395 protein-coding genes, 33 tRNA genes, 9 rRNA genes, 2 pseudogenes and 4 riboswitches (1 of these 443 cut by a window edge) are annotated in these 461,373 nt (G+C 48.8%); of the genes and pseudogenes, 112 read left to right on the top strand and 327 right to left on the bottom strand.

Features of this window, described 5'->3' with window-relative positions; all coding sequences use genetic code 11:
• A protein-coding gene (locus tag F4V51_RS03120) for a hypothetical protein (RefSeq protein WP_153976812.1) crosses the window boundary here: on the bottom strand, positions 1 to 731 show its 5' portion. Its footprint begins 658 nt before the window's first position; 731 of the gene's 1,389 nt are visible here — the first part of the coding sequence; the start codon lies at positions 729 to 731; its stop codon lies off the left edge, out of view.
• A 192-nt stretch (positions 732 to 923) separates the two neighbouring features.
• On the bottom strand, positions 924 to 2,243 hold the full coding sequence (locus tag F4V51_RS03115) for an MFS transporter (protein ID WP_153976811.1): 1,320 nt from the start codon (positions 2,241 to 2,243) through the stop codon (positions 924 to 926).
• A gap of 490 nt (positions 2,244 to 2,733) precedes the next feature.
• Here F4V51_RS03115 and F4V51_RS03110 point away from each other — a divergent pair, with 490 nt between their 5' ends.
• Positions 2,734 to 3,195: a MarR family winged helix-turn-helix transcriptional regulator gene (locus tag F4V51_RS03110; protein WP_153976810.1), complete on the top strand. Its 462-nt coding sequence runs from the start codon at positions 2,734 to 2,736 to the stop codon at positions 3,193 to 3,195.
• 85 nt (positions 3,196 to 3,280) lie between these two features.
• Here F4V51_RS03110 and F4V51_RS03105 read toward each other — a convergent pair whose 3' ends face one another.
• The 4 genes from F4V51_RS03105 to F4V51_RS03090 all read right to left on the bottom strand — a co-directional run bounded on the left by F4V51_RS03105 (position 3,281) and on the right by F4V51_RS03090 (position 6,654).
• A complete protein-coding gene (locus tag F4V51_RS03105) occupies positions 3,281 to 3,460 on the bottom strand; it encodes a hypothetical protein (RefSeq protein WP_153976809.1) in 180 nt (59 codons plus the stop codon).
• A gap of 561 nt (positions 3,461 to 4,021) precedes the next feature.
• The gene (locus F4V51_RS03100) at positions 4,022 to 5,542 is read right to left on the bottom strand and encodes an MDR family MFS transporter (protein WP_236146779.1); all 1,521 of its coding nucleotides are present in this window, start codon (positions 5,540 to 5,542) and stop codon (positions 4,022 to 4,024) included.
• 45 nt (positions 5,543 to 5,587) lie between these two features.
• On the bottom strand, positions 5,588 to 6,160 hold the full coding sequence (locus tag F4V51_RS03095) for a GNAT family N-acetyltransferase (RefSeq protein WP_153976807.1): 573 nt from the start codon (positions 6,158 to 6,160) through the stop codon (positions 5,588 to 5,590).
• A gap of 197 nt (positions 6,161 to 6,357) precedes the next feature.
• On the bottom strand, positions 6,358 to 6,654 hold the full coding sequence (locus F4V51_RS03090; RefSeq protein ID WP_095293227.1) for a hypothetical protein: 297 nt from the start codon (positions 6,652 to 6,654) through the stop codon (positions 6,358 to 6,360).
• 198 nt (positions 6,655 to 6,852) lie between these two features.
• On the opposite strand from F4V51_RS03090, the gene F4V51_RS03085 reads away from it, so the two are divergent.
• Positions 6,853 to 7,332, top strand: a complete 480-nt coding sequence (locus tag F4V51_RS03085; RefSeq protein ID WP_095293228.1) for a GAF domain-containing protein — start codon at positions 6,853 to 6,855, stop codon at positions 7,330 to 7,332.
• A gap of 156 nt (positions 7,333 to 7,488) precedes the next feature.
• Here F4V51_RS03085 and F4V51_RS03080 read toward each other — a convergent pair whose 3' ends face one another.
• The 7 genes from F4V51_RS03080 to F4V51_RS03050 form a co-directional block, all read right to left on the bottom strand.
• Positions 7,489 to 8,280, bottom strand: coding sequence for a MerR family transcriptional regulator (locus F4V51_RS03080; protein WP_162009886.1), 792 nt, complete (start codon positions 8,278 to 8,280; stop codon positions 7,489 to 7,491).
• Between the two features lie 294 nt (positions 8,281 to 8,574).
• Complete coding sequence (locus F4V51_RS03075; RefSeq protein ID WP_153976805.1) at positions 8,575 to 9,999, bottom strand: aldehyde dehydrogenase family protein; 1,425 nt, start codon at positions 9,997 to 9,999, stop codon at positions 8,575 to 8,577.
• Between the two features lie 154 nt (positions 10,000 to 10,153).
• The gene (locus tag F4V51_RS03070) at positions 10,154 to 10,576 is read right to left on the bottom strand and encodes a universal stress protein (protein WP_153976804.1); all 423 of its coding nucleotides are present in this window, start codon (positions 10,574 to 10,576) and stop codon (positions 10,154 to 10,156) included.
• 17 nt (positions 10,577 to 10,593) lie between these two features.
• A complete protein-coding gene (locus F4V51_RS03065; RefSeq protein ID WP_153976803.1) occupies positions 10,594 to 11,811 on the bottom strand; it encodes an MFS transporter in 1,218 nt (405 codons plus the stop codon).
• Positions 11,812 to 11,968: 157 nt separating this feature from the next.
• Positions 11,969 to 12,424, bottom strand: a complete 456-nt coding sequence (locus F4V51_RS03060; RefSeq protein WP_153976802.1) for a MerR family transcriptional regulator — start codon at positions 12,422 to 12,424, stop codon at positions 11,969 to 11,971.
• Between the two features lie 173 nt (positions 12,425 to 12,597).
• Positions 12,598 to 12,960 (bottom strand): SdpI family protein, encoded by a 363-nt coding sequence (locus F4V51_RS03055; RefSeq protein WP_153976801.1) that lies wholly within the window; start codon positions 12,958 to 12,960, stop codon positions 12,598 to 12,600.
• Positions 12,961 to 13,067: 107 nt separating this feature from the next.
• A complete protein-coding gene (locus tag F4V51_RS03050) occupies positions 13,068 to 15,431 on the bottom strand; it encodes a heavy metal translocating P-type ATPase (RefSeq protein WP_153976800.1) in 2,364 nt (787 codons plus the stop codon).
• Positions 15,432 to 15,658: 227 nt separating this feature from the next.
• Here F4V51_RS03050 and F4V51_RS03045 point away from each other — a divergent pair, with 227 nt between their 5' ends.
• A complete protein-coding gene (locus F4V51_RS03045; RefSeq protein WP_095362085.1) occupies positions 15,659 to 16,030 on the top strand; it encodes an ArsR/SmtB family transcription factor in 372 nt (123 codons plus the stop codon).
• Positions 16,031 to 16,132: 102 nt separating this feature from the next.
• Here the strand turns inward: F4V51_RS03045 and F4V51_RS03040 are convergent, their stop codons facing one another.
• The 10 genes from F4V51_RS03040 to F4V51_RS02995 all read right to left on the bottom strand — a co-directional run bounded on the left by F4V51_RS03040 (position 16,133) and on the right by F4V51_RS02995 (position 24,623).
• On the bottom strand, positions 16,133 to 17,293 hold the full coding sequence (locus F4V51_RS03040) for an AI-2E family transporter (RefSeq protein ID WP_153976799.1): 1,161 nt from the start codon (positions 17,291 to 17,293) through the stop codon (positions 16,133 to 16,135).
• 302 nt (positions 17,294 to 17,595) lie between these two features.
• Complete coding sequence (locus tag F4V51_RS03035; protein ID WP_153976798.1) at positions 17,596 to 18,630, bottom strand: LLM class flavin-dependent oxidoreductase; 1,035 nt, start codon at positions 18,628 to 18,630, stop codon at positions 17,596 to 17,598.
• Between the two features lie 160 nt (positions 18,631 to 18,790).
• Positions 18,791 to 19,102, bottom strand: coding sequence for an ArsR/SmtB family transcription factor (locus tag F4V51_RS03030; protein ID WP_153976797.1), 312 nt, complete (start codon positions 19,100 to 19,102; stop codon positions 18,791 to 18,793).
• 91 nt (positions 19,103 to 19,193) lie between these two features.
• On the bottom strand, positions 19,194 to 19,775 hold the full coding sequence (locus F4V51_RS03025) for an NAD(P)H-dependent oxidoreductase (protein ID WP_153976796.1): 582 nt from the start codon (positions 19,773 to 19,775) through the stop codon (positions 19,194 to 19,196).
• Between the two features lie 116 nt (positions 19,776 to 19,891).
• Positions 19,892 to 20,314, bottom strand: a complete 423-nt coding sequence (locus tag F4V51_RS03020) for a MarR family winged helix-turn-helix transcriptional regulator (RefSeq protein WP_153976795.1) — start codon at positions 20,312 to 20,314, stop codon at positions 19,892 to 19,894.
• A gap of 134 nt (positions 20,315 to 20,448) precedes the next feature.
• Entirely contained in the window at positions 20,449 to 21,126 is a 678-nt protein-coding gene (locus F4V51_RS03015; protein WP_153976794.1) for an NAD(P)H-dependent oxidoreductase, read from the bottom strand.
• A gap of 230 nt (positions 21,127 to 21,356) precedes the next feature.
• Positions 21,357 to 21,815, bottom strand: a complete 459-nt coding sequence (locus tag F4V51_RS03010) for a 2-thiouracil desulfurase family protein (protein WP_153976793.1) — start codon at positions 21,813 to 21,815, stop codon at positions 21,357 to 21,359.
• A gap of 57 nt (positions 21,816 to 21,872) precedes the next feature.
• Positions 21,873 to 23,123 carry a hypothetical protein gene (locus F4V51_RS03005; RefSeq protein WP_153976792.1) on the bottom strand — a complete coding sequence of 417 codons (1,251 nt, stop codon included), beginning with the start codon at positions 23,121 to 23,123 and terminating at the stop codon, positions 21,873 to 21,875.
• On the bottom strand, positions 23,120 to 23,698 hold the full coding sequence (locus F4V51_RS03000) for an RNA polymerase sigma factor (protein ID WP_153976791.1): 579 nt from the start codon (positions 23,696 to 23,698) through the stop codon (positions 23,120 to 23,122). Before F4V51_RS03000 ends, F4V51_RS03005 begins: the two co-directional genes overlap by 4 nt.
• Before the next feature lie 190 nt (positions 23,699 to 23,888).
• Positions 23,889 to 24,623 carry a class I SAM-dependent methyltransferase gene (locus tag F4V51_RS02995; protein WP_153976790.1) on the bottom strand — a complete coding sequence of 245 codons (735 nt, stop codon included), beginning with the start codon at positions 24,621 to 24,623 and terminating at the stop codon, positions 23,889 to 23,891.
• A 166-nt stretch (positions 24,624 to 24,789) separates the two neighbouring features.
• Between F4V51_RS02995 and F4V51_RS02990 the strand changes: the two genes are divergently transcribed.
• The gene (locus F4V51_RS02990; RefSeq protein ID WP_153976789.1) at positions 24,790 to 26,145 is read left to right on the top strand and encodes an MATE family efflux transporter; all 1,356 of its coding nucleotides are present in this window, start codon (positions 24,790 to 24,792) and stop codon (positions 26,143 to 26,145) included.
• Positions 26,146 to 26,395: 250 nt separating this feature from the next.
• Positions 26,396 to 26,575: a hypothetical protein gene (locus tag F4V51_RS02985; RefSeq protein WP_153976788.1), complete on the top strand. Its 180-nt coding sequence runs from the start codon at positions 26,396 to 26,398 to the stop codon at positions 26,573 to 26,575.
• Between the two features lie 247 nt (positions 26,576 to 26,822).
• Here the strand turns inward: F4V51_RS02985 and rrf (F4V51_RS02980) are convergent.
• The 18 genes from rrf (F4V51_RS02980) to F4V51_RS02895 form a co-directional block, all read right to left on the bottom strand.
• Positions 26,823 to 26,939: ribosomal RNA gene (gene rrf, locus F4V51_RS02980) — 5S ribosomal RNA — on the bottom strand.
• A 74-nt stretch (positions 26,940 to 27,013) separates the two neighbouring features.
• Positions 27,014 to 29,938 (bottom strand): 23S ribosomal RNA (locus tag F4V51_RS02975).
• A gap of 307 nt (positions 29,939 to 30,245) precedes the next feature.
• Positions 30,246 to 31,797, bottom strand: a 16S ribosomal RNA gene (locus F4V51_RS02970).
• Together the 16S, 23S and 5S rRNA genes form the textbook arrangement of a ribosomal RNA operon.
• 527 nt (positions 31,798 to 32,324) lie before the next feature.
• The gene (locus tag F4V51_RS02965) at positions 32,325 to 33,542 is read right to left on the bottom strand and encodes a TraB/GumN family protein (protein ID WP_153976787.1); all 1,218 of its coding nucleotides are present in this window, start codon (positions 33,540 to 33,542) and stop codon (positions 32,325 to 32,327) included.
• Between the two features lie 241 nt (positions 33,543 to 33,783).
• Positions 33,784 to 35,082 (bottom strand): ABC transporter permease, encoded by a 1,299-nt coding sequence (locus F4V51_RS02960; protein ID WP_153976786.1) that lies wholly within the window; start codon positions 35,080 to 35,082, stop codon positions 33,784 to 33,786.
• Entirely contained in the window at positions 35,075 to 35,977 is a 903-nt protein-coding gene (locus F4V51_RS02955; protein ID WP_153980538.1) for an ABC transporter ATP-binding protein, read from the bottom strand. The genes F4V51_RS02960 and F4V51_RS02955 overlap by 8 nt, the downstream gene beginning before the upstream one ends.
• 20 nt (positions 35,978 to 35,997) lie before the next feature.
• A complete protein-coding gene (locus F4V51_RS02950; protein WP_153976785.1) occupies positions 35,998 to 36,891 on the bottom strand; it encodes an ATP-binding cassette domain-containing protein in 894 nt (297 codons plus the stop codon).
• A gap of 6 nt (positions 36,892 to 36,897) precedes the next feature.
• Positions 36,898 to 37,296, bottom strand: a complete 399-nt coding sequence (locus tag F4V51_RS02945; protein WP_153980537.1) for a GntR family transcriptional regulator — start codon at positions 37,294 to 37,296, stop codon at positions 36,898 to 36,900.
• A gap of 87 nt (positions 37,297 to 37,383) precedes the next feature.
• Complete coding sequence (locus F4V51_RS02940; RefSeq protein WP_153976784.1) at positions 37,384 to 38,097, bottom strand: hypothetical protein; 714 nt, start codon at positions 38,095 to 38,097, stop codon at positions 37,384 to 37,386.
• A 349-nt stretch (positions 38,098 to 38,446) separates the two neighbouring features.
• Positions 38,447 to 38,818 carry a hypothetical protein gene (locus tag F4V51_RS02935; RefSeq protein WP_153976783.1) on the bottom strand — a complete coding sequence of 124 codons (372 nt, stop codon included), beginning with the start codon at positions 38,816 to 38,818 and terminating at the stop codon, positions 38,447 to 38,449.
• Positions 38,819 to 38,930: 112 nt separating this feature from the next.
• Positions 38,931 to 39,395 (bottom strand): DUF420 domain-containing protein, encoded by a 465-nt coding sequence (locus F4V51_RS02930; RefSeq protein WP_153976782.1) that lies wholly within the window; start codon positions 39,393 to 39,395, stop codon positions 38,931 to 38,933.
• Positions 39,396 to 39,431: 36 nt separating this feature from the next.
• On the bottom strand, positions 39,432 to 40,352 hold the full coding sequence (ctaG, locus tag F4V51_RS02925; protein WP_153976781.1) for a cytochrome c oxidase assembly factor CtaG: 921 nt from the start codon (positions 40,350 to 40,352) through the stop codon (positions 39,432 to 39,434).
• A 107-nt stretch (positions 40,353 to 40,459) separates the two neighbouring features.
• The gene (locus F4V51_RS02920; RefSeq protein WP_095291893.1) at positions 40,460 to 40,780 is read right to left on the bottom strand and encodes a cytochrome C oxidase subunit IV family protein; all 321 of its coding nucleotides are present in this window, start codon (positions 40,778 to 40,780) and stop codon (positions 40,460 to 40,462) included.
• Between the two features lie 3 nt (positions 40,781 to 40,783).
• Positions 40,784 to 41,410 carry a cytochrome (ubi)quinol oxidase subunit III gene (locus F4V51_RS02915; protein ID WP_095291892.1) on the bottom strand — a complete coding sequence of 209 codons (627 nt, stop codon included), beginning with the start codon at positions 41,408 to 41,410 and terminating at the stop codon, positions 40,784 to 40,786.
• Complete coding sequence (ctaD, locus tag F4V51_RS02910; protein ID WP_416226529.1) at positions 41,407 to 43,257, bottom strand: cytochrome c oxidase subunit I; 1,851 nt, start codon at positions 43,255 to 43,257, stop codon at positions 41,407 to 41,409. The genes F4V51_RS02915 and ctaD overlap by 4 nt, the downstream gene beginning before the upstream one ends.
• A gap of 71 nt (positions 43,258 to 43,328) precedes the next feature.
• Positions 43,329 to 44,381 (bottom strand): cytochrome c oxidase subunit II, encoded by a 1,053-nt coding sequence (gene coxB / locus F4V51_RS02905; RefSeq protein ID WP_153976779.1) that lies wholly within the window; start codon positions 44,379 to 44,381, stop codon positions 43,329 to 43,331.
• A 585-nt stretch (positions 44,382 to 44,966) separates the two neighbouring features.
• Positions 44,967 to 45,728, bottom strand: coding sequence for a type I methionyl aminopeptidase (gene map / locus F4V51_RS02900; protein WP_153976778.1), 762 nt, complete (start codon positions 45,726 to 45,728; stop codon positions 44,967 to 44,969).
• 192 nt (positions 45,729 to 45,920) lie between these two features.
• Entirely contained in the window at positions 45,921 to 46,109 is a 189-nt protein-coding gene (locus F4V51_RS02895) for a hypothetical protein (protein ID WP_017690840.1), read from the bottom strand.
• Positions 46,110 to 46,507: 398 nt separating this feature from the next.
• On the opposite strand from F4V51_RS02895, the gene F4V51_RS02890 reads away from it, so the two are divergent.
• Positions 46,508 to 46,789, top strand: coding sequence for a transposase (locus F4V51_RS02890; protein ID WP_153976777.1), 282 nt, complete (start codon positions 46,508 to 46,510; stop codon positions 46,787 to 46,789).
• Between the two features lie 243 nt (positions 46,790 to 47,032).
• On the top strand, positions 47,033 to 47,371 hold the full coding sequence (locus F4V51_RS02885; protein WP_153976776.1) for a DUF4870 domain-containing protein: 339 nt from the start codon (positions 47,033 to 47,035) through the stop codon (positions 47,369 to 47,371).
• Between the two features lie 190 nt (positions 47,372 to 47,561).
• Here F4V51_RS02885 and F4V51_RS02880 read toward each other — a convergent pair whose 3' ends face one another.
• Together F4V51_RS02880 and F4V51_RS02875 are read right to left on the bottom strand one after the other, a co-directional pair.
• On the bottom strand, positions 47,562 to 48,923 hold the full coding sequence (locus tag F4V51_RS02880; RefSeq protein WP_153976775.1) for a nucleobase:cation symporter-2 family protein: 1,362 nt from the start codon (positions 48,921 to 48,923) through the stop codon (positions 47,562 to 47,564).
• Between the two features lies 1 nt (position 48,924).
• Positions 48,925 to 49,512 carry a xanthine phosphoribosyltransferase gene (locus F4V51_RS02875; RefSeq protein ID WP_153976774.1) on the bottom strand — a complete coding sequence of 196 codons (588 nt, stop codon included), beginning with the start codon at positions 49,510 to 49,512 and terminating at the stop codon, positions 48,925 to 48,927.
• 251 nt (positions 49,513 to 49,763) lie between these two features.
• Positions 49,764 to 49,863: riboswitch (purine riboswitch) on the bottom strand.
• Positions 49,864 to 50,107: 244 nt separating this feature from the next.
• On the opposite strand from F4V51_RS02875, the gene mscL reads away from it, so the two are divergent.
• Positions 50,108 to 50,602: a large conductance mechanosensitive channel protein MscL gene (gene mscL / locus F4V51_RS02870; protein WP_095291881.1), complete on the top strand. Its 495-nt coding sequence runs from the start codon at positions 50,108 to 50,110 to the stop codon at positions 50,600 to 50,602.
• Between the two features lie 152 nt (positions 50,603 to 50,754).
• Here mscL and F4V51_RS02865 read toward each other — a convergent pair whose 3' ends face one another.
• Positions 50,755 to 51,057, bottom strand: a complete 303-nt coding sequence (locus F4V51_RS02865; protein ID WP_095291879.1) for a hypothetical protein — start codon at positions 51,055 to 51,057, stop codon at positions 50,755 to 50,757.
• Positions 51,058 to 51,137: 80 nt separating this feature from the next.
• Here F4V51_RS02865 and F4V51_RS02860 point away from each other — a divergent pair, with 80 nt between their 5' ends.
• On the top strand, positions 51,138 to 51,797 hold the full coding sequence (locus tag F4V51_RS02860) for an NUDIX hydrolase (protein WP_153976773.1): 660 nt from the start codon (positions 51,138 to 51,140) through the stop codon (positions 51,795 to 51,797).
• Positions 51,798 to 52,037: 240 nt separating this feature from the next.
• On the opposite strand, the gene F4V51_RS02855 is transcribed toward F4V51_RS02860, so the two are convergent.
• Both F4V51_RS02855 and F4V51_RS02850 read right to left on the bottom strand, forming a co-directional pair.
• A complete protein-coding gene (locus F4V51_RS02855) occupies positions 52,038 to 52,841 on the bottom strand; it encodes a TrmB family transcriptional regulator (RefSeq protein WP_153976772.1) in 804 nt (267 codons plus the stop codon).
• A 67-nt stretch (positions 52,842 to 52,908) separates the two neighbouring features.
• Positions 52,909 to 53,703: a zinc ribbon domain-containing protein gene (locus F4V51_RS02850; protein WP_153976771.1), complete on the bottom strand. Its 795-nt coding sequence runs from the start codon at positions 53,701 to 53,703 to the stop codon at positions 52,909 to 52,911.
• Between the two features lie 338 nt (positions 53,704 to 54,041).
• On the opposite strand from F4V51_RS02850, the gene F4V51_RS02845 reads away from it, so the two are divergent.
• Together F4V51_RS02845 and F4V51_RS02840 are read left to right on the top strand one after the other, a co-directional pair.
• The gene (locus F4V51_RS02845; protein WP_153976770.1) at positions 54,042 to 56,618 is read left to right on the top strand and encodes a UvrD-helicase domain-containing protein; all 2,577 of its coding nucleotides are present in this window, start codon (positions 54,042 to 54,044) and stop codon (positions 56,616 to 56,618) included.
• A 203-nt stretch (positions 56,619 to 56,821) separates the two neighbouring features.
• On the top strand, positions 56,822 to 57,190 hold the full coding sequence (locus F4V51_RS02840) for a hypothetical protein (protein ID WP_153976769.1): 369 nt from the start codon (positions 56,822 to 56,824) through the stop codon (positions 57,188 to 57,190).
• 86 nt (positions 57,191 to 57,276) lie between these two features.
• Here the strand turns inward: F4V51_RS02840 and F4V51_RS02835 are convergent, their stop codons facing one another.
• A complete protein-coding gene (locus tag F4V51_RS02835; RefSeq protein WP_153976768.1) occupies positions 57,277 to 58,347 on the bottom strand; it encodes a Gfo/Idh/MocA family protein in 1,071 nt (356 codons plus the stop codon).
• Between the two features lie 41 nt (positions 58,348 to 58,388).
• Positions 58,389 to 58,865 (bottom strand): GNAT family N-acetyltransferase, encoded by a 477-nt coding sequence (locus F4V51_RS02830; protein ID WP_153976767.1) that lies wholly within the window; start codon positions 58,863 to 58,865, stop codon positions 58,389 to 58,391.
• Positions 58,866 to 59,144: 279 nt separating this feature from the next.
• On the opposite strand from F4V51_RS02830, the gene F4V51_RS02825 reads away from it, so the two are divergent.
• On the top strand, positions 59,145 to 60,221 hold the full coding sequence (locus F4V51_RS02825) for a copper amine oxidase N-terminal domain-containing protein (RefSeq protein ID WP_153976766.1): 1,077 nt from the start codon (positions 59,145 to 59,147) through the stop codon (positions 60,219 to 60,221).
• A gap of 134 nt (positions 60,222 to 60,355) precedes the next feature.
• On the opposite strand, the gene F4V51_RS02820 is transcribed toward F4V51_RS02825, so the two are convergent.
• The 6 genes from F4V51_RS02820 to F4V51_RS02795 form a co-directional block, all read right to left on the bottom strand.
• Positions 60,356 to 60,757: a RidA family protein gene (locus F4V51_RS02820; RefSeq protein ID WP_153976765.1), complete on the bottom strand. Its 402-nt coding sequence runs from the start codon at positions 60,755 to 60,757 to the stop codon at positions 60,356 to 60,358.
• 219 nt (positions 60,758 to 60,976) lie between these two features.
• Positions 60,977 to 61,942, bottom strand: a complete 966-nt coding sequence (locus tag F4V51_RS02815; RefSeq protein WP_153976764.1) for a M15 family metallopeptidase — start codon at positions 61,940 to 61,942, stop codon at positions 60,977 to 60,979.
• A gap of 157 nt (positions 61,943 to 62,099) precedes the next feature.
• Positions 62,100 to 62,240 (bottom strand): hypothetical protein, encoded by a 141-nt coding sequence (locus tag F4V51_RS02810; RefSeq protein WP_153976763.1) that lies wholly within the window; start codon positions 62,238 to 62,240, stop codon positions 62,100 to 62,102.
• Between the two features lie 22 nt (positions 62,241 to 62,262).
• Positions 62,263 to 63,030: a hypothetical protein gene (locus F4V51_RS02805; protein WP_153976762.1), complete on the bottom strand. Its 768-nt coding sequence runs from the start codon at positions 63,028 to 63,030 to the stop codon at positions 62,263 to 62,265.
• A gap of 47 nt (positions 63,031 to 63,077) precedes the next feature.
• Positions 63,078 to 66,278 (bottom strand): DEAD/DEAH box helicase, encoded by a 3,201-nt coding sequence (locus F4V51_RS02800; protein ID WP_153976761.1) that lies wholly within the window; start codon positions 66,276 to 66,278, stop codon positions 63,078 to 63,080.
• A 230-nt stretch (positions 66,279 to 66,508) separates the two neighbouring features.
• Entirely contained in the window at positions 66,509 to 66,952 is a 444-nt protein-coding gene (locus F4V51_RS02795; RefSeq protein ID WP_162009885.1) for a chemotaxis protein CheW, read from the bottom strand.
• Positions 66,953 to 67,249: 297 nt separating this feature from the next.
• Between F4V51_RS02795 and F4V51_RS02790 the strand changes: the two genes are divergently transcribed.
• Positions 67,250 to 69,229: a methyl-accepting chemotaxis protein gene (locus F4V51_RS02790; protein WP_153976759.1), complete on the top strand. Its 1,980-nt coding sequence runs from the start codon at positions 67,250 to 67,252 to the stop codon at positions 69,227 to 69,229.
• Positions 69,230 to 69,576: 347 nt separating this feature from the next.
• Here F4V51_RS02790 and F4V51_RS02785 read toward each other — a convergent pair whose 3' ends face one another.
• The 6 genes from F4V51_RS02785 to F4V51_RS02760 all read right to left on the bottom strand — a co-directional run bounded on the left by F4V51_RS02785 (position 69,577) and on the right by F4V51_RS02760 (position 76,954).
• Positions 69,577 to 70,524, bottom strand: coding sequence for an aminopeptidase (locus F4V51_RS02785; RefSeq protein WP_153976758.1), 948 nt, complete (start codon positions 70,522 to 70,524; stop codon positions 69,577 to 69,579).
• A gap of 41 nt (positions 70,525 to 70,565) precedes the next feature.
• The gene (locus F4V51_RS02780) at positions 70,566 to 72,533 is read right to left on the bottom strand and encodes an alpha/beta fold hydrolase (protein WP_153976757.1); all 1,968 of its coding nucleotides are present in this window, start codon (positions 72,531 to 72,533) and stop codon (positions 70,566 to 70,568) included.
• 60 nt (positions 72,534 to 72,593) lie between these two features.
• A complete protein-coding gene (locus tag F4V51_RS02775; RefSeq protein ID WP_153976756.1) occupies positions 72,594 to 73,214 on the bottom strand; it encodes a TetR/AcrR family transcriptional regulator in 621 nt (206 codons plus the stop codon).
• A 406-nt stretch (positions 73,215 to 73,620) separates the two neighbouring features.
• On the bottom strand, positions 73,621 to 74,922 hold the full coding sequence (locus tag F4V51_RS02770; protein WP_153976755.1) for an ABC transporter substrate-binding protein: 1,302 nt from the start codon (positions 74,920 to 74,922) through the stop codon (positions 73,621 to 73,623).
• A gap of 313 nt (positions 74,923 to 75,235) precedes the next feature.
• On the bottom strand, positions 75,236 to 76,072 hold the full coding sequence (locus tag F4V51_RS02765; protein WP_153976754.1) for a carbohydrate ABC transporter permease: 837 nt from the start codon (positions 76,070 to 76,072) through the stop codon (positions 75,236 to 75,238).
• Positions 76,073 to 76,954, bottom strand: a complete 882-nt coding sequence (locus F4V51_RS02760; protein WP_095291842.1) for a carbohydrate ABC transporter permease — start codon at positions 76,952 to 76,954, stop codon at positions 76,073 to 76,075.
• Between the two features lie 143 nt (positions 76,955 to 77,097).
• Here F4V51_RS02760 and F4V51_RS02755 point away from each other — a divergent pair, with 143 nt between their 5' ends.
• The 3 genes from F4V51_RS02755 to F4V51_RS02745 are packed head-to-tail and all read left to right on the top strand — an operon-like array spanning position 77,098 to position 81,057.
• Entirely contained in the window at positions 77,098 to 78,927 is a 1,830-nt protein-coding gene (locus F4V51_RS02755; RefSeq protein WP_153976753.1) for a cache domain-containing sensor histidine kinase, read from the top strand.
• Between the two features lie 5 nt (positions 78,928 to 78,932).
• Positions 78,933 to 80,567, top strand: a complete 1,635-nt coding sequence (locus F4V51_RS02750; RefSeq protein WP_153976752.1) for a response regulator — start codon at positions 78,933 to 78,935, stop codon at positions 80,565 to 80,567.
• 4 nt (positions 80,568 to 80,571) lie between these two features.
• On the top strand, positions 80,572 to 81,057 hold the full coding sequence (locus F4V51_RS02745; protein WP_201281180.1) for an AAA family ATPase: 486 nt from the start codon (positions 80,572 to 80,574) through the stop codon (positions 81,055 to 81,057).
• Positions 81,058 to 81,059: 2 nt separating this feature from the next.
• Here the strand turns inward: F4V51_RS02745 and F4V51_RS02740 are convergent, their stop codons facing one another.
• Positions 81,060 to 82,007 (bottom strand): arsenic resistance protein, encoded by a 948-nt coding sequence (locus tag F4V51_RS02740; RefSeq protein WP_201281203.1) that lies wholly within the window; start codon positions 82,005 to 82,007, stop codon positions 81,060 to 81,062.
• Between the two features lie 226 nt (positions 82,008 to 82,233).
• On the opposite strand from F4V51_RS02740, the gene F4V51_RS02735 reads away from it, so the two are divergent.
• Complete coding sequence (locus F4V51_RS02735) at positions 82,234 to 82,992, top strand: tryptophan-rich sensory protein (RefSeq protein ID WP_153976750.1); 759 nt, start codon at positions 82,234 to 82,236, stop codon at positions 82,990 to 82,992.
• A gap of 109 nt (positions 82,993 to 83,101) precedes the next feature.
• Here F4V51_RS02735 and F4V51_RS02730 read toward each other — a convergent pair whose 3' ends face one another.
• The 4 genes from F4V51_RS02730 to F4V51_RS02715 form a co-directional block, all read right to left on the bottom strand.
• Positions 83,102 to 83,476 (bottom strand): RidA family protein, encoded by a 375-nt coding sequence (locus F4V51_RS02730; protein WP_095291831.1) that lies wholly within the window; start codon positions 83,474 to 83,476, stop codon positions 83,102 to 83,104.
• A 72-nt stretch (positions 83,477 to 83,548) separates the two neighbouring features.
• Positions 83,549 to 84,229 (bottom strand): oxidoreductase, encoded by a 681-nt coding sequence (locus F4V51_RS02725; RefSeq protein ID WP_153976749.1) that lies wholly within the window; start codon positions 84,227 to 84,229, stop codon positions 83,549 to 83,551.
• 25 nt (positions 84,230 to 84,254) lie between these two features.
• Positions 84,255 to 85,415: an MFS transporter gene (locus tag F4V51_RS02720; RefSeq protein WP_236146777.1), complete on the bottom strand. Its 1,161-nt coding sequence runs from the start codon at positions 85,413 to 85,415 to the stop codon at positions 84,255 to 84,257.
• Positions 85,416 to 85,620: 205 nt separating this feature from the next.
• Complete coding sequence (locus tag F4V51_RS02715; RefSeq protein ID WP_153976747.1) at positions 85,621 to 87,036, bottom strand: sensor histidine kinase; 1,416 nt, start codon at positions 87,034 to 87,036, stop codon at positions 85,621 to 85,623.
• 232 nt (positions 87,037 to 87,268) lie between these two features.
• Between F4V51_RS02715 and F4V51_RS02710 the strand changes: the two genes are divergently transcribed.
• The gene (locus tag F4V51_RS02710) at positions 87,269 to 87,922 is read left to right on the top strand and encodes a phosphatase PAP2 family protein (protein ID WP_153976746.1); all 654 of its coding nucleotides are present in this window, start codon (positions 87,269 to 87,271) and stop codon (positions 87,920 to 87,922) included.
• Here F4V51_RS02710 and F4V51_RS02705 read toward each other — a convergent pair.
• From F4V51_RS02705 to F4V51_RS02685, 7 genes are all read right to left on the bottom strand, one after another.
• Complete coding sequence (locus F4V51_RS02705; protein ID WP_153976745.1) at positions 87,915 to 89,438, bottom strand: HD domain-containing phosphohydrolase; 1,524 nt, start codon at positions 89,436 to 89,438, stop codon at positions 87,915 to 87,917. The two genes, F4V51_RS02710 and F4V51_RS02705, sit on opposite strands and share 8 nt — an antisense overlap.
• Positions 89,439 to 89,670: 232 nt before the next feature.
• Entirely contained in the window at positions 89,671 to 90,654 is a 984-nt protein-coding gene (locus F4V51_RS02700) for an anti-sigma factor (RefSeq protein WP_153980535.1), read from the bottom strand.
• Positions 90,651 to 91,247, bottom strand: coding sequence for an RNA polymerase sigma factor (locus F4V51_RS02695; protein ID WP_153976744.1), 597 nt, complete (start codon positions 91,245 to 91,247; stop codon positions 90,651 to 90,653). The genes F4V51_RS02700 and F4V51_RS02695 overlap by 4 nt, the downstream gene beginning before the upstream one ends.
• Positions 91,248 to 91,770: 523 nt before the next feature.
• Positions 91,771 to 92,094, bottom strand: a complete 324-nt coding sequence (locus tag F4V51_RS28990) for a hypothetical protein (RefSeq protein WP_236146682.1) — start codon at positions 92,092 to 92,094, stop codon at positions 91,771 to 91,773.
• A gap of 232 nt (positions 92,095 to 92,326) precedes the next feature.
• A complete protein-coding gene (locus F4V51_RS28985) occupies positions 92,327 to 92,431 on the bottom strand; it encodes a YjcZ family sporulation protein (protein WP_212677023.1) in 105 nt (34 codons plus the stop codon).
• A gap of 50 nt (positions 92,432 to 92,481) precedes the next feature.
• Entirely contained in the window at positions 92,482 to 92,586 is a 105-nt protein-coding gene (locus F4V51_RS28935) for a sporulation protein YjcZ (protein WP_192262833.1), read from the bottom strand.
• A gap of 238 nt (positions 92,587 to 92,824) precedes the next feature.
• The gene (locus F4V51_RS02685) at positions 92,825 to 93,151 is read right to left on the bottom strand and encodes an MTH1187 family thiamine-binding protein (protein ID WP_153976743.1); all 327 of its coding nucleotides are present in this window, start codon (positions 93,149 to 93,151) and stop codon (positions 92,825 to 92,827) included.
• Between the two features lie 751 nt (positions 93,152 to 93,902).
• Between F4V51_RS02685 and F4V51_RS02680 the strand changes: the two genes are divergently transcribed.
• The 4 genes from F4V51_RS02680 to F4V51_RS02665 all read left to right on the top strand — a co-directional run bounded on the left by F4V51_RS02680 (position 93,903) and on the right by F4V51_RS02665 (position 99,605).
• Positions 93,903 to 96,236, top strand: a complete 2,334-nt coding sequence (locus F4V51_RS02680; RefSeq protein ID WP_153976742.1) for a ribonucleoside-diphosphate reductase subunit alpha — start codon at positions 93,903 to 93,905, stop codon at positions 96,234 to 96,236.
• Between the two features lie 160 nt (positions 96,237 to 96,396).
• On the top strand, positions 96,397 to 97,428 hold the full coding sequence (locus F4V51_RS02675; protein WP_153976741.1) for a ribonucleotide-diphosphate reductase subunit beta: 1,032 nt from the start codon (positions 96,397 to 96,399) through the stop codon (positions 97,426 to 97,428).
• A gap of 153 nt (positions 97,429 to 97,581) precedes the next feature.
• Entirely contained in the window at positions 97,582 to 98,553 is a 972-nt protein-coding gene (locus F4V51_RS02670; protein WP_153976740.1) for an SMI1/KNR4 family protein, read from the top strand.
• 17 nt (positions 98,554 to 98,570) lie between these two features.
• Complete coding sequence (locus F4V51_RS02665) at positions 98,571 to 99,605, top strand: aminoglycoside phosphotransferase family protein (protein WP_153976739.1); 1,035 nt, start codon at positions 98,571 to 98,573, stop codon at positions 99,603 to 99,605.
• Between the two features lie 119 nt (positions 99,606 to 99,724).
• On the opposite strand, the gene F4V51_RS02660 is transcribed toward F4V51_RS02665, so the two are convergent.
• From F4V51_RS02660 to F4V51_RS28785, 17 genes are all read right to left on the bottom strand, one after another.
• Positions 99,725 to 101,542 carry a S9 family peptidase gene (locus tag F4V51_RS02660; protein WP_153976738.1) on the bottom strand — a complete coding sequence of 606 codons (1,818 nt, stop codon included), beginning with the start codon at positions 101,540 to 101,542 and terminating at the stop codon, positions 99,725 to 99,727.
• A 122-nt stretch (positions 101,543 to 101,664) separates the two neighbouring features.
• Positions 101,665 to 102,315: a 4'-phosphopantetheinyl transferase family protein gene (locus tag F4V51_RS02655; RefSeq protein WP_162009884.1), complete on the bottom strand. Its 651-nt coding sequence runs from the start codon at positions 102,313 to 102,315 to the stop codon at positions 101,665 to 101,667.
• Positions 102,316 to 102,485: 170 nt separating this feature from the next.
• A complete protein-coding gene (locus tag F4V51_RS02650; RefSeq protein WP_153976736.1) occupies positions 102,486 to 103,709 on the bottom strand; it encodes a M16 family metallopeptidase in 1,224 nt (407 codons plus the stop codon).
• Between the two features lie 18 nt (positions 103,710 to 103,727).
• On the bottom strand, positions 103,728 to 105,083 hold the full coding sequence (locus F4V51_RS02645) for a M16 family metallopeptidase (RefSeq protein ID WP_162009883.1): 1,356 nt from the start codon (positions 105,081 to 105,083) through the stop codon (positions 103,728 to 103,730).
• A 23-nt stretch (positions 105,084 to 105,106) separates the two neighbouring features.
• Positions 105,107 to 106,084, bottom strand: a complete 978-nt coding sequence (locus F4V51_RS02640) for a lysophospholipid acyltransferase family protein (RefSeq protein ID WP_153976734.1) — start codon at positions 106,082 to 106,084, stop codon at positions 105,107 to 105,109.
• Positions 106,081 to 107,256, bottom strand: coding sequence for an arginase family protein (locus tag F4V51_RS02635; protein WP_153976733.1), 1,176 nt, complete (start codon positions 107,254 to 107,256; stop codon positions 106,081 to 106,083). The genes F4V51_RS02640 and F4V51_RS02635 overlap by 4 nt, the downstream gene beginning before the upstream one ends.
• 31 nt (positions 107,257 to 107,287) lie before the next feature.
• The gene (locus tag F4V51_RS02630; RefSeq protein ID WP_162009882.1) at positions 107,288 to 108,673 is read right to left on the bottom strand and encodes an MATE family efflux transporter; all 1,386 of its coding nucleotides are present in this window, start codon (positions 108,671 to 108,673) and stop codon (positions 107,288 to 107,290) included.
• A gap of 19 nt (positions 108,674 to 108,692) precedes the next feature.
• Positions 108,693 to 109,667, bottom strand: coding sequence for a hypothetical protein (locus F4V51_RS28750; protein ID WP_162009881.1), 975 nt, complete (start codon positions 109,665 to 109,667; stop codon positions 108,693 to 108,695).
• Positions 109,660 to 110,817, bottom strand: coding sequence for an acyl-CoA dehydrogenase family protein (locus F4V51_RS02625; RefSeq protein WP_153976731.1), 1,158 nt, complete (start codon positions 110,815 to 110,817; stop codon positions 109,660 to 109,662). The genes F4V51_RS28750 and F4V51_RS02625 overlap by 8 nt, the downstream gene beginning before the upstream one ends.
• Positions 110,814 to 111,545 (bottom strand): hypothetical protein, encoded by a 732-nt coding sequence (locus F4V51_RS02620; protein WP_153976730.1) that lies wholly within the window; start codon positions 111,543 to 111,545, stop codon positions 110,814 to 110,816. The genes F4V51_RS02625 and F4V51_RS02620 overlap by 4 nt, the downstream gene beginning before the upstream one ends.
• Before the next feature lie 22 nt (positions 111,546 to 111,567).
• A complete protein-coding gene (locus tag F4V51_RS02615; RefSeq protein WP_162009880.1) occupies positions 111,568 to 112,518 on the bottom strand; it encodes a ketoacyl-ACP synthase III family protein in 951 nt (316 codons plus the stop codon).
• 31 nt (positions 112,519 to 112,549) lie between these two features.
• Positions 112,550 to 113,416 carry a hypothetical protein gene (locus tag F4V51_RS02610; protein WP_153976728.1) on the bottom strand — a complete coding sequence of 289 codons (867 nt, stop codon included), beginning with the start codon at positions 113,414 to 113,416 and terminating at the stop codon, positions 112,550 to 112,552.
• Complete coding sequence (locus F4V51_RS02605; RefSeq protein ID WP_153976727.1) at positions 113,416 to 113,676, bottom strand: acyl carrier protein; 261 nt, start codon at positions 113,674 to 113,676, stop codon at positions 113,416 to 113,418. Before F4V51_RS02605 ends, F4V51_RS02610 begins: the two co-directional genes overlap by 1 nt.
• A gap of 15 nt (positions 113,677 to 113,691) precedes the next feature.
• The gene (gene lysA, locus F4V51_RS02600; RefSeq protein ID WP_153976726.1) at positions 113,692 to 114,981 is read right to left on the bottom strand and encodes a diaminopimelate decarboxylase; all 1,290 of its coding nucleotides are present in this window, start codon (positions 114,979 to 114,981) and stop codon (positions 113,692 to 113,694) included.
• The gene (locus F4V51_RS02595; RefSeq protein WP_153976725.1) at positions 114,982 to 116,370 is read right to left on the bottom strand and encodes a preATP grasp domain-containing protein; all 1,389 of its coding nucleotides are present in this window, start codon (positions 116,368 to 116,370) and stop codon (positions 114,982 to 114,984) included.
• A complete protein-coding gene (locus F4V51_RS02590) occupies positions 116,351 to 117,319 on the bottom strand; it encodes a 3-oxoacyl-[acyl-carrier-protein] synthase III C-terminal domain-containing protein (RefSeq protein ID WP_162009879.1) in 969 nt (322 codons plus the stop codon). The genes F4V51_RS02595 and F4V51_RS02590 overlap by 20 nt, the downstream gene beginning before the upstream one ends.
• 117 nt (positions 117,320 to 117,436) lie before the next feature.
• Positions 117,437 to 117,628: a hypothetical protein gene (locus F4V51_RS28785; RefSeq protein WP_153976723.1), complete on the bottom strand. Its 192-nt coding sequence runs from the start codon at positions 117,626 to 117,628 to the stop codon at positions 117,437 to 117,439.
• Positions 117,629 to 117,813: 185 nt separating this feature from the next.
• Here F4V51_RS28785 and F4V51_RS02580 point away from each other — a divergent pair, with 185 nt between their 5' ends.
• Complete coding sequence (locus F4V51_RS02580; RefSeq protein WP_162009878.1) at positions 117,814 to 119,064, top strand: helix-turn-helix domain-containing protein; 1,251 nt, start codon at positions 117,814 to 117,816, stop codon at positions 119,062 to 119,064.
• Positions 119,065 to 119,160: 96 nt separating this feature from the next.
• Here the strand turns inward: F4V51_RS02580 and F4V51_RS02575 are convergent, their stop codons facing one another.
• Together F4V51_RS02575 and fosB are read right to left on the bottom strand one after the other, a co-directional pair.
• On the bottom strand, positions 119,161 to 119,481 hold the full coding sequence (locus F4V51_RS02575; protein WP_162009877.1) for a hypothetical protein: 321 nt from the start codon (positions 119,479 to 119,481) through the stop codon (positions 119,161 to 119,163).
• 23 nt (positions 119,482 to 119,504) lie between these two features.
• The gene (fosB, locus tag F4V51_RS02570) at positions 119,505 to 119,924 is read right to left on the bottom strand and encodes a metallothiol transferase FosB (protein WP_153976720.1); all 420 of its coding nucleotides are present in this window, start codon (positions 119,922 to 119,924) and stop codon (positions 119,505 to 119,507) included.
• 156 nt (positions 119,925 to 120,080) lie between these two features.
• Between fosB and F4V51_RS02565 the strand changes: the two genes are divergently transcribed.
• From F4V51_RS02565 to F4V51_RS02550, 4 genes are all read left to right on the top strand, one after another.
• Positions 120,081 to 120,980, top strand: a complete 900-nt coding sequence (locus F4V51_RS02565; RefSeq protein ID WP_153976719.1) for an SDR family oxidoreductase — start codon at positions 120,081 to 120,083, stop codon at positions 120,978 to 120,980.
• A 193-nt stretch (positions 120,981 to 121,173) separates the two neighbouring features.
• The gene (locus F4V51_RS02560; RefSeq protein ID WP_153976718.1) at positions 121,174 to 122,784 is read left to right on the top strand and encodes a gamma-glutamyltransferase family protein; all 1,611 of its coding nucleotides are present in this window, start codon (positions 121,174 to 121,176) and stop codon (positions 122,782 to 122,784) included.
• 411 nt (positions 122,785 to 123,195) lie between these two features.
• Positions 123,196 to 124,203 (top strand): BMP family lipoprotein, encoded by a 1,008-nt coding sequence (locus F4V51_RS02555; RefSeq protein WP_153976717.1) that lies wholly within the window; start codon positions 123,196 to 123,198, stop codon positions 124,201 to 124,203.
• A gap of 26 nt (positions 124,204 to 124,229) precedes the next feature.
• Positions 124,230 to 125,882, top strand: coding sequence for a methyl-accepting chemotaxis protein (locus F4V51_RS02550; RefSeq protein WP_153976716.1), 1,653 nt, complete (start codon positions 124,230 to 124,232; stop codon positions 125,880 to 125,882).
• A gap of 141 nt (positions 125,883 to 126,023) precedes the next feature.
• Here F4V51_RS02550 and F4V51_RS02545 read toward each other — a convergent pair whose 3' ends face one another.
• The 3 genes from F4V51_RS02545 to F4V51_RS02535 all read right to left on the bottom strand — a co-directional run bounded on the left by F4V51_RS02545 (position 126,024) and on the right by F4V51_RS02535 (position 129,087).
• A complete protein-coding gene (locus F4V51_RS02545) occupies positions 126,024 to 127,697 on the bottom strand; it encodes an NAD(P)H-hydrate dehydratase (protein ID WP_153976715.1) in 1,674 nt (557 codons plus the stop codon).
• Positions 127,698 to 127,777: 80 nt separating this feature from the next.
• Positions 127,778 to 128,410, bottom strand: coding sequence for an NAD(P)-dependent oxidoreductase (locus F4V51_RS02540; RefSeq protein WP_153976714.1), 633 nt, complete (start codon positions 128,408 to 128,410; stop codon positions 127,778 to 127,780).
• Between the two features lie 251 nt (positions 128,411 to 128,661).
• Positions 128,662 to 129,087, bottom strand: a complete 426-nt coding sequence (locus F4V51_RS02535; protein ID WP_153976713.1) for a GNAT family N-acetyltransferase — start codon at positions 129,085 to 129,087, stop codon at positions 128,662 to 128,664.
• A 111-nt stretch (positions 129,088 to 129,198) separates the two neighbouring features.
• Between F4V51_RS02535 and F4V51_RS02530 the strand changes: the two genes are divergently transcribed.
• Positions 129,199 to 130,089, top strand: coding sequence for a hypothetical protein (locus tag F4V51_RS02530; RefSeq protein WP_153976712.1), 891 nt, complete (start codon positions 129,199 to 129,201; stop codon positions 130,087 to 130,089).
• A 164-nt stretch (positions 130,090 to 130,253) separates the two neighbouring features.
• On the opposite strand, the gene F4V51_RS29340 is transcribed toward F4V51_RS02530, so the two are convergent.
• Positions 130,254 to 132,965 (bottom strand): S-layer homology domain-containing protein, encoded by a 2,712-nt coding sequence (locus F4V51_RS29340; RefSeq protein WP_153980533.1) that lies wholly within the window; start codon positions 132,963 to 132,965, stop codon positions 130,254 to 130,256.
• A gap of 358 nt (positions 132,966 to 133,323) precedes the next feature.
• On the opposite strand from F4V51_RS29340, the gene F4V51_RS02520 reads away from it, so the two are divergent.
• Both F4V51_RS02520 and F4V51_RS02515 read left to right on the top strand, forming a co-directional pair.
• Positions 133,324 to 135,633 (top strand): AraC family transcriptional regulator, encoded by a 2,310-nt coding sequence (locus F4V51_RS02520; RefSeq protein ID WP_153976711.1) that lies wholly within the window; start codon positions 133,324 to 133,326, stop codon positions 135,631 to 135,633.
• A 147-nt stretch (positions 135,634 to 135,780) separates the two neighbouring features.
• The gene (locus F4V51_RS02515) at positions 135,781 to 137,340 is read left to right on the top strand and encodes an extracellular solute-binding protein (RefSeq protein WP_323131800.1); all 1,560 of its coding nucleotides are present in this window, start codon (positions 135,781 to 135,783) and stop codon (positions 137,338 to 137,340) included.
• 134 nt (positions 137,341 to 137,474) lie between these two features.
• On the opposite strand, the gene F4V51_RS02510 is transcribed toward F4V51_RS02515, so the two are convergent.
• From F4V51_RS02510 to F4V51_RS02485, 6 genes are all read right to left on the bottom strand, one after another.
• The gene (locus F4V51_RS02510) at positions 137,475 to 137,714 is read right to left on the bottom strand and encodes a YezD family protein (RefSeq protein ID WP_095291770.1); all 240 of its coding nucleotides are present in this window, start codon (positions 137,712 to 137,714) and stop codon (positions 137,475 to 137,477) included.
• Positions 137,715 to 137,936: 222 nt separating this feature from the next.
• On the bottom strand, positions 137,937 to 138,812 hold the full coding sequence (gene cysW / locus F4V51_RS02505; RefSeq protein WP_153980532.1) for a sulfate ABC transporter permease subunit CysW: 876 nt from the start codon (positions 138,810 to 138,812) through the stop codon (positions 137,937 to 137,939).
• A gap of 228 nt (positions 138,813 to 139,040) precedes the next feature.
• Positions 139,041 to 139,877, bottom strand: a complete 837-nt coding sequence (gene cysT / locus F4V51_RS02500) for a sulfate ABC transporter permease subunit CysT (RefSeq protein WP_153976709.1) — start codon at positions 139,875 to 139,877, stop codon at positions 139,041 to 139,043.
• A 79-nt stretch (positions 139,878 to 139,956) separates the two neighbouring features.
• Positions 139,957 to 141,036 (bottom strand): sulfate ABC transporter substrate-binding protein, encoded by a 1,080-nt coding sequence (locus F4V51_RS02495; protein ID WP_153976708.1) that lies wholly within the window; start codon positions 141,034 to 141,036, stop codon positions 139,957 to 139,959.
• 476 nt (positions 141,037 to 141,512) lie between these two features.
• Complete coding sequence (locus tag F4V51_RS02490; protein WP_221804822.1) at positions 141,513 to 143,321, bottom strand: rhamnogalacturonan lyase; 1,809 nt, start codon at positions 143,319 to 143,321, stop codon at positions 141,513 to 141,515.
• Positions 143,322 to 143,650: 329 nt separating this feature from the next.
• Complete coding sequence (locus tag F4V51_RS02485) at positions 143,651 to 144,706, bottom strand: lactonase family protein (RefSeq protein ID WP_153976706.1); 1,056 nt, start codon at positions 144,704 to 144,706, stop codon at positions 143,651 to 143,653.
• 267 nt (positions 144,707 to 144,973) lie between these two features.
• Here F4V51_RS02485 and F4V51_RS02480 point away from each other — a divergent pair, with 267 nt between their 5' ends.
• The gene (locus F4V51_RS02480) at positions 144,974 to 145,825 is read left to right on the top strand and encodes an AraC family transcriptional regulator (RefSeq protein ID WP_162009876.1); all 852 of its coding nucleotides are present in this window, start codon (positions 144,974 to 144,976) and stop codon (positions 145,823 to 145,825) included.
• 139 nt (positions 145,826 to 145,964) lie between these two features.
• Complete coding sequence (locus tag F4V51_RS02475; RefSeq protein ID WP_153976704.1) at positions 145,965 to 146,648, top strand: S-layer homology domain-containing protein; 684 nt, start codon at positions 145,965 to 145,967, stop codon at positions 146,646 to 146,648.
• A gap of 121 nt (positions 146,649 to 146,769) precedes the next feature.
• On the opposite strand, the gene F4V51_RS02470 is transcribed toward F4V51_RS02475, so the two are convergent.
• Complete coding sequence (locus tag F4V51_RS02470) at positions 146,770 to 147,396, bottom strand: nitroreductase family protein (RefSeq protein WP_127539177.1); 627 nt, start codon at positions 147,394 to 147,396, stop codon at positions 146,770 to 146,772.
• A 212-nt stretch (positions 147,397 to 147,608) separates the two neighbouring features.
• Positions 147,609 to 148,067 (bottom strand): Rrf2 family transcriptional regulator, encoded by a 459-nt coding sequence (locus F4V51_RS02465; protein WP_095361548.1) that lies wholly within the window; start codon positions 148,065 to 148,067, stop codon positions 147,609 to 147,611.
• Positions 148,068 to 148,485: 418 nt separating this feature from the next.
• Between F4V51_RS02465 and F4V51_RS02460 the strand changes: the two genes are divergently transcribed.
• From F4V51_RS02460 to F4V51_RS02455, 3 genes and pseudogenes are all read left to right on the top strand, one after another.
• Positions 148,486 to 149,211 (top strand): MBL fold metallo-hydrolase, encoded by a 726-nt coding sequence (locus F4V51_RS02460; protein WP_153976703.1) that lies wholly within the window; start codon positions 148,486 to 148,488, stop codon positions 149,209 to 149,211.
• A pseudogene (locus F4V51_RS28970) lies at positions 149,208 to 149,336 on the top strand (TetR family transcriptional regulator); the annotation flags it as partial. The gene F4V51_RS02460 and the pseudogene F4V51_RS28970, both read left to right, overlap by 4 nt.
• 51 nt (positions 149,337 to 149,387) lie before the next feature.
• Positions 149,388 to 149,780 (top strand): TetR-like C-terminal domain-containing protein, encoded by a 393-nt coding sequence (locus tag F4V51_RS02455; RefSeq protein ID WP_236146776.1) that lies wholly within the window; start codon positions 149,388 to 149,390, stop codon positions 149,778 to 149,780.
• Between the two features lie 106 nt (positions 149,781 to 149,886).
• Here the strand turns inward: F4V51_RS02455 and F4V51_RS02450 are convergent, their stop codons facing one another.
• Positions 149,887 to 151,020, bottom strand: coding sequence for a hypothetical protein (locus F4V51_RS02450; protein ID WP_153976701.1), 1,134 nt, complete (start codon positions 151,018 to 151,020; stop codon positions 149,887 to 149,889).
• Between the two features lie 302 nt (positions 151,021 to 151,322).
• Between F4V51_RS02450 and F4V51_RS02445 the strand changes: the two genes are divergently transcribed.
• Positions 151,323 to 151,808 carry a CcdC family protein gene (locus F4V51_RS02445; protein WP_176476192.1) on the top strand — a complete coding sequence of 162 codons (486 nt, stop codon included), beginning with the start codon at positions 151,323 to 151,325 and terminating at the stop codon, positions 151,806 to 151,808.
• Between the two features lie 115 nt (positions 151,809 to 151,923).
• Here the strand turns inward: F4V51_RS02445 and F4V51_RS02440 are convergent, their stop codons facing one another.
• From F4V51_RS02440 to F4V51_RS02425, 4 genes are all read right to left on the bottom strand, one after another.
• Positions 151,924 to 152,943, bottom strand: coding sequence for an NADP-dependent oxidoreductase (locus tag F4V51_RS02440; RefSeq protein ID WP_153976700.1), 1,020 nt, complete (start codon positions 152,941 to 152,943; stop codon positions 151,924 to 151,926).
• Between the two features lie 258 nt (positions 152,944 to 153,201).
• Positions 153,202 to 153,951, bottom strand: a complete 750-nt coding sequence (gene map, locus F4V51_RS02435; RefSeq protein ID WP_095291747.1) for a type I methionyl aminopeptidase — start codon at positions 153,949 to 153,951, stop codon at positions 153,202 to 153,204.
• A gap of 519 nt (positions 153,952 to 154,470) precedes the next feature.
• Positions 154,471 to 155,289, bottom strand: a complete 819-nt coding sequence (locus F4V51_RS02430; protein WP_236146681.1) for a serine/threonine protein kinase — start codon at positions 155,287 to 155,289, stop codon at positions 154,471 to 154,473.
• A 144-nt stretch (positions 155,290 to 155,433) separates the two neighbouring features.
• Positions 155,434 to 156,090, bottom strand: coding sequence for a MerR family transcriptional regulator (locus tag F4V51_RS02425; RefSeq protein WP_153976699.1), 657 nt, complete (start codon positions 156,088 to 156,090; stop codon positions 155,434 to 155,436).
• A 492-nt stretch (positions 156,091 to 156,582) separates the two neighbouring features.
• On the opposite strand from F4V51_RS02425, the gene F4V51_RS02420 reads away from it, so the two are divergent.
• The gene (locus F4V51_RS02420; RefSeq protein ID WP_153976698.1) at positions 156,583 to 157,536 is read left to right on the top strand and encodes an L-lactate dehydrogenase; all 954 of its coding nucleotides are present in this window, start codon (positions 156,583 to 156,585) and stop codon (positions 157,534 to 157,536) included.
• A 131-nt stretch (positions 157,537 to 157,667) separates the two neighbouring features.
• On the opposite strand, the gene F4V51_RS02415 is transcribed toward F4V51_RS02420, so the two are convergent.
• Entirely contained in the window at positions 157,668 to 160,376 is a 2,709-nt protein-coding gene (locus F4V51_RS02415; RefSeq protein WP_153976697.1) for a PAS domain S-box protein, read from the bottom strand.
• Between the two features lie 542 nt (positions 160,377 to 160,918).
• Here F4V51_RS02415 and F4V51_RS02410 point away from each other — a divergent pair.
• Positions 160,919 to 161,341 carry a DapH/DapD/GlmU-related protein gene (locus F4V51_RS02410; RefSeq protein ID WP_236146680.1) on the top strand — a complete coding sequence of 141 codons (423 nt, stop codon included), beginning with the start codon at positions 160,919 to 160,921 and terminating at the stop codon, positions 161,339 to 161,341.
• Positions 161,342 to 161,436: 95 nt separating this feature from the next.
• On the opposite strand, the gene F4V51_RS02405 is transcribed toward F4V51_RS02410, so the two are convergent.
• The 5 genes from F4V51_RS02405 to F4V51_RS02385 form a co-directional block, all read right to left on the bottom strand.
• Positions 161,437 to 162,171 carry an ABC transporter permease gene (locus F4V51_RS02405; protein ID WP_153976696.1) on the bottom strand — a complete coding sequence of 245 codons (735 nt, stop codon included), beginning with the start codon at positions 162,169 to 162,171 and terminating at the stop codon, positions 161,437 to 161,439.
• A gap of 1 nt (position 162,172) precedes the next feature.
• Positions 162,173 to 162,889, bottom strand: coding sequence for an ABC transporter permease (locus F4V51_RS02400; RefSeq protein WP_153976695.1), 717 nt, complete (start codon positions 162,887 to 162,889; stop codon positions 162,173 to 162,175).
• A complete protein-coding gene (locus tag F4V51_RS02395; RefSeq protein ID WP_153976694.1) occupies positions 162,886 to 163,800 on the bottom strand; it encodes an ABC transporter ATP-binding protein in 915 nt (304 codons plus the stop codon). The genes F4V51_RS02400 and F4V51_RS02395 overlap by 4 nt, the downstream gene beginning before the upstream one ends.
• A gap of 99 nt (positions 163,801 to 163,899) precedes the next feature.
• Positions 163,900 to 165,411, bottom strand: a complete 1,512-nt coding sequence (locus tag F4V51_RS02390; RefSeq protein ID WP_153976693.1) for a sensor histidine kinase — start codon at positions 165,409 to 165,411, stop codon at positions 163,900 to 163,902.
• Complete coding sequence (locus F4V51_RS02385) at positions 165,408 to 166,091, bottom strand: response regulator transcription factor (RefSeq protein ID WP_153976692.1); 684 nt, start codon at positions 166,089 to 166,091, stop codon at positions 165,408 to 165,410. Before F4V51_RS02385 ends, F4V51_RS02390 begins: the two co-directional genes overlap by 4 nt.
• Positions 166,092 to 166,296: 205 nt before the next feature.
• Here F4V51_RS02385 and F4V51_RS02380 point away from each other — a divergent pair, with 205 nt between their 5' ends.
• Positions 166,297 to 168,057, top strand: coding sequence for an alpha-glycosidase (locus F4V51_RS02380; protein WP_153976691.1), 1,761 nt, complete (start codon positions 166,297 to 166,299; stop codon positions 168,055 to 168,057).
• A gap of 182 nt (positions 168,058 to 168,239) precedes the next feature.
• Here F4V51_RS02380 and sdaAA read toward each other — a convergent pair whose 3' ends face one another.
• The 30 genes from sdaAA to serS form a co-directional block, all read right to left on the bottom strand.
• Positions 168,240 to 169,187, bottom strand: a complete 948-nt coding sequence (sdaAA, locus tag F4V51_RS02375; protein ID WP_153976690.1) for an L-serine ammonia-lyase, iron-sulfur-dependent, subunit alpha — start codon at positions 169,185 to 169,187, stop codon at positions 168,240 to 168,242.
• Positions 169,177 to 169,866 carry an L-serine ammonia-lyase, iron-sulfur-dependent subunit beta gene (gene sdaAB, locus F4V51_RS02370; protein ID WP_153976689.1) on the bottom strand — a complete coding sequence of 230 codons (690 nt, stop codon included), beginning with the start codon at positions 169,864 to 169,866 and terminating at the stop codon, positions 169,177 to 169,179. Before sdaAB ends, sdaAA begins: the two co-directional genes overlap by 11 nt.
• 212 nt (positions 169,867 to 170,078) lie before the next feature.
• A riboswitch (glycine riboswitch) is annotated at positions 170,079 to 170,204 on the bottom strand.
• A 193-nt stretch (positions 170,205 to 170,397) separates the two neighbouring features.
• Complete coding sequence (locus tag F4V51_RS02365; RefSeq protein ID WP_153976688.1) at positions 170,398 to 171,675, bottom strand: MFS transporter; 1,278 nt, start codon at positions 171,673 to 171,675, stop codon at positions 170,398 to 170,400.
• Positions 171,676 to 171,889: 214 nt separating this feature from the next.
• Positions 171,890 to 173,410: a PH domain-containing protein gene (locus F4V51_RS02360; protein ID WP_153976687.1), complete on the bottom strand. Its 1,521-nt coding sequence runs from the start codon at positions 173,408 to 173,410 to the stop codon at positions 171,890 to 171,892.
• A complete protein-coding gene (locus tag F4V51_RS02355; RefSeq protein WP_095291721.1) occupies positions 173,403 to 173,897 on the bottom strand; it encodes a PH domain-containing protein in 495 nt (164 codons plus the stop codon). Before F4V51_RS02355 ends, F4V51_RS02360 begins: the two co-directional genes overlap by 8 nt.
• A 31-nt stretch (positions 173,898 to 173,928) precedes the next feature.
• Positions 173,929 to 175,020, bottom strand: a complete 1,092-nt coding sequence (locus F4V51_RS02350) for a LolA family protein (RefSeq protein ID WP_153976686.1) — start codon at positions 175,018 to 175,020, stop codon at positions 173,929 to 173,931.
• Positions 175,021 to 175,054: 34 nt separating this feature from the next.
• The gene (locus F4V51_RS02345) at positions 175,055 to 176,518 is read right to left on the bottom strand and encodes a HAMP domain-containing sensor histidine kinase (protein ID WP_153976685.1); all 1,464 of its coding nucleotides are present in this window, start codon (positions 176,516 to 176,518) and stop codon (positions 175,055 to 175,057) included.
• Positions 176,515 to 177,225, bottom strand: coding sequence for a response regulator transcription factor (locus F4V51_RS02340; RefSeq protein ID WP_153976684.1), 711 nt, complete (start codon positions 177,223 to 177,225; stop codon positions 176,515 to 176,517). The genes F4V51_RS02345 and F4V51_RS02340 overlap by 4 nt, the downstream gene beginning before the upstream one ends.
• 214 nt (positions 177,226 to 177,439) lie before the next feature.
• Positions 177,440 to 178,495, bottom strand: coding sequence for a phosphotransferase enzyme family protein (locus F4V51_RS02335; RefSeq protein ID WP_162009875.1), 1,056 nt, complete (start codon positions 178,493 to 178,495; stop codon positions 177,440 to 177,442).
• 243 nt (positions 178,496 to 178,738) lie between these two features.
• Entirely contained in the window at positions 178,739 to 179,494 is a 756-nt protein-coding gene (pstB, locus tag F4V51_RS02330) for a phosphate ABC transporter ATP-binding protein PstB (protein WP_095291715.1), read from the bottom strand.
• A 12-nt stretch (positions 179,495 to 179,506) separates the two neighbouring features.
• Entirely contained in the window at positions 179,507 to 180,394 is an 888-nt protein-coding gene (gene pstA, locus F4V51_RS02325) for a phosphate ABC transporter permease PstA (RefSeq protein WP_095291810.1), read from the bottom strand.
• Positions 180,395 to 180,396: 2 nt separating this feature from the next.
• Entirely contained in the window at positions 180,397 to 181,332 is a 936-nt protein-coding gene (gene pstC, locus F4V51_RS02320) for a phosphate ABC transporter permease subunit PstC (RefSeq protein WP_236146679.1), read from the bottom strand.
• A 114-nt stretch (positions 181,333 to 181,446) separates the two neighbouring features.
• The gene (locus F4V51_RS02315) at positions 181,447 to 182,379 is read right to left on the bottom strand and encodes a phosphate ABC transporter substrate-binding protein PstS family protein (protein ID WP_153976682.1); all 933 of its coding nucleotides are present in this window, start codon (positions 182,377 to 182,379) and stop codon (positions 181,447 to 181,449) included.
• 642 nt (positions 182,380 to 183,021) lie between these two features.
• Positions 183,022 to 184,314 carry an arsenic transporter gene (locus F4V51_RS02310; protein WP_153976681.1) on the bottom strand — a complete coding sequence of 431 codons (1,293 nt, stop codon included), beginning with the start codon at positions 184,312 to 184,314 and terminating at the stop codon, positions 183,022 to 183,024.
• A 140-nt stretch (positions 184,315 to 184,454) separates the two neighbouring features.
• Entirely contained in the window at positions 184,455 to 186,548 is a 2,094-nt protein-coding gene (locus F4V51_RS02305; protein WP_153976680.1) for a methyl-accepting chemotaxis protein, read from the bottom strand.
• 228 nt (positions 186,549 to 186,776) lie between these two features.
• Positions 186,777 to 187,820, bottom strand: coding sequence for an EAL domain-containing protein (locus tag F4V51_RS02300; RefSeq protein ID WP_153976679.1), 1,044 nt, complete (start codon positions 187,818 to 187,820; stop codon positions 186,777 to 186,779).
• Between the two features lie 211 nt (positions 187,821 to 188,031).
• Positions 188,032 to 190,278, bottom strand: a complete 2,247-nt coding sequence (locus F4V51_RS02295; protein ID WP_153976678.1) for a bifunctional 2',3'-cyclic-nucleotide 2'-phosphodiesterase/3'-nucleotidase — start codon at positions 190,276 to 190,278, stop codon at positions 188,032 to 188,034.
• Between the two features lie 473 nt (positions 190,279 to 190,751).
• Positions 190,752 to 191,168, bottom strand: coding sequence for a pyridoxamine 5'-phosphate oxidase family protein (locus tag F4V51_RS02290; protein ID WP_153976677.1), 417 nt, complete (start codon positions 191,166 to 191,168; stop codon positions 190,752 to 190,754).
• A 403-nt stretch (positions 191,169 to 191,571) separates the two neighbouring features.
• Positions 191,572 to 192,030 carry an NUDIX domain-containing protein gene (locus tag F4V51_RS02285; protein ID WP_153976676.1) on the bottom strand — a complete coding sequence of 153 codons (459 nt, stop codon included), beginning with the start codon at positions 192,028 to 192,030 and terminating at the stop codon, positions 191,572 to 191,574.
• A gap of 64 nt (positions 192,031 to 192,094) precedes the next feature.
• On the bottom strand, positions 192,095 to 192,859 hold the full coding sequence (locus F4V51_RS02280; protein WP_153976675.1) for a LamB/YcsF family protein: 765 nt from the start codon (positions 192,857 to 192,859) through the stop codon (positions 192,095 to 192,097).
• Positions 192,856 to 193,884 carry a 5-oxoprolinase subunit C family protein gene (locus tag F4V51_RS02275; protein WP_153976674.1) on the bottom strand — a complete coding sequence of 343 codons (1,029 nt, stop codon included), beginning with the start codon at positions 193,882 to 193,884 and terminating at the stop codon, positions 192,856 to 192,858. The genes F4V51_RS02280 and F4V51_RS02275 overlap by 4 nt, the downstream gene beginning before the upstream one ends.
• Complete coding sequence (gene pxpB / locus F4V51_RS02270) at positions 193,881 to 194,606, bottom strand: 5-oxoprolinase subunit PxpB (protein WP_153980531.1); 726 nt, start codon at positions 194,604 to 194,606, stop codon at positions 193,881 to 193,883. Before pxpB ends, F4V51_RS02275 begins: the two co-directional genes overlap by 4 nt.
• A gap of 71 nt (positions 194,607 to 194,677) precedes the next feature.
• Positions 194,678 to 195,514: a DUF2785 domain-containing protein gene (locus F4V51_RS02265; protein ID WP_153976673.1), complete on the bottom strand. Its 837-nt coding sequence runs from the start codon at positions 195,512 to 195,514 to the stop codon at positions 194,678 to 194,680.
• Positions 195,515 to 196,108, bottom strand: coding sequence for a histidine phosphatase family protein (locus F4V51_RS02260; protein ID WP_153976672.1), 594 nt, complete (start codon positions 196,106 to 196,108; stop codon positions 195,515 to 195,517).
• 50 nt (positions 196,109 to 196,158) lie between these two features.
• Positions 196,159 to 196,731, bottom strand: a complete 573-nt coding sequence (locus F4V51_RS02255; protein ID WP_153980530.1) for a DUF1572 family protein — start codon at positions 196,729 to 196,731, stop codon at positions 196,159 to 196,161.
• Positions 196,732 to 196,781: 50 nt separating this feature from the next.
• Complete coding sequence (locus tag F4V51_RS02250) at positions 196,782 to 197,111, bottom strand: DUF952 domain-containing protein (RefSeq protein ID WP_127539142.1); 330 nt, start codon at positions 197,109 to 197,111, stop codon at positions 196,782 to 196,784.
• Positions 197,112 to 197,164: 53 nt separating this feature from the next.
• Complete coding sequence (locus F4V51_RS02245; RefSeq protein WP_153976671.1) at positions 197,165 to 197,722, bottom strand: GNAT family N-acetyltransferase; 558 nt, start codon at positions 197,720 to 197,722, stop codon at positions 197,165 to 197,167.
• A complete protein-coding gene (locus F4V51_RS02240; RefSeq protein WP_268893539.1) occupies positions 197,712 to 198,029 on the bottom strand; it encodes a ribosomal maturation YjgA family protein in 318 nt (105 codons plus the stop codon). Before F4V51_RS02240 ends, F4V51_RS02245 begins: the two co-directional genes overlap by 11 nt.
• A 498-nt stretch (positions 198,030 to 198,527) precedes the next feature.
• Positions 198,528 to 199,634, bottom strand: coding sequence for an Ig-like domain-containing protein (locus tag F4V51_RS02235; protein WP_153976669.1), 1,107 nt, complete (start codon positions 199,632 to 199,634; stop codon positions 198,528 to 198,530).
• A 235-nt stretch (positions 199,635 to 199,869) separates the two neighbouring features.
• Positions 199,870 to 201,165, bottom strand: a complete 1,296-nt coding sequence (serS, locus tag F4V51_RS02230; protein WP_153976668.1) for a serine--tRNA ligase — start codon at positions 201,163 to 201,165, stop codon at positions 199,870 to 199,872.
• 375 nt (positions 201,166 to 201,540) lie between these two features.
• Between serS and F4V51_RS02225 the strand changes: the two genes are divergently transcribed.
• Positions 201,541 to 202,773 (top strand): MFS transporter, encoded by a 1,233-nt coding sequence (locus F4V51_RS02225; RefSeq protein WP_153976667.1) that lies wholly within the window; start codon positions 201,541 to 201,543, stop codon positions 202,771 to 202,773.
• A gap of 235 nt (positions 202,774 to 203,008) precedes the next feature.
• Here the strand turns inward: F4V51_RS02225 and F4V51_RS02220 are convergent, their stop codons facing one another.
• Positions 203,009 to 203,509 carry a DUF2798 domain-containing protein gene (locus F4V51_RS02220; protein WP_153976666.1) on the bottom strand — a complete coding sequence of 167 codons (501 nt, stop codon included), beginning with the start codon at positions 203,507 to 203,509 and terminating at the stop codon, positions 203,009 to 203,011.
• A gap of 172 nt (positions 203,510 to 203,681) precedes the next feature.
• Here F4V51_RS02220 and F4V51_RS02215 point away from each other — a divergent pair, with 172 nt between their 5' ends.
• From F4V51_RS02215 to F4V51_RS02190, 6 genes are all read left to right on the top strand, one after another.
• Positions 203,682 to 204,068: a VOC family protein gene (locus tag F4V51_RS02215; RefSeq protein WP_095361587.1), complete on the top strand. Its 387-nt coding sequence runs from the start codon at positions 203,682 to 203,684 to the stop codon at positions 204,066 to 204,068.
• 204 nt (positions 204,069 to 204,272) lie between these two features.
• Positions 204,273 to 204,385, top strand: a riboswitch (TPP riboswitch).
• A 211-nt stretch (positions 204,386 to 204,596) separates the two neighbouring features.
• Complete coding sequence (locus F4V51_RS02210) at positions 204,597 to 205,637, top strand: ABC transporter substrate-binding protein (RefSeq protein ID WP_153976665.1); 1,041 nt, start codon at positions 204,597 to 204,599, stop codon at positions 205,635 to 205,637.
• Between the two features lie 221 nt (positions 205,638 to 205,858).
• On the top strand, positions 205,859 to 206,149 hold the full coding sequence (locus F4V51_RS02205; protein WP_095291668.1) for an MTH1187 family thiamine-binding protein: 291 nt from the start codon (positions 205,859 to 205,861) through the stop codon (positions 206,147 to 206,149).
• Positions 206,149 to 206,907 (top strand): ABC transporter permease, encoded by a 759-nt coding sequence (locus tag F4V51_RS02200; protein ID WP_153976664.1) that lies wholly within the window; start codon positions 206,149 to 206,151, stop codon positions 206,905 to 206,907. The genes F4V51_RS02205 and F4V51_RS02200 overlap by 1 nt, the downstream gene beginning before the upstream one ends.
• 43 nt (positions 206,908 to 206,950) lie before the next feature.
• A complete protein-coding gene (locus tag F4V51_RS02195; RefSeq protein ID WP_236146678.1) occupies positions 206,951 to 207,856 on the top strand; it encodes an ABC transporter ATP-binding protein in 906 nt (301 codons plus the stop codon).
• Between the two features lie 101 nt (positions 207,857 to 207,957).
• Positions 207,958 to 208,764 (top strand): TatD family hydrolase, encoded by an 807-nt coding sequence (locus F4V51_RS02190; protein ID WP_153976663.1) that lies wholly within the window; start codon positions 207,958 to 207,960, stop codon positions 208,762 to 208,764.
• 67 nt (positions 208,765 to 208,831) lie between these two features.
• Here the strand turns inward: F4V51_RS02190 and nfsA are convergent, their stop codons facing one another.
• The 10 genes from nfsA to F4V51_RS02140 all read right to left on the bottom strand — a co-directional run bounded on the left by nfsA (position 208,832) and on the right by F4V51_RS02140 (position 217,835).
• Entirely contained in the window at positions 208,832 to 209,575 is a 744-nt protein-coding gene (gene nfsA / locus F4V51_RS02185; RefSeq protein ID WP_153976662.1) for an oxygen-insensitive NADPH nitroreductase, read from the bottom strand.
• Positions 209,568 to 210,164: a TetR family transcriptional regulator gene (locus F4V51_RS02180; protein ID WP_153976661.1), complete on the bottom strand. Its 597-nt coding sequence runs from the start codon at positions 210,162 to 210,164 to the stop codon at positions 209,568 to 209,570. Before F4V51_RS02180 ends, nfsA begins: the two co-directional genes overlap by 8 nt.
• A gap of 216 nt (positions 210,165 to 210,380) precedes the next feature.
• The gene (locus F4V51_RS02175) at positions 210,381 to 211,541 is read right to left on the bottom strand and encodes a YhgE/Pip domain-containing protein (protein WP_153976660.1); all 1,161 of its coding nucleotides are present in this window, start codon (positions 211,539 to 211,541) and stop codon (positions 210,381 to 210,383) included.
• A gap of 256 nt (positions 211,542 to 211,797) precedes the next feature.
• Positions 211,798 to 214,323, bottom strand: coding sequence for a heavy metal translocating P-type ATPase (locus F4V51_RS02170; protein WP_153976659.1), 2,526 nt, complete (start codon positions 214,321 to 214,323; stop codon positions 211,798 to 211,800).
• A 159-nt stretch (positions 214,324 to 214,482) separates the two neighbouring features.
• Positions 214,483 to 214,683: a copper ion binding protein gene (locus F4V51_RS02165; RefSeq protein ID WP_095361595.1), complete on the bottom strand. Its 201-nt coding sequence runs from the start codon at positions 214,681 to 214,683 to the stop codon at positions 214,483 to 214,485.
• Positions 214,684 to 214,737: 54 nt separating this feature from the next.
• A complete protein-coding gene (locus F4V51_RS02160; RefSeq protein WP_153980528.1) occupies positions 214,738 to 215,133 on the bottom strand; it encodes a metal-sensitive transcriptional regulator in 396 nt (131 codons plus the stop codon).
• A 138-nt stretch (positions 215,134 to 215,271) separates the two neighbouring features.
• A complete protein-coding gene (locus F4V51_RS02155) occupies positions 215,272 to 215,754 on the bottom strand; it encodes a GNAT family N-acetyltransferase (protein ID WP_153976658.1) in 483 nt (160 codons plus the stop codon).
• A 109-nt stretch (positions 215,755 to 215,863) separates the two neighbouring features.
• Positions 215,864 to 216,046, bottom strand: coding sequence for a hypothetical protein (locus F4V51_RS02150; protein ID WP_153976657.1), 183 nt, complete (start codon positions 216,044 to 216,046; stop codon positions 215,864 to 215,866).
• Positions 216,047 to 216,132: 86 nt separating this feature from the next.
• Positions 216,133 to 216,750: a hypothetical protein gene (locus F4V51_RS02145; protein ID WP_153976656.1), complete on the bottom strand. Its 618-nt coding sequence runs from the start codon at positions 216,748 to 216,750 to the stop codon at positions 216,133 to 216,135.
• Between the two features lie 194 nt (positions 216,751 to 216,944).
• A complete protein-coding gene (locus tag F4V51_RS02140; RefSeq protein ID WP_153976655.1) occupies positions 216,945 to 217,835 on the bottom strand; it encodes a DMT family transporter in 891 nt (296 codons plus the stop codon).
• 199 nt (positions 217,836 to 218,034) lie between these two features.
• On the opposite strand from F4V51_RS02140, the gene F4V51_RS02135 reads away from it, so the two are divergent.
• The gene (locus F4V51_RS02135; protein ID WP_153976654.1) at positions 218,035 to 218,925 is read left to right on the top strand and encodes a LysR family transcriptional regulator; all 891 of its coding nucleotides are present in this window, start codon (positions 218,035 to 218,037) and stop codon (positions 218,923 to 218,925) included.
• A 105-nt stretch (positions 218,926 to 219,030) separates the two neighbouring features.
• Here the strand turns inward: F4V51_RS02135 and F4V51_RS02130 are convergent, their stop codons facing one another.
• The 6 genes from F4V51_RS02130 to F4V51_RS02105 all read right to left on the bottom strand — a co-directional run bounded on the left by F4V51_RS02130 (position 219,031) and on the right by F4V51_RS02105 (position 225,095).
• Positions 219,031 to 219,792, bottom strand: coding sequence for a nucleoside phosphorylase (locus F4V51_RS02130; RefSeq protein WP_153976653.1), 762 nt, complete (start codon positions 219,790 to 219,792; stop codon positions 219,031 to 219,033).
• Between the two features lie 2 nt (positions 219,793 to 219,794).
• Entirely contained in the window at positions 219,795 to 220,466 is a 672-nt protein-coding gene (locus tag F4V51_RS02125) for a sulfite oxidase-like oxidoreductase (protein WP_095291643.1), read from the bottom strand.
• A gap of 23 nt (positions 220,467 to 220,489) precedes the next feature.
• Entirely contained in the window at positions 220,490 to 221,413 is a 924-nt protein-coding gene (locus F4V51_RS02120) for an ABC transporter permease (protein WP_095291641.1), read from the bottom strand.
• Entirely contained in the window at positions 221,397 to 222,464 is a 1,068-nt protein-coding gene (locus F4V51_RS02115) for an ABC transporter permease (protein WP_110756702.1), read from the bottom strand. Before F4V51_RS02115 ends, F4V51_RS02120 begins: the two co-directional genes overlap by 17 nt.
• A complete protein-coding gene (locus tag F4V51_RS02110) occupies positions 222,461 to 223,960 on the bottom strand; it encodes an ABC transporter ATP-binding protein (protein ID WP_153976652.1) in 1,500 nt (499 codons plus the stop codon). Before F4V51_RS02110 ends, F4V51_RS02115 begins: the two co-directional genes overlap by 4 nt.
• Before the next feature lie 103 nt (positions 223,961 to 224,063).
• Positions 224,064 to 225,095, bottom strand: coding sequence for a BMP family lipoprotein (locus F4V51_RS02105; RefSeq protein WP_153976651.1), 1,032 nt, complete (start codon positions 225,093 to 225,095; stop codon positions 224,064 to 224,066).
• A gap of 278 nt (positions 225,096 to 225,373) precedes the next feature.
• On the opposite strand from F4V51_RS02105, the gene F4V51_RS02100 reads away from it, so the two are divergent.
• From F4V51_RS02100 to F4V51_RS02090, 3 genes are all read left to right on the top strand, one after another.
• The gene (locus F4V51_RS02100) at positions 225,374 to 226,816 is read left to right on the top strand and encodes a hypothetical protein (protein ID WP_153976650.1); all 1,443 of its coding nucleotides are present in this window, start codon (positions 225,374 to 225,376) and stop codon (positions 226,814 to 226,816) included.
• 237 nt (positions 226,817 to 227,053) lie between these two features.
• Positions 227,054 to 227,686: a DUF5317 domain-containing protein gene (locus F4V51_RS02095; RefSeq protein WP_162009874.1), complete on the top strand. Its 633-nt coding sequence runs from the start codon at positions 227,054 to 227,056 to the stop codon at positions 227,684 to 227,686.
• Between the two features lie 252 nt (positions 227,687 to 227,938).
• Entirely contained in the window at positions 227,939 to 229,771 is a 1,833-nt protein-coding gene (locus F4V51_RS02090; protein ID WP_153976649.1) for a bifunctional diguanylate cyclase/phosphohydrolase, read from the top strand.
• Between the two features lie 145 nt (positions 229,772 to 229,916).
• On the opposite strand, the gene F4V51_RS28780 is transcribed toward F4V51_RS02090, so the two are convergent.
• On the bottom strand, positions 229,917 to 230,084 hold the full coding sequence (locus tag F4V51_RS28780) for a hypothetical protein (protein ID WP_167301679.1): 168 nt from the start codon (positions 230,082 to 230,084) through the stop codon (positions 229,917 to 229,919).
• A gap of 288 nt (positions 230,085 to 230,372) precedes the next feature.
• On the opposite strand from F4V51_RS28780, the gene F4V51_RS02085 reads away from it, so the two are divergent.
• The 4 genes from F4V51_RS02085 (at position 230,373) to F4V51_RS02070 (ending at position 234,549) form a co-directional block, all read left to right on the top strand.
• Complete coding sequence (locus F4V51_RS02085; RefSeq protein ID WP_153976648.1) at positions 230,373 to 231,203, top strand: sensor histidine kinase; 831 nt, start codon at positions 230,373 to 230,375, stop codon at positions 231,201 to 231,203.
• Position 231,204: 1 nt separating this feature from the next.
• Positions 231,205 to 231,861: a response regulator gene (locus tag F4V51_RS02080; RefSeq protein ID WP_153976647.1), complete on the top strand. Its 657-nt coding sequence runs from the start codon at positions 231,205 to 231,207 to the stop codon at positions 231,859 to 231,861.
• 179 nt (positions 231,862 to 232,040) lie between these two features.
• Complete coding sequence (locus F4V51_RS02075; RefSeq protein ID WP_153976646.1) at positions 232,041 to 233,735, top strand: copper resistance CopC/CopD family protein; 1,695 nt, start codon at positions 232,041 to 232,043, stop codon at positions 233,733 to 233,735.
• 31 nt (positions 233,736 to 233,766) lie between these two features.
• Positions 233,767 to 234,549: a YcnI family copper-binding membrane protein gene (locus tag F4V51_RS02070; RefSeq protein ID WP_236146677.1), complete on the top strand. Its 783-nt coding sequence runs from the start codon at positions 233,767 to 233,769 to the stop codon at positions 234,547 to 234,549.
• A gap of 108 nt (positions 234,550 to 234,657) precedes the next feature.
• Here the strand turns inward: F4V51_RS02070 and F4V51_RS02065 are convergent, their stop codons facing one another.
• The 4 genes from F4V51_RS02065 to F4V51_RS02050 all read right to left on the bottom strand — a co-directional run bounded on the left by F4V51_RS02065 (position 234,658) and on the right by F4V51_RS02050 (position 238,183).
• Positions 234,658 to 234,930, bottom strand: a complete 273-nt coding sequence (locus F4V51_RS02065; RefSeq protein WP_153976645.1) for a hypothetical protein — start codon at positions 234,928 to 234,930, stop codon at positions 234,658 to 234,660.
• 56 nt (positions 234,931 to 234,986) lie between these two features.
• A complete protein-coding gene (locus tag F4V51_RS02060; RefSeq protein ID WP_193724557.1) occupies positions 234,987 to 236,279 on the bottom strand; it encodes a Tle-like phospholipase domain-containing protein in 1,293 nt (430 codons plus the stop codon).
• 33 nt (positions 236,280 to 236,312) lie between these two features.
• Entirely contained in the window at positions 236,313 to 236,594 is a 282-nt protein-coding gene (locus F4V51_RS02055) for a hypothetical protein (protein ID WP_153976644.1), read from the bottom strand.
• A 332-nt stretch (positions 236,595 to 236,926) separates the two neighbouring features.
• The gene (locus F4V51_RS02050) at positions 236,927 to 238,183 is read right to left on the bottom strand and encodes a DUF445 domain-containing protein (RefSeq protein WP_153980525.1); all 1,257 of its coding nucleotides are present in this window, start codon (positions 238,181 to 238,183) and stop codon (positions 236,927 to 236,929) included.
• Between the two features lie 362 nt (positions 238,184 to 238,545).
• Here F4V51_RS02050 and F4V51_RS02045 point away from each other — a divergent pair, with 362 nt between their 5' ends.
• Positions 238,546 to 239,373: an aldo/keto reductase gene (locus tag F4V51_RS02045; RefSeq protein WP_323131799.1), complete on the top strand. Its 828-nt coding sequence runs from the start codon at positions 238,546 to 238,548 to the stop codon at positions 239,371 to 239,373.
• Positions 239,374 to 239,481: 108 nt separating this feature from the next.
• Here F4V51_RS02045 and F4V51_RS02040 read toward each other — a convergent pair whose 3' ends face one another.
• Entirely contained in the window at positions 239,482 to 239,940 is a 459-nt protein-coding gene (locus tag F4V51_RS02040) for a cupin domain-containing protein (protein ID WP_095291624.1), read from the bottom strand.
• Between the two features lie 212 nt (positions 239,941 to 240,152).
• Here F4V51_RS02040 and F4V51_RS02035 point away from each other — a divergent pair, with 212 nt between their 5' ends.
• On the top strand, positions 240,153 to 241,004 hold the full coding sequence (locus tag F4V51_RS02035; protein WP_153976642.1) for a helix-turn-helix transcriptional regulator: 852 nt from the start codon (positions 240,153 to 240,155) through the stop codon (positions 241,002 to 241,004).
• A 168-nt stretch (positions 241,005 to 241,172) separates the two neighbouring features.
• Here the strand turns inward: F4V51_RS02035 and F4V51_RS02030 are convergent, their stop codons facing one another.
• Positions 241,173 to 242,786, bottom strand: coding sequence for a glycoside hydrolase family 28 protein (locus F4V51_RS02030; protein ID WP_153976641.1), 1,614 nt, complete (start codon positions 242,784 to 242,786; stop codon positions 241,173 to 241,175).
• Between the two features lie 460 nt (positions 242,787 to 243,246).
• Between F4V51_RS02030 and F4V51_RS02025 the strand changes: the two genes are divergently transcribed.
• The 4 genes from F4V51_RS02025 (at position 243,247) to F4V51_RS02010 (ending at position 246,388) form a co-directional block, all read left to right on the top strand.
• Positions 243,247 to 243,975, top strand: a complete 729-nt coding sequence (locus F4V51_RS02025) for an amino acid ABC transporter ATP-binding protein (RefSeq protein WP_095361616.1) — start codon at positions 243,247 to 243,249, stop codon at positions 243,973 to 243,975.
• Positions 243,976 to 244,014: 39 nt separating this feature from the next.
• On the top strand, positions 244,015 to 244,854 hold the full coding sequence (locus F4V51_RS02020) for an ABC transporter substrate-binding protein (protein WP_153976640.1): 840 nt from the start codon (positions 244,015 to 244,017) through the stop codon (positions 244,852 to 244,854).
• A 104-nt stretch (positions 244,855 to 244,958) separates the two neighbouring features.
• Entirely contained in the window at positions 244,959 to 245,681 is a 723-nt protein-coding gene (locus tag F4V51_RS02015) for an amino acid ABC transporter permease (protein WP_153976639.1), read from the top strand.
• Between the two features lie 56 nt (positions 245,682 to 245,737).
• The gene (locus F4V51_RS02010) at positions 245,738 to 246,388 is read left to right on the top strand and encodes an amino acid ABC transporter permease (protein WP_153976638.1); all 651 of its coding nucleotides are present in this window, start codon (positions 245,738 to 245,740) and stop codon (positions 246,386 to 246,388) included.
• A 105-nt stretch (positions 246,389 to 246,493) separates the two neighbouring features.
• On the opposite strand, the gene F4V51_RS02005 is transcribed toward F4V51_RS02010, so the two are convergent.
• From F4V51_RS02005 to F4V51_RS01965, 9 genes are all read right to left on the bottom strand, one after another.
• The gene (locus tag F4V51_RS02005; protein WP_153976637.1) at positions 246,494 to 247,849 is read right to left on the bottom strand and encodes an FAD-dependent oxidoreductase; all 1,356 of its coding nucleotides are present in this window, start codon (positions 247,847 to 247,849) and stop codon (positions 246,494 to 246,496) included.
• A 28-nt stretch (positions 247,850 to 247,877) separates the two neighbouring features.
• Complete coding sequence (locus tag F4V51_RS02000; RefSeq protein ID WP_390586184.1) at positions 247,878 to 248,723, bottom strand: carbohydrate ABC transporter permease; 846 nt, start codon at positions 248,721 to 248,723, stop codon at positions 247,878 to 247,880.
• Positions 248,716 to 249,549, bottom strand: coding sequence for a carbohydrate ABC transporter permease (locus F4V51_RS01995; RefSeq protein WP_416226528.1), 834 nt, complete (start codon positions 249,547 to 249,549; stop codon positions 248,716 to 248,718). The genes F4V51_RS02000 and F4V51_RS01995 overlap by 8 nt, the downstream gene beginning before the upstream one ends.
• 113 nt (positions 249,550 to 249,662) lie before the next feature.
• Positions 249,663 to 250,355 (bottom strand): hypothetical protein, encoded by a 693-nt coding sequence (locus tag F4V51_RS01990; protein ID WP_153976635.1) that lies wholly within the window; start codon positions 250,353 to 250,355, stop codon positions 249,663 to 249,665.
• Positions 250,356 to 250,387: 32 nt separating this feature from the next.
• Positions 250,388 to 251,680, bottom strand: coding sequence for an ABC transporter substrate-binding protein (locus tag F4V51_RS01985; RefSeq protein WP_153976634.1), 1,293 nt, complete (start codon positions 251,678 to 251,680; stop codon positions 250,388 to 250,390).
• A gap of 128 nt (positions 251,681 to 251,808) precedes the next feature.
• Positions 251,809 to 252,585: a response regulator transcription factor gene (locus F4V51_RS01980; RefSeq protein WP_153976633.1), complete on the bottom strand. Its 777-nt coding sequence runs from the start codon at positions 252,583 to 252,585 to the stop codon at positions 251,809 to 251,811.
• Positions 252,578 to 254,410, bottom strand: coding sequence for a cache domain-containing sensor histidine kinase (locus tag F4V51_RS01975; RefSeq protein WP_153976632.1), 1,833 nt, complete (start codon positions 254,408 to 254,410; stop codon positions 252,578 to 252,580). The genes F4V51_RS01980 and F4V51_RS01975 overlap by 8 nt, the downstream gene beginning before the upstream one ends.
• A 297-nt stretch (positions 254,411 to 254,707) precedes the next feature.
• Positions 254,708 to 254,899: an aspartyl-phosphate phosphatase Spo0E family protein gene (locus F4V51_RS01970; RefSeq protein WP_095291601.1), complete on the bottom strand. Its 192-nt coding sequence runs from the start codon at positions 254,897 to 254,899 to the stop codon at positions 254,708 to 254,710.
• A 468-nt stretch (positions 254,900 to 255,367) separates the two neighbouring features.
• On the bottom strand, positions 255,368 to 256,762 hold the full coding sequence (locus F4V51_RS01965; RefSeq protein ID WP_153976631.1) for a helix-turn-helix transcriptional regulator: 1,395 nt from the start codon (positions 256,760 to 256,762) through the stop codon (positions 255,368 to 255,370).
• A gap of 265 nt (positions 256,763 to 257,027) precedes the next feature.
• On the opposite strand from F4V51_RS01965, the gene F4V51_RS01960 reads away from it, so the two are divergent.
• Positions 257,028 to 258,194, top strand: a complete 1,167-nt coding sequence (locus tag F4V51_RS01960; RefSeq protein WP_153976630.1) for an LLM class flavin-dependent oxidoreductase — start codon at positions 257,028 to 257,030, stop codon at positions 258,192 to 258,194.
• 41 nt (positions 258,195 to 258,235) lie between these two features.
• On the opposite strand, the gene F4V51_RS01955 is transcribed toward F4V51_RS01960, so the two are convergent.
• Complete coding sequence (locus F4V51_RS01955; protein WP_153976629.1) at positions 258,236 to 258,814, bottom strand: TetR/AcrR family transcriptional regulator; 579 nt, start codon at positions 258,812 to 258,814, stop codon at positions 258,236 to 258,238.
• Between the two features lie 275 nt (positions 258,815 to 259,089).
• Between F4V51_RS01955 and F4V51_RS01950 the strand changes: the two genes are divergently transcribed.
• A complete protein-coding gene (locus F4V51_RS01950; RefSeq protein ID WP_416226504.1) occupies positions 259,090 to 260,298 on the top strand; it encodes an MFS transporter in 1,209 nt (402 codons plus the stop codon).
• A 62-nt stretch (positions 260,299 to 260,360) separates the two neighbouring features.
• Here F4V51_RS01950 and F4V51_RS01945 read toward each other — a convergent pair whose 3' ends face one another.
• On the bottom strand, positions 260,361 to 261,413 hold the full coding sequence (locus tag F4V51_RS01945; protein WP_153976628.1) for an oxidoreductase: 1,053 nt from the start codon (positions 261,411 to 261,413) through the stop codon (positions 260,361 to 260,363).
• A gap of 150 nt (positions 261,414 to 261,563) precedes the next feature.
• Here F4V51_RS01945 and F4V51_RS01940 point away from each other — a divergent pair, with 150 nt between their 5' ends.
• Together F4V51_RS01940 and F4V51_RS01935 are read left to right on the top strand one after the other, a co-directional pair.
• Positions 261,564 to 262,427, top strand: coding sequence for a LysR family transcriptional regulator (locus F4V51_RS01940; RefSeq protein WP_153976627.1), 864 nt, complete (start codon positions 261,564 to 261,566; stop codon positions 262,425 to 262,427).
• Between the two features lie 84 nt (positions 262,428 to 262,511).
• Positions 262,512 to 263,933 carry an erythromycin esterase family protein gene (locus F4V51_RS01935; RefSeq protein ID WP_153976626.1) on the top strand — a complete coding sequence of 474 codons (1,422 nt, stop codon included), beginning with the start codon at positions 262,512 to 262,514 and terminating at the stop codon, positions 263,931 to 263,933.
• Positions 263,934 to 264,062: 129 nt separating this feature from the next.
• On the opposite strand, the gene F4V51_RS01930 is transcribed toward F4V51_RS01935, so the two are convergent.
• From F4V51_RS01930 to F4V51_RS01920, 3 genes are all read right to left on the bottom strand, one after another.
• Positions 264,063 to 265,169, bottom strand: a complete 1,107-nt coding sequence (locus tag F4V51_RS01930) for a Glu/Leu/Phe/Val family dehydrogenase (protein ID WP_153976625.1) — start codon at positions 265,167 to 265,169, stop codon at positions 264,063 to 264,065.
• Between the two features lie 153 nt (positions 265,170 to 265,322).
• On the bottom strand, positions 265,323 to 265,949 hold the full coding sequence (gene cdaS, locus F4V51_RS01925; protein WP_153976624.1) for a sporulation-specific diadenylate cyclase CdaS: 627 nt from the start codon (positions 265,947 to 265,949) through the stop codon (positions 265,323 to 265,325).
• 178 nt (positions 265,950 to 266,127) lie between these two features.
• Positions 266,128 to 267,699: a DUF6359 domain-containing protein gene (locus F4V51_RS01920; protein ID WP_153976623.1), complete on the bottom strand. Its 1,572-nt coding sequence runs from the start codon at positions 267,697 to 267,699 to the stop codon at positions 266,128 to 266,130.
• Positions 267,700 to 267,866: 167 nt separating this feature from the next.
• Here F4V51_RS01920 and F4V51_RS01915 point away from each other — a divergent pair, with 167 nt between their 5' ends.
• The 3 genes from F4V51_RS01915 to F4V51_RS01910 all read left to right on the top strand — a co-directional run bounded on the left by F4V51_RS01915 (position 267,867) and on the right by F4V51_RS01910 (position 269,138).
• Complete coding sequence (locus F4V51_RS01915; RefSeq protein ID WP_153976622.1) at positions 267,867 to 268,163, top strand: hypothetical protein; 297 nt, start codon at positions 267,867 to 267,869, stop codon at positions 268,161 to 268,163.
• 147 nt (positions 268,164 to 268,310) lie between these two features.
• Complete coding sequence (locus tag F4V51_RS28775) at positions 268,311 to 268,466, top strand: hypothetical protein (RefSeq protein ID WP_167301678.1); 156 nt, start codon at positions 268,311 to 268,313, stop codon at positions 268,464 to 268,466.
• A 123-nt stretch (positions 268,467 to 268,589) separates the two neighbouring features.
• Positions 268,590 to 269,138, top strand: a complete 549-nt coding sequence (locus F4V51_RS01910; RefSeq protein ID WP_153976621.1) for a GNAT family N-acetyltransferase — start codon at positions 268,590 to 268,592, stop codon at positions 269,136 to 269,138.
• Positions 269,139 to 269,219: 81 nt separating this feature from the next.
• On the opposite strand, the gene F4V51_RS01905 is transcribed toward F4V51_RS01910, so the two are convergent.
• A complete protein-coding gene (locus tag F4V51_RS01905; RefSeq protein WP_236146676.1) occupies positions 269,220 to 269,993 on the bottom strand; it encodes a Crp/Fnr family transcriptional regulator in 774 nt (257 codons plus the stop codon).
• 375 nt (positions 269,994 to 270,368) lie between these two features.
• On the opposite strand from F4V51_RS01905, the gene F4V51_RS01900 reads away from it, so the two are divergent.
• The 6 genes from F4V51_RS01900 (at position 270,369) to F4V51_RS01875 (ending at position 274,580) form a co-directional block, all read left to right on the top strand.
• Positions 270,369 to 270,845: a GAF domain-containing protein gene (locus F4V51_RS01900; protein ID WP_153976620.1), complete on the top strand. Its 477-nt coding sequence runs from the start codon at positions 270,369 to 270,371 to the stop codon at positions 270,843 to 270,845.
• A 65-nt stretch (positions 270,846 to 270,910) separates the two neighbouring features.
• A complete protein-coding gene (locus F4V51_RS01895) occupies positions 270,911 to 271,561 on the top strand; it encodes a response regulator (RefSeq protein ID WP_153976619.1) in 651 nt (216 codons plus the stop codon).
• Positions 271,554 to 272,663: a PAS domain-containing sensor histidine kinase gene (locus F4V51_RS01890; protein ID WP_153976618.1), complete on the top strand. Its 1,110-nt coding sequence runs from the start codon at positions 271,554 to 271,556 to the stop codon at positions 272,661 to 272,663. The genes F4V51_RS01895 and F4V51_RS01890 overlap by 8 nt, the downstream gene beginning before the upstream one ends.
• A 273-nt stretch (positions 272,664 to 272,936) precedes the next feature.
• A complete protein-coding gene (locus tag F4V51_RS01885; protein ID WP_095291574.1) occupies positions 272,937 to 273,431 on the top strand; it encodes a chromate efflux transcriptional regulator ChrS in 495 nt (164 codons plus the stop codon).
• A gap of 12 nt (positions 273,432 to 273,443) precedes the next feature.
• Positions 273,444 to 274,031 carry a chromate efflux transporter ChrB gene (locus tag F4V51_RS01880; RefSeq protein WP_153976617.1) on the top strand — a complete coding sequence of 196 codons (588 nt, stop codon included), beginning with the start codon at positions 273,444 to 273,446 and terminating at the stop codon, positions 274,029 to 274,031.
• A gap of 3 nt (positions 274,032 to 274,034) precedes the next feature.
• Positions 274,035 to 274,580: a chromate efflux transporter ChrA gene (locus F4V51_RS01875; protein WP_095291571.1), complete on the top strand. Its 546-nt coding sequence runs from the start codon at positions 274,035 to 274,037 to the stop codon at positions 274,578 to 274,580.
• Between the two features lie 112 nt (positions 274,581 to 274,692).
• On the opposite strand, the gene F4V51_RS01870 is transcribed toward F4V51_RS01875, so the two are convergent.
• Positions 274,693 to 277,062 carry an Ig-like domain-containing protein gene (locus F4V51_RS01870; RefSeq protein ID WP_236146675.1) on the bottom strand — a complete coding sequence of 790 codons (2,370 nt, stop codon included), beginning with the start codon at positions 277,060 to 277,062 and terminating at the stop codon, positions 274,693 to 274,695.
• Positions 277,063 to 277,281: 219 nt separating this feature from the next.
• Here F4V51_RS01870 and F4V51_RS01865 point away from each other — a divergent pair, with 219 nt between their 5' ends.
• Positions 277,282 to 277,896 carry a class I SAM-dependent methyltransferase gene (locus F4V51_RS01865; protein ID WP_153976616.1) on the top strand — a complete coding sequence of 205 codons (615 nt, stop codon included), beginning with the start codon at positions 277,282 to 277,284 and terminating at the stop codon, positions 277,894 to 277,896.
• Between the two features lie 107 nt (positions 277,897 to 278,003).
• Here the strand turns inward: F4V51_RS01865 and F4V51_RS01860 are convergent, their stop codons facing one another.
• The gene (locus tag F4V51_RS01860) at positions 278,004 to 279,140 is read right to left on the bottom strand and encodes a glycoside hydrolase family 88 protein (RefSeq protein ID WP_153976615.1); all 1,137 of its coding nucleotides are present in this window, start codon (positions 279,138 to 279,140) and stop codon (positions 278,004 to 278,006) included.
• Positions 279,141 to 279,281: 141 nt separating this feature from the next.
• Positions 279,282 to 281,213, bottom strand: a complete 1,932-nt coding sequence (locus tag F4V51_RS01855; protein WP_153976614.1) for a heparinase II/III family protein — start codon at positions 281,211 to 281,213, stop codon at positions 279,282 to 279,284.
• A 318-nt stretch (positions 281,214 to 281,531) separates the two neighbouring features.
• Between F4V51_RS01855 and F4V51_RS01850 the strand changes: the two genes are divergently transcribed.
• On the top strand, positions 281,532 to 281,864 hold the full coding sequence (locus F4V51_RS01850; RefSeq protein WP_227780041.1) for a hypothetical protein: 333 nt from the start codon (positions 281,532 to 281,534) through the stop codon (positions 281,862 to 281,864).
• A gap of 117 nt (positions 281,865 to 281,981) precedes the next feature.
• On the opposite strand, the gene F4V51_RS01845 is transcribed toward F4V51_RS01850, so the two are convergent.
• The 7 genes from F4V51_RS01845 to F4V51_RS01815 form a co-directional block, all read right to left on the bottom strand.
• A complete protein-coding gene (locus F4V51_RS01845; protein ID WP_153976612.1) occupies positions 281,982 to 282,329 on the bottom strand; it encodes a KGG domain-containing protein in 348 nt (115 codons plus the stop codon).
• A 175-nt stretch (positions 282,330 to 282,504) separates the two neighbouring features.
• Positions 282,505 to 283,161: an SGNH/GDSL hydrolase family protein gene (locus tag F4V51_RS01840; protein WP_153976611.1), complete on the bottom strand. Its 657-nt coding sequence runs from the start codon at positions 283,159 to 283,161 to the stop codon at positions 282,505 to 282,507.
• A gap of 105 nt (positions 283,162 to 283,266) precedes the next feature.
• A complete protein-coding gene (locus F4V51_RS01835; protein ID WP_153976610.1) occupies positions 283,267 to 284,073 on the bottom strand; it encodes an NAD-dependent epimerase/dehydratase family protein in 807 nt (268 codons plus the stop codon).
• A gap of 107 nt (positions 284,074 to 284,180) precedes the next feature.
• Complete coding sequence (locus tag F4V51_RS01830) at positions 284,181 to 284,510, bottom strand: AzlD domain-containing protein (protein ID WP_153976609.1); 330 nt, start codon at positions 284,508 to 284,510, stop codon at positions 284,181 to 284,183.
• Positions 284,501 to 285,226 (bottom strand): AzlC family ABC transporter permease, encoded by a 726-nt coding sequence (locus F4V51_RS01825; protein WP_227780043.1) that lies wholly within the window; start codon positions 285,224 to 285,226, stop codon positions 284,501 to 284,503. Before F4V51_RS01825 ends, F4V51_RS01830 begins: the two co-directional genes overlap by 10 nt.
• A gap of 221 nt (positions 285,227 to 285,447) precedes the next feature.
• A complete protein-coding gene (locus F4V51_RS01820; protein ID WP_153976608.1) occupies positions 285,448 to 286,650 on the bottom strand; it encodes a DUF2087 domain-containing protein in 1,203 nt (400 codons plus the stop codon).
• 315 nt (positions 286,651 to 286,965) lie between these two features.
• Complete coding sequence (locus tag F4V51_RS01815; RefSeq protein WP_153976607.1) at positions 286,966 to 288,939, bottom strand: methyl-accepting chemotaxis protein; 1,974 nt, start codon at positions 288,937 to 288,939, stop codon at positions 286,966 to 286,968.
• A gap of 309 nt (positions 288,940 to 289,248) precedes the next feature.
• Between F4V51_RS01815 and F4V51_RS01810 the strand changes: the two genes are divergently transcribed.
• The gene (locus F4V51_RS01810) at positions 289,249 to 290,607 is read left to right on the top strand and encodes a serine hydrolase domain-containing protein (RefSeq protein ID WP_153976606.1); all 1,359 of its coding nucleotides are present in this window, start codon (positions 289,249 to 289,251) and stop codon (positions 290,605 to 290,607) included.
• A 130-nt stretch (positions 290,608 to 290,737) separates the two neighbouring features.
• On the opposite strand, the gene nagZ is transcribed toward F4V51_RS01810, so the two are convergent.
• From nagZ to F4V51_RS01775, 7 genes are read right to left on the bottom strand one after another with little or no spacing between them, the layout of a single operon-like run.
• A complete protein-coding gene (nagZ, locus tag F4V51_RS01805) occupies positions 290,738 to 292,423 on the bottom strand; it encodes a beta-N-acetylhexosaminidase (RefSeq protein ID WP_153976605.1) in 1,686 nt (561 codons plus the stop codon).
• Between the two features lie 57 nt (positions 292,424 to 292,480).
• Positions 292,481 to 293,662: an exo-beta-N-acetylmuramidase NamZ family protein gene (locus F4V51_RS01800; protein ID WP_153976604.1), complete on the bottom strand. Its 1,182-nt coding sequence runs from the start codon at positions 293,660 to 293,662 to the stop codon at positions 292,481 to 292,483.
• On the bottom strand, positions 293,659 to 294,372 hold the full coding sequence (locus tag F4V51_RS01795) for a hypothetical protein (protein WP_153976603.1): 714 nt from the start codon (positions 294,370 to 294,372) through the stop codon (positions 293,659 to 293,661). The genes F4V51_RS01800 and F4V51_RS01795 overlap by 4 nt, the downstream gene beginning before the upstream one ends.
• Positions 294,373 to 294,419: 47 nt before the next feature.
• Positions 294,420 to 295,529: an ABC transporter ATP-binding protein gene (locus F4V51_RS01790; RefSeq protein ID WP_153976602.1), complete on the bottom strand. Its 1,110-nt coding sequence runs from the start codon at positions 295,527 to 295,529 to the stop codon at positions 294,420 to 294,422.
• Between the two features lie 47 nt (positions 295,530 to 295,576).
• The gene (locus tag F4V51_RS01785) at positions 295,577 to 296,410 is read right to left on the bottom strand and encodes a carbohydrate ABC transporter permease (protein ID WP_095291542.1); all 834 of its coding nucleotides are present in this window, start codon (positions 296,408 to 296,410) and stop codon (positions 295,577 to 295,579) included.
• A gap of 44 nt (positions 296,411 to 296,454) precedes the next feature.
• The gene (locus F4V51_RS01780; RefSeq protein ID WP_095291540.1) at positions 296,455 to 297,378 is read right to left on the bottom strand and encodes a carbohydrate ABC transporter permease; all 924 of its coding nucleotides are present in this window, start codon (positions 297,376 to 297,378) and stop codon (positions 296,455 to 296,457) included.
• A 55-nt stretch (positions 297,379 to 297,433) separates the two neighbouring features.
• On the bottom strand, positions 297,434 to 298,786 hold the full coding sequence (locus F4V51_RS01775; protein ID WP_153976601.1) for an ABC transporter substrate-binding protein: 1,353 nt from the start codon (positions 298,784 to 298,786) through the stop codon (positions 297,434 to 297,436).
• A gap of 353 nt (positions 298,787 to 299,139) precedes the next feature.
• Between F4V51_RS01775 and F4V51_RS01770 the strand changes: the two genes are divergently transcribed.
• Positions 299,140 to 300,102 carry a BadF/BadG/BcrA/BcrD ATPase family protein gene (locus tag F4V51_RS01770; protein ID WP_153976600.1) on the top strand — a complete coding sequence of 321 codons (963 nt, stop codon included), beginning with the start codon at positions 299,140 to 299,142 and terminating at the stop codon, positions 300,100 to 300,102.
• A gap of 22 nt (positions 300,103 to 300,124) precedes the next feature.
• The gene (gene murQ, locus F4V51_RS01765) at positions 300,125 to 301,030 is read left to right on the top strand and encodes an N-acetylmuramic acid 6-phosphate etherase (RefSeq protein ID WP_153976599.1); all 906 of its coding nucleotides are present in this window, start codon (positions 300,125 to 300,127) and stop codon (positions 301,028 to 301,030) included.
• Between the two features lie 156 nt (positions 301,031 to 301,186).
• Here murQ and F4V51_RS01760 read toward each other — a convergent pair whose 3' ends face one another.
• Positions 301,187 to 302,026: a MurR/RpiR family transcriptional regulator gene (locus tag F4V51_RS01760; protein ID WP_153980521.1), complete on the bottom strand. Its 840-nt coding sequence runs from the start codon at positions 302,024 to 302,026 to the stop codon at positions 301,187 to 301,189.
• Positions 302,027 to 302,149: 123 nt separating this feature from the next.
• A complete protein-coding gene (locus F4V51_RS01755) occupies positions 302,150 to 303,376 on the bottom strand; it encodes an anhydro-N-acetylmuramic acid kinase (RefSeq protein WP_153976598.1) in 1,227 nt (408 codons plus the stop codon).
• A 324-nt stretch (positions 303,377 to 303,700) separates the two neighbouring features.
• Here F4V51_RS01755 and F4V51_RS01750 point away from each other — a divergent pair, with 324 nt between their 5' ends.
• Together F4V51_RS01750 and F4V51_RS01745 are read left to right on the top strand one after the other, a co-directional pair.
• Positions 303,701 to 305,116, top strand: coding sequence for an N-acetylmuramoyl-L-alanine amidase family protein (locus tag F4V51_RS01750; RefSeq protein WP_153976597.1), 1,416 nt, complete (start codon positions 303,701 to 303,703; stop codon positions 305,114 to 305,116).
• Between the two features lie 32 nt (positions 305,117 to 305,148).
• On the top strand, positions 305,149 to 305,709 hold the full coding sequence (locus F4V51_RS01745) for a GerMN domain-containing protein (RefSeq protein ID WP_153976596.1): 561 nt from the start codon (positions 305,149 to 305,151) through the stop codon (positions 305,707 to 305,709).
• 148 nt (positions 305,710 to 305,857) lie between these two features.
• Here F4V51_RS01745 and F4V51_RS01740 read toward each other — a convergent pair whose 3' ends face one another.
• The 3 genes from F4V51_RS01740 to F4V51_RS28770 are packed head-to-tail and all read right to left on the bottom strand — an operon-like array spanning position 305,858 to position 307,490.
• Positions 305,858 to 306,520: a GAP family protein gene (locus tag F4V51_RS01740; protein WP_153976595.1), complete on the bottom strand. Its 663-nt coding sequence runs from the start codon at positions 306,518 to 306,520 to the stop codon at positions 305,858 to 305,860.
• A 21-nt stretch (positions 306,521 to 306,541) separates the two neighbouring features.
• Positions 306,542 to 307,312, bottom strand: a complete 771-nt coding sequence (locus F4V51_RS01735) for a MerR family transcriptional regulator (RefSeq protein ID WP_227780035.1) — start codon at positions 307,310 to 307,312, stop codon at positions 306,542 to 306,544.
• A gap of 22 nt (positions 307,313 to 307,334) precedes the next feature.
• The gene (locus F4V51_RS28770; RefSeq protein ID WP_167301677.1) at positions 307,335 to 307,490 is read right to left on the bottom strand and encodes a hypothetical protein; all 156 of its coding nucleotides are present in this window, start codon (positions 307,488 to 307,490) and stop codon (positions 307,335 to 307,337) included.
• Positions 307,491 to 307,651: 161 nt separating this feature from the next.
• Here F4V51_RS28770 and F4V51_RS01730 point away from each other — a divergent pair, with 161 nt between their 5' ends.
• On the top strand, positions 307,652 to 308,332 hold the full coding sequence (locus tag F4V51_RS01730; protein WP_153976593.1) for a DUF4097 family beta strand repeat-containing protein: 681 nt from the start codon (positions 307,652 to 307,654) through the stop codon (positions 308,330 to 308,332).
• Between the two features lie 103 nt (positions 308,333 to 308,435).
• Here F4V51_RS01730 and F4V51_RS01725 read toward each other — a convergent pair whose 3' ends face one another.
• The 4 genes from F4V51_RS01725 to F4V51_RS01710 form a co-directional block, all read right to left on the bottom strand.
• Complete coding sequence (locus F4V51_RS01725; protein ID WP_153976592.1) at positions 308,436 to 309,938, bottom strand: MBL fold metallo-hydrolase; 1,503 nt, start codon at positions 309,936 to 309,938, stop codon at positions 308,436 to 308,438.
• Positions 309,935 to 311,620: an ABC transporter permease gene (locus F4V51_RS01720; protein ID WP_095291672.1), complete on the bottom strand. Its 1,686-nt coding sequence runs from the start codon at positions 311,618 to 311,620 to the stop codon at positions 309,935 to 309,937. The genes F4V51_RS01725 and F4V51_RS01720 overlap by 4 nt, the downstream gene beginning before the upstream one ends.
• Before the next feature lie 78 nt (positions 311,621 to 311,698).
• On the bottom strand, positions 311,699 to 312,766 hold the full coding sequence (locus tag F4V51_RS01715) for an ABC transporter substrate-binding protein (RefSeq protein WP_153976591.1): 1,068 nt from the start codon (positions 312,764 to 312,766) through the stop codon (positions 311,699 to 311,701).
• A 73-nt stretch (positions 312,767 to 312,839) separates the two neighbouring features.
• Positions 312,840 to 313,853 carry an ABC transporter ATP-binding protein gene (locus F4V51_RS01710; RefSeq protein WP_153976590.1) on the bottom strand — a complete coding sequence of 338 codons (1,014 nt, stop codon included), beginning with the start codon at positions 313,851 to 313,853 and terminating at the stop codon, positions 312,840 to 312,842.
• A 404-nt stretch (positions 313,854 to 314,257) separates the two neighbouring features.
• Here F4V51_RS01710 and F4V51_RS01705 point away from each other — a divergent pair, with 404 nt between their 5' ends.
• The gene (locus F4V51_RS01705) at positions 314,258 to 315,175 is read left to right on the top strand and encodes a LysR family transcriptional regulator (protein ID WP_153976589.1); all 918 of its coding nucleotides are present in this window, start codon (positions 314,258 to 314,260) and stop codon (positions 315,173 to 315,175) included.
• Positions 315,176 to 315,303: 128 nt separating this feature from the next.
• Entirely contained in the window at positions 315,304 to 316,161 is an 858-nt protein-coding gene (locus tag F4V51_RS01700; protein WP_153976588.1) for a hypothetical protein, read from the top strand.
• Between the two features lie 206 nt (positions 316,162 to 316,367).
• Here F4V51_RS01700 and F4V51_RS01695 read toward each other — a convergent pair whose 3' ends face one another.
• The 25 genes from F4V51_RS01695 to F4V51_RS01575 all read right to left on the bottom strand — a co-directional run bounded on the left by F4V51_RS01695 (position 316,368) and on the right by F4V51_RS01575 (position 328,245).
• Positions 316,368 to 317,012: a short chain dehydrogenase gene (locus F4V51_RS01695; RefSeq protein WP_167301676.1), complete on the bottom strand. Its 645-nt coding sequence runs from the start codon at positions 317,010 to 317,012 to the stop codon at positions 316,368 to 316,370.
• A 148-nt stretch (positions 317,013 to 317,160) separates the two neighbouring features.
• Positions 317,161 to 317,231 (bottom strand) — tRNA-Gly (locus tag F4V51_RS01690).
• A gap of 13 nt (positions 317,232 to 317,244) precedes the next feature.
• Positions 317,245 to 317,318, bottom strand: a tRNA-Pro gene (locus tag F4V51_RS01685).
• A gap of 16 nt (positions 317,319 to 317,334) precedes the next feature.
• A tRNA-Arg gene (locus F4V51_RS01680) sits at positions 317,335 to 317,411 on the bottom strand.
• 9 nt (positions 317,412 to 317,420) lie between these two features.
• Positions 317,421 to 317,495: transfer RNA gene (locus F4V51_RS01675), tRNA-Gly, on the bottom strand.
• A gap of 8 nt (positions 317,496 to 317,503) precedes the next feature.
• Positions 317,504 to 317,591 (bottom strand) — tRNA-Leu (locus F4V51_RS01670).
• A gap of 10 nt (positions 317,592 to 317,601) precedes the next feature.
• Positions 317,602 to 317,677 (bottom strand) — tRNA-Lys (locus tag F4V51_RS01665).
• A 9-nt stretch (positions 317,678 to 317,686) separates the two neighbouring features.
• Positions 317,687 to 317,761, bottom strand: a tRNA-Gln gene (locus F4V51_RS01660).
• A gap of 9 nt (positions 317,762 to 317,770) precedes the next feature.
• Positions 317,771 to 317,846, bottom strand: a tRNA-His gene (locus F4V51_RS01655).
• A gap of 86 nt (positions 317,847 to 317,932) precedes the next feature.
• A tRNA-Thr gene (locus F4V51_RS01650) sits at positions 317,933 to 318,008 on the bottom strand.
• Positions 318,009 to 318,036: 28 nt separating this feature from the next.
• Positions 318,037 to 318,114 (bottom strand) — tRNA-Asp (locus F4V51_RS01645).
• Between the two features lie 27 nt (positions 318,115 to 318,141).
• Positions 318,142 to 318,215, bottom strand: a tRNA-Met gene (locus F4V51_RS01640).
• Positions 318,216 to 318,232: 17 nt separating this feature from the next.
• Positions 318,233 to 318,308 (bottom strand) — tRNA-Val (locus F4V51_RS01635).
• A gap of 7 nt (positions 318,309 to 318,315) precedes the next feature.
• Positions 318,316 to 318,387 (bottom strand) — tRNA-Glu (locus F4V51_RS01630).
• Between the two features lie 16 nt (positions 318,388 to 318,403).
• A tRNA-Ser gene (locus F4V51_RS01625) sits at positions 318,404 to 318,495 on the bottom strand.
• Positions 318,496 to 318,498: 3 nt separating this feature from the next.
• Positions 318,499 to 318,574, bottom strand: a tRNA-Asn gene (locus tag F4V51_RS01620).
• 1 nt (position 318,575) lies between these two features.
• Positions 318,576 to 318,651, bottom strand: a tRNA-Ala gene (locus tag F4V51_RS01615).
• A gap of 88 nt (positions 318,652 to 318,739) precedes the next feature.
• Positions 318,740 to 318,816 (bottom strand) — tRNA-Ile (locus tag F4V51_RS01610).
• A gap of 57 nt (positions 318,817 to 318,873) precedes the next feature.
• Positions 318,874 to 318,990: ribosomal RNA gene (gene rrf / locus F4V51_RS01605) — 5S ribosomal RNA — on the bottom strand.
• Positions 318,991 to 319,065: 75 nt separating this feature from the next.
• Positions 319,066 to 321,990, bottom strand: a 23S ribosomal RNA gene (locus F4V51_RS01600).
• Positions 321,991 to 322,261: 271 nt separating this feature from the next.
• A 16S ribosomal RNA gene (locus F4V51_RS01595) occupies positions 322,262 to 323,813 on the bottom strand.
• A gap of 555 nt (positions 323,814 to 324,368) precedes the next feature.
• Positions 324,369 to 325,337: an arginase gene (gene rocF / locus F4V51_RS01590; protein WP_323131798.1), complete on the bottom strand. Its 969-nt coding sequence runs from the start codon at positions 325,335 to 325,337 to the stop codon at positions 324,369 to 324,371.
• An 86-nt stretch (positions 325,338 to 325,423) separates the two neighbouring features.
• Positions 325,424 to 326,617: an ornithine--oxo-acid transaminase gene (locus tag F4V51_RS01585; RefSeq protein ID WP_153976586.1), complete on the bottom strand. Its 1,194-nt coding sequence runs from the start codon at positions 326,615 to 326,617 to the stop codon at positions 325,424 to 325,426.
• 125 nt (positions 326,618 to 326,742) lie between these two features.
• Positions 326,743 to 327,399, bottom strand: coding sequence for an amino acid ABC transporter permease (locus tag F4V51_RS01580; protein ID WP_153976585.1), 657 nt, complete (start codon positions 327,397 to 327,399; stop codon positions 326,743 to 326,745).
• A 24-nt stretch (positions 327,400 to 327,423) separates the two neighbouring features.
• Positions 327,424 to 328,245 carry a transporter substrate-binding domain-containing protein gene (locus F4V51_RS01575; RefSeq protein ID WP_153976584.1) on the bottom strand — a complete coding sequence of 274 codons (822 nt, stop codon included), beginning with the start codon at positions 328,243 to 328,245 and terminating at the stop codon, positions 327,424 to 327,426.
• A 325-nt stretch (positions 328,246 to 328,570) separates the two neighbouring features.
• On the opposite strand from F4V51_RS01575, the gene F4V51_RS01570 reads away from it, so the two are divergent.
• On the top strand, positions 328,571 to 329,215 hold the full coding sequence (locus tag F4V51_RS01570) for a GntR family transcriptional regulator (protein ID WP_153976583.1): 645 nt from the start codon (positions 328,571 to 328,573) through the stop codon (positions 329,213 to 329,215).
• Between the two features lie 113 nt (positions 329,216 to 329,328).
• Here the strand turns inward: F4V51_RS01570 and F4V51_RS01565 are convergent, their stop codons facing one another.
• On the bottom strand, positions 329,329 to 330,054 hold the full coding sequence (locus F4V51_RS01565) for a class I SAM-dependent methyltransferase (protein WP_162009873.1): 726 nt from the start codon (positions 330,052 to 330,054) through the stop codon (positions 329,329 to 329,331).
• 165 nt (positions 330,055 to 330,219) lie between these two features.
• Between F4V51_RS01565 and F4V51_RS01560 the strand changes: the two genes are divergently transcribed.
• Complete coding sequence (locus tag F4V51_RS01560; protein WP_153976581.1) at positions 330,220 to 330,564, top strand: hypothetical protein; 345 nt, start codon at positions 330,220 to 330,222, stop codon at positions 330,562 to 330,564.
• Between the two features lie 216 nt (positions 330,565 to 330,780).
• On the opposite strand, the gene F4V51_RS01555 is transcribed toward F4V51_RS01560, so the two are convergent.
• The 4 genes from F4V51_RS01555 to F4V51_RS01540 all read right to left on the bottom strand — a co-directional run bounded on the left by F4V51_RS01555 (position 330,781) and on the right by F4V51_RS01540 (position 332,963).
• A complete protein-coding gene (locus tag F4V51_RS01555) occupies positions 330,781 to 331,008 on the bottom strand; it encodes a cold-shock protein (protein WP_095293549.1) in 228 nt (75 codons plus the stop codon).
• Positions 331,009 to 331,195: 187 nt separating this feature from the next.
• The gene (locus F4V51_RS01550) at positions 331,196 to 331,396 is read right to left on the bottom strand and encodes a cold-shock protein (RefSeq protein WP_024633772.1); all 201 of its coding nucleotides are present in this window, start codon (positions 331,394 to 331,396) and stop codon (positions 331,196 to 331,198) included.
• Between the two features lie 393 nt (positions 331,397 to 331,789).
• A complete protein-coding gene (locus tag F4V51_RS01545) occupies positions 331,790 to 332,026 on the bottom strand; it encodes a DUF6953 family protein (RefSeq protein ID WP_095293548.1) in 237 nt (78 codons plus the stop codon).
• A gap of 148 nt (positions 332,027 to 332,174) precedes the next feature.
• The gene (locus tag F4V51_RS01540; RefSeq protein WP_153976580.1) at positions 332,175 to 332,963 is read right to left on the bottom strand and encodes a CPBP family intramembrane glutamic endopeptidase; all 789 of its coding nucleotides are present in this window, start codon (positions 332,961 to 332,963) and stop codon (positions 332,175 to 332,177) included.
• 295 nt (positions 332,964 to 333,258) lie between these two features.
• Between F4V51_RS01540 and F4V51_RS01535 the strand changes: the two genes are divergently transcribed.
• The gene (locus tag F4V51_RS01535; protein WP_153976579.1) at positions 333,259 to 333,930 is read left to right on the top strand and encodes a phosphatase PAP2 family protein; all 672 of its coding nucleotides are present in this window, start codon (positions 333,259 to 333,261) and stop codon (positions 333,928 to 333,930) included.
• A 128-nt stretch (positions 333,931 to 334,058) separates the two neighbouring features.
• On the opposite strand, the gene F4V51_RS01530 is transcribed toward F4V51_RS01535, so the two are convergent.
• A complete protein-coding gene (locus F4V51_RS01530; protein ID WP_153976578.1) occupies positions 334,059 to 334,838 on the bottom strand; it encodes a helix-turn-helix transcriptional regulator in 780 nt (259 codons plus the stop codon).
• 111 nt (positions 334,839 to 334,949) lie between these two features.
• Here F4V51_RS01530 and pyk point away from each other — a divergent pair, with 111 nt between their 5' ends.
• On the top strand, positions 334,950 to 336,365 hold the full coding sequence (pyk, locus tag F4V51_RS01525) for a pyruvate kinase (protein WP_095362342.1): 1,416 nt from the start codon (positions 334,950 to 334,952) through the stop codon (positions 336,363 to 336,365).
• 104 nt (positions 336,366 to 336,469) lie between these two features.
• Here the strand turns inward: pyk and F4V51_RS01520 are convergent, their stop codons facing one another.
• Entirely contained in the window at positions 336,470 to 336,919 is a 450-nt protein-coding gene (locus F4V51_RS01520; protein WP_127541311.1) for an SRPBCC family protein, read from the bottom strand.
• Positions 336,920 to 337,185: 266 nt separating this feature from the next.
• Between F4V51_RS01520 and F4V51_RS01515 the strand changes: the two genes are divergently transcribed.
• Together F4V51_RS01515 and F4V51_RS01510 are read left to right on the top strand one after the other, a co-directional pair.
• Positions 337,186 to 337,923: a WecB/TagA/CpsF family glycosyltransferase gene (locus F4V51_RS01515; protein ID WP_153976577.1), complete on the top strand. Its 738-nt coding sequence runs from the start codon at positions 337,186 to 337,188 to the stop codon at positions 337,921 to 337,923.
• A 76-nt stretch (positions 337,924 to 337,999) separates the two neighbouring features.
• Positions 338,000 to 338,839: a helix-turn-helix transcriptional regulator gene (locus F4V51_RS01510; RefSeq protein WP_153976576.1), complete on the top strand. Its 840-nt coding sequence runs from the start codon at positions 338,000 to 338,002 to the stop codon at positions 338,837 to 338,839.
• Here the strand turns inward: F4V51_RS01510 and F4V51_RS01505 are convergent.
• Together F4V51_RS01505 and F4V51_RS01500 are read right to left on the bottom strand one after the other, a co-directional pair.
• Positions 338,823 to 339,356, bottom strand: coding sequence for an MOSC domain-containing protein (locus F4V51_RS01505; protein ID WP_153976575.1), 534 nt, complete (start codon positions 339,354 to 339,356; stop codon positions 338,823 to 338,825). The genes F4V51_RS01510 and F4V51_RS01505 overlap by 17 nt on opposite strands.
• A 100-nt stretch (positions 339,357 to 339,456) precedes the next feature.
• Positions 339,457 to 340,677, bottom strand: coding sequence for an MFS transporter (locus F4V51_RS01500; RefSeq protein ID WP_153976574.1), 1,221 nt, complete (start codon positions 340,675 to 340,677; stop codon positions 339,457 to 339,459).
• A 230-nt stretch (positions 340,678 to 340,907) separates the two neighbouring features.
• Here F4V51_RS01500 and F4V51_RS01495 point away from each other — a divergent pair, with 230 nt between their 5' ends.
• The 3 genes from F4V51_RS01495 (at position 340,908) to F4V51_RS01485 (ending at position 342,844) form a co-directional block, all read left to right on the top strand.
• Positions 340,908 to 341,273 (top strand): DUF1304 domain-containing protein, encoded by a 366-nt coding sequence (locus F4V51_RS01495; protein ID WP_153976573.1) that lies wholly within the window; start codon positions 340,908 to 340,910, stop codon positions 341,271 to 341,273.
• A 120-nt stretch (positions 341,274 to 341,393) separates the two neighbouring features.
• Positions 341,394 to 342,194 (top strand): DUF4261 domain-containing protein, encoded by an 801-nt coding sequence (locus F4V51_RS01490; protein ID WP_153976572.1) that lies wholly within the window; start codon positions 341,394 to 341,396, stop codon positions 342,192 to 342,194.
• A 290-nt stretch (positions 342,195 to 342,484) separates the two neighbouring features.
• On the top strand, positions 342,485 to 342,844 hold the full coding sequence (locus F4V51_RS01485) for a hypothetical protein (RefSeq protein WP_153976571.1): 360 nt from the start codon (positions 342,485 to 342,487) through the stop codon (positions 342,842 to 342,844).
• 63 nt (positions 342,845 to 342,907) lie between these two features.
• On the opposite strand, the gene F4V51_RS01480 is transcribed toward F4V51_RS01485, so the two are convergent.
• The 35 genes from F4V51_RS01480 to F4V51_RS01310 all read right to left on the bottom strand — a co-directional run bounded on the left by F4V51_RS01480 (position 342,908) and on the right by F4V51_RS01310 (position 370,369).
• Positions 342,908 to 343,411: a GNAT family N-acetyltransferase gene (locus F4V51_RS01480; protein WP_153976570.1), complete on the bottom strand. Its 504-nt coding sequence runs from the start codon at positions 343,409 to 343,411 to the stop codon at positions 342,908 to 342,910.
• Entirely contained in the window at positions 343,408 to 343,905 is a 498-nt protein-coding gene (locus tag F4V51_RS01475) for a hypothetical protein (RefSeq protein ID WP_153976569.1), read from the bottom strand. Before F4V51_RS01475 ends, F4V51_RS01480 begins: the two co-directional genes overlap by 4 nt.
• A 447-nt stretch (positions 343,906 to 344,352) precedes the next feature.
• Positions 344,353 to 345,366, bottom strand: a complete 1,014-nt coding sequence (locus F4V51_RS01470; protein WP_153976568.1) for a LacI family DNA-binding transcriptional regulator — start codon at positions 345,364 to 345,366, stop codon at positions 344,353 to 344,355.
• A 126-nt stretch (positions 345,367 to 345,492) separates the two neighbouring features.
• Positions 345,493 to 346,299, bottom strand: a complete 807-nt coding sequence (gene iolB, locus F4V51_RS01465) for a 5-deoxy-glucuronate isomerase (protein ID WP_153976567.1) — start codon at positions 346,297 to 346,299, stop codon at positions 345,493 to 345,495.
• A 90-nt stretch (positions 346,300 to 346,389) separates the two neighbouring features.
• Complete coding sequence (gene iolG, locus F4V51_RS01460) at positions 346,390 to 347,442, bottom strand: inositol 2-dehydrogenase (RefSeq protein ID WP_153976566.1); 1,053 nt, start codon at positions 347,440 to 347,442, stop codon at positions 346,390 to 346,392.
• Between the two features lie 76 nt (positions 347,443 to 347,518).
• The gene (locus F4V51_RS01455; protein WP_323131797.1) at positions 347,519 to 348,994 is read right to left on the bottom strand and encodes a CoA-acylating methylmalonate-semialdehyde dehydrogenase; all 1,476 of its coding nucleotides are present in this window, start codon (positions 348,992 to 348,994) and stop codon (positions 347,519 to 347,521) included.
• Positions 348,995 to 349,042: 48 nt separating this feature from the next.
• The gene (gene iolC, locus F4V51_RS01450) at positions 349,043 to 350,053 is read right to left on the bottom strand and encodes a 5-dehydro-2-deoxygluconokinase (protein WP_153976565.1); all 1,011 of its coding nucleotides are present in this window, start codon (positions 350,051 to 350,053) and stop codon (positions 349,043 to 349,045) included.
• Positions 350,054 to 350,242: 189 nt separating this feature from the next.
• Positions 350,243 to 351,139, bottom strand: a complete 897-nt coding sequence (iolE, locus tag F4V51_RS01445) for a myo-inosose-2 dehydratase (protein ID WP_153976564.1) — start codon at positions 351,137 to 351,139, stop codon at positions 350,243 to 350,245.
• A gap of 60 nt (positions 351,140 to 351,199) precedes the next feature.
• Entirely contained in the window at positions 351,200 to 353,065 is a 1,866-nt protein-coding gene (iolD, locus tag F4V51_RS01440) for a 3D-(3,5/4)-trihydroxycyclohexane-1,2-dione acylhydrolase (decyclizing) (RefSeq protein WP_153976563.1), read from the bottom strand.
• 317 nt (positions 353,066 to 353,382) lie between these two features.
• Positions 353,383 to 353,453: transfer RNA gene (locus F4V51_RS01435), tRNA-Gly, on the bottom strand.
• Between the two features lie 11 nt (positions 353,454 to 353,464).
• A tRNA-Pro gene (locus tag F4V51_RS01430) sits at positions 353,465 to 353,538 on the bottom strand.
• Between the two features lie 8 nt (positions 353,539 to 353,546).
• A tRNA-Leu gene (locus F4V51_RS01425) sits at positions 353,547 to 353,625 on the bottom strand.
• A 15-nt stretch (positions 353,626 to 353,640) separates the two neighbouring features.
• Positions 353,641 to 353,717, bottom strand: a tRNA-Arg gene (locus tag F4V51_RS01420).
• Positions 353,718 to 353,725: 8 nt separating this feature from the next.
• A tRNA-Gly gene (locus tag F4V51_RS01415) sits at positions 353,726 to 353,800 on the bottom strand.
• Positions 353,801 to 353,810: 10 nt separating this feature from the next.
• A tRNA-Leu gene (locus tag F4V51_RS01410) sits at positions 353,811 to 353,891 on the bottom strand.
• Between the two features lie 11 nt (positions 353,892 to 353,902).
• Positions 353,903 to 353,975: transfer RNA gene (locus F4V51_RS01405), tRNA-Lys, on the bottom strand.
• 8 nt (positions 353,976 to 353,983) lie between these two features.
• Positions 353,984 to 354,069 (bottom strand) — tRNA-Tyr (locus F4V51_RS01400).
• A 12-nt stretch (positions 354,070 to 354,081) separates the two neighbouring features.
• Positions 354,082 to 354,154: transfer RNA gene (locus tag F4V51_RS01395), tRNA-Phe, on the bottom strand.
• A 133-nt stretch (positions 354,155 to 354,287) separates the two neighbouring features.
• Positions 354,288 to 354,365 (bottom strand) — tRNA-Asp (locus tag F4V51_RS01390).
• A 9-nt stretch (positions 354,366 to 354,374) separates the two neighbouring features.
• Positions 354,375 to 354,450, bottom strand: a tRNA-Thr gene (locus tag F4V51_RS01385).
• A 5-nt stretch (positions 354,451 to 354,455) separates the two neighbouring features.
• Positions 354,456 to 354,531: transfer RNA gene (locus F4V51_RS01380), tRNA-Val, on the bottom strand.
• Between the two features lie 7 nt (positions 354,532 to 354,538).
• Positions 354,539 to 354,610: transfer RNA gene (locus tag F4V51_RS01375), tRNA-Glu, on the bottom strand.
• Positions 354,611 to 354,614: 4 nt separating this feature from the next.
• Positions 354,615 to 354,690 (bottom strand) — tRNA-Asn (locus tag F4V51_RS01370).
• A gap of 1 nt (position 354,691) precedes the next feature.
• Positions 354,692 to 354,767, bottom strand: a tRNA-Ala gene (locus tag F4V51_RS01365).
• A gap of 88 nt (positions 354,768 to 354,855) precedes the next feature.
• A tRNA-Ile gene (locus tag F4V51_RS01360) sits at positions 354,856 to 354,932 on the bottom strand.
• Between the two features lie 39 nt (positions 354,933 to 354,971).
• A 5S ribosomal RNA gene (gene rrf, locus F4V51_RS01355) occupies positions 354,972 to 355,088 on the bottom strand.
• A 75-nt stretch (positions 355,089 to 355,163) separates the two neighbouring features.
• A 23S ribosomal RNA gene (locus F4V51_RS01350) occupies positions 355,164 to 358,087 on the bottom strand.
• A 246-nt stretch (positions 358,088 to 358,333) separates the two neighbouring features.
• A 16S ribosomal RNA gene (locus tag F4V51_RS01345) occupies positions 358,334 to 359,885 on the bottom strand.
• A 694-nt stretch (positions 359,886 to 360,579) separates the two neighbouring features.
• A complete protein-coding gene (locus tag F4V51_RS01340) occupies positions 360,580 to 361,128 on the bottom strand; it encodes a GNAT family N-acetyltransferase (RefSeq protein ID WP_153976562.1) in 549 nt (182 codons plus the stop codon).
• A 21-nt stretch (positions 361,129 to 361,149) separates the two neighbouring features.
• Positions 361,150 to 362,754, bottom strand: coding sequence for a response regulator (locus F4V51_RS01335; RefSeq protein ID WP_153976561.1), 1,605 nt, complete (start codon positions 362,752 to 362,754; stop codon positions 361,150 to 361,152).
• Complete coding sequence (locus F4V51_RS01330) at positions 362,751 to 364,634, bottom strand: cache domain-containing sensor histidine kinase (RefSeq protein WP_153976560.1); 1,884 nt, start codon at positions 364,632 to 364,634, stop codon at positions 362,751 to 362,753. Before F4V51_RS01330 ends, F4V51_RS01335 begins: the two co-directional genes overlap by 4 nt.
• Positions 364,635 to 364,659: 25 nt before the next feature.
• Positions 364,660 to 365,508, bottom strand: coding sequence for a carbohydrate ABC transporter permease (locus tag F4V51_RS01325; protein ID WP_153976559.1), 849 nt, complete (start codon positions 365,506 to 365,508; stop codon positions 364,660 to 364,662).
• On the bottom strand, positions 365,505 to 366,416 hold the full coding sequence (locus tag F4V51_RS01320) for a carbohydrate ABC transporter permease (protein ID WP_162010007.1): 912 nt from the start codon (positions 366,414 to 366,416) through the stop codon (positions 365,505 to 365,507). The genes F4V51_RS01325 and F4V51_RS01320 overlap by 4 nt, the downstream gene beginning before the upstream one ends.
• A gap of 86 nt (positions 366,417 to 366,502) precedes the next feature.
• On the bottom strand, positions 366,503 to 367,837 hold the full coding sequence (locus F4V51_RS01315) for an ABC transporter substrate-binding protein (protein ID WP_153976557.1): 1,335 nt from the start codon (positions 367,835 to 367,837) through the stop codon (positions 366,503 to 366,505).
• Between the two features lie 195 nt (positions 367,838 to 368,032).
• The gene (locus F4V51_RS01310) at positions 368,033 to 370,369 is read right to left on the bottom strand and encodes a glycoside hydrolase family 88/105 protein (RefSeq protein WP_153976556.1); all 2,337 of its coding nucleotides are present in this window, start codon (positions 370,367 to 370,369) and stop codon (positions 368,033 to 368,035) included.
• Positions 370,370 to 370,743: 374 nt separating this feature from the next.
• Between F4V51_RS01310 and F4V51_RS01305 the strand changes: the two genes are divergently transcribed.
• Positions 370,744 to 371,571: a methyl-accepting chemotaxis protein gene (locus F4V51_RS01305; RefSeq protein WP_153976555.1), complete on the top strand. Its 828-nt coding sequence runs from the start codon at positions 370,744 to 370,746 to the stop codon at positions 371,569 to 371,571.
• A 145-nt stretch (positions 371,572 to 371,716) separates the two neighbouring features.
• Here F4V51_RS01305 and F4V51_RS01300 read toward each other — a convergent pair whose 3' ends face one another.
• Positions 371,717 to 372,535 carry an endonuclease/exonuclease/phosphatase family protein gene (locus tag F4V51_RS01300; RefSeq protein WP_153976554.1) on the bottom strand — a complete coding sequence of 273 codons (819 nt, stop codon included), beginning with the start codon at positions 372,533 to 372,535 and terminating at the stop codon, positions 371,717 to 371,719.
• A 275-nt stretch (positions 372,536 to 372,810) separates the two neighbouring features.
• Between F4V51_RS01300 and F4V51_RS01295 the strand changes: the two genes are divergently transcribed.
• The 8 genes from F4V51_RS01295 (at position 372,811) to F4V51_RS01255 (ending at position 386,196) form a co-directional block, all read left to right on the top strand.
• Complete coding sequence (locus F4V51_RS01295; protein ID WP_153976553.1) at positions 372,811 to 374,577, top strand: SWIM zinc finger family protein; 1,767 nt, start codon at positions 372,811 to 372,813, stop codon at positions 374,575 to 374,577.
• Positions 374,578 to 374,582: 5 nt separating this feature from the next.
• Positions 374,583 to 377,600: a DEAD/DEAH box helicase gene (locus F4V51_RS01290; protein WP_153980518.1), complete on the top strand. Its 3,018-nt coding sequence runs from the start codon at positions 374,583 to 374,585 to the stop codon at positions 377,598 to 377,600.
• A gap of 412 nt (positions 377,601 to 378,012) precedes the next feature.
• On the top strand, positions 378,013 to 378,546 hold the full coding sequence (locus tag F4V51_RS01280) for an RNA polymerase sigma factor (RefSeq protein ID WP_153976551.1): 534 nt from the start codon (positions 378,013 to 378,015) through the stop codon (positions 378,544 to 378,546).
• Positions 378,530 to 379,651, top strand: a complete 1,122-nt coding sequence (locus F4V51_RS01275) for a DUF4179 domain-containing protein (protein ID WP_153976550.1) — start codon at positions 378,530 to 378,532, stop codon at positions 379,649 to 379,651. Before F4V51_RS01280 ends, F4V51_RS01275 begins: the two co-directional genes overlap by 17 nt.
• A 33-nt stretch (positions 379,652 to 379,684) precedes the next feature.
• A complete protein-coding gene (locus tag F4V51_RS01270) occupies positions 379,685 to 380,224 on the top strand; it encodes a VanZ family protein (RefSeq protein ID WP_153976549.1) in 540 nt (179 codons plus the stop codon).
• Between the two features lie 228 nt (positions 380,225 to 380,452).
• On the top strand, positions 380,453 to 381,085 hold the full coding sequence (udk, locus tag F4V51_RS01265) for a uridine kinase (RefSeq protein WP_095293127.1): 633 nt from the start codon (positions 380,453 to 380,455) through the stop codon (positions 381,083 to 381,085).
• 452 nt (positions 381,086 to 381,537) lie between these two features.
• The gene (locus F4V51_RS01260; protein ID WP_153976548.1) at positions 381,538 to 382,815 is read left to right on the top strand and encodes an S-layer homology domain-containing protein; all 1,278 of its coding nucleotides are present in this window, start codon (positions 381,538 to 381,540) and stop codon (positions 382,813 to 382,815) included.
• 438 nt (positions 382,816 to 383,253) lie between these two features.
• The gene (locus tag F4V51_RS01255; protein WP_153976547.1) at positions 383,254 to 386,196 is read left to right on the top strand and encodes a DUF5704 domain-containing protein; all 2,943 of its coding nucleotides are present in this window, start codon (positions 383,254 to 383,256) and stop codon (positions 386,194 to 386,196) included.
• Positions 386,197 to 386,444: 248 nt separating this feature from the next.
• Here F4V51_RS01255 and F4V51_RS01250 read toward each other — a convergent pair whose 3' ends face one another.
• The 6 genes from F4V51_RS01250 to F4V51_RS01225 all read right to left on the bottom strand — a co-directional run bounded on the left by F4V51_RS01250 (position 386,445) and on the right by F4V51_RS01225 (position 392,706).
• Entirely contained in the window at positions 386,445 to 387,275 is an 831-nt protein-coding gene (locus F4V51_RS01250) for an ABC transporter ATP-binding protein (protein WP_153976546.1), read from the bottom strand.
• A complete protein-coding gene (locus tag F4V51_RS01245; protein WP_153976545.1) occupies positions 387,265 to 388,062 on the bottom strand; it encodes an ABC transporter ATP-binding protein in 798 nt (265 codons plus the stop codon). The genes F4V51_RS01250 and F4V51_RS01245 overlap by 11 nt, the downstream gene beginning before the upstream one ends.
• Positions 388,062 to 389,657 carry an ABC transporter substrate-binding protein gene (locus F4V51_RS01240; protein ID WP_153976544.1) on the bottom strand — a complete coding sequence of 532 codons (1,596 nt, stop codon included), beginning with the start codon at positions 389,655 to 389,657 and terminating at the stop codon, positions 388,062 to 388,064. Before F4V51_RS01240 ends, F4V51_RS01245 begins: the two co-directional genes overlap by 1 nt.
• Before the next feature lie 14 nt (positions 389,658 to 389,671).
• Positions 389,672 to 390,505, bottom strand: a complete 834-nt coding sequence (gene nikC / locus F4V51_RS01235; RefSeq protein ID WP_153976543.1) for a nickel transporter permease — start codon at positions 390,503 to 390,505, stop codon at positions 389,672 to 389,674.
• A 1-nt stretch (position 390,506) separates the two neighbouring features.
• Positions 390,507 to 391,586: a nickel ABC transporter permease gene (gene nikB, locus F4V51_RS01230; RefSeq protein ID WP_236146674.1), complete on the bottom strand. Its 1,080-nt coding sequence runs from the start codon at positions 391,584 to 391,586 to the stop codon at positions 390,507 to 390,509.
• A gap of 21 nt (positions 391,587 to 391,607) precedes the next feature.
• Positions 391,608 to 391,798: riboswitch (cobalamin riboswitch) on the bottom strand.
• An 80-nt stretch (positions 391,799 to 391,878) separates the two neighbouring features.
• Positions 391,879 to 392,706: an AraC family transcriptional regulator gene (locus tag F4V51_RS01225; RefSeq protein WP_153976542.1), complete on the bottom strand. Its 828-nt coding sequence runs from the start codon at positions 392,704 to 392,706 to the stop codon at positions 391,879 to 391,881.
• Positions 392,707 to 392,901: 195 nt separating this feature from the next.
• Between F4V51_RS01225 and F4V51_RS01220 the strand changes: the two genes are divergently transcribed.
• Positions 392,902 to 394,203: an alpha-glucosidase/alpha-galactosidase gene (locus tag F4V51_RS01220; RefSeq protein ID WP_153980516.1), complete on the top strand. Its 1,302-nt coding sequence runs from the start codon at positions 392,902 to 392,904 to the stop codon at positions 394,201 to 394,203.
• A gap of 109 nt (positions 394,204 to 394,312) precedes the next feature.
• Here the strand turns inward: F4V51_RS01220 and F4V51_RS01215 are convergent, their stop codons facing one another.
• The 8 genes from F4V51_RS01215 to ytxJ form a co-directional block, all read right to left on the bottom strand.
• Positions 394,313 to 395,011 carry a response regulator gene (locus F4V51_RS01215; RefSeq protein ID WP_153976541.1) on the bottom strand — a complete coding sequence of 233 codons (699 nt, stop codon included), beginning with the start codon at positions 395,009 to 395,011 and terminating at the stop codon, positions 394,313 to 394,315.
• Between the two features lies 1 nt (position 395,012).
• A complete protein-coding gene (locus F4V51_RS01210) occupies positions 395,013 to 396,554 on the bottom strand; it encodes an ATP-binding protein (RefSeq protein ID WP_236146673.1) in 1,542 nt (513 codons plus the stop codon).
• Between the two features lie 47 nt (positions 396,555 to 396,601).
• On the bottom strand, positions 396,602 to 398,941 hold the full coding sequence (locus F4V51_RS01205) for a histidine kinase (protein ID WP_153976540.1): 2,340 nt from the start codon (positions 398,939 to 398,941) through the stop codon (positions 396,602 to 396,604).
• 132 nt (positions 398,942 to 399,073) lie between these two features.
• The gene (kdpC, locus tag F4V51_RS01200; protein ID WP_153976539.1) at positions 399,074 to 399,634 is read right to left on the bottom strand and encodes a potassium-transporting ATPase subunit KdpC; all 561 of its coding nucleotides are present in this window, start codon (positions 399,632 to 399,634) and stop codon (positions 399,074 to 399,076) included.
• Between the two features lie 262 nt (positions 399,635 to 399,896).
• Entirely contained in the window at positions 399,897 to 401,951 is a 2,055-nt protein-coding gene (gene kdpB, locus F4V51_RS01195; protein ID WP_153980514.1) for a potassium-transporting ATPase subunit KdpB, read from the bottom strand.
• Positions 401,952 to 402,136: 185 nt separating this feature from the next.
• Positions 402,137 to 403,816, bottom strand: a complete 1,680-nt coding sequence (gene kdpA / locus F4V51_RS01190; protein WP_153976538.1) for a potassium-transporting ATPase subunit KdpA — start codon at positions 403,814 to 403,816, stop codon at positions 402,137 to 402,139.
• 36 nt (positions 403,817 to 403,852) lie between these two features.
• The gene (locus F4V51_RS29450) at positions 403,853 to 403,930 is read right to left on the bottom strand and encodes a potassium-transporting ATPase subunit F (protein WP_141236996.1); all 78 of its coding nucleotides are present in this window, start codon (positions 403,928 to 403,930) and stop codon (positions 403,853 to 403,855) included.
• A gap of 290 nt (positions 403,931 to 404,220) precedes the next feature.
• Entirely contained in the window at positions 404,221 to 404,760 is a 540-nt protein-coding gene (gene ytxJ / locus F4V51_RS01180) for a bacillithiol system redox-active protein YtxJ (protein ID WP_236146672.1), read from the bottom strand.
• 195 nt (positions 404,761 to 404,955) lie between these two features.
• On the opposite strand from ytxJ, the gene F4V51_RS01175 reads away from it, so the two are divergent.
• Entirely contained in the window at positions 404,956 to 405,813 is an 858-nt protein-coding gene (locus F4V51_RS01175; RefSeq protein ID WP_153976537.1) for a hypothetical protein, read from the top strand.
• A gap of 80 nt (positions 405,814 to 405,893) precedes the next feature.
• On the opposite strand, the gene F4V51_RS01170 is transcribed toward F4V51_RS01175, so the two are convergent.
• The 16 genes from F4V51_RS01170 to F4V51_RS01095 form a co-directional block, all read right to left on the bottom strand.
• Positions 405,894 to 406,322, bottom strand: coding sequence for a VOC family protein (locus tag F4V51_RS01170; RefSeq protein WP_127540525.1), 429 nt, complete (start codon positions 406,320 to 406,322; stop codon positions 405,894 to 405,896).
• Positions 406,323 to 406,556: 234 nt separating this feature from the next.
• Complete coding sequence (locus tag F4V51_RS01165) at positions 406,557 to 406,793, bottom strand: DNA-binding protein (protein ID WP_095293111.1); 237 nt, start codon at positions 406,791 to 406,793, stop codon at positions 406,557 to 406,559.
• A gap of 224 nt (positions 406,794 to 407,017) precedes the next feature.
• Positions 407,018 to 407,890: a sugar phosphate isomerase/epimerase family protein gene (locus tag F4V51_RS01160; protein WP_153976536.1), complete on the bottom strand. Its 873-nt coding sequence runs from the start codon at positions 407,888 to 407,890 to the stop codon at positions 407,018 to 407,020.
• A gap of 12 nt (positions 407,891 to 407,902) precedes the next feature.
• On the bottom strand, positions 407,903 to 408,778 hold the full coding sequence (locus F4V51_RS01155; RefSeq protein ID WP_153976535.1) for a sugar phosphate isomerase/epimerase family protein: 876 nt from the start codon (positions 408,776 to 408,778) through the stop codon (positions 407,903 to 407,905).
• Positions 408,779 to 409,004: 226 nt separating this feature from the next.
• A complete protein-coding gene (locus tag F4V51_RS01150) occupies positions 409,005 to 412,103 on the bottom strand; it encodes an alpha-mannosidase (protein ID WP_153976534.1) in 3,099 nt (1,032 codons plus the stop codon).
• Positions 412,100 to 414,412 (bottom strand): glycoside hydrolase family 3 N-terminal domain-containing protein, encoded by a 2,313-nt coding sequence (locus F4V51_RS01145; protein ID WP_153976533.1) that lies wholly within the window; start codon positions 414,410 to 414,412, stop codon positions 412,100 to 412,102. The genes F4V51_RS01150 and F4V51_RS01145 overlap by 4 nt, the downstream gene beginning before the upstream one ends.
• A gap of 55 nt (positions 414,413 to 414,467) precedes the next feature.
• Positions 414,468 to 416,681, bottom strand: a complete 2,214-nt coding sequence (locus F4V51_RS01140) for a helix-turn-helix domain-containing protein (RefSeq protein WP_153976532.1) — start codon at positions 416,679 to 416,681, stop codon at positions 414,468 to 414,470.
• A 171-nt stretch (positions 416,682 to 416,852) separates the two neighbouring features.
• Positions 416,853 to 418,490 carry a type 2 periplasmic-binding domain-containing protein gene (locus F4V51_RS01135; RefSeq protein ID WP_153976531.1) on the bottom strand — a complete coding sequence of 546 codons (1,638 nt, stop codon included), beginning with the start codon at positions 418,488 to 418,490 and terminating at the stop codon, positions 416,853 to 416,855.
• A 128-nt stretch (positions 418,491 to 418,618) separates the two neighbouring features.
• Positions 418,619 to 419,527 carry a carbohydrate ABC transporter permease gene (locus F4V51_RS01130; protein WP_153976530.1) on the bottom strand — a complete coding sequence of 303 codons (909 nt, stop codon included), beginning with the start codon at positions 419,525 to 419,527 and terminating at the stop codon, positions 418,619 to 418,621.
• A gap of 15 nt (positions 419,528 to 419,542) precedes the next feature.
• Positions 419,543 to 420,520, bottom strand: coding sequence for an ABC transporter permease (locus tag F4V51_RS01125; protein WP_153976529.1), 978 nt, complete (start codon positions 420,518 to 420,520; stop codon positions 419,543 to 419,545).
• Between the two features lie 313 nt (positions 420,521 to 420,833).
• The gene (locus tag F4V51_RS01120) at positions 420,834 to 422,246 is read right to left on the bottom strand and encodes an alpha-L-fucosidase (RefSeq protein WP_153976528.1); all 1,413 of its coding nucleotides are present in this window, start codon (positions 422,244 to 422,246) and stop codon (positions 420,834 to 420,836) included.
• Positions 422,247 to 422,622: 376 nt separating this feature from the next.
• Positions 422,623 to 423,681, bottom strand: coding sequence for a Gfo/Idh/MocA family protein (locus F4V51_RS01115; protein ID WP_110821807.1), 1,059 nt, complete (start codon positions 423,679 to 423,681; stop codon positions 422,623 to 422,625).
• A 270-nt stretch (positions 423,682 to 423,951) separates the two neighbouring features.
• Positions 423,952 to 424,818 (bottom strand): sugar phosphate isomerase/epimerase family protein, encoded by an 867-nt coding sequence (locus F4V51_RS01110; protein WP_153976527.1) that lies wholly within the window; start codon positions 424,816 to 424,818, stop codon positions 423,952 to 423,954.
• A 106-nt stretch (positions 424,819 to 424,924) separates the two neighbouring features.
• The gene (locus F4V51_RS01105) at positions 424,925 to 426,682 is read right to left on the bottom strand and encodes a glycoside hydrolase family 35 protein (RefSeq protein ID WP_153976526.1); all 1,758 of its coding nucleotides are present in this window, start codon (positions 426,680 to 426,682) and stop codon (positions 424,925 to 424,927) included.
• 1 nt (position 426,683) lies between these two features.
• A complete protein-coding gene (locus F4V51_RS01100; RefSeq protein ID WP_153976525.1) occupies positions 426,684 to 428,144 on the bottom strand; it encodes an alpha-L-fucosidase in 1,461 nt (486 codons plus the stop codon).
• 15 nt (positions 428,145 to 428,159) lie between these two features.
• Positions 428,160 to 428,876: a copper homeostasis protein CutC gene (locus tag F4V51_RS01095; protein ID WP_162009872.1), complete on the bottom strand. Its 717-nt coding sequence runs from the start codon at positions 428,874 to 428,876 to the stop codon at positions 428,160 to 428,162.
• Between the two features lie 138 nt (positions 428,877 to 429,014).
• On the opposite strand from F4V51_RS01095, the gene F4V51_RS01090 reads away from it, so the two are divergent.
• Positions 429,015 to 429,947, top strand: a complete 933-nt coding sequence (locus tag F4V51_RS01090; protein ID WP_153976523.1) for a helix-turn-helix domain-containing protein — start codon at positions 429,015 to 429,017, stop codon at positions 429,945 to 429,947.
• A gap of 292 nt (positions 429,948 to 430,239) precedes the next feature.
• On the opposite strand, the gene F4V51_RS01085 is transcribed toward F4V51_RS01090, so the two are convergent.
• The 10 genes from F4V51_RS01085 to F4V51_RS01040 all read right to left on the bottom strand — a co-directional run bounded on the left by F4V51_RS01085 (position 430,240) and on the right by F4V51_RS01040 (position 440,259).
• Entirely contained in the window at positions 430,240 to 430,431 is a 192-nt protein-coding gene (locus F4V51_RS01085; protein ID WP_095362005.1) for a hypothetical protein, read from the bottom strand.
• A gap of 116 nt (positions 430,432 to 430,547) precedes the next feature.
• Complete coding sequence (locus F4V51_RS01080) at positions 430,548 to 433,331, bottom strand: glycoside hydrolase family 3 C-terminal domain-containing protein (protein WP_153976522.1); 2,784 nt, start codon at positions 433,329 to 433,331, stop codon at positions 430,548 to 430,550.
• Between the two features lie 224 nt (positions 433,332 to 433,555).
• On the bottom strand, positions 433,556 to 434,644 hold the full coding sequence (locus F4V51_RS01075) for a low temperature requirement protein A (RefSeq protein ID WP_153976521.1): 1,089 nt from the start codon (positions 434,642 to 434,644) through the stop codon (positions 433,556 to 433,558).
• Positions 434,645 to 434,746: 102 nt separating this feature from the next.
• Complete coding sequence (locus F4V51_RS01070; RefSeq protein ID WP_153976520.1) at positions 434,747 to 435,703, bottom strand: ring-cleaving dioxygenase; 957 nt, start codon at positions 435,701 to 435,703, stop codon at positions 434,747 to 434,749.
• Positions 435,704 to 435,805: 102 nt separating this feature from the next.
• Complete coding sequence (locus F4V51_RS01065) at positions 435,806 to 436,033, bottom strand: DUF896 domain-containing protein (protein ID WP_095293145.1); 228 nt, start codon at positions 436,031 to 436,033, stop codon at positions 435,806 to 435,808.
• 198 nt (positions 436,034 to 436,231) lie between these two features.
• Complete coding sequence (locus tag F4V51_RS01060) at positions 436,232 to 437,254, bottom strand: SPFH domain-containing protein (RefSeq protein ID WP_153976519.1); 1,023 nt, start codon at positions 437,252 to 437,254, stop codon at positions 436,232 to 436,234.
• Between the two features lie 47 nt (positions 437,255 to 437,301).
• Positions 437,302 to 438,060, bottom strand: a complete 759-nt coding sequence (locus F4V51_RS01055; RefSeq protein ID WP_416226527.1) for a TPM domain-containing protein — start codon at positions 438,058 to 438,060, stop codon at positions 437,302 to 437,304.
• A 38-nt stretch (positions 438,061 to 438,098) separates the two neighbouring features.
• Positions 438,099 to 439,130, bottom strand: coding sequence for a TFIIB-type zinc ribbon-containing protein (locus F4V51_RS01050; RefSeq protein WP_153976518.1), 1,032 nt, complete (start codon positions 439,128 to 439,130; stop codon positions 438,099 to 438,101).
• A gap of 40 nt (positions 439,131 to 439,170) precedes the next feature.
• Complete coding sequence (locus tag F4V51_RS01045; protein WP_153976517.1) at positions 439,171 to 439,875, bottom strand: PspA/IM30 family protein; 705 nt, start codon at positions 439,873 to 439,875, stop codon at positions 439,171 to 439,173.
• 171 nt (positions 439,876 to 440,046) lie between these two features.
• The gene (locus F4V51_RS01040; RefSeq protein ID WP_153976516.1) at positions 440,047 to 440,259 is read right to left on the bottom strand and encodes a hypothetical protein; all 213 of its coding nucleotides are present in this window, start codon (positions 440,257 to 440,259) and stop codon (positions 440,047 to 440,049) included.
• A 237-nt stretch (positions 440,260 to 440,496) separates the two neighbouring features.
• On the opposite strand from F4V51_RS01040, the gene F4V51_RS01035 reads away from it, so the two are divergent.
• The 4 genes from F4V51_RS01035 (at position 440,497) to pdxA (ending at position 445,681) form a co-directional block, all read left to right on the top strand.
• Positions 440,497 to 442,179: a PrpR N-terminal domain-containing protein gene (locus F4V51_RS01035; RefSeq protein ID WP_153976515.1), complete on the top strand. Its 1,683-nt coding sequence runs from the start codon at positions 440,497 to 440,499 to the stop codon at positions 442,177 to 442,179.
• Between the two features lie 167 nt (positions 442,180 to 442,346).
• Positions 442,347 to 443,333: a 2-keto-3-deoxygluconate permease gene (locus F4V51_RS01030; RefSeq protein WP_153976514.1), complete on the top strand. Its 987-nt coding sequence runs from the start codon at positions 442,347 to 442,349 to the stop codon at positions 443,331 to 443,333.
• A gap of 60 nt (positions 443,334 to 443,393) precedes the next feature.
• Entirely contained in the window at positions 443,394 to 444,689 is a 1,296-nt protein-coding gene (locus tag F4V51_RS01025) for a four-carbon acid sugar kinase family protein (protein ID WP_153976513.1), read from the top strand.
• The gene (pdxA, locus tag F4V51_RS01020) at positions 444,686 to 445,681 is read left to right on the top strand and encodes a 4-hydroxythreonine-4-phosphate dehydrogenase PdxA (RefSeq protein ID WP_153976512.1); all 996 of its coding nucleotides are present in this window, start codon (positions 444,686 to 444,688) and stop codon (positions 445,679 to 445,681) included. The genes F4V51_RS01025 and pdxA overlap by 4 nt, the downstream gene beginning before the upstream one ends.
• A 139-nt stretch (positions 445,682 to 445,820) precedes the next feature.
• Here the strand turns inward: pdxA and F4V51_RS01015 are convergent, their stop codons facing one another.
• The 5 genes from F4V51_RS01015 to F4V51_RS00995 form a co-directional block, all read right to left on the bottom strand.
• On the bottom strand, positions 445,821 to 446,951 hold the full coding sequence (locus F4V51_RS01015; RefSeq protein WP_153976511.1) for a glycoside hydrolase family 88 protein: 1,131 nt from the start codon (positions 446,949 to 446,951) through the stop codon (positions 445,821 to 445,823).
• A gap of 31 nt (positions 446,952 to 446,982) precedes the next feature.
• Entirely contained in the window at positions 446,983 to 449,316 is a 2,334-nt protein-coding gene (locus F4V51_RS01010) for a helix-turn-helix domain-containing protein (RefSeq protein WP_162009871.1), read from the bottom strand.
• A gap of 44 nt (positions 449,317 to 449,360) precedes the next feature.
• Complete coding sequence (locus tag F4V51_RS01005) at positions 449,361 to 450,245, bottom strand: carbohydrate ABC transporter permease (RefSeq protein ID WP_153976509.1); 885 nt, start codon at positions 450,243 to 450,245, stop codon at positions 449,361 to 449,363.
• A gap of 30 nt (positions 450,246 to 450,275) precedes the next feature.
• The gene (locus tag F4V51_RS01000; protein ID WP_236146671.1) at positions 450,276 to 451,202 is read right to left on the bottom strand and encodes an ABC transporter permease; all 927 of its coding nucleotides are present in this window, start codon (positions 451,200 to 451,202) and stop codon (positions 450,276 to 450,278) included.
• A 72-nt stretch (positions 451,203 to 451,274) separates the two neighbouring features.
• Positions 451,275 to 452,852, bottom strand: coding sequence for an extracellular solute-binding protein (locus F4V51_RS00995; protein WP_162009870.1), 1,578 nt, complete (start codon positions 452,850 to 452,852; stop codon positions 451,275 to 451,277).
• Positions 452,853 to 453,253: 401 nt separating this feature from the next.
• On the opposite strand from F4V51_RS00995, the gene F4V51_RS00990 reads away from it, so the two are divergent.
• Positions 453,254 to 454,405, top strand: a complete 1,152-nt coding sequence (locus F4V51_RS00990; RefSeq protein WP_153976506.1) for a glycosyltransferase family 2 protein — start codon at positions 453,254 to 453,256, stop codon at positions 454,403 to 454,405.
• 177 nt (positions 454,406 to 454,582) lie between these two features.
• On the opposite strand, the gene F4V51_RS00985 is transcribed toward F4V51_RS00990, so the two are convergent.
• Entirely contained in the window at positions 454,583 to 455,437 is an 855-nt protein-coding gene (locus F4V51_RS00985; RefSeq protein ID WP_153976505.1) for an aldo/keto reductase, read from the bottom strand.
• A gap of 165 nt (positions 455,438 to 455,602) precedes the next feature.
• A complete protein-coding gene (locus tag F4V51_RS00980) occupies positions 455,603 to 456,856 on the bottom strand; it encodes a mechanosensitive ion channel family protein (protein WP_153976504.1) in 1,254 nt (417 codons plus the stop codon).
• 218 nt (positions 456,857 to 457,074) lie between these two features.
• Here F4V51_RS00980 and F4V51_RS00975 point away from each other — a divergent pair, with 218 nt between their 5' ends.
• Entirely contained in the window at positions 457,075 to 457,503 is a 429-nt protein-coding gene (locus tag F4V51_RS00975) for a stress protein (RefSeq protein WP_153976503.1), read from the top strand.
• Positions 457,504 to 457,616: 113 nt separating this feature from the next.
• Here the strand turns inward: F4V51_RS00975 and F4V51_RS00970 are convergent.
• Positions 457,617 to 458,781, bottom strand: a pseudogene (locus tag F4V51_RS00970) (IS3 family transposase).
• Positions 458,782 to 459,270: 489 nt separating this feature from the next.
• Here F4V51_RS00970 and F4V51_RS00965 point away from each other — a divergent pair.
• Positions 459,271 to 460,680, top strand: coding sequence for a hypothetical protein (locus F4V51_RS00965; RefSeq protein ID WP_153976502.1), 1,410 nt, complete (start codon positions 459,271 to 459,273; stop codon positions 460,678 to 460,680).
• A 127-nt stretch (positions 460,681 to 460,807) separates the two neighbouring features.
• A complete protein-coding gene (locus tag F4V51_RS00960; RefSeq protein ID WP_153976501.1) occupies positions 460,808 to 461,284 on the top strand; it encodes a hypothetical protein in 477 nt (158 codons plus the stop codon).
• The last annotated feature ends 89 nt before the right edge of the window (positions 461,285 to 461,373 follow it).

Here is a 461,373-nt window from a genome sequence, read left to right as displayed (position 1 = left end):
TCAGGCGTAACACTTGGCTCCTCTGGTTTCAATACCGGAATATCCAATGCTCCCTTTCCGGGATTCATCTCGGCTGAGACTTCCAAGGCAGGAACATCCGTTTTAACGGAAGGAAGCTGGACTTTACCTTGAGTCAGATCTACTTGTGCTGAAGAGACATCAACGGAAGTCACTTCCGGCACGTCCACCTTCACGGAAGGCAGTTCAACCTTGCCCTGCCGAAGGTCTGTTTTTACAGCAGACGTCTCTGCCTTAATGACCTCTGGTACCTCTGCGGCAACACCAGGCAAGGAAGCCGTGCCAGCATTCAGATCTAACTCACTACCGGATACATTAGCTTTTAGTACCGATGTATCCGCTTGTACTGAAGGCAGTTCAACCTTTCCTTGTTTGGCATCAATACCAATCTCGGAAGTTTCTGCCGATCCAAGCGGTGTGTCCACCTTCAGCTCGGATACACTGAGCTTGCCCGTTGACTCATTCGCTTGGATGGAAGGAACCTCAATATCCAAAATAGGCGTGGATACCGATACGGAAGGACTTAGATTTAACGTGTCATCTGCATCTCTGGATAACAAATCCAGTGATAATCGAGTGGACTGTTTATCTGCTGATGACTGATCCTCTGCATAGACATGCGTAGCTCCCAGACCCAATATCAGCATCCATCCGAGGATGGCCAGTGGTACGCCTCCAAACAAAAGAGCCGACCTTATTAACTTTACATTCAAGCTGCTTCACCCCCTTTCCGCTGCTGCGTTGGTGGGACAAGGCATATGAGTTTTCCCCTAGGTTTAGTTGTAATTTGGGGATTTCTGCCTGCTTCTCATTAAACGTGAAGCCGTTTACTCAAACGTTTTAAAATTAAAATGTTTAAATTTTATCAAACTAATTAATATCCATGAAGTACTGACACAATGATGCTATTCGCTTACAGCCACTGCCTCACTCGCCACCGTTACATCCATCTTTTTCGATCTGCGCTTTAATACATAGACCAATCCCAAGAGGGTCATCAAAATGCTAGAACATATAAAGGCCGGGATAACACCAAACGATGTGACCAGAAATCCCCCTACAACAGGACCCATAATATTGCTAGCTGTCATGACGCTGCCAACAGTCCCAAATACACGCCCAGTCATCGCTTCAGGCGTTTGTTCCTGCAGCAAAATTTGAAAAGGCACCACAGCGAACCCAATTCCGATTCCTGCCAGGGCAAACATCGATATCAGCAGCAGGTTGGCACCCAGACCAGCATGCGGCCATACACCGACAACAACTCCTGCTGCACCAATGACAAGCCCCGTTATCGATGTCCCTAGCCCCATCTTCAGCACATGTCCTGCCCTTTTCCACTTCCTCACACTCATGGCTGCTATTAACGTACCAACCCCACTTGCACCAACGCACCACCCCAACAGATCGCTCGAAATTCCGGGCAGCTGTCTGAACAGGACAACGGTCTGGGAATCAGCAAATTGCAGGAATAGAATAGCGGATGCCAGCAAAATAAGAGAAGACCCTACCTGTGGAAGTGAAGCAAGCATACGAACGCCTTCCAGCGTATCCCTCAAGAAGGCACCTTTCTCTCGGGATGAAAAGCCTCTTATTTCTTCTCCCTTACTTTCTTGTACGGACGGTCTTGCAGATTGGATCACCCGCTTACCCGGAATCCACAGCAAAATAATACCCGAGATGAGAAATGAAGCGGAATCCAGAACAAAACACCAGGTAATACCAAAGGCTGCGACCAGCAATCCACCCAGCGCAGGACCTATAATTTTGGACATCTGTTCGATCACCGAGCTGATGGAAACGGCTTGAGCCAGCTGCCCATGCGGCACAAATTCCTTCAACTTCCTGTTCTTGGCAGGTGAGAATACGACGTCGAATAACGATTTGAGAATAAGCAATATGTATACATGCCAGATCTGGTCGGCAAATATGAACCCGGCAACAATCACGACTCGTGCACCGTCCGCCGCGATCATCAACCATTTCCGATTCATCCGGTCCGCCAGCGCACCTGCAAACGGCCCTGTGATCAGCACAGGCAATGCCGCACAAAGTGTAGTAAATGTAATTTCCCACGGCGTAGCATTCCAACGTATTCCCACTAACGTCAAGATTGCCAACAAGTGCAGCCAATCGCCCAGATTGGAGATGGCCTGTGCCACCATCAGTGTTACAAACGGACGGTTATGCTTCAGTCCGCGTTGTCCCTTCATTGTCATTTCCATTTTCGCTTCTCCTCCACTTGCCGAATGTTGATATGGATCTAATTATATAAATTGGAACTTATTCCAACCTCCTTCCGGAGACGGAGAAGAGCCAACATCCGAAGGATGAACTTTTTCTATGTTAACGCTGCCTTGGAGAAGGACGAATGCTTAAATTTTAAATGCTAAAAATGCAGATCTTGTGACATATCGCATGTTTTTCGTAGAAACAGAAGCTTACAATAGGGACATGGCGACAATCTGAATCGTCAAATGTAACCCACTCAACCCTATATAAGTTGAATATATCGTTTACATGTTAATCGTAACGAAGAGGACAGAACAAAACTGGAAAAGCAACGCGTTTACCTTTGTCACCGGATTTTATCTTTGAAAAAAATTCAAAAAAATCTGGGATAACAGTAATTGGAGGGTTGTTCTGTCATCGTAGTGGTAGATCGTAACCATATTATTTCAACTTATATCACTAAACTGAAAAGGCGGGATCAGCATGCTGGAATTACAAGAAATCGGAACCGAACGTTCACTTCATCTGTACCGCACCTTGGCCAAAACATTCAAGAGCGTGAATGAACACGCTGTATCCGGTAGCAAAGTGCACGGCTTCAACCCTACGGCATACGGGGTGCTGGAAGTGCTGTATATGAAAGGAGCACAGCCAATTCAACAGGTAGGCGCACAACTTCTGCTGCAGAGCGGGAACGTAACCTATGTCATTGATAAGCTGGAGCAAAAAGGACTCTTACTTCGCAAACACTGTCCGCAGGACAGACGGATTATATTTGTGGAACTGACAGAGGAAGGTCACCGGACCATGGATGATATCTATCCAGGTTATGCACACAAGATCGATCGTGCAGTCAGTGGTCTGAGCGAGAGTGACAAGACATTGCTGTCTGAGTTGTTGGAAAGGCTTGCGCTAGGCGCAGATCGTCTATCCGCTAATGGTTGAAGAAATAGCCCGGATGAATAGTGAAAAATAAAAGAACCGGTTTCGCCCTTCTGCGGCGTAACCGGTTAATGCTGTGGAATCAACCCTATCTTATCCATATCAATACGGCGAGAACAACGATAACAAGGCCTCCTGCAATAAGCAAATTCACCACGTATCTGGACATGCCAGACTCACTATGCCCCTCGATCTCCCTGAGTGTCTCTTCGTACTTGTGCTTGGCTTCATCTTCTTGGACCGAATTCAGGTTATTGGGAAACAACATTCCGCCTCCTTCACTCGTAGTATATCCACATTTTAACACATTTTCTTAAATTATTATGCTCTGCGCTTTCTTAACTTACCGGTCCATTCGAATATACATTGCCAAAACAAATAAACAAACGTAACGATCAGTACATATACATATGGCCCTGTATGCCGAAAAGCATCCATCCGGAGTACGAAAATTGCGAATAGCAGACCACATCCCGTCCCCAACAGTAAATAAGCTACAATTACATAAATCAACCTTATTCCCGATCGCTTCATTTTCATTGAAGCAAGCGCACGATCGACGAATAGGGAAAGAGGCATGATGGAAAATGGCACGAACCAATGAGGTTCAGTCCTTGGCTTATTCAATACACCTCAGCCCCATTCATATCAGATAACTCCATCCGGTACGGCGCAAAATTAAAAACCTACTGTAAATTATATCAAATTCCCATTTAGAACCAACAAAAAAAGCAGCTGATCACAGCTGCCTTCTTGTGAAAATCAATGCTTTATCTTATTTGTGCTAATCAACAAAGTATCGGTTTTATGTACCATATGGGTTCGACAATCACTTCCCGGCAACCTTGGCCTGTTTTGGCATTTCAGCCCCTGCCTCTGCCTCTTCCGGTACGATTAAACGTTTGCGTAATGCCAATGTAGTTAACCAGGATACGATCGCAATGACGAACATGATGACAAACAGGGAATGCAAACTGCCTTCCAACACATTCCTAAGCAATGCCCATTTGTCATCCGAAAAGGCAGCATCTGTATGCGGTGCGAGAAGCTCATTCAGATCCCGTTCGGAAATGCCGGCATCGGCCAGGTGCTGTTCACTGGATAATTTCGATATCCGGTAATTCAACCATGTGCCAAATACGGCTGCGCCAATCGTTTGCCCCAGAGTACGCATGAACGTATGCAGTGCCGTTGAAGATCCGCGTTCCTGATATCCCACAGAGGACTGTGCAATGATGGTGAATATCGTAAACGCAAATCCAAAGCCAAGTCCATAAATAAAGGTCAAAATAAACAGCACGGCCTGCGGGGATGTTCCCCCAACCAGGAACAGCCCTCCCGAGCCGATCGCGATTCCGGTCAATCCAATGAGTGCAGTCAGACGTGACCCAATTTTCATCAACAGACGACCTGCCAAAACGCTACCGATTAACCAACCTACAGACATCGGCGCGAGCAGCAGTCCGGATTCAGTCGCGTTGCCTCCGCGAACGCCCTGTACCCATAACGGCAAATAACTGGTCAGGCCGATCATCAACGTGCTGGTGAGCAGTCCCGCAATATTGGCAACACGGATGTCCCGTATACGGAACAGATGCAGTGGAACCATCGGCGCCTGGGCTCTTTTCTCAACGACGAAGAATAAGATCATGAATACAACAGCAACTGCACTCAGTCCCAAAATGAGTGGAGAGCTCCAGGCATAATACTGCCCGCCTGCTGACAACACAAAGAGTAATGCCGTTATGCCCACCGTGAAGGTCAGCGCACCGACGTAGTCGATTTTGGCGGTACGAGGTGAGATGTCTTCCTTCAAATAACGAAATACGAACCACATGGCAAGCAGGCCAAATGGCACGTTGAATCCAAAAATCCACTGCCAACCGAGATTATCGACAAAGTAACCGCCAAGCAGCGGCCCTGCCAGGGAAGATATGCCCCACACCGAGCTGATCCAGCCCTGAATTTTGCCTCGTTCTTCAATTCGGTAAATGTCTCCAATAATCGTAAACGTAACAGGCACAACCGCTCCTGCTCCAATCCCCTGAATGGCACGGAAAATAATCAGCTGCTCCATATTCTGTGAGAAGCAGCATAGCAATGAACCGAGCAAAAACAATGCACAGCCAATCAGGAAGACGGGCTTTCGGCCGTAAAGATCACTGAACTTGCCAAAAATCGGCGTGCTGACAGCCATCGTGAGCAGATATGCGGTAAAGATCCAGCTAAGCAGCTGCACACTTCCCAGCTCACTGACAATCGTTGGCCCCGCCGGACCAATGACCGTTCCTTCGATCGCTGACAAAAAGGTGGCCAGCAACAATCCCGCCAAGATGAAACTGCGTTTCAAACCTCCGGTTGTATTCACACAAACCCTTCTCTCTTTGTTCTCTGTTTATTTACGGTGCTTGCGCAGCCACTCATCGTACAGCAGGGAGTACATCACCATATCCTTAAATCCTGTTGACGTATGCTGTACCTGGCGAAGCAGACCTTCACGCGTGAAGCCTTGGTTGATTAGAAACTCTCCGGAAGCGGCATTTCGTGGGTCGACCAATGCTTCTATCCGGTTAAGCCCCATGGTCTCATACCCGAAAGGCAGCATCACCGAGAACACTTCGGTCATATATCCATGCCGCCAGTAGTCACGACCCAGCTCGTAACCAATCTCTCCGCGGAATGCGCCTTCAAGCTGCCATGTATTGTATCCACAGCTTCCGATAAGACGGCCAGTCTCCTTCAGCTCGATGCCCCAGCGAATCGCCTCCTCTTCCCCTGCCATATGATTAAGCAACCCAATCATATCCGCAGCTTCACTTGTCCCGATCATCGGCGCCAGATTCATATAGCGGGTCACCTCCCGGTCTGACCAGTATGCGAACATCTGAGCCGCATCCCGGCGGCGCATTTTGCGCAGACGAAGTCGTGCTGTCTCGAGTTCGGGAATTCTCCCTTTGGATTTATACATGAAAAGACACTCCGATCCGATCCATCTCTGCAGACCATAAGATTCAATAGTCATCTAAACATAACCTGCGCCGATTGGCAACAGTTCAGTCATCGGTTTTGATATCAAAAAAACCGGGCCGCAAGGGTCCCGGTCTTGTTGTACGTATGATTCAATCGAGCTGTCCCGTAACAACTTGTCCTGCCAGAGTTTCATCTTCAGGCGGTTGAAGCCTTCTTATCTGCTCCCAGCAGCTCATCGCTGACCCGGCCAAGCACTGCCGTAATTTCCTTATACTCTTCAATGCCTGTCCCGGTCAGGCTCCACTGGTCGCCATGGGCGGTCAGGAAGTTCTCCTGCGTGAGATGTTCAAGCTCCTGCTTGATCTCCCGCTCGCCAACACGATAGCCGCGCTCCTCCAAAAGGGGCAGTGCGTCACCAACGGTCAAATCCTGATTTTGGGCCAAATATAGAAGATGAATCCGTACAAAAAGATTCTGTACCTCTGCGTGCATAATCCAAACTCCTTCCAGGGTTATAGCCCTCCGTGATTGCTAAGTAATTACCCCGTGCGAGAAGCTGAGAAACAGGATGAATTTACAGGGGTTTTCCCTTCTTAATCAACATTCTACCGAAATCCTCCGCTTGACTAAAGGCAAGCACTGCACTATCTTGAAAATAAGTACCATCTTTGCTCGGGAGGGTGATTCACCATGTTTCAAGCTGTTTCCTATGAAGGAACACGAAGCGAGCAGCACACCGCCGTCCTGGGACAGTTAAGTGCTCTGATCCGCGATGAACCAAGCGCCATTGCCAATCTGGCAAACGCTGCGGCGCTGCTCAATGTATTTTTAACCGATACCAATTGGGTCGGATTCTACCTGTATGATGGCAAAGAACTTGTTCTTGGTCCATTCCAAGGGCTGCCTGCCTGCATCCGTATTCCGCTCGGACGCGGGGTATGCGGCACATCTGCGGCGGAACGACGTACACTCGTTGTTGACGATGTTCATGCTTTTCCAGGTCATATCGCCTGCGATGCCGCATCGAACAGTGAGATTGTCGTGCCCATTATCAAAGACGGCGAATTATACGGGGTGCTCGATATCGACAGCCCGATCAAAAACCGTTTTGACGACGAAGATCGTATTTTCCTGGAACAGGCCGTCAAACTGCTCACAGAGCAGCTGTAATCACGGTTCTGCCGAAGGTCATTGTACCTATAATAAGCAGGTCGTTACAGCAATACGTACTGAAGATAGCCAAAAAGCACAGACCATTAGTGGTCTGTGCTTTTTGGTTTATGCCTTTACATCCATGTTCTGCTCGCCCATGGTTACTCTATGCATCTAGGCCAATTCCTGTTCCGCTTTGATCATCATGCCGTCTCGCAAAAATTCAGCCAGCTTCGGATGATAACCGTCGTACATTTGGCGGAAATTTTGATGCTCCACATACAGATTGCCCAAATCACGATAGATTTCCGCAGTAGGCGTGTAGTAATCCTTGACCCATTCGAGATGTCTGCCAATGATGTGCTGAACTTCCGGGGATTCAGGTGTAAGGCCATCTTCGATCGCCCGCTGCAGGTCCCGGTTGATTCGGTCTATTTTTTCCTGGGAATCCAGGTAATCTTCTTTGGTTTTGAGTTCCCCGTCATAAGATATGGCTGGTTCAGATTGTGCTGGATGCCAGTTATTCGTTATGACCGGTTCATGGTTCGGTGCCTCCGTTGAATCAGGCAGCATATTGTGATGCCCTTTTTTGACAAAACCTTGATACAACTCACGAACCTCAAGCTCATATTCTCCCTGCAAATGGGAAATGGTTTTGTCCAGAGTCTGGATCAAGCCATGCAAATGCAATGCTTTCTCAAGCAGCTGAATGCGCTGCTGCTGCATCATATGAATGATATCACGATGATCTTCCTGCAGCATGGAGCCGATCTCTTCCTGCTCCACTCCCAGCTCCTTACAGAACAAAATCTGCTGGAGCTTCAACAGCTCCGGTTTCTCATAATAAACTTCATTTTGGTCTCTACCTGCAAATGCAGGTGTTAGCCAACCTGATTTCACATATTGGCTCAATTCAATCAGACTGATACCGGACATGCCGGATACGTCCGCCATGGTATATGCCATTCGCAACACCTCCTGTCTACACTGCATGATGATTCAGGCTTATTCATACTGCTTTTTATGTTGATTACGTTAGGTACAAGATTGGAACAACAATTAATCGATTGTTTTGCGGTATGTAAAATATTTATACCCGCCTGATGGGATGTGAACCGGGGGTCAGAAGGGAAATCGAAAGTGTTTTCACGATTTCCTATGGATTGATATAAGAAAAAGTCCCGCACCAACTACATTGGGTGCAGGACCTTATTATTACTTCATGTTAGACAGGGCAAAACAGCCTGTTTGCAAGCATCCTTAATTTTTATTGAACATGACAAATTTGAGTTCTGTCATTTCTTCAACGGCGTATTTGACACCTTCACGTCCCATACCGCTCTGCTTCACACCACCGTATGGCATGTGATCCACCCGGAACGTAGGAATGTCGTTAATCATGACTCCTCCAGCCTCGATATGATCAGCTGCATGCAGTGCAGTATGGATATTGTTCGTGAAAATACCCGCCTGAAGCCCATAGATGGAATCATTCACGTGATCAATGCCTTCTTGGACCGAATTCACCGTATTAATAACAACAATCGGTGCAAAAACTTCCTGGCACGACACCTTGGCATCACGCGGCACGTTAACGAGTACGGTTGGACGCAGCACGCCCCCTTCGGCCTCTCCTCCTGCGGCGACCGTAGCTCCTGCCTGTTTTGCCTCTTCGATCCATTCCAGTGTCCGCTGGACGTCTTTGGCTGTAATGAGTGCCGAAACAACCGTATCCGGGTTCAGCGGATCTCCTGTCACGACTTGCTTCGCGGCTTCCGCGAAGCGGCGTATGAATTCGTCTGCGATAGCACTGTGTACGTAAATGCGCTGCAATGAAATGCATACCTGACCCTGATACGTAAAAGCACCTGTCACACATCTTGGCACGACTTTGTCCAGATCTGCATCCTGATCCACAATGACAGCTGCATTTGATCCAAGTTCCAGCGTTACCCGTTTCAATCCTGCCTGACTGCGAATGCTAGTACCTACCGCTGGGCTGCCCGTAAATGTAATATGGGCTACGCGCGGATCGGATACGAGCACATCACCAATCGTTTTGCCTTCCCCGCTTACCACGTTTAATGCACCATCCGGCAACCCGGCTTCCTGAAGCAGGTTCGCAATATAGTAGGCAGACAACGGTGTCTGCTCAGCTGGTTTCAGAACAATGGTATTACCTGCTGCAAGTGCAGGTCCAACCTTGTGTGCCACCAAATTCATCGGAAAATTAAACGGCGTAATTGCCCCGATGACACCCAGAGGCTGTCGCATGGTATATCCGATGCGCCCTTCGCCGCCCTTGGCTGCATCCAGGGGAACGGTCTCCCCTGTGAGCCGCTTCGCTTCTTCTGCGGCAAAACGGTACGTTTCCACCGTACGATCCACTTCCGCAAGCGCAGCCGTGATTGGTTTGGCCGCTTCCAGCGCAATCACTCGTGCTGCCTCTTCCTTCCGCTCTTCCAGCAGGGCGGAGAGCTTGTACAGGATGTCTGCACGCCGGTGAGCAGGCATGCTGCGCATCTCCTTGCCAGCCTTAACGGCAGCTGTTATGGCTGCTTCTGCCTCCTCCGCTGAAGCGGTAGACACTTCCGCCAATGTTTCTCCGGAATAGGGTGCCTGAAGTGCTTTATATTCTACGGATTCCGTGGGTTTACCACCGATAAAGAGATGTTGTTTTTTCATTATTGAATCCTCCAATCCATCAATGCTGCAGGTCTGACCTAAATAGTTATAGTGGGTCAAGTCCATGACAGAACAACCTTGTGATCGCAGTTATCCTTTATCTATTTATACACCACAGCAGTATCTTCAACCCAACCTTAATGATGGCAGAGTCCTATTTCACCGTTAAGACCGGGCATTCTGCATGTTTCAATACACCGTGGCTGACACTGCCAACGACAATTTCGGCCAGTACGCTTTTGCCGCCCGTACCCATTACAATGAGGCTGCACTCTCTCTCTTGCGACACTCGGCAGATCTCGTTTACCGGGTCCCCGGCAATCAGCAGTGTCTCATAAGGGATAGAACGTCCGGACAACAGCTGTTCTACCGGTGCAATAATATGCTGTCCTTCTTCCGCAATTCGTGCTTCGAGGTCTACTCCCAGAGCTGGTTCATTCAATGATACGGAAGGATTCACATGCACAATAATCAATCTGGCAGGATGCTTCAAACTTTCAGCCAAGTCAACAGCTGTTTCCAATGCTTTATGCGCATGATCCGACCCATCAACAGCCACTACGATTCGTTCCAGCATTTCAATTCCCCCATCCATTAATGTGTAATTGCTGCATCGATATCACGCAGATGTCTACGGCGTACAAGCAGAACCACGACACCAACCAATACCATCAATGCGCCAAAATAAAACGGTGTTTCCGGCAGGAACCATTCCGATAATTTACCTGCAAGCCAAGGTGCCAGCGCACCGCCAAGGAAACGTACGAAGCTGTAAGCTGCCGAAGCAACCGAACGTTCAACCGGAGCAGCCTCCATAACAGCCGTCGTAATCAATGTGTTGTTGATACCAAGGAAGATCCCGGCAACGATAACAGCAACAATGACCGTTGTGGACGATCCCATTACTGTACCTACGGCCATAACAATGAGGTCAATCGCAAACAGGGTCAGCATCACACTCATGGAAGGAACGGAGCCGAATCGACGCTGCAGTCTTGGTGCCACGAATACAGACGTTATCGCAAGCATGAGGCCCCAGCCGAAGAACACATAACCAAGTCCGTGCTCATCCAGATTCATGACATAAGGTGAGTAAGCCATCAACGTGAAGAAACCAAAGTTATACAGAAAGGCTGTAATAGCCAATGTTTTCAGGGATGAATACCCCAGTGCCTTGAACGGATCGGACAAGGAACTGCGTGTTTTCGGCTTGGCCATTTTAGGCAGCATAAACGTAATGCTGATAAAGGCAATCATCATCAGGACGGCAACGCCGAAGAATGGACCACGCCATGAAATGGAACCAAGCTCACCACCAAGCAGTGGACCTACGGCAATCCCAAGACCCAGCGCGGCTTCGTACAAAATAATCGCTTTGGCTGTCCCCGAAGTGGATAGACCAACAATTGCCGATAACGCTGTAGCGATAAACAAGGCATTACCTAGCCCCCAGCCTCCGCGGTAACCTACCAGGGCACCAACCGTATCTGATGTTCCGCCCAGAGCAGAGAAGACGACAATTAGCAAAATCCCGCTAAGCAGCGTCCATTTGACACCGATCCGGCTGGAAACAACGCCAGTAATCAGCATGGCAATCCCCGTTACGGCGTTATAACTCGTGAAGAGCAGGGAAACCTGGCTTTTGGATGCATGCAGCTGATCCGCAATGGCAGGCAGGATGGGGTCAACCAATCCCAGTCCCATAAATGAAATGATACACGCGAAGGCGACAGCCCATACCGCCCGTGGTTGGGACAGTAATCCTCCGCGTGATGACGGCAGTTCGTCAGGTAATGATGGTTCTCTTTTCATACATGATACCTCCTGGTTATGAATTGAAATCTGATTGTAATACATGAAAATTTCATATCATTTTCAAAAGAAAATGAAACAAAACGGCACAAAATGACACCGGATTCCCGGTGCTTGCACGATTTCGTTTTTATGGAATTATAGATCACTCTCTTGCTTATCCGTCTTCCGGATGTTCCGTAATTTCATTCTTCTGTAATCGCTGAATCCCGTTCTGCACCCGTTCTCGCAATTCCTCCAGCTCTGCCTGTACGGCATGAATACTCTGCAGTTTCTGTTCAATTAACTGTAGTTGACCACCCAGCGTTTCATCCATGCTCGTGAGTTTTTCAATCCGATCCTTCACTTCGGTTGTCTGCTGGTAATCAAATCGCTGCTCATTCAGCACATCAGCCATTGCGATATACGTATGCAGTTCCTGTAGAGAGAAGCCAAGCACTTCCTTGGCACGGACGACCTTTTTCAAATAGTCGATATCCTCTCTCGTATACAGCCGCGTGCCACCGTCCGTCCGCTGAGGTGAAGGCATGACACCAATCTCTTCGTAATACCGGATGGTACGCTTCGTCAAACCACATTCCTTGGCTACGTCGTCGATCTTATACAAGCTCATTTCCTTCACCTCACTTTTATATGTCTATAATGTTATGTACATAATTATATATAATTATAACGTTAACGTCAACGTTAGATTTTAATTGTAGCAACGCCATGAACCTCCATGTACACAAAAAGACCCGCTTTCGCGGATCTTCTGCTCCTTCTTATTTACATCCAACTACGATTCTATGATGCACCTTGCTCGCTTTGCTTCCGCTTCTGAGCATGCTGTACTTCCTTTAAGCGCCCTTCTACTTTTGTAAACAGTCTGAACGTATAGAATGCAACTGCAAACAGACTGAGTACGAGTGCCTGTACATCGGTAAACCAGAATCCAAGAATACCAAACACCGTAATAATGACCCCAAACTGCATCATCAGGTTTGCGCTGTAACGCTGAGCTTCGTCCCATAATTCAGGATCACTCATGGCGCGCGGGGTACGATAACCATATATGCCATTAATCTTTTTCGGCGGTTTTTTGAACAGCATTATCCCCAGCACGAAATAGCACACTCCGCATATTAACCCTACAATTGCTCCTGCCAAATTGTTCTCCCCTTCTCTTCAAACATACCTCTTAACATGCCTGCAGCCATAAAAATAAAAAACGGCTCTACGTATATACGAAGAGCCGCGTCGTTCGTTTCGAAAACTTATATGTTCTTCACGCGCAGCACCCGCATGGCGTTCAGAACGGCCAGAACCGTGACACCCACATCGGAGAAAACGGCTTCCCACATGGTGGCTATGCCGAACACTCCCAGCAGCAGGAAGATCACTTTAACACCCAAGGCGAAACCGATATTTTGCCAGACAATCATTCGTGTCCGCTTCGCAATGCGGATGGCGCTTGCCAATCGGGATGGTTCATCCGTCATGATGACCACATCTGCGGCTTCGATGGCAGCATCAGACCCGAGTCCTCCCATGGCTACACCTACATCCGCACGAGCCAGCACAGGTGTATCGTTGATGCCATCCCCGACAAACACCATTTTCTCCTTCGGAGACTTGCCCGCTTCAAGTTCTTCCAGCCGTTCAACTTTGTGCTGCGGCAAAAGCTCAGCGTATACCTCATCGACTCCCAGCTGCTGGCCTACGGCAACACCAACAGCTTTGGCATCGCCTGTGAGCATGACCGTTTTGCGGATGCCAAGTGTCTTCAGTGCCTGTATCGCTGCTGCAGCATCATCCTTCACTTCATCCGCAATGATCAGATGGCCGGCATAAGCGCCTGCTTCAGCAACGTGTACCACTGTTCCTACCGTCTCTGGCTTGGTATAAGTAATACCCGCCTGTTCCATCAGTTTGGCGTTACCTGCCAGCACTTCACGGCCATCCACACGGACTCTGATCCCATGTCCGGCAACCTCGTCATATCCTTCAACACCTTGTGTACGGATATCTTTGGCCCAGGCTGAGCGAATGGATTCGGCGATGGGGTGATTCGATTGGGCCTCCGCGATCGCTGCGAGTTCCATCAGTTCACCTTCTGTACGTCCACCTTCCGGACAAATAGCCGTTACGTTGAATACACCTTTGGTTAGTGTACCCGTTTTATCAAAAACAACCACTTTCACATCATTCAATGCTTCAAGGTAATTGCTGCCTTTCACCAGAATCCCGTTACGGGATGCCGCCCCAATCCCGCCGAAGAATCCGAGTGGAATGGAAACCACCAGTGCGCATGGACAGGAGATGACCAGAAAGACCAGTGCACGATAGATCCATTCGGCAAATGCTGCGTCACTAAGCACGAGCGGTGGTACGAACGCAATCAGCGCTGCAAGAATAACGACGACCGGGGTGTAATAACGGGCAAATTTACTGATGAAGTGTTCCGTCTTTGCTTTGCGGCTGCTGGCGTTCTGCACCAGATCCAGAATCCTGGATACCGTCGATTCTCCGAAGGTTTTGGTCACTTCAATCGTCAGCATACCGTTCTTATTCACAAAACCACTGAGTACATCACTTCCGGGCTCCAGTTCCCGAGGTACGGATTCTCCTGTAAGAGCGGACGTGTCCACCATGGAATGTCCAGCCTTCACTATTCCATCCAGCGGAACCTTCTCACCCGCACGGACAACGATATGATTACCGATGCGCACATCTTCCGGAGAGACACGCTTGGTCTCATCACCAGAACCGATCAGAATATTGGCATAGTCCGGGCGAATGTCCATAAGCGACTGAATCGACTTGCGAGAGCGGTTAACCGCCATTCCCTGAAACAGCTCCCCAAGCTGATAGAAGAGCATAACCGCTACCCCTTCAGGATACTCCCCAATGGCAAAAGCACCAATCGTTGCAACCGACATCAGGAAGTACTCGTCGAATACCTGACCACGAATGATGTTTTTGCACGCCTGGAGAACGATATCTCCTCCTGCAATCAGATAAGCAACGATATAGAGAGCGAGCTGTGCCCATCCGTCCAGTGGGGACCAGATGGCCGCAGCAAGTAGGGCAGAGCCGGCAGCAAGCCGGGCAAGCAGCACCTTCGTCTGTCCTGCACCATGCTCGTGCGAATGCCCGGCATGCGCATCATGATCATGTGAATGCCCGGCATGCGCATCATGATCATGTGAATGACCGTGGTCATGCCCGGCATGACTGTGATGATCATGTGCATGATGATGAGCACCGTGACCATGGCTATGGTGATGCGCCCCTTCATGATGAGCATGGTCATGAGAATGACCTGCATGTGTGTGCAGTTGGCCGTCTAATGGATTTCCCAGACCGGCAGAAGCCTGATTGCCTAGCGGCGGTCTCCCTTTTTCCGAGATGCGAATGTGCGGCTCAAGCCGCAGGACCTTACGCTTCGCTTCTTCCATAACGTGCTCATCCATATCGGAAGTTGTATGCACCAGCAGGGTTTTGGTTACGAAATTAACGGAGCAATCCGTAATACCTTTAATTTTTTTGACACCATTCTCAATCTTCAGCGCACAATTGGCACAATCCAATCCATCCAGCAGCAGTTCCCGTTTCACCTGTTCCTGACCGGTTCCCATGTGAATTCTCCCCTTTGCAGTTCGAAGCAGCATGAACATTTTAATTGAAGTTAATATATGAGCAATCATTCATATGTTTGATTAACTCTATTATATGCACGCCTAAACTGGAGTGTCAACGATCGATGTTGATTTTACAGACAGAATATGCTAATAGTAATCATTTCGCTTTAGACGTTTTTTGGATATAATAGGCGTATAGTTGTTAGCATAGGCGGTGATAGGAAATGGAACAACCGGTTAAAGCGCCAGCGGATTGTGATGCGGCCTGCTCGGGTACGGAAGCGGACGTAGAGTCCATCCGCACTTCCCTTATAGATCGGGAGACTTCTTCCGAGATGGCGGATTGGTTCAAGGCATTCAGTGACCCAACCCGACTACGTATTATTGATGCGCTGTTGCAGAAGGAATTATGTGTACATGATCTGACGGTGCTGCTTGATATGGGACAGTCGGCCATTTCACACCAGTTGCGTTCACTCCGCAACATGCGGATCGTCAAGCGCCGCAAGGAAGGCAAGACGGTGTATTATTCTCTGGATGATACGCATATTGAGCAAATCTTCCTGCAAACGCTCCAGCATATTAAACATGGCTAGGCGTAAGCCAGCCTGTTCAGACAAAGAGAACCCCCGTCTTTCGGCTGCTGCCGATGACAGGGGTTCTCTTTCGTTAAGGGTACCGTTTTCCACATGCAGTATCTACAGTAGATTGTTTTTGTTTGGATCATACAGACCGGAACGGCTTTTGAACCAATTGAAGATGTGGGATACACAGACCTTAAGCACTGCATAACCCGGAACGGCCAGCAGAATGCCTACCACACCGAACAGATTGCCTGATGTCAGAATGACAAAGATAATTGTGATCGGATGAATCTTGAGCGTTTTGCCCATGATCTGTGGAGAGATAAACTTCCCTTCAATTAGCTGTACAATCGTCCATACCGCCACCATTTTCAGCAGCATCACTGGAGAAGTCACCAGCGCCACAATGAGTGCAGGCGTAATGGCAATCGCAGGTCCCAGATACGGCACCACGCTGGTAAAGGAAGCGATAATGGCCAGAATCAATGCGTAATCCAGTCCAATGACCATATAACCAATATAGAGCAGGATACCGATACAGAAGCTCACGATAATTTGCCCGCGAATGAACGAACTGATCTGGTGGTTAATGTCGTGAAGTACCTCCATGGCACCCGTACGGCTTTTGATCGGCAGAAACGACAGGATCTTCTCCGGAAGCTTCTTCCCGTCCTTAAGCAGGTAAAACAGAATAAATGGTACGGTTACAATGGATAATACCGTTTCGGTAAAAGCGCCAAGGAAACCGCCGAGTTTGTTCCAGGTGGAATTCAGAATCTCTGTTGCTTTCTCGGAGATCGTTCCCCACCAATCCTGCCAGTTCATGTTCACCGTTTCCTGGACCTGACTGAACAGCTGACTGCCGGTAAGCTCCTCGAACTGCTGTCTGACATTTTCACTATACATCGGGAAATTGGCGATAAGTCCCATAATCTGATTGCGAAGCACTGGAATGACTGCCAATACCACAACCGTCAAAATGCCGCCAATCGCGAGGTATAGGATCAGTATCGACCATCCACGCTTAATCTTCCACTTTTCCATCACATCCACCAGCGGATTCAGCAGATAGTAGAGGATACCAGACAGAATGATAGGCAGTACAATCGTCTTGATTAGCACCGCAACTGGATGCAGTACAAAGGATATCTTCGTTAGCACCATCACGTTTAATCCGACCAGCAGCAGAATCAGCAGAAATAGGACAAACTTGTTGTTCAGAAAAAACCGCTTAAACCGATCCGGCCAAATGCGGGGTTGTTCGGGTTGCTCCATGGGCATGTCTTCCTCTCTTATGTATCTGATCATGATAAAAAATAAGCTTTCATACGGCATGCCTCATGCACATGCGAATAAAGAAACTTGTACAAGCCAACATATGTATAATGCTCTTGGTTTATACGTACGGCTCTTTTAACCGTTTCAAAATAGACCGTAATGTCATTTTACCCTAAAAAATCAGAACTGCCTCATCTATTCATTGAGATGGGTTTTTGATAAGCAAAAACGGACCGCCTCTTGCGAGGGCGACCCGTTATTGAACCGATATTCTATTCCTTGTTCATGTACCGTTAAAGTTATGCTTTACCCGCCAATTGTGCGATCAATTCATAAGAATGCAGACGTGCCTGATGGTCATAAATCATGGATGTAATAATAAGCTCATCCGCTTGTGTCTGGGCAATAAAGGATTCAAGCTGTCCACGTACCGTCTCAGGTGAGCCGTTCACAGCAGCTTTCAGCGTCTGTTCCACTCCAGCTCTCTCGCGATCGGTCCATTTGCCTTCCATATCGGCTGGTGGCTGTACCAGTCCTGTCGTCCCGCGGATGATGTTCAGAAACTGCTGCTGCATCGTTGTGCCGAGCCATGCTGCTTCTTCATCGGTATCTGCAACAACCGCATTCACACCTACAATAACATGCGGCTCCTTCAGTGTGTCGGAAGGCTGGAAGCTGCTTCGATATGTTTCAAGGGCAATGCGAGTATAATCGGGCGAGAAGTGGCTGGCAAAAGCAAACGGCAATCCGAGCCGCCCAGCCAAACGTGCACTGAAATCACTGGAACCGAGCAGGTAAATCGGGATGTTCAACCCTTCACCCGGCACCGCACGAACAGGTGCATGATAGGAGGTAGCTGATGCATCGAAGTACGCTCTCAGCTCAGCCAGCAATTCCGGGAAGTCTTCTCCGCTGTTCAGATCTTTGCGCAGTGCAAGCGATGTACGGCGGTCACTACCTGGTGCACGGCCCAGTCCAAGATCGATACGGCCCGGATACAGGGATTCCAGTGTACCGAACTGCTCGGCGATAACGAGTGGTGCATGGTTAGGCAGCATGATGCCACCGGACCCGAGACGAATCGTGTTCGTGCCACTTGCCAGGTATCCGATCACTACCGATGTAGCGGAAGAAGCAATACCAGGCATATTATGATGCTCAGCAACCCAGTAGCGATGGTATCCCCAACGCTCCGCATGCTGTGCCAGATCCAGACTGTTACGGAGCGCATCCGCAGGTGTTGCACCCACAACGACAGGAGCCAGATCCAGGATGGACAGCTTAACGTCGTTAATATGTTGTTTATGGGATGAAGCTTGGTTATCAGTAGTCATTATGAGAAGTTCTCCTTTGATGAGATATATTTTTGTATATCCAGATATATAGATGTAAAAACACATAAAAATAGAAGTACCAGCCTTGTTCTTCGCCGTTTACATCCGGACGGAATCCCCGCCTGCTGCTGCATTCTTGCTTCCGTCCTGGCGTCCGGCTTTATAACTCGTGCTGTACATACTCGGCAAATTGACGAATGGTTTCTTCGTTGCGGCGATAATACGTCCACTGGCCCCTGCGCTCGGAGAGGAGCAGCCCGGCTTTGAGCATGGTCAGCAAATAACTGGATATGACGGATTGAGCCAATCCAGCCTTCATCTGAATGGTTCCGACACAGATCCCGCTCTTCCCTCCATCGGGATGCTGGGACAATTCCAGAGCTGAGAAATGCTGCTCCGGATCTTTGAGCCATGACAGTATCTGCCTGCGTGTCTCGTTGGACAAAGCTTTAAATATGAGTAAAGGTTCCATGGGTAGATTATACCCCCTTTCTTCTGTTTTGCAAACCAAACAGGTCGATTCATCGTGCGAATCGACCTGCCAATTGTTGTATTAGTCTTCGTTAGAATTTAGTGCTTACCGTTTGCTTCACTTGCTCCAGCATGGATTGATAAGCCGCATCATCCAGATATCCGATACTGCCAAAGAATAAATGATCCACGGACTCAATGCCTACAAAATCAAAGATTCCGACATCGGAGGTCATTTTCATGCCAGCAGTCATGCCAATCTGGTCATATATGTCACTAGGTGTTCCGTGTGTATTGATGATCAGTCCTTTTTTGCCTGTTAACAGCTTCTCGATTCCTGCTTCGCCTGAAGCATAAGCAAAACCATATGCAAATACCCGGTCAACGTACCCTTTCAAAATTGCCGGCAGCCCAGTCCACCAGATTGGGTAGATAAACGTAATTGCATCGGCATCCGTAATAAACTTTTGCTCTGTCGCAATATCCTGTGGATTCTGTCCTGCCCGCATGGATGCCGTGTCAGCTGCGCTCAATACAGGCTGAAATTCCAGGGCATACAGATTACGAACAACAACCTCATGACCTTGGGCTTCAAGTGCTTCTACTGCTGTGTTTAGAATGGCGCGATTGAAGCTGTCTGCGTGGGGATGTGCATATACGATAAGATGTTTCATAATAGATTACCTCCAGGTTATTGTTATATTATGCTGCTACATAATGGAGCAATTGATACTTAAAAGATCAATTCATAGATATCTATGTTTTTACTCAAAAAAATTTTTTTCTTTTTTTATAACTTATGAACAATTCCAATCAACAGACTTTCCAGCTGTTCCGCTTGCTCATCTGTCATTCCACCATAGACCATGTCCTGAATCGTTTCCGATACCTGTTCAAAAATGGGCTTCAGCTGCTGTCCTCGCTCTGTGAGGCGAATCAATGTCACACGGCTGTCTTCCGCACTCTTGCTGCGTTCCACATAACCCAGCTTCTCCAGCTTGTTCACCAGCACGGTAACTGTTGGTTGTGTGCGATGGACGCGTTCAGCCAGCATCTTGATGGACAGCGAATCTTCACGATACAAAAACATCAAAATGTCACCATGGGATGGAACAATCCCCGTAACGTCATGCTGTTCCAGTTCCTGAACAATGCGTTTGTTCACATGATCCCTGATTCTTGCGATTAGTGCAATTGCATTATATTTTGGCATGTCCCCATTATACATAGATATCTATGTATAAGCAAGCTTCATTTCTATAAAGTTTTGTATACATTTATCAAAGCAGCCCCTGCTACCTCCTTGATGTTACAGAAGATAACCGAGGCTTACTTCGGATGGTTTATTTACTCAATCCATTGTGTAATCTTGTCCAGAGGCTGCCGAGACTTCTCGCGTTTGGGTTCCTCTATACGGTAGCCGAAAGCCGCCATCATCGAAATGTCCCACGCTCCATCTTCCAGCAAACCTTCTTCTTCGAGGATACGATGCACATCCTGGTAGCTGAAGCCTTCAATAGGGCAAGAATCGATGCCGATAAGAGCTGCTGAGGTCATCATATTGCCGAGTGCAATATAAGTCTGTTTGGATGCCCAATCGAATAGCGTTTTTGGGTTCTCAAGCAGACGCTGGTTGTTTTGAAAATTCCCGTATGCGGCACTTGTTAACTCGAACACATCATCCGGCATACCTTTAATCTCTTTGAGCATGTACTCCGCATAAGGGGAATTATAACTTGCATCTGTTCGGGCCAGAATCACCACGAAATGGCTCGCCGTTGCCAATTGCTTCTGCGCTCCAGAGGATACTTCAGACAAGCGCTGGCGGAGCTCCGGTTTTTGCACAATTAAGAACTTCCATGGCTCGAATCCGATCGAACTCGGTGATAACCTTCCTGTTTCGAGAATAAATTCGAAATCCTCCGCTGTAATTTTGCGTGAATCATCAAATACCTTCGTTGCATGCCGGAAATGATATGCGTTTAAAATTTCTTCCTTTTTTATTGTTTGTGTTGTAGGCTCCATTAAACTCCACGTCCTTCTCTTTTATTATTGAATGGTATGCTGACTCTGGGTGTCTTCATTATTTTCTCACTTGCTTAAGTATTAGTTTAGAATCTATAACCACAAATTAAAAGTACGCACATTATTGTTGCTCAGTATTTAAAAGTAAGTATTGTGTCGTTACAAAGAGAAACAGCCGCTTCGTGAATATGATTATTCTCCTGGGCAGCTTGTTCCATACCTTGTATGCTTTAAAATTGTTTCATGAATTCAATTTCCGAAATGACTTCATAGCCTTCTTGCCGAAGCAGAGCGGCGGTGACGCCTTCACCTTGTACCTTGTGATTAGCGAAGTGACCATCATAGATGGCTTGTGTGCCGCAGGAAGGACTGAATTCCTTCAACACAATGCAAGTAACATCGAGCTTTTTGGCCCATTCCAGCGTTTGGTAGGCTCCCTTAATATACAGATCGGTAACGTCCCTGCCACCTCTCTCCATCACCTGTGCTGTGCCTGTGAGCACATCCTTGCCTGTACCTCCGATAATCTCTGCCGGTTCCCGCGGGGTGGAGAATCCGCCGAGCAGTTCCGGACAGACCATCATGGCCTGCTCTTGAGCTACGAGCTCCTGAATCTTCTCATCCAGACTCGCTGTTCCGTTGTAACGGCAAGCTACTCCTGCCAGACATGAACTCACCAAATATTTCATTATGCTCTCCTTATGTTCAATTCCTCAGCTATTAGGATTGTATCATACGGATTAAACTTAAAGTTCTGATATTGTAATCATGGTAATGCGTGCATCTTCTTCATAACGAACTTGAATCGTATTGGACATCTCTTCCAAGCGGAATGTTGCCATGCCAACATTGTTTGTATCCCGCTCAAAGGTATATTTATCAAGATCAATACCGAACATTTTTTGGATTATGGGTTCTGCATTCTGCCTGATTATTTTTTCATCCAAGGTAAGTAATTTCTCAATGTACTGCTCATGAGCCTCTATGGTGACGAAATCTGGAACCACCCTCTGAAAATCCATTACAGTATATTCATTACTAAATCTCCCACCAACACGACTTACCACATATCGATCACCAAAATACAGGTCCGTTGTTTCCTCAAGCTGTTTATCATTTTGAGTAAACGTTACACTTTTCAAAGCAGGTGCTGGCTCACCAGACAAGGCTTCAATCGTACTTCTCGCATGGGTTATCAAATCTTGGGACACTGTGTCGGTACTCACTGTACCAGATACCGAAACTGCTTCATCTCGTGTCCACTCAATGCTACCACTGCCCTTCTCATTTTCCAAAAATAATGTGGTGAACCATACAGGCTCCTCCTGACCCTGCTTCATCTTCACATAACGTCTGGCTGAGATTGGCTTCAGCGTTGGATCGCTGTTAATTCCTTTAAGAAGCCCCGGAACTTGACGTAAAAATCGGTGCTCCAGCTCGTTCCCAGGCATCTCACTTCGCATATCGGCTTCCACCAGTGCTCCAGTCTTCCCATCCAGCCACATCTTGGCATACTCTGATTTATTCACGTCGCCAGCCTCGATATATACCCAGCCAGTAATTGGCCCTTTCTTAGCGTATTGGACCTCCAGTTGTTTGCCTAGATAGTCTCTCATCGTCATAGCCACAGTTTGCTTCATCTCGCTTGTTAGCAGGTTCATGCTAGGGTCATCCGAGAGCTGCAGAGCAGACACAGGATAAACTTTCTCTACAATGGGTTCCAGAACCTGTCCATTCCATAAGATAGCTGCTGCAGCTACTACCGCAACTGTTGTCACTACAACAACTTTCCGGGGACGTGAACGAACAGTGCGACGGTTCCGCTTCATAGTATGTTGTTTCTGTTTATAATCTGGAGCATCATAGACATGTTCCTCACCCGATTTCATCCATTCCACCTGGCGAAGTACATTCTGCTTGTGCTGGTCTTGAAAAGGAGACGATGCAAACGGCTCCTTGCGGATTTCTTTTTCCCAGTCCTCAACCTTGAACCTCATCTATTTCTCTCCTCCCATTGTTTCCGCACTTTATCTTTGCCCCGTGATAATCTCGATTTCACTGTACCTGTACTGATTCTCAACATTTCTGCAATTTCGTTCATCGTGAGCTCGTACTTCAGATGCAGCAACAAGATTTCACGAAACTTATCCGGCAGAGCCATAACGATATCCCATATCTCATGTACATGCTCCCTACTTATTACCTCGGCTTCAGCTGAAGGATGGGCATATTGTGCAGGCGTCATCTCACGAATATGTGAAGGTCCCTGTTCTGATTCGATCGGAAGCGTCTCCCCCCATAAACTGCTGCGAAAAAACCTCGATTTCCGGTATGTAAATGTCGTATTTCTTGTAATGGTAAGCAACCAGGTTTTCAGGGAGCACTCCCCGCGAAAGTGTTTGATCCCGGAGTATGCCCGAATAAATACTTGCTGTGATATTTCATCTGCCTGCTCTGTACTTCTGGTCAAAAAATAAGCATAGTTCCACACATCATTCCCATAGTCATCCATCATGCTGCTGAGTGTGTAATTGTCGATCGTCTGGGCCTGGGCCAGAAATTGATATTCCAACGGATGTTCACCTCACTTCATAAGACTGTATCCATTCCGGTTTGGTTCCCGATCCGGTCATTTTCTCATTTTCTTTTCTAAAATTAAATAAAATAAACCAGCAGGGTTCCAACGATCTGAACCTACTGGTTAAGCCCTATCCATGCTATGCAGCCTAATACTAACCATTCTAATCAGCTTTACAGATAGCTCAAGCTTTAACCGCAGCGATCATGAGAAACATGGGACGGCGATTCTCGTCTCGCATACCCGGGATCTGATCCATCATCTCAGGTGAAGGTTTGGACTCAGCCACCTGCTGAATCACAAATCCCGCCCGGATCAGTTCATTCAGATGGGTTGCCAACGTCCGGTGGTACTTAACTACGTCCTGACTCAGGAAATTGGTAACACGCTTTCCCTCCTGATGATAGTCATCTACAGGCCAATGCATAATCTCACCTTGAGGCCCATAGTGCCAATCCTGCGCAGCACGAGCCGTGAAGATCGGATGTTCCACTGAATATACCAATGTACCACCCTGGACAAGGCAAGCATGGATTTGAGCAAATACCTGATCCACCTGTTCAATGTAGTGCAGAGCAAGCGAGCTAATAACCACATCGAATTGTTCAGGGGCAAATTCAATATCTTCAATGGCCATATGCTTGTACTCAATCCGAGAATCATCCGTCATTTCCCGTGCACGCTGCAGCATATTCTCAGATAGATCCACGCCAATAACTGATCTGGCCTGCTGCTCCCGTGCGTACCGGCAGTGCCAGCCAAAGCCACAGCCCAGATCCAAAACATTTTTGTCCTTCAACTCAGGTAGCATGGTTCGCAGTTTATACCACTCACCCGCCGCCTCAAGCCCTTGAGTAGAACGAGCCATCTGACTGTAGTTCCTGAAAAACTCTGCCTCATCATATTTGTTCTGCTTCATACAACAGCCCCCTTCTTTATTAATAAAGACCACAGTAACTCTACTACATAAACGAGGTTTACAAGGAAAAGTTGCCAAGCAAATTCATCCCGTGTTATTATACAGAACGAACGTTCAGTATTATTTATTACAGAATGAACATTCAGTTTATTAAATGGAGGTTATTATGAACACGAACTGGACGCATCCCCTCGAAAGGCAATCCGTAGGAAAAGCTTTTGTAAGCTACCTTGTGCCATCCATACTTGGGATGCTGGTCATTGCTTTTAATTTTATTATTGATGGCATCATGGTTGGGCACAAACTTGGATCAACTGCGCTCGCCGGAATTGGTATTGCTTCACCCGTATACACCCTTTTCGTAGCAATGTCGTTATGGATCGGCATGGGCGGAGCTACCCTGTATTCCAACTATATGGGTCAAAGGGATATGACCACGGCCAAACAAATATTCACAAAATCAATTACGATTATTCTGTTAATTACGATGGCTATAGGATATACCGCATTCACGTTAAAGGACCAACTGGTTTACGCTTTGGGCGCTAATGCAGAGACATTCCCCTATGCCGCTGACTATATAAACATCATGCTGTTGTTCGGGTTTGTCTTCACCATTGAAAATGCCCTGACGATCTTTGTCCGTAACGACGGTGATCCCAATACCTCCATGTACGCACAGATCACATTTGCCGTAGCCAATATCGTTCTTAATTATATAACTCTATATGTACTCGAATGGGGTGTACAAGGTGTGGCCATCGGTACGATCATCTCGGCATCCCTAGCCCTGCTTGTCCTGTTGTCTCACTTTTTCAAAAAATCCAATAACCTTGTCTTCACTCGGTTCAAATGGAATACCAAACTGTTCGGAACCATTGTTCTTATAGGTTTTCCCAGCTTTCTTGCCGAACTCGGCATGTCTGTCTTCTCCATCTCACACAACATTTCACTGGACCGGATCGCAGGTACGGATGGTGTAGCATCCTTTACGGTACTGAATTATATCCATGGTGTAGTTTTGCTCGCTTTTCTGGGGCTGGCTTCTGCTGCCCAACCTCTGGTTAGTTACTATCATGGAGCCAAACAGATGGTGCGTGAAAAACAAACCATTCGCATAGCCTCCAGGACGGCTCTGGCTTGCGGTGTTATACTGCTGCTTGTTGTGCAATGGGGAGCACCTTACTTCGTTCAGATCTTCGGAAAGTTCAGTGAGAGTGTCAAAAGCAATGCTGTCTACGGTTTGAGAATATTTACTTTTGCCTACCTGTTTATGGGAATCAACTTCGTCATGAGTACCTATTTCCAATCAATAGGGAATGCCAAAATGGCAATCTGGATCACGGCTGCACGTGAGATGATCATCATGATTGCACTAATTGCTATCCTTCCATCTCTCTGGGGCGTAACAGGTGTCTGGCTTGCTGTGCCTCTCTCTGAGATGCTAGTTCTCGTGACAATTGCCGTTTACTATAGGAAACGTACTGTTTCGGAGAGGATTGAGAGTCTGACTATTGAATAGATCTTAACTTTACAGTTAAAAGACCTGCCTAATCCATGGATTAGACAGGTCTTTCACATCCATATTCAGTTGAATGTCATAGAAAGCGAATTAATTCAAATTTGGACTTAACCCACTTTCCCCAACTATATTCGGATATCGAAACGGCCATTGCTGTCCGTTGTTGCATCGAGCCCATACTTGTTCAGAATATGTTGAGATCACTATGGTAAAGTTAAATGATTAACCTGATTGGATGGTGCACGAACGAATGGACAAGGCATACTTCGAAGAAATGCATAAACTTGGGCATGATGATGAATTAAGATATCGGCTTCTTATTAGAGGCGTTAAACAATTATTAGAGAATCAGAAAAAGGAACACATCAAACGTTACCGATTGCTCAATCTCCGCAAGAAAAAAGAGCCTCAGGCTGCTAACTGGTCGTAAACATATAAGAAGTCACAAATAGATAAGAATTTCATTTTAAAAGAACAAATGATATAGTGCAACACCCCACCGGGTAGATCCCGATTTATTTCTCAACTACGAGTGTGTTTATGAGTCATAATAGAAGAAGGCACTATTCAATTAGAATAGTGCCTTCTCTTGTATTTATTTAATAGTCATTTTTATAATAACCTTACTTGAATATAAAATAAAAACCACCACCGAGTATCTTCGGCAGTGGTTCTTTGCTTGGCAGCGTCCTACTCTCCCAGGACCCTTCGGTCCAAGTACCATCGGCGCTAGAGGGCTTAACGGTCGTGTTCGGGATGGGTACGTGTGGAACCCCTCCGCCATCGCCACCAAACGATGCTGCTACGCTCAGAGATCATTCTCTGAAAACTAGATCCGAAACGAAACTTACGACTTAAAACCTGCAATTTGGATAAGCCCTCGACCGATTAGTACTGGTCAGCTCCATGCATTACTGCACTTCCACCCCCAGCCTATCTACCTCGTCGTCTTCAAGGGGTCTTACATACTGGGAAATCTCATCTTGAGGGGGGCTTCACGCTTAGATGCTTTCAGCGCTTATCCCGTCCGTACATAGCTACCCAGCGGTGCTCCTGGCGGAACAACTGGTACACCAGCGGTACGTCCATCCCGGTCCTCTCGTACTAAGGACAGCTCCTCTCAAATTTCCTACGCCCACGACAGATAGGGACCGAACTGTCTCACGACGTTCTGAACCCAGCTCGCGTACCGCTTTAATGGGCGAACAGCCCAACCCTTGGGACCTACTTCAGCCCCAGGATGCGATGAGCCGACATCGAGGTGCCAAACCTCCCCGTCGATGTGGACTCTTGGGGGAGATAAGCCTGTTATCCCCAGGGTAGCTTTTATCCGTTGAGCGATGGCCCTTCCATGCGGTACCACCGGATCACTAAGCCCGACTTTCGTCCCTGCTCGACTTGTAGGTCTCGCAGTCAAGCTCCCTTATGCCTTTGCACTCTTCGAATGATTTCCAACCATTCTGAGGGAACCTTTGGGCGCCTCCGTTACTCTTTAGGAGGCGACCGCCCCAGTCAAACTGCCCACCTGACACTGTCCCCGTACCCGCTTAGGGCACCAGGTTAGAACCTAGATACGATCAGGGTGGTATCCCAACGGTGCCTCCACACAAGCTGGCGCTCATGCTTCAAAGGCTCCCACCTATCCTGTACAGATCGTACCCAAATTCAATATCAAGCTGCAGTAAAGCTCCATGGGGTCTTTCCGTCTTGTCGCGGGTAACCTGCATCTTCACAGGTATTAAAATTTCACCGGATCTCTCGTTGAGACAGCGCCCAAGTCGTTACGCCATTCGTGCGGGTCAGAATTTACCTGACAAGGAATTTCGCTACCTTAGGACCGTTATAGTTACGGCCGCCGTTTACTGGGGCTTCGGTTCACAGCTTCGGATTGCTCCTAACCGCTCCCCTTAACCTTCCAGCACCGGGCAGGCGTCAGCCCGTATACTTCGCCTTACGGCTTCGCACAGACCTGTGTTTTTGCTAAACAGTCGCTTGGGCCTTTTCACTGCGGCCCCCTCGTGCTATTCACACTACCGGGGCACCCCTTCTCCCGAAGTTACGGGGTCATTTTGCCGAGTTCCTTAACGAGAGTTCTTCCGCGCGCCTTAGAATTCTCTTCTCGCCTACCTGTGTCGGTTTGCGGTACGGGCACCTTCATCTGGCTAGAGGCTTTTCTTGGCAGTGTGAGATCATGACCTTCGCTACTGTAATTTTCACTCCCCATCACAGCTCAGCCTTACGATGTGCGGATTTGCCTACACATCAGCCTCACTGCTTGGACAGACATCCATCAGTCTGCGTCACTACCCTACTGCGTCCCCCCATCGCTCGTAACGATTTACGGTGGTACAGGAATTTCGACCTGTTGTCCTTCGACTACGCCTTTCGGCCTCGCCTTAGGTCCCGACTTACCCTGAGCGGACGAGCCTTCCTCAGGAACCCTTAGGCTTTCGGCGGATCAGATTCTCACTGATCTTTTCGTTACTCATACCGGCATTCTCACTTGTATAATGTCCAGCGCTCCTTACGGTACACCTTCAACCCTTATACAACGCTCCCCTACCCCTGATGCAAGCATCAAGCCATAGCTTCGGTGGTGTGTTTAGCCCCGTTACATTTTCGGCGCAGAGTCACTCGACCAGTGAGCTATTACGCACTCTTTCAATGGTGGCTGCTTCTAAGCCAACATCCTGGTTGTCTGTGCAACTCCACATCCTTTCCCACTTAACACACACTTGGGGACCTTAGCTGATGGTCTGGGCTGTTTCCCTTTTGACAATGGATCTTAGCACTCACTGTCTGACTCCCGGAAGTAAGTCTATGGCATTCGGAGTTTGACTGAGCTTGGTAACCCTTGCGGGCCCCGCACCCAATCAGTGCTCTACCTCCACGACTCTGTTTTCCGAGGCTAGCCCTAAAGCTATTTCGGGGAGAACCAGCTATCTCCGAGTTCGATTGGAATTTCTCCGCTACCCCCACCTCATCCCCGCACTTTTCAACGTGCGTGGGTTCGGGCCTCCAGTGCGTGTTACCGCACCTTCACCCTGGACAGGGGTAGATCACCCGGTTTCGGGTCTACGTCCACGTACTAACTCGCCCTATTCAGACTCGCTTTCGCTGCGGCTCCGGCTCTTCACCTTAACCTTGCACGGGAACGTAACTCGCCGGTTCATTCTACAAAAGGCACGCCATCACCCCTAAAATGGGCTCTGACTTCTTGTAAGCACACGGTTTCAGGTTCTATTTCACTCCCCTTCCGGGGTGCTTTTCACCTTTCCCTCACGGTACTGCTTCACTATCGGTCGCTAGGAAGTATTTAGCCTTGGCAGATGGTCCTGCCGGATTCATACGGGGTTTCACGTGCCCCGCACTACTCGGGATCCGTCTCGGAGAGAGCAGACTTTCAATTACAGGGCTTTTACCTTCTTTGGCGGGCCTTTCCAGACCTCTTCGTTTAACCGGCTCCTTTGTAACTCCATGTGAGACGTCCCACAACCCCAGAGAGCAAGCTCTCTGGTTTGGGCTGTTCCGCGTTCGCTCGCCGCTACTGACGGAATCACTATTGTTTTCTCTTCCTCAAGGTACTTAGATGTTTCAGTTCCCCTGGTATGCCTCACACTAACCTATGTATTCAGTTAGGTGTAACTGGATATTACCCCAGCTGGGTTTCCCCATTCGGACATCCCCGGATCAAAGCTTGCTTACAGCTCCCCGAGGCAGTATCGTTGTTCGCCACGTCCTTCATCGGCTCCTAGCGCCTAGGCATCCTCCGTGTGCTCTTAGTAGCTTAACCAATTCGCTCGTGTTCGAGCTGTCTCTTCCCTTGGTTTGCTTGCGCAAATCCAAAAGTCGTTCCATTCGATCACTCGCTCATACAGTATCACTATTTATTGAAACTTGTTTTAACACAAGTTCAGCTAAAAGGAATGTTCTAATTCGCAATTTTCGTTTCGATATCTAGTTTTCAAAGAACAAGCTCCATGCAAAAGCAAGCTGTTTGAGAGTTTGAGCTCTCAAAACTGAGCAACGAGTGAGTAACTAGCCGACCTGGCTAGATTTTAGATTTGAATGTCTTCGTTGCAGAAGACGATTCTCCATAGAAAGGAGGTGATCCAGCCGCACCTTCCGATACGGCTACCTTGTTACGACTTCACCCCAATCATCTATCCCACCTTCGGCGGCTGGCTCCTTGCGGTTACCCCACCGACTTCGGGTGTTATAAACTCTCGTGGTGTGACGGGCGGTGTGTACAAGACCCGGGAACGTATTCACCGCGGCATGCTGATCCGCGATTACTAGCAATTCCGACTTCATGCAGGCGAGTTGCAGCCTGCAATCCGAACTGAGACCGGCTTTTTAGGATTCGTTCCACCTCGCGGCTTCACAGCCCGTTGTACCGGCCATTGTAGTACGTGTGTAGCCCAGGCCATAAGGGGCATGATGATTTGACGTCATCCCCACCTTCCTCCGGTTTGTCACCGGCAGTCACCTTAGAGTGCCCATCCGAAATGCTGGCAACTAAGATCAAGGGTTGCGCTCGTTGCGGGACTTAACCCAACATCTCACGACACGAGCTGACGACAACCATGCACCACCTGTCTTGAATGTCCCGAAGGAAAGGTACATCTCTGCACCGGTCATTCAGATGTCAAGACCTGGTAAGGTTCTTCGCGTTGCTTCGAATTAAACCACATACTCCACTGCTTGTGCGGGTCCCCGTCAATTCCTTTGAGTTTCAGTCTTGCGACCGTACTCCCCAGGCGGAATGCTTAATGTGTTAACTTCGGCACCAAGGGTATCGAAACCCCTAACACCTAGCATTCATCGTTTACGGCGTGGACTACCAGGGTATCTAATCCTGTTTGCTCCCCACGCTTTCGCGCCTCAGCGTCAGTTACAGCCCAGAGAGTCGCCTTCGCCACTGGTGTTCCTCCACATCTCTACGCATTTCACCGCTACACGTGGAATTCCACTCTCCTCTTCTGCACTCAAGTCATCCAGTTTCCAGTGCGATCCGGGGTTGAGCCCCGGGATTAAACACCAGACTTAAATGACCGCCTGCGCGCGCTTTACGCCCAATAATTCCGGACAACGCTTGCCCCCTACGTATTACCGCGGCTGCTGGCACGTAGTTAGCCGGGGCTTTCTTCTCAGGTACCGTCACTCCTTGAGCAGTTACTCTCAAGGACGTTCTTCCCTGGCAACAGAGCTTTACGATCCGAAAACCTTCATCACTCACGCGGCATTGCTCCGTCAGGCTTTCGCCCATTGCGGAAGATTCCCTACTGCTGCCTCCCGTAGGAGTCTGGGCCGTGTCTCAGTCCCAGTGTGGCCGATCACCCTCTCAGGTCGGCTACGCATCGTCGCCTTGGTGAGCCGTTACCTCACCAACTAGCTAATGCGCCGCAGGCCCATCCTCAAGTGACAGATTGCTCCGTCTTTCCAGCTCCCTTCAGGCGAAGAAAGCAAGTATTCGGTATTAGCTACCGTTTCCGGTAGTTGTCCCAAGCTTGAGGGCAGGTTGCCTACGTGTTACTCACCCGTCCGCCGCTAACCATCAGAGAAGCAAGCTTCTCATCAAGTCCGCTCGACTTGCATGTATTAGGCATGCCGCCAGCGTTCGTCCTGAGCCAGGATCAAACTCTCCAATAAAGTATTGAAAAGAGCGATTAGCTCATTTTGAATCTGACGAGATTAAAAATCTCATTTTCGCTTCAAAATCATACAGTCAGATGACTTGTACCAACTTCTCAGCTTTTCGATCTTGCAAGCAAGATCGTTACTCACTCGTTGTTCAGTTTTCAAAGATCAAACGACGTTTGCATCCGAGTGTTGTTCTCTTCAGCAACTCTTATATATTATCATGTTCCAACCAATTTAGCAAGCACTTTTTTTTAATTTCTTTCGAAGCTTTTCAGTTTGCTTACCGCACCGTGTTTCTCGTGTTTTCTTGGCCGGAAAATTAATATATCATATATCAAAACATCTTGTAAAGTGTTTTTATAAAAATAATTTATATATTAGATATCCAGTTGTTATTCAAAGTTCCACATCTTCTAATAACTTGGGACACGAGCATATATCGGCACTCCATATATCTTGTCTTTCTTCTATATAAAGATAACAACCCTCCCGCTTCTACTCCGAAGTGAGAGGGTTGTATCTATAATGATATAATGTTACTTACGTTCTACAGTATAACCCTTATCTTCAAGCAGCTTCACGATGCCGTGCTCACCCAGGTAGTGGGCAGCACCTACAACGATAAAGTACTCCTCTTTCTTATCACTCTTCAGATATCCATCAATCTTGTCAGCCATGCCAATGTTACGGTCGATCAGCATTGCCTTGTTGTACTCCTCGTTGTCAGAGAAGCTATTGGTAAGCTCAAGCAACTGCTCATCATTACCCGTTTTCCACATCTCAGCCATTTGGTTCACACTATCATCAAGAACATCGAAGTTGTCTAATGTAGCTTTCAATGTTTCCTCTTGCAGCTCTTTGGAGAAGTCGTTAAACATGCCCAGTTGGGACTCGTACGATTCCAGCTCGATAATAGGCAGTTTGCTCTCAATAGCCTTTTGAATGAAGTACAAATCCACACCCGCGGATGCTTCATATCCAACCGTCGTAGACTTCAGGCTAGCAAGCGTACTCTCTGCAACCCAAGGCTTGAATGCGTCCAGGGCATTAGGCTCGAGTCCGTTTTTCTTCAGGATATCCCCCAGCTTGGTATAAGTCTCACTTGAAACATGATCCTTCAGTGTAGTTCCATCCTGATAAGATCCCAGATCGAGAATCAACTTCTGTTGTGCCTCATCAGCCGCTTTACTGATGTCGATCTCAACACCCAGGTAATCCGCTTCAGCAAAAGCTTCTTCAAATTCCTCGCGCAATGGGTAGAAGCTATCATCAGCAATATGCATGGAACCTACCAGATATACCGTATTCCCGTTGCTCTCCACTTCCCACATGAAGCCGCGGCCACCCGTTTGTACAGCTGTTTCCACTCCCTTGGAGACAAGCAAAACGGTACGCGTCTTCGCATCCCATTTTACTTCATAGCCTGCAGCGTCCCCAACAATACGAATTGGTGCATAGGTTACGCCATTAATGCGTGTAAGCTTGCTTTTGAGTGTAATCGTTTTGCCGTCCACCACAGCCGTAATTGTATCATCTGTCGCAGTCGTCAGCTTCACGTCCATTGCTTCAAGCGTGGAGCGAAGCGGAACCAATGTTGTTCCCTTGTTATTCATTGGTGCCCCTACAGTGTACTCTACTGTCTGGTCATTGACTTTAACGGAAGTCTCTTGAGGTGCAGCCATGGCCGGTACCGCTGAAGCAAGCAAACCAACCGAGATAGTGAGAGACAAGAGCATGCGTTTCCAGTTTTTCATATTATGTATCTCCTTTAGATATATAGTAGGGCAAATCTATTCGTTCATAGAATGAACATCCCTCATTCTTACGATAATAGACCGAGAAGGGTTCCACCTTTTTCCTGAGATGGTCCCCTTCTCCCTTTTGATAATTACTTCTTACTTCCAGCCATCCACAGCCCTGCAACAGCAATAACAGCAGCTCGCACAAGAAGAAGCAAAGCTCTTAAACTAACTCTTAATTAAAGTTTAAATTAATTTAAATTTTGTAAGCTTTCATTGCCTTGAACAGTTCCTTGAAGGTTGGACGCTTACCATACATCAACACACCCGTGCGATAGATTTTGGCAGCCAGCCAGCCGAAGATAAAGATCGATACAACTAGAATAGCCAAAGACACTAGTATCTCCCATGTTGGAGCAACCCCTGCCCCGATTCGCACCAAGATAGCCGTAGGTGAGGTAAACGGTATGAAGCTGGCCACTTTTAACAGCAGAATGTTCGGTGTTGCGATACTGAAGATTGCAATATAGAAGGAAACGAGTGAAAGCATCGTAATCGGTAGCACCGCTTGACCCAGTTCTTCTGTACGGCTAACCATCGAACCAATTGCAGCAAACATCACTGCATATAGGAAGTAACCCAGGATATAGAAGATTAGTCCGTATACAATAACGGCAATGTTTACATCACTCAGGTTCAAACTGAAATCACTCAGAACATCACGGTTATGAGGAAGCAGCACATTCCCTGCAACCACCGCACCGAAGATACCGATCTGAAGCATACCTACCATAAATATCCCGATGATTTTACCAAACATCTGACTCAGTGGAGACACGCTGGTAATCAAAATCTCCATAATGCGGGAACTCTTCTCCGCTGTGATTTCGGATGCGATCATATTACCTGTCATCATAGTAGATGTGAACAGAAGGATGATCAGCAGGTATACCACAATGTAGTTAATCGGGCTCATGCCATTCTCTGACCCTGCCTCAGCTCCTGCTTCATCAGCACTCAAGCTTTGCTCACTAACCTTAACAGGAGTATTAATCAATTCCTTTTGCTCAGCCGTGAGTACGTCCTTCACAACGACATCCAGCTTCACACTTTGCAGCGCTGCTTCTATAGAAGCAATAATCTGAGGAGACACCTCTTCCGTTGAATACAGGATCGGCTGTGGGAACTCCTGTCCTTGGGTCGTTTCAAATTTCAGATACCCATCCGTAAGTCCGGATTCCGCGTCTGCTTTTAGCGCAGCTTCATCTTTAGTACCATCAGCAATGAATCGGTACGCCTGATCTCCTTGTGCGGACGAGAACTTCTCCAGCTTCTCCGATACTTCTGGCTGTCCCGCACTTAGAAGCCCAATATTTACAGGATGGTCTCCTGCAGCCCCACCACCGATAGATCCACCGTTAAACAAGGTAATGAAATAAGGTACATTAAGTCCGATTGAAATTAAAAGTGCGAGCACAATGGTCGTAACTACAAATGATTTCGTTTTGACTTTGTTTTTGAACGTAAATCCGGTGATCGTTCCCATTTTATTCATTCGACTCACCCACCTCACGAATAAAGATTTGGTTAAGCGTTGGTTCTTTGATCTCAAAATGCTCTACGGTCGTCTGATTCATTGCGTGCTTCAATATCTCCTGGGCTGCCTCAACCTGAGCAATGTGAATTAGATATCCACGCTCATTCCGCTCCACCTTATTTACACCGGCCAATTGATCCAAACCATCCACATTGCCAGTGGTATTCAGGGACACCTGTTCCCGCGGATAGCGGTTCTTGATCTCCTTGATCTCTCCCTGAACTACAGTGTTGGAGCGATGTAGAATTGTTATCTGACGGCAAAGTTCTTCAACATGCTCCATGCGATGTGTCGAGAACAGGATAGCTGTTCCTTCATCACGCAATTCCTTAACAGTGGATTTGAGCAATTCTACGTTTACTGGATCTAAGCCGCTAAACGCCTCATCAAGAATAAGAATCTGAGGACGGTGCACCACCGCAGCGATAAAGCCCATCTTTTGCTGGTTACCCTTCGATAACTCCTCAATCTTTTTGTCATAATACTCAGGGACCTCGAATCGATCCAGCCAGTATCTTAGGCTTTTGTCTGCATCCTTGCCATTCATGCCGCGAAGACGGGCCAAATAATTGATCTGGTCACTGACCTTCACCTTGGGATACAGTCCGCGTTCTTCCGGAAGATAACCCATGATCTGCTGCAGCTCGGTACTATAAGGCTTGCCGTTATATCGTATCTCTCCACCATCCGGATGAATCAGACCAAGCACCATGCGCATCGTTGTTGTTTTACCAGCACCATTGGCACCCAGCAATCCATAGATTTCTCCTTCTTCCACATTAAGCGTAACACCGTTAACAGCCGTCTTATCTGCATATTGCTTCACAACCTGCTTCAGTTCCAATCTGTTCATCATCTATCATCCTCCTTCGTTTATCTCCACAGTGTCGGAGCGTAACCTGCAATCCAGTATTGCAGCACTTCGTCCAGCTCCAGGTTTCGGATTTTCATGATGCGGTTGCCTGCAAGCTCCAGCCTCTCCTGCGCTTCAACTACCCGGGTCGTAATCACCCGTATGGCTCCAGCCTCCTGCTTCGACTCAACAGCCCCTGGTATACTCTCCGGTCTTAGATCGCCTTCGTACCAGATTTCTCTCCATTGATCGAGCACGACATCTTTTTCCGCCATTCCAAGTGATTGGCCTCGGTGCATCAGTACGATGTAATCCGCCAGACGCTTCACTTCATCTGCTATATGTGTTGCTATTAAAATGGTGGTATCCCCATCCGCCATGAAATTGCGGAACTGCTCGACCATGACCTTCCAGGCAAATGGATCAAGCCCAGAAGAAGGCTCATCCAGCAGGAGTAATCTCGGCCGTGCAGCAAGCGCAGCCGCTATTTCGAATTTGCGACGCTCTCCTTTGGACAACTTCTTCAGTTTTACATCATAGGGAACATCCATATCATTCATTAGCTGGTTGAACAGCTTAGCATCCCAACGGGTGTACCAATGTGCCCGGAATCTGGCAGCTTCAACAGCGGTTATATTGTCCTCTTCCGAACCTCCACCGTCTGCCACAAAACCAATATGCTCTCTCAGCTCTGTAGGAAGTTCACCTTCGTGGTGCTGTCCGAACCACATAATCTGGCCGGAATCCGGTAGTACTACCCGCTGAAGCATATTCAGCAGCGTGCTTTTTCCCGAACCGTTATGACCCAATATGGCGACCACGTATCCCTCGGGAATGACGAGATCAATAGGGCCAATGATTCTACGCTTGCGCATTTTGGATACACCGTTTAGCTGAACCGCAATTGGTTCCATGTTTCGTCACCCCTTATTCGGATAGTAGATCGACTGCAAAATCTCTTGAAACAATCCTGCCATTTCCTCTTCACTGCATCCAACGGATTTACCGGACTGCACGGCTGCCTGCAACGCTTCTCTTGCTGCTGTCAATTTGTAGTTCTCCCGATCTCCTGCATCAACCTTGGCTACAAACGTGCCCGTACCCTGCTTCGTTCGAAGTAAGCCTTCATTCTCCAGATCCTGATAAACCCGGCGAACAGTAATCACGCTGCAATTCAACGAACCTGCAAATTCGCGAATGGATGGCAAATGCGTTCCCTCCCCCAATTGACCCGTTATAATTAAAGATCTTAGCTGGTTTTCAATTTGGTGATATAAAGGTTCAGCACTATTTTCATTAATTTGAATCGGTATATTCAAGTCCTGCACCTCACCCTCCCGTACACTTCAGTTCACTTGCACGATAGTGCCGGTTATCCTCGATGTCGTTCTATATTTGACTTACCTTTAACTTAAATCCCGCTTCGATAACTTCCTTAGTGTTAAGCGACTAAGCAACCATAACACCGCAAATCCCAATATTAGCGAGCCCCACATAAATGGTGATAACAATCCCCAGGTTTTGCTGATTTCTACGGCATATTGCAATCCGTTTCCACCCATGATTCGAATGAAGAGCGCAATGAGGACAATTACAGGTATAAACAGCATGCTGATTAACAAATACTTTTTGCCTGTGTGTAGAAATTCCCCAAAAATATAGAACCCTGTAATCAGTAACCCGTATCCTGTACACGTTAGGGCAAAGGCTAGATACTGATCCCATCGAAACCCTTCCAGATGCATCACCGAGACATACAACGCGCCATAGTAGAATATGCCATTATAGATGAAGGCCAGCAAAGCCTGCTGAATGCGTCCCCACATGACGGTCTCTGCCGAGATGGGAAGCCTGCGATAGTAGGTCAGCATCTGTGTATACGAATCTTCCTGTATGTAACGGAAAGAGCGTCTGGAGAAGATAAATCCCTGAAATGGAATCATAAGCAAGAAGTAGGAATCCGAAATCGTGTTAAGTGCACTTTCCTCCCTCTGTCCATATAACATGACACCACCCATAGCTCCAACATAGATCATAAACATTGCAGACCATAACCATTGATACCGGTCCTTACTCCATTCGCTGCGGGTTAGCCACCAAGCTTGCTTCCAATCATTCATAACATTGCCTGCCTTTCCATCTCACACTTTTACTATGCAAGCTGTGTTCACTGTGTTTACTGTATATATCAATATACACAGTATACAGACCTTTACTTCGTACCGTCAACCCTTTTTTTCCTGAATCAGGAATATAGCAGGAATTTATTCCCTTGGACATTGCAGTGATGTAGTATGAAAGGCTGGCTTAGGGCAGTTACCACCCTGTACGTTTAACAACTGCTTCGGACTAAAGGTGTGTATACAAAAAGCAGGCAAAAAAAGAGAGCTGACTCCGATATTGTGCGAACACAAAACGGAATCAACTCTTTCAATTTTCCGGCACCTGTATGCAGAAGAGGTCAAACTTTTACACCAAATTGTAGCCGCTTGGCAAACTGCGATTACTTCGGATGGCACGAATTTCGGCTAGTGTCAGCCGTTGATTGGTGGAGATCAGGGATTCTACATCATTTCCCCGAATCAGATCATCCAAATCTCTCAGATTGGTATTGCCACGATAAACGCGGAATCCCCCCTGAAAGTTTGGTCTCGTAAACACAACCAGTGTTGCATTGGAACTTGTCGAGAAAAAGCGCAGGCTCTCTACCCCATCCAGAATGTTATCCAGATTGCGCAGACCCGTGTTACCACGGTAAATCCGGCTTCTCCCTCTGTAGTTCTCTTCTGAATACACCGTGAGACGTGGATACGTTTGACTGACTTGGACTATTTTTTTCACTTGTTGTTTCCCCCTCTCGATCTCATTCTATGTAAGGATGAGAGAGAAGGTATGGACGATTGAACGAATCCATTCATCCATTTTCATATTTTCAAAGAATCTGTTTACTGTTCTACACCCCGAGGATGACTTCCCATACAGGGCGCGTGTGCCCGCCAGGATAAAGGAGATATAACAGGACATATACAACAACGCCTGTCAGTGCACTGCTGAACCAGATCATGGATGTAAACCGTCCCCAGCGACGATGTGTAGCAAATTTCTTCTTGAATCCCAGCACCAGGGTAGAGATACCGAAGACCGCAGCTGCTGTCGCGAGAATAATATGAAAGATCAGAAAGATTCGATAGAAGATCTCCATCTCCGGATCACCGCCCCAAGCGGTATTTCCTACAAATATCGTTCGGGACATGTAGATGATAAAGAATAGCAGAGCTGCGACAGCTCCAGCTATCATCATGGACTGATGAGCCTCCTTTTTACCGCGAACGATTAACACCCAGCCGATCCCAACCAGTACAGCGCTAATCACAATGAAAGAAGTACTGATCGTAGGTAGCAAAAAATGCATATCCATCGTGTGTTCCCCCTCTTGTCTGAACATAACTAAGGCTTATTTCGCAGGATTAAGTGGTCCACCTGAACGTTCTACAGGATACGGATCATCATCATCTTCGCGTTTTTCCTTGCGGTACCATTGAAAGAAAACATATGCCAGCATGGATACGAAGATACCCTCCTGAATAAACTTCATCAAAATACCACCCACCTGCTGATCCTCTTTGGCAGAAGACAGGAAGTTAAAGAAACCTGGACCTCCAAATGTACGCAATAATGCCGAGGAGTCCCCTGACACGCAATATCTCATCGCTTCCGCCCATACGGCAGGATTACTATACGTTGCATATAACGGCTCGGACGCAAAAATGATCAGGCCGCAGGCTGGTGTTAACAGCACCATATTTAGAAAGATAAAACCAATCTTCGACAGTCCTGACGCCTGTCTTGCCTCCGGCAGTGGATTAAGAAGTGTCCACCACATGAGCATAGAGGTAATAAAGAGAACCAAGTAATACAGTCGGTGAACCGTAAAATTCAGCATGACATAGTCATGGACAATGGGCAGATGATACAGCGAAAATAAACCATTAAAGAGTAATGCCGCGACAATCGGATGAGCTAAAAAGGATAACTGCCGCGCTGGCAGCCACTGAATGATCTTTCGCCACACCCAAAGGGGCAGCCCTTTCATCAATAAAGGTGGAGCAACCAGATAAGACAGAGCCATGCTTACCATGTGAAAGCTGAACATGACGTGCCCCAGCAAATTAAATGGTCCGGCCTGGGCAAGATAGAACACGGCCAGACCTGTAATAAACATGATTTTCTGTGCAGCGGTAGCAGGTTCTGCATCCGTAACCCTTTCACTTAACGGACCTACGACAAACAGATATACAGCTGCAATGAGTAAAAATAACGCAAGAATGAAGGGACTCCATAAATCGTTGAAACTGAAGTATTGCAACCCGAGCATACGGGAAACCTCCCGGTGACCTGATTTGGTTGTAGCCTTAAACCATCTTTTTCATTCCATCGCCTAAAAGGGGAAAAGACGGCGGCACTGCGCCGCCGCCATCTCATTTACCACCAAACCCAATAGAGTGCCATGATGATGCACGTGAATGCTACGAAAAATCCGAAAGCCATAAACAGGATGGGCATCAGATGGCCTTTATCCTTCATGTGCATCCAGTATCCTAGCTGCACAAATACCTGAAGAATGGCCATAACCACCAAAAGAATGATGGTAAAGGATGTATTGACGCCCCCTGCCTTAACGGCTGCAAACGCAATGAGCGTCAGGATGATGGAGAATATAAACACAACGACATGCTTCTGCGGTCCTTCTGTCCGGTGACGATGTTTCACAGGTTGTTGATCACTCTTATCCTGTACCGACATGTGTTAACCCACCTTTCCGAGCAGGTAGACGACCGTAAAGATAAACACCCAGACCACGTCAATAAAGTGCCAGTACATTGCGGAGACGTATACCTTTGGTGCAGTTACGACCGTTAATCCTTTTCTGAACAGCTGCCCGATAATAAGTCCTATCCACAGAATACCGAATGCAACGTGGGCTCCATGGAATCCAACCAGCGTGTAAAAAGCGGAGCTGAATGCACTGGTGGTCATCCCGAACTCTTTGTGCACCACATATTCATAGAACTCATAAATTTCAATACCAAGGAATCCAAGGCCCAGCACTACCGTAATTCCGAGCCAAAGTGCCAATGCACTGCGGTTACCTCGATGCATGGCCTGGATCGCAAATACACTAGTCAGACTGCTGACGAGGAGTATGAAGGTCGCTGCTGCCACAAGCGGCAGATGGAACAGTTCATTCGCCGATGGCCCTTCATTGGTCTGGCCACGAAGCGCCAGGAAGGTTGCGAAGAGTGTACCGAACAATACCGTCTCGCCGCCAAGGAACAACCAGAAGCCAATCAGCTTGTTGCGTCCCTCCAGCGTTGCTTTCTCCGGTTCATGCGGCAATTGGCCACTTACCGGTTCGGCATGTGAAGTTGTCACGTTCTAACCCCCTTCTCATCCTGATCCTCGGGCTCGATATGCCAGCCATGGTCATCATAAAGTGAGCGCATGGCCATCGCTCCGAATGTAATCAGAAGGCCGATAATAACCACAATATAATTATTGAAAAGTCCATTCATAAAGGCATTGCCAAAATCGTCTTTGCTGAACATCAGGCCCAGTCCGGCAATGAAAATACCGACAGACATGATAAACGGCAGCGGTGTTGCAGATGGCATATGAATCGAACCTACCGGTTCAGCAGGAGTCATCTCCGTATGTCCTGCCATCTTTTCCTTCCAATATGCATCTATTCCGCGAACAAGCGGAGTCTGCTTGAAGTTATATTCCGGCGGTGGAGACGGGATGGACCATTCCAACGTACGGCCATCTTCCCACGGATCATTCGGTGCATTCACCGGTTTTCTCGTTGTAATGACGATGTTCACGAGGAACATGATCACACCTACACCCATCAGGAATGCTCCAATGGAGCTGACAAGGTTAAGCAGGTCAAAGTCCTGATTCGGCAAGTATGTAACGATCCGGCGCTGCATCCCCATCAGACCGAGGAAATGCTGAACGAAGAACGTTAATTGGAAACCGATCATGAATGTCCAGAATGTCCATTTCCCAAGTGTTTCGCTCAAAACGCGACCGAACATCTTCGGCCACCAGTAATGGAGGCCCGAGAACAATCCAAGAACCAAGCCACCAACGATTACATAGTGGAAGTGGGCTACGACAAAGTACGTATCATGGAACTGGAAATCAGCTGGTGCAGATGCAAGCATGACACCTGTGACACCACCCATGACGAAGGTTGGAACGAATCCTACAGCAAACAGGTTCGCAGCCGTAAAGCGGATCTGTCCACCCCACATCGTAAAGAGCCAGTTAAAGATTTTGATCCCTGTCGGTACGGCAATCAGCATGGTTGAGATTGAAAAGAGTGCATTAGCCACATTGCCAAGGCCCGTTGTAAACATGTGGTGTGCCCATACCATGAATCCCAAGAAGGCAATCAGGATGGTTGCAAACACCATGGAGCTGTAACCAAACAATCTCTTGCGTGCAAAGGTCGGAATAACTTCCGAGATAATTCCAAACGCCGGCAAGATGAGTATGTACACTTCCGGGTGTCCGAAGATCCAGAAAATGTGCTGCCAGAGTACAGGGTTACCACCATTTGCGACATCGAAAAAGTTGGCTCCCAGAATACGGTCAAACGTCAACAGTACTAATCCCACCGTGATGGCAGGGAATGCAAAAAGGATAATGGCTGAAGTAATAAATGTTGTCCATGTAAACATCGGCATCCGCATATAGGACATGCCGGGTGCACGCATCGTAATGATCGTGGCGAGAAAGTTAATGCCGCCGATGAGTGTTCCGAGACCAGCTATCTGTAGACCAATCGTATAGAAGTCCACACCATGGGTTCCGCTGTACTCACTACTGGAGAGCGGCATGTATGACGTCCAGCCTGCATCAGGCGCCCCGCCCATGATCCAGCTCAGGTTCAGCAGCAGTCCGCCAAACAGGAACGTCCAGAATCCTAGTGCATTAATAAATGGAAAGGCGACGTCCCGGGCACCAATCTGCAAAGGAACAACAGCATTCATAATGGCAAATATGATGGGCATGACACCAAGGAAGATCATCGTTGTTCCATGCATCGTAATCAATTCGTTGAAGACCTGAGCCGATACAAAACTATTCATCGGCTTCATCAGCTGAATTCGGATCAAGATGGCTTCAATACCGCCAATCCCGAAGAATAATCCACCTGCAATTAAATAGAGAATGGCAATCTTTTTGTGATCGACGGTGGTGATCCAATCCATCAAGCCCCTATACCGCTTGACGCTATGAGCATGAGCCAAGGTAGTGTACCCCCTTCTTCGTCCTTGCTGTTCTATTCATAGTCCAATTTGTAGTTGGCTAGATATTCGGCAATTCCGTCGATTTCTTCATCCGTAAGTCCAAGATCTTTTGGATTAGGCATCGTATTGCCTGGCTTCACGGATTGTGGATCATGGAGCCATTGTTTCATGTTATCCAGCACCGGATTACCTTCTTCCTGTCCCTCACGCTGGTTCAGCAAAATACCTGCGACAGCTTCCTTGCCGCCGATTCCTGTGAGATTCGGGGCAACAGGTCCGCCCTGATCGCCAACTGCGTGGCAAGACAAGCAGTTCGTTTTGAACTTTTCAGCAAGCTGTGTATCTTCCGGCAGCACTGCCGGTGCCTTCATCTCATTGACCCATCTGTCAAAGGATTCTTGGCTGACTGCTTTTACTTTGAATTCCATAAAGGCATGCGACCTTCCGCATAGCTCCGCACATTTCCCGCGGTAAACGCCTTCATTAGGTGCCGAGAAACTAAATCTGTTCACGGTTCCATCCGGGTTTGTGTCCATTTTGCCCGCAAGTGACGGCACCCAGAAGGAGTGAAGCACGTCCGCGGTTTTCAATTCGAATGCGATTTTTTTGCCGGTCGGGATGATAAGATCTTGAGAGGTGGTAACATCATATTGAGGATAAGTGAATTCCCACCAATACTGATGTGAGGTAACTTTGACCTGTATTGCATTTTTGTCCTTGGACAAATCTTCGCCTTGGGCAAAGATCGTCTGAACTGTCGGTACGGCCAGTACAATAACCAGCAATAGCGGAATGGCTGTCCAAATCACTTCCAGCTTGAAATTGCCTTCAACCTGTTCGGGAACTTCATTCTGCCCGGCACGTCTGCGAAACCGGATCAGCACGTACGCAGCAATGGCAAATACAATGATGAGCACTACGATCATAATCGTAATGGACAGCTTCATCAGATCATATTGGCCTTGTGCCACAGGACCCTGAGGTTTCATTACCGACAAGTCTTCCCGCCCGCATGCGGATAGCAGCAAAGAGAACACCGCCAGCAAGGGGAGAATTCGCTTTGCAACCTGCCACTGTTTCATCATTGATCTACCCCACTTTTTTAACATTTTCGTAGATTACCGTTATCGTTCGAAGTTTAGCCTGATAAGGTCACTTCAGCCCGATCCGCATAATCCTGTCCGTCATACAGAACGCTTCCAAAAATAACGCTTCCAGAACCCCCTTCATTTCCTCCAAAGGGCATGTCTGCGCATTCTTCCAATTCATTCTATATGGTTCAATCACTTATTAAATATAAGTTGAGGGTATGCTTTTGTCAATCTTTGGACACATGTTCACAAATTGTTCACTTATGTATAAAAACCGCACCACAACTTAGTTTGCAAACGATTTCAGTTATAAATGTAAACCTCTTAATTTGAAAATATTTGCCATATTTCGGCGATTTATCGTGAATTTTCAGTGACTTTTCTCACGTGAAAAACATGCAGTATTATGCAAAAGAATAATCGCTTTTCTCAGCTTTCTTTTTTCCCAGCTTCTACAGGGCCAAATCCTGCACTCTGTTCGGATTCACATCGATGAACTGGCTTTGGCGTCTGACCCTGTATGTTGGCTTCACTCCTAAACGACCATCTGAACAAACCTAACCTGCCTAGTCAAAGGACTTACGATCCATCGGTTAGTATAAGCGGTCCATCTCGGGTTATCGCAATTGTATGTTCATACTGGACTCCCCATGTTCCGTCGACCGTCCGGACCGTCCATCCATCTTCATCCCAGAACACGGCTCCTGAACTGCCTCTCGTAAATATGGGCTCAATTGTAATAACCATACCTTCCGTAAGCATCATGCCGGTCCTGCGTTTACCATAAGGCAGTACGTTGGGTGGCTCATGGATATACTGCCCAATCCCATGACCGATGAGGGGCTTAACAATGCCATAGCGGTACAATCTCGCAGTCCGTTCAATGGCGTTGCCGATATCCCCCAGCGTATTTCCTGGTACTGCCTGTGCTATAGCCCGGTGGAGGGCCCTTTCTGTGCGTTTCATCAGCTTGCGAATGGATCTGCGTTGTTCGCCAATTCCGTAAGTCCATGCCGAGTCAGCAAGCCAGCCATCCTTGTTTACCACCATATCAATGGTCACAACATCCCCTGCAGCCAATTCCCGTTCATCCGGGAAGCCGTGACAGACAACTTCATTCACTGAAGCACAAGTTGCATACGGATAGCCCTTATATCCCTTTTGCTCCGGAGTGGCCCCTCGTTCGGCCAGAAATGCCTCTACCCGTCTGTCGATCTCACCTGTGGTTATGCCAGGGGTAAGCCATTGTTCAATATGCTCGTGGCAGCTTCGCAGAATCCGGCCTGCTTCCCGCATGTAGCCAATCTCTTCTCTCGTTTTCAAAATAGGGTCCACATGCATTCATCCTTCCTGCCTATGTGTACTTCCATGTATATGCAGAAGAAATGCCACACAGCCCAAAAGTGACGCAATGCTTCATGTCCTTTCATTTCACGAGTAAATCTCAGGACAGCAAAAAAAACCGTCTGCCGGAGCATATCGCCCGGGAGACGGTTCTATTCATATCGGAACAGTATAATTCAATGATGTGTTTCAGGACACGGAAGAATCCATCTTGACAAGCTCATGCTCGACCACAGAAGTCAATTCTTCCTCATATCCACCCGTAATCCGGTATTTTCTCACGTACTCCTTCACGAATTTTTTTGGATCCTTAGGACGGAAAATCCGAGTCATTTCCCTCAAACTTTCTTTGACCTCATTGTGACCTTTCGTTGCCATTGTAATTCCCTCCCAAAACGTTGAAAGTGAATGCTCCGTTTAGAGAACGCCGAATAAGTCTTAAATGCCATCCATGAAGTTGTGTGCGCGGCTTAAAGCAAGCTTTAGGTCGGGAACCTCGCTGAAAGCAAGTACCTGACACTATAAATACCCGATATGATTCGGTTTGAATCATAATCTTATTGTAGCATATTCGGGAGTATGTTACGACTTGACGATTTTGCTTATTATTTATAACGGTTTTTACGCCCAAAAAGTTTAATCCCGAATCATATTTTATGAATATGTCCCTTCTGTACGGAATTAATTCTATCCAGCATAACACGGAACTATTCGGGGGATATTATCACGGACAACTCATACAGTTAAATTACTGGTATCAAAGGAGGCGCTGTTTCATGGACCGCAAAGAACAGGATATGCTGCCCCTTTCGCATGAAAAGGTGGAAGTCGACGGAGTTTACATCAATGAAGCGGGTCGCGAGGAACATCTGCACCGTGGTCAACATTTCCCGGCTGATCCGGTTCTGGGCAAATCGGAATGGAAGCTGACCGAGTACATGTTTGAGAATCATCACGAAGGCCGCACGGACGAACGTCTGGTACCCAAAGAGAACGATACCGATAAAATCGGCAAAGTTACTTCTCCACGCAGAAACTTTCAACGAAAAGATCTTTAGATTCGTTTAAGCCTGTTGAATATCTCGCAAACATGACCGGGGCACATCACGCCATTACCTATGGCTGGTGCGCCCTTGTTTTCCATATAAGTTGAATGCACGGTCCAACCCGCTTTTCCTCCTATAGTCCCCATAAGTTTCCGTGTCTTATGCTCTATCTCGTAACATTCATCATTAAACCCGGTTCAGTTCTGTCCACCTTCTTCATAACGTATAGAAAAAGGACAAAGGAGGCTGGACCGGATGTCCCCCATGAAATCCTCAAGCGGTCTGGATGAAAATATCGCCGGCATGCTCTGTTATCTGTTTACCTTTGTAGGTGGAATCGTCTTCCTGGCCGTGGAGAAACGCAGCCGGTTTGTACTGTTTCACGCTCTTCAATCCGTTACTGTCTTTGGCATGATTATGATCGGCCATGTTTTGTCGGCATTTCTGCCTCTATTCGGACCTCTCGTCGCATCCTTGTTATCACTGCTGGGCGTAGTCGTTTGGATTATCATGGTCGTCACCAGCTTGCAGGGAAAATGGCTGAAACTGCCTTGGGTAGGGGACTTTGCTGAGAAACAGATGAGACATCTGTAGCATTACTCCTAAAATAAAACAAAAACATCCGAATCACTGCACTCGTGCAGCGATCCGGATGTTAAGATGGTATATTATTTATTCCGTGAATTAATCATGCCATTACCTTCATTCATTCATCACATAACTTATTCATCTTGTGAGTTAACATAGCATCCATTCCGGATACTACCTAACCAGATCTACATATTTATGCTGTTTTCTCCGTCTCTCCAAGAATCGCATCTGCCTGCTTCTCAGCCATTTTCGCAGCTGTCGCCTTGGTTCCGAGACCATTAAACAGCAAATTCATGAAGATCGCGGTAAAGCTGCCGGCAATGATTCCGTTACCCAGCATAATTTGTGCCCAGTCCGGTGCACCCGCGAACAGTTCAGGCACAACGGTAACTCCCAAGCCCATGCCTACGGAACAAGCGATAATAAACAGGTTCTCATGCCGATTCAGATCGACCTGGCTGCCAATGATGCGAATACCGGATGAAACCACCATCCCGAATAGCGCAACCATCGCTCCGCCCAATACAGAACCGGGTACAAGCTGTGCGAGTGCTGCAATTTTCGGTACGAATCCGATCACAACCAGCAAGCCGCCTGCTACCACAATGACATCCCGAGTTTTAACACGGGTCATCTGTACAAGCCCTACATTTTGAGAATAGGTGGTATATGGAAACGAGTTGAAAATGCCTCCAAGTACGATTGCGAGCCCTTCCGCTCGATACCCCCGAGCCAAATCCTTGGAGGACAGATCCTTATCCAATATTTTGCCAAGAGCCATAAATACGCCTGTCGATTCAGCTACGCTCACAATGGCCACCAGAATCATCGTCAAGATAGGAACAATCTCAAACGTTGGCGTACCAAAGTAAAATGGCTTCACCATATGGAACCAGCTTGCTTCACGAATCGGGGCAAAATTAACCTCACCCATGAACCCGGCTGCTACCGTACCGGCAAGAAGACCGACCAGAACGGCGATTGAACGGATAAATCCTATCGTGAAACGAGTCATAAGAATAATAAACACCAATACACCGAAGCCGAGTAGCAGATTCGTCCCGCTTCCGAAGTCTTCCGATCCCTGACCGCCTCCCAGATCTCTGAATGCTACAGGAATCAGTGTCAGACCAATAATGGTCACGACCGAGCCTGTCACAACCGGCGGAAACAGACGGATCAGTTTGCCGAACAGCCCCGAGAATAACACTACAAAAATCCCTGACGCAATGACCGCCCCGTAAATGGCAGACACCCCGCTGTTCAGACCAATCAGGATCATTGGAGATACCGCCTGGAACGCACAGCCGAGCATAACGGGCAGTCCAACTCCAAAATATCGATTCCCCCATACTTGAAGGAGTGTTGCTACACCACAGGCAAGCAGGTCAATCGCAATAAGATACGTCAGCTGTTCCTGAGTGAAGCCTAATGCATTACTAACAATAAGTGGTACAACTACCGCACCCGCGTACATCGCAAGGACATGCTGCAGACCAAGCGAGAACGTTTTGATAGGATGCCGGTGCCGCTGAAAAATGCGCTCGCGTGCCATATTAGTTCAAGCCCTCCTCATCCGCAAATGTGACCTGTCCATCCGACAGGGCCCCAATGCGAACCAGCGATTCCACGCGGTATCCTGCTTCTTGAAGCAAGCGGCCTCCCGGCTGGAATGCCTTCTCAATGACGATTCCGATACCGACCACTTCTGCTCCGACCTGCTCAACGATGCGCGCCAGACCAAAGGCCGCCTCACCATTTGCCAGAAAATCATCAATGATCAGCACACGATCACCAGGCTGCATGAATTTCTTGGCTACCGTAATTTCATTCGTTTCCTGCTTCGTAAATGAGTACACCTTCTCAACCAGAATGTCTTCTGTGAGTGTGAGCGACTTCTGCTTCCGTGCAAAAATCAACGGCACATTCAGTTCCAGTGCAGTCATGATCCCCGGTGCAATCCCGGACGATTCTATGGTAAGCACCCGCGTAATGTTCTCTCCGTCGAACCGGCGGATGAATTCCTTGCCCACTTCCTTCATGAGAACCGGGTCCATCTGGTGATTCAGGAATGAATCCACTTTGAGTACTTGCTCAGACAGGACAATCCCTTCCTGTCTTACTTTGTCTTTTAACAATTGCATTGAGATTCTTCCCCCTGTGTGCCCTCTATACAGGCAGCCAGCATGTCCATCTCCGACGATAAAAAGCAAAAAGCCCGCCTTTTCACACGCTGCGGAAAAACCGGAGACGGGAAAAGACGGACTTGTACTTATCAGGACAAGCCGTATAAAATGCTGCATGTGCGCATGGATATAATGAACATCCATATGGGGAACCACCCTAGGCTTACATCTTCTTTTGTCACTAACTGAAGAGGTTGCCCAACCATAGCGATCATGCAGATCTTTCCCGTAGTCCGATCATTCCGGTGATCGGGTAGAGACATGCAGGCCTATTCCTGCACATATACGAGTAACGGCATATTCAATTCATTTTTGACTCCAAGATTCGTTACAATATATGATCGCGAACCTGAATATAAAAGTGTAAACGTAACTGACAATGTTAGAAGTATACCGAATCAGCGGCGTGAAATAAAGAAGTATTTTCATGGAAATTGTGAAAACATGTCTTAATCTGTAGACAGGGGGTGATTGGAGCGTGTTTTTTTTGTACAATATGATAACGGATGCGCGGCCTACACTATGAATTTATTGGTTAAAGGAGATTGCAGAGATGAAAGGCATACTTAAGGAATTTAAGGAATTCGCCGTACGCGGCAACGTGATTGACCTGGCAGTCGGTGTCATCATCGGGGCTGCTTTTGGTAAAATCGTCACATCCCTCGTGAATGATATCATCATGCCCCCTGTCGGAAAGCTGCTTGGAGGCATTGATTTCAGTCAGAAAATCATTAATCTCGATCGGGATATGACTACTGCGAGCGGTCAGGAAATTACAACATTGGCTCAAGCCAATGAGGCAGGCGCTACAGTCATCGCCTACGGGCAATTTATCAACATCCTCATTGATTTCCTCATTGTTGCATTTTGCATTTTCATGCTCGTCAAGGGCGTCAATTATATTAAAAGCAAAGAGCACAAAAAGCCCGAGCCGAAAAAAACAACCAAGGCTTGCAAGTACTGTCTATCCGAAATACCGGCTGCAGCGACCCGCTGTTCACACTGTACTTCAGAGCTGGAGGCAGAAGGCAGCGGCGCTCCCGCATAATCAACAGGTTTACTCCTGTTCAGACCCTTTTTATGTAAGGAAACCGCTCCGACATGAAAGGTCTCACCCTAGAGGTGGGGCCTTTTTTTATTATGACCAAGAGCAAATGAAGGCTGCAGAAACTTATCCTCTCTTATTACATTCCTTATGGACTAGAATCGGCGTGGCAGCAAATGCTCCAGAATCGACTTCAGATCCTTATCTTCCTTGTATACTTCTTCCCCGGTATCAAGTTCAGTTACCCGAATATATTCAAAGTTGGCCGAAGCATCTACGGGTTTAAACAGCAATTGCGCTTCATCTTCGAGACGTACGTTGAATCCCATATCCTTAAACATGGTCGTCAGCTGGTTGTTGGCCGGTTCCTGACCTTGCCCGACAAAAATAAGTCCTCTTAGACTTTTACGTTCCTGTGGTTGCGGATAGATAACCTGAAAGTGTACAATGCATTCCATACGTTCGTTCCCCTTTCATTTAAAAACATACTTTGTGAAATTTTGAACTTTAAAACTTGCTATATAAGGAGATACGTATCATGACCCCAGAACGTTTCGACATTTATGATGATCAGCAAAATTGGATCGGCACAGAGCTCCGCAGTGTGGTGCATGCCAAAGGCTATTGGCACCGTTCATTCCACTGCTGGATCGTGCGTGACGACGTTCATCAGCGGATGGTTCTTTTTCAGCGTCGCCGTGATATCAAGGATACCTTCCCGGGTAGTTACGACATTACAGCAGCGGGACATCTCACTGCGGGTGAGCAGCTTGAGGAGGCAAGTCGTGAACTGGAGGAAGAACTGGGCGTACATGCTCCATTTGAATCCCTGTCTTACCTGTTCACTGCCAAGCAGCAGCTGCAAGGCGAGGTTCGAGGTGTACCATTTATGGACCGGGAATTTAGCTCGGTATACGGCCTATGTCTCAACCAGCCACTCGAGGCTTACACCCTGCAATCCAGTGAAGTGCACAGCCTATATGAAGCACCACTGCATGATCTGCTTGCCTTGTTTCGTGGTGAAACGGATACGATTCAGGCCACTGGAGTACATGCGGAACAGACTTCAACCCTGGATTCTTCGCTTCCCGCTCCGGAACGTCATACTCGCACAATCCATGCTTCGGAGTTCGTGCCCCATGGGACAGAGTATTACACTGGCGTACTCGAAGCTCTATATGATGTTCCCAAAGGCTGATTCATCATTTATTCAAAATCGAGTCCTGTACTTATAACTCCAGTTTCTCAAAATTGGTATGACTTCATACCTTAACTCTAACTCAATAGGACAGCGGTGCCGTGATGAACATCACTGACTTACTTCAAAACACAAAACAGGCGTCTGCCTTCATGGCAGCGCCTGCTCTGTTATAGTCTTCGATTGTACTGATATTTGCTCTGTTCCAGCGAACCAGGTGAGATCCTCAGCATCCTTTACTCAGCCCTGATCTCCTGCCGCAGGAACAGACCAATAACGTGCGGACAGCTGTTCAAAGCGGCGTCCATAGCGGGACTCCAGCTCCTCACCCATATCCTGTTCCAGCTCGTATAGTACCAATTCCTGTGCAAAATGATTGAGCAGCAATCCTGTCATGACGGGATGTTCTGTTACAACAGCTTGAGTTGCACAGGATTCCCCGCGCATCCCCAGCATGCACCAGCGCCGATCAACGACAATGGAGAACTTTCTCCCGTTTCCTTTACCGTACAGAGGATTCCCGGGCCATGGTGCAGGCTGATCCAATATCCCCTCGCCACCATCACATGACCATAACAGCCTAACTTCCCGATCCTCTGCCTTTTTCAGGAGATCATGCAGCAATTCGGCTTCCTCACGCCAAATGTCCACGACAATCTCATGCTTGGCTTCAGCCAGTTCACGGCTAAGGTTATCGAATACGTTTTTATCACCTTCGATATTGTAAAAGACCGGCTTCTCAGGTTCATGCTGTGGCATGCTGCTCTGCACATACTCAAGAGAAGCACGCATCTGCCCGGAGATCATTTGAGTCATCTCCTCAGGCTTCAGCACACTGTACTTCGCAGGTTCTCCGGCACTGCAGCGCAGAAATCCGCGCTGAGAGAGCCGCTGCAAGGTGGAATACACATTGGAACGGGACACGCCCAGGCGCTTCGCAACCTCATAGCCGGAGGCTGAACCTTGGCGCGCGAGTTCCACCATAATTTTGGATTCCATCTCGGTAAACCCAAGATGATTCAGATGATGCAGCAGTTGGTCCATATTCCCGTCCCCCCATGCTGTCAGCAACCACACTGCCCTATCTTACTGCGGCAGTGGTCCTACTGCATCAGATCTGTTCCGCACCACAGCGTGGGCACCATTTGGAGCCTTTGGGCAGCTCGGATGCACAAATCTGGCATTTCACCATCTCCCGTGGTACTTCAGTCTGTACGTCAACCGTGTTGACGATCGGATTATTCTCTTTCCAGTAACGGATACGTTCATCGAGTTCCTGCTGCCTTTCCCGTTCGCGCAGCATCTCTTCTTCCCGGCGGCGTTCCCATTCTGCATCAAACGCCTCCTTCTCCTCCTGCGTGAATTCGGCACTGTTGAATTCCGATTCGGTCTCCAGATCTGCGATGGATGGGATTACCGTATGATAGGGTTCAGTTTCATCCACTTCGTCTTCCATTGTTGTCGTTTCCTCATAGAAAGGGCGTTCCGCACTTTGAGCCACAGCCGCTTCTTGCCGCACAGATGCCGGACCTGTACTTGAAGGAGTGGATCTGAATTCACCCAGTTTACGTCCACATTTCGGACAGAAGTTGGCATCCAGTGAAGCAACGTGGCCGCATTCACACAGCCGCTCATTTTTGAGTTCGGCAATTTTGCTGCGCAAACCATCAATTTCATCCTGCAGTTCATCGCACAGGTGTGACAGATCAACCATTTCTTTTTCGGCGCGCGTCATATCCTGTGCACGGTAACCCTCATAGAAGATGCGACCCATATCTGTAAAATGGACTTCCTGTTCCTGCTGCAAGCCCACGATTTGATTGTTTAATTTCCCAATCTCAACAGCATGCTGTGCACGCTCTGTTGCTTTGTTCGCTCCGTTCTTGATTCGTTGAAGCAATTTCATGACATCTCCTCCTCTGTCCCGTCAGACGTTGAACTCTTCTGGTTCAACTGCAATTTGTTCTTTAAATTTTCAATTTTCATAGTATATAACTTATACGATATCATGCCAAAAAGTTGCGCATACGCCCGTGGTGCCCGTTTTCTGCCGATGCTGGATGAATTCGGGGGCTTTCGTCAGGACCATACGTTCGGGTATAATGAAGCTTTGGCCCGACATAACCGCCGATGTAGGCGACTAACTCTATCATACCAATTTACATTGTGATTGTGAAAAGGGCAAATGGTTTACTTTTAAGCGGGATAGTCCTATCCCTGAATGCATACAGAGGTGGATGAAACATGTTAAGTCCGAACTCAACGTTCTACGCCCGTCCGCTCGGTGTTACTCCGGCGGCATCCCTGCCCCAGTCCCCGTCTGCTCCGCTGGAGACCAGCCGGCAGCTCGTGGGCGATGACCATCAGGATGCGCCTTATTTCCGCTCACTGGAAGAGGCAGGCATCCGTCTGAACGGGCCACAAATATCAGCCGTACGTCACGGCAAAGGTCCCCTGCTTACACTCGCCGGAGCCGGGTGCGGCAAAACGACCGTACTGGCGGCCAGAGCCGGTTATCTCATGGAAGTCAGCGGCGTTCATGCAGGCAGTATCCTGCTCGTGACATTTACCAACAAGGCCGCTGCCGAGATGAAAGACCGGATCGCATCATTGCCAGGTATTCGTCCTGCAGCTGCACGAGCGGTACAGGCTCGCACATTCCATTCCTTCGCCCTGACACTGCTGCGTCATTACGGCATCCAGGAAGAAATCTTTGGGGAACCACGTGCCCAGCATACCGTTATTAAAATGCTTCTGCGGCAATACGGCATGAGTGAGGCCTTCCAACCCGAAAGTCTGCTGTCCATGCTGTCTGCATGGAAGATGCAGGGCTCCGAAACGACCGACCTCCCCGAGAAATCGCAGGAGGAACGTGATGCCAAACGGGTCCTCCTCGGTTACGAGAACTGGAAACGAGAGCGTAACAAGATGGATTTCGACGATATCTTGCTGCGGGCTGCAGCCCTGCTTCGTGATCCCGCCGTGCTGAAGCCGCTTCAGCAGCGTTTTCAGTACATCATGGTCGATGAGTTCCAAGATACGAATAAACTGCAGTATGAAATTGTGCAAAAGCTCGCTTCGGCCCATTGCAACCTGATGGTTGTGGGTGACGATGACCAGACGATCTATACGTTCAATGGAGCACGCCAGGAATCCATTCTTGAATTCGATAAAGTTTACCCCGGAGCACGTATCGTGACGCTGGATATCAATTACCGCAGTGATGCACGCATCCTCGGACTTGGCAGTGAACTTGTCGCCCGCAACAAGCGGAGACGGGATAAAAGGCTGCGTGCAGCCGGTCATCGCGGAGACGCACCACGCTTCGCCACGCCTTCGAACGCAGAGGAGGAAGCAGCCTGGGTCGTGAATCAGATCTGTCTGCAGGTTGAGGAAGGATTGCACACCTATCGCGATATTGCGATCCTGCACCGAACAGCCAGCAGCAGCCGGGCCGTGTTTGAGCAGCTGGTATTAAAAGATGTGCCGTTTGTTCAGCATGGGGCTTCCCCGGTATTCTACGACCAGTCCCTCATCAGGCCCCTGATGGATCATATGCGCCTATCCCTGAATCCACGCGCTGTAGATGCTCTCCCAAGTGCACTTGGACCACTCTACGTATCCCGTGATGCCGGGCTTGAGTGGATTCAGCGCAGCGAACAGCAGCAAGCCAAAAAGTATCCGCTGATCCATCTGGCCAAATGGGACAAGCTCAAGCCTTTCCAACAGGAACAGGTCAAGGAACGCATCAAGCTGATCAAGTCGCTGCACAAAATGAAACCGGTCATCGCCATCCAGGAGATGCGCCGCCAGTTTTACGACAAATATATGGAAAGCGGCGATCCGAGCATCTTCACCCACTACAAGGAAACGATGCTGGAGACACTGGACGAATTCGAAGCCGCAGCCAAAAAGTTCGAAACGGTAGAAGCATTTATAGAGTTTGCCGATGAGCTCTCCCGCAGACACCGTGAAATGGAATCCCTGCGCCGCTCCCAGGACAGCGATGCAGTGCAGCTGATGACCATCCACCGGGCTAAGGGACTTGAATTCCCATGCGTATACTGGATCGGTGCCAGCGAGGGCATTGTGCCTCACAGTACAGCCCTGCGCCAGGATATCCCTGAAGATCAAAAGGCAGCTCTTGCAGTTCAACAGACCGATACGGAGCTGGATATGGCTCTAGAAGAAGAACGACGGCTCGCTTATGTTGCGATTACAAGGGCGAAAAAGTACTTATACGTCACTTCTCCGGCCAGTCATCATGGGAAACCGGCAGACGTATCCCGCTTTTTGCTCGAAGCCTTCGGGCTTGAGGTTCCAGACAAACGTAAAGAGCGCGACGATAGCCGAACAGGCCATTCAGCTTCGTATGGCAAAGGCAATGGACAATCTGCCCGCTCTGGTACTCGTTCCGAGGGCCGTGATGTGGTACATCGTCGTGCAATCAGCTACAGCGATCGTGACCATGACGTTCACAATGAACGTGACGAGGATCGCCTCAGTGAACGTCGTGGTAGCGGACAGATTCGCAACCATAAGGCGTTCAGCACGACAGGTATTCGTCAGGGAAGTCAGGTTGCCCCGGCTTCATCCGGTTCAGGATCTTCGTACTCAGGACGTTCTGAACGCACAGAGACGGTAGCGATCTGGAAATGCAGTTCATCTACCTGTAAGGCATGGCTTCGTCAGAAACCCGCTGTACCTACTGCAAAAGCAGCTAAACGGGCTGCAGCCGGACCGCCGCCATGCCCCCTGTGTTCAGGATCCATGGAAGCTGGAACACGCGAGGTGCCTGTAACAGGACGGGCAGGGCGATAAGCTGCTACTTAAGCGGCATGAAATCTAGATAAATGATTTTTTCGAACAGGGGCGGTTGGAAGGCAAAGGGAATGGATGGGGGATCGTAAACGAGCACTCTTATGAATAGGCACGGTTGAACGGCTGTGCTCGTTTCAGGGCGCTTACTGCTGTTTATTAACAGTAGAAGCGTCTTTTTTCCATTTTAGAATGGAGGTTGGATTATGCAGGACAGTAAAACGCATTATTTTGTATCCGTAACCCATAACCTCATTGAGCAGACTCAGAATGAATCAACACCATTTGAAGTCGTGGTGGATGATGAACAGTTAAATCGGCTGAAAGACTTGATGAAAGTGCTGGAGGACGACGATACCTATACGCTGCAGCGCGCGCCTGTACCCTACAAATCAGCAGATCATGACGAAGCAACCAAACAGTTTTCGGATGGTATGACCTTGCTGTACAGTTTCCTGTATGACCACGGAACTCCTGATACCCAGCAAGCGATTGAGAGCATGAATGTGCTGCCAAGGCTGCAGGATACGGACTACGATGACCCCGGGTATGAGAACTCTCCAATGAACAAATGACACGGTCAAAAGCATGCGATGCCGCACGGTGCGGACCCGCATGCTTTTGTGTGATCGGAACCCTCCATCAAACGGTGCAAATAAAATTAATCCAGACGAATCTCCTGCCCTTTCTCAGCAGATTCATAGATTGCGCATAACATCTTGGTTGAAGCTACCCCGTCTGCAATCGGGCTGATTGGTCCGGTTCCGTTTAAGCAGCAGTCTACAAAGTGATCAATCTGATTCTGGAATGCACTATGAATATGCAGCCCCGTATGATCTGTCTGCGGCTCGATATTCAGGATGGTGTTGTGTTTTTCCGTAACAATCAATGTCTCAGGTTCGAGCTCGAAGCCGCCGCGTTCACCGTACAATTTGACATAGGACTCCTCCCCGCGAGCATGCAAAGTAAAACTTACATCCACAGCAAGCGAAGCTCCATTCTCGAAGCGAATCAGTGCGTTAGCCATATCTTCTACGTTATTCACGGCAGAACTGTAATCCGCTGCTTTGTAGAACGAGAGGTCTTCGATATGAGCACGATTACCCAGCTTCCGATAGGTGTTCCCACTTACCGTTACAGGTTTCGGCCGGCCCATGAGATACCAGCATTGGTCGATGATATGTACGCCCAGATCAATCAGAGGACCTCCGCCAGAGCGGTTCTTATCCGCGAACCAGCCTCCAGGATTGCCCAGACGGCGAAGTATGGATGCCTTGGCATAATACAATTGACCAAACTCACCTGCATCGATAAATTTCCGCAGCATCTGCATATTGTTGTCGTAGCGCCGCACAAATCCAACGATGAAGGTACAGCCGCTTTTTTTCACGGCCTCCTCAATTCGTAATGCATCTTCCACATTCGTTGCCACAGGCTTCTCTAGCAGCACATGCTTGCCCGCCTCCAGGGCTGCAATGGCAAATTCGGCATGCGTATTGTTCCATGTACAGATGCTGACTGCATCCACATGAGGGTCCTTTAGCATTTCCCTGTAATCGGTGTAGACCGACTGTGCATCATATTTCTGAGCTGCGGCTGTTGCGCGCTGTTCGTTCAGATCACAGATGGCATAAATGATAGCGTTCTCGTTTTTGGCATAACACCTCATATGCAGATCCGAGATGGATCCGGTGCCGATCATTCCGATGTGCAGCATTTTACTTGTACTCATCTTCGTCCTCCCTTCCTTTTTCCGGAAGCTTCATGATCTCTCTAGTCTGCCCGCAGCATGCCTTTGTAAATACCCGGTGTAGAATTTTCGATCTTCACGGCACCCAGCGTCCGGGCATAAAAATCCACTGGTCCTGCCGATCCAATTATCGCATAGCCATATCCATCTGCCTTCATGGCGTGCATGCAAGCGAGCAATAGAGCTGTGCCTACACCTTTGCCCCGCGCCTCCTGGCTCACTCCTGTTGGACCGAAGAAGTTGCGGCATGTCGCTTCATAACAGGCGAATCCTATTATTTTCCCGTGTTCGAGGGCAATATAACAGGATATGGGCTGGCGTGCAAAGGAGACATCACACTCATCCACCCAAGGCTGGCTAAAATGCGATCTGACCCAATCCAGCACAAGCTGTTTCTCCGGGGCAATGGCTCTTCGGATTACGATTGAGGACTGCTCCAGTCTTTTCAATCCACTCTCCTGCTCCGGCAAATTATAGAGCGCTACCAACATATCACTCATCTGATCCATTCCTCTCCTCATTGAATGTTATGGCGTTTTTTTCAAACTTCCAAGCGAACAGAACAGAGCAAAGGTTGTACCACTCATCTGAAATTAACCGTATCCCGCTGCCTGTAACCCGGAAATTCTCACATTGGACAAATAATAATCTGACACGCCATTTACATGACTCATCGTTCAGCTGCAACACTTGGACGGTTTGTTCCGTCTATAAGAATGAACGCGGCCCTAATTAGGAGTTTACCGCGAACTATCTAAGATTAGAAGGGAAGATCAACAATGAACAACAACATGAAAAAAGTAAGTGCCCTAATGGTCCTGTCCATGGCCCTAAGTGGAGGAGCGGCATACGCTGCGACACTGGATACTACCCAGTCCAGTAGTCCAACCTCCGTAGCTGTAGATAGTGCATTGTCTAAATCCGTAAACGTAACTGTCAACGGCACAGCGATCACGGATGGTTATTGGAACAAAGATGGCAAGGAAGCCATGATTGCACTGCGCGATCTTACGGATGCACTCGGCATTGAGCTGAAGTGGAATAAGAAGAATAAGTCGGCCGAGTTAACCAAAGGAAACTTCTGGACACTAGTTATGGCAGACAAAGATCAATATTCGTTCAATAAAATGCTGATTACTTTGGGAACAGCACCTCAAATCACCGATGGCAAGTTGTTCGTACCAGCTTCATTTGCAGAACAGGTGCTACATACCCAGGTAACAACAACCGGCAATCAAGTTACGATTTCCAGTGAAGAGGACGTGAAAAACGTTACTGAGCGCGGCGTCATTACAGGAATTAACCCGGATACCAAATATCCATCCATTCATATTGGTGGCGCGGGCACTGAAGGTCTGGTGCTTAATCTGGGTGAGGATACCGTTATCAAATCTGCTGACGGCAAGGAGATTGCACTTACCGATCTGACGATTGGCATGACTGTAGAAGCTGTACACGCACCAATCATGACCATGAGTCTTCCACCGCAAACACCGACCTATGCCGTAACTGTTGTGGATACTGTTGCTAAGGAATCCGTTACGAAATCGGAAGATGTTCTGGGTACTTCGGGTACCATTGAAAATGTAAGAACTACCAAGGATCAAGGGACCCAGATCGAGATCTCTGGCTCCCGCCTGACCGAAACATCGCCTGACCATGTCATCCTCAACATTTCGGAAGATACCAAGCTGGTCAATCAAAAAGGTGAGGCCATCAAAGCAGAGGAACTGACGAAAGACGCAAAAGTCATTGGATTCTATAGTCCAATGCTGACTCGCAGCCTGCCTCCAATCGGGAATGCATGGAAAGTGGTCGTGGATACTTCGGGTGCAGAGATTGTACCATTTCAATAAGCAGAGTTATCACAGGTTTATTAAATTAGACCGATTAAACCTATAACGTTCCTATTGAAAAATAACCTTACCCGGTCTGTTCTTTTACAGACATGGGATAAGGTTATTTTCCGTTCTTGCTATGTAGCCTTTGTTTATTCAGCTTCTGGATCATTTTCAATTATGGCTTCTGCTTCAATCTCGACCATTAACAGCGGATCAATGAGTGCACTTACCTCAACCATGGTGGCTACAGGCTGGATCTGCCCAAAGAATTCGCCATGGGCCTTGCCTACTTCCTCCCAGCGGGAGATATCCGTCACGAACATGCGGGTTCTAATCACGTCCGACAAGTCTGCACCTAGTTCATTGAGCGCCTTCTCAATCGTCTGCAAAACAAATCTGGTCTGAGCGTATGGATCACCCGCTCCCACGACAACACCGTCCTGCATGGCTGTCGTTCCTGCTACCTCTATCCGGTTTCCTACCCGGATGGCCCGGCAATACCCCACAAGTGGTTCCCATGGTGAACCGGTAAATACCTGCTGTTTACTCATTGTGTCCTCCCTCACTCTGCTTGTCATTTCCCTCGATAATCTCTGCATTATAACAGGCCGAGCTCAATCTGAATACCAAAAATTAGGTAATTGGAAGTTATAAATACACGAAAAAAAATCCCGTGTACGTAACCAGCCGCTATGCGACCAGCCACGTTTACAGGACTTTTGTTTTATTAAGACATCCAAGTACAAATCTAAATACGTTGTACGTCCGACTTACAGTTTAATATTGGCCTCATCAAAGTATTCTTCAAGGGTCAACCCGCTTTTCGCAATATCGGGTGCCAGATCGGTTCCGACATATCGGATGTGCCAAGGCTCGTAGACGTAACCCGTAATGTCTTCCTCACCCTTAAGATAGCGGATAACGAAGCCATAGTCTGCAGCATGTTCTGCCAGCCACTCGCCTTCCTTGGAGGTGCCAAACACTTCTTCCAGGGCATTACCTACACTCGGGCTGGATACGTCGATCGCAAGACCCGTCTGATGTTCACTTCTGCCCGGCTTAGAGCTCACACGATCTGTATATTCTTGTCCTTTGGTCTGCACATTGTTGTTATAGATGGAAACCTGGCGTTCATATGAACGGTATCCAGACACCGCGCGCAGCTCGATGCCGTCCGCCTCAGCTCCTGCAAACAGCTTCTCCAGCGCTTCTGCAGCTTCCTTCCGCATGTGGCGCTTCTCGTGAGGACCATCGAAGGAAAATGGCACATTCGGCTCTACCAAATCGTCTGGCTCATAGCCTTCCGGCAGACTGCGCTGCTTGTTCACGATAACCGTCATGGACTCTGCATTGGTAACAACGGATTGGCTGTCAATCGTATTTTGCATCGCACTGATGCTTCGCTTCTCCATCAGAGGGTCACCCGCAGCTGTCCCATTGCCAGCATCTGAAGGGTCCTGCTCTTCATCCGCAGAAGCATTGCCGGAATCCCCGTTCTCACCAGATGACGGCTGATCTGTCTCGCTGCCGTTTGTCTTGTCGCCGTCATCCCCTGTGTCCTCGGTTAAATGAACGGTCGTTCCGTCCGTTTCCTGCTGCGTATTGCCTGCAGCGTTCAGATCCTGACTTTCCTCAGATCCAGAGCCATCCTGGCAGGCGGACAGCAATGCTCCGCATATCATAAGCGAGGACAGCAATACCGCGATATGGCGCTGTCTTCCTGTTCGTGATTTCATCTAAAAAAACTCCTATCGCAATATAAAGTATGAAAAAAATAAAATACGCTCCGGGGCATTTCATCCCCTGCGACAGTATACATCAAATTGCAGTGAAGCTCCACCGCACCAAGCTTACTGGCAGGGAATAGCCATCATGTGAAAAGGGTCGCACGGCTTATAGGGCCATTTTTCGGACTTTTAGGGCATCATCCCAACGTTTAATCAGCAGATCCAGATTAAAGCCCGGATTGATATCCTTTCCAATCTTGCCGCCATAAGGCCATCTTACACAGACAAATAAGCGAGGGTGATCCAAGATCTCCCCCGCTTCATGCCTGTTATGATTTGGTTGCCGGGCTGTCCTTCTTCTTCTGGACAGCCTGCCAGATCCGCGCTGCTACACGCTCGCGGATCATGGTCAGACCTGCTGCTACGGGTACTCCCGGAAGCAGCGCGGCCAGTTCCGGCGTTGCCGGGGGCTTGCCCGGCTGCGCCAGCTGCACCTGCACCGCGCCGAAGCCGGGGCCTGGCTGGTGCATGGCGCCGTCTGCGGCAGCCTCGGCGATCCACTCGCCGACGGCAGCGCCGCCTTCGCCGCCCCGCGCCTGCGGGCGGCCCGCCGTTTCCGCTGCGCGGCCCGCGCTGCTTGGATCATGGGCCAGTTCCTCTGCCCATGATCCAAGCACGCCGGCAAGCAGCGCTTCGCGCGGCAGGCCGGCGTGCGCGAGCTGCAGCAGCGGCTCGGCCGCGAAGCGCGCAGCGATGGCGTGCTCCGCAGCCGCAGCATGCGCGCAGTCTGCGCGGCCGCAGGTGCAGGCCGCAGCAGCCGGCGCTGCGGGCAGCAGCCCCGCGAGCTCCGCCGGGGCAGGGCCGCCGCGCAGCAGCGCGTACAGGGCCAGCGGCCGTTGGCGCAACTGGGCCAGCACGGCCTCGCGAGCCTCTTCGCTGAGCTGCGGCAGCGTACCTGTTACCGTGAACAGGCTGGCAGCTGTTCCTGCCTGTTCCGCGGCTGCTGATGCGTTCTGACGCACTTCAGCAGCATGACTTACCTCTGCTGTCCATCCACCGGGGGACATATGCAGCTCCACATTCCACTTTTCGCTCATAACCTTCCCCCTTCTCATATGATCACCGACTAGTATATTGGTCAGGCTTATAACCACGTCTCACCCTGTAGTGAGATCAGTCCGCGCAATTCATCGTCCGACATTTCGGTCAGCCAGTTCTCCCCGGAACCAACCACCTGTTCGGAAAGTGCTTTCTTGCTCTCAATTAACTCATCTATGCGTTCCTCGAGCGTACCCTGGCAGATCAGCTTGTGAACCTGCACGTTGCGATTCTGCCCAATTCGGAACACCCGATCCGTTGCCTGATTCTCCACCGCTGGATTCCACCAGCGATCATAGTGAATGACATGGCTGGCACGCGTCAGATTCAGACCTACCCCACCAGCCCGGAGGGATAGAACGAATAGTGAAGGGCCCTCACCCTTTTGGAATGTCTCCACCATCTCGTCCCTCTGTGCCTTGGACACGCCGCCGTGCAGGAAATACGGTTCTTCCTCATAACGCTGCGTCAGGCGCGATACCAACAGCTCGCCCATGGCCACATATTGAGTGAAAATGAGTGCTGATTCTCCGTTGTCACGGATCGCATCAACCAATTCCAGCAAGCGTTCCATTTTACCGGATGCCTCGACTTTCGCATGATCCTTGCGGCTGCTGTCTGCCAGTACCGGATGGTCGCAGATTTGCTTCAGTTTGGTGAGTGACGATAATACAATCCCTTTGCGGGCAATGCCGTTTCGGCCGTCCAATCCACCCATCAGGTCATCCACCACACGTTGATACAGAATCGTCTGCTCCGGTGTCAGTGAGCAGTATGATTTTAGCTCCAGCTTCTCCGGCAGATCCTTGCGGATATCCGGATCGCTTTTGAGCCTGCGCAGCATGAACGGCGAAACAAGCCGGTGAAGCTCCCGCAGGGACGTGCTGTTTTCTTCGGAGGTCCCCATTCCGGTGTATCGCTGGCGGAACGATGAAGCCGTTCCAAGATATCCGGGATTAAGGAATTGGAAAATCGACCACAGCTCGCTCAAACGGTTTTCGACCGGTGTACCAGTCATCGCTATCCGGTGAGGTGCCGATAAGCGCATCACACTTTGCGCCTGCTTGGTACGATAGTTTTTGATATACTGCGCTTCATCAAGGACCACGGTTGACCAGTGCAATGAGGCAAGGTCAGGTCCGTCCCGGCCAGCCAGATGATAGGTCGTCAGCACGATATCATGTGCCTGTGCCTCAGCCTGAAACGCAGTGCCATGAAGCCGCTGTCCCCCATGATGGATGTACAGGGACAGATTTGGCGCGAATCGCTTGAGCTCACGCTGCCAGTTGCCAAGCAGAGAAGTCGGGCAGACGATGAGTGCTGGCAAGTTGACAGCCTCTGCAGGTACAATCTCGCCAGACTCCGATGGATCACCCGAACCATACATTTCATTTTCACGCGCTTCTTCCGCCGCTGCCTGCTGTTCTTCATGTTTCAGGTCCAACAGGCATGTGATCACCTGAACTGTCTTCCCGAGACCCATATCATCCGCGAGGCAAACTCCGAAGCCAAGCTCACGCATCGCAGACAACCATTGATAGCCGCGCTCCTGATATGGCCGGAGTTCCCCATGCAGCTCCGCAGGCACTTGCCGCGGTTCGATACTGCGAAGCACCTGTCCGTCCAGCAGGAAGGAGAGCAGACCTTCGGATTCCGCACCAAAGACGGATAATCCCTTCCAGGCTGCATCCTCGCCTTCCTCTGCAGCCAGATGAAGCCATTCGGATAACGGCATATATTGTTCTTCTTCTTTTTTCATATATCGCAGAACCTGGCGAATCTCCTTCGTGTCGACTTCGATCCATTCGCCGCGGAACATCACATAAGGTACCGAAGCTTCGGCTAACGCAGCAAGCTCCTCTGCAGTAACAGGTTTGCCGTCCAGCATCGGTTCCGCCTTGAAGGCAACCAGTTGTTCCATCCCCAGTGCATTCGGAGCGCCAGGCGCCCGTTCCGTGCCACGATTGAGCATCTGTAAACGCAGACCGGCTCTACGCCTGCCTGCACGACTCCAGCGGGATGGCATAAGCACGGTTATTCCTGCCTTCTGCAAACGCGGCACCGCGTGAGTCAAAAACTCAAAAAAGGACTGCTGCTCCAATTTTATCCCTTCCGGGCGAGGTTGAAGCAGGGCTATTTCCAGTTCAGGTGCCAATTCACTGGCTTGACCGAGGGCCATGAGCAGCTGCTCCGCTGCGGATACGTAGCGCACTTTCCCCCGATCCAGGTCCCGATCCGGATGAGCCCAGATGGTTCGTGCAGGCAATCTCAGACCAGCCTCCTGTGCACTATCTACCCAAAAGGTGATGCCCCACAACGTTTCATGCTCGCCAAGAGGCGGTTCAAGCCGAAGCACCAGCTTCAGTTCCCCTTCGGCAGGGGCAGTTTCCTCACTGCCGATTACGGGCATCCCTGTGCCCCCTGCTTCTCGCAATGTCTCGATCAGCTCTGCCATTTCCTCCGTTGGCCCCTGTACAGTCACGGGACGGAACATCGAGATCAGGCTGTTCCACCACAGTTCGGCTGCTGGAGAAGAACCGCGCCGAAACGGGGTGCGGTATCTTGACAAGTCACTGTCCATCCCTTCCAGTTCTCCTGTTACGACAGCATGAATCATGCCGCTCATGAATGAAAACAGGACAGCAGCACCTGCCTCCTCCCGCGATTCCGGCTCGGAGGAAGCGTATGCACCAGGTGCAGACAAGCCGATTGGCGGCATGGCTTCCGCCAGTTCACGGAAACGCTCCACATCTGCTTCCTGAGACAGACGAGGTCGCCATACCCCTGTCAGCGTTTCTTGTCCCGTCCGTCGCCGCGCCCCCGTCTTGGCAGCAAATTCGGCAGAAGGCGCAATCTCTCCGCGCAGCAGCAGCTCCTGTGTGAACTGTGCTGCTTTTATCCAGTAGCGAATCTCCTCACCTGCCTGAATTCCTGCGGCTTTCAATATGCTGTCATCCCAATGAAGCAGCAGTTTAAATGTATCTTTGGGCGAGATCGCAAGCCCTTCCAGCGTCCGTCCAAGCAATTGGCGCCGCTTCGTACTCTTGGCTTCCGCAGCATTACGCATCGGATTGGGCCAACGCAGCTCCGCAAGGCGAAGAGCGGCAGGCTGAAACAGACGACCTCCGTCGCCAAAATTCAGCCTCCTTACCACGTGGGTCCATGCATCCACACGCGGCTCCGATGTTTCACCGGAAAAACAAAAAAATACGTCACCAAGCCATACTCCATACAGCGATTGCATCATTACAGTCTCCCGTCATCCCTTCGCATTGTTACTCTCCATCATATACGAAAATGCCCGGATTTAAAAACCTTTACGCACAAAAATTGCTTTAGTCATCTCTTGGTACACTCCTGCTACGTTCCTGATCGCTTCAATCCGCATAAAAAAATGTTCCTTCTCCCCTGAATGGGATTAGGAACATTAAGATTGTGTGCAGGTCTTCACCTGCTGCTAAAATGACACCAAACGATTTATTCACCTAAGCTTGTCAGCAGGGCCAACAATACTTCCAGGTTCAAAATTCCCGCCGTATGATCCGGGGCATGTCCAATCTCTTTGAATACACCTGTCATGAAACGCTTATGCTCTTCTGCAGGTTCTTCAAACCGATCGTAGGTCACCACAGAATCCACCGTGTCCACAATTAGAGGCACATACCCTCCTTTATACGGCACGACAATAATACGTGTAGAAGCATCGTCATCTTTATCGGGCATGCCCAGCAGAACCCGCAGACTAACAACGGAAACCACCTTGCCGTACAAAGACCCAAAGCCTCTGATCTCCGGACTGCCGAATGGAACAGTGGTCACGGGAATCATTCTGATAATTTCATGTACTTCCTCAATGCGAAGCGCGAAAAACTGATCTCCAACCGTAAAATTAATGTATTGAACTTGAGCTTCCTCATTCATAGTTGTCCCCATACCCTCTCACTTTTAAAGGTTACTTGGTGTATCGGCTATTTTCCACGAAATATTTAGAGCTTCACTTAATTTAACAAGCTGCTTCATTCTTTCTGAATCCCCCGACACAAGGGTTGGAGATTTCACGGAAAGGTCATTCAACTGAAGAAATATGACTTTCTATTATATAGTTCAATTTTCCTATAAAAACTCTATAAAAACTCGAAAAATGTCGATATACCCTTATAAGTTCTTTTTGAAACTATCTGCTGTAACAACAACCTTACTTAAGAAAAGAGGAATAACATGACGCTTAAAGCCAAAGTCATTGTCATCGTCACCGCCATTTGTATTTTGCTTGCAGCCCCGCTAAGTTACATCGCCCTTCTCGTCATTGAAAAACAAGCTACGGAGTCTGTGGATAACCAACTGCAGAGCACAGTTCAATATGCTGCAGCTGAAGTTAACGGATGGGCCATTGCCCAAGCTAAAGTGATAGAGACACTTGGGAAGGTTATTGAAGATACAGTTCCCTTGAATGAGATCGGAATGGATCATCTGCAGGCTTTCCAACTGCCTTCCAATAAAAAGGATATCGCCACCATCTATTTCGGCCTTGAGGACGGAACCTATATGGATGGAGCAGGCTTTATTCCCGATGCAACTTTCGACGCTCGCGAACGTCCCTGGTACGTGCAAACCAAAGCTTCTAACGAGCTTACATACAGTGATGCTTACGTGACCAAAGCCGGTGTACAGTCCATATTCATTGGGGTGCCTCTCCATGATGCAGACGGGAATTTCCAAGGTGCAATCGCTGAAAATATTGCACTGGATTCCATCAAGGATGAGATTAACTCCATTCAGACGGAGAACGGATTCACCTTTTTGCTGGACCAGGCCGGTGTAGTGCTCTCCCACCCCAATCAGGAGTTGCTAAATACCCCACTTGCGGATCAAAGTGACTATACCGATATTGTGGGCACGATGCTTAAGGAGCCAAGCGGATTATCCGAATATACCTACAATAATGATCGCCAATTAATCTATTATGAGAAAATTCCGAATACCAATTGGATTGTTGCCACATCCATTTCCAAGGCAGCTGCCCTGGCTGAGTTTACGAAGACAAGAACGTTGTATCTGGCCTTTATCGTTGTATTCACTTTGATCTTGGCAGCTCTCGCTTATTTCTTTGCTTTAAAAACGATCAAGCCCCTGCTTGCCATGAAAAACAGTGCCAAGCAGCTGGCAGCCGGAGATCTTACCGTGCAAGTTGCCGTGAAGGGAAAAGACGAAATCGCACAACTGGGTTCGTCATTTAATGAAATGTCTGCTTCACTACGCAGTTTGATCGGACAGGTCGATCAATCGGCACAGCAGGTTCAGGCCTCTTCCCAAACCATGTTCAAAGATGCTTCCGGCAGTAACGAAATTGCCGGGCAGATCTCGACAGTAATCGAGGAGATTGCCAACGGTGCAGGAGAACAAGCTGAATCGATTCAAGCCGGAGCAGAAATGGTGTCCGGAATTAACGGAATCATTGATCAGATAACAGACGAAGCCCGGCAGGCTTCCGAAACGATATTGGACGTTAATCACGCGATGGAGAGCGGCCAAAGTGCAATCGCTCGTCAGTCAGATCTATCCCAGGCAGGACAGGAATCCACCAGTCGGGTCGAAACATCCAATGAGCTGCTGCTTAGCAAAATTGGTGAAATATCCGCCATTACAGGCAGTATTCAGAACATTGCAGCACAGACCAATCTGCTTGCTCTGAATGCATCCATTGAAGCTGCACGTGCAGGAGAACATGGCAGAGGATTCGCCGTTGTTGCAGGGGAAGTGCGTAAGCTTGCCGAACAATCTTCCCACTCCGTTGCTGAGATCGACCAGCTATTGAACGACCTGAATGCAGCAGGCCAGCAAAGCGCAGCCGAACTGGAGCAGTTCCGCCTGAATAGCTCGGCTCAATCGGATTCCATGGCAGAAACATCAGCTTCCTTTGATCTGATTCGTGGGTCCGTAGATGAAATCATACACAAAATCAGCTCGATTACTTCGGGTATGAATGAGATCAAAACAGGTGCTGCCCAAGTATCTGACGTGATTACAGGGCTCGCCGCTGTCGCTGAGGAGAGTGCTGCTTCTACCGAAGAAGCCGCATCTTCCACAATGGAACAATCCCTGTCGATCAGTAATATCTCGGAAGCAGCCAAGGCGTTATCCGATCATGCAGATCGATTGCTGCGTGAAGTCAGTCGTTTCAATACGGAAGATAAATAAGCTCGATATAAAGTAAGCTAACAAATGTAAACTACATCAAAAAGACCAGAGATTGGCTATATGCCAAATCTCTGGTCTTTTTTGCACGAGACACTGTGGATAACTATCCATTTTGGTTAAAGAGCGTGAAATTAACATGAAAAAGATCAAGTTATACCCTATATGTGGATAAGTTGTGCACATATTGCACACAGTTTGTGGATAAATGGGCATGAGTATGTGGATATACAACAATTTGATGTGGACATGTTGTGTACTTGTTTGTAAATCTCACGTAAAAGCTTAACCACCTACTTCATCTATCCCTTGTTGTGGACACACTGTGGATTGCAGCAGTCTTTATCTGATTAATTAACCAGTTCGCCTTGTCTCATAATCAACTTGTCATCAATATAGACATCCGGCTTCTGCACTACTGCATCGATATGCACGCCTGCCGCAATCGTGCCTCCGAAGGTGTTGTTACTGCCAAAGGCAACGTGGATCGTTCCATACACCTTCTCATCTTCCAGAACGACTCCCGTAATTCGCGCCTTATTGTTGGTGCCAATACCAAATTCACCGAGATAACGGCCATCCCCCTCGCCCAGCATCGTCAGCAGCTGTTGTCCATCCGGACCCTCCGCCGAAACCAACCGGCCTTCTTCCACCTTCAAAGTCATCGGTTCACGGAGTGCTCCAATTCCCGCAACAGATCCATCTACGATAATGCTGCCTTCACCTATTCCTTCAACCGGTGCAATGTAGGCCTCCCCTGAAGGCAAATTGCCCGATTCACCAGGGTTCAAATACATCCCTGTGCTGGGTACTCCGCTTCGATCCTTGATGGAGAAAGACAGACTGTGCCCTTCCTTTTCAATCCGTACCTGGCTGCCCTCAGTTAATAAAGCCGTAACCTTCTCGGTCAGTGCCTTCACCTGTGGATATTCGGCTGTAATGGCACCATTCATGAACATATCCTCTGTCATGCCGGGCATGGTGGCGACACGTGTACCTGATGCAGCGGCCTGTTTCCGGGCCTGTGTATGGGTTAAGGAGTATCTTGTCACACATACGGCTACATCGGCTTGGATCATGGCTTGTGCAATTGGTGCGGGCGGTTCTTCCCCGGATCTGCTGCGTTCCGCCATAATCATCAGCACGGATTCCGCTCCAAGTGCTTTCCCCGCTTCATAAATGGATTCTGCAAGTTCCCTTTTGGCATCGTCTGCCACAACCACGAGATTCTCTCCCTCACGCAGTCCCAAGCATTCGATTAATACATTTTTACTGATTTCCACACGCTGCTGATTCATTTCACTAATCTCTCCTGTCATTGGTACAACCCTTTGGATTTCTACACGCTCGGTTCGGCCCATTTGATGAGAATTGCTGCCGTTTCCCGGTATTGAAAGACCGGAAAGTAGTGTCCATAAGGGACGTCGATTCGTTTACACTGTGGATTCAACTCCTCAGGGTAGTGATAGTCCGTATCCTCGCCAGCCCATACCACCAATGTACTATTGGCAATGTCTGCCCGATTCCACGTGCTTCCCCCAGAAGTGAAGGTGCTGCCTTTTATTTTGCCGGAGTAAATCCATCGTAGCAAGTCGGCATGTGCTCCCGCTATTCGGGGGGACTGCAAACTGGACCTGATTCTTCCAGCCAGTTCAGGTGCCGCAATGCTTCCTTCTGCTTCAGTGCTATGAGTGTTTAACATGTGCTGCCAGCTTTTTTCCGACCTTCGGCTGAGGAGGGTACGCATTATTCCTCTTGGCAAGCGGGAAATCCATCGCAGCATGTTTGGATTCGTATTGTGAGCAACGGGCTGAAGCAAGCCAAGGCGTATATCCGTTCGTCCGCTGCGCTGCAACGCCGCGGATGCAATCGCCGCACCTATGGAGTGGCCTACTAGCTTCATCGGACCTTCAAACGTGCCAATGGCCGTAACCAACTCATCCACCTGACCGTCAAAGGCCTCCTGCCCTTGATGTACAGCCGAACGTCCGAACCCCGCCAGGTCGACGATCCAAACCGGATTTCCAGTCAGCTGATGGAGCTCTTCGCCCATAGGAAGCATTTCATCCGCACAATTCAGCATGCCATGCACGATCAGCCATGGTTCACCTTCACCCTCCCAGCCAAGTGCTGCCAGGTTCCCTATCCGGGTTCGGGTCCGACCGGAATAGAGATTTTCGTAAGGTTGAAGGCTCAGTCGATAATCCAGATCCGCCGTAACGGACGGAAGCTGCTCCCGGATATCGGGCCATGTTTGACCCATGCGTTTAAATAAATCTTCCGTCTCTTCCACATTCCATATTCTGTCTGTAATAAAGGAAACCGATTCCGCAGGGACACCACTGATCCGCGCCCCTCCTGATCTCATTGCGAATTGCATCCAGGATAAGGGTACAGCCCATTTGGGCTTCGGTACGTCCAGCTGCTTCGCAAGAAGATGAAGAAGTTCATTCATATTGGGACTGGTTTCCTTGCGTGCCAGAAGTGGATAGGTCCCGCCTGTTGGGAACGCCTCTTTGGTCAGGAAGACCAGAGTCCGCCCAACCACATCATTCTCCACTAACGGTAACCAATAAGACGAACCTCCAGGTACAACCGGCATAAGTCTTTTTTGCATCGCCTGGATGAGCAGCCCGATACCACCTGTTTGCTCCGTCTCACCTGTGGGGCGCGGTCCAACGACTGTGCTTGGGTTTACAACAGAAAGTGGATATTGATTTTTTACAGCATGCTCTCGGAGATACAGATCAGCGAGGAACTTCATTTCTTCATATGCACTTTCATTCGGGGCCACCTTGCCAGTGGGTATGTCTTCACCTTTCTCATTACGCAAGCCATAGGGGCTCATGAATCCAACGACGTGAATGAAATGTCTCAGACCTTTAGTCTGCTGAATCTCTTCAGCTAGCCCGGCAACCTCTCGCGCTCCATTCATGAATATCTGTTCCGCCACTTTGCGCCCCAGGGTAACATCCATCGTTCCTCCAGCATGAATAATGACGTCGGCTTCCAGCACGCGCCTGCGATCTGCTGCACTAAGACCGAGTCCCTCCACCGATAAGTCTCCTTGTACAAACGTAATTCTGTTGAAATCCGATATTCCGTATGAAGTCAGGCCTTGCCTGGCTTTGGATTCTGAACGGACAAGCAGCAGCAATTCCAGATGTTCATCGATTAGCTGCTTCACTGCCTCCTTGCCGATAAATCCGGTGCTGCCTGTCATAAAAATAATGGATGCTGCCCCTGAGTCCACCTTATGGGTAAGCATCTGGTCCGTTGTTTTTAAGTATGTAGAATTTACGTTCATTACTCTCTCCTCCTAATTAGAACTACATGGTACTAGTAAAATCCAAAAAAAGAGCTTCGCTTAACGAAGCATCTGACAAAATGTACGTACGGATTGTTCTATAATCCCGGTATCCCGCGCGGTCTCAGCCAGAACCAGCGATCCTTCCAGTGCGGCGACAAACAGCGAAGAAACCGCCCCTGCATCCATGCCTTCACGGAATTCTCCACTGTCCACGCCCTGCTGAAACAGCTTCTCGATCATCGGCTGCAATTCCCGGAAGAATCGGGAGATACTGGCCTTCACGTCGGGCGCACTAGCGGGTGTCTGCATATAGAGCGTTATAAAAGGACAGCTCCCTTCAAAATTGCGCCCTTCAATGCCTGCCGATAACGTGGCTATAAACGAGTTAACGCGCTCTTCCACGCTTCTTTCCCGCTGACTGAGCAATATATATACTTGTGACTCATACTGGGCGATCCAGTATTGTACCACTGCCTGAAGCAGTTCCTCCTTATTTTTAAAATGATAATAAATATTGGACTTGGACACCCCGCTCGCCCGCACAACTTCATCCATGCTGACATAGCTGTATCCCTGACGCAAAAATAACTGCGCTGCCACTTCGACCGCCTTGGTCCGGTTGACCGGATTGGCACTTCTCGGTTTGGCAGAACCTGAACTTGATCTTTGATTTGTCATATTTAGAACTATATAGTACTAACTAATTCATTGCAAATTTCTTTTTGCAGAATAGGACACGAGCTATGACTTATACACAGGTCTCATCCATATGTAGACACTTATGCACAAAGGATATCCACATATAGTATTCAGTGCTGGGTAAGAGTTTTAGTTTAACGTATGGTAATCATTGTTGTTATCCACAATTCGAAAGATAGATAGCCATGTTATCCTTTCCGAATGGTTCTCAAAATAAAAAATAGGCCAACCAGAACGATATTCTGGCTGACCTATTGAATGAGTCATGGTAATGGATTGTCGAACAGGATTAGATGGCCTGTGGATATTGTTTTCTGTGGATAACATTTAGTGATACTGGTCCATCTCTTATCTGCACTTACGTATAAACGTCATTCTGGGATTTTTACTTTTTCAGACTATCCCAGTTTTGCTGCAGGGCATCAAGCAATCCGGCTTTATCCGATTTGCCTGCCACATATGCCTGGATGGTGCTGCCGTATTCCTGTGGAACACCTTCCGGGAAGCGGTTGAAGTTCCAGCTTAACGTTTTGTTTTCCTGACTGTACTTCATAATCTCTGTTGCCAGATCGCCCAGATCCTCTTCCGAGGCCTGAATGGAGCTGAACGCCGGGATAAATTTGAACTCTTTGGTCATGTACTGTTTCCCGATATCGGATGTTACGAGCCATTCCAGGAATTCCTTCGCTTCCGGCTTCACTTGCGAGTTTTTGTTTACAACCCAATAGTTAGGTACGCCTACAAACAATTTGTCATTCGGTTCATTCGTAATTGGCATTGGCAGCATACCGAGATTCAGGTCGGGATTGATTCCATCAATCTGCACTTGAGTCCAGTTCCCTTGCTGCATCATCGCTGCTTCCCCGCTTGCAAACAGGGTTACCTGTGTATTGTAGTCGGTAGTAAGCGGGTTTTTGTTGCTGTATTTCAGCGTTAAATCGAGCAGGTTCATCCAGTCTGTGAACACTTGGTTGCCCGGGATTTTCTCTGTACCTTCGTTAAGGCCTTGAATGAATTTTACCGGATCTGCCTGATTCGCAAATGCAACGTTTACGTTATGATTGCCAAGCACCCACCACTCCTGATATCCGTTCGAAAATGGTGTAATGCCGGCTGCCTGAAGTTTCTGAGCTGCCTGATCCAACTGTTCCAATGTTGTTGGAATTTCAGTAATGCCTGCCTTTTCAAAAAGGTCTTTGTTATAAATGAATCCGTATCCTTCCAGTGCCAGCGGCTGTCCATAGAGTTTACCGTCTTTGGTCATTGGCTCTTTGGCTACTTCAAGCACGTCCTTTGTCCAAGCTTCACCTGACAGGTCTTCCAGATACTCAAGCCAAGTGTCCAATTCGCGGTATCCGCCCACGTTGAAAATGTCCGGTTGTTCGCCTGCAGCAAACTTGGCTTTCAGTGCTGCACCGTAGTCACTGCCGCCACCAACTGTCTGAATGTCCAGCTTGATGCCTGGATGCGAGGATTCATACTCTGCCTTAAGGCGGTTAAGCGCTTCCGCAATTTCGACTTTGAATTGAAAGATTTTGATGGTTTTGTCCCCTGCGGCAGCGTCTCCTCCGCCCGTTTGAGCATCCGTATTGACCGGACTGCCGCTTTTGTCCCCGTTGCCACAACCTGCGAGCATTACCGAAAAAGCAATCAGCATGAGCAACGTCAACTTTGTCATTCTTTTCATACATACACTCTCCCTATAGTAGTTTCTGTTTGGCAGCTTCCTTACTCTTCATTTCATAATCTTCTCTTCTCGACCCTTGTCTTTCTAGCTTTTCTTACTTACGCTTGCCTCCGAGAAGGTGCCCAAGCCATGCGGGCGCCTTCTCCTCCGCTCCACCTCCATGCGAGGTGGAGCGGAGGGAGCATGATGCGACGGAGAAGCGAAGCGTTCGCCTTTGATACCCGGTGGCTTCCTTGTCTCAATTCATCCTGGCCACCGGGGAGCAACAGCGATCGAAGGCGCTACATGATCCCGGAGCGACCTACTCTCGCACCTACCCCTTAACTGATCCAGCGGTAATGCCTTGAATAATGTACTTCTGCATCAGCAGGAAGAAGATAATGATTGGCATGATGCCCAGCACCAGGGCAGGCAGTGCCAGATCCCATTGCTTCGTATATTGACCGAATAGCGCAAAGGTCGCAATCGGGATCGTACGCAGGTTAGAGCTTTGCAAGATTAGGGACGGAAGCAGATAGTCATTCCAGATCCAGAGTGTGTTCAGGATAATAACCGTGACATACATCGGCTTCATCAGCGGGAATACAATCCGGAAGAATACCCCGTATACGGAGCTGCCATCCACCCGGGCGGCTTCTTCAATCTCAACCGGGACCGATTTAACGAACCCGTGGAACAGGAACACCGACATGGGTGCACCAAATCCGAGATAACAGATGATTAAACCACCCAGACTGTCGATCAGCCCAAGATTACTGGTTACCGTAACGAGCGGAATCATGATAGACTGGAACGGAATCACCATGGCGGCAATGAACATGCCGAACAGAATCCGGTTGAAGCGGGTATCACTGCGGACCATCCGGTATGCAGCCATGGAGCTGATCAGTACAAGCAGCAGGTTGCTGATCACTGTAACGATAAGCGAGTTCATCAGTGCCGAAGGGAATTTGATTTTCTCCCAGGCGTTTGCATAGTTGCCCCATTGAAAGACTTCAGGCCATGCTGCCGAATTGGTAAGCAGGTCACCGAATGTTTTGACCGAATTGACAAACAGGAAGTAGAACGGAACCAGGAACAGCAGTCCAATCAGTACCATGATGATCTCGGTTATGATCGTACTGAAGCGGTAGTTTTTCGTCGTTTCCATCTATGCCTCTACCTCCTTGCTCTTCGTCAGACGGACTTGAATCATTGTAATGATCGCAACGATTACGAAGAAAATGAGTGCTTTTGCCGTACCAATGCCGTAACGGTTATTCACGAATGCCTCGTTGTAAATGTTGAGTGCAACGGACTCCGTTGATCCAAACGGTCCACCTTTGGTCAGTGACAGATTGAGATCAAACATTTTGAATGACCAGGAGATCGCCAGGAAGAGACAGATCGTTACCCCAGGCATAATGAGCGGTAGAATGATGCTCCGCAGTACCTGCCAGCGGCTTGCTCCATCAATTTCAGCAGCTTCCAGCAGATCCGGCGACACATTGGTCAGGGACGAGATGTAGATGACCATCAGATAGCCTGCGGTCTGCCAGACAAATACAATGACGATTCCCCAGAAGGCGGTCGGCTCGTCTCCCAGCCAAGGGAGGTTGAAGAAGGACCAGCCGGTCACGTCGCCAACTGCTGAAAACCCTTTCACAAATATGAACTGCCAGATAAAGCCGAGCAACAGTCCACCAATCACGTTAGGCATAAAAAAGATCGTGCGCAGAATGTTTCTCGTCTTAAGCGGTTTGGTCAGGAAGTACGCCAGGAAAAAACCGATGATATTGGTTAATACTACACCGACCACCGTAAAACGTACCGTGAACCAGAACGCTGTTTGGAACTTGGGATCATTCGCAAAAATATGAATAAAGTTGTCGAACCCTACCCAATTGATATTCTCTGACACCCCGTTCCAATCTGTAAAGGAGTAATACATTCCCAGCAGGAAAGGGACCACGATGATGAGAATAAAGAACACGATGGAGGGACCCACGAACACCAGCTGCTGTAACAGCTGCGAAGATTTGCGATGCTTCATATCGTTCTCCCCTTCTATAGATGGATGGAATTGGTCTCTTTTTCTATTAAACCCCAATATTCCGGTTGGAAACACTGACCCTCGTGAACAGTTGGGTGTAAAATATTGTCCTCTCTTATCCTGCAACCAGAAGGGGTGTCCCAATGTCAAAATACTACAGCATTCGCACCAAGTTAATCGCTTTCATGCTCATAGCCACCACACTTCCCCTGCTGGCTTCCATCAGCATGACATTCATCCAGACCAAAACAGCCCTGCGCGAGCAGGCCGTTGCCGAGAACAAACGTCTGATCTATCAGGCATCCACCAACCTCAACAACTATGTGGATAATGTGGCCCGAGCATCACTTGCCGTATACAGCGACCCTAATTTTCTACGAAATTTGGCAAAAATCCCTGGGGATTATCGCGCTGTTGCCGAGGTGTATACAACGCTGCAGACCATTCGCTCAGCTGTACCGGATGTGTTCCAGCTCTATTTGCACTCGTTTGCAGCCAATCAATCTACCTTAATTATGAGCCCTTTTCCAAAGCGGGAGGAACGCAAACAGGCCTATTCCGACGCGCTCCATGGAAAAACAGGTGGTGAGAGCCCCGATATATGGGTAGAATCGGCACATATGAGTCATACTTACGGCTTCAAGGCAGCTTCCGCCGATGATCCTGCACGAACAGTCATTACATTACATCGTGTAATCAAGGATGTTCCATCGACAGAGCGTCTGGGGGTGCTCGCTATTGACCTGAACATGAATACCATTGCGGCCATCTGCAGCAGGCTGTACGATCCGGAGAAGGAACAAATCTATGTCGTGGATGGTCAGAACCAAATCATATACCAAGGTCGTTCCGAGATCAGTGGAACAGATCAATTAAGGCAGGAAGCATCCAGGGAGCTGGATGCAGCACGGACCGGAACAGGAACAAGCAACACCGCTGCAGGACATTTTGAACAAGAGCATTCCATGTATGTCTATCAACAAATGGGCAGCACCTTTGCCGACTGGACCATCATCAAACAAATTCCGAATGAGACGCTATATGCCAGAGCCACCACCCTGACATGGAATAATGCCATGATTGCCATTGCTGCGCTCCTGCTCGTTATCGTGGCTACCCTGTTCATCTCGATCCGCATTACCGGACCACTCAAGCAATTAATGCGGTACATGAATCAGATTCAGGCGGGACGTCTGCATGTGGACATTCGGCTTAAGAGCCAGGATGAGATTGGAGTACTGGCACGTCATTTCCGGGATATGATGGATACGGTAAACAACCTGATTTTGCGAGAATACCGACTGGAGATTGCCAACAAAACCAACCAGCTCAAAGCATTGCAGGCACAGATCCATCCACATTTTCTATACAATACGCTGCAGTCCATAGGCACACTCGCCCTCCAGCATCAAGGGCAGCGGGTGTACGTGCTCCTCTCTTCCCTCTCCAAAATGCTGCGCTACAGCATGCGGGACCAAACTCGTGTCACCTTGCGAGAGGAAGCCGAGCATGCAAGGTTGTATCTGGAGCTTCAACAGGAGCGGTTTGGCGACCGCCTTGAGGTACAGCTTGATTTTGCCGAAGATACGTTGCGCACCGAGCTGCCGAGAATGACCCTGCAGCCATTGATTGAAAATTATTTCAAGCATGGTGCGGATGTTCAGCCGGGTAAAGGATTCATTCGCATAAGCAGTCGCAGGACATCTGACCACTGGATTGAAATTCAACTGGAGAATAACGGACCTCCCATACCAGAGGAGAAGTTGTCCGAGATTCAGGGATGGCTAAGTCTGATTCACACCTCTTCCGGACTTGCCGCTCAGGATTCCGACCTATCGGAATCCATCGGCCTACGGAATGTGATGCGCAGGCTCCAACTAAACTCACCGCCGGAGCATACGGCTACGCTGGAGATCAGCAACCTGGAACCACACGGTGTCATGATTAAGCTCAACATTTACGCAGGGGAGTGAACAGCATGAAAGCACTTATTGTTGATGATGAAAAGCACGTCCGCGACGCGATCCGGCTGCTCGGGCATTGGGATAACCTGGGGATAGATACCCTCCTTGAAGCCGCAGACGGCCATGAAGCAGCAGCAGCGATCTCCGCCCACCAACCGGAGATTGTTCTTAGTGACATGCGCATGCCCGGTCAGGATGGCATGGCCCTGCTGGAATGGATATCGGTTCACGCTCCGCAGAGCAAGGTACTGGTTATCAGTGGGTATGATGATTTTGAGCTTGTCCGGCATGCGATTCGCTACGGGGGCATGGATTATCTGCTCAAGCCCGTAGAAGCGGATGAGCTGAATGCTTCCCTATCCAAAGCTGTGAGCGCCTGGCAGGAAGAAGAATCCGCCCGTATGCAGGCAGCACGCCAGTCCATTGTGGTTAACCGCATGCGACCCCACTATCATGACAGGCTGCTGACAGAGCTTGTGGCTGGACGCGGCAATGGTCAAGCTCAGATTCAGCGGCTGCGGGACGAGCTGAATCTTCCGGTGAAGGCTGGAAATTGCAATATTGCTGTCACCAGCCTGTCCCATCTGGACGCAGAATGTCTGGCCAAATACCGCAGTCATCCCGATCTGCTTGTATTCTCCGTTCTGAATATTTGCGCAGAGATGTTATCCACACCTGAGGAAGGCGTAGCATTCCGCCACTTGGATCAGCCTGATGAGATCGTCATATTGCACTGGGGAAGCTGTACTGCTCTTCGCCCCTTGCTTGAGAAGATAAACGATGGATTGCAGCAAACCATTCAGCGTCGGCTTCACTTTGGTGTCTCCGCGTGCGAAGCCTATCCTTCCGGAACTGCAGCTGCCTATCAGGAAGCCAGTCTCCGGTTATGGAGGCGCAATACGCTCCAGAACGCTCAAAGATTCCATGATTCTCTGGAGACTTCCTCAGGGAGTAATAAAGGGTTACGTTTAAATGCTTATGAAGAATCCATGCGGCTTGCCTCGATGAGTGGACGTGCTTCCAGTGTAACCACTGCTGTGGCAGAGTGGATCGAGCCCATAACGCAGCTTCAGATCATCTCCGCCGAACAGGTTCATCAATGGATGGAAGAGCTGGAATGGATCCTTGGGCGTTGGCTTGATGATGCAGCAGACTCTCCGCCTGCAAGCGATGAGGATGCAGTGGAGGAACAGTCTATCCCCTTTGCGGAATTACCACTGGACTCCGAAGGACTGCTGTCCTTGCCTCTGCTTCGGTCACTGCTGGAACAGCGACTGCTGGCAGCGGGAAAAGCTCTTACTTTTCAACCTAATACCCTTTCTGATCCGATGACGGATATTGCGCGCTACACCGATGCCCATTATCAAGAGGATCTGTCCCTGCAGCAGATCGCGGCACGGTTCTATCTCAGCCGAGAGTATATATCTCGCAAATTCAAACAGCAGTTCGGTTTAAACTGGTCCGAATATCTGGGGAGACTGCGAATCAACAATGCCAAACTGCTCCTCCAGAATCCTTCTCTGCGAATCGTAAAAATTTCAGAAATGGTGGGATACCAGGACGAGAAGTACTTCAGCAAAGTGTTTAAAAAGATGGAAGGCTTAACCCCCGGAGAATATCGTAAAACGTTAACGGAGGCGAATACCTAGCAAAATGAAAAGGCTAATTTTGATTACAGGAATGTCTGGTACGGGAAAGTCAACAGCTTTGGCCGAACTGGCCAGAAAAGGGTATCGTGTGGTAGACACCGATTATGGGGAATGGAGCGAACACACAGATAGCACCGGTTGGTTATGGAACGAAGAACGGATCACGGCACTTCTTGCAGGGCATAACGAAGGAGCGCTATTTATTTCAGGTACAGTTTCTAACCAGGGCAAATTTTACCCCCTGTTTGATGCAATTGTCTTATTAAGTGCACCACTTGAAGTTATCTTGGAACGAATATCTTCCCGTGAGAATAATCCTTACGGGAAGACCTTGGCTGAACGGGAAGAGATCATTCATTATGTGCATACGGTAGAGCCACTGCTGCGTGCCGGATCTACGTTTGAGATCGACACGCGCAGATCCATTGAGGAAGTGACCGACGAGCTTGAGCGTATAGCTGCCTCACCTTGTAAGCGAAGCACAACCTAATCTCATTTATCTCTTATGAAAAATGAAGGCACCAAACGGATGTAGATCAACTCTCCCGCTAATTCGACAATGGTTTGGGTTACGATGGCCGCAGCAGCTATTGTAGCCCATTCTTCCGGGAGTGCAAGCGCCAGCGGCAGCACGACGAGTGAATTCCGGGTCGCCGAGCTGAAGATCAGCGCACGTCCGGCACCGATGTCCAATCGGAACAGAATGGCCACCAAGCGGGACAGAAATGGCATCAATATTAAAAAAGATACATATACAGGTATGGCATTCACGACCATTGCAAAGTCTGAGTACACCTTGCCAATCTGCGACGCAACCACCACAATTAACGCCAGTGCCATCATCGGAACTGGCAGCCAGGCAGCTGCATCCATCAGCTTTTCCCCAACCGCTCTCCCCCTCGACCACACTTGAGTAAGGATTGCCAGGATTAATGGTATAACAATAAGAACCAGGAATGCTTCTACGAACGGTCCCACTTTCATCAGCTGGGCTGCCTCTTCCCCGGTCAGTAACCACAAATACAATGGCAGTAATACCATTTGCACCACGAACAAGATTGGCGTTACAGCCAGCATAAGCTTTTCATTCCCACGTCCAAGCTGGGTAAAAACAATGACATAATCGATACATGGGGTTAGCAGCACCAGGTACACGCCGATGAGAACCGCAGGCGATTGTGGGAATATCCACGTCAGCAGCGATACGATCACAGGTACAACGACAAAATTGGCTGTTAGAACAGCACCGATAAACCCGAGATTGGATAAGGATTGTTTCAACTGCAAAAAAGGAATCTGTGTAAACATGCTGTACAGCAAAATGGCCAGCACGGGTGAAACTGTGTGATGCAAAGCCGATCCCCATTCAGCGTTTCCCAGGCCAATGGCTGCACCAACAAGCAGTGCAACGATATAGAACCAGGTTTGCTGCTTCTCCATGGTCTCTCTTGTAAGCACACTTCAACCTCCTTATTTGGGGCATATTCTTCTTTCATTACGCGTACATTGGACAGTGCATGGATCAAGGAGCAGCAAATACGGGTCATCCATCATGCATCCTGTGAATTTTTTGCGGCCTCTTATTAGAATGTGTAAGAATTGGGTATATTCATTGTAGACTGACCCGCGGTTCATTTATTCTTTTGTAAACCAAGGAGGATGTACAATGTCTCGTAACAATCCGTACAAATGGTTAAATGCGATTGGCTTTATCGCAGTTATTGTTGTAAACTACCTGTCGAATTCTCTACCCATCGGCGGGAGGACCAACAAGGAAGTATCCGATATGTATCCCGTGCTGCTTACACCTTCAGGGTACGCCTTCTCCATCTGGGGATTGATCTATCTTTTGCTTGCTGGCTTCGTAGTTTATCAGTTTCTTCCTTCATCGTGGAAAAGGGATTCCATCACCCGGCTTGGTTACTGGTTTCTGGCAAGCTGCGTCTTTAACGTAGCTTGGATCTTCGCTTTTCAAAATCTTCAGACAGGCCTCGCCCTGCTTATTATTGTATTGCTTCTGCTGTGCCTGATCATGCTGTATCTCAAAACGCGTGCCATCACCCTCCCAACAACAGCGGAGATTTGGCTGGTTAAACTGCCATTCAGCATCTATCTTGGATGGGTCAGCGTGGCGACCATTATTAATGCAGCTGTTTTATTATACAAAATTGGCTGGGACGGTTTCGGTATCAGCGAACCTACCTGGACGATCATCATGCTGATTGTAGGTCTTGTGCTGGCTGTATTCGTGAGCTTCCCTTATCGGGACAGCATCTACCCGCTTGTATTTACGTGGGCATACATTGCCATCGCACTTAAGCAAAAAGACGTTTCCTCCGTTTATTATACGGCGATTATCCTTGCAATCTTGCTTGCGATCTATGCCGTATATCTCTTCTTTGCCCGTAACCAAGACCGTGATTAAGCGGAAAGAGTCCATTGTAAACGTCGTCGTTGAAAAAAGCCGATTCCGGTCAACTCATTCGGAATCGGCTTTTTATGTATTCTAACACTCGGAGAAGGGTGCTCCTGTTCTATTTCAGGGCGATAACTTCGATCTCCACAAGAGCATCCTTCGGCAAACGAGCTACTTCAACCGCACTGCGTGCCGGGTAAGGCTGTTCGAAAAATGTGCTGTATACCTCATTCACAGGAACAAAATCATTCATGTCTTTCAGGAATACAGTCGTTTTTACGACTTTATCCATGCTTGTGCCTGCCGCTTCCAATATTGCTTTTACATTACTTAAGGACAAGCGGGTCTGTTCCTGAACATCTGCGCCGAACTCTCCCGTTTGGGGATTCAGGCCAAGCTGACCGGATGTGTAGACGAAATCGCCTGCAGCAACAGCCTGGCTGTATGGACCGATCGCACCTGGAGCCTGATCTGTAGAAATTGGTTTTTTCATGGGCTGGTTCTCCTTCATGTTCTCAAGTTTTGAAGCTTATTATACCATGATCCTCTCCTGCCAAGAAACATCTCAGGAATTCTCTGTTCCAAGTGCATGAATCACTTCATTGGAGTAGACATGGTTGCCTTTGGCTCTAACAAGCGCAATATTAATCATAGCCCTGGCGATGGTGGAAGCATGTATTGCCCGGTACTTGGCAGCTTTCCCCTTCATCCAGCGATCCATGAACGTCATCAGGCGGGCGGCAAGCTGTTCTCCAACACGCTTTTCTCCGCGGTCACCCAGAATCAGAGAGGGTCTAAAGATATGCAGAGATCGGAAACCAACCGAGGATAAAGCCTCCTCCATCTCCCCTTTGGTTCGACTATAAAACACTCGCGAGCCCGCATTCGCCCCCATGGAGGAAATCACCAGCATCTGGGACACCCCTTGCTCATGTGCAAGTTTGGCCGCCTCTATCGGATAGTGAAGATCGACCTTGCGAAATTGTTCCTGACTGCCTGCTTTTTTGATCGTCGTGCCCAGACAGCAGTATAAGTCATCCATAGGGTAAAACAAATTCCTGGCGTCTCCCAGTTGATCCCAATCCACCACATACTGTTCAAGCTTGGGATGATCAAGGTCCAGTCGCTTCCTGACCAGAATACGAACTAATCCATATTCCGGTTGCCGAAGCAAACGATGTACGAGCAGGCTGCCCACCAGACCTGTGGCCCCGATCACAAGTGCCTTTCGCCCGCTAATTTCCATACTCATCCCTCCATTTCATCTGTGATTACGATCTCAGAAGTACACGGCGTCCCAGCGTAAAAGCAAGAATCAGCATGGTAACACCAATACCTACCTGAAACCCATAGGTAGCCATCCAGGTTAGCGCCTCCGGCCATTCTTCCATTTTCTCATACAACCAACCGCCAATCAGCGGTCCGAGGAACGACGTTACCCCTGTTAAGGCTGAGTAAACAGCGACGAACATCGGTCTTTCACTTTTGGGTGTATCTCCGATCGTGAAGTTGAAGGCCAACTGGTTAAATCCTCCGACACCGATACCAAGAAAGATATGAGACAAAAAGAGCGCGATCAAAACAGGCATAAATGACATCAAACCCCAGGACAGACAAGAGAGTGCGATGATTGGCAATGTCCAAAATAATAAGGTTTTGTTGCTGAATCGTGCGTTCAGATTACCCCAAATATAGAATCCGGCCATCATGACGATGGTCTGCACCACCGTAATGAGAGAAACCATCTGATAATTAATGTTAAGCAAGTCAAGCATTACATACGAATACAGCGGAACGATCAGAGTCTGAATCCATAACCAAACCGCCAGAAATAGGGCAGCCTTCAGAAAAGACCGATCCTGAAATGGCTTCTTCAGCATCCGCCAGAAAACCGTCTCGGTCGAACGTTCAAAAGGAACATCCGGATAAAAGAAATAGATAACGATATTCGCTATCGCACAGATCCATACCGGAATAAACAGAATCAGGAAGCCCGTCTCGCCCGGGAAACGGTCCAAAACGATACCTCCCACAAACAAGCATACGCTTCCAAGTGCATTCAGGATTGTATTCCGAATGCCGAAATAACGTCCCCTCACTTTGGCATGTACGATGTCCCCAATAAGAGAGGTCCAGATCATGCCCCCGATGGTATTAGCTATGAATGCAACCGTGTACATTCCAATATAAACGCCTACCCACCACTCTTTGGGGAAGAGGAAGGGAATTAATCCGGTAGCGCTCCACAAGATGCGATGCAACCCAACGAATAACAGCAGCATGCGTTTCCGGCTGCGAATACGCTGCATCCAGAAGGCTGCTCCAATCTGGGCGATATTCACAAACGTGGTGATGGCGAGTACAAAACCGATGTGTCTTGACCCCGCCCCAAGGTACAGCAGAAATCCCGTTAAGAATGGTCCACCCAGCAATGTTTGCAATATAATTGCCGGTACACCCTCCCATGTTGCGATCGATAAGTTGATACGTTGTGTCGAACCCTTGCGACGTTTGCCTGCAAACGAGGGAGGGTTAACCTTGACCATCTTCTGTATGGGGATACACTCCTTAGACCGGGCTGTGACGACCGGTCGATGCTAGTTATCACCACAAATTCTACTCACAGCAAGATGGTTGTCAACTCATTTTTTCATGGTTTAAGGGAAGGTAAAGCCTGAAGGTACTTCCCTCGCCTTCAACACTTTCAAGCTGAATTGAACCGTCCAGCAAACGCGCCAAATCCCGGCTGATGGACAGGCCAAGTCCCGTGCCGCCAAATTTGCGGCTGATCGATCCATCGGCTTGTTGGAAAGCTTCAAAAATGGAATGGTGCTTATCTGCAGGAATGCCGATTCCGGTGTCTTTGACCGAGAAAACCAGCCATTTTCCCGAACGTTCAGGCTCGTCCACTTGTTCGGTGCTTACCGTCAATTGTACGGCTCCCTTATGCGTAAACTTGATGGCATTGGACATCAGATTACGCAGAATTTGCTGCACACGCTGTGGGTCAGACCACATGGTCTCCGGTGCGTCTGGAGATTTCTCCATCAGCAGCTGAATTCCTTTTTTCTCAGCCACCAACTGGAAGTGACTCATGACATCTTCAACGAGCTGCGACACACTAATATCCTCATATACGATATCAAGGCGCCCAGCCTCCACTTTTGACAAATCCAGAATATCGTTAATCAACGTAAGTAACTCCTGGCCGGATTGGTCGATCATCGCTGCAAACCGAGCAATATCCTCCGGGTCCATCGTATCGCTGTTTTCACTAATCATCTGTGCAAAGTTAATCACACTGTTCAGCGGTGTCCGCAGCTCATGCGACATGTTGGCAAGAAATTCGGATTTGTACTGCGATGCCAGCATCAACTGCTTGGCTCGCTCTTCCAGTACAATTTTGGCCCTCTGCAGCTCTTCCTTCTGCACAGACAATAAGCGGTTGGTACTTTGGATAAGCAGAATCCGATTCTGTTCATTCTGAAAGTCCCGCAGGATAAAAGCAAAAATAAGACTAAGTAAGATTCCGGTAGGAAGCGTGTAGGGCATAATATGGGAGAAGAAATACGTTGGAGGAAAGACGCCAAGCAGGGCAATATTGATACTGTTGACGATATTAACAATCACAATAACCAGTACACCCTTGATAACGAGTCTATAGTCACTGCGTCTCATCCATATATTTAACCCAGCACATACCACACCAAGGATGGTCATGTTACCCAGACCCGCAAGCGTAGCTTCATTAATACCAAATGTCAATCGGCTCAAGCCGATCCCAGCACCAATAATAATTAAACTATAGGACTGCCTGAAGGTCAGAACAGCAATGATTAATGGAACAAAGCGGAGGTCAAAGATCACTTCATCGGTTAACTGAAAGCCGAATACCGTACTAATCCAACCCGCGAAAATAAGAACCAGTACGGAGCTCCATTGTTTAAATCTGGAGGATGTACGTATCACAATGTATTTATAGAACACACTAGCCAGATAGGCTATAGTGATGAGCATCCCCATATTTAATACGAACATCTTAGAAAATTGCATTCACTCACTCCTGTTGCCCCGATTTTGTTCGTAGACACACCATTTGTCCGTATGTATTTCTATCATATCATGCCCACACAGCCTTCGACATTCCTGGCACATCAAAAAAATACACAAAAATACACAAATCCGGATTCAATTTGTGCTAGAAACATAGTAGAATATAGTGTTGTTTAATTTATCGCTGTGATCCACTTCCTTGACGAATTGGATTGAAAGGAGAAACGTTGTAGTGCAAACGTTAAAAAGTAAATCCTACTGGCTGTCATTAAGCTTGATGCTTTCTCTGGCTGTCATGGGACTGTTATATGATGTTCTTAACAGCCCTGAGCGCGGATTCGCCGTGCTTAATTCACCGATCGATCGGCTCATTCCTTTCGTACCCGGAATGTCCCTTCCTTATCTGGGCTGGTACCCGTTTGTGTTCGGTGTATTGGCGTACCTCTGTGCCAAAGACAGACTTACCTATTATCGCGTACTGCTGTCCATGAACATATGTGTCTGGATCTGTTATCTCATTTATTTCAACTTTCAGACCAGTGTTCCCAGACCAGAAATTACAGGTACAGGTCTAGGTGCATCCGTCCTGGGATGGCTCTATAGCCAGGATCGCCCTTATAATTGCTTCCCGAGCATTCATGCACTTCATTCCTATCTCGTTATGCGAGCGGTTCTCTCGGTACCGAGTATTCGACGTTATGTCAAACTGCTGGTAGCCGCTGGCGCAGCGCTGATCGTGCTCTCCACCCTGCTGATTAAGCAGCATGTGATCTATGATGCTCTGGGTGCAATTGTCCTTGGTGAGTGCATCTTCACCATTATCACCGGGCTGTCCTTACACCGGCGGCGCCGGAAAGATTCGAAGTGGACCGAGGGGATCAACTGACCCCTCGCTCCGACGAACCATGGAGATGCTCTTTCCTTCTCCACTCTTCTATAAACAAGCCTGCAAAATAAGGGTCCCATTGGGTCCCTTTTCCTTCTTCCAGAATAGATAGCGCTTTCTCATGACTCATGCCGTTTCGATAGGGACGATCCGAGGTCATGGCATCAAAGGCATCCGCGACGGCAATAATCCGCCCAAAGAGCGGAATGTCGAGACCAGCTTTGCCATCCGGATACCCTTTTCCATCGTAACGTTCATGATGAGACCGCACACCCGGCAAAAAATCAGCCATTGCATCCATCGGTTCGATCTGTAATAAAATGCTCTCGCCCAGTACCGGGTGGGTCTGAATAATGGCGAATTCTTCCTCACTCAGTTTCCCGTCCTTAAGCAAAACCTCATCTGGCACTCCGATTTTACCAATATCATGAAGAAGCGCAGATTTGTACAGCAAATCGGCTTGTTCCTCACTCATACCACTCAATTTGCCGATCATGAGTGAATACTCGGCCACCCGCATGGAATGTCCTGCCGTATACTTATCCCTCGCATCCAGTGCAGCAGCCAGCGTGGAAAAATAGCTTTGCAGCAGCTGCCGATTACGCTCCTGCCTCATCTCCAGCCGATTAATCATCATATTAAACCCGGAAATAAGAGCCGAAAATTCATCTGCATAGAGGTCAGGCGCTCTTCTGCCCAGATCCCCTTCCTGAATTCGATTCATCTCTTTTGTTAATTCTGCGACAGGATCACGGACATCCCGAATCAGCAGCCAGCTGCCTACCAAGGCAAAGCCAGCCCCCAGCACAACAACAATGATCCCCCACAGGATATACTCTTTCGCAAATTCCTGATCCATATACTGAAGCCTGATAAATGTAGCCAGGAAAAACAGAAATAGCGGAAATAGTCCAATAAGGGCCGTGCTCAGCTGAAATTTCCGCTGGATGGATACGAGCACACGTCCTCCCAATGACGGCTCGGTGCCATATTGCTGTTTACCTCGGCGGCGAGCCTCCATCAGAAGCGGTCTAATCGCCCGAACCGTCAGGAAATATTCAATTAACGCATGCATGATGGCAATCAGAATGGCGCAAGCTGCTGCCACAGCAACATAGTTAGTTGGGAAGTCCAACCACCCTACTGTAAGCATCCATACAGTTAACCCTGCAGCCGGCAATGAAAATCCCAGTAAATGCGGTCCCATGATACGGTAAATGGTTCGTACGGGAAAATGGTGGATAACCTCATACATCCTGCTAAATTCAGCCCGCTCGTGATGCTCCTCAGCGAAAAATTGCCTGATCGGTCTTAGCTGAATCCGTAAGGCAATCCCTTCAGCAGCAAGCATAAACAAAAGGGAAATGAACACAACCAGAATCAAACGTAAAAATTCAATATTTGGTATTTGCAGGGTAGAGACCATCACCACAGTACCAACAACAAACACGGCTCCGAGCGAGCCTACCAGATAATTGCGCACCAGACGAAAGATAAATGAACGGTATATCTCCACCCAAACCCCTCACTCTCTATGTGCAACCAGTTCTCCCGATTAATGTAAGGGGGAGATTCAGGGTACTGCCTATATTTTTTATCGGTCAACCCGCGTCAAAAAATTAATGATCTTCACAATCATTCATCTCCCGCATATTACACTATGTGCATATCTCCATTTGTAGTCATGCTCCCAGCCAAAAAAAGACTGTTTCCCGCAGGAAACAGCCTCGTATCATCACTTGTTCTATTTATCCTTCAATCTTGGCGGCCAGAATCATCGTCCCCCGAGGCTGGTCACCCATCGCATCCGGTTCCAGAGTAATGGCAACTGTGTCATAGTCGTTCACTGAATCCAAAGTATAATACACGGCACCCATGCCATCATGGCTGAGGAACGTTCCGGCATTCTGAGGCTTATCTCCCTTGATCAGCCAGACCTGGAATGCTTCGTTCCCTTCCAGATCAGGCAGGTTCTCTGCCTGCACAACCAGATGTGTACCCTTATCATCAATGACAATGGTCGCCAGTCCATTCGCCACGATGTCCTGCGCTGCAGGGCTAAGCTTCACGGCTTCGCCCATGCGCACGGAGCGCGATGGCTCCTGCACAGCCGCAAGCTGCTGCTGCAGCTTTTCATTCTGCGCCTGTGCCTGTGCGAGCTGCTCCTGTGCAGCTGTTGAGCCGGCCGCCTGCTGCGTGAGTGCATCGATTCGGCTCTGCAGCTGCGCAGCGTAGATGCCGAGCACCAGCGCCGCCGCAGCAAGGCCGGCGCTGGCTGCACGCCAGGCGCGGCTGCTGCGTGCACGCGCGCGCCCTTGTGGCTGCCACGGCTGTGCCTGTGCAGCCTCTTCTGCCCGGGCTGCAGGCACCGCCGTGTTCGGCGGCATGCCTGGCCCGGGCTGCGCCGCATCTGCTTGCTGCGGCGCAGGGGTTGCCTGAAGCACCTCGGGTGCTTCAGGCTCCGCAGGAGCAGCCGCCGGCTTCGCCTCGGCGCTCTCCTGCGTGCTGCCGAGCACGTTGCCCAGCACACGTGCCCGCATACCCGGCGGCGGGGCAACGGGTTCCGCCGCGTGTGGCAGGAAGCCGGTAACTTCCTGCAGTTCCTTCACTTCCTGGCGGCATGCTTCGCATGTAGCCATATGTGCCTCAAATGCTTCCACTTCCTCAGCTTCCAGTCCGCCCAGCACATACATCGGTGCCAGATCAGACCACTCTTCATGTCGTTCTATCATGGATGTATGCCCTCCCTTCCCGCGTCTGGCTGCAATTCAGCATCGGCTAGCAGCTTCTGAAGCTGCTTCATTGCCAGCCTGACCCGGCTCTTGACCGTACCCAGCGGTATCCCGAATCGGCTGGATACTTCCTGCTGCGTTAATCCCCCGTAATATATGGATTCAATAACCTGCTGTTGATCGCGATTCAATTGGGATAAGGCTTCCCTGATTCGGGTCCCTTCCCACTTCCGTTCCACTTCTTGTTCTGTATTGGTTTGTTCATCGGCATACGCTGCCAGAGATTCGTTCTGTACCGCCGTAGTCGCGGCACCTTTCGATTTGCGCCTCAGCATATCCACTGCAATGTTTCGCGTGATGGCAAACATCCAAGTGGTTAGCTTCCCCTGGGAGGCATCGTATCGTTCTGCGTTATTCCAGACTCGCAGGAACAATTCCTGTACCGTTTCTTCTGCCGTCATTGGATCACCTACGATCCGGTAGGCAAACGAATACACTACCCGCTCATAGCGGTCATATAAAAGCTCCAGTGCAGATGCATCCCTCTCTGCGATCTGTTGCATTAACCTGCTGTCCTCCATTGATTCAGTCATGCGAGGGCCCCTTTCTTGATCTCCCTCAACATTATAACCTACGAAAAAACATTTGAAGAGGATTACCTGATGGAAGAAAAAATCTGAAAACTTTTCATGATTTTCTCCTCGCGAAACACTCCATCCTTCCTTTATCTTGCAAAAAATTACAGACTGTGGTATACTCTTAAAGTTGGAATTAAACCTCAACTGATTTTCTATCTTCTTTTAACCCCGGAATATTTTCTTCATGCTGCGACCGCAGCGAATATGTACAACCAACCTATGGAGATTGAAGAACCTGAATCACATTAACCCGGTATAACAGAGTTTCACAAGATTTTCCCATTCACACTGGCGCGGTCATCGGAGCCGCAAGGACAAAAGAGAGGTAGGGCTTTTGTTGTTTTGGAAGTCACTTATTCTTGAGAAGATTGAAAACATACACAAACCAAGCACCCGGAATTGGGTTCCGGGTGCTTTTCCATGTCTGATTACATATTATTTAAATTTAATTATCCGATCTTTGTCGAGAAGTTCTTACTTAGATGAACATGGTTTTGGAGATAATGACCAGCAGGATGAACAGCACCAGAATGGTACCCATGGATCCCCAGCTTCCCCCACCGTGACCATAAGAAGTTCCACAGCCTTTGCTGTAACCATAACCGTGCACGATTGGAGCCTGGTTCGCATGGTGTCCGTACCCGTACCCGTATCCATATCCGTATCCATGCGGCATTGTTCCGCAGCCGTAACCGTACATTTCGTGACCTGTGTATGGGTAACCCTGCATGTTTTCATGACCTCCCATATGTCCGTATACGTGTCCCTGTCCGTTCGGTGAATTCGGTTTAATTTCGCTCATTGTTCATTCCTCCTTAGCATTTGCCTACACCCCTAAGCTATGTATTTTCCCTACGGCTGGACCGGGCTATGGCCCTCATTTGCATAAAATGGGCACTTTTCGCCTTGGACTTGCGTGGAATTTCACCTGTGTTTTTTATCTGATTTCTGTATGCTTCTTCTATCCCAGCCACCCGTCCAGCTTGTCCACAGCTTAAAAAAACCCTGCCGGGTAACCGGCAGAGTTCGCTATATTACACCCAGAAAGATTTAGTGATGATGACGAGGAGAATGAACAGAACCAAGATGGCTCCAGTCGATGTCCAGCCGCCGTATCCTACGCCTCCGACTTCGCTCATGGAGAACCCCCCTTTACCAGAGAATTCGTGTGTGGGGCTAATAAATGCTATTATACCCAGAAAGATTTAGTGATGATGACCAACAGGATGAAGAGAACCAAAATGGCACCAGTCGATGTCCATGCTCCGCCGTATCCACCTACAACTCCACTCATGTAAAACCCTCCTTTGATTTGAGGTACAGTTCACTATATGCAGAAGTCCTTTCCCAGACCGGGCTCTAGATAAAAATGGGCTAGTGTCCCCAAAGGAGAGCGAAGTGCCCTCTTGGTTTAACTACATTCTCCATGGAAGTTTCCGTTGTATAAACACAAAAAATGCAAACACCTGAGGTGCTTGCATTTGGTGAAGTATTAAATCAGTCCCATTTCAACCCAATTCCCATCCTAACCCCTAATTCGGACGTACCTCACGGGATGCCAGCTTGTCCTGAACGGATTGCAGCTTCTGTATGCTGGAGGCATCCGGTTTATCCCGCCGATCGTCAATCTTAACGGATGTAGAGACCCGCTCGGCACCCGATAGAAACGGAGCTTCATGCAAAGCCGCTATGGCTGTGAAGACCTCGTTCAGCGGTCCTTCGATAATAGTGCTCATTGAAGTCAACTGATATGTAATGCCACGCTGGTTTTCCAATACGGCCTGCATGTCGGCCACATAACTGCTTAGACTGGTCGTTCCTGTTCCAATTGGAATTACGGTCACTTCTGCTATTGCCATCCTGCTCCGCCTCCCTTAGCTTCGTTAATTACCGTTGTCGCTATATTTAGCGCAATTTTGACTATTTTTATTTTACCAGTTGAAGGCGTCACAATTCAAACTGACGTGAAGACGTCATTCCATTTGAACAAAAATTTTTTTTGAATAATCTTCAAATCTTCCAGTCCTTTTCCTTTGCGGATTCATGCCGTAAATGGTATACTCGGAATTACGTTTTAGTGTGCTGAACCTGTTTACAAACACAAGATGTTGGGTTAGAGTAGGATAACAGCAACAAAATGTAGTGACAAAGCGTTTCCCCACTTCTGAAAGTCATCTTCTGCAATTTCGCGAAAAACAGGATGGAATCATCTTCAAAGGCACGTCCCTGTAGGTGAAAATCGCTTTCTCGAAACAGAACTGACGCCGAGGTTAACGGGGCTGTTTGGACTGCACCCGGTTGCCTCTATGACAGTCGCAACTAGATATGGACATAACCTTACATAATAGCACCTTGCGGTCGACATATATTTGCGACTGTCAGGAAGCCAGTGCAATCATGGGCATTTTCAGGCCGTCAGGCGGGGAGTGCTTTTTATATGATCATGTTCTGAAGCTGCTCCTATGTTATGGGGTCTTTGCATGCGCAAACTGTCACCACAACAGTCCACCCTGATGTACCTATTTTTTTCTCACCGTAAGAAGACACTCAATTCTTAATATAAGAATTTCTCCAATTTATCTCTTAATCATGCGAAAGCGAGGAATATTCATGCCACAAGTTGTGATCAAGCCGAACAACCGCCAGCTTGCCTTTGACGATATGCGTATCTCGGTATATGCCGACCGTATTCTGGAAGGACTGGACATGCTGGACAAGGAACGTTTGGTACGCGGGGTTAACAGCAAACTTCGTCGTGACGAAGTCACCGGAGACGAGATCAGTAACGCTTTTATGATGAGCGCACTGGAACTGGTAACCAAAGAGGAGCCGAACTGGAAATTTGCAGCGGCACGCTCACTGCTTACTTCCCTATACAAAAAAGCGGCTACCAACCGTAGATACAAATCTTATCCGGACGAGCCTTATGGTGCATTCTACCCTCTCCTTGTAGACCTTGTGAAAAAAGGCATCTACCGTGAAGAACTTTTGGAGTGCTACACCAAAGAACAAATTGATGAACTGGCGGAATGCATTGATTACCGCAACGATTTGCTCTTTGACTACATCGGCTTGCTCACGCTGGCAGAACGCTATCTCGCAAATGACTTTGACGGCAAAGTAATGGAGCTGCCTCAAGAGCGCTACATGGTTATCGCCATGTACCTGATGCACCAGGAGCCTGCAGAGAACCGCATGCATCTGGTTAAGGAAGCTTATTGGGCGATGAGCAACATGTATATGACGGCTGCCACACCTACCATGTCCAATGCAGGTAAAAAAGTAGCCGGACAACTCTCCAGCTGCTTTATCGATACTGTGGACGATTCCCTTGAAGGCATCTTCGATTCCAATACCGATGTAGCCAGACTTAGCAAAATGGGCGGCGGTATTGGTGTGTACCTCGGTAAAGTCAGAGCCCGTGGTTCGGACATCCGTGGTCACAAAAACACAAGCTCCGGCGTAATCCCTTGGATTCGCCAATTGAATAATACAGCTGTTAGCGTAGATCAGCTCGGAACACGCAAAGGGGCAATTGCCGTTTACCTGGACGTCTTCCACAAAGACATTTTGGCGTTCCTGGATCTGAAGCTGAACAACGGGGACGAGCGGATGCGTGCGCATGACGTATTCCACGGCGTATGTCTGCCTGACCTGTTCATGGAACGTGTAGCCAGCCGCGGTGAGTGGAGCCTCTTCTGCCCGCATGAAACGAAAAAGATCATGGGCTGGAAAGACGAAAACGGCCGCGCACTTGGCTTGGAAGATTTCTATGACGAGTCCTTCGGCGCAGGCACATTCCGCGAAAAGTATGAAGAAGCGGTAAATCATCCGCTGTTGTCCCGTATTACGGTACAAGCCATCGATATTATGAAACGTGTCATGAAATCTCAGCTTGAAACAGGTACGCCTTATATGTTCTATCGCGATACGGTTAACCGTTCCAACCCGAACAGTGCCCACGGCATGGTGTACTCTTCCAACCTCTGTACCGAAATCATGCAGAACCAATCTGCAACGGTAGTAGAAAAAGAAGAGCTTGTAACCAAGGATGGTCAAACACGCATCGTAATTTCCAAAGTGCCTGGCGACTTCGTCGTCTGCAACCTGAACTCCATTCATTTGGCACGTGCCGTGCCTCATAACGTACTGGAGCGTCTGGTACCGATTCAGGTTCGCATGCTGGATAACGTTATTGACATTAACAACATTGAAGTACTGCAAGCCCAATATACCAACAGCCAATACCGTGCCGTAGGTTTGGGTACATTCGGACTTCACCACCTGCTTGCTCTTGAGGGCATCCGTTGGGAATCCGATGAGGCTGTAACCTATAACGATAACCTGTACGAAAAAATCAACTACCTGCTCGTCAAAGCCAGCATGGAACTGTCCAAGGAAAAAGGACACTATCCGAAATTCAAAGGTTCCGACTGGGAGAGCGGCAAATACTTCGAGCAGCGTGATTACACAACGGGTGAGCGCGTAGGCGAATTCGTAACGACCGAACAGTGGAAAGAGCTGCAGGCTGAAGTTCAGCAAAACGGTGTACGTAACGCATGGATGTTCGCGATCGCACCTAACGGTTCAACATCCATCATTGCCGGATCTACTGCAAGTATCGACCCGCTCTATGAGCTGTTGTCCTATGAAGAGAAAACAACGTACAAGATTGCCAACCCGGCACCAGACCTGTCGGACAAAACCATCTGGTACTATAAAACGGCCTTCCTGGTGGATCAGCATGCTTCCATCAACATGGCTTCTGCCCGTCAACGTCACGTCGATCAGGGACAAAGCTTCAACCTGTATGTCCGTCCTGATATCAAAGCAACGGAGTTCCTTGAACTGCATCTGCATGCCTGGAGAGCGGGTCTGAAATCGACCTATTATGTTCGCAGCCGTGCATTGACGATTGAAGAATGTGACTCCTGCGCAAGCTGATCGATAGAATACTAGATTCACGATGACCACCAGGGCATCCTGTTTTGATTGCAAAATGGCGCTGCCCTGGTACTTTTTTGCCCAAATTACGATCACAGCATCCCAGCGATGTTGATATAGATGCCTGAACTAAAAGTTTGAATTGAGGAGTGAACGGATTATGCAAGTACAGAAAATTTTCAATACAGAAGCACCTAACCAATCGACTCGAATTATTGAAGGTGAATGCTCCGGGATTCTGAACTGGAACGACATTCGTATGCCTCATATGTACAAGCTGTACAAAGTACTGCTGCTCAACCACTGGATCGCTGACGAAATTCCAATGTCGAAGGATGCTTCCCAATTCGCCCAACTGGATCCGGAAGAACAGCGTACATTCAAAATCAACATTTCCCTGCTGGCTGTACTCGATTCCATGCAAACGATGTTTGTAGGTGATGTTAAACGCTACTTCACCGATTCTTCCCTCGAAGCGATCTCGGCCATTATCGGACAACAGGAAGTCGTTCATAACCAATCGTACTCCTACGTTCTGTCTTCCATCGTATCTGAGCGGGAGCAAAAAGAGATTTTTGAATATTGGAAAAATGATCCCGTACTGCTTGACCGCAACCGGTTTATCGCCGATATCTATCAAAGCTTCCGGGACGAGCCGTCTCCACAGACATTCTTCCAAGCCATGGTAGCCGACCTCGTACTTGAAGGTATTTTCTTCTACAGTACATTCGCCTTCTTCTACAATTTGGCTCGTGACCAGAAGATGATGGCAACCAGCCAGATGATCTCTTACATTCAGCGTGATGAGAATCAGCACTGCTACTTCTTCGCTGAAGTGTTCAAACAGCTGCTTGTTGATTTCCCTGAACTGAACACACCTGAGAACATGGACTATATCTATAAAACAATCGACCGTGCTGTCGAGCTGGAAACCAACTGGGCACACTACACGCTCAGCAATGTTCGTGGAATTGACCTGAACGAGTTGGAAGATTACATCAAATACATCGCCAACAAACGTCTGCGTCTTATGGGCATGGATAAAGCATACGAAGGCGTCGATGTAAACTGCATGCCTTGGATCAAGCCTTTCTCTGATGAAGCACTCAATGCAACAAAAACAGACTTCTTCGAGGCGAAATCCCGTAACTATGGTAAAGTCGGCGACGACAACGGATTCGACGATTTGTAAGTTCAGATATTGCGAACAGAAGACACAATATATCCATATAACACTCCCTCTATGGGAGTGTTTTTGTTACGTTTTGTACCCTTCTCCCCATGGATGAAAATTCTGGGATATAATGGAGAAGGTTTGAATCTCCTATTGAAATGAGGCTAAAGGATGGAACGAGAACTGCTTGATCAATTGAACACCTGGCACGAACAGGACCTGTTTGGTCTCATTATCAAACGCATTGAACAGATCCCTGTACCCGATCGGAATTATGACCTGACAGGTCATCTAGCGAGAGCATATAACAATAGTGCACGGCACCGTGAAGCCATTCAGCAGCTTAAGTCTGTTGAAGAACAAGGCAAATGGGATCCACTCTGGCAATTTCGTCTGGGTTATGCCTATTACCATATGGCCTTATACGATCAGGCATTACAAGCATTTGAACAGGCTGACCGGCTTCAGCCCTATGACGAATCAACACTCGAGTTTTTGAGTTCAACCCGTTCCAAACTTATCAAAATGCAGCGAGACCGGCAGCATCATCTAGAGAAGCTGGCTGAATGGGACCAAAGTGGAATGCAGAACCATCTTAGAGCAGCTTCAGGCTCCTATGATCCCTCCACATTTTGGGAGCAGAGTGACTATGCACAGAGCAGCTATGTTTCTTCTCCTTTTGATGAAAGCCAAATCATCTCTACCGAGCAGGAACTGGGGTACAAACTGCCTGCTTCCTATATTCAATTAATGAACACTCAAAATGGTGGAGTTCCTGCACGCACCGTTTTCCCTACAGAAGAAGCTACATCCTGGGCGGAAGATCATATCGCCATTTCCGGCATCATGGGCATTGGGCATATCAAGTCCTATTCCCTTGCCGGAGAAATGGGAAGTCGCTTCATGATTGAGGACTGGGGATACCCTGATCTGGGCATTGTGATCTGTGACTGTCCATCTGCCGGTCATGACGTCGTGATGCTGGATTATCGTTTCTGTGGCCCGCAGGGGGAGCCCTGCGTTGTCCATGTAGATCAGGAAGATGACTATGAGATCACTTACCTGGCACCCAACTTTGAAGCATTTGTTCGTGGACTGGTGGATGAGGAAACATTTGATCTGGATGAAGAGGACGAGGACTAAACCGGCAGGAGGCCCTTATGACAACCCGAATTTATTTTGCTACCAACCAAATTGGCGATGTTTCATTCTCTTCACTTCAAGAAGCACTCCATGAATTCGACCTGGGAATCCTTGAAGAATATAAACAAACCGAAAAGGGAGTCATGGGCCAGACACTGCTCATCCGTACCTCTCAAGGGGAGTATATTTTGAAGGGCAACCCGCTGTATGTTGGGCAGCTGCAGGAAGAACAATTTTTTGCACAGCAGTTAGCTGAGCACGCCGCTATTCCTGTACCCGTCCCCTACCTGCTGCAAAAAAACACGGACTTGCTGGGCTGGAGTTACGCGATCATGCCCCGTTTACCGGGAAAACACCTGTATGATTCTTCGCTCCAGGCCGCCCTCGGGCAGGATGAGCAAGAAGAGATTGCCTCCATGCTCGCCCATAGCCTGGTCGAACTGCATCGATGGAAAGTACCGGATGCAGGCGAGTATGACCCCATAGCAGAACGAATCGTTCCTTTTGCGGGTACTTATCTCGACTGGCTGTATGGAACCATCCGTCACTGGCTGCTGGATGCCCAGAAGTACTCTGTCATTACGGATGCAGATATAGCTTGGGTGGACGAACAGCTTAGGCTTGCAGAGGCTGCATTTGAGGCCATGCCCGTTCCGGGATTTGTCATGGGCGATTTCAAGGTGGAGAACTTTGTCATCCAGAAGGTTGGCAGCCATGCTTCCGACTGGCGCATTAGCGGCCTGTTCGATTTTACTACTTCTTATTTCGGGGACGGTACGGCAGATCTGACCAAAATGACAGCCATGTATATACATAAAAATCAGCCTGAGCTCGCCAAACGTTTTCTGCACACTTACCGGGAACTTGTCTGCGCTAACGATGAAGAGCGATGCAAACACTTCGCCGTTCGTTTAGGGATCCATCTGCTCTATCAGCGTATTCTCGTATGGGGCGAAGCCAAAGCAACCAATCGGGTCACATGGGAGGCGGATCTGCCTTTTGCAGTCTGGGCACAGCGCTATATCGATTCTGTGCTTGGATTAATTGATTAGAGCAGCCGATCTGTATGCAACGAAAAAGAATAAACCAAAAAAACGGCCGAAATCAGGGACTGCCCCTGCTTCGGTCGTTTTTTTATCGTGTCTTGCTATCTACATTGTTAGACGATAAGTTAAGCTTGGGCTTGCGTTACAGGCGCTTCCTGATGCTTCTGCAGAAACTCCAGCATCCGCCGATACACAAGAATCTCATTCGCCTTTCTGGAGAAGCCGTGACCCTCATCGTCCAATACGATATACTCCACGTCTACGCCCTTATCCTGAAGTGCCGCCACGATCTGATCCGATTCGGCCTTCACAACCCTTGGATCATTCGCGCCTTGAATGACCAGCATCGGATTCACCATCTGGTCAAGATAAGTGATGGGCGAGTCCTTCGTTAGCCGCTCACGGTCACGGACGGGGTCACCGAGCCAGTTATCCATCATCGGTTTCCAATCCTCAGGGACCGATTCCAGGAACGTAAACAGGTTGCTTGGCCCAAAGATATCGACTGCTGCCCGGAACAGCTCGGGATGGCGACCCGCAAGCAGCAGCGTCATGTACCCGCCATAACTGCCTCCAACCACAAACAGGCGATCCGGTGAGGAGATGCCTTGGTCAAACAGCCAATGTATGCCGGCAACACAGTCAAGCCTTGGCCCCTCGCCCCAATCTCTCTCTACCATCTTCACAAACTCGGCACCATATCCGGTGCTTCCACGGAAGTTTGGCGCAAAAATATGATAGCCCTGTGCCAGCATCAGCTGGAACATCGGCCGGAAAAACTTGGCCTCGGAGGCCTGTGGTCCACCATGCGGCCAGAACACCGTGTAACCGTTGGCCTGCTCCGGCTTGGCTTTAAAGAAAAGTGCCTCGATTTCCAGCCCATCATAGGAGTTGTACCGAACCAGGTCAGGATAGACCAGATCATCCGGATCAAGCCCTGTCACCCGGTTGGCCGTGAGTGATTCCCAAGAATCACTCCCCGCAGTCAATCGGTAGATATTATGCGGCTGAATCGCACCCCGCCCAAGAATGTACACATTGCCCGCTTTGGTTACGCGCGTCTGTTCTACCGTATCCAAAGGCATGTCGAGACGACGCGGCTGTGCAGCATCTTTGCCCAGGATGTACATTCGGTTTTCCGTACCTGTAAGCGTCCAGAAATACAATGTCTCCGATGCCTTATGCCAGCGAATCATCTCCACGTCCTCCCCTTCAATTTTGCACAAAGGTCGGAACTCGCGGGTATCCAGTCTATATTCAGCCACATAAGAGTATTCTTCCTTATCATTGGTGACGAGCAAAAGGCGATGGTCATCTGCAAATAGAATTTCAGATACCTGGCTCTGTCTCTCCGAATCGGGCAGAATGGATATCATCTCCCCTTCCAAGTGCAGGTGGGCTGTCTGATACGTATTGGAATACATTTTCACAATAACGAAGCTCTTCTCGTCAGGACTTACCGCAACCAAGTAGCTTGTAGCCTCTTCCCCGCTGTACAATAGCACATCCTCACCTGTTTCCAGATCGCGTCGACGTGAATTGAGATAATTCGGGTTACCCGCACTCGTCACGTAATACAGTCGCTGTCCATCCTCGGACAATTCCGAGAAATAACAGCGGTCATTCGGCTCAGCAGGCACAATGGGCAGCGGCACGCCACCCTCCGGTTTAAGCGCATATAGATGGTAGTTCTCATCGCCGTCCCGATCAAACCCCGTGAGAATATGACGCCCAAGCGGATCAGGCTTAATAAACTGACTGCTCTGGTTCAAATACGTCAAGGGATACGGGTAGCCACCCGGCAGATCCATCGCCCAAATATTCGGTTCACCGTTCAGATTGCTGTCAAAAAACAAACGTTTCTCGTCAGCCGATACGGCAAAGTGCGAAATGCGATACGTCTGGAAATACTGCTCTACATCCGGTTTGGGAAACTGAAGCATGACAAACCTCCTTAGGAATGAACAAAAGTATTTAACGGTGGTGAATTAAGGTATATTTGTCCATATTACAGGAAATTCCATTGTTTACACAATACTCATGTCATATTCCTTTATCATTGTTGCTAACGTCTTATGCCCTCCGTTGTATTCATCCAACGTACAGAGGCTTTTCTGTTTCCTGTCACGCAAAGGGAGGCGGAGTAGTCCTGACCTACATCCAGTGACTGCAACACATACTGCTGTCCCTCAAGCGCCCTCACATCCCGATCATCCTTCTTGGCACACCATGTGTTTAGTGATCGCCATCGTCCACACAACGACTGACCACAAGCCTTAATCCAAGCCTCTTTTCTCGTAAGCACATGCCATAGCCGCCTTCTAGTTTCATGCTCATCACTCCTATTTTCCAGTACATATTGTCTCTCATCTTCGGTCAAAAATCGCTTGATGATGGCATCCTTGTGTAGCAGTGGACGTACATATTCCACATCAACGCCAAGCGCGTTGTGTGCAGTTACTGCAAGCACAGATACTCCCTGAGTATGAGACAGGTTGAACTGTGGTCCTCCCTTAACATATGGCTTGCCTGCTGCACCATATTTGATCAAAATATTCGAAGCTTTCTCACGCATGTAGTGTGCTAGTACATATCTCAGAAAAGTCCTAGAGATCGCCAAACTATGGGCTGCAAGTAAAGATGTCTTCTTTTTGCTATGTACGCGTTCCTTTTCATCCGGACTTAATAGAAACATGTCCATATCCAATGTCGACAAAGAGTCCTCCTCCTGATCAGGAAGAGGACATGTCCAGATGTGTACTTCATCTGCCCGAAAACTTGTGGACCTAGCACCTGATGGGAAGAAACCCATGTCTAGCATAAAATCCTGCGTTCTTAAGCATACACTCTGCATCAGGATAATCCGCCTCCTTCACAACTGTATAGCTAACGAACAACCGACATTTGAAGATCCTCGGGATTCACCATACGTTTCAGTTGAACCCGAACCTCCTCATCCGTCAAAGCCATCGCACACTCTCCCAATTGCATGTAATTCAGTCCGATCACTTCATATTCGGAAATGTGCATGCAGCGCTTTTTTAATGAATCCATATCTGCATAATAGCTGCTCATCCACTTCATACGGGCATGTTCAAGATTATCCAGGGAGAAGGATTCAACAGTAACACGGCGGCATTGCTCGGCAACCTTATGATACAATTCGTACGGAGCCACAGAGTAACCACAAGCATTGGAAAAGGCAAAATCCTGCCTGTAGTAGTGATCCCATTCGGTTCCGTTGCCAAGTAAACCTGATGACACACAATCTGCAAAAAAAGTTGATGTCTCACCCAGCAATGCTTCCAAACCAATCATCAATGCTGCCTGATCCTCCAACCGCGTAGGCGGGCTCCCTGCCCGAAAACCGAAGCGTACAAGCGGCACGGGCAATCCGTAATGGATTTCCCGATAATTATCATTCCCCTCCTGATTCTGAGCAGGCTGACTGAACGGAGCGTGGAACGCCCTCTGTTGTACATCTGCCGGATATCTCTCCAATAGATCCATGATTTCAAAAGGATTTACCGGCCCTGCCACAGAAACGGCCATACGGGAAGTTTGGTATTGTGTGTTATACGCTGCGGTCAATCCTTCTATGGTTACAGCGTCGACACTCTCTGTTGTACCCGCAACATCCTTAACAATTGGGTGCCCTGCGCCATACATCATCAACAGCATCTGCTGCAAAGCCAGCCAAGTCGGCTGATCTTCGTACATCGCCAGCTCCTGGTGAATGGCCGCCCTTTCACGCTCCACATCTTCTCGGGTAAAGTACGGGGTCGCAAGCGTACTCATTAACAGTTCCAAACTGCTAATCAAATTGCCTGTACATGCCAACTGATAAGTCGTTACATCGTAACGTGTTAATGCAGAGGTTGAAGCACCTTCAGCGTGAAACAATGCCTTTAGATCCTGTTTATCCGGATTATAGAACATCATGTGCTCCAGAAAATGGGCAGTACCCGCTGCGTCGATATCATGAATCGAACCATAAGGCACAGACCATGAAACAAACGTGTGCCGATAATCCGGCTGCGGAAAGATATTTACAAACAGCCCATTGGATAAACGACGACGAAAAGGGGCATGAGGCACGGTAATATTCATCCTTTCACCTCCTTGTGACTATGCGGAATATTCATTCTCGGGGTAAAGAATCCAGGTGACCTGCTTCTTCAGTCCAGAGGCAACGGATACCACAGATTCGGGGGTAACTTCAGCAATCCCCTGTAAAAATTGGGCCGTAGTCATTTCACTTCCGGTCAGAATAAAATCTATATGATTGGCAATGATCTGCTGCGGCATATCGAAACCAACCTGCACAAAATGCATCACATTCTGAACCGTTGTATACAGCTCCTTCACAGAAATCTCCCCATCACAGAGCCTGCTCCACTCGGAGTCGATGCCTTCCAGAACTTCAGCCACATTAGCGCTGCTGGTCCCCGTCGTAATATGCAGGGTTTCCCGATAATCATCAAGTTGGCTGCTGATCTGATACACCCTCTGCTGCCGTTCTCGCAATTCAATCTGAAGACGGGAGGCAGGCGTGGCACCAAATAATGTGTGGAATACAAACAAAGCAGGATATAAAGGCGATCCGAACCGAATGCCTGTGCTGTAGGCAACATTGATTTTGCACTGGTGGATATCCATCAATTCCATCATCATGGATCCTGCCTCCTGTTGAACCTCTGGATGCTCCTGCTTCTCCGGCATCTGGTGAATTTCAGCCAGTGAGTGCACCTTCGGCAGCCGGGCATCATTCCCTGCCTGATTTTGTTCGGCGAATCGTACGGTATATGCATCGGGGTCTCGAATTATAAATTGATCCCAAATGTGGTTTGCAATCCGATCACGTTGCACATTGCCAACCACATGAATATGAATGGGGTTACGGATTAACATCCGGTACCACTGAACCCATTCCACTCCATCAGCAAACAGTTCCGTTGGTTCAAGCTGCTGCAGCCTGCTTATGTCCTCATACCCCAGCCATTCCAGACATCGCCCCTGCACAACCTTGTCCCATTCGGATGAATCATAATCCCTATGCTGCTGAGCCCATGCAATCGCTTCCTGTACCTTACTCTCATCGAACTTTCCTTCATCTCCAAAAGCTGGTTCATAAAGTAGAGTTGCAAGGAATTCTAGCGCATGCTTTAGGTTTGTTTCAGGCATGGAACCAGATACATCAGGCACACGAAGCATCAAAGTCGCTATCTGATTGTCCCCTTTGTACTCAAATTGATATCTGAATTCAGCACCATTCAGCGACCATAGCTGTCTTTGAATCAAAGATCTGGACGGAAACCTTCGGGAATGATTCATCAAAAGACGGACAATTACAACAAATGCCGCTGCGGGTATGCTGTTCTGTGGATTGATCAGACTGATATGTACATAGTGATTGGCATATTTGTGCGTGGACAAAATGTGCGCTGACAAGTTGTTACGTTCCTCTGTCATAAAAGACTGCATCCCTGCTCCTCCTTTCATTCCAGCTATGAGTCCAGACTATAGACTGTACCGCTAACTGTGTTCAGGCCAAGTTGGCCAAAACCTTCTAGCGGCCTGGATATCCAATCGACTTGGCTGGCTGTGTCAGTTGTATCAGGCCTTTCCTCATCTCCCCACTGAACAACCTGCTGATGATGCCTGTCCCAAAAACGCCATAAAGCCGGCTGTGCCAGCAGCTGTTTGCGAAATGGTTCGTAAATTCGGTCGGCAGCAAATGGGACATCCTCATCCAGAATGACAGGTGGAAGGAACACAATTTTGGAGCGAAAGTCTTCGGTTAACGTCATAAAATAAGGGCATACCGGCTTCTTCGTCTTGGCCAGAATACGGAAGATTCCACTTCTGGTACGAATCCGTGAACTGAGAAAAGGGATGTTTGCCGCATGATTATCCGTATTGTATCCGGTCTGTCCATCCACAAAAAGACTAAAGGATCCTCCCTTGCGCAGGTGGGAATACAGCCTGATCCCGATCATCTCATCCTCTGCATTAAGCAGTTCTGCTCCCGCATACTTTCGGATGGCATCCCAGCCGGACAGCTTCTTCTCCTGTTCTACCGTTTCCCGCTCTGCAATGAGGTAAAATGGAAGTTTGGCCGACATGTGACCTGCACGAATCTCTTGTCCAATCGTAATCATATTGTGTCTGACAAACCCATAATGCCAGGTTAAAAGTGCACCACCTTCCTGTAAGGTGGCCCGTAGATGTTCACGTCCCTCCACCTCATCCCATTCCAGAAAGGAGTACGGACTTTTTTTGTGTTCGTCAATGGTACGCAAGAAGGCAAGATAATCAATCCAGATGGATTCAGCAGCCACCTTTGGTTGTAGCGGTTTGAATTCCTTAACAATGTTCATCAAGGCATAGAATGAACCCAAATGGATTCCCTCCACCCGTTCCTTATGCAGCTCGTCTTCGACCTGTTCATGATGCAAGGTGTACAATGATTTGAAATCCATCATCGGCTTGTCTCCTTCGAAAATTGTGAGATTGAAACTGAACTCCCTGCTAATGACACGCCAACAGCTTCATGGGTATCGTTCCTGTGGCGTTCCCAATTCCGGTACATTCCATCCATCATGTAGGTGAGCATCCTCAAAGCTATCTCATATTGACCAGGAATCTGCACCTCATGTTCCACTCCTTGTCCCTCCACCATATCAAATCCGACAAAGGGCAAAGGCGACTCCAATGCAGAAATAACACAATCTCGGGTATTAAACCAGGTGGGTCCTCCGCTAATGGGAAAATCGACATAAGGAAAACTTCCTGGATCAAGGCAATCGAGATCAAACGATAAATACGCCGCTTCTGCCTGATGTTTCTGCTGAGTCTCGGCCAGAACTGTACGTACTTTCTCCGGAGTCATCTGCTCCGCCGAAATCTGGATCAACTTAGGATGACTGTACATCTGATCCAAAGAGCGCAGGCCACGCAGGCCAATTTGTACAATCGCAGCAATGTTATCCTCATCAAGCAAATGCCTAACAAAATTGGAATGGTTCACCTGCTCCTGATGAATGGCATCTACCCCGCAGTCATGGTGAGCATCAAACTGAACCAAAATAATCTTCCCGCTCGTTTGGCTGAGCATGGATTTCAGAATGGAATACGTGATGGAATGGTCGCCACCAATACAGCACAATAAAGCCTTTTCTGATTGAGTGTAATTCAGTGCTGATTGGAGTCCTTCCATATAAAAGTAATCTCCCTCATGTTCACAGGGTACGCAGGAGCCCAGATCCTGCATGGCTATGAATTCAAGCAATCGCTGACCATTGCCAATATCAGTTAACCCCGATAACCGGGACTCTGTCAGGGCCGGGTATAATACCTTTTTCCAGGATTCAGCCCGCAGACTTTGTTCAAACTCCCCAACCTTGGATTCCTCCATGCTCGTACCTCCAGCATAAGGTATACCCAGAATATACAGACAAGGAGAAACGTGGCTAACAAGTGGCTCCAGTGAAAAAAAGGGGACCACTGGCGGTGCAATACCTGCGAGCTGCGGTACAAGGCGCGGTTCCAGTTCTTCAGCTGGCTCGATCTGATAAAACTGGCTGAACGAGTTATCAGCAGCGATTAATGCATCCCCGAGGCGATGCACCAGATATACAGGTTCCAGATCTTTCATAAGAGAGCCCCCTGTTATTTAATAATTTATTTCATGACTGTGTTGAATAACTCTGGCCGTTTATGACCTCCTGCCCTTCCAGACCTACCCCTCCGGGTACAGACTGTTCTGCGTACTCACGCTTGAACATCCGAAGTACGGGTATGAGGCAGAATAGACTGGCCGCGTTAACGGAAGCTATCACACTATAAAAATAGACAACCTCATTAAATACTCGCGTTAACACCCAACCTGCCGTAATGATAAGCAGGAAATAAACCGCGTTTAATAAGAGAGCCTGATACCCCCTTCCACTCTGTTCCATGGTAAGCAAAGTGGTCATCATGGGACCCATGGTGAGATAGGAAAGGGCAACGATCGCAAGATACCGTGCAGCTTCAGTACGGGATACGGGATCCGCGATCAGAAGAGCGGTAAGAGGCTCACGCCAGATCCAGATCACTACAGAGATTACGACATAAATGATAAATGACTGCATAAGGCCTCTGCGGTAACTTTCATATGCTCTCGGCCGATGTGCCTGTTGAAGGTTATGATTAATCAGAATTCCAATGGCGGACCCGATGACTATGCCAGGCAAGATTGCCATGGTCTGTATGCGGTAACCCACACCGAATCCCGCCACGACCCCTTCACCAAAATGGCTGACAATTTTATTGAAGAAAAATGTACTTACAAAGATTAGACAGTACGAGAGAAATACCGGAATGCCGACCTGCCGGAGCGCAATAAGGTGCCTCTGTACAAACGCAAGCCTTACAGAAACCAGTTCTTTCCGCACAAATAAAATGAGAACAGAGATAAGCAGGGATAACGTGGAAGAAATGAGATTGGCATAGATAATCCCCTTAAGATCGAAACCAACTACGGAGACAAACCAATACACAAGCAGAATATTCAGTAACGCCGTACCAACAGCATTCCACGAGGCGGCTTGTGCCCTGCCAAGTCCTCTCAAGGCAGCCCCGCTGGCTGCTGCGAGTACAGCAGGCACACCTGCAGCCACCATGCCAGCTACATAGAATGCAAACAGCGGCTGGACATCACTCGGAACGGCATAAAACCAGGACAGCAAGGGTGATAGCAGCATCACCAGCCCCCCCATTACAATGGCCAACACTCCTGCACTGCCCATCATGTGGGCAAACAACTGCGTAAAGTATGGGGAACCCTCTGCTCGGCTGCGGGATACAGCAACCTGAACAGACAGCTGTGTTGCTTCCACAATGGCAATCATAACGAAGGAAATGGGGATATAGAGCGATAACACGTACAGTACGGTCTGGCTTGTATGGCCCATGAAGAATACGTTAACCAGCTGCGTTGTGACATTGACCAAAGAAGCGAGAAGCATTGGTATTGCGGTGCGAATCAACAATCTGTTCACGGATCCAGAAGTATAATCCAGGCCTTGCACGGTCAAGCACCTCCTCATGTCATGTTGTTCCGATTTCCGAGTGAAGCGGGAGCTTCGAGAGGTTGGGTTGCCTTGTAACAAATGCGCAGGACGCAGACAACAAACAGCCTCCATCCCAAGCGACAAGCAGAACATGTTCACCTGGACGAATGCTTCCATTCTGAAGTTGTTCTCCAAGCTGTATCCATACATCACCACTTTGATAATCTCTATGGGGTATTCCAAAAGTTTTTACTGGATGAAGCTGCTGTTCTCCGTCTATACATATGCGTGATGCCAGGCTAGACTGGACAATCACGTGATTTGCCTGACAGGACTTCATCAGCTCTTCAAGAATAGAGCCGACCTTTTCGGAGATACTCCTTCCTTCAGCTGAATTCATGGATACCTTCCCCATGTAGTCCACTTCCAGTGCTCCCATCTCCTTGCTTAAGTCCAAAGCCACAGCCATATCCGATCGTTCTCCCGGTACACCCGTTTGCGAGCATCCCTGCCTCGTTAAAACTCCACTCTCCAGTACACGCTGCTCCGTTAGAACCAGTGCTCCCCTTTGATCTCCCATCAATGTCCACCGAGCTGCCTGAATTCCTTCTAAACCCGCCAGTGCTCCCAGATGGGAAAAAGCAAGCGGATAATCCACCTTCCATGAAGTCGATTCCAGGATTCGAGCCAGTGGCGGATTCATTGCATAACGATCAGGATAAGTCTGCGCCAATATCAACACATCCCACTGTTCTGCATTTTCAGATAAGGATTCCATGGCAATGAGCGCAAGATCCCCTGCAGTTACACGCCTTCCAGCGGATAACAGGGATCGGGTACGCAAAGTGGATTTTCCATAATAGTGTTCCTCCATATATATATGTGGAGATAGGTAATCGTAATCTTCCACATCCGGTTTATCCAAGGTATACAAGTGATCTTCAGCAGTAACCCAACAGATATGATTTACAAATACAGACGTCCGGCGGTTGAGGCTATGAACATCAGGCATGCTTCATTTTTCCGTTAGCGTAGGCCTGGAAGACGTTAATCTTCTGGATGGAGGTGGTGCCCTCCATGAACTCAAAAGCCCTTGCATCGCGATACCACTTATTCAATAACGGATGCTCATGCATGGAACCCGGGCCCATTAGATCCAGTGCAAGCTCTGTTGCCTCCTCGGCAAGGGCTCCGGCCCGGATTTTGCTAAGGGAAGCCAGATACCCTTTCTGCACATCTGCATCAATCTCTGCTGCTGCACTGCGAATCATGCTGCGAAGTGCATGCAATCGCATTTCAATCTGCTCCAGCTCCAGCTGCTCCCTTTCCTTGAAGAAGGATCTCTGCTCTCTGACGTAATCAAACGCTGCTTGAGCCACACCTAAAGCGAGTGCTGCTACGCCCGGCCGCATCCGGTGAAAGGTTTGAAGAGCCCCCCACAATCCGCGTTTGGTCGGACTTAGATGACGTCCAATTATATCGTGCTCCTCCAGCTGACAAGCATCAAACGTCAGGTGACTTAGCTGTACCCCTCTTACACCCATCGTATCGAGCGGCTTCGCAGTAAAGCCACTGATTGACTTGTCTACCAGCGCAATCTGTATTCCCAGCGGCGTTCGGTTCGTCTGGGCAAATACCAGTCCAATGCTGGCACGGTGCCCATTTCCGATATAAAACTTTTGTCCGTTTAGCTCCAGCCTGCCTTCTCCATTACGTGAAATGCGTGTGCCAATTTCGGTGGCATCTGAACCTTTTTCAGGTTCTGTCAGAGCAAAGAAAGACCATGCTGTTCCTTTAAGAAAATGAGAATAATACCGTTCCTTCTGCTGTGGATCCGCCAGAGCCGAAATAATCACGCTGGACATGGACGGACCTGGACTCCCCAGAAAAACACCTGCGTCACCTGCCGAAAGCTGCTCAATGGCGATCACCCTCTCCAGGCAGGAAAGTCCATAATATCGCTCTTGGCCTACAGTCACGATGGGCTCACCTCCATATTCCGGGGGGATCATCATGCGATTAATGGTTCGTATGGATTCCAGATTCGTGAATTCATTAATCCGCTCAGGCTCACGATCTATTACAAGGCCGATTTCGCGCAATTCGGCTGCATACTTCCTCATTTCCTGTTCAAATACAGCAATTGTGGATGGTTCTATCATTGGCAGTCCTCCCTGGCATCCAGCATTATATTTTTGACCAGTTGACCGGTGTACACATAGGCTGATATCCCCTGCCTCAGGTAACCGAATCCACCACCAAGACGCTGGACAAGACGGAAAGCCTCATCAAGCTCTCGATGTACCCAGGTAATGGTCCGATCGGGTGAAATATGAGCTTGATCCATGGCGAATGGTCCTGAAGGCACAGTCTCAGCCATGTATAGTACCGTCAAAATGTCGGCTATCATGCCCTTCACTAACTGATGCTGAAGGGTGGACTGACCCCCTGATGTGCGAATGGACAAATGTAATCGTACTTGCTCCAATCCTGCCCTGCACAGTTCCACGCGGAACTGTAGCATCTGCTTCGTCAGATCAGTCGTATCGAATGCCTGCTCCTTAAGCAAGCTCTCATCTTGTTCTGTTCCAATGGGCACCTGGATGTGATACAGCTGAAGAGATGGTTCCAACATTGGATCGCCCACCTGATTAACCTGGATATGATTCCATTCATACATGCGGCCAGTTCCTTCATGCCAGACGAAAGGCAGCTCTTCAACCAGCTCGCGGGTAACCAATACATACGTCCCTCGGGAAAGGAATACCGGGCGCCCTTGGTATCGTATTGTTGCACTTTCCAACAGTTTTGCAATAGAAGGAACTGCGCGTCCCGCTGAATTGACTCCATCGGGCGCAGTACCTGCCACATGTGAATCCACGACTGACATTTACACTCCTCCTCCATGCTTGTTATCTGCCCTTTCCATGCTCAATCAGTGCAAATCCAAAAAAGCTGCCCAGCCCAATGCTGACCAGTACGGACCGTCCCTCATGGCATACCCAATTACTCTCCAACCCTGAACTCAGATTAATGAACGCATCAGTTGAGAACGTATGCCCGATCCGGGGAATATTGTCCAGATAGATCCGTTCTTGCTCAATACCCGTACGTTTGGAGAACTCCTTCCAGGTCGTGAAATTCACATTATGAGGAAAGATATGATCCACGTCCCGAAGTGTCAATCCCTCCGCTGACAGCAGCTCTTCCATGCCTTGAATGATATGATCCACATACAACTTGTTAAACGACGCCATCTCTTCTGCCTCGGCATAATATCCGTTATGGAACCGCGTATCTCTTAACATGTGAGTAGCCTGTACAACATGCTTCCCCTCATCTCTACTTAGCAGGACAGCTACAGCAGAGTCACCCAATATCGTCGATTTGCGGATATATCTCCATTCTGATGGCAAAAAATTGAACTGATCGGCACAAACCAACAGCACATGGCCAATCTCCGGCTGCGTAAGGGATATTCGTTCAAGCCATTGAAGAGCGGCTATCGATGAAGCGCAGTTCATATGTGAGATGCTATAGAACGGCACATGTTCCAGATCGAACTGACGAAGAGCCCGCTGTAAAGGCATATAATCTCCAGGTGCCTGCACATGAGCAGAGTGGGCAAAAAGGACGAGGTCTATTGCAGGCAGAGGATGCCTATCCTCAAGGTGACGGATGGCCTGAATCATCGATTCATCCAGGAATCGATTTGGATCAGTAATAGGGACACCCTTCAGTCGATGGTACTTACGCAGTAATTGGAGTTCCCCCTTACCCAGCCCCATCTTTTCCAGTATGACTTCAGGTTCCTCGACCTGATCGGGCAAATATACGCCGATATCCACAATGCCGAATCCCATATTCATTGCCTCCTCCGGATTACAACTCCATCTATTCTGCCTCGCCTGTATGAATGAGGAGTGCGTAGACAAATGAATCCGCCTGCTCCAGATGCATCAGACATACATATTGATACCTGTCTCTCTCCTGGAGAAGTTCTTCGAGAGCAAAGAACGGGGCAGCACTCCAGCGCGAAGGGTCATAACTTCCTCTCCGGCCTGTTTCATGGAACCATGAGGTTCCCTTCACCTGCTGCTCCAGTAATGGATGAACCAATAAGGCAATCTGTTTCGGATCAACGGAAACCTGGCTGCATAATCCATCCAGCACCCGTGCTGCCGTCTCCTCAATCGATTCCTCTGCATACCTCATCTCTACGCCCAGAAGAGAAAGACCTGTTCCTGACAACTGATCCAGAACCATGACCGCGGCTGTATCTGGACCTGGAGCTTCACTGAAGTCATCCGTTTCATAGGGAAGTGCCGTTTGGTCCATGACCAGCAGCATGCCTTTTTTATAGCCGCCATTGCTCAAATAATGCTGAAGCATATGCAGTGCGGCAAAAGGAGCACCAAAACCCAGATCATTCACAGCAAAGCTGAGGAAACGGGCTTGGTAGCGGTCCATTAAATAATTTACAATTGAAATATCGGGGCGTATGTTTGGGAAATTGTAAGCAAGCAGGAGAATATCGACCTCCTTCATGATCTGATCAATCCCGGTTTCTTCGAGAAGTTCTGTGCTCATGTCATGGTAAGCATTGTTATTGCGCTCCTTCAGTAGTTCGAAGCGAGCCTCTACAGGTGAATTCGCTAGCATATCCTCGTGGAATCGCAATAACTCCGGGTGCTCAAACGGAGGCTGCTTGTCTGCAAAAAGCCTGACTTTCATGTCCCGGATGGCAACAGGCGCCGCCATCAGACAGCTACAAGCTGCTTCTCAATGTATGCAGCCAGTGAACCCACTGTATCAAAAACATCGGGTTCCAATTCATCCGGGTCGATTTCCAAACCATCAATCCGATCCTCCAATGTCATCAACAGCTCCAGAACGGAAGTAGAGTCCAGATGAAGCTCGTCAAATAAAGACGTATTTAGGTTAATAGCCTGGTCCGCTTCCATATTCAACACTTCGGCAAGGGCTCCCTTAATCTCTTCAAGCAATAATGCAGTGGTCATGATTATCATCTCTCCTCATAAGTTAGTTACTGCTGACGGTGAAACATGGATTAAACGTTGTTTGCCCAGCATATCCTGAGGTGTATCTCTCTCCCGAATCAGATGCACCTCTCCCCCGCTGACCATCACTTCTGCAGGGCTGCCATGGCTCAGGAAATGGGTCGGAGAAGCTGTAGGACCGTAAGCACCAGAATGAAAAACTCCAATCAGATCCCCTTGAGCAACATAAGGCAGATTCACTCGTTTACCAATCACATCGTTTGGGGTACAGAGTGGTCCCGTGATGTTGTACTCCGCTACCGGGGATTCACCATAACGTGTCAGAGAAGCGATCGGAAAGTTCCGCTTCACAAACGATCCGATACCGACTGCTGCCATATGGCAGTTCGTCCCTCCATCCGTAACGATAAAGGTTTCTCCGTACGATTGTTTAACATACAGTGCACGGCTCACAAGCATACCGCTTTTGCCCACCAGATAACGTCCCAGCTCCATAAACAAACGGGTGTCAGGATGATTCGATTTATATTCATCAAACAACGGATTCAATTGCTCCGTTAACGAACCCACGGACAGCGGCTCTTCCCCTTCATGATACGGAACTCCCAACCCCCCACCCACATCGACCATGCGCAGTTTGATGCCCAAATGCTGCTCAATCCGGTCGGCCAGTTCCAAAATGTGGCGTGTATTTTGCACAATGGGCTCCACTTCAAGCATGCGAGTCCCCATATAGACATGCAGTCCCATAATATCCACATGTGAGCAACGTTCAAACTTTTCCTTTCCTTGAATCACATGGTTCTCGTCGATACCAAACTGGCGCGGTTTGCCGCCCATGGTCAGACGGGATCCTTTTACGGCAAACGAAGGATTGATTCTCAGTGCGACCTGCACAACTCGCCCTTCTTCCGCTGCAATTGCTTCAATGCGCTCAAGCTCCTGAAATGATTCGCATACGATGGCGTAAATGCCCTGCCTTACACATGCAATAATCTCAGCAGCACTCTTACCTGGTCCTAGAAAAATAATATGCTCAGGCTTCACACCCGCTTCAAGCGCCGTATGTAACTCGGTCATGGAACAAACCTCAGCCCGGGCTCCAAGCTCGTGCAACAAATGAACAATGGAGATATTGGGATTGGCTTTAAGGGAATAGAATAGCTCTACTTTTGGCGTAAGCAATCCTCGAAGTTCCTGATAGACTTGCTCCAATACATCGCCATCATATACATACAATGGTGTGCCGAAGCGCCCAGCAATTTCGGAGATGGCAACTTGCTGAATATGGTATTCCCCTGACATTTATTTCACCTCGTTTATGGTAGTTAGTGCTGCTTCCACTGCAATATCAGTTGCTCGCAACTGTTCCTCCGAATGCGCAATAATTACGCCATACAGACGGCCTGAGAATAGGCTGCCTGTGCTTTTGAATGCAGCATTAACGGTAGCAAAGTTGTTAATCAGCAAGCCTTCGCCTTTTAATGGATCAAACAGCAGCTGTCCAAGCACAGACCGTAAGTCCTCGTACTTCAGCTTCTCATTCAGCCGGAGTGCATATTTCTTAGCCAGTCCGAACATGCCATCCGAAATCCAGCGGTTCTGGATATTGATCTGATAGGTAGACATATTAAACCTTGCATTGATTTCCAGGTTCGGCCACACACTTCCGTCTTCATCGAGAATGGCATCAATACCGGCTATGCCGTAATATCCGTCTCTATGAAGTGCTGCTCCGATGCGAAATGCAGCTTCCTGAATAACTGCCATCTGGTTATTATCCAGGCGCGGCGGCATTAAATGCCCTTGGTGCACTCCCTGTTCAACCAAGGATTCCTTAACACCGAGAAACTCAATCTCGCCAGTTCGGTCAATTAAAATCTGGTAGTTCAAGTCACAGGTCTTGTTCATCCATTGTTCCAATACATAATTGACTGTTCTTGTCCCATTTTTGCTAGCCTGCTTTTCGAGCAAACTCATGCATTTGCGGAAGCGGGACTCCTCAGCAATAACGGTAATGCCTTTCCCTGATACACCCATCGAATCTTTCAATACAAGTCTGCCTCCTTGTTCCAGCGCAGACTTCAATTGTTCAAATCCTGAGGACAGCTCTTCCAGTGAAGAACATTCACAGCCTGGAATCTGGCGAATACCAAGTTCGGCATTAAGACGACGGGCATAACCCTTGTCATTGACCTTACGAAATACATTCGCTGGGGGCACTGCAAGAGGAATGCCTGTCAGACGGGATAACTCTTCTTCCTGATCTGAAACCCCGAACGGGACCAGATACGTCTGAATGCTACGATCATGAGCCAGTTCGTGCAGCTTCTCCAACGTACGCGGACAATGCAGGATGTTGGCAGTAATGTTCATCCCTGGTTCATTGGACTCTGTTGCAATAAATCGGGAACGCCCGAATCCAACCGCGCGGGCATCTGCCACAAAACCGGGATCTGGCAAACTCTTCAGCAGAACAACGTCCTGTTCTCCTGCGAGAAAGACACCCAGCTCCTCCATCCGGTTCACTACGTCTGAAGCAGATCCAATACTTAGAGAAGGTAGCTTCAGTACCCCTTGCTCATTCCAGTATTCCTCGACTTCGAAATTGTTCAGATAAACCAATACGGCATCCTCTCTACCTGTGAGTGCACGCTTCAGCTTGATCGAAAAGTCAGATAACAGCGTGGTCAACTACGCCACCTCCCATTCCTGCATACTGCATTACTGCCACGCTAAATGTAGCTCCAAGACCAACGGTGACGAGCAAATAGTAGTCGTCCCTCTGTAGAAGTTGCAAATCTGAAATTTCTTTCAGATTGATATATGGATCGGAACAGAAACAGTGTCCGATCTCTGGCACATTGGAGGTGTATACACGTTCCAACGGAAAAGACAACGCTGCAGCAACCTTTTTCCATGAAGAGAGATTCACATTATGCGGAACAATATAACGTATATCCTGCATCGTGAGCCCGGTTTGGTTGACTGCCTGGACAATTACTTCACATAACTGTGGTGTATAAATGTCCTGAAATTCTTTTAACGTCTCCGGATCCCCTGTCAGCACATTGCAAAATTGCCCCAAGGTCACATTCATTAGTCCGATCATCCGGCTTCCGCTGTTGGAATTTCCAATCAGAACAGCCGCGGCAGCCTCTCCCATAACCGTTGTGTTGGGGATAAGCTGCACAATGGGACTGAATGTTTTTTCACCCGTCAAGATTAAAATATGATCATCCTCTTCCAGTGAAGGCAACAACGTGGCGGCGACATCCAATGCAATTAGACCCGAAGCGCAATTTTGCTGCGTCAGCGAAAAAGCAATTGCATGTTGCAACCCGTACGCTTGTTTCAAGCCTTGAAGCACCTTCATAGGAAAGGGGAAATTTTCCTGAATTGTATGACAATAAATGATATACTTAATGGAAGACGGAACGACCTCCGGACTGTTGACCACCTGGGCGAGCACACGCCCGAGAAGTGAAGTCAGATCACCGCCCTTATCTTGCCGGACCTGTTTCAGACCATGAATTTTCTCCATGACTTTGGTCTGAGCATTTTTGAGTCCAAGATGTTCATTTAACTCCCGGACAGGAACAGCGAACTCCGGAATGTAAGACCAGATTTGGTTGATATGCATCGGTTTCGGACACCTCGTTATACCCTTCATACGGAGCGCTCTGAATACAGGGAGAGAGCTTCGTTCAGAAGCTCTCATCTATTGATCTAACCATCATGTAATAATAAGTATAGGAGATTATGCACGGGCTGCTGCTGCACGGGCTGCTGCTGCACGGGCCGCTGCTGCACGGGCTGCCGCTGCACGAGCTGCTGCCGCACGAGCACTGACTTCACGTGTTTCATCCAGCACGTTCACATCCGATTGGGTCGCTTCCAGTTCTTTGTTTTTCAATTGTTCCAATGTAATTGGAGTCGCTTTAATGACCATTGGTATTCCTCCTTTCATCTAAGATACTATCATTCTATAATCTTCCAAATCGTATTTAAACTGTAAATGGAGGTAAATGGACCTCTTACACTCCTTACCCCCTGCTTCTGCCCACCACATGATCAACATACAAATCACAATGCTAGTAATATCTCAATCTTTATTTAAGGGACGGTGAAATGATCATGCTCGGACCTAAAATCCGGGAAATCCGGGAGCAGCTTGGACTATCCCAAAAACAACTGGCAGGCGAGGATATGACACGCTCTTATATCAGTCTCATCGAAAAAGGCAGAGCCGTTCCTTCTCAGCGAATGTTGAAAATCATAGCCAAACGATTGAATACACCCATGGAGTATTTTTTGGGGGAAAGTACAGCGACAGATACCGATATTGGAGAAGCCGTACTGGATAAGGCAAAGTTGTATTATAAGGAGCGCAACGATCGTGCCTGCATCCGGATGGCCCATAATGTGCTCACACTGACCAAAGATGTACTCGACCAGACTGAAGCCTATCTTCTCATCATGCGAAGCTATAATCGACTGGGAGAATACCGTCAGGCCTTGGACAATGGTGAAGCCGCAGCATTTATCGTAACTCGCACCGGAGATAGAGAGCGAATTGTCCAGTACTATTTGGAAATGGGACGCGCAGCTTTTCATTCTGAGTTGTTCCATGCTGCCCGCAAATTTTATGAACAGGCGTATACCTACAGCAGCCGACTAAAATACCTACAGGATGAACATATACGCGCGCTGATCTATCTTGGAACTACCCATTTGCGTCTAGGAAACGTTGATCAGGGATTGGAGTTCTATCTCAAGGCAGAGAAAGAAGCCCGCATGGCAGGCCAGCCGGAGCTCTATGGTGAGATTACGCTTGGTTTGGGAAAAGCCTATTATATGTCTGAACAAGACGATCACATGCAGTTAAGTTACGATTGGACCAAAAAATCGGTAGATTCATATAAACTGGCAAGAAGTGAGTCCTATGTCCTGGCGCTCCATAACCTTGCGGTCATACAGCTTCATATGGGGCAAAAAAAAGAAGCCCTTCCCTTGCTGGGTGAATGCGCCGGAATTTACGACGAACGCAATCTGCCCCACAAGAAGGCTTCCATATTGGAGGAAATCAGTAAAATTTATTTGGAAGAGCGCGAACTACAGCAAGCAGAGACTGTCATCAAAGAAGCTCTACAGTTGCTGGAGCTGCGAGATGAAGGGGTCCTACGGGCAAAATTATATCGTCTCCTCGGCTTGGTATTCCATGAGAAGGACAACTCTGATGAAGGATATTATTTTCTTCGGATGAGCCACGATCTCCTAAAACGTATTCATGCCGAACGTGAGGCTGACATCAGCCACCAGATACTTCAGTTAAGCAAGCAAAAACAAAAAATGGAATTTGATGACTACAAGTCATATATCAGATAAATGTGATCCTGATCTTCACCTAACAACTCACAGTTGTAAGTCAGATCCACTTTCGGAAACGGGCTCTCGGAACTGGAGACCCGTTTTCCATTATTTCTAAACGGATTTAAAATCTGGGACAGGATCATTCAAATCGAGTGGAGTTACCTCTTCCTGAATATGTTTATATACATGGCTCAAGTCTCCCTGAGGCTGCAGAACTCCTCCTGAAGCTTGAAGCTGCCCTGTAAAGAATGAAATGACCACAACCGTTGCCATACAGAGTCCACTTGCAATTCCTTGCAGCTTGAATCCTTTACTCTCCACGTCCATCTCTCCTTGTGTATGATTTGGCAGCAGACCATATCGTATATACTCGGCGAACCTAAGACGTATTTTACGGATAATTGCAGTGACTTTAAATACGTTAATCCCCATTTACCTCCATTTACATTGCGTTATCATGTATAAAAAGTCATATGTGGTTTATCTTCACGATAATAATCCAGTCTTTGTTTCATGGTGCCTGTGTGCAGTTCGAACAGATGACCATCGGGATCGGTAAAATAAACAGACCTTGCATCTCTGGGATTGCGCGCTCTGCCAGGAAGAATATCGGCCCCTGCTGCCTTTAGCTCTTGCACAGAGGTATCAAACTCCTCTTCCTTCACGGTGAAGGCAATATGTGTATAGGTTCGTTCCGTATAATTGCGGATAACATCCTCCTGATTCAAAGCGATCCAGAGACCAGCCAGTTCAAAATACGCCAGCTTGCGGCCCTTCACTTGAATCCGGGCACCGAGAGCCTGCTCATAGAAGGTAATGGATCGTTCCAGATTGGATACGGAAAAGCACAGATGATTAATTCCCTGTATATTCACTCGCTCCTGACACCTCCACTATTTTGATTACTCACATCCTTATTATGGTATATTTCTCCTTCAAAAAACAAATGACTTCTTCTCTCACCGCACCTTCTTCTGGGCGAACGCATAGCTTAGGCATATCAATGAATGCTCGAGGAGGATGCAAAACGAATGAATCCTGTCTACCCTTTTTATGGTGAGAAGACGGTCTGCAAAGAGCAAAAACTGGCATTTCCACCCCAGCACCAGGATCGGCAGCCAGGTCTGGAAACACTCATGGTACCTGAACCCATTAGCGAGGATCCGGCTTACATTGGCAGCTGCAAACTGGATGGCAAAGTAGCCATCATTACGGGTGGGGACAGTGGAATCGGCAGAGCCGCAGCCATTGCTTATGCCAAGGAAGGTGCCGATATTGTCATTGCTTACCTGTATGAACGGACGGATGCCGAGTGGACTCGGGATCGTATTGTAGAGCTGGGCCAGCGCTGTCTGCTCATTGAGATCGACCTTCGGCTGAAGAAAAACTGTGATGCGGTCATTCGTTCTACAATGGAAACTTTCGGGAAAATAGATATTCTGGTCAACAATCATGCGGTGCAGTATGTGCAGCCGAGTATTGTCGACATTACGGAGGAACAGCTCTATCATACGTTCCAGACGAATGTGTTTTCCTATTTTTTTCTGATTCAGGCTGCTCTCCCGCATATGTGCAAAGGAGCTTCCATCATCAACACGGCTTCCATTACAGCCTATAAGGGCAATGTGCAGCTGATTGACTACTCCTCAACCAAAGGGGCTGTTGTCTCGCTGACACGCGTACTCGCCAAATCACTGGCTTCTCAGGGAATTCGGGTTAATTGTGTAGCTCCTGGTCCAATCTGGACCCCTCTCATTCCCTCCAGCTTCTCTGCTGAAGATGTGCAGGTATTTGGAACCGAAACGCCAATGGGTCGTGCAGGCCAACCATATGAGCTGGCAGCGGCCTATGTTTATCTCGGATCGCGTGATTCGTCGTACGTAACCGGTGAATGCATTCATATCAATGGCGGCGATATGGTGACCACCTAAGGTCAGGCGTGGTGAAAACCAATAGGTATGAAGCAAAAATATGGTGTATTTACTTAATCGATCTATCGTCCATGTCAGGTTGAATTTGGCAAGTTCAGCAGGAGAATCAGGATCTTGTTCCGAAGTGGGTTAGGAGTTAAAGCATCCGGTATACCGGAACCTGACATCTTGGGACAAGGAGCTGAACCGTCTGATGAACTACGATCCACTCTATCAACCGTACCCCTCTTATCGTGTGCCCGTCTATGCCAACAAAGGCATGGTCGCCACTTCGCAGCCTCTTGCAGCACAAGCAGGTCTGGATGTGTTAAAAAAAGGCGGCAACGCCATTGATGCCGCGATCGCAACGGCTGCTGCGCTCACCGTGCTGGAGCCAACGTCCAATGGCATTGGGGGCGATGCCTTTGCCCTCGTCTGGACCGAGGGCAAGCTGCACGGCCTGAATGCCAGCGGTCCTGCGCCTCAGGGCATATCCATTGAGGCGCTCAAGGCGGCAGGCCATTCGGAGATGCCGAAGCTTGGGGTCATACCGGTGACGGTGCCTGGCGCACCGGCAGGCTGGGCTGAGCTGAGCCGCCGCTTCGGGCGGCTCACGCTGGCGGAAGCGCTGGAACCGGCTATCCGCTACGCGGAGGAAGGTTACCCGCTTGCGCCTGGGCTGGCGCGCCACTGGGCACGGGCAGCGGACATTTATGCACGCCAGGGTGATGCGGCAGCAGGGCGTGCCTGGCTTGAGACATTCGCTCCAGGCGGGCGTGTTCCGGCCGCGGGCGAGATGTGGCGTTCGCCGGATCACGCGAATACGCTTCGCCGAATCGGCGAGAGCGGCGCACGTGACTTTTACGAAGGAGAACTGGCAGAGCGCATTCATTCGTTTATGGCAGAGCATGGCGGCTACCTGACCAAAGAGGACCTGGCGGCCTTTCAGCCTGAATGGGTCGATCCCATCTCGGTTTCCTATCGTGGCTACGATGTCTGGGAGATCCCGCCAAACGGTCAGGGACTGATTGCCCTCGCAGCGCTCAATCTGCTCAAAGGATTCGACTTTGATGAAAAAGAATCCGTGCTCGGGTATCACAGACAGCTCGAAGCGATGAAACTCGCATTCGCCGATGGAGAGAAATATATAACCGAAGAACGGAAGATGGGCGTGACGGTGAAGGAGCTCCTATCCGAAGCGTACGCGGAAGAGCGGCGCAAACTCATTGGGGACGTGGCACGCCTGCCTGAAGCAGGCGATCCAAAGGGAAGCGGTACGGTATACCTCGCTGCGGCTGACGGTGAAGGCAACATGGTTTCCTTCATTCAGAGCAATTATATGGGCTTCGGCTCCGGGCTGGTCGTACCGGGAACAGGTATCGCCCTGCAAAATCGGGGCCACAATTTCTCTCTCGATCCGAATCATGCAAACGCCCTGGAACCAGGCAAACGCACCTATCATACGATCATTCCAGGATTCCTTACGCGCGGTGATGAAGCAGTTGGCCCATTCGGGGTCATGGGCGGTTTCATGCAGCCTCAGGGCCATGTGCAGGTTGTCATGAACACCGTAGACTTCCACTTGAATCCGCAGGCAGCACTGGATTCTCCAAGGTGGCAGTGGACCAAAGGCAAAACGATACTGGTGGAGACCGGCTTTCCGCAGCATATTGCACAAGCACTTGCCCGTAAAGGGCATGATATTCAGGTTGCTCTCGACCCTTCCATGTTTGGACGCGGCCAGATTATATGGCGTGACCCGGGCAGCGGGGTACTATGCGCTGGCACCGAAAGCCGGACAGATGGATCGGTGGCTGCATGGTAATACAGCTCAGCATAAAACAGAATTTTTAGTGAGCAGTATCGTAGGCAGAAGCAACCTTAAGCTGACCATTTGCTTCGGCGGCAGGAGAAACCGTTGATATATAGAGGATGGCGGACCATTCATGAATCGCTATCATCCTCCCATCACTAGATATCCAGATCAAAAAGGCAAAGAAGAGATCATTCACTGATCTTTTCTTTGCCTTTTTGGATTAGATCATCGGCATGGAGGTACGGTATGTTAATCAACCCTGCCAGATTTTGTAACAGAAATGAATAAATCATGAAATCAATTAAGATTTTCGTAAATTTTCAGCATCAACCATAATCCCCAACCTCCTCCTGGCCGATATACATATAGGGCAAAAGACTCACCTCTCACATCACACATCTATAGAAACGAGGGTATAACATGAAAACAAAAAGGGTCACCCGGGCTTTATGGAGCATGATTTTGATTGTCATGGTTTTGATGCTGGGGGCATGTTCTTCCACAGAAAATGAAACGGCAGCGGACGAGCGGACCAAAGTAGGTATTGTCCTTACTGAAGTTGGCCTTGGCGATCGTTCATTCAATGATGCTGCTTTTGAAGGACTGGTTCAGGCCAGAAATGAAAACACGATTCGGTTTGATTATAAAGAGCCCGGAAAAGATCTAACCACAGAAACCGCATTTGAGCAATTCGCTCAGGATGGTGTGGACTTGATTATCGGACTTAGCGACACTCTTCTGCCTGATCTCGAAAAGGTCGCTGAGCAATATCCGGAGCAGCAGTTTCTTATTGTCGACGGACACTCCGAATTGCCAAATGTGACCTCCATGTCATTCCGCAGTGAAGAAGGCAGTTATCTTGCCGGCATGATCGCTGGCTTCGCGACAACCGAGAATCACGTAGGCTTTTTGGGCGGAATGGAGATTCCTCTTCTCCGCGATTTTCAACAGGGTTTCGAGCAAGGGGTGCAGGCCGTTAATCCGGAGGCTACAGTTCAGGTCGTTTATGCAGGAGACTTCGGCAATTCGAAGCTTGGCGAGGAGCTGGCAGCGAAGATGATCCAGGAGCAAGACGTCGATGTTATTTATGTCGCAGCAGGCCTCACCGGCGTAGGCTCACTAACCGAGATTCAGAAGTTGGGGAAATACGCCATCGGTGTAGATACGGATCAATTCTTTTTGGCGGAAAAGGCTGTTCTCACCTCGATGCTGAAAAATGTCAATGTCTCCATCTACAACGCTGTTAACACGTTTACGAAAAACAATCACTCCTTCCCGGAGCAAAACATGGTTGAGGGGCTGGCAGAAGATGCCGTAGGCCTGACCGCATTACATAACATCACACTCAGTGCGGAACAGCAGCAAATCTTCGAAGATCGGAAAGCTGAAATCATATCCGGCAAAACCAAAATTACGCTTGAACCCTAAATCGACGGATTAGAGGAGATACGCTTATGAAATTGCAAGGCAAACTGATTATTAATGCGTTAATTTCATTACTTTTATGTCTTGTGTTGGTAGCCTATATCATTTTTCAGTTGCTGGGTATCAACGCCAAAAATCAAAATCTGGTGCCTGCCATGCTCAAGGTCAGTGAGCTTAAAGCCAATCAGATTCAGACCCAGCAGGCGCTGGATGTGTTCTCTTTCTCGATGACAGCCGGCAATCAGAATGCCGTACGCAGCTTGTTGGACGAAGGTAAAACGATGATTCAGGAACTTACCGAAGGATTACTGGAAACCGATGAGCAGCTTCGACTGTTGGGTTCCATTCAGACGAAACTGACTGCACTGGATCAGGGGGCAGCTGAAGCCATGCAAGCCTTGGACAGCTCGGAAGCCAAACGGTACAGCACACGTGTGCAGGGCATTCAAAATGATATCTACATGCTCGATGAAATAACCAAGGAACGGTATGATCAATACACGATTAATCTGGAGCAGGACATACAGCAAACTTGGCAAATTGCATTGGGCGGTGCTGTTCTCCTGCTCGTCGCTGCCATGCTGTTCAACATGTATACTTCCCGGAAGCTAGCCAAACGTATTGGAGTGCTGAAGAACGCCGCAGGACAGATTGCAGCTGGCGACCTTACCCAGCAGCTGCCTGAAACCCGGGGCAAGGATGAACTGGATGAGCTGAATCGCTCCTTCCGTCTCATGACTGAGAATATTCGAAACATTATCCAATCGATTGATACCGCCGGAAAACGGGTGGATGGCATGGCTCAGGACATTGACCGCGGCAACGACACCATGCAGGCCATTGTGCAGCAGGTCTCCCGTACGACGGAAGAGCTGTCCATCGGCAGCCAGAAGATTGCGGAGGATCTGAGTGAAACGGTAATGGTCGTGGACAAGATGCAGCACACGTTCGGCAGCAACCTTCATGCCACTTCCCAATCGGCGATCCATGGCAACGAGGTGATGAGCACCGTTGAGGAAGGACACACGGCTATTGAGGAGCAGCTTCGCCTCGCTGAAATGAACCGAATCGCCATGGCTGAGGTTGAACAGACTGTGCAGGAGCTGGAAGAAAGCGCAGCGCGCATTACCACGATGACAGGCTATGTGTCCGAGATCGCCAAGCAGACCACGCTGCTCTCCCTGAACGCTTCAATCGAAGCGGCTCGTGCCGGCGAAGCCGGTCGTGGTTTCGCCGTGGTTGCAGGGGAAGTCAACAAGCTCGCAGAGCAATCTGCACAATCCGTGCAGCATATCTATGCGGCTGTGGGTGAAATCACAAGCGCTATGGACAAGGTGAAAGGTTCTGTGATGCAGAGTATACAGCTCTTCGCTGAACAGGAAAAGGCGACCGGACAAACCCGGGATTCCTTCTCCGCTATTCGTGACAGCGTAGAACAGATCAGTACGGGCATTAACCAGCTGGCCGAAGATATGCAGCTATCCAGTCAGCTAAGTACACAGGTACAGCAGGCCATTGAAAACATCAGTGCGATTACGCAGCAATCAGCTGCCAGCAGTGAAGAGATTACGGCTTCGACGACAGAACAGCAGCGCTCGTTTGAAGAGGCCAGCATCAAGGTCAAATCGCTGCGTGACATCAGTGAGGAAATGCATCAGGAACTGCAGCGTTTCCGCTTGTAAAGGTATGCCTCAGCCTCACTAGTCTAAACAAGAAACCTCCACTTCTCTTGGTATGAGAGAAGTGGAGGTTTTTTAATGAGCCTGTGTTTACACAGATTATTATTCAGTTCACGCAGGTTAAAGCTCTCTCAGCGAAGACCATCACAGGGCGTCAATGATGTCTCCTGCCAGCAGAGACGCCGGGTCGCCGCGCCGCTGCGCAGCCTGCTCGGCGGCCTGGCCGTGCAGGTATACACCAAAAGCGGCGGCCTGCTCCGCGCTGAGTCCTTGAGCGAGCAGACCGGCGATAATGCCGGTCAATACGTCCCCGGCGCCGCCCGTTGCCATGCCGGCGTGCCCGGTGGTGTTGATGTACGCCTCGCCGGAAGGCGTTGCGATGACCGTACGTGCTCCTTTGAGCACCAGGGTCACGCCCTGCTCGCGGGCGTACCGTGCAGCGTGACCAATTCGGTCACGCTGCACTTCGGGGGTCGGCATGCCCAGCAGGCGGCCCATCTCTCCGGGGTGCGGCGTCAGAATGGTCGCCGCACTGCGCCGGCCCCAGTCGCGAGGCCCGTTTGGGCCCGCGTCTGCAAGCATGTTGAGGCCGTCCGCATCGATGACGAGCGGGCGATCCGTCTGCTGCCACAGGCGGCGCAGCCAGCCAGTGTCGCCCTCGAAGCGGCCGAGGCCTGGCCCGGTTGCAATCACGTCGCGGCTCTCCGCAAGACGAAGCACAGCTTCGGCGGAAGCCGCGTTCCACTCGCCGCTGTCGCCATCTGCGGCGGCTGCGAGCATGAGTTCAGGCACACTGCCGATGACATAAGGCAGCAGTGCCGCGGGCAGTGCCCATGTGGCAAGTCCGCAGCCCGCGCGCAGTGCAGCCTTGGCCGAGAGCAGACCTGCGCCGCTCATCGGCAGACTGCCTGCGACCAGCAATACGTGGCCGTAGGTACCCTTGTGCCCGTCCGGTGCCCGCAGACGATCCGTATCCACGTTCAGGGCACCGCGCATCACTTCCTCCGTTAACAGACGAACGGTAGGACCGTGCTCTGGCGCCAGCCGTGCCGGTATGCCGATAGCACGCACCACGATGCGCCCCGCGGCCGTCGCGCCCGGATACTGTACAAGCCCGCGCTTCAGCAGCGCGAGGCATACAGTCACTCTGGCTTGAATGCAGGGCTCGTATACCTCCCCGGTGTCGGCATTCAGCCCGCTTGGCACATCGGCGGAGACGACAGGCTTACCGCTGTCGTTCGCCGCCTCAATCAGCGCCGCGTAGGCTCCCCGCGGCGCCCCCTGCGAGCCGGTGCCCAGCAGTGCATCCACGATGCCTGTGCACCGGCTGAAGTCCACGGCTTCACGGCCGTGGACAAGGGCAGGGATGCCGAGCTGCGCAGCGGCATCCCGCTGCACTGCGGCTTCGCCCCGCAGTGACTCGGGCGCATCGGCGTAGATCAAGGTCACGCCGAGCCCCGCTTCAAGCAGATGGCGGGCGGCAACCAGCCCGTCCCCGCCATTATTGCCCTTACCGATCAGCATGTACCAATGCTGATCAGCGGGGTGCGCCATCACCAGCGCCGGATCGGCGATGATGTCGCCCCCGGAACCTTGGCGATCACCGGGCCCGGTGTGTGCCCGCTGTGCCTCTCCCTGCTCCCAGTGCCTTTTGTGTTCAGCAACCTGAACGCCTGCAGCCTCCTCACGGCACAAGGCGATAACTTCCTCCGCTATGGCTCTGCCCGCGTTTTCCATCAGACTCGCAGCAGGAATGCCCAGCTTGTGGATGGTATGTTCATCTACAGCTCGCATCTGTTCAGCGGTGACGATAAACAAGGTTCATCCCTCCCCGTTGGGTAACTTCTCACTCTGCGTTTGACACCATTCGGTTCTCCTAGCTCCCGGCAAACTCTCCCTTAATAAGCTACCGTAAAACGGGAACCAATAAACTGCGGATCATCAAGCTCATCCACCAATGCCGCAGCAAAGTCGCCAACCGAGATCGTGCTCTCTCCCAGATCATCGGTCACCAAACGATTCATTCCGATCCGGAAATGGCCTGTCCGCGGTCCGGATGTAATTGTTGCCGCCGGGCTCATATACGTCCAGTGGATATCCGATTCCTCGATTAAGCCATACGCATCCAAATGCGCCTTCGCCAGGGTTCTAACTTCCTCCGGAAATCCGGGTGTATCCATCAGCATCTCACCGGAATCGGTCAGCAAGCTGCCAGCTCCGCCAACAACAACCAGACGGCTGGCTTTGCCGCGGCGAACACCCTCAATGAGTGAACGTGTAACTTCCAGCAGTTCCTCTTCTTCTCCGAATTTCGGACCATAGGCACTAACGACAGCTTCCTGGCCTGCTGTAAAATCGGCTACCTGATCCGGGTTCAGCAAATCTCCCTTTTCCACTCGCAGACGTTCATGAACCATTTCCACTTTGGACGGATCACGCACAATCGCAGTCACTTCATGCCCGCGGTCCATCAGCTCCCACAGTATCGTCTTTCCAATCGTTCCAGTCGCTCCAAAAATCGCAACTTTCATATCTTATCCCTCTTTTCATTAGATATCATCTAGTCAACATACCGTTATATTGTAATACTTAATCCTATTGTTATATACCTTAAACGGCTCACGCCATCTTAAACCGTCTGTACTCACTTGTAAACCAATGTTAATAAACCGACAAGAATTCACACATCCAATAAGCAACGCTGCACCTATCTTCTGCATCCAATGCATCTTTTACATAGCAAAAAAAGCCGCTATGGCGGCTTCAAAACCGGGATGTTTACTTATTTAAGTCCATCCTCCCCTTGCCTCCACCACATGCCTTCCGATTTCGGGCTGGTATAGGTGAAACCAAATTGGGAGTACAGGCGATCTGCAGGTACATCCGCAAGAAGACTCACCAAGCCTCGAGCAGGCACATGTTCACGCAAATACTTCATGATCTCGCTCATAATCAACTTGCCATATCCCCTGCCTTGAACATCCGGGTGAACCGCAATATCCACCACCTGAAAGAAACAACCGCCATCCCCAATAACCCTGCCCATGCCTACGAGTGCATCTCCATTCCGTATACATACGGCAAAAAGACTGTTCGGCAGTCCTATTTCTGCTCCCTCCTTGCTCATCGCACTGAGACCCGCAATTTGTCGCAAGGCAAGATACTCTGCTGCTGTGGGTGGAATGTGTTCAATGCTGATCTGGTCCATGAATTGTGCCCCTTTCTGCTTGAATTCATCTACTTCCTGTGTAATAGTGAGAGAAAGCTTACGTGAAGCGTGTTTCAAGATACGTCAAGTTTGTGCAAAGGAGGAAAACGTGTGTTTCAACCCTGGATCGAAGAGCTGCTATCGCGCCCCGGCGCTGAGGCTATGCTGTTTGGAGTCATAGCTCTGCTGCTCGCGATATATATATGGTCCGCCACTGAAGTTCGCCGCAGCCACGAAAGGCGAATGCGAAGGATACGAGATACATTATACATAAGCACAACCCTCTTGGGAAAACTCACCATTCTGGAACATAAACAGTATGCATTCTCAGAAAATGAACAACAGGATCTGTTCATGGCCATGCTGGCCTGCAAAACGGCATCTGACCTCTCCTCTACGTTACAGGATCAGATCCGCGATTGCATCAAGGAGCATGATCCTGCCAGACTCGCGCTGATGCACAGAGCATTGGAACGAGAATGCACCGCATTATCAAATGAACTCGGTCAAGATAACCGAACAGATCATTGGGGCGAGGCCATCTGGACAATCTTTCGGCCTCTGGCCGAACCGGCTGCACTGGCAGCTACCCTGTTTCTGGTTGCTGATCTTGTGTTCCGCCAGCGACTGTTGGACGTTTCCGTAGATTCATGGGAGAGCGTCCTCCCGTGGTTGCGTGCTGTTTCCTTAATGATTGCCATAATGTATGGTTATCTGCTCTGGGCCAGCCTGCGCCGCGAACCATCAGGTACAGTGAACAAAATACTCTTCTTGCTGATCATGCTATGCTCGCTGCTCCATCTGATTGGGCCTGCTGCTGCTCCTTATGCCTTGGGATTACAGCTGATCCTGTTCGTTTCAGGTTTCGGGTTTACTGGAACTCGCCCACGTAGTGATCGCCCTTATGTAGGTCATACCGAGCTGGAGCCAACGAATGAGCCACCTACTGAAATCGAAGTGAGTGCAGCACGTAAAGCTGGTGCCTACACGGGCGAATCGTGAGGACCATGCCCTTTTTTCATGTAATCTATAATAATCAAATGGGTAAACCAGAACTCTCACGACTGAATCCTGCGTGTTGCTCGGGATGCAAAAAGGACTGAACTACAACGTAGTTCAGTCCTTTTCCATATAAGAATAGTATGGCTTTGGTAAAATGCGTTAGCTTATTTCGCTACAACATGTGCAATGATGCGATCCTTTTCATAAGTAACCTGAACGTCATAACCATCCGCTGTGACTTGGTCGAATTCACCTTTAATTACGCCAGCGGTCATTAAAGTTATATCCTTGGAACCTTCGATCTTATAGTTGGACAAGTCCAGATTGAGGTTTCCACCATCCAGATACAGCTTTTTACCAACATTAACCTGACTGTTATCATCGTCCATAACCAATTCCAACGTTCCATTGTCCATGGTAAAGTTTCTATTTAATTTTAATGCTCCATCCGCTTGAACGATGACTTTTCCATTCTCCACATACAGATCACCGAGACCAAAGGCAGTTGCAGATTCAGCCACCAGCGTTCCTGCCTGCAGCAGCGTTCCGCCTGTGTAACTGTTATTGCCTGTCATGGTAAGTGTTCCTGTTCCCTTTTTCGTCAGCATCCCACTGCCGGAGATATCATTTCTCCACCAATCCTCTGCATTGAAACGCCCTTTGGAAGCATCCATATCTACGGTTACATTGTTTATGAATGCACCGTAGCCATCCGCTGCCGTCACCAAGTCCAATCTGCCCCAACCGTTAGACTCGTCCAGAACCGGATAACCGGAATCAATGGATGTCGTATACAACACTTCTCTACGCTGCTCATCGTTCAAATAAGGCTGGCGTGTCTTCAATAGCGCCTCTGCTCCTAATGGCACTTCAGGAGCCAAACCTTTGATTCCTGTTTGTGGCAGTCCATATGTGAGTTTATCGCGATAGAAGGCTTTATTGGCATCATGATCTTCCCATTTCTTTTCGTCATATGCACTTTTAAAGGTATAATCCTCTGTTACCGCGTGTGCATATTCGTACAAACTCATATTTTCTTTTTCTGCCAATGCTCCGAATACTTCTCCTGCATTGGTATATGCCTTTTCCATCAATTCCTGGTTCTCTTCCTTGTTGAAGGCATATGCAGCCATGGCTGTCGCTTGAATTCTTGCACCTATGACATCAAGCGGCGAGTGCATCCCGGTCACAATGCGATTTTCACCCATTTGAGCAGCTCTTGTTAAAAATTCAGAGAATCGTTCTGGCGTGGCGTAGGCAAAAGGAAGCACAGACAGATACGAAGCACTGGTATGACCGCTTGGGAATGCTCCATCCTTACCTCGTCCATCCTCCGCTATTCTTCGTACATAGCTTAATGCAGGAATAATTTCCACGTTGCTTTCGTATTGTTGGAAATGCTTTTCTCCCGTTGTTTTTGTTCCTCCTGAAGCCAAAGGCTCTTCTGTCACTTCACCCTTACCTAAGGTTTCCCACACAGCCAAACCATTCTCATCGACAACCTCTTTCACTTCTCCGTTCGAATTCATTCTCCATGGTCTTGGGGAAGAGTAGAAGTATTTCGAAGGGTTGGAGGATGAAGGAATTTTGAATCGAACCAGATCCACCAGAGCTACCATGTCTGCAAGCTCCGTTTTAGCCCAATCACTTCCCATTCCCTGGCTTTGGTCTTCTGCCGTTTCTTCGGTCAAGACAACATCCATATCCTTGATATCTCTTTCGACGCTTGTCGTTGGCTTAACGATATCTACATATGTGTTAGCCAGTGGGCCAAAAGCTTCCATCATACTGTAGATCTTATCTCTCTGGTCATCGTAATAGGCTGCTAACGCCTCTTCATCGGTACGATTTTGCGTCACATCTTCTACATATTTGATGTTAGCGACCCAAGTCGCTTGATTTCGAATTTCCTCGTTTGCGAATGTTTTTTGGTCGGCGACGGCTGTCTTTTGATCATTTTTAAAGCCATCATAATAGGGGGTCGGTCCATCGCCATACTTTGCAACCTCTCCCTTAACTCCCGGTTTCGTCGCAGCTGTCCCATCTCTCCATTCCGATTGGTTCATGGACCAGACTTGTTCAAAACCGTCCAAGATATCAATAAATGGATTCGTTGCCGCAATATTTTTCAACGTGCCGTCGTCCGCATTGCCTCCATGTTCCACTGCAGACAGACGAGCTTCTTCGGCAGGGGGTTCCACATTCAGCACATTAGCCGAGCCCTTTGGCTTGAATGGTTTAGCATCTGCGTTAGAGTCTATTTCCAAGGCATTAAAAAGTGCACTTACAGCTTCTGCACGTGTGATGGATTGAAGGGGTTTGAAGCTTCCATCCGAATATCCGGAAATAATTTTTGCTGCGGCAGTTCCGCCTACAGCTCCTTTGCTCCAATCCGCAATGGACGAAGCATCGCTAAATGCATTCGCAGCTCCCTCATTCAGGTCCAGATTCAGAATGCCAGCAATGATTTTGGCCGCTTCCTGACGTGTGATCGGATGTTGAGGTTTCATCGTTTGATCCGCATAACCATCCATATATCCAGCCGCACTAGCTGTAGAAACGGCCTGATAATACCATGCATCCTCAGAAACATCATTAAAGTTAATGGCAGCTTGTCCTGCATATCCAAAAGCACCATTCACCAGATTCATAAATTCTGCTCTCGTAATCTCGTTGTTTGGTTTGAATGAACGATCCAGATAACCCCGGATCAGTCCTTCATCACCCCATGCTTGAATGTTCGCTTCCGCCCAGTGTCCCTTAATATCAGAAAACTGAATCTTCTGATCGGCTGCAAAGCTCCGATCTGCAAACGTTGGGCTTACCATAGACAACATTAGAAGTAATGCCAGTGATTTTTTTAGTGGTTTTCTCATGGCCTGCAAATACACGCTCCCATAATCGTAATTTTCAATTTCATCAGCGAATGTGTAGGATCGTCTCCATTCATTCCGTGTCTGATCTGGGGTTACTTTAGCACTCGGGGGAGCCTGGCATCTATAGAACAAATTCCGTTTTATATCAAATTCGTACGTTTTGGCCGGTGCATTCTCCAAAAAATAGATTGAATCATAGAATCGTCATCTAGAGTGCTGTTGTTTGTAAATTTAGATTAACGGAAGGTAAATTGTTCAGGGGGTGTTTGTTAAATTTCGATCAACATGATTTCTAGTGCCGGGGCTATTATATAATGATGAAGTTGTCTAGAAACCAGTGATGAAGGAGGAAAAAAGAATGCGCAAGCTCTTCCAGTCGGTGAGATCCAGGATGGTTTTTTCCTATCTTGCTGTCGTCCTTGTTATTGCGCTTCTTTTCGGCTCTATCTTATATCTCTTCTTCTCCCATCAATACAGCAAAGAGATTCGGATCAACAAACAATTACAGCTGCAAAGCGCCGTCAATTATATTGAGACCTCCGTTATCGATAAGGTGAATCAGGTCTATCTTTCTCTTGCCCTGGGCAGCCCTGTCAGCATTCAGCTCGATAGCCTGCAAGGAAACCACAGCAAAATTCTGGACATCGAGCAGCTGCTCAAAAGTCAGGTGCAGAATTATTCCGACCTGATTCAGGCCATTCATGTGTACGATACAGAGAATCATTTCATGATCTCTTCTGTATATGGGCTGCAGCTCCATGAGGTCAATCCTTCGAGCGAAGATACTGCCTACGACTGGATTAAAGCGATGAAAAAGAGTGACAGAAGCTCCTTATGGATGCAGACACGTATGGTTCCCGAGGACACTTATATTGAATCACCCGAACAGAGCAGCACGATGCCTCTAATCTCCTATGTTCACAGTTATCCATTTCAGTCCTCTGGACAAGACAGTAAGGTCATGGTTGCGATTGATATCAAAGAATCGACGATCAGTCAGCTGATTCGTAATATGATTCCTGCAGACTATGAAAATACATACATCGTAGATCAGCGTGGGGTCGTCATATCTGCCGCTGATAAATCAATGTTAGGCAGCTCCACGAGCGAGAATCTGCTTCAGTCGCTGCTCTCCAGTCCTTCTTCCGGCGAGAGCTTCACGCCAATGTTTAATCATGATGCTTATGTTGTTTCCCATGAGCAATTCGAAGAAAATGGATGGAGAATGTACACAACCACCCCGAATAAAAGCTTCTATTATAAGCTGGATAGCCTAAAGGAGGTCTCTGCGCTTCTGGGTTTGATCGCTGTAGCGGTTGGGATAGCCATGTCGTTCGGCTTCACCGTAGCCAACTACAGTCCTCTTAAGCGGATCCTGAATAATATCAAGGCCAGGGTAGATAGCCCCGGCAGCCTGAAGCAGAATGAATATCGATTCATCGATTCGGCTATCAGCAGCCTGTCCACTAAAGTCGATAGTCTGGAAGAAACGCTGCAGGCCAATCACAAAATGATTAGACACAGTATTATGCTGAATATGTTAAATAACCGATTTACACCCGAAGAACTCACGGAACAGCTGCAATCTGTTCGGGTGTCGATGGCCTATTCCCGCTATCGCTGCATCGTCATTGACCCCGTCAGCGAGAAGTGGAAGGAATTGCAGCCACGACAATTGCAGCATACGTTGTACACGATGATTCAGCAGCTGGAGACAGCAGAAATGGCTGAAACCAAGCTGCTTGCGGAGGAACTGCAGGATCACAAAATAGCCGTGATCATCTGTACGAACCAATGCGAAGAGCCTGTTTCGGATCACATTGTAAGCTTTATTCATTCCGAGGCGAGAAGCCGGTTCAGTCTGGATTTCGCTGTGTCCTTAGGCGGCTGGGTAGAGCATTTCACGAAGATTCACACAAGCTATCATGAGGCGAACGCTTTGATTCAATACAGCTATTTCTTTCCCGCTCTGTCTGCCATTCAAGACCTTGATCTTCTGCAAAGGGAAACCAGCGGTTTGGAGATTCCGGACACGTACCTCATGAATTTTGAGAAGAAGCTGCAATCCCGTGATATGGACGGTACGGTTCAGGCCATTCAGGATGTGGTATCGACCATCAAGGCAGGCCCCTATTCAGCTGAATACAGCCGCATTATTTTATTAAAGATGGTTTCCATATACGCTGACTGCATTAGTCAGGTGCGCTGGCAGCCCGCCGAGGCGAGCTCCATGAATGTATACAAGCAATATTCCTCGTTCTACAATATCAACCGTTATTCGGAATGGATGACTCATCTCGTAACCGAATTTATCACACATATGGAGAAACGAAGCGAGGTCAGGAGTCCGGATACCATTTCAGCTGTTAAAGCTTACGTTCGCGAGCATCTTTCGGGCGATCTCACGCTGGATCATGTCGCGGAACAAGTGTTTATCAGTCCCAAATACCTTAGTAAGATCTTCAAGGAAGAGACAGGCATGGCCTATTCAGAATATGTCACAAATCAGAGAATGGAACGCGCACGCGAACTCATCGCCAAGCAGGAATTTACTATTGAGCAGGTTGCGAGCACGGTTGGATACCGTACCTCTGCTTACTTCATTAAGAAGTTCAAAGAAATTCACGGCTGTACACCGAAAACCTTCATGCGCAGTCTGATGAACTGATTGGCCGAAGGGTTATTCCTAATCTTGGACATTGATCCAGATATCAAATCACGAAAAGGAGCTGCTATGAACCTCAACCTTTCAAGAGCTCTGTGTCTATCGATCACAACCGTTATCCTTGTCATATGCTTGAGCGGCTGCTCCGTTTTGGGCGAACAACGCACTCAAATGCAGCAGCACAATCCTGCTTATGAGTCAGAGAAGGATACAGAGCCGCCATATACGATCTCCTGGACTATGCACCAGAATACTCCTGTTCCTGAGGATGCCGAGATGATTACCTATATTGAGGATCTTTTTGATGTGAATCTGGAGGTGTGGAACCTGGAGAACAGACGCTATGAGGACCTGCTGGACTTGAAGCTCGCTCAAGGGAACATACCGGATCTTCTTCGGATCAGGCAGCCACATGACCTGCTTAAATATCAGATGCAAGGGGTGTTAGCAGAAATTCCTGTGGACGTACTAGAAGAACATGCGCCTCATATTGTGAAGCGAATCCGTGATTATGATTCACGTTACTTGGAGTACGGAAAAATAAATGGTGCCTTATATGGAATACCGGTCATCAATCAGACTAACATCTACCGGACCCCTGTTGTATATCGGCAAGACTGGCTGGAGAAACTCGGTCTCGATATTCCGCGGACATTAGAGGAATTTGAGAAGGTTATGTATGCATTCGCCAAAGGTGACCCTGACGGAAATGGGCAACAGGATACATACGGGTTATCCAAAGAGGGCATGAATGTCGTTTTTGGTGCTTTTGGGCAGTCCGTTTTTACCGAGCAGCTGTACTTTAACCAAAAAAATGACCGACTCGTGATCGGCGCATTGGAACCAGAGATGAAGAATGCCTTGGCTTATCTGCAGAAGTGGTATCAGGACGGGATTATCGATCCCGAATTCATAACTGGTGAAAATAAAGGTGGCTATAAACATTTGTCCCACGCGTTTATTAATAGCAGAATTGGAATGACCTCCATGGGCAATTATTATCATTGGACTCAAGACGGAGATTATAGCATCCTTAATGAAAAGGACGAGGAAATTCCCGTTGAAGCCATGTTCAATGTCCATGAACTCCAGCAGAAGAACGCAACTGCAGACGTTGAATTCGGTCCTCCTGTTACAGGGCCTGATGGACTCCGTGGCTCCAAAGGTTACAATCTGCTGATGAGTTTCATTACAATCGGGGCCGATGCGGTCAAGGAGCCTGGCAAACTGGAAAAAATCCTTGAAATTCTCGATTATGTCAGTGCAAACTCCGATCCGGCAGAGCAGATCAAAATGGAATATGGCCTTCCAGGAAAGCACTGGGACTGGAGCTCTTCATCTTCAGGGGAATTTCACATTCTGCCCCCATATAACCGTATGGAGAATTACACCAATATGATCGGCTCCAGCATTGGCATGGCTGTTCCAGGTGCATCCATCGGCAAACGGGAGCAGTGGGCTGCATCTGAGGGATTGACGGAGAATGGTATTTATAATCAACTGGAGGTGGCCACCCCTGCCCTGATTCGATATTCATCTGAGTTGATCCATATGAGGGACAGGGCATACATCTCCATCATTACGGGGGATCAGCCTGTTGAAAGCTTTGAACCCTTCGTGGAGGAATTTATGGAAGCAGGCGGGCAGCAGGTACTGACTGAAGCCAATAAATGGTATAACGGGCAAATGGAGAAAAGTTCCAAGAAATAGTTTGGCCGCATTATCCCTTTAAAAGCATGAACTACCCACGAGTTTTCGAAAGAATACGTGTTCTTTGGAAAACTTATGGGTAACTCACACTAAGCCTATGCTTCAATCTGTGCTTCCTGATGCCGCCTCAGTCTCTACCCCTTCGCACTTGCGTTCGATCCGCGCAATGAGCGGGGGGAGCTGCTTCGTGCAGTGCTGCCGGATTTGGAGGTGCTGCCTGAGGGCGTGTTCTCAAATCGTTTGCGTTCAGTCCGCTCCATCTGCACAATCTGACCTTCATGTACAACGATGTGAAGCGAGCCAAACTCCATGTCATTCAGCTGTCCGGCAATTCGATCCATCCATACCTCATCCACTTTTAACGGCTTAGCCATAGAGCCGCCTCCTCTTCCCGGGCTGCTGCCCGCTATATGATTGACGCGTGATCATCCGTCCGACTTATAATTCATTCTTATCCAACCCATATACTTGGTTTATACATTAGCAGGGCTTCCATTAGCTGTCAATCTGTATTTTTAAGAAATGTAAATGAATGATATTGAACTCGTGAGAACTTCCAAAAAGGCTGGAAAGAGGGCCGAAATTCGGACCCTCAACTACTTCTCTGAAACCGTTCTGTGTCCCAGCCAGCTCTTGAGCAGCAGCGTTGCCAGAGCCAGGATCAGTAATAAGGAAGCGACAGCGAACGATGCCGAGAACTGGTACTCGTTGTATAAAATCTCGACATGCAGCGGCAGTGTATTCGTCTCTCCGCGAATATGTCCCGACACCACCGATACAGCTCCGAACTCGCCCATCGCACGGGCATTACACAGAATGATGCCGTACAGCAGCCCCCACTTGATGTTGGGCAGCGTGACATTCCAGAAGATGCGCCATCCCGAAGCGCCGAGCGTAACTGCTGCCTCCTCTTCCCTCGTACCCTGATCCTCCATTAATGGAATGAGTTCTCGTGCCACAAAAGGAAAGGTAATAAACAGCGTTGCGATGATGATACCAGGCAAGGCAAAAATAATTTTGATATCATGCTCTGCCAGCCACGGACCAAACCAGCCATTGGAGCCAAATACCAGTACAAAGATCAACCCGCCCACCACTGGCGAGATGGAGAAGGGAAGATCAATTAACGTGATCATGATTCCCTTTCCCTTGAACTGGAACTTGGTGATGACCCAGGCTGCAGCTACACCAAATATCGTATTCAGCGGTACGGTAATCGCCGCTACCAGCAGTGTCAGCTTCAGGGCAGACATGGCATCCGGTTCGGTAAGAGCTGCAATATAGACACCCCACCCTTGCTTCAGTGCTTCCATCATTACAATGATTAGTGGCAAAATAAGCAGCCAAAGCAGTACCAGACTTGCCAGTCCGATCAACAGCCATTTGACCCATGGAGCTTCCGTCGTTGCACGGTTTGGCCCCGGACCGGTTCGCACTTGGGGAGCAGGCGTTACTGGAACGGAACCCGCCATCATATGTACCTCCTTTTGGTTTATATAAGTTGAACTAATAATTTTTACACTGGACCACTACAAGGCCAGAACATCTTCCGATCGCTGTTATCCCCAGATTTTTTTGAACCACTCCTACAATGGAGAAATCCGGGGATAAAGGCGAACGCTCCGCTTCTCCAGATTTTTCTGTCCTCTCCGTTATGGTGTAAATGTCAAGTTCAACTTATATAGGTTAGCTACGATTGCCTAAGCCCGGCCTGCCTTCCTGCTCCAGCGCTGAAGGGAGTTAATCACCAGCAGCAGGACAAAAGAAACCAGCAGCAGCAGCAAGGCTACAGCCGTAGCTCCTGCGTAATCGAACTGCTCCAGCTTCGCCATGATCAGCAGGGGGGCAATCTCCGTTTTCATCGGCATGTTGCCCGAGATAAATACGACTGATCCATATTCCCCAATGCCTCTGGCAAAAGCAAGTGCAAACCCGGTCAGCAGTGGCGGGATCAGGTCCGGCAGCAATATCGTCCGAAAAATGCGCCATCTCCCTGCTCCCAGCGTCGCGGCTGCCTCTTCCACTTCGGCCTCCAGCTCTTCCAGAACCGGCTGTACCGTACGTACAACAAACGGAATGCCGATAAACATCAGTGCCAAGGTAATGCCTGCCTGCGAATACGCCAGCTTGATACCCAAAGGCTCCACCAGCTGCCCTATCCATCCATTTCCGGCATACAGAGCCGTAAGGGCAACACCTGCCACTGCAGTAGGCAGGGCGAATGGCAGATCAATGACCGCATCAAACAGGCGCTTGCCTGGGAATTCGTATCGGACCAGCACCCAAGCCAGGAGCAGCCCAAGAACCAGATTAATCAAAGCAGCGACTCCTGCCGTCAGGAAGCTAACCTTGAAAGAAGCAAGCACCCGGGGGTTACTTGCTGTCTCAATTAACGTGGACCAGGTCAGGCCCGTGGAGTTAAAGATCAACGCTGTCAGTGGAATAAGTACAACCAGGCTCAGGTAGAACACACTGTACCCCATTGTCAATCCGAAGCCCGGCAGTGTGCGTCTCCGGGCCACCATCACCTTGCTCATGGACGTTCATCCTCTCTGCCTTCAGCCGGTAGGGCTGGTTGGCCGCTTACATGGCGGTGAGCTCTATTTGTATCCAACATTAGCTGCCTGGAACGTAGATCTGGTCAAAGATCCCGCCGTCGTTAAAGTGTTTGGCCTGCGTATCCCGCCAAGTGCCAAATACATCATTCAGGGTAAACAATTCAACATCCGGGAATTGGTCTTTGAATTTCTCCTTCACGCTATCCAGCGTCGGGCGATAGTAATTTTCCGCGGCAATGGTCTGCCCCTCTTCGCTATACAGATACTTCAGATAAGCGTCTGCGACCTCGCGGCTGCCTTTTTTGTCTGCATTTTTATCCACGATCGCTACAGGTGGTTCAGCCAAGATACTAACGGAAGGAACAACGATATCGAATTTGTCCGGACCCAGCTCTTTTACCGATAAGAACGCTTCGTTCTCCCAGGCCAGCAGCACATCACCGATACCACGTTCAACAAATGTTGTCGTAGAGCCACGAGCCCCGGAATCAAGTACAGGTGCATGCTTGAAGAGTTCACTAACGAATTCCTTCGCCTTCTCCTCATCATTGTTGTTTTTCTTCAGTGCATATCCCCATGCCGCCAGGTAATTCCATCTTGCTCCACCGGACGTTTTCGGATTGGGGGTAATCACCTGGGTATCCCCTTTGATCAGATCATCCCAGTCCTTAATGCCTTTCGGATTGCCTTTGCGTACCAAAAATACAATGGTTGAGGTATATGGGGAGCTGTTGTGCTCGTATTTATCCTGCCAGCCCGCATTAATCAGCCCTTTATCCTCGATCGCGTCGATATCATATCCCAATGCCAGTGTAACGATATCTGCGTCCAAGCCATCGATCACAGAACGACTCTGTTTGCCGGAACCGCCGTGTGACTGCTTGATCGTCACTTCCTGGCCTTTTTCTTTTTGCCAATACGCTGCAAACGCCTTGTTATATTGCTCATACAGCTCCCGCGTCGGATCATAGGATACATTCAGCAGCTCGATGGCTTTGGCCGCTTCCTTGCCGCTATCCTGCTCTCCCGATGTTCCTGCTGCACTGGAACCGCTGCTCTCCGCGCCGCACGCTGCCAATACCCCTGTTAATACCAATGCCAGACCAACCAGAATACCCTTATGAATTCTCTTTTTCATAAACAACACTCCCCCCAGAATGGTTCTGCAATGACTACCTCAGGCAGGCTGAACAGTATGGAACGCACCGAAAAAGAACAAAAGACGGAGGAACCACCAAGCACACTTCTCCCTCACAAAGTCATGCCGACCCAAGGCCGTGTATGCTTCATCCAGAAATGATGTGCTGCGGTGTTCCTCCGTCGATACGGTTAGAACGTTATTCTGTTCAAATTACTCTTCTCTGACTGTAATGACTGCTGCCGCAATAGTTAAAGCAATCATTTTCATTATTCCTACCTGTTTAGTAAGTTATATGCATATCATAAGGGCAGCCCTCTGGCCTGTCAAACGTTTTTTCCGATTTGTTCCGGATTTCTATTCCATTGACATGGAATGAAAAAAGGACAACAGGATGCCCCTGTTGTCCTCGGATCAGGCAGAATAACGGATTAACATTGAATCTTGCTATGGTAGCCGCAGCTTATGCTTATCTCCTATTTTCCGGCGTAATGAATATTGGGTACCGGTGGCGTGCTCATGCCTTCACCCAAATAAAAACCGGTGTGGGGTGGTTGATTATAGGCAACATTTTGCCATGCGATACCAAGACGATACACCGGATCATGCATCAGGGTATAAATCCGCTTGTCCGTGACCGCAGTTGTGGTGTAGATCCGCAGCGCAGAGCTATCGCTTGTCCGCCATACCACCTCTTCCCTCCAGTCCCCGAACAGGTCAGCCTGCAGATTCGGTGTGGATTTTGTACCGTTATTGGAGGAGACACCTGAAGCTGTCAGCAAATTAACCGTTTTGCTGTTGGCATAATCCCACTTATCGATTCTGTTGCTGTCCAGTAGTTCCCGCAGCAGATCTCCATCCCACCAGATGCCAAAATTCGTGGATGAAGGCAAGGTTGTTCCAATCTTCTGTCCTTTGGCTGTATACAGACCACCGTCTGCCCAAACCTCAGCCCCTTTATATCTCGGGTCGATATCCGCTGCCATGCCGCGTCCGATATCCTTTGTTGTAGGTATGCCCCAGATCAGCTGCCCTGTACGTGCATCACGGAATTCAACTCCCGCATTGGACGGGGTCTCATGAACCTGAAATACCTCCAGCCCGGCACGGTCGGGGTCCAGGTCACTTAGATGCATGGCGTCGCCATGATGAAGCCCTGTCGTGTACAACCCTTTTCCGTTATCATCCACCGCCATGGCACCATAGATAATCTCATCCTTGCCGTCGCCATCCACGTCCGCTACGCTCAGATTATGATTTCCCTGACCGGCATACCCGGCATTGCCGGATGTATTCGAATCGAATGTCCACTGCTTCGTCAGCTGCCCATTCCGCCAGTTGTAGGCTACAAGCACCGTACGCGTGTAGTATCCACGTGCCATGACCAGACTTGGACGTTCTCCATCCAGATAGGCAATCGCTGCGAGAAAGCGATCAACCCGGTTGCCATAATTATCTCCCCAATCGGATACGTTGCCACGTGCCGGTTCATAGTTCACTGTTGACAGGGCTTTGCCAGTTTGCCCGTTGAAGATGGTCAGGAATTCCGGTCCGGATAGAACGTATCCGCTGGAATTGCGGTAATCCTTGCTGGCATCGCCAATGACCGTACCGGTGCCATCCTTGCTGCCATCAGCCGTTTTCATCGCTACCTCTGCTTTGCCGTCGCCGTCCAGGTCATACACCATGAACTGGGTATAATGAGCACCTGCGCGGATATTTTTGCCGAGGCTAATTCGCCATAAACGTGTCCCGTTCAATTTATAGGCATCGATAAATACTTCACCGGTATATCCACTCTGAGAGTTATCCTTGGAGTTGGACGGGTCCCACTTCACGATTAGTTCATACTCCCCGTCGCCGTCCAGATCACCTGCACTGGCATCATTGGCGCTGTACGTGTAAGCCACCCCATCCGGTGTTGTCCCGCCCGCCGGTATGCTGAGGGGCACAGACAGGTAGTTGTTTCCCCATACACTCGCAGCTGCCGAAGCTGCCTGCTCGGTTCCTCCCACTACGGCCCGAACCGTATATTTGGAACTGCTTGTCCCGCTGGCATCCTGAAGGTTCGTACTATTGGTTATGGGGGATGCGTTCACTTTGGTTCCATCCCGATATACATTGAATGAAACGTTGGATCCTTCCGTACCCAAAAGACGCCAGCTGACAAACACACCCGTACCTGTCTTTACCGCAACCACCCCACGGTCCAGGAACTCCATCTGACGCGTACCCGCCGCCTCGGTTACCGGTGTGTTCCCCAGTCCAAACGCAGTCGTCAGCATGGCTGAACTTAGCAGGGCTATCCCGGCAATTCGCAGCGTCCTTCTCCAAGACAATCGATTCAACATAGAATAATAGCCTCCCCAAATGGAATTGGTAAGCCCGTTGTCCCTTTAGCGTCATCTTTATGTAAGCGCTTTAATATTTTCATTCTAAATTAAACATTTAATTCCATCTATAGGTCTAAATTAGTAATTTCGTGTCGTAAGGACTTTGATTTTGTATTCTTCGGGATACGTTGAATTATAAAAAAATAAAGACCATGCAGGATTAGGCCCATGCATGGTCTTGAGTTCATTGGATTTGAACTAGCTCATTGCAGCACTGCAGCTTATACCACAGGGGTAATGCATACCGGACGTGACACTTCGAGCTTGAATCCATTGTGCGTCAGACGCCCGTCTTCCCCATCCATTTGAAATGCAACAATATTGTTGCTATCCTGATTGGCCACGAGCAGAATGCCGCCTGGCAGCAAATTGAAGTTGCGAGGAGTCTGACCGATGGTCGACGTCCATTCCACGGCTTCCAATTTTCCGGACTCCTGATCAATATGATACAGCACGATGCTGTCATGGCCGCGGTTGGAAGCGTACAGGAAACGGCCGCAAGGGGATACACGAATATCTGCAGCTGTTCCTTCTCCCGAATGCCCCTCAGGCAGTGTGGAGATATGCTGCTGCGTATTAAACTCACCTCTCCGCTCGTCATACATGAATGCGGTAACCGTGTTGTTCAGCTCATTAATGACATATGCCCACTTTCCGCTTGGATGGAAAACCAAATGTCTTGGACCAGAACCAGGGGGCTGATTCATTTCGCGGTGTGTGACCAGCCTTCCTTCTTCCATACGGTAAACAATAATCTGGTCGAGCCCAAGATCACATACGACCGCATACTGTCCGGACGGATCCGGCTGTATGGAATGAGCATGAGGTCCTTCCTGACGATCATCGTTTTTCCCTCTCCCCGTATGTTCAACCAGTGCACTCATCTCTTCAAGCGTCCCTTGATCCCCTACCGGGAATACATTCACACTCCCGCTGCTGTAGTTCGAAGTCAGAACCCATTTGCCATCCTTGGTGACCGACACATAACAAGGAGAAGCCCCTTTGGTCAGTTTGCGATCCATCAGATGCAGTTCACTCGTTGCCGTATCCCTGCGATATACAAGCACCTCTCCCTCATCGGTTTCACTCGCAGCGTACAGACAGTTGGCATCTGGGCATAATGCGAGATAGGATGGATTGTCCACACCCTCAGTATGACTGACGATTCTCATCTCACCTGTATCTGCATCGAGTGCGCACAGCACAATCCCCGGTTGATCCGCTGATGCATAAGTTCCTGTATAGAAAAAGGTTTCATTCGCAGCTGTTCGTTCCATATCTCTCATCTCTCCTTCTCTTTTCCAATTCTACGTCTATCTCTCTTCATGAGTCGGTTCATGCTCTGGATTGATGTTTCCACTATAATGTACTTACCCAATTCACCGGCTTCTGCTTCATCGGAACAGACGCAACGTTCTGAAGATCATGATATTTCTGTGAACGCTTGCATATCCGTCATTGACTCCCCCATCCTACCTCACCATAATACAAGTATGAGACCTTACAACCGTACAACCACACTGCGTAAATCTGCTGGATTCCCTATGCAAAAACTCGTTGTACTGCCTGATCCTCTGCTCGAAGAAGCAGCAAGATACCCAGTAACTTCAGGGCTGTACGTTACGGATATCGGATATTTCCATGAAGCGGAGCATCATTACCGGGATCGGCCTCAAGGATGTGACTCCCATATTCTCATGTATTGCGTACAAGGAACAGGATGGTACGAATTAGATGGCAGCAAGCCACAAGTTGTACATGCAGGTGACCTGGTCATCTTGCCTGCATATATGGCCCACGTTTACGGGGCTAATGCGGCCGAACCCTGGAGCATCTACTGGATTCATCTGCGCGGCGAACACGCTTCTACCTATATTGAACTGCTCCTGGCCCATAAAATCTCTGCCATCGTTCCTTCCAAAGCCCCCAAATGGCTGGAACTGTTCCATGAATGCTATGATGCACTGGAAACCGGGTACTCCCTGCAAGCCATGACATACGCTTCGCAGATTACGGGCTACATGCTCGGCATGCTGGCCTATGGTCAGGGAACAGGGGTCAGCATGATCAGCAGCAAACGGGCGGCTGAACAATCGGTCCAGTACATGCTGGAACACCTGGAGCGCGGATTGACTTTAAAGGAGCTCGCCGCACAGGCCCAGTTATCGGCACCCCATTATTCACAACTATTCAAGCAGGCAACTGGACATTCACCCATAGACTATTTCCTGCGACTCAAAATCCAGCATTCCTGCCGTTATCTTGATTTTACGGACTGGACCGTCAAACAGATCAGCTCTGAGCTGGGGTTCAAGGACCCTTATTATTTCTCACGACTATTCAGCAAAATGATGGGACGTTCACCTACGGAGTATCGCAACAAATCCAAGGGCTAGTTATGCATCCCCTTGTTACTTGAAACAAAATGAATCATCTGTTGGAAAATTGCAGCAACCTTTTTTAGACAAGGGTCGTCTATAGGGGCAAATAGCTTTTATACAAAGGGACTCCCTAGAAAAGTGAGGCGATTTCAATATGAAAAAAAATATACTAGCCACTATTACTGCCGGAGCACTGCTCACACTCTCCCTGAGTGCTGGCCCGATTAACGCTGCTCAAGCCCATTTTACTGACCTTCAAGGTATTGCAGGTGCTGACAAAATTGAAGCTCTGCATCAGGATGGATTGATCAAGGGAGTGAGCGACGGCTTGTTCAAACCGGAACAGCAATTAAATACCGCACAAGGAGTGCAGCTGATTACCGATGGTCTCGATCTGAACCTGGATGCGATTCGTTTTATCAAACAACCGCTCCCGAGTGATACCTTCAGCAACGTCAAGGACGGTGTATGGTACAGCGATGCCTTCGTTCGTGCCCAGTATAATGGAATTCAGATGCCCAAGGACATCGATCCGGCTGCAGAAATGACACGCGAACAATTCACTCTGTTCCTGATGAAGGGGATCGAAGCCAAAGGCGGCCTGCCGATGATTAACATCAAACCGGTAGACATTACAGATGAACAGGAGCTTACTCCGGAATATCAGGGTGCGGTTCAGCGCTCGCTGGTTCTTAAAATCAACACGCTTGATGCGGATGGCAACTTCAATCCGAAGGAAACCATCACTCGCGCAGAAGCTGCAGTAATGATGTACAATGCCATCGAATACATGGAAAGCTTCCATGCTCCGCAAATCCCGGAAACACCTGAGAAATAAGAATTGCAATGAAGAGATGGAAAGGATGGGCGGCTGAGCTACCCAATCCTTCCTGCCTCTTACAGCAAATAGCCGCATGCTCCCTGAGGGGGCATGCGGCTATTTTTAATACGAATATATCTTAGAACGAACCTCTAACGACGACATCAGACAATGGTAAACGACCTGCCGGGCGAGCCGGTTGTGCCGCTTTACCTACTGTGATCAACATGATAGGAATGTAACGAGGAGGAATGTTAAATGTTTCAATCAGTTGCTGCGGGTTGTAACCACCCATTGGGCATGTATCATAGCCAAGGGAACGCGCAGCCAGCATAATGTTTTGCGAAGCCAAAGAAGCATTGCGGATCGCTTCGTCGCGAGCCGTTTGCTGGCTTTGATAAGCACCATTGATTTGACCAACCAACGCGTCGCGAATTTCAGGTTTCAAGTAGCCAGCTTCAACAGCCTGATCATAGATAACCGCATTGCGATTGGCTTCGAGGTCTCCGAGTACAGCGATTGTAACGGAGCTTTCTGTGATTTGACTTTGACCATAAGCGATCGGCAGCAATTTAGCCTTATCCGCTTCGGATTCAATCACAAGGAATTTCCAGTGCTGCAGGTTCCATGCAGACGGAGCTTCAGAAGCTGCAGTCAGGATCGCAGTGAGATCCTCCTCTGGCATAACAAAGCCGGCTTCATATTTCTTGACTGAATGACGTTCGTTAATGACGCGCAGTGTTTCATTGTTTTCAATGCTGGACATTCATTCCACTCCCCAAAGTTGTTTTTATTATATCTAATCATTTCTGTTGTTTCATTTATGTTCGCAAGGCCATATCAAGTGATCTCTACGAGATACCCACCTTCCGAAAATAACATCAGCGCAGACGATCGCACCCATCTGTGTTCACGTTATGCCCGGAATCTCCTGAAACATCCATGAATCTCATTTCACCGGGACAACGTGCATGCCAATTAACCGTTCGACGACAATTCATTCTTGGACGAAGAGCATGCTTCCCCATTTCCGATACGATGCTTCACATCCTCAATCGATATACTGTCGAAATAGGAAGTTAGCGCTTCCTCACCGCCATCATAGATGCTTCCCATGACATCCTGCATGTTAGAGGAGACGATGCAATTGGAACCGGACTCTCCGGAACACCAATTGGGCCCAAGTGAGCCGCCGGCAACCAGACGGTACAACTCTCCAAGCTTGATCTCTTCACTCGGACGACTGAGCAGGTATCCGCCGTGTGCACCTTCCTTGGTGGTCAGATAACCATTCTTCCGCAGCACACTAAGAACCTTGCGTACTCTCGCTGGGTGCGTACCGACGCTATGGGACAGGTCTTCACTGTTCGCCATGCACTCATCCTTCATGGACAGAAAAACCAGACAATGGACGGCAATGGTAAATTCACTGTTCATCACTTACTCCCTTCCCGGCAGCAATCACCGATGTGCTTCAACACAAGGTAAGTTCAACTGTTATTATAGGAATAACAGTTATGTTTGTCAACTTCTGCTCCCCTGTGCAACCAGGCTCAGGATTCCCTATAATAGCAGCTATTTTCGTCCTCAAACAGAACAAGGTCATTTTACGAAAGTAACCGCGATTCTATACAAAACGAACAAAAAAAGTGAGCCAATCGCATCGCGAATGGCTCCAAAAAGATAGACATATGAAAGGGCTTACGTCATCATTATAATCGGTATTTCTCAATTTGAAAACGCTTTTTTTGTAAAGAGAAGATTTTCCTCGATTTTTTTTATTTTACAAGGCAGCTTGCAAAAACTAATGCCATTAGTTATATTACTAATACCATTAGTTTTAGGAGGCCGATCGATGAGATTAACTCGTGAACATAACGTTATTCAGATTTCCTTTCTCCCTCGTCTTTTCCCTGTGAACGTCTATCTTGTGGAAGAAGATGATGGTGTAACCGTCATTGATGCGGGGATGCCATTTAGTCTGAAGGGGATTCTTGCTGCGGCTGAGTCCCTTGGTAAACCGATCACCCGGATTATGCTGACCCATGCCCATGGCGACCATGTCGGTGCGCTGGATGGTCTCAAGGAGGCCGTCCCTTCAGCAGAGGTCTCTATCTCCAGCCGGGATGCCAGGCTGCTGGCCGGAGATGCCGCCTTGCTTCCGGGAGAACCCCAGACTCCGGTACGCGGCAGTGTGCCGAAAGGTATCCGCACCCGTCCGGACCGGCTGCTGGAAGACGGCGATCGCATTGGTTCCCTGATCGCCATTGCTTCTCCAGGCCATACGCCAGGGCATATGGCCTTCATGGATACGCGCAGCCGTGTGCTCATTGCCGGCGACGCGTATCAGCTGCATGGCGGCCTCGCCGTCTCCGGCCGCGTGCGCCCGCTCTTCCCGTTCCCCGCGCTTGCGACGTGGAACCGGGAACTGGCTCTGGCCAGCGGGAAGCACCTGGCCGAGCTGGAACCGTCCGTGCTGGCGGTAGGCCACGGACGGATGCTGCGCCAGCCAGCGGCCGCCATGCGTGCGGCTGCGGCTGATGCGGAGCAGCGGCTGCGCCCTGCCGGGGGGCACCTGTGAGCCCGCGGCAGGGACTGGATCGCGGCACACTGCTAAGTGCCGCGGCCCAGCTTGCCGACAGCGACGGCTTCCAGGCGCTGACGCTGGCCGCACTGGCCCAGCGGCTGGACGTGCGCTCCCCGTCGCTGTACAACCACATCAGCGGGCTCCCCGGGCTTCGCCAGGAACTGGCGCTGATGTCTGTACTGCAGCTCAGCCAGGCACTTGCCACGGCTGCCGCTGAACGCACGGGCGACGAGGCCATACAGGCCATCGCCGCAGCTTATAATGGCTTCGTCCGCCAGCATCCAGGGCTGTACGAAGCCTCGTTCCACGCTCCGGATATCCATGAACCGGAGCTTGCCGCAGCCAATACAGCTACGCTGGAGATTCTGCTGCATGCATTGCAGCCCTACACGCTCACCGAAGCCGAAGCGCTGCATGCGGTGCGCGGATTAAGGAGCCTGTGCCATGGCTTCGCATCCATTGAAGCCCAAGGCGGATTCAACATGGATTTTGATTCTAATGAGAGTCTGCACCTGACCGTCCAGGCCTTCCTTAACGGGCTGCAGCATTTGCATCAGGACTGACTCTGCACCGTAAACATATGAAAAATCGTAAACATATGAAAAAGGGATGCAGCACTACACTGCATCCCTTTCTACCTTCTGTCGTTTCTCTTCGAACGGTATTTCTCTATGGCCACACATGCTCTTCGGCTTGAACATCCTTCAGAATCTGTTTCATGACAGGCACGTACACCTTCCAGTAAAACATATCCGGTATTTCTTTTCGATTCGGTGTAAGCCACTCTCTGATAACATCCCATCCCTTGATCCTGCGCCAGAATGAGTAATGCTCCATCTCTCCGAATGAACCTGTCATATAATACGACTGATACTCTCCATCATTACGAAGGATGGCTGGAAAATCACCTGGAATACCGGCATTAACCAGCTTCTGACGTCCTTCTTGAGTCAGGCTCGTTTTGTATCTTGCCAGTATCGTTTCTGGCGAATCCGGCACGACCACATCGAACCAGCTGGTATATTGGAACTCCTGCTGGATGCCGCTCCACTGCCTGCCTTTCTCCGTAAAAGACAGCTTGATCTCTGCTGTCTGGACATCCTTGCCGCCACGCAGCACGATGACCCGGCCATCGTCATGCACCAGGAGAATGCCCTTTCCGGAGTACGGCCAAGCCTGCCCTGCAATACGCTCATAATCCATGCGTACCTGTTCAGGCACTTGAACTCGGCTCTGCAGATTGGATATGTATTTCCCCCGCCATCCGCTGCTCTTCAAGCCCAGAATGGGATGAAGCTGCTCCCTGACGTTATCCGACGTCCATAAGGATTGTGTATTATACTCTGCAACGACGGCGACCCCTCTGCTGGCAGCTTCGCGAATTTTAAGGGCATCATAAACGGTTAACCCTGCGGGCTCCTCGACCTTCTTCGTTCTGAGACGAACAGAAGGTGCAGCATTTGTTTTAGATGAAGCCAGATAGATCAGATCGGTTTCAGTGACTTCGTCCGGAAGTTTTTTCGTTATTGGGGAAGCATGCTCTAGGAGGTTAACCTCATCCTCATTTTCGTCATAAACGTATCGTTCTCCGGTCTTCTGTACAATCTTCTGTTGATTCAATAGCCAAACCAGGCCCTTGTATCCCGGAGAAGGTGCATTAGCATTCGTTTTGTCTATAATCATGATGTTCAGCAGCACTGGTGCTTGAGATTGCCACCAGATCCAGGGGACAACCAGACCGACCGATATCACCGTCAGACAAGCCAGCAACCATAAGGTTAGCGGCCTGTGGTTTCTTTTCATGCTGTGTCTTCCTCCCAGGGTGTCTTGCTTGCTCTCTTAGTGCATCAAATATCGCGTGTAATTACCTGATTTGCCCTTGCTCGCATAAATGCACCTGCTTTGGACAAAATAGTACAAATTTTCAATACAAACTGTGTTCATCTCGTTATACCGTATTCGGGCAAAATGATGCACTAAGCATTCTATCGGCTTTCTTGGTTTGTGATATAATAGAATCTATATATAGAAACAATAAATTCTATGATTTGTTTGATGATCCGGATGTCCGGAACATATATTATTCCAGAAAGAGGGATATTTCCGTGGCTCAAATCAGTCCGTCTTACCTTCAGATCGGTGCAACCCTGGGTATGCTTATCATGGCATTGCTTGCCATTTTCATCCGTTTGAAAGCCAGTCACAGACCGGTGACCATACGCAAAATTCTGATTCCCCCACTGGGCATGAGTACCGGATTTTTCATGTTTGTTGTACCAGAGACGCATTTTCCGTTATGGTGGGCCTTAATTGCATTTTTGGTTGGCTGGTTCATCTTCTCGTATCCTCTCATTCGCAGTACCCGGTTTGAAAAGGTAAACGAAGAGATATTCGCGACCCGTTCCCGCAGCTTTGCCTTCATTCTGCTTGGGTTGCTGGCGGTACGTCTGATCCTGCATGAAGTCATTCAGCAGTACGTCACCATTCCGCAAACCGGTGGATTGTTCTTCCTTCTGGCCTTCGGCATGATCGTGCGCTGGCGGGTATATATGTATAAACACTACAAAGAAGTCGTTGCTGCATCGGCTTGAGCTTACGCGACGAAGTCAAAATAAAAGACACGTTCTCGGCATATAGGAATGCGGAACGTGTCTTTTTGTTGTTTATCTCGCCTTGCTTCCAAGGCAGAAAGGGTAATGCGTGATCTTACTCGGGGTCTGCAACTTTCACCAGCTGTTTACCCAGGTTATCTCCCGAGAACAGTCCCATAAAGGCTTCCGGTGTCTGATCAAACCCTTCCACAATGTTCTCCTCATATTGAATGAGGCCTTCCCTCATCCATTTGGCCAACTTGGCGCGCCCTTCCTTGAAGGACTTGGCATAGTCCCCCAATAGAAAACCTTTCATCAGCGCGGTATTCGTCAAAAGTAACGTCTGTGGTCTCATGCCGATGTCCGGCTTCTCCAAATTGTAGGACGAAATCTGCCCACACAGCGGAATACGCGCATTTCGATTGATATGTCTGAGCACTGCATCCGAGATGTCACCGCCAACATTATCGAAATAGACATCCACGCCGTCCGGACATACCCGTTCAATCGCTGCGGACATGTCACTCTCCCGCTTGTAGTTGAGGACCACATCGAACCCGAGCTTTTCTTTCAGATATGCGCATTTTTCGTCAGAACCTGCGATTCCAACCACTCTTGCTCCGACAATCTTGCCGATCTGACCGGCAATCATACCAACGGCTCCCGCTGCGCCGGATACCACCACCGTTTCGCCATCCTTCGGTTTACCGATATCCTCCATGCCAAAATAAGCCGTCAGGCCCGTCAGGCCAAGGGCACCAAGATAGGCTGTAAGGGGCGCTTCCTCCGTATCGATCAGCGAAAGATCTCCCGTATTGACAGCCGCATACCGCTGCCAGCCCCACATGCCGGAGACGAAGTCACCTTTGCGCAGATTGGGTTCTGACGAGTCCACCACTTGTCCAATCGCCCCACCTTTGATCACTTCATTCAGCGCGTACGGAGGTGCGTAAGACTTCGTATCCTTCATACGGCCACGCATATAAGGGTCAACCGACAAATATAATGTACGCACCAGAACCTGTCCTGCTTCCGGTTCAGGGAGCGGAGTATGAATGAATTTGAAATTATCCCTGGATGGTGCACCTTCCGGACGGGATGCTAGTACGATCTGTTCATTTCGAGACAACTTCATGACCTCCTTGTTGCCAGTGGCCTGCGTATAACCCTTATCATCGTATATGTTATACCACCAGCACAATATGTTATCTTATCGAGCATTGGCACATAGCTGATCTGGAAGCCACCGTTAGCAATTCAGAATCCCAAACGATGCTCTTTCGTATCCCATATGCCAAATACTGACTCTTAATAGTTTAAACCGAAACAGGCGGATCACAAACGTGGGCCGCCTTGAAAACATCAAATTCATTCTATTGCTACAGTTAATTCACTATTCCTGCGCTGTCAAAATTACAGGACCATCTGCTGTGATGGCAATGGTGTGCTCGTATTGAGCAGACAGGCTTCCGTCCTGCGTACGGGCTGTCCAGCCATCCGCATCCAGCTTGCTCCGGTACGTCCCAATGTTCAGCATCGGCTCAATGGTAATGACCATGCCTTCTTTGAGGCGGGGACCACGATGCGGTGGACCATAGTGGGGCACCTGTGGTTCTTCATGCATTTTCTCGCCAATGCCATGACCGATAAACTCACGTACGACAGACAAGCCCTCCCCTTCAGCATACGTCTGAATAGCATGGGAAATATCACCGATCCGGTTGCCAACTACGGCAAGCTCAATGCCTTTGTAGAGGGACGTTTTGGTGACATCCAGCAGATGCTGGGCTTCCGGTGTCACTTGACCCACTGCATAAGACCACGCGGAATCGGCCAGCCAGCCATTCAGATTCACGACCATATCAATCGTAACGATATCCCCGTCTTGCAGTACGTATTTTCCCGGAAAGCCATGACAAATCACGTCATTTACAGACGCACATGTCGCATATTGGTACCCGTTGTACCCTTTTTGCTCCGGTGTTGCGCCATTTTTCTTCATAAAAGCTTCTGCGAACTGGTCAATCTCCTGGGTAGTGATCCCTGGACGGATCATTTTCGCAATCTCTTTATGGCACGCGGCAAGAATCTCGCCTGCTTTTTTCATATTCTGTATCTGCTCTTTGGTTTTTAACGTAATCATTCCAACTTCTCCTGTCCGTTATGATCTTATCCTGTCTTCTATTGTAACGCGAAACGCACAAAATAAAAAATTCGTACAATCGGTAAAGCACCAACATCCTATTATACGCCAACCTCGTGTGCAATGAATACCACATTCCCTAAAAAACACGAAACCCTCCTCACCAAGGTGCGTATATGCTTAAAACGGTTGAAGAAGAAAGGATGATTATCCATGTTCAAAAAAATTATTGGTAAACTCATTGATTCCAAATCTTCATCTCACCGAAGGCGCTATAGCTCCTCGGACAGACGCTCCTATAAACGCTACAGCAGCTCCTCAGGCAAACGAAGCTATAAACGATATTCATCGTCCGATATGAAATACAGGGATAACCGCCATGGTTCCGGTTATTACAAAAGCAGAAAATACAGCTCCAGTTAATATGGTGCTGCAATGATGATATATGCCAATAGGGGATGTTCAGCCAGCCGTATCTACGGCAGCAGAACATCCCCTATTGGCGTTTCCGATTCACTTTTAATAGGAATCCAGCAAACGTTTGATCTCGGCCTGTAATTCAGGCGCACCTTCTGTGTATCCCGGGCGAAGCCCCAGCAGTCTCTCCAGCATGTGGTGCAAACCAGGCGTAAGCTTCAGCTCCTCCTGCCAGCTTGCAGGTGCCTTGCCCTTCTCCGGCTCATATGCCGAGTACAGCATAAACAGAAGAAAGTGTCCCAGATCCTGCAGATCCTGATCAGGTGCAGCCGGCTCATCCTCCGGCGTGGGCAGTTCCCGCATTCTTCGCTTCAGCTCAGGCAGCAACGGCTCCCCCATACGCCGCGCCAGACCGAAGTCAATCAAATGTACACGCTCATCACGCAAAATAACGTTGGGTATGCGCACATCCCCATGGATATATCCCCGTTCGTGAACATGGAGCACAGGCTCCAGCAGTTGTAGAGCCAGTGCCAAGCATTCCTGCTCTGTATATTTATGCCCCTGTTCAAATATACACTGTTCCAGCGTCTCTCCCCGGATATACTCTGTGGAAATGCAGCTTCTCCCCTTATATATAAATGCATGGAGCAGCTTCGGGATGGCCGGGTGATCCATCCGGCTCATCACGTCCGCTTCCCGTTCCAGCAACCGGGCAGAAAGTCTGCCTTTGCTTGGCTTCGATTCCTTTAACGCCACTTCCTCGCCATTCAATTCGTCGATACACAAATAGGTGAGTCCATAACTCCCCATACCAAGCAGCTCCTGGATTCGGTAACGTCCCGAGATCAGAGAACCTTCCCGCCGGGGACGGTCTGTCCACAGACCCACCAATCTTTGCCAGCTTCGTTGCAGCTCCACTTGTCCTCCCACACCGGCGACTTCTGAACTTCACGCGACCCTTCACAGGCACGTTCGAGCAGCCGTAACAGCCAGTTTTCTTGTTGTACTATGGAGCTTATTATATCAGGCTGCCTGCACGAAATCACGGCAGCCCCTCTGCCATCACGCTTCCTTGTGTTTTTTGGGCAGCAAGCCAAAGAGCATACGCAGCGAAGTCCCTTTCGGTTTGCGTTTACGGCCCTGGAAGCTGCGCAGATTGGTGACCAGTTCACGATCCCGTTCTTCCTCCAGCTTCTCATTCATCCATAGACGCTGCTTCTCCATCTGATCCTGAAGAGCCGTATGCGTATCTGCAAGCTGTTTCAGCGTTAACTCCAGTTCATCCACCCGCTGCTGGAGCATTTGCACACGATCATCCTGTGGCTCGATCATCCCGAAGGTCACTTCATTCACAAGCTGACCCAGACCTTCATAGGACCGGAGATGGCCAGTCGGCTCCGTTTCTTCAGAGAGTACGGCAGGCAGCACGGCTGCTGCACATTCCTTCTCAGAAGTTATCTCTACGTTGCTCTCTGGCACATTCGGGGAAAGGACCGTCACCACGGCATCTGCAAGCGGCAGGTTATGCTCCCTCAGCTCCGTCATTAATCGTTCAATGCACTGAATATCGTCCGATCTGAACAATCTGGACTTGTTGGCGGAACGCTCGAATCGATATCCCTGTTCCTCAAGTGCTGCCGCATATTTACGAAGAGTACTGGCTCCTATGCCCAGGCTCTTGGCCGTTTCCGTCGTTGCTCCAACTTCTTCAATCATCATTATTCCCTCCCGGAATGAAGTCTTTTGAATTCGAAATGGTGGCTTCAGCGTTCCCTTCTGGAACTGTCATCGGATCGGGTCAACCTGTCTCATGAACAAATCGCTTTTGTTTAGCTTGCCATAGGTATTCGTCAACGTCTGGCTCGATCCCTTTGGCGGTTTTGTTCTGTTTCTGCGGATTCATAAGAACTTTTGTCACGTGTGTTATTCGTAAAAATCTCTCCTATTCCGACATGGAGGATGAATCCTGTCACGTCGAATGATGCTGGTGCAGACGCCGTCGGTTTATGAAAACAGGATATTCATGTCAATTTTGTTAACTCCATTACTCCAATACGCTCCCGCGACAGAGGATATCATTGCTGCACTGCTTTTCCATGTGTTATCTTATGTAACGTAGAAACGGATTTCGGCATAAATTAAAGGACTATACTTAACATATGGCTTGAAGTCAGGACAATTACATGATTAGGATATGGGGGTTGAACGACAGTGTTAGGCAAATCAGGTAAAGTGGCGGTCATCGGGGCGGGTCTTGTAGGCTCAAGTTGTGCATATTCCATGATCAATCAGTCGATATGCAGGGAAATCATGATGGTGGATCGGACGTATGACCGTGCTGTGGCGCAGGCGCTGGATTTCTCGCATTGTATGGATTTTACACATAATCGTACCAAAGTATATGCCGGGACATATGCAGATTGCGGAAACATGGATGTCATTGTCCTGACTGCAGGAGCCAATCCAAAAGCAGGCCAGACACGCCTGGATATACTGGAGGAGGCCGAATCGATTGCCAAAGACATCGTACTCCCCATCATGAATAGCGGATTCAACGGTATCTTTGTCGTCGCTGCCAATCCGGTTGACATAGTAACTTATATGGTATGGAAGTTATCCGGTCTTCCGCGTGAGCGTGTCATCGGTACCGGGACCTCCATTGATTCCTCCCGTCTCAAAACGCTGCTATCTGAAGTGTTCTCTATTGATCCGCGCAGTGTGCACGGATATGCTCTCGGGGAGCATGGGGAGTCCCAGTTCGTTGCCTGGTCCCACGTGACGATTGGAGGCAAGCCGATCATGCACATTATGGAGCAGCATAAGGAACGCTTCAAACACCTGGATCTCGACGACATTGCCCGGAAAACCAAAGATGCCGGATGGGAAATCTTTACCCGCAAAGGTTCCACCCAATTCGGTATCGGCAATGCACTGGCTCATATTACACGCTCCATCCTTAATGATGAACACAAAATCATTGCCGTCTCAGCCATTCTGGAGGGGGAGTACGGTCAGAGCGGCGTCTGTGCAGGTGTTCCAGCCATTATCGGAGGAAACGGAATTCAGGAAATTATCGAACTGAATCTGGACGCTTCCGAGCGTGAGAAGTTCGAGCGTTCCTGTGAAATATTATCTGGCAACATTAATCGCCTGACCTTGGCGTGATTGTAATTGTTCCGTCAGCCTTACAACAGACTCATTTCGGAAATCGAAAAGCATGAACAATCAAACAGGCCAGCGACCTCCTGCTAGGAGAAATCGCTGGCCTGTTTGGATTAACAACTCAGGGTTATATTTTAATTCGGTGCCAGCTGAGGCTGATCTGTCGGCCCCCATTGCTGAAGCACCCGCTTCAGCTCACTGAGCATCACCGGTTTACTGATGAAGTCACGCATACCGATCTCAAGACAAGCTTCCTTGTCTTCCCGTTTGGCATTACCCGTTACGGCAATAATCGCCGGAATGCGATCCTGTGGAATCAGACGGTGTACCAGATCGGTTGCCTTGAGCCCGTCCATGACCGGCATGTGAATATCCATCAACACAATATCATACGAATTCTGCGAGATGGCCTCGATGGCTTCAACTCCGTTGGTACATACATCTGCTTCATAGCCAAGCTTTTCCAGATACTCGGTCAAAATCTTCCGGTTCACCGGGTGATCCTCTGCTACCAGAATCCGCATGGCCACCTTGTCACCTTGACGTGTGCGGTCGTGACTGAATTGACGTGCTGTGTCTTCTGACGCGTAATCTACACTTGTTGCAGGTACGGCAAAACGGAACGTTGATCCTTTGCCGTCCTCACTCTCCACGCTAATACTACCGCCCATAATCTCCACAAGCCGCTTCGAGATGACAAGACCAAGTCCTGTACCTCCATACTTGCGATTAATGACCGGGTGCAGCTGGGAGAAGGATTGGAACAACTGATCCAGCTTGTCCGCAGGAATGCCGATCCCGGTATCCTTCACTGCAAAATCAAGCACGCTATCTTCTGGCTTTCTGCCCTTAATAATATCCACATTGACATCAATGCTGCCCTTGTCCGTAAATTTCAGTGCATTACTGACCAGATTGACCAAAATCTGACGGATACGCATGGCATCCCCCACCATGAACTCCGGAATGGTGGGATTCAGGCGATACCTGATCTGCAGCTGTTTCTCGTCTGCCCGAGGTTTAAACAGCTCCGCCACCTGTTCCAGCATTTTGCGAAGAGAGAACGGTTCGTATGCAAGAGCCATTTTACCGGACTCCAGCTTGCTGAAATCCAGAATATCATTCAGAATATTCAGCAGCGCATCCCCACTCTCCTGAATAATCTGGGCATATTCCCGCTGTTCTTCCGATAGATCGGTTCCAATCAGCAGTTCAGTCATGCCAACAATTCCGTTCATCGGCGTGCGAATCTCATGGCTCACCATCGACAAAAATTCCGACTTGGCCTGCGCTGCAAGCTCAGCCGTCTCCTTGGCGCGGACAATTTCTCGCTCTCCGGTTACATCATTGAACACAATGACAACGCCCTGGATCTGCTCCTGATCAATAATCGGCGTAACCTGGTATTCCACCAAGAAGCTGCTGCCGTCCTTGCGCCAGAACACATCTTCCTTGACGGAGCGCCCTTTTCCATCCATCACCGTCATGTGAATGGGACACTCTTCTTTGGGAAAATAACTTCCATCCGCACGGGAATGATGGATAATCGGATGGGCGCTTTTACCGATAAATTCTTCTACTTCATAACCAAACATGGAAGCGGCCGCCGGATTCATAAACATGGTGACCCCTTCTGCATCCAGACCATATATGCCTTCTGTAACGGAATTCAGAATCAGTGCATGCTGCTTGCTGAGCTCCTGAATTCGCTCCATATACTCCTTGCGTTCCGTAATGTCTGACAATATTCCATATACTCCAACCAATTCCTGGTCGACGATAATAGGCACATTAATGATGGATGCATCGAACTTCCTGCCCGAGGAATTCACAATGCGAGTTTCATAATGCTGAGGTTTCCCCTGCTTCACCAGCTCAAAGTAGGTTCTGCCGCGCCCTACCTCACATGGATCCAGATTGGACAAAAACGATTGTCCGATAAGTTTGCTGCGCGGAATATCCAGCATTTTGACCAGATTTCGATTCACCGCACTGTACTTGCCTTCCAGATTCAAGGAGTACACCGCAGCCGGATTATGCTCGAACAGGGACTTGTAACGCTGACGACTCTCTCTCAGGCGTCTGTCTGCATCCTTGTGCTGGGTAATATCCCGGCTTATGCTTACAATCTGGACACCTCTTCCCCTCTCTCCAGCTACAGGCTTAGCCAAAGTTTCCATCCAGATGTAATGCCCTTTTTTGTGCCGGACGCGCATCTTGCAGCCATTACCAATCTCGGATAGTACCATCGGGTCAGGGAAATCTCCGGGATAACAATAATCCTTGAAGGACTTGCCCGTCACCTCTTCCGGCTGATACCCAAGCAGAGGATACACAGATGGAGATACATAGAGCAGCTCGCCATCCAGCGAACTTGTCGTAATGAGGTCTTGAGCATGTTCAGCAAGCACCTGATACTTTTCTTGCGTCTCCTGGAGTTTCCGCTCCACTTCAACGATCTCCGTTATATCTTTGGCAATGCCATAGATGCCCACAACCTCTTCTCCTGCTGTAATGGGCACGTAGGTGATCTCAGCCTGTCTTACAGAACCATTCTTATGATAAAACGTGATGTTGTTACTGACTGAACGGCCAGTAAGCACCTCACGAATATAGTCCTGCCTCGACTGTTCACTCTCTGGCGGACAGACCTGACCTGGATGGATGCGCATCAAATCATCGAGCGTATATCCAGATATACGCTCTACGGATGGATTGGCATCGATATAGTTTCCATGGATGTCCATCACATATATGGCATCCGGGTGATTAAAAAACAGTGATTGGTAAGAACTACCTTCAGAAATAATCCGCTTCAGGGTTTCCGTTTTATTAATATCCAAGGCTTACCCCTCTTTTCTCAGCCTGTATCTTCTTCTAACAATTCATTAACGTCATTTATAGTTTAAAGCTTCTACCCACGAATAACCAAGTAAGGCTGCATAGAAACAGCTTTTTTTATTTTACCAGATTCCAGTCTCACTTTGCTTACAATCTGGTATAAAAATTGCAATATTTCAAATTGAAAAAGTTGGAACCTTCCCTTCTTTGCTTCAAATCAACTTCTAATCGGGTCCCCTTTCCCAAAATTGCATTTGAAAATATGGATATTAGTTACAACGTCTTAGATACATTTTGTATCGTTTTAGCTATAATCGATACACAAAGAGCCTACCTGTATCAATATACACGTACTTAATCCAGTACGAAGTAGAACAGGACGTGCCTAGTTATGGAGAGGATGGAGATCATGCTGCCTAATCGAGTTAAAGTTGCTTATGGAAAGGTAAGAGGAATGGCCTTATTTGGGAGGATACAGCCTTCTCTCAGGCTTCTACCACGAATACGAGGCAAGGTTTACCTGAATAAATTTGGTGATCTCCATGTGGGCAAACGACTTAATATCATTGGAAAGCCCTGGGGAACACAGCTGACGGTTGTCAAAGGCGCTAGATTAACCATTGGGGATGATGTCATGATTAATGCCGGGGTGGGGATTGCTGCCAATATCGAGATCTCCATTGGCAATAACGTCATGATTGGACCAAGGACAAGCATATTCGATAGTGCCTATCACCGGATTGACTCTCTGGATGACGGCAGCAGCATGGCCAAAAAAATTATCATTCATGACAATGCCTGGATTGGAACTGGTGTGTTGGTTCTTCCAGGAGTAACAATAGGAAAAAATGCCGTTGTTGCTGCGGGAAGTACGGTTACCAAGGATGTACCCGCCAATACATTGGTTGCCGGAACACCCGCAAAAGTAGTTCGTGAACTCACCATACACGAAGGTTGGTTGAGGTAATAAAATATCCCCCAAGACCACACCCGAATACATACTCGGTTGACGGTCTTGGGGGATCTTGTCTGATGAAGATCAGTTTTAAACATCACACCATCTTAAATTTCCTTTTTTCTAAAATAGAGAATGCCCATAAGAATGAACAGCACTGCACTTCCTCCGACTACGGTAAGGAGCGTACCAAGCGGTACATTGTAAGCCCCGAACCCTCCGCCATCCGTTGGTGTCATCAGCAGCATGGGCTGAGCCCAAGGATAGAATGGGCCGATTTTCGCCGAGTTCACAATCAGTATGTTCGGTACCGTCAAGGCAAAATTCAGAGCAAGGGGTGCTGCAAAGCTGCTCCATATCAGGGAAACCAGCATTTGCAGTCCGGCAAGGGGCAGGCAGGCGAACAAGCCGAGCAGCAATTTGCTGATAATGAACGACCACGGCACAGGCTCGGTAAGACCCTGAATCCAACCTGCCAGCAGAATGGATATCAGCAGCAGCACTTGGGTGCAAAGCAGCAGCAAAATGACAATCGTCAACTTGCCTGCATAAACGCCTGTCCGGGTGAGAGGCAGCACCAGCATTTGCTTCCACCCCCCACCAGCATGTTCGAAGCGGCAGACAAATGAAGTGAATACCCCCGTCAGGATCGGCATGAGCAGCATTCCATGCAAAAAGACCATGGTTCCCATCAGAACTTTCCACTGTCCTGATGGCTCACTGAGCAGCCCAATAAGCAAAGCTAACAATGGACTCAGCAGAATCAGGAGCCATACGGGTGATTTGCCCATTTTCAGCCGTTCGGAGGACAGGATTCGGAAATACGTCGCAGCAAAGTTCATCCTAAGCCACATCCTTCCGGCTGAAATGCATCATCCCAAGCAGCATAATCAGAATCCCTGCCGCCAACCCCATCCCTACGTACATGAATGGATTCGGCCCATTCCATGCCATCTGTGCCCAAGCGAGCGGGAAGATTGGTGAGATGCTAAGTGCGAACATGCCTGTGATTGCAAGGACAATGCCCAAGGTCACCGGAAGTGCCTGATTTTTGGCAACCATCGTTAGCCACAGTTCAATGGATAGTACAGGAAGTGCCCCGGCCAGCGGCAGCAGACCCAGCTTGAATGCTTGAATCCATGGAATGTCTCCGGCATTGAAGCCGAACACGAGGCCCAGAATCACGATTCCGGCAGTCAAAAGAAGACAAGAGATCACAAGCAGTATACACGCCAATAAGAACTTCGCCAGATAAACTGCTGGTCTCGGAATCGGCATGGCCAGAAGCTGCTTCCATGAACCCTGCTCATGCTCAACATTCGCAATCATGGAGCTCAGTATCGTTGCGCCAAGCATTAAAGCTAACGGTACAAAAACAACCACATTCTCCAGAAGCCCATTCCACAGGTTATCCCCATATATTCCTTTTAAATAATCCAGACGGAGTCCAAAGTTCAGTGCCTGCATTAAGGTAAGTCCGATGGGTGCAAGGAAGACAAGAAACCAAATGCCTTTTCCACGAATTTTGAGCCAGTCCGACGATAATGCACGCCCCGTCATACCATAGCCCCCTCACCAATGACCCGCATGAAGAGGTCTTCGAGAGACTGTCGGTGCTCCTCCACCCGGTAAATGGCGTGGTCTTGTTCAACCAATCTGCGTACCAGCAGCGCAATCGCACTGTTGTCCATATATGGGAATGTCAGCTCAGAGCCTTGACGCTGACCGAATTGCCCTTGTTCTCTTGCCAGCTTCATGGCTTCTTCCGGCTCGGAAACAATCAATCGGATAGAGCTGCCAGTCTGGCTGTGCAGATTTGCAATGGTATCCTGAAGCACCATTTTGCCTTCGCGAATAATCCCCACGCGGCTAGCCATCTGCTCCACCTCACTGAGCAAGTGACTCGATACCAATACCGTAATGCCATGTTCCAGCGGCATGCGTTTAATTAACTCACGGATCTCCTGAATGCCGGCCGGATCCAGTCCATTCGTAGGTTCATCCAATATCAACAGTTCCGGCTGACCCAGCAAGGCACTTGCAATCCCGAGTCTCTGCTTCATTCCAAGTGAGTACCCTTTAACCGCGCGCTTTGCATCCCTCGTCAGATCGACTATGGACAATACTTCAGCAATTCTGGATTTGGGTACATTCAGGATCCGCCGCAATGCCTCCAGATTTTCGACTGCATTCAGATGTCCGTAATATGACGGATACTCTACGAGCGAACCAACACGGCGCAGAATATCCATGCGATCCTTGCGAATGTCTTTATCGAAGACACGAATGACCCCTTTTGTCGGTTTGATCAAGCCCAGCAGCATACGAATGGTTGTTGTTTTACCCGCACCGTTGGGTCCCAGAAAACCGTAAATGTCCCCCTTCTTGATATGCAGATCCAATTCGCGAACTGCCGCCCGATCCCGATATGTTTTCCATAAATTAGCCGTTTGAATAATGTTATCACTCACTGTTTAATCACCTCGGATATCATCGTAACCGTCCAAGGTTAAAACTACAGTTGTCCGAAGTTTAAGTTTAGTTTAAATCGTGCTGGGTCAGACCTTAAGTCAATATATAAATATCTGAACTCCTTCGGATGAGCTATCCACCTTTTTACGCAGGCCCATCTCGCGAACGAGCAGATCCACAATGGACAGCCCGAGACCTGTACCTTTCGCCCCCACCTCTTGCTGCATGCCCGGACCCTGATCCCGAATAACCAGAGCTGTTCTGTCGTGAATTCGTTCAGTGGATATGCCAATGTATTTTCCGTCTCCTGCATACCGAACCACGTTCTGAAACAGGTTATCCAGAATACGACGCATGCCCTGTTCATCCACGTTCCAGATCAGCGGCTCATCCGGCAGGTCAATATCGATGGCGAACTGCTCTTTCTCCCATACAGGGTACCATGCCGCGGCCGTTTCCCTGACGATCCGGAGAACATCTTTCTCTTCCAGCTTCAGCGTGTACTTACCACTCGCAAGCAGATTGTACGATAACATGTTATCAATAAGTCCGCTTAGATCATCCATCTTGGACTCCATGCGTGACAATGAACTGATGCCCTTATCGCTGAGCGCTTCCTTGTGAAGAGCATGCATATGCCCACGAATGACCGTGAGTGGCGTACGCAAATCATGGGAAAGTCCAGCAATGAGACGTTTGCGGAACTGTTCCTCCTCACGTTCCCTATGACGGCTTTCGGTCAGCTGATACACCATCTGATTGAAGGAGTCTTCCAGCTGACCGATCTCGTCCGATCTGCGAATATCAACAGGAAGCGGAATACCTTCTTTACCTGGCGTAATCATGGCTGTCTGCAGACGGATCAACCGTTTGCGAATCCGTGCAAAAAACAGAATGGACATCACAATGAAGAACAGAAAAATAATCGTCATTAGCAAACCAAGATACAGGAGCTCCATCGGCCAGTTGCTCTGGGATTTTTGGAGCAGATATCTCGGCACTTCAATGACCATGAAGCCTTTTCCCTTGTCCTGATTGCCTCCACCTATAAATGAAACGACGGTTAACGGGTCACGGTAGACGGCCTCCTTCATGAATGCCATCGTGTAGGAAGCATCCCATACTGCGGGAATGCGGGTTTCGACCTTCTTCTGATCACTCAGCGGCCATTTCAAAGTAGTCAGGGTTGAGCCATTTGCCGGAGTTTCAACTACTTCTACACCCTCACCTCCAAGTATAAAAGCGGTTTTCCCATTCTCATCCACTCTGTACACTGAAGATTTGGGATACTTGGCATGTAACTGCTTCATGCGATCGTCGATCTTGGCGGGTGCTGCCTGACCCAGCTTCTTCGATTCATTGGACCAAAGATTGCTTATGTGCGTAACGTCACCGTAAGGAGCGGCGCTGCTCTTACTCACGTTATTAACGACTAGGACATAAATGAAAGATGTGATCGGAAGAACAACGGGGACGAACAAAACCGCACACAGGATCAGAAGCATATAACGGGACATCAGCGAGCGGCCGAATCGGAGCTTTCGTTGTTCGTTCTTCTTTCCTGCGCTCTGTTCTGCCCGATTCTCTTGCTTTCTGAACCGCCTGATCATGGTTTCTTCACACGGTATCCAACCCCGCGTACAGTTTGAATAACCGACGGATTGGCCGGATCCCGTTCAAGCTTTTCGCGCAGATGGCGAATATGTACCATTAATGTCTTATCCCCATCCAGATAAGGCTCGTTCCAGACAGCCTCGTAAATCTGTTCTTTCGTACGAATCATGCCCATATGCCTGAGCAGGTAGGCGAAGATGTGAAATTGTTTGCCCGATAAAATGATCTCCTCCCCGGTCTCCTCATTGACGATCCGATTGTCCTTCTCATAGATGGACAGGTGATCCAGCTTCAGGGCAGCATCGGACGAAACGGTAGTTCCTGCCTTGCGCAGCTGTACTTCAATGCGTGCAGCGAGCTCATCAGGGTGAAACGGCTTGGTTACATAATCATCGGCAAAATCAAGCCCATGCAGCTTGTCATCGATGGATGTTCTGGCCGAGAGCATGACGATGGGCACGGAAGGATGTTCCTTTTTCATCCGCTGTCCTACCGTAAATCCATCCAGCCCAGGCAGCATAACATCCAAAATAATCAGTGAGCAGCCCCCGGCAGCTTCTGCTGCACCTTCACCGCTTCCCAGCCATATTACCTCATAACCGCGTTCCTCCAGGTCAGCTCTGACCCATGTCGCGATTTCTGTATCGTCCTCAATGTATAGCAGTTTTGTTTTCATGCGTGGATTCGTTTCCTTTCTGCACCCTTTGGGTTAATTATATATCTGAACATATTGGAGTAAGCTGTATGTACGAACGAAGCACCATCGAAAGGGACTACTCCGTTACTTTCATTAGTATTATACCTTAATCTTCAGTTACAGAAATGCCATGCATGATGTCCATGATGTACATATGAAGTGAATAGACGGGAGGAATTGTAACATGCTGCTGGAAGCCATCTATCATCAACCCAAGCGGAACTGGGCATATGCCTACGATAAGGATACTGTTCGCCTGCGCCTGCGTGCCAAGAAGAATGATCTCACCGAGGTATACGCCATGACTGGCGACAAATACGCATGGGAAAATACCAAAAAGCAGATCTCTTTAACCAAATTCACCTCAGACTCCATGTTCGACTACTATGAAGGTGAAATAAAGCCTCCGTACCATCGTCTGAAATACTCCTTTTTGCTCAAAAGCGGAGACGAGCAGATCTGGATGTCCGAAACGGGTTTCCAGGAAGACGAACCGGACGATCCGGGGCAGATGTTTCAGTTCCCCTATATTCACCAGGGTGCGGTCTTTACACCGCCTGAGTGGGTCAAGGATGCGGTTTTCTATCAGATCTTCCCCGAGCGATTTGCCAACGGCAATCCAGAGCTGAATCCGGAGAATGTTGAGCCATGGGGCGGCGAGCCTACACCATCCAACTTCTTTGGAGGTGATCTTCAGGGTGTAATGGATCATCTGGACTACCTCAGTGAGCTAGGCATTAATGCCATTTATTTTACCCCCATCTTCGAAGCAACCACCAATCATAAATATGATACTGAGGATTATCTCCGGGTAGATCGGCATTTCGGTGATGCAGACACCGTGAAACGCTTGGTCAAGCTGTGTCATGAACGCGGTATCCGGGTGCTTCTCGATGCGGTGTTCAATCATTCCGGGAAGACGTTTGCCCCTTTTGTGGACGTACAGGAGAACGGGGAGAAGTCCAAATACAAGGATTGGTTCCATGTTCATGAATTCCCGCTGGCTGTGAAGGATGGCATCCCTACGTATGAGACCTTTGGATTCGAGCCTCATATGCCGAAGCTGAACACGGAAAATCCGGAGGTGAAGGACTATCTGCTGAAGGTAGCGGAGTATTGGATCAAGGAAGTGGGCATGGACGGCTGGCGGCTGGACGTTGCGGACGAAGTGGATGATGCGTTCTGGCGCGATTTCCGCCGGGTGGTCAAGGCTGCGAATCCTGAAGCTTATATTCTCGGAGAAATCTGGAATGAATCCTCGGCATGGCTGCAAGGCGATCAGTTCGACGCTGCCATGAACTATCCGTTTACCGATGCCGTGAATGGTTTCTTTGTCAAAAATAAAATGAATGCCGAGACGTTCGCGAATTCCATCGGACGGCAGCTGTCACGTTATCCGCTGCAAGCCAGCGAAGTGGCGTTCAACCTGCTGGATAGCCATGATACCCCAAGGCTGCTGACGCTATGTGAAGGCGATCAGCGCAAGATGAAACTGGCCGCATTGTTCCAGTTCACTTATCTGGGCACGCCGTGCATCTATTACGGAGACGAGATTGGGCTGGATGGCGACCAAGATCCGGGCTGCCGGAAATGCATGGAGTGGGACGAGGCGAAGCAGGACCGTGAGTTGTTCACCTTTTATCAGCTGCTCATCGCTCTTCGCCATGCCCATCCCGCTCTCCGTGCAGAAGGTCAAGTCCGATTCCTGCAAGCCCGTCCTGAGGGCAGCCAGCTGATTCTCGAACGGCAGAGTGAGGATGAACGCATTCTCGTTCTGTTCAATCGTTCGGAGGAAACGGCGATCATTGAATTCGAAGGTGGCGCGGGCGAATGGACCGAATTGTTGGACGGTAACCACCGCACAGCTAAGGACGGCGATGTTCTCGCTGTTGAACTGCCAGCATACGGTTATGCCGTGTTAAGTACGGATATCAGTCAGGGATAAACAGTAAATATTTATTTCTCATCGTCGTAGATTACATGAGCTTTCTCCTGTAAAGCCCAGAGTTAGACTGAAGCCCTTTCTCTTCAAATAAAAAAAGGCGTCCTGCATGACCTGTAAAGGCCAGCGGACGCTTTTCTCCATTTTGTCTCCCGTATAATAAATCCTATCCTATCGGCTTCGTTCTATGCCTGCTCTTTCGAATTATCCTTCGTGCTCTGTGGTTCGGACTCAGCTTCAGGTTCCGCACGCTTCGCTTTGGGTTTCGCCAGCTTCTCCATCATTTTCCGGCCTGTTGGCGTCTGGGCCAACCCGCCCTGCGCTGTCTCGCGGTGCCTGCTCGGCATCGCACTTCCCACTTCCAGCATGACGTCAATGACTTCATCCGATGGGATGGCACTTCTTACCCCGGCAAGCGCCATATCGGCTGCGGCCAGGGCCGTTACCGCACCGAGTCCATTGCGGACGATGCATGGAATTTCAACAAGCCCTGCAACCGGATCACAGATGAGGCCCAGTGTATTTTTTAACGCGAGACCTACGGCATGAACGACCTGCTCCGGCGTCCCTCCGCGCAGCTCTACCATTGCACCAGCGGCCATGCCGATCGCAGAACCGACTTCTGCCTGACAGCCACCCTCTGCACCGGAAATAAATGAGTTATTGGCAATGACATATCCGATAGCACCTGCACAGAATAAGCCGTTCACCAGATGCTCATCACTCCATCCGAATCGCTCCTGGGAGCTGATGAATACACCGGGAATGATCCCGCAAGAACCGGCTGTTGGCGTAGCCACAATTCGGCCCATCGATGCGTTGACTTCAGATACACACAGGGCATAGGCCATGGCCAGCGCGGAAGCGTCACCTGAGCACGTCTCGCCCTGACGAATATATTCGGCCAACTTTTTGCCGTCTCCTCCAGTCAAGCCACTGCGCGAAGTGGTGTCCTCTGTCAGTCCTTTGCGTACAGCCTCTTTCATCACCTGATAATATTCCGACATCTGCCGCACAACGTCTGCTTCCGGCGTATTGGTCTCCTGAACCTGCTCCTCGATCATTAGCCGGGCTATGGTTTTGGATTCAGCCGTACAGATCGTATTCAGCTCATGCAAGTGCTTAAACCGCATCCGAATCAACCCCTCTCTTCAAATCAATGACACGAATATCCAGCACATGATCCAGTGAACGCAGGCGTTCCAACATCTCGGCACTCGGTGCTCCGTCCATTTCCATGGCTGTTAGCGCTTCGCCATCCCGGGCTTTCCGGTCTACCTGCATATAACCAATATTAACCCCTGAGGAGCTGATCGTAGACGTCACGGAAGCAAGCACCCCTGCCTTGTCCGCATGACGCAGAACGAGTGTGGGGAATTCCCCACTGATCTGTACCCGAAAATCATTAAGCGCATGCACCGACACACTGCCGCCGCCAATCGAAGCACCAACGAGTGAACATTGACGCTCGCCGTGCCACAACTCAATTTTGACCGTATTCGGATGCGGAGCAGGCAGTCCACTCGTGTAGAACTCCACCTCCATGCCCGCTTGTTCAGCATATTTCTCGGCGTCTGGTATCCGCGGATCATCCGTGACATAGTCAAGCAAACCACCAATTAACGCCAGATCCGTACCGTGACCTTGATACGTATCTGCAAATGAGCCGTATAGTGTCAGCCTGGCACGTTCAGGCGTACACCCCAGCCACTGCCGTGCAATTCTCCCCAGTCTCGCTGCCCCAGCTGTATGTGAACTTGAAGGGCCCGTCATCGACGGACCAATAATTGAAAAAACATCTTTAAATCGCATCCTGCACCCCTCCATATCGTCATATCCATCCAGACATGCACCATAATGTTCCTTAATTACTGAATGATGACATCAAAAAAGGACAGTAGAAGGCTTTAGGCCCTCTCTCTGTCCTCGTTACCTGAGAGTTTCATGATCAGAGGCCGCCCCATGGGGTACCCTTCTCATCATATACCCCTTGGGTGGCGCATTCGCGCACTCTCCAGAGCTGCGTCCAACGATGGTACATTTACCTGAGAGATTAACCACCTGCGCCGGGTGCGCAGCGGCTTGCTCCTTCGGTGCCTGGCAGCCTACTGAAACCAATGGCCTTCCCAGGTCTCTCCCGCTCGTTCTCATCCGCTGTATCGTATATATTCGCTTGAACACATATCAAACGTTGTCCTTATGAGATTGATCATTCATATAACAGATTAATATGCAACACACGTAATGTCAACAAAAGTAACGCATCATTATCATCTTGGCAAAATTCCACTAATATTATATGCAGCCTTCCACGGAATCGTTCAGTTTTCAATAGGATATAGACTAGCTATGGAGAGATTTTGATGATGAGCTGTGATCCTTATAATATGACTGTCTTGAAGGAAGCCAGCTCGTAAGCCATAACAGAAGGGCACCCAGCATCAGAACGGCCGAAACGACCGTATATACCGTTCGAAGAGAGATCACTTCGGCAACTACACCCATGACCAAAATCGAAATGACCTGCAATGCACTCAGCATGAGTCCAAGTACGCTGCTCATTCGCCCCATCAAGTCTACCGGTATATTATTCTGATAAAAGGTGACCAGTCCCGTGTTTGCCGGCGCCGAACACAGCCCTAGCAGGATAAAGGCGAATGCGGCAAGCTCGAACGAAAACGAACGAGCGAACAGGAAATAGCCAAGCGCAACCAAGAGCACGCCTCCGCCCATCATGTGACGGATGGACAAGTGTTTGGCGAACAACCACACCAGCAGAGACCCCACCATGTATCCTGCTCCAGTAACACTCATCAACGCCCCATACTGTGACTCGGACAGGTTCATGACTTGTCGGATAAATACCACTTCCTGTGCATCCAGCGACATGCCAATAACAAGAATAATCTGGAACAGGGCATAGATGCTCACCACATATCCTGCTTGGCGACTGAATAGCATTACCGCTCGCCAATCCTGAGCGATCAGGCGAGGGGTTAGCCTTGTCCTACCGCTGCTCTGCTCTCCCGTGCCCAGCCTTGGCAGGAACATCAGGATGAGCGCCGACACCACAAAGGAAGCTGCATTGGCATAGATCGCCGCTGCAGGAGACAGATAGATCAACATGACTCCGGCTATGGCCGGACCGGTAATAAAAGCACCTGAACTGATCATGGCCTGCAGGGAATTGAATCGCTTGCGCCGCTCAGTAGGAACCAGTCGGGTGATGTACACCTGCGAAGAAGGTACGAATATGGATGAGGACATGCTGACAAGAAACATAACGCAGTACATCATCCATAGACTAGGCATCAGCGGAAGCAATGCCACGAGCACAGCTCTCACCACATCTGCCCCAATCATCAGCTGCCGCTGGTCGTAGCGGTCAATCAGACTGCCTGACCAGAACTTGGTGCATACCGAGGCAATCGGCGAGATAATCCACAAGCCTGCGACTGCCGCCGGGGACTGTGTCATGTTAAGCACCATCAAATTAATGGCCACAATGTAGATAAAATCCCCCAGATTGGATATGCCTACTCCGCCCAGCAGCAAGCCGGCATGTTTCCATCCACCTGACTCGGCGCCCTTCCCTTTCCCCTGATCACGATCATTACTCATCCATTATATCCCTCCCGGATTCATTCCTTAAATCATTCAATGCACTGATTTAAAACCCAATAATTGTATTATCTCCTATTTGATCCTTTTTCGCAGTAAAAAAATGGACAATGCCTGCGTCGATCATCATATATCGCAGGGCTTTCCGTACAGAAAAAAGACTGCCATTAATCGGGCAGTCCCAAGTCGGTTTAATCCAAGCTGCTTTTCTATATCATTTTTGGGTCAAATCCGAAGCCTGCCGAAACCATTCATTTACGGCATTAGCCTGACCATATTCCAGGAATATGGCTTTGAAGCCGCCTCGATTCACCATCAGCCTCGCCCGAACGGATAACAAGGACTTGCCTCGCTGTCTTCGGGTAGCCACCGTATCCACTGTGACCACATGAGGCCGGCGCATCAGTGCTGTTCTGCGGGAGATGGCCCGGTGGCGAATGGTTAGCAGCTTGCCCTGAATACTCAGCCCTTCATCCTTGAAGCAACCGTACCCCCAAACGGCACATAAGGGAACAAGGAGAATTAGAAATGCACCCACCGGGCCCAGAAACACCGTCCCCGCTGTTCCCAGTAGGGCTGCGCCAAGCAGTTTCCAGCGCAAGAATAACCAGCGAGCTCGGTCCGGTGGTCTGTTGGCGGGTGGCTGCATGACGAATTGCGGTACAATTCGGGCAAGCAGCTCATTGACATCGCGGAGCGGCAGCAGCGGATGAAGCATCATTTTTTTCTCCGTTTCTGAAGTCAAAACATAAATCTCCACCTCGGCATAACCAAACGGCTGTCGCAGCAGTCCCTCCCTGATCTCTACCGCCTGGACCTTCCCTGGAGAGAACACATGCTTCTTTCGGTCGAGCAATCCGGAAACTATCGTAATATTACCGCCTTCCTGCTCCACTGTGAATCCGGCATACTTTATCGTGAACAGGACAGCAGACAAGATCCAGGCCAGCAAAAACATGACAGGAACAAGTCCGAGCCACCAGATCGCCGGCAGCTGTCCAGCCCGCTCAACCAAGCTGCTGTAGAAGTGCGCAGGGAGCAGATCATCCGCGAAGGAATAAACCCCCGTACCGAATACGACGACGAGCGGCAAATTCATCGTGGTCAGCGCTCCGGCAAACAGTCTTCCGGCTGACAGCCGCAGCAGAACTTCCCGTTCTGGCTGCATAAGCGTAGCGGATGCCTGGATGTGTTTCTCCTTTTGCTCAGGAGATTCTCCCTCTTCATCAGAGTTAAGATCTTCAGCATGTTCAGCTGGGAGAGGTGCTTCCGCTTTCTTCACAGCCTCATTCCGTTTCTGATACAACCACTGCTCTATCCGTTCGGCCTCCGCAACTGCCAGAGCAGGTAATACACCATCGGCCTCTTTGCTGCCGCCCGGCGTCTCAATCTTGAGCTGGGCTAGCCGGAGCAAGCGCTGAATCAGAGGCTGCTGTGTCTGGATGGAGTGAATACGGCTGAAATAGATCGATTTCTCCTCCCGGACAAAGATGCCCTGACGCAGCACAATCCGATCATCCTGAAGCGTGTAGCTGAATTTACGCCATTTAAACCACCCATACAGAATAATAGGAAGCGTAAATAGAACAAGGGCAGCAGCATAACCATACCAGGGAAATTTGCTCCAGTTCACGCCTTTGATGATGAGTAGAACGAGGATGGGAATGATGGACTTCATTACGCTAAAAAAGGGAAATAACATGTACAGCTTATGTAGATGCTTGGGTTCATTCATCGGGATCTTCCACCTTCGCCAGATGTCCGATACTGCGCTTCAATTGCTCTGCTTCCTCTCTTTCCAGTCCGGCGATATGGAGTGTGGCTGCGGCAGTAACGATGCTGACCTTGGCAAGTCCATACTTTCGCAGCAGCGGACCACTCTCCAGTTCCACCTGCTGTACACGCGTCATCGGCACAATCGTATCCGTATGCCATAACCAGCCGGAATGGATCTCCACTTCATCCTCAGCCACCCGAAAACTAAAGTGTCGGTGTCGCAAGCCGGGCAAAATCCATGTGTACCAGACCAGTGAAATGATAAAAAGCCCTAAGCCAATCCAGCCCGGCCACAGCACCCAGTCTCTAACCCATGCGATCATCAGATATCCAGCAGCCAAAAGAGTCAACAGCCCATTGACCATAAGGGCCGTCAGGGCTGTAGCTTGTTTCGCTTTGGGGTGGAGACGTCGCAGTTCTCCGTTGTTAACCTCTGTGTAATCCATTGCGTGACTCACACTCTCCTACCATTCAAAATTAAGGCTGATTAGGAAGCTTCAGTTCCTTCGCCCAAGCCTGAAGCTTCTCCTTCGTCCATTCCTCGTTCTCACCCATGATGGAGTAACGCAGCCCATTTTCAGTCCATGATATGTTTCGTATGCTCTTCATATACGAACCCTCGGTATCCCGAACCTCCACCTTGGACTCATCAGGCAGCAGTGTATCATCCACATTTTCATCCGGTGCCTTGAATACGGACAGACTCACTTCAACCTTGTCGTTGTTGACGTAATACAAAATCACTTCATCCCTGCCCAACTCTCCGCTTGATGAAAACATCTCCACCCGAGACAGCTCAAGCTCACCGCTCATATCCTGTAAAAAGGGTTGGCCCAACGCTTGTTCGGCTTCTTCCAGACTCACTTCCGAACGCTGGCTCAGATCGTTCAGATCTTTCACTTCCACTTCTTCGGGAATGTCGATTACGAACGTATCCTCCGAAAATTCGGGATCATATTGAATCGGATCATAGACCATTTCTGACTTTTCATCACCATATGTGCTGATGACTTTAACAATCATCCACGTTTTGGGGTCAACCCAATATTCAGAGGAGATGGATAAGGTGCCATTCTCTTTCGGCATCAGCTTGATGTGAATGACTTCCTGTCCGTGAAGCTCTTCCTGTCCCATCATATCCACATCATGGGAATCCCGCAACCGTTCCAGCTGATCCACCAGCATCTGCTTTTGAGTCTGTTCTGGCTGTTGTCCCGTGGCAGCTACGTTCATCGAATAGGCCGTACCGGTCTCTTTTTCGTAAATGGTGATATCTGTTCCGTTATTGACCGCGTAGCTGATATGGCCATTCTCCTCTGTTTCGGTGCGCTTACGCCCGGTCTCTCCGTCAACCCATTCCTTAATGTGCATGGTGTGACTCAATTTATCATCCGACCACACTTTCATTACACCTTCGGCATAGTACGAAACGGGCTTCGTTTCTGCAGTGACAACCTTCTCGATCATCTCATCACCAGACAGGCCAACCAGATCCTTCTCTGCGCAGCCTCCGAGCAGTGACCCCGCAAGTAGCGCTGTACCGAGCATCATCCATCCTTTTTTCATCATTATCGTTCATCCTCTCTCATTTCGTTTAAGGGCATTACAACTCGGGCAATCGACATGCAGCCAGCGTGCCATATCCTTCAGCCGACCACATGCGCATCTCACCTCCATGCTTGATCGCAATCCGTTTGGCTATGCTTAATCCGAGACCCGAACTGCCCGCATACGCCTTCTCTTCCTGATTCTGATGTTGAACATAGGGTTCGAAAATACGATCCAGCTGTTCTTCGGGAATAGCAGTCCCTTCATTTTGCACCAGAATTAATGTTGCTCCCGTTCTGTACTCATTCAGCTCCTGCGCCAGTGTTGGAATAACCCATTCCGGCAGCGGCTGATCTGAAGCAATCACACCTAGACCCATCAAACCGTTCTGGCTTGTATGACGCAGTGCATTGTTGATCAAATTATCTGTCAGACGCATCAGTTGTTCGGGATGAAGCCGGTAAAGGCGGTCCGTGCGGACAGCCGTTCTCACCTCAATCTGTCCACGCTCGGCAAGTCCCCCGTAACTTCCAAGCAGCATATCGAAGAACTCTTCTCCTTCCACCTCCACCATGGCCATCTCCAATTCACTGGAACCCAGCGCCGTATACATTTCAAGTTCACCAATCATGTGTTTCATCCGTTCCACATTACCAAACAACACATCCCGGTAGTCCCGTCTCTCTGACGGCTCCAGCGGAGCATCCACACTGAGTGCCTCCGCATAGGCACTGATGGACATTAATGGTGTCTTCAGATCATGAGACAGCGAAGCGACCATGAGCTCTTTCTCTTTTTGCTCCTTCTCCACCTCTGCCTGAGTCTGCCTGACTTTCTCCTGCATCGCATCAAATTGCTCCAGCAGCATGCCCATTTCATCCCGACGTGCAGGCACGCTATCTACGGGGACCTCACCCCGCGCAAACGCATGCATTCGGCCCATCAGATGTCTCATCGGACGGAAGAGCTTTCTGGATAGCAGCCAGAGCACGGTGCCATATAACAGGATAAAGAAAACACCAGCGAACCCAACGACCCAGGCTGTCCGAACCGAGATGCCCTCCAGCCACTCTCCGCGAAGCATGGTAATCTCGTAAATGCCAATCAGTTCACCCTTTTCCCATACTGGCTTTTTCAGCGTAAACGTGCGATGACGAATCTGCATGTCGTACAGATCACGATATAGCTCCGAACCCCTGACCGTATAAGCTCCGGCAGCCCAGGTATCTCCGCCGGATGTATACACCCGGATCCCTGAAGGCAGATAGAGGTCAACGTTTACTTGATCACTAGCCAGTTCAGAGACTGACGCATAGGCATCCGAAGATTGCAGACGGTACAGTTCCGGATCGGACAACCTCTTTTCAATGGGAGCAAGACGCCCGGTTAATTCTACATATTCCGCTACGGAGCGCTGGTCGTTATAGTAGTTGTACAGGGAGAAGAGTGCCCAACCTGCAGCGACAGGAAGCAGCATCACAATGAGAAAAGCAACCATCAACCAGTACTTCAGCTTCATTCTGCTATATCTCCTATAAATCGGTATCCGCTGCCCCACACGGTCTGAATCCAGCGTGGTTGATGTGGTTCGTCGCCAAGCTTGGCCCGCAGGCTTTTGACATGGACGGTAACCGTACCTGAGCTTCCTGCTACTGGCTGGTTCCACACATGTTCATACAGCTCCGCTTTGGTGAATGCACGGCCCGGATGAGAAGCGAGCAGCGTGAGCAAAGCCCACTCCTTGCCCGTCAGTACGACATCTTCCCCGTGAACCTGCACCTGTTGATTCAATGGGTTGATCGACAAGCCGTCGTTGTAAGCTTGATGGGTCGCTTCCGGCTTGATGCCCTGATATCTGCGATATCTGCTCAGGTGGGATTCAATGCGGGCTGTAAGCTCCGCCAGGCTGAACGGCTTGGTAATATAATCGTCAGCGCCCAGACCAAGACCTCTAACCTTGCTCTCCTCTTCAATGCGTGCACTCATCATGAGCAGCGGAACGTCGCTGATCAGCCGGATATTTTTACATACCGTGAACCCGTCCATCTCCGGCAGCATCAGATCGAGCAGGACCAGCTGATAGGTCCCCGTCCTGAAATCTTCCCAGCTCTCCAGGCCGCTCGAAGCCCAGGTCACCCCATATCCCTCTCGCCGAAGATGGTCCATCAAAATGCGGGCAATTTCCGGATCATCCTCCACCAGCAATATGTTCACGTTGTCTCTCATCGCTGCCTCATCCTCCCATGATTGTATTGTAACGAAATACACCTTTTTCTCCGCAGAGTTTATACTTTCTTCATAAATGGTTCTTGAAGCAAAAAAGCCAAGAGTATACAAAAAGAGCCCCCTGAGTTCAGGACGCCCCAATTATATTGGCTGAAGCATGTGGTCATAATGTTGTGATGTCGTGATGCCTTCATTACTGTATTAAATAACGATCTTATAATTCATAGAAGATACTGTGGTTCTCGACGTAGGGTCTGCAGTATTTGCTGCAGAGCTTCGGCATCCGATCCTTCATCCATTCATGTCTGGACTCGTTGGCCATCTGGAAGGCATAGTAACCGAACGTAAAAATCAGCATGAATCCTTCCATCAGCCTGATCTCTTGTTCGATAAGCGGAGCTGTTTGTTTGGTATAACCCGACAGGAAGATATCCCGTTCTTCCCGATTGAAGATCAAGGCTGCACCTGCAGCATCGAAAAGATAATAGCCATCACCATATAAGCAAAAGTCGATCATGGAGATTCCCTGTTCCGTCACCAGCAGATTCCCCCGGGTGATGTCACCATGAATCACTCCCCATGTCTCTGGGCGAGTAGGATATGCTTCCAGCTGGTTGTTGATATTCGCAAATGTCTCACGTATCAAGGCAAAGTCCTCAAGTGTAAATATGCCCAATCTGACACCTTCCTCAAGCTGCCCAAGCATGTTCAGATTTTCCTTGATACTTCCATATGATGGACGAACTTCAGTCTGGCCTGTCCAGCCTTCCTTCGCATCTGGTCCGGCGGCGGCTGTATCAAGCGTATCCTTCATACGACCATAGTGGTGAAGTGTCTGCATCTGTAACCCCAAGTCATGAATCTGCTCTCTTGTCAGCTGCTCTCCTTGCTGAATGTCCCTGCCTTCAATCCATTCCAGCATGGTGCAGCAGATTTCCTCCCCGTTTTCCAGGAAGCAGACGGTAACCCAATCTCCAGACAGATTACGAACAGGGTGCTGCACGCGTAGATCAGTCGTTGAATTTAATTCATGAAGGAGATTCATCTCCGCTTCCAGCGCCGGACGTGTATGTTGAATACCGGTCATGCTTGCATAAGCAGCTTTATGTATACGCAGCAGATACTTCTGTCCACTTGCTTCGTCCATAATGTGATATGTCAGGTTCTCATTGTGACGGATAAAGGAGGCAACGGGCTTCCTTAAGGGATAATGTGTTATCGCATCCGCTACCAAGCTGTCCAGGAATCGTTCGTGGTCTGTTGTTATCATCAACATCTCCTTCGGAATTCTAGATATCCAACTTGTCATCTCTACCTTCAGAAATATAGATCAGATCAGTGCTACTCATTATCTTGTAACTCTGGTTATCGTAGCATGATTGTTTTTGTTATGGCAAACTCTACCACTCCTAAAATATAAAAAGCATAACCCCATACGTTGCCGTTTGGGTGTTATGCTTTCTTCTCTGTTTATGACTCTATATTATACTCCATCCAATGTAATGCACTTTCCTTAACCGAAACGTCCCATAATGTACTCTTGCGTCAAACGGTTGTCGGGGTTGGTGAAAATATGTTCCGTATCCCCGTGTTCAATCATGCTTCCCAGATAAAAATACGCTGTATAATCCGAGATGCGTGCTGCTTGCTGCATATTATGGGTTACGATTACGATGCGGAGATCCTTCTTAAGCTCGGAAATGAGTTCCTCCACTTTACCCGTTGATACCGGGTCCAGCGCGGATGCCGGCTCATCGAGCAGCAAAATCTGAGGATCAACAGACAATGCGCGGGCAATACACAGACGCTGTTGTTGTCCACCAGAGAGAGACAGTGCGGACTCATTCAGTCGATCCTTTACTTCATCCCACAGCGCGGCGCGGCGCAAGCTTTTCTCCACGATTTCATCCAGTGCCTTCTTGCCTTTGATACCGCGGTAGCGGGGGCCAAACGCGATATTGTTATAGATGGACTTATGAAATGGGTTTGGCTTCTGCCACACCATGCCGATTTTCTGGCGCAATTTGATCACGTCGGTGCCTGGCTCGTTCAGGTCTTTACCATCCATCCAGATGTGCCCCTCTGTGCGGGAACCGGAAATCTCATCGTTCATGCGGTTGAGGGACCGCAAAAACGTGGATTTACCGCAACCGGAAGGTCCGATCAGCGCGGTAACGCTGGCTTCAGGAAACGCGAGGCTGATCTGCTTGACTGCCTGGAAATGCCCATAATATATGCTTAACTGTTCCGTACCAAAAGGTATGGCCATGTTGGTTCCTCCTTATTTCGAAGCTGTCATGCGGCGGTATACAACCCGGCCGATCCAGCGCGCACTCAAATTGAATGCCAGTACAAGGATAACAAGCACCGCAGATGCTCCGGCTGCCACTTCCTTGGAATCTGGCCCGATGCCTTCACTGTTGACTTTCCAGATATGAACGGCAAGTGTCTCTGCCGGACGGAATGGGTTAAGCGGCGATCTTGGGCTTGTCGGATTCCAATCCGTGAAGTCCAGCGGCGGACTGCTCATCCCTGCCGTAAACATCAGGGCTGCCGCTTCACCGAAGATCCGGCCGGAAGCCAGGATTGTACCTGTAATCAAGCTTGGCAGCGCCACAGGCAGCAGGATGGACGTGATGATTTTCCATTTGGACAGGCCCAGTGCCAGGCCCGCTTCCTTCTGTTCCTTCGGAACGGCCCGGAAAGCCTGCTCCGTTGTCCGCACCATGAGCGGCAGATTGAATATCGCGAGCGCCATGGCACCCGAGATCAGGGAGAAGCCGAGGCCGAACGTATTTACAATCAACAAGAGACCAAACAAACCAATAACGATCGACGGGAAGGAGGACAATACCTCAACAACCAATCGGATAAAACTTGTAATCTTGCCTGGCTTCGCATACTCCGCCATATAGATTCCTCCGCCCCAACCGAGCGGAATGGTGATAATAAGCGTTAAGATCAACAGGAAGATGGAGTTAAAGAGCTGTGGTCCAATCCCGCCGCCCCCTTTGAGCAGCTGCGGCGCACTCGTCAGGAAGTGCCAGTTGATTTGCCCTACTCCCCGGAACAGGATGAATCCCAGCAAACCGAGCAGCAATACCACGATGAACAAGGCCAAAACAACTATGACGGATGTAGCAATTTTATCGACCGTTTTCGCCTTCATTTTCATACCCGGTTTCTCCTTTCGAGCAAACGAACCAGAATGACGAATACAAACGTCATCACAAGCAGGACAAGCGCCATACTCCAGAGTGCATTGTTATGAACCGAACCCATTGTGGTGTTACCCATACTCAGGGTGATTACACTTGTTAATGTTGAAGCTGATTCAAGCAAGGATGTCGGTACATGCGGTGCATTACCGATAACCATCTGTACGGCGAGTGCTTCACCGAAGGCACGAGCCATCCCCAGAACGATCCCTGTCAGCAAGGCTGGAAGAACCGTTGGAATAATAACGCGGTAGATCGTCTGCCAGCGCGTAGCGCCCAGAGCGTAGGACGATTCACGCAAGCCTTTGGGCAGAGCAGACAGAGCATCGGCCATAATGCTTGTTACGGTAGGCAGAATCATTACGGATAGAACCAGACATCCGGCTGCAATCCCGATGCCGGCTCCGCCGAAGATGCTGCGCAATAGAGGCACGATAACACTCAGACCGATAAAACCGTAAACGACAGACGGAATACCGGACAACAATTCAATGGCAGGCTGCAGTATCTTTTTCCCTTTACCCGGTACGATCTCCGTCATGAAGAGTGCCGCACACAAACTGAGCGGGCTTGCAATCAACGCGGCCAGCAGGGTGGTTGTGAAGGAACCGGTGATGAACGGTAATGCTCCATAGGCTGCTGGTTCTGATGATGGACTCCACGTTTTGCCGAACAGGAATTCACTCAGGCTCACACCATCCTTAAAAAAGGTGGAGAGACCCTTGGACGCCACAAAATAAACGATGGAAAACATGACAACGATCAACAATACGACACAAATCGACGTATAGATCCGTCCTGTCCACTCTTCCCAGAAATGTTTCTCTCTCAAGGGCCGGCGTGACTTGATCTTGCTGTTCATTACCGTTCCCCCTTCGGTCTGTTCCATAACAACCATCCTTCTATAATAGAGTAATGTAAAATATGGGATTATTTCAGTTCAAACCGCGCAAAGAGGCAGGACCTTAGTCCGCCTCTCTCGCTGTATGAGCAAGTTCAAAGATTATTGAGTCAGGTTACCTGCTGCATCGCGTTTTACTTTCATGCCGGATACCGGAATGTAACCCAGTTCCGTTACATCATTTTGTTGAATTTCGTCACTCAGCATGTAGTCGAGGAATGCTTTTGTCGCTGCATCCGGCTCACCTTTTGTGTACATGTGCTGGTAAGCCCATACTGGATATGTTCCAGCTTCTACGTTCTCAACTGTTGCTTCAACGCCTTCGTATTTCAATACTTGCAGGCTGTCATCGAGGTAAGACAGTGCCAGGTAACCAATTGCGCCTGGAGTCTCGGATACAAGCTTCTTCACTGTACCTGAGGAATCTTCTTGGATGGATCCTTGAATATCTTCAACTTTTGTTCCCAGAGCGAAGTTCTCGAATGTTGCACGAGTACCGGAGCTGCTTGGACGGTTAACAATAACGATTGCTTGGTCTGCACCACCAACATCTTTCCAGTTTGTAATTTTACCGGAGAAGATATCGATCAATTGTTGTTTCGTCAGATCTTCCACACCTGCATCTTTGTTGCTTACTGGTGCGATCGCTACTACTGCTACTTGATGATCAACCAGTTCTTTTGCTTTTGCTTCATCTTCCAGCTTCTCTTCTGCAAATACGTCGGAGTTACCGATTGTAGCTTGTCCGTCGGATACTTGAGTCAGACCCGTACCACTACCGCCACCTTGCACTTGCACTGTTACATTTTTATATTCATCAACTGCCATAAATTTTTGTCCAGCTTGCTCTACCAGAGGTTGCAGTGCTGTTGAACCAACAGCCAGGATGTTTCCGCTAAGCTCAGCAGCTGCTTCGCCTGATCCTGAACCATTGCTTGTAGCGCCCTCTGTACCAGCGTCATTTTTGGATCCGCATGCTGCGAGTACCAGTACGAACGTTAAGGTCATCAAAATAAACGGCAACTTTTTAAACATGTTTTGTTTTCCTCCCCCAATGTAGTGATGGCGTTTTGTGAATTTGTTTGTTCACCATCAACTCTTTTATCATTGTAGTTTCGGTATGTCATCTCAAAATCAATGTTTTGTAAACGCAATGTTAAAATTATGGGCGGTGTTTTGAAATATATGGAAGGCAAATAACTCCATGAGCGACCGTTTCGGTTACGGATCGTTCTTCTGATCGCTGTATTGGCTCTGCTTCACGTAAATTACATCGTGCCACTACGCTGACAGAACAATCTTCCGATCGCTGTTATCCCCGGATTTCATTATTTTTCCCTTTGGTAAAAATCCGGTGATAAACGCGAACGCTTCGCTTCTACAGATTATTGCTGTCCTCTCCGTTCCAATGTAATGTAAAAAAACTTCAAGCAGCAGGCCAGCGCTTCTTCAGAATCGATTTCGTCCCCTCCACTGCTACGGGTTTGTTTGGTCGTTTCCAGACGTTTCAATCCACCGCCTTGGGAGAGGTGAGTAAATAGAAAAAGACCAGCCAATAAAAGGCCGGTCTAATGTAAATACTTTTTGTTAATGATATTTAAACTTCAATATATAGAAGAAAATAAAAAAACTGCCCTCCTCAAGTGCAATGGCACCTGAGAAAAGCAGCCTTTTCTACTAATTCAAAATCCACAGCCACAGGGCCAGTCCAGCCAAGGTAATCAACAATGTCGGGATCGTCAGGATAACACCTGCCTTGAAATAATATCCCCACGTAATCTTTACACCCTTCCGCGACAACACATGCAGCCAGAGCAATGTGGCCAATGAGCCGATCGGCGTCATTTTGGGACCCAGATCAGATCCAATCACGTTGGCATAGATCAACGCTTCTCGAACAATGCCTTCGGTATGTGCATCCTGGATGGCCAGTGCGTTAATTAACACGGTTGGCAGATTGTTCATCACCGATGATAACACCGCTGCAATCAATCCCATGCCCACTGATGCAGCCAGCAGGCCATGCTCTGCTATGGCATCCAGCCAGCGGCTCAGATAATCTGTTAACCCGGCATTACGCAGTCCGTATACAACGATGTACATGCCTACCGAGAAGACCACAATGGACCAAGGCGCTTCCTTGACAACACGTTTAAGGTCAACCGCTTCACTCTTGCGTGCCAATATGGCGAATAGCAGAGCGACGGCGCCCACGATAACCGATACCGGGATCGGCAGAAACTCACTTGAGACGTAGGCTATCAAAAGCAGCGCAAGCATATACCAGGCAATACGGAACATCCGCGGATCGCGAATGGCTTCTTGGGGATCGCGAGCGGCGGAGATGTCGTAGCGATGAGGGATACTTTTACGATAAAACAGATACAGCATTCCTGTACTCGCTACCATGGAAAAGATATTGGGAACAATCATCCGCACAGCATACTCCACAAACGTAATTCCAAAATAATCGGCTGACACAATATTCACCAGGTTACTGACAATCAGCGGCAGTGACGTGGTATCGGCAATAAACCCGCTTGCCATGACAAATGCAAGTACCATGCGTTCATCGAATTTCAGCGCACGCACCATGGCGAGAACAATCGGAGTCAGAATAAGCGCCGCACCATCGTTGGCAAATAAAGCAGACACTGCTGCTCCGAGCAATATGGAATAGATGAATAGTCTGCGTCCATTCCCTCCAGCGAGTCTCGCCATATGAAGTGCAGCCCATTCGAAGAACCCGGTCTCATCCAGAATCAGTGAAATCATAATGATGCCGACAAATGCCAGTGTTGCATTCCATACGATGGATGCCACATCGGAGGCATCATTCAGACTGACGACACCACATAGCAGGGCGAGCACGGCTCCACCTGAAGCAGACCAGCCAATCCCCAGTCCACGTGGCTGCCAGATCACGAGCGCAACGGTTAATGCAAAGATTAGTATAGCTACGTATGTCATAAATCCTCCTGTACCTTCACCCTATTACTACTATTATAAATACACCGCAATCTAAGAGAAAAACCAACGATATAGTTATACAGGGCAACAGGAGGATTGTCTATCTTTATTTTATTCTATGAACAAGTAATATCACCGGGTTATGCCTGGTCCTTGTTTTTCGGCGTATCTTCCACCATTTTGAACATGCCCAGCAGGCCTTGCAATTGTTCCGCCATACTGTTCAGATGTGCGGATGATGACGCAATCTCTTCTACAGATGCCAGCTGTTCCTCAGAGGAAGCCGATACGGATTCCGTATTCGCAGCACTCTCCTGGGTTACGACAGAAATATCATTCATAGCTTGGGCAACACGAGCCGCTCCTTCTTCCAGCTGCTTCGTTGTTTGAGACAGATCATCGAGCGTATGGGCTGCATCTTCAACGGCCACACGAATCTGTGCGAATGATTGGCCCGAAGTATTTACTGCCTGAATGCCATCCTCTACCCGGGTCTGGGCAGCTGTCATGGCATCCATGGCGGCATCCATATCCAGACGGATATTATGAACGAGTTCACCGATTTGTGCTGCAGAGCTGCCGGATTCTTCCGCCAGTTTCCGAACCTCACCTGCTACCACTGCGAATCCGCGACCAGCATCCCCCGCTCTCGCCGCTTCAATGGACGCGTTCAGTGCAAGCAGGTTGGTCTGTTTGGAAATGGTGGCGATGACATTAACCATGTTTCCAATTTCTGTCGACCGCGCATTCAAGGACTGAACCACCACCGCCAGCTGTTCCACTGTCTCCTGAATGCTGCTCATCTGATCCATGGCCTGTCCCGCTGCTTCATTACCGGAATAAGCTGCTCCGGATGTATTCCGCATGTTCTGCGTAATGGATTGCACACGTTCAGACATCATGCGGACATCTTCGGCCATACGACTCATCTGGCCCGATCCGTCCGTCACGCTCTTCACCTGCTGCTCTGCACCTTCCGCAAGTTCCTGAATGGAAAGTGTCGAGTGCTCAATGGCTTTGGTCGTTTGCTCCGCACTCGCCGACAATTCCTGAGAGGAAGCCGATACCTGCTCCGTCGTCTCCTGTACACCCAGAATCATCATTCGAAGGTTATCTACCATTCGCTCAAAATACTTGGCGAGATCACCGACTTCATCTTTTCGTCCGGTTTCCATCTTGACCGTCAGATCCCCTTTGCTCACCGCACGAGCAGACTCCTGCAGACGCCGGATTGGACGCAGCATGGAACGTGTAAACCAAATTATGAAAATTAGCGTGAGGAAGGTCGCAGCCAGAATGACGATTAAGGTTGCCATCCGAATGTCTTTACTGGCATGGGACAATTCACTTTGGAACATCGTTCCGCCAATCTTCCAGCCCGTAGCTTCATTGGTGGAGAAGATCATCATTTTGGAATCACCATTGTAGGTGTAATCGAATGATCCCTCTGGTTCTGCAAACATGGGGTCCAAAGCCTCTGACGTTTCTTGCGTGCCAGATTCCACCACAGGTGAGGAGATATAATTTCTCTCCGGATCCATGATAATAACGTACCCTTCCTTGCCCACCTTAATGGAAGCCTGTTCGCTAAGTTCCGTTAGATCCAAAGACAGACCTACTACACCAGATTGATCTTCCAGTGTTTTGGAGATAAACACAACCGTTACTCCATCCGTATTCTTGGACACGGCCGACACAGCGGGATTGCCCGGGTTGGCCATCGCCAGCTTGTACCATTCCCGCTCCCTTGGATCATAGTTGGACCCTTGTGCACTGCCGGTTGTTTCTTTCCCCCTAACCATGGTTCCATCTTCAGTTCCTACAAATATATTCAGCGCATCAGGATGCAATCCGACATACTGCTGTAGTTTCACTTCCAATGCAGAAAGGCCACCATCCCCGCTAAGCATGTCCGTCCGAATGGATTCGGCAAAATAATTGATATCGTGAATCTTCGCATTGACATGGGTTTCAATAATTGAATTCGTCGTGCTTACACTTTGTTTGGCACTATCCATCAGTTGACCTTCTACCGTGCGATCGGCAATCAACAGTGTGATCATTCCAATGGTCACACTGGGCACCAGCAGTACGGCCAGAAAGGATACCAGCAATTTATTTCGTATACTCCAGACAAAGCCCTTTTTCTTGTTCTTCTTTTTTGTTTTATTTTCTTTCTGTTTGACTGGTTTGGCAGCCTTTTTCACTTGCCCTTGGTCCAGATTCTCCCCCATCTGCTTTTCCCCCTCTAAAAAGTTCAATCCTTCTTTGTTTTTATGTAGGACCCTCTCCATGTCTACCTTAACCCTTCTCTTCATACCAAATCTTCGCGATAGGGTTATCTTATATATCGGCTTAAGTTCAAATTTATTTGATTACAATAATTTACACGACATGTCAAACAAGCCACTCCGCTAATTGGAAGTGACTTGTTTATATGTACACATTAAAATGGCATTTATCTAGGCAGATGTTTGACGGTATGGGCCCTGTGGCGGCTTGGGCGACGGTTTGCCAAAGTAGTATCCCTGAGCCAGCTCGATCCCTATGGAGCGACAAAAATCGAATTCCTCCATGCGTTCGATGCCTTCAGCAAGCACACGTCCCCCGAATCGGCGTGACATCTGCACAATATCCATAATTTGCTGTTGTTTCACCGGGTCACGATCACACTGATCAATCAGACTGCGATCAATTTTGACAAAATCAGGCTCCAGCCGATTCATTAATTCGATGGTCGAATACCCTGCCCCAACATCATCCAGTGCTACCGACATTCCACGGGAACGATACACCGAAAAAATATGCTGGAGAATGGACATATGCTGGATCTGTTCCGTTTCCACAACTTCAAACACAAAATCCTTGGGATCCAGTTCCAAGCGCTCAATCGCTTCAAACGTATGGGTCAGGCAAAATTCAGGATTGTATATAGAGGAGGGCAGAAAATTCACAAAGCGCTTAACACCATGAGGCAAAAAAGCTGCACTTGTTTCGATTGCTGTGATTCTTGCAGTCCGATCCAAAAAGGAATGTAAACCCGTGTCCCGGGCAACCTCAAACAAGTTATACGGGCTAAACGTCTTGCCATTTTCGGAAGGTCGAAGCAAAAACTCGAATCCGACAATCTGTTCATTGGCATCAACAATAGGCTGCATATGACTGCTGAATTGAGTGTTCAAAATAATCGATACCAGATCTGCATGCTTGAATCGAGATTTCATCATCTGAAGACTAATCCAGCCTGCTTGATCCGCCTGTTCTTGAATTGGAGTTACCTGTACTGTAATGGATTCCGGACGGATGACTTCGAGCTTCTGTATGGCTTCCAGCCAGTCTTGTACAGATTCGGCATTCGTATAGTTCATCCATATCACTTCATCTGAATGTTCAACATGCACACCCAACGTTCTCAGCAATTCCAGCAAAACGGGGAAAACGGGACGCAGATACAGAGTACCTTGATCCTCAATTGGATAGATTGGACTGCAGCCACTGCAATTCATGTAGAACCCCCTTGCCGGTTTATGTTTCTATTTCAATTAATGTTAAATGGTATATACCCAAAGTTTGTAAATATTATAGCATGGGTCATAAAATTAATCTCTAGTGTTTTGATGACTTCCGGTATGAACGTTTTTGCTACAGTCTTAAACATTTTTGCAGTAAAAAAGACCGCCAGTCTGTTGACTGTCGGCCTTCAGTATCCGCTATATATTAAGAAGCGGGGATTACGATTTTCTGTCCAACTTTCAATTGATGTACATTTGAAATTTTGTTGGCTGTGGCAAGCTTGCGCCAGTCCACACCATATTTCAAGCCGATGCGGTACAGGTTGTCCCCTTTTTTCACCACATATACCACTTTGCCGCTTGCTGGTTTCTCAGGTTGCGGTTCTGGTTTTGGTGTTGGGGCAGGTGTTGGGGCTGGAGCAGGCTTCGTTCCCGGTTCAGGAGTCACCGCTGCTTCTCCAGTCAATTTCAAGCCATACTCGGCAAAACCTTCGTCATTCGTACCAATGAACGACATTGCCGGGTTAGCTTCAACCAGCGCTTTGGCATCCGGAGAAGAAGCAAACACCACTTCAAGATCGTTCAGTGCTGCTGCAGTTACACTTGCAGAAGGCTTAATTGGTGCCAGTGACCAGTTGCCATCCGCTGCCGGATTGATTGTTTTGTTATCACGGATATAGTCAATGATGACTTGACGGTTCTCATCCGGTGCTGCCAAAACGATACGTTTACCATCCGGGTTGGCCAGTTTGGACGAAGAAGCACGATAGTTATTCGTTGCCACGATAAACTTTTGCTCCGGATCGATCGGTTTGCCATTGAAACTCAGATCCTTGATCCGGCTAGCCGATGCATTTACCACGGTTGCTTTGGAATCATATTTGGCAGGCTGAGTCACATCGATTTGATACGTTACACCATCGATAACATCAAAGTTGTACGTTGGGAAATCCATGTTGATCAGCTGCTGCTGTCCACCCTTAGCCGGGTCGATCTGATTGAACTGGCCTGCAGACCATTCCAGCCATTCTTTGATTTCAGCACCGTTAACCAGAACGGCATGTACCGTATTCGGATATACGTACAGATCCGCTACGTTTTTGATTGCGATGGTGCCTGCAGGGATATTCGTATAGTACGAAGCACCTGAACGACCGCCCGCTTTAAATGGAGCTCCTGCAGACAATACCGGGATATCTTCATACTCGGTTCCTTGCATGTGTTTCTCCACGTACCATTTCTGAGCATTCGTCACGATCTGAATGGATGGATCATCCTGAACCAACGCGAAGAAGCTGTTGATTGGAGCCGTTGTCTCTCCGACCGGACCACGTACATACTCAAGCGTACCTTCGTGCTCTTCATGAACCGCGTCGATGATCTCCTGATCTGCGTCAACCAATGGCTTTTTGTTCGCAGTGTCATAGATTGGACGTGCTTCTGTCGCGGAATCTACCACTTTCCACTTGCCATCCACCAGCTCCAGATCAAGATCAATGATTCCGAGATGATCACCCCAGAAGCCTGGCTCCACCGCTGGAACGCCATTGATGGTGCCTTTTTCAAGATCTACTCCCTTTTTGCCTTCAAAATCAGCACTTGGAAATACCTTGTGGGCATGTCCAAACAGAATCGCATTGATGCCCTCTACCTGGCTCAGGTACAGCACCGAGTTTTCCATCAGATCCGTTTGAGGGATATCTTCAAAACCGGAGTGAGGAATGGCCACGATAATGTCTGCACCTTCAGCCTTCATTTGCGGAATGAATTTCTTGGCTGTAGCAATAATATCCTTGGCAATGACTTTGCCTTCCAGATTAGCACTGTCCCACTGCATGATTTGTGGCGGTACGAATCCAATAACACCCACTTTGATCGTGTGCTCTTTACCGCTCTCATCCGTTACTTTTTTGTCCAGAATTTCATAGGGGGTGAAGTAATTCTTGTCGTTCGTTTCATCATCATCGCCGTCATCGATATAGACATTCGCATTAATATAAGGGAAGTTGGCGCCCTCCAGCGTCATGTCCAGGAAGTCCAGACCATAGTTAAACTCGTGGTTTCCGATGTTACCGGCATCATAATCGAGCAGGTTCATTGCTTTATATACAGGGTGAGTCTCACCCTTTTGAAGTGGATCAATTTTGGCTACATAGTCTCCGAGCGGGTTACCCTGAATCAAGTCACCATTGTCGAACAACAGGCTGTTTTTCGCTTCATCACGCGCTTTTTTGATCAGCGTAGCTGTTTTAGCGAGTCCATATTGATCGGTCTCTTTATCGGAGTAGTAGTCGTAATTAAGCAGATTGTCATGAATGTCCGTGGTTTCCATGATCCGCAATTTTACTTTGGCAGCATCTGCAGCCGATACAGGTACCGGAAATACTGCAAGCACGTTTAATGCAACCAAAGCGGCAGTCAGGCTTGATAATACTTTTTTGTTCTTTTTCAAAATAACCCCTCCCGGTTATGTACATTGAATCATGCCATAGTGTGCAAACGAATAGGCGCAGAAATAGCATAGATTTCATGGGTTGTGCTTGCTGAAATCAAGGTCTTCACCAGCTGAATTCAGGTTAGTTTATCTCACATGAACATCTATTCATATCTGTGCGTATCGTTTACATTCCAAATCATAACGCAATGAAGCGTGGTTGAAAAGCATTATTTTTTACATTATCCGCACATAAGGGTTCAACTTTACATAATCATGCGGAATTTCGACATTATTCTCTCTTTTTTTGTTAATATATAGTTTACGAGATGTGTTAAATACGTATATTACATAACACTTACATATGTATCCATTTCCCCCTGCTCATTAGCCAGCAAAAAACCGCGAAGCCCTGCGGCCTCACGGTTTATATGTCCATCAAGATATATCCGATGATTCAGTGCTGCCAGAGAGCACTTCATTCGGTTATTTTATTGTTCCCACACCTGATGCTCATGGTCCTTACCTGTATATTCAATGCGTACTGGTGTAATATCCAAAATCACATAATTCGGATCGTTCGGTCCGTCAAACCATGCTTTCAGTTCATCATTCCACACTTCTTCGCGCAGGTTTTCATTCTTGGTCACTTCACAGGTTCCTTCGATCTCAACCACTTCTTTGGAGCCACCCGCCTCATAGCCGAGCAAAAGACTGACATTCGGGTTGTTCTCCAGCTCCTCCACCTTATGCGTGCGGCGGTTCGTCGCCAAGTGAATATTCATGCCATCATTGAAAAGCGCCATATAGCGGGATTTCGGTTTACCATTTTCCACAGTTGAGAAGCTGCAAAAAGGGTTGTTTTCCAATGCCTTTACAATGTTTTGTTCGAGTTCCGACTTATTCATGGGACATGCTCCTTTCGGTTTGGGGGTAGTTTTGAAGTACATATGGGCAGTCGTTACGGTTACGGATCGTTCTTCCGATCACTGTTGTCTCTAAATTTTCTTAATTTTATTGTTGTAAGGTTATAATTCAGAGACAAACGTGACCGCTGACGCTTCTTCAGAATCGATTCCGTCCCCTTCACTGCTCCCACAGCTCTTCAAAACAGAGATAGCTAAGCCATAGGCTTACAGGACACCTCATTAAATACCCATCTTAAGGACATTTTTTGATGTTATCGAGTAAACATCGGCCTGCTTATTTATAAGTTTGTTGTGACATAAAAGCCTGTACTTATAGTGTACCCACCCCACCTATGGTGAATCCATGAATCCGTTCGTAAACGTGACAATATTGGAAAGGTTATCAGTTCATATCCCCAAGATAAATCCGGGATGGTTCACGTTTCAGCAGCAATTCGCCAATCGTTTGGGGATACAAACGGACGGAAGCCAGCTCCTCAAGGGCGATCCATTCGACCGCGACCTGATTGTCATCCGGATTGGTGCCTTCAAATACTGTGGCATTCACATCCTTCAGACTGCATTCAAAATAAAATTCAACCTGGTGTATATCAGCATCCCATTCGGCAAACTCATGATTCTTCCCGATATATTCCCGGATATGAAGCAAGTCTCCCACGGTTACCGCCTGTCCGATCTCCTCCAAGCATTCGCGGGCGACCGCATCCTTCAATTCTTCACCCTTCTCCTGTCCTCCACCTGGGAAAACATAAGCTGCACCGTATTGATCCTCCAAACGGATGACGAACAGCCTTCCATTCTGAACGATGACCGCCTTCGCGGAATTTCGTATCGGTTTCATCTGTTTATCGACTCCAATTCATTCATATGTATTGATCTCGGTCGGTTTCGGTACCGTTCCAATCTCAAGCATGACCTGCAGCCGATAGAGTTACCCCTTCAGCTTCAAGTAATCTGCGGATTTCTCTTGCAAAAGATAGGGCATGCTCCCCATCACCATGTATGCATATGGTTTCCGCTTTGAGTGGAACCGCTATGCCTTCCGTGGACACAACGACACCTTCATTCACCATGCGCAGCACTTGAGCCAGCGCTTGTTCTGGCTGCCCAATGACTGCTCCGGCATGACTGCGGGGCGTCAATTTACCGTCCGAACCGTAAGTCCGATCTGCAAACACTTCACTTACGCTGCGCAGACCGGTGACATCCGCCGCCTCAATGAGCGCGCTGCCTGCAAGACCATACAGGTATAATTCTGGCCTTACGTTGTAAACCGCCTGAGCAATGGCTTCAGCAAGCCTCATATTCTCCGCGGCCATATTGTATAACGCGCCGTGCGGCTTCACATGATGCATGCATCCACCGTATGCGCGTACGAAGGCATCCAGTGCCCCGATCTGGTATACGACCATGTCATAGGCTTCCTGCGGGGTTATATCCATGCTTCTCCTGCCAAAACCCTGCATATCCGGCAATCCCGGATGTGCTCCAATTGCAATCTGATGCTCCATCGCCTTTTCCACCGTGGATCGCATCGTGGCCGGATCGCCTGCATGAAATCCGCAAGCAATGTTGGCCGAAGTGATCAGCGGCAAAACCGCCTCATCCCACGGCATTCGGTATATACCGTAACTTTCGCCCAGATCACAATTAATATCTACCGTCTTCATTGGCGATCCCCCGTTTCGGTCAATCTTCTGCGGATGAATGCAGCGCTCAGCTGTAATCTCCGTTCCTGCTCCAGGAACAACTGCTGCGCTTCTTCATGTGTAATTGGCTGAAAAGCCACCCGAGTCCCAGGCTTTGCCTGAGCCAATACTGGTAAATCCACCCTGGCGACCTGTGCAATCACAGGATATCCTCCAATGGTCTGATGATCTGCCATCAGGATGATGGGCTGACCATCTGCAGGGACCTGTACTGTGCCATAGGTTACAGCTTCCGATAATCGACTCATGGGTTGTTCAAGCTCCAGCCTTGAACCCTCCAATCGATATCCCATCCGATTCGACTGAGGAGCAATCACATATTGTTCTTTATACAGCCTTTCCAGGCTTTCCCTGGTAAACTTGGAGGTATCCGCACCCAACATCACACGGATCACTGGATCCTTCTGATATAAAGGCCATTCTCTGCTGGATAAGTGCCATATCGGCCCCTTCATTTGTGTTTTCCCCAGCTTCGCTTGTCCCAGCAATTGCTGGAGCATGGCTCGTGCTTCCCAAGAAGCCGCCGCAGCAGATAATATATCTCCTGCCCGCAAAGCTCTGCCTCCCAAGCCACCAATACCTGTTTTCAGGTCCGTGCTTCGGCTCCCCATGACCTCATTTACCTCTATCCCACCAGCAATGGACAGATATGCTCTCAATCCGGATCGACATCGCCCAAATTTCAATACACTTCCCGCCATTAACGCGACCGGACGCCACAGGGGAACAGGCTGATCATTCACGGTCGCCGACAGATCTGCCCCACATAGAGCGATGAGGCTATTTTCATGAAATCGAAGCTCAGGGCCCGTCATGGTTATTTCCATCACAGCTGCATTACGGAGATTATTCACCAGCATATTGGCTGTTCTTGCTGCAAATGTATCCATGACTCCACCCGGATGTACCCCATGCCGTCGATATCCGTACCTTCCCTCATCCTGAACTGTGGACAACAGGCCTGGGCGAATGACCTCCATTTTCATCCTTCGCCCTCCTTCCACTCCATGTAATCCTGTTCCGTTATCGCTTCAAACCGGACCCGATCCCCTGCCTGAAGCAGGCTCGGCAGATCATGTTCAGGACGAAACAGCTTCAGAGGTGTTCGTCCGATGCAGTGCCAACCACCAGGCGTGGCTACCGGGTATATTCCGGTTTGCTCGCCGCCGATTCCGACGGTCCCAGCTTCCACTCTCAGCCTCGGAGTTGCTCTTCGGGGTGTCGCAATCCGCTTGGGTAATCCGCCAAGGTAGGGGAACCCCGGGGCAAATCCAATCATGTGGACCAGGTATTCCCCGGATGTATGAATCGCAACAACCTCATCTGGGGTCAGTTCGTTTTCACTTGCAACATACTCCAGATCAGGCCCGAATGGACCTCCGTAGCATACGGGGATTACTATAGTTCTGAATTGATTATGTACGGAATCCTCCAGCATCTCTAACCGGGACAATATCATCCTGCACACCTGTTGATATGGAGAAACTCTATGTGTTCCTTTTCCTAAAGCCGATCGAGCCGATTCTGCAACAACTATTGGATCATAAAACAGTGCAACCGACGCGAATGATGGAACCAACTCCACCAAACCCGGAAAGGAATTTCCCTCCAGCCAAGCACAGACCGAGATCACTCTGCGGTGAACTTCATCCGATATTGCATCTCCGCAACGAATCATTACCCCAGCCTCACCCAGTGGAGACAGCATCTCTTCTGTCCATGCATACTTGATTTTGCTCACGCCATCTCCCCCTATTGGTAAGTTAGGATTGATCATGTTCACTCATTTTCCAAAGCGTTTAGAACAAGCTCCCTAACTATTGAAAATGGATCTTGTTCTTCTTTTCGTATCACCAGATACAGAGTCTGCAAAAAGACACGTACGTTCATGCTAATCCGGCATATCTCCACATAGCTTCTTTCACCGGTCTGATCTATGCATGCCTGTTGAAGTGCAGCAATCCATGCTGCAAGATCCGATCTATTGAGCAACTTGCGCCTAACTATAGTCACTACCGCATGAGCAATACGCTGGTCCTCATCATGGATGTATACTGCGGTAGATTCCGTTATCTTCACAGCGAGTGAGTCCAACAGTTCTTTCAACGCCGTTTCATCCATATATGGGGATTGAGCAAGGTCTTCAGCCGCATCGGAGGCATGTGCAGGAGCATGAGCCCAACCTTTTTCATCGACGTATCCGCGAACATCCTTCTCTTCCTTCAGGTATGTGGTCAATCGGTGATGAATAGCCTCGATATCTGCCTTGATCAGAAAGTTCCGCTGACGATCCATGTTTAGGATGGGAGGCAGCAGCAGGACGGAAAAGGCCCGTGTAAATACGCTGTCCCTTCCTTTCTCTCCGATCCCATAGAAAAGATGCTGATCATCCATTGCTTTATAGAGCAAAACACGGAGTTGTTCTGCTGAAAATATCCCCTGTCCGATCCAGGTTGCAAACGTAACATATATAAGCTCATCTCGAAGGACCGGATCCGTACTTCCAATGTGCTGTAACATATGCAGCGCCAGTTCGTAAGGTCGCTCTACCTCATCGGCCGCAAAATTCTTCGATTGTATAAGCTGTAATTGCCCTTTAAGTTCAGTTGCATTCATCTATAAGGAATCCTCTGCAGAATTCAGATGGATACTGCAATTGTATAATTCGCAGGCCCAGGATCCAGCTTTCTTTTCTATTCGGGTAATCGAGGTATTGGATAACTTCGTGCCAACATCCAGCGCAGGTACCAATCCTCGGAGGGTATTACGCAGAATGGCCCCATGACTGACCACAATCACTTTACCATCAGGATGCTCTTTGCATATATCCTCGATCGCAGCACTGCCACGCATCGTCCCAGCTTCTGCAGCTTCCCGTCCCAGCTCCAGAGTGCTCCATTCTGGGCCCCATTTGGCTATACGTTCTGCCTCCGTTGTTCCTTCCACCTGACCCCCGCCCATCTCACGCAGCCTTGGGTCCAGATGAATCTCACTTATACCCAGCCGTTCACTGATAATCTTCGCCGTCTCATGTGCACGCCCCAGATCACTGGCATAGATGGCATCCCACGATTCCGAACTCAGCCTTTCCGCAAGCAAAACCGCCTGTTCTCTCCCTTCCTGATCCAGTGGATTGTTCGTCTGTCCCTGAGACCGTTTCTCTTTATTCCATGCCGTGCTTCCGTGACGTATTAATGCAAACTGTGTCATAGTGTCCCTCACTTTGTTCTATAGTAGGCGTTATTCATGTTGCCGATCATTCAATCCGTGTCTAACTCATCCGCGGTAAAATGTTTGCGTTCTTTTGGTTTGGCAAACTTGTTGCCGTTGTATACTGCTGATCCATTTCTTGGTATAGAAAGGCTGGCCCATGGTGTTTCTTTCAGCATTTTGGCTGCATAAATAATTTGTCCCACATGATACGGATAATGCGCCAATTGCCGTGTAATAGCCTCCATGACGGTATGACCTTCATTGCGAATGTATATGATCTGTGAGAGTTGTTCCGGTGCAAAAGAACGAATGGCACTCAGCAGGCAGTTCCAGCCTTCCTCCCACTTGCCCATCAGTTCTTCTCGTGTGGAGATGTCATTGACGAATTCCGCGTCTCGCGCCCGCCAAGGCTTTTCACCATCGCTTGTGAGCACATCCGTCCAGCGGGATAACATATTGCCCCACAGATGCTTCACAATAACGGCAATGCTGTTGGTATCCTCATGCCATGCCTGAAATAATTGCTCGGTCTCCAGCTGCTCCATGGCCTTCTCTCCAAGCTGCTTATAGTACAGAAATTGCTTCTCGGCTGTCTCCAGAAATACCTGATTCATATTCATATCCAATTGGCCAACACCTTTCTATATCCATAGTGAGTGCAAGGCTTGCTTTATTCGGGAAATACCAGTACGCCTTCTTCGTTCGGCGGAAAAGGAATCACTTTTTTCACCGCATCGAGATTAAGCTCTCCATAAATATGAGGAAAAAGTTCATTTAACTCATACAGGTCTTCATATACGAGTTCTGGCTTCAATGTTTTTTCATCAATACCCAGCAGCAGCAGATCCGTACGCCCTGCGTAATATTGCGCAGCTACCCATGGAATCTGCTCTTTGGTAGAGCAATGAATGAATCCATCCGTTTCCAGACTATCCGGTGCATACACGCTCTCCTTGGATACCTGTTCCCATACCGATTGAGAAATAATGCTGTAAATCATTGCGCCGCCTCCTTATCAATCTCTTCTATGTATCCTGTGTATCATTGCAAGTATTATAGATCATCCCGGATACGGGAGTACAATTTTTGATCCGTGAACACGCCTTTGATCTTCAATTGCTTGCGAAGCAGGCCTTCATACGACATGCCCAGTTTCTCCATGACCCGCGCCGAACCGATATTGCCAGCATTGCATCTGCCCTCCAGCCGATTGCAGTCCAGTTCCTGAAAGCAGTAATGAACGATGGGCTGCATCGCTTCAGCAGCAATCCCTTTATTCCACTCCTTGCTTGCAATGGCATATCCCAAAGAAGCACTCTGCATAAGCTCATTGAAATGAAAAATTCCCCCGCGGCCAATCAGGCGCCCCGTGTCTTTGCGAACAAATCCCCATAGATACACCGATTTGTTCTCATAATTGTCCAAGGCTCGTTGGATGTATTGAACGGAGTCATCCACCTTCTCATGGCGGTTCCACAGACTCTGCTCGCTCACTCTGGGGTCGGAGGCAAATGCATAGTAATCCTCCGTATCGTCCAATGTAAGACGTCTAAGCAGCAGCCGCTCTGTTTCAAATTCTGGTGACTCCGCAAATAACTTTTCAATGTTCATACGAACTCCTCCTATTGCTCAGGAAATAATGGTCTATCACGAACGTGCACAGAATCCCTGCTGTATATCTGACGAGATCTATGACAAGAAAACCGTGTCCCAAAATTAAGGCACCCAACGTGGTTGAACGTACCTCATTGAGCCATGGCATCTGAATCATTTGCGAGAATTCTATTCCCCAGCTAAACACAAAGCTCAATAGGAAAGCCCAAGCCTTACTTCGCCTGATCCAAACCATCCGAAATCCGAAATAGATCATGCCTGCCCACAAGGCATCTCCCGCATGTTCATGTAAGAAAACAGGCATTATATCCCCATAGCGACGGGATGCCAGCCCAGCTGCCATGGTAATGACTACCGCAATAAAGTACATATGTCTTCCTCTGATCAACATCACCTTCTCCAATGCTTACGATCCATCGGAACTAAACCGCAGTTCTCTATCTGTACAGCAATTCTATGATCTGTAGTTGGTTCTCAGATGGTAACCTGTTTTATACATCTCACTTGCCTTTTGTTTCATTTCCTCAACCTTAATGCACTTCTGAAACGACAGTACCGAGATGATCGAAAAAAAAGATACCTAAGGTACGCCCAATCCTTCAGATCCCCGCTTGAACTTATAATTGTAGCCTTCATGCGGATCACGTCCTCTCCGTTTTTGTTTCTGGGCACGCGCAGCTTAGCCACTTATTGCGGTGCATTCGCATTTTTGTATCTAAAAAGGGACGTATATTCTACGTCCCTCTGCTGTCTGTCTCTATGATGTCAAAAGCTATGGTCACTCGCTGGTATGAAATTAGCTTTATTTTACCGTTACCGGTATCGTCACTTTCTTGTTGTTCCACTTGACGGTTATACTCGTTTTGCCTTTACCCACAGCCACTACTTTGCCATTGGTTACCGTAGCTACGCCCGGTTTCGTACTGCTCCAGACTGCATTGTTGGTAACCACCGTTGTTTTGCCTGTATCATACTGCGCCATAACGGTTAGCGTGGTGCTTCCCTGCGGGGATAACACCAGCTTCTTCTGACCTGTAATCAACTTTTTGAGCAATGGTACAACTGTAACTTCTGTCTTTATTGTCTGATCTTGGTAGGTTCCTGTCAAGGTTGCCTTTCCTTCGGTCAGCGTTTTGACCGTCCCGTTTTTAACGGTTGCCACTGCATTGTTCGAGGAAGTCCAGGTCACCTGTTTCGACAGATTAATTGTTTTTCCGTTGGCATATGTACCAATGACCTTCAGTGCCTTGGATTTCTTGATGTTCAACTGCATTGCAGTAGGAGTAACTTCCACTTTGGTAATAATGTCAGTAATGGCGACAGGCACTTTAACTGTTTCCGAGCCGTATTTGCCTTGCAACAGCACCCGGCCAGGCGTATTACCTTTAATCTTGCCGTTTTCCACGACAGCTGCTGCATTCGAAACGCTCCACACGATCTCTGATGTTACATCTTCTTCCTTGCCGCTCGCACGTACAATGCTGACTTTGGGCAGTGCACTTTCACTGCCTTTGACGAAGCTATAGGATTTGGGCGAAGCCTTGATGCTTTTGATTTTCTCGGAAACCTGAACAAGAAGCTGCGCCTTGGCCCCATCGACTTCAGCATGAATCGTTGCCTCACCCGCTGCTACGGCCTTTACTTTACCTTTCACAATAGTTGCAACTGCTGCATTACTCGTAGACCATGTAACCCCTGCGGTCACATCCTGCTTGTTATCAAATCCTTCAACTTCAGCCATCACCTTCAACGCAACCGTCTGGGACACACTTAACTTCTGCGGGCTGCTGTTGGTAATTTCAATGGAGGTCACGTCACCGGTGGCCGCCAAAATGTGTGATGGAGCCAAGATGGCACATACCATGATCAGTGCAAGCATTCCTCGAAGTGTTCGTTTAACTCTTTTCATTGCAATCTTCCATCTCCTATAATCCAATATTTTACTTCTATTATATTATATCGGAGATTGAATGCATAATAATGAATTTTATAGTGCCAGGATGGTCAAAAGAAGTGAGATTCGACAATTTTCCAATGAACCTCAACCAATCAAAGCCATACGACATTTACATAGAAAAGACAGAAACAGAACCTTTTTGGAAAGGGGCTCCGTTTCTGTCTTGCTACCAACTTATACTCTACGGTTACTCTTCACTTTGAAGAGGCAATGCCAAATATTCAGCTCCACCCATATAAGGCTGGAGAGCTGCCGGAATGCGAATGCTTCCATCCTCCTGTTGGTGGTTCTCCAATAATGGAATAAGGATCCGCGGCGATGCCACGGCCGTATTGTTGAGCGTATGACAGTACGCTAGCTGACCTTCGGCATTGCGGCAGCGAATATTCGAACGACGTGCTTGAAAGTCATGCAGGTTTGACGACGAATGGGTTTCCCCATAAGCGCCCCGGCTCGGCATCCATGTCTCAATATCGTATTGTTTATACGTTTTCTGCGACATGTCGCCTGTACATACCGCCACGACCCGATAAGGCAGTTCAAGCAGCTGCAGCAATTCCTCTGCATGTCCGGTAATTTCCTGCAGCATGCGCTCCGATTCCTCTGCATCCGGTGCACAGAGAATGACCTGTTCGACTTTCGCAAACTGATGCACCCGGTACAAACCTCGTACATCCCGTCCGCCTGACCCCACCTCACTGCGGAAACAGGTGGATGCGGCAGCCAGTTTAATCGGCTGCTGTACATCTACAATCTCATCGGCATAATACGAGACAAGCGGTACCTCGGAGGTGCCAACCAGCCACTTGTCCTCACCTTCCAATTCATAGACCTGATCGCGTCCTGTCGGGAAAAACCCCGTGTTCACAAGTGCATCCTCTCTGACCATTAGAGGCACTTCCATAGGGGTGAACCCTTGGCGCAGCAGCAGATCAAGTGCGAGCTGCTGTACCGCCCGGTGCAGAAGCAGCCCTGCTCCTTTTAACACATAGCTTCGTGTCCCTCCGATCTTCACCCCCCGCGGGATATCAATCAGATCATGAAGCTCCCCGAGCTCCACATGGTCCTTGGCTGTGTAAGCGAATGTCGGTGTTTCCCCCACACGTCGCAGCTCCACATTATCCTCGTCCGATGCTCCAACCGGCGTATCCGGTGATACGACATTAGGCACCAGCCATTGCAGCCGGGTCACTTCCTCCTGCACGCCCGCAAGCTTCGCTTCGACCTCTTCCAGCTTCTCGTTCAGCTGTTTCACCTGAATTCTCAATCCTTCGGCCTGTTCACGGTCCCCGGATTGCATCAATTTTCCGATATCCGCTGATAAGGTGTTCCGCATTCTGCGTCCTTCTTCTGTTTCCTGCAAAAGCGCTCTGCGCTCCTCATCCCGCTCCAGCAATGCACGAATGCTAATATTAATTTTCTTCCCGTCTGCTGCCGCCTGCACTTCATCTGCATGGGCCCGAATCCACTTCATGTCCAACATGGTCACCGTCTCCTTTGGCTAAAAAAATGCAAAGAGCGCCCTCATCCCTTGGGACGAGGAGCGCTCTGCTCGCGGTGCCACCCAACTTGCCGAATCAGGATACCCTGTTCCAGCCTCTTGGTCCGCGATAACGGGCGGTTCCGGTTAACTTGGGGATGGATTCGCTCCCCTGGCGATAACGCCTCCGAGTTGGATGCTCTTCAACGGCATGGTTCCGATCTGTAATTGTTGTGTTTCAGTATATCCGAACCATGAACCACTTTGCAAGTCCTACCAAATCCTTACACATGCTGTTATGATAGACTTGTTTGCACTCGGACGTATGAGCCGAAGTAGCTGACCTTAAATTGTACATAGGTATAGAAGGAGTTCTCCATGAAAAAATTGTTATGGATCGGCTGTCTGTCCTATTTTCTTATCGGACTTGCACACGTGGTCCTCGGTTCCATTCTGCCTGTCGCACTAGAACATTACGGTAAAGATTACAGTCAGGGAGGAACACTGATCTTTGCCCAATTTGCCGGATTCCTGGGCGGTGTACTGTTGTCTCCTCCGTTAAATCGTCGTTTTGGCAAACGCGGCGGATTACTTATCGCTGCAGCTCTGCTATGCATCGCAGAGTTATCCTATATGCTGCTGCCTCCCTGGGGCTTTATGTTCGTCATTGCACCCGCAGCCGGTTTCGGATTCGGCATGATCGAAGCCGTAATCGGTACGATCATCATTGCTGCCATCAAAGAAAATACCGCAGTGGCAATGAGCAGGCTTGAAGTATTATTCGGTATCGGAGCCATGGTCATGCCGCTTATCGCCAGCGGTCTGATCTCGGCAGGGTACTGGCGCATGTCCTTCCTCGTCGTTGCCGTCTGTTCAGCACTGACTTTTCTCTTCTGGGCCAGAATGTCATTCGGGGAGCTGGATCCCGCACTCAGCAGGCGTCAGCCAGATGCCGCTGCTGGACACGTCCATGCGATGGAAGCTTCAGATAGTGTGTCTTCATCAGGCAGTAAAACAACCAGTTCAACCTACCGAGGCCGTAATCTGGCCCTGATGATCCTATTCGTTGCATTTTTCTTTCTCTATGTCGGCACGGAGATGAGTCTTGCCAATTTCATGCCTGCCATTCTGATTGAAAAAATGAACATGAAGGAAGCTGGGGCAGCTCTTAGTGTTACCTGCTTCTGGATCGCGATGTCTGTTGGAAGACTCTTCGCCGGGTATATCGCTGAAAAGTTCCAGTATCGCGTGTACATTTTGTACAGCTGTCTGGCAGCTGTTCTGCTTATGGCTATTTTTCCGTTCACCAACCAGATCTGGTCTGCTTTTCTAATTATTCTCCTGCTTGGACTGGCGTTTTCCGGAGTTTTCTCCATTGCTCTCGTTTTTGCCAGCAAAATGCTGCCAGGAACAGAAGAGTCTACGCCCAGTATCCTGATTGCATCTGGCGGAGTCGGCGGCGCCATTCTGCCTCTGCTTACCGGTTGGAGTCTGGATCATCTGGACGTTAATCAATCCACATGGATGCTTGCACTATTTGCTGGGGGTCTGCTTGTAATCAGCTTGGTTGCTTATCAGTGGCAGAACAGACAACGTGCAGCTTCCGTTTGATTACCGTCTTGCGTTCGTATTAAATTTTGGATTCACCAATTTAGCTATAATGAAAAGTGGCTCCGAAGCGTATGCTTTGGAGCCATTTTTGCTTCAATAATTGTAATGTAGACTGAAACTCATGTGGTCCAATGGTCTACATCATGATTGCCCAGGAAATAGTTTGCGGCAGGTTATTTCATTTTTGGAGTGAAAAATATCAGCATTCATTTATAAATTAAATTCAGAAGGTTTACTAAGCCTCGTTGTTGATCAAGGGAGCCACTACTTCTTTCCCTTTAATAAATGTGCGGAATACGTAACGAATAAGGGGCCCAATAATGAAAAGCTGCAGCGGAAGGGCCAGACTAAAGTTACGAGCAATGGTGTGAAGATAGGTTTCGAGCAGCGGTTTCCCCATCAATTGATCCGCAAAATAAGATGTAGCCATACCGTATAAGGACATGATCAAAACCATGCCAACAACCATGCAGCAAGACATGGCCACAATACCGAGAAGCTTGTTGGACTTGTCAAACGGCAGTGAAAAGGCAGCTTTCTGGGCTACTGGGCCGACAATAAAGGATTCCACCAGGAAAGCAACGGCAAAACACAAAACGAACTGAAACAGTAATTCAAGCGGGGATAATTTACCGATTAATCCGTTGTAAATCAGGTTGAAGGACATCATCACGATGACCATTCCTGTACACATCATCAAGCCAAAATAAATATGCTCTTTCTTCGTAGTTGGCAACTCTCTCTCATCCTCTCTGTTTACTCTGCCAATTATAAAGATCGCGAATATCTCCACATAAGTGAACATTCTGTGAATTTGATTTAAATCTCATTTGACAACTCGGAATTAGGAATCTATCATATCCCTTAATATGTAAGAAACAATTTTCTGAACTTGGGAGGTTTTCATGATGGGTTTTCAAAAGCGTATTGACCATATCGGTATTGCTGTACGTGATCTGGAGACAACACTGCGTTTCTATACGGAGATTGTAGGACTCGAATTGAAAGACCGGGTAACTCACACGAACGGTGTCATTCAACTCGCTTTCCTTGGCTTCAATGGTAGTGATGAAACGGAGATTGAATTGATTCAGGGATACAGTGATAAACTGCCTTCCGAAGGAACGGTGCACCATTTTGCCATCCACGTAGAGGACCTTGATGCGGAATATAAGCGTATCCAGGCTACGGAGGCAGAGTTTATCGACGGGGAGATCATTACGCTGCCCAACGGCTATCGATATTTCTTCATCTATGGACCAGAAAAGGAATGGATTGAGTTTTTCCAGCGCTAAACCATATATCGCATAAGGGATATTTCATACCAGAAATAACCTGTACCCCTCTGCCTTCAAACAAATATCGATTCCGATCCGCGTATCCTTCCTGATATAAGGTACATTCCCCAAAGCAATCCTCCCTTGGCTATTCCTCCAGTTCCTGACTGGACACATTCCGGCCTCTGGCCTATAATTACACCTAGTAATGCCCGTAACTTCATAGTTTCCCAGGGGAGTCGGAATTGGCCGGCTGAGAGTGTATCCCATCAAGATACTAACCCTTAGACCTGATCTGGATCATGCCAGCGTAGGAATCGGAGTATATCGAATTGGCCCAGCCATGTGCTGCAGCCACCTCTCTAACGCCTGCACGCGTCCCGGATTACGGGGCGCTTTTTTTGATGGTATCTTTTTGACACAAAAAGTACGTCATCCGGATCATAGCTGGTATAAATCGAAGGATTTATGCACCATGCTTGGATATGAAGCCAAGGAGTACCCCGCGCCACTGGCCGGACCATATGAAGGAGAGAAAAAAACAAGATGAGATGGCGTAAAATGATTGGACTCCTGCTCTTGTGTATGACACTGGTCACCGTAGCTGCATGCGGCAGCAAGGAAGCAGCACCTGCAGGACAGAATGGCAGCAGCACCACTGAAAACAGCAGCGAAGGTGACAGCGCAGCATTGAAGGATGTTAAGGTCGTGCTCGACTGGACACCCAATACGAACCACACCGGCCTTTATGCCGCCGTGGATCAAGGGTTTTACCAGGCAGAAGGTTTGAATGTCGAGATTGTACAGCCGGGAGCTGGCGGTGCGGATACGATGGTAGCCTCAAACGAGGTTCCTTTTGGGGTAAGTTATCAGGAGAGCGTAACACAGGCCCGCACACAGGACGTTCCGCTCGTCTCCATTGCAGCTGTCATTCAGCATAATACGTCTGGATTCGCCGCTCCGGTGGATCGAAAAATCAAATCACCCAAGGATTTCGAAGGCAAATCCTATGGCGGCTGGGGATCACCCGTTGAAGAAGCGGTTATGCAATCCATTATGGAAGGCGAAGGCGCCGATGTGTCCAAAGTAAAAAATATTAATATGGGCGACGCCGACTTTTTTACCGCAGTGAAACGGGACATTGATTTTGCATGGATCTTCTATGCATGGACCGGCATTGAAGCCGAGCTGCGCGGAGAACCCCTCGACATGCTGTATGTGAAGGATTATTCCGATGCGCTGGACTATTACACGCCTGTACTCGTGACGAACGAGCAGACCATTCAGAACGACCCCGAACTGGTGAAGGCATTTATGAAGGCTACTTCTGAAGGGTATCAATATGCGATTGATCATCCCGAAGAAGCTGCGGACATTTTAATCAAGGCTGTACCTGATCTCGATAAGGACCTTGTGGTGGCAAGTCAGAAATGGCTGAGCCCGAAATACAAGGATGACGCTCCGCGCTGGGGTGAGCAAAAACAGGAAGTGTGGCAGAACTACACGGACTGGATGTTCAGCAAAAAACTGCTTGATGAGCAGATCGATGTATCCCAAGCGTATACGAACGATTTTTTACCCCAATAAAATATAACTGTATAAGTCGACTTTTATGTACACCGGAACGAAGAGTGCTGAACCCATCTGTAGAAACAAAGTGGTCGCCTTTATCGCCGGATTTCCCCATTAAAAATGGAATCAAGAAATCCGGTGATAACAGCGATCGGAAGAGGGTGCTGCAATCGAAGTGGTCAAGTGTACATTCACGATGTTCTACTTACTCATCTCGAAAGGAGCCGTGATCTCTCATGGCAAGTACACTGCTTAGCATTCAAGTGATTCCCAAAACGCCGAATGGCGAAAATTCGTATCCGTATGTAGATCGGGCGATCGAAGTGATCCAGCAATCCGGCTTGAAATATCAGGTTAATCCGCTCGATACCACAATGGAAGGTGAGCTGGAGGAACTGCTGGAAGTTGTCCGTAAAATGCATGAGGTGCTCGTGGAGGCTGGCAGTCCAAGCATCATCTCCCAGATCAAAATCGCCCATAGCCCGAACGGCTTCAGCATGGATACCCTGACGGAGAAATATCGCTAATGCATACGTACTTCAAAAGTGTATGGCCGCCCATTGTGGCGGTTATTCTCTTTATAGCCCTATGGCAGGGTGCCGTGTCCCTGTTTCATATTGAGAAATGGATGCTGCCCGCACCTTCCGACATCGCACAGGAAGCAGCCTCCCAAGCAGATCGTCTGGGCATGCATGCATGGGCGACCATTCAACTCACGTTAATTGGCTTCGCGGCCGGTACGCTGGTTGGGCTGCTGATCGCCATGGTACTGCATCTGATTCCTTTTCTGAAATCTGCCCTGTATCCTTTACTTATTCTTAGTCAAAATATACCGACAATTGCGCTCGCTCCGCTCCTGCTGATCTGGTTCGGATTCGGACTGCTGCCCAAGTTGATTACCATCATCCTGGTCTGCTTCTTTCCCGTTGCTGTCGCAGCCATGGATGGTTTGACACGTACGGATGCCGCCATGATGAATTACATGCGCATGGCGGGAGCGAGACGCGGCCCAATTTTCTGGAAGCTGGAGCTCCCGCACGCACTGCCTTCCATCTTCTCTGGTGTCAAGATTGCCGCGACTTACAGCGTTATGGGTGCCATTATTGCTGAATGGATCGGAGCCGACAAAGGGATCGGGTATTACATGATGCTTCAGAAGTCCGCTTACCGGACAGATCGTCTATTCGTTGCGATCATGATTATTGTCGCGCTCAGCCTGCTGCTCTTCCTGTTTATTGCCCTGCTGGAGAAGCTGCTCGTTCGCTGGCGACCACAGAAGCGCTGATTCGCAGCAAAAGCACTATACAAGGTTAGGAAGTGAATGTGAGATGACACTCAAATATAACGAACAGGCACCACCTGCACCAGGCGGAAGCACTGGAATTTCAACTCGAGAAGAATCACTCCGCACTGCTTCCACCGCTACCTCCGATTCGGGTAAGCAGAGCCTGCCTGCACTGGAAGTTCAGGACGTCCACGCTTCCTTCCGTGAACGACGGAACAAGCTGTCTGTCCTGAACGGATTATCCCTGACCGTAGAACAGGGCGAATTCGTAGCGATCGTTGGGCCATCCGGATGCGGCAAGAGTACGTTGTTCCATATCATTGGCGGATTATTGAAACCCCAAACCGGCCAGGTTCTCATGAACGGACAGAACGTTACCGGGCAGCGGGGTAAAATCAGCTATATGCCGCAGCAGCCCGCTCTCTTTCCTTGGCGTACCATTGAAGACAACGTGCTGCTGGCCGGGGAAGTATCAGCACATACGCCACCCAAGGCAGAAGCGCTTGCGGAAGCACGGAAGTGGCTTTCCAGCGTCGGTCTGGGAGGATTTGAACAGGCTTATCCGCACATGTTATCGGGCGGTATGCAGCAGCGGGCAGCCTTTTTACGTGCCCTGCTCAGCCCGCAGGAACTGATGCTGCTGGATGAGCCCTTCAGCGCCCTCGATGCGTTGACACGCAGTGACATGCAGCGATGGCTGCTCGATATATGGGAACAGAACCGCCGATCCGTCCTGTTTATCACCCACAATATCGAAGAGGCACTGCTGCTTGCCGATCGAATCTATGTATTATCCAACCGACCTGCGACTGTGCTGCATGAGGTACATGTCCCTTTTGATCGTCCAAGACGTGAAGAAATAACGGAAGAGAAGGCTTTCCTCGAACGCAAACGGCAGATTTCGGAGTGGATGAAAGAAGAACAGAGAAAAGCCCGGCTAACTCCATAGCGCGGGTTTTTCGTTATATTTTTCCAAAACGGTGATCCGCATTCATGATATTTACGTATCAACCTTCAAAAGATAAAAGATAATTAGGAGGGGCCACTTTCATGCATTCCCAAGCTTTTGCACCACTGATTGATGCTCATATCCATTTTGACAAATATACCGTGGAGGAACAGCAGCATATGCTGCAATCTTTCCCGGATCAACAGGTTGAGGCTGTCATCGCCGTTTCCATGAATATCACCTCGGCACAGGACAATCTGGATCTGGCGAGACAGAATCCCCGATTCATCTATCCGGCTTTTGGCTTTCATCCGGAACAGCCCCTGCCATCGGCGCAGGATCAGAACCTGTTCTTCGACTGGATTGAAAGGCATATCGAACAAGCTGCAGCCATCGGGGAAGTTGGACTGCCCTACTACAATCGCCAGGAAGCAGAACAGGCAGGACTTGCTTTTGATCAGAGTGGATATATCGAGCTGCTCGAACGGTTTATTCAACTCGCCAAGCGGCATAACAAACCCATCGTGCTTCATGCCGTTTACGAGGATGCCGACATCGCATGCGACTTGCTGGAGCAATATCAGGTCAGACGCGCCCATTTCCACTGGTTCAAGGGTTCCCGTCAAACCGTGCGGCGAATGGCGGATAACGGGTACTTCATCTCCTTTACGCCAGACATTCAGTATGAAGAGGAAATTCGTGAGCTGGTAAGACAATATCCATCTGAACAGGTCATGGCAGAGACGGACGGACCTTGGCCTTTCGAAGGGCCGTTTCAGGGAAGAATGACACATCCCGCCATGACGAGACAGGTGATTCAGGCCTGGAGCGAGATCACGGGCATGGGAACTGATCGGGCAGCGCGTCTCTTTTACCAGAACACGAAGCGGTTCTACCGTTTACCTTAATGCAAGTGCAGATAGACGACAAAAGGGTCAGCCGGACTTCCCGGCTGACCCTTTTCGTTGACCTTGATTAACGTTTCATAAACCCTCTGCCTTCGAGATACGATTTCATCTGCAGACGTGCCGGCTCGGTGAGACGTTTGGCCATCAATTCCGACCATGGCGTTGTACGTTCGCCATTCGTACGGGCGGCCATATAGGCTTTCGTGGTTTCGTCATAACTTTCCACACCCCGAAGCGTCTCTTCGGCATCATAGCGATTACGATGAAGAACAGCATTCAGCGGCAGACGCGGACGGATGCCGGTTTCCTGATCAGCTATACCGACACACATGCCGAAGACAGGGTATACGCCTTCCGGCAGTCCCAGTAGTTCCGTCACTTCTTCAATCTTGTTACGCAGACCCCCGATATATACAATCCCGAAACCGAGCGACTCTGCTGCCAGAGCGGCATTCTGGGAGGCAAGAGCCACATCGATCGTTGCTACCATAAAATTCTCTGTTGAATCGGCATACGACTCCTTCTCGGGATGGTGGCGCTTCGCCGCATCACTCAGTCGATACAGGTCTGCACACCACACGAGGAAAACAGGGCATTCTTCCACATAAGCCTGGTTGCCTGCCAATGCAGCGAGCTTCGATTTTAGTTCCGGTTCCGTCACGGCAACGACGCTATATGCCTGTACACTGCTGGAAGAGGAAGCCATCTGCCCGGCAGCCACGATTGTCGCAAGCTGCTCCTCGCTTACCGGATCCGGCTTGAATTTCCGCACCGAGCGGTGTTTCATCATCAATTCAATGGTTTCATTCATGTCTGTTCACTCCCAATCCTCGTAGTACGAACTCAATCGTCTGTTCAGCCAGCTTCTCTGTATCCATGTCCTCATAGTTAAACGTAAACCGTGAGTTTTTGGCACGTTTGTGTGCCAGAGCCACTCCCATGACCTGAAGCATTGCATAAGATACGGAATCAATCTGGAATACACCCTGGTCTTTGCCTTCCTGCAGCAAATCATTCACTTTGGTCCAGACCGGGTCCAGGAACCGGAATACGGTGGCCGTGCGATGCGTGTTCAGTGTAATTTCTAGCTGTACAATGTCGCTCATCTCCCAGTCCGTCATCGTGAACTTCACGACTTCACCGACAATTTTGCTGATACCCTCCACAGGGGACAAGGACTCCGCAGCCAAATCAGTCAGCATGTGACCAGGAAAGAAGTGCTCAAATATCGCTTCAAACACCTTTTCTTTTCCGCCAAAATGGTACGAGACCAGTGACACATTGGCACCCGCCTCATCACAGATTTGACGAACGCTTGTCCCGTCATACCCCTGCTGCGCAAAAAGTTTTTTGGCTGCGAGCAAAATCCTCGTTTTGATATCCAATTCCGGTTCTGTCATTCCGTTCGCTCCTCTTGTCCGTTCTTATCTTGCTCCAGCTTCCGGGGCTGCAGCCAGCTGTCTCATCTATTTATTATGAAAGTTTAACTTTCAAAGCGCAAGGCATGACCATATCATGTCAGAGCTCTAACTGGTCCTTGATACACAGCAGGCACCCCGGTTGAGATCCACCGGGGTGCCTGCTCCAATACTATAGAATCCTTTACATCTGTAATATTAGCTGTTCACTTGTGCCGGGCTTGGTGCACCTGCTGGCATGCGCCGTTTTTTGAGCAAGGTCACTACCAGGGAGAGGGCAACCGCGATGACCAGAACAATCGCAACCGATCCGGCTGCCGACTGAACGCCAGGTCCACCAAGTTGAACGCTTAGAATACCTTGAACTGCGTACGTTGCAGGCAAGTACTGTCCGATACCGCTGTAGAAACCGTTGAGCAGCTCACGGGGTACCATTGCACCGGAAGATACCAATTGCAGAGACAGTGAGATGATGTTGAACAGGCTTCCTGCAGGTCCGAAGCAGATCAGGAAGAACTGCGAGAAGAACATGAACGTGCAGAGGAACAGAGCCTGGAACAACCAGAAGGCGATGAATCCTTGGGCAATCTGTCCTCCGAGCGCAACAATCAGCGATGAACCCAAAAGGGAAACAACCAGAGCAGATGCGATGTTAATCACGATTCTCGCACCAAACAGGGTCAAGCGGGAGTGGGTTGCCGAGAGCATTCCCATAGCCGTTTGCAGATTCATACCCATGATCATTGCGCCAACATAAGAAGCCAGTACCATCATCATCGGTACCATCTGATTATTCATGCCGTTCACCGGATTAATCGAAGTTGTTGTGCCTTCAACCCGGGTAGCCAGATTGGCAGCAGCATCAGCCGCCTGATCCGCAGGTGCTCCTGCAGCAGTCAGTACGGTCTGTACGCCTTGCGCAGTCGCTTGCTTATTGATTGTGTTTGTCACACTTTGGGAGACGCCCTGCATCATGCTTTTGATCGTCACCGGGTTAGCTTCGTTAATGGTGTACTTGATCTCAGCTGTGGAACCTGCAGTCTGAAGAAGCTCGTTAAAGCCAGCCGGAATATTCAGCACCATATGAACCTGGTGGTGATTCAGCTGATCCAATGCCTCAGCGGAACTGAGATCCGATACCGTATGGAAAGGCAGCGTCTTAGTCAGACTATCCGCAATACCTTGGGACATCTGGCCATCTTCGTTCACAATGGCTACCGTCAATTCATTCGTGCGGTCGTTCACGCCGGAGTATGCAGTCATCCAGATGACACTGAAGATCACTTGGAACATAAGTGCTGTTACGATCCCCACAATCACTGGCGGTTTTTTCAATAAAATGCGTAATGCCTGTAGCATAGAATAAGGTCCTCCAATATTGATTAGTTCACATTTGATTTAAACGATCGTTTGAATCAAACAATTGTTTAAATTTTAAAGGCATATGTCATTATTGTCAACAGATTTCTGAAATGTTCAGAAACATCATTCTTGTTTCATAAAGTCCATTTCCCTTTTCATAAAAAGACAAGAAAAAGCACGGCTCACCGCAGCGAGCCGCGCTTCATTTCAGGCTAGGCTGAGGGTAATCGTACGCCTATCGCCTGCATTCTTTCTACTTTGGATTGCGTTCCAGCTTCAATCGCTGCAAACGCAGCGAATTCAATACAACCGATACGGAACTGAATGCCATGGCCGCACCAGCCAGCCAAGGAGCCAGGAAGCCTACTGCAGCGATTGGAATACCAATGACGTTATAACCAAGCGCCCAGAACAAGTTTTGCTTAATATTGCCCATGGTGCGCCGGCTCATCTCGATCGCATCCGCTATACTGTTCAGGTCACCACGCATCAGCGTGATATCTGCTGCTTCCATCGCTACGTCTGTTCCAGTCCCGATGGCCATACCGATATCTGCTGTAGCCAGGGCAGGTGCGTCATTGATGCCGTCACCAACCATTGCTACTTTCAGCCCGCTATCCTGCAGCTTCTTCACTTCGACTGCTTTACCCTCAGGCAGGACTTCTGCCAGGACATGTTGGATGCCTGCTTGCTCCGCCACGGCACGTGCCGTACGCTCATTGTCTCCCGTAATCATGATCACATCGATGTTCATCGCCTGCAGACGTTGAATGGCTTCCCGTGATGTATCCTTGATTGTATCTGCCACAGCTACAATACCTGCCCAGCGGCCATCGACTGCTATCAGCATTGCTGTGCGGCCGAGCTCCTCCAGTTCATTCATCTGGCGAGCGGCTGCCTCCGTTACCTCCACATGAGCATCGGCAAGCAGCCGACGTGTTCCAACCAGAATTTCCTGTCCTTGTACTCTGGCCCGAACGCCATATCCAGGTATGTTCTCAAACTGCTCTGATTGGGACAATACGATCCCTTTGTCACGAATTCCGGCTACGATAGCTTCCGCCAGCGGATGTTCAGAGCTTTGTTCTGCCGCTCCAACCCATTTCAACAGTTCTGCTTCTGTCCAATCTTGTGCTGTGATCACATCCGTCAGCACCGGTTTACCTTGAGTGACTGTCCCTGTTTTGTCCAGAACAACCGTCTGAATCTGCTGTGCCGATTCCAGATGTTCTCCACCTTTGAACAGGATGCCATACTCAGCCGCCCGTCCTGATCCAGCCATGACAGAGGTTGGTGTTGCCAAGCCCAAGGCGCATGGACAGGCAATGACCAGTACGGCAATCGCTTTTTCCAGAGATCCTGCGAAGTCACCGGGACTGGCAAACAGATACCAGATCAAGAATGTCAGCGCAGCAATGCCAACTACAATCGGGACAAAGATGCCTGAAATGACATCCGCAATCCGCTGAATGGGTGCTTTGGACCCCTGTGCCTGTTCAACCACTTTAATGATCTGAGATAATGCGGTGTCCGAGCCGACTCGTGTTGCGCGCAGCCTTAGTGCACCGTTTTTATTCAGTGTAGCACCCGTAACGGCGTCCCCCGGCCTTTTATCGACAGGCAAGCTTTCGCCGCTGAGCATGGATTCATCGACCGAGGACTGCCCTTCTTCCACAACCCCATCCACCGGGATGCTGTCCCCTGGTCTCACCAACACAATGTCACCTACTGCTACATACGCTGCAGGCACAAGCACTTCCTGGCCGTCCCGGATGACCCGGGCTTCGCGAGGAGCCAGTTCGATCAGGCTTTTGATGGCCTGGGACGAGCGGCCTTTCGCTACGGCTTCGAACCATTTTCCAAGCAAAATCAATGTAATTAAAATCGCGCTCGTCTCGTAATACAGCTCAACCGAAGGCATAGCGCCACCCGCACTCGTGCCCATCCCGCCATGATCCATCGGTGCCGTTGAAGGTATCATTCCACTCGTGAGTGTCAGATACAGGCTGTAGAAGAATGCCGCGCTTGTACCCAGAGCGACCAGTACGTCCATATTGGCACTGCCGTTACGCAGCGCCTTGTAAGCCCCGACATAGAATTGCCACCCAATAATGAACTGCACCGGTGCGGCCAGTACCAGCTGGAACCATGGATTCATGAACAGATCCGGCACCCAAATCCATGATGTAAATGAGAAGTGGCCGACCATGGCCCACAGCAGCGGTATGGATAATAAGGCGGAGATCATCCATTTCCATTTTTTGCGCTGCAGCTCACGTTCGCGAACGGATGAGGTTTCTTCCTGCGTCTGCTGCAATTCGGCACCATATCCCAGCTGTTTGATTTTGGCTGTAATATCGGAAGGTTTCAGTGCTCCCGCTGCAAACTCAACGTGTCCCGTCTCCAGTGCCAGGTTTACATTCGCTCGCGATACACCCGGCAGGCGGGAAAGCCCCTTCTCAATCCGGGCGGAGCACGCAGCACAGGTCATGCCTGTGATGTCCAGATCAATGGATTCCGTCACTGTACCGTAGCCGAGCGCCTCTACCTTATCCCGCAATGCATTGACACTTACAGCCTTCGGGTCATACGTCACGCTTGCTTGTTCTATGGCGAGATTAACACTGGCCTGCTGAACCCCTTCCATACGCGATAATCCCTTCTCGATTCTCGTGGAACAGGCGGCACAGGTCATGCCCGTAATCTGCAGCGTTGTCTGCGCTCCATCTGGCTGTGTTCCGGCGGCAGGTGTATATTCCGTTGATGATGATTTATCCATGATGGGTTCTCCTTTCATATGAACTATTCACACACATACCCCTAGAGGGTATAATACAGACCAAAAATCAGGCTTAAACGATGATCTCTCGCATCTGAAGTCTATCGCCGCCTTGGTTCAGACCATAGACAATGAGAAATCCGTTTAAGCCATTATAGGTTAGACTACATCGTACCCCTGATCTTCAATAGCAGCCTTGATTTGCTCTACATTCACCTGCTGCTCATCATATTCCACGGCAACCGTTCCGGCTGCCAGGTCAACCTGTCCTTTGGCACCTACGTTCTTCACCGCTTCTTCAACCGATTTGACACAGTGGTTGCACGACATTCCAGTAACATTCAGCGTAACATTAGACATGATTCATTCCTCCTTGGGATATATAAATGATTGCTTTATTCCTTGAAAATCGAATTACTTCATCAACTTCCTTACCGTTACGAGCAGTTCATCCACTACTTCGTGTTCCCCTGCCTGAATCCGTTCGACAATACAGCTCTTCATGTGGCCTTCAAGCAGCAGCTTGCCCACTGAATTCAGTGCAGACTGCGCAGCTGCAATCTGGGTAAGCACATCATCACAATACGTATCCTTCTCGATCAATCCCTTGATTCCGCGAATCTGGCCTTCTACCCGGTTCAAACGGGAGATTAGGTTGCTCTTCATCTCCTGCGAGTGATGGCTCTTGCGCACATGCTTCCCGTCAGTGCTTTCGGTATGGCATGCCGATGCTTGTTGATCGGGTATATGATCTTCGGACGGCGTTACGGATGGTTCCAAGGGTTCCTTGGGATGGCTCTGATGATCCATCATGAACACCTCTTTTCTTCGTTCTTTTCACAGTGTAACATACCCCATGGGGGTATTCAAGCACTAAAAATACTGTTGTTTATTTCTCCCCATAAGAGCTCTTTGAAACCTTTACGTTATACCTTGTGCAAGTCATCATTACAGTATGTATTCCATCCTGCTGCTGCGAACGGCTAGACCCATTTGTTCATAAAAGGCCTGCGCACCCGTGTTAAATGTGGATACTGTTAATTCTACGCTATCCGCCTGAAGCTCCCTGCCCAGTTCAATTAGAGCATGCATTAATTTCTTACCTGTTCCCTGACCCCGCCCATCACTGCCAACAACCAATTCATTAATATACAGCATCTTGCGATCCAACAGCAGTTCAACCCCCTGAATCAAACTGAGCTGCGCACTACCGTATCCCAGAATATCCCCCGTGCTTACCGATTCAGCAACATACAGATAACGCTTATCCGTCTCCAGCAATGCTACAAACTCCTGTTTCTCCATTCTGGGTTGCAGTGCTCGGTACACATCAGGCCGAGCCTCAACATGCATTTGATGCAGCTCATCCATTAAGAGGGAAACACCGGGATAGTCACTAGCCGCTGCCTTTCTAATCTGGATTGAATCCACTTCAATCACACCTTCCTGCTTAAATTTACATTATTATACAACAAAATATAATAAAAGCAGATACCTCAGGCGGTATCTGCTTCGTCAGAAACGACTCATGCGTCTCGTCTTATTCTTTGGAGGATTTATCCTCATTAAATGCAACCGGTGATGGCTTAGCTGCCCAATCGTCAGCTTGTGGTTCAATGTCCACACCGTTCATGATTTTCTTTTTCTCCATCAAGGAATCCCCGTCTTCGTCCAGCTTGTTGCGAATTTCCGCCTCGTCTTGAGGTTGATTATTCTGTGTCATCTTAGAGTCCTCCTTTATATTTCATCATCATAATGATGTTCCTTTATATAACTTACCCAATTTTTTCATTCCCATTCGCCATGTGGCTATTCGAAATCCACCTGTTTATCCAAAATAACTTCTTCCATCTTATGTTCCAGTTCAGGAATTGAAGGGACCAGTGAAAATTGAACCTGTTCGAGAGAGGAAGGCAGCGCGGGCACGACCCGATAACTCAGATGTGTCTCACCGCCTCCTCCACGACTGCTATGTCTCGTCGACATATGGTTCTGTTCACTAATCACTTCTAACGCCAAATGAGGCACCACGTGTACACGATCCGTTTCATTTCCTTTATAATGAATCTCCACATGAATGATACTTTCCGTCTCATATTGCATCGAATGTGTGATGAGATATTCGCAGGAATCCTGGACTGTTCTCTTCATAATCGGAACAACACCTATCAATGGGAGCTCTTCAGGCGGGAAAAAGTGCCTCTGAGGCATTGGTTGTACACTACGCAGGACATAACGGATATCTTCCTCTTTTAAATCCAGAGACGCTGTCCATTCGTCTATGACTTCCTGAGGTGGATGGTACTGAACCGCTCCTGTTATTTGCTTCCTTTGAGCGACCAACCGAAGCAGCTGTTCATCAATCTGCCGTACCTGATCATTGTACTCATAAGGGATGACACGAAATTCACTCCAACCTGAACTCATATGCTAATCTCCTCCCAATATTAAAGTTCACCACTGACTTAGGTACCCAATGAATATCAGTATCTAATAGAAACTATTCGCTACTCTACGTTCGCTCCCTCTCATAGATTGCAATTAACGCTTTTGCAAAACAAAAAAGACGAGCCTCTCGTCCGGCTAAGATAGCCGGGTGCGAAGAGGTTCGCCACAAGGTTTTATATTTTAGCCACTTTGCTGCCCTTCATCTTCATGTTTACGAGCAGAATGCTAGCAATAATCATGACCAAGCCGGCAATCAGATTAACCGTCACGGATTCCCCAAGGAACAATACACTGCAGAACAGTGCAATCAGCGGAATCAGAAATGTGAAGGATCCCACTTTACTCGCTTCTCCTGAGCTGACCAGTTTGAAGAATGCGAGCCATCCCAGCGCAATGACGAAGACCGAAATGAACAGCATATCCAATATAAATGGAAGTACCCATTGTACTTCAGCCCAGTTCTCTGTCGCTGTACCCGTCAATGTCAGGACAACCCCGCCAATCAAAATCGGAATGGCCGTCATCCAGATTCCATCCACCTTCGTCGAGGTTTTCTTCATATATACGGTTCCGATTGCCCAACTGATGGCACTAAACAGTCCGAGCATAACTCCTTCAGGTGATACTTTGCCAGTCATGCCGCCGATACTGATCGTTGCCACTCCTGCAAAACCGAGGACCAGTCCGGCAATTTTCAGCCCATACATCGACTCACCCAGCCACAGCCAAGCTCCAATACCGAGCAGCACAGGCTGCAGGAATACGATGGAGGAAAATAAACCTGCGGGTACTTCCGTCAGACCTACAGTCTGAAAGCCATAGAAGAAAATGATATTCAGCACCGCCGAGATCGCATAGATATGCCAGGTTTCCCGAAGCCGCAGCGTTTTGTACCTTGGAAAGGCATAGATACCGAGCACCAGTCCGCCAATCAACAGGCGCATGCCTGCAAATAAAAGCGGAGGTGCATAATTTAAAGCGTATTTGGTCAGGGGCCAATTCACTCCCCACATGAGTACTAGAAAAGCCAGGACCCAGCCTGCTTTTGCACGTGATAAAGCCATAAATCAACCTCTCCTATCTGGCACAGTTTCAGAGCCGATCCACAATCAGGCACCAGATTCATGCCATTGTCTCAGCCCATCTATATTCAGCGTCGAACGGGCCCATGCCCTCCCGTTGATCGTTCTGTTTCTCCATGATACAATAACAAGCGTAATAATTGAAATGCATGTTAATCATAAGGAGCATATCATATTTGTTATGAACAATTCACAATTACAATTATTCGTAAAAATTGCCGAGACCGGAAGCTTCACTCGCGCCGGGCAGGAACTGAATATGACACAGCCCGCGGTTAGCCGGGCTATCTCATCGCTGGAAAATGAATTGGACGTCACCCTCATCATACGGGACCGGCGAAACGGCATTGTGCTGACCGATGTAGGACAGCGAATACTCGTCATTTTCCGCCGGATTTTACAGCAATATGATAAGGTGCAGCAGGTCGTTTCAGCAGAAAAGGGGCTCGAAATTGGTACGATACGCGTCGGTTCTTTTCCCATGTCATCGGCTCATCTGCTGCCCAAGATTATCCGATCCATTCGCGATCGCTACCCTAACATCGAATTTGAACTGCATGAGGGAAATATTCATGAAATTCAGGAATGGCTTAACTCACGCGCGATTGATGTTGCTCTCATTATTGTGACGGAACAGGAGCCGGTAGAGAAGTCTTACGAAACCATGCCGCTCTATAACGAAGAAATGCTGGCTGTGTTTCGGGACGATGAGCCGTTTGCCGATCAGGAGATCCTGCCAGTGAAGATGTTGAATCAACATCCGATGATTGTATGCCAAGGCGGATATGAAGTGCCGATCGTGGATCTGTTCAAACGTGCGGAAACGGAGCTCCATTTCGGGTTTGTTGTCCATAACGTCAACACATGCCTGAACATGATTGAACAGGGGCTTGGAACGGCCATGCTGCCTGCCATCTCTCTGTCCTGGCTCCCTCCTGGTGTGAAGGCACTCCCTACCGAACCGAAGGCTTATCGCCACATCGAGATCGCCGTCCCTTCTCTGGTGGAGGCCTCTCCAGCTTCCCGTTTGTTCATCGAGACGGCGCAGCAATTGTTTGGACAGCGCAGCTAAACACAAAAAAAAGGACATCCACAAAGTCACATTACATGACCAAGCGGACGTCCTTTTTTTATTGTTTTGTGTACAGTTATATTCTCAGCATTCGTTGAACGCTGCTTACGCCTGATCCTGCCGAGCGAGCGCAGCAAGTGCACGCAGAGCCGCGTTGATCTCACGCTCAACCGCATGTGCTACCGCATCTGTATGCGGATCATATTCAGCAGCCAGATCGCTGTCGGCGAAGCCGTCGATGGCCACAATCGCACCGGCACGCGTGCCTCGCAGTGTGCTGACGATGTACAGTGCGGCAATTTCCATCTCGGCCGCTAGTGCGCCGGCCTGTTTATACTTGCGGTGAGGGATCTCCTCCACCCCTGTGAAGAATGCATCCAGTGTAACGGTAATGCCTACACCGACTTTGCCTGCATTCATAGCCGGATCTACATGGTCACCCTTTTCCTGTGCAGCTTCAATGAGTGCCAGGGTGACTCCAATATCCGCTACTGCAGGGAAACCATCTGGCACCAGCTGACGGGTCAATCCGTCCGAACGGACTGCTGCCGTACTGACAATGACGCTGCCCGCAGGATAATCTGCCGTATAGGAGCCGGCTGTTCCGACTCGAATCAGGGTTGTCACCCCTGCCCGAATCAGTTCCTCGAAGCAGACGGCCGCTCCCGGAGAACCTACGCCATGGCTGACAACAGCCATCTGCACTCCTTCATATAGTCCAACGAATGTACGATACTCCCGGCTGAACGCCAGTTCTCTCACCTGCTCCAGCTTCCGGGAGATCTTCTCCGCACGAGCGGGATCACCACAGACAATGGCATAAGCAGGCATATCTTCCGAATGAATCTGCAAAATGGGCATTAACATCGTCAATCAAACTCCTTCTTCGTCCATTCATCTTCGGGGATCGGCAGATCTTCGCCCGAGAAGCGCTGTTCCTTGAACGGATCGGCAAAGTGATGAAACCCGTTGCTCTCCCAGAATCCGTTGCGATCTTCGGTCATAAACTCCAGACCGCGTATCCACTTCGCACTTTTCCAGAAGTACAGCTGCGGCACCACCAGGCGCAGCGGGTAGCCGTGCTTCGGTGTAAGCGGCTCGCCGTTATATTTGAAGGCAAGCAGGACATCATCATGCATCAACTCTTCGAGCGGAACATTCGTCTCATAATCGTGATCAGCATGGATCATGACATATTTGGCCTCCGGTTTAACACCCAAAAGCTTGATGAAATCCGAGAAGCGAATGCCTTCCCATGGGGTATCGAACTTGGACCAGCGGGTCACACAGTGAATATCGCTCACCGTATTGACCTGCGGCATGGCCTGAAGCTCGGCAAAGGAGAACACTTTCTCTTCCTCTACCTCCCCGAACACTTTCAGATCCCATGTGGACAGGTCGTATTCAGGCACTTCTCCTTCATGCAAAATCGGGAATTTCTCGGTTAGCATCTGTCCCGGCGGCAGCCGATCTCCATGCTCAGCACCCGCTTTGGGCGCTGGAGTTTTGGTTTTCTTCAGACGTTCAGCCTTGTTATGCAATGATAACCCTCCTTCTTTTTACATTAGCGCGAGCTTCCGCCCGCTTTCAGTGCATCCTGTGCATACGTACGGTCTTTGAAAAAGAACATGGCTACCAGCGTCACAATATATGGAAGCATCAGGGTGAAGTGCGTTGGCAGGGAGAAGCCCTGCAGACGAATGCTGAGTGCTTCCATGAAGCCGAACAGTACACTGGAACCCATTACGCCCAGCGGATTCGCTTGTCCCAGCATCGTTGCTACCAAGGCGATGAAGCCGCGACCTGCGGTCATGCCCTCCGTAAACATCGTCACCTGACCGAGCGACAACTGAGCGCCAGCCAGGGCACACAGGATACCGCACATCAGAACCGCGCCATACTGAATGCCGCGTACCTTGATCCCGATGCTTTGCGCTGCAATTGGATTCTCGCCGACGGAACGCAGACGGAAACCTGATACACTTTTGAACAAATAAAATTGTAGTGCAATAACGAGTATGATTCCGAGGTACACGAGCGGGCTGTGCCCGGAAAATACGCTGCCTACCCACGGAATGTCCTTAATCAGTGGAATATCCCATTTGGGAAGTCCCACCATGTCCTTGTCGTAGTATGCACCTTTTACATCAAAAATCGCCCGTAGTGCAAAGGTCGTCAGACCTGTTGCCAGGAAATTCAGGGATATCCCGACCACGATGGCATTCGCCTTGAGATTGATACTAATAAAGGCAAACAGTGCCGAGAACAACATCACAATAATAATAGAGAAGATAACGGCCAGAAGTACGTTGCCAAACAAATAGTTGCCTACAATCGCGGAGAAAGCACCGATCAGCACGAGTCCTTCGAGTCCCACGTTGAAAAGGCCAACACGGGAGCACAATGCCCCGCCGAGCGCTGCAAGCAGGATCGGCGTCATAATCCGCAAGGTCGAACCGAACATGGCTGCATCAAACAGTTGCTGCATTGGATTTTTTCTCCTTTCTCCGCTTCAGGAATGAATACCCGATCTGGGCTGATACAAATAACGTAAGCACGGCCTGGATTACACTGCCGACTTCAAGCGGCACATCCGTATTTCGTTCCATCCCCATTGCACCTGTCTGCAGGGCAGCAAGCAAAATGGCCGCTACAGCCGTACCGAGTGGGTGCGAGCGGGCGAGCAGTGTAGCCATGATACCGCTCCATGCGTAACTTGCAGATGACAGCGAGCCATCCAGGAAACGGTACTGTGTTCCCAGCACTTCGCCTGCCCCTGCCAGACCTGCCAATCCACCGCTGATCACCATGGACAGCATCATCATCCGAATCCGGCGAACCCCGCCATACGTCGCGAACGACGGATTGCTTCCGAGCATGCGAATCTCATAACCGGTTACCGTTTTGTGCGTAAACCAATAGATCAGGATTGCAGCTACAATCGCAATGATGAAACCGGCATGCAGTCCCATGCCCTGGAACAGCTTCGGCAGCCAGACGCCCTGATCAATCATCGGCGTCTGCGCCATCGCTGCAGATCCCGTGCGATCCTTGAACGGATAAGATACCATATACCCGCCGAAATAGATGGCAATATAGTTAAGAAGCAGCGTTGTAATCAACAGGTTCATGCCAAACCGGGCATCCAGCCAGCCGGCAAATAGGGACCAGATTCCTCCGGCCAGGATTCCTGCCACAATGGCCGCAATACAGACAAACCAGCCCGGGCCTGGCAGATAGAGCGCTGTGAGCGCTGCACTGAGCCCCCCGAGGATCATCTGTCCTTCAGCTCCCATGTTGAAGAATCCCGCACGGAATGCAAGTGCTACACCCAGTCCAGCAAGGATAATGGGTGTCGAACGAGCCAGTGTGTTCGTGAAGAAGTAGAAGTTCCCGAAGGCTCCCTTCCACATCTCTGCATATGTTTCGAAGACGTTCCCGCCAACAACCAGAATTGCCACAGCTCCTGCAAGCAAACCGATTACTATGGCAAGCAGCGGCTGTACGAGTCCGCGAAGTGTTTCTTTTACCCGATTCATACCCGCTCTTTCCCTCCTGCCATCAATAAGCTAATCTGTTCTTCCGTGGCTTCATCTGCCTTCAGTTCCCCGGCAATCTCGCCTTCATACATCACAATAATTCGATCGGATAATTGCAAAATCTCGGACAGCTCGGAAGAAACGAGCAGCACACCAGCACCTTCGTTGCGTTTGCGAAGCAGCTCGGCATGAATCGTCTCCATCGCTCCGATATCCACGCCACGTGTCGGTTCCGCTGCAATCAGGAACGGAGCATCCTGTGCAAATTCACGTGCAGCAATCAGCTTCTGCAGATTACCTCCTGACAGGAACTGTGCCTTCGTCTCTGCCGAACCGGTCTTGATGCTGAACTGTTTGATCCAGCCCTCCACCATAGCCCGTGCTGCTTTGGCCTTAATAACGCCTCGTGTCTGAAGCCGGTGATGATGTCCCATGAGTCCATTCTCACGCACACTGGCATCCTTGGCTGCGCCCCACATATACCGATCCTCGGGAATGTGAGCAAGTCCATGCTCTCGAATGCGGCGAACAGGCCAATTCGTTGTATCCTGCCCCGAGAGCAGGACACGGCCGCTGTCTGCAGTGCGCAGTCCGGCAATAACCTGGATCAGTTCGGACTGACCGTTACCCGAGATGCCTGCAATGCCAACGACTTCTCCTTTTCGAACTTGCATATGGATATCCTTCAGTGCCGAGCGATCCTTCGCTCCGGACAAGGTTACGCCCTCCACCTGGAGTACGGCTTCTGCAGGCACGGATGGCTGCTTGTCGAGACGTACCAATTCACGCCCAACCATTAAACGGGATAATTCCTCCACATTGGTGTCCTTCGCCTCCAATGTGCCCGTCACCTGACCATCGCGCAGAACTGTAATCCGGTCAGCCACGTCCATGACTTCCTGCAATTTGTGGGTAATTAATACGAAGGTCTTGCCCAGCGCCGCAAGAGATTTCATATTTGCCAGCAATTCCTTGACTTCCAGTGGTGTCAGTACCGCTGAAGGCTCGTCCAGGATAATAATATCCGCACCCTGATGCAGCACTTTGAGAATCTCTACACGCTGCTGCATGCCAAGAGGACATTCGGATACTTTTTTCCATGGGTCAACGGGCATGCCGTATTTTTGGCCCAGGTCGTTCACTTGAGCAGCTGCCTGCTTACGGTCAAATACGCCCGCTGCAGCCGGCTCGCGGCCAATGACAATGTTCTCAGCCACCGTAAAGGAAGGAAACAGCATAAAATGCTGATGCACCATGCCAATACCGCTTGCCATGGCTTGAGACGGAGTGGCGAAGCTTACCTCGCGCCCCCGGACTTTGATCGTACCTGACGTGGGCTGCTCCATTCCGTACAGCATGCGCATCAGGGTTGTTTTGCCCGCTCCATTCTCACCAACGAGGGCGTGGATCTCTCCCTCACGCAAATTAAAACGGATATCCCGATTGGCGGTGAAGCCGCCGTATTTCTTCGTAATCTGATCCATCTCCAACAGCATATCTCGCGTTCGCTCCTTTCGGTCTCGGGCATTTAATAGCAGCAAAACCGGCTGCCTGATCGGGCAGCCGGCTGATCAATACAATTCCATCAAACATTCCAAACTATTGCTGCAATGGATCCTTCACAACGATTTTGCCGGATATGATATCTTCATTAATTGCTTTTACCTTGTCGATAACTTCCTGTCCAACAAAATCACTCAGTGCGGATTCGCTATCACGTGTAACGAAAGTCAGACCAACACCGTCTTCTTTCAGGCCATAGTTTACAGCACCTGCTTTGAAGTTTCCTTCTACGAAATCCTTCACTGTCTCATAAGCAACCGTATCTGTGGATTTCAATTGGGACAATACGATGTGCTCTGGATCTTCAACCGTGCGATCGGTATCCTGACCGGATGTATAGAAGCCTTTTTCCTTCGCCGCTTCGAATACGCCAAGGTCACCTACTGCAGATGCACCAGCAATGAAGTCAGCGCCTTTGCCGAATTGTACCAATGCCAGTTCTTTTGCCTTGGCTGGGTCATTGAAGCCACCAACGTAGTTCACGAGGAATTCTGCATCCGGGTTAACGGATTCCAGACCCGCTTTGAAACCTTCGGTATATTTCTTGATCAATGGAACGTCCACTGCTGCGATCATGCCGACTTTATCCGTTTTGGTGGATAGTCCGGCAGCCGCACCAAGCAGATACGCTCCTTCGTATTCACGGAAACCAACACTACGTACGTTAGGCAGATCAACCGTTGTATCCACAATGGCAAACGACTTGTCCGGATTCTCGGCAGCCACCTTTTTCAGTGCATCTTCTGCCTGGAATGTCGCCGTAATAATCAGATCGTAGTTCTCCGCAACCGCAGCACGCAGATTTTGCTCGAATGCTGCCGGGTCTGTAGATTCGATCGTTTTGGTATCGACTTTAAACTCTTCGCCTGCTTTTTTGAAACCTTCATCCATTTGTACAAAGAACGGGTTTACCCCGATTTTTTCAGGAAGTACGAGTGCCATGCGCAGTGATTTCTCACTGTCGCCACCTTGGGCCGATTGTTCGTCTTTGGAAGCCGAAGTTCCACAAGCCGCGAGCAAAACTGCCAACATGATGATCGATAAGACGAACGATAAGCCTCTTTTCATTTTGAAGATTCCCCTTTTCCACATTCTTTTTTTAATAATCCTAGCGGATACTGTCGATCCTTGTCAATAAATCTTTGTGCATAAACATTCAAATTAAATATAATTATTTCATCACCTACGAAGATACTTTGGAAAGCGCTCCAGAATGGCTTTTTTCCGTTGACATGGATGGCTTCGCCGTGCTAAAGTCAATCCAATTATTAAATTCACATCGGTTTTGTCAGAATTATAGCGCAAACTGTTTCATTTTCCAACCCTATCTTAAGGAGGCTATTCATATGAAAAAAATCACCCAGTTCACACTGGCGGCCCTGCTCGCCGCGCCAGTCACGATCGGCAGCCTCAGCTTGCCTGCTTCGGTTTCCGCTGCATCCGCTTCTCCCGTCGTGCCATCCGCCACGCAAACCGCAAAAACAACCACACCCAAAACTCCATCCGTGTATACGGAGAGTGCAGCCGATTATGCTCAGTTCCTGCAGGCCAAGTATGGCATCCAGCTGCCACAGCAGCTGACCAAGGGTGACTTTATTCAAGCCATAGCAGCTATTATTGGAGCAAATTCAGCAGCGGACTCTACGGAAGAAGCCGGCGACAGTCAAACCCAGGCTCCTGCTTTTACCGATCTGAGCTCGGGAGATTCATCTTATGACGCAGCTATCACCCTACATAATAATGGTATCCTGTCTGGTACAGAAGTTCGTGCCGATGACACCCTTAGCACTTATGCTGCGGTATTCATTGCCGTCAAGGCAGCTGGATTCAAGGAACTTGCGTATACATATCCGGAAGAGAAAACAAAACAAGCGCTCACCAAGCTTGGCATCAGCCCGAATCGCGTTCAGGGTCAGGCGGCTCAGGAGCTTGCCGCTGCCATCGATACCGGTCTGGTTCCGGAAAGCCTCTATCCTGCTCTGCGTAAGGGCGGAGCGGCGAGTACTGAATTTGCCAACATCTTACTTGGCCGGGTATTGACCAGTCAGGGAAAATACAAGCATGAGATCGGACGCTCTGGCGATGCCGACATCTACTCCAAACTGTATGCCGCGTATCGCACAGCGGATCTGATTGAAGCACCCGAATTAAGAGAGATTGTGGATCAGGCACTCCGGGATGACCTCGTTACAGGATACAACCTGAAGGATAGCCGTTTCGATTCCAATTTTATCGATGAACTGACGTTGACTTATGGACATGATGATATCAAACACGCCGTGCAGCTGATTGGCCTGCTTCGCAGCGAGGGCATCGATGCCGATGTGCAATTCCAGCCAAAAACCTCTGCCTTCATTTATTTGAAGGAATGGGGCGAGCCCAAGGAAACGCCGGATTACAAGGTGACCCAAATTGAAAATGGTAATTATATTGCCTATGCCAAGGAATATGATATTCAATTCGAATTCAACAACACAGCAGACAAGGCCCGCTTCAATGACATTATTCTGAAATACGCCAAAAAGAACAGCGATGATGCCTCTGCCCTCATTTATGCTTCCTGGTGGCAACCACTGTATTATTCACCGACAGCTGTTCAGGGCTATCCGGTCATTAGCAACAACAAGATTGCACTTGGCAACTACTACGCTCAATCCTTCTCATTGAAGGAAAATGCCAAAGGGATTCAGGAAGGCTTCCGGAAGCTTGCTCCAGATGCGGACATTACCAGCTACAACTTCTGGGTAGATCAGCCTTTCTTCAATTATCTGAACGGGGAATCGGAGTAAACCCATAAGCGTTGCCTGTTAGGATTATCTCTTAATTTGTCACACAAACAGCCGTTTTTCGCGAACCGCGCGATGGATTCAATCCATGGTTCCGTAAAGACGGCTTTTCATTTATTTTTTGCAAAATTCTTCTTCAAAATCATTTTCGCTTTGCAGGATTTACCAGTAAAAGGTCGAATAACATATGTACACAAAAAGAAACCGCAATCACACATATCTGAATGACAGGAGTTAATCATGGTATATGACGGCATTCTGCTCGGTTTGATCGTTGGACTGTTCCGGGGCGGGTACCGGTATGGTCTCCACCAATTTGCAACACTTCAACTTCGCGGCGGGTGGATATTCCCACTGTTGCTGCTTGCCCAATTCCTTATCTTTTTCTTGCAGGGAAGACTGGATTGGGTTGCATCCATCAATGGGTACCTCTTTGCGGCGGTGTACGTCACAGGACTTGCATTTCTGTGGCTGAACCGGCATCACCGGGGATTTACGCTGATCTGGATTGGCGTGTTCCTCAATTTCATCGTTATGGCGGTGAATGGTGGACGCATGCCTGTCTCGGTGGAGGCTTCCGCTGTACTCGGACCTTACTATGTGGATATGCTTCGTGAAGGTGGAGCGGTATCGAAACACTATATGATGGATGCATCTACCCACCTTTCCTTCCTGGGTGATATCATCCCGCTCTCCAGTCCCTATCCGCGGACCCAGGTGATCAGCATCGGCGATGTGGTCATGAACATTGGTATATTCCTGTTTATCCAGTACATGATGGTGAATCGTTCCGGCAAGGCTGCAGCGCCAGCGACATCCATCCGGCCTGAAGAGATTAGGACAGACTCCAAGGAAGGGAGGTCTTTTCCATGAAAAAATTCGAAGGTATTAAATATTCCCGTATCGTCATCAATGCAATCATCGTAGCTTCTGTCGTTGTCGCGTTGACTTCGGGATACAAGCTGGGCGGCTAGTACATACTTTGCCAACCAAGACAAACAGGCTGCCAGCGGCCTGTTTTTTCTTTCTGGATTTTTACCAGGTAACTTGTTATGTTATACATCTATATGGTATGAACCGATATCTATACATCAAGAGCCGACTAAACCAAGCAGGAGAATTTGTATGAACTTTATTCGTAATCTTATCCATAAAGCAGACCGAAGCAGCATGTATGTTGTTTTGCTGTGCTGTGCAGGCATCGGTATTTTTCTGTATATGAACAAGTTGTCTTATCTGCACCTCTCCACAGAGGAATGGGTAATGGTCTACACCATGCTGGGTGCCGCGCTGATTCTGGATTACTTCACCTTTCAGATCCCACCGAAGGGTAATCAGCAATCCATGGACTCTTCCGTGTATCTGGCCTGTATCTTCATGTTCGGCGGTGCATTCAGCCTGTCTGTGCTCCTGCCCGTTTCCCTCATATTATTAATCAAGGATCGCAAGCTTGCCTGGTGGAAACACATTGTTAATTTCAGCATTTACAGCCTTATGATTGCGGGAGCCGCTTCCATATTCACCTGGACAGGCGGTGTTCCAGGAGCGCTGGACGGGTATAATCTGTTTCCTTATTTTGCAGCTCTGGGCGCATACTTTATCATTAATACGATCACGCTGGGCTTATTCTTTCATTTCTCCACCAAGGATGCTCTCCAGCAGATGAAACGTGCGTTCGTGACCGAGTCGCTGCTCGTCTATCTATGTACACTGATTCTGGCGTTAGTGCTGACGATACTGGTCATTCATAACGGCATTCTGGGCTTGCTGCTCTACTTGAGTCTCAGCATTCTGTTATCTCACGCGTTCAAGCAGCTGTTCCTGATGTACCAGAGCATTGAAGAAAAGGCAAATACCGATCAACGAACCGGTCTCTTTAACCACAGCCACTTCGAGAACATGCTGGAAAATGAGCTGGCATCTGCCCGTGCAGCAGGAACCCCGCTCTCCTTGGGGCTAATCGATATTGATGATTTCAAAAAGTATAATGACCGCTTCGGTCACCTGCAGGGTGACAGTCTGCTTGCTCTGCTAGGAGAATTTCTAAACCGCAAGACGGAGGGTACCCAAGTCACTGCTTTTCGTTATGGCGGGGAAGAATTCACACTGCTCATGCCAGGCATGGAGCTCGACGAGGCTTATACCTTTATGAACAAACTGCGCAAGCAGCTGAACGATACTCCTTTTGAAGGAGTCGAGGTGTTCCCGCACGGCTGTCTCTCCTTCTCCGCAGGGGTCGCAAGATACCAGGTCGATATGTACAATAAATCACAGCTTGTGGACCAAGCTGACAAGGCGCTCTATTATGCCAAAAAACAAGGTAAAAACAATGTCCATCGTCATGGCAGCAATGACGGCATGGAACATGAAATTGACCTGGTGCAGGATGTGCGGGATATCGAGCAACAGCTGAACCTGTTCAGGTACAAGGATATCGACACATTCAAACACTCCAAAAGAGTATATAAATATGCCCTCGATCTCAGTGAGCTGCTGGAACTCGACAATGCGGAGAAACGGCGGTTTGTACTGGGTGCCTTGATTCATGATATCGGTAAACTGGAGATTCCGTGGTCCATCCTGAACAAAAAGGAAAAGCTTACCGCAGAGGAATGGGAAACGATTAAAGGACATGTCACCTGGGGCAAAAAAATGGTGATGACCAACGAACGTTTCAACGATCTGATCCCGTATATTGAATTGCATCATGAGCGGTTTGACGGCAAAGGATATCCCTACGGTTTAAGAGACCGTGAAATTCCCCGCTTGTGCCGAATGCTGACTGTCATTGATTCATTCGACGCGATGACCACCGAACGACCTTATCAGAAAACCAAAACGGTGGATGAAGCGATCAACGAACTGCGGGCATGTGCAGGCTCCCAATTCGATCCTGAGCTGGCGGAGCTTTTCATCCGTTACATTCAGAAGAAGACAGCACAGCAGCTGTTATCCTAACGCACGATAACGTAAGGCTGTCCACCACTATATCCCTATATAATGCCAAAGCGCTACCCCCGGTTCATTGGGGATAGCGCCATTTTCATTTTCATCACTGGGTCAATCTTGGAATTCAGAACAGTTCTTAACGAACCAATTCCAATTAACGGGTGGTGTTCAGCTCATGTGAAGTTTGATGCAGCTCTTTGATCATCTGCTGCAAAAACATGTTATCCTGGCGACTGATTCCGTGCTGATTGTCTTGAAGAAGCATCTGATGAATATTCTTCTTGAGCAACTCACTACGACGTTCCAATACCTCTTGATTCATGTTGTTGCGTTCACTCCTTAACATGGTTTGTCATGAATTCACGTTCTATATAAGTATAAAGAACCTTCCGCCTGAGGGAAAACAGGCACAGCTCCCCTCTCCCGTATACATGCACCCTCACACTCCGTGACATTCTGTCACGACATGTCGTTCTTAGATATCCTTCTATATACTCCCGTATCCACCTATACATCCTCCGAGACCAACAGACTAGGTGCATGAGACAGGTTGGGTTATAATGGGGCATAGATTCGTACCAAGAGTCGATATTAAAGGAGTTCTGGATGCATGTCCTACAAACAAATCAAGTGGATGATCCTGCTGATTCCCACACTAACCGTTGGCCTCTGGGAATACATACGTCATCAATTTTTAATGCCCTACCTCTCCATGGATGCAGGGAATTGGCTCACTCCCGTAATCGTATACCTTGTCAGCGTAACGCTGCTGAGCCGTCTGTTCAAGATGTTGGAAGGTGCAAGAGCTGCACTGGAACAGGAACGTGCCTCCAAGGCAGCCCTTGAGGCCAGGGACCAGCTGGCTCGCGAGCTCCACGACGGAATTGCGCAATCCCTCTTTCTCTTGTCTGTCAAAACTGACAAAGCCGAGCGTGCTATGGCCGGCACCGGGCACGAACATGAAATTCAGGAAATCCGCAAGACCGTACACGAAGTAAATGCCTATGTCCGGCAGGCCATCGCCCAGCTGCGATATGTGCCCAGCCATACCGCCATGCCTACGGGAGTTTCACTTCAAGGACAGGTCGAATCCCTAACGCAGGAAACGATACCTGGAGCCCAGGTTCATTGGGAACTGGACAGTCATTTTTTTACGCCAAAAGAACAAGTTGAGCTCCTCTCCTGTATTCGGGAAGCTCTGATTAACGTACGCAAACACGCGCAGGCCTCCCATGTTCAAGTGGAAGCGGAGGGCAACTCTCTCTCCTGGTCTGTTCGCATTCAGGATAACGGCGTAGGTGTCAGTGGTGATCCACTGCATCTTAAGGACCGATATGGACTGCGGATTACGAAGGAACGTGCCATTCAGATGGGCTGGTCCTTTTCCCTGGATTCCAAACCGGGCCTAACACGAATGACGATAGGTAAGGGGGATGCTTAATATGGAACATGTACGTGTACTGATTGTGGATGACCACGCCCATGCACGCGAAGCGATATGCAGTATTTTATCGGAAGACAGCCTATTTGAAGTCATTGGTACGGCATCAAATGGACAGGAAGCACTGGAACTGACCGAACAGTGGATGCCAGATCTTATTCTGATGGACGTGCAGATGCCCGATATGGATGGTCTCGAGGCCACCCGGCTGATCAAGCTCCGCTATCCTTACGTGATCATCGTTATGGTGACGGTCTCCGACGATGTAACGTATCTGTTCGAAGCACTGAAACAGGGTGCACAGGGTTATTTGCTCAAAAACCTGTCCCCCTCCACCTGGCTGGAATATCTACGCGCAATCGTCTCGGACGATGCACCGCTCAGCAAGGAGCTGGCATACCGGATTTTGCAGGAGTTCCCCGCGCCTCGAAGTGAAGATGTGCCGGATAACCCGCTTACCACGCGGGAGTTAGAGATTCTGCAGTGGGTATCCGCCGGTTATACCAACCGCGAAATAGCAGACCAGCTCGGCATTTCCGATCAAACGGTGAAGAATCATCTCAAAAATATTTTGCAGAAGCTGCAGCTCGAAAACCGTGTTCAGCTGACCCGCTACGCCCTTGAAAGCGGACTGGCCGGACGAAAACTGCGCAAGTAGCAAGCATTCATGCTTTTGTCACAATTCTTGGAATATAATCGTTTTTTTATAGCCCGATGTAGTCATACGCCGTTATTTTGGACAAAGTTATAATGGTATAGATTGTTATCGGCATCCGAAGAATAACTACAATTCTATAACCTGAGGGTGATGTTTTTTTGAGTTTAGGACGTTTTACGATGAGATGGGACAAACGGCACTGGGCCGTAATGATTTCACTGCTGCTCATGTGTTGTCTGGTTATGCCGCAATGGGCTTCAGCCCATGCTTATATTGTTCAGGCCTCGCCAGGGGAGGACGAGCTGATAGCCACCGCGCCAGAACGCTTGACACTGGAATTCAATGAATCGCTGCAAACGGCCTTCTATGATATTAAAATTACCGCACCTGACGGCACACAAGCGGATGACGGCAGCGTGCAGATAGATGCCGAGCGTCCTCACGTGCTTGAAACGGGGCTGCGCAGCGGGCTTGGCAACGGTACATATGCCGTCAGCTGGAAAGCCGTGTCGGCCGATGGCCATCCCATTCAGGGAGCCTATGTATTCCATATCGGTGAACCGTCAGGTGCCCCTGCGGGTCTGGCGGATCTGGCCTCCGGTACTGGTCAAACGGGCGGTCCAATCAAATGGATACTGTCGCTGACCGATTGGATTCAATATCTTGCATTGTCTGTCATCCTGGGCACGCTCGCCTTCCTGCTCTTCCGGATTGCTCCGTCCTCTATGGTAAGAGAACCCATGGAGGTGCCAGGCAGCTATAAGCTGTTATGGATCAGCTATGCCGCAGCTTCTGTTGCTGCAATCATCAGTTTGCCGCTGAACACCATTTACGAGTCAGGGGTGGCTATCCATGAATTCAGCTGGGCACTGATGGGCAGTGCCTTGAAGCTAACGTCGTTTGGCCTCATATGGATGGCACAGATGCTCATTCTGATGCTGCTTGCAGTCACAATCCTGTCAGGATATGACCGGGATCGCTCATTGAAGATCCGCCTCTGGTCATCTTATGGTTCACTGGTACTTGTACTGGGATGGCTGCTCACGCATGCTATGACAGGTCATCCTGCCGCAGCCGAGCAGCGCGGACTTGCCATAACCATGGACTACGTCCACCTGATTGCAGCAGCATTCTGGATTGGTGCCCTGACGGCCATGGCGGTTTGTCTGCCTCCACTGGCTGACAAGCTTCCTCCGAAGGTACGAGGAGAGGTGTATTGGGGAGCGATCCGCCGGTTTGCAGCTTGGGGCATTGGTGCTGTGGCCGCTCTGGTTGCTACAGGGATCTATAGCAGTCTGATCATTTTACCCAAACCTGTACTGACCTCCCTGTTCACCACCACCTATGGTTATGTGCTGCTCGCGAAGATCGTTTTGCTGCTGGTAATGATCGCATTCGCATGGCGGCATGCCCGAACGGCCAGACAGGGCAAGGGTACCCGACTGGCTGGCAGTCTCAAAGCAGAGCTCGCGACAGGTGCCGTTGTGCTGGCGCTGGCTGCTGTACTTACCCATCTGTCCCCCGGACAGCCTGAAGCCGCTGGTCCGTTCAAGGAAGTACAAACGACAGAGGATGGCTCAGCGATCACGCTCCAGGTCAGCCCTAATGTCACTGGTGAGAATCAGTTCGAGGTTGGTGTAAAAGCACCTGACGGCAGCGTAGTCAATGATCTGGAGCAGATCACCTTAACGCTGACCCACCTGGATATGGATATGGGAATTTATGAAATCACCATTCCCAAAAACGATACAGGCGTGTATCAAGCAGAAGAGTACATCTCCATGCCTGGACGATGGAGCATCAAGGTTCACCTGTTGACTCGATCCCTCGATTCACTGGATACCGAGTTCGAGATCAACACAGCGAATCCATAATTTTTCTAGAAAAAGAGAGGGGTTATTTATTTTGAAAAGAACATCCTGGACTTCCAAACTTACATCCACTATAGCGGCAGGTGCTGCAGCGCTCATGCTGTTCGCCGGCTTCGCGAGTGCTCACGTTACTGTCAGCCCGGCGGCTGCACAGACTGGAGCATGGCAGACGTACACGATCAAGATCCCTTCCGAGAAGGATCTGCCAACAACCAAGATCACGATGAAGGTTCCGGAAGGTGTAGCATTCAAGCAATATCAGCCACTGGCTGGATGGAAAATCACCACGGAGAAAAACAGCTCGAACGAAGTAACATCGATTACCTGGGAAGTGGATGGAGATAACGAGGGGATCCTCGCCGGACAATTCCAGCAATTTAACTTTGTCGCACAAAATCCGGATACAGCAACGGAAGTCGCCTGGGACGCATTCCAATACTATAGCGATGGCAGTATCGTAGAGTGGACAGGCCAGCCTAATGACAGCACACCTCACAGCATTACGGCTATTAGCGAAGATCCTGCAGCTGCAGGCAATCAAGCCGCAGCGGGTGGCCATGACAGCGCAGGTACAGCTGGCAATGCAAGCGATGACGAAGCAGCCGCTGGAGATAACAATGCTGCAGACGATACCAAGGCTGACGATGATACCACGCTCGGTGATGCATTGAACGACACGGTTACAGGTGAGCCGAATAATACGGACTCAGATCCGGGTACATTGAAGCTGCAGCAGGCCACACTGATCGTATCCATTCTGGCACTGATTATGTCCTTCCTGGGCATTGCACTCGCCACACGCCGCAAAAAGAAATAATACACAGTCTTTAAATATAGTTGAGCGTAACAAAAGAGCCCTGGCAGATATGCCAAGGCTCTTTCTTGTAAGATCAGATTTCCCATTCTTCGTTTTCAACGTTTACGATTAACGTTCCTGATCCGTCTGAATCATGATCTCAATATATTGCAGCAAGCTCTGCTTCTGCTGTTCTATTGAATGGATTCGACTGGACAGCCCTGCGAAGAATCCTTCAATCTGCTGCCTGGTGTAGTCAGCCGACTGACCCTTCCAGTCATTCAGCCGCGCATACAGGGCTCTGGCTTCCTGCTCATCTGCCTGCAGGCGGGCCAGCAGCCGTGTAAGCTCCTTCTCCGCAATTCGAAGGTCATTCAGTTCCACCAGCAATTGTCCGCTCATGCTTATCCCCTCCCCTTATGTACATATCATTATCGATCTCCTGGCTGCTCCGGTGTTTAATTAAAATGAACCGGACTCTCATCCGCCTGGCGGAAGGCATCTGCCTTCTGATCAATGAAGTCGAGGAATTGACTCGTATGCTTCATATGCCATGTACTTAATTCGTTAATGGACGCATCAAGCTGGGTTACAATAGGTTCCAGTCTGCGACTGCGGCTGGTATGCAGATATTGAGCCATGCGGCTGCGCACCTGATTGAGCTCAGCGTTGCACTGCTGTGCATTTTGCTTCCAACGGGAAGCGACGCTCTTCAGTTCTTCCGGCGTTACCTGAATCAGACCGGAAGCGGCCCCCATTGCAGCCATGTTTCTGGTCAAGTTGCTTGCTTGCGCCCCTATATTTCGCATGAAGGCAGCGAGATCCAACAAAGCATTCGACGGCTGACGTGGAGAATATCCCACCTTCTCACCTGTGACCGGATCGTACAAATCATTGGAGATATAACCATTCTCGAACTGATATTGTTTCAGGTCATGGTATTCCTTTCCGCCAAATGTATTGTTAATCTTATCCATCATACTCATGCTGTCATTCATGTCTTTGTAGTTGGAATTGATGTAATACATGGACCCAACATGACGATCATACCCTCCGAAAAAACCACTTGCTACAAAATCTCCTGGATGCCCATAGTTAATAATCTGATCATCAAATCCACCTTCCTCCGCCTTTCGTTTCATCTCTGGCGTGAGGCTTGAGATCACGGAAGGTGCACTGAACGTAACTGCCGGAAGCCCTGTATATGCAGCCGCATATTGTGCATTTCCTCCTCCGAGCGAATGTCCCGTCAATGAGAAATCCAAATTTTTGTATTTATTCTGCATGTCTTTGGCATAGTCTTCGGCTTCATACATTTGGTTAGGACCTATGCTGAATGTCTTATCCAGCTTTTTATCCAGTTCCCCCACAGCATTCTCCACGGTGGTTATACCTGTCACATCCCTGACTTTCTGGATTCCACTAGATAACCAATCGGGTGTGATGTCCGTGCTCTGCTCAATCTTCCTTCCCAGCTCCGGAATGGCAATCTGTCCATCCGCGTAAAAGTCACGGCCTTTTCGATCCCATCCGGCACTTCCCTCTGTGCCCCGATAAGCAATGACAGCCTGTTCGGTTTCCGGGTTATAAAATGTCACGGCATCGAATCCGGAGTAGGAATTACCATGCGTATCTTCGAGAACCTGCCAGCCAGGCAGATTCGCATACTCCGTGCCCGCTTTTGCATTTTCATAAGCCAGTTCGGACATTAAACGATATGTTTCATCATCAATTTTTTGCGCGTCCCCCACACTGCTTCACCTCCAAAAAGAATCATTGGACTTCTATTTTTCATAAGGGTCATAGCCTTTAGCTATAATCGCTTCCTTGATGGCAGGACTCATGCCAAAATTTTTCATCTTTTTCTCGTTATAATCATATGAGATCGTAAACTCCTGATCCTCATGCTCGGCCACATGTCCCTCCAGCGCGATGGAGTCCAGCGCCATCTCAGGTAGCAATTCCTTATTTGTAATAACGACGTTCAACTCAAACTTATCTTTAAAATACTTTATTGCTTCTGTCTCCGCCTCAGTAAAATAGGCTTGTTTTTCACTTTCCTTCATGTTTTGACACCCTCCCAGAATACAAGCAGATAATATGGTTAATAAGCATAAACATGATAATTTGCGTATCCACCGCACGATGATCACCTTCTCTTTGATTTTCATTCATTCAATTTAATGTTGTTAACTGCATCATAGTACAAAATCAACATGCCTACATCGGCTCACGGCATCGTTTTTATATAACTTTCCTCCTAAATGGTTCCAGCAAAGGATTCGGGTTACATTACCCCATTTCCTGATTTTTGCAACAATTTTGCGGTATTTGCGCAGACACGCAAAATAGAGCTGCCCATATAGGGGCAGCCCTCCAATTTACTAAGCTTACGATCTTATTCCAGTACCATCCGCAGGGCAGTTAGCGCAATACCGATAACGAACCCGGTCACGGCGCCGTTAATCCGAATCCATTGGAGATCCTGGCCTACCTTGTCCTCAATCAATGAGATTAATGAGGCATTATCCATTTTATCAACATTTTCACGGACCAGATTACCGATCTTGGAATGGTTCTTCTCCAGCAGCGTTGTTACGCCTTCGACAATCTTGGCATTCATGCCATCCAGCAATGCACGGTCTGAGCGCAGATCGGACAATACCCGTTCAATGGCAGGGAGCGCATACGTCTCCACATACTTTCCATCCTCCATAGCGGTGAGTGCTCTATCCCGCAGTTCGGTAAGCTTGTTCAGCACGGTTTCTTCCGCGTTCCAGCTGTCCAGCAGGCTGTCTTTCCAGCCGTTCAATCCGCCGCGAACACTTTCGTTCAAGGCAAGACGCACCGCTTGAGTTCGAACCAGACCTAACACCTTATATCGGAGGGCACTTCCCTCACGCTTCATATCTTCTACCTGGTCAAACAAATATCCCTGCAGGATGCTGCCAAGCTTCTCCTCATTCATATAGCCAAGGAAGGCATTCATGGCAAATTGCATAAGGCCATTCATCTGAATGCCACTTATTGCCTTCATGCCGCTCTCACCCAGAAACGTGATGGTCTCCGGCTTCACCAGCCACTCTTCCGCCTGCTTCAAGCCGTAGTCCAGCGCCTTCGTGTCATATCCACGTTCACTCAATTGAATGGACGCCCGTTCCAGGATCGGTCCAAGGTCGAAAGCCCCGGCCTGTGATTTGATCTCGCTCGCAACCAGCGGCGCTATCTGCTCCAGCGGCAGCCCAGCCAGAATACGTTTGCACAGCGTGTCGATCATTGTTTTGACGCCATCATTGTGAAGTTCACGTGACATGATGTCGAGCACCGTTTCCGCTGCCTTGAAACCGGCAATTTTCTCGGTAATGCTGTCTTTGTTGAGCAGATTGTTCTCCACCGCAGAAACAAGGCCCTCCGTCATCTTATCCCGGTTCTTCGGCAGCAAGGCCGTATGCGGAATCGGAATGCCGAGCGGGTGTCGGAACAATGCCGTTACAGCGAACCAGTCGGCAAGCCCCCCTACCAATCCCGCTTCAAATGAACCCACCAGCAGCTTGCCTACAACACTGCCCTGAAACGGCAATGAAGCGGCAAAACCTGCCCCCATTACGACGAGTGACCAGGCTGCTGCCTTTTTGGTTTGTTTAGGTTTAGCCATCATTCTTGCTCCTTTATCATTAATCGCACATCTGATCCCAATTGGTTCCGTCCGTGCATATTCCGTTCTTTTTTCGAATGTGAATATTCCAAGGCCGTTAATTAGCACTTTACTTTTCATTATTTTCGCTTCCACATCGCGTATACTTCATCTTATCACCCGCAAGCACCAAAACCAAACCTCCAGCTGCCAAAAAAGAGCAAAAGAGACTGATTTTCCGTAAAATTGCTGCCTATCTTTTTCCTTTCCCAAGGGCTTTTAGTATAATCAGGAAAGATGGCCTATCATATACGATTGGCTGCCTTGCAGCAGGGTAATTACATAGTGGGACAATTGAAGGAACAGGGGAGGAAATTCGGATCATGAAAAACGTGCAGGACACAACGACACTCTATAACGGAGTCAAAATGCCTTGGCTGGGTTTTGGCGTATTCAAAGTGAAAGATGGAGAAGAAGTGGTTGAAGCCGTCAAAACGGCCATTCAGGCAGGTTATCGCAGCATCGATACAGCCAAAGCCTACAACAACGAGACCGGTGTAGCCCAAGGTATTCGTGAATCCGGAGTTGCCCGCGAGGATCTGTTCATTACCACCAAAGTATGGAACAGCGACCAAGGCTATGAATCAACATTGGCCGCCTTCGAAGCCAGCATGGAACGACTCGAACTTGAATATCTGGACCTCTATTTGATTCACTGGCCAGTCAAGGGCAAATACAAGGATACATGGAGAGCACTGGAGAAACTGCACCGGGAAGGACGCATTCGCGCTATAGGCGTAAGCAACTTCCAGATTCACCATCTGGAGGATCTGATGACGGATGCCACCATCAAACCTGCTGTGAATCAGGTCGAGCTTCACCCGCTGCTGATTCAATCGGAGCTCCGGGACTACTGCAGTAAACACCAGATCCAGATTGAGGCCTGGTCTCCACTCGGCCAAGGGAATCTGCTGGAGCACCAACTTCTTCAGGATATTGCAGCGAAGTACGGCAAATCCCCCGCACAGGTCATTTTGCGCTGGGATCTTCAAAACGGCATCGTAACCATACCAAAATCCGTTACACCACAGCGTATTCGAGAGAATGCTGATCTATATGATTTTGAACTGACTTCGGATGAGATTGAACAGATTAATGGACTGAACGAAAACAAACGCTTCGGTTCGGATCCGGATAACTTTAACTTTTAAGCTCAGTCATTTAGACAAGCTTCATGAATAAGAGAAAAACCAAAAAAATCCCGATTTGAATGCATCTGCATCCGAATCGGGATTTTGCCATTCAATTGCTGTAACCGATCAGCCTTTGGAAACCAGCTTGAAATCATCATAGTGGAAACCTGGCGCAACCACACACGTTACCAGCACAGGCTCGTCGCCCAGCGGACGTGCCGTTTGCCATACCCCGGCCGGAACAAGTACCTGCGGCGATTGCCCTGCAGCAAGATCCATGCCGAGTACGAGCACTTCCTCATTCCCAGGGTTTTCCCCTTTGCCACCCAGTTTCAATTCAATTGGACTTCCGCTGTGCCACAACCACAGCTCATCGGACAAAACGGTGTGCCACTCGGAAATTTCATGCGGGTGCAGCAGGAAGTACGTCGAGCTTGCGGAGAATCTTGGACCCGAATAAGCTTCCGGCAGAACGGATTGCGGGATTTGATAAGAAGCCTTCCATACTTCCTTATACCAACCGCCTTCAACGTGGGGCTGCATATCCAGCGCAGCAACCAGAGGCGATAATTCATGTGTCGTCATAACCTGTTTCCTTCCTTCCAAATCATATTGGAGACCCTCTTCCAGAGTTTGGCCTCACTCTCCCTACTGTAAAACATCGCTGTTCGTTTGTCACCCTTGGAACCCGTGCATTCCATTTAAACGAAATTTTTGATAGCGTTTACAACAAACTGGATTTTCCGTTATGATATGGATATAAACGTAAATCAGACGAAGTCGAAGGGAGCCTGATCATGAGTATGATTGAGGATCGAATCGGACCCAAATATCGCATTGGGGAAAATTCATTCACCATTGAATACATGCGCAGACATGAAGGCAATGCCATGCCTCAGCCTCACGCTCATCCATTTTACGAGCTGTATTACCTGCTTGAAGGAGAACGGGTGTATTCCATGAACGGCCAGCTCCTGACCGCGAGAAAAGGTGATCTGATCCTCATTAATCCGCATGATGTACATACAACGTCCAGAGGAAACAAGCCCGGATTCGAACGAATTCTTATCGGCTTCTCTCCTTCGTTTGCCACCGGGATGGAACTCGGTGTGTGCGGTCTGCTCCCTTTCGAACGATCAAGACTGCTTCGCTTCCCCGAATCCGAGCAGCAAGAGATGGAACGCATGCTATGGCAGATGCTGCGCGAATGCAAGGAGCGCCGCCCTCACTATGAGATGGTTGTAAGAAGCCTGCTTGCTCAGCTTCTGATTCATATCTATCGGGTAGAAGAGAATAGTCGCCTGATGTCACCCGGCCCAATTCACCCGATGCAGGATAAAATCGGCGAGATTGCCGCTTATGTGAACAGACATTACAACGAACCGCTTACCCTGGAGGATGCGGCAGCCCGTTTCTATATCAGCCCGTCCTATCTGAGCCGGATGTTCAGCCGATTTACCGGTTTTCGCTTCAGTGAATATTTACGGGTCGTGCGAGTGCGGGAAGCGCAGCGGCGGCTATTGTCCACCCAAGAGCGGGTGCAGTTGATCGCGGAGAAGGTCGGGTTTGAGCACACGGCTCATTTCAACAAAACATTCAAGCAGGTGACCGGAACCACCCCTTTGCGCTATCGAAAAGAGCATCGCTAATACGGGGAATCCTGGAAAGTTGAAGATAGAAACCGAGTGGGTAGCCCTACCCGGATGAAGGTGTCTCTACATCACAAAAATCAGGATGATATCTGGAGACACATGCTACACCACTGCGGCTGAATGTGAATCAACGAACAACTTACTATTCATTCGTATCAAGGACTCTTATCTGCGGATGAGCACACCGCTTCTTACCTCAGGACCCATGGAAATCTGGCGTCCTTCCTCATCTGCATCGTCCTCCCGGCACACAATTCCGGCAGACTCGTGTCCTGTTATAATCAGAAGCCTGCCGTCAGGCCCTTTTCCCTGAATTCCCTCTATTTCAGCTCCCTTACACTGGTGTAGATGGATCAATGATCCTTCGGAAATCCGGGCTCTCAGATTGGCAATTCTCAAGTGCTTCGCATGAGCACACTGTATACCGCTTCGAGCAGTGACGTCATATCCATCGATCACTACACCATCCAGAGGCATTTCCGGCAGTCCACTTACGAATAAAGCCATCTCTGCACCTGCACAGATAACATCCGATATGCGAATATCGCGAAACACCGGGGTCTCTTCACTAATGTCCTGAAACAGATCGCTGCCGCGGGCTGATCCCTCCATATTCGCATAGAAAAAGGAAAACGAGATGGCTTCCATGATGATATCTTTCATATAAATACGCTGAATTTCAATATCCTCAACAACTCCACCGCGCCCGCGGGCGCTTTTGAACCTTAGACCAATATCCGTCTCCATAAACGTACAATCCGATACCCGCACATGCCGTACGCCACCCGACATCTCACTGCCAATAACGAATCCGCCATGACCATGATATACGGTGCAGTTCCGAATTGTAATATATTCAGATGGCAGACCGAGCTCTCGGCCTTCGGCGTCCTTGCCCGATTTCAGGCAGATGGCATCATCCCCCACATCGAACACACTGTGCTCCACGACAACATGACGGCATGATTCAATATCCAGCCCATCGCCATTCTGTGAAAACCACGGGTTTCGCACACTCACGTTACGTATGGTAACATGCTCCGATGCCCACGGATGCAGATTCCATGCAGGTGAGTTCTGGAATGTTGGACCATCCAACAGCACCCGCTTGCACCGACGCAAACTGACCATGTTCGGACGTAAAAAGTCTCTAGCTCCCTCATAAGCGGACAAATCACGCTCCTGTTCCATATGAAGCCGGTTGGCGATGGCGCCACCTTCGAGGGCCGAGGCCGAAGGCCACCAGATTTCTTCATTTTCACCCGAACGCTCTACAACACCACCGGAAGCAGCGAGTCGACTCCATTGTGAAGCGGTCATCTTGGACCGTTTGACTGGACGCCATGCTTCTCCGCTGCCATCCCATATTCCCTCACCTGTAATCGCGATATCCTCCAACGATTCTCCGTCAATTGGAGATTGGCATCGCACCACCTGCCACCCCTCGAAGCTCGAAGCAATTAGAGGATAATGATCAAACTCGCGACTGAACGTAACCAATGCTCCCGCCTCTGTGTGCAGCTCAATGCGACTGCGAAGCACTATCGGACCTGTCAGCCAGACTCCTGCCGGAATAACGATTCGTCCGCCACCTGCTTCAGCACACGCCGCTATAGCAAGCCTGAACACCTCCGTGTTGTCCGTCACGCCGTCTCCTTTGGCTCCGTAGTCCGTGATGCGGAAATCCCGAGCAGGAATGTCAGGTAGAGCAACCTCATAGGCTTTCGTATCAGTTTGGATACCTTCTCCTGTACGTAATGGGGAGTAGTATGTATTCATCGTTCAGAACATCCTCTCTTCTCTGTATTGGGATTGGACTGTGATTGACATAGCATCGCTTTCAGGAATGAGTATTATCACCCATCATATCAACGGGATCTGGACCAAGGTTGTGCTTTTTTGCCATGTAGCGTTAGAATTTGAGGTTATTTGTTCCGTTACCCTGGACATAGGATAGGTATCAATATCAGTATACTCTATACATCTATTCCAAAGGTTGTAAAAACTCTAGGAGATTCGATTCATTTTTCTGTCAGGATTCGTCACAAACAACTTACCAACTTAACAAATACATAACGCATTTTTAGCCTGCAGCCCTATGCAACCTCGTACTTATGTCATGTTTTATTACAAACCAATTGCCAGAAGAAGGATGACTATGTATGATTAAATAACTAGTTTCAATTTATTCCTTATTATTCCTTTTTCAAATCAACGTTGCAGAAAGGATGGGTTACTCTTGATTGAATTTAGGGGTGTGCAGAAGCACTTTGGTCATTTTCATGTCCTCAAAGATATTCATCTCCACATTGAAGAAGGAGAGGTCGTTGTCATTATTGGCCCTTCCGGCTCCGGCAAAAGTACACTGCTCCGCTGCATCAACCGTCTGGAGACCATTTCGGAAGGCGAACTCGTCGTCAGCGGTGTCCCTTTACATCAGAAAAAGGTGGACATCAACCTCTTCCGTCGCGACATTGGCATGGTATTTCAACACTTCAATCTCTATCCTCACAAAAAAGTCATCGATAACATTACACTTGCCCCAGTAAAGGTACGCAAACAGCCCAAAGCGGAGGCAGCTGCTACGGCAATGAAATATTTAACCCGTGTTGGCATTGCCGACAAGGCTGACAGCTATCCCTCCCAGTTGTCCGGTGGACAGCAGCAGCGGGTCGCCATCGCGCGGGGACTCGCCATGGAGCCCAAAATTATGCTATTTGACGAGCCCACCTCTGCGCTCGACCCCGAAATGATCGGGGAAGTCCTGGATGTCATGCGCTCTCTCGCACATAATGGCATGACCATGGTTGTCGTTACCCATGAAATGGGCTTTGCCCGTGAAGTGGCAGACCGTGTCATTTTCATGGACGAAGGGCGGATCGTGGAAGAGGCTTCTGCCACAGAATTTTTCGATAACCCGCGGGAAGAGCGGGCACAGCAGTTCCTAAGTCGCTTAATTCATCATTGAGAATGATAGAATATTTCATTTTGAAAGGGGTCTTTATTCATGAAGAATTTGCTGAAGTGGCCGTCGTTCGTCCTTGTTTTGGTTCTCTCGCTGGCATTGGCCGGCTGTAGTACGGGAGAGGAAGCTACCAGCAGCGGTAGTGGTGGCGGTGATGAGAATACTGCAGCCAAAGGAACCATTGAACAGATTAAGGAGCGCGGCAAGCTGATTGCCGGGGTCAAATATGATACGAAGCTCTTTGGCTTGAAGGACCCGGCAAGTGGTGAGGTCGAAGGATTCGATATCGATATTGCCAAGGCACTTGCCAAACAGATCCTTGGAGACGAGACCAAGGTTGAGCTGAAAGAGGTCACATCCAAAACACGGATTCCCATGCTCCAGAACGGTGACATCGATATCATCATCGCTACCATGACGATCACGGACGAGCGGAAGGAGCAGGTGGATTTCAGTGACGTTTACTTCGAGGCAGGACAGTCCCTTCTTGTAAAAAATGATAGTGCCATCACCGGACTGGAGAGCCTTGGAGGCGTGAAGGTGCTCGCAGTTAAAGGTTCAACCTCTGCGCAGAATATTCGTGAAAAAGCTCCGGATGCCGAAGTACTGGAATTCGACAACTATCAGGATGCCTTCACTGCGCTCAAAGCAGGCAAAGGTGAGGCACTGACGACGGACAATATCATCCTGATCGGCATGCAGCAAACGGACAACAACTACAAGCTGGTTGGTGGCAACTTCACAAGCGAGCCATATGGAATGGCCATCCGCAAAGGCGACACTGCTTTTGTAGAAGAAGTGAACAGCCTGCTCAAGAGCATGAAAGACAGTGGTGAATACGATACGTTACATGAAAAATGGCTTGGCACCAAGCCCGAGTAACCTCGATTAACGATGAACGAGCGGCGGTTTTCATCTGTAGGGACTAAACCACCCGTACAGCATGAGTCGCCGCTTCACATCTGGAGAACGGAGGCTTCGCCTACATGGGCAAATTGGATTTTGATGTATTGTTCAAGCATTCCGATCGTTTCCTGGAGGGATTCCTCAATACGATTCAAGTAAGCATCATGGCGTTGATCGGCAGTTTTATCCTTGGCGCAATCATGGCCATCTTCCGGATATCCCCCATCAAGCCGCTCAATTGGATCGGTACCGCTTTTGTGGAATTCATTCGAAATATTCCGCTTCTGCTGGTCGTGTTCTTCTTTTACCTTGGACTGCCCTCCCTTGGCATTTCATTGGACGGGTTTGTCTCCGGTACGCTGGGTCTTACCATCTACACGGCGGCTTTTATTGCAGAAGCCATCCGGGCAGGCATTCAGACCGTCCCCCGGGGACAGCTGGAAGCCGCCAGATCTTCAGGTTTGTCCTACGTACAGGCCATGAACCTGATCATTTTGCCGCAGGCAATCAAGATCGTGCTTCCATCCATTGGCAATCAATTTATCAACCTGGTCAAAAACTCCTCCATTCTTGCCGTTGTTGCCGGTATGGACCTGATGTATTTTGCAGATCTTGTCAATTCGGATACGTTCCAGCCGCTGAGCGTGTATAGCATTGTTGCGCTCTTCTACCTCGTATTAACGCTGCCGCTCAGTTTTCTGGTTCATTATATGGAGCGAAGGTTTGGACAGAGCGACGCCGAAGCACGAGGCCGCAAGGGCAAGCCGAAGAAAAACAAGCCGGCCGGGCAGGTTACCATGTGATTTAGCCATACCACTATTCAGCCTAAGCATTACTCACAGAAGGAGGTCGATGTACTATGGACTTTAGCGGGGCTTATGCCTGGCCCAACCTTCGTTTCCTGCTGCATGGATTCCTGATCACCTTGCAGGTGGCAGGACTGTCAATCGTCTTCAGCTTTGTCCTCGGCACCGTGCTGGGTACCATCCGGTATACACGTATTCCGGTCCTGTCACAGATCATTGCGGTTATTGTGGATACGATTCGGAACCTGCCGCTGCTGCTGATCATCTTCTTCATTCATATTGTCCTGCCCCAGCTGGGGATTAAGATGTCCGTCTTCTGGTCTACCGTCGTTGGGCTTAGCCTGTTCGAAGGCGCCATGATCGCCGAAATTGTTCGTAGCGGTCTCAAATCGGTTGAGCGTGGACAGGTGGAAGCCGCCCGTTCCTCCGGTCTTAGCTATATACAGACCCTGGGCAGCATCATTATGCCTCAGGCACTGCGCCGCATGTCGCCGCCGATGGTCAGTCAGTTCATCTCCCTGCTGAAGGATACGTCCCTGGCCATTATCATCTCCTTACCGGAGCTGATGCACAACGTGCAGATCCTGGGCGGCCAGAGCTTCGATTACGTGATCCCGGCGCTCCTGCTCGCAGCGGTCTTGTATTTTGTCATCAACTACACCCTTTCCATCGTAGCCCGGCGCCTTGAGGCAAGAATGAATTGATTCGGTTAGATCAATCGAAAGGCATTGTGGATGCACATAAGAGTCCAGCTAAACACATCGCTGTGTCTAGCTGGACTCTTTATTATTTGCGTATTGGTTCCAATTTCAAATTGCCACTCCATTTTGCCGTAATTCTTTCTGCAGCAAAGCAACCGGGATTGACAGTGGATCAAGCTTCATTTGCACTGCCAATGCAGCTGATGTTCCGGCTGCCTCCCCCGTAGCCATGCAGCTGGGAGTCAATCTTGTCGTAGCATGGGCCTCATGCGTGGTAGAGATGCAGCGTCCTGCTGCCAGCAGGTTTCGGATATTGCTGGAGATCAGGCATCGATATGGAATATCGTATGCTCCATCCCCTTCTATAAATGCAGCCGCTACGCCTTGACCAGAAGGATCATGAATATCAATGGGATAACCACTTCTGGCGATCACATCGTCAAACTTTCGCCCCGTAACTACGTCTTCCCTCGTCAAAGAATACTGTCCAATAATCCGTCTCGATTCACGTATGCCAATCTGGGGAGCAACTGCAGAAATCGAAGCCCGCTCGAATCCGGGTACATCGCGCTGCAAGAACTCAGCAATCATGAGTACCTGCTTCCTGCCTTCCTGCTCAGCAGAAGTCAGATCCTCTGCATCGGTAGCATCCAACCCTTGAACCCTGGTACAGTTAATCAACACTTCGTCTTCAGCAGGCCCGGTAAAAAACAACACCTGATCACGGTTAATCGGAATACCTGACTTCTGCCATTGCGAATAAAAACCACTCACCCCGGTTAACGGAATACGGTCCAGCTCTGCAACAGGTGTTTTGGCGTAGAAATCTTCCGGGTGCTCCAGAATATACTGCTTTACTCGCTCAAGGTTAACGCCACGCATTCGAAATTTCATGGTCATGGGCTGAGACCGATGATCTCCATCCCGTCCCTTTGCGATAGCAGCGCCAGCTAGATAAGCTGCATCTGCATCTCCACTGGTATCGACAAATACTTTTGCTCTAAGCTCCATTCGGCCCGATTTGTTTGTTAATCTAACCGCTTCCACCCGATTTTCCAGAGCAACCACTTCATCCACGAAGCTGTGTAACAACAGCCGAACACCTGCCTCTTGCAGCATATCCGCTGCAACCACCTGATAAATGGCCGGATGGTATGGTGTAACGCTATGCACAAATCCTACTGTATCGCGGAGATGTCCTGGAGATCCTCCCCGCTCCTTCAACCTGTCAACGATCTCCTGAGCGATACCTCTAATTACCTGCTCGCCGCTCTCCGTGTGAAATGTCATCCAAGGATAGACCATAGCTGCGGTCGACATTCCACCAACAAACCCATACCGTTCTACCAGCACCGTACGCACGCCTTGTCGTCCGGCAGCGATTGCCGCCGCAATGCCAGCAGGGCCTCCACCCACAATGACAACATCCGCTTGTTCTGTCTTCATGCTCCTTAGGTCGTTCATTCTACTCCTCCTCTCCTTGTTTAGCTGACTATTCTTTGAGTCCTGTCATCGCAACACCCTCAATGAATCGCCGTTGAGCTATGAAAAAGACAATCAGCAATGGCATAGTCGCCATAACCGTAGCACTCATCAAATATTGCCAGGCCGTACCCACTTCATCCGTAAACAGGGACAAGCCTAGCGGTAACGTCATTAACTCGCGTGAATTGATGAAAATTAACGGGTCAAAAAACTCATTCCAAATGGTGACAAAGGTAAAGATCGTCAGCGTCGCCATGCCAGGTTTGGCAATCGGCAGCATGATGCGCGCATATATCCGGAACCTGCTGCAGCCATCAATCATTGCTGCTTCCTCCAGTTCAGTTGGGACCGTAATAAAAAACTGTCGCATCACAAAGATTCCGAATACACCACCTGCCCCGAAGATTGGAAGTAAAATCAGCGGGAGATGTGTATCAATCCAGCCCAGCTGCCGCATAAACAAAAACATCGGGATTGCTGTCACCTCATGAGGAATCATCATGGCACTTAGTAACACAAGGAATACCACATTGCGGCCCTTGAATGGAATTTTGGCGAAAGCATATCCTGCAAGGGAGGCGAAGAATACCGTGCCCAGGACAACCAAAACAGCAATATACGCACTATTCAAATAAAAACGATGGAATGGAATTAATCGAAAGACATCGATGTAATTCTGAAATCGAAATGTTTCCGGTATCCACTGCGGTGGATACGTAAATATACTCTGAGGCTCCTTGAACGATGTGGATATCATCCAAATAAAGGGTACAATCATGATCAGCGAGATCAAGGTCAGCAATAAATACGTACCCACTGCCCCTCCTGCTGTATGAACAGATGGCTTAGGCATCGCCTTCATTGAAAACCCACCTCTTTCGCAGCTGCCATTGCAGCAGCGTCAGAATCATTACGATAAAAAATAGCACATACGCCAATGCGGAAGCATAGCCGAATTGAAACAGTTTAAAAGCCTTTTCCCAGATGTAATAGACTAACACCTTGGTGCTATTGCTTGGACCTCCCTGTGTCATTACATAAATCTGCCCAAACACTTTGAGCGATCCAATGACCGTCATGACCACGGTCAAAAATACTGTAGGTGTAATCATTGGAAGCGTCACATGAAAAAAAGTCTTCTGCTTGCCTGCACCATCCAGTTTGGCCGCTTCGTACAGTGATCTGGGTACCTGCTGAATTGCGGCTATGAACAGTACCATATTTAGGCCAACATTTTTTAGCACACTGGTCACAATCACCGCGGGCATCGCCAGATCCTGATTGTAGAGCCAAGCCGGTCCTTTGATGCCTATCATCAACAGAAGCTGATTGATCAGTCCCGACTCTGTCGCATACATAAGCTTCCACACAATGGCCCACACAACAAGTGACGTCATGACCGGAACGAAGATGGCAGTGCGGAATACTCCGATGCCACGCAGACTTTTGGATAACAGCAAAGCCAGCAAAAGCGCCAGCACGATATTGAGCGGAACAAGTCCAGCTGTGAAATATACGGTGTTTCCCAGTACCCGCCAGAACATCTGATCTACCATGATCTCGCGGTAGTTATTCAGCCCAATAAAGTGATGGTCTCCGAGCAATGGCCAATCGGTCAAGCTCATGTATAACGCAAGGCCCATGGGAAAGAGCAGCAGCAGAGTAAAACCAAGAACCATCGGAGATACGAATAGCCATCCTGCAATCTGGGCCTCTCTTGCAAGCGGTCCTCTTCCTGAATATTTGCGTGAATTGGTCAACGCTGGCCCTCCTCATCTCATCCGTCTTCCTTCTACTTCAGTTTGTCCATGGCATTGCGAAACGCGTTAACGGCTTTTCGCAGCTGCTCCTCCGTTTTACCTGTTACGACGGCCCCGAGCATAATCGCCTTAACCCCCGTATCATGCAGCACCTGCACATCCTCCTGTACCAGTCTCCTCTGGGAAGGGACCAACACCGGAAGCTCTGCTTGCATCACTAACCGCCGATACCGGAGGACATCTGCGAAGCTTAGCGATGTCCCATACTCTTCTCCAGGAACAATTGATGCTTCCAACGCGGTAAAACCAAAATGTTTAGCCTCCTTAACCAGGGAAGGATCGTAGTGTTCATTGATCGCGAATGTTTTATCCAGACCGAGCTCACCCAGCATGAAGGATGGTAAATGGTGAGCATATATGGAATAGAAATCAAAACCCAAACCGGAAAGCCTGATCACATCTTCCCGTTGAATCCCATCAATGCTACCCGACGGGACCACTCCAAGCGGACCGTTGAATTGGGAGCGGATTTCACGGAAGTTTTCAATGTATTCATCCAGCGGACCAAAATGATTCCCACTGGCGCGGTGTCCGACATTGCAATGTACTTTTAGTGCATCTGCCCCTTCTTCAATGGCTGCCCGGGCCAGTGCTGCATCGTTAGCGCGTAGGCTAACTACAAGCAACATGCGTTGTCCGTTCAGCGCTTCTTCCAATTGCCCCATACCGTTACCTCCTTTAGATATGCCATTATTAATTATTGCAGCAGGCCTTGAATCTCTTCCTGCATCTGCTTCAGATTATCCTGAGGTGTGGCTAAACGGGCAAATAATCGATCGAAACCCTGCAATACCGCATTGTCGATGTCTTGCCAGCGAATATGGCCCGGAATCAAGCGAGCTTTCGGCATTTCATCAATGACTGCCTGAACAATATGTTCCTTGCTAGGATTATTCGGCTGATTAATGAAAACATCCGAATTCAGCACAGAGGTACGCGGAGGAACAAAGTAGGTTGCCGTGGCCTGAATTCCCTGTTCACTAGCAAAAAACTTCAGCAGTTTCTTTGCTTCTTCGGGATGTTTGCTGTCATTAAACATGGCATATCCCGCCTGACCCAGCATGGGCACACTGCCCTGAGATCCTGAAGGCATCGGGGCAATACTCCACTCGAAGTCCACAATCTCTCTTGCTTTGGACACGTAGCTGTAGTTGTCGAAGAACATTCCCACATTACCAGCATCGAAGCTGACCTGCTCGCCTGCCTTCGGGTGCGACTCATCGGTGAACATCATCCGTTCAAGCAATTCCAAGGTTTGCACACCATAAGGATCATTCCAGGTAAACTTCGTCATGCTCTCATCAAAAGGTCCGCTGCCATTGGACCAGGAATAGGAGGAAAGAACAGCCCAAGTCTTCCAATCGCGAAAAAAGTTGGCACCGTAAATTCGGTTTGTTGCTTCCTTGCTGGCAATCGTCTTCGCTGTCTCTTCAAATCGCTCCCACGTCCATTGTCCTTGAGCGGCGAGAGTGTTGGGATCTGTAAGGCCAGCCTGGTCGAATAGCGATTTGTTGTAGAACATGACGACCGGAGGCGTGGAGAACGGCAAGCCAAGCAGTTGTTCACCATCCCGAAACAGATCCAGCGTACTTGGAATATAGTCATCCAGCTTGAACTCTGCATCATCCTTGAATTCGGATACGTCTGCCAGAATGTGATTGGATTTGAATTGTGGAATCATCCGTTCGGAGACCCAGGCAATATCCGGTAGCGAGCCGCCAGCTGCAAGCACAGATATTTTTTGCTGGTATTCCGCAAAGGGTACGGATTCCATCGTCACCTTGATGCCCGGATTTTCCTGTGTGAAGCTATCAATCAATTTGTTATAGACGTCCATGTGCGCCTGATTTCCCCACATCATGAACTTCAGTTCAACCTCTTCATCTCCTACGGATGCATTCTCAGGGTCACTACCGGAATTGGAGCCTGCACAGCCAGTTAATGCAACAATGATGAATACGAGCATGAACATCCATCCTGCTTTTTTCATGGAAATCCCCCTTGTGGCTTAGTGGTGTACACGTGCAACCAAATTATAGCGAAGGAATCAATTGTTCTAAATCACGCCAGCTATAGAAATGGTACGATTTTTCAAGGACTTATGCTGTAGGACACCTGCTATAGCTGCTCATCCGTACTGAATCGGTTCCGATATTCCCCTGCCGTCCAACCCACCTGCTGTTTGAACACCAGCATGAAGTGTTTGGGACTCTGATGTCCGGACAACCTCGCTACGTCATAGATTTTCAGTTGGGTGTTGACCAACAGCCACTTGGCCCGCTCCATGCGCACCTCAGCGATGTATTCGGAAAAGGTTATCCCCGTTTCATTTTTGAAGAGCTGGCTTAGGTAGGTTGGGTTCAGATGAACAATTGCTGCTACGGTCTGCAGGCGCAGATCTCCATCCGGGTGAAGCCTGATATATTCCTTTACATCACGAATCGTCTTCCGGGTATCTCCACTGTTACACTGTGCTTCCTTCGTTGTATCTAACGTCTGGCTGGATGAAATGCCGTACCTGCGGTTCAGCAGCAATTGAATTTTATGAATGGCGGTAACCCACTCTTGGAGTTCCACTGGTTTCAGCAGGTAATTCAGTACGCCATATTCCATCGCTCTGCGCGCATACTCAAACTCGCCATAGCCGCTGATGACGATGATCAGCAGTTCGGGGTACATTTCCCGCGCTTTGGATACCAGGGTTAGTCCATCCATTTCTCGCATGCGAATATCCGTAATCAGTACATCAGGCACATTACTTCTCATAAAATCCAGAGCCTCAGTTCCTCCAGAAGCCTCACCAATAACGCGAAACTCAGGAGCTGTCTGAATAATCAACTCTCGTAACCCGTCGAGGATAACCCTCTCATCTTCTACAAGCAAAACGCTATACATGCACGTTATCCCCTTTCTCCTGCAGCGGTATAGTAATTGTGACAGCCAGACCCTGCCCGAGACTTCCATCAACACTCAGACTGGCGCCTTGTCCATAAATAAGATGGAGCCGTTGTGCTATATTGGTGAGCCCTAAATGACCTCCAGCATTACAACGCAGGAATTCACTCGAGGGGAGCTGGGAGAATGACTCGTTCCATTGGTCAATCTCTTCTTGGCTTAGACCTTTACCATTATCTCGAACGGTAAGCAGCAGCTCCTGATCAAACTTCAAGGCCGATATCCAAATCATTCCTCCATCCTCCTGCTCTTCAATTCCATGGTATACTGCGTTCTCCACGAGCGGCTGCAAAATCAGCTTGGGAATTAAACCATCCATGACCTCTTCTTCAACTTCAAAAATTACCTGCAGCCTTCCGTTATAACGCACCTGTTGAATGCGTACATATGATTGCACAAAAGCTAATTCCTCCTGAAGGAGTACGATTCGATCCACCTTATCAATGGTGTAACGCAGCAGCTTGCCCAGCGCCGTCACCATGCTGGACACTTCTGCATGCTTCCTGCGGATGGCCATCATATTAATGGACTCCAGCGTATTGTATATAAAGTGAGGATGGATCTGACTTTGCAGTGCCGACAGCTCTGCTTCCCGTTCTCGAATACCGAGTAGAAACACCTCGTTAAACAAGCGGTGAATCTCTTCCATCATTCGATTAAACCCCCGGCCAATCTGTCCGAATTCATCACTGCCGAAACTTGCCACACGCTGGGTAAAGTCACCCTGCTCCACCCGAATCATATTTTGCTTCAGGCTGATTAACGGCCTTGTTACACGATAGGATATAAGAGCCGCCAGAATGGCTACGCCCGCCATGCACAGAATAGCGAACCCAAAAGTGAACGAAAGCATTTTCCCCGATTCCTTTTGAATGACAGAAATGGGTGTAAGGCTAATGACTGATAACCCGGAATAATTCGAGTGGTGCCGTACATACAGATAGGAGCTCCCATCCAATTCCACCTTTTGATTTCCTGCATAGTCTTGAAGCTGCTCCAGCTGCAGCAGCTGATTGTATGTGGATTTTCCACCGAGTGAAGTTCGCTCAAACACAAGCCGCTGTTTACTGTCCACAATCATGAGACTCGCATTTTCCTCAAAATTCAGATTGGAGAGCAGCTGGCGGAAGGCGTCCAGCCGGATATCAATCAGAATATATCCCAGTCGTTTAAGCGTGCCTGGATCACGAAGCTCTCGGGCAACGGAGATATAGGCTTCTTCAACCTTGTCTGTGTAATAGCTCGGATGATGCGGAGGGAGCAGTCGCCACTCTCCCTCCGATCCGTCCAACTCTGCAAACCAATGATCCTGCCTACTGTCCCATACCGGCTTCACCGCCAATGAATCCAGATTGGAGAACAGAATGCCACTGTTCGAGATCAAGTGAATGCCGCGAATTTCCAGACGATCATAGGCCTGACCCGAAGTATAGAGCTTCATCTTCAAGTAATCGTCGGACCTTGCCCAAGTAGCAGTCCCCATTGGGGCGTTGTACTTTCCCAGAATACTCAGCACCGTCTGATCATAGAGCGGCAAGAGCGATATACGCTCGAAATCCTTCAACAGCCGATTCAGATTGGTGTTGATCTGCCGGATCATATCAATGGTGAACTGCTCGGTTTTTCGATCAATTGTCTGTGAAAAATGGTAATAGTTGACCACTCCCTGCAAACATAGCGGAAGCAAAGTGAGAACAACGAACAACACCAGCAGCTTCGTACGCAGGTTCATGTTTCTTGTTGAACAACCTAGCACCTTGTCCATTTAATGGATCCCTCCCACTTCTGTCATTCATGAATCACCTTCAAAAACTACGCTGGATATATAGTTGGCGTATATCATAACGAGTTTCATTGATGGTTGGCTATCCTGCCAACACTGGGATTGGTATGGAATTTCAAGATAAACCAACCCTCCCTTCAATGAAAAACAAAAAAAGCCGACTGTACCGCTCTACAGTCGACTATTTCTATGAACTAATTAATTCAATAAGACGAGATGTCTTTACCAGTGGATGGAATAATACTACGTCGTTTTCTTGAAACTAAAAAGCCGACTGCATTATGCAATCGGCTGTCTGTTCCTATATTGTTGTTTTCTATATTTAAAACGGTTATATTCATTAATCAGTTCGTCCAGTACCATCGATTGTTGAAGGACTTTGTAGTCTTGCATGCCATGATGCTCCGCCAAACGACTTAATTCTTGCCTGTTTCGTTCAATCTGGTCCACAACCTGACTTGGTCCTTTCATAGCATGCACCCCCTTCTTTATAGACCATTTTAGGATAGATTGCCAAAAAATTCATATTTTATTCCTTTGCAAATCAAAAAGTTTATTTGCAGAGCGTATTCATTCATTACCAAGCATTTTGCAACAATTCAAGATATAGACTAAAGACTAACCAGCTTTAGGTGTTTAACCGCATTCACTTTCCACATCTTGTATAGAATCAAATGATTATTTTCACGTACGGATTCCAATTAACCAACTCTTAATTGCAGCTAACTATTAACATAACTAAATTACTACTGTGATTCATATTAGAATACATTCACAAAAGAGCGTTCATTTCCTTAATTCGGAAAGAACGCTCGTCCACATTTTACAACATCTATACACAAACCAAAGGCCTTTTAGTATCCACCTGTACCGTGACTAGATACAGAACTTCTCATGGAATCCATAGGGTTAATCATACCTGTAAACAAAAGGATTGAACTAAACAACATTAATACTAACGTGGCTTTTTTTAGCATATCGACCATAAACCTCCTTGATAAGATTTGAATAATTTAGCTTCACAGATTCAGTCGCTTGATGCCTGTATTCTTCGAATAAACCTACACAGTAAATGATTGTTGAGTCATCTTTGATTTTATGAGCTGATGACAAACAAGTCATTAAACTCCTAAATCCTTCTTCATATCTTTCCTTAGATAGCTGATAGAACGCTAATTCTGCCCAAAATTTGGTGTACCTATCATCTTTGACTTGAACCACATAGCTAGTTTCGTGATTGCCTTCCTCAAATAAAAGATGAATATATAGATCAAACCTCCTGAGGGCGTGGTCTACATTCAAATTGTATAGATTTGCTGCTTCCATAACTTTAACCAACCCAAGAAGTGTTTCATTTTCGTCTTCATCAATAAAATCCAAATAGGAATTTAAGGCTTCGTAATCACCCAACATCAATTTATAAAGGTAGGAATTAACTTCCGCCCAATCCTTAAATCTTTTAATAAATATAAGATCCTCTGCTGTAGGGTCATCCACAACAACATTGGAATACAGCGTTGTAAGATTCAAAGCCTTTTCGTAATTTCCCCGCTCGCCCCACACATTAGACATCAATAAATGCGCATAAGATCTATAGGTGAATAGAGGGTGCTTGGAAACTCTATGGTTATCTAAACCTTTTTTCTTCGTTTGATATTGTTCCAAAAAGCCAACTCGCTGCTCTAGTTCACCAGCTAATTGAAATACCTTATCCCAGTGGCGCAATCCACTATATGTATTAGCCAATTCCCTGATCGCGTCCAGCTGTCGCTCTTCATCCAGCCGGTTAATATACGGCTCGAAGTGAACTGCGGCCCTGAGATTCTCATGCTGGTCCTGGCCAAGAGACAAGGTGAAAATGCGATAATGGCATAGTGCCAGACGTTCGGAGTGCTGGTACTTCTCGCACTCGGCGACACATTCGTACAGCATTCGCGCAGCCTTCTTCTGATCACGTTCAAGCATATACTCGGCCAGCTCGAACAATTCGGACACATAGGAGCGGTCATCCGTCACTTGCTGAATTACCCTCTGTATGCAGTCCAGCTTGTCCAACTCAGCGCAGCGTTGCAGGAACGGCTCAAGCCTTCTCCAGTGCGGTGCGGACTCCACAAAACATTCAGCACCATATATTTCGTAGAAGTGGCCCTCTTCCAGCTTCATGCCCTGAGTGATGAGGTCCAATTGAGCCATGGCGATCGGCCGTGTACCTTTGATAATTGCACTTAACGTCCCGGCGTTAACCCCCGATATATCAGCAAAGTATTGAAGGGTATACCCCTGTTTCCTGATGTAATCCTCAATATTTGAGCGTATCGTAGTTGTAGGTTCCATGTCTCCCACCTCCACAATGAAAATCCAGAAATTTGAATTTCTATGATAAGTACAATTTTAATCCTAAATTTTACAGCGGTCAATAAAAATCGTGGCAATTTCCTGCACATTTAGACATTTATATTGAATATATTTCGTCTTATAGAAAAAATCCATTAGAAGAATCGAAACGGACATGTTACAGTGAGTTTAACTCATAATATCCTACTATTTCCATGGGGTTAAACAACACAGACTGGCCAATCCAGTTCAAGGAGAAGTTCAGATGAAATTTGCCTTGTTTAGCCTCATGATGAACCTGCCTAATGCGGTCACTGGCGAAGCACTCACTACACAGCAGAAATTCCACAACATTCTGGAGCAAGCCAGACTGGCCGAACGTTTGGGTTTCGATGCATACGGGATTGGTGAGCGGCACGGGGCACCTTTTCTGTCCTCTTCACCTCCAGTTGTATTGACTGCTATAGCTGCAGCTACCTCTCGTATCCGGTTGCTTACCACAGTCACTGTTCTAAGCGTACTCGATCCGGTGCGGGTTGCAGAGGATTATGCAACGCTGGATCAGTTATCTGGTGGACGGCTGGAGATGATCATCGGGAAAGGCAATGACCCCCGGCACTATCCGCTGTTTGGCATTCGTGAAGAGGAACAGTGGGTTTCCCTTGCTGAACGTTATGAGCTGCTGAAGCGCCTGTGGACGGAGGAGAACGTAACCTGGCAGGGCACGTATCGACCTCCCCTTCATGAGGTTACCACTTGGCCGAGACCACTCCAGCAATCCATTCCAATCTGGCATGGCAGCGCGTCGAGTACCCTCTCTACTGAACTGGCAGCGAAATATGGTGAGCCGCTCTTCACTTCGAATTCTTTTCATCCCCAGGCAAAATACAAAGCATTGATTGACCATTACCTTGAACGCCTCGATCATTATGGTCATGATGCAAGCCGCGCGGTGATCGGATCGGGAGCAGGCAGCCTGTATCTGGCAGATACTCGTGAGGAGGCGATTCGTCGCTACACACCTTACTATAATGCTTTTCATGCTACTGCAGCCGCACAGCATAATCAGTCACCCTTCACAGATCTGGAAGATAACATTGCACGTGGCCCCGTGCTTATTGGTAGTCCGGAACAGGTCATTGAGAAAATCATGGACTACCACGCCGCGTTTGGACATCAGGTGCTTAGCATTAGTGTGGATGGACTCAGTCATAGTGAGCAGCTGGAGCAAGTGGAGCGTTTTGCCCAAGACGTAGCACCTGTATTGCGACGAGAATTGCCGAGTGTGGTATGGAACAATCCCCCCATGTTAAGCCAGCAATCTCCTTCCTCTGCCTCCTACCCTTCTGCTTCTTGGCCCCCAGCCATCTCTCCCCTGTTTCAGGTATGTCGCAGCCTCGCCAGATACGCCTTCATACAGGGTGATTCATGAGAATCGCCCTGCTCCCCTTCGGCTTTCGTTCTTTCGCTCCACTAATCAGACTTAATCCCTGCAAATAGTGAATCCAATAGTCTATGTACAAACTCTGGATCCATTGGCTCTCCCGTCACTAACATGCGATAAAACACTGGCCCGTAGATCATGTCGATACACAAACCGATATCCAGGTCACTCTTCAATTCGCCACGCGTTACGCCCTTTTCAATAATTCCCCAAGCTTCACGCCGACGAGGCTGAATATATCTGGTCCGGTATTCTACCGCAAGACCTGGATCTGACTGCCCTTCTCCGATAATCTCTGTAATGGCCTTTCCGTCCTGGCTGGTCAAAAATTGAATCATATTACTCGCATGAATACGTACATCCTCAAATACCGATCCTGTATCCGGGACAGGCAATCTTGCTGTCATGGCCGACATGTATCCATCCATAATGACAGCTCCCTTATTGGGCCACCATTTATATATGGTTGCTTTGCTTACTTGCGCTCGCTCAGCTATCTTTTCAACTGTAATCGCGGCAAAGCCATGTTCCAGCAATAACTCATACGCAGCTGCCAGAATGGCATTCTGGGTTTCCATGTTGCGGGGACGCCCTCTTTTGGCTGTCATTTAAACCAACCCTTTCTTGTTTCTAACCGTACATTGCTTTTCTGTTTTCTTAAAAACGATACGTTCATTATACTAAATTGCCCTCCACATAAACAATTTGACCCTCCGACGATGCTGCTGATCTCAAAACATTTTTTATCACGCCTATTTACAATACTAAACGTTTAGTTTATTATATGTTTGTAATTAGTGAACGAACAGTTTAGAAAATAATGATCCCAGCTGTATTGACTCATACTGAGTAGTAATTTAATACCATGTGGAGGATGATAATCATGAACATGAAAAACGATGTGCAAGCAAAACAGGTTCCCCGTTGGCTGGTTTTCCTTTTGGCTGCGGCATGCGGACTCATTGTGGCTAATCTGTACTACGCACAGACCGTAATCGGGCCGATCAGTGATACGACAGGATTGTCGTCTGCTGCGGCAGGATTAATTGTAACGTTAACGCAAATTGGTTATGTCATCGGACTGCTGTTTATCGTACCGCTCAGTGACATTATGGAGAATCGGCGGCTCGTAACTTCCTTTCTGGTATTACTGGTTGTTGCCTTGGCTGCAGCAGCGTTCTCCACTCATGCAATATTATTTCTAACGGCCTCTCTGGTTATCGGTGTAGGTTCCGTCGTTGCCCAGATTCTCGTACCCTACGCGACTTACCTTACTTCGGAAGAACAGCGCGGGCAAGTCGTAGGCAATGTCATGAGCGGCCTTCTTCTTGGCATCATGCTGGCTCGCCCGGTGGCAAGCTTCATTACGGATGCTTTTGGTTGGCAGGCTGTCTTTATCTTCTCCGCTATCGTTATTGCACTGCTCGCTCTGCTATTATCACGTGCTCTTCCTGCACGCAAGCCTCAGCCTGCAATGAAATATGGTCAGCTCATTGTTTCACTGGGTACCCTGTTTAAAACGCTGCCCATGCTGCGCCGCCGGGCGCTGTATCAGGCCAGCTTGTTTGGTGCCTTCAGTCTCTTCTGGACCACCGTACCCTTGCGGCTGGCGAATGATTTTGGCATGACTCAGCAGGGCATTGCGTGGTTTGCCCTAGCCGGGGTGGGCGGGGCCATTGCGGCTCCCATCGCGGGCAGATGGGCAGACAAAGGCCTGACCCGGATATTGACCGGGCTCGCCATAGTGATAGCTGTTCTATCCTTCGGCCTTGCGTACGTGTTCCAGGGACATTCGACTGCTGAGCTGGTTCTGCTGGTCGTTGTTGCCATTACACTCGACATGGCCGTCTCGGGCAATCTCGTTCTGGGGCAGCGCGTCATCTACTCCCTTGCTGGTGAAGCCAGAGGACGGGTAAACGGAATCTTCATGTCGATCTTCTTTATTGGAGGTGCCCTTGGTTCCTCTATCGGAAGCTGGTCTTACGCATCAGGTGGCTGGAGTCTGACGACACTGATCGGCCTGATCATGCCGCTGCTGGCCCTCGGTTACTATTTCACTGAAAAGAAACCGGGCATTGTCAGCAGCTCATAACTGTTCCCGTAACAACAGGAAGGGGCAGCCTAATCTTCGGATTAGAGCTGCCCCCTTTTTTTTCAGACCAATATAGGCAAATGCTTAGTCACATCGTACTCGACTAACGGCTCACCTGTGCGCAATCTGTGCACAAGATCGGGATTAGCAATATAAGGCCGACCGAAGGCGGCAAGATTAATGACTCCATCATTCAGACCTTCTTCTGCCGTGTGAATATCAAGATCCCCCACTCCAATAATGGTGTGCTCCCACTGTTCCCTGATCATCTCATGAAAGGTCTTCTTCCCCGCCCAGACTCTTGTATATTGATCTCTGGAAGGATGAAGAATCGTAATACCGGTCTCACGGAACAGGTTAAGATAGGCGGTAATCATGCCCGCCTTATCTGTCCACACGTAGGAAGGGTCATCATCCTTCTTCTCGGAAAATCGGATGGATATGCGATCTACGCTGATTTCCTTTTCTACTGCCAGGATGATTTCTCTCAAAAAACGTAATCTCCCCATAATCCCGCCTCCATATTCATCGGTTCTGTGATTCGTTTTCTCACTGATGAACTGATCAATTAAATATCCATGAGCTGCATGCAGCTCAATTCCATCGAATCCGGCCAGCACGGCATGACGGGCAGCGATCTGAAAATGATGAATTGTACTCTGAATATCCTGTGTGCGCATCGTTTCGGGAATCTGGTATGGCTTGTGCAACTTATGCACCTTCCCCTCAGCCTGAATACTTGAAGGCGCCTGCGGTGTTCTTCCAATGAGGTCAGAGTGGGACAATCGACCGACATGCCAGAGTTGGGCAATGATCGTCCCGCCCTGTCTGTGAACGGCCTCCGTTACCTTTTGCCATGAGATCGCTTGCTCTTCCGTATACAGGCCGGGTATGCCATACGTCCCTTTGCCAGCCAGACTGGGGTTAATCCCCTCCGTAATAATCAGACCCGCACCATCTCGTGCACGCTGCTCATAATAGGCCACCATCTCCTCTGTCACCGTACCATCCGCATCATTCGCAAATCCTCTTGTTAACGGTGCCATCACAATACGATTTCTTAGCTGCCACTGATTGATCTTAACCGGATTGAGTAAATTCAAATGATTATTCATGCCATCCCTTCTCTCATCGTAATTAAGGATATTTTAGGCTGGCTCAGACATATCGTAAAATGATTAAAATATATAGAAGTATCACTACTAGAGATATCTCATGTACATTTATTTATGATCTGAAGAGATTCCACAATCAGGAGGCAACCCATGGAATTATCCGACATCGATATCATTCTGGCCGTCGGACGGTCAGGTAAAATCTCGCAAGCCGCCAAAGAACTGAACTATGCCCAGTCTAATGTCACTACACGCATCAAAAAGCTGGAACAGGAGTACGGGGTACAACTATTCAACCGATTCCACAAGGGCGTGGTACCCACAGCCAAAGGTGAACAGTTTATTAAATATGCCGAACGTATTCACAATCTGCTGCACGACCTGGAAGAGGATATGAAGGATGTTGGGGAGCCATCCGGCACATTAAAAATCGGAATCGTGGAGACGGCTGCTTCAAGCCGCTTCATGGAAATTCTGAACGAATACCAAATTGCGCATCCAAAGGTATCCATCTCGCTAGTGAACGCCACCGCTCCAAAAGTGCTTCGCCACAAAATACAGACGAATGAGATTGATGGCGCGTTTATCAGTGGGGCCTGTGTTAAAGAAGGGTTAAGAGTGGAATATGAAATGCAAGACACTGTGCATATTATTTCTAAACGAACGGAGACACCCATTGAGAGCCTGTGCCAGGTCTCATGGGTAGTGTTCCCTCAGGGCTGCCCCTACCGTGAAATTACGGAAATGTTTTTAGAGGAAGAAGGGTTATCTGCCCGCAATATGATTGAAGTGAGTACGATGGAGAACTTGCTCAGCTGTGTAGAATCCAGCATTGCATATACGATTATGCCTTGCAGTGTGATCCACAAGAACCCGGATGCGTACGCTGTACATGATCTGGCTGAGCAGTTTACCCATACCACAACAACCTTTGTACGTGGGGAGGGGCGGTATGTCAGTACCGCATTGGATGAATTCATTAAGCTGCTGAATCAGAAATGCATTACGTTCTAAGTTCCGCGTTATACTTTCTTTAGATTTAGCCCGTATCCTTGCGTTATGGATTTCAACTTATCATTCATACGGAGGATACATATTATGAACCTGAAACATCGTTTTATTCAAAAAACAGCTGTACTCGGCCTGGCTATGGCCATGGTTGCTGGCTCCACTTCGGCAGCAGCCTCACCTATAGCCAAGGAACAGTGGGTGCAGGATCATGCCCATGAGATTACATCCCTGACCTCGGACAACTACAGTGACCTTGCCTTTCTGAAGCCATTGCTGCAGGACAAGAAAGTAGTTAGCCTGGGAGAGAACTTTCACCGGGTTGCCGAATACAGTGCCATCAAAACGCGCATGATCAAATTTTTGCATGAGGAACTCGGCTATGATGTCATTGCCTTCGAATCCGGCATGGGGGATGCAGCTGTTGCCTATGAACAAGGAGCAAACCTGACGCCTGCCCAGATGATGGAGCTGTCCATTTTCCCGATCTGGCACTCGCAGGAGACACTCGGCCTCTACGAATACATTCAGGAGCAGAGCAAGACGGATCATCCACTGATTCTGGCAGGATATGATATGCAGTTTACGACCGGGTACTTAACCCAATTTATCAGTGACTGGATTAGCAGTCTGGATCCTGCCAGAGGCAAGCAGTTCTATGCGTTTGAGATGCAGGGCATCACGGATTTGTATGCCGTCCTTAACAAATATGGTATCGACAGCGACAACAATCCCGAATTCAAGGCGGCCATTCATCAAGTGAAGGATGCTTATTCCCCGCAGTACGAGGAATTGGTTCAATGGGTCACCGAGCATAAGCAGGAACTCGTAAAGTCATTCCCGGACAACCCGAAACTGGCTGACATGATGATCCGTGTGCTGAAGGACCGGAGCAAATTTATCGAGATGGCTGCTTACGACACTCGGGAGAGTTACGAATTCCGCGACCGTGCCATGGCCGATAATCTGGAGTGGTTAATGGACGTCATGTATCCAGGTAAAAAATTCATTCTTTGGGCTCACAATGACCATCTCGCCAAGAGTACATCGACCATTCTCAATCCCCCAATCGGAAAAGGTAACGGGAACTCCGGGTTGTGGCAATCCAGCTTCAAAAGCATGGGCGAAATGATGCATGAGAAGCTGCAGGATGACATGTATGTGATCGGGCTTTATATGAATGAAGGACAAGCGAGCGAGATTTCCACAGGTCAAACGTTTGATATCTCTCCGATGCCTCGCGGCAGTCTGGAGTATACCTTAATGAAATCCGGCTACCGTAATACATACATTGATCTCTCCGAAGCCAAAGACGCTGCAGGTGCTGCAGCCTGGTTGTCCCGCCCGGTGTTTGCAGCGGAGGATGGCATGGTGGATGAAATCATTCATCCGATGTCGATGAACTTCATTCCGACTGAACAATATGATGGCATTCTGTTAATCGACAAAGTCAAAGCACCAACGACCAGCTACAAAGGCGGCTTCAAGGATCAAATGCAGCAGCAAAAGTAAGCCAGCCAATACGCTGTAAAAGGTTAACCCGTCAAAAAAGAGGCAGACATTCCCCCCTCGGGAATACCTGCCTCTTTGGCTATCTTTTTAACGCATTCAGCTGTATGCAACTCATGGTTCCTTCTGGACTTACCCGCGCAGTCGGCGAGCACTCAGTGCGTGATGACCTTGCTGCAGGAAGGTGCTGCGTGTATTCTTCATCAGCTCAATTCGGCGTTCAGCCAAACGATCTGCGGCAATATACGTTGCAATGCCTTCGGTACGGGAGGTTTCGAAAATTTTCTCCAAACTGGTGTAAATTTCTCCGATTTTGCTCCACGCACGCTCCGAGTTATAACCATTCAATTCGTCCGCGATGTTGATGACTCCACCTGCATTAATCACGTAATCCGGAGCATAAACGATACCTCTCTCATGCAAAATGTCGCCATGACGTTGTTCCAGCAGCTGGTTGTTGGCGCAGCCTGCAACCACTTTGGCTTTGAGCGTTTTGAGTGTATCGTCATTAATTGTTCCGCCCAGCGCACATGGTGCATAGATGTCACATTCAACGCCGGTAATCTCCCCCGGATCAACAGCCGTTGCCCCGAAGCGATCCACTGCTTGCTTCACGGAATCCTTATGAATATCCGTCACAATCAAGCGGGCACCTTCCTCGTACAAATACTTACACAGACTCATGGCTACATTGCCGACACCTTGAACGGCAACGGTTTTGCCTTCCAGCAGATCCGTGCCAAAGGCCTCTTTGGCCGCTGCTTTCATCCCCCTGTACACTCCCCACGCCGTAGCAGGAGATGGGTTCCCGGACGAGCCGTAGCTTGGCGATATGCCTGTTACGTAATCCGTTTCCTGATAAATCAGGTTCATGTCTTCCTCCGAGGTCCCCACGTCTTCTGCAGTTACATATCGCCCATTCAGACCTTGAATGTATCTGCCGAATGCACGGAACATCGCTTCATTCTTGTCGCGGCGCGGGTCGCCGATAATCACAGCTTTACCGCCGCCAAGATTCAAGCCGGATACGGCATTTTTATATGTCATCCCCCGCGAAAGGCGCAGTGCGTCTTCTATAGCAGCCTCTTCTGAAGCATATGTCCACATCCGAGTACCACCGAGTGCAGGGCCGAGTGTTGTATCGTGAATGGCGATGATCGCCTTTAACCCGGAAGCTTTGTCCTGACACAGGACCAGTTCCTCATAATCATGCTGCTCCATTACTTCAAACCAACTCATGTTTAACCGTCTCCTCCAACCATTTTTGCGAGTAATCCACAAGGCTTCTGTATCTTTGCCATCCTCTATTGTACCTAGATAATCTCAGAATGTGCAAAATCACATCACGATGTAAGACGATTACGAAGCTAGGAAGCCTCCTATCGCCTTTCGTTAATGAATGGTCTCAACGACATTTATGGGATGCAAATCCCCGTCCACGGCAAAAGAAGCTTGTCCCGTTTCCTCGGAAACAACCAGTACTACGGCATCTGTCAATTCACTTAGCCCCAGAGCGGCACGGTGGCGTGTACCCATTTTACGTTCCCCTGCTGCAGCCTGGGACAATGGGAGGACATTGCCTGCGGAGACAATCTGGTTGCCGCGGACCAGAACTGCCCCATCATGCAGCGGTGCACCGGGGATAAAAAGGGATTCAAGCAGCGCATGGGTCACTCGCGCATCCACAGCAACACCCGAATGAAGTATAGGTTCAAGAGGGATTTCACGTTCTATAACGATAAGAGCACCATATCTGCGATCAGACAGATGCTGTACACTTGCCGTCAGCTCAGCGAATTTTTCAGTAAAGGGAGACAGGTAACAATCCAGATAAAAGGAAGAGGCGAGCACCTCAATCTGCTTGATCTCGGTACGAATCTCAGCGAATTGCGCGAGCAGACAGACACTGTCATTGTCAAAACGGGTCAATGTCCGATTCATGCGATCCGCTACACGATGCAAATCTTCCTTCAGCCTCTGTCTCATGGTCGAACTGTCACAGTCTGCTTGCCGGGTCATTATTTACCGCCTCTCCTTCTGGATTGATGCCAACATAGTTAACCTATACGTTTCCCGCGGTACGATTCATTTATACCGGTCAGAACCTTGTCATGTTTCAGCAAATAGGAAAGCCTGTTTGCAACGTTAGCGTCACAAACAGGCTTCCGACAGCCAAGCAGCTCATTAAGATTCTACCTTAAGGTGTAACGGCGCCATATGAACCTTTCTTGAACGTCGTTGGATCGTACCACTTATATCCTGCAGCCGGAGCAGACCATGGCTCAAGCTGTGGTTCTGTGGAGTTAGCCGGAGTCTCTATGGCAAGCAGGCTCGTCGGTGTGTCCAATGTCAGGCCAGATACCTGCGACAGACTCGTATAGCTTTCTTTTACCGCAAGCCATTTTACCGTGTTGACCAGGAACGTGCCATCGTCCACTTCCTTGAATCCGTCATAGGTTTTCTTGGAGGCTCCCGTTTCTTCTCGCAAATATTTCGGAGTCGCATCTTCCACCGGTGAGGAATCGCCGATAAATGCGGCTTTGCCTGCACCTACCTTGGCAATGGCCGCATATGCGCCTTCAGCACGCCCACCGCCATTGTACACGCCCTGATCCACGGCGCTGCTCCATTTGGATACGCCGCTTGGCACATAAACCAATCCCTTGGCTTTGTTCGGATCAATGATGGCCAAGGTAGATCCGGCATGCATCGCCACCGCATTGACACCACTTGTAATTCCGAATGACTGTGATGGAGCCACAATATCGGTGGCATTGACGTCACCCAGTGCATTGTAGCGGAAACGGATACCGAAGTTGCTTGCCAGCCAGTCAGAGCTCGTAACTCCCTGCATCGCTGGAGATTCGGCTTCCGCCGAGGACATGCCTTTGGCCGGGTTCAGGAATGCTCCACGGCGGTATCCGTTAAACACCTCGGAGGAATCCCAGCGGTTTTTGTTTCGGTCTGCATTATAGTGATCGGAGATGAAAAAGACGCTGCCCCCGTTCTGTACGTATTGCAGCAGGGCAGCCTGCTCCGTGGCTTTAAACGGCACGTTGGCTTCGCCGATGACGAAGACATCATAATCTTTTAATGTATTGTAGGTAATGGCCTGCTCACCAAAAGTATACGGGATGCTGCGTTCAAGCTGATCCACGGCAAAGCCTGCGTTTCGAAGCCCATTCGCGAAGTCTGAAAATGCCCCATCAATGATCCAGTCTGCTGCACCAGCTGTCTGGGCATGGGTATTATCGAACAATACCTTCTTGCCTGTACCATCAGGCAGTGTCGTCCCTGGGCCCGGTTCTGGGTCAGGATTGGTTGTTCCGGTAGAGAGTGTAATGGAGGTTGGGTTTTTGAGTCCTGCATAGCTGTTGTATGCACCAAGTGTTCCGGTTACGATGACCTTTTTGCCTACAAGGCTCGGATTGGTAGCAAGTCCATACTGTGAGCGGAAAGAAGAGGAAACTTGTACGTCCAACAATTTTGCGTTGGCCTTCTCTGACGGAGAATCCGCAATCAGGAAGTTAAAATCATTGGCGTAAGGAGATGTAAACTTGGCTGTAAGTGAGCCGGTAGCATGTCCAACAATATAACCTTCTACCGTCGCCGTTCCTCCACCACTCTGAGCAGCTATAGCCTGCGATACAGTAAGCGGTGCTGCCGCAGCTTGTACCGGACCTTGTGAACCTGGCCCCAGCAGTGCTGTTGCCGTCAGAATGAAAATTAGGAATGCCCCGATCCAGTGCTGCCACAACGCCTTCTTCATGTTCTCCTTCTCCTCCTCAGATTACCTTTTAATGGGTTGTCCACTTTAATTTAATCCTTCACATGATGAATTCCTCTTTGTTTATGTAAAATTTTTGAAAAAAGTTTGCTCCGCTTCCTGACTGCCCATACTGTTTACCAAAAGCATGATAAAGGAGAACATGTACCATGAGATTTGTATTTTTGCTGCTTCTGATCATTGTCCCGCTCGTGATGGTCTTTCTGGCTCTTCGTTCCCGAACGATCATAAAGTTATTCCATGCCTTGGCTCTTATATGTTTCTATAGTGCCGACACGGTCATTGCCGGAGATGTGTATGCCACCAATGCACATATGACTACATTTACAACCGAAATTCATCATTTTCTGCTGAATGGCTGGTTCCTCTATCCGTCGGCTTATTTGGGCGTGTACATTCCGTTTCTGTTATGGATCAGTCTTTTTTCGAAAAAAAATATTGATTAATTGGTTTCTCAACATTGCTTTTTCGCTGTATTCGTAGCATAATAAATGTATACGTGATAATGATTATCATTCTTGAGGTTGTCTCTTATTCACAATTGAAATTTACATGAATTACCGATCATATAGCTAAAGGGGAACGAACATCAAATGAATACAACACTGCAAAAGACTTCACTGCAGCTTGACGATTATCTGGATCTTCTGAACCTGGCCATCACCTTGGGTGATACGAAGTGGCAGAAGGAAATTGTCCGCAAGTTGGCTTATACTTATCCTGCGGTTACATGCAAACAACCACAATAACACCTTTTCAATAACTCGTGAGGGATTCAGATCTGAATCGGCTTCATGAGTTATTTTTTTGTTATAATGATCCAATCGATACAGGTAAATTGAACTTAATCATCGCCCAGGGGAGTGAATGGCATGTTAGCAGAGACAGAACGACTGATTTTACGAGAGATTGGCTTGGACGACTGGGAAAGTATACATACGTACACCATTTCACCTGAAGTAACCAAGTACACAGCTTGGGGACCCAACACAGAACAGGATACCACTGCGTACATCGAACAGGTTCTGCAATCGCAACAGGAACAGCCTAGATCCCAATTTGACCTTGCTGTCTGCCTGAAAACTGATGGAACGCTGGTTGGCAGCGTTGGCATATACAAGGAGGGGACCAATGCGGAGATGGGATATGTGATGAATCCACAGTATCAGGGTAGAGGCTATGCCGCCGAGGCAAGTCAAGCACTGCTGGGTTGGGCCTTTAATACCCTTGGTGTACATCGGATCTACGCCAAATGCCGGCCGAATAACAAAGCATCCGAGCGAGTCATGCAGAAGATCGGCATGGAGTACGAAGGCCTCATGCGGGAGCATTGGTTTTACAAAGGGGCATTTCACGATTCGTTGGTCTATTCGATCCTCGCCAGGGAATATGCTCAACTCCAAAAAGCCGATATCGGTTAATACCGATATCAGCTTTTTTCTTCTCCGTAACGACCCCAATCGCCAGTGAAGATTGATCTGTGATCCATGACCATGGTGAGACTAAAGGCGGCATAACTCTGCTGGACAGCTCGGGAACGTAGGACACCCACACATGCAGCGCAATGCGGCTAGATCGCGAATCATCAGTTTGCCATCCAGTGTGTCCAGTGTCCCCTGTTCTTTCCAGGCCCCCAGCATCCGTGTAACACTCTCCCGAGTAGCTCCAATCATCTCCGCAAGCTCCGTATGGTTCAGCTTCATCTCAAGTACGATCCCCTCAGGAGTGATTTTGCCATACGAGTTGCTTGCACGGATCAGTGTCGAAGCCAAAGCCCCAGCCTTGCCATAGAGCAGCAGATCCCGGAAACGCGATTGGGTAATCCGCTGTGAAAGTGCCATCCATTGCAGGAATTTTAAGGCAAGGTCCCCATGTTTGCTAAGCACGCTTTCCAGATCACTGAGCGAGATGATCGCGAGTTCGCCTTTCTCCGTCATCTCTGCACTGTAGCTGTGATTCTGGCCGCCAATGCCACCAAATTCCCCGATCAGGTCCCCTTTTTGCTGAATCGACAAAATGATTTCCTTGCCATCTTCCGTCGATTTGGTCATTTTCACGCGTCCCGAACGAATGTAGTACAGATATCCGGCTTCATCGCCTTCCAGAAAGAGACTATACCCCGACTTCACCCGTTTGGGCTGCATTTTTTCCTCAATCCAGGCCCACTGTTCAGCTGTTACGAACGAAAGTATTCCACCTGTCTCTCGTGTCATTTTGCTTCCCTCCGTTTTACGTTCTGTCGCTTGGGTTGTTCTTTCTGTAAATATCGTACCCATCACTTTCGTCCCCCTCGTGTTTCCTTATGAATCTATCTTATCGCGAAACTGGCGTGAACGTTATCGGGGGATTACCTGAACCTGGCTGAGAAATTCCCTGAATTTGCTGTGAGAAAAGTCACATCCTATGAAGGCAACCGCATGTTGTGATATGGTAAAGTTCTTGCTGTGTGCGGATTGAGGCCGTACGTTAACCAAGATCAGTATTTTGCAGAACCGAAATCGGGGAATTCCCTGAATTACAACTCAGACGAATGAGACTACAATAGAACTACCGTATAAACTTATATTTCAGGACACCTTGGTCAAAGGTTAACCATATCCATGTCACCAGGTCTAATCTAATGGTGTAATTCCAAAAAGGAAGTGTCTCTCATGCACGATGAACTCCCTTCCGGCATTCAGGAGATGATCCATAATCTGCGCCTGAACACATCCACTGATTTTTGCGGACTGGCCTATCTCTCGGGGCCCATGCTGCGCTGGAAGTACACTTCCGGTGCAACCAATGATCGCGTTACACGGATGGAGATGCGTCCCGGACAAGATCTTGTGGGCACTGCTCTACGGACAGGCCGCACGTCTCTGTCGGACGAAGGTACCACAAATGCCAGTACACCCGGCCGTTGTCCGTTGATGATCGCAGAGCGGCTGTTATGCGCCATCGCCGTGCCTGTGTTCCTGGAGAGCAGCATCCCTGGTGCCGTGCTGCTTGTTGGCAGCAGGCAGCCATGTACGTTCTCACCGGACACGGTCAGGGAAGCAGAGCTGGCGGCCAGAGCAGCTGCAGCGAGCCATTCACAGCTAAGCAGGCCCGGCGTAAATCATGCAGAAAAGCTATTCAGAGATTAAAGCTCTGAATAGCTTTTTTTGGTATCATGAAGAGAGAACCAGGAAGCGGACAGGGGGAATATGTAGTGATTCAACTATTGGTTGTGGATGATCATGTCGTTGTGCGTTCCGGGCTGATCGCTCTGCTCGACGGCAAGAATGATATCCGGATCGTGGGGGATGCAGCAGATGGTGATGAGGCCATTGCCAAGGCTAAGGAATTGAAACCGGATGTGGTATTGATGGATTTTAGCATGCCACCAGGCAAGGACGGATTGACTGCTACCGCAGAATTGAAAAAGTTAATGCCTGACGTGGCCATTTTAATTCTGACCATGCATGACGATGAAGAGTATCTGTTCCGTGCAATTCATGCCGGAGCTTCAGGATATATTCTCAAAAGCGCACCGCACGAGGAACTTCTGGCAGCCATTCGCTCCGTAGCAGAGGGCAGTGCTTATCTGTATCCCAGTGCTACCAAACGGCTGATGAGTGAATACCTGGACAAGTCCAAGCAGGAAAACGCCGGGCCGTATGACACACTTTCCGAACGGGAGAAAGAGATATTGTCCTGGATCGCCAAGGGTTACGCCAACAAGGAAATTGCCGAGCACCTGGTCATCAGTGTCAAAACGGTCGAATCCCACAAAAGCAACCTGATGGATAAGCTGGGCCTGCGGACCAGACCTGAACTCGTCAAGTTTGCCATGAAAAAGGGGTTGCTGAACTTTGAGTAGCGCACGTGAGAACAGACTTAGCGGACTGGCCGAGCAGCCTGTACTGCAGCTGCTGGATGAACTGGACAATCATATCACCAATGATGAATTCCGCAGCAGGCTGAAAGGTTCGCTGCATCAGCTAAGCGATCTGAAGTTTGCATTGGATGAATCCTCCATCGTTGCCCTCACGGACCGTAAAGGGAAGATACAGTATGTCAACGATAAATTCTGCGAAATTTCGCAATATGACCGGGAAGAATTGATCGGTCAGGACCACCGGATTATCAATTCGGGATACCACGGCAAAACGTTCATGAAAACCCTGTGGGAAACCATCTCTTCAGGGCGAGTATGGAACGGAGAGATTCGTAACCGTGCGAAGGATGGCAGCCACTACTGGGTGAATACAACGATTGTGCCTTTTCTCGACAATGACGGAGAACCATATCAATACCTGGCAGTACGCAGCGAAGTGACGAAGCTGAAACGGGTCGAAGCTGAATTGCAGACGATGATGACCCAGGTCATGAACATTCAGGAGGAGGAGCGCCGCCGGATATCCCGTGAGCTGCATGACGGAATCGGACAGAGTCTCTTCTCGCTCGTGATTCAGATCGATCAGCTGCTGGCGGACAAGCCTCATTCCGGTGTGGAAGCGCTGCGTAAGCAAGTCACGGGGATTATGGAAGAAGTCCGTGGCATGGCCTGGGAACTCAGACCTTCCGTGCTGGATGATCTGGGCGTCGTTCCGGCCATCCGGACTTACATTGAGAACTATACCCGCCACTACGGTATCGAAGTCGATCTGGAATGCAACCTGCGCAGACGGCTGGAGATGAATCGGGAGATCGCCATGTACCGGATTATCCAGGAGGCACTTACCAATGTCGCCAAGTATGCCGATGTAGCCGAAGCACAGGTGACGGTAGAAGATTCCCAGGAGGGCACCGTCGTAACGATTTCGGACCAAGGTGCTGGATTCAATATACAAACAGCAGGTCAGGGTGTCGGACTGTTCAGCATGGAAGAACGTGCTCGTGGAGCAGGAGGAACGTTAACGTTATCGTCTGAGCCTGGTGAGGGTACATGCATTACATTTCACCTTCCCAGAGGTATATAGAATGGAACCACTGTGTGGCTAGTCCTATACGCACAATCTACAATATCAAGAAAGAGAGCTGCTCTCGGTTTTATTCCAAGAGCGGCCTTTTTGCGTTCCAATTTTGGTGCCAATGACAAAATGAAAGCCATTAATCGGATAAATTTAATATAATGGATAAATAGGTTGACTCGAATTACGATTCGTCATTAAAATATGAATGCTGCATGCAAAATGCATTTTTGAAGGTTTACATTTTAGATTCCACATAGAGAATGAAAAGGATGATCAATCATGTCAGATAAACGCTCCTCTAAAGGAGGAGAGATCCCGCAAATGTATAACCTGGACGCGATCGATCGGAAAATCATAGCCGCCCTGCATCAGAACAGCCGTATATCCTATACGGATCTGGGCGCACAGATTGGACTGTCACGTGTAGCGGTTCAGGCTCGCATCAATGCTTTATCCGAAAAGGGCATTATTGAACGGTTCACGGTTGTTATTAACCCGGGTAAGGTTGGGCTTCAGGTCTCTGCCTTTTTTAATGTGGATGTGGAGCCGCCCTTCCTTGATGAAGTGGCCGAGAGACTGGACGAGGAACCAGCGGTCACCAGCCTCTATCATATGACGGGCCCCAGCACACTGCACATGCACGGCATTTTTGCGGACATGGAAGAGATGGAGCAGTTTCTGCTGGAGAAGCTCTATAAGATGCCTGGCATTGTGAAGGTCGAATCACAGTTGTTATTGAAACGATATAAAAGCCGAATGGGCATGAGACTGTAGGAGGAAAACAGCATGAGTTGGAAAGATTACACCGGTCTTGTTACGGGTATGGTACGAACCGGGATATTAGGTTATGGCGGTGGTCCTTCAGTTATTCCGTTGATTCGTTATGAAGCCGTCACCCGTTATCAATGGGTTACTGATGAGGAATTCGGCGAAATTTTGGCCATAGCCAATGCCCTGCCCGGTCCGATTGCAACCAAGATGGCTGCTTACCTCGGTTACAAAACCAAAGGTGTGCTCGGCGCCATCGTATCTGTGCTGGCACACATTTTACCCACAAGCATCGCCATCATCGCCCTGCTTGGCTCCATGTACGCACTGCGTGAGTCGAAGATCGTAGCAGGCATGGTAGCGGCTGTGCGCCCCGTGATCTTTGTAATGCTGGGCATGATGGCTTATGAATTCGCCAAAAAAGCATGGTCCGGACTCGGCAAAACCTTTGCCGTCCTGTTTGGTGTCATTGCGTTTGTGTTATTGCAGCTGCTGAATATTCATCCAGGCATTGTTATCGCCGTCTTCCTGGGTTATGGCGTATTCCACCTGGATCTGGTTCAGTGCTACAAGTCCAAACGCAGCTCCGACAAGGGGGTGTCCTAAACGATGCTTCAAACATGGTGGGAATTGTTTTGGGGATTTTTCGTAGCTAATATTTTGGGATACGGGGGCGGCCCTGCTTCCATCCCGCTCATGCAGGAAGAAGTGGTGAACCATTATCAGTGGATGACCACAGAGCAATTTGGCGATGTACTCGCCATCGGGAATGCGCTCCCTGGTCCAATCGCTACCAAGATTGCCGCATTTGTCGGTTATCAGGTGGCCGGCTGGTTCGGAGCGTTTATCGCCAGTTTTGCCACGATTGTACCGTCTGCTGCCGCGCTGATCCTGCTGCTCCGTTTGCTCAACAAGCATCGTACATCGCCGAAAGTCAAAGGAATGACGCTGCTTGTGCAGCCAGTTATTGCGGTGCTTATGATTCTGCTCACATGGGAATTCGGCCAAGTATCCACCGACTCCATCGGGATCTGGCAGACACTGATCATTGCGGGGATCTCCTTATGGGTCATGACCAAGACCAAACTGCATCCAGCTATTTTAATTGTTATCGCTTTTGCTTATGGTGCCTTGGTTCTGTCTCATACGATGTAATCCGTTGATGGAGAAAATATCATTGTTTATACCAAAAAAACGGTGGTGTCAGCATCTAAGCTGGCATCACCGTTTTCTGTTTACATCTCACCTTCAAGGCAAGTTTTAAGTTTTATTTCGCTTCAACAACGATGGTCACTTTTGTTTTCACGCCAGCATAACTCACCGTGATTGTCGCTTTACCTTTACCGTTAGCCTGGATGATCCCATCCTTCACCGACGCTGTTGCAATACGGGAGGACTTCCAGAGTGCCGGTTTGGAGACATTTGCTTCACTGCCATCTGCATACGTAGCCGTTGCTACAACAGTAACCTTATCCCCTGGTTTCATGGTCAGGGTAACTTTATCGGTTTGCAGATATTTCAATGTGTCTACATCGATAGCCACGGTTACGGATTTGCTGCCGTATTTGGCTGTAACTTTTGCTTTACCTGAACCAACCGCTTTTATTTTACCTTTGGTTACCTGAGCTACTTTGTAGCTGTTGGTTTTCCATTCGGCTTTGTCGGTTACATCGCGTTCGCTACCGTCATTAAAATACGCCACAACGGTAATATCAGCTGTCTCGCCAGATTTCAGAGATACGGCTGGCTCTGATGCTTCAATGCGGGCAATGACATCCACCTCAATGGCAATCGTAACCTTTTGGGAGCCATATTCTGCTGTGATGTTCACTTTACCGCTACCATTTGCTGTTACCAAACCTTTTTTAACATCAGCTACCCGAGCATTGCTCGTTTTCCAAGTTGCTTCTGAAGTTACATCCAGCGTATTACCGTCTTCATCTGTACCCGTCAGAGTAATCTGCTGTGTTTCTTTGGAAGCCAGTGCGATAAAGTTTACGTCTGCTTCGAGGCCGCTTGCCATACCAACCTCAACAGACATGGTCAGTGTTTTTCCATCCACTTTAGCGGTAATGGTTGCTTTGCCGACAGCAATCCCCTTTACTTCGCCATCCTTGGACACTTCGGCAACCTTATCACTGCTGCTGCTCCATTCCACATCTTCAGTAACAACTTTGGATGTGTTGCCATATACAGCTAGAACCTCTGCAGTAAAGGTATCACCCACACCGATAGATTTTTTCTTGTTTTGCATTTCATATTTGTCCGGCACATCTACACTTACAGTGATTTTGACCGTTTTGCCGCCATAAGCCACTGTAATGGTTGCCTGTCCCGATTTGTAAGCCGTAAGTTTACCTGCAGATACATAAACGATATCTTCATCGCTTGAAGTCCATGTTGCTTTGGATGTCACGTTCTCCGTGCTTCCATCCACATACTCCGCATTGACCGTAAGTTCTTTTTCTTTTGTTCCGGTCAAACTCATCGCCAGTTTATCTTCAACGTCTACAACGTCCAGATAACGAGCGGTGTCTACATCTACCGTAATTTCAACGGTTTTACCACTGTAGCTGGCTTTAACTGTAGTTGTACCTTGGCCAATGGCTGTAATTTGACCTTTATATACAGTAGCAACCTTTTCGTTACTGGATGTCCACACTGCCGTATTGGTTACATCTGCGTCTGAGCTATCCGGATAGATTGCCGTCAACGTAAGCTGTTTGGAGCGATCCGTATTGCTTAATTTGAAGAATAACTTTTGCTCGTCGACCTTCAGATTGCTTGTCCGGTCAACGTCTACATCGATTGAAACGGTTTTTGTACCGTATTTAGCTGTGATTACAGCAGATCCCGCGGCATAACCTGTGATGGTACCCTTCAGCACATCAGCAACTTTCTCATCACTGGAACTCCAATCAGCAAGAGAAGTTACATCCATGGTCGTTCCATCCGGATATGTTGCTGTCAAAACGACTTTGTCGCTTTTGTTCAACAAGAGGTTTACTTGCTTTTTATCTGTATCGATTCGCTTCACGACTTCGACGTTTACCTCAACGGTAACGGATTGTTTTCCTACCTTACCTGTAATTAATGCCGTACCCGCGCTTTGTCCGGTAACTTTACCGTTAACTACAGTTGCTACCTGATCGTCATCAGAAGACCATTCTGCGATATCGGATACGGATTCAGAACTGTTATCACTGTAAGTAGCAGTCAGTGTAATCTGCTCGGATTCACCTTTACGAATATCAATGGTTTGCTTGTCTTTGGTCAACGCCTTAACCTTTTTGGTGACGTTCACCTGAATGGATTGTGGCTTATTTTCATAGGATACGATGACTGTTGCCTGTCCCTCACCTTTGGCTGTAATTGTTCCGTTATATACCGTAGCCACTGCAGTGTCATCACTGCTCCAGCTTGCATTCACTGTAATATTGCTTGTTGAAGCATCCGTATAGACTCCTGTAGCTGTTACAGAACTGGATTCTCCCACTTCAAGCGCCACTTCATTTTTGGAAACCACTATTTTGGACAGTTCCTTATCTGCCGCAGCGGCCAAGCCTACGTTGGAAATACTCAGCACGAATACCAGCATCATCACCATGTACTTGGTCAATCTTGGCTTTAACATCATTTCCCCCCGATTATCATCATTTTTTCCTTAATTTTAATGTCGGCAAGTTCTTTCCAGATGTTTAGGCTTTCAGCGATTTTTCAGAAAAATGATTGGAAAACAATTCCGCAGCCTCATCCTTCTCCGGGGAATCATACCCGCCAGCATTCCGCATAACCTATCTATATTGCTATGTTACAAGCGCCAAGCAGCTGAATTGTACATGATAGGAGGAGAAACATGCGGCAGCCCTTTGATTACATTAGATATTGGGAGCAGACATACCGTTCCGGAGAAACTTCTGGACGTGGATCATACGGGGTTCTGGCTGAATTCAAGGCCGAGATTGTGAACGGATTGATCCAGCAGGAGGGCATTACCAGCGTAATTGAGTTTGGATGTGGCGACGGCAACCAGCTGCAATATATGAATTATAAACAATACCTCGGTGTCGATGTCGCTGCCTCTTCGGTGCGCCTGTGTGCCTCGAAATTTGCTACGGACTCCTCCAAAAGCTTCATGCTTTATACACCTGGCCTATGGATCAACCGGGGTTTTCTGACGGCAGACCTTACGGTGTGTCTGGATGTGCTGTACCACATAACGGATGAGACCGATTTCCGTAATACCTTATATGATATTTTGCATTCATCGAAGGAATGGGTTGTTCTCTACACCCGGTTGAAGGAAAACGGCAGCCCAGGCGTGGACACGATCCAGGATCGCAACCTGTTCCATTATTTATTTGACTATCCCGACTTCAAGGTTCAAGAGATCATCCCGCAGCGATATCCCGATCAATCCTCAGCCGACTTTGTGATCCTCAGGCGCGTGCCATCGAAGAAAAATAAATAAATCATCTAACTCATATCACGAAAAACCACCTCAAACAGCCCAGTGGAAGATAGGCTGCTTCAGGTGGTTTTTTATTTTACCGATTTCATTCTCCGACATGTTTGAGGTTAAAATAGTCCCGGACGTCCGCGCAGCTTCGCCAGCGCTTCCATATAGAAATAATCGCCGTAAATGATCGGCACATTCAATCCCCGTCCTTCCGGGTAATGCACGGTTCCCTGCATGATCAGCCCCTCTTCCGCAGCTGACTCGCCTGAGCTGTAGCGCTCATGCAGGCCGCGAACGATGCGCTCGCCCGCTGCGGCATACTCCTCTCCGCGTGGCGACAGCTTCGCCAGCTCAAGCAGACCGCTCGCCGCAATCGCAGCGGCGGACGAATCCCACGCCACCTGATGCTCCGCCGGTGCGCGAAAATCCCAGAACGGCACGATATCTTCGCCAAGCATGGCGAGGAAGAAATCGGCCGCGCGTTCCGCTGTCTCCAGATAGCGGGCTTCGCCCGTATACCGGTAAGACAGCGCAAAACCATGCAGCGCCCAGGCGGTGCCCCGCGCCCAGGCGGAACCCGGAGCATGGCCCTGTCCGCCATGCTCTCGCAGCTTCTGCCCCGTGTGTGGGTCAAACTCCACCACGTGGCAGATGGACCCGTCTGCGCGGACGAACTCGCGCGCAACCGTGTCCGCGTGTGCTTCCGCCAGCAAGCGGAAGCGGGGATCGCCGCTCTCTTCGGATGCCCAGTAGAGCAGCGGCAGGTTCATCATGCTGTCGATGATGGCTACGCCGCGCGTATCCATTGTGGACGAGCTGAAGTTCCAGGCACGAATGAACTGACCACGTACATTAAAGCGAGCAGCAAATAGATTGGCAGCAAGCATCCCCCTCCGCCGGCTGTCCATGCTGCCAGTCTGGCGGTAGGATGCTACGCCGCTGAGCAGCCAGATGAAACCCAGATCGTGATCCACCGAATCCGGATTGCGGAGGCATCCCTCCAGCTGCCGTTCACAGCTATCTGCAATACGGGACAATGAAGCAGCATCTACATTTTCCGGGGACTCACCGTACACAAGCCATAACAATCCTGGCCAGAAGCCGGCTGTCCACCATTCCGGATCGTTCTGGTCATACGTCCCCTGAGGAGAGATGTGTGGAAAGGTATCCTTGATTCGCTGTGCGTTGCGAATGGTTTTGTCCGCGCCCTGCCGCCAAGCTTCTTCAATCCATGTTACCGATGTCGATGTACTCACGAGCTTTGCCTCCTCTTTTCGTATCCTTATTTACTCATATACGTACGCAACTTTAATGGACTATATCTGCACACCGCCTTCAGTGGTTTCATTGCATCGGTCCACTACGGATTGCCTTTGATTCTGATTCTTCGAATTGAATTACCTCGGATACATGGTGAATTTGAAGATGCACCTTGTCTCCTGTACGGAATGATCCCGAGAATCTCCGCTTTCATCTGCGGTTTGCCGTAAGATTAATCCGGTGCGGTAAAACTTCTGTGGCAGATGATCATGATCCACGGTCTCGATCACTTCGATCTGTGCACTCCAGCATTTCACATCGTACTCCATGAACACCACAGCCCTGCTTCCTTCCCATCGTACTCCTGCTTCTTGCAAGACAGGTTCGATTCGACTGATAAAATGCTGGGCGACTCGCGGTTCTCCAATCAGGCGCTCCCCAATCTGAGTACCGGAAGAAGGTGGACTCCATTGGTAGTGGTCTTCAAGGATTAGCTCTGCTTCGGAAGTTCCAGCTGAACCGTTCCAGCGTAACCGCCGGATATATCTTGCCAGTGTAGGAGCCTCCGAATAAGCTGATGTCAGATCCAATTCAGCCTCTATCCCCTGTGAAGGCAAGTGCTTAATATGTAGCATTTTGGCTTCAGCTTGTCTTCCGGATTGCTGAAGGGTCCCCTCAATGACAGGAACGCTGTGCCCCTGAGAGCCAATTTGCAGAATGCTTTCCCTGCCAGGTGCGAAGTAGGCTTGAGTATACTCACCTGAACCTGGATCACAGAGAATGTTTTCACCGCCGCCATGAAGGATGAAGTGTCCCAGATCATTATGATTATGAGGCTCTGCGTTATGACCTCCTTTTACCGAAAAGGCCACCTTCACTTCCTGCTGTTCACCTGCTGTCAGCGTCCCTCGTGCTATCACCCACGATAAGTCCTCCAAGTAAATCGGAGCCCCGGGCTCACCCGATTCAGTCTCACTATCGAACTTAGCCGGATTAGTCCACAGTACATTGCGGAGAGCATGAGCCCACCTGCGGCAGGGATCCTGGGAGAGAAGCGGGATGTGAAGCCCTGAATCGATTAGAATCTGCTGCCTTTCGGACAAAAGGGAAAGCAATCCGGACGGAATCGTCTCCCGCTCACGACTGTCCGAATAGTTAATATACACCCCGTCCGACAAATGAATATTTCCCGGGAAAGCAGCAATCGCTCCCGTCTTGGGATCTGACAACATATCCAGTTCACCTGCACTGAACAATCTCAGCATCTCTGCATAATAGGTATAGAATCCGAACCCATACACCCAGTAGCCCACACCTTCAGCACATCCTCCATCCGTCCCGTAACCACTCGAAAAGGCATTCATGGATCGAATGGTGTGCTGCACAGCCATGGTTCGAAGCCGCTCATCCTCCAATAAAAGTAAAGCAGCAATTCCGCATCCTCCACTGCAAACGGCTGACCAGTTGTGATTTGCTTCTTCCCAACCGTAAGTCCGCTGCTCCCTGTACAATGGAGTAAATATCCTGTCTTCTACCTCCGCCTTGACCATCCGGATCAGGCGCTTATCCAGCATGTCATCCAGTATTACGACCAGCTCTGCCAGCATCTGTGCGGTCTCTGCAGCGAATAGATCAATATGTGTTCTTGCGCCAGCTTCTTCCCCTTCCGGTATATGGGCAGACAGACACCAGGTTTGTTCGGTACAAACACTCCAGATCAGATCCTCCAGCAGATGCAAACGAGAGGAAGACGGCGATACCGCCACCAGCAGCCCCAGCGAAACAAGCCTACCGCGCCTTTCAAAATACGCCTGCTCATACGCTTGACGCTCACCCGTATCCCTGAATTGACGAAATAGGGAAAAAGATAGTTCTGGCAGGTTCTCCGTAAGTGCCTTCTGTTCATATACTTCTAAATCCGACCAAAAGCCGGCGTAAACGGGGTCATTCCACGTGTCCATGAGCCTGTCTTTCCAGTGATGGATAATCTCCAAACCATCGGACATTCCATGTTTCATAGCCGCAGCGATTGTATCTGTCGTCCAACGTAATCCAGGGTGAACCGTCATAAGAATTCCTCCCCATTTTTGTAACCGATTTCATTTTAGCCTATCAAGTAGTAAAAATGAAGGGAATTCGGCTAATCTTATGTAAAAGAACAAATAATATGAAAATAACTGAAACTTTTCAGACTGTTTTCTCGTAAAAGAGTTGTCGGTACTCATTGCATATGCATTTTATTCCATTATGAGGACAGGTGAACCATACTGAATACTGAATTATTTGATCAGGCTGTAACGGAGCTGCTGCAGCGCTCGGATAGCCGAGTGATTGTGCAGGTCGAATCCCATTTTCCGGACAATCGTCTCGTCGGGGGTAAATATCACATGGGCAGTCACACCGTATATCTGTACAAAAAAGAGATCATGGAGCAATGCCGGATGCTCTTCGGTACGTTAGCTCCATTGCAAGCCTATATTTATGTCATTCTGGCTCATGAACTGGGTCATGCCGAGGATACGGAATTAGCATATCTGTCCAGCCTTCTTGATGGGCCCCTATCGGCTCATGAGCAGGCAGAGATTCGGTTGCGTATTGAAGAAAACGCCTGGCGTTATGCAGAATCACTGCTGCAGGGCATGGATCCTGTTTTCTTGCATACCATCATTGATGAATCCCTGCTCAGCTATCGCCAAGCCATTGAACCACATATTGCCTAGATTATCACAATCAATATTAAATGAATAAACAAGGCCAGACCCACCCTTTTCCACAGGTGAGATCTGGCCTTGTTTGCTGGAATTACGTTTTATTCACGCTTGCTTCTATATCAACAATTAATTTTTCCGATTCCGTGACCGGGCTTGTCCACCCTTGCGCCCTGCTTCTTCGCGGCTCATTTTGCCATCCTGATCATCATTTCCGTCACTGCTGCCCCGGGCGCTTCCGCCCTCACGTCCAATCTCTTGATAGAACTCACGGTCGTGGGATTTGGATGTTGCTTCCCCGCCTTTGCTGCCAATCTCCTGATAGAAATCCTTGTCATGGTTCTTCGAGGTTGCCTCTCCGCCCTTGCTGCCAATTTCTTGATAAAACTCATGATCATGATTCTTGGAGGTTGCTTCTCCACCCTTACGTCCTGCTTCTTCACGGCTCATTTTTCCGTTTTGGTTATTCTGTGCCATTTTGAATTCACTCCTTATCGGGTATTGAGTATAGTGTGCTACGCTTCTTAATTACCCTCTGTTATGGAAATAAAACAATTGATTTCTAGAAATTCCACTTTTCTATAATTTATTTTTGAATGTTCTTCTATGTAAATAAGAGCAGAGGGTCGCACAGGACCCTCTGCTCTTATTCCTACTGGATTTTAAGTTTGCTGTCCTGTACGACAGACAACCATTGACGTGCAATCAGTTCATGACCTGCCGCCGTTGGATGCACACCATCCCACAACCAGTAGGATGCTTCTGCCTTCTCTGTCGCTTGATTGAGCATATCCTGCAATGGAACGAACACAGCACCGAACTGACCCGCGAGCTCCCGGACAAGGCGTTGATATTGGCCTATTTTCTCCTGCCATGCATCCCATTTGTCCACCGTAGCACCGGTTTTCAGAATGAAGGGTTCCATCAACACGAGCCCCGTATTCGGGAGCACTTCCCGCGTCTCTTCTAACAGATGATGATATGCCCGTCCGAGACGATCCGTTACCCCGCTGGGCTCATTATTGATTATACGCCAGGCGTCATTCACACCAATCAGAATGCTGATCAGTTCCGGCTTCAAACTAAAGGTATCTTCATTCCAGCGTGCATACAGATCGGATGCGCGATCCCCACTGACTCCCCTGTTGTAGAAGGTGGGCTGCTTCTCTGCCAGCTCCGCACCCAGTCTGCTTGAGATCAGATAAGCGTAGCCATGTCCCAAAAAGTGATTCGGATCATCGTTCCGCGATCTTCCTCCGTCTGTAATGGAGTCTCCCTGAAACAATATAACGGATGGACTTGTACTCATGATTTGAACCGTTCCTTCCTCTTATGTAAAATGGAAACCTTGATTCTACCGTCTCCATTTTATCCCTTTCCGGTTCAATAGAGAATAGCGTTTTCAAAAGTTCAACTAAACGCCCTTCTGGTCTTTTGCCACATATCCTCCGCCCTGATATTTCGTCTCATCCTGCTTATCCGGCGCACCTCTGCGCTTCGCCTCTTCCCAGAGCTCGGCAGCATCGTCTTCTGGACGGTATCCAATTTTTTCAGCCAAATAACCGATATCATAATAATTGTCGCTATTCGCGGAGGTTCCGTATAGATTAAGATACTTCATCCCGGAATCAGCTTCAATACAGCACACCGCGAGCTGCACCATGTCCCTCGGAGATATCCAGATATGGGCAGAGCGCTCGGAATGCGGATGATCATCGCCGGAGAAGTTGCCGATCCGAATGTTGAATGAAGAGAGGTCATACTTGTCCACGTAATATCGGCCAAGCAGTTCAATATAACATTTGCTGAGACCATAGAAGCTGTCAGGACGATAGGGGTCGTCGACCTCAATCTCTTCACCTGTACGGTAAAAGCCGGTTGCATGGTTAGAGCTTGCAAAAATGACACGCTGAACACCATTCATTCGTGCTGCTTCATATACATGGTAAGCACCGGTTACATTAATCGGGAGAACTTTGCCCAAGAAGTCCTCTTCATCCTTGGCCCAGGCAATGTGCAGCACGGTATGCACTCCTTGCATCAGCTCCTGCAGCCTTTCCGCGTCCGTAACATCCATGGGGACAATACCTGTTCCTGGTTCCTCCTGAAGGTCAGCCGCAACAATATCATACTTGTCCATTTCCCTCAGACCATCCAGCAGACTGCGACCGATTACGCCAGCAGCTCCTGTGATCAGTATCTTTTTCCTCGTATTAGCCATTCACCTTCGCTCCCTTCATTCTTAACGGATACTTCAGCTCTACTACATAGGTCTATAGAACATTATTAACCGTTAGTCTGAAGGAATTACCTGTACAGCTTGCGTCTCTACCCGATCACATAACGCAAAATCATCATCGCTACAATGCCCACAAGAACCGTACCGAGAAGACTTCGCGTCCAGATCGCTACCACAAAGGTAGGCAGGGCCGCCCACAGTGCAGCATTCTGGGTGAGCGGTACCAGCTGGTTGCCAGACATCAACAGCTCCTGGCCAATCAGTGCTGCCATCACGGCAACAGGCACATATTCCAGCCAGCGAAGCAGCCATACCGGAATCTGTATTTTGCTAAACAGCATTAGGGGCAGCACCCGGGGAATAAAGGTCAACAAGGCGGACCCGATAATAATCCAAAATACATCCCATCTTACTTCCATCGTTCCATGACAACTCCCATCGTTGCTGCAACAACTGCAGCCACTATAATGCTCATGCTGCCCAAAGAGGCCATACTTGCGAGTACCACACACACCACAGCAATAATGGCTACATTGATGTGCAGCTTTCTGTTTTGACGATGGATTAACTGAAGCACAATTAGGCCGATAAACATGGCCGGCAGGGCAAAATCCAGTCCAAACTGCTCCGGATTCGTAATCCAGCGCCCGAAATAGGCTCCTGCCATGTTGGCTGCGAACCAATTCAGATAAGCTGTAATATTTAATCCATGCATCCACCGTTCACTTAATGTTTTGCGGCCAATTGCGCGAGTCATCGCCACTCCGAACGATTCATCCGTGAGCAGGGAGCCAATCCACATGTTTTTGAGTGGGGTCAGGTGCCTGAAATACGGAGATACGGCTGCACTGAGTAATAGATGTCGCAGATTGACAAAGAAAATCGTGAATATGATCGCTGCTGCCGATCCGTTTGATGCGAGCATGCCTGCGGCAATAAATTGGGCCGAACCTGCATATAAGATCAGACTCAGCAGGGCGATTTCCGCCATACTGAGTCCTGCTGTCATTTCGATGACGCCTGCTGCAAACCCAATACTCAGATAGCCAAGCAGGGTTGGAATGCAATCCTTTACCCCCTGCATAAACGTGGCATGATCCCGAGTCTCTAAGATGTCTTCCGATTTTGTGACCATGGGCATTGATTTATCCAATTCTGCTGCAACTCCTTCTCATCCCTTCAGAGATGTAAATACGTTTCCTTTATATTAATTTAGAAATATACCACAAGTTAAGCGAATGAGGGAGAGACAGATTTCTCCTTTACAGAACAGATTCAATAGATCTATCACGCCAAAAAGCCCATAACCTGTTAAGGCCATGGACTTGGTAAGCCAGAAATCAATGTGCTGGGGAATTACGCACTACTATCTTTTTTGTCCCCGTGATATCCTTGTTCGCCATATGGCTCAAGCTGATCCATCCAACGATTCAGACATTTGGCGAGTGCATCCTTGGTGTCAAAATAGGGGTTATCCTCTTTTTTCAATACTTCCAGCACTTCAATCGTAAACGCATCATCACCGTATTCATTCCATTCCGCCTGCAGCTGCTTGTTCAGATGGCTGCCCATTTGCAGCATGAATCTCTGCCCATTGATCGTTTTCAGATTCAATGTGCTATCCAGATAGACTTTACCGTTTCGTTCATTCCGAATCTGGTATATTCCGGCCTCCGTCTTGATCTCCTTGGCCTGCTCCTGAAGCTCTTTGCGTCGATTCATTTCTTCATTCTCTCCATTCCCGCTTCCCGTTTTCGTTTGTTTAGTATTCTTGTTCTCTTCTTGCTCTGCCGTGAGGTTTAACCAGTACTGACTGCCGTCCTCTTCACGATTCAGGAAACCATAGTCGATCAGATATCTCCTCAGTTCCACGTAGTCCTCATAGATTTGTTGTAAAACCTCGTTAACCTGTTTCTCGGTATAGTGGCGTTTTGGCTCGAACCGTTTGGCAATTTCAGTGAGAACGATATATTTATGCTTCTGCTGCATGTGAAAACTCGATAGCGGACCATCTGTTCCTTCTGGAAAATACTTGGCCAGCACTTTTTCCCGGTCCTGTTCCGAGATATCGAACTGTTTATCGTTGATCGTATGCACATGTCTTGTGACAGGCAATACGAGCTCGGCAGGAGCATAATCATCTTTGCTTTTTAGCAGTTCCATTAATGCCAAAAAGATTTTGGCCTGCCGTTCCTTCTCCTTCAGCACGAACCGGTGATTCCGAATGGTGGACGCACTGCCGATCCCCAGTGCCTTCTGCACTTCGGTGTCCTTCTTCCCTTCATAAAACTGGCCAAGTAACCCCCGCTGCACGTCGGACAAACCTGTTACACTTTTATCCAGCTCCAGCAAATATTCAAAAACAGATCCATGGGCCTTCTCGATATGAACACGCATATATCTTTCTGCCTCATAGAGAACACCTTCCTCGGGATAGATAATTCCCGCTTCCGTTTTATAGCCACAGCAGATGCATGTAAAGGTTGGCCCTTCCGCAAGATATCCCCGCTTGATCTCTTCGAGCGTAGCCGTCTGCAATAATGGTTCCGATGATTTCATTAAGACTAACTCCTTTTTATGCTTTTATTTAGATATCCCCATCGACCATCGATATCATTCAATAATTCGCGTTAGGTTTGTTTATTTATAGATATAATATAATTTTGTTTGTTTAATGTCAATCATCACCTCCTGTATTGCTCTCTTCTCAATGAGCTGAGCTCTCCAGTGAAGTTACCAAGGCATACTTTTTCCAATAAAAAAAGACTACAGGGAATTGACCCTGCAGTCTCGTTGTCATCGTCATGCTGACGCTGGCACTTTACGGTTTATCCCCTTCTAACACAGAGGCACCGGTTTATTCCACTTAATCGGTTATAGCCTGAAACGTTCAATCATGCTCTGCAGATCTTCAGCCATTCGAGACAATGCGGCAGAGGAAGCTGCTACTTCTTCCATCGTGGCCAGCTGCTCCTGCGCTGCAGCAGAGCCATCCTCCGTACCGGATGCGATCTGATCAGACAAGACAATGGTATCATTGACAGCTTTGGTTACGTGATTCATTCCTCCATCAATCTGACGGGATGCGGCAGACACTTCTCCAGCTTGAGCAGCAACGAGCTGCACCGCATCTCGAATGGTACGGAACGCATCGCCCGCTTCGGTAATCAGCTCCGAACCTTTCACCATACCTTCACCTGTACGTGCAAAGGTGGATTGCACTGCGTACGTTTTCTCCTGCATTTCACGCATTAACTCATTAATCCGCTCGGCAGAACTTCCTGAATTGTGAGCCAAAGCTTTAACCTCATTGGCTACAACAGCAAATCCGCGTCCTTGCTCTCCAGCTCTGGCGGCCTCAATGCTCGCATTCAACGCAAGAATATTGGTCTGTTTTGCAATGGAGGTAATTTCGGTAACGATCTGAATAATCTCTTCATTTTTTGCCCGGAGATCCTCAATGACCGCTGCCATGGCTTCACTCTCTTCGTTGACCTGCTGAATATGAGCGACCGCCTCTTCCACGGTTACCATTCCGGCTTCGGACTTGTTCGAAGCTTCCCCTGCAATGCGGGCTGTCTCTTCAGCGCTGGAAGAGATTTCTTTGACCCCAATGGACATCTCTCCGACAAGCTGACCCGTTGCCGCAAGACTGTCATTTTGTTTGGTCGTTCCTTCTGCTGCATTCTGCATCAGCTCGGCGACCTGTTCTGTGGCTTTGGACGTCTGTTCCGAACTGGCCATCAATTCCTCGGAGGATGCCGCGAGCTGGCTCGACGTATCGTGCACCTCTCCAAGAACATTGCGCAGCGAAGAAGTCATGGAATCGAAACTGTCTCCAAGCTGTCCAAATTCATCCCGCCGCTTCAGCCCAACACGAACCGTAAGGTCCCCGGCGCTGACCTTGGAAGCGGCCTGGGTGAGCTGCTGCAATGGGCGAACTATGCCTCGGATGATGAAGATAAGCAGGATGATACCGATGACGAGCGAACTTCCCACAAGCGTAAAGGTTCGAATCATAATCGGTCTAACTGCTTCATCCGCTTCGGAAGGCAGCATCTCACCAACGATTTTCCACCCCGTTGCCGGGTTGGTAAAGTATACAGCTTCCACTTCTTGTCCTTCATACGTATACGTTACGGTTCCTTTGTCGCTCGTGTACATTTCATTAATGTAGTCTTGATCGGACTGCACACCCGATTCGATATTGTAATGGAACAGGAACTTTCCGCCATTGTCCAACATGTACAGCTTTCCTTTTTCACCGATATGAATCTGGTCCACGTTTTCTTTCAAGTGGTTAAGACTTACATTGGCTCCAAATACACCTTTGCCATCAGCCAGCTTGGCAGCAGCTGTCACGACCCACTCTCCTGTTGTTGCGGACTGGAATGTATCCGAAATAATAGGTTCACTTGCTGCCATGCCCATCGTATACCAGCTGCGTTCCCGCGGATCATAGATCTGTTGTCCAGGATCAGGTGACTTCATCCAGCTTCCATCCTCGGCACCGATCGTCAGAACGCCAAGTTCTTTATGATTTTCAGACATATGGTCCATTTGTTTTTGCAGCGCAGGCGATTTATTAATAACATCCTCGGAAGTAAAACCCGCAGCAAGCTGTGCGGCGTTATCCTTCTCCATGTTGAGCATCTGATCAATCTGTAAACTGAGCATCTCTGTTTTGGCCTGTGCAGAATGCAGGAGCTCCTCCCTGACCCGTTCTGCGGCTTTATCGTAAGATAACCAACCAACGGTGATGCTTGGCACAATCAAAAATAGAAGCAGCGCCGCGACCAGACGTTTTTTAACGGTTGGCGCAAACCATTGTTGAAACCTTTTCTTCATATGAACTATCCCCCATCATCATCTTCACCTTTCTTTTTATCGGACGAACATCATGAAAACATTATGTATGAATACTAAATATCATCGAAATTCTATTATTTTTGTTAGGCTCTTCTATTCTCTTGTTCTCCATCCATTTTGACCCTCTCCGCGAGATCGTTTACAATATTTTAAGCTGGTTATTCATGAAAAGTCTGGAAGGAGAGGATTCAAATCACACGCAGATCGCCTCACGAGCATCAATCGGTTTCCAAGGCCTATTTATCCCTATTTCGTATTCTGCTCGCGTTTATTCTGGTTGCAGGGCCGATGCTGGGACAATTCAGCACATCCATATCGGCTGCACAGAACACGCAAGCAGTTCTTATTGAAGTGAATGGCGAACCACAATCCTGGAAGAATACACCTCAGATCTATAACGGATCAACATACGTACCCCTTAGGGATGTCGTCCAGTCGGTGAAAGGTTCCTTGAAATGGGATAACCGTACCAAAACGGCTACCATCACCGTTGGAAGAGATACTTTGGTGTACCAGGCCGGCAGCGACTCGATCAAGGTCAACCATGTCCGCCTCGATGCAGGCGTGAAATCCCGTACGGTTAACGGTACGCTTATGGTACCTGTCCGTCCTATAGCGAATGCCCTGAAAGCCGATATTAAAGTCGGCCGCACCTCATCGGGTCAGATGAGCGTGAACATCCAAACAGACAATGTCAGTTTGCTGGACAAGGAAGTGACCAGCGTGGATGCTTATTTACGTGAAATCCAATTCCCTGGCATGGCCCTAATAGCCCGCAATGGTGAAGTATTGCTTCGTCAAGGATATGGACTGGCCGATGAGAAAACGCTGAATCGCCCGGACCAGAAGACAAGAATTGCTTCACTGAGCAAATCCTTCACGGCAGCTTCCATTCTCAGCCTCGCGGAAGATGGCAAGCTGAGTGTAGAAGATCCCATCTCCAAATACATCTCTGGTATTCCGAAGGGTGATGAGATAACTCTGCATATGCTGTTATCTCAAACTTCCGGGCTTCCGTCTGCATTTGGCCGGGGTGAGGGAACCTCACTGGAAGAAACGGTAGAGGAGATCAGGCACAAAACGCTGAAGTTCGAACCGGGCACGGCCTATCTCTACAGCAATAGCGGCTATGTGCTGCTAGCCTATGTGATAGAACAGGTATCCGGCATGAGTTATGCCGACTATGTTCAACAAACGATTCTGACGCCGCTCGGCATGAAAAACTCGGGAGAGGCATCACGCAAGGTCAAAACCATTAGTGGTTTCGTTGCAGAAAATAACAAGTGGGTGCCTGCTCCTTATTACGTGTCACAATCGGGATCAGGGACGATCTATTCGACGGTTGATGATATGCTCAAATGGGACCGTGCACTATACACCGATCAGATCCTCAGTCAAGAGACGATTGAACAGATGTACAAGCCCTATTCGGACAAAAATTACGGCTACGCCTGGATTCTCAAGGAGAAAGGCGATAATCGTACCGTCTTCCACAATGGCAGCGGAGGCGGTTTTGCCACAGCCTTCTCTCGTAATCTATCAGACGACGTAACGATTATTCTGCTTGGTAATCATGCGGGTATGGATATGACCTCTCTGATGGATGAAGTAGAAGCGCGCACAGCCAAAGCATTGAAATTGCAATAATGGTTTATACGCAGCGAAAGAGACGCCCCTCCTTAGGGTCGTCTCTTTCGTTTAGGTAATGCCTTTGTTACCGTTGGGAATTAACTCCTCTATTGTATGAAGTACATTTGATGAACAGCTGATATAGATGTTATATCAGACTCACGGGAAGCTTTCCGGTAAAAGGGATATGCCCCATCATTGCTCTGGCGGTACTATCCATGGCAAGCGGACGGCTCTCGTAAGCCGCTACATAGACTTTCACATCCGGAAGAGCCAGCAGATCATAGGGAATCCGCAGCGCTACAACAGCCAGCGGTTTACCCAGCTGCTGAAGCCAGCCGATTAGCCGGCATTGCGGGTCACCTGAAGGACTGCTCGCATTATAGGTACCCACCACGATCTGGCTGATGCTCTCCTCTTCCGCAGCCTGAAGCAGGCGGGCTGATGAAAGCGCAACGTCCTCCGGGGTTACGGTTAAGTCGATCACATCAAGTCCATGTCTCGCCAATGCAGAACCAAGGGTAACAGCCTGGCTAAGCTGCTCGTCGGCGATGGTTGTCACCGATGCAGCAATAGTAATCACCAGTGTTCGTTCCGGCTTCAGCGGAAGCATATCCAGCTGGTCTCTCACCAGCGTGATGCTCCTCTCGCTAATGTACCTCGCCACCTCTTGATGCTGCAGACTGCTGCGCTCCAGCTGCTCATTTGATGATGTCTGATTATTTCGCACCTTGGATAATGTACGTTCAGATCCGCCACTAACAATTTCATCATCTGTGTGCATGTTTATCTGGAGCAGTCCATGCTTCTCCTTGTACATGAGCAGGCGGGCAACGGATTCATCAATGCGTTTTTCGCTGATCCGTCCATTCTTCACTCCTGCTTCCAATGCTTCGAAGGCTGCCTCCTGAAGCTTGGCTGTATGGCTGATAAGTACAAGATCGGCTCCTGCTTCAACAGCCATCACCGCAGCTTCAACCGTACCATAATGAACAGCGATGGCATTCATCTCCATGCAATCCGTTACAATGATCCCCTCATATCCAAGCTCCTGCCGCAGCAGCCCACTCAGTACAGTATGTGACAGCGTCACCGGAAGCCGCTCTGGTTCCAGTGCCGGAAAATAAATATGGGCGGACATTATGGCATCCACTCCTTCTGCTATGGCAGCCCGGAAGGGGACGAGCTCCACCCGTTCCACCCGCTCTCTGTCGTGCATGATTACGGGAAGATCCAGATGAGAGTCCGTATCTGTATCTCCATGACCAGGGAAATGTTTCGCTGTCGCAGCAATACCTGCCCCCTGAAGCCCCGCGATGGTCTTCACACCGTAGTCTGCGACCGATTGAGGTGATTCACCAAACGATCGGACTCCTATAACCGGATTCGCCGCATTATTGTTAATATCAAGGACCGGAGCAAAATTCATGTTGATCCCCATCGATTTTAGCTCAAGCCCGCTGATGTATGCTGCTTCATACGCCTTTTCGTTGGAACCCGCGGCGGCTATGGCCATCTGTCCCGGCATCAGAGTAACCCCATTCGTGATCCGCGCAACCATGCCCCCCTCCTGATCGATGGATATCCAGAGTGGAAGTTGACCGCTTTTAGCTGCAATCCCCTGTAACCCGGCAGATAACCGCTCTACCTGCTCTGGCGACTCGATGTTACGCGCAAAATAAATTACGCCTCCAATCGGATACGTACGAAGCAGGCGTTCTACATCTCCAGCTGCTTCAGTACCATGAAAACCGCACAGCAGCATCTGTCCAATTTTTTCACGCAAAGTCATCCTTGCCAGTTTATGTTGGTACTGCTCCAGTAGCTCCGTCATTCCGCGCCTCCTCACGACGAATATCATCCCTCATTAGGCATCACATCAATGCACCTCTCATGAATACAACAAAAACGGCTTGCGCCGCTCTCCCCATTCCTTCGCCTGTGCATTCCATGTTTCAACTAGATCGAACAAGTTCTCTTGGATATGTATCCCTTCCCTGACTTCCCTGCCTCCTGTCAACAAATCAATAAAATACCTCGAACCAGGCCGTGGCGGCTCCAACCAGTGGAATTCTTCGGAATAGAGCGAAGCCAGTTCATGCAGTAGAACGAGTCCTGTTTCCACAGCCCGGAACTCGCTGCTATCCGTAATAAAGATCCGGATGCCTCCGCATAACTCACCTGCATGCTTGGAGAACGTCGGAGACATGTACACAGGATGCACATGCACCCCCTTCAGCCCATAACTCCGAAATCGTGCAGCCAGCTGATGCCCATCGATCCAAGGTGCTCCAATCCACTCGAACGGGATTGTTGTTCCCCTCCCCTCCGACACATTGGTACCTTCGAACAGGCAAGTACCCGGATATACCTGTACCGTATTTAAGGTAGGTACGTTTGGCGATGGGAGCATCCAGGGCAGTCCCGTATCCGTAAAATGAAAGTCTCTCCTCCACCCGTCCATCGTGATGACGTCAAGTTCACATGGAACATTGGCCTGGCTGTTCACCATTAAGGCCAGCTCACCGACCGTTAATCCAGTGCGGATTGGAATACGCCAGGCACCGACAAGTGATTCGTATCCCGCACTCAGGACCCCGCCTTCCACTGCCTCCCCGCCAAGCGGATTGGGACGATCGAGCACCAACATGCGTTTGCCTGCTTCAGCACAGGCTTCCATCATTTGAAATAAGGTGGAGGCGTATGTGTAGTAGCGAACACCTATATCCTGAATGTCGAACAGCACGGTATCCACTCCGGCGAGCATGGATGGGGTCGGTTTCTTGTGTTCTCCATAGAGACTGAACACAGGGATGCCCAAACGCGGATGCACCGTATCCCCGAATCGGACTCCGGCCTGAAGCTCACCGTCCAATCCATGTTCACAGGCATATAATGCCGTCAGCTCCGCATCTGCTAATCCGGCGCACACCTCCACTGAAGAGACAAAATCAGACGTAATGCCGGTTGGATTCGTTATCAAACCAAGGCGGGACCCCCCCTGCAACCACGGGTGGGAATCCCCCTCGAACAATCGGTCAAGTCCAGTTCTTACGATAGCCCCTCTGCTCATCCGGCATTCTCCTGACTCATCCACCCCGCATGTTGATGATCATTGCCAGCAGACATGTTGGGTTCCTCTTGAGGCTCAAGCACATTCTGCGCAACCTTATGCTGATAGATGGCAAACATACCTGCGAATAATGCTCCGAAACCAACCACAGTTAGACCGAGTAATGCCGTCAGACATAAAGCTTGAAAGCAAGCTCCCATCGTATACCCTGGATGGCGGAAAAACAGCTTCACACTTTCCCCCATCGCCTGAATGATTCCCATATTCTTTTGCAATACAAGCTGCCAGGTATAGAACTGTGACATCAGGGCCATGAGTACGAAGAACGTTTGGAATACGCTCACAGCCGTCCCCAGCATGCCGCCCTGTTCGCCGTAATACCACCAGGTTGACCACAGGATGAAGCCCAGCACAGCAATGAGGATACCTACTGCACCACCAGGTACAATTCCCTTCAAGGTGCCTGCCCACAGATCCCGCGGCCCATTACGGCGTTCCTTCCGTTCCAGCCTGTGATGTATGGTGTAACAAACACCGAACAAAATGGGCATATAGATCACAGCCAGCAGCATGATCGCGATCGGCAGCGGAGCCAGCATCAGAATGGGAACCAGAATCAACGAGCTGGCTGCACTGAACAAGGCTACAGGAATAATGTCGCGGTAGATCTCCACCCCGGATTTGACCAGGACCTCACTTAATTTGCGCATCCCGCATCTCCCCTTTCTTACCGTTCCTTCAAATGGTTCTTACTTGGCTACTCCCGGCCGATGGCCAGCTCGGTCTCCGGATCGAAAAAATGTGCTTTTCGCAAGTCCAGCACGAAGTTTTTATCCATACCGACGTACGCATGGGTCTCCGGATGTACTTTGGCCGTTACGGTACGGGCACCAAGGTGAAAGTACACCAGATTTTCCGAGCCCAGATGCTCCACAACCTGAACACGAGCCTGCAGCATATGGTCTGTTGGAATATTAGGTGCGACATCATCTCCAAAAATATGCTCTGGGCGCAGACCAAGAATCACTCGCTTGCCCTGATGGCTCTTCAGACGGACGAGCACATCCTCCGGCAAGGTGAAGGATGCACCTTCCACGGCAACCTGATCTCCTTCAATGCGTGCATCAATGAAGTTCATGGCAGGAGAACCAATGAATCCGGCAACGAACATGTTGCGAGGACTCGCATACAGCTCTTTCGGCGAGGCTACCTGCTGAATGTCGCCATGATTCATGACCACAATTCGTTCTCCGAGTGTCATGGCTTCCACCTGATCATGCGTGACATACACAATGGTAGCTCCAAGCCGCTTGTGCAGTTCACCCAGTTCTACTCGCATTTGCACACGCAGTTTCGCATCCAGATTGGACAGGGGTTCATCGAACAGGAATACCTGCGGATCACGGACAATGGCCCGGCCCACCGCTACCCGCTGACGTTGACCACCAGACAATTCACGCGGCTTGCGCTCCAACATTGCCTCAAGCCCAAGAATGGAAGCAGCGTTCTGCACCTGCTCATCAATATAGGATTTTGGCTTTTTGAGATTTTTCAGGCCAAAGGACAGATTCTCCCGAATGGTCATGTGCGGGTAGAGTGCATAATCCTGAAATACCATTGCAATATCCCGGTCCTTCGGATGCAGGTCGTTAACGACCCGATCGCCGATGACAATATCCCCGCTCGTTTGCTTCTCCAGACCGGCGATCATTCGCAGTGATGTTGTTTTTCCACAACCCGAAGGACCAACAAACACAACGAATTCCTTATCTTCTATAACAAAGTCCGAGCCGGCCACAGCCGTGAACGTTCCTTTATGATCGTCTTTGAATTCTTTGCGCACTTGGCGAAACTCCACGCGTGCCATAGGTAGATCCCCCTTTACGTTGTCGCTTGTCTGAAGGCTAGTTAGCCTTAACCTTTAACTGCACCAATGGTAATCCCTTGCAGAAAGTAACGCTGCAATGAGAAGAATAAAATAATCATGGGCAGAGCACCAATGGTTGCCCCGGCCATCATGGCACCGAAGTCGGTTGATTCGGCAAATACGAACGAAGCCAGCCCCACCTGAATGGTTCTCATTTCATTGGAATTGGTAATTAAGAAGGGCCAGAAAAATTCATTCCATGATGCCACAAAGGTGAAGATGGCAAGCACGGCAATTCCCGGCTTCGCCATAGGCAGAATCACTTTCCAGAAGATGCCGAACTCGCTGCATGCATCAATGCGTGCCGCATGTATCAGCGATGTCGGCAGTGTCGACATGAACTGTTTCATCAAGAAAATGTTGCCCACACTGACCGCCGCTGGCAGAATGATCGCTGTATACGTGTCCCCCAGGTCAAACACGTTGACCATCAGGATGTATAGCGGAATCAGCGTCACCTGAGCCGGAATCATCATCGTGCCAAGCAAAACCCAGAATACGGCCTGGCTGCCGGGAAATTTCAGCTTGGCAAATGCATATCCCGCGAGGGATGCAAAAAACACATTCGTCACGGTCAGAATGATCGAGATCAATAATGAGTTATAGAGCCAGCGCCACGCATCGGTTTTGGCAAAAAAACGTTCATACGGTGACAGCGACAGCTGCTCCGGAATCATCTGCGGTTTGAAAGAGGCAGACATCGTAGTGTCCTGTACCGAACCGACGAGCATCCAGTACATCGGAATGATGGTCACCAGTGCCCAAACGGCCAGCAGAATGGAGGCTACGACAAGCAGCGTCCTTTTCTGAGTTGATTTCATGAATTTGTTCACCCCCGGATGCTAGATCCAAAATATCAAAATGCCTAATATTCAATATCGCTTGAGAAATACTTGAACTGGATAACGGAGATGACAATGATAATGATTGCGAGCACGAAGGACTGCGCTGATGCCAATCCGAACTCATAGAACTTAAACGCCGTTTCGTAGATCAGATAGGCGATTGTTGTTGTTGCGAAGTTGGGTCCGCCCTGTGTCATCAAGTATACGGAGATAAATACCTGAAACGATGTAATTACACCCGTAACCAGCAGATACAACGTGGTTGGCTTAAGGAGCGGCCAGGTTATTTTGCTAAACTGGGTCCATCCACTGGCATGGTCAATGTCCGCTGCTTCATACAGCGATTTCGGAATGCCTCCCATGGCTGCGAGATACAAAATAATGCCTGCACCATGCGAACCGAGCCAGTTCATCAGGATGAGTGAAAACAGTGCCGTTCCCGACTGGCCCAGCCAGATCACCGGATCAAGTCCGAAAAGGCCAAGGAAGCGGTTCAAGAGCCCCGAATCGGTCGGATCAAAGATCGCCAGCCACACGATGGAGATGGTTACTCCTGATGCCACCGCAGGCAGATACAAGGTAGCTTTGAAAAAGGTCTGCCACTTGCTTTTCATCTGGAAGATGAAATAAGACAGGACAAATGTAATGAGAATATTGACCGGAACCGTACCCACAGTGAAGATGATTGTATTTTTAATCGACTTCCAGAACGTTTCATCCTTGATCAGGCGCTCGTAATTATCCATTCCAACCCAGGTTGAATTCATAATGTTATATTTCTGGAAGCTCATCACAAGAGCGGTCAGAACCGGATAGAGGGTGAAGATGAGAAACAGCAGGACAGGCGCCAGGATAAATAAATACGCCCACCCATAGTCTCGCCAAAGCCGGGCAACCCGGGAAGTCCGGGGTGCGGACGACTTTGGCGCAAGGGCGGTCTGCATGGCAAATCCTCCTCTCCTAATCGTTGTGGTCTTACATATGCGCTATGTTTTTCTTTTATTGTCCAAACATCTGCTGGCCTTTGCTCTTGAAGTCTTCTGCAATCTGCTCCGGCGTTTTCTCTCCCGAGAACAGGGCCTGAATATTTGGTTTTACAACCTGCTCCTTGAATTGCTTTTGCTGTGAAGCCTTATCAATGTCCAGCTCCAGCACAACAGGCATTGCAATGTTCTCAGCCATTACTTGGGCAGCCTCCAGATTATCCGGTTTGCCCAATTCTTTGCCTGCAAACAGATCAACTTGAGATTGTCTGACAAAAGGGAGTGCGAGCTCGTTGGCAGAGTTCCCCGCTTTTGCACCGCTTAACGCCTCCATAACCAGGAACGTATTCTTGGCATGCTGTTCACCTTTGTCCTTCTTCTGCTTGAAGGCTACGTACCCTTCACCGCCCATCGTAGTTGCCGCTTGCTGATTGTCATTATGCGGAACAGGCAGTAGGACAAAGTCGATTTTCTCTCCCTGCACTTTGCCATCATCAATGTCCTTGTTGCGGTTCTGGATCATCACATCGTAATAAGGAATGGCCTTGGAGATCATGGCAGTCTCTCCTGCATAGAACATATCCGTCCGTTTCGCCGGGGCAATAGCTGCTGTCTCCTTCGGCATGTAACCTTGGTCCATCAGATTTTGGATAAAAGAGAGCGTATCTAGAATCCGGCCATCATTCCATTGGAACGCACCCTCTTGATCCAGAACGTCGATCATGCCGTTATTCCGGGAGAGCATTTCAATGAAATCAAGGGAAGTGCCGTCGGTAACGAGTGCATACTGCTTAGCTCCGCTATCCAGCGTTTTGGTGAGCTTGGAGGCTGCTTCATTGAATTCCGACCAGGTCCAGCCATTTTGCTGAATGGACTTCCAATCGATGCCGGCCTCCTCCAGAATACGTTTGTTGCCGCCCCAAGCCCACTGGAATTGATATAACGGTAGGCCGTACTGTTTACCCTGAATCTGACCTAACTCCAGCGTACCAGGCAGGTAGTCGTCCTTGATCTCGGGAGTCAGATAGCTATCCAGTTCAAGCGCAAGTCCCGTATTTACATACGTTCCATCCACACTGTGAAAGTACAGATCCGGCGGATTTCCCGCATTTAGCGCCACATCGAACTTTTTGGGTCCTTCCGCCCAGGAGAGCATCTCCGTCTTCACGGTAATGTTCGGGTGTTCTTTATTGAAGTCGGCAATCAGCTCTTTCAATTCGTCTTCATAAGTACCATGCACCGGGTAGGTCCATACCGTCACGGTGTCGTCCGCATTGGGGTCTTCCGAAGCAGCCCCACCGCTATTTCCGCAGGCTGTAATCCAGACCATCATTAGTACCATTGCCAAAACCAGACCCTTTTTCTTCATCCCTTCATCTCCTTCGCGAGTCGTTTCCCAATCATTCCTTTGCCAAACTCGATGCCCCTTTGAAATCTTCGAACATAAAAATGATGAACCGCCCCGTAAATGCGGCAGTAAAGAACAGCACCTCCCCGTCCATTGACCTGCGTTTATGCAGAGTTCAACTAAATGCAATATTAACGTCAACTTACATGACATTAACAGTATTAATTCCTTCCAAAATTGTAGATTGAGTTCATTATATGAGCTATGAAATAAAAATTCAATATTATTTTTTAACATAAAATTTAATTTTACTTTTTCGTTTTATGCTCTTATACTATGTAAAAAGAAAACCTACGCAAGCGAGGTGAGCCAAGTTGCGAGTATATGCAGGCATTGATGGAGGCGGTACCAATACTGATGCAGCAATCATTTCTGAATCTGGTGAAGTTCTTGCCCGGTTCAGCGGCGGACCTACCAATCCACACAGCGTACCACCCGATCAGGCCATTTCAGAACTGCGGAGGGTACTGGATGGGCTGTTTAACCTAAGAACTGATTTGTCGACAAATTGTGAAGGTATATGTCTTGGGATGTCAGGTGTAGACAGCGTGCAGGAGAGACAGATGATTGCTGAAGCCGTAACAGACTATACCAAGCGTAGTCTTCATCAGAGTGTGAAGGCTTGTCCCGTTTGGATTGTATCTGAGGGGGAGATCGCCCTTATGGCCGTACTTGGTCATACTCAGGGAGTCTTATGTATATCAGGTACAGGATCTATTGTTTACGGATTTACACCGGAAGGTGAACGATACCGTGCTGGAGGTTGGGGGCACCTGCTTGGGGATGAAGGCAGTGGCTATCGCATCGGGCAACGGGCGCTTCAGGCTGTTATGCAAAGCCATGATGGCATTCTCCCCCCAACCAAACTAACCTCACTCATTTTGCAAGTGCTGAGTCTGCACTCTCCCATTGAACTGAAGAAGAAGGTATATCAATCCGATTGGGGTAAGTCCGATACGGCATCTCTAGCCCGCCTTGCCGTTGAAGCTGGGGAACATGGCGATGAAGTTGCCAGGGCATTCATTACTGAAGAAGCAGGGCAGCTGGCGAATACAGCCAAAGCTTTGATTGCCCGTCATATCACATTTAGATCGGCTCAGGTCGTCCTGTCAGGGTCTCTGTTCCGTCACTCTGCCTTATTCCGAAGCGAATTTATACACAAACTATCGGCAACCTACAGTGAGCTCGACTTTGTCCAGCAGGATAATGCCCCGCCTCCGGCGGTTGGTGCGGCACAGCTGGCCAAAATGCGATGTTCCCTTCATGGATCACTTTGAAAGAGATAAGGAGGCCATACTGATGAACCATATGCTTAACTCATTGCTAACGGAACAGCCTAATCCGCAGACGGATCATATAGATGAGCTGCCCTCGGCAGAGATTATGGAATTGATAAATAGGGAAGATCAACGCATTGCCGAATTAATCCAACCGCTCATCCCCGTGATTGCACGGGCGGCAGATCGAATTGTGGAAGCCTTTCAGTCGGGAGGAAGACTGTTCTATGTCGGTGCAGGAACCAGTGGCAGATTGGGGATACTTGATGCTTCGGAATGTCCACCAACTTACGGAACACCACCTTCTATGGTACAGGGCATTATCGCAGGGGGCTTTCGGGCCGTGAAGGATCCTGTGGAAGGAGCTGAGGACAGTGAATCCCAAGGCGCCTCTGATCTGAGTGAGCATGGTCTGGATAAGAATGATGTTGTGGTGGGCATTGCTGCCAGCGGGCGAACTCCCTATGTCATCGGAGCAATGAAGTATGCGAGGGAAAAAGGAGCAGGTGTCATCAGCCTGAGCAATAATGCCGGTACACCAATGACCCTCCTGGCTGATGTGAGCATTGAAGCGGTCATGGGCCCCGAGGTTGTGATGGGGTCGACTCGGATGAAGGCAGGCAGTGCACAGAAAATGATCCTGAATATGCTGACGACTACAGCCATGATCAGACTGGGCAAAGTTTACCGGAACTTCATGGTCGACCTGAACCCCTCCAACGAGAAGCTTGTCCATCGGGCCAAACGAATGATACAGCTTGCCACCGGTGCGAGTGAATCCGATATTGAACAAACCTTCACTGCCGCAGGCGGACACGTTAAAACAGCCATCGTCATGCTGATGGCAGACGTGAATGCGCTCGAAGCACGGCGCAGACTGGATCTGGCTGACGGCTTCGTTCGTACAGCTATTGCAGGGCCGTCCTGATCGAATGCAAAGAGTATGCGTTAACTCATATTTTTTTACAGGAGCCTGATATTGATCTTGGCTCCTTTTCACTTATTTTTACGCCCGATCAGCATCAGCATGGGTCCCATGAAAAAATCCCTTCTGTTATATACAGTAAGGGATTTTTCTGCTTCATCATTTATGTTCCAAAATAGCCTGACGGCTCTTCTCCAGATACTCAATAGACTGGTTATAATCCCGGCTGGCAATGGCCAGGTAGAGAATATCAATTACATTCAGCTGCGCAATTCGCGAAGATGTTGCTCCACTTCGGATATCGCTTTCAGTGGAAGTAATCTTTAAGGGTACATCCGCCAGACTGCTGAGCGTGTTACTCCCCCATTTGGTAATACTGATTGTTGCTGCTCCGCCTTCGAGAGCATGCTTCAGACACGAAATGACATTTGAGGTTTCCCCCGAGTAGGAGATACATACAACGGCATCATCTTCACGAAGGGTTGTGGAAGAGGAAATTTGCATGTGCGGATCCGCAAACGAAAAGCTTGTGCGATTGATTCGCATGAACTTGTAGTGTGCATCCAGTGCAATCAGGTTCGAGGCCCCTACGCCATAGAAAAAAATTCGCTTTGCCCGGTGCAGTGCATCAACAGCCTGCTCAACCAGTCGTGGGTCCAATATATGGACCGTATCCTTCACCGATTGGATATTGTTTGCGGATACATGCTGAATGATGCTCTCCATCGAGTCCTGAGGACGAATCTCCGTATAGTGATATTGCTCACCCGTTTGCAAATCGCCCGCAATCTTCAGCTTCAGCTCCTGAAATCCGGATACGCCCAATGATTTGCATAGACGGATAATGGCAGCGGGACTGCCACCGCTCCGTTCGGACAGCTGTGCCACGGAAGACTGGACCGTCTCCTGGGGATGATCGAGAATATAGGCCCCGATCTTCCGTTCCGACGGGGTCAGGTCATCCATTAATGCGCGTAAACGTACGAGTCCACCTTTCATGCCTTCCATTCGTTCCACCTTTCCGTACTGTGTTCATGTACAAGCATTTTATCCTATAATTTCACTCGAGTCTAATCGGTAAACTCTCTTCAGCCATTCTGCTGCCGGACCGCAACCTCGTATCTACAGTGTAAGTGTACCCGAGATGACAGCATGCCTGGCCCCAGTAACCTCCGGGAGCGTATTTGTTCTACCCATTAATGCTTCATGACCCAGGAGGGCAAACCCAATAGCTTCGCGGGCATCGTCTGGTATGCCATAATCTGTGGTCCGCTCCAATCGGATACCTTTCGGAAGTCTGCCTTGAATCATTTTCATTAATGTGGCATTCGAAGTTCCCCCGCCGCAAGCCAGCATGGCCGAGATCGGTACATTCGGTAGCACAAAGTCCTCTACAGCCCGCACAATGGTCTCTGCTGTCAAACAAGTGGCCGTAGCCAAAGTATCTTCCAGGGATAAGGAACGTGCAGCTGACAGGTCCATCAAACGCTCTGCATAAGCAGCACCGTAAACCTCCCGCCCGGTGCTTTTGGGAGGCATTCTTCTGAAATAATCGTCGTCCAGACACAGCTCCACCAGGTCCTGATCAGGTGTCCCCTTGGCGGCAATGCTTCCATTGGGGTCATAATGCTGTCTGCCGTTCGTTTCCTGTCGCACAATGGCATCTATCACCATGTTTCCCGGTCCTGTATCGAATGCAGAGATGCCCACTTGCGATGAAGCAGCTGGAAGCACGGTCACATTGCCAATACCGCCGATATTCTGTACCAGTCGCCCCTCGGTCGTGCTGCGAAACATAAGAGCATCCGCATATGGTGTGAGCGGTGCTCCCTCCCCGCCAGCAGCAACATCTCTTGCACGCAGGTTACTGATCACCGGCAGTCCGGTCCGTTCCCGCACGACGGCCCCTTCACCGATCTGCAATGTGGATGCCACTTGAAGACTCCCCTCCGGTCCGGGAAACGCTGACGGGACCGGTGAGTGCCACACCGTTTGTCCGTGCATACTGATCGCATCCACTTGTCCAGGCGAGAGGCCTGCCGAACGAATCAGCTTCATGACACTGTGTGCGTACCACTCTGATACGCCGAAGTGTGCCGTCGTCAGGTCATCCACCCTCGCTGTTTCTGGAGAACACAATCGAATTAATACGTTCCTCAGCTCATTGGAATATGGAACACAGATGAAATCCATCAGGCTGATATTGGATAATGCCCCGCTGGCATCCGTCTGAATGTGTACCAGAGCTGCATCTGTCCCATCAAGGGATGTTCCGGACATCAGCCCTATGACATAATGATCTTGCTTCAAGCGATACTGTTCCCACATCGGATAGCTGCCTGTATCCATGTTTTCCTACCTCCTGCCAAACTTCATGTTCACGAATCTTGCCATAATTTCACCCAGTATATGATATAAAATTTTACAAGTCAATTATATTATGAAATTTAATTACACTTATCCATTTAACATACGTAATCCCTTTTAAAACCAGTGTAAATCAGTACAATTTCTCCATACATAAATGAAATAAATCAATAAAAGAAACATTTTTACAATTTTGTTGTTTATATATTGTAGTAAAATTATAGGAGATAAATTGTTTTTTACCGATGGGAACCCTGTATTTCCATGTCGGTGAGTTACAAGCTCTAAAAATGTTGAGGTGTATTTATGAAGAAAATAATTGTACTAATGTTTTTGAGCCTGTTCTTCCTTTTTCTGTTTCCTATTCAGGGAAATGCGGCAGCAAATACGTCTAAAATCTTCTTGAATGGAGAGCAATTGTCTCTACCGAATGACGTTCAGGTGACTATCGTCAATAAAAATGTCATGATCCCGATCCGAGTCGTTGCAGAAAATTTGAAGTTTGATGTCGACTGGAATCAACAAGCCCGTCAAGTGAAGATACAGCAAAATGAAAAAGTAATATCTCTCACCGTTGATCAGAAGCAAGCCATGGTTGCTGACAAACCGGTTACCCTGAATACGGCTCCACAAATTTTAAACAAAACGCTGGTGGTACCCATTCGTTTTGTCAGTGAACAGATGGGGCTTAGCGTAAAGTGGAACAACCAGGAGAAGATCGTATACTTAACTGGCAGCAATAATGAATCCAACGAAGCATCTGGAGATGATTCAGGAGCTAGCGACACCACGTCGTTAACCCATGTAACAGATATTGTTTTTGCCGATAATCAGCTTGTCGTGTCCATGGATGGGGAACAAGTGCAGCCTGTCATATCCACCTTGAAGAACCCGGATCGACTGGTTGTGGATCTGCCTGGAACCGTCTTTGGTGACCTGGCACAGCCGCTTGATCAGGGGTTTAATGGAAAGCTGGATGTAACCGGATATCCCAATGTATCGGAAGTGAGATATTCCCTATTTAAACGAGATCCCGGGCAAGTTCGGATTGTGGTTGAATTAAACAATGTGAAGGACGTGCAGTTCGATCAAAACGTGATTGCCGATAAGCTGCTGATCGATCTCAACGTTTCGGGGGACAGCGTACCGCCCGTGCCAGTGACTCCCGTCATCGATACAGGACGCAAGGTCGTCGTGATTGATCCAGGTCACGGAGGCAGTGACCCAGGGACCATAAGTATCACCAATAAACCGGAGAAGGAATACGTTCTGGCATTGGGTCTAAAAGTACAAGCTCTCCTGCTCAATGAGCCTGATATTGATCTGGTCATGACACGTGACAGCGATACCTATCCCACACGTTCCGAGCGCGTTAAACTGGCGAATGAGTTAAATGCGGATGTCTTTGTCTCTATACACGGCAACAGTGCAACATCCTCACCTCAGGCATCAGGTACAGAAACCTTTTATTATCAGCGCAGCAGCAGCAAGGACCTGGCCAATATCATTCATGAACGGTTGGTGAAGGCTCTCGGATTCAAGGATCGGCGTGTCAAGAATGGCAACTTGCAGGTGATACGGGAAACCACCATGCCTGCTGTGCTTCTGGAAATTGGTTTCCTGAGCAATGCTGCTGAAGAGAAGGCCATGTCATCCGAAGAAGTTCAGACCAAAGCTGCACAAGCAATAGTTGATGGAATCAAGGAATATCTAGGGATATAAAATATAACGTTATACCATACGGAGGATGTGATTTGTTGAAACGAAAGATGGGATACGGACTACTATTCTTGTTCATTCTTATCATGGCCGCAGGGTGTGCCCAGAAACCAGTGAGTGAATCCGGAACGAATGAACCCAACCATTCCGGAAGCGTACAGCCTTCCAACAATGGCGGGACTCAGGTTGAGCCGAACAAGGAAGAGAAGCAGACTGTTGAAGTATACTTCGCCGATACACAGGTGCTGGAACTGGAAAAAAGAGAAGTTGAGCTGGAGTTTGTAGAGAACGACGAAAAATACAAAAAAACATTTGAAGCCTTACAAAACAATGAAGATACTGAACTGGTCTCTCTATGGGAAAAGGTTGAACTGCTCTCCGTCCAATCTGCCGAGGATACGTTGACTTTGGATATGCATATCCCTGATGAAGCCAAGCTTGGCAGCAGTGGAGAATTGCTGGCCTTGGAAGCTTTAACTACAACGATGTTTCAGTTTGATGAAATAAATCAATTGGAATTGCTTGTAGATGGTGAAGCACTGGATAGTCTGATGGGTCATTCCGAACTTGAGCATCCCATTCAACGTGAACCATAAGCATGATGTTTAGCAAAGGGCGTCCCCAGGACATCCTTTACATTCCATTTCTCTTCTGTTTGGCAATCCCAATATCACGTAACTGTAATAAGAAGCTAACCTTATAGGGCCAGTCTTTGACAGCAACCTGGCCCTAATAGAGAAAACGCTATAAATAATCAAGAACATTGAAGATGAGAACCAGTCCGGCAATACACATCACCCAAGACAGTACCGAGCCGGACTGCTTTTCCAACTTATTTTGCAGCCTTTCGACTCTCTTTTGCACAGAGGAGCCCAGCCAAATATACAACATATAGATAATTATGGGGGGAGATACCATCACAAGATTATATCCAAGTAAAATGGATACCCATTCCACTGTGATTAGTCCTTCGGTCGTCATTAGACTAACCGCTGCATAATAAGGCAGGGCTGTCCCAGCTTCCAACAAGAATGTGGTCAATCCCATTGCAAGCAGACCCATAACTCCCGTAGAGCGGGGGGTGTGGTAGTTTTTATTTTTGGTATGACTCGGCTTAATAAAAAAACTGCCTGCAAAAAGCAACCCGCCCCCGATCAACAGAAACCAGCTCACTACTTTGTTTTCGAAAAAGGAAGTGAATACCTCCTTCAATATTTCAAGACCTAACATGAGCACACAGCCAAGCAAAAAATAGAGTATCATGACGGTCATGATATATATCATAAGCCTTGAGCCGAATCTTCGGTTCTCTGCGATCATCAAATACAACGTCACCCCGATAAGGGTCGGACTTAAGGTATCCAACAATGCAAATCCCCCAACGTAAACCAGCAATTCAGAATTCATTAGTCTGTAGCCCCCTACAACCTATTTGGACTCAGCACCAGATTGACCTCTCTCGTTAACCAGAAAGATATGATAGGCCTTTTCCATATAATGCAGCAGCTCCGGCTCCAATGGATATAATCCTAATTCCTCCGACGATTGGGCTGACTTCCTTGCACTCCATAATTTATCCAGGAACGCATCCTCTCCCTTGAACTGCTCCTTTTGCTTCTCCAGCATACGGCGAATGACATTCTGTACCTTTTCGGAGTCGGGAGGATCCTCCATATAGCTCTGCAACTTGCCAATAAGTGCAATCCACTCCAGGGAGTCTGGATCATTCCCTCCCATCTTGGGCAGCTTCTCCCACTGCTCTATCTCATCGCTGCTAAACATACCTTCTCTAAAAGAATGCCGTTTAACCGTACTATGCTTGGTCAACCGAATCAGTTTCTGAACGGCTTCCCCCTGATCCCCTTCTTCAACAATAAGACTATGAATCAATTCCCTTAAGGACGATTCCATGGAGCGCAACCGTTCCTGTTCCTCCATAATGTAAGCCAACTGGCCCCTCAAGCCTTGCTCCCAATTCCATTTAGGATCAGTGAGGATATCCTGAATCTCTTTCAATGAGTACCCCAGGCTTTTGAAAAATTGAATTTGCTGAAGCTTTCTCATATCCTCTTGCACGTATAGTCGATGCCCACCATCTGTCTTGGAGGCCGGATTCAGCAGTCCAATGGAGTCATAATATCGCAAGGTTCTAACCGTGATACCTGTCTTGCGAGCAAGATCCTTGATATGGATATACAAGGGCCCAGCACCTCCCACACATTCATGTATCCCTATTTTTCTCATTTAACAACGCATACTTCAACAAATAGCCCACTCCTAACCCAATCAAAACTCCCGGCAATATACTGTCTAAGGTCAGGCCTATCCCTGCCCCGATAATAACACAACTGTATATAAGAATATCTTCGGTTTTCATCGTTAACCTCCTTTTAGGATCGTCGGATTCAAGATAGCGTTCATTATACAAGTTGACGTAACGTCAGCTTCAAGCTTTATTTTTTGTGATAGGGCTTGATCCTGACGTTGCGTCAGTGTGTAAAATTAAGCCCTAACGAATACTGAAAATGAGGTGAATGAATGAGAACGTCACATATAATGGTTTTATCACGTGGTATTGTTCTGTTATCTATCGTTCTATTACTGAGCTCGTGCCAAGGAAGTGCTGTTACAGGTACACAGAGCGTATCCCTTGAATCCGTGGACACCATATGTATTGAAAACGGTAGTACTCCGGTAGTTATCGAATCCGCAAAGGAACTAAAATCAATGGAAGTCTCGATCACAGCTTACGATGGTAAGCCTGTCATTAATATCGATCAAGACGAGCAGCTAATAAAAGTTTCTATGAATAATCATGCTTTTCGGATTTTCAATATTATGAACAAGCCTTCGATCCAGATTAGAGTCCCTATGGATTACACAGGTAATCTACAGGTCATAAGTTCCTCCGGAAGAGTAACAGCCAATCATATACGATCTGACTTATCGATTAAAGGGAAAAGCGGTTCTATTCAGTTAAATATGGATAATATTCGTTCAAATCTACAGATCGCTTCCACTAGCGGAACTGTTACGTTAAATCTTGGCGATAAGAATCCTGATGTGAACTGGGTGTTGAAATCAAAAAGCGGGAGGCGCTCCCATGCAATGGACTTGAAGAACATAATTGAAGAAAGACACTCGTCACGGGGAATGACAGGAAAGGGGACACATTCTGTGGAGATAGAAACAACTTCAGGCAATATAGCTGTGAATTGAGGCAAATTGATTTACTTATTTACTTCCCCTTCCCCGGGGATTTCTGTGTAAAAATAAAAAAGAGACGCCTATAAAAGCATCTCTAATTCGTTGTGCATCTACTCTAAAAAAACAACTCATCTCCAGGAGAGAGCGAATAAACTGCTCCTGAACTTTGACATGTTATGGACAAGCCCTCTCTCAATCTGTCCGTCTCGGCCTTATCTGCATGCACAAGCAAGGTATGCCGAGCAGGCAGCCGCTGCAGCATTCTCTCGACATCCAGCCAGCCTTGATGCACTTTATAACGAATCTTCTGCACCTCACAGATCCCATACTCCGCCGGATTCTGTGCTAGCTGCTGTGCAAAAGTGCCCACAGCCGCATGCCCGGTGAGCAGGATCAGGTTTTCAACACTCGCCGCCAGCTGGCTATAGTACCAACGGGCAAGGGAAGATTGCATCATGCCGTCGGGAATAAACCATAGGGAAGCACCATATTGATTCAGCAGTCGCCCCCGATCCTCCTGACTTTTGGGCAAATGCCAGGATTGTCCCTTTAGAAATCGTTCAATGGCGCCCGTTAACGGACCCTCGAGATGTGTTCCCTGTTCTCTTAGCCAGTACGGGACACGCAACAGCTGCTTCATGCCATCTACTAGCCCCTGTTCAACGATCATCGGAACGCCAGGGAACTGCTGATGTGCCCACAGTATGATCTCTTGACCACGGCCTACCGAAGGCATTGGTAAAAGCACCTTACCACCCCGAGCAATGGTCTGGCGTATGGCACGGTCCAATTGTTCCAGCTTGTCTGCCTGCGTATCCCGGTCCGTTCCATATGCAGCATCCACAATCGCCAGATCCAACGGCTGATTCAAGCCGCTCTTTGTTAACAAAGGAGTCATGGATATCTTGGAAATTTCAGAATTCTCAGTTGCTATCGCTAGTTCCACCCGCGGTTCTCCAGCAAATGGTATGCCATCACTAACAGCCAAGCCTTGAGTCAATCGTGAATGATTTATACGGCTGCTTTTGTGCTCCCTGCCCCTGAACAGGCTTGCCAATCTCAGCGCCTCTGCCGCACAATCTTCCTGTAAAAGCATGGACTCGGACGTATAGTCCCCGGAATAGAAGATCCGTTTACCCTCCATCTCAAGTGCAAACCATACCGATCCTGCAAGGTGACCACTGCGTCCCCATAACACGTGCAGACCAGGAATCATCTCGAACCAGATCCCAGGCTTCGCCTGATCCTCCAGATACCTGTAACGTATGGACTCCACGTCTGTCTCCTCATAGGGAAGATCATGTCCTGCACGCTCCAGATTGCTGCGCCACGCCCGGAAATAGGTATTCAGCTGCTCCCTTGTCTCACGTGTCGTCCATACTTCACCCTGATAGCCCATTTTATACAATAAAGGAATAGCAACGGAATGATCCTCATGCGCGTGGGACAGCAGAACAGCATCCAGTGTTGATACAAGTTCGGGCTGGATAAGCGGGTATGCTCCCGCTCCTTCTTTTTTCACGCCACAATCCATTAAAATGTGAGTTCTGTTTCCGCTCAAGAGATAGGCGGAGCGGCCATGCTCCCCTGCCCCGCCCCATATGTTCAGTTTGATCATGATGCATTCCACTTTCTCTTTGAATTCAGTAGTTCAATGCCGAGCAGCATCAGTACGGTCATGCCGACCGTTACAACCGCCATGGCCATTCCGAGCGAGACCTGACCTTGTTCAAACTGGGCAAAGATATATGTTGCCGACGTCTGCATGGACGGCGGGAGAATCAACAATGAGCCTACGAGCTCGCGTGTAGCAATGGTGAATGTCATCATCCAACCGGCCAGCATGCCGGGAATGATGAGCGGCACAAGAATGCGCCGAAGGATATACAGCGGCTTTCCGCCAAACACCTGACCTGCCTGAAACAAAGTACCATCAATCTGAGTAAAGCTCGATTTTACGTATTGCACCGTATATGGCAAAAACAGTACGACATACGTCAGAACCACCATCCCGTACGTGTTATACAGGGTGACAGGCATCCAAGGTGAATTCCAGAACAGGATCAGACCCACAACCATGACAATGCCGGGTACGGTGTTGGGAAGCAGGCTAAACAGATCAATGACTCGCTGCATGAATGAGGATGACTTGCCAATCGCCAGGGCAAAACCTGTACCAATCACAACCGCAACGGTGGAAGCGGCGAGGGATAATCCCAGGCTGTTTCCGATGGCTTTCATGCTAACCGAGCCCCAAGAGAGCAGATCCCGATAGTGATCCAGTGTTACATTGTCCAGAGACAATCCGGCCCCGCGCAGCTTCATCGTCGACGCCGCAATAATGGAGAAGTACGGAATCCCCACGGAGAGAATGAGAAGTACCGCGAGATACAGACCGCATAGCCAGCCTGCTCCCCCGCGAAGGGAATATCGTTTGGACCGCTGTCCTTTGCCTCCCACTAGACGGTACGTGAATTTACGACTCATGGCGGACTGCATGTACCACATGACGAGACATACGGATAACAAGACCGATGCCAGTGAGGTGGCCTTACCGAAATCAATCGGCCAACTGGAGATATATTTGTGGATCTCCGAGGTCATGACATAGTATCCGATACGGCGGCCGAAGGTGGCCGGAGTTCCGAATTCCGCAATCGTTTTAACGAAAACAAGCATGATCCCCATCCCGTAGGAAGATAACAGTAAAGGTAATATAATGCGTCTAAACCGGTATCCTGCTGGTGCACCGTGCACCGACCCTGCCTCTTCCAGATTGCCACCGATGCGAATCAACGCATCCCGCAGCAGCAAGTATAGGAACGGAAATAAATGCAAGCTCATAATCAGCACCATGCCCCAGAAACTGAAGAAGAGCTCGCTCCATTTCTCAGCTGATGGCACCCACTGCTGCAGGTATCCTCCTTTTTGCATAAATAATATCCAGCCCATGGATCCGATATACGGTGGTGTCATGAACGGAATCATCAGGATCACATCCACCCAGCGGTGCTGGCCCATTCGGGTCTTGGCCATCATCCAGGCCAGCGGCAGGGCCAGCAAGGTGGTGACGGCAACAACACAGATGCCAAGCCAGACAGAATTGAGCAGCACACCCGACAAATGATGACCAGTAATCGTCCGGATCGGAGCCATCCAGTCCCATTGTCCATCCGGATACACGCTCTGCCAGAAAATCAGCAGCAAGGGTACACCAATACTTATAGTCAGCAGAAAGAGGGCCAGAATCACGCCCACTCTCCGAAAAATACGGTTGTTGTCCAATACAACAGGTTTCACTGATTTCACCTCACATGACTTCCACCAAAACACTCGTCACACGTGTTGCCGAATGTTCTTCAGTTTGTTTCAGCAGTCTTATTTGAAAATCTCGGAGAAACGAGCCGCTGTTTCATCACCGTGTTCACTCATCCAGTTCCAGTCCACTTTCAACTGCGGGATATCTTTCAGATTGGCCCGGTTGGTCGCTTCAATATCCTCACGGCCCGGAATCAGGTACGCATCAGCAACCAGCTTCTGTGCTTCATCGGACAACAGATAGTCGATAAACGCCTTGGCGTTTTCTACATTCGGGCTTGATTTCAGGATGGCAGCCGGTCGTGGACTGATTACAGTCCCTTCTTCTGGATATACGATATCCAGGGGTTCGCCTTTATCCTTGGAGGAATAGGCCATGTAATCAACACCTGCCGCAACGATGCTTTTGGCTCCCGTAATTACCGGATCAAGAGCTTCCTGGTTCGCACCCGCCATGGCCACACCATTCGCTTTGTAGCTGTCCAGCAGATCCCATCCTTGGTCACCGTTCACACTCAGGTACCCTGTAATGAAGTCCAGTGCAGAGCCAGACAACGTTGGATCCGGGATATTTACAGCGTCTTTCCAGGCTGGTGTAGCGAGTTCAGCCCAGCTTGTCGGTGGCGTAGACACCAGCTTGGTGTTGTACACAATTCCGAGTGCTGAAGCACTTGAACTGAAATAGTTACCTTCTGCATCTGACCAGTCCTTGTTCAGCTTGTCGGCATTAGCTGCTTCAGGGTATGGGAGCGTCAAACCGTCAGCCTTGAGTGCCTGTGCCGAAGGCAAAGAGGCAAGAATAACTACATCGGCCACAGGGTTGGATTTTTCTGCCTCCATACGGGCAAGAATTTTACCAGTTGTTCCCTGGAACATCTCTACTTCAATCCCTGTTTTGGCTGTAAACCCGCTCACGATATTATCTGCCAGCTTTTGCGGCCCTGCACTATACAACACCAGTTTGCCGCCTGCTGTTTCGGTTGGTTGTGCTGCCGCGGCACTGCCTTCACCAGCAGATTGTCCTGCGTTTCCAGCGGTTGAATTCGTACTACATCCGAACAAGCTAATGCTCATCACCGCTGTTAACAGCAGCAATGCGCTTTTTTTCCGTGTTTTCATTCCCAACATCACATTCCATCTCCCTTGGTCATATGTTTTATCGAGTAAACTTAAACTTTTTCTCATTTCCTCATTCAAACATCTAGTTCGCTGCAGCTATAACTTCCTGTTTCGCATCCATGCTATCCTGCCCGTTCATACGGCAGATACGCTCCGGCGAGATATACAGCTGAACCTGCTCACCTACGTGGACCCTTCGATCCAGGTAAGCTGTCCATATGCCTAGCCCTTCCATTTGAACCCGGATCTCATAACGCTCCCCTACATAGCTGACACTCAATACCGTAGCCTGATAACGCAAGTCGTCATGACTTGTCCTGTTCCAGGTCACATGTTCCGGCCGTACCATGGACTGATTCGGTGTCAGCCAGTTGGATTTGCCGATAAACGAAGCAACAAACGGATCGCTTGGCGAGGAGTAGATCGTCTCGGGGCTACCTTTTTGCAATATCCGCCCCTTCTCCATGACCACAATCTCATCCGACATCGACATCGCCTCCACCTGATCGTGAGTGACATATAGCGCGGTTAGCCCCATATCCCGAACGAGGGACATCATCTCAATTCGCATTTCTTCCCGCAGTACAGCATCGAGTGCACTAAGCGGTTCATCAAACAGAATTACACCGGGTCTTACGGCTACCGCTCGGGCAAAAGCAACCCGCTGCTGCTGTCCACCGGACAGCTGATGAGGATAACGATCTTCCATGCCTTGCAGGCGAACCATGCCAAGTGCTTCGGTTACCTTCTGCCGTAAATTTGCTTTCTGCTTTCCGGCCCTCAAGCCAAATGCCACATTTTCATATACCGTCATATGCGGCCATAATGCAAAATCCTGAAACACCATGCCCAGATTACGCTTATGGGTGGGTACATCAATCCGCTTGGCTGCTGAGAAGATGCACTGATCACCCGCAACAATCTCCCCCGCATCTGGCTGCTCCAGTCCGGCAAGCATCCGCAGCAATGTGGTTTTGCCGCAGCCTGATGGACCAAGCAGCGTTGTAAACTGACCATGCTGAAGCGTTAGATCCGTGGGCAATAGTGCAGGCGTGCGATTGAATGATTTTTGAACTCCTGAAATCTCCATTTTCATAAGCATCCCTGCCTGTCTTCTTGTACTGTACTCAGTCTAACTCCCGCTCTCGCGAGTTGTATGTTAGGAATGTAAAAATGAAATTAACTTTTTAGATGAATTCTGTTGATGTTCATAGATTAAATCTATATAAGGTGATTCAAATTAATTTTTCATTTGGTTACACCGATTACAGCACCATCTTCCTATCGCTGTTCGTTGTTATCCCCAAATTTCCTTGATCCCCTTTTCGAAGGGAGACATCAGGAGATCGAGGCGAAGCGTATGCTCACGAACTAGCTTTCTTTCGGAAAGGGTTTAGCTTCGCTTTTCCAGAGTGGTCCTGTATTCTCCCTGTTTATGAACACAAGCATTAGATCATCTTCTATTGGAGGCCCTGGATAAGGGAGAGGAGTGTGAGTTCGTTGAATCTGATTAAACTGCAAATTGTAGAGCTGATTGACAAGCATCATCACATGACCAGTGTCGCGGAGATTCTGGGCATTAAGCAGCCCACGGTTACATTTCATATGAAATCCCTGGAGGAAGAGATGGGAGTGCGATTATTCGAATCGCGCAGCGGGAAGACGTTCCTAACGGAGGCTGGACAGGCCCTGCTTCATTATTCTGTTAAAATCAATGCCCTGACCCAGGAGGCCCGCCGGGTGGTCCAAGAATACGACAGCCTCTACCGGGGCACGCTTCACATTGGGGCGAGTTATGTACCTGCAACCTATCTGCTGCCTCCGATGCTAAATACATTCTCACAGGAGTTTCCCGGTATTCGAATTGTGTTATCGGTCAAACCATCGCCTGTCATTCGCGAGATGTTAATGAGGCACCAGATTGATCTGGGAGTCATCTCTTCTGAACCGTTTGTTGGTCCGATCCTTCAAGCCGATCCGCTATGCGCAGATGATCTGGTATTAATCTGTGCTCCTCAGCATGCTCTGGCTAGTAGAGAAGTGCTTGAACCTGACCACATTTCTCAGATTCCCTTCGCTCTGCATGGGAACGAATCAAGCACTCGCCGTTTGACCAACCAATGGCTGGAACAACATGCCGTGCGGCTTCGCAGTACGGTAGAGATGGATTCACTCGAGGCAATCAAGCAGCTGGTTCTGCTGGGAGGTCATATTTCATTCATGTCGCGCATGGCCGTCCAGTGGGAGGAGCAGCATGGCTTGATTCAAGTTTTGCCCATTCCCGGGGAACAAGCCCCTAGGCATATATACACGGTCCATAATAAGGATCGTCATCCTTCGGTTCAAATGAATCGGTTCAAGGAAGTTCTTCAGCAAGGAGTCACGGGCTCCCCTTCATTTCTTGGCTTGATCCCATAAAAAATCTCGTTCGCCATTCATCAAATCTATGCAGGGTTAACGCAATGCTCGTGCAACGTTAATCACTTTCATATACTCGGGCGCTAAAGTGGGTCTGTACATTAATCCAGCCTAGGGAGTGATTGGTTTTGAAAAAGTGGAAAAAGGTAACAACCTCATTGATGCTGAGTATCGTCACATTGGGGAGCAGTCTGGCATTCCAGGCACCTCAGGCTTCAGCGGCGGCCAATGCCGTACCTGCCTACGAAGTGAAGTTTCTGGCTAAACCGGAGCTGGTATTGAACTCTGATGGAACGCCTCGCAGTGAAGTTATTCAGACGTTGTCCCTGGATTCTACACCGAGAAACATCAGCGCTGAGTACTTTGACACCAATGCTCTGAATCTGAACCAAGCGGGATGGGATGTCCGTTTCCGGAAGAAGGATGACAAAAACAACTATGAATTGACCTACAAAAAGCGCTATCCCGTAATTAACGGTGACATTAACGCTGCACTGACCTTGGCTAATCAAGAGGGATTTGATGCATCAGATGATAACTATGAGGCTGAGATCGATTGGGGTTATGGCAAACAAACGCTGAGCTTCTCCAATACCAAAAAGGTGGATACCAAAGCTACAGGCGTGCAGCTTCCTTCCGAGAAGGATGCGCTCGATATGCTCCTGGACAAGCTGCCAGGCAAACTGAAAAACTGGTCCTCTTCCAACTGGGGTAAACAAACGCTCTCACAATCCCGTGCTCACGGCCCTGTAACGTTCCAACGCTATGCAGGTACATGGAATGGACAAGAGCTGTCGTTTGAGGTATGGCCTATTCGCAACGCAGATGGGACAGGTTTCGAGAATCTTGTAGAGGTTTCTTTCAAAACCGAAGATGCTGCAGCTGTATCCGGCCTGCATACCGAGCTGCTGCAAGTGTTGGAAAGCAACAACTGGCTTATACCTGCCGATGGCCTGAAGACTCAAACGATTTTGGAAAGATACTAATCGCCTGGAATTGCAAAGCATAGATATAATCAAAAGGACATTAGCAGGTTTATCCTGTTAATGTCCTTTGTTATTTTTACTTTGGGTGTATCCTAAGTAATATCATCCTATTTTAGCAAGCTTAGTTTTATGGAGATCAACTAGATGCTGCCTGCATTAAACTTTCTGACGATTCAACGATGAATTGATCAGCCTACTCTGAATATTTAGTATACTTTAAAGGTTTGTGCCGTTTCGATGCCCAGCGCACTTTGAATAAACGTATTAGCCACTCGTTCCACAGGTACCGGGTTAAAACCAATGAAAAAGTCTCTATATTTCTCAGCCGACTCTTCAAACAAATTAGGGCTGACCGAATTCAGACGAATACCTCTTGGCAATTCGTAGGCTGCCGCTTTGGCAAAAGCATCGATTGCCCCGTTGGCCATAGCACTTGAAGCACCTTGTGCAATAGGATGATCCTTGATAATACCACTAACCAGCGTGAAACTCCCACTGTCATTGACATAGTGTTGACCAATCAACACGATATTGATCTGACCCAGCAATTTGCTCTGTACACTGATCATGTTGTTCTCCGGGGTCAGCTCTTCCAGTCTGGCATAATGTGTCTGCCCAGCCGCGACAATGACATAATCAATGTTTTGCACAGCTTCAAAAAGAGCCTTAATGCTATCTGTTGAGGTCATATCGACCTGATAATCACCTGAGCTTCTGCCTGCTGTAACCACTTCTACAGACAGTTCATTCAACTTGGCAACAATCGCCTTTCCTAACGTTCCATGTCCTCCAATAACAAGAGCTCTTTTCACACGATTCCTCCTCTTTAAGTCCGAACCATTTTCACCCATAATATGCCTCTATCTACCTATTTAAACAAAATCATTCGGCAAGAGCAAGTTACTATACTCTGAGCTGTTCATATAAGATGAGGTACATATGAGATTATAAATACAAAAATAAAAAAAACCTCCTGCACAAGGCAAGAGGCTTACTGTAAGCGGGTGATGGGAATCGAACCCACGCTATTAGCTTGGAAGGCTAAAGTTCTACCATTGAACTACACCCGCATAATCATAAAAATCGGGATGACACGATTTGAACATGCGACCCCCTGGTCCCAAACCAGGTGCTCTACCAAGCTGAGCTACATCCCGATATTAATGGAAATAATGGCGCGCCCTGAGAGATTCGAACTCCCGGCCTTTTGATTCGTAGTCAAACGCTCTATCCAGCTGAGCTAAGGGCGCATATATTATTGGAGCGGACGACGGGAATCGAACCCGCGACCCTCGCCTTGGCAAGGCGATGCTCTACCGCTGAGCCACGTCCGCAGAATATATGGTGCGGTCGAGAGGACTCGAACCTCCACGGGGGGTTAGCCCACACGGACCTGAACCGTGCGCGTCTGCCAATTCCGCCACGACCGCAAAATATAAATGGTGAGTCATGAAGGGCTCGAACCTTCGACACCCTGATTAAAAGTCAGGTGCTCTACCAACTGAGCTAATGACTCTTAATAAAATGGCTGGGGATATAGGATTTGAACCTATGCATGACGGAGTCAAAGTCCGTTGCCTTACCGCTTGGCTAATCCCCAATAAAATCATGGGGCGATCGAGGGGAATTGAACCCCCGAATGCCGGATCCACAAACCGGTGCGTTAACCACTTCGCCACGATCGCCATAATTCAACCTGAGAGTATCTCAGTATTCCCATCCTTGTCTATAATATACATTCTATTATAGATTAAGATGTGAAGGTATTAAATGGTGCCGGCGAGAGGACTTGAACCCCCAACCTACTGATTACAAGTCAGTTGCTCTACCAGTTGAGCTACACCGGCACGGTGTAAAGTGTGGAATTTATTAAAATGGCGGAACCGACGGGATTCGAACCCGCGATCTCCTGCGTGACAGGCAGGCATGTTAGGCCAACTACACCACGGTTCCAGATCACTTTCTGTTAGGAAAGTATAATTGCGGGGGCAGGATTTGAACCTGCGGCCTTCGGGTTATGAGCCCGACGAGCTACCGGGCTGCTCCACCCCGCGTCGTTATAAAAGTTATATGGTGGAGGCTGAGGGGCTCGAACCCCCGACCCTCTGCTTGTAAGGCAGATGCTCTCCCAGCTGAGCTAAGCCTCCATATCTATGACCCGTAGGGGATTCGAACCCCTGTTACCTCCGTGAAAGGGAGGTGTCTTAACCCCTTGACCAACGGGCCTTACTAAAAAATCTTCTGGCGGAGAGAGAGGGATTCGAACCCTCGAGACGCTTGTGGCGCCTACACGATTTCCAATCGTGCTCCTTCGGCCAACTCGGACACCTCTCCATATGGCTCCCCGAACAGGACTCGAACCTGTGACAACTCGATTAACAGTCGAGTGCTCTACCAACTGAGCTATCAGGGAATGGTGGAGCCAAGCGGGATCGAACCGCTGACCTCCTGCTTGCAAGGCAGGCGCTCTCCCAGCTGAGCTATGGCCCCATGTTTGTTTACCTCACAAAGTGAAGTATAGCTTCGAGGTTTATTCCGATTACTTTCCGGGGACCCCGTGAATTTCATAAAACTTGTATGGTGGGCCCTGGTGGACTCGAACCACCGACCTCACCCTTATCAGAGGTGCGCTCTAACCAACTGAGCTAAGGGCCCGTATATAAATCCCTTTTCCTTTACGAGGGGGGCAAAAAAAATACCCCAAAGGGAATCGCTTGGCAGCGTCCTACTCTCCCAGGACCCTTCGGTCCAAGTACCATCGGCGCTAGAGGGCTTAACGGTCGTGTTCGGGATGGGTACGTGTGGAACCCCTCCGCCATCGCCACCAAACGATGCTACTATACACTCAGAGATCATTCTCTGAAAACTAGATCCGAAACGAAACTTGCGACTAGAACCTGCGATTTGGATAAGCCCTCGACCGATTAGTACTGGTCAGCTCCATGCATTACTGCACTTCCACCCCCAGCCTATCTACCTCGTCGTCTTCAAGGGGTCTTACATACTGGGAAATCTCATCTTGAGGGGGGCTTCACGCTTAGATGCTTTCAGCGCTTATCCCGTCCGTACATAGCTACCCAGCGGTGCTCCTGGCGGAACAACTGGTACACCAGCGGTACGTCCATCCCGGTCCTCTCGTACTAAGGACAGCTCCTCTCAAATTTCCTACGCCCACGACAGATAGGGACCGAACTGTCTCACGACGTTCTGAACCCAGCTCGCGTACCGCTTTAATGGGCGAACAGCCCAACCCTTGGGACCTACTTCAGCCCCAGGATGCGATGAGCCGACATCGAGGTGCCAAACCTCCCCGTCGATGTGGACTCTTGGGGGAGATAAGCCTGTTATCCCCAGGGTAGCTTTTATCCGTTGAGCGATGGCCCTTCCATGCGGTACCACCGGATCACTAAGCCCGACTTTCGTCCCTGCTCGACTTGTAGGTCTCGCAGTCAAGCTCCCTTATGCCTTTGCACTCTTCGAATGATTTCCAACCATTCTGAGGGAACCTTTGGGCGCCTCCGTTACTCTTTAGGAGGCGACCGCCCCAGTCAAACTGCCCACCTGACACTGTCCCCGTACCCGCTAAGGGCACCAGGTTAGAACCTAGATACGATCAGGGTGGTATCCCAACGGTGCCTCCACACAAGCTGGCGCTCATGCTTCAAAGGCTCCCACCTATCCTGTACAGATCGTACCCAAATTCAATATCAAGCTGCAGTAAAGCTCCATGGGGTCTTTCCGTCTTGTCGCGGGTAACCTGCATCTTCACAGGTATTAAAATTTCACCGGATCTCTCGTTGAGACAGCGCCCAAGTCGTTACGCCATTCGTGCGGGTCAGAATTTACCTGACAAGGAATTTCGCTACCTTAGGACCGTTATAGTTACGGCCGCCGTTTACTGGGGCTTCGGTTCACAGCTTCGGATTGCTCCTAACCGCTCCCCTTAACCTTCCAGCACCGGGCAGGCGTCAGCCCGTATACTTCGCCTTACGGCTTCGCACAGACCTGTGTTTTTGCTAAACAGTCGCTTGGGCCTTTTCACTGCGGCCCCCTCGTGCTATTCACACTACCGGGGCACCCCTTCTCCCGAAGTTACGGGGTCATTTTGCCGAGTTCCTTAACGAGAGTTCTTCCGCGCGCCTTAGAATTCTCTTCTCGCCTACCTGTGTCGGTTTGCGGTACGGGCACCTTCATCTGGCTAGAGGCTTTTCTTGGCAGTGTGAGATCATGACCTTCGCTACTGTAATTTTCACTCCCCATCACAGCTCAGCCTTACGATGTGCGGATTTGCCTACACATCAGCCTCACTGCTTGGACAGACATCCATCAGTCTGCGTCACTACCCTACTGCGTCCCCCCATCGCTCGTAACGATTTACGGTGGTACAGGAATTTCGACCTGTTGTCCTTCGACTACGCCTTTCGGCCTCGCCTTAGGTCCCGACTTACCCTGAGCGGACGAGCCTTCCTCAGGAACCCTTAGGCTTTCGGCGGATCAGATTCTCACTGATCTTTTCGTTACTCATACCGGCATTCTCACTTGTATAATGTCCAGCGCTCCTTACGGTACACCTTCAACCCTTATACAACGCTCCCCTACCCCTGATCATAAGATCAAGCCATAGCTTCGGTGGTGTGTTTAGCCCCGTTACATTTTCGGCGCAGAGTCACTCGACCAGTGAGCTATTACGCACTCTTTCAATGGTGGCTGCTTCTAAGCCAACATCCTGGTTGTCTGTGCAACTCCACATCCTTTCCCACTTAACACACACTTGGGGACCTTAGCTGATGGTCTGGGCTGTTTCCCTTTTGACAATGGATCTTAGCACTCACTGTCTGACTCCCGGAAGTAAGTCTATGGCATTCGGAGTTTGACTGAGCTTGGTAACCCTTGCGGGCCCCGCACCCAATCAGTGCTCTACCTCCACGACTCTGTTTTCCGAGGCTAGCCCTAAAGCTATTTCGGGGAGAACCAGCTATCTCCGAGTTCGATTGGAATTTCTCCGCTACCCCCACCTCATCCCCGCACTTTTCAACGTGCGTGGGTTCGGGCCTCCAGTGCGTGTTACCGCACCTTCACCCTGGACAGGGGTAGATCACCCGGTTTCGGGTCTACGTCCACGTACTACATCGCCCTATTCAGACTCGCTTTCGCTGCGGCTCCGGCTCTTCACCTTAACCTTGCACGGGAACGTAACTCGCCGGTTCATTCTACAAAAGGCACGCCATCACCCCTAAAATGGGCTCTGACTTCTTGTAAGCACACGGTTTCAGGTTCTATTTCACTCCCCTTCCGGGGTGCTTTTCACCTTTCCCTCACGGTACTGCTTCACTATCGGTCGCTAGGAAGTATTTAGCCTTGGCAGATGGTCCTGCCGGATTCATACGGGGTTTCACGTGCCCCGCACTACTCGGGATCCGTCTCGGAGGGAACCAACTTTCAATTACAGGGCTTTTACCTTCTTTGGCGGGCCTTTCCAGACCTCTTCGTTTAACCGGTTCCTTTGTAACTCCATGTGAGACGTCCCACAACCCCAGAGAGCAAGCTCTCTGGTTTGGGCTGTTCCGCGTTCGCTCGCCGCTACTGACGGAATCACTATTGTTTTCTCTTCCTCAAGGTACTTAGATGTTTCAGTTCCCCTGGTATGCCTCTACACAACCTATGTATTCAGTTGTCAGTAACTGGATATTACCCCAGCTGGGTTTCCCCATTCGGACATCCCCGGATCAAAGCTTGCTTACAGCTCCCCGAGGCAGTATCGTTGTTCGCCACGTCCTTCATCGGCTCCTAGCGCCTAGGCATCCTCCGTGTGCTCTTAGTAGCTTAACCAACTGCTCATGATGAGCAATGCAGTTATCACTAATATTTGAAACTTGTTTAACACAAGTTCAGCTAAAAGGAATATTCTAATTCGCAATTTTCGTTTCGATATCTAGTTTTCAAAGAACAAGCTCCATGCAAAAGCAAGCTGTTTGAGAGTTTGAGCTCTCAAAACTGAGCAACGAGTGAGTTAAAAGCTTTACGAAGTAAAGCTCGCTTCGGAAGCATGCTTCCTGAAGACTTTTTGAATGTCTTCGTTGCAGAAGACGATTCTCCATAGAAAGGAGGTGATCCAGCCGCACCTTCCGATACGGCTACCTTGTTACGACTTCACCCCAATCATCTATCCCACCTTCGGCGGCTGGCTCCTTGCGGTTACCCCACCGACTTCGGGTGTTATAAACTCTCGTGGTGTGACGGGCGGTGTGTACAAGACCCGGGAACGTATTCACCGCGGCATGCTGATCCGCGATTACTAGCAATTCCGACTTCATGCAGGCGAGTTGCAGCCTGCAATCCGAACTGAGACCGGCTTTTTAGGATTCGTTCCACCTCGCGGCTTCACAGCCCGTTGTACCGGCCATTGTAGTACGTGTGTAGCCCAGGTCATAAGGGGCATGATGATTTGACGTCATCCCCACCTTCCTCCGGTTTGTCACCGGCAGTCACCTTAGAGTGCCCACCCGAAGTGCTGGCAACTAAGATCAAGGGTTGCGCTCGTTGCGGGACTTAACCCAACATCTCACGACACGAGCTGACGACAACCATGCACCACCTGTCTTGAATGTCCCGAAGGAAAGGCACATCTCTGCACCGGTCATTCAGATGTCAAGACCTGGTAAGGTTCTTCGCGTTGCTTCGAATTAAACCACATACTCCACTGCTTGTGCGGGTCCCCGTCAATTCCTTTGAGTTTCAGTCTTGCGACCGTACTCCCCAGGCGGAATGCTTAATGTGTTAACTTCGGCACCAAGGGTATCGAAACCCCTAACACCTAGCATTCATCGTTTACGGCGTGGACTACCAGGGTATCTAATCCTGTTTGCTCCCCACGCTTTCGCGCCTCAGCGTCAGTTACAGCCCAGAGAGTCGCCTTCGCCACTGGTGTTCCTCCACATCTCTACGCATTTCACCGCTACACGTGGAATTCCACTCTCCTCTTCTGCACTCAAGTCATCCAGTTTCCAGTGCGATCCGGGGTTGAGCCCCGGGATTAAACACCAGACTTAAATGACCGCCTGCGCGCGCTTTACGCCCAATAATTCCGGACAACGCTTGCCCCCTACGTATTACCGCGGCTGCTGGCACGTAGTTAGCCGGGGCTTTCTTCTCAGGTACCGTCACTCCTTAAGCAGTTACTCTTAAGGACGTTCTTCCCTGGCAACAGAGCTTTACGATCCGAAAACCTTCATCACTCACGCGGCATTGCTCCGTCAGGCTTTCGCCCATTGCGGAAGATTCCCTACTGCTGCCTCCCGTAGGAGTCTGGGCCGTGTCTCAGTCCCAGTGTGGCCGATCACCCTCTCAGGTCGGCTACGCATCGTCGCCTTGGTGAGCCGTTACCTCACCAACTAGCTAATGCGCCGCAGGCCCATCCTCAAGTGACAGATTGCTCCGTCTTTCCAGCTTCCTTCAGGCGAAGAAAGCAAGTATTCGGTATTAGCTACCGTTTCCGGTAGTTGTCCCAAGCTTGAGGGCAGGTTGCCTACGTGTTACTCACCCGTCCGCCGCTAACCATCAGAGAAGCAAGCTTCTCTTCAAGTCCGCTCGACTTGCATGTATTAGGCATGCCGCCAGCGTTCGTCCTGAGCCAGGATCAAACTCTCCAATAAAGTATTGAAAAGAGCGATTAGCTCATTTTGAATCTGACGAGATTAAAAATCTCATTTGTTGATCTTGCAAGCAAGATCATTTACTCACTCGTTGTTCAGTTTTCAAAGATCAAACGTTGTTTGCATCCGAGTGTTGTTCTCTTCAGCAACTTTTATATCTTATCACATCCGAACCAATTTAGCAAGCACTTTTTTTTCAAGTTTCTTTCGAAGCTTTTCAGTTGGCTTACCGCACCGTGTTTCTTGTGTTTTCTTGGCCGGAATTAGAATATACCATGTACAGTTTTATTATGCAAGTACTTTTTTCAAAAAAGTTAAAAACCTTACTCATACCCTTCTAACCCTGTCTTCTACTCTTCTTACCTTCTATATATAAGATCATATTTTGGCATACTCAATCAAGTTTATAGGAGAATAACAAAAAGCCAGACAAGCCTCTCTCCCTCCTTCAAGGAAGGCACGTTCGAGACTCGGTTCCGGCTTTTCATAAAACTCTTTCCTTCTATATAAGAAACTTCTTAGGACCATGCAATAATTCCACTCCATTGAAACTCATTACAATATGCGTTTACCCAGCAGCGACGCAATGAGTTCAACCCCCAGCCTCGCAGTGTGTCTATTATGATCGAATAATGGATTGACCTCCACAAGTTCCATAGAGGTAATACGATTCGTGGAAGCTAGTAACTCCAGTGCAAAATGCGCTTCACGGTAGTTCAACCCTCCCGGGACTGGTGTACCCACCCCTGGTGCTTCACGCGGATCAAGGCAATCCATATCGAAGCTAAGATGAATCCCGTCACTCCCCTTTCCTGCCACAGCCACCGCTTGTTCGACAACCCACTGGATTCCCATTCGGTCTATATCATGCATGGTGAAGCTTTTGATTCCATGTGCTTTAATCTGTTCTTTCTCATACTCATCAATATCCCGCAACCCGACGTACACCAGATTGGAAGGATTAATAAATGGACCAACCCCAGGGATATGGGATAAATTAAATGCCGAATGTCCCAGTGCTGCAGCCAGACTCATCCCATGCATGTTACCAGACAAACTGCACTCTTCGGTATTTAGGTCAGCATGTGCATCGAACCAGATTACACCCAAGTTGGAATAATGAGAAGTTAACCCCGCCATAGTACCAATTGCCACGCTGTGGTCTCCTCCGAGAACAAGCGGGAACACACCCCCTGCTACCACACGGGACACTTCGGCGCACACCCGCTCACTCACCAGGCGAACTTCACGCAAATACTTAGCACGGTTACGCTCAATTGGTGCATCAGCTACCAACGGACAATCCACACGCACTTCCTCCGTCAAAACTAATCCGAGTCTCGCAATCTCCCGCTTTAGCCCAGCTGTAATCAGCTCATCCGGACCTAACTCCGCACCCCCGCGTGCACCCCCGAGGCCAAAAGGAACTTTAATAACAGCCACCTGGCGCTGCTCCTTAAAACTCGACCCCATTTCAATAGCAGCTTCCAGCTTGCCTGCAGTTTCCGTATTATGATTCCCCATACAGATCAGCTCCTTCGCGGCTTATTTCTAAAGCAATGATTTATAATTAGAACCGATCAATATCCGCTTATCCAGGCTCCCATCCCTTAATCCTTTAAGACCTGTTTAATTCTTTCTACTGCCCAATTGATCTCATCTTTCGTTATGGTAAGAGGGGGTGCAAAACGAATCGTAGTCTCGTGCGTTTCCTTACACAGCAATCCTGCTGTCATAAGTTGCTCGCAATATGGGCGGGCAGGCACATGAAGTTCAACACCTATGAACAACCCTTTTCCTCGTACCTCTTTTACCGCTGCACTCCTAATCCCCTTGAGATGTTTCATAAAATAGTTCCCTAAACGCTCCGATCGCTCCGCCAGTTGTTCATCTTCCAATACCTCCAGCGCCGCAACAGCCACCGCACAAGCAAGCGGATTACCACCGAAGGTGGAACCATGAGAGCCAGGCTCGAACAAATCAAGGATCTCTGCATCCGCTGCCACAGCTGAGATCGGCAAAATACCTCCACCAAGCGCTTTACCCATGATCCAGAGATCAGGCAATGCCCCCTCCCAGTCAGAAGCAAAACGCCGTCCCGTTCGTCCAAAACCCGTCTGGATCTCATCCGCCACCGTCAACACCTGCATTTTCTTACATAGTTCAAAAGCTTGCGCAAGATATCCGTCCGGCGGGATGATTATACCTGCCTCACCCTGAATCGGTTCTACCAGAAACGCTGCAGTATTGGGAGTAATCGCTTGCCTCAATGCATCGATGTCTCCATAAGGAATAATGCGAAATCCGGGCGTGAATGGACCGAAGTCCTTTTGGTACGCCGCTGAGGATGAGAAAGACGTGACTGTCAACGTTCTTCCGTGGAAGTTACCGGAGCAGACGATAATTTCAGCTTGATTTTCCGGGACACCTTTACGACGATAAGCCCATCTCCGCACAGCTTTAACTGCCGTTTCCACTGCTTCAGCACCCGTATTCATTGCAAGAATCTTCGTTTTGCCCGTAAATTGCGAGAGTTTCTGATAAAAAAGGGAGGCTGCACTGCTGTGAAACGCCCGCGAAGTCAGCGTAACCCGGTCAGCCTGTTCCTTCAGTGCCTGAATAATCACAGGATGCCTATGTCCATGATTCAACGCCGAATATGCACTTAGCATATCCATGTATCGATGACCTTCAGGGTCTTGAACCCAAACCCCCTCGGCTGTTTCAATGACAATCGGGAGCGGATGATAGTTAGGCGCAGCATATTGTTCCGACCATTCCAACCATTTTTGAGAGTCTGACATTACTCCTCAGCACCTCCTGCCGATCTGTATACAAAATACAATATCAATGTATGCTCCACCTTCTCCATTTACGACCCCTTCACCACCAATTCCACCATAGCCCTGGTACCGCGGGTAAACCTCAATTAACGGGAAGCAGAGAGCCTCCGTTCTACCCAGGCAAGCAGATTAGCCAGCGTAAATGTGATCACAAAATAGAGTGCAGCAGCCACGAGGAGCGGTGCGAGTGGTTGAAAGGTAACACCTTGAACAGCCCTTGCCGTATAGATAATTTCGGCAATCCCAATCATGGAGACAAGGGAAGAATCTTTAATAATGATAATGAATTCATTACCGATTGCCGGCAGCATGTTGCGGAACGCCTGAGGCAGTATAATGTAGCGAAGCGTCATGCCATGGGTTAAACCAAGTGAACGAGCAGCTTCCGTCTGTCCTTTGTCAATCGCCTGGATTCCTGCCCGAAACACTTCCGCCATATATGCAGAACTATTGATGGTTAGTGCCACAACCCCAGACATAAATGCCGGCAAGTTGATGCCGATCACCGTCAGACCATAGTGAATGATAAGAATTTGCACCAGCATCGGTGTGCCCCGAATGAGTTCAATATAGGCTGATGCCAAAAATTTTATTGGCCACACACGTGATATACGCAGTAGTGCAACCAAAATCCCAAGGATGGTGCCCAGCAGAACGCCAAAGAAAGACAATTCCAACGTCACCCAGGCACTTCTTGCGTAATCCTGCCAATGATCCGATAAAAACGAAAAATCTAAATTCACGGCATTATCCCTCACTCGCCAGGCTTAGTCCCCAACCAACTCATTGGCTTCAATGACGAAACGTTCGATGTCACCGTTACTTTTGAGCTTTTGGAGTGTAGCGTTAATTTGTTCCACCAGCTCCTGATTTCCTTTTTTGACGGCAATTGCCGATCCAGCTTCATCTTCAGCTTGTTCAATCTTTACGTCCGACAAGGCAAGTCCCTGCTGATTTTTCACATATTGTTCCGCTACCGGCTTCTCCAAAATGAGCGCATCCACACGGCCAGTCTGCAATTCCAGAATTAACTCAGGTATTTTCGCTAGGGATGTGAGCTTGGCACCGTCTATCCCTTGAGCAATCCCTTCTTGAATGGAGCTTTTCTGCACACCGACCTGCTTGCCTGACAGATCATCCAGTGAACCTAACGCACCACCCTCACCCTCCCGGACAAGCACAGCCTGTTCTGCATAGTAATAGATATCCGTAAAATCCACGTTCTTCTTCCGCTCTTCGGTTGGGGTTAAGCCCGAGATCACAAAATCCACCTTATCAGTGTCCAGCGCCATGAGGAGACCGTCAAAATCCATGTCTTCAATCTTCAACTCGGCCCCCATATCCGCCGCAATGGCTTTGGCAATCTCGATATCGAAACCGACTATGGTGTCTTTGCCATCGATGCTCTTATGAAACTCATAGGGTGCGTAATCTGCACTGGTACCAAGGACAATGACTTCCTTCTCTGTTGCGTCACCTTCACCGGTTGAAGCCGGAGCCGAAGGATTACCTGCCGTCTGTTCCTGCCCACAAGCCGACATGATTACAACTATCAATGACAACAACACCGGTAAAAGAATTCTTTTCACAGAGCATACCCCTATTCTTTTTTTTGGAATGATACACTTCTAAATCTGTATACAATATACATTGTACTATATAAGGAACTTTATGTAAGATATACTAACAAACATTTGCATTTTCAGCAATAACTTTCATCCATTTATGGACTTATATCCCATAGTGAGCAACATATCTAACACTTACATAACATTAAATGGACATTTAAGTTAGCTTGCCCAACTTCCCCCTCGGTGTTAAGATGATAAAAACTTATAACACCTGAACGGTGCACCACACTTGGGCCCAGCTCACACATCCTATCATTACTATATACAGAAGGGGGAATTCGGTATGGAAGTACCTAGATACCGTTCCTTGAAAGATCACGTTTACGACTATATCGCCCAGAAAATTCAGGACGGAACACTGCTCCCCAATCAGAAGATCAACGAAGCAGAGATATGCAAAAAGCTGGACATCAGTCGCACTCCGACAAGAGAGGCGCTGTTTCAGCTTGCATCAGACAATCTGCTGCAGTATATTCCGCGCCGGGGTTTTATTGTTGCTCCTTTTGATTCTGGCAAAAAGCTTGAATTCTCCCAGGCCATCGGGGTACTGGAAGCTCTCGCCGCCACACTCGCAGCAGATCATTTGAGATCATCCGACCTACTAGAGATGGAAGCACTTATCGCAAGAATGGATGAAGACATTGCTCAGCTCGATCTTACCGCCTATAGTAAAGACCAATATCAATTTCACAACTTGTACATCCAGCAATGTGGCAATTCAACCGTTATTGAAATGTTGGATACATTGAAAAACAGCTTCATTCGCCAGTCCTATGTAAGTGACAACAAATCGAAGTTATCCGGAGTTCTTCAGCAGGTTAACGAGGAACATCGCCAGATTCTTAACGCCTTCCGTACCAACGACAAACCGCAATTGGAGTCCCTCCTCAAACATCACTGGCGAATTATCGACAACGATATGCTGTAACGGCTTCCCTGGCCGGCATTCAACCTGCAGTACAAAAAGGCAACTCACCCTGTGAGTTGCCTTTTCCTTTTCTCACACCAATAACTTACGCTTAAGTTCACCTTCATCAGCATTCATCTCTCGTCAGGCGGGACCTTTGCATCAAAAACGGCATAACCCAACCTTTTACCGTATCTCGCCAGCAATTGGTCATTGGTTTCACTCATGCGCCGGAACTGTTCGTCCTCAAACAGAGCCATGTCCAGTTCCCGGTGCGGATCATGATCCACTACCCATTTCCCCATGGAGCGAGAGTGCTCACGAACCAACACGCTGGTAAATCCGCACTGTTTGAGTCGCTTCTTCCATACTGCCATGCTGGCCAGTGTCTTCACTCCATAAAAACGCTTCAACCTGCGGCTCATCAGCTCAGTTTTCCGTCCGCACAAAACCATCTCTCTGTCAATCAAGCGCCCTCCTGGTTTCAAAACCCGTTTATATTCGGAGAGTGCAGCGCGCCAGCGAGTAAATATCGTTACCGACTCCACAAACACCACATCAAATTGATGATCCGGAAAAGGTAACGCAGTGACATCCGCCTGAATAAAACGAATATCGAGCCGTTCACGTCTTGCTCTTCTGACCGCTTTCTCCAGCATCTGACGGTGGAGATCAATCGCCGTCACCCGATACCCATTTCGCGCGAGATAACATGCCGTCCTCCCTGTACCACATCCTACTTCCAATACTCGCCCCCGTTCAGGAAGAGACAAGGAATCGATCAATTGCACTGTCGCCGTGAATCCGCCAGGATGCGCACTTCCTTCACCGAGTTTAGCCAGTAAATCATGATAATCCAATGTTTCCAGCCCCCTTCCCTCCCTCCAGTGTATGGAGCAATGGCAAAAGCGGCACATCCCTATACATTTTCCGGGTACTCGTCCATACCAATTCACTCTTTTTTTACTATGATATACAAACCGTTGATTCCAAGCGGCAAACCGCAAAATCTGAGGGGGATATGCATGCACAGAATTCATCCGGTATGTGAAGAGACGGTGTCTCCGCACGTTGGACGCCCGGTATGTATGATTATGAAAGATGGCAAGCACATATACGGTACACTTGGAGGCTGCCGGGATGGAAAAATTTATGTCAGCGGAAGTTTCGAAGGCCCACGCTTGTGCTCTGTAAAATCCAAACAGCAGCTCCGTAGAAAAGGAAAAACCAACGCAGTTACTGCAAAAAGAGTAAAATCTTCCGCTTATGGCCCTTATGGCTATGGATACGGTGGAGGTTACGGATACGGGGCAGGATATGATCTTGCGCTGGTAACCACGTTATTTCTGCTTCCATTCCTCTTCATCTAAACAATTACACTCACCAGCCGTATTAAAATTGAAGCACCCCTCGTGATGGTACTGACATGAGGGGTGTTTGTTCTATTTCAATATTTCAAAACAAATAAAAAAAAGGCATTCGCCAAAACGAATGCCGGGAATTTCATATTTCATTACCCGTACCTTTGCACAAGATGTCAGGTCTAAGTTAAAAAAAAACACCTCGTTAGAGGCGGGTAAGCTATGTTAAATCCGATTTCCTTTAGACATCGTCTTCATGTTACTGTTCGAATTTTCAAGCAATGGCAGCATCCTAGTCGTGCTAACCATCTCAGAAGCACATATCGGACAAGTAGGCACGCTATCAAACGCAAAATTGTCCCGCATCCATCCTTTGCACGTATCACTCGTACACTCCCAGATTGCCGCATCCGCTTGTGGAATTTCTTCCAATGGCTTTTTGCGATTATACATGACTTCTACCCCCTTGTTATGGAAAAACATCTAACCGACGTTATTTCACAGAACCCTATACTTAGCGGAAGTCTTGACCCCGCTGGGCTACTGCCTCGACAACTTATTGGGCCGACTTACATCTATCTGCTCAAAAAAAAGAAGCTGCCTTTACCATTATAACATGTTAAAGGCAGCTATGCTTTAATTACAGTTTTACAACTTCTTCTGCTTGAGGACCACGGTTTCCTTGTACAATTTTAAATTGCACGCGTTGACCTTCGTCCAGCGTTTTGAAGCCTTCGCCTGTAATAGCGCTGAAGTGTACGAATACATCTTCTCCGCCTTCAACTTCGATGAAACCGAAGCCTTTATCAGCGTTGAACCATTTTACTGTTCCGTTTTGCATGTGAATTACACCTCCAAATAAAGATTAACATGTTCCTTTGTTCTTTGCAGCAAGCAAATAAAAATTCACACATTGAAAAAGGTACCAGTCATAACCTATAAGTGATCGCCCTTTACAATATGTGAATTAGGTTTTCCACTCTCTCTACAACTTGTTCTTATTATAACTCTAATTCTGCCAAAAAGCAAATCTTTGTATTTTCTTTTCAAACAGCTTTGGAAATACATGTTATTCATTCCGCAGTGGACAAGTCTTGTTCAAAATCACATCCGCTGCTGTGCGGTCTTATGAAAGGATATGCAGATCTGAACCAACTTATACATTTTTTATAAAATATTTTGGCACGCATATCCATTTCAATTAGATTCACTCATCCTATACATCGAAATCAACCTACGTCCAAGCCCACATAAAGGCATCCCGATCCCAGGCAATCTGCCCGCCATGGAGCTTTCGAAATGCTTTTTTTACTTCTTTGGATAAAGAAGCATTCCCGTTCTCATTAACAAAAACAAATTCATCACCAAAATGAGTCTTCACGTATTCAATTGCAGCTTCCTGCTTCAATGTTCCGGTAAACTTAATCTCCTGAACCATCCATTCGGCAACTTCCTGTGCTGTTTTTTCCATCCTTAATCACCTGATGTCTATTCCAATGTGCGAAAGGGGCTGACACAGGAAACCGGATCCCATGTCACCCCCACCGCCAGACTGAAGTATAACACGAGTACACCACAAGTGCTAAATGCGGTGGTTACCAAGTTGCCTTATGAACGATCTAATGTGTAAAGTCATGTCCAGCAGGTCCCGCATCGGCAGAGATCCTTTTTTCTTTTCGAGCACTGTAGATCAACCATACACAATGAACCGCAAGAACGATTAACAAGAAAAGATCATAAGGAAGAGTATCCGTATCCTGGAGGTCATCACTTAGGAACTGGATCAAATTATGTATGAAGTGAAACAGAATCAAGGGAATGATGTTCCCGTTTTTCAGCATTAGCAGCGCCAGTACAGCTCCGAGCAGTAATGCATAGATCAGCTGCAGCATCGTATCCGCCATACTTTGACCTGAGAGTGCATTCAACATATGTGTAATGGAAAATAAAATGCTTGAGGTCACTACCGCAGCCACGGCACTCTTGCGAAGTAATGTTTTGAATATAAGTCCGCGGTATACGGTTTCTTCCACAAAGGCGACGAGCAGCGTAAAAAAGATAAAAAAGGTCACTTTCGCTAAAGTCAGCTCCGCAAAACCCTTCAGGGCGATTGTACCCAGTACAAGGAGTAGCGGAATATAATACTTTGCGTGCTGAACCGGGATGGTTCTTAGCGGACGAAATCCCGTCTCGCTCCACCTGCGCCGCAGGGTCAGATAAATGATGAGCACAACAGCCATTGGCGTAAAGGACATAAGCACTGGGGACGTGTAATCCATCTGCTTCACTGTCGCCACAGCCCCTGCTGCAAATACAGCGAGCAAGAGCAGCAGTTCAATGATGAGCACAGCCAGTACCGGTCTGCGTTCAGAGAACGATGGTTTTTTTCCGGTTTGCGGGGTTGCCATGGGTAAATCAGCCTCATCTCATTAATATTTGTCGTTGTCATGCGAACTTGATATGACAATTTAGTTGTATCATATCAGGAAGCATTCGAATATCCTTTTTTGGATAAATATATAAAAGTAACAAAATAGAGACTTTCTCTACCCTCTTTTCCCCTAAAATCAGGTATGGCTTGTGTTCAAAACTGTCATCATAGTAGTACGAAAGATTATTGGCTGCAGGGTTAACCCTACTCTGCAGCGTCTTATATAGAGAGAAAACGAACGTGCATGATGCATAACAAATCAGGGGGTCCATATGAAAGAACTATTTCTGCGCTGGGGGCATCTGCTGGCTATACTCTGCATACCACTTCAAGGCACTATATATGTTTTTCTAGGCAGTAATCCGGGTGACGATGTCTTCTACAATTACGCTTGGATTGATACACAAATTCCATTTATCAAAGAATTTATCTACCCATACATCAGTTGGATGCCTATTCTGTACCTTGGCTTTATCTATCTGGGCCTCACGAATAAATCGTTATTCTGGCGTACACTACTGACCTATAATGTCGGGGTCATCGCAGCCAACATCTGTTTTGCAGTCTTTCCAACGCATGTCCCGCGGCCAATGGTCGGCGGAACGGATCTGAGCAGTACATTAGTTCAGTTCATCTATGCCAATGATGCTCCATTCAACTGTTTTCCAAGCGTTCACTGCCTCACAAGTTATCTGCTGTTTATAATCATTAATCGGCATTTGAATTTCCGGCCACTTACCCGAATCTCCTGGTCAGTGTGGCTCTGGCTGATCATTGCTTCAACGGTGTTTGTAAAACAGCACTCCCTGCTGGATGTTGCAGGCGGAATTCTGTTTGCGGAAGCAGCGTATTGGGCCGTCCGGGCAGTCTTGGCCCGCAGCAGCCTTGCCCGCAAAAAAACAAAGCAGCGTGTAGGTGCCACCAATACAAGCAGCAATGCTTAATCACTCCTTACAAGCAGCAAGGATATATGCTGTATGAAATCAAAAGAGGGCCAGCGGCCCTCTTTTTTTGCACATCTATATATAGAAGAAACCAAAAACCGACCTATCTCCAGGGTTAAAGTCCCGTCTCAAATCACAGGAGGACGCTCATGGAGCCAGTCGGAAGGCTGGGTTCCGGTTATGCGCTTGAAAATGCGGTAAAAGTACGACAAGTCCCGATAACCAAGAAATTCCGCAATCTCCTGAATGGACAACTGTGATTCGGTAAGGAGATATAACGCACGTTTCATCCGCTGGTCATGTACATACTGGCTGATCGTTTGATTTGTCATGCTTTTGAACAACGCTGCTGCATAATTGGGTGTCTTGCCAATCGCTTCTCCGAGATCATCCTTCGTTAACTTTTCCCGGTAATGGCGCTCGATGTATCGTTTCATCCGCTCTGCGTGCATATGTTTCTCTGGTGGAATCACTCCCCGGTCCAGTTCCCGATTCACATAAATCAACACTTCCATCAATAACGCCTGACTCATCATGACATAATAAGAAGGACGTTCCTGCCACTGCTGGTGAATCGCCTTCATGCGTTCATGAATCAGCTCGTAACATCCGGGTCTATGCCGTAACGCTTCTTCCCGTTCCAATGCAGGCAATCCATCGGCGTGATCTCCTTGCAAATGGACAACAATTTGAGTGTGCGTTACCGTAGGAATGCTTTTGCCATAATAGGAGACATCACCGGGAATCAACAACAATTCCCCCTTCTCCATAATCAGTTTCTCACCGTTCACCCAATATACACATTTTCCATATGTAACCAAGCTGAGCCGCCAGGTTCCTTCGGTTTGCACTGCTTCTTCGTACCAACCGACGCCATTAATATGCCTTACTTCTAACGGAGTGACCATAACTCACCTCATTACTGGACTATACTCCAATCATTGTACTATAGTTCATACCCTGATTCGACAGAAAACGCTACAATACACACATAAGCAAAATATGAGGAGGAAATCAGCATGTTGAAAACAAAGATTATTTGTACTATGGGACCTGCTTGTGACTCGATCGAAACATTGAAAGTAATGATTCAGGAAGGCATGACGGTGGCCCGTCTGAATATGGCTCACGGTGAGCTGGAAGACCACGTTACCCGGATAAACAACATCCGCCAAGCAGCTTCCGAACTAAACAAATATATACCTATTATGATGGACATCAAAGGACCGGAAGTTCGGATCGGCAAACTGAAAGAGGCATCCTGCCACTTGCAAGCAGGCAAAGAGCTGATTCTGACAACGGAAGAGATCCTGGGTGACGCAGAGCGCATCTCCGTAAACTATCCTGAATTGAATCTCGTTGTGAAGCCTGGCGATCGCATCCTGATTGACGATGGTCTGGTAGACCTGACTGTACTCTCTGTAGAAGGTTCGGATATTCATTGCAAAATTATCAGCGGCGGCATTCTTAAACCACGTAAAGGTGTAAACTTGCCAGGAATCAAAACGACTCTGCCGGGTGTAACCGAGCGTGACGTTATGCACATCGGATTCGGGATCGAAAACGATATCGAAATCATTGCCGCTTCCTTTGTTCGCAAAGGCGATGACATTCGTGAAATTCGCAGCATCCTGAAAGAACGCGGTGCAGAGCACGTGCAGATCATCTCCAAAATTGAAAATCAGGAAGGTATGACCAACCTTAACGATATTATTGAAGCTTCTGATGGTATCATGGTAGCTCGTGGCGACCTCGGGGTTGAAGTACCGATTGAAGACGTACCGATGATGCAAAAAGAAATGATCGACAAATGTAACCGTGCAGGAAAACCGGTTATCGTTGCTACGCACATGCTGGAATCCATGCAAGTTAACCCACGTCCAACCCGTTCCGAAGTCAGCGACGTAGCGAACGCCGTTCTTCAAGGTGCTGACGTAGTCATGCTGTCCGGTGAATCAGCTGCAGGTAAATATCCTGTTCAATCTGTTCGCACAATGGCTGCTGTTGCACGTCGTGCTGAAACGATGATTGATTACAAAGAGCAATTCGGTCAAAAATCAGCTGCACAAGTAGCCGACATTACGGAAGTTATCAGTCAGGGAGCTGTAAGTTCCTCTCTTGTACTGAATGCCAAAGCGATCATCACTTCTACAGAAAGTGGCTTCACGGCACGCATGATCTCCAAGTACCGTCCGAAAGCACCAATTATCGCCGTTACTCAGCATGAAGAAGTACTTGCTAAAATTTGCTTGCTCTCCGGCGTTATTCCGGTTATGGGCGACAAAGTAACGACAACAGATGAAATGTTCGAATCTGCTACACGTAACGCAATCAAAACGGGTTATATCGAAAAAGGCGACATTATCGTGTTGTCCGCAGGCGTACCTATCGGTCAATCCGGTAATACCAACCTGATTAAGGTTCAACAAGTATAATTCAATTCAATCGATACTGTTAAAATCTAGATAAATAAAATCCACCGAAGGCTCATACTGCCCTTCGGTGGATTTTTCTATTTGACGACTCAGATCTATTTTTTTTACCAGCCGAAGTCCAACGTTTTTCCCGTTTCTGCCCAGGTTTTGATACTGCTTAAAATCATCCACCAGCTGCTCTGTGCGTTTGCATAGGAAGGATGATTCTCCGTAAATTGATCATTAATCAAGGTCAGTTTGGTACATTCGCCTACGGTCTCAAGCTGAAAGACCACTCTGGATTCAAGATCCGTATGATTCGCATGATACGAGGGTCCGGGATGTTCCCGATAACTAAGTCTGGATAAAGGTTCGAACTCTAAAATGTCACCATACACATGGACGGTTTCAGCACCATCATTGCCTGGTCCTACATAAGCAAACGGCTGGCCTGGTTGAAAATTGGAACGAAGTTCACTGCCAAAGAAACTGCTTCGTGTGCCGTCAGGTGAAATCAGGGCATTCCACACGTCTTCCAGCCCGGCATTGATATAAAATTCATATTTTAATTCCATGAACTCACTCCCCTATGCAATGGATATGCGATCTACCAACTCGCACTCCTATCCTATCGTTATACCCCTAACCTCGTATTGTAAAAACACGACAACAAGAAAAATAAGAGTAGGATTATAAAGAACCACCTTGTTCCATAACGGATAACTGAACCATATAGTTCTTTCCCAGAAGATCAGATATACTAAAATGGAATGAAATAACAGCAGTGGTACCATGAGTTTGCCCTATTCATTGGTGGGCGACATCAGAAAGGAAGCAAAGCATGAGCCAAACTACGAATATTATGGGTATTCCTTTTCCCAACCTTACCATGGAGCAGACGGTCACCATTCTAGGTGATGTTGTAGATCAGCGTAGCACTGAACTCTTTCATGTCATTACGGGAAACCCGGAAATCGTCATGTCGTGTCAAAAGAACCAAACACTCCGGGCGATCGTGGATCAAGCCGGACTGGTGACCGCTGATGGGGCAGGCATTGTGATGGTCTCACGCTTCCGAGGCGGTCAATTGACTGAGCGGGTAACCGGCTGTGATCTGTTATTCCGCTTATTGGAAGAGGGAAACCGAAAACAGTGGTCCTTCTATATGCTTGGAGCAGAAGAGAAGGTTAGTCAACGGGCAGTGGAAGTCATCGAGGAGAATTATCCGGGTGTAATCGTTAGCGGCAGGCACCATGGTTTTTTCTCAACGGATGAGGAAGAACACATTGTGGAGGAAATTCGCCATGCACAACCGGACTTTCTTATTGTCGCACTCGGAGCACCGAATGCAGAGCACTGGCTCGACAAGCACCGTCATCTGCTGAATGCTCGTGTAGCCATTGGCGTCGGAGGAAGCCTTGATATCGTCGCAGGCAAAACCAAACGTGCCCCGGCCATGTGGCAAAAGCTAAATCTGGAATGGTTGTACCGGCTGCTCAGCCAGCCCTCAAGATGGCGAAGACAGCTTATATTGCCACGTTTTGCTGTTCGAGCACTGCTGTTCCGAGAGCAGAAGTGACTGGACAACACCCATGTTTTTTTGTACCTGCGAACACAGGGATAGCCACATTTTACATACAGAGGAGATGAACAAGATGGAATCCTCAACCCATATCAGCAGACCCAGCATGGGCCTGCTTCAACTGGACGAAGGCAACAAAAGATATGAGCTGACACGGCATGCTCCTGCAGAAGCGCTCAGTCCTTTTGTTAAACATTACTGGATGGTATCGTGGGATCTTACAGGTCTTGAATCCTATCCACAGCATGTGGTGCCCAATCCCTGTGTTAATCTGGTTGTAGAGCGGGGCAACACGTTTTTCTTCGGTCCTTCCGGACGCAAATTCTCCTATCTCATTCGCGGAAAGGGGCAGGTGTTTGGCGTAAAGTTTCGACCGGGTGGATTCTATCCCTTTGTTCGCCTCTCTATCTCATCATTGTGTGAACAACCGTTGGAAGTTTCCCGTGTGCTAGACGTCAGCGCAGCATCATTGGAAGAACAACTGCTCACAGATGGACTTAATGCCGATAAAATCAGTTATATGGATCAGCTTTTATGTGCACACCTTCCAGCTGAGGATACCCAAGCGAGGCTGGTGCACGATATCGTGCAGCAGATTGAACTGAACCGGGAACTGTTGAGAGTGGATGATCTGTCGTCTTTCTGGAACATTCATACAAGAAAACTCCAGCGCCTGTTCAATCAGTATGTAGGAATCGGCCCCAAAACGGTAATCAAGCTCTACCGACTGCAAAATGCAGCCGAACTGATCGACCGCGGTCTTCACTGCGATCTGGTTAAGCTATCTCAGGAGCTTGGATACCATGATCAGCCTCATTTTATCAAGGATTTTAAATCCATTATCGGGAGTACACCCGAAGAATACATTCATTCACGCAAAAACCTGCCCCCAAATATCAGGACAGGCGTATAACTTCAATCGTATCACCAGTACGGATTGCACCTTCCCGTTCAACCGAGCAGACAATACCACGTTTTTTGCGGGCGGCAGGCACGAATTTTTTGCGCAACCCATCCTGTTCATAGACTTGCTCAATCACTTTCCCTGGATGAACACAAGGAAGATTCTCCCCTTCACATATCAAACCTGTCCCGTCAGGAAACAGAAGCCGAGTTCCAGCAGGCAGCTCCGTTAAGCCGTCAATGCCACGAACCAGCATATTGGCACCAAGCCACTCCGGACGAATTTCGGGAATGTTCATTTTCTCTGCGATGAGTGCACATTCCTCCTCCGACACAATACTAATCTGCCGACGATTGGCAATCATCGTGCCCCGCTTATATATCTTCTGTCTGGAGTCCGCCGGACGCAGCAGACCATAATGACGGTCTCCCGGTATTCCAGCAAGCTCAATATCGATTAGCGGTACTGTCCGCGTAACAAACGTCGATGGATCGTCCGCAAGCAGCACGAATTGAACGGTTCCCATGCCAATCTCCCCTTTTCCATGAGTAATTCATCTCTTCGAATATATTATTACCCAACAGGCAGACTTCAGCAATCGGCATTTGTTGAACCTGCAAATGATCTTACTCCGAGCTCTTCATCACGTGAGATCCGCTAACTTCCTTCCCCTTAGGTAACATCAGCAACAAAATGAACGCACCTGCCAAAAAGAGTACACCACTCACGGTAACTACTGTCGTTAGGTTCAATTGATTCATTAGATAACCTGCTGACGACATGCTAATGACCATCATGCCCATAAACACCGGAGTAACTGCCCCTCCCACTCGGCCAATAAAGGTCGTGTCCGTATTGCGCATAATCATCGTCTGAATGCCTACATGAATCCAAGGATAAAAGAAACCGTTAATCACCTGAGCAATCATGGTCAGCAGAATGTTGGTGGACCAGCCCATCATGATGGTTCCGAGCGCACTGAACAGCAAACCTGAAGCGAGCAGCACTTGAGGCTGAAGTTTTTTGGCTGCACTCATGATGATTGTGCCCCCCACCAGCATGGCTGCACCATTAACCATGAGCAGCCACTGTAAAAAAGTTTTGTCCTGCCCCAGATTATCAATGACAACAAACAACATCAACGGTTGTATCAACCCTGCAGCCAGCCCGGCTACTGCAAAAGTCATAACCAGTGCCCGAAGAGCAACATTGGCATACACATATCGAAATCCCTCAGCCAGCTCTTGATGGAAGGAGCCCCGAATGCCTGTAGCCACAGTACCCCCTTCATCTTTAGGTAACCGCGAGAGAACCAGCCCGGATAGCAGAAACATCACAGCTGTAAGAACAAGAGATACTTCGATCCCGTAGTTCTGATAGATGACCGTTCCGATCATGGGACCAACCACCATAAAGACAGCAACCATCGTTTGAAACATGGCCATGACTCCCTGCAACCCCTCACCTGGTACATGCTGCTTGAACAGCTTCATTGCAGAGGGCTGTGAAAATTGTGAGAAAACGGCTGAAACCAAGGTACCCAACAACACTGAATACCAGGGACCAAACATTAAGGCAACCAACACAACTACCGCAGAAAGTGAGGAAAGCAGATCACACCACACCATGGTACGTTTGGGCCTCCAGCGATCAGCGAAGGTTCCTCCGATTATTGCAAAAATAAAGATGGGTGCATACTCGGCCACAGAGATCCATGATACAGCCTGCGGATCATTGTTGGTCAGATCAGTCACATACAAGAGTATGGCAAAATTGCGTACCCAGATCCCCAATTGCAGAAGTAATCGGGAAATGACTATGGTCCGTACATATGGATTACGAAACACTCTAACTCCTCCTTTGGACTTTTTTAAACAACTAATTAAATTATTGTTTGTTTATTTATAGATAATATAATTTATTGTTTGTAAATAATCAATAATTTGTTTTCTCAATCGTTCTATGCGTATTTATTTCACTCAATTTATTTGTGTAAAATTTAATTAATACTTTAAGTTGTAGATGCAAACATTTATACTGAGAAGATAATGAAATAAATTACATAAAAGAAAGCAAGGTGTTCGTATTGATCGGTTCAGTTTTTGTGGCTCTGGTAGCCATTGAACACATTTACATCATGATCATGGAGATGTTTATGTGGACTCGTCCACGTACAATGAAAACCTTTGGTCTCACACCACAATTCGCAGAATCAACCAAGTCTCTGGCAGCTAACCAGGGGCTTTACAACGGTTTTCTCGCAGCGGGGCTAATCTGGGGATTGGTGTATCCAGACTCGGTGATTGGTCATCACATTCAGATCTTCTTCCTGGTTTGTGTCATCATCGCAGCCTTATACGGAGGAGCAACTGCTTCCCGGTCTATTATCGTCAAACAAGGATTGCCAGCAATTATTGCATTGCTCCTGGTTCTCTTCCTCTAATCAGCTCTTGAGTGGTAACTTACTGCCCTTATTCATTACAGACCAAAGTATGATATGGTAAGGTAATAATGGAATCAGCTATACCCATTACCGTGATGGATTTGGAAAGGAGAATGTCTCATGGGACTGTTTGACAAGCTTCGGCGTCGCAAAAAAGAACCTGTATCTGTAGGCGGAGCCGTCGAATCTTCTTCACATAGTGAAACCATTGTTGGTTTTGTCCTATTGGAACAGGATGACTGTGATTTTGATCAATTCATCCACACGATGAAGAAGGATTGGGATATTAATATCGAAGAGCGTTCGGAAGAGGGTAACCTTTTCTTTGAGGTAGATGGGATGCAGGTGGTATGTGCTTATATCGGTGCACCTGTTCCTGACCGGGAAGTAGAGGAGAACGCCAAATTAAATATATTGTGGCGTGAAGCCGAACAAGTGACTTCCAGACATCAATCACAGATTATCGTCTCTGTTCTGAATGCACCGGATGCGATCCAGGGACATATCCTGTTTACCAAGACAGCAAGTGCACTGTTACAGCTTGACCATGCACTCGCCATATATTTGGCACCACTTGTTGTCGAGGCACGTCAGTATGTTGAGACAAGTTATATCCTCAAGCAGGACGAGTTGCCTGTTTCCCTATGGATTTTTATCGGAATGTATCAGAATGCGGAAGGCGCTTCAGCGTATACGTATGGATTGCGTAACTTCGGAAAAGAAGAGATCGAGATTATACATTCAGCCAACCCATTAAGTGATGTATTTGAAATGATGTTTATGACGATGACCTATGTGGTTGAAAATGACGTCACCTTGCATGATGGGGAGACCCTCGGATTTACAGCTGAGCATAAGCTCCCGATTACCCGTTCCAAGGGAGTAGCTACAGAAGGCAGCAGTCTAAAGATCGGATATTAATTAACATGTAGTTATATATGAAGCACCTCACAGGGGCAAGCTCAGCATCCCCCTATTTATCTCCTGAAATAAATAGAGCCATCCAGAGCATTAACCTGGGCGGCTCTATTATTTTTTGAAGCGGCTATTTCACTCTCATCCCGGATTCCCTGAAATTAACTCTACTAGTATAAAAATAGTTCATAAGTATTACACAATCTCGAAAATTTGTTTCATTGCCCGATTATCGGGTATAATTAATAGGTCAATAGACTTATATATTACATAATTTTTTTGAGGGAGTTGCCTGTATGTCTGTACGACGTTTGGATTCAAAGCAACCTATTATTGAAATTATCTGGGATGGCATGGTTTCCCCTGAAGAAGTAGAACAAACGAATCGGGAAATTCAACATATTGCGCAGCAATTGGATAATTCGTTTGATGTACTGGTGGACATGCGAAATATGAGAGCTTTCTCCCAGGAAACCAAAGAGAAAATTGTGGAGCATCAAAAGCTGCTCACACAATGGGGTATGAGACGTGCCAGTGTAGCGGTCGGCAGTGCCATTGCGAAGATGCAGCTGAATCGAATTACCAAGGAATCGGAGCATCAGACGGAATTCCAATGGGAAACATATGATGAAGCACTAGCATTTTTGACGAAATAAGAGAAGCGTTCCCTTATGGGAACGCTTCTTCTATTTAAATATCCATTAAGATTCCGGTAGGACTCAAAGGGCTGGATGAAGCCGACATAACATGGTGATCGATGTACCACACATCCCCATCTCCTCAAATCCAAAACGCCGGTAAAGTCGGATGGCTGCATTGTTCGAAGGATCTACGCTCAGCGACACGGCCTGAATCCCCCTCTGCCGAGCTTCATCCAATGCCGCTTGCATCAGAAGAGTCCCCAAGCCTTTTCCCCGTGCTTCCTCAATGACTGCCATGCCCATCTCTGGTGTAGCAGCGTTCACGTAACCGTATCCGGCATTCTGCTCATCATATAAACGTAAAGTGATCGAACCCAGTCGCCTGCCTAATGTATCTACCGCGATATATCCAAAATCCTCTGCTCTTCCCCAGCCCTCCACGTACTTGGAAAGCTCTGAAGAATAGACAATCTCAGGTTCTAAAGGTTCATCACCCGCCTGGGTATGCAGTGAAGCGTATAACATCTCCCACAGGAACGGAACATCTTCCGTCTCTACAGGACGAACGTAGTACTCGGTCATGATTCTTCCTCCTTTATTCCCTCAAAAAGGCGCTCCATCTTGTACCAATTCATATCTTGCGACACCTTATAGTCCTGTAGTTTATCTCGCGTATCATTACCGTTATAGATTGTCATTGAATGTTTGTTATATAAGGTGATTCCAAAACCATTGATTTCACGTTCCTCTTTGTTAATCATCAGACGCCACTCATAATAATAGGGAGATTCCCGTTCTGTATCCCTCTGTTTAATCTTTTTCAGTTCAATGTCCTTATAGTCCTTCAGAAAGTCCTGAATTTCCGCCGGATCCTTGATGATCACTTCCTCCCTGTCCCCCGATGTACTTGAAAATCTCGTGATTTCTAACCGGTCGAATTTGTCCAGCATAGTCATGTGATCCGTAACCTCTGCCCGAAACGTGGTATGTTGCTTAGATATGTACACGGGTATCGCTGTAGCTACTAAAGCAAGTAAAATAACGATACCCAAAATCAGCTTTCTTTTTCTATTCATAAATCAACCTCCTCACGTTAACCTATATACACCTGAATCCATCTATAGTTGGAAAAATCCTGATCCGCTAAAATAAAGTGGATCCCTCGCCCTCTGATGCTGGGCTCCCCATTCTCCTTGTCTCTCTAACCCATCTTTCTCATCCTAATATCGTATAAAAATTGGTTATCGCATGCTATTTTCAGTATACCATTTCATCCATATATTGTTCTATATTAATACATCCATCCAAACCAACCTAGTGAACATTAAAGCTACCCTATGCGAAAAAAATAGCTGATCTCCCTCTATCAAGGAGAACTGGAATTACATCATATCAAATGGAATTCATCATGCCTTCTTCTGGTCCGTAGTCCACACAGAACAAGCCGAATCCATCCTCCTACGAGGTTGAATACGGCTTGTTTATATATCTCACCCGATTGGATGTGATGCTGCATCCCTGAATCAAGAATGAATGGAGGCATCCCCCGTTGACTCTCTGATCACCAGCTCGGGTTTCAGAATCAATTTCTGTGGCCGTTTATGCTCATCCTTCAACTCATCGATCAGCAGATCCACAGCACGATGCCCTAAATCCTCAATAGGCTGGGCAACCGTCGTGAGCGGTGGATTGGTCACCGATGCGAGAATGGTATTGTCGAATCCGACGATAGAGACATCTTCAGGGACCTGTAGGCCGAGCTCTTTTGCTGCCTGCAACGCTCCGATAGCCTGCATATCATTACAACAGAATATGCCGGTTGGCCGGTTGGTTTGCTCAAGCAGCACAAGCACCTCCTGTTTGGCTGATTGTATGTCGGCGGTTGATTCCCTGACCTGGGAAGACTCAAGAGCAAGACCTGCTTCCTCCACTGCTTCGCGGAATCCGCGTACACGTTCCTTACTGCTGCTGACCTTGAGCGGCTCTGACACCACCCCAAAGCGGGTATGACCGAGCTGAAGCAAATGCTGCGCAGCCAGTGCGCCACCAAGCCTGTCATCAATCGAAACGGTGTGAACCGAGAGGGACGGCAGTTGACGAGCGATTAACGCAACAGGTATGGATTGCTGCAGAAGGGGTGACAAAATCTCGGCATTATCAATACCCGTTCCGATCATCATGCCATCGACTCTTTTTTGCTGAAGCAGGTTCAAATAGCGCTCTACCCGCTCGTCCTTATTATCCGTGCTGCAGATCACGACGCTGTACCCCAGCTGACGGCTCCGGTCTTCTATCGCTCTGGCAAGCTCGGCAAAATACGGATTGGATATATCAGGCACAAGCAGACCGAGCGTATAGGTTTGTTTGCCTGTAAGTGCAGCTGCAATCGCGCTAGGTTGATAGTTAAGGCGCTCCATGATCTCCATAACCTCAGCGCGCCGCTTTTCACTGATTTTCCCTTTGCCGTTAATGACCTGGGAGACCGTGGCAATGGATACGCCCGCCTCTCGTGCAATATCATAAATGGTTGCTTTCATTGTAAATTCCCCATCTGTGCTATATACAAGATTCTTATATATAGGTAATCGTTTTCTTCTCATTATGCAGGGGGAAATCTGCATACGCAACTCGGAGCTCCACTATAAGATGTTGATGAGACCGAATTACCTTTTCATCAGCCAATCATGGTCAGGGTCATTATAAAATTTCCAGGTTCGCGTGGGACCCGCCATCACATTAAGGTAATACACCTCATATCCCGGTGGAGCACCTACTGGATGGTATCCGTAAGGGACAAGCACTACTTCACCATTGTTCACGGCCAGTGTCTCATCCACTGACCGATCATCGGTGTAAATGCGTTGTATGGCAAACCCCTGCTCGGGCTGCACCCGGAAATAATAGGTCTCCTCCAGCAGTGATTCTTCCGGCAAGGCATCCCGGTCATGTTTATGCGGCGGATAACTCGACCAATGTCCATCAGGCGTAAATACTTCAACGACGAGCAGACTGTCCGCTTCCTTCTGTTCCGGTAATATGTTATGAATCTGGCGCTCCAGATTGCCATACCCGCGGGTCTCGACTCCAACGTCTTCCGGTGTGATGAGACGAGCTGGATATGTTCCTTTGCCTGGTGCCGCACATATAGCTATTTCCAATGCCGAAAGAGCCTTGATCTCCACCTGATCGGAGCTAGAGACATAGACGGAATACGGAGGTATTTTCTCAAAGATGCTCATTCTCTTCCCAACGTTCTCCCACGCATGCTCCCGCGTACTTATACTGGCCAGCCCGCTGAGCAGTACGATACAGAGCTCCTGATCACCGCTCTCGCGGGTGAAGGATTGTCCTTCTACAAGCTGTACTACCTGAAACCCAACATATTGCCAACCAGCAGACTCTGGAGTTACGTGTATAAGCGTGCCGTCCCCCTCCGAATGTGCTTCCGGTTTTACGATACGTTCTGACATGCTGCAGCCTCTCCTTTCTGTGCGCCCTGGCAATCTCGTATTCCTATAGAGAAACATTATCTGCAATAGCTTGAACGCTGAAATGAATTTTTAGGGCGATGCAGTTTGAGATTCCATTGCCACCCCGGTGACTTCTCGCAGCTTGACAGGTCTCCCCTGTTCCATGGACATCCTTGCAGCCAGTGCAATCCGTTCAGCCTGAACCGCATCATGGCCGTCGACAGTAACAGGTGTATCCTTCAGGATTGCTTCAATAAAAAGGGCTGTCTCCTGCACATAAGCCTCATTGTATCTTTCCAGAAAAAAGTGAAGCGGTTTATCCCGCATAAGCCCTGCCGCTGTACTAATCTCTGCCGTATTGGGATGATCGTTTGCAGCAGCTGCACTGCCCAATGAGCCAAACACCTCGACACGCTGATCATATCCATATAACGCTTGGCGGCTGTTATCAATGACCCCGATGGCTCCATTTTCAAAACTCATCGTCACAATGGCTGTGTCCACATCTCCATGCTCTGCAAAAACAGGGTGGATCAGCACATTCCCTTGGGCATATACTTCCTCTACTTCACTTCCCGACAGATAACGTGCCATATCAAAATCGTGAATCATCATATCCATGAAAATCCCGCCAGATACCCGGATATACTCCGCCGGCGGCGGGCTTGGGTCCCGTGAAGTGATTTTGATAATATGTGGATCGCCGATCGTCCCCTCCTGCACGTGGTCCCGCACCCGTTTGAAGTTGTGATCGAAACGGCGGTTGAATCCGATTTGCAGCTTCACGCCAGCCTTTTGCACAGCCGCCACAGCCGCTTGGGTCTGAGCCAAATCCATACTGACCGGTTTCTCGCAGAAAATATGCTTGCCCGCTTGCGCTGCTTGTTCAATTAAGGGTACATGCGTATCCGTCGAAGAGCAGATCAGCACAGCATCCACGTTCGGCATCGAGATCAGCTGACTGCTATCTGTCGTTACAACCGGAATTCCCCGTACGGAGGCCCAAGCCTCCAGCTCAGGCCCCGCGAACAAATCACTGATTCCTACAATTTCGGCATGCGGGTTGCGCAGGAGATTGTCTGCATGAATTTTACCGATCCGTCCGGCACCGATAATGCCAATTCTCACTCTGTCCTTGCCCATTTTGTTATCCTCCCTGTCCCTGTTCGCTCGCTATAGGATGAGGTCTCCCTCTTGGTCTGGCTTATCCCTGAGGTTGTTACCAGCGGGCTGTCACCATTTTTTTGCGCGTATAAAATTCAACACCATCCGTACCGTTGGCGTGCAGGTCACCGTAGAAGGATTTCTTCCAGCCGGAAAAAGGGAAAAAGGCCATTGGCGCAGGTACGCCCAAGTTAATGCCAAGCATGCCTGCATCAATCGTTTCACGGAATTGTCGCATACTCGCCCCGCTACGAGTGAACAGGCACGCCCCATTGGCAAAGTCGGAACGATTCGCCAGCTGGATTGCTTCCTCAAGCGTATCTACTCTAGCTATGGAGAGTACAGGGGCGAAGATCTCATCCTTCCAGATTTTCATGCTGCTCTGAACCTCGTCGAATATGGTGGGTCCTACAAAATATCCGGATGTGCTTGCCGCCTCATCCTTGCGGCCATCGCGGATCAAGGCTGCGCCTTCCTGTTCTCCGGATTCAATGTAGCTGAGCGTACGTTCTTTATGCGGACCTCGAATGACCGGGCCGAGGAACACACCCTCATCTAAGCCATTGCCAATTGTGATGTTGTCCGCTGCTTCTACCAGCTTTTGGACCAACGCATCTGCTACATCCCCAACGGCCACGACAACCGAACAGGCCATGCAGCGTTCTCCGGCTGAGCCAAAAGCTGCACTGGTGATCTCCTTCACCGTCAGGTCAAGGTCGGCATCCGGCATGACGATCGAGTGGTTTTTGGCACCGGCGAGGGCCTGCACCCGTTTTCCGTGTGCAGATGCAGTAGTGTAGACGTATTCAGCCACAGGCTGTGAGCCGACAAAAGAGATGGCTTGAACATCCCGATGTTCAAGCAGTCCGTTCACGACGTCATGTGCACCGTGAACGATGTTAAGTACACCGTCCGGAAGCCCGGCTTCCTTGAACAGCTCAGCCAGGCGCCCTGCGAGCAGCGGTGTTCGCTCGGAGGGCTTCAGCACAAAGGTATTCCCACACGCAATCGCCAGCGGGAACATCCAGCACGGTACCATCATTGGAAAGTTGAAAGGGGTGATCCCCCCTATAACGCCGATCGGGTACCGGTACATGCCTGATTCCAGCCCTGTGGCGATATCAGGCAGCTGTTTACCCATCATCAGATTCGGGGCCCCTGCCGCGAATTCGACGCATTCTATGCCCCGCTGTACTTCCCCGTAGGCTTCAGCATAGCTTTTGCCGTTCTCCAATGTAACCAACCGGGCTAGCTCTTCCCAGTGTTCTACCAGCAACTGCTGGTAGCGGAACAAAACACGCGCACGGCGAGGAACCGGTGTGCTGCTCCAGGATGGGAATGCCTCTCTTGCCGTTTGGACGGCGAGATCCACGTCAGCCTGTTCTGACAGCGGCACGTGTGCAATGATTTCCTCCGTAGCCGGATTCATGACCGGCTCAGTTCGGGTTGCCGCGGGGGCTACCCAGGCACCCCCGATCCAGTTTTGTACCATCGTCACGGTTGTGGACGCTTCCGAAATCCCTTTTCCCATAGCCCTGTCTCCCTTCGCTTATATATGTTGCAGCCATTCCTTAGTGATTCAGGACACTATAATCTCGCCCCGATTACAGCGATCAATATAGTCATTCACCTGTTCCACCGTTGGCATCGCATCCGAGCAGCTGTGACTAGAGATGACGATACTTGCTGCTGCGCTGCCATACGCCATACTGCGTTCAATCGTCCAATTCTGCATTAATCCGTACAGAAACCCTGCTGCATAGGAGTCGCCAGCTCCAAATGTCTTCACTACACGCGCTGGGTAGCTGTCTGCACGATGGGATAGCCCCTCGCGGGTATAGGCAATGGAGCCCTCCTTGCCATGCTTGATCACAACAATTTTTGCTGAGTAGTCAAACCACTTTTGCGAGGTCACCTGATCGCTGCGCTGAGTATTATGGTCAAATGTCTCCATCATGTCGAATTCCTCACGGGTACCCAGGATGATATCGCATTTTTCGGCTGCAAGGTTGTAATACACTGCTGTTTCTTCCGCCGATGTCCAGGTGTAGGGACGATAATCGAGATCAAATACAATGACGGTTCCATGTTTTTTTGCATACGTTAGTGCCTGAAATACTGCTTCACGAGATGGGCTCTGGGCAAGAGCCGTTCCGGAAATTAAGAGCACTTTGGAATCCTCGATCAGCTGCTCCTGCACTTCACGGGCTTGTAACAGCAGATCTGCTACATGGTCGCGGTACATCAGTATGCTGCAGTCGGTTGGACTTTTGATCTCGGTAAAAGCAAGCCCTGTCACTGCTCCTGTGTCATCGGTAACCACATTGGACGTATCAATTCCGTTGCGTTCCAGATAACTATGAATGAACCTTCCCATCTGGTCATTGGCAATTTTCCCGATAAAGGCTGTCTCCAGCCCGAGCCTGGACATGCCAATCGTAATATTGGCCGGAGATCCACCTACATACTTCGTAAACGTCATCGTCTCTTCCATCGGACGGTTAATCTCATTGGCGTTTAAGTCAATGCACAGTCTTCCGATTGCGGTAAAATCCGTCTTCCTGGAAGCAGGAAAGGAAACGTAAGCCATGGCTCAGAACCCCTTTCTGTAAATGGAATAGTGTTCTAGATTAAAGGTGCTGACCGATCCAGATAAAATATGCTCTTCTCTCCGACTACACCTTCTGTCTACATTGGTATTTTGATATGCACATATGAAAAACAACTTCGTTACCTAACCCTATGGAAATCATATTAAACTCATGCCGAATTAGATGGGCTACCTAATTAATGAATTCATGTACAAGAGGGAACGTTTCGCATACTCATATGGGTTATGAATGGCAGGATCCTGCTCGCCTTCAAGCATCGCCCACCCATCGTATCCCCGATCAACCAATTCCTGCAGAATCGGTGCAAAATCAATGCATCCATCCCCAGGTACAGTAAATACCCCTTTGCGAATACAGCCGACAAAATCAGATTGTGCTGCCCGTGCCTCATCCAGTACATCCGGACGGATATCTTTCAAGTGGATATAGGCAATCCGGTCATAATGCTTACGCAGCAGAGCAAGTGGATCGGCTCCCCCGTAGTAGGCATGACCCGTGTCATAAAGCAAGTAAACGAGAGTAGGATCGGTCAACTCCATCAACCGGTCGATCTCCTCCGGCCGTTCCACTACAGTGCCGCCATGGTGATGGTATGTCAGTTTCAGTCCATGTTCTCGTGCAATGGCACCAGCCTCATTCAACCCTTCAGCAAGGATGTGCCACTCGGTTTCACTGAGTCTTAGCACTTCCTTCTCATGCGGAGTCCGCCGTGGATCAAAGTGCAGGGAACCCCCAACCTCTGCTGTACTAATGACTGTACTACCCATCGATTGCAGAAACTCCGTGTGTCTGCGATAGCTTTCCAGCTCTGATTTCCGGTATGCCGGGTCGGAGAGCAATACCGACTTCCACTGGGAAACGAGACGGATATTGCGCTTATCTAATTCCTCACGCAGTGCGGCTGGATCCGTTGGATATTTGCGCCCCATCTCCGTACCCGTCAGTCCAAGTCGCTGAATATCATCCAAAATCTGCTCACATGTCGTGTCGTCCCCATGCTCCTTCACATCTTCGCCGACCCAGTTGATCGGATGAATCCCGAGCTGAAATGGCAGCTTGTTCATGGCTCCACGTCTCCTTTATTAGAGTTCAGCATCTTGTCTGTTCAGATAAACGGTGCTGAATTAAATGAGCTTTGCTTTGGCACGGCTGGCTTGCATGGCGTGATGAGCACTTACCACCTTTTCTTCCGTTGATACTTCCGGCACGCCAACATTCCACCAGGATTCATATCCTCCTGCATTTGTCCCTGGGACAACCGGAATCTCGATAAGTGTAGTCACTCTCTCATTCCTTGCATCCCTGAGCGCCTTCTCCAGCTGTTCTGCTGTTTCTGCTCGATATGCTTGTGCTCCCAGACTGCGGGCATGTGCTGCGAAATCCATTGGCAGGTAATCCCCTATCAGTCGTCCACTTTCGGATTCTCTATAACGAAACTCATTGCCGAATCCGTCACTGCCGTGCTCACGCTGCAAATTATGAATGCATTGGAATCCATTGTTATTGAATAGCAAAATGGTGAACTTCTTCTGTTCCTGCAGGCTGGTCACCAGCTCGGAATGCAGCATCAGGTAACTGCCATCACCAACCATGGCGTATACTTCCCGATTAGGCTCGGCAAGCGCTGCTCCAAACGCACCACTCACCTCATAGCCCATACAGGAGAAGCCGTATTCCATGTGATACGTCTTCGGTGCTGCTGCTCGCCACAAGCGATGTAAATCTCCGGGCAGGCTTCCTGCCGCACACACAATGATGGAAGATGGATCAATATTCCGATTAATAATTCCAACGGCAGTGGTCTGTGCCAAGCCGGCTTCGTGCTTTAGTTCATATAGCCGATCTACTTCTCGGTTCCATTCACCCAGCAGATCAGCAACCTCGGATGGGCCGTAGCCACTACGATATCCCCGTTCCTGCATTGCAGTTTGCAGGGCTTGCAGACCTTCCCGTGCATCTGCCAGGATGGCTTCCCCGCCCAGTTTGGCTGCATCCATACCGTTCAGGTTTAGGTTGATAAATGTAACTTCTGGATGCTGAAAAGCAGATCGGGACGCCGTCGTGAAATCCGAGAACCGGGTGCCGACGCCGATCACAACATCTGCTTCTCTCGCGAGTCGGTTTGCCGCCAGAGAACCTGTAACCCCGATGGCCCCCACGTTGAGTGGATGGTCCCAGGACAGTGCACTCTTGCCAGCCTGGGTCTCGGCAACCGGAATGCCAAATGCCTCGGCGAAGGCAGCAAGCTGAACAGACGCCTCGGAATACAACACACCGCCGCCAGCAACCAGCAGCGGCTTCCTTCCGCGGGCCAGCTGTTCCGCGGCCCGTTCAATGGCTGCCTGGACCGGAGGCCGGCGGTCCAGGTAATGCACCTTGCGGGCGAAGAACGCTTCCGGATAATCGTACGCCTCTGCCTGCACATCCTGCGGCAGTGCCAGCGTGACCGCTCCCGTCTCCGCTGGATCCGTGAGAACACGCATCGCCTGTGTTACAGCAATCATTAACTGTTCAGGTCGTACAATGCGATCCCAATACTTGCTGACCGCTTTAAATGGGTCTGTAGCCGAGATGGTATAATCACTGCTCACTTCGAGCTGTTGCAGAACCGGATCCGGTTCACGTGTGGCAAAGTTATCTCCAGGAAGCAGAAGCACAGGAATCCGGTTCACGGTCGCTGTTGCAGCTGCGGTAATCATATTCAACGCACCTGGGCCGATCGATGTGGTACACGCGTATATTTGCCTGCGATTCTTCTGCTTGGCATAAGCGGCTGCAGTGTGTACCATACCCTGTTCATTTTTGCCTTGCATGTACGTCAGACTTCCTGGGCTGCGTTCCAGTGCCTCTCCTATTCCTGTAACATTACCGTGTCCGAAAATACCGATAACACCCTTCACGAATTTGGTCTCCACACCATCTACGGAAATATACTGCTGGTCCAGATAGCGGAGCAGTGCCTGGGCCATGGTCAGCCGGATCGTTGTCATGGATTTCGTCTCCTTTCCCTTCGCGGGTAAAGCGCTTAATCTACGTTAAGTTTAAGCGCCTTACCCATAAAGGTTAAGCGCTTAATTGGTATAGTATTACATCATGGCTAAATAGGCAAGATATTTTTGTAAGCGTTTTATTAAAAACTGAAGCCTAATCTGATCGATACGCTTCCAACCAACATATCACAACAGGATGAATTGTATTTGTTCAAGTTCAATAGGATGTGATTCCAGTGAGCATGTCGTCTTGTGAAAACTCTAAAAGCACAAAAAAAGAGATGATCATGATCATCTCTTTTTTCTCTATATCAGTAAGCGGGTGATGGGAATCGAACCCACGCTATTAGCTTGGAAGGCTAAAGTTCTACCATTGAACTACACCCGCGTAAAATAATATCGGGATGACACGATTTGAACATGCGACCCCCTGGTCCCAAACCAGGTGCTCTACCAAGCTGAGCTACATCCCGTTATGTTATACCGGCGAGAGGACTCGAACCTCCACGGTTTCCCACTCGATTTTGAGTCGAGCGCGTCTGCCATTCCGCCACGCCGGCATATGAAGTTATAAATGGCGCGCCCTGAGAGATTCGAACTCCCGGCCTTTTGATTCGTAGTCAAACGCTCTATCCAGCTGAGCTAAGGGCGCAAAATAATTGGAGCGGACGACGGGAATCGAACCCGCGACCCTCGCCTTGGCAAGGCGATGCTCTACCGCTGAGCCACGTCCGCGTATAAGGGATGCGCGTGGAGGGACTTGAACCCCCACGTCAAAGACGCTAGATCCTAAGTCTAGTGCGTCTGCCAATTCCGCCACACGCGCATATATAAAAGTGAGTCATGAAGGGCTCGAACCTTCGACACCCTGATTAAAAGTCAGGTGCTCTACCAACTGAGCTAATGACTCATAAAAACTGGTGGAGGATGATGGATTCGAACCACCGAACCCGTACGGGAGCAGATTTACAGTCTGATGCGTTTGGCCACTTCGCTAATCCTCCAGGATTAAAAGGTGGCTCGGGACGGAATCGAACCGCCGACACGAGGATTTTCAGTCCTCTGCTCTACCGACTGAGCTACCGAGCCTTATTCAATTTTAGATTAATGGCGGAACCGACGGGATACTCTCACTTCGTTCGAGACTGCGAAGCTGATGCTCTCGAAGTGTATGCTCCGACGAACCCAAAAACGGATTCTCATCCCTGAAGCAAAATAAAGATGGCGGAACCGACGGGATTCGAACCCGCGATCTCCTGCGTGACAGGCAGGCATGTTAGGCCAACTACACCACGGTTCCAGGCATTAATGGTGCCGGCGAGAGGACTTGAACCCCCAACCTACTGATTACAAGTCAGTTGCTCTACCAGTTGAGCTACACCGGCATATATGGTGGAGGCTGAGGGGCTCGAACCCCCGACCCTCTGCTTGTAAGGCAGATGCTCTCCCAGCTGAGCTAAGCCTCCATATCTATGACCCGTAGGGGATTCGAACCCCTGTTACCTCCGTGAAAGGGAGGTGTCTTAACCCCTTGACCAACGGGCCTTAATGGCTCCCCGAACAGGACTCGAACCTGTGACAACTCGATTAACAGTCGAGTGCTCTACCAACTGAGCTATCAGGGAATGGTGGAGCCAAGCGGGATCGAACCGCTGACCTCCTGCTTGCAAGGCAGGCGCTCTCCCAGCTGAGCTATGGCCCCATGTTTGTTTACCCCACAAAGTGAAGTATAGCTTCGAGGTTTATTCCGATTACTTTCCGGGGACCCCGTGAATTTCATAAAACTTGTATGGTGGGCCCTGGTGGACTCGAACCACCGACCTCACCCTTATCAGAGGTGCGCTCTAACCAACTGAGCTAAGGGCCCTTATCAAAAACTCGAAAAAAAATACCCCAGTGGGGTCTCGCTTGGCAGCGTCCTACTCTCCCAGGACCCTTCGGTCCAAGTACCATCGGCGCTAGAGGGCTTAACGGTCGTGTTCGGGATGGGTACGTGTGGAACCCCTCCGCCATCGCCACCAAACGATGCTGCTATACACTCAGAGATCATTCTCTGAAAACTAGATCCGAAACGAAACTTGCGACTAAAACCTGCAATTTGGATAAGCCCTCGACCGATTAGTACTGGTCAGCTCCATGCATTACTGCACTTCCACCCCCAGCCTATCTACCTCGTCGTCTTCAAGGGGTCTTACATACTGGGAAATCTCATCTTGAGGGGGGCTTCACGCTTAGATGCTTTCAGCGCTTATCCCGTCCGTACATAGCTACCCAGCGGTGCTCCTGGCGGAACAACTGGTACACCAGCGGTACGTCCATCCCGGTCCTCTCGTACTAAGGACAGCTCCTCTCAAATTTCCTACGCCCACGACAGATAGGGACCGAACTGTCTCACGACGTTCTGAACCCAGCTCGCGTACCGCTTTAATGGGCGAACAGCCCAACCCTTGGGACCTACTTCAGCCCCAGGATGCGATGAGCCGACATCGAGGTGCCAAACCTCCCCGTCGATGTGGACTCTTGGGGGAGATAAGCCTGTTATCCCCAGGGTAGCTTTTATCCGTTGAGCGATGGCCCTTCCATGCGGTACCACCGGATCACTAAGCCCGACTTTCGTCCCTGCTCGACTTGTAGGTCTCGCAGTCAAGCTCCCTTATGCCTTTGCACTCTTCGAATGATTTCCAACCATTCTGAGGGAACCTTTGGGCGCCTCCGTTACTCTTTAGGAGGCGACCGCCCCAGTCAAACTGCCCACCTGACACTGTCCCCGTACCCGCTAAGGGCACCAGGTTAGAACCTAGATACGATCAGGGTGGTATCCCAACGGTGCCTCCACACAAGCTGGCGCTCATGCTTCAAAGGCTCCCACCTATCCTGTACAGATCGTACCCAAATTCAATATCAAGCTGCAGTAAAGCTCCATGGGGTCTTTCCGTCTTGTCGCGGGTAACCTGCATCTTCACAGGTATTAAAATTTCACCGGATCTCTCGTTGAGACAGCGCCCAAGTCGTTACGCCATTCGTGCGGGTCAGAATTTACCTGACAAGGAATTTCGCTACCTTAGGACCGTTATAGTTACGGCCGCCGTTTACTGGGGCTTCGGTTCACAGCTTCGGATTACTCCTAACCGCTCCCCTTAACCTTCCAGCACCGGGCAGGCGTCAGCCCGTATACTTCGCCTTACGGCTTCGCACAGACCTGTGTTTTTGCTAAACAGTCGCTTGGGCCTTTTCACTGCGGCCCCCTCGTGCTATTCACACTACCGGGGCACCCCTTCTCCCGAAGTTACGGGGTCATTTTGCCGAGTTCCTTAACGAGAGTTCTTCCGCGCGCCTTAGAATTCTCTTCTCGCCTACCTGTGTCGGTTTGCGGTACGGGCACCTTCATCTGGCTAGAGGCTTTTCTTGGCAGTGTGAGATCATGACCTTCGCTACTGTAATTTTCACTCCCCATCACAGCTCAGCCTTAGATGTGCGGATTTGCCTACACATCAGCCTTACTGCTTGGACAGACATCCATCAGTCTGCGTCACTACCCTACTGCGTCCCCCCATCGCTCGTAACGATTTACGGTGGTACAGGAATTTCGACCTGTTGTCCTTCGACTACGCCTTTCGGCCTCGCCTTAGGTCCCGACTTACCCTGAGCGGACGAGCCTTCCTCAGGAACCCTTAGGCTTTCGGCGGATCAGATTCTCACTGATCTTTTCGTTACTCATACCGGCATTCTCACTTGTATAATGTCCAGCGCTCCTTACGGTACACCTTCAACCCTTATACAACGCTCCCCTACCCCTGATCATAAGATCAAGCCATAGCTTCGGTGGTGTGTTTAGCCCCGTTACATTTTCGGCGCAGAGTCACTCGACCAGTGAGCTATTACGCACTCTTTCAATGGTGGCTGCTTCTAAGCCAACATCCTGGTTGTCTGTGCAACTCCACATCCTTTCCCACTTAACACACACTTGGGGACCTTAGCTGATGGTCTGGGCTGTTTCCCTTTTGACAATGGATCTTAGCACTCACTGTCTGACTCCCGGAAGTAAGTCTATGGCATTCGGAGTTTGACTGAGCTTGGTAACCCTTGCGGGCCCCGCACCCAATCAGTGCTCTACCTCCACGACTCTGTTTTCCGAGGCTAGCCCTAAAGCTATTTCGGGGAGAACCAGCTATCTCCGAGTTCGATTGGAATTTCTCCGCTACCCCCACCTCATCCCCGCACTTTTCAACGTGCGTGGGTTCGGGCCTCCAGTGCGTGTTACCGCACCTTCACCCTGGACAGGGGTAGATCACCCGGTTTCGGGTCTACGTCCACGTACTACATCGCCCTATTCAGACTCGCTTTCGCTGCGGCTCCGGCTCTTCACCTTAACCTTGCACGGGAACGTAACTCGCCGGTTCATTCTACAAAAGGCACGCCATCACCCCTAAAATGGGCTCTGACTTCTTGTAAGCACACGGTTTCAGGTTCTATTTCACTCCCCTTCCGGGGTGCTTTTCACCTTTCCCTCACGGTACTGCTTCACTATCGGTCGCTAGGAAGTATTTAGCCTTGGCAGATGGTCCTGCCGGATTCATACGGGGTTTCACGTGCCCCGCACTACTCGGGATCCGTCTCGGAGGGAACAGACTTTCAATTACAGGGCTTTTACCTTCTTTGGCGGGCCTTTCCAGACCTCTTCGTTTAACCGGTTCCTTTGTAACTCCATGTGAGACGTCCCACAACCCCAGAAAGCAAGCTCTCTGGTTTGGGCTGTTCCGCGTTCGCTCGCCGCTACTGACGGAATCACTATTGTTTTCTCTTCCTCAAGGTACTTAGATGTTTCAGTTCCCCTGGTATGCCTCTACACAACCTATGTATTCAGTTGTGAGTAACTGGATATTACCCCAGCTGGGTTTCCCCATTCGGACATCCCCGGATCAAAGCTTGCTTACAGCTCCCCGAGGCAGTATCGTTGTTCGCCACGTCCTTCATCGGCTCCTAGCGCCTAGGCATCCTCCGTGTGCTCTTAGTAGCTTAACCAAATGCTCAAATTGAGCAATGCAGTTATCACTATTATTTGAAACTTGTTTAACACAAGTTCAGCTAAAAGGAATGTTCTAATTCGCAATTTTCGTTTCGATATCTAGTTTTCAAAGAACAAGCTCCATGCAAAAGCAAGCTGTTTGAGAGTTTGAGCTCTCAAAACTGAGCAACGAGTGAGTAACTAGCCAACCTGGCTAGATTTTAGATTTGAATGTCTTCATTGCAGAAGACGATTCTCCATAGAAAGGAGGTGATCCAGCCGCACCTTCCGATACGGCTACCTTGTTACGACTTCACCCCAATCATCTATCCCACCTTCGGCGGCTGGCTCCTTGCGGTTACCCCACCGACTTCGGGTGTTATAAACTCTCGTGGTGTGACGGGCGGTGTGTACAAGACCCGGGAACGTATTCACCGCGGCATGCTGATCCGCGATTACTAGCAATTCCGACTTCATGCAGGCGAGTTGCAGCCTGCAATCCGAACTGAGACCGGCTTTTTAGGATTCGTTCCACCTCGCGGCTTCACAGCCCGTTGTACCGGCCATTGTAGTACGTGTGTAGCCCAGGTCATAAGGGGCATGATGATTTGACGTCATCCCCACCTTCCTCCGGTTTGTCACCGGCAGTCACCTTAGAGTGCCCACCCGAAGTGCTGGCAACTAAGATCAAGGGTTGCGCTCGTTGCGGGACTTAACCCAACATCTCACGACACGAGCTGACGACAACCATGCACCACCTGTCTCCTCTGTCCCGAAGGAAAGCCCTATCTCTAGGACGGTCAGAGGGATGTCAAGACCTGGTAAGGTTCTTCGCGTTGCTTCGAATTAAACCACATACTCCACTGCTTGTGCGGGTCCCCGTCAATTCCTTTGAGTTTCAGTCTTGCGACCGTACTCCCCAGGCGGAATGCTTAATGTGTTAACTTCGGCACCAAGGGTATCGAAACCCCTAACACCTAGCATTCATCGTTTACGGCGTGGACTACCAGGGTATCTAATCCTGTTTGCTCCCCACGCTTTCGCGCCTCAGCGTCAGTTACAGCCCAGAGAGTCGCCTTCGCCACTGGTGTTCCTCCACATCTCTACGCATTTCACCGCTACACGTGGAATTCCACTCTCCTCTTCTGCACTCAAGTCATCCAGTTTCCAGTGCGATCCGGGGTTGAGCCCCGGGATTAAACACCAGACTTAAATGACCGCCTGCGCGCGCTTTACGCCCAATAATTCCGGACAACGCTTGCCCCCTACGTATTACCGCGGCTGCTGGCACGTAGTTAGCCGGGGCTTTCTTCTCAGGTACCGTCACTCCTTGAGCAGTTACTCTCAAGGACGTTCTTCCCTGGCAACAGAGCTTTACGATCCGAAAACCTTCATCACTCACGCGGCATTGCTCCGTCAGGCTTTCGCCCATTGCGGAAGATTCCCTACTGCTGCCTCCCGTAGGAGTCTGGGCCGTGTCTCAGTCCCAGTGTGGCCGATCACCCTCTCAGGTCGGCTACGCATCGTCGCCTTGGTGAGCCGTTACCTCACCAACTAGCTAATGCGCCGCAGGCCCATCCTCAAGTGACAGATTGCTCCGTCTTTCCAGCTTCCTTCAGGCGAAGAAAGCAAGTATTCGGTATTAGCTACCGTTTCCGGTAGTTGTCCCAAGCTTGAGGGCAGGTTGCCTACGTGTTACTCACCCGTCCGCCGCTAACCATCAGAGAAGCAAGCTTCTCTTCAAGTCCGCTCGACTTGCATGTATTAGGCATGCCGCCAGCGTTCGTCCTGAGCCAGGATCAAACTCTCCAATAAAGTATTGAAAAGAGCGATTAGCTCATTTTGAATCTGACGAGATTAAAAATCTCATTTTCGCTTCGAAATCATACAGTCAGATGACTTGTACCCATTTCTCAGCATCGATCTTACAAAGTAAGATCGTTACTCACTCGTTGTTCAGTTTTCAAAGATCAAACGTTGTTTGCATCAGAGTGTTGTTCTCTTCAGCAACTTTTATATCTTATCATGTCCGAACCAATTTGGCAAGCACTTTTTTTGAAGTTTCTTTCGAAGCTTGTTAAGTCAGCTTACCGCACCGTGTATCTCGTGTTTTCTTGGCCGGAATTAGAATATACCATGCTGCAAGAGTAATTACTACATGTAAAATATCCCAAATGCTAATATCGAAGAAAGAATAGATTTACACAGATACTTTGACCATTATTCTGCAGTCATCAGTGTGCAGACTATATCTAAAACTTATCAGACAGAGGTCAACATCTATTCCAACCCAGTCATTCAGGTAGACATGTATTGTACAGTAGAGGTGAGACTCATTAGTTTCTTTTTCGAAAGCATTTCTGGATTCACTGTTGAAAGCATTCTGAATCCTCTGATACAACTTATATGGTCTACTACGGATCACCTACTACGTTATCTATCTTCTATTAATAGTAGAAGCTGATAGTTAGATATCTGATTACGATGGCCAAACCACTACCGGTCTTTCCTACTTGTTTCCGAATCTACCCATCACAATCGTATCGTAGGACTCCCCGTTCGCATGTCTGCGGTCCTTTTTCAACACACCTTCAATTTCAAAACCCATTCTTCGGTATAGCTCTATTGCTTTATCATTCGTTTCTAATACAGTCAGTGTTACTTTCTCAACACCGCTTCTGTCTGCCCAATGGAGTGATAACTCCAGCAGCTTATTCCCAATGCCATAGCCCCAGTAATTTCGGGCAACACACACCCCAAACTCAACTCTATGGGAAAACCGCTTCAGGTCAGACCCCTCACATCTGGCGTACCCAACAATCTCTTCCTGCACAGTAGCCACAAGAAACAAGTTTCGATCTTTCTCTGAGTCAACACGGATAATGTTCCTGAACCCCGCTGCATCGATATAAGCTTCTCCCTGCTCTCGGTCCATGTTCTCCGTTTCTCCATCGATCTGTACACGAAGCGAAGATAACGACTTTGCATCCCTTTCTTCTGCCGATCTAATCGAATAAGCCATTCCTTTTATGATAAACTCCTGTCTATGAATCTTCATATCTACCCTTCCCTCTATTTCCTATCCGAATTCGGATGGACTTTTGCCCGTAAGCATTTTGAATACCTGACTAAAATACGTCGCGTTTCGGAACCCCGTCATCTCACTAACCTCGTAGACCATGTAATGACCAGATTGCAGCAGCTCTATCGCCTTTTGAATTCGGTATCCGTTTAGATAACCCACGAAATTCTCCCCGGTTACCCTTTTGAATAGCTGGCTCAGATATTTGGGATGTACAAAAAGCCCCTTCGCAATGGCCTCAAAACTGATTTCTTCAGCATAATGCTGCTCCACATACTGTTTCACCTGATCGACAAGTTTATTGCTCTTTTTCTCTGTCATCTCTTTCCGTGTCTGCTCGATCCATTCTCCAATAAATGCATCCATCCAGCATAGCAGATCCTGCAATGAATATTTAGTTTGAATGTCCCTGAGAAACTCGCTCAAGGCCATTGGCGGCTGTAACAGGGGATATTGTCTATTCCAACTCTGAATTAAGGTATTAAAAAGACTTACGGCTACCACCTGTACATCCTGAAGGCCAGTGCATTTGCCAAACTTAAACATCTGGTGGATCAAAAGCCATGCCTCTTCTGCCAAATCAATCTTCATGTCTGCCCAAGACTCGTTCCATTGCTGCAGCAGCATAGAATAATCATGGACACTCGTTTCGACTCTTTGGATGGAGTTATATGAATAGATTCGGCTTCCTCCCTGAAATTCCGCCATCTCAAGGGCTTCTCTGCTCTCCAAATAAGAGTCCATTACCTCGCACAGATGATTTTTGGGTGTTCCAATCCCAGCGCTCATCTCCATTTTGAGATACGTAAATACCTGGTCAATCATCCTTTCCACAAGGGAGTACATCTCATCAAGCAGCTCTTCTCCGCCAAAAAGAAGCAGTACAAAAACCTGATCTGAATAATCCACGATCTCAACCTGACTGTTCGGTAAACACACCGTTTGTTCCTTGATCGTTTCCTGAATAATATCAGCCGCCCCGTAGCGGAGCAGCTGCCAGTCACGCTCTTTCATCTTTGTCAGAAATCCGGGGCGATTCAGCTGTAGACTAATCGCGCTTACCTGCGCAGACAAGGGAATACCCACGTAATCCATACGTTCACTTGGCAGCTCATTGACCTGATAACGTGTGGTCAGGAGTTCGTGCAGAAACTGTTTGCGCAAATAGGGAACTACCTTTCCGATCTCCTGCTTGTATGTTCGCTCCAGCCGCTCATGCCGCTCTCGCACCTCCTGTTCCAACAGAACTTCACGCAGCACGGATTCGATCTCTTCCACCTCTGCCGGTTTCAGCAGAAAATGATTCACTCCCCACCGCATGGCAGCCCGAGCATTCTCGAATTCGTCGTATCCACTTAAAATGATAATCGGCAGATGAGGATAATTGCGGCGAAGTGCCTGTGTTACCTCCAACCCTGTCATCCCTGGCATGTAAACATCGGTCATGACCAGATCAGGGCGCAGCCGGTCGAATTGTTCAAGCGCATCTATGCCGTTGGAAGCTGTGCCTGCAATTCTCAAACCCAGAGAAGGCCACTCAATATGTTCGGTTAAAGCCTTAATCATATGTGGATCGTCATCTACAAGCATGATGGTTTTCATATGTTTTCACCGTCCAGCCAGAGATTTAACTGCTCTTCCGTCTCAATACGCGGTAGTGAGATCGTTACCTGCACACCACCCGAGCTACCTGTACGTAAATGAACGCCATATCCCTTGCCACAATATAACTGAATGCGCTGATGTACATTTCTCACACCGATACCTGATGAACTTTCCAGTCCCCACTCTTCTGGTAAACCTTGACCATTATCCATAATCTGAACAACGACCCTGGATGGATCCTCCGTCTCTTCCCCTATTTCCACACGTATTTGAAGTGTCTCATCTTTGGGATTTGCATGTATGACGGCATTTTCAATAAAGGGCTGCAAAATAATTTTGGGGATGTAACAGCTCCGGACACGCGGATCGATCTGTTCTTCATAATGAATGGAGAAAGGCAATCTTTCGGCCTGGATGCTGACATAACAACGGGCATGCTCCAGCTCATCACGAATTTTAATGAACATTTTACCTCCACTAAGGCCAATGCGTAAAAGTTTGCTGAGCTGTACAATCATGCGGCTAATGTCTTTGGCTTCATAATCAAGCGCACGCCAGTGGATCATATCCAGTGTATTGTAGAGAAAGTGAGGTTTGATCTGTGCCTCCAGCAGACTTGTCTGGGCCTCTCGTTTGGCGCGGCTCTCCTCCTTCACCTGGTTCATCAATTCCGTCAGTCTGGAAGCCATATGATTGAAGCCATAAGCCAGATGAGCATATTCCTGGGTAAAAGAGAGCTGTACCCTGGTTTCGAAGTCACCCTTCTCAAGCTGTCTCATTCGCTTAATCAACTGACGAAGGGGCCGGATAATGCGCCGGACGAACAAATACGCGAATACGGCTGAACATACCAATCCGACCACAGCAATACCGAGCACCTGCCATCCCGCATACCTGACCGGAGATAGCAGTGTATGTACAGGTATCGTCTGTACCAAACGCCACTGAAGTGTCGCGGGCTTGGAATACAGCACGAGCTGCGCACCGCCACCATCGCCAGATACTACCTCGAATCCATCTTCATTCTGCTGGGCATGCTCTTGAATCCATTCACTATCCACGACCGGTAGCGTTCCCCGAGCGGCTGTATCCACTCGCAGAAGCGAATCAGCGACAACTGAATCTTCATGACCACTGAAACGTTGGTCGTAAGCCCTTATCGGATCTGCCTCACCCATCTGCATAATGACGTTCCCGGCCGTGTCCACGAGCAGCACCTGTCCATCCAATACCATGGGCATGTCCGCAAATCGGCGAACAATATCGGCACGACTCAATCGGATTAGGACATAGGCCGCCGTACTGCCACGACTGTCGAAGATCCGCTGGGCATAACCAACCAGGGAATGTCCTGATTCATTTTCCCGCAGAGGTACCCAGGCTGCATCTGCATGTTCCAGAGCTGTGAACCATGCGTCCCCTGCAATCGTATCTACTGGAAAAATCCGGTCAGCCATCGTGACGTTAACCCCATTGAACGCATCCGTATACAACTCCACGGAGGTGATGCCTTCACTAACCACAAGCGTATGGTCCAGTATTTTGGCTAACTCCCGTCTTTGGTGAATCTGTGTCAGACTCCCTGTTCCTGCTGTCTCCAGCAAACTTGAGAGCTCTCTGTTGCTCGCCAGCGAATAGGCGGTTCCTGTTACTCCAGTAATAAAATCAAAACCGCGCCGGGTGCTCTCGTTAAGGAGTGCCAGCCGTGCTTTGCTAATCTCGGTAAAGGTTACGGTAGAGAACGACTGATATGCCAGCCAGACGATGCCAGATACAAGCAGCAGGTTAAACGCAATAAAGCAAGTCACCATCAGCGTGGTGAGCTTGCTTTGCTGCAGTTTGTGATTGATAAACAGGGATAATCTTCGTTTCCACATGAAACCAACTCATTTCGTTTGGAAATTACCCTTTGAGCCCGGAGGTCGCGATCCCTTCCACGAAGTACTTTTGGCAGACCATAAATACGATGAAACAAGGCACGAGCGATAACACGGACATGGCAAACATCGGGCCCCAATCCGATTGGGAACTGGAATCCAGGAACAAACGCAGCCCCAGCGGCACCGTGTACTTGCTAACATCGCTTAAATAGATCAGTTGGCTGAAGAAGTCATCCCACGTCCACAAAAAGGTAAAGATCATCGTGGTCACCAGCGCCGGAAAGGCCAGCGGGATAATGACCTTTGTGTATATGCGTACGGGTCCACAGCCATCAATGGTTGCCGCCTCATCCAGCTCTTTGGGCAGACCGCGGAAGAATTGAACCATCAAGAAAATAAAGAAAGCATCCGTGGCGAGCCATTTGGGCACCACCAGAGGCAGGTACGTATTCACCCATTCCAAATGGTTGAACAGGATATACTGCGGAATCAGCGTCACATGATGCGGCAGCATGATCGTCATTAACATCAGGCCGAAGCAGATTGCCTTGAAACGAAAATCAAGTCTAGCAAAGGCATACGCAGCCATTGAACAAGAGACCACATTACCCAGGACCGCACCCAGTGACAGGACAATGGAATTGGTCAGGAAACGGGAGAATGGGTTACCCTGGATCCCGGTCCAGCCGTTCATGTAATTTTGAAAGTTCCATTCCCGCGGCCAGAACCACGTCTCCGTGAAGATCATATGTCCCGGCTTGAACGAACTGCCCAGCATCCAGAGCACCGGATACAGCATGACGAGGGCAATTCCTGAAATCAAAATATGTTTCGCCATGACCCAAACAGCAGAATTCCGTTGTCCAATCATGATTTCCCACCATCCTCATAATGGACCCACAGCTTGCTGCTGCGGAATACCAGCAAAGTAAACACGCCGATCAGGATTACCAGCACCCAGGCCATCGCCGAGGCATAACCCATTTGAAAGAAGGAGAATCCCTTCTTATAGAGATACAGGGAATACATCAATGTTGAATTTACAGGACCCCCGCTACCATTGCTGATGACGAAGGCTTGCGTGAACGATTGAAAAGACGTAATTAATTGCATGACCAGATTAAAAAAGATTACCGGCGATAATATCGGCAGCGTTATATTGAAGAAACGCCGGAGCGGACCAGCACCATCTACCGCAGAAGCTTCGTCATATTCAGGTGGAATTTGTTTCAGGCCTGCCAGGAAAATAATCATGGATGATCCGAACTGCCATACGGATAACAGCACGATGGAGTACAGCGCATATTTCGGATTAGCCACCCAATCCGGTGCCTTGATACCCACCATGGCAAGCACGCCATTGAGCAGGCCGTCACCACCCAGCATTTTGCGCCACAACATGGCGATGGCCACACTGCCTCCAAGCAAGGTGGGGATGTAATATACAGTCCGGTAAATACCCAGCCCGCGAATCCCCTTGTTAAGCAGCATCGCGACAAGCAAGGCAAAGATTAATTTAACCGGAACGGACACAGCAACATACGTAAAGGTCACCTTCAGCGACTGAATAAACAGCTTATCCGATGTAAACATGGTCGTGTAGTTACCCAGACCGACCCAGGAAGGGGCGGCCAGGATACTGTAGTCTGTAAAAGAAATATATAATGAAACCAGCATTGGGCCCAGGGTCAGAAACAATAACCCAACCAGCCATGGGGCCAGAAACAGAAGTGCTGCTCCACTATGAGCATACCTCCGTTTCACCCGCCGGGCTGTCATACGCTCGGTTCGGGCTTGACTGACCTGTGTTGTACTCATCTTCGCAACCTCCCCGCGGAATTTGAAGTCCGGATCTGTTCAAGGCTCTATTGACTCGATGCTAGTGTCGCCTTGGCACCTTCAATGAATTGGGCAATCACATCCGATGTGCTGCCTTGACCGAAGGCGATCTGCTCACTAGCACTCTTGAAGCTGGTATCCACTTCGGAAAATCCCTGCGGGTAAGGCGGATCAATTTCACTGGAGTTTTTGGATACGACGTCGATAAACTGAAAGATGGCTTGCTCCGCTTCAGGCAGCGTAGGTTGCATTTGCTCACGAATGCTGGAGTTGACGGGTACTCCCCGCTCGGAGCCGAGAATGGCGGTTGCCTCCGGATCGTTCACCATGAAGTCAATAAACATGGCCACTTCCTTCGGATGCTTGGTTTTGGCGTAACCCGACAGGAACTGACCTGCTTTCAGGTATTCACCGATTTGCTTTTCGTTCTCGCCATGCGGGAGCACTTGTATGCCAAGCTTGTGATCCTGGTTTTTGTTCACCTGCTGGAACGTCAATAATTGGTTGGACCACGCAAAATCCATGGCGGCCGTACCCAGCGAGATCGGACGTGTCTCCAATGCGTTGGTTGTGGACGCTGTCACCTCGGCAGGGGTAACTCCCCCGTTCTCGCGAAGGGCTCCCCACATGTCAAACCACTGCTGAAGCTCCTCAGAGGTTGCCGCCATCGTCCCACCTTCGAATAGTCCCTTGCCTGTTTGACGAATAAACACCTCAAACATGTTGGTCGTTCCCGATACATCCGCTGATCCGTAGAAACCTTCACCCTTTTCTGCAGCAATCCTGGCTGCAATATCGCTAAAGTCCTTCCACGTCCAGCTCTCCTGAGGCTCTTCGATTCCAAGTTCCTTAAACAGGGTTGCATCATAAATGACTCCGGGCGCATTCACACCTAACGTAATTGCGTATAATTTATCATCAATCGATCCGGCTTTGAGCATGCTCGCGTCATGGTCATCTGTACGGAGCTCTTTGCTCTCGCTGTATGGGGTCAGGTCGAGAAGTGCACCACGCCGGGCAAAGTCGGTAAGAAAAGCGTAATCCATCTGTACAATATCCGGTGCATTCGAACCAGCTACCTGCGTGGTCAGCTTGTCAAAATATCCGTCCCATCCGGAGTATTCCGGTTTGATCGTAATACCAGGGTGTTTCTCTTCAAACAGTTTGATCACTTTGGTCGTCAGATCATGGCGCGTCTGTGATCCCCACCAGGTCATGCGCAGCTGAATGTCGCCCGAGGCAGCTTCCTCACTTCCCTCACCAGATGAAGCAGTAGACCCGGTAGATGCTCCGGAACAGGCTGTAGCCAATAACAACAGGGACATGCAGAATAGGGTTACCCATTTTTTAGTGATCAACATGAATGAATTTCTCCCCTTTTATTATGGAATCGCTTACAAAACTATTGTAACGGCGTATTACCGCTCATGACATAAACAAAAGTAAGCTTTCCTGTCAAAAAAGTAAGGGGTTAGGGAGTAAAAACCACCGGAGTATATTCTCCGGCGGTTTATCAAGTCAAGAAAACATCATCTTCATAGTGACCTGATCTTTTCTCACATGGAGGGTTGCGTCACTGTAGCTGGTGTTGTGGTCTGCCTGGCCAAGTGCTCTTTCATTTTCGCCACTTCAGTACCTGCCAGCATCATAATGCCAATACCATGGTTGTCATTTGTTACAGTCAGCAGATCCTTATCGTAATATTCCGCCGTGAAAGCATATCTGGATCCACTGCATACCCCGTGTACATTGCCTTGGCGGTCGATAGCTATCCGGGTCAATCCACTCCAGGCCCGCTCTGAAGCTTCAATATAACGCTCTGGCTGCTCCAACCAGCCGAAGCGAACGCCCCGCGCAAACCCATAAGCGAACATGGCTGTACAGGAAGCTTCCTGGTACGTGTTTGCATCATTCAGCACCTGATGCCATAATCCTCCCTCTCCCTGCAAGGCTGCATAACCATCACACAATTCATTGAAGAACCGGATTAATGCCGGGCGATCAGGGTGCTCTGCTGGCAAAGCCTCCAAAACTTCAGTCAGGGAAAACAGTGTCCATCCGTTCCCACGTCCCCACGGAATGTGAGTCGCTTGTTCATATTTGAAATCATATACATGAGACATGATTTTGAATTCAGGCATAAAAAGATATTTGCGATAAAGTAAAAATTGTCTGGCTGCCTCGTCCAGCGCCGATTGCTCCCCTGTCAGACGAGCATACCGAACCAGAAACGGGGTACTCATGTAGAGATCATCTGCCCACATGGTATTCTCGGCAAATTCCCCAATGCACTCGCGGTAAAATGCGCCGTCTTCCTGCCGCTCCAATCGGAAGAGCATGAAATCAGCAATACGCTCCGCAATCGGTAGAAACGTCGGTTCATTACATTCCGAGTACGCCTCAAGCATGGCTGAACCAAAAGAGCCGCAGTTATCCAGCATTTTCATCATGACCAGCTGCTGGTTAACCGCCGGGAACCCGTACTGTTCAAGGTCCCATAGCGAGTAATCATACATTCGGGTGCATGCCTGCACATGTTCTGCTGCATAACGAATGATATCGGGGCGATCCAAATAGCGTCCCGCTTGCAGTAGTCCATAAACCGTTACACCCAGCGGATAATCCCAGCGGCCGTAATTGGTCACACTGCCCACCGTCCACTTATTGCTAAGCATTGCATTTTCATAATACGGGCGAATCCATGCATCTGGCAGATCCAGCTGCCAATACGTATGCTCCGCATGTTTGTTTGGGTTATCGACTTCATTACTGCCCGGCGAGGCATTTATCCTGTACACACGGTCTGTCCTCAATAAATCTTTCACTTCCGGCTCCATTCCAGCTTGGAAAGGACCAACATACATCCACTTCTGTCCTGAAGCTCCGTGCACACGTTTAGGCAGCTCCAATTCAAGCGGCTTCCCGTTCACGGCTGCGCTCAAAGTGAACCTCCATGGCTCAGTGGTCGCGCTGCATTCGCTGCATACCAAGAGATCGTTCTGACCATAAGATGCCTGTATTTCAGACTCGAATGCTCCTGCTTCCTGTAACTGTACAGCTGGCTTCCCATTTACCCATATCGTTAGCGGTCCGGAAGAATGGCCGGACAAACTTATAAGGCTTCCCGCCGAGTCCCTATTGTTTATTCGTGTCCAAGCGTAGGCCCGCTGTCCGGGAACATGTCCATATAATCGCTCCAATGTCGGTCTGGCCTGCTGTTCGAGGGACCACTCCTTACTTGGAAACCACTCAAATATATCATCCTGTTCCCGTCCAAACAGGTTCCAATTAGGTTGAATGCTTTCGGATGTGGATGAAGTACTTAATCCGCGGGCAGCTTCTTTCTGATCAATAGGCTTTGTATAGACCCATCCAGCCTGTCCCTGACGTTCCTGAAAAGGCGCAAGCACGTTCAAAATGCGCACCTTTCCTTCATCCGAACCAAACTGGCATCCAAAACCAGCAGGGGTATATTTCATCTCAAGCAATAACGTATTCCAGCCGGGCTTGATGTCGATCCCCATTTTTACCGTGGCGTCCGGATTAATCTCGTCCATTACCGTTGAGCGGTACACCAGCTGATCATTAAAATAGAATCGAACTGGCCCATAGCAGCGAATGAGCACATCCAGGTTTCGATCCTCATCTCCCCATACCAATGCTGCGGCATAGGCTACCTGTCCTTTATGGGTATCCGTGAACCGTTCACTCAGATTGAAATCATACAACCCCTTCTCATTCTGCAGAATACCCGACTTCTGGAACACCCGATATACAAAGTCAGCTTGCGCATTGGCACCGATATACCTCTCAGCCAGCACTTTCAATATCTGATCCTGATCCTCTCCAAAACGGTAGTACATACTCTGCGGTTCATCAAAATACGTTGTCATGGATTGCCACAGTCCTCTCCGGATGGAATGAACACTCTCTCTTCAAATGTAATTGTCCAAGCATACGATTTGAGTATAGCGCTTAACCTTGGTGAGAAAATCCCTTGTACCAAGGCAATTGAAGCGTAAGCTTATGACTCCAAGCTTATTGCAAAACAGCCGAATAATATCCCCAGTATAACTGACAGGTTTATTGATTGGCTATAGAAATTTGTTTGCGCTTTCATATCATAGAAATGAGTCCCCTACTTTTCATAGATTATCAAATACGGTAAGAACAAAATCAGAGAATCGGTTTAAAAATGGGAATCGCCTGCCGATAAAGGTATTAGATTGGAAATTCCACTTTTTGTATGGGAAAGGAAAGATGAGCCTTGAGTATCCTTGAATCTTTGGTAAATGCTATGCCTTTTGTAAGACAGATGTTTCGTGACGATGTTTCCATATCCATTAATGATCATGAGAAAGTGTTATATTTTGCCGAGGCCAACGGGCTGGAGATTGGTGTAAAAGTAGGGGACGAGCTGCACGAGGACTATAAGGATTTCAAAATGCTGACGAACCGTGATTCCCGTACCGTGGCAAGAATGCCAGGCGATCTGCAAGGCAGACCTTTTGACGCCATACTCATTCCGATTAAAGAGAACGATCAGGTTGTGGGCATATTGGGCGTAAATTACGCGCTGGATAACCATATCATCCTTGAGAAACTGATCAGTGAAAATGAAGCAACCATTAACGCCCTGCTTGGTGGCATTCAGCAGATTGCAGCTCATTCGGAGGAACTATCCGCGACCTCGGAAGAGATCCTGCGCAACTCCAAACAAGCTGCAGAGAATTCAGTCAGTGTGACCAAGGTAACCAATGTAATTCGTGAAGTATCTGAACAAACCAATTTGCTTGGCCTGAACGCCATGATTGAAGCCGCTCGCGTCGGTGATCTGGGAAGTGGGTTCGGTGTCGTTGCCAGTGAAGTTCGCAAGCTATCGGATCACACCAAACAAGCAGCCTCAGATATCGAAACTTCGCTAGGCAGCGTCCAAGATTCAATGAAGCATATGGAGCTGGAGATTGGGCAGATTACATCCGCAACCGTGGATCAGGCGCAGTTGGTCAGTGAGTTTATGCAAAGTATCGAGCAGCTCAGCGAAACCAGTGCGAATCTGAAGAAATTTGTGACCGAGATGCTGGCCTTAGAGTAGGAATAGCAAGATAATAGAACGGACAAATAGACAAACGCAATATATGTACATATGCATTCAATAAAAGAAGCCCCCGACTGATTTCCTTATGCAGGAAGCCAGCGGAGGCTTTTTATTTTTGCTACAGGACAACCAGAATCATTCGCTAAATTTCCACAGCCACCCCGTAGTGATCAGATACAACCGGGCCGTTCTTGCCGTTAAGCACAACAGTAGAAGACTTCGCCTGCACCGGATGTTTGGAGAAGATGTAATCAATCCGAAGATCGCGTTTGTTGTCAGCCCATCCGGCAATGGCTTTGACTACCGTTGCTCCATCATCTTTTTGTTCGGCAGTGGTGTACAGGTCATTCCAGCCTTGGCTGACGATGTGATCGTAGCCTTCCCCGCGCACTTCCGCAACATTATTAAAATCTCCCATAATAAACAGCGGCTGATTCAGATATGGAGCAAGTTTGCTCTCCGTTAATTCCCACTGTCCCTTGAATGGTTCCTGTGCATCATCCCACCAGTTATAGTGTCCGTTCACAAACCACGCGGCCTCACCTTCAACGGATGTCTGTATTCCCACAATTTTGCGTGTCCGATAGTTGCTATAATCGCGCATGTGAGAGACATATTCTTCAAAAGAAGCCGTAATCGGCGTACGGCTCAGGATCGCCAGACCCTCATCGTATTTGCTGAATCCGATATGCGTTGGAACCCATGTCCAGTAATAGGTATCGGTCAGCTGCGTCAGCAAGACATGAGCGTAATTGTCTTTTTTGATCACGGCATCAGGATCGGTTGAGATAAAATGCTGCAAGTGTTCTGCAGACAATGCCGACTCTTCTATGGATTGATTGACTTCCTGCATGGAGATTACATCAAACTGATGTGTATTAATAAAATCAGCCAGCTGGCTGATCTTGTTCAACTGATCTTCTTCCGCCCAGGCGTGTGTATTTAACGTAAGTATTTTCATATATGCTCTCTCCTGTTGATTAAAATTGACCACTTCAAGGTCTGTATCGTTCCTGAAAGGAATACATACGCTAAGCATACACAATATGGAGCAATAACGCATGCCGGTGGGTAAATCCACCCCTGCTGATTCCATTTATAATGATCAAAAAGTCTATTACAAGTTCTCTCAATCCATGCACGTGGACACCCATAACTGATATGATGGATACAGAAAATCCACACCATACGTCAAGACGTATGGATCGTTAAACCTATGATTGCCCAGGAGATGGAATGATGAACATACCGATTGACATGAATCTGGATGATGCGCAGTGGCAGCAATTGATTCGAGAGGTTGCCGAGCACTTTAATAATCTGACGATTATGCGCGGATTCCAATATTATAAACAGAAACGTGTTGGATCATTAACCTTAACGGAACATCACGGAATCACAGCCGACGTGCAGGGCTCTGAAGAATATAACGTCACCTTGAGCGTCCAGTCTCTGCCCACCAGCTACTGTACGTGCCCGGTGGGTTCGCGCTGTAAACATATCATTGCCGTTATGATGAGTTATGCCGAGCTGCTGGAAAGGCCCGTGCATGCCATCGTTAATGCTCATTCCAGCACGGCTTTGAAACAGGCACCCAAGCCCGCAGCTTCCATGTCTGCATTTCGCTCCGATGCGGTATCCGAGCAGGATACAGATATCCCTCATCAACAGTACAGTCAGATCAGGGAACGGGCATTAGAGCTTGCAGGCCTGGAAATTACGGAGTGGCATGAACTGTTCGAACAATGCTTGGCCCGATTAGGTACAGGCACGCCAAGTACAACATATGTGCAAGAAGCTGCCGATGAACTGTATGCGATTAAGCCCAAATTATCCGCCGGGATGGATCAGCTGTTTGAATTCCATGTACATCTGTACCTTATGCGATACTGCATCCCTTCTCGCCATCCAATCAGTAATACGCCTATCTATCTGAGTTACCCTGCTCAGCTTGCCGTAGATGCACTTCAGAAAGGCATGGATCAGGTACTGAGCCGCCCCCTTCAATTTGCAGAGCTTCCGGACAATAAGATTAAGCAGTTGTGGAAGCGGCTTGAAGAAACCATAACGTACCTCCGTACACAGATGATGTCCGAGACGTCCACATTGATGCTGTTCACGCCGATCTATCGGCAGGTTTGGCTAAATTGGATCGTTCCTCACTTACAAAAGGATCATTTGCTCGTATCGGAGCTGAACATTTTACAGGACATCGAAGATCAGCTGAAAGAGGATGCTGTGAACACACCAAGCAATAGCGTAGGTAGTGTACTAAGTGTTGCCAATCTGACAGGCAGCAGCCAGTCCGGTAAGCCTAGAAAATCGGCACCCTTGCCACTTGTGCTCGCACAAAGCTGGATATACTTCCACTTGCATCAGGACGAGCAAGCCTGGCAACGGTTGACGAGCGGGAGTACGGCGTACGGCATCCCGGCAGAACATCTGCTGCATTTTCTGCATGTGCTCGCGGATGAATCGGATTGGAAACGGCTCGGTGCATGGCTTGCACAGCTTGGACCACTGCTGGCCAATCGCCGGAATGAACCTCTGCAGGATTATATGCAGCTTTGGGACATGACGATTAAGCATCTTCCCGAGATGGAAAATCACATGTGGGATACCCTGGTCAGCATGCTCCCTCACTCCCGTCCGGCTTACGAAGAAGCCATGCATAGCCGCGGACAGTGGCGGCGCTGGATTGATTTTCAGTTGAGTACGGAGACAGAACCACTTGAATTTCGCGTGGCAGTGCTGCAGCCGATTGAAAAAGATGCACCGGATCTCCTGCTCCCGTTCTACCATCAGGCTGTGGAACGATACATTGGTCACAAGAACAGAGACGGTTACAAGGCAGCGGTCAAGCTGCTGAAGCGGCTGTCCAAAATCTACAAAAAACTGAAGCAAGAGGAACGCTGGGAAGATTTCATCACCGCACTGGCTGTGCGGAATAGCAGACTGCGTGCGCTGCAGGAAGAACTTCGGAAAGGTAAGTTGATCTCATGAGCCTTATACATCCCTATACCGAAACGATTGAAGTCCACGTTGCATTAACCGGATACGGTGATGCCTTATTTTATGGAGCCCTTAATACTCATCATTTTGTATCGGGGCAGTCGCTTAAGCAGCGACTATTCGCCTGGCATGCTCCTTCCTTCTACGGAACCGAGCTGGAGACGAGACAGATTGAAGATATCGATCTGGTGGTACTGCCTGCGGAAGAGGTCATCCCGTTCTTCGCAGAGATGCACACGCTGCTGCACATTGAATGGAAATGGGACGAGCAGGCAGCTCATCTGATCAGGCTTGCTCCTACCCTTGCTGCAACCATTGAAAACCGAAAATATGTCCCCAGCTTCGCTGCTTATCGTACAGGTCAGCTGCAATGGAGCTGGGATCCGGATAGTATGAAGCCACAGGATCGATCTGCGCTGAGCAAAGCCCTTGAAGAGACAGACGAGAGCTACGCCGAAGGACTTAACGCGGCCTATTCAGCTACTGTATTCCAGCGGTGGTATAACATTGAGGAAGCTGCAACTGATCTGCGGCGCGAGTTCCCTCAGCTGTTCCCTCAAGGAGGGACACCACCAAGGACAGCTGGAATGGATGCCCAGGCCTGGCTTGTCTCCATCGGATGGAAAGCAGATGCTGCCCCGTTCCGCCCGCTTCTGCAATTGCTGGAGCCAGATGACGATGAACCCGCATGGCGGCTGCGTGTCGTTTTGCAGGATAAGCTGGATGCTGCTTCATTGGTTCCCGTTCGGCTTGATTCCCGCGGAAGACTTGAAGGTGAATGGCCGGAGGTGTGGACAGCATTTATCCTTGACCGTTCTGCCGGGTGGCTGGAGCAGCTACGTGCACATTTGCCGCGAATCAGCCGCTCCATCAGCGGGAGCCGTGATGTGCTCAGCGATCCGCTCAGTGATCAGGATGCATGGCAGTTCCTTACCATAGACAGCGGTAGACTGCTGGAATCAGGCTGGCAGGTACTGCTTCCGGGATGGTGGGAAGCAGCCCGCAAGAAGAAACCTAAACTTCGTGCCAAGGTGAAGCCGGAGGAAGGCAGTGAACGCGGACAGTCCTTCTTCGGACTGGACTCCATTATTCATTTTGACTGGCGCATTGCGATTGGAGATACCGATCTCAGTGAAGAGGAATTCGCCGACCTCGTTGCCCGCAACGAGCGGCTGGTACGATTCCGCGGAGAGTGGGTACCACTCGACCCTGCTCTGCTGGAGCAGATTAAGCGGGCCATGGGTGGTGTCGACCGGGAACAGGGCCTGTCGTTTCAAGACATTCTGCACCTGCATCTGCTGCAAAATGAGCAGCGTGAGTATCGTCATCAGAAATGGAAGGAAGGACAGCAAACCGAGGAGGAGCAGCAGCCGCAGTCTAATGAGAATATTCGTCTGGAGGTCGAGCTGAATGAACACCTGAACCGGATCATTGCACAGCTTGGTGGTGGACAAGGCGGGGCTCCTTCCCTTCCCGTTCCGACTGGACTGCATGCAGAACTTCGCTCTTATCAAAAAGAAGGCTTTGCATGGCTTGGATTCTTGCGCAAATTCGGCCTTGGCGCCTGCCTTGCGGACGATATGGGACTTGGCAAAACCATTCAGTTTATTACGTATTTGCTGCATCTCAAGGAGAATCAGCAGCGGTTACCCGAGGATGCTCCCGCCCTTCTCGTCTGCCCCACTTCGGTACTTGGCAACTGGCAGAAGGAAATCAGCCGTTTTGCACCTTCGATTAACGTCAGTCTGCACTACGGTGCACGCAGGCTTAGCGGAGAAGCCTTCAGGGAACAGACCGAGCAGGTCGATATCATCATTACTTCGTATGCTACCGCTACCCTGGACCAAGAGATGTTACAGTCATACACTTGGGCTTCCATCTGTCTGGACGAGGCACAGAACATTAAAAATGCGCAAACCAAGCAATCCATGGCGGTACGCAGTTTCCCTGCTAAACACCGTATCGCATTGACAGGTACACCGATTGAAAATCGTTTGGCCGAGCTATGGTCCATCTACGACTTCATTAATCCGGGATACCTTGGCAGCGCACGTGCTTTCCAAACCCGGTTTATTACCGCGATTGAGAAAGACAAAGATGAGCAGCGCATGCTGGATCTGCAGCAGCTGGTCAAACCATTTATGCTTCGCCGCAAGAAAAAGGATCCGAATATCCAGCTCGACCTGCCGGACAAAAACGAGATGAAAACCTACATTCATCTTACCGGCGAGCAGAGTGCCCTATACGATCAATCCGTTCAGGCACTGATGGATAAAATGAAAGAGCTGGAAGGCATTAAGCGCAAAGGTGCGATTCTATCTGCGTTAACCCAGCTCAAGCAGCTGTGTGACCATCCGCTGCTCCTGACGAAGGAAGCTCTGCCGGAGACGTTGCCTTCGGACGGCTCCAATACGGAGTATGACCTGTATAGTCCACAGGACATGGCGATGCTGATCAGCCGCTCCGCGAAGCTGGAACGGTTGATGGAGCTTGTGCGTGAGCTGCGTGAAGAGGGCGAGCGATGCCTTATTTTCACCCAGTACATCGGTATGGGTCAGATGCTGCAGCAGGTTCTCCAGCAGGAACTGCAGGAGCCTGTATTGTATCTGCATGGTGGGACATCCAAGACGGCCCGGGATCGTATGATCGACCATTTCCAGTCCCGTACACTGCCTGCGCATGAACAGCCATCCGTCTTCATCCTGTCCATTAAGGCAGGCGGCGTGGGTCTGAACCTGACCGCTGCGAATCATGTATTTCACTTCGACCGCTGGTGGAACCCCGCCGTGGAAAACCAGGCCACCGACCGGGCATATCGCATGGGACAGACGAAGGATGTCCAGGTGCACAAATTTATTTCCCTCGGCACGCTGGAAGAGCGTATAGACGAGATGTTGGAGAGCAAGCAGCAGCTTAGCGACAATATTATCACCAGCTCCGAGAACTGGATTACCGAATTGTCAACGGACGAGCTGAAGGATCTCTTTACTCGCCGCCGTGACTGGTCGGGTTAAGTGCCGAAGCTGCTATATGGGCTAATGGCTAAGAAAGCAGAAAAGCGAAGTTACCGACGCTGCGTCGAGAACTTCGCTTTTTTGTTATACCTCATGACCTTTCGTTGACCACAAAGGGGCAGATAAAAAGTGTAGATTAACGCATGTTGCCGATGATGGATGATCTGGAATCCTGCATTTTTTTGATAAAGTTCGTCATCACGTCAAACGCCTCATTACGCTTGTTGGACAAGGATTGCAGACGCAGCATCTCCATCTGAAGGGTACAGCCCGTTCCCAAGCGTCCATATTAAGCAACCACATTTCCTTTAAAAAAAATAATTGTGACCATATCAGCCCATCGAAAGTCTAATTCATGTAAAAACCAAGCAGGGAGCTGTTATCCCGTAATCCAAGAAAGGAGCTGTTATCCATGGACCCGACCGATCTCGTCAACCAAGCCATTCAGGGAGATCGTGACGCCTTTATCAGGCTCATCCGAGAAATTGAAAATTCCCTATACAATACAGCAAAATCCATGCTGCGAAAAGAGGAGGACGTGGCGGATGCCATTCAGGAGACAATCCTGAAAGCTTATAAATCCATGCCTACGCTTCGTGAACCCCAGTATTTCAAGACCTGGATGTTCCGCATCCTCATTAACGAATGTAATACCATGCTCTCCCGTCGCTCCCTCTCCACATCCTATGCAGAGGTGCCTGCCAAGCAGGAAGTATCCAGTCCCTACGACGAGGTAGATATGAGAGAAGCAGTTGATCGACTGGAAGAATCAAAACGAATTGTCATTGTGCTGCATTATTTTGAGGATCTAACCCTGCGTCAGGTAGCGGATACGCTGAATATATCCGAGAGTGCGGTAAAAATGAGACTTAGCCGGGCACGGCAGGAACTATACCAAAAATTCAAAAACTTTCGGGAGGTAAAATTGCATGTCGAACCCATTTAATATCGATCAGGAGTTAAAAAAACAAGCGAAGGAGCGCCCTGCCATGTCTAATCTTGTACGCACTCGAATTGATGCCACACTGGAGTCCCTTCCCGAATCACCCAGCCAGCTGAATAGTGAACAAGCTCAGCGTCCGCGCCGGGTAAACAAAGGACTGCGTCGTACCGCAGCGGCTGCCGTTGCCGCAGGTGTATTAGGTGTTACTGTATTTGCATCCGGATTTGTGTCTCCAGCCATGGCTGATTCTCTGCGCAACATTCCGCTCGTAGGCAGCCTCTTCAGCTCAATTGAAGCGGATATGGGTCTGAGAACAGCGGGTAACGAAGGTTTGACTACTCCAGTAAACAGTTCCTTTGCTTATCAGGATGTAAAATTCAAGGTATTGGAAACGGTATACGATGGCACACGCGCAGCATTTCTGGTTCATGTCACGGCTCCCAACCTGAATCAGGGCATGTATGATAACGGCAAGGACATTGTGAAGCTGAGCAGCGCAGTCGACAACGTTTTCCTCAATGTAAATGGATTTAGCCCAGATGAAGGCCTATTTTATAGTTCAGCCGGGGCGAACGAGCCCGATACCCTGCTTTTTGAACAGATCATTCCTACGGATCATAAAGGTGAATTCCCGGATCAGTTCGATGCCAAGGTTAAGTTGACACTGCAAGGGCTGGATCATGAGTTTGAGTTAACCGTTCCATTTACCAAATCAACAACGGACACCTACAAGGTTCAGCCTGATACCGTCACGGAGAATGGCTTGTTTACGGCCACTGTTACGAAAGCCGAGGTTACTCCTATCACAACACGCTTAACTGCCGCCATCGGTTTGAAGGGGAAACAAACGTTGACTGACAAAGAAAAAGAACAGCTGCAGGACATCAGGTTTGCCATCTATGATGATCAAGGTCGGCAACTGACTGCACTCAGCGGCGAGGGTATCTATGAAGATAACCAGTTGAAATGGGAAAGCATATATGCGACAACAGCGAAGGATGTAAAATACCTGGTAGTAAAACCTTTTGAAATGAAAGATGACTTTACCGAAGAGGTCAAAGACAATCAATTTATTCAGGGAATGGAAATGAAAGTTCAGCTCCAATAGCTCGAACTCATTTCCTTGCAAAGGGGTCATCGCATGTCCATTCAATTTACCATTTCATCTCTAAGTGTCCTTGGTCCACTATTTATTCTGAATCTGCTCGCTCTGGTGATCCACGCCAGGGTGAGCAAAGTTAGATATACGAGCAAACAGTATCTGCTGATGCTGACATTCGCTATATACATGCTTGGCGTGCTGCATTTTGTATTTTTCCCAATCGATGTGAATATCGGAATCTATGCCAACCAGACACCCTGGTACAAGAACCTTCAATGGGTTCCGCTCCTGACTGCCGATGCGCCAAGTTTCCTTCTGAACATTGTGCTGTTTATGCCGCTGGGGTTCCTGCTTCCTCTTTTGAAACCATCGGTTGACTCGATACGCAAAGCGGCATCGGCGGGCCTAATGTTAAGTTTCACTATTGAAATATTGCAGCTTGTGATCCGGATTACTCTGGGGAATGGCCGCTCGACTGATATTAATGATCTAATTGCGAATACGGCAGGAAGTGTGCTTGGTTTTGTTATTCTTGGTCTGCTCATTCGCCTGATTGGCCAGAACCTGATTCTTCCCTGAACCATGCGAGGGCACAAGCGCTCTACTATGCGTTAGAATCTTAAATCTGAAAATGAGTATGCCTCCCGAAAGGCAAAACATGGTCTGTTCCTTAAGATGAAAAAGTCAGCAAGCTGTGATACAATGAAGGAATTGTGTATTCGCAGACAGACATGCAGATAGAGCTCATTTTTGATGCTCTCCATCTACTGATCATGCTGCCAATCTAGGGAGGTTTATGGAACAACCATGCTCATTATTGGTATCGCCGGAGGGACCGGCTCCGGTAAAACGACGGTAGCTCGCTCCGTCATCGACCGTCTTGGATCAGGCAAAGTGACGTTTATATCCCAGGACAATTATTACAAAGATCAATCACAGCTCACGCCAGAGCAGCGTCGACTCACCAATTACGATCATCCGTTTGCATTCGACAATGATCTGTTGATTGAGCATCTTACCCTGCTGAAGCAAGGACAAACGGCATATGCTCCCGTATATGACTTCACCATAGATAACCGTGCTGCCAATGAGACGGTTGAACTCGCACCGAACCATATCGTTATTGTAGAAGGCCTTCATGTGCTCATCGACGAACATCTACGTGCCCTGCTGGACATCAAGGTATTTGTCGATACCGATTCCGACGTTCGCATTTTGCGGAGAGTGCTGCGGGATATGGAGGAACGTGGACGTACGATTCAATCCGTTTACAAACAATATCTCGAAACCGTCAAACCTATGCACGATGCCTTTATCGAGCCTTCCAAAAAGTACGCGGACATTATTATCCCCGAAGGTGGACATAACGAAGTCGGCATTCAGATGTTGTCGATTTTGACCGAGAAATACCTGACCGGAGAGAAATGGAACGGCGCATAGAAGATATCTAATGCAGAATTGTTAGCCGCCTGCCTCTTCTGGTTTGAGAGAAGCAGGCACGGAACAGCTACAACATTCAATGTAAATTCAACTGAAATCCAGGCTGCGTTGGTGCAGTCTGGATTTTTGGTGTTATTCTGTTTCTCTCTTTTCAAATGGGTGAAAATGGGTTATCCTTGAAATATATGAGCTTGGCAACTACATATTAGATCTTCTACCTTAAAGCATAAGGCTATGAATCTACGGATTCGTGGCCTTTTTTTGTGTTTTGGGAGGTTGGATGGGTCTAGAGGAGGGGTTTTAAACCAAAATTCGGAACACCAATATTGAGAAATAATACCAAATACCCAGTTATACATGGTAGAATATTGATGATTATTACAAATTTAGTATCTAGCAGTATCAAGTACATAACCACAACGAGGAATTGAAATTAGAAAGGAGCAGTATTCATGAAGAAAATGATTTTAACCGGGGTTACGGCATTGGCTTTGCTTGCAGGGGGCGTAATAGGTTCAGGAAGTATCGGGAGTTCAGTAGAAGCCGCTCAAGCTACGCTAAAATTCAAAGATGTTCCTTCGACACACTGGGCGGCTGCAGCGATCAACTCCGCAGTTGAACAGGGATTTTTCCAAGGGTATGCCGATGGGACATTCAAACCAAGCTCACCCGTGACCAAGGCCGAAATGGCTAGTATTCTCGGACGTTTAACCGATCAGCCTAATGCAGCCATACAAGAAACAAATAACTTTACAGACGTGCCTGAATGGGCAAAAAGTGGCGTATCCGCTGCGATTGCCAAAGGCTTCATCAGCCCTGCCAACTACAATGGAAAACTCGATGCCAAGGCATCTCTAACACGGGGAGAAATGGCGATCTGGCTGGCACAGGGGCTGACCGTGGTTGATTCGGATTACAAACAAGCTCTGTCTGATGTAACCAATACGGTGATACCTGCGAAGGAATACTTCACAGGCAAACTGGCAAGCAACCAAAAAAATGCTGTCGCTGTTGCTCTGGGTACAGGGTTGATGAGTGTTGCTAATGATAAAAATTTTGGAACCGATCGCACTACGACAAGGGCCGAAGTTGCTGTGCTGATCGCTCGTTATGCAAGTGTGGCGAAAACGAAGCCTGCTGATTTTCAGGGCTTGAATGAGTTGCGTGCAGTTGGTTTAACGGGGACGAATTTGAGCATTATTGCACCTAAATATCAGAAAACACCAGAAAAGAAGGTTTCACCAAACGTTGATTACAGCGAAGTCACAGACGACTTCTCGAAAGTTCGAAACAAAAATATTATTACTGACACTAGTTATGCTGACCTCAAGATAAAGAATTGGATTATTGTTAATACCTTTGCAAAAGGTTCTGCAAGAAGTATCTATTACCCTGTTTTTGTAGACGAAGGATTCACTCTCTTAAGGGGAGCATACTATTCTTTTGCAGAACTTGAATTGAACGTGAAAAGTAAAACTATGACTTCACTTCAAGCTGGAAGTTTACTGAACTCAGCAACAATTAATCCTATGAATTCTCCAAGATCAGATGCATTTACTGCATATGGTGGGCCTAGTATTAATGATGTCACTAAAAGTAGAGGTGTATTCACTGTTAATAATCCGGTCTATTGGAGTAGAGGGCTTTTACATTTCGATAAGGAGTTGATTTCCGATGTCAGCCTTGTCGCCAAAGAAGGTCCTACCTACAGCGTAATAGCCACAGATTAGAGGGGATAAATATTGGGGCAAAAAGTATTTTTTAAAAAAGCTGTATTGATCGTTCTGTCATTGGTTTTATTAGTATCTTCAGTAACCCAAGTCCATGCAGGTGGGGGGCCAGGTGTCAAACCTGCATTGGAGTCATTTCATATGGAGCCTCCTACCCCTGCAAAATCGCAAAAAAAGGTCATTCCTGTTGAGGGGACAAAAAAGACCAACATAGGTGTATATATTTACCAGGTTGACAGTCTTAGATGGAAAGTTGATGGTCAGTGCAACAACATCGAACTACAAAACGACCCTAGCAAGAACCTTCCTGTTTCCTCAACAGTCTGTGTCGACCTTGACTTGAATAAAGATGTTTACATTCCATCCGATTACTTTGATAAAGCCGGTGAAAAGCGCTCCAATGCAGAAATTACTGATAGATCTAATGAGCCTCATTACATGGATAATACAGCTTATTATGAACCAGGAGAGCCAATCTTGGTTTCTGTTGAATCATTTACTGGCCGTAGAACAAAATTCACCACACAAATTGGTGGTGCTATTCCACCAATTAAAACAGCAGAATATAATCCGCCCAAATGGAATGCGGATTATCAATTCAACACGGATCTATACTGGAAAGCTTTAGCCGAGATCACCAAAGAAATCAATCTTACCAATGGCGGCCAACTCAGCATTAACCAATCCAAGCAATTAAATGCAACCGTAAAGACCAAAACCGGTGATGGAAGCTTTGGTGCTGAAACCAATGTAAATAGCGGTAATGGGCGCACGACATGGACTTCCTCCAACCCTGCTGTTGCAACCGTTAGTAATTCAGGGCTTGTCCAAGCCGTAAGCAGAGGTACTACCACCATCACCGTACTGTGGGAAAAAGACGACTTCCAATTAACGACAACCACAACGATTGGCGTAGAAGAAGATCCCGGGAACGGGGGTGGCGGAGGAAATGGGGGCGGAAGTGGTATTGGTTGTTCACCGACAATCGGGCCACCATCTACAGGGACCATTATGAGCATGAGTGACCTTGATCCAAATGCTAACGGTGTTATAAAAGCAGATAACAGAGGAAATGAGACATTCAATGTATTGAGAGGAATCCCTACTTCTGAGTCACTGTATACCAATGCATTTGCTGACAACTATCTCTTCAAGCAGGCCTGGGCGAAAATGTCGGGCAAAGTCACGTATGATTGCAGTGTTACGCTGTCCTATGACAGGGAATGGACTGTACCGGGCCCTGATATCTGTACCGAGGATGGCTGTACGGATGGACCACCTGTTCCAGCCAATGACACAGTAACCAAACCATACAATTTCCAGATTACACGGGACTACTCGTACTGGAAAATCAACAATCTTGAAGTATACAAGATCACAAAAGCGACCATGAAGAATTATGCCCTGCCGGGTGAACTGGTCACCATGATTCCATCCGGATATACACCGCCAACTTTGGTATCCAAAAACGATGAAAACGTGGAGAGCCATGTCAGACCAGGGCAAACAACGTCTATCTCCTATACCCCACCCAAATTAACAGGCGGGCTGGATGCACCTCCAGATGTACCGGATGATACGTCGCGTTTGAAGGGAATGGCGGAGTCCAACACCCCTCAGGCAAAAGTGAATAATGACTCGGTCATATTCAACAATACCAAGATTATGGACGACACGGAGGCGACCAAGGATGGACCTACGCCATCGAATATTCCTAACCCTACAACGATTGGCCAGGATGTCCTCTATAAGCCAAATAACATGATTAGTAACACGCTGGTCAACAAAGAAAACACACCAAGTTCCGGTACCATTTATTACGATCTGCTGCCCGGGAATGTAAATGGCGGCGCCAACAAAGATTTCCCGATTAACGGCATTAACACCGTTACCGTGCACACCCCAGTCGTAAACTACGCCCTGGTATCGGATGATCAGGCTCATAATCAGAAGACGACTCCGGATCTAACCCGGTCAGCACTGATTCTGGAACGTCCTTTTATTGTCCGTATACCAACGACTGGTCAGCATTTGGACGCAGCAAGTTACCCCGGTTATGGCAATCGGGACTATGCCAAATATTTTCGAATGAAACAGGTGAAATTCCCGTTTGATGTCTATACCGCGGATAGAAGCCAATTTATCCCGGCTAAAACCTGGGTAGATATCCCGGTAAATCAGCTGGACACCAGCTTTTACCTCCCGGTATGGGTAGACGAGGGCAACTATGAAATTGAATTCCGCAACATTGCGGAGAACGCTCCCCCCAACTTCACCGAACAGCAGGATGCCAATACCAACCTGGCCCATCACGTAGCTGCCGATACGGTTCCAGTCGACGTCATCGGTAGGCTATACGATTTTCACGTCACCGACATTTCGGACTACAACTGGGAAAATGTTTTTCGCAAACAGCCAGGCAGCCCCGAGCCAACGGGAGTCAGCTATTGGACAGGCTTGAATCGTATAGATGGTGACCCTCGTGGCAATCTGGCACCTTTCGTATTGCCCATTCGTCCAGGCAGCCATCCAATACAGGGATTCAAAAATGTGGCTGTAAAAACCGGGTACCATATCAAGTTTGACCTCAAAACGAAAGGTAATATGTTTGGTCAGCAGGATGGGGTACGGATTACGCCAACTTTTCATTTCGTGAACGAGGATGGCACCTCCCGGCAGGAGGTCGATCTGTATTACCACAGAGGACAGGAAAGATTTATCCGTATTGGATCTGCACAGGATTTGGAGAAACGCTTTGTGGTTCTGAATGCCCGTTTGCGGAATGTTCCTGGTACCGAAATGGGCGATACCGCTCGTTATCGATACACCTTTGAACTGACCAAAGAGGAGCAGAGCCAAGGCACACTGGCTGAATACATGGTTCGTTTCGTCGATCAGATCTCGCACCAGAAAACGTGGGTCGGACGTTATGATTGGATGATCCTGCCCTCATCCATTCGTACATTGATCGGACCCAAAACAGACATCCCGCAAGGCGTTAACTTGGATCGGGCAAATGCAGCCATCCAGCACTGGTACGGAGAATACAGCCTGCCAGCTGATGTATACGCCGTGCCGAAAGGCACGAATTTGGAGCCACTTGCGAGACAAAATCAGTTGGATGAAAAGTCCGCTGTGTTCCTGAGGAATGGGTATATCGTGGTCAACTTCAATATTGAAAGTCTACGAAATGGCGATACGGACGCGCCTCATCTCCAGTACATCTATGCACCTCTGATGAATCAGTGGCAGATGGAGGGTTTTCAGAACAATCCGGTCAATACTGAAGGCAATACTTGGCCCATCCAAGACGGGGATGTTGTCTTCTACCATGCCAATCGGTCGAGCCGAAACGACTTCCAATCCCAAGTACCACATTAAAATAAAGACAACAGGAGATGCTTAATACTCGGCTGCGCCAGCAGGCTTACGCATATTGGATCGCATTGAACGGTGTGCATAGATCGGTTTGATCACCGGTCTGCGCATATTGTAGTATTTTTCAACAGCAGTTCATCATTTCATATAGTCCTTATACAGTAAAAGGATTACTCCGACCGTCATCACCATGACCCGGAATAATCCTTTTTCTTCGCTTAATTATAAAGACCACAATACACTGTACCAACTTAGCCCGTAATGCCATGAAGGGCATACTCTCGCATCTTATCCTTGATCTCTTTCACCGACAACACCGAAGCCATCAGGTTTCGTGTATAGGGATGACTGGATGCACGCGTTAGCTGTGCACTTTCTAACACCTCAACGACTTGACCCTTGTACATGACCGCAGTGCGATCGCTAACCTGCTGCACCACAGCCAGGTCATGCGATATGAAGATACATGAAATCCCTGTCTCCTCACGCAATCGGACCAACAGATTCAATATTTGCTGCTGAATGGAAACATCGAGAGCCGAGGTAGCCTCATCAAAAATGATCACATCCGGCTGCACTCCGATCGCCCGCGCAATAACCACTCGCTGCTGCTCCCCACCACTGATTTCGTGTGGATACTTGTCAGCAATGGCAGTAGGCAATCCCACCAGCTCCAGCAAACGATGAATTTCCTTTTCCCCCTGCCTGCGCTTGATCAGTTTATAGTTCAATAAAGGCTCAAGAATAAACGATCCCACCCTCATGCGGGGATTGAAAATTGCCGAAGGTTCCTGAAAAACCATCTGAATCTGCTTGCGCTGCTGCCGCAAGGCCTCTCCCCTTATCCAAGTAATATCCTGCTGACGATAGATGATCTGCCCGGAGCTTGCCTTTTCCAGATGGGTCACGCATTTGGCCAAGGTGCTCTTGCCACTTCCGCTCTCCCCTACAATTCCCAGACATTCACCCGGATAGAGCTTCAGATTGATAGATTGCAATGCTGCATGCGCTCCCTGGCCCCTGGATTCGTAGGTTTTACTTAAATTCCTCATTTCCAGAACGGGTATCCCCTCATCTATCATCCGTATTCCCCTCCAATTCAGGTACTGCAGCTAGCAATCCGCGGGTATAAGCATGACGTGGACTTGTAATCATGCTTGAAGTTTGTCCAAACTCAACCAGTAACCCATTCTGCATCACACCGATGTAGTCTGCCATATGGGCAGCAACGGCAATATTGTGCGTCACAATGATCATCCCTGTTCCCTGACTTGCCCGAAGGTTGGTCAATCGTTTGATCACTTCAACCTGAGTGGTTACATCCAGCGCACTGGTCGGTTCATCGGCAAGCAGCAGTTCTGGCTCCATCGTTACCGCCATGGCAATTGCTGTTCGCTGCTTCATGCCTCCGCTAAGCTGGCCGGGATACATGCTCATCATACGCTCGGGGTCATCCAGCCCCATCTGTGAGAGCATGTCCACCGCCATGGCATAGGCAGCTTTCTTCGATAGATCAACGTGTGTACGGATCGCCTCGATGTACTGACTTCCTATTGTACGGATGGGATTCAGATAAGAACCGCTATCCTGAAAAACCATAGCTATCCGCTTGCCGCGTATGCTGCCCCATTCCTTCTGCGAAAGACTAAATATCGATTTCCCCTGAAAAACAATGTCTCCCCCGGCATACTGCCCACCGTCTGGAAGCATGCCGAGCAAAGCTCGAAGCAACGTCGATTTACCACTTCCGCTCTCGCCCACGATTCCGATAATCTCCCCCGCATTCATTGCGAACGAAACATTCTGCAGTGCAGGTGAACCGCTCTTATACACTACAGAAAGGCGGTCTACACCCAGTAAAGCGCTCATTATTGCCCAACCTGGATATTGCGATCCAGGAGATAAAAGTCAATCGGATACATCGTTGCACCCTGTACGGTGCTCTTGCTGACAATGTTAATTGGAGTGTAGGTAATAAACATGTATGCCGCATCATCCAGAATCATCTGCTGGGCTTCTGCAGCCAGTTCATATCTTTTCTCCACATCGAATTCGGAATGCAGCTGCTGAATCACCGCATCCAGCTTCGGATTGCTGTATCCACCGATGTTCCACTCCGCTCCCGTTTTGAAATAAAAGTCGAGAATATACTGGGGATCTCCGGTAATCCCTGTATTAATGCTGGTCAGCGCCAAATCGTAGTTCCCGCTTTTTTGGTGATCAGTCAGGTCCTCGTAAGAGGTCATTTCCAGATTAACTCCAATTTCCTTGAGCTGGGACTGCATTGCAGCAGCCACAATGGAGTCCGATTCGTAAGCTGAATTGAGGATCAATTGAAGCGTTAGCTTTTGTCCGTCTTTTTCCCGAATACCGTCCCCATCCGCATCCTTGTAGCCAGCCTCATCCAACAGCTTCTTGGCTGTCTCCGGTTCATAGTCATACCCCTTCACCTGATCGTAGCCAAAAGGAAGAGCCGAGGTAAACGGTCCTTTGGCCGCCTGGCCGCCCACCAGTGTGTTTGCATACATCTCGCGGTCTATGCCATATGAAATTGCACGTCGTACGTCCGGCTCACTCAGCAGCGGATTTTGCGTATTAAACCATACAAACTGCGTACGCAGGCTCGGGATTTCATCAATCGTATATTGACTCTGATCCTGGAATAATGCCAAGCTGCTTCGTCCCACGTTGCTGGCTACATCAATCTCACCCGATTGCAGTGCAAGGGCACGTGTGCTGTCATCCTTGATATATTTGAATGTAATGGTATCCACATCGGCTGCCCCGTCCCAGTATCCGTCATACTTTTTCACCTGAATCTCCTGATCCGGGGTATATCCTGTTACCATAAATGGACCTGTGGCGATAGGTTCACTCTTGAATTGGGATGTATCTGCACTCGTATCCACAATCACAAACAAGGGTTCAGCAATATTGCCGAGCAGGGAGGCATAAGGCTCCGTTGTTTTGATGGTTAGATCCTGGCCTTCTGCAGTCATGGAAGCCACCGGCAAGGTCGATTGCCCTCTCTCATTCAGCTCCATGGAACGTTCAATGGACTTCTTCACCGCATCTGCTGTGACCTTATTTCCGTTATGAAACGTTACGCCGTCCCGGATATGAAAATGCCATGTCGTATCATCAATACGATCCCAGCTATCCGCAATTTTCGGTACCAATTTCATATTTTCGTCAAACTGAATCAGGGTCTCTCCTATTGCTGCCCGTGTAAGGGTCCAGCCGTTCCACTCCTCTGCCGGATCCAGATTACTACCAAGCCAGAATAGCGCTACATTCAGATGCGTCGGTGTACCTGCACTGCCTTTATCAGCCTCAGCCGCCTTTTCGCCAGATGATGATGAGGTGGAGGTACTTGTTGTGGTTTGGCCACATGCCGCGATAATACATAAAACCAATAATGACAGTACGGTAAGCGTTAGCGTTTTTCCATATCTCGAATTCATTCCCGTTCCTCCTGTTAAGCCGCCTTTTTCTTGGGATCCAGCACATCCCTCAGACTGTCGCCCAGCAAATTAAAAATGATCACCGTGCAAAAAATCGCAAGTCCCGGATAAATCAACAGCCACGGAGCTGTCTGCAAATATCGTCTGCCTTCATTCAGCATCGCCCCCCACTCCGGTTCAGGAGGCTGAGCACCCAGCCCGAGAAAGGACAGGCCTGAGATCGATAACATCATGCCGCCCACATCCATCATCGCCATGACGATGAGAGGAGACAGCATATTGGGCAGGATGGTTCTGGTGATGATCTGAATCTTCCGCGCGCCGCTGAAGGCGGCCGCCGCGACATACTCCTTTTGCTGAAGCGAGATCACCAGACTTCTTGCCAGTCGTGCATACTTCGCCCACCAAACAACCGCCAGGGCAATTACCGTATTAAATAGGCCTGGCCCCAGCATCCCCACTACTGCGATAGCGAAGATTAATCCTGGAAAGGCCATCAGCGTATCGGATAACCGCATCAGCACTGTATCTGTCAGCCCACGGGCAAAACCCGCGATAACACCAATGGCTACACCAAGCACAAACACAATTCCGATCATCATAAATGTAAGCAGAAGCGACGTCCTGGCCCCGTAAAGGATACGGGATAACACGCAGCGTCCAAGCTGATCAGTTCCAAGCGGATATTCCGAGCTGGCTGGCTGCAGCACCTTGGCAAAATTCGTTGCCAGTGGATCATGCGGTGCGAGCAGCGGCGCAATCATGGCGAGAATGACCCAGAGAAGGGTCAGTGAACATAGAAACGTGAACCAGCGATGCTGTGTCAAAATAAGCTTAAATTCTCTCATTTTAGACATCCACGTCCAGTCGAATCCGCGGGTCATGCAGATGTGTCCAGAGATCAACCATCAGATTCAGCAATACATAGATGGTTGCCATCCAGATGACATAGCCCTGAATCAGGGGATAGTCTCTTGTAAAGATGGCATCCACCGCCATCTGCCCTACACCCGGCCATACGAACAAACTTTCCACAATGGCTGCCCCTCCGAGCAGGGCGCCTGTGGACATGCCCATGAGCGTAACGATGGGCAATAATATATTGGGTAAAATATGCTGCAGCATAATGACTCTCTCCTTCACTCCTCTGGCTCTGGCCCCCGTGACATAGTTCTGGGACATCTCTTCCAGAATGACCGTACGGATCTGCCTGATATATTGGGCGATTAGAGGTAACGCCAGTGTGCATGCAGGCAATATCAGGCTGTTCCAGCCCGAACTCCCCATGACGGGCAGCAGCTTGAGCTGTACGCCAAACACCAGCATGAGCAGCATCCCAAGCCAGAAGCTGGGCATGGACAACCCGGCAAACGAAAACAGGCGTATGACGTAATCCAGCACGTTGTTTCTGTAGACGGCGGACAAAATGCCCAGTGGAAACGCAATCAGAATGACCAGCACCAGGGCACTTCCTGTTAGCCGAAGCGTGGCTGGAAGCCTGGACAGCAGAATGTCGAGCACAGGCCTGTCGTATTTATAGGACGTTCCGAAGTCTCCGGTAAGCACCTGTCCCAGCCAGCTTCCGTAGCGTATCCAAAACGGCTGATCCAGTCCCAGCTGGACACGCACCTGCTGTACCAATTCGTCCGACGGTGTGACCCCTGTAGACATGAGCATAAGCCTTGCCGGGTCCCCCGGAGACAGATAAGTCAGCAGAAACGTCAGAAACGAAATGCCGAATAACACGGCTGCCAGCTGAATGAATCTTTTCACAATATATCTACTCACATGTCTGACATCCTCTCCCCAATCTCCAACCCCGTACATGACTTGTCCATGCATATCAAAAAAGACGTCTCTCTCCGCTAGTACCGGATAAGGACGTCTTAAATAAACAGATTTCCAGAAAAAATCATGCTCTCTAAACACCTTCCTATCTCCCGTAGGTACTACTGTGTTGTTAAACTAGGCAGGTCTCCTGGCTCCAGAATCCTCGTCATTGCAGCACCTTCCCGGCCTAAACCAGTGGCATAACGCTGCATGACTCCTCTGTTACAGTGGCGGGACCGCGCCGGCATCACACCGGTCTTCCCTATTAAGCTTCTACCCGAAGGTATAGCACCCAGTTCCACATATTCAATTGAAATGCATTCTGTACCAGTATAGCTGGCTCACAGATAATGATCAAAGCATTTATTCAAATTTGAAACAGCTCGTCAGCCTATTCCCGCTCTCTCGAACCTTTCGGGGAGACTCCTGTCACGCGCTTAAACATCTTGGAAAATAAAAGCGGATCCGTATACCCCACGGAGTGGGCAACCTCACTGACCGAAAGCGTTGAACTCTGCAGCAGCTCTGCTGCGCGATTCATCCGGTATTCAAGAAAAAAGGCTTGCAGCGACTTCCCGTACTTCTCCTTAAACAGACCGGACAGATACGTACGATCCAGACGCACGGACTGCGCAATATCAAGGATGGACGTCTTCTGGCTGTACCTGTTCTCCATAAACTGAACGGCTTGCCTGATGTATTCATCCTTGGTGGAAAGAGGCCTCTGTGGCTTGTCCTCATCAGGGGAGGAGGAGATCAGTTCAGCCATTAATCGGTACAGCAGGCTCTGGCTGAATACATCTCCACCATTGCGCAATGTGGCCTGAACCATGTTTTCATATAAACCATCCATTACCTCTGGATCGCTAGCTTCAAATACAGGGGATGCTGGACTCAGGTTTGCCCGCTGCATGAATGTCTTGGCATGTACGCCCTTAAATCCGAACCAGGAGTATGTCCAAGGATCATTCGCATCGGCCTCATAATGAATGATCGTACCCGGCAGAATGGCAAAGCCCTGACCCTGCGTCAAATGGTACTCCCTGTCTTCCATACGAACGGTTCCCCGTCCCTCATGAATGTAATGAACCACATAGGAATCTCGTACCCCCGGACCCCAATAATGAGACGGATCACAATTCTCCCAGCCGAAAAATAGCAGCACCAGCTCCATCTGTGTCCAGTCCATGGGCACCACGTTCATCTCGATTGGACTCACCTTCTCACCCCTTCTCTTCTTCCGCATCAACATGTGTCTTACTTTAGATTATAACAGGTATATTGGTTAAATATCAGCTGAAAGCGGGACCAAAAATGGGATTATGCCATATATGGGTGAGGTTGAGCCATAGTTATATAAGCCGGATCGGCCTATAGTTGGGGTACACCATTATTCAGGGAGGCTGGACTTGTGATGAACAAAATTACGTTTCTCGGTGCAGGCAGCACCGTTTTTGTCAAAAATGTATTAGGTGACGTCATGATGACCGAAGCACTGCAGGATTTTGAATTGGCCTTGTTTGATATCGATGCCGAACGGCTGAATGATTCGGAGCGACTGCTGACCAGTATGGGCCGTTCTCTTGGAAGCCGTTGTTCCGTAAAAAAATACACAGACCGCAAAGAAGCACTGCGCGGTGCCAAATATGTGATTAACGCCATTCAAGTGGGCGGATATGATCCATGTACAATTACGGACTTCGAAATACCGAAGAAATACGGACTGCGTCAGACCATTGCTGACACCCTCGGCATTGGCGGTATCTTCCGTAATTTGCGTACCATTCCGGTCATGCTCGACTTTGCCCGGGACATGCAGGAAGTGTGTCCTGACGCCTGGTTCCTGAACTACACCAACCCGATGGCCGTCCTGACCAATGTCATGAACGTGCATGGAGGGATCAAAACGGTAGGTCTGTGCCACAGCGTGCAGGTATGCGTGCCTCACCTGTTTGAAGCACTGGGAATGGATCAGACAGGCGTAGTTGCAAAAGTGGCAGGAATCAACCATATGGCCTGGCTGCTGGAAGTAACGAGAGATGGCCAGGATCTGTATCCGGAGATTAAACGTCTGGCGAGGGAGAAACAGAAGGAGCAGCATCATGATATGGTGCGTTTCGAGCTGATGAATCGTTTTGGATATTACGTAACGGAGTCCTCCGAGCACAATGCCGAGTATCATCCATACTTTATCAAACGGAATTATCCGGAATTGATCGAACGCTTCAACATCCCGCTGGATGAATATCCGCGCCGCTGTGTGAATCAGATTGAAGGATGGAAGGAAATGCGCGAGAAGCTGTTTGCCAGTGAACATATTGAACATACGCGCAGCCGTGAATACGCTTCGCACATCATGGAAGCTATGGAAACGAACCGTCCATACAAAATCGGCGGTAATGTAATGAATACCGGCCTGATTACCAACCTGCCTCGTGAAGCCTGTGTCGAGGTGCCATGTCTGGTGGACGGGTCCGGAATCAGCCCAACATACATTGGCGACCTGCCTCCACAGCTGGCAGCACTAAACCGCACCAACATCAACACGCAGCTGTTGACAATTGAAGCGGCCATGACGGGCAAAAAGGAACATATCTATCATGCTGCCATGCTGGATCCACACACTGCTGCCGAGCTGTCCATTGATGACATCGTGGCCATGTGCGATGAACTGATCGAGGCTCATGGGGATTGGCTGCCGAAATATACATCCTAAAGCAAAAGATCATTTGTATTTCATTGATGATTAGAAAAGCGCCGAAGGCCTCTGCAAATCCAGGAGGCTCCGGCGCTTTTCTAATGGGTATGCTTGTTACAATTTCATACTAATCCTGAAGCAAAAAGCGATAGCCAATTCCCGGCTCGGTCTGGATGAATCGTGGCTGCGTAGGGTCTTCCTTTAACTTTTTGCGCAGATGACCCACGTAAACCCTCAGGTAGTGACTGTCGGATTCATGATGATGCCCGCCCCATACCTGCTGCAGCAGCTGGCGCTGGGTAATGATCTTTCCGGCGTTGGAAGCCAGAACCTTGAGCATATCGTACTCTGTGGGTGTTAATTTGATCGGCAACCCGTCCAGCTCCACCTGCCTTTGTGCCAGATCTACAGTGAGGGCTCCAAAACGCAGTACAGGTTCATCTGTTGTCTTCGCCACATGGCGAAGTGCAACCCGAATCCGGGCAACCAGTTCACCCATGCCAAACGGCTTCGTTACATAGTCATCGGCTCCACCGTCAAGCGCAGCAATCTTGTCTTCCTCGCGCTCCTTCGCCGTCAGCACAATAATGGGCACCTGAGACCATTCGCGGACCCGATGCAGCACATCCATCCCGGACATCCCCGGCAGACCCAGATCGAGGATGATCAGGTCCGGATGAACGATGCTCGCCTGAATGACAGCCTCGTCGCCATCAGCGCATTCATGAATCTCGAATTGATGAGCCTGCAGGGTCACCTTCAGCAGTTTGCGAATCTGTGGTTCATCATCTACAACCAATATGCGTGCCCCTTGCGATGCCGTCATGTTACTCAACCTCTCCTTGTCCTCTATAGGGAAATAATGCTTCCGACGCTTCCATGGGCAAACTGATGTTCATTCTTGTTCCGCCTCCCGGATTGGAATCTGCTCTAATCGTCCCTCCGTGAACCTCAACGATCCCTTTGCATATAGCCAGTCCCAGTCCTGTGCCCGTCACATGACGAGAAGATTCTGATCGGTAAAACTTTTCAAAAATCCGCTCCTTGTCCACATCGGGAATACCCACGCCATTGTCCGCTACCACAATGGTCAGCCTGGCATTTCTCTCATCCCTCGTAACTGTGAGGACAATCTCGCTATAGTCAGGGGAATATTTAATCGCATTGCTGACCACATTGATCAGCACCTGTTCCAGCAGCACTTCATCTCCACATATAAATAACGGTTGGTCCGGCAAATCCACACGAATACTCCGATGCTGGCTGAATTCCCTTACTTGGGTTAACACCACGCTGATCATGTCCCCAACGTCACACCATTTCCTGCGCAGCTGCAGCATGCCGCTCTCCAGCTTCACCATGCCCAGCAAATTGGTCACCAGTCGGTTCATGCGCATGGCACCATCCCGAATATTGCCCGTCAGCTCCTTCCGATCTTCCGGGGTAAATATAGCGTCATTCTCGATCAATCCTGTAGCGGATCCAATGATCGTCGTTAAGGGCGTCCGCAGTTCGTGGGACACAGAGTCCAGCAAAGCCGTGCGAATGCGCTCTGATTCGGCAGTCATCTGTGCAACCCTTGCTTCCTCTGCCAGTTTGACGCGAGCAATTGCACTGGCAGCTAGCCCTCCACAGGCCTCCAGCAATTGCAGCTGTTCCCGCTGCTCCTGAATATCACGGGCCTCCATACGGACGGCAAGCACGCCGTGTATCTGATCTTCCGTACGCAAGGGAACGTATAGACCGGAGGATTCCCGCAGGCTGGTAGAACCTCTCCCCGCAGTTTCGCCATTCCTGTACACCCACTTGGCAATCGCGATCTCTGATTCCTCTCCACCCCAGACTGCAGTTCCCAGGTCATCGGCAGATGCCGTTACGTTCAGCTCATCATGAGCATCAGGCAAATATACGGCAGCCTGGGTACCCAGTGTATGTGATACTTGCTTCGCAATATGATGGAGCAGTGTATCCAGATCCGTGACAGCCGTCATCTGGCGGCTGAGCGCATACAATGAATTGGTAGTGGCTTCACGCTTCCTAACCATATCCAGCTGCTGACGCAAGCGACTGGAAAGGGTGGCTGTTAACACCGCTACGGCCAAATACACAATAAAGGAAAAAATATATCGCAGATCCGCAACGGTAAAACTGAGATTCGGAGGTACAAAAAAGAAGTCAAACATGATTACGCTAAGACTCGCTGCGTAGATTGCAGGGCCCAATCCCCAGTAAACGGCACTCACCAAAATGGGAAACAGGTAAATGAGTGAGACGTTAACCAGATCACTACTCATGCCGATGACATGCAGCAGTGGGGTTAACAAGGTAATGCCAATGGTTACCCATACATATTGGGGAACTCGGTGCAACCGAGGAATTCCCCTCTCTTCTGTGTTTCGTTCAGGCACAGTACTGTTCACATCCCGCTTGGATCATAATCGTAATCTGCAACTATTAATACATCCATATGTCTGGACAGCCGTACCAGCCGATTGACCACCGATCCGGCACCACGATAGCCATTTAGCCACCAAAGCCTCTTCGCTTGACCAACCACCAGCTGCGTTGCTTTTTCCTCCGCTGCCTTGCTTGCCAAAATACTTGATACTTTCCTCAGTTTCTCACTGTAATGAATATGAAATTCCCCACCCAGCCGGACGGTTAGCTGTTCCAGGGCCTCCAGCTGATCCTTAACTTCGTCACTCATTGCCCTGCCTACATGTACATGATGTACATGCCATACAGCCTTCAACCGATAGGCCGTGCGAAAACCACGGCGAATTAACCGCTCCGCATGTTTATCACTGCTTACACAGACAAAGACCGCTTCCTGTCTTCGCCAAGGTCCCCGAAGCGCACTTTTTTGCTCCTTCGCTTCCAGCCGTTCATCCACATCATCGGCCAGTTCACGCAGGGCAAGTTCCCGCAGTGCAATCAGATTACCGATGCGGAAAAAATTCGCTAGTGCCTGCTCCACCTTGGCTGCTGCATAGATTTTACCTTCCCGCATGCGCTGCCGCAAGGCCTGGGGTGCAACATCGATTAACTGCACTTCATCTGCCATTTGCAGAATCTGATCCGGTACCGTCTCCCGGACCCGAATTCCCGTAATGTGCTCTACGGCATCGTTCAGGCTTTCCAGATGCTGCACGTTAACAGTCGTGATTACCGAGATCCCTGCATCGAGCAGATGAAGCACATCTTCGTAACGTTTTTTCCTTACGCTTCCGGGCACATTGGTATGGGCCAGTTCATCCACCAACACTACTTCCGGACAAAGGCGAAGAATAGCCTCCGTATCCATCTCCTCCAATGCTACTCCCTGATATGTCCGATGATCCCGTGGAATGACAAGCAGCTGTCCGATCTGTTCCATGGTCTCGGCCCGGTTGTGCGTCTCCAGCAGGCCGATTCGAACATCAATGCCTTTGCGGAGCAGATCGTTGCCTTCCCGCAGCATCATATAGGTTTTACCTACACCCGGGGCTGCACCGATGTATACTTTGAATTTGCCTCGCTGAATCTGGCCGATCTGTTTTTTCACTTCTTGATCGCTTAATCTGCGATAGGTTGTGCTGCGGGTATCCGGCAATTTTGCGGGAAGTACTCGTTCTCCATCCAGCTCGGTTCGATCTGCAAGCAGGAACAGGTCTACCCCCTGCAGCTTGTGCAGGAGCGAGTTGATGACAGAACCTTGCCATAACTCCTGCCAGCGGGTATGACGTGAGTGACCCATCACAATTCGCGTAATCTGCTGCCTGGCAGCATAACGTGCCAAGGTGGATGGAATCCTGCGACGATGCGTCATGGGCAATTCCTCGAATGCTCCTCCGAATTTCTCCACCAGCTTGATCATGTTTCGGCGAAATACCGTGGCTTCCTTGGTTAATGCCTTCTTCATATCGCGGAACGTGACCACGCATAAATCACCATTCAGTCTCTTCGCAATCTGCTGCCCTCTCCGAATATAAATGGATCCATTCCAATGATATTGGGTCGACACCAGCACCCGTTCCATGATGCCTGTTGTCATGGTAATGCCCATCTCTTCCCGGTGTTCACGCAGGGATTCATTGACTCCTTCGGCAACGAGCTTCAGCGCCAGTTCCCGTAAAATGCCCAGGTTGCCTTGCCTTAACAAAGCCTCTCCCTCATACCCCTTCAAATGTCCTTCGGCAAGCCGGGTCAAAACCGTTTCCGGTGTCACATCGATCAGCTTCACTTCGTCAGCCAATTCAAGTGTCCCCGCAGGAACGGTATAATCTGCCGCAATACCTGTAAGTTTACGGGCCAGTTCGGTATACCCTTCCAGCTCGTAGACGTTTACCGTTGTGATCACACTGATGTTGTGTTTCAGCAGATACTGAATATCCTCCAGCCTCGTAGCATGCAGAGCGCCCTCGCGGTTTCTATGCGCCAGTCCGTCAACGAGCACCACTTCCGGATTGCGCTCCAGCAGAGCATCTATATTGAGATCCTTCATCTCCATGCCATCTCTCTGACGGTACCAGTGAATACTCGGTATCCGTTCAAGCTCACCGAGCTGTTCCACGGTTTCGGGTCTTTGCATGGTCGATACCGCGCAGATCACCACATCAATGCCTTGCTGGCGCAGCGTATTTCCTTCTCTTAACATATGATAGGTTTTGCCAGAACCGCTGACCGGACCGATATAGATGGTGAGCGTGCCCTGCTGCAGCTTCGTAATCATCTTCAGGAGGTCCTCGGCTGATCTGCGCTTGAAGCTTTCGTGCATTCGTTGATGTCTCCTTTCCACTCCCAATTTATCGAAAATGGAGAAAGCCCCTTCCGAAATCCGGAAGAAGGCCAATGATAGATAAGGCAATCCATGCCGCTTTTGACTTGAGCTCAGATATATTTCTGCAGGCTAATTGAGCTCTGCTGTCAGCGCCAGATTCAGTGCAGTCACATTGACACGAGGCTCGCCGAATATGCCGAGCTGACGCCCTTGAACATGCGCTTCCACAAGTTCTACGAGCTGCTGCTCACTCAGACCCGTTGCCTGACTAATTCGCGGAATTTGTGCTTTTGCAGCTTCAGGCGAAAGGTCAGGATCCAGACCTGAGCCCGAACCAGTCACCAGATCGGTAGGAATCTGCTGCAGTGCCGGATTTTCCTGTCTAAGCTGAGCAATCTTATCTTTCATCTCACCAATATACTCTGCTGAAGCTACAGCCCGATTGGAGCCTACCGACGCCGTCGGGTCATAACTCGCGTTGGATGCACGGGGTTGGAACATGGCCGGGGATTTTACTTCCTGTGCAAGCAGGGATGAACCGATCACTTTCCCGTTTTGGGTTATCAGGCTCCCATTCGCTTCTGCTGGAAACAGCAGCTGTGCCGCAGCAGTCGTCACCAGCGGATACACGATGCCGCAGATCAACATAAGAACAACAGACAAGCGGATGGCAGGCAGTATGGTCTTCATATCAGTCACATCCTGAATTCATTATTTGTCAATTTGAATCAATTTGTTACACTATCGCACTACGTGGTCAGAACAACCTTCCGATCGCTCTTACCCCCAGATTTTTTTGATTAAAGTTCACAAGGTGAAAATATGGGGATAAGCTTAGGCTTCCGAAGTAGCTTTCTTGCAGAAAGCTTTTAGGCGAATGCTTCGCTTCTCCAGATTTGTTCTGCCCTCTTCGTTTTCGTGTAAAAGGGAGTCCAATTTATATGAGTTAGTGTCACACCAGATGAAGCCCCGAAAGGATCAGGTCAATCAGCTTAATCCCGATAAAGGGCACGATCACGCCACCCACGCCATAGATCAATACATTTCGTCCGAGCAGCCGCTCGGCAGACATGGCCCGGTACTTTACGCCCTTCATCGCAATCGGAATAAGCAGCGGGATGATGATTGCGTTAAAGATCAATGCTGATAGAATGGCCGATTGCGGTGAAGCCAGATTCATAATATTCAGCGATTGAAGCTGCGGCATGGCGATAATAAACATCGCCGGGATAATGGCAAAGTACTTCGCAATATCATTCGATATCGAAAAGGTGGTCAGTGCGCCGCGTGTGATCAGCAGCTGTTTCCCAATGGAGACCACCGACAGCAGCTTGGTCGGGTCAGAATCCAAGTCAATCATGTTGGCGGCTTCCTTGGCCGCCATGGTACCCGAATTCATCGCCAGGCCCACATCGGCCTGCGCCAGGGCAGGCGCATCATTGGTGCCGTCGCCAGTCATGGCAACGAGCTTGCCTGCCTGCTGCTCTTTTTTGATTGCAGCAATCTTGTCTTCCGGCTTCGCTTCGGCAATAAAGTCATCCACGCCTGCTTCCAGTGCAATCGTAGCTGCCGTAAGAGGGTTGTCGCCTGTACACATGATCGTTTTGATGCCCATTGACCGCATCTCGGCAAACTTCTCCTTCAGACCGGGCTTCACTGTATCCTTCAAATAGATTACACCGTAAATCCTTTCATCGATCGCAACGGCAAGGGGAGTTCCTCCGGCCTTGGCAATGCGATTGGAGATGTCATCCAGATCCGCAGGAATTCGTGCACCCCGGGAGGCAATATGATGCTTGATGGCATCGACTGCGCCTTTACGAATCTGCATTCCGCTGCCGAGATTGAGACCTGACATACGGGTCTCGGCGGTAAACTCCACACTTTCCGCATCTGCATATTCCTGCTCAGGCCAGCGCTCACCCTGCTTGCCTGCAAGCTCCACCACGGAGCGTCCTTCCGGCGTCTCATCACGAACCGAGGCCTGCAGCGCTGCCCGGGTCATCTCCTGCACAGTCACAACCTGAACGGGAATGAACTCGGAGGCCATGCGATTTCCGTACGTAATTGTTCCGGTCTTATCCAGAATCAGCGTATCAATATCCCCTGCCGCTTCCACCGCTTTCCCTGACATCGCAAGCACGTTAAACTGCGTGACCCGGTCCATTCCGGCAATCCCGATTGCGGACAGCAGGCCGCCTATTGTTGTAGGAATAAGGCAAACCAGCAAGGCGATCAGTGTCGCCAAATCAAGACGAATGCCCAGGTAACTCGCCATCGGAACCATCGTCAGAATGACGATCAGGAAAATCAGGGTCAATACGGCCAGCAGCGTGGTCAGCGCGATTTCGTTTGGTGTTTTCTGGCGCTGCGCACCTTCAACCAGAGAGATCATCCGGTCAAGGAAGGATTCTCCCGGATCGGTCTGTACCCGCATGACGATATAGTCGGAAGTAACTCGTGTACCTCCCGTTACGGAGGAAAAATCTCCGCCAGCTTCCTTGATGACCGGTGCCGATTCACCCGTGATGGCCGATTCGTCTATGGAGGCCAATCCCTCGATAATCTCGCCGTCCGTGGGGATCAGTTCTCCTGCTTCCACGCGGACAATATCTCCCTTTTTCAACTGAGTCGATGATACTTGCCGAATTGTCCCATCCTTTTGCATCAGTTTGGCGGTCGTATCCGATTTCGTCTTGCGCAAGGTATCTGCCTGGGCTTTGCCCCGGCCTTCGGCGAGCGCTTCAGCAAAATTGGCAAACAGCAGCGTAAACAACAGGATGAGGAACACCGCCATGTTGTAACCCCGTCCCGCTTCCGATACAGTAAAAAGATTCGGATCGATACATAAGAGCAGCGTGATGAACGTACCCACTTCCACGATAAACATGACGGGATTTTTGATCATAACCATCGGATTAAGTTTCTTAAAGGCGTCCAGAGAGGCCTGCCGTACGATGTCCCCGCTTAATCTCTTTTTGCTTGGACCTTGGTGGTGGGGATTCATCTCCCTTCCCTCACCCTTTCCGCTTGGTCTGTATGTTTCTTGGTCTGTTTCTGCCATTGCTTGGTTACTTGTTCCTTCCACCATGTGTTCCTTCTTTCGCTCTATAGCACCCATTAATTTCGTGCACCTCCATGCTCAACGTCCTTGCTGTACTTCTACTATTTCATTCATAGACTGTCTGCCCGTTACCGGAGCATCGCCAAATGCTCAGCGATCGGCCCAAGCGCCAGTGATGGGAAGAAGGTGAGCGCTCCGACCACCACAATCATCATCACCAGAATCCCTGCAAATAAAGGGGTATGCGTGCGAAGTGTACCCGTTGTTACCGGAACTACTCGTTTCGTTGCCAGGGATCCTGCAATCGCGAGCATGGCAATCATGGAGATATACCTTCCCAGAAGCATCACCACACCAATGGCGATATTGTAAAAGTCCGTATTGGCATTCAGTCCGGCAAAAGCCGACCCATTATTGGCAGCACCCGATGCAAAAGCATAAAGCACTTCGGTCAGGCCATGCATGCCAGAATTCGAAATCGAGGCTACCGCTTCGGGTCGCATAAGCGCCAGCGCAGTTGGAGCCAAAATAATCAAGGGATGGATCAGCAGCGCAATCGATGCAAGCTTTACTTCTTTCCCTTCAATTTTTTTGCCCAGAAATTCAGGTGTCCGTCCTACCATCAATCCGGAGATAAACACGGCCAGAATGACGTACAGCAATCCGTTAAGCAGACCTACCCCTTTACCGCCAAAAACGTTATTGAGCATCATTTCAGCAAGTGCCACCATTCCGCCGAGCGGCGTGAGCGACTCATGCATATTGTTGACGGATCCCGTTGTCGCAGCTGTAGTCACTGCCGTGAATAACGCCGATTCGGCTATCCCAAACCTGACCTCTTTCCCCTCCATATTGCCTTGAATACCAGCGGCATCCAGCGCAGGTACACCGCGATACTCCGATACAAAAACAGTCGTGAGCATCACAAGAAACAGAAAGCTCATCGCTGCAAACAATGCCCAGCCTTGCTTCCGGTTGTTTACCATCAGTCCGAATGCATATACCAGTGCAGTGGGCAGCAGCATCATGCAGACAATGTGGACCAGATTCGCCAGCGCCGTTGGATTCTCGAAGGGATGAGCTGCATTGGTTCCAAACCAGCCGCCGCCATTCGTACCCATGTGTTTAATCGACTCGAGTGAAGCAACCAATCCGCGTGTGATCGTCTGCTCTCCGCCTTCCAGCGTGGTCGCGTTCACCGCCCCTGCAAGCGTCTGCGGCACACCCTGAAAGACCAGGAATAAAGCTACAATGAAGCTCAGCGGCAAAAAGATCCGTGTAATCGACCGCACCAGGTCGACATAGAAGTTCCCCAGTTCATCCTTCCGGCCAACCAGTCCGCGGATGAATGCAATCGCTACAGCGAAGCCTGTTGCCGCCGATGTAAACATCGGGAACGTCACGGCCAGCATCTGTGACAGATATGAGAGGGCATTCTCGCCCGTATACGACTGCCAGTTGGTGTTGGTCATGAAGGATGCTGCTGTATTAAACGCCTGCGCTGCAGGCATGTTGCTGATGCCATCCGGGTTGAGCGGCAAAAACTGCTGCAGCCGCAGCACCAGAAACATCAATATCAACATGACGAAGTTGGAAATGAGCACGGCTGAAAGGTACTTTTTCCAACCCATCGACTCATTCTCCCGAACCCCCATTAATCGATAGAGCAGTCGTTCAGGTCCACCGAAGATCCGGTCCAGTCCTGTCCGCTTGCCATCGAATACCTTGACCAGATAACTACCCACCGGTTTCACCAGCAGGATGATGATCAGCAGCGTGACCGCCACTTGTAATAAACCGCTACCCATATCCATAGTTCCTCCCTAATCTGCGATCCAAATGATTCAGAACTTCTCCGGCTTCACGAGCACATAGCCCAGATAGACCATCAGTGCCAGCACAATAATACCTATAACGGTCATATGCACCTTCCCCTCTCTGGCTATAGCCCTAGGCTCTCTCGCAGAACTTAATGAAACCCCAGAACACCACGAACAGCAGCACAACCAATCCGATCATCGCAGCATCACTCACCATATGCCCTTCCTCCCTCTCTCTACCGTTCTTTCAACCTGCTACGTGTAAAATCTTATACCTGAACGCTGTAAAAAGGGGGTAAAGAAATCCCTGCCAGGGTGTAAAAAAAACGTAAAAATAGACCCGTTTCTTCGCCAATGGCTGAAAGAAAACGGGTCTATCGGTGATCTGATCTTTATCCAAACGGATTCTGTGCCCATTGCAGCAGTCTCTTTTTCGTGATTTTGCCGTGGGATGTGTGCTTGATGACCTGCGCTTGATCCAGGAGCAGCACCTGTGGTGATTCATGATGTACCTCTGTTTCCTCCGCAATGCGGCGGGAGAGCGGGCGATTCTCGATGACTTTGACGATATGATAGTCCATCTGCTGTCTGGGATCAGAAGCGTTGGAGCCCACAAATGCCATAAACTCGCGGTACGCTCTCGCGCTGATCGGACAGGTGGTGCTGTGCTTCAGGATGAGTACGGGATGATCTTCCGAAGATTGAAGTGCCGCTTCCCAGTCTTCCTGTCTGCGGAGTTCACGGACATGTTCCGTCAACATATCTTCCGTACCAGCAATCGCCCGTTTGCTTACCACTGATCCAATCACGACGCCAAGGGCCACGCCAAAAGCAATGCCGAGGGCGAGCTGATCCGTTGCCGTACCAATACTCACTCCGAGTGCTAGACCTAACCCAAGCCATAGAGCCTGGGGATTCACTTTTTTCTCCATGGTGACCATCCTTTCAGAGGATATGTATAATAAGGTTCTATAACAAATTTCTGTCCTGTATTCTTCTCAAATTATACCATAGGCATGCCTTGGATCGACTTTTATAAAATGCATCTCCGGGTATATACTTGTGATACACTGATTGTAAATTGGAAACGATGAATGGAGAAACAATGGGAAAGGCGGAATCACGATATGACATATGCTTTTATGATAGAGCCTCAGCATTATATTCCCCTGGACAACGATGAGGAACTCATTGAAAAGTGCCAGGAGTGGGGCCTGCTTTCCGGCAAAGCAACCAAGCTCAAAACGTTCTACTATAAAGGAAACGGACTGAACACCCCGTGTACCATCATTGGTTATGTGGATCATATGGCAGCCGTCATCCAACTGGATAATGAACAGAAACACTGCATTCATCCCTCTTATCTGAAAGAGATGCAAGCGTCGAGCTACAATGTAAGACCCGTGACGGCAGCAGAAACAGATAAGGCGAGTGAGCCATTGAACGGTTCCCGGACAGAGGACACAGCTCATGCTGTTACTGCTTCAGTCGACATGGATGCCATATCCGATTCAGACGATATTCCATCTAATCTGAATGACATGGACATCGATGCCGGGGAAAGCCATTCCGGACTGAAAGGTGACCCGGATGGACTCGTAGAGGAATATGTTGGCCCACAAGGCGGGACAAGCAGTGAAGCGAAACCGAAGGCGAAGACGGCAAGCAAGGCGAAATCGGTCAAGATTGACCTGCCTGAAGGCAAAGTGAAAATGACTGCAGTCGTCAAGGAATTTACAACGGTTCCAAACCATTTCTCCGACAATGATGATGAAGTCATCGTTTATGAAGGCGTGGCCATCACCGAGCCTGATCACGTTGAACTTGGTGAAGCCTGGTCCAGCCATAGTGCCACGATGAAGAAGCAGGAGCTTGAAGTCGGGGATGTCCTTACTTTTGAAGCAAAGATCATTAAGAAGAAGCTCACTCGAAATCCGGTGCCCTATAAGATCAACAATCCTTCCAAGATTCAAAAGCAAGTTTAGGCCAAAAAGACCTCTAGCCCGTGATGAACTCAGGCAGTGGAGGTCTTTGCTTTTTTTATGAATAGAGCGAAGATAAATGGTTATGCTTGGCCAGGTGTACAGCTAATTTGGAACTGAACGCCGTACTTGTCGGTAACCATGCCGTATGCCGGGCTCCAGAATGTCTCCTGGATTGGCATTTTCACCTCTCCGCCATCTTCGAGCTTGTTGAAAATGTGCTTGGCTTCATCTGCGGTATCCGTATTCACGGTAACACTAATGTTGTTACCAATGACATGAGGCATGCCCGGGAACGTATCCGACAGCATGAGCACAGAGCCCCCGATCTGCAGAGAAGCATGCATGATGCGATCCTTGGCTTCTGGCGGAATCGGATGATCCGGACTTGACGGACCTTCACCGAATGTCTGAATTGCCAACACTTCTGCGTTGAAAACCTCTTTGTAGAACGCCACTGCTTCCTTCCCGTTTCCATCCGTTACAAGATACACATTCAAACTAATCGCCATGCGTTCTTCATCTCCTTAAGCTCATGTTTTGACAACCATTCCTGCCGCTTGCGACATGAGTATATAGGACAGGTTGTCCTTTGACAAGCAGGTATTTCCTTCTTTTAAAGCAATACCCTAACCGGTCCGATCTTATCCCCGGACTCTCCTGAGATAAGGGGCATATACTCCATTTATTGAAATAAAAAACAACCACCTACCGAACTCGTGTCGGTAAGATGGCTGATATAAGGACTATATGGATTTGTTCTTCTTGACGATGTCGGCAATTTCGCTCTCCAGCAGCAAATACCGATGCACGCTTCGCATAATGGGCACCTTGGTTAACTTGTTTTTATCCACATACAGTTTCATTTGGTCTTTTGATAAACCAAGCAGCGTGCCTGCTTCAGAAACGGTCAATACAACCTCGGGGTTGGTGGCGTTAAATGTCTTCTTCACTTTCTGATTCCAGTCCTCAAATACCTGCATAGATCAGTGATCTCTCCTATCCATAGCCAGTATATTTCCAGGCTGAATAGATTCAGTATACCACACTTGTGATCTTCGTCACTTGATCCTTGCACAAAACCAATATATGTTAGCTTTACCGAGAGTACACTCGCAGATCAGTCGGCACAAATACAATCGTATGAAACAGCCAAAAAAGCCACTTTAAAGTAAAGTGGCCCGAAATATATAACCGAATGATTGCCTTATGCTTCTTCCCAAAATCGGCGCAGGTTGTCCATCGCAATCCGGGAGGCGGACTTACACTCTTCCATGCCTTCGAATTCCACCGTAATGTTGCCATCGTAACCAAAATCCTTGATCAGTTTCACAATTTTCCGGATCGGGATATCTCCATGCCCCACAATGGCTCCGCGCAGAAAATTGCCATGAGTTGTGGTGAACCAATCACCGCCACCCGGATGTTCATCAAATGGACGGAAATAAAAGTCCTTGAAATGAACCAGGGAGGCGTAAGGCAAATTCTTCATCACACCAATTATCGGATTCTCATCCACACACATGAAGTTGCCGATATCCAACGTCGTTTTAAAATTAGGGCGGTCCACAGCCTGCAGCACTCGCTGCACACGATCACTCGCCTGCACACTGAAGCCGTGGTTCTCAATCGTCGTTGTAATGCCGAACTGTGCGGCATAGTCTGCGATAATCTGGCTTCCCCGAACCATGAGCGGCAGATGCTGCTCAAACCAGGCAATGGTCATGTTTTCTTTCGGCAAGGTAAAGGCCGTCACGTCATGACGCATATGTTTGACACCCATTCGGTGCACGACATCGACATGCCTTTTGACCCGGGCCATTTCTTCCTCAAAAGCTTCTTCCGTCTCCTGCACAAAATTGGCTGGCATCGAATAATTGGACAGCTCTATGCCTGCGGAAGCGGCACGCTCCCGAATCGCATCAGCCAGCTCCGGGTTATCTTCCACCGTGTAGCCGTACGGGACCATTTCCATATGCTCGCCGCCATTTGCCGCAATCCAGTCGATCACGTCCAGAACCGTCATCTCGCCCGACTTCAAATCGTTCAACAAGCTATACGTACTCAGGCCCACTTTCATCTTCTCAGCTCCCTAACGGTATTGTTTGATAAATTCAACTGCCTTGCGGATATCCTGTTCAGGCTGATCGCCGACTTCGCGCTCAATCGTCAGGTACCCTGTATAACCAATCTCCTGAAGAGCCGCGAAATAGCTGTTAAAATCCACTCCGCCCTCTCCGAGCGGCACCTCACGGAAAAAGGTACCTGAGGATACCATTTCGGCAATTTTCTCATGATCCATCGGCGCATACCCCACTGCACCGTATACATCCCTTGGGTCGACTTCCTTCAGGCGTACACCATCCTTCACATGGGTATGTACGATGTAGTCCTTCAGCAGACGCACACCCTGAGCCGGGTCATCCCCTGTCACCATCACCATGTTAGCTGGGTCAAAATTGACCGAAACCCCGTTCGTTGAGAGGGTATCGAGAAATCCTTTCAGATCAGCTGCTGTCTCCGGTCCTGTCTCAATTGCAAAGTACGCCCCTGCACTTTTTGCATATTGACCAAGCTCTTCACATGCTGCGTGCAGCGTAGCATATACCTCTGAGGCAGGGTCATGCGGGACAATGCCAATGTGGGTCGTGACAATATGGGTACCCAGATCAAGAGCCAGGTCCACGATGCGCTTGGACTTCTCGACTTTCCATAGGTTATCTTCCTTCACCTGAAATCCGTGACCACCCAGGTCGCCGACCAGAGCTGAAATTTCAAGACCGAGGGAATCGATGTAGCTTTTTAGCTCCTTGCGTGCTGCGGGAGACAGATTTTCCGGATCCATCTCTCCCTTGACTGCATAGATTTGCACCCCTTCAGCACCCACATCCTTGGCCTTTTTCAGCCCTTCACGCACACCTACGCCGAAGCTATCCACGATTACACCGATCTTGTTCGTTAATGTCATGTCATGCCCTCCCGTGAATTGGTATTTTCAAAACAGGATACTGTCTGAGCCGATAATCAGATGATATGAACGTCCATGATAGAGAAGCGAATCTTCCTCGACTCTTCCTCATCATAACTAAAGTATGAGTCGCCGTCACATATCAATCAGGCATTTTTTTATATCCTTTTACGTCATTTACCGTGTAGGTTCCAAGCAGCCTGTCTAGGCAATGCCTGGCTAATCCTTAATCAACAGGATTAAGTTTCACCGATTTGATCTCATAAGGTCTAAATGTTAGCTCGAATGCGCCTTTCTGAGAAGCAAGCGGATGTATTTCATCCTCCAACAGGTTAACAATTGACGCCTCTACATTCTGGTCTTTCCACTGGGCCTTTACCGTCTCCCGGCCCCCTGACGATTCATAGAAACGAAGTATCGTTCCCGTACCATCTTCCGAGGCCTTCACCGTATCCAGGATGACATGCTTGCTCTGGTAATCAATCCAGGTGTGCTCCGCAGGTAGGACGCCCGCATGTCTGCCTGCAGCAACGGCCTGAACCGGATGATTCAGCTCCATCGCCTGACGTACAACTCCAGCTTCCCGCCAATCGCCCTGGTGGGGCAATACTGAATACGTAAATTCATGTTCGCCCTGATCGGCATGTTCATCCGGCCACTTCGGAGCACGCAGCAGAGACAGGCGAATGGTCCGATCCTTGATGTCGTATCCATATTTGCAGTCATTCAGCAGACTTACTCCGCTATTGCCCTCAGAGATATCCGCCCAGCGATGCCCGCAGACCTCAAACTGTGCCTGTTCCCAGCTGGTGTTGTTATGTGTGGGGCGTTCCAGCGCACCAAACGGGATTTCATACGTTGCTTTCGCAGCCACCAAATCCACCGGGAAGGCTACCTTGAGCAGCTTATGACTCTCATTCCAGCTGACCTTGGTCTGGAAATCCACACGGCGCTGATGACGATAAAATACGATATCCTGGCTGATGTCTGATTCGTTCAGCTTCCAGCGAAACCGCAGTACATCCTTGGCTGCGCCCCGCTGTACAATCTCCTTCGAGATTAGCTGAACCTTGCCTGCAGGCTGAGATTCGAACCTCGGATCAATGTCCCATGCATCCCAGTAGGTTGGCTTGTCGTGGAAAAATTGCAGCTCATTAGCCTTGTCGCCTGGCTTCAACCACTCCCGACCCACAGATTTGTCGTACCATCTGGTAATCTCGCCGATCTCGTTGAATTCAACCATATAAAATGGGGTCTCCCAACTGGAAGGGAAAGAGTCCTCCATCCATGCAGCCGGAGCAGAATGCTTGTCTGGGCGAAGCCATATCGTCGTATAACCAAACGCAGGGATGGATGGGATAACGACAGACAGGGTCCGTACGTCTTCCTTTTCCACCGGATCACTATCCATCCGATTACCGTTCTGGTCAAACGCTGCCATGCCGCTGAGTTCAGTACCCCCGCTAAGGGTCACCACTTCTCCTCGCTCCCAGCCCAAACTGTTAAATATGACATACGGGATGCCTTCCCATCCATCCGTTGCTATGCGCTCTGCAAGGCTGCCGAGTGAATCGTTCAGAGCTGACGTGCCCAGCTCAAACACCTTCGTGTACTCTTCTGCAGACGTAACGTAAGCTTCCGGAATGGATGTTCCAGGGATAATATCATGGAACTGATTCAGCATCATCAGCTTCCATCCGTCGTCCAGGTTGCTCTTGATCTGCTCTGCTTCAATCCCTGCAAACTGCCCCCAGATTTCTGCATCCCGATACAGCACCTCAGCCTTGCGATTGCTGCGTTTATTTCGCGCATGCGTCGTATATGTTCCGCGATGCAGTTCCAGATACAGGTCGCCATGCCATTTCGGTAATGCTGGATTGCTGGCTGAAATCTCTTCAAAAAAGGCCTGAGCCGTGCTGAATGTGCTGATTGGCTGACCGACCATGAACTGGGCGCGCTCCGCGAACTCAACCATCTCATGTGTAACCCCGCCCCCACCGTCTCCATGTCCATAGAGCAGCATCTGCTCCGGATGCAGATCCTTCTGTTTATAGGATTGCCAGTGTTCATCCACATCCTTGGGACGCGTATGCTCATTCACCCCGTGATTGAGATACGCCAGCACTGAGGTACCGTCTATGCCTACCCAGTCGAACAGGTCGTAAGGGAACGCATTGGTGTCATTCCAGTTGAGCTTGGTGGTCATAAAATAGGGAACATTCGCAAGCTGAAGTATTTGCGGCAGGGACGCACAGTAGCCAAAAGTGTCCGGCAGCCATTCGATGCTGGAGCGCTTGCCAAACTCCTCCTGGTAGAAGTTCTGTCCGTACAGAATCTGTCGTACCAGGGACTCTCCGCTCGGGATATTCAAGTCCGGTTCTACCCACATGCCACCGACGAGTTCCCATCGACCCTCGGCAATGCGAGCCTTCACCCGTTCGTACAGATCTGGATAATGCTCCTTCACGAAGGCGTATAGCTGAGGCTGGCTCTGTGAATACACGAACCCCGGATGTTCGTCCATTAGGGTACACATCGTGGAGAAGGTACGGCTGGACTTGCGCACGGTTTCCCGAACTGGCCAGAGCCAGGCGATATCAATATGTGACTGTCCCACTAGATGCATGAATCCATCCCGTTCTTCTTCCGGGTCCTGCTCCTGTACGGACTGTGCAAGTGATTGTTCGAAGCCCTGCACCCACGCTGGCTCTTCCCAACGCTTCGGCTCGTTGTACATCTCATCCATGACTTGGTGAATGGCCCGAACCAGCCGGATACGCTTCAGATCTTTTTCAGGCAGCGCCTTTAGCGATTCTGTAAGCACCGTTACGCTATACATGAGGCTTTGCAGCGGACGATTGATATGTACGAGGGCTGAACGTATTCCCCGAATCGGCGGCTGTATGACCGCCTGGCGATTCAGTGGATCATGCGGCTCCGGAATAGGATCATACAGCTCAATCTCCAGCAGGGGTGATTCGCCAACCCGGCTTCGGGGAAGCGGGACCAGCCAATGATTGCGATCCAGTCCGTGATACGGCTTGCCGTTCACCTTCAGCAACCCTTCACCACCCGCTTCAAAAGTCAAAGCAATGGCATGATCCTCCCAATCGCCAGGGATTTCAATGAGCTTGCTCATAAAATATGTCGTTCCATGTGTACTATGAAGGGGATTTACAGATTGGACGGAGGCCTCTTCCTGCTCCATCCGGTATTCCCCAGGCCGTATATATCTGGCCTTCTGCATCTGCCATTCGGGCAGCTCCACCTTCGCTAACCATTGCTGCTGAGACATATCCTCTATAAATCGGCTTATCCGAATCATACCGGTCCCACCTCACTTTGCACTTGTAAATCGCATGCCTTCCACTTCTTAGAGCTGCTGCCAACCATCAGACGGAACTTGCCCGGCTCAACCACCCACTGATAGCGGGAGTCCATGAGCTCCAGGTGCTCTGCATTCACGGTAAAAGTAACCGTTTGGGTCTGTCCGGGCTCCAGATAGATCTTGCGAAAACCCTTAAGTGACATTTCCGGCCGAGTGACGGAAGCAGCTTCGTCCGTTATATAGAATTGCACAACCTCAGCTCCGGCTACCTTACCCGTATTCGTGACCTCCACCTGAACCTCAGCCTCACCATTCGGTTCGATCATTTCAGGCACAACTCTCACATGGTCATACTCGAATTCGGTATAGCTGAGTCCGAAGCCAAACGGATATTGCGGCTCCAGATCCATCTCCAAATATCTCTTCCCCCGCGTACGTCTGGCATTATAAACGACGGGGAGCTGTCCGACATGTTTTGGAATGGAGATCGTCAGACGCCCCGACGGATTCACATCTCCAAACAGAATGTCTGCCACCGCATTACCGCCCTCCTGTCCCGGGTACCAAGCCTCCAAAATGGCATGCACATGCTCGTCGATCCACGGCTCTGCAATAGGTCGCCCGTTTATATATACGACAACCACGGGTTTGCCCAGCTTATATACCTCCTGCATCAACTCCAGCTGCACACCCATCAGATTCAGCGATGAACGGTCGATACCTTCACCACATTCCATATCATTCCATGGATTATCCGTTACAACCGATGCACCCGTTCGCAGATCAATTGTGCCTTCCCCGAAGTCGCGAGCGCTTGATCCACCCATAACCATCACAATGACGTCGGCCTGTTCAGCACAAGCGAGCGCTTGCGCAAAGCCCTCTTTGGAATCACCTTTGATCCGGCAGCCGGGCGCATACAGGATTTGATCTGCCTGAGCACCAACCTTGCGGCGAATGCCTTCCAGCACCGTAACGATCTGTCCACTTGGTTGTGGTGAGGTGTAGTCTCCCAGCTGGTTATACGTATGATTGGCGTTCGGACCCAGTACCGCGATCTTCGGATTCGTCTTGCTGAGCGGAAGGAGATTCTCCTCATTTTTGAGCAAAACAATCCCTTCCTGGGCTGCCTTCCTTGCCAGCTCCACATGCTCTTCGCAACCGATCACTCGCTCCGCAAAGTCTGGGTCGACATAAGGCTGCTCGAACAGCCCCAATCTAAACTTTATCTCCAGAATCCGCCATACCGCTGTATCGAGATCCTGATGACGAATCAATCCCTGCTCGAGTGCCTTCGCCAGATGTTTACGATACATGAATCCGGACATCTCCATGTCCACACCCGCTTGAAGGGACTGAGCTACAGCCTGCTCCCCGTTCTCGGCTGTGTTGTGTCCGCTAACCAGCATCTGAATGGCACCAAAGTCGGTGATGACAAACCCCTCAAAGCCCCACTGCTCGCGCAGGAGATCATTCAACAGATACGTGCTGGAAGTGCACGGTACACCATCAATCTCGTTGTACGCAGTCATCACAGAGCATGCGCCGGCCTCTACCGCCTTTTTGAAAGGCAGCAGGTCTACCTCGTGCAGCTCGCGCTGACCCATATGCACAGGAGCGGCATTACGCCCTCCTTCCGAGCTTCCATAGCCCGCAAAATGCTTCAGCGTTGCCATAATGGTCCGGTCCGAATCGAGACGTTCCCCCTGTAATCCCCTGATCGCTTCCACAGCCAACTCACCAATCAGATACGGGTCTTCGGCAAAACACTCCTCGGTTCGTCCCCATCTTGGGTCCCGCACCACATCCAGCACAGGCGAATAGGTTGCCGCTCCGCCCTGGCTGCGAGTCTCGACTGCAATGGCCTCACACATCTTGCGATACAATTCCGTGTTCCACGTGCTTCCTACGGTCAGCGGCACCGGAAATACCGTTGCCCCGATCGCCATATGGCCATGCGAGCATTCCTCCCCGAACAAAATGGGAATGCCCAGACGCGAGTTTTCAATCGCATAGCGCTGAATTTCATTGGTGGCAGCCGCTCCCTGGCCCGGGGTCAACCCGGTCTCCAGTGTTACCTCGGTCCACGGGTCGGCACGAAGCAAGCCGTATAGAGAACCAACACCACCTTGCGCAATATTTTCTTTGAATTCCTCCGTCACTTGTACGGTGCCATCCGACTCTTTCCGGTATGTCTTCCAGCCCATCGGCTGGATTAGCTGCCCAATTTTCTCTTCCGTAGTCATCTGTTCAAGCAAATTCTGTACCCGCTCGGGGATCGGTAACGAAGCATCTCTATAATCCATGTGCACATTCTCCTTATGCATTTGGCTTGGCTTGCTGCTTGTGTTCCACTTGAGATCAAATGGCCTTTCGGTAATCGCTCGGTGCGACTCCTACCACATTTTTGAAGGCCCGGTTGAAGGAGTTGTAATTCGTGTATCCGACTTCCTCACTGATCTCCTGAATGGCCTTATCCGTCTCCTGCATTAACTGTTTGGCCTTCTCAATCCGCTGACTGATCAGCAAATCCACAAATTTCTCACCAATCTCATCCTTGAAAAGCTTGCTTAAATATTTCGGATTAATATCGAACAGGTCACTCAAATAATTCAAAGACAGATCCGGATTGTTATAGTTCTCTTCGATATACTTGCGAATCTCCAGAATATGCGTCCGGTGTTTCTTGGAACAACGGAGCGCCTGCATCTGTCCGGCAAGTGTCTGGAACCCATCCTTACACAATTCCTGCAGATCTTCGGCCGTTTCCCAATCCTCCACATTCCGAAGCAGATGACCCATGACCTCCGCCCACAGCTCGTGGTACTCACGAGGCAGCTCTGCGAATTCCCGGTTTACATGCTGGAACAGCAGCTGGATCGTGTTCATGATTTCCTGACGGGATAGCATCGAGGCATGAATCTGCTCAAACAGTTTGTCAAAATGCTTACCCCAATCGTCATCAGACAGCCGCATGGCCTGCACCAACAGCGATATGGTCTTCAAGAACTCATACACATCATTGGTTGAGCCCGGTACATCACCGTACGGAATAATCCGGTTCACACCCAGCACCGCTTTGTAATCGAGCGCATGGACCGCTTCCTTGAAGGATGCTCTGAGACCACGCAGATCAACAGCCACCCGCCCAATTCCAATGGTTACCGTGAAGTTCAGATACTGCTCGACCTGATCCAGATAGCCCTCCAACAGTCTGCGTTCACTCTCTTCCGGCTGCGGATTGTCCGGCAACCATAAGATGGCATACAGGCGATGATCCGAGATCCACTCCGCCCATACTTCCGTATCTTCCTTGCGAGCGCTCTCCTGCAGAATGCTGGACAATACAAATTTCAGAAGGGACTGGTCCTGCACATGATATTCTTCAATGAAGCGGGAATAGCGGTCGATCTCAACGACCATTACGGTCCATCTGTCGTCCAATTGCGGCAGACTGAACCTGTTCATCTCGGCCGAGAGTTCATCGGCAGTAAATTCCCTCGTTCCCTCCAGCAGTTCCTGAAAGAAGTATTTTTTCTTCAAAATCAGATTCTCTTCGTACTCCTCCTGATACTGCTTCGTCTGGTCAATCATTTGTTCCAGCGTGGCTTGGATAAATCGGAATTCGTTCTCCTTGGAATGGCCGATGCCTGGCTGTTTCTGTGAAGCAACCGTCTCAATTAACGTAACGATCTGCTGAATCGGCTTGTAATTCCTGCGAGTTACATAGATCACCCACACCACACCAATCAGGACAACAGCCAAGGCAAACACAAACCAGATATTGTAGAATTTCAGAGCAAATTTGACAACTTTGCCGTTGTTCAGCCCTGTTTGTACCTTCCAACCGCTGTAGCTTGAAGTAAACTCGGAGAAGACTTCGCCGGAAGAGGCTTTGGCCTCGTGCTCTTCTGTCACACTGCTGTCCCACAGATTGCCGCCCGACCGATTGTAGATATTGACGAAGGTGAACTCCGGATCGTACATCTGCATAATGGACTTCTGCAGCGTCTGCAGATCGACATTCACTACAATTAGGCCACTCCCATTGCCAACGCCGCGGATCAGTGTAATGACTTGTTTCCCTTCCTCTGTGGGAAAGGCCCTGAAGGTTCTTCCGCCGACCCATTTCTGCGTTTCTGCCGCCCGGCTGTCTTCTATAAATGCTGCATCTGGGAATTCCCCAATGGGCACGGGCTTGCCATTGCTGAATACCTTGTCATCCCTGTACCGCACCATATAAATGGAGTCGATCAGCGGATATTCTATTTTCAATTCGTCGATAACCTGAACTGCCTGAATGCCGGCATAGACATCATCATTTCCGGTTATCGCGTAATAATTTTTCAGATTCGGATTGGTCAAAATCTCGCGCAGCACCTTGAAATCGATCGAGCGCAGGGAATTATCCAAATACTGCGTCACTTGTGAAGCCAGAAATTCATTGGCCTTGAGCGCTTCCTTGCGGTTCTGTTCATTGAAAATCTGGAAAAAGATAATAAATAGAATCGTAGTCACAATAAAGAACACAGGCAGATACGAAAGCAGCAAACGTCTAAACCAATTGTTGTTCATCCCCAAGGTCCCCCCACCACTGTTTATACATGTGACGACAACCACTCGCTCTGGTCGCTAACTACCTATAAATAATCCGTATTATATCGGAGGAAGTGGGGTTGTCAAAGGATAAAACTGTCCCGGTCACAAGTGACTTCGGGACAGTCTCAATCTTGAATTCCTCAACTATTATTGATCCTTCTCAATTGCACGCTGGTAGATCTCAAGGTAATTGCTGAGTCCCAGTCCATCGAAGCCTTTGACATATGAATCCCATTCCTTATCGATACTTTTGCTGCCGATAATGAACTGTGCCATATTGGTCTGCACATAATCCTTGATGGCCGTGGTAAGTTGTGCTGCCGATTCGGTATCCTCCGGACGAATAAATACATTTGCAGGATATACTTCTTTTGGTGCATAAGGTTCATACACATTGGTCGCTTGAGCCAGCCTTGTACCGTAGCCTTCTGCCTCTAATGGATTTTGACCTTCGGCAAACAGGTTACGGAACGTATTGGACAAGTCATGTGCTCCGATCTGCGACCAGCTTTCGTTAACCACAACGTTCGGGTCACGTTCAGGCAGGTTGTAGTAGCTGTACTTGGCAGGCTCACCATTGATGTTTTTCTCATCGGCATCAGCCTTCTTCCATCCCTTGCCTTCGGTCGGGCCATACTCCGCGTACAGGGCACCTTCTTCACTGAACATGTAATCCACAATTTTGATCGCCGCAATTTGTTGTGCTTCTGTCGCTTTGTTCGTGATGGCAAACTCAAACTCGCCTACGCTCTGTGTAGCACCTGTTGTCTGTACGCCATCGGGTCCTTTCAATGGAGGAACGATCTCCCAATGCTGGTGACGTGTAATATCTTTGTCATAGGTGTTCACAAGATAGCTGACCAGTGCTGTTGTAATGGAGCCGACCACTTCGTCGCCTTCCTTATTCCCCAGCTGTCCGATTGCCTGATCGTTTTGCGTGAAGGAAGCCGGGTCGATCAGGCCTTCCGCATACAGCTTGTGCATGTACTCCAGCCCTTTTTTCCACTCATCCTTGTTTGCTGCAAAATCAACCTTGCCATCGTTCACAATCAGGTATTTGTCGTTATCGTTGTAAATAAAGCTGTTCATCAGGTAGGCATCAATGTTGCCATTCCATACATACTTGTTCGGTGCGCCAGTGAGTGGAATCTCATCAGCCTTGCCGTTACCGTTGGGATCCTGCTCCTTGAATGCCTTCAGCACCGTGTACAGTTCATCCGTCGTTGTTGGCATTTTCAGGCCCAGATTATCGAGCCATTCCGTATTGATCCAGTATTTCTGTGCGTACGTACAGTGGTAACATTCGTTGAAAATCGGCAGGGCATAGATGTTGCCGTCCGGAGCTGTAATGGCTTCTTTGAAATATGGCTTCTCTTCCATGATCTTGGTCAGATTCGGGCCATATTCCTTAATCAGATCCTGCAGCGGAAGGAACACGCCTTGTTTTCCATAGTTTTGAAGATCTGAGGTGGTGAACTTGCCGTGAAGGAACACTTCGGGATAATCACCACTGGCGAGCAGCAATTGTCTGCGGTCCTGCAATGCGTCTGTCGGGGCCAGATCCCATTTCAGGGTTACGTCGAACTTGTCTTCGATAAATTGGGTGAACTCATTCTCTTCCATGGACGCTTTGCCTTGCGGGGCAAAGAAAGTCATCGTTACAGGGCCACCGCTCTCGCCGCTACCGTCGCTAGCTGCACCCGATTCTTCGGATGAACCGCATGCGGACAACAAAGCCATTGAAGCAAAGACCAGAAACAACATCGAAATCCAAGATTTTCTCAATCTGACTCCTCCTTTTTGTTCAAAACGGCATACAACTCGTTTACTGCACTCGTATAAAACCGATCCCGGAAGCCGGCGTGTTCCCTCCACCTCCTTTCAAGAGGCCAGCCGGGCATCATTGCTGTGAATTATCCCTTGAGGGAACCCACCATGACCCCTTTGACAAAATGCTTCTGTACAAACGGATACATGATCAAAATTGGAATACTTGCGACAACGATAAGTGCATATTTCAATACCTGCTCGAAGCCCTGATCTCGCATCTGCTGACTGGTATTGGCGAGCATCGCCGGATCAGCCGCATTCAGGATGAGCAGATTGCGCAGCACATATTGCAGCGGGAACAGCTTTTCGGAACGCAGATAGATCAGAGCGTCAAAATACGCATTCCAGTGACCTACGGCATACATAAGTGTCATGACAGCCAGGATGGGCTTCGACAACGGAAGAACAACACTGATCAAATACCGGATATCCCGGCAGCCGTCCATTTCCGCCGCCTCTCCGAGCTCTTCCGGGATGGAAGACTGGAAGAAGGTTCTCGCGACGATGACCTGAAACACCGCGAGCGCCCCTGGCAGCCACATCGCCCAGCGTGTATCGAGCAGGTGCAGGTCCTTCATCAGGAGGTAGGTTGGAATCAAACCGCCATCGAAGAACATCGTAATCATCATGAAAATGATAATGGCTCCTCGTCCATAGAACGACTTGCGTGACAAGGGATAAGCCAGCATGACGGTCAGGGCCACATTAATGAAGGTGCCGACCACGGTATAGATGATTGTGTTGTAGAAACCGAGCATGAGCTGCTGGCTTTTGAAAATGGAGATGTACGCCTTGATGTTAAAATCCACCGGGAACAGCCACACCTGACCGGATGTAACGGCTCGTGAAGAGCTGAATGAAGAACTGATGATATACAAGAGGGGGTAAAATACCGTTAACAGTATGGCGAACAGAAAGATATAGTTGAATGTCATGAAGATGCGGTCACCGAGCGGATCCTTGATCCGGTTCCGATTAAACAGGTTGAACATGGATGAGCTCCTCCTTTACCACAAGCTGTTCTGGGATACTTTGCGGGAAATGCCGTTGACGATGATCAGCAGGATGAGATTGATAATGGAGTTGAACAACCCTACTGCCGAGGAGAAGCTGAAATTGGCACCGATCAGACCAACCTTGTACACATACGTGGAGATGACCTCCGATGCGCTTGTGTTGAGCGGATTCTGCATCAGATATATTTTTTCAAAGCCGACACCCATAATGCTGCCCAAACTCAGAATCAGCATGATAACGGTGACCGGAACGAGCGTTGGAAGGTCAATATGCCATATTTTTCGAAGCCTTGAAGCCCCGTCCATCTTCGCTGCCTCATATAGTGATGGATCCACACCAGCAAGGGCGGCAATGTATATGATGGATGAGTACCCCATGCCCTGCCACACACCGGACCAGACATAGATCGATTTGAAGTATTCCGGAATGCCCATGAAGTTGGTCATCGGGAAGCCGAGCAGGGTGAACAGCTTGTCTACCACGCCCACATGCGGGGACAGCATCAGAATAATAATGGATACCATCACAACCGTGGAGATAAAATGCGGAGCGTAAGTGACCATCTGGACGGTCTTTTTAAAGTAACCCGTTCGGATCTCATTCAGCGCCAGCGCAAGCAGGATCGGAATGGGGAACCCGGCGATCAGGGAGTAGAAGCTGATGCCGATCGTATTTTTGATCAGGAGCCAGAAGTTGGGGGATTCGAAGAATGCTTCGAAGTGTTTGAATCCGACCCAAGGACTTCCCCAGATCCCTTTGACTACACTAAAATCCTTAAAGGCGATCTGGACCCCAACCATGGGAATGTACTTGAAGATCAACAGATACAACACGGGAGGCAGAACGAGCAGATAGAGCTCCCAATGCTTCTTGAGGCTTTTGATGAATGGATGCTGCCTTTTGGGCTCCACCTGATTCCTTTGCTGGAGCTCCAGGTTGGCGGGTATGCTTTCCGTAGCTCGACTCATTTGCGTCACTCCTTCTACACCTCAAGTGTAATAATACATTACATTCACTTCTCTTAAACATCCTGTTTTTCGATCAAATTGATATTTTGGCGCTAACCGTGTTAGTAATAGTATCAGGTAGCGCTTTCCTGATTCGATAGTACATGGAACCTGGTTTTTTGATCAATTCGTAATTTTCTCCCACCTCTCCATATTCCATAAACCCTTGTGGCACAAGCATTTTTGCGCCTTTATTATGCGGAATTCCACCTCCATATGCTTGAATACAAAAATCCCGGAGGCCCTGATTGCTCCCCCGGAATTCACATGCCATCTACCCACGTGTTAACAATCTGAACGTATGCGTGATCGGCGCTGTCCCCGATATAGCCGATGGTGGCAGATCAACAACAAGTCCATTTTCAGTCTGCTGATACGAAATTACGTCATTGGTACCAATAAGTTCGACTCGCTCTACTTTCTCCAAATAAGGGATGATGACTTGTGCTTCTACTGCTTCATTCTCGTTTCTGTATAAACGGAAGGCGTACACGATGTTGATCTCTTCCTTCTGTGTAAAGGCCCAATCCTTCGTAAAATAAGGTCCGCAGATCCGGGTTCCATAGATCCCTTCACCGTAGGTGTTGAGCCATTCACCAAGTGCCTTGATGCCCCTCACTGCCCCTTTGGGAAGACGACCATCCGGCTGCGGTCCAACATTCAGCGCCAGGTTGCCGCCCTTGGACACCACTTCCAGCAAAATGTGCGCCAACTGTCTTCCCGATTTATACTGGTCATCAAATCCGAAGGCGAAGGAATTACCTACTGTAATGCAGCTCTCCCAAGGGATATTCATCGGGTGTTCCGGGATGGTCTGCTCAGGGGTAACAATATTCTCGTACGGTCCACCCACCGTGCGGTCTGCTGATAGAAGCCATGGCTGCGTTGTCTGACGTGCCCGCTCCACAACTTCCCCCAGCCGGATATCCTGGCCGTGGCGACCCTCACGTACCCAACCGGCATCCAGCCACAGACATTCGATCCGGCCATAATTCGTCAGCAGCTCCATGATCTGCTCATGTGTGAACTCCACGAATTTCTCCCACAGCCACGGATACTTGTGGGGATCGTACGATGGTCCGCGCCACATGTGGCTTCCGCGCTCCATTCCAGGTGCCCAATAATATGGGGTATGCCAGTCCGCTTTGGAGAAATACGCCGAGATCCCCAGCCCCTTGGCCCGGAATGCGTCAAAGAGTACTCTGCAGATGTCCGCATATTTATGGGTGTGAAACGGGGTATCCTTGCCCGTGATCCGATAATCGGTCGTATGGGTGTCCCACATGCAGAAACCGTCGTGGTGCTTCGTCGTGAACAGGAAGTATTTGAAGCCATTGTCTGCTGCCATCTGTGCCCACTCTTCGGGTTGGAAACGAATCGGGTTAAAGGTTTTGTTCAGATCGAAATATTCCCGCTTGAAATGCTCCATGTCGTCCGTCCAGTCGATGTCATCGCGCGACCAATCGCCATCCTCATCGCTCAGTGCCCAGGACTCCACGAGTCCAAGCTGGGAATAGGGACCCCAGTGCATCATCAGCCCCAGCTTCTGGTCCTTGAACCACTCCAGCCGCTCAAGGAGCAGCGGATCTTCCGGTTTGACCCATTCTTCCTCTTTGCTAAAATTGTGCACCCCGGCTTCAACGACCTGTTCTTCCTGTTCCAGCACCACGTCTTTGGTTTCGCTCATCCCGTTCATCTCCTTTGGATTAGATGTCATAAGCTGAATAAATAGCTTTACACTGGGCCACTGCGCGTTCAGAACCATCCTCCGATCGCTGTTATCCCCGGATTTTTTGGATTCCCTTTTCCTGCAGGGAAAATCCGGGAATAAACGCGAGCGCTTCGCTTCTCCAGATTGGTTCTGCCCTCTCCGTTATCGTGTAACGGTTTAGTTCAACTGAGAAAGGCATATAAACCCTGTCACTTTGTTCCTTAAGATCGGTTTTGCACTCTCTATTTGCATAAACGTTATTTTAAAGAAGTGGCTTTTAACCCCAACATGATCGAGCAATTTGCCACCTTCGGCTCATCGTTATCTAGGACCTCTCGATTTCTCGTTTCAGTTACAGTGAAATTTCGCGTCCCTCGCGTGCAGACTCGTAGATGGCGCAGAGCATTTTCATCACTTCAACGCCGTCCTCTACCGGACTAAGCGTTTCCTTGCGGCCCTGTGTGCTGTCGATAAAATGGTTGATCTCATTGCGGAACGAGCCCATAAAATCGAAGGATTTGAAATCGACCTGTGGGGTCATATTCAAAATGGTGTTGAATTTCTCGCCAATGATCGAGATTTCCGGCTCCAATTCGGCACCGCCCTTGTCGCCGTACAGTTTGACTGAGGTTTCATCCGCTTTCGCATGAAGTGTGAAGCTGACATCCACAAGCAGGCTTGCCCCATTTTCGAAACGAATCAGGGCATTCGCCATGTCCTCAACCGTGTTCTGGTCAGCGTCATAGTCTGCGGCTTTGTAAAAGGACAGGTTCTTGATATGGGCACGATTGCCGAGTCGATTGGACACGTTGGCAGAAACGGATTTCACCTTTGGTCTGCCCATCAGGTACCAGCAAATATCGATGACATGCACACCAATATCAATCAGCGGACCGCCGCCGGAACGATTAATATCCGAGAACCAGCCGCCCGGGTTACCGAGGCGACGCAGGCTGGATGCTTTGGCATAATAGATCTCGCCCAGCTCACCCGCATCGATGAACTTCTTCAGAATCTGCGCATTGTCGCTATAGCGGCGTACAAAACCGACCTGCAGCAGCTTGCCGCTGCGATGAACGGCTTTCTCTACTTCGAGGGCATCTTCTACGGTTTGGCATAGCGGCTTCTCACACAGCACGTTTTTGCCCGCGTCCAGTGCGGCAATGCTGATCTCTGCGTGTGAATCGTTCCATGTACAGATGCTGACGGAATGAATCTCGGGCAAGGCCAGCAGTTCCTTGTAGTCGGTGAATACATGAGTTGCATCATATTTTTTTGCCATGTCTGCGGCACGTGCTTCATTCAGGTCGCATATGGCGTATATTTCAACGTCTGGATTACTGGCATAGGCTTGCAGGTGGCAATCGGATATTGATCCGGCACCGATGACGGCGACTTTCAATTTGGACATTGTGCTGATCCCTCCATAAATAAAATTAGTCACACATTAACACTACGCTGGCAGAACCACCTTCCGATCGCTGTTATCCCCAGATTATTCAATGACTCTATAAAGGTGGAAATCCGGGGATAGCGTATGCTTCCGAAGCAGCTTTCTTGCAGAAAGCTTTTAGGCGCACGCTCCGCTTCTCCAGAATCGAATTCGCCCCTACACTACTTCCGCAAATTTTAACGATTAGGCCATGCTTAATATCAATTTATTTAAAACAAGTACTCAGCCCTATGCCTCTTCCCATAGGCGGCGAACGTTATCCATCGCAATGCGTGAGGCAGTTTGGCAATTTTCCATACCCTCAAACTCAACCGAAATATATCCGTCATATCCTGATTGCTTCAGTACACGGAACACCTCAGGCATGTCGATATCACCATGGCCTACAATGGCACCGCGCAGATAATTGCCGTGCGAGGTTTGGAACCAGCCTTCACCGGGATTGCGGTACGAAGATCTCCAGTAGAAGTCCTTGGCGTGCACAATCGACGCGTATGGAATGTTATTTTTCACAGCACTCACCGGATCTTCATCTACACAAAGAAAATTACCGACATCCAGCGTGGTTTTGAAATTTTCCCGTGCCGTTTCATGCAGCAAACGCTGAATCCGCTCGCTGGATTGCACATAGTACCCGTGATTCTCCACACTCGTTGTAATTCCGAAGCCTGCCGCATAATCTGCAATTCTCTGACAGGCCTGCACCAGTACCGGCAGGTCCCTTTCAAACTGCGCTACAGTCCCTTCTTCCGCCGGACGAAAAGCTACATCATGACGCATGAGCTTAACACCCAGCGCAGCCGCCACATCCACATGCCGCATCACATTCTGTATCTCTTGCTCCAGCGCAGCCGCGTCCTCCTGTACAACGAAGTTTGCGCCAATCGCATAATTGGAAATGTCGATTCCGACTTCTTCTGCCGTATGTTTAATTTCATCAATCAACTCTGGATTGTCGATCAGACTGAATCCCATCGGTACAATCTCCACATGCTCGCCGCCCTGCTCGGCAATAAATCGGATAGCATCCGGCACGGTCAATTCCTTGCGATCAAGCGCCTGCTGCAGACTGTAGGTACTAAGTCCAACTTTCATACTTCACCTCATCCTCTCTTGTAGTCGATGACCATACCCAACGTATACCTTTTTCCGGATGGCTCGACAATTCCCAATAATCGTTTGCTATGCTTTTTTCCTGTTCCTAGCCCAAATCTGGCTTATTTACAAAAGTTACTGCCTGATCGGTCGTCTTATGCAGCTCAAACACGATGATTTCATTTACACCTTGTCGCAGCAGCGGCGCAGGAACGTACAAGGTTTTTTGCGGCCCTTTATCCCAATATCGCCCCAGATTGAAGCCGTTTACATAAACGACACCCTTGGTCCAAGGGTCCAGACGCAGAAAGGTATCCTGCGCTTCGTTGACTTGAAAGTTCCCCCGGTAAAATGCCGGACCCTCCATATCTTTAGATCGTTCGCCGAATTGCAATCCGGATAGCTCTGTCAGCGGCAGACAATGAATGGTCCAATCGAATAGAAATTGAAAGCCATGACGTACTCCCTCTGTAATGCCCTTCGGATCTCTCAGGTAAGGTCCATAGTTGATTCGCCCCATGTTTTCAACAAGGATCGATAGGTTCGCACCTTCAGCAGGCACTTCAAAGGATACTGACAAAGCATCATTGCCGCGTTCCAGCACGCCCTGGAATTGACCATCCACAAACACCAGCGCGCGGTCATGCACCTCTTGAACCACCAGCTCCTGTCGCTCTCTTGGCCCGGAAATTCGGGTTTGGTACAAAATAAATCCATAATCCTGACCGAGCTTTTCCATCGGTTCCGGATTGGTTCGCTGAACTGGGACCGAGATATTGTCCACCTGTCTCAACAGTTCGGCCTGTTCCGTCAACTCCACTCGCCCGTAAGCAAAGGTACCCTTTGATTCAGGCAGCACAAGCTCTCCCATATCGCGGCCGCTATACCGGGCAATAAGCTCACGTACTGCATGGAATTTTGCTGTCGGCTCCCCTGATTCGCTAAGCAGAGAGTCGTAATCATAACTTGTAATGGTTGGCTCGTATTGATTCTTTTGCTGACAGTTTGCCCCGTTGTAGAATCCGAAGTTTGTTCCGCCATGGAACATATAAAAGTTAACTGAAGCTCTTTCTTGCAGCATCTCTTCGAATACACTAGCTACATCCTCCGCATCACGAGTGTGATGTGATTCTCCCCAGTGATCAAACCAACCGTTCCAGTACTCCATACACATCAATGGTTCTTCGGCTTGATATGTACGCAGCTTGGCAAAAGCCCCTTGCGTCCCTGAGCCAAAATTGACCGTAGCCAGGTGCCCTGGCACTGATCCAGCCTGCAGCATGTGGTCTGTCGGACCATCCGAGGTAAAGAGCAGTACATCGATACCACGCCGCACCATGCCGTCGCGCAAATATTTCAGGTAACTCGCATCATTTCCGAAGCTGCCGTATTCGTTTTCGATCTGCATCGCGATGATTGGTCCGCCTCGGGTGCTGAGGAACGGTTGCAATTTGGGCAAAAGCACATCATAATAACGGTCCACATTCGCCAGAAACTGCTCATCATTACATCGAAGACGTATGGCATCATCAGCCAGCAGCCAGGAAGGCAATCCCCCGAATTCCCATTCGGCACATATATAAGGACTCGGACGGACAATCACATACAGACCCACATCTGCTGCAATCTGAATAAAACGCTCCAGATCCGCCATGCCTTCAAAACGATACTGTCCCGGCTGTGGTTCATGAAAATTCCACGGCACGTATGTCTCCACGGTATTAAATCCGCAAGCCTTCAGCTTCAATAGCCGATCTTCCCAATATTCAGGGACTACCCTGAAATAATGGATGGCTCCTGACAAAATTTGAACAGGCTTGTTATCATACATGAATTGTGAACCTTGATAGGTCAGAACCGCCATGCTACACCTCTCCCCGCTCGCTCAGATAAACACCCAGCCTGGACAACGTAGGGTACCACCTGGATTGATGAATGGTTAGTCGAACCCTTCTCGATGTGACTCTCGGAAAGCAGCAAATTCGTTTGTACCCTACAATCGTTCCGGTATATATCTCATCCCAGGTACCGTCTGGCCTGCTAACCTCCAGTTTAAAACGCTCAATCCGTTGACCTATCTGGATCTGTTCCATCAGCACAACCCGGTCAAACGTTGTCTCCGTCAGCAAATCCACCTCAATCCACGCCTGCTCCGTTCCTTCGCGCGGACACCAAAACGTATCCCGGTGTTCACTCAGCACTTGCAAGACTTCATGTTGTTCATCCAACGTCTCCGATGCTTCAGCCTGTGCATGCCATGCCAGGTTTTCCTGAAACGTGGTACGCAGAACATCTCCGAGCTCTTGCAGCCGTTCCACATCCCGTTCGTGAATAAGGCCACGCGTATCCGGCGGCAGGTTGAGCAGAAAACTGGCATTGCCCCCTACTGCGCCGTAGTAAACGGTGAGCAGCTCTTCTAGCGTTTTGACCTGAGTATCCTCGCTTGCATGATAGAACCACCCTGGACGAATGGATGTATTCACCTCGGCAGGGTACCAGATCAGTTGGTCACCTAGATCACGGATAACCTCTCTGCTTCCCAAATCACTGTCCTGCGTATTGACCCTTCTAGCAAACTCCCCATCATCCACCTGCTGGGACTGCTCCTGAATCTTCTCATTATCCTGCATATGCGCCGGCACAACACTCCATTCCGAATCACGTGTATGACCAGCCTCGTTGCCGCACCAGCGGACATCCGGGCCGCATACCGAGATCACAGCTTCCGGCTGGAGTTCCCTGATAAGCGCATAGTAAGCGTCCCAGTCGTAGACCTGCCTTTTGCCATTCGGACCTTCGCCGCATGCTCCGTCAAACCACACACAGAAGATATCGCCATAATTGGTGAGCAGCTCGCGCAGCTGATGGAGGAAAAACTCGTTATACCTCTCTGAATCCCCGTATGATGCCTCATGACGATCCCAGGGGGACAAATAAATGCCAAATTTCAACCCGCCCTCACGGCAGGCATCGGCCACTTCTTTTACAAGATCACCTGTGCCGCTTCTCCACGGACTGGCTGCGACTGTATGCTCGGTAAACTGACTTGGCCACAGACAAAACCCGTCATGATGCTTGCATGTCAGGATCAATCCCTTCATACCTGCTGCCTTACACGTCTCTACCCATTGCTCTGCACTGAGTTCCGAAGGATTGAAGATTGCTGGGCTTTCTTCGCCAGTCCCCCATTCGCAATCCGTGAATGTATTTACCGTAAAATGAATAAAGGCGTAGAACTCCATCTCCTGCCATTCCAGCTGGCGCTTGGAAGGACTGACTTGTGCTGCAGCTTTGACCCAATCGGCTGCTTGCAGGCCATGACTCATCGTGTATCACTCCCGTCATTTCGTGGATTGGAATGCACTTAACAGATGCTGCTTGGCTTCTTCAACCATCTGCGGATGAATGGGCTTATGAAAACTGCCTTCATATCGGACACCTGAACCCATATGTATTTCCGTGATACCCGTTTGCCTTACCAAATCCCTAATCCTATCCAAGGTTACCCCTGAGCCAGCCATTACCGTTATATCCAACGCCTGACTCAGTTCATGGAGCTGTTTCAATTCAGAAATGGCTTCAGGTGCTGTGCGTTTTCCTCCAGATGTCAGTACACGTTCGACCGGTCCCAACGTGCTGATGGAATGGAGTGTTCCTGTCAGACTTACGCTCACATCTATGGCCCGATGAAATGTAACCCCAAGTCCCTGTGCTTCGGCTAGACATGACTCCATGGCTGCAAGATCAACCTCTCCGCCTTCCGACAAGGCACCGACTACAATGCCAGATGCTCCAAGTTCTCTAGCTATACGCACCTCCTGGGTCATAACACGGATGTCCTCGGCGCTATAGCAGAACGAGCGGCTATGCGGACGAATCATCACGTATACCGGAATGGAAACTTGGGACACCACTTGCTGGGTAATGCCAACGCTGGGGGTGAGGCCTCCTTCAGACATGGCAGAGACCAGTTCAATTCGATCTGCTCCACCCTGCTCGGCTGCCCTGGCGTCTGCTGCATCTACTGCAATCACTTCCAATATGGGCTGTCTCTTCATTGGATAACTCCCTTCGTTCCTTCCAATATATAAGTCCTTGAGGCTTCTCACCATTCACAAAGCGTCCGGTTTTTTGACCTTTTGTGCCTACTGGCCGAGTGGTATAATCTGTGACAACAAGTTCAAGGCGGTGATTCCATGGATACGGATGTGATCTTTCCCAATATGACGAGCACACTGCAGGTTACGGGTTGTCATTTTGGCAGAAAACCACCCGGCTGGGTCTATCCAAAACACCATCATCATTTATATGAAGTTCTGTATTGCCAATCTGGAGAAGGCAGAATGCTGATCGGTGCGGATGAAATTCTGCTTGGTCCAGGAGACTGGTTCTTCATCCGTGCAGGTGCCAGACACCAGATGGAGAACGCCCATACCAGCGAGTCCACAGGCGACATGGAGCCGATCCATCATTCACGCTTTGACTTTTTTAATATTCACTTCGACATAGATGATTCCGAGCTGCGAAGAACGCTGAGCCAGCAGGAATATCGCCTGATTCCCCACAGCAAGGCAGCTGCCACTGAACTGCCTGCCTATGTAGCCAAGATTGAACGGGAGATGCAGCACAGTCTGTCCTCGACTTCCCTGTCAGCTGCAAATGGCTCAGAAACCAGAATCACCCTGACCTCTGTTCAGAAAATGGCGCTGCAAGCCTACATCCTCCTGATCATTCAGGAGATCATCCTGCTGCAATCCGAAGAAGCTGATTCTATCCCGGACGCCATACCGGAGGTCACCATGCATAAGGCTGATACTGCACATCGCATCGAAGAGCAGCTGCTGAACATGATCTCGAGTGAAGGTTCCATCTCACAGATGGCCGAGGAGCTGAATCTCAGCCGCAGCCAGTGCACCAAAATATTCAAAGAAATATACGGTATCTCCCCTCGGCAATATGTCACGGAGAAGAAGCTTAACCATGCAAAACAACTGCTCGTCAGTACCAACAAGACCATTGAGGATATCGCAGATGAACTTGGCTATCACTCCGTGAGCCACTTCTCCAGGCAATTCAGACGGGGTACCGGACTCTCACCGAACCAGTTCCGTCCACGCCCTATGACATAAGGACCGTCAAAGCGCATCATTTGTGCATTGGCGGTCCTTATTCCTCACTCTTTGAAGGTTAATATCCAGGGTGAGGGGAACCCTTCGCCTCTTCCGTTTTTTCTGTCCTCTGCGTTCCCATGTAATTGTGAGATTTAACCTATTGTTTAATTTGTTATTTTTGTTATCTAAATATCGTTATCATGATTTAGGTTTAGTCTAAAACGTTAGGTTCAGCACGTCAATACAAAAAAAGACACCCCGGAGGGTGTCTATCTTGCCTTGATTTCCTAATTGGTCATCCAGGCTTTTTTTATTTTTTGCGACGAGCCTTCGTCATTCGATTAAACATAATAAGTGCGGCAATCACCATGGCAATCATGGCGATACTACTAGCTGATTCTTGCGACATGCCGAACAGCATACCCAGGTTGGTTACCAGGCTTCTTACAATCAACGCCACTGCAATCAGCAGGATTGGACTCCAAAAATTATACCTTCTCATATCCTTCGCAACACTCCTGACCAGATTGTTCAGAATTCCAGGATCTCCTAACAACATCATAACAGTCAGCCTGTCCAGTGACAACATGCCCATCACGGGATGACTATATGCCTGTGCTAGACCTGTTTGAATTCAATCCAGTCGATCTGCAGACCCGGTTTGGTGAAGTCCAGCTTCAACTCATACAGCCCTGCTTCCAGCTCTACTTTTACAAGCTTCTGTCTGATCCATTTGCCTTCTGTACCATTGGTCTGAATGGTCGTCATCAACTGGTCATTCAAAAGCACATTACATGCGCTTTGCGCCAGTTCCGGCTCAGGGGACATGATCTGTACGATAATCCGATATTGGCCTGCCTCGTCCACTTTCATGTAGACTGGCTCGCTTACAGCAGGCTTCACCTGTGCATTCTCAGCCAGAGCCTGGGCCCGGTCGGCAGCAAGGGATGCATTGGCCTGGAAGGAAGCCACGTTCTCCACGATTTCGTGTTTTCTCGAGGAAACCGGTGCATTCATGATGAACTTGCAAATATTGATCGCCGAGCGCTGGAGCTCTCCGCGTGTCAGGGTTCCATTTGCCAGGGATTCAATCGTGTTATCATCCCAGCCGTTAATCTCTGCGCCATAGTTCGGCACAACCATGTACAGATCGTTCTGGGCACGAATCATCCAGTTTGTATATTTGCGGTCAGCCTCTCCGCCTTCGACCACATCGTTCATAATGGCCCACCAGTCTGTCATAACAATCCCGTCGAAATTCCACTCTCCGCGAAGAATCGTCGTGTTCAGATCATAGTTGGATGCAGCCCAGTGTCCGTTAATCGGGTTGTAGGAGGTCATGATAGAATTGGCGCCGCCTTGTTTCACGGCAATTTCGAACCCTTTCAGGTATATCTCACGCAGGGCACGCTCCGAGACTACAGCATCGACCTTGCTGCGGTGTTTCTCCTGATTGTTGCAGGCAAAGTGCTTCAGGGTCGCGTTGGATCCGCCCTTCATAATACCTTTGGTGCAAGCTGCCGCAAACACACCCGAGATCAGCGGGTCTTCAGAGAAGTACTCGAAGTTACGACCGTTGAGCGGGCTGCGGCGAATATTGAGTCCAGGTCCGAGCAGGGTATCGACCTGATTTCTCAGCAGCTCCTGGCCTTCCATGACGTACAGCTCTTCAACCAGATCGGTATTCCATGTTGCTGCCAGCAGCGTACCGATCGAGACTTGTGTCGCTTTCTCCCCACTATCCATACGAATGCCGGACGGGCCATCCGCTGTACAGGCTACAGGAATGCCGTAGTTAAACAGGCTGTCGCTGACACCACCGAATGCGGACGCTGTACCGGAGGTAACAAGCGGACTGCTCATACCTTCGCCTCGTACGATCGCAGCCAGATCCTGATCGCTCAATTGGGCAACGAAGGCTTCCAGACTGACTTTTCCGTTTTTGACATCGCTCAATTTGTAACCTTGGTTACCTGTTTGCTCCAGCGTTTGAGGCAGGTTTTGCTCAATCCGGTCTGCCATCGAAATCTGACGCTTCGGCACGTCTACATAAATGAGCTCGTACGACCCATCCGCCTTGCGAGCACCAGGCTTCATCCGAGTGAAATCTTCGGTTGGAGCCATCGCCTCATGCAGCTGCTCTACCAATTGAATCGTTTCTACGATGTACCCATCCTGACCGTCAATTTCGATGTGGTCAGCTTGTTTTACACTGGTACCGACATGCAATCGATACGTGCCTTCTTCGAGAACGTAAGCAGATGCATATCCTGTGACGCCTGCATCATCATAGGATGCCATGGTATGTACCGGGAAGCTTACCGTCAGCAATTCTGATTCTCCAGGCTGGAGCAGTCCTGTTTTGCCGAAGGCAGCCAGAGCTTTCACAGGTTGTCCCAACTTGCCCTGTGGTGCTTCATAGTACACCTGTACAACTTCTTTGCCCGCATATGTTGTGCCCGAGTTGGTCACGTTTACACGAACTTCAATGAAGGTTTGGCCTTCTCTGGAAATCGTGCGAGCATCTTGCGGCTGAATGGCAAACGTCGTATAAGACAGGCCGTAACCGAATTCAAATTGCACCTTTTCAGGTCGAAACGTTTCGAAATAACGATAACCTACATAAATATCTTCCTGATACAGGTTCTTGAACTCGTTGCCATAGTTAATTGTTGAAGGGTAATCTTCGATGGAATAGGCAATCGTATCCGTCAGTTTACCGCTCGGTGTAACGTCACCCGCCAGTACATCGGCAATTGCGTTACCACCCTCCATACCACCATGCCAGGAGTAGATAACGCCCTGAATCGGGTGTACATACGTTTCGTTCAACCAGCTCATATCGATAATGTTGGAGACATTCAGTACCACAATGGTATGTTCAAAATGCGCTGTAACCTGCTTCAGCATCGCTTTCTCATCTTCAGTCAGCTGGTAGCTGCCTGGTGCATCGGCATTATCCTGATCTTCCCCAGCAGTACGTCCAATGACCACGATGGCTTTGCCGGACTTGCTTCTTGCCTGTGCAACCAATTCATCGGTCAGAGGCATTTCCTTCTGGTTCCAAGGCTCAGCGGCCCATACTTTACCGCCATCATCAAATGGATTTTCCTCAATCCACTTTTCGTAAACGGCTGCCAGCTCTTCATTAACAGTGATATTCTTCTTGCTGCGAAGCCCATCCAGCAGGTTCGTTGTATATGCTACATGCACGCTTCCGCCTGAACCTGTGCCGCTGCGATAGTAGTTAACTTGAATCCGGCCAAAAACTGAAACGTTTTCGTTGTCACGAAGAGGAAGTACCAGACCTTCGTTTCTCAATAGTACCGCGCCTTCTGCGGCAACCGTGCGACTAAATTCTGCAAACCCTTCCAATGGAACCCCGATTTGATGTGTACTCAATGATTTCCCTCCTGATTGTTCTCCCCATAATCCATGAATCGCTATCCCTATTCAGTGATTTGGTAGATTCACTTGTACATAGTCCCATATTAACAGATTCTATAGAAGAAAATAACTCAAGAAACCGCTTTTTCACATTGTCGACATGACATTTTAGAAAAATTAAACCAAAAAGCCACGAACGCAATCCGTCCGTGACTTATAAATTCATTTCAAACTGCTACTCAAGTCGTCAGCTTCGCATATAGAAGGAAGAATAACATATCTTCACCCACGATAACGTAGTTCGGAACCTGATAGATCAGATCTACAATGACAAATGCAGCCAGCACGCCAACCATCGTTACCAGATGAACCGGACGAAGTCTTAAGTGCGCATGTCGGTAACGATGGAACACGAGCGAGGTTGACAGGAAGTACAGCAGTACAGATCCGAAGCCAAAACCCAGCATGAATACATAGTTAAGCTCATTCAGGTACAGCAGTTGAATGGAAGCGGCGATCATGCTCATTGAAATGTAGATGAACAGATGGCCATAGATGATCGCTTGCCCGGCCGTCTGAATTTCCTTGCTGACCTTTTTCTCCACGTTATCGAAATACTGCCACCACATCGCAATGACGAATATGGAAGTAAAAGCAGCAAACAGGATGGATCTCAGATCCCAGTGATCTGCCTGCAGTACAGCAATAATACTAATTACCGACTCACCGAGCAGGATAAGTGTAAAGAGTGCAAAGCGTTCGAGCAGGTGATGCGTCTGGATCGGTACCTTCACCAGATTTTTGCGCCCAATCAGCGGCAGTACGATATCAACGGCAATCCCCGCATACAGCACGAGGTAGCGCACCCAGGAATCGAAGAACAGGGAACCGGAGGAGATCAGAATACCGATGATAAAGCAGATCCCGAGATAGCGGGCGGCCTGTTGTTGATGTGTGCTTTTGGACTTGTGAACCGTAAGATACTGAATCGCGGTAAATGCCCTTGAACCGATATATCCTACGAAGAATGACAGGTAATACTGATCAAAATGAGTCGAAAGACTTGCCGTCATCACGAGAACCGACAGAAGCTGAAGGATGAGAAAGATGCGATGGCTGAGGACATCCTGACCGTATCGATTAATGAATAGGGTCTGGCCCACCCATGCCCACCAGACGGGGATGAAGATCAATACAAATTTCATTAGATATTCAAACGAAATAACGCCGTGTTCGGCATGCAGCAGGACATGTCCTGCCTTGGATACGGCTGCGACGAAGAGCAGATCGTAAAACAGCTCCAGCCAGGTAACCTTTTTCTCCATCATCCTTCGATGCTCCTTTGGGTTCAAGTCTTCATTTGTCTTATGTAAAAGTTAATCCATTCGCGGCCGGAACATCGTTCTGGCCGCTATGGTTTATATTGTCCGTTACTGAGCAGCTGTTGCAGGTTCCAACGTTCTTACCACAATCGGCTGCAGATTGCCTTCGATCTGTTCACGATATTGTTCGAACCACTCTGGCAGCATCAATTTCTCTCCGAGTGCATCAGCAGGTTCATCTTTGGCAAATCCCGGTGGATCTGTTGCAATCTCAAACAGGATTCCGCCTGCTTCTCTGAAGTAGATGGCATTGAAATATTGACGGTCGCGGACTGGGGTTGGTTGGTAGCCATATTGGTATACGGCCCCTCTCCATGCCTCATGCTCTTCAAAATCTTTGGCACGCCACGCAATGTGGTGTACTGTGCCTGAGCCGCCTACACCCAGAGGTATGCGGGTAACTGGAACGTCCACGACGTTACCGATATCTCCGCTGGAACGGAAACGGGCATACTCTTCATTTTCATCGACTCTGACGAATCCCAGAATGTTCTCTAGCGCATCCATTGTTCTCTGCGGATTCACACTGAATAATACAGCACCGCCGAAGCCTTTAATTGCTTTGTTTGCCGGAATGCCTTCATGCTCCCATGTGCTGGCAGCACCTTCTTCCCGTTCAACAAGCTCAAGCCGCAAGCCTTCACTGTCTTCGAATTGAAGAAGCTCTTCATTGAAGCGACTTGTTTTGGTTACCTCAATGTTATAACGTTCCAGCCGATCCTGCCAGAAGCCAATAGTCCCAGGAGGAATGACATAAGAGGTAATGCCGACTTGGCCACCGCCAATTTTGCCTCGAGGTGATCCGGCAGATGGGAAGAAGGTAATAATGGTTCCCGGGCTGCCTTGTTCATCCCCGAAGTACAGATGGTACACATCTGGTGCATCGAAATTGATTGTTTTTTTCACGAGACGAAGTCCCAGAACCCCAGCGTAAAAGTCGACATTGGCCTGTGGATCGCCCGCAAAAGCCGTAATATGATGGATACCTGCAGTTTGAAGTGTCATAATAAATTCCTCCTTGGATTTTCGAATTGGATATGGTGGTTTTAGTTTTTTATTTATTGTAATTTGTATTATCTTTATTTTAAGATATATGACCGATTGAATTTAGTTGTTGTTTTGGCTTGCTTGTTCCTGTTTCAATTTATCGGGAGTAACGTCATCGCCGTTCGGATCATAGATGGTGACATTCAGCAGAATATCATTGATCGAACCGCGAAAGATTTGCAGGTATTCCTGGCGCAGACGAATTTGTTCCGCTTTCTCCATCTCTGTCAGTTCTGCCTCTTTAGCTTTTCTGGAAAGTTCATTTATTCTGGTCAATGTTGGAATCATCATCTTGATCTCTCTCCTTGTAATTGGATTCAGATATTATTCTTTGGTGTCATTTTTCTTTGAATTAAATATCTTAAATTAAAGATAAATCATTTTGGGAGTATTGTCAACACTTTTATCAAAATGAAATATTAAAAGAAAAAAAGGACCCATACGGAGTTTCCACTCCGATGTGAGCCCTTTTTCAATTCCGCTATGTTAAACCAGCTTTTGACCACAGTTGGGACAGAAGTTGGCTCCTTCATTTTTGGCACCACAGTTCGGACAGAAGTTCGGCTTCTTGGCCCCCTCGGAAGAAGCTCCTTCCTTGGGCGCGGATGGTTGATCCGTGTTTTGGCCTGAACTGTTGTTATTATTATTTTGATTCTGGCCTTGATTCTGGCTCATGTTCTTCATCATTTCGTTAGCCATATTCATACCCATCATCATGCCCGCCATATCCGATGCTGCGCCGCCGCCTTTCACCTTGCCGGATGCGATGCCATCCGTCATGCTAACCTGCTGGTATTTCTGCAAATTACCGATCATCTCATGCGAAGCGGTCTTCGTGATCATGTCCTGGATCTCCTGCGGGTAATTGAAACTCATCACCTGGAATCCGGTAATGCCAATTCCGATGTCCATCATTTGCATATCCAGGTCTTCTTGAATGCCTTTTGCAATCTCCGACGCGTTCGCCTGCAAGTTGAACATATCCTTGCCCTCACGGCTGATCCACTTCATAAGCAGCTGATCCAGTACAGAAGTCATGCGGATTTTGACATCCTCGACCAGATAGCTCTGCTTGATGCCAGCAATTTTATCAATGAGCGTGACGTAGTCACTCACCTTGAAGTTGAACGTACCGTTGGCCCGAATCGGCATTCCGCCCGGAAGCTGAGGTGTTGGAATCAGTACAGGGCTTTGCGTTCCCCACCGAACGGTAAATTCCTTTGTATTCACAAACAGCACTTCGACCCGCATGCCGCTGTTGAACCCGAATTTAAATCCTTTTAATGTAGACAGAAACGGAATGATCTCGGAATCGATATTAAACGAACCCTCATCCTCAAAGATTCCCTCAACCTTGCCGTTGTTCAAAAAGATCGCATCCTGACCCGAACGGATAATCAGCTTACTGCCCTTCTTGATCTCCCGGTTGCTCCACTTCCAGAAAATCATGTCATCTCTGAATTCTTCCCATTCCACTACATTTGAAAATTGATTTTTGAAAAATCCCATATTCGTTCCCATCCCTTCTATGTGGTACTGCTCCAAACGTTCAAATACTAAAACGAACCTCTACTTCCACTGTGAGAGTGGCCGCCACGGGTGGTGCCTCCACCACCGCCACCTCCGCCGTTGTTATTGTTTCTTTCTATTTTTCGTTTGGTGACCGTGGTACGGATATACCGATCCTGTCGATCAATTACACTGGAGGAACTGGAATCCTCATATGTTGCTCGATTGACGGTAACCCGCCCTCCTGAACGGTAGGCCATGATTCCAACTACGATGCCTCCGATGGCAACAGCCACGACTAGTTGGAACCAACCGTTGAACAAAATATTATTTGGATTCACACCCGGTCTGTACCCCATGTACTCGTAAGAGAGCCTTATATATTTCTCGAAAGCAAGCTTATAATCCCCGTTAGACAAATCCGGAGTGATCCTGCTGCGGATAGCATCGAGCCGTCCACTGTCCAGATAATCTTCTGCTTTATAAAATCCGGCCAGGTACACTTCTCTGAAGTTCATATCCATCGTCAATATGACAGCATTTCCGTGAACTTTATCAAATCCCAGCCCCTGCTCATCGTAAAAGTCCTCGGTCAACAGCTCCACATCTTGATTGTCTGTATTGTTTGTTGTCAGGATAATAAAATCTGTCTGCCTCTCGGCTCCATACTCATTCGCCAGTGCGTTCAATTCACTTTTCTCCTGCTCACTCAGCAGATTAGCCTCATCATAGATGAGATTTTTACCCTCGGCTGCCGAGGCAGTCTGAACAGTCAAAAAGGAGAATGTCAAACTAAACACCATCATTACCAGCGTGGTCACCATTGCAAGCTGTTTGACCTGTTTCACAGGAACCCACCTCCCATCATCCAGGAGATCAGTTTCAAGGATAATAAGGAGACGGCCGAAACGCCGGCGAACCATCCAGCCACTTTGGCTTTACTAATGGGCGGTTTGCCGACCACTTTTCCCGTTTGGCCATTCATGGCAAAGGTATATTGGGCATGATTGAAGTCATAATAGACCATCCATACGGGAAGCAGCACATAGTCTGCATTTTTAAGCGTCGTATCAATTTGTTTGTCCGTGTAGCTTACACTGTTATATCCGGATACGGTTGAAGCAATATATGAATCAATATAAGATCTGGTCTTCTCCTTGGCCCGCGGATATAACTCTTCATCGGTGTAGCTGTATTTCTCTGCAATGTATCCCGCAAGATACGGGGTCTTGAACTCTTTCAGCTGATTATAGGGAAATGGCTCCAGCTTATCCATCAGCTCATCCTTCATTTTCTCCGAAGCATCAATGGGCAGATTCACATAGTTGAGCCGGATTTTCCGGTAAATATCAAAATGCTGTGTCTCCGTATAATGGTAGTCGCCTTGTGTGTAGGTTCTCACCTTGGTTCCGCGGCCGTGAACTTCGATTTTGTTATGTAGCTCATATAACCAGAACGGCACATACATCCCCGTAATATTCTGAATCCGGTCTGCGCTCATGAATCCGCTCGGGGTCAGCAGGCCGTTCCGGCACCACTTTTTGAATGCCTGCTTCGCCTGCTCCTTGCTGATGGAAAAAGGAATAACCATGACGGGTGCCAGATCACCCGTCAACCGATCGCTCAGCACAACTGCCGCTCCGCAGAAGCTGCACGTGGTTGCGCTCGTCTCCGGTTCTGTAACGATATCCGCGCCGCAGCTGTTACAGTGATATTGCTTCACTTCATTTTCCGTGAATACCTGTTTCTTCAGCGGGTCCGGGATTTGCTCAATGTTGTCCTGTCGCCCACAGCTCGGGCAGGATAATGAACCTGTCGCGCTGTCAAAAACCATACCACTGCCACAGTTGGGACACTTGTATTCAATAACTGGCATCTGCTCACCTCAATATTAACGAAATATAATCGTATCCATCCTAATTATTCTTTAGCTTCTCCTGAATTGCTGCGAGTTCTTCCTCCGCACTCGGAGCCTTATTGTCACTATTACCCGCTTCCGCGTTCATTTCTCTCTCCAGCTGCGCAATAAGTTCATCCAGATCATCTTCCTGCTTCCCTGCCCGGAGCTCGGCAAGTGCTTCTGCTTCATTTAAGGCCTGATTGGCCTTCTCTTCCATCGCCTGAAAAGCCGCGTTTGCTTTCCCTGCTGAAGCATTCCGTTCATTGGCCTGCTGCTGGGCCTTCGCCTCTGCCATTCTGCCTTTCAGCTCGGTATGTCTGGCTTCCAATTGTCCCAGATCTGCTACCAATTTATCATTCATATGCTTCATCATTTTGGCTTTTGCGGAGGCACGTTCATATGCTGCCTGTAATTCGTTCCATTTCTCCGTCTGCTTCACTTTCTTTTCCAGAAAACTCCGGGCCTTATCTTCATCGCCTGACTCTGCCGACTTCTCTGCATACCGCTGCAATTTTTTCATCTCAGCACTGCATTCGTCCAAAGCTCGCTTCGCCCTGCTCTCCTCCGACAGAACAGCCGCGGTCTCTGCCTTCACCTGTCCCAGATCACTGCTCAGACTCCGCATATATTCATTCACAGTCTTCTCCGGATCTTCCGCCCGAGCCAGCAAGCTGTTCACATTGGCCTTCATCACGTCCCTAAACCTCGATAAGATTCCCATTCCTGCGTTCCTCCTCCGAAAAGTTTACATATACCCTATAATACATGAATTCCAAGAACGAGGTTTCATTTCCCTGGATTGGACGACATTTCCCAAATGAAAAACCACCAGCTCCTGCTGATGGTTATCTTATGCTACACTATCCATTTTTAACGGGTATGGCTATCCAGATCAGGCGGGAAGACTCTCCACCGCGGTAAAGAATACATCCAGCAGTTCTACGCCAAAGTTTGCCTCAACATATGCCGTAATATGCTTCAGATCCTCTTCGTGCTGATACTCCAGACATGGACGACCTTCGCTCCAGAGCACTCTGCACGTAAACTCATTAACCACGCATTGAATGATATGATCCTGCTCTACCGCTTCACGAAATGCTGACATCGCATGACGCTCCTTTCTTTCCTTTTCCATCGTTGATGCTTATGTATTCATTTTGAAAAAATGGATTCCGAACTTCCGTGATAATGATCACAAGGTAACAGCTGCAGCAAACAGCCTGGCTTATCGCTCCTCTGCGATCCTGCACCTAAAGCTTCTAGAGCAAAGATGCCAATCTCTCGTAAGTTGGCTATAATAAGGGAACCATTAAATGAGATTTCTATAAAAGGCAGGAACATTATGCGTACACGAGTTCATATCATTGCTCCTTACGAATCCATGACTACCATTATACAAGAATGCATTCCCCAGTTTCCTCAATTATCGATTCAATGCGATGTAGGCGACTTGGCGAAGGGGGCCGAACTGGCTTCACAAGCCGAACGAAACGGGGCTGAAATTATCATTAGCCGTGGGGGTACTGCACAGCTGATTAAGGAAGCCGTCACGATTCCCGTGATTGATGTACAGCTCTCGGGATATGACATGATTCGTTCCTTGACTCTCGCCAGCCAGTTTAACGGCAAAACGGCCATCGTTGGCTTTTCGAATATCACCTCAGGTGCACAATCCATTATTGATCTGATGGACCTGCCCCTCAAGGTATATACGATTCGCAGTTCCGAAGATGTCGCCAGGCTGCTGCTGGAGCTGAAAGCATCCGGATATCGTCAGATTGTCGGAGATGTGATCACCGTAGATACCGCCAGAACCTATGGGCTCGAAGGCTTACTGATTCAGTCTGGCAAGGAAGCCATTCTACGCGCGCTTGAAGATGCCCAGCTGGTATTTCGCTATCTGAGCAAGAACCAAGCCATTTCTGTTATTTTGAACAACCTGGTCACACAAGAGCACCCCAATCTGCTGATCTTGGATGAACGGAATGATATCGTATTCGAAAACCTGACCGATTTTGAGAAGAACCCATTGACGGAAAATTTTATTCATTTGATAAATACCAATCTGGAGTTTGAGCAATCTCAGGTTCAACATATGTTCATGGTTGACGATTATCAGCTGACAGTAACAGCCCATGAAACAACGCTGAATAATAAGGGTTATAAAGTCTACACGCTTGAAAAAGGACAGCCTTACCAGTTTGCACAATTCGGCATAACCACCTACACGGATATAACCATCGGGCCCATTGTTGCCGAATCACCAGCCATGCAGGTGATGTTGAAGAACATTCAGGCTGTATATGAAAATCACGAACCCATCTATCTGCTCGGACATGCAGATTCAGGTAAATCATTTCTCGTAAAACACATGCATCAGATGTACTCAGGCGGTGGACTGCTGCTGCAAATAGACCTGTCGCAGGTACCTGCCGGCCATTTGCATAAAATACCGCTCTCCAAAGTCCGCAACGTGGAGCTGAATCATATCGAACAGCGGCTCCATGATGAAGAGGTGACCTCATTCATTCAGACCTGTCTGAACAGGCAGATTGGTGTATTCATTCTGGGAGAAGAGCCCTTGAATCCGTATTGGACGCTTGATATCGAGCTGAGTACCATGATCATGCCAAGTCTTGCGGACAGGCTGGAGGATCTGGCTCCACTGATCCAGCAGTTCCTTACCGACTATTATCATAAGTATGGAACCGCTGCGGTGAAGATCAAGGAGGATGCACTGCAGTTAATCCGGGAGCAGGTTCCACAGATGACAGTCAGCCAGCTGAAGCATCTTATCAAACAGGCTGCCCTAAATGAGCAGGATTATGTGATCTCGACAGATACGTTGTCCCGCCTGCTGAATCAGCATTCTGCAACGAACACGATGCGGTTGAATGGTACGCTGAAAGAGATCGAGAAGGAAATTATTCAGCACGTTCTGCAGGAAGAAAACAATAACCAATCCAAGGCTGCAGATCGCCTGGGGATTAATCGAGCCACACTTTGGCGCAAACTTAAAGAATGATCTTTAAGTTTGTGCTTTTTTTATGACTCGATGTGTTGCATTATTAAACACTTAAGTGATTACTTAAAATTTACAGCAAATTATTGTTGCTAAAATAAACAATCTGCGTTAAGATAGTCCCTGCAAGCGCTTCATAAAAACGATTACTTAAATAAGGAGCTACTACTATGAACATTAAAGCGACATTAGATCGTATTCCTGGCGGTATGATGGTTGTCCCGCTGTTACTTGGTGCAACGATTAACACATTCTTCCCCAATGCCTTGCGGATTGGCGGATTTACCGAAGCCCTGTTCGTTAACAGTTCAAGCACGCTGATCGCTTTGTTCCTCCTGATTGCCGGAACACAGATTACGTTCAAGACAGCCGGTTCATCTGTCGGTAAAGGTATTACACTGCTTGTGTTCAAGTGGGCTGTTGGTGCAATATTAGGTTTGATCGCCATTTTCTTCGCAGATTCCAATGGATTATTCCTTGGTCTGGCACCACTTGCCATTATCGCTGCTATGACGAATTCCAACGGCGGACTGTACATCGCCCTGGCCGGACAATACGGCAAAGAGGATGACAAGGCAGCTTATCCATTCCTCGCACTCAGCGACGGACCTTTTCTTACCATGGTTGCACTCTCTATTTTCGGTGCGATGGGCTTCGCCAATGGCATGTTCTCCCCGATGGCTTTTGTAGCCGTACTGCTTCCACTGATCGTCGGTGTAGTTATTGGTAACCTGGATCGCAACTTGGCTGAATGGCTGCATAAAGGCAGTGACAAGCTCGTTCCGTTCTTCGCCTTTTCACTCGGTATGGGAATCAACTTCTCGTCTATCATTCAAGGTGGACTAAGCGGCATCATGCTGGGTGTAATTACAGTATTGATCACTGGCGGCGTTGGCTACCTGCTCTTCAAAGCCATCGGCTGGAATCCTATTGTCGGAGCTTCGGAAGGTTCCACAGCGGGTAACGCTGTAGGTACACCTGCTGCTATCGTAGCGGCCAATGCTTCCTTTGCCCCTATTGCTGAAATTGCTACCGTACAAATTGCGGCAAGTGTCGTAACCACCGCTATTCTTTTGCCGATCTTCATTGGTTTCCTATCCAAACGGCTGGAGAAATCAGGCGGCGTCGAGAAGTACAATCAAAGACCGACCACATAAAGCAACAAACTTATACTGAGCGGACAAGAATTCACTTTTTCTCAAGGAGGCGAGAACAGCATGAAATTAGCCATTATTGCAGATGATCTGACTGGTGCCAATGACAGCGGGGTTCAGCTTGCCCGTCATGGCTTGAAAACCAGTGTATTATTTAACATGGACGAGAATAATATTCGTCATTACGATGCTGTTGTTTTCGACACGGACAGCCGTTCCATTGCCTCGGATGAAGCTTATCAGCGCGTTCGTAATGCAGCCGAGTTTCTGACGAGAAATGGATTCGATACCATTTTCAAAAAAATGGATTCCACCATGCGTGGTAACATTGGAACTGAGATTGATGCACTGTACGACGTGATTCAACCGGATTTCATGATGATTGCACCAGGGTATCCGAAGAATAATCGTACGATCCTGGGCGGGGTACATTACCTGAACGGAATCCCACTGGCTGACACCGAGATCGCGAACGATCCCAAAACACCTGTGACGGTCTCGTATCTTCCGGAACTGCTGAAGCTTCAGACGAAGTATGAAGTAGGTGAGATCAGCGTATCGGATCTGGAAGCTGGTAAGGAGCATATCCAGAAGAGGTTAACCCAGTTCAAAGAAAATGGCATTCCATATGTACTTGTAGATTCGACAGAGGAAATGCATCTGGAGCAAATCCTGCAAATGACCAGCGCGCTTGAATATACCTTTGCCTGGGCAGGCTCTGCAGGAATTGCCAACTATCTTCCCGGACATTTCAGTCTGGAGGGTAAATCAACAGAACTGACAATACCGGGAAATTCTGGACCTATTCTAACTGTCGTAGGCAGTGTAAATAAAAACTCACGTGCTCAGTTGAAGAAACTGCTGGGACAGACCAGCGTTTCCTCCGTTGCATTCCACTCCTTCAAAGCCGTATCCGCCGCAGCAGATCGGACAGAGGAAATGGAGCGTGTGTATAAAGAAGTAAAAGCCAAGTCTCTTGCAGGCCAAGACGTTGTCTTGTACTCCACGGCAGAGCAGGTTGATATTGAACTGGCACGTGCCACGGGTGAAGCTCGCAGTCTGAATCATACCGAGGTCAGCAACGAAATCGTGCGGGCGATGGGCGAGATTTGTGCCAGATTGCTTGAAGAAGGTAATTTCAAAGGTGTATCCATGACCGGTGGAGACACCGCCAAGCAAATTTGTATGAAGTGGAATATTAGCGGCTTCGAGCTGCTGGACGAGCTTGAGATTGGTGTTCCAATCTCCAAGTTTATCGGAATCGAAGATTTACATGTCATTACCAAAGCAGGAGGCTTCGGCACACCAGAAGTCTTCATCCATGCGATTGAAAAATTAAAAGGAGGGATTCCAGTATGAAACCCACAGTTGGAATTACAATGGGCGATGCCGCAGGTATCGGACCCGAGATTATTATGAAGGCACTAGGCCATCAGGAGGTCTACGACAACTGCAATCCACTCGTTATTGGTGATGCAAAAATATTGGAACGTGTTCTGCCCGTTATTGGATCTAGCTTGAACGTCAATGCCATTCAGGAGCCTTCGGAAGCCAAATATGAATTCGGCACGGTGGATGTCATTGATCTGGATCTCATTCCTGCCGATCTCGAATATGGAAAGGTGTCTCCTATAGCGGGCGATGCAGCCTTTCAATTCCTGGCCAAGTCCATTGAACTGGCCAAAAAACAGCAAATCAACTCGATCTGCACTGCTCCTCTGAACAAGGAGGCCTTGCACCAAGGTGGTCACCTGTATCCGGGACATACCGAAATTCTGGCCGATCTAACTGATACACAGGATTTCTCCATGATGCTGACGACGCCTAACCTGCGGGTTATTCACCTGACAACACACATGGGCTTGATCGATGCGATTGCCAGCATCAATCCCGAAAGAACCTACACGGTGGTTAAACTTGCTCACGATACACTCAAAAAAGCAGGCTTCGAGAATCCGCGTGTAGCGGTATGCGGTATTAACCCGCACGCAGGTGAGAACGGCTTGTTCGGTAATGGTGAAGAAGAAGAAAAACTTCAGCCAGGTATTGAGCGTGCGCAGCAGGAAGGCATTAATGTGGTTGGTCCTCTTCCTGCGGATACATTGTTCTTCCGTGCAGGCCGCGGTGACTTCGATATCGTAGTTGCTTGCTACCACGATCAGGGACATGCTCCGATCAAAGTTATGGGCATCGAAGAAGGCGTGAACATCACTGTTGGCTTAAAAGGCGGCATCATCCGCACTTCCGTTGACCACGGTACGGCCTTCGATATCGCTGGTAAAAACATCGCCGATGATAAAAGCATGCTCGCAGCCATTCGCTCCGCCATTGAGCTTGCTCCAAAAATGTAAATGTAATAGGGCGCATTCAAACCTATTCAACTATAGAAGCAAAACAAAGCAGCGACTTTTCCTTGAGGGGAAGAGTCGCTGCTTTTATGTTTCATGTACCCTGCTTGATCATATATGCTTCATCATTTTGCCTACCGTTCTACTTCCGGTCATACCAATATCCAGGAATGCCTCGCTCCAAACGCATCAATGCTTCGAGATAGAAATAATCGCCCCAGATGACATAGTCATCCGGTGAATCTCCACCTCTTACGGAGTAGGAACCATGCTTGAGTAAGCCCTCTTCGGATTCGGACCCGTGTGTAGAGTAATTTTGTACCAGGGACACCATTGAGTTCTGCACCGCGTCCATGAAGAACTGCCGTTCCGGATCGGTTGGATCCAATCTCTCGGCGATCTCCAGAATCCCGCATGCTGCAATAGCAGATGCAGAGCTGTCACGCTTGGTTTCGGATGTCTGTGGTGCATCAAAATCCCAATAGGCTACATGATCCTCCGGTACATGGGCAATGAAGTAACGGGCGAGACGCCTCGCTGTCTCGAACATCTCTGTACTTTGCAGATATCGGCTGCATAACGCAAAGCCATATATCCCCCATGCCTGGCCGCGTGTCCATGTGGAGCCATCATTATAGCCCTGATGGGTCCCTCCACGAATGGCTTCACCAGTCGCCTGATCAAAATAAAAGGTATGATAGCTGGAATCATCTCCACGAACCAGAAAACGCCGGCTTTTCTCCGCATGGAGTTTGGCGACTCGCCGATATTCTTCGTTATTAGTCTGTTCATATGCCCATAGCAATAATGGAAGATTAAGCAGGCAATCGATAATAATACGACCTCCGTTGTTCACATCTCCCTTGCGTCCCCAAGCCTGGATCAGACCTGACTCTTCACGCCAGCGCTTCATCAGCATATCTGCAGCTTCCAGCGTAAGGTCACGTGCAGCAGGATCACGTTCCACGATCCATTGGGCCTTGGAGGACAACGAGTAGAGAAAGCCTATGTCATGATGGTCAAAAATGCTCTTCCGTTCCATGCGCATCCGAAAGTTATCGACGGTCTTAACAGCTGCCTCACGATACAGCGGGTCCTGTGTGTATTCCGAGCATAGCCATAGGATGCCTGACCAGAAACCTGCCGTCCACTCTGTATTAACATTCAGCACATAATGCTCATCCCCGTTACTTACATGGGGAAATCGCTCCCCAAATCGGTCAATGTTGCTTCTCGTGACTTGGAGTGCATCTTCAATGGCATTTTTCCACATGGAATAAGTCCTCCTCTATGAATCTATTTTTTCATCTTTCATGTTGGACAAGTCTGCTATTTTGCTTATATTGACCAGGAGTGATACCCTCATACTTTTTGAAGACACGAATGAACGAATTGCTGTTGAGAAACCCTACACGCTCGGATACATCCTGAATGGTCCCTTCCTCAGCCTGCAGTATTTTCTTGGATTGTTCGATGCGATATTGGTTGATGTAATCAATCACGTTGATTCCCGTCTGCTCCTTAAAGTACTTCGAGACGTAGGTTGGATGGAAGCGAAAGCGTTCCGACAAATGAGTCAAACCCAGATTAACGTCTGCATAGTTCTCTACAATGAATTCAATCAGCTGGTCTTTCAGCTCTTCGTTGCGGGAGCGTTTGCGTTCATTCACCATCTGACAGACGGTCTCCAGGATTCGCAGCAGCTCGGCTTCAATCTCCTCAAACGTCTCGCATGCAAATAATTGCCGAATCAGATCATTACGATGCGTCATCTCATTCTGGTCATCTGACTTGATCTGTTCCGTAGCTTTCAGAATGGTACCGATTAACTCAAACATCAGGCAGCGTGCCAGTTCAACGGATAAGGGCTCTCCCGTAAAATTGGTCATGAGAATTTCGTTCATCACTTCGGTTGAACGGGCATAATTGCCTGTCGCAATATAATTAATAAGCTGTCTCTCCAGATCGAGAGGATAATATAATTCCTCCTTCGGCCTGCGAATCCGGTTTTGGTCAATGATCTGCCCGATCCCCAAAATCAGACGATATTCCAGTGCCTCTTCCGATTCCCGAAAGCTGTCTCCGATCGCTGCAATGCCGTGGTGAACATCGCTTACCCCCACCGAAAAGTACACGCAAAACCGTGATCCGATAAAACGCTGGGCTTCCTCAATGGCGCTGATTAGCCGGTATCCGGTATTCTCCTCATCTGCCCGAATGTTGATGAGAAATGCGATCCTTCCATCAATATCTGCCGAGAACACTTGGCCAATGGGGCCTATCATTTCCTCAAGCACATTGGTCAGAATGAGCTGCACAAATTGTTCTTTCTCCTCCTGGTCCTGCTCGCGTACTTTTGTCCGGAACAACCCATCCACATTCTCAATGTGCAGGAGCAGTACGGCAAACGATGGAGTCTCGAAGTGAACACCAAGCCGTTCCAGCGTTGAGGCAAATTCTTCACCTGCCTGAACCCTGCCCTTCATCAGCTTGGCAAGCAAATTGCTTCGTACTACGTTTTGCTGGTCCTTGAGCCTGCTCGCGAATTGATCCTGCTCTTCCCAGGCACGGACCAGCACGGATTGCAGAATGCCATATTCATCGTCCGGCTGCTCCAGTTTCCATTTGACCTTATCGGAGATAATGTTCATGATCCGTCCCAGCGGACGATAGTTCCTCCTGGTGAACCACCAGGCCGCTACCCCACCCAGCAGAAGTCCAGCGGCCACGCCTCCAATTGTAATATTGCGAATGACCGTTAGTTTCTTGGCATAGATCCGGGTAGGTATAATCGATACATAATTCCAATCCTGGACCTTGGAAGAGATCTGGGACATGGTGACGGATTCACCGTTCCAATCGATCGTCTCGGTTCTGACTCCCGAATCTTGCCCGGAATTCAGATCTCCATTTATTTTGTAAGGGGTTTCAAAACCTCCTGTGGAAAACAACGTGTTCCCCTCATCGTCCAGGATGAATACCGTGCTCTCTTTTTCCAAACGGACATTATCAATCGCCTGTTGGAACCGATTCGGGTCCAGGTTGACCACGAAGGTTGCAGGACTATCCGCCGCACTCTGGATGGGGAATGGCTGCAGGTAGACAAGTGTATCTTCAATGCGCCGATCTTCACTCCGAACCGCCATTTTCCTGAAACTGCTCGTGTCGGTATCGTGCATAAGTCCGGTCCACGCCTCCTCGGATACATCCGTGCCTTTGTAGAACATGTCATACAGATAGGTCTTCTGAATAAGTGAAGAAGAGGACAAGGCAACATCGGCGTCCTTGATATAAATATATAATTCGCTAATTAGGCCGTTTCCGACGCGTGTAGACTTCAGATTTTTGATGAGCTCCAGTCCCATTAACCGCCACCGGCCATCCTGTTCAGACGCATGATTAATGAAGCTTGTTAACTGAGAGTCGGCCATGAGTTGATTGCTGATGCTGCCAATATCCCCAATCTGGTTATCGATCGTCTCCTGCACTTGAGAGAGCAGCACCATGTTGGAGCGATTCACTTCTTCCTCAAGCAAGATGCGGGACTCGGCAAATACAGCGGCACCAATCACAATCGGGATGAGCAGAATGACCATGTAAGAAATGCTCCAGGACAGCAGGATGCTTTTCTTCTTCATGAGTCTCCTCCTCACATGGTGGTTTGGCATGGCTTACGACTGATTTATTCCTTGATTGCTCCGATCATAACACCTTTGACAAAGTATTTCTGCAGAAAAGGATAGATAAACAAAATTGGAAGCGTGGCAACCATGACCGTTGCATATTTCACACTTTCCCCGATCGCCTCTTTGTCCACGGCTGACGCCCCTGTCGTCATGGAGTCTGTGCTGTTCTGGATGAGGATTTCGCGCAGTACCAGCTGAAGCGGAAACAGATTTCGATCCCGGATGTACAAGATGGCGCCGAACCAAGAATTCCAATGGCTCACTCCATAAAAGAGAATCATCACTGCGACCACCGGCATGGACAACGGCACTACGATCCGCCAAAGGATTAACATCTCTCCCGCCCCGTCCATACGGGCCGATTCCAGCAGGCTTTCCGAGATTTCCTGAAATGAAGTCCGCATAATAATAAGATTATAACTGCTGATCAGCCCAGGTATAATCAGAGCCCACAGACTGTTCCCCATATGAAGCGTGTTGTTGATCAACAGATACGATGGAATGATGCCCCCGTTAAAAAACATCGTAAACACGATCGCCAGCATAATCGGGTTACGAAGCATGAAGCTTTTGCGAGACAAGGTATATGCTCCCAGAATGGTGAACAGCAGATTCAGTGCCGTACCCACCACGACGATGAATATGGTGTTTCGGTACCCGGACAGAATGTTCGGGTTGCTGAGAACCAGCTTGTAGCTCTCCAGTGTCAGTCCTTTCGGAAAGAGCAACAGACCTCTATGGGCCATTAGCTGGCCGGAATCACTGAACGATGCGTTCAGCACATGCAGCAGCGGATACAAAGTAACAATAATCAGGCCCGTCATCAGGATGGCGTTGGCACCACCAAACAGCCGCTCTCCGAGTGATCGTTTTATTCTCATCTGAACTTCCCTCCTTCACCTCATTCCTGACTAGAATAGCTTGGTATTGGATACCGCCTTCGACAGGCGATTGGCACCAACGAGCAGTGTAAAGTTAATGACCGATTGGAATAAGCCTACCGCGGTTGTATAGCTGAATTCGGCACTTTCACTAATCCCTTTGCGGTACACAAATGTCGAGATGACATCCGCCGTGTCATAGACGTTCGGGTTGTATAACAGAATGATTTTTTCGAAACCGATCTCCATCAATCCGCCAATACGGAGAATCAGCAGAATAAGAATCATCGGAATGATGCCAGGCAACGTAATATGCCAGACTTGGCGAAGGCGACTTGCCCCGTCCACATTCGCAGCATCATACAGCTCGGGATTGATTCCACTAAGTGCAGCCAGATAAATGATGCTGGAGAAGCCGAGCTCTTGCCAGATGGATGAAGCGGTATACATCGTACGGAAATTGGCCGGATCACTGAGAAGCGCACTGCTCTGGCCGCCAAAGTATTCAATGATGGTGTTAAACAGTCCATCCCGGGATGAGAAATCCACAATCATGCCGCAGATGACCACGATGGAAATAAAGTGCGGAATGTAAGAAACGGTCTGCACGGTGCGCTTGAATATTTCGTTGCGAAGCTCATTGAGAAGAAGGGCAAGAAGAATGGGTGCAGGGAATCCGAACAACAGTTGATAAAAGCTCAGCACCAGGGTGTTTTTCAAAATCCGCCAGAAATAGTAACTCTGAAAGAAATCCCGGAAATGCTGCAGTCCCACCCAATCACTGCCCCATATGCCCTTGCCCACTGAATAATCCTTGAATGCAATGATCGCTCCATACATCGGCAGATATTTGAAGACGAGAAAATACAAAACGACGGGAAGAGCCATCCAATAGATCGCTTTATTCTTTTTGTAATTGAGCCATAACAAGGAGAGCTTGTGCGACACCTTCTCCATCCCCTTCCTTATCAATTCGAAGGAGAGCATCCGCGAGGTAAAAAGCGGGCTTCCCCACGGACGACTTCTTCGTTATCTGGCGTTATAGCGGTCCAGCGCTGCCTGCTGAATTTCAATGGCCCGCTCGACGTTAAACTTGTTGATCTGATCGACGTACTTGTCAAAGTTCTCAATCGGCTCTACCCCGATGACAAACTTGACGAACATTTCATCCCGGTACGTTCCAATATCGCTCATAATCTTGCTGTATTCCGTGGATTCTTCTGTTGTCAGACTGGTTGGAGGAAGACCCACCTTCAGTGTATTCTCGCTGTATTTGGAGAAGAGAATCGCGGCATCCTTCTGCTGCTGAAGCTGATAGTACTGCTCATTGTACCGGTCGTCATCCTCACCCACGAAGGGATAGTTGGCTATAAAATGTTTCGCCATTGCTTGGGCAACTGACAATCCATCCGGATTTTTCAAAATCTCATCGGTATAGGTCGGGTAACCGTCCTTCATCGTATACGTGAGGCCCTCCACACCGAAATTTTTCAGCATATGCCCTTCTTCACTGAAGAAGTAATCCAGCGCTTTGACCGTTTCCTCCGGGTGCTTATTGCTATTGGTGATCACGACGCCGCTGCTGCTCCACTCCCAGGAACGTCCGGTAAACATCGGTTCATCGCCCTTATTCAACACCGGATATTGGACGGCTGTCAGATTGGCGTTCGGGTCGGTTTCCTGCAGAGCGGGGAGGTAGCGGCCTACACCTCCACCGATGAAGGTGAAAAAGGCACCTGCCTGACCACTCAAAATTTTGGCGTCATATGTTTTTTGGTCATTGGTAGCAAAATCGGGATCGATCAGCCCTTCCTGATACCAGCGATGGAACATCGTCAGGAATTCCTTGTATTCCGGCTCAATTGGTCCGTAGACTACTTTCCCATCTTGCATAAATATGTTGTTGGTTATCCCGTAGGCCTCCAGATAGGTCGGTGCTGCGGGTCCCATCGTTGTCATTTTAGGCGGTGCACCGAACAACAGGGGCGCGGACACACCTTTTTTCTCTTTGAACGCTTTAAGTACGGTTTCCCATTCTTCCAGCGTTTCCGGTTTCTCCAGCTTTAGCTCATCGAGCCAATCCTGACGAATGAATGTACCGCCGAAGGTTTTGTATTCCCCCAGCCGTAGATGCGGAATGGCATAGATATCGCCGTTGTCTGCTTTTAACTGTTTGGCGACCTCCGGGTTCTCATCCAAAATCTTTTTCAAATTGGGAGCGTATTCATCAATGAGCTCGTTAAGACGGATGATGGTACCATCATTGAACAGCTTGGCGTAATCTCCATTTACAAACATGGCATCAGGCAGCTGATTCGAGGCAATCATGACATTGAACTGTTCGGTCTCGGCACCCACCGCAGGATGCTGAAATTCGATTTTGGTGTTGGTCTTCTTCTCCCATTCCTTAATCGCCGTGATTTCATTCATACTCTTGAGCGTAATGGAAGCATTCGTGTTCATTGACATCCAGATCGATATTGGCGTAGTGCCATCTCCCTCTGCCCCACCCGCGTTTCCATTGTCCCCTGTGCATCCTGCCAGAATTGTGAATCCCATCATCAGGCAGATTCCAATCGCCAGCCGCTTTCTCCATGACCGTTTCATCGCTTCACGTCCCCCCATGTGTTCGTGTAAGATGTCTGACCCTTGATGCGGAGCTCTCTTCATAAAGGTACTGCCTGACCGCTATTATGGCTATCCTTCATTCTTGCGGACATATTCAAAATTTGATATTCCCTTATTCGGCGCAGGATTTGCACATGCAGGCAAAAGATCAAGATCATATTGGAGGAATGAACTGTACGATTCAAATGAAGGCTGATTATCTCCCTTAAACCGTCTAGGTTTAAGCATGTAGATTATGATTGCCATCGACCAAGCCTGTTTCTGAAATCTTAGGGTGTTTGACCAGTCCCCACGAAAATCCAGGAATACACTAATATCACTTCTTAGACCTGTTCGGGTATCCATAAAAAAACATCAACAAACCTAAGGGGGAAATTAGCATGGCGATCCGCTACAGTATCATTATTGCAACCTATAACCGGGCTCATCAGTTACCACTTACACTGGCGGCTTTCGAGGCGCAGACCTACCCAAAACATCTTTTTGAAGTTATCGTCGCTGATGATGGTTCAACGGATGGAACGAAAGAACTGGTTGAAGCTTATCGTGCTTCATATTCGTTGACCTATGTAACCCAAACAGAACAGCGCGGCAGATCGGCGATCCGTAATTTGGGGCTCCAGTATGCCAAAGGGTCGTATGTTATCTTTTGCGATGCTGACTTTCTGGCACTACCCGAGTTTATTCGAACCGTGCGGCAGTATCATCGTAAAAATCCAAGAGCCGTGGTTTCTGGCTTTCCACATTCTTTCGATGGTTCATATACCCACTACTATCCGGACTTTTCCCCAGAAGAGAAAGAACATTGTCATGCCGTCCTCACAGCATCAAACTCATGGCGTCCCGAACTAGAAGCTGCGAATGAAATTATCCCGTTGGTAACACCCGCAGATATCATTCATCATACAGATGCTTTGTCACGAGTCGTTTTCCCATCCAAAATGCCGCCGGGAGTCATCAAACAATTTGCGAGCACAGATGTAGCTCCATGGATGGTATTTGTTACTCGGTGTGTATCCGTCCGGCGTAGTCTGCTGAATCGCGTTGGGGGTTTCAACGAAAGATATGTACTTTATGGGCTTGAAGACTGGGATTTGGGCTATAGGCTGCACTGTTTGAAAGTGCCTTTCTATTGCATCAAAGAGGTCGTAGGCTATCATCAGGAGCACCCAACCCACTTCCGGGGGGATGTGCTCAATACGGAGAATCTGCGAATCATGTTGGAAACCTATGGCTTCAATGATTCCGCACTGAATTTATTTTGCGTTGTGCCTCCATCCGCTGACCTCGAAACCTACAAGAATACACTGAGGATCTTGCGCAGAGGGTTCCGGTCCAGAACAACACGTTCTTCCGCACGATTGTTAAAAAGGACACTACGAATTGCAGCCAAGCAGTTCTTACTCCAATCTGATGCAGAGGCATACAAAAAATCATTAGCTAAAATAAAGCGAAGAGCAGCAGGCAGGAAAAGCAGAGTGGCTCGTGTTTTACGGGATATGGTGCAAAGGTCTGAAACATTGGTGGAGTAGGTTAGGACTCACGTTAGAAGATGATCAACTACGGATGGGTTGAAAATTCAATTCTCCTTTTCAAATAAAAACACAACAAAAAGCCTCCTATCTACATCTCTGCAGATGGGAGGCGTCGCTTCCTACATAATCGTTCTTCTCACCCTTATGGTGAATAGTACGGTTTTATTACTTACTTTAAAACTCTTCGTATTCGCTCGGGTCCTGTCCCCATAACCGTCCATCCTGACGATTGAACGACGAGATCACTTCCATCTCCTGCTCGCTCAGCTCAAAATCGAAGATATCGATATTTTCCTTCTGGTGTTGAAGGGAGCCTGCTTTCGGAATTGGAATGGAACCCAGCTGGGTATGCCAGCGCAAAATGACCTGTGTTCCCGTTTTGCCATGAGCTTCTGCTATGCGGAGGATCTTCTCATCCTTCACCACATCCTGCACGGCATCATTACCGCGGCCAATAGGACTCCAGGATTCATTGACAATACCATGCTCCGAATCCTTCTTCCGCTGCTCGGCTTGGTCAAAAAACGGATGCAGCTCGATCTGGTTCAGACTTGGGGCTACCCCAGTCTCTTTAATCAGACGCTCATTATGTTCAGGCAGGAAGTTACTAACTCCGATAGAGCGAATATATCCCCGTTTCTTCGCCTCAATGAGTGCCTGCCAGGCTTCTACATACTTATCCTGCTTCGGATTCGGCCAGTGAATCAAATAAAGGTCATAGTAATCAAGGTCTGCTCTGTATAAGGATTCCTCGATGGCTACGATTGCCTTATTATAATCGTGATAACGCCCAGGCAGTTTGGAAGAGATCAGCAGTTCTTCTCTCGCAACAGAGCTCTGCTTGATGGCCTTTCCGACTGTCGCCTCGTTCTCATAGTTATAGGCCGTATCAATCAATCGGTAACCCACATCCAGCGCAGATACGATGGATTTAACGCCTTCTGCACCTTTTAAGCTATAGGTACCAAACCCAATTGCCGGCACTTTCAAGCCATCATTCAACGTATATTCCGGAATTCGATGATTCATCTGAAGACTCTCCTTTGCTAAAAAGGTATACAAAACGAATGGAAAATTAGTTAGTCCCTCTCGTTTATTCTACCCCTCTATGCACGATTGAATCAATTCTTTCCAGACGGTACAGGTCTTCATAATGCATATGAGCTGAACTCAGTATCCTTTGGTATTCCTACTTTAGTAGCCACGTGAAAATTGCGGGCTTTCCTTAAGCTGAACGATATCGTGACCCGTTGGGTTTTGAAAAGCACGAAGACCAAACGTCGGCGCCACGGCAAAGATGTGGTCAAAGATATCGGCCTGCACCGACTCATACACCCCCCAGGTGATATCATTGCTGAATGCATAGATCTCGAGTGGCAGTCCGTTGTCTCCCGGTGCTAGCTGTCTCACGATCAACGTCATATCCTGATGAATCTTCGGATGATTTTTCAGATACTGATGGATGTATTCCCGGAATACCCCCACATTCGTGAGCTGTCTGCCGTTTACTTTGCTCTCCGTATTAATCTGATGCTCCATATTGTACTCGTTAATTTCACTGATTCGCGTAGCGATATAGTCGGTAAGATAGTGGATCTTCCGGAATTCCTCAATCATGTCTTCGGTACAAAAGGTGATGCTGCTTGTATCAATATAGACGCTTCGCTTAATCCTTCTGCCGCCCGATACCTGCATGCCTCGCCAGTTTCTGAACGAGTCAGATATCAGGGCATAGCTCGGAATCATCGTGATCGTTTTATCAAAATTTCTTACCTTAACTGTATTGAGTGTAATGTCAATGACATCCCCGTCAGCATTATACTTCGGCATCTCAATCCAGTCGCCAACACGCACCATGTCATTCGACGATAATTGAACGCCTGCCACGAGGCCCAGAATGGAATCCTTGAAGACCAGCATCAGCACAGCGGATAACGCACCAAGCCCACTGAGAATAATCAACGGATTCTGACCGATAAGGCTCGAAATGACGATAATGCCCCCGATGATGAAAAGAATAATCTTGGCGACCTGGATATAACCTTTGATCGGCCTGATCTTGGAGACTTCATAGGAACGATATATGTCATCAAACACATTAAGTAAGGCATTGAAAACCGTAATCATGATGACAATCATGTAGGTCATTGCAGCCTTTTCAATCAAGGCCTGATAGGATGGAAAGACATAAGCAGAATAATAGATAATAATGGCCGGCACGAGATGCGACAGCTTGTGGAACAGCTTTTTCTCCACAATGATATGGCCCCATTTGTACCGATTGTTATTGACGATATGATGAACCGTCTTCAGCACGATTCTTTTGGCAATATAATTCGCCAGGATGGAGACCATCGCTATAAAAATAACCATGATGATGTTTGAAAGAATGCCAATGGTTTGTTCACTCATGCCCGTTCCGTCTAGTTGTTTTTTGATAAAATCCATTGTTTCCTCCTAACGCAGTCTAGTTTAGCTTTTCATTATAAATGACTCTCTGGTACGAAGCAAAATTCAAGATAAGAGGCACGTTATAAAAGGTATGCTAGTTTGTTGGAGTTAAGAATCCAGAGTAGATATGGACATATGCAGTGCAATTTCCAAATAATAAAATCCAATTATGGTAGACTATACTTACTTCATATTTTTACAGGAGGGTGATTGACTTGAGGAAATATGTTGGTCTGGTTTTCTTATTGGGCCTCATTCTATGTATAACAGCAGCTTGTTCTTCGAGTGAGAGTGAGTCTGCGATTACTCTTGATGATATTGTCACCAAGTTCCGAGAGGCCGGACTTGAGATTGAAACTCCAATGGAGTCTATTAGCGAGGATCACGTATTGGCTGACTTAGGTTTTAAAGATGTGCAGCGCATTTTGGTGCCAGCTTTGGGTGAAGGTGAGGGTGGGTATCTATTCTTGTTTGAGAATAAAACGGATCTTGAGAAACTGAAGGATTATTATGAGGAACCCGGAAAATCAACGCTAATGCCTAATTCGCATGCCTATGCCCAAGATAATATCCTTTTGCAGATGAGTGATACAATGAGTCAAACGGAGTTTGATCGATATGTAGAGGTTATCAAGGATTTATGAGGAAGTAGATAGCTCATCAATAATCAGATCATCAGCTTACGCTTCATATAAACCGAAAAGCCACCAACCTGGTCATAACCCTGTCAAGTAGACAGTACAAAAAAAGACAAGATTTAAGCTGCGGCCGTTTCCCGGTATTCAACCGGGGAACGGTCGTTTAGTTTTTTCTGAAATCGGTTTTGGTTGTAAAACAGTATGTATTCATTCACTTGCTGCTCAACCTCTGCTTTGTTTGCTGCCTTATTCAAATAAATTTTCTCCGTCTTCAAATGAGAGAAAAAAGATTCAATACAAGTATTATCTAAGCAATTTCCACGCCTGGAATGACTGCCTAGCATGCCGAGCTGGTTTAGTTTACGGTTATAGGGCTTCGAAGTATATTGAAATCCTTGATCCGAGTGTAGGATTACGCCACTCAGATCCACGTGCTGACGGAGTCTATCCAGCGTTTCATGAACCAATGCAAGGTCATTTCGTTCAGAAAGATGCCACGCTACAATTTCGTTATTGTATAAATCCTGAATAACAGAGAGATACACAAATTGTTCTCCAGCACGAATATAGGTAATGTCGGTAAAACCAGCTTCGTTCGTGGTGTATCCGCCCGAAACTGACGCTCCAGCCGGTTCGGGTTCACCACAGAGACTTGTTTTCCAAAGAATCGACGCTTTTTTCGAATGACAGAACAGATGCCTAATTGTTTCATTAATCGGTACACCCTTTTTTGGTTGACCCGAAGACCTTCCCGTCGTAAAGCAACGCTCATTCGAAGATAGCCAAAGTAAGGATGCACGCGATGGATGGCAAGCAAATGGGATTCTAGTTCATGTTCTTTGTGTCTACGCTCTTTTGCCGCTGCTATGCTTTTTCTCCACTTGTAATAACCCGAGCGGGAAACCGCAGCTAACTTCAAGAGCCGAACCAGACCGTGGTGTGCCCGTAGGTCCTCAATGATTTGAAATCTGGCCGCTTTACTCGTCACTCCTTGTGTAGATTTGGATACTGCTTTTTTAAGTATTCAATCTCCGCCCGCAAGTACGCTATCTCTTCTTCCATACTGGAAAACTTGGTTCTAAGGCGTCCCCGTTTGGGTGTAGCAGGTTCTAGACTCATTCCTTGTTTCGCTTTGGCTGCCCACACTTGTACCTGAGATTTATTTTGAATATCTAAACGTGTCGCTACTTCACGTATACTCATATGTTCTTCGTTGACCAGCCGGACTGCCTCCAATTTCAAATCCAAAGAGTGCCGCCGGAATGTTTGCCCTTTTTTAGCCATGAAAAAATCCCCTTCGTTTACATGATTAAGTTCATCTTAACAGATGTCTTTTTTCTCATGTCTACTAAAAGGGGATAATACCAACAAAGCCAACGATCATCACTTTTTGTAAGTTTTTTGAAATGGTATCGTATGTGAGAAAGCAATTTCAAATTGATCAACCTCTTTAATGAATTTTGGTTTAATAAAGCAAGCTTTTTGAGAAAGAAAAAACACTTTAATACACGCAAATTAACCTCAAAATTCGACACAACACATCATGTATGAATGAGTATTTGTTACTATTTACAAAATTACCATTCATTGATAAATTTAATATAAAATGAAAGGAGTTGATGTTATCGCACTTCAGTTTCCTGTTTAACCAAACTAAATCTTTAGAATCTTGTCGTAAGATCATGAATGTATTTCTTTTGTTTAAGCACTTTGTGAATATTGTAGCAATATTCACACAATATCTAATTCTACGGATGAGGTGGGTAAAAAAATATGAAAAGATTCAAAATTTCATTGCTAGCTGTCGCCGTTCTCGCTGGATCACTGTTTCAAGCGAGCGTGTTTGCTGCTGATAACACGCCCAAAATTTTAAACACAGTTATTGAGGACCAAGGGATTTCACTGACGGTTGAAGGTTTTAATGAAACGTTGGTGGGTAGAAAAGAAAATAGAAAATCGCTTATGAGCCAAAAATCTTTACATAAACTTGATTTGAAGCTCGGGGATTTCACGTTAAAGGATGAAAGTGTATCATTTAATGCGAATGTTGGTGAAACCGCTATTTCGTTGTCCGGACCGTTGCATGCGAGTTATAAAATTCAAAATGACATGAACAGTATCGTAGGAGATTTAACGGATGCAACGGGCAATTTTAAAGTATTGCTGTTCGAAATCTTCAATGATACCCAAAATGATAATCTTTTGATTAATCACGACCTGAATGGAAAGCCGCATTTGAAGCTGTATTTGCTCGACAGCAATAATAATATCCTTATTTTCGAGATGGATGTACCTGAAACATTGAACACATTGGAAGCGAAGTCTTTTGCTGAAGTTGAAGATAACAAAAAGGAAATGTTCTGGTTTAGTGGATTGGCAGAGCCTTTATCTGTTAAGGAGATACCTACAAGCGAAACGTCGATTGCTGAGGTTTCAGGTAATACCAATACCAGTATCTCCCCAACGGCGTTAAACGAGTTTTCTACCTGGACTAACCCTACTACTTATTACACTTCATTTTACGTAGGATCCGATTATACACAATGCTACTCGTTGCCTTATCTTAGCTACAAACACGTAAATGTAAGCTCATCAGACTCGACATGGATTGCTCAATTTAAAATTGCTGAGCATACAAAAGTCGGCAACTACACCTATTACGGCAATAACGTTTTTGAATATAAGAATGTAAAAATTGCGTTTGGATCAGGCGATTATTCAACCATGATCAGGACGTTCCAACAAGGAAGAGTTTATGATACTACAAGCGGCTTGAAAAAAACCGGCGATAATATCTCTGCTAACCTTATCAAGAAAACAATAAGCAAAGTTCCTTATGGAAGCACAATTAATGATGTCATTGGATATATTAACACCGCAACGTCTGTGGTAGGAGATGTGAGACTTGGTAGTACAGGTGTGAACTTATCAGGTAGTCCTGTTTCCGCGGCAGGCGAAAAGCTCACTAGTAAATATAAGTTAGAGGAGTGTACCGATCATAGCGGGCAAACTGATAACGGTCATTACTTTACTTATCATGTCGTGCTTAATTATGAGGGAAATGGATCCTCAAAAAGTACAACCGGCAATCTACAATTGAAATTTGATGTATGGAACGCCGAGACATACACAACCACCCCAATCTCCAAAGATTTCTCTCTTTCTTACACAGCAAAACCATAATATTCTGTTCTTATGTTTTCATTGTCGAATATACTAAAAGGGCCGGGGATATTATTCCCGGCTTTTGGCTTGAAACATTTATCGTGACCGGTTCGTTAATCTAAGTGGGAGAGAGGTGAATTAATGTATGAAAATGAATATAAAAATATCCATTATGCTGCTCATTGCAATTGCTGTAGGTTTCATTCTTGGATGGTATTTAATGCCAAATAGTGAACAGGAGAAGTGGACTCCAGACAAAATTAATCTTTACTATAATGAAGAACAAAGCCAGGTTACAAAAGTAGAGGATCCGCAATTCTTCGATCAGATCCTTCGTTTAATTGTATTTGAAAAAGGAGATATGATGTCAGGAGGAAATGCTCCATTATCAGAAGAAGAAGTCAATGAGATGAGAAAATCTGCAGTAGAATATTTCTATAATAAACCGATCTCGATACAGATCAATAACGGAGATGGCAAATCCGAAAGCATAAAATTCAAATCTATCCTTTTTCCTATAGATGAAAAATGGAACGGTGCGGCTTATATACAAACAACCGATTCAACTTATTTGTATTTTGTATCACGGCCAAGTTTAGATTCAATACTAAGGCATATGTAGATTTTGACGCTTACCGTTCAATTTATATAGCAGAGTAACCTCAAAGCTATGAATAAAGACCAGACAAATGTTTTATACGAGCTAAAGGA

Origin of the sequence: Paenibacillus xylanilyticus (genome assembly GCF_009664365.1) — a bacterium.
Classification (GTDB): domain Bacteria; phylum Bacillota; class Bacilli; order Paenibacillales; family Paenibacillaceae; genus Paenibacillus; species Paenibacillus xylanilyticus_A.
Note: the sequence above shows the minus strand (reverse complement) of the source record. Positions and strands in the feature narration are given on the sequence as shown.

Coding starts and splice junctions, on each gene's coding strand:
- F4V51_RS03115 (WP_153976811.1), bottom strand. CDS start 2,243: ATGGAAATGACAATGAAGGGACAACGCGGACTGAAGCATAACCGTCCG.
- F4V51_RS03110 (WP_153976810.1), top strand. CDS start 2,734: ATGCTGGAATTACAAGAAATCGGAACCGAACGTTCACTTCATCTGTAC.
- F4V51_RS03105 (WP_153976809.1), bottom strand. CDS start 3,460: ATGTTGTTTCCCAATAACCTGAATTCGGTCCAAGAAGATGAAGCCAAG.
- F4V51_RS03095 (WP_153976807.1), bottom strand. CDS start 6,160: ATGTATAAATCCAAAGGGAGAATTCCCGAACTCGAGACAGCACGACTT.
- F4V51_RS03090 (WP_095293227.1), bottom strand. CDS start 6,654: ATGCACGCAGAGGTACAGAATCTTTTTGTACGGATTCATCTTCTATAT.
- F4V51_RS03085 (WP_095293228.1), top strand. CDS start 6,853: ATGTTTCAAGCTGTTTCCTATGAAGGAACACGAAGCGAGCAGCACACC.
- F4V51_RS03080 (WP_162009886.1), bottom strand. CDS start 8,280: ATGGCATATACCATGGCGGACGTATCCGGCATGTCCGGTATCAGTCTG.
- F4V51_RS03075 (WP_153976805.1), bottom strand. CDS start 9,999: ATGAAAAAACAACATCTCTTTATCGGTGGTAAACCCACGGAATCCGTA.
- F4V51_RS03070 (WP_153976804.1), bottom strand. CDS start 10,576: ATGCTGGAACGAATCGTAGTGGCTGTTGATGGGTCGGATCATGCGCAT.
- F4V51_RS03065 (WP_153976803.1), bottom strand. CDS start 11,811: ATGAAAAGAGAACCATCATTACCTGACGAACTGCCGTCATCACGCGGA.
- F4V51_RS03060 (WP_153976802.1), bottom strand. CDS start 12,424: ATGAGCTTGTATAAGATCGACGACGTAGCCAAGGAATGTGGTTTGACG.
- F4V51_RS03050 (WP_153976800.1), bottom strand. CDS start 15,431: ATGGGAACCGGTCAGGAACAGGTGAAACGGGAACTGCTGCTGGATGGA.
- F4V51_RS03045 (WP_095362085.1), top strand. CDS start 15,659: ATGGAACAACCGGTTAAAGCGCCAGCGGATTGTGATGCGGCCTGCTCG.
- F4V51_RS03040 (WP_153976799.1), bottom strand. CDS start 17,293: ATGGAGCAACCCGAACAACCCCGCATTTGGCCGGATCGGTTTAAGCGG.
- F4V51_RS03035 (WP_153976798.1), bottom strand. CDS start 18,630: ATGACTACTGATAACCAAGCTTCATCCCATAAACAACATATTAACGAC.
- F4V51_RS03030 (WP_153976797.1), bottom strand. CDS start 19,102: ATGGAACCTTTACTCATATTTAAAGCTTTGTCCAACGAGACACGCAGG.
- F4V51_RS03025 (WP_153976796.1), bottom strand. CDS start 19,775: ATGAAACATCTTATCGTATATGCACATCCCCACGCAGACAGCTTCAAT.
- F4V51_RS03020 (WP_153976795.1), bottom strand. CDS start 20,314: ATGCCAAAATATAATGCAATTGCACTAATCGCAAGAATCAGGGATCAT.
- F4V51_RS03015 (WP_153976794.1), bottom strand. CDS start 21,126: ATGGAGCCTACAACACAAACAATAAAAAAGGAAGAAATTTTAAACGCA.
- F4V51_RS03010 (WP_153976793.1), bottom strand. CDS start 21,815: ATGAAATATTTGGTGAGTTCATGTCTGGCAGGAGTAGCTTGCCGTTAC.
- F4V51_RS03005 (WP_153976792.1), bottom strand. CDS start 23,123: ATGAGGTTCAAGGTTGAGGACTGGGAAAAAGAAATCCGCAAGGAGCCG.
- F4V51_RS02995 (WP_153976790.1), bottom strand. CDS start 24,623: ATGAAGCAGAACAAATATGATGAGGCAGAGTTTTTCAGGAACTACAGT.
- F4V51_RS02990 (WP_153976789.1), top strand. CDS start 24,790: ATGAACACGAACTGGACGCATCCCCTCGAAAGGCAATCCGTAGGAAAA.
- F4V51_RS02985 (WP_153976788.1), top strand. CDS start 26,396: ATGGACAAGGCATACTTCGAAGAAATGCATAAACTTGGGCATGATGAT.
- F4V51_RS02965 (WP_153976787.1), bottom strand. CDS start 33,542: ATGAAAAACTGGAAACGCATGCTCTTGTCTCTCACTATCTCGGTTGGT.
- F4V51_RS02960 (WP_153976786.1), bottom strand. CDS start 35,082: ATGAATAAAATGGGAACGATCACCGGATTTACGTTCAAAAACAAAGTC.
- F4V51_RS02955 (WP_153980538.1), bottom strand. CDS start 35,977: ATGAACAGATTGGAACTGAAGCAGGTTGTGAAGCAATATGCAGATAAG.
- F4V51_RS02950 (WP_153976785.1), bottom strand. CDS start 36,891: ATGGAACCAATTGCGGTTCAGCTAAACGGTGTATCCAAAATGCGCAAG.
- F4V51_RS02940 (WP_153976784.1), bottom strand. CDS start 38,097: ATGAATGATTGGAAGCAAGCTTGGTGGCTAACCCGCAGCGAATGGAGT.
- F4V51_RS02930 (WP_153976782.1), bottom strand. CDS start 39,395: ATGGATATGCATTTTTTGCTACCTACGATCAGTACTTCTTTCATTGTG.
- ctaG (WP_153976781.1), bottom strand. CDS start 40,352: ATGCTCGGGTTGCAATACTTCAGTTTCAACGATTTATGGAGTCCCTTC.
- F4V51_RS02920 (WP_095291893.1), bottom strand. CDS start 40,780: ATGTCGGTACAGGATAAGAGTGATCAACAACCTGTGAAACATCGTCAC.
- ctaD (WP_416226529.1), bottom strand. CDS start 43,257: ATGGATTGGATCACCACCGTCGATCACAAAAAGATTGCCATTCTCTAT.
- coxB (WP_153976779.1), bottom strand. CDS start 44,381: ATGATGAAACAGTGGCAGGTTGCAAAGCGAATTCTCCCCTTGCTGGCG.
- map (WP_153976778.1), bottom strand. CDS start 45,728: ATGCATGTGGACCCTATTTTGAAAACGAGAGAAGAGATTGGCTACATG.
- F4V51_RS02895 (WP_017690840.1), bottom strand. CDS start 46,109: ATGGCAACGAAAGGTCACAATGAGGTCAAAGAAAGTTTGAGGGAAATG.
- F4V51_RS02890 (WP_153976777.1), top strand. CDS start 46,508: ATGGACCGCAAAGAACAGGATATGCTGCCCCTTTCGCATGAAAAGGTG.
- F4V51_RS02885 (WP_153976776.1), top strand. CDS start 47,033: ATGTCCCCCATGAAATCCTCAAGCGGTCTGGATGAAAATATCGCCGGC.
- F4V51_RS02880 (WP_153976775.1), bottom strand. CDS start 48,923: ATGGCACGCGAGCGCATTTTTCAGCGGCACCGGCATCCTATCAAAACG.
- F4V51_RS02875 (WP_153976774.1), bottom strand. CDS start 49,512: ATGCAATTGTTAAAAGACAAAGTAAGACAGGAAGGGATTGTCCTGTCT.
- mscL (WP_095291881.1), top strand. CDS start 50,108: ATGAAAGGCATACTTAAGGAATTTAAGGAATTCGCCGTACGCGGCAAC.
- F4V51_RS02865 (WP_095291879.1), bottom strand. CDS start 51,057: ATGGAATGCATTGTACACTTTCAGGTTATCTATCCGCAACCACAGGAA.
- F4V51_RS02860 (WP_153976773.1), top strand. CDS start 51,138: ATGACCCCAGAACGTTTCGACATTTATGATGATCAGCAAAATTGGATC.
- F4V51_RS02855 (WP_153976772.1), bottom strand. CDS start 52,841: ATGGACCAACTGCTGCATCATCTGAATCATCTTGGGTTTACCGAGATG.
- F4V51_RS02850 (WP_153976771.1), bottom strand. CDS start 53,703: ATGAAATTGCTTCAACGAATCAAGAACGGAGCGAACAAAGCAACAGAG.
- F4V51_RS02845 (WP_153976770.1), top strand. CDS start 54,042: ATGTTAAGTCCGAACTCAACGTTCTACGCCCGTCCGCTCGGTGTTACT.
- F4V51_RS02840 (WP_153976769.1), top strand. CDS start 56,822: ATGCAGGACAGTAAAACGCATTATTTTGTATCCGTAACCCATAACCTC.
- F4V51_RS02835 (WP_153976768.1), bottom strand. CDS start 58,347: ATGAGTACAAGTAAAATGCTGCACATCGGAATGATCGGCACCGGATCC.
- F4V51_RS02830 (WP_153976767.1), bottom strand. CDS start 58,865: ATGAGTGATATGTTGGTAGCGCTCTATAATTTGCCGGAGCAGGAGAGT.
- F4V51_RS02825 (WP_153976766.1), top strand. CDS start 59,145: ATGAACAACAACATGAAAAAAGTAAGTGCCCTAATGGTCCTGTCCATG.
- F4V51_RS02820 (WP_153976765.1), bottom strand. CDS start 60,757: ATGAGTAAACAGCAGGTATTTACCGGTTCACCATGGGAACCACTTGTG.
- F4V51_RS02815 (WP_153976764.1), bottom strand. CDS start 61,942: ATGAAATCACGAACAGGAAGACAGCGCCATATCGCGGTATTGCTGTCC.
- F4V51_RS02805 (WP_153976762.1), bottom strand. CDS start 63,030: ATGAGCGAAAAGTGGAATGTGGAGCTGCATATGTCCCCCGGTGGATGG.
- F4V51_RS02800 (WP_153976761.1), bottom strand. CDS start 66,278: ATGATGCAATCGCTGTATGGAGTATGGCTTGGTGACGTATTTTTTTGT.
- F4V51_RS02795 (WP_162009885.1), bottom strand. CDS start 66,952: ATGAATGAGGAAGCTCAAGTTCAATACATTAATTTTACGGTTGGAGAT.
- F4V51_RS02790 (WP_153976759.1), top strand. CDS start 67,250: ATGACGCTTAAAGCCAAAGTCATTGTCATCGTCACCGCCATTTGTATT.
- F4V51_RS02785 (WP_153976758.1), bottom strand. CDS start 70,524: ATGAATCAGCAGCGTGTGGAAATCAGTAAAAATGTATTAATCGAATGC.
- F4V51_RS02780 (WP_153976757.1), bottom strand. CDS start 72,533: ATGAACGTAAATTCTACATACTTAAAAACAACGGACCAGATGCTTACC.
- F4V51_RS02775 (WP_153976756.1), bottom strand. CDS start 73,214: ATGACAAATCAAAGATCAAGTTCAGGTTCTGCCAAACCGAGAAGTGCC.
- F4V51_RS02770 (WP_153976755.1), bottom strand. CDS start 74,922: ATGAAAAGAATGACAAAGTTGACGTTGCTCATGCTGATTGCTTTTTCG.
- F4V51_RS02765 (WP_153976754.1), bottom strand. CDS start 76,072: ATGGAAACGACGAAAAACTACCGCTTCAGTACGATCATAACCGAGATC.
- F4V51_RS02760 (WP_095291842.1), bottom strand. CDS start 76,954: ATGAAGCATCGCAAATCTTCGCAGCTGTTACAGCAGCTGGTGTTCGTG.
- F4V51_RS02755 (WP_153976753.1), top strand. CDS start 77,098: ATGTCAAAATACTACAGCATTCGCACCAAGTTAATCGCTTTCATGCTC.
- F4V51_RS02750 (WP_153976752.1), top strand. CDS start 78,933: ATGAAAGCACTTATTGTTGATGATGAAAAGCACGTCCGCGACGCGATC.
- F4V51_RS02745 (WP_201281180.1), top strand. CDS start 80,572: ATGAAAAGGCTAATTTTGATTACAGGAATGTCTGGTACGGGAAAGTCA.
- F4V51_RS02740 (WP_201281203.1), bottom strand. CDS start 82,007: ATGGAGAAGCAGCAAACCTGGTTCTATATCGTTGCACTGCTTGTTGGT.
- F4V51_RS02735 (WP_153976750.1), top strand. CDS start 82,234: ATGTCTCGTAACAATCCGTACAAATGGTTAAATGCGATTGGCTTTATC.
- F4V51_RS02730 (WP_095291831.1), bottom strand. CDS start 83,476: ATGAAAAAACCAATTTCTACAGATCAGGCTCCAGGTGCGATCGGTCCA.
- F4V51_RS02725 (WP_153976749.1), bottom strand. CDS start 84,229: ATGGAAATTAGCGGGCGAAAGGCACTTGTGATCGGGGCCACAGGTCTG.
- F4V51_RS02715 (WP_153976747.1), bottom strand. CDS start 87,036: ATGCAATTTTCTAAGATGTTCGTATTAAATATGGGGATGCTCATCACT.
- F4V51_RS02700 (WP_153980535.1), bottom strand. CDS start 90,654: ATGATAGAACGACATGAAGAGTGGTCTGATCTGGCACCGATGTATGTG.
- F4V51_RS02695 (WP_153976744.1), bottom strand. CDS start 91,247: ATGACTGAATCAATGGAGGACAGCAGGTTAATGCAACAGATCGCAGAG.
- F4V51_RS28990 (WP_236146682.1), bottom strand. CDS start 92,094: ATGAGCGAAATTAAACCGAATTCACCGAACGGACAGGGACACGTATAC.
- F4V51_RS28985 (WP_212677023.1), bottom strand. CDS start 92,431: ATGAGCGAAGTCGGAGGCGTAGGATACGGCGGCTGGACATCGACTGGA.
- F4V51_RS28935 (WP_192262833.1), bottom strand. CDS start 92,586: ATGAGTGGAGTTGTAGGTGGATACGGCGGAGCATGGACATCGACTGGT.
- F4V51_RS02685 (WP_153976743.1), bottom strand. CDS start 93,151: ATGGCAATAGCAGAAGTGACCGTAATTCCAATTGGAACAGGAACGACC.
- F4V51_RS02680 (WP_153976742.1), top strand. CDS start 93,903: ATGCCACAAGTTGTGATCAAGCCGAACAACCGCCAGCTTGCCTTTGAC.
- F4V51_RS02675 (WP_153976741.1), top strand. CDS start 96,397: ATGCAAGTACAGAAAATTTTCAATACAGAAGCACCTAACCAATCGACT.
- F4V51_RS02670 (WP_153976740.1), top strand. CDS start 97,582: ATGGAACGAGAACTGCTTGATCAATTGAACACCTGGCACGAACAGGAC.
- F4V51_RS02665 (WP_153976739.1), top strand. CDS start 98,571: ATGACAACCCGAATTTATTTTGCTACCAACCAAATTGGCGATGTTTCA.
- F4V51_RS02660 (WP_153976738.1), bottom strand. CDS start 101,542: ATGCTTCAGTTTCCCAAACCGGATGTAGAGCAGTATTTCCAGACGTAT.
- F4V51_RS02650 (WP_153976736.1), bottom strand. CDS start 103,709: ATGAATATTACCGTGCCTCATGCCCCTTTTCGTCGTCGTTTATCCAAT.
- F4V51_RS02645 (WP_162009883.1), bottom strand. CDS start 105,083: ATGCAGTCTTTTATGACAGAGGAACGTAACAACTTGTCAGCGCACATT.
- F4V51_RS02640 (WP_153976734.1), bottom strand. CDS start 106,084: ATGATGGATTTCAAATCATTGTACACCTTGCATCATGAACAGGTCGAA.
- F4V51_RS02635 (WP_153976733.1), bottom strand. CDS start 107,256: ATGAAAGATCTGGAACCTGTATATCTGGTGCATCGCCTCGGGGATGCA.
- F4V51_RS28750 (WP_162009881.1), bottom strand. CDS start 109,667: ATGCCTGATGTTCATAGCCTCAACCGCCGGACGTCTGTATTTGTAAAT.
- F4V51_RS02625 (WP_153976731.1), bottom strand. CDS start 110,817: ATGATAGAACCATCCACAATTGCTGTATTTGAACAGGAAATGAGGAAG.
- F4V51_RS02620 (WP_153976730.1), bottom strand. CDS start 111,545: ATGTCAGTCGTGGATTCACATGTGGCAGGTACTGCGCCCGATGGAGTC.
- F4V51_RS02615 (WP_162009880.1), bottom strand. CDS start 112,518: ATGGGATTCGGCATTGTGGATATCGGCGTATATTTGCCCGATCAGGTC.
- F4V51_RS02610 (WP_153976728.1), bottom strand. CDS start 113,416: ATGGCGGCGCCTGTTGCCATCCGGGACATGAAAGTCAGGCTTTTTGCA.
- F4V51_RS02605 (WP_153976727.1), bottom strand. CDS start 113,676: ATGACCACTGCATTATTGCTTGAAGAGATTAAGGGAGCCCTTGCCGAA.
- lysA (WP_153976726.1), bottom strand. CDS start 114,981: ATGTCAGGGGAATACCATATTCAGCAAGTTGCCATCTCCGAAATTGCT.
- F4V51_RS02590 (WP_162009879.1), bottom strand. CDS start 117,319: ATGCATATCAACCAAATCTGGTCTTACATTCCGGAGTTCGCTGTTCCT.
- F4V51_RS28785 (WP_153976723.1), bottom strand. CDS start 117,628: ATGGTCATTAAAGCGACTCCAATTACATTGGAACAATTGAAAAACAAA.
- F4V51_RS02580 (WP_162009878.1), top strand. CDS start 117,814: ATGCTCGGACCTAAAATCCGGGAAATCCGGGAGCAGCTTGGACTATCC.
- F4V51_RS02575 (WP_162009877.1), bottom strand. CDS start 119,481: ATGGGGATTAACGTATTTAAAGTCACTGCAATTATCCGTAAAATACGT.
- F4V51_RS02565 (WP_153976719.1), top strand. CDS start 120,081: ATGAATCCTGTCTACCCTTTTTATGGTGAGAAGACGGTCTGCAAAGAG.
- F4V51_RS02560 (WP_153976718.1), top strand. CDS start 121,174: ATGAACTACGATCCACTCTATCAACCGTACCCCTCTTATCGTGTGCCC.
- F4V51_RS02555 (WP_153976717.1), top strand. CDS start 123,196: ATGAAAACAAAAAGGGTCACCCGGGCTTTATGGAGCATGATTTTGATT.
- F4V51_RS02550 (WP_153976716.1), top strand. CDS start 124,230: ATGAAATTGCAAGGCAAACTGATTATTAATGCGTTAATTTCATTACTT.
- F4V51_RS02540 (WP_153976714.1), bottom strand. CDS start 128,410: ATGAAAGTTGCGATTTTTGGAGCGACTGGAACGATTGGAAAGACGATA.
- F4V51_RS02535 (WP_153976713.1), bottom strand. CDS start 129,087: ATGGACCAGATCAGCATTGAACACATTCCACCCACAGCAGCAGAGTAT.
- F4V51_RS29340 (WP_153980533.1), bottom strand. CDS start 132,965: ATGAGAAAACCACTAAAAAAATCACTGGCATTACTTCTAATGTTGTCT.
- F4V51_RS02520 (WP_153976711.1), top strand. CDS start 133,324: ATGCGCAAGCTCTTCCAGTCGGTGAGATCCAGGATGGTTTTTTCCTAT.
- F4V51_RS02510 (WP_095291770.1), bottom strand. CDS start 137,714: ATGGCTAAGCCGTTAAAAGTGGATGAGGTATGGATGGATCGAATTGCC.
- cysW (WP_153980532.1), bottom strand. CDS start 138,812: ATGGCGGGTTCCGTTCCAGTAACGCCTGCTCCCCAAGTGCGAACCGGT.
- cysT (WP_153976709.1), bottom strand. CDS start 139,877: ATGAGCAAGGTGATGGTGGCCCGGAGACGCACACTGCCGGGCTTCGGA.
- F4V51_RS02495 (WP_153976708.1), bottom strand. CDS start 141,036: ATGAAAAAGAGAATTCATAAGGGTATTCTGGTTGGTCTGGCATTGGTA.
- F4V51_RS02490 (WP_221804822.1), bottom strand. CDS start 143,321: ATGCTGACGACTGCGTTTGGACTGGGGAACACACCGGTAACCGAGGCG.
- F4V51_RS02485 (WP_153976706.1), bottom strand. CDS start 144,706: ATGGAACGAACAGCTGCGAATGAAACCTTTTTCTATACAGGAACTTAT.
- F4V51_RS02480 (WP_162009876.1), top strand. CDS start 144,974: ATGCAAAAACTCGTTGTACTGCCTGATCCTCTGCTCGAAGAAGCAGCA.
- F4V51_RS02475 (WP_153976704.1), top strand. CDS start 145,965: ATGAAAAAAAATATACTAGCCACTATTACTGCCGGAGCACTGCTCACA.
- F4V51_RS02470 (WP_127539177.1), bottom strand. CDS start 147,396: ATGTCCAGCATTGAAAACAATGAAACACTGCGCGTCATTAACGAACGT.
- F4V51_RS02465 (WP_095361548.1), bottom strand. CDS start 148,067: ATGAACAGTGAATTTACCATTGCCGTCCATTGTCTGGTTTTTCTGTCC.
- F4V51_RS02460 (WP_153976703.1), top strand. CDS start 148,486: ATGAGATTAACTCGTGAACATAACGTTATTCAGATTTCCTTTCTCCCT.
- F4V51_RS02455 (WP_236146776.1), top strand. CDS start 149,388: ATGTCTGTACTGCAGCTCAGCCAGGCACTTGCCACGGCTGCCGCTGAA.
- F4V51_RS02450 (WP_153976701.1), bottom strand. CDS start 151,020: ATGAAAAGAAACCACAGGCCGCTAACCTTATGGTTGCTGGCTTGTCTG.
- F4V51_RS02440 (WP_153976700.1), bottom strand. CDS start 152,943: ATGAAGTTGTCTCGAAATGAACAGATCGTACTAGCATCCCGTCCGGAA.
- map (WP_095291747.1), bottom strand. CDS start 153,951: ATGATTACGTTAAAAACCAAAGAGCAGATACAGAATATGAAAAAAGCA.
- F4V51_RS02425 (WP_153976699.1), bottom strand. CDS start 156,090: ATGATGATTGAAGAAGTTGGAGCAACGACGGAAACGGCCAAGAGCCTG.
- F4V51_RS02405 (WP_153976696.1), bottom strand. CDS start 162,171: ATGAACTTTGCTGCGACGTATTTCCGAATCCTGTCCTCCGAACGGCTG.
- F4V51_RS02400 (WP_153976695.1), bottom strand. CDS start 162,889: ATGACGGGGCGTGCATTATCGTCGGACTGGCTCAAAATTCGTGGAAAA.
- F4V51_RS02390 (WP_153976693.1), bottom strand. CDS start 165,411: ATGATCAGGCGGTTCAGAAAGCAAGAGAATCGGGCAGAACAGAGCGCA.
- F4V51_RS02385 (WP_153976692.1), bottom strand. CDS start 166,091: ATGAAAACAAAACTGCTATACATTGAGGACGATACAGAAATCGCGACA.
- F4V51_RS02380 (WP_153976691.1), top strand. CDS start 166,297: ATGCTGCTGGAAGCCATCTATCATCAACCCAAGCGGAACTGGGCATAT.
- sdaAA (WP_153976690.1), bottom strand. CDS start 169,187: ATGCGGTTTAAGCACTTGCATGAGCTGAATACGATCTGTACGGCTGAA.
- sdaAB (WP_153976689.1), bottom strand. CDS start 169,866: ATGCGATTTAAAGATGTTTTTTCAATTATTGGTCCGTCGATGACGGGC.
- F4V51_RS02365 (WP_153976688.1), bottom strand. CDS start 171,675: ATGAGTAATGATCGTGATCAGGGGAAAGGGAAGGGCGCCGAGTCAGGT.
- F4V51_RS02360 (WP_153976687.1), bottom strand. CDS start 173,410: ATGAATGAACCCAAGCATCTACATAAGCTGTACATGTTATTTCCCTTT.
- F4V51_RS02355 (WP_095291721.1), bottom strand. CDS start 173,897: ATGGATTACACAGAGGTTAACAACGGAGAACTGCGACGTCTCCACCCC.
- F4V51_RS02350 (WP_153976686.1), bottom strand. CDS start 175,020: ATGATGAAAAAAGGATGGATGATGCTCGGTACAGCGCTACTTGCGGGG.
- F4V51_RS02345 (WP_153976685.1), bottom strand. CDS start 176,518: ATGAAGCTGAAGTACTGGTTGATGGTTGCTTTTCTCATTGTGATGCTG.
- F4V51_RS02340 (WP_153976684.1), bottom strand. CDS start 177,225: ATGAGAGACAACGTGAACATATTGCTGGTGGAGGATGATCCGGAAATT.
- F4V51_RS02335 (WP_162009875.1), bottom strand. CDS start 178,495: ATGATAACAACAGACCACGAACGATTCCTGGACAGCTTGGTAGCGGAT.
- pstB (WP_095291715.1), bottom strand. CDS start 179,494: ATGGCCATACCTTTTGGTACGGAACAGTTAAGCATATATTATGGGCAT.
- pstA (WP_095291810.1), bottom strand. CDS start 180,394: ATGAAGGCGAAAACGGTCGATAAAATTGCTACATCCGTCATAGTTGTT.
- pstC (WP_236146679.1), bottom strand. CDS start 181,332: ATGGAACAGACCGAAGGGGGAACGGTAATGAACAGCAAGATCAAGTCA.
- F4V51_RS02315 (WP_153976682.1), bottom strand. CDS start 182,379: ATGTTTAAAAAGTTGCCGTTTATTTTGATGACCTTAACGTTCGTACTG.
- F4V51_RS02310 (WP_153976681.1), bottom strand. CDS start 184,314: ATGACATACGTAGCTATACTAATCTTTGCATTAACCGTTGCGCTCGTG.
- F4V51_RS02305 (WP_153976680.1), bottom strand. CDS start 186,548: ATGGGGGAGAATCTGGACCAAGGGCAAGTGAAAAAGGCTGCCAAACCA.
- F4V51_RS02300 (WP_153976679.1), bottom strand. CDS start 187,820: ATGAATTGCAGTGGCTGCAGTCCAATCTATCCAATTGAGGATCAAGGT.
- F4V51_RS02290 (WP_153976677.1), bottom strand. CDS start 191,168: ATGAATAAGTCGGAACTCGAACAAAACATTGTAAAGGCATTGGAAAAC.
- F4V51_RS02285 (WP_153976676.1), bottom strand. CDS start 192,030: ATGAAACCGATACGAAATTCCGCGAAGGCGGTCATCGTTCAGAATGGA.
- F4V51_RS02280 (WP_153976675.1), bottom strand. CDS start 192,859: ATGAAGACGGTAGATATTAATTGTGATCTGGGCGAAAGTTACGGTATA.
- F4V51_RS02275 (WP_153976674.1), bottom strand. CDS start 193,884: ATGAAAATGGAGGTCATTCGCCCAGGCCTGTTGTCCACAGTTCAGGAT.
- pxpB (WP_153980531.1), bottom strand. CDS start 194,606: ATGCTGTCTCCACTGGGTGAGGCTGGGGTAATGATTCGTTGCGGAGAT.
- F4V51_RS02265 (WP_153976673.1), bottom strand. CDS start 195,514: ATGAATGCAACTGAACTTAAAGGGCAATTACAGCTTATACAATCGAAG.
- F4V51_RS02260 (WP_153976672.1), bottom strand. CDS start 196,108: ATGACACAGTTTGCATTAATACGTCACGGAAGCACGGCATGGAATAAA.
- F4V51_RS02255 (WP_153980530.1), bottom strand. CDS start 196,731: ATGAATATGAATCAGGTATTTCTGGAGACAGCCGAGAAGCAATTTCTG.
- F4V51_RS02250 (WP_127539142.1), bottom strand. CDS start 197,111: ATGATTTACAGCATTATTTCTCAATCGGTATGGGAACAGGTATCCAAG.
- F4V51_RS02245 (WP_153976671.1), bottom strand. CDS start 197,722: ATGAACATTGAAAAGTTATTTGCGGAGTCACCAGAATTTGAAACAGAG.
- F4V51_RS02240 (WP_268893539.1), bottom strand. CDS start 198,029: ATGCCTGTTTTCTTACATGAACATGCGGGAGATGCCTTGTGGGCAGGC.
- F4V51_RS02235 (WP_153976669.1), bottom strand. CDS start 199,634: ATGAAAAGAGTTAAACGAACACTTCGAGGAATGCTTGCACTGATCATG.
- serS (WP_153976668.1), bottom strand. CDS start 201,165: ATGTTGGACATGAAGTGGATTCGGGCCCATGCAGATGAAGTGCAGGCG.
- F4V51_RS02225 (WP_153976667.1), top strand. CDS start 201,541: ATGAAAAAATTGTTATGGATCGGCTGTCTGTCCTATTTTCTTATCGGA.
- F4V51_RS02215 (WP_095361587.1), top strand. CDS start 203,682: ATGGGTTTTCAAAAGCGTATTGACCATATCGGTATTGCTGTACGTGAT.
- F4V51_RS02210 (WP_153976665.1), top strand. CDS start 204,597: ATGAGATGGCGTAAAATGATTGGACTCCTGCTCTTGTGTATGACACTG.
- F4V51_RS02205 (WP_095291668.1), top strand. CDS start 205,859: ATGGCAAGTACACTGCTTAGCATTCAAGTGATTCCCAAAACGCCGAAT.
- F4V51_RS02200 (WP_153976664.1), top strand. CDS start 206,149: ATGCATACGTACTTCAAAAGTGTATGGCCGCCCATTGTGGCGGTTATT.
- F4V51_RS02195 (WP_236146678.1), top strand. CDS start 206,951: ATGACACTCAAATATAACGAACAGGCACCACCTGCACCAGGCGGAAGC.
- F4V51_RS02190 (WP_153976663.1), top strand. CDS start 207,958: ATGCATTCCCAAGCTTTTGCACCACTGATTGATGCTCATATCCATTTT.
- nfsA (WP_153976662.1), bottom strand. CDS start 209,575: ATGAATGAAACCATTGAATTGATGATGAAACACCGCTCGGTGCGGAAA.
- F4V51_RS02180 (WP_153976661.1), bottom strand. CDS start 210,164: ATGACAGAACCGGAATTGGATATCAAAACGAGGATTTTGCTCGCAGCC.
- F4V51_RS02175 (WP_153976660.1), bottom strand. CDS start 211,541: ATGCTACAGGCATTACGCATTTTATTGAAAAAACCGCCAGTGATTGTG.
- F4V51_RS02170 (WP_153976659.1), bottom strand. CDS start 214,323: ATGGATAAATCATCATCAACGGAATATACACCTGCCGCCGGAACACAG.
- F4V51_RS02165 (WP_095361595.1), bottom strand. CDS start 214,683: ATGTCTAATGTTACGCTGAATGTTACTGGAATGTCGTGCAACCACTGT.
- F4V51_RS02160 (WP_153980528.1), bottom strand. CDS start 215,133: ATGGATCATCAGAGCCATCCCAAGGAACCCTTGGAACCATCCGTAACG.
- F4V51_RS02150 (WP_153976657.1), bottom strand. CDS start 216,046: ATGACACAGAATAATCAACCTCAAGACGAGGCGGAAATTCGCAACAAG.
- F4V51_RS02145 (WP_153976656.1), bottom strand. CDS start 216,750: ATGAGTTCAGGTTGGAGTGAATTTCGTGTCATCCCTTATGAGTACAAT.
- F4V51_RS02140 (WP_153976655.1), bottom strand. CDS start 217,835: ATGGCTTTATCACGTGCAAAAGCAGGCTGGGTCCTGGCTTTTCTAGTA.
- F4V51_RS02135 (WP_153976654.1), top strand. CDS start 218,035: ATGAACAATTCACAATTACAATTATTCGTAAAAATTGCCGAGACCGGA.
- F4V51_RS02130 (WP_153976653.1), bottom strand. CDS start 219,792: ATGTTAATGCCCATTTTGCAGATTCATTCGGAAGATATGCCTGCTTAT.
- F4V51_RS02120 (WP_095291641.1), bottom strand. CDS start 221,413: ATGCAGCAACTGTTTGATGCAGCCATGTTCGGTTCGACCTTGCGGATT.
- F4V51_RS02115 (WP_110756702.1), bottom strand. CDS start 222,464: ATGAATCGGGTAAAAGAAACACTTCGCGGACTCGTACAGCCGCTGCTT.
- F4V51_RS02110 (WP_153976652.1), bottom strand. CDS start 223,960: ATGCTGTTGGAGATGGATCAGATTACGAAGAAATACGGCGGCTTCACC.
- F4V51_RS02105 (WP_153976651.1), bottom strand. CDS start 225,095: ATGAAAAGAGGCTTATCGTTCGTCTTATCGATCATCATGTTGGCAGTT.
- F4V51_RS02100 (WP_153976650.1), top strand. CDS start 225,374: ATGAAAAAAATCACCCAGTTCACACTGGCGGCCCTGCTCGCCGCGCCA.
- F4V51_RS02095 (WP_162009874.1), top strand. CDS start 227,054: ATGGTATATGACGGCATTCTGCTCGGTTTGATCGTTGGACTGTTCCGG.
- F4V51_RS02090 (WP_153976649.1), top strand. CDS start 227,939: ATGAACTTTATTCGTAATCTTATCCATAAAGCAGACCGAAGCAGCATG.
- F4V51_RS28780 (WP_167301679.1), bottom strand. CDS start 230,084: ATGAATCAAGAGGTATTGGAACGTCGTAGTGAGTTGCTCAAGAAGAAT.
- F4V51_RS02085 (WP_153976648.1), top strand. CDS start 230,373: ATGTCCTACAAACAAATCAAGTGGATGATCCTGCTGATTCCCACACTA.
- F4V51_RS02080 (WP_153976647.1), top strand. CDS start 231,205: ATGGAACATGTACGTGTACTGATTGTGGATGACCACGCCCATGCACGC.
- F4V51_RS02075 (WP_153976646.1), top strand. CDS start 232,041: ATGAGATGGGACAAACGGCACTGGGCCGTAATGATTTCACTGCTGCTC.
- F4V51_RS02065 (WP_153976645.1), bottom strand. CDS start 234,930: ATGAGCGGACAATTGCTGGTGGAACTGAATGACCTTCGAATTGCGGAG.
- F4V51_RS02055 (WP_153976644.1), bottom strand. CDS start 236,594: ATGAAGGAAAGTGAAAAACAAGCCTATTTTACTGAGGCGGAGACAGAA.
- F4V51_RS02050 (WP_153980525.1), bottom strand. CDS start 238,183: ATGGCTAAACCTAAACAAACCAAAAAGGCAGCAGCCTGGTCACTCGTC.
- F4V51_RS02045 (WP_323131799.1), top strand. CDS start 238,546: ATGAAAAACGTGCAGGACACAACGACACTCTATAACGGAGTCAAAATG.
- F4V51_RS02040 (WP_095291624.1), bottom strand. CDS start 239,940: ATGACGACACATGAATTATCGCCTCTGGTTGCTGCGCTGGATATGCAG.
- F4V51_RS02035 (WP_153976642.1), top strand. CDS start 240,153: ATGAGTATGATTGAGGATCGAATCGGACCCAAATATCGCATTGGGGAA.
- F4V51_RS02030 (WP_153976641.1), bottom strand. CDS start 242,786: ATGAATACATACTACTCCCCATTACGTACAGGAGAAGGTATCCAAACT.
- F4V51_RS02020 (WP_153976640.1), top strand. CDS start 244,015: ATGAAGAATTTGCTGAAGTGGCCGTCGTTCGTCCTTGTTTTGGTTCTC.
- F4V51_RS02015 (WP_153976639.1), top strand. CDS start 244,959: ATGGGCAAATTGGATTTTGATGTATTGTTCAAGCATTCCGATCGTTTC.
- F4V51_RS02010 (WP_153976638.1), top strand. CDS start 245,738: ATGGACTTTAGCGGGGCTTATGCCTGGCCCAACCTTCGTTTCCTGCTG.
- F4V51_RS02005 (WP_153976637.1), bottom strand. CDS start 247,849: ATGAACGACCTAAGGAGCATGAAGACAGAACAAGCGGATGTTGTCATT.
- F4V51_RS02000 (WP_390586184.1), bottom strand. CDS start 248,723: ATGCCTAAGCCATCTGTTCATACAGCAGGAGGGGCAGTGGGTACGTAT.
- F4V51_RS01995 (WP_416226528.1), bottom strand. CDS start 249,549: ATGGTTCTTGGTTTTACTCTGCTGCTGCTCTTTCCCATGGGCCTTGCG.
- F4V51_RS01990 (WP_153976635.1), bottom strand. CDS start 250,355: ATGGGGCAATTGGAAGAAGCGCTGAACGGACAACGCATGTTGCTTGTA.
- F4V51_RS01985 (WP_153976634.1), bottom strand. CDS start 251,680: ATGAAAAAAGCAGGATGGATGTTCATGCTCGTATTCATCATTGTTGCA.
- F4V51_RS01980 (WP_153976633.1), bottom strand. CDS start 252,585: ATGTATAGCGTTTTGCTTGTAGAAGATGAGAGGGTTATCCTCGACGGG.
- F4V51_RS01975 (WP_153976632.1), bottom strand. CDS start 254,410: ATGGACAAGGTGCTAGGTTGTTCAACAAGAAACATGAACCTGCGTACG.
- F4V51_RS01970 (WP_095291601.1), bottom strand. CDS start 254,899: ATGAAAGGACCAAGTCAGGTTGTGGACCAGATTGAACGAAACAGGCAA.
- F4V51_RS01965 (WP_153976631.1), bottom strand. CDS start 256,762: ATGGAACCTACAACTACGATACGCTCAAATATTGAGGATTACATCAGG.
- F4V51_RS01960 (WP_153976630.1), top strand. CDS start 257,028: ATGAAATTTGCCTTGTTTAGCCTCATGATGAACCTGCCTAATGCGGTC.
- F4V51_RS01955 (WP_153976629.1), bottom strand. CDS start 258,814: ATGACAGCCAAAAGAGGGCGTCCCCGCAACATGGAAACCCAGAATGCC.
- F4V51_RS01950 (WP_416226504.1), top strand. CDS start 259,090: ATGAACATGAAAAACGATGTGCAAGCAAAACAGGTTCCCCGTTGGCTG.
- F4V51_RS01945 (WP_153976628.1), bottom strand. CDS start 261,413: ATGAATAATCATTTGAATTTACTCAATCCGGTTAAGATCAATCAGTGG.
- F4V51_RS01940 (WP_153976627.1), top strand. CDS start 261,564: ATGGAATTATCCGACATCGATATCATTCTGGCCGTCGGACGGTCAGGT.
- F4V51_RS01935 (WP_153976626.1), top strand. CDS start 262,512: ATGAACCTGAAACATCGTTTTATTCAAAAAACAGCTGTACTCGGCCTG.
- F4V51_RS01930 (WP_153976625.1), bottom strand. CDS start 265,169: ATGAGTTGGTTTGAAGTAATGGAGCAGCATGATTATGAGGAACTGGTC.
- cdaS (WP_153976624.1), bottom strand. CDS start 265,949: ATGACCCGGCAAGCAGACTGTGACAGTTCGACCATGAGACAGAGGCTG.
- F4V51_RS01920 (WP_153976623.1), bottom strand. CDS start 267,699: ATGAAGAAGGCGTTGTGGCAGCACTGGATCGGGGCATTCCTAATTTTC.
- F4V51_RS01915 (WP_153976622.1), top strand. CDS start 267,867: ATGAGATTTGTATTTTTGCTGCTTCTGATCATTGTCCCGCTCGTGATG.
- F4V51_RS28775 (WP_167301678.1), top strand. CDS start 268,311: ATGAATACAACACTGCAAAAGACTTCACTGCAGCTTGACGATTATCTG.
- F4V51_RS01910 (WP_153976621.1), top strand. CDS start 268,590: ATGTTAGCAGAGACAGAACGACTGATTTTACGAGAGATTGGCTTGGAC.
- F4V51_RS01905 (WP_236146676.1), bottom strand. CDS start 269,993: ATGGGTACGATATTTACAGAAAGAACAACCCAAGCGACAGAACGTAAA.
- F4V51_RS01900 (WP_153976620.1), top strand. CDS start 270,369: ATGCACGATGAACTCCCTTCCGGCATTCAGGAGATGATCCATAATCTG.
- F4V51_RS01885 (WP_095291574.1), top strand. CDS start 272,937: ATGTCAGATAAACGCTCCTCTAAAGGAGGAGAGATCCCGCAAATGTAT.
- F4V51_RS01880 (WP_153976617.1), top strand. CDS start 273,444: ATGAGTTGGAAAGATTACACCGGTCTTGTTACGGGTATGGTACGAACC.
- F4V51_RS01875 (WP_095291571.1), top strand. CDS start 274,035: ATGCTTCAAACATGGTGGGAATTGTTTTGGGGATTTTTCGTAGCTAAT.
- F4V51_RS01870 (WP_236146675.1), bottom strand. CDS start 277,062: ATGATGTTAAAGCCAAGATTGACCAAGTACATGGTGATGATGCTGGTA.
- F4V51_RS01865 (WP_153976616.1), top strand. CDS start 277,282: ATGCGGCAGCCCTTTGATTACATTAGATATTGGGAGCAGACATACCGT.
- F4V51_RS01855 (WP_153976614.1), bottom strand. CDS start 281,213: ATGACGGTTCACCCTGGATTACGTTGGACGACAGATACAATCGCTGCG.
- F4V51_RS01850 (WP_227780041.1), top strand. CDS start 281,532: ATGGGCAGTCACACCGTATATCTGTACAAAAAAGAGATCATGGAGCAA.
- F4V51_RS01845 (WP_153976612.1), bottom strand. CDS start 282,329: ATGGCACAGAATAACCAAAACGGAAAAATGAGCCGTGAAGAAGCAGGA.
- F4V51_RS01840 (WP_153976611.1), bottom strand. CDS start 283,161: ATGAGTACAAGTCCATCCGTTATATTGTTTCAGGGAGACTCCATTACA.
- F4V51_RS01835 (WP_153976610.1), bottom strand. CDS start 284,073: ATGGCTAATACGAGGAAAAAGATACTGATCACAGGAGCTGCTGGCGTA.
- F4V51_RS01830 (WP_153976609.1), bottom strand. CDS start 284,510: ATGGAAGTAAGATGGGATGTATTTTGGATTATTATCGGGTCCGCCTTG.
- F4V51_RS01825 (WP_227780043.1), bottom strand. CDS start 285,226: ATGGTCACAAAATCGGAAGACATCTTAGAGACTCGGGATCATGCCACG.
- F4V51_RS01820 (WP_153976608.1), bottom strand. CDS start 286,650: ATGAAATCATCGGAACCATTATTGCAGACGGCTACGCTCGAAGAGATC.
- F4V51_RS01815 (WP_153976607.1), bottom strand. CDS start 288,939: ATGAAGAAAAGGTTTCAACAATGGTTTGCGCCAACCGTTAAAAAACGT.
- F4V51_RS01810 (WP_153976606.1), top strand. CDS start 289,249: ATGCTGGGACAATTCAGCACATCCATATCGGCTGCACAGAACACGCAA.
- nagZ (WP_153976605.1), bottom strand. CDS start 292,423: ATGACGGAGCTACTGGAGCAGTACCAACATAAACTGGCAAGGATGACT.
- F4V51_RS01800 (WP_153976604.1), bottom strand. CDS start 293,662: ATGAGCAGAGGGGCTATCGTAAGAACTGGACTTGACCGATTGTTCGAG.
- F4V51_RS01795 (WP_153976603.1), bottom strand. CDS start 294,372: ATGCGCAAATTAAGTGAGGTCCTGGTCAAATCCGGGGTGGAGATCTAC.
- F4V51_RS01790 (WP_153976602.1), bottom strand. CDS start 295,529: ATGGCACGCGTGGAGTTTCGCCAAGTGCGCAAAGAATTCAAAGACGAT.
- F4V51_RS01785 (WP_095291542.1), bottom strand. CDS start 296,410: ATGAAATCAACTCAGAAAAGGACGCTGCTTGTCGTAGCCTCCATTCTG.
- F4V51_RS01780 (WP_095291540.1), bottom strand. CDS start 297,378: ATGCAGACCGCCCTTGCGCCAAAGTCGTCCGCACCCCGGACTTCCCGG.
- F4V51_RS01775 (WP_153976601.1), bottom strand. CDS start 298,786: ATGAAGAAAAAGGGTCTGGTTTTGGCAATGGTACTAATGATGGTCTGG.
- murQ (WP_153976599.1), top strand. CDS start 300,125: ATGAACCATATGCTTAACTCATTGCTAACGGAACAGCCTAATCCGCAG.
- F4V51_RS01760 (WP_153980521.1), bottom strand. CDS start 302,026: ATGAAAGGTGGACTCGTACGTTTACGCGCATTAATGGATGACCTGACC.
- F4V51_RS01755 (WP_153976598.1), bottom strand. CDS start 303,376: ATGGATACAGGCAGCTATCCGATGTGGGAACAGTATCGCTTGAAGCAA.
- F4V51_RS01750 (WP_153976597.1), top strand. CDS start 303,701: ATGAAGAAAATAATTGTACTAATGTTTTTGAGCCTGTTCTTCCTTTTT.
- F4V51_RS01740 (WP_153976595.1), bottom strand. CDS start 306,520: ATGAATTCTGAATTGCTGGTTTACGTTGGGGGATTTGCATTGTTGGAT.
- F4V51_RS28770 (WP_167301677.1), bottom strand. CDS start 307,490: ATGAAAACCGAAGATATTCTTATATACAGTTGTGTTATTATCGGGGCA.
- F4V51_RS01730 (WP_153976593.1), top strand. CDS start 307,652: ATGAGAACGTCACATATAATGGTTTTATCACGTGGTATTGTTCTGTTA.
- F4V51_RS01725 (WP_153976592.1), bottom strand. CDS start 309,938: ATGATCAAACTGAACATATGGGGCGGGGCAGGGGAGCATGGCCGCTCC.
- F4V51_RS01715 (WP_153976591.1), bottom strand. CDS start 312,766: ATGTTGGGAATGAAAACACGGAAAAAAAGCGCATTGCTGCTGTTAACA.
- F4V51_RS01710 (WP_153976590.1), bottom strand. CDS start 313,853: ATGAAAATGGAGATTTCAGGAGTTCAAAAATCATTCAATCGCACGCCT.
- F4V51_RS01695 (WP_167301676.1), bottom strand. CDS start 317,012: ATGGGTGAAAATGGTTCGGACTTAAAGAGGAGGAATCGTGTGAAAAGA.
- rocF (WP_323131798.1), bottom strand. CDS start 325,337: ATGGGGAATCATAATACGGAAACTGCAGGCAAGCTGGAAGCTGCTATT.
- F4V51_RS01585 (WP_153976586.1), bottom strand. CDS start 326,617: ATGTCAGACTCTCAAAAATGGTTGGAATGGTCGGAACAATATGCTGCG.
- F4V51_RS01570 (WP_153976583.1), top strand. CDS start 328,571: ATGGAAGTACCTAGATACCGTTCCTTGAAAGATCACGTTTACGACTAT.
- F4V51_RS01560 (WP_153976581.1), top strand. CDS start 330,220: ATGCACAGAATTCATCCGGTATGTGAAGAGACGGTGTCTCCGCACGTT.
- F4V51_RS01555 (WP_095293549.1), bottom strand. CDS start 331,008: ATGTATAATCGCAAAAAGCCATTGGAAGAAATTCCACAAGCGGATGCG.
- F4V51_RS01550 (WP_024633772.1), bottom strand. CDS start 331,396: ATGCAAAACGGAACAGTAAAATGGTTCAACGCTGATAAAGGCTTCGGT.
- F4V51_RS01545 (WP_095293548.1), bottom strand. CDS start 332,026: ATGGAAAAAACAGCACAGGAAGTTGCCGAATGGATGGTTCAGGAGATT.
- F4V51_RS01540 (WP_153976580.1), bottom strand. CDS start 332,963: ATGGCAACCCCGCAAACCGGAAAAAAACCATCGTTCTCTGAACGCAGA.
- F4V51_RS01535 (WP_153976579.1), top strand. CDS start 333,259: ATGAAAGAACTATTTCTGCGCTGGGGGCATCTGCTGGCTATACTCTGC.
- F4V51_RS01530 (WP_153976578.1), bottom strand. CDS start 334,838: ATGGTCACTCCGTTAGAAGTAAGGCATATTAATGGCGTCGGTTGGTAC.
- pyk (WP_095362342.1), top strand. CDS start 334,950: ATGTTGAAAACAAAGATTATTTGTACTATGGGACCTGCTTGTGACTCG.
- F4V51_RS01520 (WP_127541311.1), bottom strand. CDS start 336,919: ATGGAATTAAAATATGAATTTTATATCAATGCCGGGCTGGAAGACGTG.
- F4V51_RS01515 (WP_153976577.1), top strand. CDS start 337,186: ATGAGCCAAACTACGAATATTATGGGTATTCCTTTTCCCAACCTTACC.
- F4V51_RS01510 (WP_153976576.1), top strand. CDS start 338,000: ATGGAATCCTCAACCCATATCAGCAGACCCAGCATGGGCCTGCTTCAA.
- F4V51_RS01505 (WP_153976575.1), bottom strand. CDS start 339,356: ATGGGAACCGTTCAATTCGTGCTGCTTGCGGACGATCCATCGACGTTT.
- F4V51_RS01490 (WP_153976572.1), top strand. CDS start 341,394: ATGGGACTGTTTGACAAGCTTCGGCGTCGCAAAAAAGAACCTGTATCT.
- F4V51_RS01485 (WP_153976571.1), top strand. CDS start 342,485: ATGTCTGTACGACGTTTGGATTCAAAGCAACCTATTATTGAAATTATC.
- F4V51_RS01480 (WP_153976570.1), bottom strand. CDS start 343,411: ATGACCGAGTACTACGTTCGTCCTGTAGAGACGGAAGATGTTCCGTTC.
- F4V51_RS01475 (WP_153976569.1), bottom strand. CDS start 343,905: ATGAATAGAAAAAGAAAGCTGATTTTGGGTATCGTTATTTTACTTGCT.
- F4V51_RS01470 (WP_153976568.1), bottom strand. CDS start 345,366: ATGAAAGCAACCATTTATGATATTGCACGAGAGGCGGGCGTATCCATT.
- iolB (WP_153976567.1), bottom strand. CDS start 346,299: ATGTCAGAACGTATCGTAAAACCGGAAGCACATTCGGAGGGGGACGGC.
- iolG (WP_153976566.1), bottom strand. CDS start 347,442: ATGGGCAAGGACAGAGTGAGAATTGGCATTATCGGTGCCGGACGGATC.
- F4V51_RS01455 (WP_323131797.1), bottom strand. CDS start 348,994: ATGGGAAAAGGGATTTCGGAAGCGTCCACAACCGTGACGATGGTACAA.
- iolC (WP_153976565.1), bottom strand. CDS start 350,053: ATGGCTTACGTTTCCTTTCCTGCTTCCAGGAAGACGGATTTTACCGCA.
- iolE (WP_153976564.1), bottom strand. CDS start 351,139: ATGAACAAGCTGCCATTTCAGCTCGGGATTCATCCGATCAACTGGGTC.
- iolD (WP_153976563.1), bottom strand. CDS start 353,065: ATGACAACGATCCGGCTGACCATGGCCCAGGCACTGCTCCGCTATCTG.
- F4V51_RS01340 (WP_153976562.1), bottom strand. CDS start 361,128: ATGAAGATTCATAGACAGGAGTTTATCATAAAAGGAATGGCTTATTCG.
- F4V51_RS01335 (WP_153976561.1), bottom strand. CDS start 362,754: ATGAAAACCATCATGCTTGTAGATGACGATCCACATATGATTAAGGCT.
- F4V51_RS01330 (WP_153976560.1), bottom strand. CDS start 364,634: ATGTGGAAACGAAGATTATCCCTGTTTATCAATCACAAACTGCAGCAA.
- F4V51_RS01325 (WP_153976559.1), bottom strand. CDS start 365,508: ATGATTGGACAACGGAATTCTGCTGTTTGGGTCATGGCGAAACATATT.
- F4V51_RS01320 (WP_162010007.1), bottom strand. CDS start 366,416: ATGACAGCCCGGCGGGTGAAACGGAGGTATGCTCATAGTGGAGCAGCA.
- F4V51_RS01315 (WP_153976557.1), bottom strand. CDS start 367,837: ATGTTGATCACTAAAAAATGGGTAACCCTATTCTGCATGTCCCTGTTG.
- F4V51_RS01310 (WP_153976556.1), bottom strand. CDS start 370,369: ATGACAACGTATTTTGATGAACCGCAGAGTATGTACTACCGTTTTGGA.
- F4V51_RS01300 (WP_153976554.1), bottom strand. CDS start 372,535: ATGAAAATACTTACGTTAAATACACACGCCTGGGCGGAAGAAGATCAG.
- F4V51_RS01295 (WP_153976553.1), top strand. CDS start 372,811: ATGATGAACATACCGATTGACATGAATCTGGATGATGCGCAGTGGCAG.
- F4V51_RS01280 (WP_153976551.1), top strand. CDS start 378,013: ATGGACCCGACCGATCTCGTCAACCAAGCCATTCAGGGAGATCGTGAC.
- F4V51_RS01275 (WP_153976550.1), top strand. CDS start 378,530: ATGTCGAACCCATTTAATATCGATCAGGAGTTAAAAAAACAAGCGAAG.
- F4V51_RS01270 (WP_153976549.1), top strand. CDS start 379,685: ATGTCCATTCAATTTACCATTTCATCTCTAAGTGTCCTTGGTCCACTA.
- udk (WP_095293127.1), top strand. CDS start 380,453: ATGCTCATTATTGGTATCGCCGGAGGGACCGGCTCCGGTAAAACGACG.
- F4V51_RS01260 (WP_153976548.1), top strand. CDS start 381,538: ATGAAGAAAATGATTTTAACCGGGGTTACGGCATTGGCTTTGCTTGCA.
- F4V51_RS01255 (WP_153976547.1), top strand. CDS start 383,254: ATGGATAATACAGCTTATTATGAACCAGGAGAGCCAATCTTGGTTTCT.
- F4V51_RS01250 (WP_153976546.1), bottom strand. CDS start 387,275: ATGATAGATGAGGGGATACCCGTTCTGGAAATGAGGAATTTAAGTAAA.
- F4V51_RS01245 (WP_153976545.1), bottom strand. CDS start 388,062: ATGAGCGCTTTACTGGGTGTAGACCGCCTTTCTGTAGTGTATAAGAGC.
- F4V51_RS01240 (WP_153976544.1), bottom strand. CDS start 389,657: ATGAATTCGAGATATGGAAAAACGCTAACGCTTACCGTACTGTCATTA.
- nikC (WP_153976543.1), bottom strand. CDS start 390,505: ATGAGAGAATTTAAGCTTATTTTGACACAGCATCGCTGGTTCACGTTT.
- F4V51_RS01220 (WP_153980516.1), top strand. CDS start 392,902: ATGAACAAAATTACGTTTCTCGGTGCAGGCAGCACCGTTTTTGTCAAA.
- F4V51_RS01215 (WP_153976541.1), bottom strand. CDS start 395,011: ATGACGGCATCGCAAGGGGCACGCATATTGGTTGTAGATGATGAACCA.
- F4V51_RS01205 (WP_153976540.1), bottom strand. CDS start 398,941: ATGCACGAAAGCTTCAAGCGCAGATCAGCCGAGGACCTCCTGAAGATG.
- kdpC (WP_153976539.1), bottom strand. CDS start 399,634: ATGAAGACCATACTGCCTGCCATCCGCTTGTCTGTTGTTCTTATGTTG.
- kdpB (WP_153980514.1), bottom strand. CDS start 401,951: ATGAATCCCCACCACCAAGGTCCAAGCAAAAAGAGATTAAGCGGGGAC.
- kdpA (WP_153976538.1), bottom strand. CDS start 403,816: ATGGGTAGCGGTTTATTACAAGTGGCGGTCACGCTGCTGATCATCATC.
- F4V51_RS29450 (WP_141236996.1), bottom strand. CDS start 403,930: ATGACCGTTATAGGTATTATTGTGCTGGCACTGATGGTCTATCTGGGC.
- ytxJ (WP_236146672.1), bottom strand. CDS start 404,760: ATGGAGAAAAAAGTGAATCCCCAGGCTCTATGGCTTGGGTTAGGTCTA.
- F4V51_RS01175 (WP_153976537.1), top strand. CDS start 404,956: ATGACATATGCTTTTATGATAGAGCCTCAGCATTATATTCCCCTGGAC.
- F4V51_RS01170 (WP_127540525.1), bottom strand. CDS start 406,322: ATGGCGATTAGTTTGAATGTGTATCTTGTAACGGATGGAAACGGGAAG.
- F4V51_RS01165 (WP_095293111.1), bottom strand. CDS start 406,793: ATGCAGGTATTTGAGGACTGGAATCAGAAAGTGAAGAAGACATTTAAC.
- F4V51_RS01160 (WP_153976536.1), bottom strand. CDS start 407,890: ATGAAAGTGGGCCTGAGTACGTATAGCTTGTTGAACGATTTGAAGTCG.
- F4V51_RS01155 (WP_153976535.1), bottom strand. CDS start 408,778: ATGACATTAACGAACAAGATCGGTGTAATCGTGGATAGCTTCGGCGTA.
- F4V51_RS01150 (WP_153976534.1), bottom strand. CDS start 412,103: ATGATTCGGATAAGCCGATTTATAGAGGATATGTCTCAGCAGCAATGG.
- F4V51_RS01145 (WP_153976533.1), bottom strand. CDS start 414,412: ATGGATTATAGAGATGCTTCGTTACCGATCCCCGAGCGGGTACAGAAT.
- F4V51_RS01140 (WP_153976532.1), bottom strand. CDS start 416,681: ATGAACAACAATTGGTTTAGACGTTTGCTGCTTTCGTATCTGCCTGTG.
- F4V51_RS01130 (WP_153976530.1), bottom strand. CDS start 419,527: ATGTTCAACCTGTTTAATCGGAACCGGATCAAGGATCCGCTCGGTGAC.
- F4V51_RS01125 (WP_153976529.1), bottom strand. CDS start 420,520: ATGAGTCGAGCTACGGAAAGCATACCCGCCAACCTGGAGCTCCAGCAA.
- F4V51_RS01120 (WP_153976528.1), bottom strand. CDS start 422,246: ATGAGCGAAACCAAAGACGTGGTGCTGGAACAGGAAGAACAGGTCGTT.
- F4V51_RS01115 (WP_110821807.1), bottom strand. CDS start 423,681: ATGTCCAAATTGAAAGTCGCCGTCATCGGTGCCGGATCAATATCCGAT.
- F4V51_RS01110 (WP_153976527.1), bottom strand. CDS start 424,818: ATGAAAGTTGGACTTAGTACCTACAGTCTGCAGCAGGCGCTTGATCGC.
- F4V51_RS01105 (WP_153976526.1), bottom strand. CDS start 426,682: ATGGCGGTTCTGACCTATCAAGGTTCACAATTCATGTATGATAACAAG.
- F4V51_RS01100 (WP_153976525.1), bottom strand. CDS start 428,144: ATGAGTCATGGCCTGCAAGCAGCCGATTGGGTCAAAGCTGCAGCACAA.
- F4V51_RS01095 (WP_162009872.1), bottom strand. CDS start 428,876: ATGAAGAGACAGCCCATATTGGAAGTGATTGCAGTAGATGCAGCAGAC.
- F4V51_RS01090 (WP_153976523.1), top strand. CDS start 429,015: ATGGATACGGATGTGATCTTTCCCAATATGACGAGCACACTGCAGGTT.
- F4V51_RS01085 (WP_095362005.1), bottom strand. CDS start 430,431: ATGAGAAGGTATAATTTTTGGAGTCCAATCCTGCTGATTGCAGTGGCG.
- F4V51_RS01075 (WP_153976521.1), bottom strand. CDS start 434,644: ATGATGGAGAAAAAGGTTACCTGGCTGGAGCTGTTTTACGATCTGCTC.
- F4V51_RS01070 (WP_153976520.1), bottom strand. CDS start 435,703: ATGACACTTCAAACTGCAGGTATCCATCATATTACGGCTTTTGCGGGC.
- F4V51_RS01065 (WP_095293145.1), bottom strand. CDS start 436,033: ATGATTCCAACATTGACCAGAATAAATGAACTTTCCAGAAAAGCTAAA.
- F4V51_RS01060 (WP_153976519.1), bottom strand. CDS start 437,254: ATGGGATTTTTCAAAAATCAATTTTCAAATGTAGTGGAATGGGAAGAA.
- F4V51_RS01055 (WP_416226527.1), bottom strand. CDS start 438,060: ATGATGGTGTTTAGTTTGACATTCTCCTTTTTGACTGTTCAGACTGCC.
- F4V51_RS01050 (WP_153976518.1), bottom strand. CDS start 439,130: ATGCCAGTTATTGAATACAAGTGTCCCAACTGTGGCAGTGGTATGGTT.
- F4V51_RS01045 (WP_153976517.1), bottom strand. CDS start 439,875: ATGGGAATCTTATCGAGGTTTAGGGACGTGATGAAGGCCAATGTGAAC.
- F4V51_RS01040 (WP_153976516.1), bottom strand. CDS start 440,259: ATGTCAGCATTTCGTGAAGCGGTAGAGCAGGATCATATCATTCAATGC.
- F4V51_RS01035 (WP_153976515.1), top strand. CDS start 440,497: ATGCGTACACGAGTTCATATCATTGCTCCTTACGAATCCATGACTACC.
- F4V51_RS01030 (WP_153976514.1), top strand. CDS start 442,347: ATGAACATTAAAGCGACATTAGATCGTATTCCTGGCGGTATGATGGTT.
- F4V51_RS01025 (WP_153976513.1), top strand. CDS start 443,394: ATGAAATTAGCCATTATTGCAGATGATCTGACTGGTGCCAATGACAGC.
- pdxA (WP_153976512.1), top strand. CDS start 444,686: ATGAAACCCACAGTTGGAATTACAATGGGCGATGCCGCAGGTATCGGA.
- F4V51_RS01015 (WP_153976511.1), bottom strand. CDS start 446,951: ATGTGGAAAAATGCCATTGAAGATGCACTCCAAGTCACGAGAAGCAAC.
- F4V51_RS01010 (WP_162009871.1), bottom strand. CDS start 449,316: ATGAAGAAGAAAAGCATCCTGCTGTCCTGGAGCATTTCTTACATGGTC.
- F4V51_RS01005 (WP_153976509.1), bottom strand. CDS start 450,245: ATGAGAATAAAACGATCACTCGGAGAGCGGCTGTTTGGTGGTGCCAAC.
- F4V51_RS01000 (WP_236146671.1), bottom strand. CDS start 451,202: ATGGAGAAGGTGTCGCACAAGCTCTCCTTGTTATGGCTCAATTACAAA.
- F4V51_RS00995 (WP_162009870.1), bottom strand. CDS start 452,852: ATGAAACGGTCATGGAGAAAGCGGCTGGCGATTGGAATCTGCCTGATG.
- F4V51_RS00990 (WP_153976506.1), top strand. CDS start 453,254: ATGGCGATCCGCTACAGTATCATTATTGCAACCTATAACCGGGCTCAT.
- F4V51_RS00985 (WP_153976505.1), bottom strand. CDS start 455,437: ATGAATCATCGAATTCCGGAATATACGTTGAATGATGGCTTGAAAGTG.
- F4V51_RS00980 (WP_153976504.1), bottom strand. CDS start 456,856: ATGGATTTTATCAAAAAACAACTAGACGGAACGGGCATGAGTGAACAA.
- F4V51_RS00965 (WP_153976502.1), top strand. CDS start 459,271: ATGAAAAGATTCAAAATTTCATTGCTAGCTGTCGCCGTTCTCGCTGGA.
- F4V51_RS00960 (WP_153976501.1), top strand. CDS start 460,808: ATGAAAATGAATATAAAAATATCCATTATGCTGCTCATTGCAATTGCT.